The following is a 461,373-nucleotide window of genomic DNA, read 5'->3' on the forward strand; positions in this document are numbered from 1 at the left end:
CCGTTGGCTCTACGGTGAAGGGCATCCGTATTCAGGACTATCTGAATATTCCCGTGCCACTGGCGCCTCAAGCGGCCCAGCCTGTCATCGCCCAAATCCTCGACACCCTCGACACCGCCATCCGCGAAACCGAGGCGCTGATCGACAAGCTCAAGGCCGTCAAACAGGGCCTGCTGCACGACCTGCTGTCCCGCGGCATCGACGCTAGCGGCGAACTGCGCCCGCCACAGAGCGAAGCACCGCAGCTCTACAAGGAATCGCCGCTGGGGTGGATTCCGAGGGAGTGGGAGGTTGAGCCCATTATCAACCTGACATCCAACTCAGTGATCGGACCATTCGGCAGTGATCTTGTTGCTGCCGACTACCGCGACTCTGGGGTGCCAGTGATCTTTGTGCGGGACGTTAAACCGGATCAATTCGTGTGGAAGAGTAACGTCTTCGTAAGTGCCAGCAAGGCACAGGCTTTGGCGGCGCATGAGGTCCGCGCGGGTGATGTCGTTGCCACAAAGATGGGCTTTCCACCATGTGTGGCCGCCGTCTACCCAGAATCTATGCCCAGCGGAATCGTAACTGCAGACATAGTTCGTCTGCGGCCATGTACGGATCGTATCTGCCCTGACTGGATGTCGATGTTCATCAACTCTTCAGCCGTCGCCAAGCAAGTCGAGCAGATCACTGCTGGCGTAACTCGGCCCAAGGTTACATTGCGTGATGTTCGGAACCTTCTGATAGGACTACCGCCGTTCAAAGAGCAGGAGCGGGTTTTGGATCGACTGACTGCTATGCAATCACGGATTCAGCTTGAAGAAACCTCACGTGAGAAGCTCACTGCAAAAAAAGCTGGCCTGATGGACGACCTACTCACCGGCCGCGTGCGCGTCACTCCGCTGCTGGAATCTGTGCAGCAGCCTGCTGCACAAACGGGAGCCTGACATGACCCCGCATCTGCCGCCCCGCGAAACCCTCACCGTCGAGTTCAAGAGCGACCGCAAGAAGCTGTCCGACACCGACCTGATCGAGGCACTGGTCTGTCTGGCCAATGCCGAAGGCGGCGAGTTATGGCTGGGCGTCGAGGACGATGGCACGCCCACCGGCCTGCATGCCGAGCATCGCCTATTGGAAGGGATGGCCGGCATGGTGGCGGCTCGCACGTCGCCATCGTTATCCGTACAAGCCGAGGCGGTGGAGGTGGACGGCGTGACCGTGGCGCGCATCCATGTACCCAAGGCGCACGGTGAGGTAGCCACCACCAGTGGCGTTTACCTACGCCGCCGCGTGAAGCACGACGGTACGCCCGAATGCGTAGCCATGCTGCCCCACGAGCGGGCCAGCCGCGCCTCCAGTTTTGGTCTGATCGACGTGTCGGCTCAGCCGGTGGCCGGTGCCACTCTGGCAGACCTTGACCCGTTGGAGCGCGAGCGCCTGCGCCAGGCCGTGCAGCAGTACGGCGGTGACCGCGTGCTGCTCGAATTGGATGACGAAGCGCTCGACGGTGCACTGACACTTACCGCACGCCAGCCGGATGGTTCGCGCGTGCCGACCCTGACCGGCCTGCTGCTGGTTGGCCGGGAAACCTCGCTACGCCAGTGGGTACCCACCCACGAATTCGCCTTCCAGGTGCTGGCCCAGCAGGCAGTGCGCTTCAACGAATTCCGCCGCTTCCCGTTGCTCAAGGCGCTGGACTGGCTGGAAACCAACTTCCGCCCGTATAACCCGGAGGACGAGCTGCAAGTCGGCCTGTTCCGCGTGCCGGTGCCCAAGGTCGATATGGGCGCCTTTCGCGAAGCGGTGGCCAACGCCCTGATCCACCGCGACTATCACCGTCTCGGTGCCGTGCATGTGCGCCTTGAGGACGAGGCGTTGGTGGTCAGCAACCCCGGCGGGCTGGTCGATGGCGTAACCCTGGCTAACCTGCTGGTCACCGAGCCGCGCCCACGCAACCCCACCCTGGCGGACGCCATGAAACGCATTGGCGTGGTCGAACGCTCCGGGCGCGGCGTGGACAAGATCTTTCGCGGCATGCTCAAGTTTGGCCGCCCAGCCCCGGACTACAGCTACACCACCGCCCAGAGCGTGGTACTGCGCCTACCCACCGCCGAGGCGGACCTGGACTTCCGCCGCCTGGTGGTCGAGCACGAACGTGCTACCAACACCGAGCTGCCCATCGACAGTCTGATCGCCCTGGCCGCCCTGCGCGAAAGTAAGCGTGTCACGGCTGATGAGTTGGCCGTGCAGATCCAGCGCGATACCACCAGCGCCAAACGCACCTTGGAAGCTCTGACCGAAGCCGGCTTGGTGGAAGCCCACGGCTCTACCCGAGGGCGCAGCTACACCCTATCGGCCAGCCTGTACCAGGCCGTGGGGGACAAAGCCGCCTATACCCGCCAGGCAGGCTTTGCACCGATTCAGCATGAGCAGATGGTGCTGAGCTACGTTCGCCAGCATGGTTCGATTAAGCGCGCCGAAGTAATGGGGCTTTGCCGTCTATCTGCTGAGCAGGCAAAGGAGTTGCTAACAAAGCTTCGCGATGAAAATCGCTTGATTCTGCAAGGTGAAAAGCGTGGCAGCCACTATGTGTTGGGGCCAGGGGCATGAGCTCGCAACGTGACGACTTGATCGCCGACTTCGCAAAACTTGCGGAGTTTTCTCAGGCATTCGACTACGGGCACGACAATGATCGAGAGATAGCCATTGTTGGCTGCGCGTATATCGAGAGCCTACTGGGAGACATCCTGGTTGCGACTTTTCTGGATGATCGCTCCGAAGTGAAAAGCCTGATTGGTGAGGCTGGCCCACTCAATGGCCTTGTAGCCAGAGCCCGCCTGCTCTATCTGCTCGGCGTTATTCATGAGTTGGTCTACAAAGACATCAAGACCATCGGGAAGATCAGGAATGAATTTGCGCACAAGGTTTCTGCCTCGTTCGCAGATGACAAGATCAGAGAGCTGTGCAAAAACCTGAAATGGCATGAGTTCAACCTATTTATGAAGCCGCCAGCTGAGGCTACAGCCAGGGACATTTACCAAGTCGGCGTCAACCAAGTGGTTGCTCATTTAGGCGCCCTTCCTGGGCTACAAAAATTGAACCGAGTCCAGCGCGACTAGCTTTGGCGTATCCATTCGGCAGTAATTGGGGCCGTTATGGGATTTATGGGGACTTATGGGGGACATGCCCCCATAACATCGCCCAATTAGACAAGGAGTGGCCTGTGGGCTGGGAACTGGAAGACGTCGAAAAACCCTTTGTGGCTCAGTTGCAGGGGCTGAACTGGCAGCACACTGAGGGTAGCCTCGACGACCCGGCCATGACCGGCCGCAGCAGCTTCAGTGAAGTGATTCAGCGGGCCACACTGACCGAGCGCTTGCGCGCCATCAACCTGCGCGACGGCCAGCCCTGGCTGGATGATGAGCGACTGTCCGAAGCATTCGCGGCCATCACCCGTCTGGGCACGGCAAAGCTGATGGAAGCCAACCAGAAAGCCACCGAACTGCTGCTCAAGGGCATCACCGTCGATGGCCTGCCGGGCTGGGATGGCGGGCGCGGGCAGACCATTCAGTACATCGACTGGGACACGCCGGCAAACAACCGCTTTACAGTGATCAATCAGTATCGGGTGGACTGCCCTGCCGGCTACGACAGTGGCAAGAAATTCATCGTTCCCGATCTGGTGTTGCTGGTGAACGGCATCCCGCTGGTGGTGGTGGAGTGCAAGAGCCCCTCCATCCCCGAGCCGCTGGCCGAAGCGGTGGATCAGCTGCGGCGCTACAGCAACCAGCGCAAGGCGGCCTTGGAAGTCGACGAGAACGAGGGCAGCGAGACGCTCTTTGCCAGCGTACAACTGCTGATTGCCAGCAGCTTCGACGAGGCGCGGGTCGGCTGCATCGGTGCCGGCTTTGCCCATTTCGGCCAATGGAAAACGGTGGTCGGCCCTGATGGCAGCGGCAGCGAACAAAGTATCGCCGCCGCGCTGGGCAAGAACACGCTGTCCGAACAGGAACGTTTGGTGGCGGGGATCCTGGCACCGGTTCATCTCATCGATCTGATCCGTCACTTCATGCTGTTCATGCAGGTAGGCGGGCAAACCATCAAGACCGTTTGCCGGTACCAGCAATACCGCGCGGTAAACCATGCGATTGCCCGTCTTAAACGCGGGCAGACCCGTGCGCAGCACGGCGAGAGCGATCAGCGTGGCGGCATCGTCTGGCACACCCAGGGCTCGGGCAAGAGTCTGACCATGGTATTTCTGGTGCGCAAGATGCGCACCGATGAGCAACTGCGGCGATTCAAGGTAATAGTCATCACCGACCGCAAGGATCTGCAGAGCCAGCTGGCTGCGACCGCGACCCTGAGCGGCGAGCCACCGGAGATAGCGGCCAATATCGACGGCGTGAAGGCGTTGGCCCGGCGCAAGGGTCCGGGGCTGGTGTTCGCTACTATCCAGAAATACCGTAATCCCGAGCAGGACGAAAACGTATCGGTGCCCAGCACTACAGGCGCCACAGCGCCGCTCAAGGCGGCGAACGCTCCCGCGTCCTACCAGGCGAACAAACCTTTCGAAGTGCTCAACAACGACGAGAGCATTCTGGTAATGGTAGACGAGGCGCACCGTACCCAGGCCGGCGACCTGCACGCCAACCTGCTGGCTGGTCTGCCCAACTGCGCACGTATCGGCTTTACCGGCACGCCGATCATCATGGGCGAGAAGAAGCGCACCCATGAGATCTTCGGTGCCTTTATCGACAAGTACACCATCAAGGAAGCCGAGGCCGACGGTGCCACTGTCCCGGTGCTCTACGAAGGGCGCACGGCACAAGGTGCGGTCAAGGACGGGGCCAGTCTGGATGAGCTGTTCGAGGATCTGTTCCGTGATCACAGCGAGGAAGAGCTGGAACTGATCAAGAAGAAGTACGCCACCAAGGGGCATATCTTCGATGCGCCGGCACTGATCGCCGACAAGGCGCGCGACATCCTCCGGCACTACGTCAGCAATATCCTGCCAAACGGCTTCAAGGCCCAGGTGGTGGCCTACAGTCGGATTGCAGCAATCCGGTACTTTCATGCGCTGCAGGCGGCCCGCGACGAGCTGCTTGCCGAGGCTGCGGCTTTGCCAGGCATCGACAAGGCGTTGGATGATGAAGCCCTGTGCCAGCGGCCGCCTAAGGTGCAGGCGCGAGTCCAGGCTTGGCGCTACCGCGAGATACTGGGCAAGCTGGAATTCGCGCCGATCATTTCCGGGTCCAATAACGACCCATCCGAATGGAAGGCCTGGACCGATGGATCAAAGCACGAGCAGCTGATCAAGCGTTTCAAGAAGCCGCTGCACCATGAGCAGCCGGGCAAGGCCGACCCGCTGGCCTTCCTGATCGTCAAATCCATGTTGCTGACCGGCTTTGACGCACCCATCGAAGGGGTTATGTACCTCGACCGACCGATTAAGGAGGCCGAGCTTCTGCAGGCCATCGCTCGGGTTAACCGAACTGGCTACGGCAAGCGCTGCGGCATTGTGGTCGATTATTACGGAGTCGCCAATCACCTGCAGGAGGCTCTGGCAGCCTATGCCGATGAAGATATTGAAGGCGCGCTGAGCAGCATCAAGGACGAGATTCCGGTGCTGCGTGATCGTCATCTGCGCGTAGTGGATGTGTTCCGCCGCCAGGATATCGACTCTCTGGAGGATGCCGAGGCATGCATCACCGCGCTGGCCTCGGAGAAGCTGCGGGCGGAATTTGCGGTCAAGCTCAAGGCCTTCCTGAATTCACTGGATACCGTATTGCCCCGCCCGGAGGGGCTGCCCTTCGTCAAGGATGCGAAACGTCTGGCGTATATCCATGCCCGGGCGCGCGGCCGCTACAAGGATTTACCGCAGCTGGGCAAGGATGTGGGTGCCAAGGTACGCAAGCTAATAGACGACCACGTCATCTCACTGGGCATCGATCCGAAGATTCCGCCGATCCAGCTCACCGATGCGGACTTTGAGAAGCAACTGGCACGCAACGTCAACGACCGTGCTAAGGCGTCGGAGATGGAGCACGCTATCCGCTCGCATGTGCGCAAGCATGCCGATGAAGACCCGGTGCTGTTTCGCAAGTTGTCCGAGCGCCTGAATGAACTGCTCAAGTCACTGGGTGAACAGTGGGATCAGCTGGTTGTGCAGATGCAGAAAATCATCGATGAGCTGCGCAGCGGCCAGCTGAGCGACGACAACACCCCGCTGGATCTGCCTGAGCACTATGGGCCCTTTCTACGCACGCTGCTGGACGTGGTGTGCGCCGACACCACACCGCAACCCAGCGAGCTGCTCCGTTTGAAGGACGTAACCGTGGAGCTGGTCGATCTGCTGGTCGACGAACTGCAAAGCCATCGCGATATCTGGAGCCCACGCAAGCGCGCCGCCCAGGAAGACCTGGCCGGGCAGTTATTTGACCATCTGATGCGCTTGCGCCCACCGCTGGTGGATACCGATACGGCGGGCGTGCTGGCTGACCGGCTGCTCGACCAGGCACGGGCCAGCCACGACCGGTTGATGCAGCTGTGAGCCAGACCCTGAGCGTGGACGACCTACTGCTGACAGTGCGCCGCAGTGCACGACGCAAGACGATCCAGATCACTGTCGAACGCGATGGCGCATTGATTCTTTCTGCCCCTCCCCGGGTGGAAGAACAGGTTCTTCGGCAATTCGTTCAGGAAAAGAGCTTCTGGATTTACTCACGGCTGGCCGAAAAGGAACGCCTGCAACGCGCCATCCCAACCAAGGAGTATGTAGACGGCGAAGGCTTCCTATACCTGGGCCGCAGCTACCGCCTCAAGCTGGTGGATGAACAAGATGTGCCGCTCAAGCTCACAGCCGGTCGCTTCCGACTGCGCCGCAGTGATCTGGCACGGGCCCGCGAGCATTTCATTCGCTGGTACAGCGAACACGCCCGCCATTGGCTGGCCGCGCGGGTAAAGGCATACCAGGAGCGTATGGAGGTGTCTCACAGCGGCGTGCGGGTGCAGGATCTCGGCTACCGCTGGGGCTCCTGCGGTAAGGGCGCGCAACTGTACTTTCACTGGAAAACCATTCTGCTTCCCAAGCATATCGCCGAGTACGTGGTGGTGCATGAAATGGTGCATTTGCACGAGCCGCACCATAACCCGGAGTTCTGGCTGCGCCTGGAACGGGCCATGCCTGATTACGCACAACGCAAGGCATGGCTGGCCGAGCACGGTATTGAGGTAGAGGGGATTTAAGGACTCGCCGCCTGCGTGGTGCATCGTGGCGTATTTTAGAGCCTGGTATGGGGCAGAAATGACCTGACGCTTGCCCAACAGGTGTATATTTCAACCCTTTAGAATTTTCGCCACTACCCCTTTCGGGCAAGCCCCTTGCCCCTTGTCCTACCCTTCCCTTATAGCCTTTTACACCTTTTGATGGCCAACCGTCCGAATGGACTACCGCCTGTTTGGACGCTAGCAGGTCTGGCTGCTACCTTTTGAGGGATAACCAAAGTCAATTAAGGAGAAGGATATGGCCTCCAACATATACGGCGAGCCCATCCCCGACCTCGCTGTAACGAATACCCCAACGGAACTGCCGCAGCGTGCCGATGGACGGCCGTGCAATATTTTTGGGGAAATCATTGATGATCCACAGACCGTTGCGGAGCAAAACCTGCTACTTCCCGCAGCACCTAAGCGGATGCTTTTGACCCAAGGGACTGTCGATTCAGTCTTCGCGGGCCTCGGTGCATTCGCTGGTTTGATTGCAGCCACAAGTGCTGCACAAGACATTGCGACTGAAGATTGGGCGCGCGGGTTCTGCCACGATTATGTTGATCATGAGGGTGAAGTTAACGGTCTTGGGGAGCCTGCATACTTCCTTGAAGACTGACTTCGAAAGTGGACCCCACAGACAAGACAGGTAGTGCTTGAATTTAAGAAATCACCCGGATCTCTCTCGCAGCTGAAAAGCGTTGCCCTGATCCAACTGATTCTCCGGCTGCTACCGTTCTCGGAACGTACTTATCCTTCAATAGGCTGCAACATGTTCCATTTAAGCCAAAAACCGCTGACGCCGGGTCGTTTTTTCTTGGCGGCGAACTCGGCTTGGGCGAAACGCGTTTGCTTCATGCTGGTTCTTGGTCAGTGCGTAACGGTGGCATTATATCGAAAGACGAAAGCGAGCTGAATTGATCAGCGCTGCCCTAGAGAGGAACAGTTTCTGGGCTGGCATTTCACATCTGAGCCTTCGCCTTGTATGGAGTGCTCAAGGAAGTCACCCCATACAAAGGTACGTGGCTACCTTAAGCCTCCAAAGGAAGAACAGCCGCTGCGATCTTCTCTGCAATATCAGCAACCGAATCATCGGTAGTCGTAAAACCAGCAAGATCAGGCAATATTCCGCTGTACTGCTGCACATCTTCAAACGTAACGCCGTGAAGCACAGGGATAAGTGTGGATTTGTTCAATAACGCCCCCAGCTCGCGCTCGGTCCAGAATCTCCCTGTTAGATACGCTGGAGTCAACAGCGCTATACCGGTTTTAGCCTTCTTCAAGCCTGCATCCATCTGAAGCGACTGACTTCGCCCTGGAACAATGGCGACCTCGTCAAACCAAACAGCCACCCCTAATTCTTCTAAACATGCACGCAGTTCTCCTGCCACGTTGGCCCCATCAATCCGCGCATAGCTCAAAAACGAGTCATACTCCCTAGGGTCAGCGAAAGCTACTGCCTGATGTACTCGGTCTGCTAATTGCCTCTCAGAATCAGTGTATCGAAGCCCGCCCGTCGACGAACGTAAACTTCGATTAAGCTCTGTGATGACCTTTGCGTTGTGCTGACGAGCTCGGCTGTTGTACACGTTGACTTCGGACTCAACCTTTCTATTTTGAGTTTCAACATTGCGGTTATAGGTATCTACCTGCGCCCGTACCTTTCGGTTGTGAATCTCAATCTGGCGATTGTGGTCTTCAACCCGCCTCTTATTTTCCCTATTTATCCGGGTAATATCACGGTTCAGTTGCTGCTGAGCTTTACGCTGCGCCTCTTGAATGCGTCGCCGCAATTGCGCCTGGCTAATTGCCATAAATCACCTCCTGCTTCAGCTTTCCTGGAATATGGAGGTCATAGGTGATTAGATATGTAGCCATAACACCTCCTCAGCGCTTCTTGTTAGATTGGGAAAGAGCCGAGGCTGCGAGCGCCTTGGTGGCCTCGCTGTATTTGCTCGAAAGGAGCACTCGAGAGGCCTCCGACTCCATCGCTTTTCCGGTTTCTTTAGACGAGCTTGACTGGGAAAGAACAGATCCGGCTAATTTCTTGGCGATGGCTGATGCACTAGGGTCTCGTAACGTTTCCGCCGCCTGTTTCGCGATTTTTGAGGATGTTTGCTTTAAGTTTGGCATGATAGGTTCTCCTATGTTGCCCGTTCATAGAACCAAACCTCGATAGGAGAACCGTTCAGCAGTGAGCAGTTGACGCTTCCGCCATTTGTTGGCTCAATGTGAACCCATATCAGGATCTGGCATGGTCCATACCATCTGGCTTCTGGTGATGCGGATGGGTGCGTTCGGTCGCCAAACTTCTACGTACTCATCCGCAGCTTTCACTTGCGCCAGTCCTCTTTAGAGGTGCGCCCACCAAAATACACAACATGTAGCGTTTTTTGGCCAGCCAAATCGCAATATAGAGTGTGGTTAAAGTAAACGCAAGCCTGTCTCTGCGGCTGTACTTTTTTACAGTTCCCGCTGCGTTACCTGATGATGATCTCCACTGCTTTAAAGGGCCTGTTAGCTCTGGATCAACTTACAGAGATAGCTCACGCTTAAGCCCTTTCAATGTATGCGTCAGGCCATTACCGGGTGAAGTACGGTTAGATCTTGAGCTGCGGGTGCGGGCGACTGGTGTGCGGGCCCGATGCCACCGCCGCATCGACTGATGATTCCCAAGCTGTTACCGCATTCTTCCCTTGGTCGCTGCGCTGGCTACTGCGCTTGAAGCTGAATCGCCTGCTGTTTTTGTGCTTTCCGCACCCTTACCCAACTGTTGGCCGAACTGACTGCCCGCTTTAAACCCAGCCCACGCCATTACCGCCATCCAGATCATCGGCAACAACAAGAACATCGCCCACTCAATCATGACCAGCAATGATTTGTCGTACAGGTTGGCCATCCCAAATGCCGTTTCCAGCGCACCTGTGGTTGAAGCACCGCCGCTGTACAGCATGGTAATCAGGTTATTGCTCAGCCACCTGGCCAGCTCCCACCAGAAGGTCAGAAACCAGATGGCAAATAGTCCGAAGGTCGCTGTGCCAGCGACAGTCAAGCTGTAGCCGGACATGACCATGATCAAGGGCAAAGGGATAATCACCGCCATAACCAGGACTGCCTGGACCATAGGCAACGCCATTTTCAGCATATCCATACCGGCTTTTCCTTTGGCCACGTACACGCCGCCGCCTACGCTTCCTACCATGCCAGAAGCGACGCCTGTTACTGCATCAATGGCATTCTCTACTCGACCGCCACCGCCGATATCCCGATAGCCTGCCACCGGTCGCAGGTGCCTGCCGTTAGCCGCACTTTCCCGAGGGCTGACCATACGCCTGATGACGGCCTCCTCGGCAGACGCGTGCACCCCTACCGCAGCCTGGATACTCGTCCACAAGCTGGGATTGACCTCATCATAAAGGCGCTTGCGCAAACCGTGGACGCTGTCTGACCACCATTCCGAGCAACTTGGGTAGCCGGGCAGTCCCGGACCGGTATTACTTCTGGCAGAGTCCCGCGCCTCTACATATGGAAACCCCTGGATGGGTCGAGGCGCATAGAAGGAGTCGTACAAACCCGGCGTATTCACCAGATGCTGAGAGCCCAGCCATGCGGTGTCTCTGGCCAAAGCGCGGTCCATGTTGGGTTGCTCTCTGAACAGTTTGTTACGCGCAGCGCCGTAACATGCCAGCTGAAACTCGCTGACTTCCAGCCGCAGCACCTGATCCTCGACCTCCTGCAGGTCAACTTCGGTAGCGATCGATTGCCAGTCAGGTGTGCAAGGGATGGCCGCGACAGCTGTATTGGTCAGCCCCTTCGAGAGGATGTGCACAAACGCCCACCAGAGCGGAATGCTTGCGGTTTGTCCGGCCATCGAATTGAGCGTAGCGCTACCCCATTCACCTTCCCCGACCACCGCGACGGAGCAGACGTTTCCGCTATCGTCGAGTCGAGGAATGTTGTTGGCTGGGTTGATTGAGACGTTGAGCAGGGGCAAGCACGTAAACGCGTAACACAACACCATGGCGTACAGCCCGGTCTCAATCCGGTTGATTGCCACCTTACCCCGGTTGCCTTCATCATCGCCTTCCCGGCGTGCCCGGAACCATTCAGATACCATCATGGCAATAAAGGGCACTGCTGCCAGCCCGGTCATCATCAAGGTATTCCACAGGGAGTTGTTGACGATCCAGGCCAACAGCAGCAAGGGCGCTTCCATGTAATCGGTGACAACCAGGTTGGCGTTCATGTGTGGCCCCATGTTGCATACAGGTTGTACGTCTCAACCACCACGGCAAGTATTACGACGGCGCACTCCAGGCGATGTAACCGAGCCAGGCCTTCAGTCCCACCATCCGCATCCTCCTTCAGCCATTGCACTACCCGCTTACGCAGTTGCCCCATCCATGCCAGTACCAGGAGGGCATACAACAACAAGCGCCAGACCAGTAAGGCGGGGGCTGCTGACTCCAGTAGCTGCCCATAACCGTCGATTCCGCCGGCCAGCCGCGATCCCAGGTACACCATCATCAAGCCGACAATGAACGTGACCAGAGTTGCAATGGTCGCTACCAGGGTCAGGCGCTTGAAGTTGCCTTTGTCGCTCATCAGGGCGTTCCGGGGCTGGGTTTAGGGCGGCCTCGGCTATCGAACAGGGAATCTGGCGAGAATGTTTCCGCCTGGCTGGCACCCTCTGATCTGCCAGCCGCGCGCTCAAGTGCGATCATGGCTGTGTTGTTTGCCATTGCAGTACGGATTTCCAGCTCTGTCTTGAGGGCGTCGATATCCCGATCCAGCGAGTCGAACTTCTGGTTCAGCGCCGGCGCGATGGGTGACTGCACGCTGGCGGAGACCTCGGCGATTGCGGGTTCAGTCATTCCGGCCAGTAACGTGCGCCGGGCCCACATGGCTTTGATCAGGGTGCGTGACAGTGCCATTTCACTTGCCAGCCGGTGAGCCAGCAGCTCCGAGTCCGGGTCCGCCCGAATGGCTTCGATGACGCCGCGGGAAACAGCCAGGCCCTCACCGCCTGAAACCTGTCGCAGGTTCTCGGGGTTGATCTCCAGGGACCCGGCAATCAGCTGGACCAAAATACTCAGGATGTTTTGCTGTTCTTCTTCCAAATCCTTGATTAACCCGGTTCCGGCACGGCCCGCCCCACGCTCGCAGTTATCACAGGTCTGCAGGCGTGTTTCGCCAATGGCTTTGGTAATCCAAACCGCTGCATCTTCAGGAGTGCCCCATAAAGTACACATGCCACCCCGGCAGACCCCGGTACCAGTTGCCACGTTACCTGCCTGGTTGCCACCACCAGGCCAGGATCCGCTGTTGGTGGGTGCAGCTCCCCAGCCGGTGCCTCCACCGCTGATCGGCTGGGTTTCCATGGAGCTACGCTCATGCAGCAAGTTATAGCCAGCCACCACAACATCGGTGACGACATTGATCGGCTCCTGGCCCTGGCCACCACGCTTGCTGCCTCCCACCCAGGTCACGCCGTCATTCCCAGCCGTTTGTTCCACCTGTGCCTGAGCCTGAACGGGGTCACGGGTACTCGCTGCCGCATCTGACCAGGCCTCACCCGCAGCTACCTGCTGCAATCTTGAGCCCATCATCCAGTCGCCCATCTGGCCGGCCATGCTCTGACATGACAGCTTGCCCCGGTCAAAGTCCAGTCTGCCCTGCAACACACCGTTGCTCAGCAGCTCATACAACTGTGGGTAAGAGCGTTGGATGATCATGGCCGGCAGCGATGCCACGGCCCCTTGGGCGTTCTGAATCACGTTACCCATCAGGTTCTGGAAGCTATTGGTCACGCCATTGAGTGAATTTGATACCGAGTATCCGAGATCAAAATTGCCGCAGGATGCGTCCATGTTCCAACGCACACCCATGTTGACCAAGGCAGGCGACTGAGGAATGCCGGAAGACGCGGCAATGGAAATCGGGTTGGCACCACCAATGCGGTAGTAGACCTCATCCGCTGCGCTAACCGTCAGGCTTGATGCCAGTAGCGCTATTGCGAAGAATAGAGTTATTCGGCGCTTCATCTCATCCTCCGGTGTGCACGAGCAATACCTGGCCACGCCGCTCACAGCAGCTGTAAGGCCGCCACAGCGCCCAAACATAATCACCACTGCCATCGGTTCGATCGCCATACGAGGCAAGATGCCCGCGGTCCGGCCAGACAGCGCAGCTGCTTTCGAGGCTAGGCGCCAATGCCTGCCATCTATGGGTAGACGCATCACCCTCCACGACGGCCGATAACGGCGGCCACCAGCCGTCGCGAGCAACCGGGGTGAGCGGCTGGTAAACATGCGGCGAATTGCGACGGGTGACCAGGTCGGCTACGCGCTGTGCCGCCAGCGCCCCGCCGCGATAGTCATCGGATTGAGAAACGAAGCCACTACGTGGGTAGATATTTCCCCAGTTATCCCCCAGCCGTCCCAGCTCGCGCATGCCGGGGGTATAGGCCTGGGGATACAGCCGCTCAACCAACGCATGCCGCCAGCCCACAGTGTCCAGCGTGGACAAGAAGTGCGGGTTCATGGAGAAGGTGCCCGACGCGCAAATCATGCCCGACATGTTATTCAGCGCCGAGAAGATTGAGGTGGCCGGGTGGCCGATGGCATCGACATTCTTGAACCGCAAAATATCCCGTGCATTGGCATGCCGGCTGGTCATATTGCCGCCGCCGTCTGCCCGGCCGCTGCCGGGCGGACTCATCGCAGCAACATCTGTCCAGGGATTCGCTCCGGTGCTGTTGTAGCTGGAGACCACCAGCTCCGGGACATAATGTTTGACCTTTACTGATGTTCTTACGGTGCAGCCATACGAGCAGAACAGCCAGGCACAGATACCCACCGCTTGATAATCCACACAGGCTGGGGAAACCGCTGAAGACACAATCTCCGCCGTGGAGATCTCACCAGCCTGCACCGGCGCTGTAGCCAGCACGACCAGACAGAGCCCAATGAATCCGTTAAGAAGCGTTCTACTCTGCATGGGACATGGCCTCCTCAATGAGATAGACGGCACGCGCCACGTCCGTTTCGCCATATACGACATTGCCGTCGACCACCACCGCCGGGATCTTCTCAACGCCTAACACCCAGGCTCGGGATACGGCCAGAGCCGCGTGCTCGTAACGCTCCAGCATCTCTGTCCAGCGCTCGCCCTGCATACGCCCCAACGCAACAGAGCCGGCCTGATCCGGGTTGGCAGGCAGGCCCAGAGACAACACCTCGTCCAGTCCCACCAGAGCATCCAGTTCGACCACCACCGCGTTCGATGGGACATTGCTCAGCGTCAGGTGTGAGGCGCTGAACACTTCGATACCTGCAAAGGCTGGAGTGGACAGGAGCATGCTGATACCCAGGGTATTCAGGGCAATGACGGAGGTTTGAATCCAGCAGCGGGTTCTCATCGACCGATTCCCCGCTTTTCATCCAGCCGCCGGGCTATTTCGATCGCTGCGTCCAGTTCAGAGCAACCGTCATCCTGCATGATCCGGCGGCGCTCGGCCTTTTCCTCACCTTCAGTGCCAGCGAGAGCCAGATACAGGCTGGGCGGCACCACCCGAAACAGTGATTCAAGACGCCCGCCCAGTACCACCCCTTCGGTATATTTGCGGGTGACTTTGGTTGCCGACTGCACCAGCTTGCGCTGATCCTCCGAGAGCTCCTTAAAGCGCATGACCTTGGCCACCTCATCCGGCGGCATGGTCAGCAGCACCCACCACTCGATCATGTTCAGCAGCTTGGTTGCTACTTCCGGGAAGTCTTCCAGGTTCTGGGTAGCCATCCACAGCCAGTGCGATAATTTTCTGCCCATCTTGCCTACGGATACCAGAAACGGAGCCAGCAGCGGATTGGTGGTCAGCAAGTGGGATTCATCGATCACTTGGACAATGGGACGACCACCGTACTGATCGCGCTCAGCCATAGCGGTAATGACGTTGGTGATGGAGATGATGGACAGCGCCAGCTGCGCGGTATATCCGCCGTCAGCGTAATGGGCCAGGTCGATAATGGTAACGTCGCACTCAGGCCACGCCTCTCCAGGCCGGTTGAACACCTCTCCATCAAAACCATCAACATACAGCCCCATGGCTTCACCCATTTCATAAGCTCGCCTGCGGCCATGCTCCGGCGTGTCGGGATGAAGGGCTATCTCACGAAAAGCGGCCCGGACATCTTCAGTCAGACACTGCCGGCCTTCGCTGACCGCGCTGCGTGCCGCGCGGAAAATCGCATCACGAACCGTGCGTTGGTCACTGCGGCGAAACAACGCTTCCTCTTTGGGGTCGCCGCCGGTGATCATCAGCCTGGCGGTGATCTCCATTTCACCAAGGATATTGCGCTCCTCTTCCGCTTCTTCGTCGATTTCCAGATCCGCCGGATCGTCTTCCATCCCGGCCCGCGCCTCGATATCCTTCAGCTGCCTGCGTCGCAACTCTTCCGGCTCCAGCAGCCGGTGAGCCTCGGCAAAGGGCGGCAGGCGAACACCGCTACCAGGTGACAAGCGCACTTGATTAACCGACAGCCCGAGGCGCTCAAAATACTGGCCTAACAGCCCAAAGCTGTTGCCCTTCTCAATAATGAACAGACGGGGCCTGCGCACCGCCATCAGCTGAGCCAGCATGGCATTCAGCGTCGCCGATTTACCCGCCCCGGTCGGGCCGAAAATCAACATATGCGCATTGGCCTGACGATCATCCAGGTTCAGCGGATCAAAGCTCAGGGTTTCGCCCCCGCGGTTGAAAAAACTCAGTCCCGGATTGCCGGTGCCCCGGGCTCGACCAAAAACGGGTGCCAGGTTGGCAAGATGCTGCACAAACTGAAACTGGGTGTACCAGCGGTTTTTCCGGTCCAGCTCCGGCTGGAAATTCATTGGTACCCAGCGCAGGTAACTGTTCAGCGCTGCGACTTCATCTTCCAGTTCGGTCGGTTTGAGGTTCGCGTTAATGAGGTGAGTACAGAGCTGCAGCAACCGGGTATCCAGTTCTGCATCGGAACTGCCACGGAGAAAGAACACCAGGCTGCTCTGATACAGCTTGTGGCTCTCACTCAGCATATCCCGCGCTTTATCACAGTCATGACGAACACTGGCAGCCAGTACCGAGTCGCCAATGGCTTTCTGACGCAAGGCATTGATATGCGCTTCCAGCGGCTCCTGCGGGGTAGCGATGATCGTCAGGCAGGCCACCGTGCCTTCGGGCATATGGTCAAACAAGGCGTTGCGCGCGTTGGAGTCACCACGGGGTAACTCGCCCGTCAGATGACCGAGTTTGGGCGGCGTTCTCACCTCCTCAACCGGCACCACACAATGCGGCATGCCATCGAAATACCACAGGCCCGTATCCGCATCGCCACGGGGGCTGGACGCCAGCAAACCTTCCGCCAGGTCATATGACCAGGCTGGCTGCTCTGGGTATCTAAAGCAGTCATGGAATGCTCTGGGGCTGTCCGGTGACAGCCGCGGACGCGGATTAAACCAGGGCATCATCCAGTTGTGGAAGTCCGCACCGTTGTAGCGTTTCATGCGCAAGCCGGCGGCCCCCAGGCTGCCGGTGAGCCGGTCATAGACATGGTTTGCGGCCGCCTCGGGATTTAGCGAGCGCTTGCGGTCGCCAATGCGTTTCTTGCCCTTTTTGGCGTGCTCCGGCAGCCAGCGGTACAGCACCAGCCGGGCTTTTCTTGTATGCCCGCGCCATTCTGCCTGGGTGACGATCTCATCGACAAAAAGACCACCTGGCCGGGAAATAGCTGCCAAATGCCGCTCCATATTTTCCAGCCAGTCCTGGGTGAAAGGACTCTGACGCACCGTCGGCTTGATGTATGCCTGTATTGCAGCAATATCAGACCGGGGATCGGTATCGTCACTGACATACATCTGCACCACCCAGGGGTAGTCATCCTCTTCCGGCAGACTGTCCTGCAAGGCTGCTTCAATCTGATCCCGCAGCTGCTCGAGCGACTCCGGCGAACGGCCTTCCGTAGGGATGGGAACAACCTCAGCGACTATTCCCACCGACTTGCCATCTTCCAAGAGAAAGCACCCAGACTCCTCCAGATATTCAACCCATGGGAGTCGACTGGCAAAGCTGGGAGCACGCCGGTACATCCGGCGCAGTACCTCCATGGTCGTGGGTTTGCCGCGTGGCAGTACCAACCGCTGGTTCGCTTCATCGGTCAGCAGACCTTCAACCTGGCCCAGGTTCACTGAAGCATCCGGCTCAGAGCGGACTTCCTGCCGGTCTGTCGTGGACGAGTAGTATCTCGCCATGATCCCATTCAGTCCGGTCATCAGCGCCTCCTTATTGGGCGTTCGAGTGCATTCATGTCCGGGATGGCCATCTCACCCGGCATGGCGTATTCAGGCATGGTGTACAGCGGAAATACCGTGGAATAGCCCGGTACGGGGACCGGCTCCCCTCCGGCCACATGAGGAAAGACGTACATGACCAGGTCTGGATTGGGCAGACGTGCAAACTGACTGTAGATTTCATTTGCCGCATTTCGGGTGTACTGAATACGCTGCTCCACCATAGGCTGATCACCGATGGGGCGACGCAAATCTGACCGGGCATCCAGCAGTGCTTGCTGACTCAGATTGTCACCACTGTCACCGCCAGCGGAATGGCGCCAGATATCCTGCATTGTCTGGCCACCATGCGGCATCAGCTCTTCCTTGGATGTGGCGCATCCGGTCAGTGCTGCTGCCAGCAAGATCACAACAAGGCTATTAGGGAAGTTCATTAAAGCCCCCCGCAGCTATCTGATGGCGCACCTTGCGGCCCGCCTGGTCATAGTCGATTTCCAGAGGCTGTTCGATATGCACAGCAACCTGGACGCCGGGCTGTACGTACACGGCGGCGAATGCTTCGCCGTATAACCGGTTAACCCAATCGGAGATGTCAGAGATACCGTTGGTCAACACTGAGGCAGCCGCCTGATTTCCGCTGATAGCAGTGGATACCGAGCCATCAGTGTTGATAGTGGCGACGCCAGTCGACTCATCAATCAGGCTTGATGCGACAGCCGCACCAGCCGCTGTAATCAGTGCACGGCTACCCAGATACTCCTTGGCATTACTGCGGCGGATGCCACTGACACACGGAATCCCATAGGGATCAGAGATATAACCCAGAACGTCATCACTGGATTGTGTTCGTGAGAGGTTACCCGTAGCCGGCTGGGGAATGGTGCGGACAGTTCCATCCTCAAAGACAAAGGTCATCGAGGTAATGGCTCCTCTCACACATGATAGCGTCCAGTCGCCCGTTGCCGTACCACTGACAATGGCCGAGTGCACCTCGGGAATTTCAATATGGTTTGCCGTGAGGTTATCCTTGCCGATGATCACCTTGAACGGATACGGATCACTGACGGTGCCGTTCACCGGCACGCGACCAATCAATGCCGTCATGCCGAGCGACCCCATCAAAGTGGCGTTGGCCGGTACAGTGTAAACCGGCTCCAACAGCGCAGCATCAGGCTGGCCGGTAGCCTTGGACTCCAGGCTTGATGCACCTCTACTCACAGAATCGGCGAGCAGTCCTGCCTCGTCAGCGAAGGAAGATGGAAACGACCATTTGCCTTGATCTCGTCCTGTCTGCGCTTGCTCTCCATCCATGGGCTTGACCCAGACAACCGGGGTAGCTGAACCCTGCTCCGCATCACCCCATCCGCTACCAATCGGTATACGTCCATGCTCGCCCGTGCCGGCTTCTCTGGCGTAATTGTTCTTCAACTGGTCAAACTGCTGCTCGAAACGGCTCAGCAAGGACTGCTCCCGGATGCGCTGGGCATCGTCCATCCGACGCCGTTCCTGCTGCATCAGGGTTTCGAGCTTGCGATCAACATGTCTGTTCTCCTCGGTCAGCTTCCGGTTCTGATCCGCCAGCTGCTGGCTTTCAGACCGCGTGCCTTCCAGGTCCTGCTCCATCATTCGTACCCGGCCTACGAGGGTGGCGACGGTATCCTGTGGCGTATCACCCTCTACCCCCAGCAATTTCAACTCTTCGGGTTTGAGTTCCAGCGTGGTGTCTGAGAGCTGATGCGACCGCCCTGCGTCGTTATCGCCGCTACTGGCCATAACGACAACCAGCAGAACAATCACCAATACAGCCGGAACCAGAATTTTCAGGAAGCCGTTGCTTTTCAGTGCCATGGCCATCTCAATCCTCCTTACCGACAGGCTGGATGCGAGGAAGGTGCAGGCGCTCTGCCAGGGGACCCCGGGTGACGATGATCACGGTAGTCGTGTCATCCATCTGCCCATGCACGCCAATGTTTGGATGCATGAACGTCGCCGCCTCAAGGGCACCCTGCAGGTAGCGAGGATCAAGTGCGAAGGCGCGATGCGGATCCTGGTTGCGCAGTTCAATTGCAGTAACATGCAGCCCGTCCAGGCTCCATGCCGCGATGGGTGTAGCGGCTACCGGCAACGCGGGTAACAGGGTGTTGAGTGATTGCGGCAGCTGCATGGCAACCCGGTTGATGCCCGCTACCGGCTCAATTACTCGCAACGGCGAATACAGTGACTGGGCAGCGAAACGCGTCAGCAACACCGGCAGCGGTGCGCGTTTTTCTTGAATAGACTCATTATCTGCGCCCCGAACGGGGTCAGCGTCAGAAGGCTCAGCATTGACTACCTGAATCTGCTCTGCCGAAGCACCGGTCTTCGCCGTCAGATCTATCAGCAGGATTTCTCCTGTCGATTCATCCCGTAATTGCACCCGCTGTGTATCAAACGCCTCCTGCGCCCTGAGGTAGAGCACCCCGCCTGTTGACTGCACGCGCAACACATCGCTCTGTGCAATGCTCAGCGGCAGACCAACAGATACGTTTCTGTCCAGCACCACCAGTCGTTCAGTACCTACCGGCAGATCAATGGCCAAGGGTGTTCTATCCCACACCATCAGCTCAATAGCACTGGCCATCGGGGAAAGTAGCAATACGCCGCACAGCGCTTTGCTCAACAAGACCAAGGCTTTCATGGCGTGTCTCCCGGCATGGTCAGACGCTGCGGCTTACCCTCAAAGCAATCAATCTGCAGTCCGAAGGGGTTCTGCTCCCGATCCATATCCGCGCGCACCACACGCAGCGGGTAGCGGACATACACATCCCGTACATCCACGCCGCCGTACTGCTCATTGATAACCAGATCCAGATCCGCAACCCAGGTATCCTGCCCCAGGATCTTGATCGCTTCGGCACGGTATCCTCTGCCGGGCACCTCAAAAACGCCCCGGACACGCCCACGCAATTCGCCACGATTACGGCGGGCGTCATACTCGCTGGACAGCGCGATACGGCAAGACGGAGTAAAGAAGGCCTGTAAGCCATGGATGTTGCGCTGATAATCAACCTCCCCGTTGACTGTCCAGCGGTTGAGCTGCTGCCAGATATAGAAGCTGAAGGCGTACACGGTAGAGGGCGGTACTTCCCACCACTTCTGTGTAGAGCCACTACGCAGATCGGGCGGGATACTGATGGTCAGGTCTTTGGGAGCCTGATACCAACCCCACCACATGGCGGCACAAGCTAGAACAAGTACGGCACAAAGCGCCCTCAGAGTGGTGATATGCGCGTCTCGCGAAGCATTGGCGTTACGGTAGCGAGACATCACAGTTTCCTCTGCCCAGGCTTGAGCGTGGGGTTTCTCCGGATGCTGTAGTTCGTAGAATGCGTGATCAACTTCTCCATCGTTGGAAACCCCTTGCCCGCCAGTTTGAATTGCAGCTGTCGGTACATGAGCGATGTCGGTCTGCCCCGGCGCAACCGCCGCATGATGGTGCCACCGAAGAAGAGCGTCACTCCGGCGCCAAAAAATGCCACGGTAGGCACCATCGCAATAGCGCCCGAGAGCACTGCTGCGATAATGCCCAGTGGCGTAAATACGCCGAGACCAGCCAGTGTCACCGTGACCACTTCCTTCCCGGTCATACCCCTGAACACCACCGGCGCAGCATTCAAACGCTTGGGAACCCAGCTGATGTTATTGGCCATGTTGGTCTCCGGCTCTGTTACTGGGACAGAATGGGCGCTGCTACTGTCGCCAGCCAGACCACCGCAACGATCAACACCACACCAACCATGGCTGTCACTGCAAATTTGCCCCAGGTTTCCCGCTCCCGTGCCTCCTTGAAGGAGGCGACTGAAGATGAGGCCACGACCATGAACGCCACCACACACAAGACCAAGCCAATCAGGATTGCGCCGTCATAAACGTACCCCTGCGCTGTTGCCAGGAGCCCGCCACCACCGACCTGACTGGGTGCATCCATGGTCGGTAAGCCTTGAGCGAAACCCTGGCCCACACCTGCCCCAGCCAGAATCAGGCTTTGTGAAACTTTCACAGCAACTTGTTTTAATCTTCGGTAAAATTTCATGAACTGCTCCTTACGGGTCGTATCAGAGTCAAAAAAACGATTCTCATGACAGCAGAATCCAGAACGTCACCACAACGATGAGCGTCGCCTTGATAGCCGCATGCACGGCTTCATCTCCGCCCAGATTGCTCTTGGCCCAGCCACGATATGTAGAAACAAAAATCCAGCCGGCAATCATCAAAACAACGACGCAGCCAACGCCAACTATCAACCCCCAGACATCAATCGAGCTGAAGCCGGAGCCGGCCTTGAAGGCCTCCTCGGGGGTCACCGTCGCCTCTCCAGGTAGCTACCGACCACGTCGCCTTCAATGGTGCCGAGGTGGCGGGGTGGCACACGTCTGGGTGACAGGTAGTCATCCAGTCCGCGCTGGATGGCACCCACATCATCGCGAGCCCGCGGGATGTCCAAGTACACGTCCGCCTCCCCGACCTGGTCGGCCTGCCTTGCTTCCAGACGCTCCAGTACGGTCACAACCTGTTCGAGCTGAAGATGGATCAGCGCGAGGTCGCGACGCTGGATCTCGTCATAGGGCTCGGATGCCCAGGCCGGACTGGCCATTGCGAGCGGCGCGGCCAATAACAGAAACAACGGTTTGATAAGGGACATGTGCCAAGCAACCCCCGGCGTTATGCTTTGCGACAGTGTCAAAGCAGGCGGGAAGCAATGCGATAGAGAACATTAAGTGCAGCGCAACGGGTTTTAATGAAAGCCGAGGGCAGGCTGAAGAACACCGGTTTTGCTGGTCAGAGGTACTTTTTGAAGGTACTGGTCGCAATCGCAATGAGCAGGCCGAACAAGGCGGCACAGGGCAACAGGAACAGATTGGGGTGGATGGCAAACGGCAGACTCAGGTAAACCAGCCAGCCAAGCAGAAACACCGGAATCACGGTGCGCTTGGCGTGGTGGTAGATGAAAGCACTCTCCCGGCCAGCTCCGAAGCGACGCAGATCCCGAAGCACCAGCCCGTCGACCAGACCCACCAGCGCAGCCAGCAGGAACAGCGGGCTGGTTAACAGGAGAATGACACAGCGGGTCAACGTCATCAGGGTGACGTACATGGCTGCCAAGGCATAATCCTTGAGCGTGCCGACCCAGCCCCTGCTGTTGGCATTCAGTGCCCACTCGGCTATGCCACTTCGGACAAACAGCCACTCGTTCACTGATGCCAATATCTGACCGGAAAAGATGACCGGGTCCGACACCAGCAAGGAACGGGGAAAATTGCTGTCCAGCCAACGCATCTCTTGACGCATAACGTATTCGGCATGATCCGCACCGGGCAGGGTCCACCATGCAAAATAGATCCCGGCCCACTCGATCAGTACTGATATGAAGATCGAAACCAGCACCACTCCCAGTACCTTGAAGGGCAGCGAAAGGGTTCTGGAAAGCAACCCTGTCCGTTTCTTTTCAGCAGCCCTGACACGCGGGTCTTCAGCCATCAGCCGGGTACTCGGCCGGATCATCCGGCGCGACCTGTTCCCTGGTGACTGATACCGCCCCCTGGAGCAGTTCATGCGCGTCCTGCGGCTGTGGATTGGCTATGGCGAAACTATCGAAAGCCTTGCGTAACTCAGGATCAATTTCCATGGGGGGCGGTGCGACTGCTTCCCACCAGCGCTCACCCGCGCTGAATTGTTTGCGCATGCCGACCGCAATGTCCGATACCGACTGTGGTACATCCTTTCCCTTGTCCGGCAGCGGCAGGGGCATACGGATTTTCCATAGCTGACCGCCTTCCATCAATACGAACGCCTGCCCCTTGGGTAGGTTGACGATGTCGGCAGGCTCCAGCATAGGCACCGCTACGGTGCTGATCCGATCCCCACCCGAGCTGGTGAAGTCCACATCAGAATCCGGGGTGCTGTTATCCGAGGTCATGGACACCAGCATGCGGGTCTGGACGTTTACCTGGCGCAGCTGGTTGGTCAACAGCTCGGCGGTCTTGTCCTCCCTGACTCGCAACATGATCAGGTTGTTAAAGTTACCGATCACCTGACCCGCCTTGGCAGCGCTACCAATCTTGGCCTCAATGTCGGAGACCGTCTGGGTGTAGGCCGTTACCTGGATGCCTGCGCCACCACCTTTGTTTACCAGCGGAATAAACTCCGGGCCCATCAGCTCGTTGAACTCATCGCAATGCAGGTTGATAGCCACCTTACCGCTGACCGGGGCAGGTAAACCGTCATCCACGCCGAATTTATAGATATGGCCAGCCACGCTCACCAGATCGGCAAACATGGAGTTGCCAATCGCCTGAGCCACCTCGAAATCACTCAGCGCATCAAGACCAACATAGACAATGCCGCGCTTGCGGATTACCTGCAGCCAATCGAATATCGGCCGGGTATCTTCGAGATCATCGTAGTCTGGCGATAACAATTCATTAATACGCCCGCTGGTCAATTTCTCCAGTAACGGCAGCAATGACGCCACTATCTTGTCGAAGTAGGTCTTGTCGTAACGCACTGCTGAGAGTAACCCTTCGAGTACAGGATCCTTGATCGACACGTCGGGCGATTGCAGGAACTGAATGAGGGCCACCACTCGCTTGTCACGGCCAAGCATGTTTCGTGGCCAATTCCTGTCATTCAGCCGCCCTTCGAACTCGGCCACATGCGCCCATGCGCCTGGCAATGCCGTTTCCAGCCGTTGCTCGGCATACTCCACGAGCAAGCCATCAATATTCACCACATCCGCGAGAATCTGTTCATAGCTTGGCCGGTGCCCAAGGGCATGACGCGCGCGATTGACGATATTCACAAAGCGCCAGGCGAACTCCCTGAAAGCGGCACTATTGCCCTCGTTGGGCAACGCATTGGCAATCCGGGTAGCGACCTCCGAGAGCCGACCGAACCGGCCTACTGCGTTATAGCGCGCCGACAATGCCGGCCATCCGAGATGAAACACATAGAATTCATTCTGGCGTCCCGCGCGAACCGCCTCGATGTACATGCGCACCAGCAGGTCCGCATCCCCTTTTGGATCAAAACAGATCACTACATCCTGGCTGGACCGATGAATATCCTGGGTAATCATTACCTCGGCCATGCGCGTCTTGCCAACCCGGGTCGTGCCCTCCACCAGGGTATGGCCAACGCGCTCACCCAATGGCATCCAGGCGTCCTGCTCTTTCCACTCAACAGCATGTATGGCCGGGTTCCCGCCAACCGGGGGTAACGGCCTGACGGGATTGAGTGGCGAGTCCACCCCCAGCAGGCGAACCAGTAACCGCGCTGCACGATACCGGTCCAGCCGGATTTCCATGCGCCGAGCTAATCGATACCACCGCCTGGATTGCAGATAAACCTGTGTCTCTGGCTGCTGCGCTTCATGCAAGCGCTGAGTGTGCCTCGCCTCCCAGCGAAATCCCCTGCCAAGCCAAAGGTACCGATTGCTGACCGGGATCTGCTGGCTACGCATGGCAAAGCGCGGCAAGCGACGCATATTCCGGCGATACCGCAATACGACCCATGCTTGTCTACCGCGATGCGCGGCAAATACCAGAAAGCCAGCGGCCATGCCCAAGCCAATTGATGGCGTCAAGGCTACCGACCAGGGCGCCCACAAACAGAGTGCCGCACAACCAATACAAACCCATGCCGTTTGCAGCTCGACTGCCGGGCGCAGCATGGATTCCATTGGGTGTCTCTGTCTCATGCCCTCTCCGCTCCCTTAATGCCATACCGCTCGCCGGTCGAAGCAGCCAAAGCTGCTTCAGCAACAGCCAGACCATGCTGCGCGAGCATGGCCACCAGCGAGTCGAAATGATCGGGATCGAAGTCGCACAAAGCTGTAAGGCCGGTAAGTACAGGGTCGGCCTTGATTGTCGATGCGTGCTTGCCGACGTATAGCTTCAGAGCCGCGATCCGCCGGTCTCTGTGTTTGAACCGAAGCGGTAATGATGGTGCTGCCAGAGCCTCTGCCGACCGTATTATTTCAGCCCAGGCACCCTCTGCGCGCAAGCTGGACTGGGCGTATTCCAGGCAGAGCTGATCCAGTTTTTCGTGTGTATGCACGCGCTCTACGAGTGCGCGAGGCAATACCTGTCGCTCCTCCTTCATTGCGTGCAAGGCAATCCACATCACACGGCATAACCAGAACAAATGGCTGTGTTCGCCAACCACCACCGGCTTGCCCAGGCTTGGTAGTTCCATACTGGAAAACGCATTCACCGGCACCTTCAGGCCAACTTGCTCACTCACTGCTCCACCCCCGCATGGGTAATCAACGCCGGGTAATGTGACAGCCCCAGCAAGACGGCCAGGTCGTCGCCTGCGACAGGGTCAATACGCAACCCGGGCACGGCATCCAGCAACAGCTGCAATGTTGCGGCCGACTGCGCATTCACCGCCAGGCCAGTGGCTCCTATCTCCAGCAGGTGTTGGCTTCGTGCGGCCAGCCAGCTGAGGCTCAGCGGATCATCGCCGACAATGAACAGTGGCTGGAAGCCGGCAGGCAGGCTCAGGCCCCTTCGCTCCACTGGCCCAGGGCTCAGGGTTTTTGTCACCACCGGCAACATATCTTCGATGCTATAGGGAGCTGTACGGGCCACCTGAATTCCTTCATGTTCTGGCACCCCTGCGCCGCCAATAGCCACGTAATAAGGACGGGCAGACTCCCCCCCAAGATCCGCCACCACTTTCAGCGACATCTGATTTCCCGGAGCCGCTAGCGTTATCTGCGACCAGCCCATTGCCGCCACCAGACTGCCTGCAGCAAGCGGCCAAACTGTTCGGCTCATGAAAAACATATCAACCTCCGGGAGTAATCCAGACCATATGCACCGGCTCAATCCAGGAGACGGGCGCTGGCTTGAGTGGCTGGGGGTGAGGGGAGCGCGAACGACCAGCAGGGCGGTGAACTGAAGCAATGACGGGAGTGTCCATGCGCGCGGCAACCAGCGCTGTATAGCGTCTGGCAGCATCCCCGCCAGCGGGTCGGTGATAGCGACCAGCGGCGGTCAGCCAGTCGCCGGTAGTATCAAAGTGTGCGCGCAAGATAGCTGCTGCAGCGTCTATATTCTGGGCCGGATCCAGTGCAGTGCAAGGGTCAGCAAAGCGTCCTGTGAGGCCGAACAGCTCCGGGTTCCAGCGAACATTCAGCTGGGCCATTCCCACATCTACCAGCGAGGTCTGCACCAGCGCCTCATTCAGTGCAATGCACGCCTGGTCGCGGGTATCGTAATACTGACCCTGCCCGGCAACGTTCAGCGTCCAGGGCCAAGGCTTGTGCTGACCCTGGTACGCTCGGCCCGACTCAGTGCGAGCCATTGCATGGAGAATCACTGCCGGCACGCCATGCCGCTCTCCGACCGATTCAAACAGGCCAGGAGCTACGGGCTGGGCTGCCAGATCCGTCACCACAGAACCTATCAACAAGGCTATTGCCATGACTTCTGTATTAGGCATGCGCATGCGGGTCACCGCCGCAAGCGAACAAGAGGCAGAGTCTGGCCAGCACCTAAGCCTGCACCATGGTTAAGCGTGATGGCACCGCTGGTAACCCGCTCAGTCGGTATTCCCAAGTCAGAAGCCCAGCGCCTGATCTTGCCGTCATCGCCGTCACTGTCTGTGACCCAGACATTCAGTGCACGGCCTTCAGCCACCAGCTCCATAACCGTATTGCCGCAGGCATCACAACCAGACAGTGCGACCACCACATCATGACGTGCCGGCGCTGTGAGCAGGCCCAAAAGCCCCGGGTCGGCCCTTCCTGACACGGGCGGCTGCATCGAGAAGGTAGCAATCCGAGGCTTGTCGCCTGCAATACGCGCTATGGCCTCATCATAAGACTGCTGGTAGGCAAGTTCGCGCTCGATACGCTCATACTCGAACCGGGCCTGCAGCTCTGCATAGCGCCGCCGCTCTTGCTCTGTCCGGGCTTCAACACCCAATGCAGTAAGCGGATCCAGGCCAGGCGACAGAATACCCCGCCGCCCCGCCATCAATGCTTCGTATCGATCCCATTCCAATGCCGAAAGGCCCCACTCGCTGGCCCTGACCTCGCTGCGTTCCGTTTGACTTTCGACCTGCTCGGACTGATCAATCATCAGCGCTTGCTGGCTGGTATGTGCCTCTTGCGCATTAGTCTGTAACGCCATGCAGGCGGTCAGCAGGGCTGCACAATATTGGGCCTTCAACAGGTTGATCATGAACCCTCCTATTGGACTGCCAGCTCAACCACGCCGCTGCCAGAAATAAATTCCGCAGACCGGTCTCCCACGCGGGAAACCCGCCACCCGGCAAAGGACTCACCCACCTCCAACAACCGGACCTGATTCAGTGCCTGTGCACCCTGCGACGCCACAGCCACAAAATGACGCCCGCCACGAAGCTCTATGCCTGTCACATCGAATGAGGGTGCGACCGGTTTGATTGTTGGCACTGAACTGGCTGGCTGGACGCTGCGTCGTACCGGCCTGGATTGAGCGGCCTGTATCTTGTTGATTTGAACCGTCATGCGCGCTACGTCCTCTTTCAAGCCACTGAGCACTGCATCCTGCATCCCTTGCAACGCACCCAGCTCGGCCACCAGCTCCTGCAGAGCCGTCACCTGGTCAACGACGTCGTTATGCTGGCCTCGATATTCCATTGCCAGCTTTCGCAGACTGTTATTTGCCACAACCAGACGTTGATCAATGCCGTCTCTGGCATCCAGCAGTCGAGTTTCCATTTCATCCAGGCGTTCCTGGTGCTCAGCCAGCCGGGACAGCAGCATGTCTGTTTCCGAATCTGAACAAGCGCCCAGCGTCAGTACCAGGCACGCCAGCATCGCTCTACGGATCATGGTTGGCCTCCAGTTTGCTCCAGCCGGGCGACCCGCAGGCTGAAGCACACTTCCCGAGTCACCGGCTCAACCAGCAATTGATAACTCGGTCCACTGAGCAGCTGAAGTGCAGCCTGCAGCGGCATGGGGCCTAACTCGTAGTGCGCCGCCGGCAATGGGCGGCTGAACAGGGTTTCTATGACCGGTTTTCCCGTCTCAGAACATAGCTGGTAACCGGACCTATCCAAGGTATGCGCAAGCCCATCACCGACGGTGGGATTGAGCCTTGTCGGTATCCTGACTTGGACCATTTGCTGCATCAGATTGCTTTGCCCTGCGTGGGCCGACGTGGACACAAGCGTGTATCGCCCTGTGCGCAGGACTTCTATCGACGTGGGCTTGAATTCGTCATCAAGCTCGGCGGTAACAGGCTGGTAATTGAGCAGTTCAAGTTGCTGCGAATCCGGATATTGCTCTGCCAGGTTGTGCTCAACCGGCTGCTGCACGCAACCGCTCAGGGCACCTGTGGCGCTCACAACAGCAAGCAAAAGAACATGCGGCAAGCGATAAGACATGATGGGTGCTCTCCTGGTGAGTCGTTGCGGAGGCACAATGCTGGAAGTCGTACAGGACAGCGACGGAGAATGTTAATTGGGTTCAGGTGTTTTTCTGCGAACCCGGCTGGCCTTCCTCGATTGTTGGTCGCGCCACACTCAATGATTCAACGTTGACCGACCGCGGATGCTGTCTGATAATGAAGGCTAACCCCGCTGGCTACTGACGGTTTCAGTAGCGCCCTTTGAGTCCGTGTGGCTCATTGCCCTATAAGTGCCTGCGACTGGTGAAAAGGCACGGCTCAACGTCCAAAACGTCCACGGTGTTGCTACCAGAGCCCAGTCTCCCTGTACGTCGCCCTCTTGGTCGAGGGCCTCATTTTTTGCTTGAGATTGGCCAATCATGGTGCTTCTTCGAGGCAACATGATTGGCCAATCTTCAGATCGCCTTACCCCGGCAGTGCCCACTGCTTGAACCCTGGGCTCCCTTTGTGCGGGAATCGTGCATACATACTACCGGGACACGCTGCAGTCAGACTCGGGTACGACACGACGCATGGCTTGCCGGACATGCATGGCGTATAGCAGCTTTCATACTCATGCTACCTGGCCCATAGCCTCCCATTACGCTCAAACTGCTTTCACAAAGAAAACAACGCCAGCATTGAAATCGCTGGCGTTTTTTATTTGGGTATACGGATTTAATGGTTGATGGGGCACCTTCACCCCATCAATCTGATACCACCCTCAAATGGTTGATAGATCGACCCCGTAGTTGAGTTTCTCTGCAAAGTCCGGCAGTCCGTAACCGATGGTTTTCTTGTAGAAAGGAGAGTCTTTCGTAGTCGGTGCCTTCTTCTTGTGCTTCGTGGTGTAGAGCATTCGTGCCCGCATCACCTCGAAGGAGTAACCGCGCCCTTCACGGTTCTTATCCTTGGCCAGTCGGCTGATGGACTCCGTGTAAGCGTTGGTGACGGGTATGTCCGTCTCGAAGTAGGTCATGATCTCTTCGCGCCAGTTTTCCCACTGCCCTGACCAGATCGCTCCAGACTTTCTTTTGGCCCTTCCGGATGGTGGCTATCCACTCGTCCAGGGCGGCTTCTGCCTGGAGCCGTGTGGTGTTATCCCAGATGCCGTAGAAGCACTCCTTGTGCTCGTAGGTGGCCAGCAGTTGCGGAAACGCGCCTGTCCAGGTCTCCATGATGAGGCGCTCCCGGTCTGAGACTTCGTGAGCGCGTTTCAACAGGATTTCCCGGTCTCCCTTGAGAGTTCGGCTCTGGGACGGTTTCAGCTCCTTTCTGAGGCCCTTGCGCACCCTTTCTATCGCATCGTTGGCCATGCGCAACTTATCGACCACGATACGGGTTTGGGGCAGCACAGCCTTGACCGCTGCCTGGTAGGGCATACGGCGAGAGCTTTTTGCCAATAATGAGCATTATTTAACCCTTCAACGCCAGAATGCGTCTGGCACCGTTAAGTACAATGACCCCCGCGATGGTGCCGATAATCAGATCCGGATAATTGGACCCGGTCCACGCGATCAGGGCGCCGGCGGTGATGACCCCCAGGTTGATCACCACGTCGTTGGCCGAAAATATCCAGCTAGCCTTCATATGAGCTCCGCCCCCTCGATGTTTGGATACCATCAGTAGACAGGCGGTATTGGCAATCAATGCGACGAATGCGATGGCTATCATCACCAGCGATTCAGGCTCACTACCGAATACAAAGCGCCTCACGACCTCTACGAGTACGCCAACAGCCAAAACCAGTTGGACCACACCAGCAACGTGCGCAACACGGACCTGCCTTTTCACGCTATGCCCAACCGCATAAAGAGCGAGTCCGTACACTGCCGCATCGGCAAAATTGTCCAGGGACTCTGCAATGAGGCCAGTTGACTGAGCCATCAGACCGGCAGTAATTTCCACCACGAACAGAAGTGCATTGATGCCGAGCAACCAGCGCAGGGTCCCGGATTCTTGCTCAGCAGAAGCTGCCGAGAACTCGGCGGCCTTGATGGTCTCCGGATTTGCAGCAACGCTTTCCTGAAGCGCGGCTCCTAGCCCCAAGGTCTTCAGTTTCGATGTGACGGGCTCGACCTCGCCGTCATGCACGACCTTCAGCCGGCGGTTCGACAAGTCGAAGGACAGCGCTCGAATCTCCTCAAAGCCGCTCAGGGCTAGGCGAATCATTCGCTCTTCTGACGGACAGTCCATCTTCGGCACGGCATAAACGCTGACCCATCTCCCCGGCACTTCGGAGGAGGTCTGTATATCGGTATCCGCTGCGGACGTAGCATCACCGCCACGGGCGCCTCCACAGGATTTGCTCATGATACGACTCCACTTGAACAATGTTGTGGCACCATTTAAATCTATAAAGCTACTATAAGGTCAATAGAGTAAAGAATCCGTTGGGGGAGGAGGCTGATGCGTATTGGTCAGTTGGCGCAGTTGGTAGGGGTCGAAACACAGACGATCCGCTTCTATGAACAGCAGGGCTTGTTGCCGCCGCCTAGTCGGAAGGACAACGGTTACCGTGTCTATACCGAGAAGCATGGTGAGGGGCTGGCCTTCATCCGTCGCTGCAGAATCCTGGGCCTGTCACTGGCTGAGATTCACAAACTACAGAGCTATCAGGACGACCCTCATCAGCCTTGCACCGCCGTCAACGCCTTGCTCGATGATCACATCTCTCATGTGCGGTCGCAGATAACCGCTCTGCAGGCGCTTGAGAAACAACTTGTTTCACTGAGAGCGAGTTGCAACGATGACCGGGAAATTGAGGCGTGTGGGGTTCTTGCTGGAATTAGCGAAGGAAACACGCATCCAGCAGTAGGTGAAACATCAACCATTTAATCCGCTTACCCTTATATTTATGGGCGTACGGCCATGGGTTGAAGCTCTGCACAATCTCAACCCTGTATGTTCTGTCGTTTTTCTTTAATTTGGAAAGACAAGTAGTGCTTACTTTCCACTCCTTTCAGCCATCTAGCGCAGGGCGCGTTGGTGATCAGCAGAGGGAATTCCTTTTCCTTTCCTCTGATAAGGGTTTTTACCTCGCGGAGTGTTACGAAATTCAGTTTGATCCCCATCTTGTCCAAGTGCGCCAATGTCGGGCGTGTCCACTGGGTCGATTTGCCGGCTAGAAGGTTTTCAGTGAACCGTTGCAGCCACTCCAGTGCCGACCGCTCTTGCTGTGTTAATCGCATAGTCATCACATCTGTCCTCTATGTTTGCTGCCCCCAGACGCAAAAACGCTTTATGCATGCGTAACAACCCATCAGTTGATTAACCGGTGTTGGGGATACCGTTAGCATTTTCAAACGACGCCTTGCACTTCGGAAACCCACTGCAGGCCCAGAAGTCATAAGCCCCTTTCCTGCCCGTCCCAATTCGATGCAGCAAGGGCTTGGTGCATTTCGGACAGGCATGCGCGCTCGGTTCCGGCTGCGGGGTGCGTGCTCTGGCTTTGCCCGGTTTGCCCTTGGCATCCGGCAGTGCGGTTTTGCACTCCGGATAGCCCGAACAGCCCCAGAAGAAGCCTTTGCTACCCTTGCGACGCCGTAGCCCTGAGCCGCATTGCGGACAGGCATGCTCGGCTGCAGGCAAATTAATCTGATTCTGCCGCAGACCTCCCAGCTCCTTGTCCAGCAGTGCCCAGGTCTGACTGATAACCTGGTCATAGGTCATACGTCCCTCGGCGATCAGATCCAGCTGGTCCTCCAGCTCGCGGGTGAAATCCAGATTAGCAAAGGCAAAGGTGCCAACCAGCGCATCCCGGATGAGCTCGCCGGTCGGTGAAGGCGACAGAAAGCCCTTGTTGTCCTCCAGCAGATAACCCCGACCGGTGATGTTCTCTAGAATGGCCGCATAGGTACTTGGCCGCCCAATGCCCTGTCGCTCCAGCTCCGCTACCAGAGTGGATTGCTTGAAACGCACCGGTGGTTTGGTCACCTTATCCAGGACCCGCGCATCCACCGCCTGAATATTCTGCCCCACGTCCAGCCGCGGTATCGGATTGACCGGTTCGACCTGCGCGCCGTCCTCCGGATCATCCTGCCCATAGACCCGCATCCAGCCGGGATCGACCAGCTTGCGGCCACGACCGATAAAGCGCACCGGCAAGCCCTCAGCATCCCCGGTCAACAAAACCTTGCGCACCGCATAGCGCGCATCGGCCAGCTGCGAGGCAACCGCCCGCCGCCAGATCAGCTCATAGAGTGCCTGCTGGCTCGCATCCTCACCCGCCTGCAAAGCCGCGACATCCGCAGGCCGGATTGCTTCATGCCCCTCCTGCGCGCCCTCCTTGGCTTTCCAACTGCGTTGTTTCTCGGCCAGCTGCAAGCCCGCCGACAAGGCATACGCTCGAATCGCCTCGATGCCCGCAGCGTCCAGATTGGGGTTGTCGGTACGGTGGTAGGTAATGGCGCCCTGCTCATACAGCTTCTGCGCCAGATCCATCACCCGCTTGGGCTTCATCTTCAACCGTTTGCCGGCCTCCTGCTGCAGCGTGGAGGTGGTGAAGGGCGCGGCGGGTGCGCGGTTGGCGTAGGCATTCTCGAACCGTGCCACCTGCACATCCCGCACCTGCGCCACCCGCTCGGCCAGAGTCCGGTCGAGCAGATAGTCTTCACCCTTGAGCAGATGCGGGCGGGTATCCCATTGAGCCCGCCAGAGCGCTTTGGGGTTATCCGGCCAGTGACCGGCAATCGGCAGCAGCAGCTCCACGCCGAAATGGGTGACCGCCTTGAAGTTGGCAATCTCCCGCTCCCGATCCACCACCAGCCGCACCGCAGGAGATTGCACCCGGCCAGCCGATAGCGCGTGACCGGCGCTATTGGACAACGCCGGGCTGACCTTGTAACCCACCAGCCGATCCAGCACCCGCCGCGCCTCCTGAGCCCGCACCCGGTCATGATCGATAGCCCGCACCTGCGACAGCGCCTCGCGGATCTTGTCTTTGGTGATGGCAGTAAAGGTGATGCGCTTGGGCTGTTTCAACCGCAGGGCATCGGCCAGGTGCCAGGCAATGGCTTCGCCTTCACGGTCCGGGTCAGTGGCCAGAATCACCTGCTCAGCGGCCGCCACCTCCTTGCGCAGCTTGGCCAGCACGCCCTTGCCTCGGTCGGTCGGCACATAGGTAGGCTTGAAACTGGCCGGATCCACGCCCAGCTCCCGCCCGGGCAGATCGCGAACATGCCCGACACTGGCAACCACCCTGTAGCCGCGCCCGAGGATCGAGCTGATTTTCTTGATCTTGCCTGGCGACTCCACGATCACCAAGGTCGTCATATGTCTCGCCCCCAGGGCCGCTCAATGGATTCCATAAATCAATAGCTACACGGCTGGATCGTTTAATGCTTGGCTGTCAGCGCAGAGCATCATTTGCTACACGTTCGACACGCTGCATCACGTCCGGCACGCTCGGCCCATCATTGCGGCCATACACGCTATAGGTAAGCAGTACGTCCGCTCCGCTTTTGCCTTTGCTTACCCGGGTAGTCAGGCTTCCATCGAGATAGACACGTGTCATCGAGTATGTGGTGCCTGGAATCGCGCTGAATGTGTAGCCACCACCGTTGAACATCATACCTCCCGCCATGGTGCCGTGCTGAGCCACAGCCTCTTGTGGTGTCAGGTAGCCAAACGCATTCTTGAGCAGCGCCGCTGCCGTATCCACATCTCCGGAGTAACTCATGCGTAACTCGTCCCGTTCACTCACACCAGGAAGGGTGGACATGCCTGCATCCACTCCCGATGTGCTGGATGCCACTGGCCGAGAGCTATCCATGGCTCCTGCAGGCAGCGTCTCCGGGTCATAGTTAACCGGCTCCCCGGTCATTGGGTTATTCATGCAGCTTAGGCATTTTCCCTGATAGAAGACGTGTTGATCATTCGCACACCCAACCAGAATGAACGCCGCAAGGCCAGCAGTCAGCAAGGTAGTGATCTTCATGTTTTTTCTCGTTGTCATGGTGAGGGCATACCCAACAAGAGGGCTGATAGGAACCTTACTCCCTTGCGCAAGCCCATTCCGGAACAAGGTCTCATTCAGACGTCAGACAGGTACTCTCATTATCCTCGAACGAGCCTTCTGGTACATCTGCCCCAGGTGGCTCTGATGGCTGCACGGTCTGATCAGGCACGCTCGCCTTCTGGGCCATGACCACCTCGTCAATCCGATACGGCAAGATACCAACGGATCGCGCGCGTACTTTCATTGCAGACCGCTCTTCGTTGTTAACGCCGGTCCATTGGTCGCGGATCATTCGGCCCGCCACCATCACGCGCATACCTCGTTGATAGAGCTGTGACCACTGCTCACAGGTATCAGCATCACGGGAGATCTCAACCGGTGCCCAGAAACCGCCTCGATCTTCAAAGTTGCCTTCGCCAACCGCAACCGGATTATCAAAAAAGACATTCAAGCGCAGAATGCCTCTGGGTGGTGCGTTGTCACTGGTGGGGAATACCTTGACCTGTGGGTCAGACCCAATATTACCTTCACCTTCGAAATGTGTACTCATGAGAAGCGCTCCACTTCTTGCTATTGTGAGTACACACTGCCGCAGACAGATCGAGCTTGAAACGCTGAATCAGATTTCAGACTGACAGGTATTCTGCGACAGCCTGCCCCTGCCTAAGTGAACACCTATCCCAGTCGGTTTGTGAGCTCATCAATATGTTCCAGCGATTGCAATGTTGCTCGTAACCTACGCATGGTAGCGTTCACTGTGCCTGCCTGGTTATTGATCAAGCAGCGCTCCACCTCAATATCGTATAACGTCCGGCGTTCTCCCCCCGACTGCACCTGATTGAAAACCTGGTCAAACTGCGCCATACCCATCGACCGGCTACCGACACCTCTCCAGCGCACCATCGGAACTCGATCACCTCGTTTGGATTCGGTGTGAGGGGTAAGGACAATCCGGTGAGTCTTCAGAAATGAATTGTGCTGTTGTGAAAAATCATGAGCCGCCTGCTCCAGGTGTCGTGCGTAGATCTCGATCTCAGCCATGTATTTCAGCAGCCCCCCCTTACCCTTAAAAGGGAAAAGGCCCTTTACCCTTTGGTAACAAGTTCGTGGCAAGTCGCAGCGGTTTGGTGGTAGACGCTCAACGGTCACAGTGGGGTTCTTCCGCATACCACCTCGACTCCTCTTGACCCTGTTGGCACTGCCAACACTCCGTGACTAAAACCCTCGATCCAGTCATCCAGTGTTGGCACTGCCAACACTCCGTGACCAGAACCCTCGATCCAGTCATCCAGTGTTGGCACTGCCAACACTCCGTGACCAGAACCCTCGATCCAGTCATCCAGTGTTGGCACTGCCAACACTCCGTGACCAGAACCCTCGATCCAGTCATCCAGTGTTGGCACTGCCAACACTCCGTGACCAAAACCCTCGATCCAGTCATCCGTTGATGGCACTGCCATCACTTCGTGACTAAAACCTTCGATCCAGTCATCCGTTGATGGCACTGCCATCACAATGAGCGAACAGGCCTAATCCTCATCAGCACCCAACGGATCACCTCCTGCTATAGGTTCTGGCTTGGTTGCCTGGTCTACCAAGTGCTTCAGGTTGTCTTCATCCGGATCTTCATGAGTGTTTTTATCGGCAACACCATCACGCTGTCGAAGGGGTGGTGCGTAAGGGCTTCGGCGAATGGCGCTGAGTACATCTGGAGCAAGTTCGCCATATTTCGCTACTGCATCACGGGCACGGGCATTGCCTGCTGCAAAATCATCACGGGTAGCACCGCTCAGCCCCGGGTATCGCTGCGGAGCAGAACAGAGTCCGCGAATGGCATTTGCGCTGATACGCAGCGCCTCATGAGCATCGCTTCTCACGATCATGGCGATATGCTGGGCAAGCAGAATGTTGCGTACTATTCGGTCATAGCGAATCAGCTGATGGATTCCCTGCCATCCCTGTTGTCCACCCGGGTACACGCCCGTGCGAAACGGCTTCTGTGAGATGTTCTCAGCGATGGACAGCTCTTCAGGAACCGAAGCCAGCAGTGCTTCGGACTTTGCATACATGGGGTCCAGGATGTTTTTGACGTCATGCAATTTGGCGTCGATGCGCAACATCCAGTCGTCTGAATAGGGGTCATCTGTGGCGGCGTTCTGCTGAATGCGGCCTACCAGAGCCAGGAACTGACGCATGCCGATAATCTGGGGTTTACCGGACTCAACGCCTCGTCCCCACCAGGTCCGCGTTGCGTGGTAAGTATGCAGTGTCAGCTCTATTTTGCTGCGCAGCGCTCCAACATCTATATCAGCCATGGCATCCCGCTCCTCAACAGTTCATCTGTGGTCAGGAACTCTGCGCATCTGGCTGGCTTCGGGACATAGATAATAAGAATCCCGGCGGGGATTGTTTCGGGCTTGTCTCGCTAGAAGATCAACGTCTCAGACCTAATGAGTCGAGCAATTTTTTTCTGCTCGCTGCGGCTTGCGCTTGCGTTAACTGGGTCGCTGGTTGGGATTGCCCATGCCCAGCCATCTCAGAACCACGTCGTGCTTCGGCCTCAAGCCCTGTCGCAACATCTTCGCCACAACGCATGTTGCGTATGCTTTCGGCGTAACGAGTGATAACGAACTCACCTTCCTGAGCGCTTTTTATCAGGGATCGCAACAGCCCCTTCGGTGTGCGAACTTTACCTGCCAGCATACGCCCCGCCGTTTCATCGAGCACAGCTTGAGCAACCTCAGAGCCGAGGCGTTGAAGAACGGCCAGGAGCTCTTGGCGCTCTTGCTGTGCTATCTGCAATTGCTCATGCCAGATCAATCCTGAATCCGCCTCGGTACCCGTACTTGTTTTTAAATAAATACCAGTACGTACTGGTACTGTATTCGCTTGGTTCTCAGTGCGAACTTGGCTAGAGCCACCGTAAATCATTGATTTTCGGCTTAGTTCTTTCTGCGAACTTGGGCGGTTCTCCGTTTGGCTGCTACTTGGTTCTCTCCCGAAACCCGTTATTACTGGGCAGTTCTCTGGCGGTAACTGCTGGTTCTTTCTGCCTTCCTTGGTGCTGCCACGCCGCTGATCACGCATTTCAACAAAGCGTTGGGCTCGCTGATTGAGGCGCGTTTGCTGCCCCCCGCTCTCCATCGCCGCATGAACTCGCTCGGCTACAAACCGGACTGCACTGTTGTTATGCGACAGGCACTGAACTACGAACGCGTTGTAATCTGAATCGAGTAATGCCGCCTCTTCAAAGCTCAACGGCTCATCATGCAATGCATAAACGTTGCCCATGATGCGCCCGGTTTCATGCCGTGCCTTGTGACATAAGCTCATCCAGCGGGTGAGCCTGAGCACGGCAATCACCCGCGCTACCGTCCCGCGTGATGCTGACGTTCCTGGTGAGGCTCGCAACAAGGGCTGCAACTGGTCGTATGTTGGAAAAGCGGTGCTGCGGTCAGCCTCGGTCATCAGCCGGATCATTTGCCAGCCCAGGACATCCACAGCACCAAGGTGCTCATCGAGTAGCAGCCCCCTGGGTACTGTTTCGTGGGGGTTTCCGAAAAACAGTAATCCATCCAGTTCGCCCGCATGGGAAGGCTTGCTGTCGGAGAATCTCTGGGTAATGGCGGACGTTGCACGCCCAACCAATACCTGCCAGTCATCTATCGAGCGCATGCCTTTCTCCCATCAGCCAGCTGAAGCTTGCTGCGAGAGCTGGAGCTGACCGTTTGCGCCCAGTTCTTTACCAGTTGCCAGACCACGCCCAAGGGTATGCAGGTTTCCTCACACAGCACGATCATGCCCTGTATGTCATCAGCTGCATCGGGTGCGGTGGGAGCGGCGCTGATATCTTGCCAACGCCGAAAAGCATCATGCTCTTCTGTTTCCGGCGGCATAGCCACCCGTCCCTGACGGGATTCCAGTCCAAGTAGCGCGCGACGGGTCGAGCAATCGTTTCCGGTCAGCCCGAAAAACGAAGACATCATCAGAACAGACGCCCCCAGCTCCAGGCATCGATCAATGGTCTTCTCGCGATCCATGTCAGAACTGAGCCGTCGAAATACCCCGGCCAAAAGATCGTGATCGACTGAAAGTCGGCATACCACTGGATTGCTGGTGGCGAGCGCATCGATATCGGTCGCGCTAAGCCGACGCAGTTCGCGAAGCTCATCATCATTGAACCCGAGCGCTCGCGCTCTGCGCATATTGCCTTCGCGGACATAGGTAATGGCCTGACGAAGGATGGCTAATGTCACAACAGTATCCATATCAGCTATCTCCCCTGGTGGATTCCTGGGTGCGTAGAACACGGACCAGCCGGATCAGCCTGAACAGGCGAATCAGCACCTCATCCGGCAAGTGCTCGACATCATCTGTCGTGCCAAGCAAGCCACCAATCAGGCTGATATCGGATGGGTAAACCGGTTGTACTTCGCCAGATAGAGCCGCCAGCAACTGCCAGACTTTCTGTGCAATAGTGTCCTGTTCCAGATCCCCAGGCAGGGGCTGCAATTGATACCCCAGCCCCTCTTCCTGATTGAGCTGCAACGGAGCCGGGTACAGGTCGGTGTCTGCAAGCGGGAAGCCAGCCCACTGACCCAATGACTGGGCCAGGCGATAAATCACATACCGCAGTTTCTTCGGTGTCTGTACATGGGCGTCGACCCACCAGATGTCAGTAACAGGTGTCAGCGGTCCTGCCGACATCAGCGGTATGGACTGAACGGCAAAGTCCTGAAAGTCACCCGCCTGGCCTCCGTGCATGGCGGCAACTGCGTGACGCAGCTTCCGCTTGCCTTCCGTCTCATCAATCACCGACAACGTCAGACTGTTGATACGTTCTTCGTCCGTTCGCGGGTCGGCTTCTTCTTCCGCCTCCGGGATTGCTAGATCATCTGAATGCAACCCGGCAAGGCTGACCTGATCGGCTGCCTGCTCATGCTCAGTAGTGGGAAATACCGACTCTTCAGAGGCGACGGCGGCCTGCCTGCCTTCAAGGAGCTTGCGGTTCTGTGCCCGCAACGCATTAAGCTCCTGACGCAGATAGCTGTTCTCATCACCAAAGGTTGGCTGGTCATCGGTGGTGCGCGGTGGGCTTTGTGATGAGTCCGAAGGCTCGAATTCAAGTGGCTCGCTGGTATCAACCTCCTGCCGAGGCCTGCGCTCGCGCTTCGACGGCTCGTCCTCTTCACCCGGCAGAGGCGGGTGAAACTTCAGAGGGTGGGCTTCTGGATTACGAACCCGTTCCATTTCAACCTGCAGAGGTTGCCATATTTCCGGGTCATCAATGTCCTGCCGACGCTGACGATACTCAAGGACCCGCTTCAGACACCAGTCCAGGGTATGCAGATGCGCGCCGCTATGATCCTCAAGCATGCCGAGCAAGCGATCTTCCACTATCGACCAAGGCAGCTCCGTCTGCTCCTCATAGTCAAACTGCGATACGACGTCATGCCAGGCTACAGAGAAGTCAGCCTCCTGCCTGGAGTTACAGCGCTTCCATATCTCCAGACATGCCTCGCGATACGCAATCAGCTTCTTGATCTGCGGTTGTCCAATACCGCTTTTCAGCGTTGTCGGTAACGTCGGCCAGAAATGCTCTACGGTATAAAGCATCCGGCTTATATGGCTGTGGCTTACAGCGAAGCCCAGCTCGCTGAAGCGACGGGCCAGTTCGCGCTGGGAAAGCACCTCGCCTTCATGCTCCTCCAGCAATCGTTTCAGCTCTGCCACACCCAATGCCTTCTCGATCCAACTGAGATCCGCACGGTTTTCGTTCTCGGACAAGTGCCCAGCCAGCACCTGCTCCTCGGTTACCCACGGCCGGTAAACACACCAGAACCGATAAAATCGGTCGTCGCCGGTTTCCTCATAAAGCTCGTTGAGAATTGCCAGCCGGGTGTTTCCGCCGTCACTGATCATGAACTTGTCGTCACCGGGACGCTGGGTTATCGGTGGCGAATGCTTCAAGCCAACCTGGCGGATGGACTCCTTGATTTCATCGTATCGGGGGTTTCGTTCCGTTCGCGGGTTATGGTCGTACGGCCGCAGCTGGTCCAGCGTGACCTGCATGCCCATCTCGGCCAGCGGCGCAGTCATCTTGTCGACACGCTGGCTTCGTAGAGCAGGCCCCGGCTTCTGCAGCTGCGCCGTCATTTCAGCAATCGAAAGGCTACGCTTGCCCATGACTCCCTCCCGCCGCGCCGTGTTGGGTCCGGCGCAATTTTGCACGCGCATTTAATGCTGAGCGGGGGTCGCTGGGCGTGGATGAGGTGTAAACCGGCGGGTAGCCCGGCTTGGTGAAACGTATGTGACCGCCGCTGGTGCGGCTGACGGTCCAGCCAAGCCTGGATGCGTACTCGGCTAGATCCTGAAGGGGCTTCTTGAGCTTGCCAACTGTGCTGATACTGTTCATGCGCGCACCTCCCTGCCGCAGCTTTCCAGCGCATCAAGCCAGACATGTAGCACCGCGGCCCGTTGCTCTATAACGCGGGGCCGGGCCTCTGCGACTCTGGCACCAAGTGCATCGAGTACGGCCTGAACTTCGCAATCGTTATGGTCGTAGACGATGTAGTCTTGAATGCAGCGGGGAATATCTTTAGCCACCCTTTTCGCTTCATGCTGCAAAGTTTCTCCAATCGTTTTTCCTGGGGACGGAGCACGTCTCACCCTGGCGATCAGTTCGATGGAAAATTCTTCCGCTGAATTGAAACTGTTCAGTACCTTGAGTTCGTTCAGGATCAGCGCGACACGGATGACGTCAAGACACTCGGCAGTGGAGCCCGTCGGCAGCGTGAAAGCGTGCTGCGCCAGCCGAAAAGCCGTCTTTATCCGCGCATCCAGATCAGCCTGACATTGTTTCTCGGCTCGCTGCTTTTTCTCTTTTGCTGCGGCGACACGAACGTTCACTGAGTTGACTATCCCGGCAGCGCTGCGCAGTACCGCTTTTTCCTGCTCACTCAGGAACTCGCTCAAGACATTCGTGTTGGCGAGCTTGATCAACTCACCCTTGGCTGCGGTCAGCTTTGTTTGGACGGACCTGAGGTTCTGCGAACTAAGGAAGCGGGTATTGTCGATGACCTGCTGGGTCGTAATGGATTTCGATGTTGTTAGCCTAGCCATGTCAGTGCCCCTGCGACTGTTTGAACTCAAGGGAATCGAACCGGGTACAGCGGCCATTGAAGGCCAGCCGCACCACCCCGATAGGACCGTTGCGCTGTTTCCCAATAATGATTTCAGCCACGCCCTTATCAGGACTGTCGGTGTGATACACCTCGTCCCGGTACACAAACATGATTACGTCGGCGTCCTGTTCAATGGCACCCGAGTCGCGGAGGTCGGCGTTAGAGGGGCGCTTGTTGGGGCGCTGTTCAACCGATCTGTTGAGCTGCGATAGCGCGACCACCGGCACTTGCAGTTCCTTGGCCAGTGACTTCAGCGCCAGGCTGATTGACGCAATTTCGAGGTTGCGATTGTCTCGGCCAGGCTCCTGAAGCAATTGCAGATAATCCACCATGATGATGGAAGGCTGACCAAACCGCCGTGCCAACCGGCGTGCTCTGGCCTTCAATGCAGTAGCCGAGATACCTGCCTCATCTTCGATGATCAGACGATCATCCAGCGCCTTGATCTGCGCAGCCGCCAGGGTCAGTTTTGGCCAGTCCTCATCCTCGATATCACCATTGCGCAGCCGCTGAAGATCCACCCGGCCAATACTGGCGAGCAAGCGCATGATCAATTGCTCCCGGGGCATTTCCAGGCTGAAGAGGAAAGCGGGCTGGTCGCCCCTGGCACGCAGTGCATTCTCGACCAGGTTCAGCCCAAAGGTGGTCTTGCCCATGGAAGGTCTGCCCGCCACGATGATCAGATCAGAGGGCTGCAGCCCCGCTGTTTCCTTGTCCAGATCCGCGTAGCCTGTGGAAAGGCCCGTGACGCCTTCGTTGTTAAAGGCGGTGTCAATCTGATCAATCGTTCTGGCCAGCGTTTCCGAGACGGGGATATAGTCTTTGCCGCGAAGCTCGACCAGCGCACAGAGTCGCTTTTCCGCCTGCTGCACCAAGGCTTCGCCCTGTGCTCCGTCACTCAAAGCCTCGTGATTCAGATCTGCGCCGATGAGTGAAAGCTGCCTGAGCTGATAGCGATCCCGAACGATCTGCGCGTACACCCGGATATTGGCCACCGAGGGCGTATTTCTGGCCAGCTCACCCAGATAATCCAGGCCGAGAAAGTTTTTCTCCTCTTCCGAAAACTGGTCGGCTACCGTAACCACATCAAATGGCAGGCTTTTGGCACTCAGTGTCTGAATTGCTTTCCAGAGCACTCGGTGAGCAGGGACGTAAAAAGCGTCAGCACAGGTAACCAGCTCGCAGATATCGTCCCAAGCTTCGTTAGCGAGCATGACTCCACCCAATACCGCCTGCTCTGCCTCCACGGAGTGGGGTGGCAAGCGCCCAACATCCTGAGCGCCGGCAATCGCTTTCTTAATGGCAGACATGGGCGACACCCTCCTTGAGCTGAGGCTGCAGGATGGATATCCATGAGGGATTCAGCTCCATGGCCACGGCCCGTATCTGATCAGCGCCGGCAGGTGATTTGCGGCCTGCAGGTTTGACTGGCTCAAAACGGTGAATAGGCAGCCCAAGCGCTGCGGCCTGACGGAATGCTGTGAGGTGCCGAAGGTGGGCGGACATAACAGAAACCCGCTTGTTATTGCCGCCTTCAGGAAACATCTGCCGAAGACTCTCTGCTACGCCATTGGCATCCCGGGTTTCATCCAGCCTATTGATCAACAGCGACACCCGGGGAACAGTCAGGTTGGTGTACTGAGTGAGAGCTTCCAGCTCTTCGAGCATGCCCAATGTGCCGCGCACAAACTCTCTGGCAGACAGCAGCTCCGGCGTTATGGGTGACAAGGCCTGGTCGGATGCCAGGACTGCGGCTTCGAGGGTGATGGAACGGGCACCCTGGGTGTCCATGATGACCACGTCGTAGTCATTTTCGAACTGGCGTATGAGGTTGGATAACCGGAAGCGGCCATCCGGGGCAGACAGCAGCAGCTGCGGTAGGTGGGCGTTGTAGTCATTGGACACGATGATGTCCAGACCCTGGATCACCGTTCTGGATATCACTTGCTCCGGCCGGGTCTGGTTGAGCGCAATCAGCTCATAGATGCCGCCGGGGGCTTCGGTCTGGATCTGGTAATAGCTTGAGAGGGTGGGTTGGTTATCGAGGTCGATCAGAAGGACTCTGAGACCTGCATCAGCGAGGAGCCCGCCAAGATGCGCGCAGGTAGTGCTTTTTCCTACGCCGCCTTTCGTCGAAATAACAGTGTATGTGTGCATGTGACACGTACTCCATGGGGATGGATGGTGTACGTGGATCTGTCAGCTGCGAACACATTTAAGATGGTGCCGGCACCAAGAGTCGAACTCGGGACCTACTGATTACAAGTCAGTTGCTCTACCAACTGAGCTATACCGGCATGGGCTGGCATTATATAGAGATGGGCCGATCTGTAAAGAGTTGCACAGCGGGTGGGGCATAAATATTTTGAAAAAGGCGCTATTTCACTGCTTGGTCACTTGTGCATTGTTTCTCTTCCATCACTTGACATTAGCGGTATAACTCCTTGTTCCATCAAGGTTATCCACGCTGATCATTTTTTGTACCAAAGCCTGCAGGCCGCGCTGCACAAGGTTCCCGGGTGGTTACCAAGGGGTCATCAACATGTTTATGCACAGCGGCCGGGGATAACTGTGGACTACCGATATCTGTGGATAACTCTGTGTGCAACCGGTTTACAGCGTGGGGGCGATCTGTGTGCTCTTTTCGGCAACCAACAACAGATTGCGCGGGGTTAGCTGTTGTTCACAGAACTGTCCGAGGCGTACACGATAGCCTGCTTCCTGAAGATAGAGCGCGCGGTCCAGCAGCAACCAGACTTCCAGGGGACGGCGGAACAGTCCACGCACCAGCTCCAGATTGCGCACCTGCGCCAACCGCTGCCAGCCTTGCTGTTCGAGATCAGCCCAGCTGTCCGGCTCGCGCAACTGCAGCTGGTGGTGCGCGGCCAGATCCCGGCAGAAGCTGGCGATACCTTGGCGCAGCGCGCTTTCCGGGCGGGATGGCGTGGGCAGATAAGCATCTGTGCCGCGGGCGTCGCGCTGCCATAGATCAAAAGCCAGGCGCCAGGCCATGGACTGGTCACGCTGGCGACGTGTGCGCTGGCCGGCAGTGATGCTTTCCTGCATCGGCAGACTGAGGTCATCGCGGGTCAGTTGCAGCCTGGCCTTTCGGGCAGTTGCCGACAGCGGCTGGTAATCCGAGGTAGCTATGCGGTTGTAGCAGCAGGGCGAGATCGCTATCTGCGCGCAGCCATGGGCCGCGGCCTGCTGCAACAGGGTCATGTGCAATTGCCCACAGGCGTGCAAAGCAACCACGCTGTGCTGTGGTTGCAGGTAGCGCCAGGTGTCTTCGCTCAGTACATCGGCGTCCACATGCCGACTGCTTATCCCCACCTCAGTGCCGAGCACTTCCCCGGCGCGGTTGAGCGCCGCATCCCGTTCCAGACACAACAATGGCTGACCGCCCTGCCAAGCCAATAGTCGTCCAAGGTGCCCCTTGCCAGCGCACCAGTCCAGCCAGTGCTCAGCGGGCTGCTGCCATTGCCGGGCGGTGCTGGCGGCAAAGTGTGAGATCTGCTGCCACTTGCGCCCGGGAATGTGCCGCGTCAGTCTCTCTGGTAGCTCGCCCTGCCCTGCTTCACTCAGGTCCGGCAGGCACGTCAGCGCAATCGATTGCCGGGCCAGCCTGGCGAAGGGTTCAGGGGCGCCCAGCAGTTGAGGCTGGTTGTGTGCGGCTTCAGCCTGGTCCAGAGTGCGCGAGCGCAGCCAGACAGCCAACTCGGGCATGTCTGCTTCCCAGGGCAGCACCAGCGTGGTGAAGGGTTTGGCTCGCCAAAGCGCCTGATGCTCATGGAGCCAGGCGTCCAGCTGGCTGAAGCGGGCAGCGTAACCGACGCCGGCTTCAGCGATTGCGACTGGCATCCACTTTCAGCCAGCGTTCGACCAGCTTGAACAGCTGGGTGAACAACAGGGTGATCACCAGATAGATGAGACCGGCCATCAGGAAGAACATCTCGTATTGGTAGGTCCGCGCGTTCAGCGTGCGCACCACACCCATGATGTCCAGCAACGTGACGGTATACACCACCGCGCTGGCCTTGAGCATGAGGATGACCTCGTTGCCATAGGCCGGCAGACCGATACGTATGGCCCGCGGCAGAATGATGTGCTGCAGCGCTTGACGACGGGACATGCCCAGCGCCCGCGCCGCCTCGACTTCACCCGGAGGCACCGCCTGGATTGCGCCACGCAGGATCTCGGCGATATAGGCAGCAGTATGCAGGGTCATGGTGAGTAGCGCGCACCAATAGGGTTCGCGCAGGTAGGACCAGAACATGCTGTCACGCACGACTTCAAACTGAGACAGCCCGTAATAGACCAGGAACAGCTGCAGCAGCAAGGGTGTGCCGCGGAAGAAGAAGATATAGCTGTAGGGTACCGCGCGGATGTACCAGTGCTTCGAGGCGCGACCCAGCCCCAGCGGGATAGCGAAGAACAGCCCGGCCAGGACGGCAATGCCTACCAGCTGCAAGGTTACCAGGGTGCCATCCCAGAGCATTGGCGCCCAGCGTACGATCATTTCCCAGCGTTCGGCCCAGGTCACAGTTCAGTCCTCGCGTAGCCCCGGTTGGCCCGATGCTCGAACCAGTGCAGCGCGGCCATGATAATGACTGTCAGACCCAGATAGATCAGTGCCGCCATGAAATAGAAAGTGAAGGGTTCCTTGGTGGCATTGGCCCCGACCTGTGCCTTGCGCATGATCTCTTCGAGAGAGATCAGCGATACCAGGGCGGTATCCTTGAGCAGAATCAGATACAGGTTGCCCAGTCCCGGCAGAGCCACACGCCACAATTGCGGCATGGTGATACGCCAGAAGATGCGCAGCCGCGACATACCCAGCGCCAGCCCGGCCTCACGTTGCCCCGGCGGGATCGACAGCAGCGCGCCGCGAAACACTTCCGTCGCGTAAGCACCGAAGCACAGCGCCAGGGCGATGGTGCCCGCGGCGAAGGGGCTGAGCGTCAGGTAGGGGTTACCAAAATGGCTGCCCAGCCAGTTCATGATCGAGGTGGTGCCATAATAGGCCATCAACACCCAGAGGGTTTCCGGAACGCCGCGCACCACCGAGGTATAGAAGCCACCGACACCGCGCAACGCTGCGCTGTTGGAGATCTTCGCGCTTGCCCCCAGCAGGCCAAGCAGCAGCCCCAACGCCACCGAGGCGAGAGACAAACGTATGGTCATCCAGGTCCCTTCAATCAGGGCTGGACCAAATCCGTGCAAATCGAGCATGAGGGTCAGGGTCTGTTGGTAAGCGCGACCGGGCCCCGCAGGGCCCGGTCAGCCATCAGTAAATGCTGAAGGGAAAGTACTTGGCGTTGATCTTCTCGTAGGTACCGTCTTCAACGATGGCCTGCAGGGCCTCGTTCAGACGGTCGCGCAGCGGGTCACCCTTGCGCACGGCAATACCGATCTTGTCGTCATCGAATACCGGCTCGCCCTTGAACTCGAAATCCGCGCCCGTATCGCTCTGCAGCCACTCATACTGGACAAATACGTCAGCCAGCACGCCATCAATGCGACCGGAGGCCATATCGAGGTAGGCGTTTTCCTGGGTGTCGTACAAACGGGTGCTGACCACATCTTCCAGATTCTCTTCCAGCCACTGGCCGGCGATAGTCGCACGCTGGGCACCGATGGTCTTGCCCTTCAGGTAATCCTTGTCCGCTTTGAAATCACTTTTCTTCGGCGCGACGAACTGCAGCTTGTTGGTGTAGTAGGGATCAGTGAAATCCACTGCCCGCTGGCGCTCTTCGGTGATCGACATGGAAGCCACCAGGAAATCGAAGCGGCGCGTGTTCAGAGCGGGAATGATGCCATCCCAGTCGGAGGTAACAACGCTGCATTCGGCGCCCATCTTCTCACACAGGGCGTGGGCGATATCCAGGTCAAAGCCTACTGCCTTGCCGGTATTGTCGATTTCATTGAAGGGCGGATAAGCGCCCTCAGTGCCGATACGCAGCTTTTCCGCTGCCATTGCCTGACCGCCGAGCAACACGGCGGCCAGTGCCGCCAGGAGAACTGCCTTGTAGCTTTTCATCGATACTGCTCCTTCTTATGGCTGGACATGAACTGTTTGCAGCGCTCGGATTTGGGATCATCAAAGACCTGATCCGGCGTGCCGATCTCTTCTACCTGCCCCTGATGCAGGAATACCACCTGACTGGAAACCTGACGGGCGAAGCCCAATTCATGGGTAACCAACAGCATAGTACGTCCTTCGTCAGCCAGCGCCCGAATTACCATCAGCACCTCGTGCACCATTTCCGGATCCAGCGCGGAGGTGGGCTCATCGAACAGAATGACCTGCGGCTGCATGGCCAGTGTACGGGCAATGGCTGCGCGCTGCTGCTGTCCACCGGACAATTGCGCGGGGAACGCATGCATCTTATCGGCGATGCCGACTTTTTCCAGAAACACCTCGGCGGCGGCGATGGCATCTACCTTGGACTGGCCCAACACGCGACGCGGCGCCTCGATGATGTTGTCGAGGATACTCATATGCGGCCACAGATTGAAACTCTGGAAAACGAAGCCGACCCGGGCACGCAGGCGATTGATCTGCTTGCTGTCAGCCGCCACCAGCGCGCCATCGCGCCCGGCCTTGAGCTTGAGCTCCTCGCCAGCCACGAGGATCTGGCCCCGGTGGGGATTCTCCAGCAGATCGATGCAGCGCAGCAGAGTGCTTTTACCGGAACCGGAAGAACCGAGGATGGAAATCACGTCGCCATCGCGGGCGAGCAGATCAACACCCTTGAGTACTTCAAGGTCGCCATAGCGCTTGTGCAGGTTACGCACTTCAAGAGCAGGGGGTGTCACGTGTCGTTATCCATTTTGAAGCAATTCGGCAAAACTAGCACAGCCGCCGGGTTCGACCAACAATCCTTATGCTGAGCCGACCAAAGCCACCGACTTTGTTCGATCTTGCCACGCGATAGATGAGTCGGCGCCAGACACGAAAATCTGCATGGCCGCTGACAGGGGCGGTGCCGGGAGAGACCATTGACTGGCCGGTCACCCACAACACGCCAATAAAAAAGCCCGCTGGGGTAAGCCAGCGGGCTTTGAATAGTGGTGCCCGGGGACGGAATCGAACCGCCGACACGGGGATTTTCAATCCCCTGCTCTACCGACTGAGCTACCCGGGCAACGGGGCGCTATTAAACGATTGAAGGCCTTTCATGTCAAGCATCTGCTGAAGATATTTTCACTTTTTTCAGCTGCTTAGGCCAATACGCCAGAAAATCAGGCTTCTGGCGGAACATAACCTTCTGCCTGAGCGTATTCTTCGCCCGACAGAAACTTGCCCATCTCCTGCTGGATGAACTTGCGGTCCTCGGCGTCCATCATGTTCAGACGGCGCTCGTTGATCAACATGGTCTGGTGGGCCTGCCATTCATCCCAGGCTTTCTTCGATACGTCATTGAAGATCGCCTCGCCTTTCGGGCCCGGATAGGGCGGACGGTCGAGACCGGGTAATTCCTGCTTGTACTTGCGGCATAACACAGTGCGCGACATGAAGGTCTCCTCAGGCAACTGGGTCAAGAAGTTGTTTTACCCGCTTGAGCAACTTGCTGACCGGCGCGGCCAGCCCCAGGCGGGAAGGTTGGCGCAGGTTATACCAGACCTGTCCGGCTTCGGCCACGCCCGGCGTCGTTCTGACCTGCACCAGCAGCGGCTGGATATCCAGATGAAAATGGCTGAAGGTGTGTCGCAGCGGCTCAAGGCGCTCGGTTGCTTCATGCTGCCAACCCAGCTGATCAAGCAGCGGCTCCAGCGCTGCGTGGTCATCCAGTTGCGGCGGACACCACAGGCCGCCCCACAAGCCACTGTCAGGCCGCCTCTGCAGCCAGACATCCCCTTCAGGATTGACCAGCAGCGGCATCACGCACTGCCGTACTGGCAATGCCTTGCGTGGTTTGGAATGAGGATAGGCAGCAGGCGTGCCGAGCATCCGCGCCGCGCAACCGGCCTGGACCGGACATACCAGGCACGATGGCTTGCTGCGGGTGCACAGGGTGGCGCCCAGATCCATCATCGCCTGGGTGTAATGATCGAAGCGTTGCGCTGGCGTATAGCTTTCGGCGATCTTCCACAGCCGGTCATGCACCGCCTTTTCACCCGGCCAGCCCTCGACGGCGTGATAGCGCGCCAGCACACGCTTGACGTTGCCATCCAGAATGGCTGCACGCAGCCCCATACTCAGGCTGGCAATGGCGCCGGCTGTGGAGCGTCCGATTCCCGGCAGCGCTTCCAGCCCTTCGACACTCGCGGGGAATACCCCGGCGTGCTGGTTGACCACAATCTGAGCGGTCTTGTGCAGGTTACGCGCACGACTGTAATAACCCAGCCCGGTCCACAGATGCAGCACCTCGTCCGGGTCCGCTGCAGCCAGCGCATGTACATCCGGCAGGGTAGTCATGAAGCGCTGATAATAGGGAATCACGGTGGCGACCTGGGTCTGCTGCAACATGATTTCCGACACCCAGACGCGATAGGGACTCATATTCTGCTGCCAGGGCAGATCCTTGCGGCCGTGCTGGTCGTACCAGGCCAGCACGGCCTCGGCGAAGGTTGCTGAGCTCACCGGCCGAACAACCCCTTGAGCGCATCACGCACTGCAGGAGCCTTGTCGCCAAACTCTTCTTCCAGTTTCTCGCCGACCTTGTCCTCGACCTTGCGCTCAGCTTCGTTGCGCAACAGCTGGCCGGCAATCCGTGTCACACCCTCGGTATCCACGCCGCAGCTTTTGGCGGCGTTGTGCAGATAACCTTCACAGCGGATCGGCCATTCGATGCCGACATAGCGCTCGTTCACCTGGCAGGCCGCGTCGGGCATGTCGCTCTTGTCACCTTCGAGCAGCAGCCCCAGTCGGTAATCCAGCCGCTGTTCCGGCAGGTTGATATCACCGTTACCCTTGGCTGCGATACCCGGCAACGCTGCGATCAGGTCGCGATTATTGATGTTGCCGTTGACGATCCTGAAGCTGCCACCCAGTTGGCTGAATGGCGTGTCCGCGCCGCCATGCTCAGCGCTCAGCGGCTTGCGATTGGCCAGCGCGATGGCCTGACACAACTTCTGCTCCAGATTGACACCGAGCAGCGCGCCATCGGCCACATCGAAGCGTACGTCGCCATTCAAGCCGTTGATCCAGCGGCGCATGCTGTTGCCCTGGGTTTTCAGGTCCATGCTCAGGTCCAGCTTGCCGCGAAACTGCTCGGCCATCTCATAGGCCCGTTGCAGTGCCAGCGAATCGATACCGTCGAGCCTGGCGTTCAAGCTCAGGGGCGCCGGTGAGCGACTGGCATTAATGGTCGCAGTGGCGGCGAATGTCCCACCGAATATACCGCCCTCGAACTGCTTCAGCTGCACGTTGCCGTCTACCGCCTCGACTGCTGTCTTGAACGGGCTGATAGTCTGACCAGTCAGCTGTACCTGCTGCATGTCCAGACTCCCGACCACGTTCAATCCGGTCAGGGTTTCCAGCGGCAGCACCGCATCGTTACTCCAGGGCTCCGGCGCCTTCTGCGAGCTGCTGCCGCCCTGAGCCGCCCCTGCCGGGGTCGGCTTGTCTTCCGGCGGCGGCAGGTAATGATCGATATTCAGACTGTTACCACTCAGGTCGAAGCGCAGCGCCTGACGCTCGAAATTTGCCAGGCCCATACTACCGTTCAGCTCGGTGCCATCCACGATCAACTTCAGATTCTGCAGCATCATGCTGTTATCGCTGCCGGCCAGGTCAGCGCTCAACGCCACTTTGCTCAAAGCATTGTTCTTCGCCATCGCCGGCAGGCTCTGACCCAGCGCATGCATCAACGCGCGGGCGTCGAACTCGGCAACGTTGATCGCGCCAGCCAGCTGCATGTCGGTGTCCAGTTGACTGGCTGTCAACTGACCGGTAGCCCGCAGATCAGCCAGCGACAGACGCAACTGTTTCAGCTCGGCAACCTGTTTCTGCAGATCGATCACGCTGTCGCCCTGCAACTGCATATTCACCGCACGATCACCAAAGGGGTCGCCACTGGCGTCCAGCTTGAGATCAAAGCCATCCAGCTGATAAAGCGCGTTATCCAGATCGAAACTGGCGACAGTATGCAGGTCGATGCGCACGCGCATGGCTGGCTGCCCGGTGGCCAGCAGACCGAGAAACTCCACGTCGAAGGGCTCATTCTCAATCAGCGCACCGGTGCTCAGGTTTACGTCTTCGAGGGACACTTTCTGAGCGCTGCGACGATCAAGGTAGGTGACACGGGCGTTGGTGATACGCACACTTTCCACCGCCACATCCAACTGACCGTGCTCATCCGCTTCAGCCTCTGCTTCAGCCTGTCCTTCGGCCGCCTCTTCGCTGACGGCATCCGCCTCACTCTGCGGTCCAATGGTCGACCAGTTGGCCACGCCGTTCTCGTCGACTTCCAGATTCAGAGTGATGTCATCCAGAATCACATCGCTCATGCGCAGTTGTTTGCGCAGCAGTGGCAATACTTCCACCCCCAGACCCATGCTGCCGACGCTGGCCAGGGTCTTTTCCGGATGCTCGATCGGGGCCAGACCGACCTGCTTGAGCTCGATGCCCAGCCAGGGAAACAGTGACCAGCCAATATCGCCGCCCAGGGTCAGCTCCACATTGGCCTGCTCCCGGGCTGCCTGCTGGATCTGCTCCTTGTAGTCGTTGGGATCGAACATGCGGGTCAGGAAGAACAGCACCCCGATCCCCAGCACGACAAGGGCCAGCACCACCAGGCCAATGATCTTGGCTAGCTTTTTCATATCTACTCCCGTGATTCAGATTGTCGCCAGATTAAAGGTTGTCCAACTGCCCCGCCACCTCTTCGGCCAATGCCAGGCTGGCGGTGAGCCCTGGGGATTCGATGCCGAACAGACTCACGACACCCTGCAGGCCATGAATGGCGGGGCCCTGAATCATGAAATCAGCAGCGGCAGCGCCCGGCCCGCTGAGTTTGGCACGCACCCCGGCGTAGCCCGGTTGCAGGCGCTCGGCGCGACATTCCGGCCAATAGCGCTGGATCGATCGGGCAAAGCTCTCGCCCGATCCAGCATCGACCTGATAGTCAATGCTGTCGGTGTAGCGCACGTCCGGCCCGAACCGCAGCTGACCACCCAGATCCAGCGTAGCATGCACACCCAGACCAACCGCGTTGGGCTCGGGCATGGGATAGACCAGATGGCGGAAGGGCGAAGAGCCCGAATAACTGAAGTAGCGGCCCTGGCAGTAATGCAGTGGCGGAATCAACGCCGCTGGATAACAGTCGATTGAGTGAGCCAACTGCTGGGCAAACAACCCGCCGGCGTTGATCAGCCAGCGGCAACTGACGGCGAACGGCTGGCCGCTGCTCTGCCCCTGTACCAGCCACCGCTCACCCTGACGCTCAACCCGATCGACTCGGGTACGCAGGCACAGCTGCCCACCCTGCCCTAGCAGCACCGTCTCGAAGGATTGCATCAATGCATGGCTGTCGACGATCCCGGTCAATGGTGAGAACAGGCCACCGACAGCGGTGACGGCAGGCTCCAATTCATGCACCTGGGCCGCATTCAGCGATTGCAGCTGCACGCCACATGCCTGTGCATTGAACCGCAGCTGCTCCAGCGCCGGCAGCTCATCATCAGCGGTCGCCACCAGCAGTTTGCCGATACGTCTGTGCGGTACCCGGTGTGCTTCACACCAGGCGTACAACCGATCGCGCCCGTCCAGACAAAGCCTGGCCTTGAGCGAGCCCGACGGATAATAGATACCCGCATGGATCACTTCACTGTTACGGCTGGAGGCATGCTCACCGATGCTGGCTTCGCGCTCCAGGATCATCACGTCCCGCCCCCCGCTGGCCAGGCGCTGGGCGATGGCCAAACCGACCACACCTGCGCCCACCACAATCACCTCGATATCCGCCACACCCGCCTCTGCTCATCCTGCTCATTTTGCCGCCTCATTCGTCACCAGGAAAGCCGCCCGCTGGCAAAGAATGGCTTATGCGTTAGGATAACCCGTCCATGACAAACGAGATGCCCTTTATGGCCTGGATGATCCTCAGCCTGACTACCGGCGTACTTGCACTGCTGACTCTGTTGCCGCTGAGTCGACATGAGACTTGGTGGGTGCGAGTATGGGACTTCCCCCGACTGCAACTGGCAACCCTGCTGGCACTGCAATTGGTGGCCTGCCTGACCCTGTTGGACCTGACCCAGCTGCCCAGTTGGTTGCCGATCCTGATCTGCAGCCTGTGTCTGACCTACCAGGCCTGGTGGATATTGCCCTATACCCGGCTGTGGAAGCCTGAGGTCCAGCAGGCGGCAGATCAGGATGGCGAGACTCTGCGCATTCTCGTATCCAATGTGCTGACCACCAACCGCCGCGCCGATCTGTTGCTGGCGCAGATACGCAAGCATCAGCCCGACATCTTCGTCACCCTGGAGTCCAATGATTGGTGGCAGCAGCAATTGGACTCGCTGCAAGCGGATTACCCACATACCGTCAAATGCCCGTTGGAAAACCTCTATGGCATGCATGTCTACTCGCGCCTGCCACTGCAGGACGCTGAGGTCGCCTGGCTGGTGGAGGATGACGTACCTTCGATCCATACCGGCGTCATACTGCCCAGCGGTGCCTGCGTGCGTGTGCACTTCCTGCACCCGGCTCCACCCAGTCCGAGTGAGAACGACGAATCCACCGAGCGCGATGTCGAACTGCTGGTGATCGCCAAACGCATCGAAGAAGCCGATTGTCCGGTCATCGTTACCGGTGATCTGAACGATGTAGCCTGGTCCACTACCACTCGGCTGTTTCGCAAGATCAGCGGCCTGCTGGATCCGCGCGTCGGGCGTGGTATGTTCAACACCTTCCATGCCGGACATTGGTATCTGCGCTGGCCGCTGGATCATATCTTCCACAGCAGCCATTTCACCCTGCGCACCATCATGCGCCTGCCGGATATCGGTTCTGACCACTTCCCGGTACTGGTGGAATTGCACTATCACGCCGCCGAACAGGCTCAGGAAGGCCTGGATGCCGATAGCGACGACCAGGAGCTGGCCGAGGAAAAGCTGGATGCAGAGCCGGTCGACCCTCAAGACGTTCCCGAACCGGGGCGCTAATCCCAGCTGTCTATAGCCCCGGGGATGGGCTAGCCGTATAATGCCCGCCCTTGATTTATATATTGTGGAGAATTGCCATGACGGAGCGCAGGGCGAGTGTCGAGCGCAACACGTCGGAAACGCAGATCAAAGTGGAAATCAATCTGGACGGCACCGGCCAGGCGCACTTTGATATCGGCGTTCCCTTCCTCGAACACATGCTTGACCAGGTAGCTCGACACGGCCTGATCGATATGCATATCGAGTGTCGTGGCGATCTGGATATTGACGATCACCACACCGTGGAAGATGTCGGCATCACCCTCGGCCAGGCGTTTGCCAAGGCGGTGGGTGACAAGAAGGGACTGCGCCGCTACGGCCACTCCTACGTGCCGATGGACGAAGCCCTGTCGCGTGTCGCACTGGACTTCTCCGGCCGCCCCGGCCTGCAGATGCACGTGCCCTTCACCCGCGCGGTGGTGGGTCGTTTTGACGTTGATCTGTTCCAGGAATTCTTCCAGGGCTTCGTCAACCATGCGCTGGTCACCCTGCACATCGACAATCTGCGTGGCATCAATACCCACCACCAGATCGAGACCGTGTTCAAGGCCTTCGGCCGCGCGCTGCGCATGGCTGTTGAAATCGACCCGCGCATGGGCGACCGCATCCCTTCGACCAAGGGGTCGCTGTAAATGAGTGCAGTAGTCGTTATCGACTACGGCATGGGCAACCTGCACTCGGTGGCCAAGGCGCTGGAACATGCTGGCGCGCGCCAGGTGACAGTCACCAGTGATCCGCAGCAGATTCTGGATGCCGAGCGCGTGGTACTGCCCGGCGTCGGCGCCATCCGCGACTGCATCAGCGAACTGCGCAAGCTGGGACTGGATCAGGTCGTGCGTCAGGTAGTAACCGAAAAACCCCTGCTGGGCATCTGTGTCGGCATGCAGATGCTGCTGGAGCGCAGTGAAGAAAATGGCGGCGTGGACGGCCTCGGCCTGTTTCCCGGCGAGGTGAAGTTCTTCGGTGATGACCTGAACGAAGACGGCGAGCGCCTCAAGGTGCCGCACATGGGCTGGAACCAGGTCAAACAGACCGGCGACCACCCACTGTGGCACCGCATCGCACAGGATGCGCGCTTCTATTTCGTACACAGCTACTACGCCAGCCCGGTGAGACCGACTCAGACAGCCGGACGCTGCCATTACGGTGTCGATTTTGCCGCTGCGCTGGTACAGGACAATATTTTCGCCACCCAATTCCACCCGGAAAAGAGCCATACCAACGGCCTGCAGCTGCTGCAGAATTTCCTGGTGTGGGATGGCCGCTGGTAAACCGATCAGGAAAATCTAGCCATGCTCATTATCCCCGCGATTGACCTCAAGGACGGCGCCTGCGTTCGTCTGCGCCAAGGCCTGATGGATGACGCCACGGTGTTCTCCGATGACCCGGTGGCCATGGCCGCCAAATGGGTCGAAGCCGGCTGCCGCCGCCTGCACCTGGTGGACCTGAATGGCGCCTTTGAAGGTAAGCCGATCAACGGCGACGTAGTTACCGCCATTGCCAAGCGTTACCCGGATCTGCCGATCCAGATCGGTGGTGGTATTCGCTCGCTGGACACCATCGAGCACTACGTCCGCGCAGGCGTCAGCTACGTGATCATCGGCACCAAAGCAGTCAAGCAGCCGGAGTTTGTCGGCGAAGCCTGCCGCGCCTTTCCCGGCAAGGTGATTGTCGGGCTGGATGCCAAGGACGGCTTTGTGGCCACCGACGGCTGGGCAGAAGTCAGCGACCTGCAGGTCATCGATCTGGCCAAACGCTTCGAAGCTGACGGCGTATCCGCAATTGTCTACACCGACATCGCCAAGGACGGCATGATGCAGGGCTGCAACGTGGAAGCCACCGCAGCACTGGCCAATGCCACCTCGATTCCGGTGATTGCCTCCGGCGGTATTCACAATCTGAGCGATATCCAGAAACTGCTGGATGCCCGCGCACCGGGGATCATCGGCGCCATTACCGGCCGCGCCATCTATGAAGGCACGCTGGATGTCGCGCAAGCGCAGGCACTGTGCGACGCTGCGGCCAACTGAACAACCACCGGAGAGCTGACATGGCGCTGGCCAAACGCATCATCCCTTGCCTCGACGTGGAAAATGGTCGCGTCGTCAAAGGCGTGAAGTTCGAGAACATCCGTGACGCCGGAGACCCGGTGGAAATCGCCCGGCGCTACAACGAGCAGGGCGCGGACGAGATCACCTTTCTCGACATCACCGCCACCCACGAAGGCCGTGACACCACGCTGCATACCGTCGAGCGCATGGCCAGCGAGGTATTCATCCCGCTGACTGTGGGCGGTGGCGTGCGTACCGTTCAGGATATTCGCAATCTGTTGAATGCCGGGGCGGACAAGGTCTCGATCAACTCCGCTGCGGTGTTCACTCCGGACTTTGTCGGCGAGGCGGCCGATCGCTTCGGCTCGCAATGCATTGTCGTCGCCATCGATGCCAAGCGCGTGTCTGCCCTCGGTGAGCCGGGGCGCTGGGAAATCTTCACCCATGGCGGGCGCAAGCCCACCGGGTTGGATGCGGTGGAGTGGGCGAAGAAGATGGAAGCACTGGGCGCCGGCGAAATCCTGCTGACCAGCATGGATCAGGACGGTGTGAAGAGCGGCTACGATCTGGGCGTAACCCGCGCCATCAGCGACGCGGTGGGCGTACCGGTGATCGCTTCGGGCGGTGTCGGCAACCTGCAGCATCTGGCTGATGGCGTACTGCTCGGCGGCGCCGACGCAGTACTGGCCGCCAGTATCTTCCACTTCGGTGAGTTCACCATCGGCGAAGCCAAGGCGTATATGGCCGAGCGCGGGATCGAAATGCGGGTGTAAACCTTTCCCCCTCTCTCGCAAGGGGAGAGGGGCACTCAACGCCGATACTTGCGCGCCAGCAGCTCCTCCACACTGACTACCAGCACTCCTTCAACTTGCTCCAGACCAGCTAACCGCCGCTCCAGATAATCCAGTGTTTCCGGATAGGGGTGGCCGATGACCAGTGCTGTGCCCTGCTTGCGCGCCAGCTCCAGTGCACGCTGGAAGGCGGCGTCGATAGCCACTGCGGTACGCTCATTGTCCAGAAACACATCCCGCGACAGATGCCGCACGCCCTGCGCCTCGGCGGCAAAGGCGGCCTGGGTATCCGGGGAGGTGCGGCTGTCGATGAAGAACAGCCCACGCGCGCCGAGAACCTGCATCACCCAATCCATGGCTTCGCGATTGCTGGTCAGGCGGCTGCCCATGTGATTGTTGAGGCCCTGAATGGGGATAAAACTGTTCAGGTTGGCTTGCAGCGTTGTTTCCAGTTCAGCCCTATTCATCTCGGCATACAAACCGCCCTGCCCGATCGGCAGCGCCGCGCCACTCTCCATGGGTTGATGCAACATGACGGTCTTGCCGGCCGCTCCCGCCTCGCTGGCCAGCCGCTGGGCTGACTGGGTATGCGGCAGTATGGCCAGCGCCACGGGCGCCGGCAGGGCGATGAGACGCCGCCCCCGGATCAAGCTGTGGCCGACATCATCAATGATGATACCAATGGCAGGTGTGGCGGCCGCAGCGGGGGCTGAGGCGATGGGCTGCGGTTCTTCAACAATCTGCTGGAACGGTGCAGCAGGGGCGTGTTCAGGCTCGGCCTGAGCGGCACGCTCCAGTTCCAGCCAGCGCGCACGCAGCTCATCGTAATAGGCTGCATCGCTCTGCGCCGTATCTGGTATCGCCACGGTCTGTTCAGTGACGGCTGGTGCTGCTTCGGCCGCCGGCGGATCATCCGGCTCGCCACAGCCGGTCAGTGCCAGCGTCAACAGCCCAAGCATGATCGCGCGGACCATGCCAGGGCAAAACGATAATGTCATCGGCTGCGGGTGATATTCAGTCCCTTGAGCAGATTCAAGGCTTGATTCAATTGATAGTCGGCCTCGCGTGCTGTCGCTTCATCTGTCACCTGTCTGCGCAATGTCCGACGCTCCTCGCCACTGTCATTGTTCAGATGGCCGAGCAGATCGGCCTCGCGATAACTCGCTTCTTCCGCGTTGCGAGTCAAGAGCGCCCGTTCGACCTGAATATCCGGCACTATGCCCTGAGCCTGGATCGAGCGTCCGTTCGGTGTGTAGTACAGCGCGGTGGTCAATTTCAGCGCACGGTCGTTGTTCAGCGGCAATACCGTCTGCACCGAGCCCTTGCCGAAGCTGTCGGTCCCCATGATCACCGCCCGGCCCCGGTCCTGCAGCGCGCCGGCGACAATCTCCGAGGCGGACGCCGAGCCACCGTTGATCAGCACCACCAGCGGAATATTCTTGCCGGGATTGGCCGAGGAGGCGTTGAAACGCATCTCGGTATTCGGCAGGCGACCCTTGGTATAGACGATCAGGCCGTCGCTGAGGAAAGCATCGGCAACCTCCACTGCAGACTGCAGTACGCCGCCCGGGTTGTTGCGCAGATCCAGTACCAGCCCCTTGAGCTCGTCCTTGGCGGTAAGCGTTTTCAGGCTGCGGCGGACTTCTTCACCGGTATTGTTCTGAAACTGGGTAATCCGCAAATAGGCGTAGCCCGGGTCGAGAGCTTCGGTGCGCACGCTCTTCACCTTGATCACCGCACGTTCCAGCTGCACGTCGAAAGGCGTGCCGGCACCACGTACCAGTGTCAGGGTAATTTTCGAGCCGGCCGGCCCACGCATTCTATCCACCGCATCCATCAGGCTCATGCCCTTGACCGGGTGATCATCAATCTTGACGATCAGGTCCCCCGGCTCGATACCGGCCCGAGAAGCCGGCGTATCGTCAATCGGCGAGATGACTTTGATGAAGCCATCTTCCTGCCCCACTTCAATGCCCAGTCCGCCGAACTGCCCACTGGTGGTGTCCTGCAGCCCCTGGAAGGCTTCGGGTTCGAGGTAGGCCGAGTGCGGGTCCAGCCCTTCGAGCATGCCGCGGATGGCATTCTCCAGCATGGTGGCATCATCCACCGGCTCGACATAGGAGGTGCGGATCCGCTCCAGCACTTCGGTGAAGGTGCGCAGTTCATTGAGCGGAAGCGGGGCCGCCGCCTCTTGGTCCTGAGCCTGCACGGGGATCCAGCCGAGCATGAGACTCAGACAGGCAATGGACATTTTCTGCACAGCGGTCATCGAATTCTCCAAGTCAAGACGTTGGATTCGTAAAGGATTCCGGCATATGCCGGACTTAACTGATGACCTCCGGCCGCATGAAGTCACTCAGCACACCCACCGCCCCGTAAAGCGCAGCGAGTCACTGCAGCATGAACGAGCCCATGGGATTTTTCAAAGAGTTCTCAACTGGGAAGCATACACCAGGCCGCCGGATCGAGCGCCCGGCCCCGGTGACGAATGGAAAAATACAATGCAGCCTCGCCCATCCCGCCGCTGTTGCCCACCGTGGCAACGGCCTCGCCCGGCTGAACCCAGCTGCCAACATCTCGCAGCAGGCTCTGATTATGACCGTACAGGCTCAGATAGCCGTTTCCGTGGTCGAGAATCAGCAATAAGCCGGAGCCGCGCAGCCAGTCAGCGAACACCACACGCCCGCCATGCACCGCATGCACCGGCGCCCCCTCCTGAGCACCGATCAGCAGACCATCCCATTTGAGCCTGGAATCCGCTCCCCGCTGGCTGCCGAAGCGCGCCTGGATCCTGCCATTGACCGGCAGGGGCAGCTTGCCCTTGGCCTGGGCGAACGGCAGACTGCCGGCCGGCGCCGGAATGCTGGTGATGGCTTCATCAAGCTTCTTGATCAGCGCAGCCAGCTCGGCACGTTCTGTTTCACGCTGGCTGATCTGCTGCTGCTGGGATTGGCTACGCCCACGTAGCCCGGCCAGTACCCTGGCGCGGTTCTCACGCTCGGCCTCCAGCTCCTGTTGGCGAGCCGCCAGCGCCTGCCGATCCTGCTGCAATGCTGTCTGCTGACCGGCGATCTGCGCGCTGGCATCACGGATCTGGGCGATGGTGTCGGTGTAACGCTCGACTTCCTCCACCCGCGCCCGGCTTACATAGCCGTAATAGCGCAGCATGCGCGCGACGCGTGACGGGTCATCCTGATTGAGCACCATCTTCAGATAATCCTGACGCCCGGCCATGTAGGCCGCGCGCACCTGCCTGGCGATCTGCTCCTGCTGAGCCTCCAGCGCCACCTGTAACGCCTCAGCTTGTTGTTGCAGATCCTGCAGGCGGCTCTCGCCCTCACGAATCTGCTGCTCCATGTCGGTGCTTTCCCGACGCAACCGACCGATTTCGCTCTCGCTGGTCTCCAGCTCCTTCTCCAGGCCGGATACTTCCTGCTTGAGCGAGCCCAGCAACTTCTTCAGCCGGGCAATCTCCTGCTCGGTCTGCTTCAGTTCGGCTCTGGCCTTTTCGGCATCAGCAGGCTGCGCCAGCGCGGGTAGCGCCAGCAGCATCAGCACCAGACAGAGCACCGCTCCGGTCCATGACCGATAGTTCATGACCGCGGGCTCAGCGCTGCAGACTGACGATGGAGCGGCCGGTCATCTCCGCCGGCTGCTCCATTCCGAGCAGCGTCAGCACGGTGGGCGCCACGTCGGACAGGATGCCACCGTCACGCATGCTCACCTGGCGCGGCCCGACATACACGAAAGGTACCGGTTCGCAAGTATGCGCCGTGTGGGCCTGACCGGTGCTGCTGTCAGCCATCTGCTCAACGTTGCCGTGGTCGGCGGTGATCAGTGCTTCGCCACCCACCTTGGCCAGCGCCGCCTCGATGCGAGCGATGCAATGATCCAGACATTCAACCGCCTTGACCGCCGCCTCGAACACCCCGGTATGACCGACCATATCGCCGTTGGCATAATTGACGATGATAGCGTCATAACGCTGCTGCTCGATGGCTTCAACGATGCGATCAGTGACTTCGGGTGCACTCATTTCCGGCTGCAGGTCGTAGGTGGCGACCTTCGGTGACGGGATCAGGATGCGCTCTTCGCCTTCAAAGGGTTCTTCGCGGCCACCGGAAAAGAAGAAGGTAACGTGGGCGTATTTCTCGGTTTCAGCGATACGCAGCTGAGTCTTGCCGTTGTTTGCCAGATACTCGCCCAGCACGTTGGTCAGCGATGACGGCGGGAAGGCGCATGGCGCCGGGATATCCGCGGCGTACTGGGTGAGCATGACGTAACCGGCCATGTTCAGCGCACGCTGCCGGGCAAAGCCGTCAAAGTCCGGCTGAACGAACGCCCGGCTCAGTTCACGGGCACGGTCGGCGCGAAAGTTCATGAAGATCACTGCGTCGCCATCTTCCACACGCACCGGCTCGCCGATGACGGTAGCCTTGACGAACTCGTCACTCTCGCCGCGCTGATAGGCTGCTTCCAGCCCGGCCTCGGCGCTGGCCGCGCTGAACTCGCCCTGCCCTTCGCTGATCAGGTTATAGGCGGCTTCGACCCGCTCCCAGCGATTGTCGCGATCCATGGCGAAATAACGACCGATCAGGCTGGCGGTACGTCCCTTGCCCAGACGCTGATAAGCCTGTTCCAGCAGAACCAGGGAAGGCGCAGCGCTTTTTGGCGGCGTATCGCGGCCATCAAGGAACGCGTGCACGTGAATCTGCTCGGCACCGCGGCCGGCCGCCAGCTCTACCATGGCGACCATCTGACTCTCATGACTGTGCACGCCACCCGGAGACAGCAGCCCCATGACATGCACAGCGCGGCCCGCCTGCACAGCCTTATCGACCGCCTGACAAATGGTTTCATTGGTGAAGAAGTCGCCATCGGCGATGGCCTTGGTTACCCGGGTGAAGTCCTGATATACCACCCGGCCGGCACCGAGGTTCATGTGGCCGACTTCCGAGTTGCCCATCTGCCCATCCGGCAACCCCACATCCATACCGGAACCGGAAACCAGGGTATGCGGTGCGTTCGCCCACAGGCGATCCCAGACGGGGGTGTTGGCGGCCATGATTGCGTTGGACTCAGGTGAATCGCTGTGTCCAAAGCCATCCAGAATCATCAATACCACGGGTTTGGGAGTTGCTGTCATCCGATTAGACTCGCTGTATGAAAGAGGCAAGGGAGTGCACTGCCGCGCCGCGGCAGGTGTGCTGCCGCCAGTTTACTTGGCCGGCTGCGGCGTGTCATGCACACCGGAGGTTCTGCCACCCGACCGGGCTGTGTATACTGGCGGCCTTCAACGATTCCGGAATTATACTTCATGCAGTTTCTACAGCATCTTATCGAGTTCATAGGCAATCATTATTGGTTGGCCACGGCCTTTCTGGTGGTACTTGCGCTGCTGATCATCACCGAAGGCCGCAAGGCCGGCAAAGCCATCACCACACAGCAGGCTACGACATTGATCAACCGGGAAAATGCCCTGGTTGTCGATGTGCGGCCGAAGAAGGATTACGCTGCAGGGCATATTGTCGACTCGATCAATATCCCCCAGGACAGTTTCGCAACACGGATGGCCGAGCTGGAAAAGCACAAGGAGCGCCCCATTATCCTGGCCTGTGCCAATGGCCAGCATTCCGGCCCTTGCTCCAAGCAATTGAAAGCCGCAGGCTACAATCAGGTAAGCCGGCTTGCCAATGGCATCGGAGGCTGGCGTTCAGACAACCTGCCACTTGTTAAGGGCTGATATGACTGACATCACTATATACAGCAGCAATTACTGTCCGTTCTGCATCCGCGCCAAGCAACTGCTGGACAGCAAGGGCGTCGATTACAATGAGATCCGCGTAGACGGCAAGCCCGACGTGCGCGCCGAAATGACTCGGCTGGCGGGCAGGACATCGGTACCGCAGATCTGGATCAATGGCACCCATGTCGGCGGCTGCGATGAGCTGGTAGCACTGGAACGCTCGGGCAAACTGGATACAATGCTGGCTGGCTGAACTTTATTCGGCAGCCCCTGAAAAACGTAGCAAGCGCAGCAGCTTTCCAGGGGCTGCCCAAGACAAATGGAACCAACAAGGATTGAACATGGCTGACGAACAACAAAACAACGCAAACACCAATGGCGCACAGGGTAACCAGCCGCAGGTGCAGTTCAATCTGCAGCGCATCTATATCAAGGACCTTTCCTTCGAATCTCCGAAAGCGCCGGCAGTATTCCAGAGCCAGTGGAACCCGAAGGTCAACCTCGACCTGAACACGCGCCACACCGAGCTGCAGGAAGGCATCTACGAAGTCGTGCTGAGCCTGTCCGCCACTGTTACCAACGGCGAAGAGGAAGTCACCTTCATCGCGGAAGTACAGCAGGCTGGCATCTTCGCCATCAACGGCCTGGATGAAGCCGGCATGCGTCATACACTCGGCGCCTTCTGCCCGAACATCCTGTTCCCCTATGCGCGCGAGGCCATCGATAGCCTGGTGCTGCGTGGCAGCTTCCCTCCGCTGATGCTGGCTCCGGTCAATTTCGACGCCCTGTTCGCTCAGGCAGAACAGCGCCGCGCAGCTGAAACAGCCGAAGCCGAGGCCTGATCGCACCCGCTCGCCGGCCCGCTCTGCGGCCGGCGACGCTTGCGCCTCTTGTCAGCTCCTCCCCCATCATCTAAGGTATTTGCCGCTTCCCCCCCCCAGCTATGGATGTGCGCATGACCCTGCCTGCTTCACGCCCGCTTTACCTGCTCGCTTTCATCACCTGCGCACTGCTTCTGGCGGCAGCGTACTACATGGAATACGTCATGGGCCTGCTGCCCTGCCCGCTGTGCATTGTGCAGCGCTTTGCCTTTCTGCTTATCGGCCTGATCTGCCTGGGCGCAGTGCTGCATAACCCGCAGCCCAAGCGTGAGCGCCGACGCAACCTGGCCGCGCGCGCCTATGCCTTCGGCGTCACCCTGTTTGCCGTGTTCGGCGGTGCCACCGCCAGCCGTCAGGTCTGGCTGCAGCATCAACCCGCCGATCAGTTGCCATCCTGTCTGCCCAGCCTCGACTACATGGTTGATGTGCTGCCGGTGTTCGAGATGCTCACGCTGTTGTTCAGCGGCACCGCCGATTGTGCCAAGGTGACCTGGACCTTCCTCGGCCTGAGTATTGCAGAATGCACCTTGCTGGCCTTCATCGGCTTCGCCCTATTCGGATTGCTTCAACTGGTCCGCCGCGAAGACTGAAGCCCACCGCGCCACCGCAAGTCTTGATACCGTCGTACGGACTGGCCTATTCTGTTGCCTCCACGGGAACAGCAATTCCAATCCCGGCTACAAGGCAAAACGAGGTGGATCATGCTGGAAAGATGCAGAACAGCCCAGGAACGCTGGGGCGGGGTGGACGATCTCATCGACCGTTGGCTGACTGAACGCAAGAAGCTCGTGGAGCATTACATTGCTTTGCGCGACCGTGAAGATCCCGGCGCCAGCACTCAACAGCTCCTCAACAACTTCTGCAGTTGTCTATTGGACTATGCATCAGCTGGACACTTCGCGGTCTACGAACAGCTGGTGCGCGGTGCTGAAGAGGCCGGCGACGAGCGCGCGCTGGACCTGACCCGCCAGGTCATCCCACGCATAGAAACGATCACGCAGTTCGCAGTGATCTTCAACGACTACTATGGCCCGAAGCACACGCGCGCACTCAAGCTGGATATCATGCATTCGCGGCTACTCAAGCTCGGCGGTCTGCTGCTGGAGCGCTTTGAACTTGAAGACTGCCTGATCGAAGTGATGCATAACGCCTACCGCAACACCCATGAAGCTATCGAGACAATGGAGTAACAAGTGACCGGTCAAACCGACGACAACCAGACTGCCCGAGTCCAGACCCCGCTACACCTGTTGCAGGTGTTGGCACGCACGCTGAACGACCACCTGGCCGAGGCTTGCACTCAAGCAGAAGCCGATGCCCGCACGGCATTGGAAAAGCTCGACCGCGAACATCAGGCACTGCAGGAAAAGCTCGACCAAGCGCAGAAGAAACAGATAGCTCGGGAGCAGGATGGCAGCGAGCCGGTGGAGCACGAGATCGAGGAACTGACCACGGCCATGGCCGCACTCACCCAGTCGCGGACCGAAGCCCAGGATTATATCCGTCAGTTGCACAGCGATGTACGTCAGACCCTGCGTCTGGCCAAAGGGCTGGATCGTATCGACCTGCAGGTAACCCAGGCTATAGAAAAGCGCGACAATCCGTCAGCGCAGAACAAACCGGCCGGCCGCCCATCGCAACGCCGTTCACGCAACAAGAAATCAGCTACACCGCCCGCCCAGACCGATAACGAGGCCTGAACCAGGCGACATTGGCCGGGATGGATCCCGGCCCATCCATGATCCTCAGCCGTCTGGCCACTGCCCCGCCCTGGTTGCAATAATGGCCAGCTGTTCCAGACGCTGATCCAGCAAGCCGCCGCAGCAAAGCTGCAAGTGCGCCTCGATACAGGGCAGCGGCTCACCTGCCTCCGGCAGGCCTTCACATAATTGCGCCAACTGCGCCAGCTGATGCCACTCGGCAGCCAGCTCGCAGGCCTTGACCTGCTCGCGCAACGCGGCTGCGACAGGATCACCAGCCAAGCTCCGTCGCACCTGCCGCAGCGGCTCGATAACCTGTTGCCGCCATGGACGCTGCCGAGCATGCAAGGATTGCCACAGCGCCTGATCGGCTACGCTACCACGCGCACCCAGCCAACAGGCCGTGAGCAGCAACAGCACATCCTGCCCGGCCTCATCCTGCAACCCCAGCAACAACACTTTCACGCCCGGCTGCGTGTACAGCCGGCCCGCGTAGTCGGCCAGTGACAATCCACTCATTGGATTCCTCACACTGATATACTCCGCGCCATGATAAAGATCGACTCCCTGACTCTGCAACGCGGCCCACTGCGGCTGCTGGAAAATGCCAACCTGGCCCTGCATCCGGGCCAGAAAGCCGGCCTGCTCGGCACCAACGGCGCGGGCAAATCCAGCCTGTTCGCACTGCTGCGCGGCGAGCTGACACCTGATGCCGGTGATTGCTCACTTCCGGCCGATTGGCGCATTGCCCACATGCGCCAGGAAATAGATGACCTGGAACGACTGGCCGTCGACTATGTGCTCGATGGCGACCAGCGTCTGCGCACCATCCAGCGCCAACTTGCGGAAGCCGAACAGCAACACAATACCAGTCAGCTTGGCACCCTGTACGCCGAACTGGAAGCCCATGACGGTTTCAGTGCCGACAGCCGTGCACGCACCCTGCTGGCCGGGCTGGGCTTCAGCTCGGCGCAATGCGAAGCGCGCGTCGGAGAGTTCTCCGGCGGCTGGCGGATGCGCCTTAATCTCGCCCAGGCCTTGATGTCGCCCTCCGACTTGCTGCTGCTCGACGAGCCGACCAACCACCTGGATCTGGACGCCATCCTGTGGCTGGAAGACTGGTTGAAGAGCTATCCGGGCACTCTGCTGCTGATCTCCCATGATCGGGACTTTCTGGATGCTGTGGTCGAACATATCGTGCATATGGAGGCACGCCAACTGACCCTCTACCGCGGCGGCTACAGCCAGTTCGAGCGCACCCGTGCCGAACGCTTGAGCCAGCAACAGGCCGCTTTCGAAAAGCAACAGGCCCAGCGCGAGCACATGCAGAAGTACATTGCCCGGTTCCGCGCTCAGGCGACCAAGGCGCGCCAGGCACAGAGCCGCCTCAAGGCGCTCGAACGCATGGAGATGCTCAGTCCGGCACATATGGACTCGCCATTCAACTTCAGCTTCCGCGAAGCGGACAACCAATCCAATCCGCTGCTGGATCTGCGCGAAGGGGTACTCGGCTACAACGACTCGGCCATTCTGCAGAACGTCAAACTGCAGCTGGCGCCGGGCGCGCGCATCGGCGTTCTCGGCCCGAACGGCGCTGGCAAGTCCACGCTGATCAAGACGCTGGCCGGCACTCTGCCACTGCTCGCCGGCGAACTGAAGACCGGTGAACACCTGGCGATCGGCTATTTCGCCCAGCATCAGCTGGACAGCCTTGACCCGGAGGCCAGCCCACTGCTGCATCTGGCGCGCATCGCGCCGCAGCAGCGTGAGCAGGAACTGCGCAACTTCCTCGGTGGTTTTGACTTCCATGGCAGCCGCGCCGAAGAACCGGTACTGCATTTCTCCGGCGGGGAAAAGGCACGATTGGCTCTGGCGCTGATTGCATGGCAGAAGCCCAACCTGCTGTTGCTGGACGAACCTACCAACCACCTGGACATGGAAATGCGGCATGCCCTGACCGTGGCCCTGCAGAATTTTGAAGGTGCCATGCTGCTGGTCTCCCACGACCGCGCCCTGATCCGCGACACCACAGATGAACTGTGGCTGGTGGCCGATGGCAGGCTGACCACCTATGCCGAAGATCTGGACAGCTATACCCGCTGGCTTGCCCAGTTCCGCCAGCAGCAGGCCAATCTGGCCGCCGGCAGCGAGGCGGCAGAAACCAGTCCACGCGTTGACGCCAGGACCCAGCGGCGTCAAGCGGCAGAACAGAGGCAGCGCCTTGCCCCACTGAAGAAGGCCGCGGACAAGCTGGAAAAACAGCTGGAAAGCGCGCAGCAGACCATGCTGGAAATCGAGACGGCATTGGCCGATAACGATGTGTACAGCGATGCCAACCGCACCCGACTCAAGGAGTTGCTGGCACGCCAGGCCGATGGCCAACAGCGCATCGACGAGCTGGAAATGCAGTGGCTGGAGGCCCAGGAAGCCCTTGAGCAGCTGCAAACAGAGCTGTCCGACTCATGAGGAACTGGCAAGCATGACTTTGTGGATTGACGCCGACGCCTGTCCCCGCCCGGTACGTGACATCATGCTACGCGCCGCCCGCCGACAGGAACTGCAACTGGTGTTGGTAGCTAACAGCTCGCTGGGTCTGGCTGCTGCCCCCGGGGTACGCCAGGTGGTGGTGCCAGGCGGCGCGGACGTGGCTGACCTGTACATCATCGAACATTCGCAGCCCGGAGATCTGGTTGTCACCGCCGATATTCCCCTGGCGGATGGACTGGTACGCCGCGGCGTCACTGCCATCAACCCACGGGGCGAGATCTACGATCAGGGCAGCATTGGCGAGCGCCTCGCGGTGCGCAACCTGATGGACGAGCTGCGCGGCGCCGGCCTGGCTGGCCGCGGCGGCCCGGCCCCCTTCAGCGACAAGGACAAGCAATCCTTCGCCAATGCACTGGACCGACTGCTGGCACAGGGGCTGGGCAAGTAGCCGTCAGACTACGAAAAGCGTGCTTGAACTCACCGGCTCAGACCATCACTTGTGGGAGCGCTTTCACATAAACCGGGCCTCGCTTCACTCAACCAACTCGCACAGACAAGCCACCGTATCCTGCTGGGTGATATTCACCGGCCTATCGGCCAATAACGCTCGCAATACCGGCTCGACAAAACTGCTGTCGCTATTGCAGCTGGCGCCATCGCTGTAAGGGCCGACGTAGGCCAGATTGCCCTGCGCATCCCAGATGGCCAGTGACGGCCCGCCCGGCCAGTCGGACCAGGCTTGCGGCAAAGCCCAGTGCGGTAGCTGGGCGAGGGCTGTGCCCTCGCGGGCGATCAGGCTGCCACTACGGGCAAAACGGACGCCCTGCGCGCTGAAGCGTCGAGTCATCTCGGCAATATAAGCCTCGTGGCCGGCATTGCACGGACATCCGGCCTGCCATACATGCACCACCTGAATCTGCCCCGGCGCAAAGGGCGCGACCACATTCGCGGCAGCAAAGTGCGCCGGGCGCTCGAAGGCCCGGTTGTGATAGCCGTCAAACCACCACCAGGCCCAGCCCAGACCCGCCACCCATACCGCAGCCAACAGTACCAACCACCCTCGTCTCAAAAAAAACATGCACGCCTCGCTGTGCCGCCTATACTCTGGTCCGGAAGTGGATAATAGCGTAAAGCCACCCCAGTTCTGCCAACCCCCGCACATCCTGCAAAGTTTGCACTTTAACCCAGGCTTGCGGAGGACTAATCTTCGTTGCTCATGCAAGGAGCATGTCCGGACTGGTGCCGGCTCGCATCGCCGGACAAGGATCATCCCGCTATATGCAAACCGATTTGAACACATTCTCCCTGGCCCTCGCCTTGGTGTTGGTCACTCTGGGAATGACCCTCGTGCTGATCATGGCTGCCTGGCATTCCGGTAGTGAAAAAGGTCTGCGGCATTGGGCGTTGGGCAATCTGGCATTGACCATGGGACTGGTATTGAGTATCAGCCAGGGCCTGTTGCATTACAGCGTCTCGCAGATTCTTGCTGCTGGTCTCATGGTGCTGGGTCTGGGCGTCATCTGGCTTGGGGTGCGCGCCTTCAAGGGACTGAGCCAGCCGCAGGCCGGACCGATTCTGGCTGCGTTGCTGGTCATGCTGGTTCTCGGTTATTTCCACTATATACAGGACAGCGCCGCAGCGCGGCTGGCCGCTACCGGTATCTGCCTGGGTGGACTGTGTCTGATGTCCGCGCGCGAGCTGTTGGTCCCGGCAGCCGCTCCGCTGCGCCGCGCCTACTGGTTTACCGGGGGGATCATGCTGCTGAGCGGCATCGGTCTGCTGCTGCGGGCGGCGGCGGGCTTTCAGGGAAGCTTACAGGAGGCCGGTATCACCGGTGAGGTGCTGCAGCACGCCACGCTGCTGGGGGTGATGGTGGCGCAGATAGGTATGGCCGGCGGCTTCATTCTCATGACCCATTACCGCACGATAATGGCCCTGCAGCAGTTGTCCGAACACGATGCGCTGACCGGCACCTTGAATCGGCGCAGCATGCACGATAAGGCCCAGGGCCTGCTCGATGCCACTCGACAGCAGGGTCTTCCAGCCGCCCTGATCATGGTCGATGCAGACCATTTCAAGCGTATCAATGACGAATTCGGACATCAGACCGGGGATGCGGTGCTCTGCCATCTGGTGACCCGCATCCGCCTGCATATGCGCAGCAATGATCTGCTCGGACGCTTTGGCGGTGAGGAATTCGTGCTGCTACTGCCCGGCGTCGATGCCAGCGATGCTCAGGAAGTCGCTGAACGCATCCGCCTCGCCGTCAACAGCCACACTGAGAGCATTTCCGATCAGCCGGTGATGCTCAGTATCAGCCTCGGCGTCGCCGGCACCGGTCTGCACGGATACGATTACACGGCATTGGTGTCCGCCGCCGATGGCGCCCTGTACCGAGCCAAAGCGCTGGGACGCAATCGCGTCGAGATGTGCAGCGCGGCCGATTCCCCCATGCGTGACAAGATGGCCCTACGTTTACTTTCTCAATTCCGTCATAATCTGGACGTATAAGGAACTGAAAAGGTGATGAGACCCAGCAATTAAAAGGGCTCCAGCCACTATGGACACTGCAAGCAAAGCATCGAAACGGGTCTACGGTCACAACCGGGTCACAAATGAGTCACAAATCTCAGTGTTTCTGGCCTATCCGTACCACTTCAGGAAGCAAGGGGTCTACCAACTGAGGGTCCGTCCCAGCGGTTCCCTGAGTTCCTGCACCATTTCCCTACGGACCACCGATAGGCCTACCGCCATGAAGACAAGCAAGCTCCTCCAATCGACTCTGAGGACGTTTCACCTTGATAACCCTGATGCTACCTGGGAGGAACTGAGGGACCGGCTGAAGGTTATCGCTGAGACCACCTTGGCAACCTCTACGGAATGGGCCTCATTGGAAGACCAAGCGCTTCTGTATGCTGACTGGCAGTCCGACCTTCAGCTCTTCGCAAGAACGGGAGCCCTCACAGCTCCTCAGGCGAGAGCCACGGTACTTGGAGGGCAACTCATGGGGGCAGCGCTGAGGAGGCTACGGGGAGCCCCTGAGGACCTTCTGGGAATGATAGATGAATTCAATGACAAAGGGACCCCTGATAGCCTTAACAGCGCCCCTGTGTCTCTATCTGTAGGCCCCACCTCAGGCCCCACCTCAGGCTCCCCTTCAGTTACCGCCCCGCTGACCTTCGAGGCTCTCGCTGAGACATACCGAGAGGAGCACAGGGAGAACATAACGCCTTCCACATTCGAGGGCTTGGTGAACAATCACAGGGTCATCGCTGCGGCTCTCAAGGGGCTGGACCTTCGCAACCACACAAGGGCCGATCTGATAGCCCTCAGGGCCTCCCTTGTTGAGACCCGCAAGCCCTCCACCGTCAACAACCTCATTGCGAACCTGAGCACGGTCCTGAGGTGGGCTGAGAATAATGACATGATCAGCAAAGCCTACATCCACAACCTCAAGTTCCAGAAAGGTGCCATGAGCACCCGTGAGGCATTCTCACAGGAACAGGTAGGTCAGATCATGAAGTATGCCAATGGCCTGCCAATGGGCTCCTGGAAGCGCTGGGGGCTGTCCCTTGCGGTTATCACAGGGGCGCGCATGGGCGAAATCCTTCAGCTAACCAAGGAGGACATTGGGACGACTGAGGGGGGCATTGTATTCATTGACATTAACGACAATGGCGGGAAGGGACTCAAGACCAAGCAGTCGAAACGACAAGTTCCTCTCACGGATGGGGCCTATGGGTTCTCCCTGAAAGAATTCCTCCAGTTTGTCGCAGAAGGTGAAGGCTCCACGGTCCTGGGTGTGTCTGTACCGTACGCTGGGAAGCACCTCAATAGCACACTGAGGAAGCTTGTCAGTGGTGATAATCTTGACCTGACGTTTCACAGTTTAAGGCACTCCCTGGCTTCCCTTATGCAAGCTGAAGGGGTTCCTGTGGCGTACACCCAAGGGATACTCGGTCAGTCCTCGGGGACCTTAGCGTATGACACCTACGGGTCCACGGTCCCAGTAGACAAACTGGCTGTGGTGTTACGTGAGAGGCTACCCAGCGTATTGCCTTGAGGTATCGTCCTGGGCTTCGGTGACATTAAAGCTACCGGTCTTGCGGATGGACGGCAGGACCACCTCGGTGACCCAAGTGCCGGGATTAGCGCCACCCCGTTCAATGACGAAATTTCGGCTTTGGTCGAGTAAAGCTGTCTTGCTCTGGTACGTCTTGCCGCTCATATCGTTGGGCAGGTCTATACTTTTATTATAGACCTCGTGTAGATCGCCCCTCGTGAATATCCAGGACCGGGCCTGTAAGTCCGGTCTACCGTTCAAAGGTAGACTCTGCCAGTCAGGTAGTCGGTTAACCCGGATGGCCTGCTCAGGGTCATACTGGGCGTTCAATGATGCGCGGTTGCTTGGGTTCTTCAGCCCCGCTGCCCGTGCCACTTGGGTAGCGATAAACAGAATGTCATGATTAGTGTGACCCGTGAGAATGCCGACCCTCCGCAAATCTGCGGACCTTGGAGGGTTCAAAGTACGTTTTTCCCGTACTTCTGATGCGATGCCCCTGGGGTGCACACGAGCAGGTCTCAAGGTATCAGGATTTGATACCAAGGAATGGAGCTTTGAGAAACCCTGGACACCAGAGCGAAGCGGCTGTAAGCTCCCCCCAACGCAACGAAATACAACGCAACGTAAAGCAAACAATCCTTCATACATGGAGCTTTACTTGTGCCTAACACTTTTACAACTGACCACCACTCCCAGCTTACCGATCTTTTAGTGACTGAGCGGATTCTTTGTGAGGCGCTGATTCCTCTTTTTGCCGCCAGATACCGCGAATGGCTATCCACAATGACACCTGATGCTTTTGTCGGTCAGGTGCCTATATCCAGGTTTCTGGAACTTCCGCCCGAAGAGGTGGGCGCGCGGGTCCTCAGGAGGGTATTGCTTTCATGCGCTGAGTGTTACCCAAAGCCAATACCCACGCGGGGCGTATGCGTCTACACGGGCCTCGATGTGGTCGAAACTACGGACGACACCGTTGAGTTCTTGGAGGAGCTTGGCGTGAAGCTAATTGAGATTCTTATCGAATCAACGGAACTGGTCGCCGTGGAAGAACAAGACAATGGGAGGCATACATTACGGATGCATCCCGTGTGGGGCAGGCGGGTATTCACAACGTCGAGGGTAAAGCTGACCATCGCGCGCTGAGTCAAGGGAAATATAAAAACCCTCACTGAAAGGAACACCAACCTTTCAGGAGCGGTGTTTGTCAACGTAGTTGTCGCGTAGACCATACTTTTATGCAGCCTGTAGCTGCGGTTCTTCTTGCAGGTTTTGCTGCTTCTCTGGATTGAGTGTTACTTCCCTCACAGCGTCCCAGTTTCGCGTATTCCTTGACCATCGTTCCGGGTGCGCTGAGCGTGCCTGTTGATACAGCGAATGACGCTTTGCCAAGATATCCACATCCAGGCGCAGATGGCGCTCCGCTGGCGTCACGAAGCGGATCCGGCTATGTCGGTGCTCGTGGTTGTACCAGCACATGAAGTCCCTGACCCAGGCCCGGGCGTCATCCAGGCTGGCAAAGCCGTTCTGCGGCCATTGAGGGCAGTACTTCAATGTTCGGAACAGTGATTCCGAGAAGGCGTTGTCATTACTTACGCGGGGCCTGCCGCGCGAAGGCGTGACGCCAAGGTCATACATTTTGGTTAGCAAGGTCGCAGACTTCATGGGTGCACCGTTATCAGAATGCAGCACCAGCGGCTCACGCAGGCATTTTTCGCTGAGAATGCTGCGTTGCAACAAGGCGGCAGCCTCTTCGCCAGACTCGGCGCTGTGCACCTCCCAGCCAACGGCTTTGCGGCTGTAAATATCTTCAATCAGATACAGGTAGTAATACTGACCACGCACCGGCGATGGCAGATAGGTAATGTCCCAGGACCAGACCTGGTTGGGCTTTGTGGCTACATGTGTTGTGGGCGCAGGATGCCGACGAGGCGGTTGGCTGCGGCCACGACGGTACTGCTGATCGGCGCAGAGCATCGCCCAGGCAACACGAAACGCGGCCAAAGGAATCGCCCACTACCTCTACAGGCACCCGCAGGTCCACGCTCGTTTGAGCAAGGAATATGAACAGGAGTGCGCCGCCTGGGACCCATTGAATTAACGCAGGGTATATAAAGGGAGAAACTTTGAGACAAAACAAAATGACCATTGTCAAGCGGATTTGAGGACCACTCGGTGCAGCTCTCAGTATTACGCTCTGACTTCAGCTTGACCAGTCCCGAGCTTCTCTAATAAGACCCCAGGAATTAGGTCCATGATTATTTAATCACCTCTCCCACAAGTCCCTCCTCAGGGATATATTGATGGGCACCTCTGAGCCCTCTTCCAGCTCCACATCAAGTTCCAGCTATCGGTCTCCACCATCAGCTTGGACATGCCCGATTTAAAAACCCTCACTTATAGAACATCAACCCAAGTGAGGTAGCCCAATGAGTAATGACCAGTACGCCGTAATCAAATCCCAAGGTGGTCCATTCGACGACCTTATCAAGCAATCCGCTGATACCCATGGGGTCTCCTATGATCTTCTGCACAAGCAGCTGTTCATGGAGTCCTCCTTCAATCCCACCGCAGTGAGTCCCACAGGTCCCCGTGGCCTGGGTCAGTTCACTCGGGCAACTGGTCGGGCCTATGGTCTGGTCAGTGATGAGGACTTCTTCGACCCAGCGGAGTCCATTGAGGCCGCAGCACGGCACATGAAGGACAACCTCCGGGCAGCTGGAGGCGATGAACTCAAGGCCCTCCTGATGTACAACCAGGGCGCTGGCAAGTTGGGCCGCCCTCAGCTGGAAGCCTACGACCGAGGGGACCTCAATGGGGTCTCCGAGGAAGGCCGGAACTACCTGAAGAACATGCTCGACGTTGCCCAGACGGGGAACAAAGAGTCCTTCATGAAGTACACCAGCCCAAAGACAGCCATCGGTTTTGAGGCACCCGCAGGGCTGAGTGATGAGACCTCAGGGGCACAGCCTTGGGCTTCCCCGTTTACCGGCACCTCCCTGGAGTTCGAAGGTAAGGATGTCCCCGGCAAGGCCACCTCGTTTGCTGAGAACCTGATGGAAACTACGGGGAAGACCGAGGACACCGATGGTAAGGGACTCTTCGAGGGGACCGGACAGGCCATCAAGGATGAACTGAAGATGTCCCCTCTGGGTGTGGCCATCAGGGCAGCTGCTATCAATGATGAAGCTGACTTCTCAGAGACCATCTCTATGTTGCTCGATCTGATCAATGACCCCTTAGACAAGGGCGTAATGGAGGACTGGACCGAGGACGACTTTGATAAGGTGCGCTCCTCTGGCCTGGACCCTCAGTTCTATGATGTCGTACTCCGGGGTCGCAAAGAGAACTTTGAGAGCAACCTTGCGCTGGCCAAGCAGAACCAAGAGTTGGCCCGAGAGACTGCCCAGGCGGGACTTGGTGCCCAGCTTGTAGGTGGAGCAGCCAGTATCGTAGGTGACCCTTGGACCCTCATTAACCCGGCCCGTGGTGCAGGCTCAGGTATCGCTGGCCGTCTGGCCGGTGGTGCTGTAGCAGGTGCTGCCTTAGGTGGCCTTTCAGAGTCCACCAGTGCCCGCATTAGTGGACGGGAGGAACACCTGGGGACGGCCATTGCTGGTGGTGCTGCCTTCGGTGGTCTCCTCAATGGCCTCCTGGGTCCACGACTGGGCACCGCAGGTCCGAACAGAGAGGGAGTCCAAAGGGGCTACTCCGAGGACTGGATCAATGACGCAGGGATGCGCGGGGATATTGACGACGAGATGCTGGAGTCGATCCTCAGTCGCCACGGTGAGGCTGGCCTTCAGAACCGGATGATCGAGTGGGATGACGATATGCTGCCCACTGAGTCCCGCCTGTTCGACATGGACGATATTGACGTGGAAGGCATCCTATCGAGACACGGTGAGCGAGGCCCACAGGCTGACGGTAACAACGCGACCATTGAGGACATCCTGGCGCGCCATGGGGAAGCAGGGGAGGCTAACACCTTCGCTGGTGACTTCATGCGCCTGGAGGCCCGTGAGAAGGCCCGTCTTGCCGGTGATGAGGAAGACCCTACCCGGATGCCTTACAACGATGATGACGTATGGCATGAGGACGGGGCGGTCCCTTACATGGATGTCCCCTTTGACCCTTCGGCTGTACGTCTCCCAGACGGCACTATCCTGAGCGGCGGCTCCCCGATGAACCCCAAGACCCTCAAGGAGTTCCGAGAGTTTAACGAGCCGGACACCAACCCAAAGGCAGTCATGGGGGCGCGCCTCGGGACCATCACAGAGATTGGCCTGAAGCTGGGTCGATCCAATAACGAGGACATCAGAGGAGTTGCTCGGGGTCTCTTCAGGTCCTCCACTGGATACCAAGACGGCTCTGGTGGTAAGTACGCTGCGACCTCTTCGGACATCGTTGAGCGCCTACGGGCACAGGACAACGTGGCTCACAACAAGCTCAAGGGTCTCATCGACACGGCCCTGGATGACCCCTTCTGGAGAACCCAGGGAGGGTCCACTGAGGCCAAGCTGGAGGCCCTGAGCCGAAAGGTAGTGGAACACATGGAGGCAGCTACCCACGGGTCCACAACGTCCCGCCTGACTGCCTCTGAGAAGGCCCTGATGGACACCTTGAGAGGCCACATGGAAAGGAAGTGGTCCTACATCGACAACCCTGGGCAGTTCGGCAACATGGACGCCAGGAGTCTGTTGGACTCAACGAACCACGCAGGGACTTACTACCCGGTCCGCTACAGCTCCGCAGCGAAACACGCGATGATTCAACGCCTGGGTAGTCCTGAGGAACTCCAGGAGGCCATCGCTTCGTCCATGCTCTCGAGCTACGCAGCACGGCCCACGGTTCGCGCTCGGGTAGACAAGATGATCCTGGACAAGCTGAAAGCCGAAGGGATCGAGAAGCCAACCCCTCAGGCCATCCGTGAGGCAGTCGAGAAGTACGCACGGGACAAAGCCTATGGCATCTCGCATACCGACCAGTTCCACCGCAGCAGCATCCTGGAGGACAACCTGAGGGACGGTGTGGGTGTAGAGAACAACTCCTACCTGGAGGCTCGCCACCTGTTCGATTCTGACATGAAGGTCACCCTCCCGGACGGCACAGGGTTCGCCCTTAATGACCTCCGTGAGTTCAACGCCATGCGTGTGGTCCCTCAGTACGACCGAAGGGTCAACGGTGACGTTGCTCTCATGGGAGGCACAGGGAAGTCCACGGCTGAGTTGAGGGAGCTGGCCACCAAGTTGCACCAGTCGGCCAACCCAGATGAACTGTCAGAGGCCAAGGCCCTCATGGATGCCCTGAAGCTGTTCACTGGACGCTCCCGTCGCAATGACATTGAGAATGGCTTCGAGGCCATGCTCCGATCCATGATGGACGTAGGGTTCATGACGAAGAACGCCTTCATGGGCGTCCAGAACTTCACTGAGATGGCGTCCTTGGTGGTTAAGGGTCACCTCAAGATGCTTACCCACGGTATCCCGGTCCTCAAGCGCCTCACCACGGCAGGGACCAAGCTGTCCCCAGACGACATCAAGACCCTCCACGGGACTGTCTTCGGTAGAGAGATTGATGACCTTATTCGGCCAACCCGGCAGGACATCATCGACAAGCTGAGGGAGTCCGATGGTCTGGGCTCTGGGGGTATCTCCTCGGCTGTCATCGGGACCATTAAGCACACCACCGGGGAGCTGTCCGCTCGGTCGCCCTTCACGTACATCCTGAGGGAGACCAGCAATTACCTGATGGATGCAGGCCGCCAGGGTGTCATTGCTGACTTAGCTGATAACGTCCTCAACGGGACCCAGGGGAAGCTGTTCACTCCTGAGCGTCTCCGGTCGGCAAGCATTACAGATGCCCAGATGGACGGCATCAAGGACCTCATCAAGGCTCACTTCAAGCGGGACGCGAAGGGCAAGTGGTCTCTCCAGGACCCTGAGGGTCTGGCGAGCGATCCCCGTTCGATGGACCTGTGGCGACTGGGTGACCGGGTGGCTGACGAGACAATCCTCAGGCCCCACAAGATGTCCCTCCAGACCAGCAAACAGGTCAGCGCCTACCTTGCGGCGCCCCTTCAGTTCAAGATGTTTGTACTGAGAAGCCTTAACTCCAGGGTGGTGCGGGGCTGGATGGAGGCCACGAAGAACCGGCAGGTGCTGGACCAAGTGATGCAGTCCATAGTTTCCATTGGGCTGGCCACAGGGTTCTATGCTGGGCAGCAACAGCTGAAGGCTTACGGTCTCCCTGAGCGGGAACGCCAGGATTACCTAAAGCGGTCCCTCAACTTGGAACACTTGGCCTACGCGGCTCTGTCCAGAAGCTCCCACCTGGGGTCTCCCGTAGGTGTCGCAGGCTACATTGCGGCTCCCTTGGGTGTCGATATGGCAGCGACTGTAAGGACCTCTATTCTCCCGAGAGGGGCCAAGGAGGAGCGGCCCGACCGTCCGATCAAGTGGGGGCCTCTGGGTTCCCCGGTGGTCCAGGATGGCATCTCAGGACTGGCCGAACAGGTCCCGTCTATGAACGTCCCTGGGAGCATCTTCCAGGTCGCACACTCGGCGGCACACCTCGCAGCTGATGGCCGTGGCATGGATGCCCAGGGATACCGGACCGGCCTCTGGAACGGCCTGAAGCACTTCGTCCCGAACGATCCCCTATCGCAGAACCTCATGTTGCGCCTCGCTGAGGCTCATGGTGTGGATCGCTCCCGATAGGGGCAGAAGTCCCGCTAATAGGGACATGGTGCTAACCCACTGTGTCCCTCAACACAACGCAACCGAGGTAACACATCATGCAATTCACTAAGCAATCCTTTATGGGCATCGAGCTGGACATTCTCACGGGTCACCCTGAGCATGACATTCTGTTTATCGCTACCCAGGTAGCCCGAGCGGCTGGGCTGAAGAACCCTAAATCCACACGGCTCAGCGCCATGAAAACCTTGGAAGGAAAGGGCTTTCTTCAGCTCAACTCTTTGGAATCCAAAGTACAAGATTTTGATACTTTGAACCCGAACATCGGCACCAACCGCTGGAGGGACCTATGGATGGTATCTGAAAGCTCCGCTTACCAGATGCTCCTGAGGGGCCACGCTCCGGCCTCTGAGCCCTTCCGCAAGTGGGTCACTGAGATAGTCCTCCCGTCTATCCGCAAGACCGGGAGCTTTAACGTCAACGAGGCCCATGACGAAACCTCAAGGCAATACGCTGGGGAACTGGCGGCGCTACACGCTGAGGTCGCAGGACTCAAGGCAATGGTCCAACAGCTTCTCGATAGGCCCTCAGGGAGCCTGGAGGTGCCCGTGGTTAGCCCTTATGAGGGAACCACTATGGTGGCCCTTTCGGATGGCCTTGTGTTCAATAAGCACACCTACAGGGAGGTTGGGGAAACCATAGGGCTGAGGCGGTAGGCGTTATCGCGAAGATGAAACAAGCTTTGGTCGAAGCTTTCGGTGACAATGGCAGAACACCATCTCTGTCGCGAGTGAACTCTCATGAACCGTAACAATTCAGTTGATACCGTTTTAAGACTCCCTTTGACTTTCGTTACGCGTGTCTCTTATATCGTCCCGTGGCTACTGTCGATGCCTTTGACAGGAATGCTTTTTGGCTGGCACATGGGGAGGTTCACCGTACTCGGATATGCATCAGCCATTTTCGACAACTCGTGGAGCGTTTGGTATGAACCAGCCCTGATCGTCGCCGTTAATTTAGCGGTCTTCTGTCTGCTATCGTGGATTTGGTATCAAATGCTACGTGTCTTCATGTTTTTCTATCTAAAGGCAGTCATGGGGAAGAACTCGCTTGGACTGGATAGAGCAACTAACGGACCAACCTGAGCACGACATCCTGCTCATCGCGAAGCCACGGGCCTCCTCTGGAGCCTTAGTGTCAAGTGGTATTTAAAACCCCTCACTATTAGAGAGAGACAACCTCCCTCATGTTTTCTTTTCGACTTCCCTGTTCGTTGGTGGCCACAAGCTACCGACAAGAGGGTGACCCTATATATCCAATGGAATGGCCCGCCGCTGACTACAGCACAGGGACCCATCCGTGGACCCGGTAGTCGAGCCGGGGTGAGCTATGAATCAAGCCGGGTGTTCCCCGGTCGTCTCAGGGAGGTGGTGGCCCCTGATGCGTTCATAGACACAGGGTGGCTTAAACCTAAAGATCTAAAAGATTATCTTTTTATTACTCTTTTAATAATCTTTAAACCTTAGGTCTTCTTTAGGTCCTTAGGTCCTCCTTGAGGTCCTTGGTTGTCTTCAGGTTTGGAACAGGTCTTGCCAGACCATGATCCTCATCACCTTGAGGGCGACCTCAGTTAAAAACCCTCAGTAGTAGATGACCACATTTGGTTGTCCTCATTGCCCATCGCTGGGCCAACTCAATCCAGTCTTTCTGATAGCGCCTTTCATGCCACGCCGGTTCCCTTGTCTGGGGTCTGGATAGTCGGCTGTGGGTGCGACTTGAGGGCGCTACCAAAAGGAATACAGACACAATGAATATCAACATTAAACACAAGCACGCCGGGCATCTGATCGTCATTGAGGGTCACCCCTTCAAGGCGAACAATGCGGGCCAATGGGACCTGACCGACATCTGGCAGAACCTGAAGCTACCCAAGGGAAAAGCTCCGGGCCAATGGCGGACCAAGGAAGCTCAACGGCTGGAACGAATGCAATTTCTGCATCCGTTAAATCATGGTCGAGCTGGGTCCAAGGTAATGGCCACCAAGCGGGCAGCTATTGAGTACGCTGGCTGGGTCTCCTCCGAGTTCAAAGATATGGTCTTCGATGCTTTCGAGGCTATCCTTGAGCGTCCCGAGGTCGCTGCGATTGTCGCTGAGGTAATGACCGATCTTGGACACAGCCATAGCGCTGCAATCCTTGAGCGCCATGTCTTCAACGACAAATACGAATGGAAGAAGCTCCCCCATCGAAACACCGTTAAGGGCCTCAAGGCTGCTATTCGGAAAGGCTACCTTACTCCCGAGGGTGCCCATGGTATCGCCCGCCGCGATGGTCTACGGGTTTCACTGGCCGCCCTTGAGCTGGCTTCCGGAAATTTCCGGAAGGTGGCCATGTAATGCGCTACCGCCTGATCGCTGACAAGAGGTGCCCTCAGGCCCTCTGTGACAGACTCAACGACGCACTTGATACGTCCCAAGCGAGACGCCTTTACCACGCCGCAAAGAGCACCTACAGGTTCAATCGTGACCATTCTGAAACCGCTTTCCGTGCGTTCCTCAAGAAGTCCACGTGCCTTCCCGTCGAGGACCTGGATGACATCCTGGAGCGGTCCGGCTTGGGCTTCCATGAAGCAATGCTTTTACCTGTCTATTTTGATATGACCGGAAGAGCGACCACCTGAGCATTTCAGTTCCCACCTGAAGCGCAAGTTTTACCCACACATTCAATCAAGAATCCATAGAGCAAACCTCAGGGTAGGCGCATTGCGTCTCCTGCTGTCTTGTCGTGCGCCTACCGTGCGGACTGAGGTTTGCTCTATGGGATAGGAGACTTCCCAACATGAAATTCAATATTACTGATGTAACCCCCGAAACTGTCTGTATCCATGGTCAGACTCTGGCCCGTGAGTATGCCGAAGTGGTCCTTCTGAATCTGATGGTGGCTGCCATGGGCAACAACCATTCAGGGATCGTAACGATTGCTGAAACGTTCGCAGCTGCCGGGCTGAGCCTTGAGGCACACCCGAAGGCATTGCGTTTGTACAACGAGCATCTTTCTGAGATCGCCGCTGAGGAAGCACGAGCCCTTCAGGAAGCTCAAGCACACGCCGCCCGCTGTCGCGTAGAAACCCCGCAAGAGATCGCCGAGTACCACGCAGAGAAGGCAAGACGCGCCCGAGAGATACGCGAGCACGGCCAGCGCATGCGCACGGCCCGAGGCTGAGAAGCTAATCAACATCACAACCACTAACTACATGGAGTACAGACACAATGAAACCCTTTCAGCATAAGAAGCCCGACAGCGTTTACACGCAGACCATCACTACAGCACACGGCTCTACCAGCAATCAGCTTACCTTTCACTCGTCGGATATCCGAGCGGAAGACATAGCGGCAACTGACCCGGCAGTCTATGCCCAGGCCATGTATGAAGCCGCTGATGAATATCTCAATGGTGACGAATGGCGGGAGGCCATGGATATGGCATTCCCTTCTGAGGTTCGCCCTTTTCGATCCCAGCCGACAGCGCCTCAGGTCGCCCTAATGGAAGATCGCTCGGTCACCTTTGATCCCCGAGAAACCTACGATGGACGCAAGGTAGACAAAGGCGAAGCCAAAGCGGGATCGCTGGTAGCCATGGAGTCCCCAGATGTCGGCATTCTGGTCTCGGGTCGTGTGTCGATCTTCGACCATACCGTACAGTTCGGATTCACAGAGCGCAGCATGGAGCAAACCGCTGAGAAGCTGCTGAATGATCTGGAGCTGAATACAGCCGCCAAGATTGCTGAGAGCCTTGAGGGCCAACCTTCGACGGCCTCCCTTCGCATCCCTGGCTTTGCCGAATCCGTCGAGGGCAGGGTCTACACTCCGTCCACTTGTCAGGCCGAAATCCTTCTTGACGTAATAGCGGCCAACCTTGACACCTCCTGGGGCCGTGATATCTCAGAGTTTGGTGTCCTGGTCCCTGTGAGGTTGCGCCCAATCCTCAACCGGGCAGCACAGCGAGCAGGCGTAGGTAGCATTGATGACTTGGTCGGCACCCGTGTTCAAGTTTACAGTGGTCCTGACCGTGGCATCTTCTTGGCGCCTAAAGGCTTTGCCTTACTGTCGTTCCGGGAAGACCAGAACGGCGACCCTTGGAAGGTCGAGCTGACCCGTAACAGTGCAACCCAGAGCTGGGACCTGGAGATATCCGCCGTATTGGATGTGATGGCTACGGCCATGGTTGAGGTGAAATTGGGCGGTTCCGAGTGGGAGACCACACAGGTAGCCCTGCCTATCGTCACACAGTTGATTGTGGAGCAAGACACAGCGGCCAAACCCGATGCCGCCCCTTTCGCCCCAGGCGGATACCTTAAGGACGGCAGTACGTCCTAATCGAAGAGTTAGCCCCTTGATCTAAGAGCGCCATTCACAATGGCCCTCATAGACCTTGGGGCTTTCTTTACGAATACCCGAGTAAAACAGTAGGACTCTCCCAGTGAGTAGACTCCAAGCAACTCATTGGTTCCTGATGGCTTTGTCCCTGGTTCTACCCTTGGTCATTCCGAAGGGCGAGGCGAGACGATCCTCAGGTATACTCGATGAGAATCTGAAGCAAAATTCTGAGCCCCCATCTTAATAGTAATTACCGCCACCATACCCCCCTATGCCCCCCTCGGTCTGTCCTCGGATGCCCCCTCAGTTGTCCTTGCAGGGCGTAGCCCATGAGCCCCTCATGGACGGTCACAACCAGGTCATAAAAGAGTCACAAACTCATGACATGCCCCAGCCTTGACGATGGCCTGGAGGCCCCGGTATCCTTGGGCTCCTCATCTCTTTTTGTCCTAAGTCATTCAGATCACACGGGCATTCCGTCATAATCTGGACGTATAAGGAAGGTCGAGGGTTCCCGCCACCCGTTCCGGCCCGTCCCGCCCGGTCTTCCCTTCATTCATCAGATCGGTGTTCCACACCATGGGAGTTACAGTGAGTCAGCCTGCCAATCGTCCGTTTCCCCTGTCCCGTATGCGTCGCTCGCGCAAGGATGAATTTTCCCGTCGGTTGATGCGTGAGAACCGACTGAGTACGGATGACCTGATCTATCCGGTATTCGTGCTCGAGGGCAGCGGCCAGCGTGAGCCGGTGGCCTCGATGCCGGGTATCGAGCGCCTGTCTATCGACCTGCTGCTGGAAGAAGCTGCCGAACTGGTCGAACTGGGCATTCCTGCCGTGGCACTGTTCCCGGTGACGCCGACCTCAGCCAAGTCGCTGGACGCTGCCGAAGCCTGGAACGCGGAAGGCCTCGCCCAGCGCGCCACCCGCGCATTGAAGCAGCATTTCCCGGAACTGGGCGTCATTACCGACGTCGCGCTGGACCCCTTCACCACCCATGGTCAGGACGGCATCATTGATGAGCATGGCTACGTGCTCAACGACATCACCGTCGAGGCACTGGTCAAGCAGGCCCTGTCCCATGCCGATGCCGGCGCTGATATCGTCGCCCCGTCGGACATGATGGATGGACGCATTGCCGCGATCCGTACGGCGCTGGAGTCAGCCGGGCACATCAATACCCGCATCCTGGCCTATTCAGCCAAGTATGCCAGTGCCTACTATGGCCCATTCCGTGACGCGGTGGGCTCGGCGAGCAACCTGGGCAAGGCGGACAAGGCTACCTATCAGATGGACCCGGCCAACAGCGATGAAGCCCTGCACGAAGTGGCTCAGGACCTGTCTGAAGGTGCCGACATGGTGATGGTCAAGCCAGGCATGCCCTATCTGGACATCGTTCACCGGGTCAAGGAAGTGCACAAGGTGCCGACCTTCGTCTATCAGGTCAGCGGCGAGTATGCGATGCACCAGGCAGCGATCGCCAACGGCTGGCTCAGCGAGGCCGTCATCATGGAGTCGCTGACCGTGATCAAGCGCTCGGGGGCGGACGCCATTCTCACCTATTACGCAAAACATGCCGCGCGGCAGCTGCGCGGCATGGAATAACTCTCCAGAGGACAATATGCGGGACACCAACAACGAGGTAGAACGACAGACCGAGTCGACCCCGGCGCAGCCGGCCGCCGCTGCCACGGCACGCCGGGATGCTTTGCCGGTAGTCATTGCACCGCCGGAACTGGCGGAAGTAACGGTACCGGCGGCCGACATCAATGCGCCGGAACTGTACATCCATCGTGAACTGTCGCAGCTGCAATTCAACATCCGCGTGCTGGAACAGGCGCTGGATGAGTCCTACCCGTTGTTGGAGCGCCTCAAATTTCTGCTGATCTTTTCCAGCAACCTGGATGAGTTCTTCGAAATCCGCGTCGCCGGCCTGAAGAAGCAGATCACCTTTGCCCGCGAGCAGACCGGCCCGGACGGGCTGCAGCCGCAGCAGGTGCTGAGCAAGATCAGCGAGATCGCGCACCAGGAGGTCAGCCGCCAGTATTCGATTCTCAATGACGTGCTGCTGCCGGCGCTGGCCAGAGAGAAGATCCGCTTCATCCGGCGCCGCCAGTGGACCTACAAACAGACGCTGTGGGTACGCCGCTTTTTCCGCGACGAGATCGCACCGATCATCAGCCCGATCGGCCTGGATCCGACGCACCCGTTCCCGCTACTGGTGAACAAGAGCCTCAACTTCATCGTGCAACTGGAAGGTGTCGATGCCTTTGGCCGTGATTCCGGCCTGGCAATCATTCCGGCGCCGCGCTCGTTGCCCCGTCTGATCCGCGTTCCCGATCAGCTGTGCGAGGATGGTGACAACTTCGTTTTCCTGTCGTCGATGATTCACGCTCATGCCGATGATCTGTTCCCCGGCATGAAGGTGCTCGGCTGTTATCAGTTCCGGCTGACCCGCAACGCCGACTTGATTGTCGACCCCGACGAGGTCGACGACCTGGCCCGTGCTTTGCGTGGTGAACTGCTGTCGCGCCGTTACGGCGATGCGGTGCGTCTGGAAGTCGCCGACAACTGCCCCAAACCGCTGTCGGACTTTCTGCTCAAGCAGTTCGGCCTGAGCGAGTCGGAGCTGTATGAGGTCAATGGCCCGGTCAACCTCACCCGGCTGTTTTCGATTACCGGGCTGGACAGCCATTCCGACCTGCAATTCCCGCCGTTCAGTCCCGGCATCCCCAGGTTGCTATCCAGCGCCGACAACCTGTTTCAGGCGATCCGCAAACAGGACATTCTGCTGCTGCATCCCTACGAGTCTTTCAGCCCGGTGGTTGATCTACTGCGCCAGGCCGCGCAGGACCCGAACGTGCTGGCCATCAAGCAGACGCTGTATCGCACCGGCGCCAACTCGGAGATGGTCAATGCGCTGGTCGAGGCCGCGCGCAATGGCAAGGAAGTCACTGTGGTGATCGAGCTGCGCGCGCGCTTCGATGAGGAGTCCAACCTGCAACTGGCCAGCCGCCTGCAGCAGGCCGGTGCGGTGGTGATCTACGGCGTGGTCGGCTTCAAGACCCACGCCAAGATGATGCTGATCCTGCGCCGCGAGGACAAGGACCTGCAGCGCTACGCGCACATGGGCACCGGCAACTATCACGCTGGCAATGCCCGCCTGTATACCGACTACAGCATCCTGACCTCGGATCAGGCCCTCACCGAAGATGTGCACAAGCTGTTCAACCAGTTGATCGGCATGGGCAAGGCATTGCGCATGAAGAAGTTGCTGCAAGCGCCCTTCACGCTGAAGAAGCGTCTGCTGGAGCTGATCAACCGTGAGGCGCTGGCGGCCCAGGCCGGCAAGCCGGCGCACATCATCGCCAAGGCCAACGCCTTGACCGATGCCAAGATCATCAAGGCGTTGTACAAGGCATCACAGGCGGGGGTAAAGATCGAGCTGATCATTCGCGGTATGTGCTGCCTGCGGCCAGGCATTCCGGGTGTGTCGCATAACATCACTGTTCGCTCGATCATCGGGCGCTTTCTGGAGCACAGCCGGGTCTATTATTTCCTCCAGGAAGGGCAGGAGCAGATCTGGATGTCCAGTGCCGACATGATGGAGCGCAACCTGGATCACCGTGTGGAAACCTGCTTCCCGCTGGAAGGCAAGAAGCTGATCAACCGCGCCAGACAGGAACTGCAGACACATCTGATCGACAACACCCACGCCTGGATACTGCAGCCCGACGGCAGCTACGTACGCTGTACTCCGACCGGTAACCAGATCCCCCGCAGCGCCCAGAATACGCTGCTGGAGAAGCTGGCCAGCTCGCCTCAGCGTACCGTCAACGTATAACCGATCTTCGCCCAGTACTGTGACTCCTGGGCGAAATCGGCCTTGGTGAGCGGGTTTTCCTTCAACCAGCCCGGCGGAAAACGCAGCGTCAGCTGCGTTTTCCTGGCCTCGGCCTGCAGCTCGGGCATTTCCTGAAAACCGCGGATATGGTGATAAAGAATCGCCAACCGCAGCAACATGCACAAGCGACGCAGCGGCGGGCCTTCCTCGCCCAACTCGGCCATGCGCTCCTCTCCCGGCAGGTTGCGCCGGTGACCGCGCACCAGCAGCGCCATCGCCTGCTGTTCCTGGTTTGAAAACCCCGGCAGGTCGGCGTGCTCGATCAGATAGGCGCCATGCTTGTGATACTGGCTGTGCGCGATATCCATGCCGATTTCGTGAACGCGCGCGGCCCAGCTCAGCAGATCGGCGTGTTTGCCATCGGTCAACCCCCAGGGCTCTGCCACCTTGCTCAACAGACTCAGCGCCTTGTGCTCGACTCGGGCTGCCTGTTCGGCATCGACATGGCTGCGCTCAGCCAAGGCGGACAAGGTCCGCTCACGCACATCCTCGTGCTCGCGGCGGCCGAACAGCTCATACAGCACACCTTCGCGCAGCGCCCCTTCCGACAGATCCATACTCTGCACGTGCAAAGCGTCAAACAAGGCTTCCAGAATAGCCAGCCCCGCGGGAAGAATGGGCCGACGGTCAGCCTTGAGCCCCGGCATGCTGAGCTTGTCCACATGATTGGTCTTGAGCACCTTGCGCTTGAGCCACTGCAGACCCTCGCGGTGAACCTCGCCATTGCTCTGACCACCACCGCGCAGACATTGAGCAATGGTGCGAATGGTGCCGGATGCCCCCACGGCTTCCTGCCAGCCCACACGCTGGACGCTCTGCTCGATCCGCATCAGCTCCAGTCGCGCAGCGGTATACGCTTGTTTATACCCGGCGGCGGAAATACGCCCCTCGGCAAAAAATTGCTGGCCGTATGAAACACAACCGAAATGCAGACTCTCGCGCAGCACGGACTCAAACCGCTCGCCGATGATGAACTCGGTGCTGCCACCGCCAATATCCACCACCAACCGCTTGCCGGCATCGTCGGCCAGGGTGTGCGCAACGCCGAGATAGATCAGTCGCGCCTCTTCCCGCCCGGAAATCACATCGACCCGGTGACCGAGCACATCCTTGACCCTGTTGATGAAAACATCCCGATTGCGCGCCACACGCAAGGTATTGGTGGCGACAATGCGCACCGCGCCGGTGGGCAGACCATTGATCAGCTGGGCGAAGCGCCGCAAGCACTCCACTCCACGCTGCATGGCCTCTTCACTGAGGTTGTACTGCTCATCCAACCCGGCGCCCAGCTGCACTTTTTCACCGAGCCGTTCGAGGATCCGAATCTCTCCATGGTCCACGCGTGCCAGCACCATATGAAAACTGTTGGATCCCAGGTCTATGGTCGCCACCAGCGGAAAGTCCGTGTGTTCTGTCTGCGCCATGCGTATCCCCTATGTATGATCGGGGAATATTAACTCCCAATTTCCACCATTGCCCGCATGCTGCGACAAACTGTGCAATAAAGGATCTGAATCGCTGCGCTCTGTTGACGTTTCACACCGGCGTAGGGTGATGCTATCATCCACTTCATTGCAGTTGGCGAACCTATTTCCTGGAGAAACTCATGAGTGATTTGATCGTGCACGTCACTGACGGCAGCTTCGAAGCAGAAGTGCTGAAGGCCGACGGCCCTGTCCTGGTTGATTACTGGGCTGAATGGTGTGGTCCGTGCAAGATGATTGCCCCCGTTCTGGATGATATTGCTCGGGATTACGAAGGCAAGCTCAAGATCTGCAAGCTGAACATCGATGAGAATACCGACACTCCGCCAAAGTATGGCGTACGCGGTATCCCCACGCTGATGCTGTTCAAGGATGGCAATGTAGAAGCGACCAAGGTCGGCGCCCTGTCCAAGTCTCAGCTGGCCGCCTTTCTCGACAGCAATATCTGATTCATCAGATGTCCCCGGCACGCCGGGGACGCACTTTTCTTGATCAAACATATAGACGCCACCGCGAAGCGGTGCTAGATTTACTTTCCAACTCCCTGTCGCACCCTGCGGCAATGGCTTCCCTACTTGCCAAAATCCATCGCCCCATCCTCACATGGCGGCTGTCACCAACCCCGTCCTGCCGAAAGACGCACAACTCACCGAACCTATGAACCTGACTGAACTCAAGCAAAAACCTATAACCGAACTGCTGGAAACCGCCGACCAGATGGGCCTCGAGAACATGGGCCGATCGCGTAAACAGGATGTGATCTTCGGCATCCTGAAGAAGCACGCCAAAAGCGGTGAAGATATCCACGGCGATGGCGTACTGGAAATTCTGCAGGACGGTTTCGGTTTTCTTCGCTCGGCTGACTCTTCCTACCTGGCCGGTCCCGATGACATCTATGTCTCCCCCAGCCAGATTCGTCGCTTCAATCTGCGTACCGGCGACACCATTGCCGGCAAGATTCGGCCACCAAAGGATGGTGAGCGCTATTTTGCGCTGCTGAAGGTCGACTCGATCAACTTCGACCGTCCGGAAAACACCAAAAGCAAGATCCTGTTCGAAAACCTCACCCCCCTGTTCCCTGATGATCGTCTGAAAATGGAAGCTGGCAATGGCTCCACGGAAGATCTGATGGCGCGGATCATTGATCTGTGCGCCCCGATCGGCAAGGGTCAGCGCGGTCTGCTGGTGGCACCGCCCAAGGCCGGTAAAACCTTGATGTTGCAGAACATCGCCTCGAATATTGCACGCAACAACCCCGAGTGCCACCTGATCGTGCTGTTGATTGATGAGCGTCCGGAAGAAGTGACCGAGATGCAGCGCACCGTGCGCGGCGAAGTGGTCGCCTCGACCTTCGACGAGCCACCGAGCCGTCACGTTCAGGTCGCCGAAATGGTCATCGAGAAGGCCAAGCGCCTGGTCGAACACAAGAAGGATGTGATCATCCTGCTCGACTCCATCACCCGTCTGGCCCGCGCCTACAACACCGTTATTCCGAGCTCCGGCAAGGTGCTGACCGGTGGTGTTGATGCCCACGCCCTGGAAAAACCCAAGCGTTTCTTCGGCGCCGCACGGAACATCGAGGAAGGCGGCAGCCTGACTATCATCGCCACCGCATTGGTGGATACCGGCTCGAAGATGGACGAAGTGATCTACGAGGAATTCAAGGGCACCGGCAACATGGAGATCCACCTGGATCGAAAGATTGCCGAGAAACGTGTATTCCCGGCGATCAACATCAACCGCTCCGGCACCCGTCGTGAAGAACTGCTGACCAGCGAAGACGAGCTGCAGCGGATGTGGATTCTGCGCAAGATTCTGCACTCCATGGACGAAATAGCCGCTATCGAATTCCTGTTGGATCGTCTGAAAGACACCAAGACCAACGATGAATTCTTCATGTCGATGAAGCGCAGCAAGAACTGATCCAGCTGAACATGGCGAGCGGGCGCTGCCCCTCGCCGTGGTTTGCCTTTTTGCAGCACCCCCGCAGTCGGTATGATGCCGCATAACACACCCCATTCATGGGCGGCGCGGCTGAAACCAAACAGCTTGCCGCTTGAAGCTTGAGGCTTAAAGCTGCCATGCAATACTCCGATCTTCGAGATTTCATCAAGGGACTGGAACAGCGCGGTGAGTTGAAGCGCATCCAGACACCCGTATCACCCATCCTGGAAATGACCGAAGTCTGCGACCGTAGCCTGCGCAAGGGCGGCCCGGCTTTGCTGTTTGAAAACCCCACTGGATTCGGCATGCCGGTACTCGGCAATCTGTTCGGCACCCCCGAGCGCGTCGCCCTGGGCATGGGTGCCAACGATGTCAGCGAACTGCGCGAGATCGGCAAGCTGCTGGCCTACCTGAAGGAACCTGATCCGCCGAAGGGCTTGAAGGACGCCTGGTCCAAGCTGCCGCTGGTGAAGAAGGTTATTTCCATGGCCCCCAAGGTGGTGCGCGATGCGCCCTGCCAGGCAACCGTGATCGAAGGTGAGGATGTGGATCTGTCAAAGATCCCGGTTCAGACCTGCTGGCCCGGCGACGCCGGCCCGCTGATCACCTGGGGGCTGGTGGTCACCCGTGGTCCGAACAAGGACCGGCAGAATCTGGGCATCTACCGTCAGCAGGTGATCGGCCGCAACAAGGTCATCATGCGCTGGCTCAGCCATCGCGGCGGCGCGCTGGATTTCCGTGAGTGGTGCGAGAAGCACCCCGGTGAACCCTTCCCCGTGGCCGTGGCGCTGGGCGCCGATCCGGCAACCATCCTCGGCGCGGTAACCCCGGTTCCCGATACCCTGTCCGAGTACGCTTTTGCCGGACTGCTGCGCGGCCAGCGTACCGAACTGGTCAAGTGCCGCGGCTCGGAGCTGCAGGTTCCCGCCGGCGCAGAAATCGTGCTGGAAGGCGTGATCCATCCCGGCGAGATGGCCGATGAAGGCCCGTTCGGCGACCATACCGGCTATTACAACGAAGTGGACAGCTTCCCGGTATTCACCGTCGAACGCATCACCCAGCGGGAAAAGCCCATCTATCACAGCACCTACACGGGCCGGCCACCGGACGAGCCGGCAGTGCTCGGCGTGGCGCTGAATGAAGTATTCGTGCCTATCCTGCAGAAGCAGTTCCCGGAAATCACCGACTTCTACCTGCCGCCCGAGGGCTGTTCCTACCGCATGGCCGTGGTGTCGATGAAGAAGCAGTACCCCGGCCATGCCAAACGGGTGATGCTCGGCGTATGGAGCTTCCTGCGTCAGTTCATGTACACCAAGTTCGTCATCGTCGTCGATGATGACATCAACGTGCGTGACTGGAATGATGTGATCTGGGCCATCACCACCCGTATGGACCCCAAGCGCGACACCGTGATGATCGACAACACACCAATCGATTACCTGGATTTTGCTTCGCCGGTTTCCGGCCTGGGCAGCAAGATGGGACTGGATGCCACCAACAAGTGGCATGGTGAAACCACCCGGGAATGGGGCACGGCGATCGCCCAGGACCCGGCCGTGACGCAGCGCATCGACGCCATCTGGTCAGAACTGGGAATCGATTGATGAAAGTAACTCTTCAGCCGTCAGGGCATGTCATCGAGCTGTTGCCGGGCGAGCGCATCATTGACGCTGCCCGCCGTCTGGGTTTTGAGGCACCGCAGAGCTGTCGCAACGGCAACTGCCATATCTGTGCAGCCAATCTGATCAGCGGACGGGTATTGCAGAACGGTACCGAGCGCCGCGGTGGCGAACTGTTCACCTGCATTGCCGAGCCGCTGGAAGACTGCGAAGTGCAGTGGGAAAACGTACTGGCACCGGACGAACTGCCGCTGCGCAGCCTCGCCTGTCAGCTGGTCGATATCCAGGATCTGGGTGGTGACGTCAGCCAGCTGCAGTTGCGTATTCCGGCGGGCAAGCCGCTGCGCTATCACGCAGGGCAGTATCTGCTGCTGGAGCGTTTCGATGGCGAGCTGTCGGCTTTCTCCATCGCCTCTGCGCCCGACGAAGGACGCATTCTTGAATTGCATATCCTGACCCGAGAGCAGAACACGCTGGCGCTGGTCGAGCATATCCGCCGGCAGGGCATGGTGCGCATCAAGGCACCCTTTGGCGATTGCTGTCTGCCGCGTGTGCCAGACAAGCCGGTAGTGATGATAGCCGCCGGTACTGGATTGGCGCAGATGCAGAGCCTGACCCAGTTCTGTCTACAGGCAGGTTTTGCGTTGCCGCTGCATCTGTATTGGGGCGTACGCCAGCCCGAGGACCTCTACCAGCCACCGCACTGGGCAGACTGGCAACAACAGCCCAGCCTCTATCTGCATCAGGTAGTCAGTGATGTGCCGGACTGGGGCGGCCGTCAGGGCATGCTGTCCGAGGCGGTATGCGAGGATCTGGCCAACCTGGCCGACTATGAGTTCTTCCTGTGCGGCTCACCGGCCATGGTTTACGGCACCCTGGATGCTCTGCTGGCGGCAGGCGCCGTGGAGCAGCAGATTCATTCGGATGTGTTTGCCTACGCGCCGCGCTGAGTCATATCTGACGAGTCGGACTGGAACCCTTCCGCTGATGGGTTCTCCGATGATTCCCACGCAGAGCATGGGAGTCATCGACACCGAGGGACGGGGTATTATCGTAAAGCCTTTGGCTGCGGCAATTCCGGCAGATCATGCACCATCAGCGCAAAACCCTGACGCAGCATCTTCTGGCTGGCCTGGTGCTCACCCAGATGCTCCAGCAGCCTGACCAGTTCGGCGCAGGTCTGGATATCCCGGCGGCTGGCGAAACTCGCTTCAAAGTATTCCCGCGCCTTGCCCCACAGGCTGTTACGCAAGGCCAGCCTGCCCAGCGACAGCAATAGCGTGGCATCCTGCGGGTGATCGGCCAACCAATGTTCGGCGGTATCCAGCTGACGCGCCGGATCGGCACCGCGCACCAGCCCGTAGATATGCACTAACCGGTCGTTGTAACCCTGGGCCAGGGTTTCACGCAGGACTTTCTCCGCATGCACTTCGGCACCGGAAGCACGCAGCTGCAGGCAATAGGTTTCGATCAGCGCCGTGTCCTGCTTCAGCGGCTTGGGTAGACGCTCCCAGACCGTGCTTACCGGGTTGGCCTCGCCGGTAGGCAAACTCTGGCCGCGCTGTCCCGCCTGGGTCAGCAGCGCAATGTAAACCTGCCGTTCCAGCGCCTGCTGATCCGCCTCGCTATACAACTTGTTGCGATGCAGCTCAGGCAACAACTGCTCCAGCCGCTCCCAGTCTTCCAGGCGCAGATACAGCTGCCCCATGAGCTTCAAGGCATACAGGTGCTTGGGGTGTTCCTTGCGCACGCGGGTCAAGGTCGCCAACGCCTGCTCCAGTTGGCCGCGGGAGATCTGCAGCTGCGCCTGGGTGACGGCGATGGCGACGTCGGCGTTGGGGGTGGTTTCGTAGGCTTCACGCAGCAGCTTGTCAGCCTCGCGATAATCCTCCAGTTCGTGTGCGGCACGGGCCGCCGCCAGATAGTTGATCAGCGGCTGTTCGGCATGCGGCGCGGCACGGCGCAACAGGCGCAAACTGTTGGCCCAATGCCCTTCAGCAAACTCCAGCAGCCCGCGGGTGGTGATCTGATTGGCGCGGCGGGCTCGGTTGTGCCGTGACCAGGGGTTGACCCGGCGACTGGAGGCATTGATCAGCCGCACCACCGCCCGTAGCAGTACCAACAACAGCCAGAGTGCCAGCAGAAAGCCGAGACCGACCCAGACGCTGGTTTCGATCGACATGTTGCGCCAGGCAATCAGCAGGTAGCCAGGGTCCTCGGCCACCGCCATGCCCAGCAACGCTGCAATCAGTAGTACCACCAGCACCGCTACATAGCTTTTACTCATCAGCGGTCTCCCCATTGCCTACGGGGTTCCTGCGACTCTGAATATAGGCTGCAAGTCCCTGCTGCAAGGGAGCCAGGTCCGGCGGCGTCACGCTGACCCGCTCATTGCTGAGTTTGAGCAGACGGCTCTGCATGGCGCGAACCCGCGGGTTATCCAGCTCGAAGAACTGTTCCAGCATATCTGCAGCGCGCTGCAGGGTGTCCTGATAGATCTCACCTTCGCCGCGTAGTACCGCCCACTGCGCCTGTTCCAGCGTCAGTTGCAGAGTACGCCTGATCCGCTGCATTTCGGCATCATCCAGCAGGGGAGTAATGACCTTGCCGCGTTGGAAGTCGACCCGCACATAGCGTTCCAGACGCATCAGCATGCGCTCACCACGGGTGCGGCGGGCCAGTCGATCCTCGAACTCCTCTTCAGGCGTTACCTCGTTCGGATCAAATACCGGCACCGGCAACGCGGTCAGATCGATAACCTGGTCGTGTAGCGCGCCCAGCTTGAGAAACAGCCCGGAACGGTCGACCAGCGGCTGCGCCTCCAGCTCGGTCTGGTAACGTGCCAACTGCTCGCGCACAGCAAATACACCACTGTCGGGCTGGGCCTGAAGGATATGATCCACTGCTTCCAGCAACTGGCGTGCAGAGGCCACGTCCTGGGCTGCCAGCAGGCGTAGCGAGGCCAGGCGCAACAGGTATTCGGCCTCGGCCAGCTTCCAGTCTGCCCGAGCATCACCCTGCAAGGTATCCAGGCGCTGGCTCAGGGCCTGCTGGCTACGTTGCAGATCAGATGTGAGCCGTTGGAACTGCTGCCATTCGTCGCTGGACGGCAATCCCTCCAGCCGTTGTTCAGCGCTGCGTTGATTCTGACTCTGCATGTTGCGCAGCTCGATGAGCTGGTTATCCAACTGCACCTGCCGGCTCTGCTCCAGCTGCTGCGCCTGATACCACTGCCAGCCGGACAGTCCCAACGCAGCCAGCCCCACCAACAATGCCAGCAGCGCTATACCGCGCCCTGGCCCCCCTCCGCCAGAACTGCGCGTCGCCGGTTTAGTCGGTGGCGCCTTGGGTGGTGGCGTTGAACTGCTGCCAGCGGCCCTGTCGGTATTGTTGGTCGATGGCTTCCCGGTTGCCGGACCCGCGGTCGTTGCCGACGCTGGTGCAGTATCCGTGGAGGGTTGGCTGGTGCCTTGATTGTTGTCTTTTGTCGGTTCCACGCGTTTCCCCTTATGGCGTGAGCGGGTGCGCCTTCACGGCGGCGAGTACATTGTCATCGTCTGCCCCCTGGCAGACCACCACATCGGTGCAGCCCAGCTGCTGTGCCAGGCCGGCAATCCGCGCTCCCGGTACCCAGCAACGCCAGTGACGCTGCTGCTCCCATGCTGATCCGGCCGCGCGCTGCCAATGCTGCAACGCCTGACCACTGAGTATCACTATTGCTCTGGCGCCCTGCTCGGCAGCGGCGTCCAGATCACTAGACAGCGTCGCCGGCATGTTGCGCTGATACAACTCCAGTAAATCCACTCGGCCGCCCGCCTCGGCTATAGTCGAGGCCAGATGATCCCGTCCACCCATACCCCGCCAGATCAATACGCGCAGATCCGGCAGACTCAGCAACCGCTGCCAGGCCGGCAGGCGCAGCAAGGCTTCACTATCCTGACCGTCCTGCGGGATCTGCACCGACAGGCCGTAGTCCTCCAGCACCGCCGCCGTGCCCGCCCCCACCGCAAACCATTCGATACGAGCCGGGGGTTGTGGCCAACAGGCATCCATTCGCTCCAACCCCTGCCGGGCCGCTATCGGGCTGACCACCATCACCGCATGATAGCGGTCCAGCTCCAGTATCATGCTGCGCTGTTGCGATGTTTCCGCCTGCGGGTCGATCTGCAGCAGCGGTAGGCTGATGCTGTTGATGCCTTGCGCCTGCAACCGCGCTGCCAGACGGCGATTGTCTGCGTCCGAGCGCGTCAGCAACAGCGCTGCGCTCACTGCCCGTCCGCCTCCCTGTAGACCGCATCGAGAATCTCCTGAGCGCCCTGACGCAGCAGGTCCTCGGCAACCGCCACACCCAGTTTCTCCGGGTCGGACTCGGGTCCGCGAGCTTCAGCGGTCAGCAAACGCTGGCCGTCCGGGTCGCCGACCAGTCCACGCAGCCAGATTTCACCGTTGGCACGTTCGGCATAACAGGCAATCGGCACCTGGCAGCCGCCGTTCAGGTGGTTGTTCAGCGCACGCTCGGCACGTACTCGCAAGCCACTATCAAGATCATTCAATGGCGCCAACAGAGCATGCAACTCGGTATCATCGCTGCGGCACTCGATGCCCACTGCCCCCTGGCCGCCAGCCGGCAGGCTCACTTCCGGGGTAAGACAGCTGCGGATACGCTCATCAAAACCCAGACGCTTGAGGCCGGCGGAAGCCAGGATGATGGCGTCGTAATCACCCGCATCCAGCTTGGCCAGACGCGTATTGACGTTGCCACGCAGGAAGCGGATCTGCAGATCCGGGCGGCGTGCCATTACCTGGGCCTGACGGCGCAGGCTGGAGGTGCCGACGACGCCGCCCTCGGGTAGCGCATCGATGGATTCATAGGTATTGGAAACAAAGGCGTCACGCGGATCTTCGCGCTCGCAGATGACATACAGCCCCAATCCTTCAGGGAACTGCATGGGCACGTCCTTCATGGAGTGCACCGCCAGGTCAGCTTCATCGGCCAGCAGAGCGGCTTCCAGCTCCTTGACGAACAGCCCCTTGCCGCCGATCTTCGCCAGCGGCGAGTCCAGCAGCTTGTCGCCGCGACTGACCATGGGAACCAGGCTGACAGTCAGCCCGGGGTGTAGTTGCTCAAGACGCGCTTTGACGAACTCGGCCTGCCACAGGGCCAATGCGCTCTTGCGAGTGGCAATTCGCAGATGTCGACTCATGGGATTCTCGCTGTCTACCAACTGGCATGATACGCGATGCCTCGGCCATCATCCACGCGTGGCGGTGCCGCACCCGAATCACAACCCTTCCATCAGTTTGCGCAGCCCCGGCACATGCCGGCGACTGACCGTCAGCGTCTCATCCGGAAGCCCCTTGAGGTGCAGATGAAAATGCCCCATAGTACTGCGCTGCAGGCGCTCGATACGGCTGCGCGCCACCAAGGCATTGCGATGGATTCGCACAAAGTGTTCACCGAACTCATCCTCAAGCGCCTTCAGCGGCTCATCCAGTAGCACTTCTCCCTCGCCGTGACGCAAGGTCACGTATTTATGATCAGCGACGAAATAAAACACATCTTCAATAGGCACCAGCTCCACACCCTTGCGAGTGCGGGCACTGATATGACTACGCGCCTGCTGCGTTTCGCTGGCAATATCAGCTTTGCCCAGGCTGGCCAGTTGCAAACGATTGAGCTTCTGCGCCTTGTCCAACGCCTCCGCGAGATCCTCGCTGCGCACCGGTTTGAGCAGATAGCCGACAGCGCTGACAGCAAAGGCTTCCAAGGCATACTCGCCATGGGCGGTGCAAAACACTACTGCCGGGGAATCGTTCAGCTCACATAGCCGAGCCGCGGCCTGCAAGCCGTCCATACCCGGCATACGAATATCCAGCAGCACTATGTCAGGATGCGATTTTTCAACCAGCTCCAGCGCCTCGTGCCCGTTAGCGGCCATATCCGGCAATACGGTGTAGCCCGGCAGGGCCGATACCAGCCTGGCCAAGCGCTCTCGGGCAAGAGGTTCATCATCGGCGATAAGTACTTTCATGCCTGAATGACTTCCTGTGCGTTAAGTGAACGGTTGCTTACAAGGATAGACTAGCCTACTGAAGTAGCGCGGCCCGTCCTGCCACGCATCAACTGTGGCCGATGACCCGAACAGGGCTGCCAGGCGCGCGCGGATATTGTTCAGCGCCATGCTCGCGCCTTGATGCTTCGATTGCTGTGGACAACTGTTGGAGACCAGCAGTTCCACGCAGCCCTCACGGTAGCGTCCTGTAACGCTGATGTAGCCGCCATCGATGCTGGGCTGCAAACCATGCAGAATCGCGTTTTCCAGCAGGGGCTGCAGCGTCAGCAACGGCATCGGCAGGTCTTCCGGCAGCTCATCCACCGTCCAGATCACCCGTAGCCGCTCACCCAGACGATACTGTTCGATACGCAGATAACCGCGGCACAGACGATACTCCTCCCCCCAGGTCGCCACCGCCTCGGTGTCGGCAAGGTTGGCGCGAAACAGGTCGGAAAGATCAAGCACAGCGCTTTCTGCCTTGTCTGGCTGGCTGCCGATCAGGCTGACGATACTGTTGAGGCTGTTGAACAGGAAATGCGGACGGATACGCGACTGCAACGATTGCAGCCGCGCCTGCAGCGCCGCCTGGTCATGCAATTGCCATTGTTGTTGCAGATAGAAGTAACGCAGCAGCATGCTGGTCATGATCAGGGCAATCAGACCATGGCGCAGCAGTTGCTCGGCGCGCAAAGGCGGGCTGCCGGCCATTCCCTGGTAGAGCACCCAGTCGGCAAGCACAGTAAATATCAGCGCGAGTCCCACCACCACTGCATAACAGCAAGCGATGGCCACGCCCAGCGGACGGCGGCGCATCCAGCTACGCAGGCGACACAACAGCGCCGCAGATAACAGCACTATCCACTGCACGAACAATGACGCCAGCGCCAGCTGCAACCAGTCGAAGCCCTCCGCAGCCGGTTGTGCCAGCACCCAGACCAGCACCATCAGCTCGGCCAGTACCACCAAAGTGAATACCGCTACGGACGAGCACAGGTCCGGAAGAAAAAAGTCCTCTCCCGCCTGGGGCTTGCTCAATAATGACCAGAATCCATTCATCGGCGCAGTGTCCGCCAGCAGGACGCGATCGTGCAAGCCTGAAATGCTATGCTATGCCTCTTTTCATCTATATCAGCGGAACGATCCGACACATGAGCCAAGATCAGACTACCAACCAATCCTGGGGTGGCCGTTTCAGCGAACCGGTAGACGCTTTCGTCGCCCGCTTCACCGCCTCGGTCGATTTTGACAAGCGCCTGTACAAACATGACATTCAGGGCTCCATCGCCCACGCCACCATGCTGGCCAAGGTCGGCGTACTGAGCGACGTCGAACGCGACAGCATCATCGACGGCCTGCGTGCTATCCAGGGCGAGATCGAAGCCGGTCAGTTCGATTGGCAGGTAGATCTGGAAGATGTGCACATGAACATCGAAGCGCGCCTGACCGCTCGCATCGGCATCACCGGCAAAAAGCTGCACACCGGCCGCTCGCGTAACGATCAGGTAGCGACCGACATCCGTCTGTGGCTGCGTGAAGAAATCGACATCATCGTCGCTGAGCTGGAGCGTCTGCAGCAGGGTCTGCTGGCCCAGGCCGAGCAACATGCCGCCGTGATCATGCCTGGCTTCACTCACCTGCAGACTGCGCAGCCGGTGACCTTCGGCCACCACCTGCTGGCCTGGTTCGAGATGCTCTGCCGTGACCGCGAGCGCCTGCTCGACTGCCGCAAGCGTGTCAACCGCATGCCATTGGGCAGCGCTGCGCTGGCCGGCACCACCTACCCCATCGACCGCCAGCTGACCTGCGAGCTGCTGGGCTTTGATGCGGTTTCCGGCAATTCGCTGGACGGCGTGTCCGACCGTGATTTCGCTATCGAATTCTGCTCTGCCGCCGCGCTGGCAATGATGCACATGTCGCGCTTCTCCGAGGAACTGGTGCTGTGGACCAGCGCCCAGTTCAACTTCATCGAACTGCCCGACCGATTCTGCACCGGTTCATCCATCATGCCGCAGAAGAAGAATCCCGACGTGCCTGAGCTGGTACGTGGCAAGTCCGGCCGGGTCTACGGTCACCTGATGGGCCTGCTGACCCTGATGAAGAGCCAACCGCTGGCCTATAACAAGGACAATCAGGAAGACAAGGAACCGCTGTTCGACGCCGCCGACACCCTGCGCGACTGCCTGCGCGCCTTTGCCGATATGATCCCCGCGATCAAGCCTCGCAAGGACGTGATGCGCGAAGCCGCACTGCGCGGTTTCTCCACTGCCACCGACCTGGCCGACTACCTGGTACGCAAGGGACTACCGTTCCGCGATTGCCACGAGATCGTTGGTCATGCGGTCAAATATGGCGTGGACAGCGGCAAGGATCTGGCCGAGATGAGCCTGGACGAGCTGCGTCGCTTCAGCGACCAGATTGAGCAGGACGTGTTCGATGTCTTGACGCTGGAAGGCTCGGTAAACGCCCGCGACCATATCGGCGGTACTGCCCCAGCGCAGGTACTGGCTGCAGTGCAACGTGGCCGCGAGCTGCTGAACAGCTGATGACCAAGCAGAGCACACCCGGCGACCGTCCTCGTTATCGGATCAGTGCCGACCGCCAGTCGGCATACCGCCGTGTGCGCTATGTGGAAAGCAGTCATCCCGATGATGGCCAATGCACTCTCTGCCAGCTGGACAAGCTGGCAGAGCGCGAGCAGATCGAACAACAAGACCCCACGGCAAACTCTGCCGACCAGAAACCCACCGACAGGTAGCAGATTTTTCTTATGAGAGAGTCAGCAGATACCCCTTTCAGAGCGGTGCGCTGACCGACAACACGAAATTGCCAGCACCTTCGTTGCCGAAGGTATTGTTGATCAGCTGATATTCACCCGCTTCCAGATAGAGCTCAAGCTGGGCATTGGTGCCTCCTGCACTATCATCATCCAGCTCTTCCAGCCCCTGTCCCTGCAGGCCAAGCGTTGCATCAAAGTTGGACGAGCGCAGGGTAATGCGATAGCGCCCGGCTTGTTCGACCTGCAAGGCAACGACAGTCGGCTGCCCTTCGGCCAGGCGTCCCACACGGGTTTCGCCCGGAGCTATACGATCACCGAGCTGCGCCACTTCGATCAGTTCCGTACGCAGGGTGAAAACTCCTTCTCCGTTACCGTGCTGCGCGGCATTGATTCGATAGCCGCCCGGCTCGACCAGCACACTCAGCAACGCGTCAAGGCCACCGCCGCTATCGTCGTCACGCGCACTGATACCCGCTCCAGTCAGCTCCAGCAGACTATCGATATCATCGGACTGCATGTTGACCTGCAGCAAGCCGGACTGCTCGACAAGCAGCCGGTAGGTCTGCGGTTGTCCGGTCAGCATACCGGTGGTTTCTTCACCCAGTTTCAGCGAGTCACCATCGCCGAGGGTCACCCCTTCAGGCATTTCCCAGCGCTTGAAGCTCAGGCTGTAGATCCCCTCGTCGCCGGTATCGATGCCGCCGACCGTCAACTGATAGCTCCCCTCCGGCAACATCGTCAAGACTCGCGAGTCGGTTCCGCCAGCACCGTCGTCATCGGTTCGGTTAAGGTCCTTGCCACGCAGTTTCAGTACGGTATCGAACTCCGTTGAGCGCATCACCAGTTCGTACAGGCCCTTCTCTGCAATCTGCAGCCTGTATTGGTTGCCATTATTCGCACTGCGGGCCTGCAGTTGTCCCAGGATCTCGGCACCCAGCTCCAACGCACCCTCGCTGGTGAGTTCGTCAGAAGTCAGCTCGACACGAAAAGGTCCGAAATCACGATCACTTTTCCCACTGACCGCAAGATGGTAAACACCGTCCTTTTCCGGCTGTAGAAACAAGGTCTCGTTACGCGGGCCGCTGATCAGTTCACCCTGCTCCGACAACAGCAACAGTACTGGCTGATTCAGTGCACCACTGGTTTCCACCCGATAGACACTGCCGCCCTGAAGTTGCAGCTCGAAACTCTGACTACGGGAGCCATCGTTCAGGTTGATCTCGCTCTGGCTGGACAGTTCGCCAGTCAAGGTCGCAGGCATCTCGCTTACGACCGGGGCAACTGCCGCTGTCGGCTCCTTACAGCCAGACAGCAGAATCGCAAGGCTCGCCAGTGGCAGGGCAACAGCACGGAGTGCAAACGGCATGGGGCATCCTTATCTTAAGTTCGATTTAACGAAAAACTCCCGACTTTCAAGGGAATGCCGAGCGAAGAGTCAGAACTATAAAGGTATTTCAGTGGATGGGCAGCGGAATATTCAGCTAACGGGCTGCTGCTGAGTAATGCAGTGAATATTGCCGCCCCCAAGGAGTATTTCCCGTCCAGGCACCATCACCACCCGGCGATCGGGAAACAGGGACTCCAGAATGGCTTGCGCTGGTGCATCCTGCGGGTCATCGAATGACGGAGCGATGATGCCGCCATTGACGATCAGAAAGTTTACGTAGGAACCGGCCAGTCGGATCGACGGATCGCGCGGCTGGCTGCCGACCACTCGGTCAATGCCGGCACACTCTTGCGCCGTGGCATGAATGGGTCCGGGTATCGGCATCCGATGCACAGTCAGCTCCCGGCCCTGCGCGTCCCGGCTGCCCTCCAATACCCGCAGCGCCGCCTGGCAGCGGGCATGATTGGGGTCGGTCACGTCATCGGTCCAGGCCAGCAGCACTTCGCCGGGACGGACAAAACAGCAGAAGTTGTCAACATGGCCGTCGGTTTCATCGTTGTATAACCCCTCCGGCAGCCAGATGACCCGCTCGATTCCCAGATAATCCATCAGCATCCGCTCAACCTCATGGCGTTGCAGGTGCGGGTTGCGATTGGTGTTGAGCAGGCATTCCTCTGTGGTGATCAGAGTGCCCTCGCCGTCCACATGGATAGCGCCACCTTCCAGCACGAAGCCGTCGGTGCGGTAGCGCGGGCAGCGCTCCAGGCCGAGAATCTTGTCCGCCACCTGATCGTCCCGGTTCCATGGCCAGTACAAGCCGCCATCGAAACCGCCCCAGGCATTGAATACCCAATCGACACCACGCACGCCGCCCTGGCCATTGGTGACGAAGGTCGGTCCGGTGTCACGCACCCAGGCATCATCGCTGCTGATTTCCACCACGCGAATCGCCGGATGATCCAGTTGCAGGCTGGCATTGGCGTATTGCGCGGCAGATACGCCGACAGTGACCGGCTCGAAGCCGGCAATCGCCCGCGCCACCTCGGCAAAGGCGGCCTGGGCCGGTTTGGCGCCGAGACGCCAGTTGTCCGGGCGTTCCGGCCAGACCATCCAGGTCTGGCTGTGCGGCGCCCATTCGGCGGGCATGGCGTAACCGTCGGCGCGGGGCGTGCTGTGCAAGGTGTACATGAATCAGGACTCCAGCGAACCATCCAGGGTTTTCAGCGGACCGTACAGATTGGGCCGGCGGTCACGGAACACACCCCAGGCAGCGCGAATGTGCTCCAGCTCATCCAGATCGAACTGTTGCACCAGCACGGTTTCGTCCCGGTCATTGGCTTCCTGCACCTTGTCGCCGAACTGGTTGGCGATAAAGGAAGCGCCATAGAAGGTGATGTCGTAGCCATCCTGCTCTTCCAGCCCGACCCGGTTACTGGCCACCAACGGCATCAGGTTAGCCCCGGCATGACCCTGTTGCACACGCTGCCAATGGTCCTTCGAGGTAATGGAGGAGTCATGTGGCTCGCTGCCAATGGCGGTGGGATAGAACAGGACCTCCGCACCCTGCAGCGCCATGACCCGGGCACTTTCCGGAAACCATTGATCCCAACAGATGCCCACGCCGATGGTAGCGAAACGGGTCTTCCAGACCTTGAAGCCGGTGTCGCCCGGGTTGAAATAATATTTCTCGTGGTAGCCGGGTCCATCCGGGATATGGCTCTTGCGGTACACACCCAGATTGCGCCCGTCGGCATCAATGATAGCGATACTGTTGAAACGCGCACGGCCACTCAGCTCGAAAAAGCTGATCGGCAGCACCACCTCCAACTCCTTGGCCAGTCTACTGAAATGGGCAATGGCCGGGTTGTCTTCGACTGAGGTGGCCAGCTGCAGGTATTCGGGGTTGGGCTTCTGACAGAAGTACGGCGTCTCGAACAGCTCCTGAATCAGAATGATCTGCGCGCCCTGGGCAGCAGCCTGACGCACCAGTTGTTCAGCTTTGGCAATGTTGGCCTGCCGATCCCAGCTGCAACTCATTTGGGTGGCAGCGACGGTAACGAGGCGGGGCATACGGATTCTCCGGCAAAGTGGTCATGGGCTACAGCATAACCCATGACCACGCTGGCGGCAGAAATGCTCTTGCAGGCACACCAGACTGCCGGCACATACGTGACGGCAACTCAGCTCACTCGGTTACGGGAACGCATCATTTAACCCGGTTTCCACCATCGGCTGCTGGGTAATACGCAGGTAGGTGTCATTCTCCGAGGTGTAGGCAGGCCACTCCAGACCCTCGATCGACGGGTTGCCGGTGCGGGCAAAGTTGGTCCACATGGCGCGCATACTGTCGGTTACCGACACATCATTCGGATTCCAACCCGGATGGTTCATAGCAAAGCCCTGCGGCGTCGGGGTATCGCCTCCCACCGGATCTTCAAGGCCGGTCAGCCCCAGCAAATAGTGCGACAGGAAGCTGCCGGGATAATCGAATACGTACACCAGTTCCGCGCCGTGATAGGCCAGCGAGCCTTGGCTGGACCAGTTGTCCGGCAGGTGATCGAATACGTAGACGAAGGCGTCCGCCTCGCTATTGTCGGCCATCCAGGGCATGTACCACTTGAGGCCGTCAATCAACGCGGGGGTGTCACCTTCGTTGGCCCCGGCCATCACCGGCACATCATTGTGCCGCCCGGCTTCGAAGCTGTCGCGGATGCCGTCGAGCATATAGACGCCATCCACGTTGGGGGAAAAGGCCCGGCCGGAGCCGTCAGCAGCAGCTACCAATTGCGGCCAGGGGATAGCCCGCAATGCTGCGGCCACGTCGTCGGCATCCTGCACACCCAGCGCCTCGGCTACGGCAATGCCATCGGCCTCTTCTGCTGCCAACAGGTTCTCGACCGGCATCAGCACATCATCCGGACCGGCCATGCCGCTCTGCACTATGGCTTTGTGGAACAGGCCGCTGGCCATGGGGGAATTGATCAGCGACAACACCTTGCCGCCCCCGCCGGACTCACCAAAGATGGTTACGTTATCCGGGTCGCCACCAAACCCTTCGATATTGTCCCGCACCCATTTCAGCGCAGCGACCAGATCAAGCTGGCCATAGTTGCCCGAGGTGTTGTCCGGCGATTCGGCGGTCAGCGCTGGGTGCGCCATGTAGCCCAGCGGCCCGAGGCGGTGGTTGACCGTGACCACGACCACGCCCTCCTCGGGCAGCGACGTATTGTTAAAGGCCTTGGTGTTACCGGTGAGGATGGCAAAACCACCGCCATGGAACCAGACCATCACCGGCAGTTTCTCGCCATCAAAGCCATCCGGTACGGTGACGTTCAGGTACAGGCTGTCCTCGCTCATGCCGCCTTCGCCGAAGGCCACACATAGGCGGGATTCTGCGCGGATTGATCGGCCCAGCCAGTGGCCCAGCGCACGCCTTCCCAGGCGTCGGGCTTGGCTGGTGGTTTGAAGCGCAGCTCACCCACCGGTGGCTTGGCGTAAGGCACGCCGTACCAGGCCCAACTGCCATCCTCATGTTGGAAGCCCGACAGCCTGCCGAACTCGGTATCGATGACTTTCTGTGGTGCCAGTGCTCGGGCCAGATGCTCCTGCGCATCGGCTTCGGCCACCACCGTTCGCGGTCCGGGGAAGCTATCGGTGAAGACCGGCGGCTCGGCGTTGTTCAGATCATCCAGCAGGTCCGCCAACGAAGCGCTGAAGGCGGCGTAATCCATGTCGAACGTCAGGCGGTCGGCGTAAACTGAGACCAACTCGGCAATATCCGGCGTGAGGGTAATGCCGTTGCTGGTATTGCCATCCTGGTCGAGGGTCTGCAGCAGCACGGCAATATTGGTCACGGCGTCGTTGGTATGGTCCTCCGCGCCGCTGACCAGATCCAGCGGTGTAAGCAGTTCCGCGCCCTCGGCTTCGCCGAGGCGGAGGTCACCGAGGTGGAAGATAACGGTTTCACCGGAGCGGTATTGGAAGCTGCCCTGCTCGTCCGTCGTGCCGTCCTGGCTGTCGGTTTGATAGCGCAGGCCGGCAACCGGGCTGTCAACGAAGGTACCGGTTTGCGTGGCGGGGCCCTTGCTGCTACTGCCACCACCGCCATCGAAACAGCCGGCCAGCGACACAGCAAAGGTACATAACATGGGAATTGTCGTCAGGCGTTTGGGCCAACGAGAAAGAGGGGTTCGCTTCATGATCTGCCTCATTGTTGTTGTAATAAGCGGGCCGGGGAAATTCCCAGCTCTACAACTCATAGACAACAATGCCATTCGGATCAAGCTTGATACGTTATTCGGTATAGCCTCAACAGGCGAGACCATCTTGCCTCTGTCTATGTCTGGCTGAAAAGCGAGTCCTGACGGTAGAAGTCGGCCAGATGCCCATACACCTTCGGCCATGCAGCTTGCAACGATTCAGGCTGCTCAAAAAAGGTCTCCGACAGCACAGCAAAGAACTCCGCCGGGTCTTCCAGCGCGTATTCATCCACCGGGAGCGGTTCGTCGTTATCGGCGCGGCGCGCCAGGTCATTCCAGGCCGCGCGCATATCCCGCTGCCAGGCTGCCGCATCCATGCCCGCATGCAGAGGCGGGGCGCCATTGGCGCTGGCCTCGCGCATATCCAGCGTGTGCGCCAGTTCGTGAATCACCACGTTGTAGCCGTCGCCCTGCCCCGAATGCCCGACATCTTCCAGCGACAGCACCACCGGCCCGCGCTCCCAGGCTTCACCGCTGCGCTCACAGCTTTCCTGATGCACAACGCCAAACTCATCTTCCCAGCTGTGTTCGGCAACGAAGGGGCCATCGTAGAGAATCAGCGTCTGCCAGCGGTCGTACCATTCCAGCCCCAACTCGAGCACCGGCACCACCGCCATGCCGGCGATGCGCAAACGCAACCGGTCATCCAGCTGCGCACCATTGACCGCCACCAGATGTTTGCGCAGCAGCAATCGCAGCGCCAGCTCGTGGATATGGCGCTGTTGCTCCGGCGGGTAACGCTGGTATACCGCCCAGTCGCCCAGCGCCTGTTGCCACTGATCAGCTGTGACCGTCAGCCGACGCAGTTGACGCTCTTCCCGCCAATGGCGCAGGCGCTGCCACCAACCTGGGGCCGGTCGCTGGATAGAAGCTGCTTTGGAAATGGCTGTGCTCCTGTCGGGGTTACGGTTGCCTGAATCATTGCACGATGACCTCGGGTTTATCATGAACACCGAAGCGATCGACGATAGTGCTGCTGGCTTCGTTGAGGCCCAGCACCTCCACTTCAACGCCTTCACAGCGGAACTTGATGACCACTTTGTCCAGAGCCGCTACGGCGGTAATATCCCAGAAATGGGCACGGTTCAGGTCAATGGTTACCTTGCTCAGCGCTTCCTTGAAGTCAAAGTCAGCAACGAATTTGTCAGCTGAACTGAAGAATACCTGACCGATGACTTCGTAGGTACGATGGCCCGCTGCGTCGTCCAGCGAGGAGCTGATATCCATATGATGGCCGACCTTGTTGGCGAAGAACATCGCAGCCAGCAGTACGCCTGCCAGAACACCAAAGGCCAGGTTGTGGGTGAAAACAACGACGGCCACCGTGACCAGCATCACGAGGTTGGTGGATAGCGGATATTTTTTGAGATTGCGCAGCGATTCCCAGCGGAAGGTGCCGATCGACACCATGATCATCACCGCCACCAGCGCAGCCATGGGGATCTGACTGACCCAGTCGCTGAGAAAGACCACCATCAACAGCAGCACGACGCCGGCCACGAGACACGACAAACGCGTACGCCCACCGGATTTCACGTTGATAACCGATTGCCCGATCATGGCACAGCCGGCCATGCCGCCCATCAGGCCCGAGGCGATATTGGCTATGCCTTGGCCCTTGCACTCGCGATTTTTGTTGCTGGGCGTGTCAGTCATCTCGTCGACAATGGTCGCAGTCATCATTGACTCCAGAAGGCCGACCACGGACAGCGCTGCTGCGTAGGGAAAGATAATTGTCAGGGTTTCGAAGGTCAGCGGTACGTCAGGCCACAGGAAGACCGGCAATGTATCCGGCAACTGACCCATGTCGCCGACAGTACGGATATCCAGGCCGAGGTAGAGAGCGATACCGGTCAGAACCAGGATGCACACCAGCGGCGATGGGATGAGCCTGCCTATCCGGGGCACATAGGGAAACAGATAGATGATGCCAAGGCCCGCAGCTGTCATGGCGTAGACGTGCCAGGTGACATTGGTCAGCTCGGGCAGTTGAGCCATGAAGATCAGAATCGCCAGCGCGTTGACGAAGCCGGTCACCACCGAGCGCGAGACGAAGCGCATCAGTGAGCCGAGCTGCAGGAAGCCCGCAATGATCTGCAGCACACCGCATAGCAAGGTAGCCGCCAGCAGATACTCAAGGCCGTGATTCTTGACCAGCGTCGCCATCAGCAGTGCCATGGCGCCGGTTGCAGCGGAAATCATTCCCGGACGGCCGCCGGCAAAGGCAATCACCACCGCGATACAGAAGGAGGCGTAAAGCCCGACCTTGGGATCCACACCTGCGATGATGGAAAAGGCAATTGCCTCGGGAATCAGGGCCAGGGCAACCACAATGCCAGCGAGCAGATCGCCGCGAATGTTAGAGAACCAGGTTTGTTTCAACGAGTGGAGCATCAGAATTTCCAAGCAATGGATCGCGCAGCACAGCAGGGCGGAGGTCCTGTGCAGCTGTCGATTCGAGATCAAGTTATCGGGTGTAAAGTGCTGTGGCAGGTGGCAGACCGAATACACAGCAAAGCCTGACCGCTGGCGAAGCAAGCGATCACGGATAATGCGAGGGGGCACAGCACTATGGCGGCGTAGGCTGCCCGGTCATGTTTTGCAGAGTCAGCATCGGAGCCTTATCAAGATATTGGTAACTCAAACAGCGCGCCAGTCTACAGGGCCAAAGCTGTTTCGGCGAGTCCCGCAGCCCGGTCGCCGTACCAGGCGGTGACCGGGGGCACCTTTATCGCGTCGTCATCTGCATCGCACCTATACAGTATGCAGGTACCACATGTACTCAAGATCCGAGATGGTCTTCTCGAACTCTTCCATCTCGCTTTCCTTGCACAGCACGAAGACGTCCAGGTACTCCTCACCGATGTATTCCTTCATCACCTCGGAGCTTTCCAGTTCGCGCAGGGCATCGCGCAGGTTGGTCGGCAATGATGCTTCGTGCTGTTCGTAGGCGTTGCCCTCGGTCATGGCCGGCGGCTCGATGCGCTTGCTGATGCCGTAATGAATGGCTGACAGCAGTGCCGCCATCAACAGATAGGGGTTGGCGTCGGCGCCGCCGAGGCGGTGTTCAATACGCATGGCTTCCGCCTCACCACCCGGCACCCGTACCGCCACCGTGCGGTTGTCGATGCCCCAGGTCGGCGCACAGGGCACGAAGAAACTCGGACTGAAGCGTCGGTAGGAGTTGACGTTGGGACACAGGAAGGCCATGTACTGCGGCAGGGTTTCCAGCAGACCGCCGATGGCCCAGCGCAACAGGTCAGGCAGGTTGCCATCGGCATCCGGGGCAAATATATTCTGCCCATCACGCTCAAGGCTGATGTGCACGTGCATGCCATTGCCCGCCTGATCGTGATAGGGCTTGGCCATGAAGGTGGTATCCATCTCGTGGTCGTAGGCCACACTCTTGATCACCCGCTTGAGCAGCACGCTGTAATCACAGGCTTTGACCGGGCAATTGACGTGATGGAGGTTGACTTCGAACTGGCCGGGGGCCGATTCGGCGACGATGGCGTCAGCGGGGATGCCCTGCTCGTGGGCAGCTTCGATGACGTCCTCGAGAAACTCCGCGTATTCGTCCAGATCGTCCATGGAATAGACCTGCACCGAATTCGGCCGTTTGCCGGACATGGGTGAACGCGGCGGCTGCGGTCGGCCAGTAATGTTCTCCTGATCGATCAGATAGAACTCCAGCTCGAACGCCGATACCGGTTTCAGGCCCAGATCAGTGAAGCGCTCGACCACCTGCTGCAGTACGTAGCGGGGGTCGGCAAAGAAAGGCGTCTTGCGGTCCAGTTCGTACATGGTCATCAACAGCTGACCGATGGGACGCTTCTGCCAGGGTTCGATACACAATGTGCCGGGAATGGGCAGGCAGATACGGTCGGCATCGCCGATTTCCAGACCCAGGCCGGTTTCCTCGACGGTGGTGCCCTGGATATTCAATGCAAATACCGACGCCGGCAGCGCAATACCGCGATCAAAGGCGCGAATCAATGCCGAACGATCAATGCGCTTGCCGCGGACGATGCCGTTCATGTCGGCAATCAACAGGTCGATGAAGTGAACATCGGGATGCTCGGCAAGAAAGGTCTCGGCTTCCTGCATGTCAACGGGAAGCGTGTCGGCTGGATCAAGGTCTAGGATACTGGCGGGCTCGGTACCGATTGCCGTGTCATCGGCTGGGGAGTGCATGTTCGTCACCTGTTATTTGTAAAATATTTCAATCATGACTCATATTGATTGAGAGTAAATCCGAAAGGTTACAGCGAGTCAATAGACTGCTGGCCGCCCTGAAATGATGCACAACGCACCATTCAAGGCCATTTCCGAACATCCACGGAAATCACTTGCCATGGGCCCTACAGCCGAATCGCCATGATTTTGTGGTTGGTATTCTTTGTTGCTATTGTATGAAAAATTGAACAAGCGACTTTGCAAGATGACAGTATGTCCGCTATCCGCAAGCCGTTGATTGTCACTGTCTGCTCCGATACCGCTGCAATGAGTTTGGGCCCAAGAGGACTGTATGAACAAGATTGAAGCTTTTCTCAAGGAACACAGAATCACCGAGGTCGAGTGCATGGTCAGCGACCTCACCGGCATTGCCCGGGGCAAGATCGCGCCGACGGCCAAGTTCATATCGGAAAAAGGCATGCGCCTGCCGGAAAGCATTTTGCTGCAGTCAGTCACCGGCGATTATGTCGAAGATGACATTTATTATGACCTGCTGGACCCGGCGGATATCGACATGATCTGCAAACCGGATGACGACGGCATCTATCTGGTGCCCTGGGCCATCGAGCCCACCGCGCAGATCATCCACGACGTCTACGACAAGCAGGGTCAACCCATCGAGATGTCGCCGCGCAATGTGCTGAAGAAGATCCTGCGGCTGTATGACGAGAAAGGCTGGAAGCCGCTGGTGGCACCCGAGATGGAGTTCTATCTGACCAAGCGCAACGAGGACCCGGACCTGCCGCTGCAGCCGCCGGTTGGTCGTTCCGGACGTCAGGAGACCGGCCGCCAGTCCTTCTCGATCGACGCCGCCAACGAATTCGATCCGCTGTTCGAGGACATGTACGACTGGTGCGAGGCACAGGGTCTGGATCTGGATACCCTGATCCACGAGGAAGGCACGGCGCAGATGGAGATCAACTTCCGTCACGGCGATCCACTGCATCTGGCCGACCAGGTCCTGGTGTTCAAGCGCACCATGCGCGAAGCGGCGCTCAAGCATGATGTGACCGCCACCTTCATGGCCAAACCGATCACCAACGAGCCGGGCAGCGCCATGCACCTGCACCAGAGCATCGTTGATGCCAGGACCGGAGAGAATATCTTCTCCAATGCCGACGGCAACATGAGCCAGCTGTTTCTGCATTACATCGGTGGCATGCAGCGCTACATTCCCGAGGTATTGCCGCTGTTCGCGCCCAACGTAAACTCGTTCCGACGCTTTCTGCCGGATACCTCGGCGCCGGTCAACGTCGAATGGGGTGTGGAGAACCGCACCGCGGGACTGCGCGTACCCGACTCCACGCCGCAGAACATGCGCCTGGAAAACCGCCTGCCCGGCGCCGATGCCAACCCCTACATTGCCATCGCTGCCAGCCTGCTGTGCGGTTATCTGGGTATGGTCAACTCCATCGAACCAACCGCCCCAGTCCAGGGCCGGGCCTATGAAAGACGCAACCTGCGCCTGCCCTTCTCCCTCGAATCAGCCCTTGAGCGCATGGAAATGTGTACTGACATCCAGGAAGTATTGGGTGAGAAATTCTGCCGCGGCTATATTGCCGTCAAGCGCGTGGAAAACGAGAACTACAAGCGTGTCATCAGCTCCTGGGAAAGGGAGTTCTTGTTGTTGAGCGTCTAGGGTCGCCATTCATTCAACGGAGCAGAGGATTACCGTCATGACCAAACCTACCACCGCTGAGCTGCAGGCCATGGATGCTGCTCACTATCTGCACCCCTTCACCGATCACAAGGACCTGGGTGCCCGGGGCACGCGAATCATCGCGCGTGCCTCAGGCGTTCACCTGTGGGACAGCGACGGCAATCGTATTCTCGACGGCATGGCTGGGTTGTGGTGCGTCAACATCGGCTACGGTCGTACCGAACTGGCGGAAGCAGCCTATCGGCAGATGCTCGAGCTGCCCTACGCCAACAGCTTCTTCCAGTGCACCAACTCGCCCGCGGTGCAGCTGGCCAGCGCAATTGCCGAGCAGGCGCCAGCGCACATGAACCATGTATTCTTCACCGGCTCAGGCTCCGAGGCCAACGACACCGTACTGCGCATGGTGCGCCGCTACTGGGACCTGCAGGGCCAGCCGGAGAAGAAGACCGTCATTGGTCGTATCAACGGTTATCACGGCTCCACCGTGGCAGGCGCCAGCCTCGGCGGCATGGCAGCCATGCATGAACAGGGCGACCTGCCCATCCCCGGCATCGTGCATATCGCCCAGCCTTACTGGTACGGCGAAGGCGGTGACATGAGTGAGCAGGAATTCGGTTTGTGGGCGGCCCGGCAGCTGGAGGAGAAGATCCTGCAGGTGGGCACCGACAAGGTCGCCGCCTTCATCGCCGAGCCCATTCAGGGCGCGGGCGGGGTGATCATTCCCCCTTCCACCTACTGGCCCGAGATCAAGCGCATCGTCGACAAGTACGGCATCCTGCTGGTCGTCGATGAAGTGATCTGCGGCTTTGGCCGTACCGGCGAATGGTTCGGCAGTCAGCATTTCGACCTGCAGCCAGACCTCATGCCCATCGCCAAGGGCATGACATCCGGTTATCTGCCCATGGGCGGCGTGATTGTCGGCAGTCGCGTGGCCGACTGCCTGATCGACAATGGCGGTGAGTTTTTCCACGGCTACACTTACTCGGGACACCCCGTTGCCGCCGCGGTCGGCCTGGAAAACCTGCGTATTCTGCGTGAGGAAAAGATAATCGACTATGCTCGTAACGAGGCGGCGCCCTACCTGCAGCAAAAGATAGCCGGCCTTGCGGAGCATCCGCTGGTCGGCGAGGTGCGCGGCATGGGTATGCTCGGTGCCTTTGAGCTGGTCGGCAACAAGGCGACCCGGGAGCGCTTCCCTGGTAAAGGTGCCGCCGGCACTCTGTGTCGAGACATGTGCATTCTCAACGGGCTGGTGATGCGTGCGGTGGGCGATACCATGATCATGTCACCGCCGCTGGTCATCCAACCTGAGGAGATCGACGAGTTGTTCGACAAGGCCTGGCGCAGTCTGAATATGGCCGCAAAACAGCTGCGTTAGATCGAATGGCGGGTAAATGCCGGCACAATGCCCTGTCAAGCCTATCCGCCCGGGTCACGCTTGCATACACTAGCCGCGCCGGCGCAGGTGCCCGGTGAGAAAGCACTGAACAGCTCCGGAGTTCGCTCCGGGCAATGATAGATCAACCGATAACAGCCGGGTTTCCGGCCACACCAGAAGCAGCAGGCAAACCCCGTCGCCGGGCAGCGTTTGCAACAGGAGAAGACATGAAACTTACAATGCGCAAGACATTGCTGGCCATGGCCGTTACCGGATTGTTCACCAGCGCAGCCCACGCCGCAGGCGAGCTGAAGATCTACAACTGGTCCGACTATATCGCCGAGGACACCATTGCCAATTTCGAAAGGGAATTCGACATCAAGGTGACCTACGACGTGTATGACGCCAACGAAGTGCTGGACGCCAAGCTGCTGACTGGCCGCTCCGGCTTCGACATCGTCGTGCCATCCAACCACTTCCTGACCAAGCAGATCGCGGCTGGCGTCTACCAGAAACTGGATCACAGCAAACTGCCGAACATGAAGAACCTCAACCCGGATCTCATGGACGACATGGACAGTATCGACCCAGACAGCCAGTACTCCATTCCGTACATGTGGGGTACCAACGGTATCGGCTACAACATCGACAAGGTCCAGGCCATTCTCGGTGAGGACGCGCCGCTGGATTCCTGGGATCTGGTATTCAATCCAGAGGTCGCTGCCAAACTGGCCGATTGCGGTATCTCCATGCTCGATTCCGGTGACGACATGCTGACCTCAGCGCTGCAGTACCTGGAGCTGGACCCCAACAGCAACGACGCTGCCGACCTGAAGAAGGCCGAAGAACTGCTGATGAGCGTGCGTGGGCACGTGACCTACTTCCACTCCTCACGCTATATCTCCGACCTGGCCAACGGCGAGATTTGCGTCGCTGTCGGTTTTTCGGGTGATGTGTTCCAGGCGGCAGCCCGGGCCGAGGAAGCGGAGAATGGCGAGAATATCGGCTACAGCATCCCCAAGGAAGGTACGCAGCTGTGGTTCGACATGATGGCCATCCCCAAAGGCGCGCCGAACGCTGACAACGCGCATACCTTCATCAACTACATCCTGCGCCCGGAAGTAGTCGCGCCGATAACCGATTATGTGGCCTACGCCAACCCCAACCTGGCGGCCAACGAGTTTGTTGATCCGGAGGTGCTGAGCGATCCGGCGATTTACCCCACTGAAGAAGTCATGGGCAAATTGTTTGTGGCCAAACCGCGTCCGCTGGCATCTCAGCGAATCATTACCCGCGCCTGGAACCGGATCAAGTCGGGTCGCTGAGCCATCCCGGGGCTGCCGAAGCAGCCCCAATCTGACAGGAGAGTTATATGGTGGGTGCCGCAGGGGCCATGAAACAGGCCATGGCCAAGGCCGAGCCGGTGGAGTTCGTCAAGATCGAGCGCGTCAGCAAGCAATTCGATGATGCGCTTGCAGTGGATGACGTGACACTGACCATCAACCGGGGCGAAATCTTCGCCCTGCTCGGCGGCTCCGGCTCGGGCAAATCGACCCTGCTGCGGATTCTGGCCGGCTTCGAAACGCCCAGCGAAGGCCGGGTGCTGCTTGATGGCCAGAACATCACCGCCCTGCCGCCGCACAAGCGGCCCATCAACATGATGTTCCAGTCCTACGCCCTGTTCCCGCATATGACTGTGGAGCAGAACATTGCTTTTGGGCTGAAGCAGGACAAGCTGAGCAACACCGAAATCAGCGAACGCGTTGCGGAAATGCTCAAGTTGGTACACATGGCCAAGTATGCCAAGCGCAAACCCCACCAGCTGTCCGGCGGCCAGCGACAGCGCGTGGCTTTGGCTCGCTCGCTGGCCAAGCGACCGAAACTGCTGCTGCTCGATGAGCCCATGGGCGCGCTGGACAAGAAGCTGCGCTCACAGATGCAATTGGAGCTGGTAGAGATCATCGAGCGCGTCGGCGTGACCTGCATCATGGTCACCCACGATCAGGAAGAAGCCATGACCATGGCCCAGCGTATTGCCATCATGGATCAGGGCTGGATTGTCCAGGTGGGCACGCCCATGGATATTTATGAAAGCCCGGTGAATCGGCATGTCGCCGAATTCGTCGGCAGTGTGAATATCTTTGAAGGCGAGATCGTCGCCGACATGGATGATCACGTGATCATCGAGTGTCCGCAACTGGATCGGCAGATTTATCTGGGCCACGGCGTAACCACCCGCGCTGAAGACAAGAGCGCGATCTATGCACTGCGCCCGGAAAAAGTCTTCGTTACCACCGAACAACCCGAGCAGCCATATAACTGGGCCCATGGCGAGGTGCATGACATCGCCTATCTCGGCGGCCACTCGGTGTATTACATCAAGCTCGACAGCGGCAAGATGGTGCAGGCGTTCTTCGCCAACTCCGAACGCCGTTTGCCGCGCCCGACCTGGGAGGATAAGGTCTACGTGAGCTGGGACGACGACGGCGGCGTGGTATTGCCGTCATGAGCTGGCATTTGCGCAAGCACCTGCGCCTGCCCAGCGGTAAGGCTCTGGTCATCAGCATCCCCTATCTGTGGATGTTCCTGTTCTTCCTGCTGCCCTTTGTCATCGTGCTGAAGATCAGCTTCTCGCAGGCGGCCATTGCCATTCCGCCCTACGAGGCGATCTTCCAGTATGCCGACCAGGCACTGACCGTTGTCCTGAACCTGGGCAACTACATCTTTCTCACTCAGGACAGCCTGTACTATGCGGCCTACCTGAGCTCCTTGAAGATCGCGCTGGTCACCACCCTGGTGTGCCTGGGGCTCGGCTATCCCATGGCTCTGGCCATCGCCCGCGCACCGCGTGAGCGGCAGTTGATCTATCTGCTGCTGATCATGATGCCTACCTGGACTGCGATCCTGATCCGGGTCTACGCCTGGATGGGCATCCTCAGTAATAGCGGCCTGCTCAATTCAACCCTGATGTCACTGGGGCTGATCGAGGCGCCACTGCAGATTCTCAACACCAACACAGCGGTCTATATCGGTCTGGTGTATGCCTACCTGCCCTTCATGGTGCTGCCGCTGTATGCCAACCTGGTCAAACATGACCAGACGCTGCTGGAAGCGGCATTGGATCTCGGGGCGGGACGTATCAAGGCGTTCTGGAAGGTGACCGTACCGTTGTCACGGGCCGGCATCATCGCCGGCAGCATGCTGGTGTTCATTCCCGTGGTCGGTGAATTCGTGGTGCCGGAGCTGTTGGGCGGCCCCGAAACCCTGATGATCGGCAAGGTGCTGTGGCAGGAGTTCTTCAACAACCGTGACTGGCCGGTGGCCTCGGCACTGGCGATAGTGATGCTGGCATTGCTGCTGATCCCGATCACCCTGTTCCACTACAATCAGGCCCGGGAAATGGAGAAGAACGCATGAGGCGCCCTGACTTCTCCAGCATGGTGCTGTGGCTGGGCCTGCTGTTCATCTACCTGCCGATGGTCATCCTGGTGATCTATTCGTTCAACGCCTCCCGACTGGTCACCGTCTGGGGTGGCTGGTCGGTGCACTGGTATGTCGGGCTGCTGGACAACTCCCAGCTGATGGGCGCGGTCAAACGCAGTCTGCAGATCGCCTTCTACACGGCGACCGCTGCGGTGGCACTGGGAACCTTCGCGGCCTTCGCCATGACTCGTTTCAAGCGCTTTCGCGGACGAACCCTGTTCTCCGGCATGGTCACCGCCCCCCTGGTCATGCCGGAGGTGATTACCGGGCTGTCACTGCTGCTGCTGTTCGTGGCGCTGGCACAGATTCTGGAAACGCTGTTTGGCGTGCTGTTTGATCGCGGCATGCTGACCATCTGGATTGCCCATACCACCTTCTCGGTGGCCTATGTCGCCATTGTCGTCAGCAGCCGCCTGGGCGAGCTGGATCAGTCCATCGAAGAGGCCGCGCTGGATCTCGGGGCACCGCCGTGGAAGACCTTTCTGCAGATCACCGTGCCGATGATCGCGCCGTCGATCCTCGCCGGCTGGCTGCTGGCCTTCACCCTGTCGCTGGATGACCTGGTATTGGCCAGCTTCGTATCCGGACCTGGTTCAACCACCCTGCCGATGGAGATTTTCTCGGCTGTGCGTCTCGGGGTTAAACCGGAGATCAACGCCATCGCCAGTGTCATCCTCCTCGCCGTCTCGATGTTCACCCTGCTGATCTGGTTCATCGCCCGCCGCGCCGAGAAACGCAGCCGGATGTTGCCGTCTGGGGAAGAACTGGCTGGCTGAGGCATTGCAAGGAGTATTTATGGGAGCGGCTTTGGCCAAGAAGCTTTTCGGTCATGCCTAGTCGCAGCCAAGGCCGCTCCCACTACAGGGATCTCCGAGAGCTTAACCAGAACCTCCCGCCGCCCCATTCTCGCACTACCCCACACTGCCTCAAGGCCAGCTATACCCCCGGCCAGGGCGAGAAGCTGCCCGCCGGGACCTCGTTGGAAAAGGTCGCCGTCGACTGCGCCTCGTTCAAGGAGCTGACTTGCGAAGATGCCAGGTATGTGTTCCGTATCTGCGAAGCGGCCAACAGCAAGGAGTTCGATCCGCAGAACCTCTACTGGCGGGACAACATCTTCCTCGAGCGCTTCACCAACCCCGACGCCGGCAAGAACCGCAACCATCTGGTGATCGGTAACGCGCTGAAGCGGGGCACGGATCAAGGACAAGCGCAGCGCCATCCTCCAGGCGGCACTCAATGACTGCAACACTGGCCGCCCTCAGCCTGACCACCCTGCTTGCCGGGCCCAGTCTGGCCGCAGATACGGAACAGCAATGGCTGGAGATGATCGCCAGCGGTGAAGCCTATTCGGCGGACACCCTGGTGCCTCTGTTCAAACAACTCGAACCGGTGGATACCGACTTCATGGTCGGCACATGGAAGGGCGGCAAGTTCGACGGCGGCGCCGAGCCGGACCCGATCAACTGGTACGGCAAACGTTTCACCTCGACCACCGATGTCGAGCCGTTATTGGTAAACGATGCCGAGGGCGAGGTGATCACCCACGACCGGCTCGGCGCCGCACAGATGCGCCAGGTGGTGTTCGATGGGAAGGTATCGGCCGCGTTGATCTACGACAGCCAGCCGATCATGGATTACCTCCGCAAGGTCAACGAGGATGTGGTCATCGGCCTGGGCGACATCAAGGGCAAGCCTACCGATTTCTTTTTCTATCTGGTACGCGATTAAGCGGAGACTTGCAATCGACGAGCATTGGGATAGTGTTCCCGGAGCAGTTGGCATTTCCGCCCCTCTTCCATCACCAAGGAGATTTATCGTGTCCAGCCTCGTCCCCAGTATCGACCCTGACGGCCTGCTCGAATATTCCGTTGTGTTCACCGACCGCTCGCTGAATCACATGTCCGTCGAGTTCCAACAGGTCATGCGTGATATCTCGACCACGCTGAAGGACGTATATACCGCTGCCGGGGTCGCACTGGTACCGGGTGGCGGGACCTACGGCATGGAAGCCGTAGCGCGCCAGTTTGCCCGCAACCAGCGCTGCATGGTGCTGCGTAATGGCTGGTTCAGCTATCGCTGGTCGCAGATCTTTACCGCCACCGAGTTGCCCGCAGAGGAAATCGTGCTCAAGGCACAACAGCAGAGCAACAGTGATCAGGCTCCTTTTGCCCCCGCGCCGATCGATGAAGTGGTCGCAGCCATTCACCAACACAAACCTGATGTGGTCTTCGCCCCCCATGTGGAAACCGCTTCAGGCATCCTGCTGCCCGACGATTACCTACGGGCGGTCAGTGCAGCGGTTCATGAGGTGGGCGGTTTGTTCGTACTGGACTGCGTGGCGTCCGGCACGCTCTGGGTAGATATGCAGAACTGCGGTGTGGATGTGCTTATCAGCGCGCCGCAAAAAGGCTGGAGCGCTTCACCCTCCTGCGCACTGGTCATGTTCAGCCCGCTGGCACTGGAGCGTATCGAAAGCACCACCAGCAACAGCTTTGCCTGTGACCTGAAAAAGTGGCTGCAGATCATGCAGGCCTATGAAAATGGCGGTCATGCGTATCACGCCACCCTACCCACGGATGCACTGAAGAGCTTTCGCGACACCATGCTGGAAACCCGCGATTATGGTTTCGACAAGGTCAAGCAGGAGCAGTTGGCGCTGGGCCAGGCGGTGCGTGCACTGCTGCAGGAAAAAGGCTTTCACAGCGTCGCCGCCACAGGATTCGAAGCCCCCGGCGTGGTGGTCTGCTATACCACCGACGAGCGCATTCACAATGGCAGTGGCTTCATCAGCCAAGGGCTGCAGACAGCCAGCGGCGTACCGCTGATGTGCGACGAGCCAGCTGGTTTCAAGACCTTCCGTATCGGCCTGTTCGGATTGGACAAACTGCATGATCTGCAACGGACTGTGTCGCAGCTGGAACAGGCGCTGAAAGGGCTTTAAGCGCCCGTTCCAGCGCTACTTCTGCTGCGCGATGATCTCTTCCATCTTCAACCCGGTCAGACCATGGATGGTCCGCCACAGGTAGAACAGAATCGCCATCATCATGAGCATCGACGGAATGGCAATCATCGGGTAGCTGACCAGGGTCATACGGCCCAACTCGGCATTGAACGCCTCGGTGCCGGCCGGACTGACTACTATCCATTTGGCGACCATGTAGTTCATGAGCGATGAAAAAAAGAAGGTTCCAGCCAGAAAATAGGTGGCCTTCAACAACCGCTGCTCGAATATCTCACCCAACCCGCGTTCCTCCAGCCGTTCATCGACGCGCTGCACATTCAGCACCTTGTCGTTGTACAGCAGAGTGCGGATCAGCGGAAAACGCGTACGGGTGGAGAACAACACCGCCAGCCCAATGACACCGGGCACGGCGGCTTCCTTGACAGCCAGCCACTGCGGATCGAGCTCAAGCAGACCTATGCCACCCGTGAGAAAGACACTGATCACCCCGAGCACGGCGATGAAGTTGTATTTTCGATAACGGATCAGCTCGAACAATCCCCAACCCAGCGGGAATGCCAAGGCCAGGATCAGCGCCTTATGCGGCCCGAGGTGTGCCTCACCGCTGAATTTCATCAGTATCACCGACGGGAGGATGATGCTGACCAGCAGGTCGACCATGGGCCGCGGTTTGTGTTGCGGAGTATCGCGCAGAGCTTCGTTCATGATGTCGGAGTAATTCCCAAAGGCGTTGCACACATGATACACGCAGCGGTCGGCAGTTCAGTCCCGACCGACCAGTTGCATGCCCCCTCTCAGCCTGCCGCGTTCATCGCTGTCCACACCAGCAGCCCGGTATAACCACAGAAAGCCGCCAGCAGACCGGCGCCCTCCAACCGGTTGATGCGTCCCGGTCGGCCGCGCCAGGCGATACACATCAACAGCAATGCCACCGTCAGCCCCGCCATCAGTGCCCAGTCGCGGGTCAGTACTTCCGGAGCCACCTCCATCGGCCGAATGACAGCGGCAATACCGACCACCGCGAGCGTATTGAACAGGCCCGAGCCGATGATATTGCCCAACGCAAGATCATGCTCTTTCTTGCGGATGGCAGCCAGGGAGGATGCCAGCTCAGGCAGTGACGTACCCACCGCTACAATAGTCAGTCCGATGATAAGGTCACTCACGCCCAGATCGCTGGCGATGAAAACAGCTCCCCATACCAGCAGGCGGGAGCTGGCAACCAGCAGAACCAGCCCCAGCAGCAGCCATATCAAGGCGCGCCCGAGCGGCATGGTGTCGGCCAGATACTCCTTGCGAATTTCCTCGGATACCACCTCGTCACGGCTGCGCATGCCATCGCGGACGGACCAGGCCATAAGCAGCACAAAGACCACCAGCAGCACGATACCATCGGCGCGGCTGATCTCACCGTCGAAAACCTGCCAACCCGCCAGAGCAGTGATCCCCAGCAGAATCGGCATCTCCCGCCGAGCCACACGGGCGTGAGCAGTGATCGGACTGATCAATGCGACCAGGCCGATGATCAGCGCGATATTGGTGATATTCGAGCCCCAGGCATTGCCCAAGGCGATACCTGAGTTGCCTTGCAGTGATGACAGCACCGATACCGACAGCTCTGGTGCGGAGGTACCGAAACCGATGATCAGCATGCCAATCAGCAGTGGCGGCACACCACCATGCACGGCAGCGGCAGAGGCACCTTCAACGAACCGGTCGGCACTCCAGACCAGCAGAACCAGCCCGACAACAATGGCAACGAGTGCAAGCAGCATAATATCCAGTCCCGGAATCAATAGAATCGACAAGTATGAGTTAAAGTTTTTCCCACCGCCAGCCGATACAATTCCCGATTCCTATAAAAACCACATCTGCCTGCCGCTTTTTCAACAGCGGCGGACAGGCTGTCTTTTTCTCTTTTTCATTCGAGGTCCGTTTTGACGCTATTGAAGTCTTCTCTACGCGCGCAGAATCTGACACTGCTCATTGGCAGCCTGGTGCTGATGCTGGCCGTGGCGCTGGTCGGCGTACTCACCCTGGCTCAGGATCTGCGCAGCTATCGCCTGTTGATGGAAGGTCCACAGACCACTGCCAATCTGACCAATGAGACCAACCTGACTTTCAAGACCCAAGTGCAGGAATGGAAGAACGTGCTGCTGCGCGGCAGCAAACAGTCAGACCTTGATCGTTACTGGCAACAGTTCCAAGACAGCGAACAACACGTACAGTCCTTGTTGAGCCAGATCATCGAGCAGGAGCTGCCGCAGGTATTCCACGAGCGAGTGGTGTCGCTGCAAAAGGAGCACCGAGGGCTTGGCGAGAATTACCGCGACGGCCTGCAACGCTTCATGGCCGCCGGGCGCGATCCCGTGGCGGGCGACAATCTGGTGCGCGGCATCGATCGCGCAACCAGCGAACAACTGGAGCAACTGGTCGTAGAGATCAACCAGCATGTTGCCAGCGAAGTGCAGCACATCCGCACAGCGACCCTGCGAACCGTCTGGCTCTCGGTTCTGGTCATGGTCGGTGCTGCACTGCTGATCGGTGGCCTGGCCAGCTGGCTGATCAGCCGGCAGTTGGTCAACCCTATTACCCACCTGATCCGGCAGATAGAAAAACTGAGCCAGGGCCGCTTTGATGAACAGATCATCAGCAAACGTCAGGACGAGCTGGGCGTGCTGGCCCGGGCCGCTAACCAGCTGCGCAGCTTTCTAGCGGAAACCGCGGCGGGACTGAAACACACCACCGATGAACTCGACCGCGCCAGCGGCGGGCTGAATACCGTCGCCACCCGGATGACCCACGGCAGCCGTGAGCAATTCAGCCGCACCGACCAGGTCGCCACCGCGATGCAGGAAATGTCCGCCACGGCTGCTGAAGTGGCACGCTATGCCGCCGACGCATCCGGGGCAGCAGATGCCGCCGACACAAGCGCCCGTGACGGTCGCCAGGTGATGGCCGAGACCATCGATTCCATGCAGACGCTGCTACAGGAAATCCAGCATACCGCCGACGTCATCCAGCAGCTGGAAGGCGACAGCCGGCGGATCGGCAAGGTACTGGAGGTCATTCAGAGCATCGCCGACCAGACCAACCTGCTGGCCTTGAACGCCGCCATCGAAGCCGCCCGCGCCGGTGAGGCCGGACGCGGTTTCGCAGTAGTGGCCGATGAAGTGCGCACCCTGGCCCAACGTACCAGCGAATCGACGGCAGAAATCCAGAGCATCATCAATAGCGTACAGAATGGTGCAGAGGAAGCTGGCAAGGCCATCGTCGCGGGCAAGAACCGCAGCGACACCAGCATGCAGCAGGTCACCCTGGCCGGCGACAGCCTACAGCAGATCGCCATGGCCGTGGAATCCATCCGCGACATGAACCGCCAGATCGCCACCGCCGCCGAGGAGCAGACCAGCGTATCCGAGGATATTTCCCGCAACATCACCGAGATCACCGAAATCGCCGCGACCAATCAGCAGGACGTGGATCACACCGCACAAGCCAGCGCTACCCTGCATGAGCTATCGACCGAGCTCAATCGCCTGGCTGCCCGGCTGAAGCATGAATGAATAAGGCAACACCTGCCGTTCCCTGGCTTCACAAGAACAACAACCAGCTACCCACCAATACCCGTTACACCTGGAGAGAAATACATGAAAGGCTGGTTTGACAACCTCAGTGTCAACTTGAAGCTCGGCTTGGGCTTCGGCCTGGTTCTGCTGTTTACCTTACCCTGTCGCTGACTGCCTGGCAGAGTCTGGGCACATTGATTGAAGATGGAAAGCGAGCCGGCGATCTCGCCAGACTAGAGAATGCCTTGAGCAAGCTACGTATCACCCGCATGCAATATCTGGCGGCCAACGGTGACGAGGCCATAGCTTCCCAGGTCCAGGGTATGCTGGACGCTTTTGGTGCAGAACAACGGCGACTGGTAAACGAGCTGGCGCATGCAACGGACCGGGATATGGCCCAGCCATTGCCGGGAATCATCGACGACTATCAACGCTCGTTGAACAACATGCATGCCGCGTTCAACAGCCGCAATGCCGCCTTGCAGGAGATGAATCAGCAGGCTAGCCAGATGGTCGCCTCGCTCGATGAGCTTGAGCGTGCAGCGGCACAAAGCGAAGACCCTCTGTTGATTCAGGCTGCTGATGCGTTCAGCGACAGCTTCACCCAACTGCGCTTCAATATTCGCCTGGTCATGACCGAGGGCAGCGCCGAGGCTCAGCAAGCACTGGAGCGTGCCGTGGAAACCACCTCGGCAGCTATCGGGCGAATCGAGAGACAGCCTTTGGGCGGTCGACCAGGTGCGGTAAATCAGGCGAAGCAAATATTGGCAGCTTACCTGGCGCAACAGGAGCGTTTCGAGGCCGGCACCAGACAGATTGCCCAGGCGCGCAAGGAAAATGCCGTCCAGGGCGCCGACATCATGCGCATAACAGAGCAATTGAGACAGGCACAGTTGCAACGTGGCGATGAACAGGCAACAGCAACCCGCAGCCTGCAAGTCATCGTCACGCTCCTGGCCCTGTTGGTGGGCAGTGTGAGTGCTGTGCTGATCACCCGGCAAATCACCCGCCCCCTCAACGACACGCTTCAGTCCTTGCAGCGCATCGCTGACGGCGACTTGGCTCAAAGCCCGCCAGTCACTCGCCGCGACGAGTTCGGCGCTTTGCAGCTGGGCGTGCAAAGTATGGCTGATAATCTGCGTGAGCTGATTGGTGGCATTCGCGACAGCGTGACGCAGATCGCCAGTGCCGCCGAGGAGCTGTCAGCGGTGACCGAGCAAACCCGAGTCGGCGTCAACAGCCAGAAAGAGGAAACCGATCAGGTCGCCACCGCTATGCAGGAAATGTCCGCCACTGTGCATGAGGTGGCGCGTAATGCCGAACAGGCATCCCAAGCTGCAACCGGTGCCGACGGAGAAGCACGCAATGGTGACAAGGTAGTGAACGAGGCCATCAGCCAGATCGAACGTCTCGCCGAAGAAGTCGCCCGTTCGACCGAAGCCATGGAATTACTGAAACAGGAAAGCAGCAAGATCGGCACCGTCATGGACGTGATCAAGACAGTCGCCGATCAGACCAACCTGCTGGCCTTGAACGCCGCCATCGAAGCAGCCCGCGCGGGCGAAGCCGGACGCGGCTTTGCCGTCGTTGCTGATGAAGTGCGCTCACTGGCGCAACGCACACAGCAGTCCACCGAGGAAATCGAGGCACTGGTGGCTGCCGTGCACAGCGGCACCCAGCAGGTAGCCAGCCGGCTGACCAGCAGCCATGCGCTGGCTGGCAGCAGTGTCGAACTGACCCGCACAGCGGGTACGGCGCTGAGCAGTATTACCGAGAGCGTGTCCAACATCCAGTCGATGAACCAGCAGATCGCCGCGGCGGCCGAGCAGCAAAGTGCGGTAGCCGAGGAGATCAGTCGCAGTGTGGTCAACGTTCGCGACGTAGCCGAGCAGAGTGCCACCGGCAGCGATCAGACAGCCGCCTCCAGCATTGAGCTGGCACGATTGGGTAATGAACTGCAGGTGATGGTCAGCCGGTTCCAGGTATAACCCCCCTCAGCAGATCACCGGGCGCGAAGCAGTCGAACTGCCACGCGCCCGGCAATGATCCTGTTTGCGCGCGGCTTATGCCGGCGCGCACTGCCGTTTCTGTCGCTCCTCCTCTACCAGCTCCTTCTTCGACAGCTTGCCCACCGGCGTACGCGGCAGGGCATCACGGATTTCCATGGCGGCCAGACGTTCGTGCTTGCCCAGGCGCGTCGCGAGGAAGTTCTGCAGGGTGGCAAAATCGAAGGGCTCGGCGCCGGTCCGCAGCTTGATGAAGGCCTTGGGCGCCTGACCGCGATAGGCATCCTCAACGCCGATCACCGAGACCTCCTCGACCGCCGGGTGCTCGTAGATGGCCTCCTCGATCATGCGCGGATAGACGTTGTAGCCGCTGCACAGGATCATGTCCTTGGTGCGGTCGACGATATAGACCCATCCCTCCTCGTCCATGTAACCGATATCTCCCGTGCGCAGGAAGCCATCGGCAGTCATCGCCTCGGCAGTGGCGTCTGGGCGCTGCCAATAACCTGCAGTCACATTCAACCCGGCAATACAGACTTCACCATGCTCTCCCGCCGGCAGCGCGCCCGGCGAGCCATCCAGAGGCGCAATGCGAATCTGTGCGCCGGGTACCGGGATGCCGCAGGAACCAGGGCGCGCTGGCGCATCGCGCGGTGTGAAGGTGCCCGTGGTGGTCGTCTCGGTCATGCCCCAGCCCTCGCGCAGGGCGCAACCAGCCACCTGTTGGTAACGCTGCTGCACTTCCAGCGGCAAGGGTGCGCCGCCTGAGTTGCACAACTTGAGCGAGGTCAGATCCAGTTTGGCGGCCAGCGGATGCGCCAGCAGACCGATGAACATGGTCGGTACGCCGGGGAAGGTAGTGATGCGGCTCTGGTGAATTTCCTGCAGTACACTTTCGGCATCGAAGCGCGGATGCAGATAGACCTCGGCGGCCATACGCAGACTGAACAGCATATTGATCATCAGCGCATAAATATGGAATGGCGGCAGCACCGCCAGCACCCGCTCCTGCCCCATCTGCAGCGACTCATCCAGAATCGCCTGCAACTGCGCGCAGCTGGCGGTGAGGTTGGCATGGGTCAACATTGCCCCTTTGGGCGCGCCGGTGGTGCCGCCGGTGTATTGCAACACGGCCAGGGAGTCGGCCGGATCGTTGATCGGCCAGGAGGTGAAGTTACCTTCGTTATCCAGCAGGCTGGCAAAGGAATGGCAGTCCTGGTCGAATGTTACCTCTACCGATGGCCCGAGCTGCGCTGCCTGCGCGTCGCTTGCCGCATCGCAGAACTCCGTGAAACTGCCGACTATCAAGGTCTGCAGGCCGCTGATCTGGCACAGGCTGGCCATCTGCGGATACAGACTTGCCAGATCCAGCGTCACCATCAGTGTGGTCTGGCTGTCATGGATCTTCTGCGTGAGGGTGCGTTCGGCGTCCAGCGGCGAGTAATTCACCACGGTCCCACCGGCACGCAGCACACCGAGAAAGGCAATGAAGTAATGCGGTGTGTTCGGCAGGTACAGTCCCACATGCACACCCGGGCGCACTCCCAGCCGCTGAAACCCGCAGGCCGCGCGGCGCACCAGCGCATCCAGCTGCCGATAGCTGATTCTGCTACCGAGAAAGTTGATTGCCGGATGCTCGGGGAAATCAGCAACCGCCTTGTCCAGCAATGCCCAGACCGGACCGGTTGCCAGGCTGGTATCCCAGCGCATGCTGTCGGGGTAGGAGTCCAGCCAACGTAATTCTGCATTCGCACTCATGACACGCCTCCTGGGGGCTTTTTGTAATTATTGATCTCCTGACGTTAGTCCCGAGCAGCTGTCCTGCAAAGGCAAATCCAGCCTGTATATACGCGGCCATAGATTGCAGCATGGCTCACCGAGTACGCAGAATGATGGCCATACGATTGTGTGATCGCCCTTCCATACTGGACATTTCCGGCTCTGCAGGGCGCTACCCCGCCGATATACAACCGTAATCAAATTGCAATAAGCCAGGCGGGTTGCTAAATTTCAACCTCTCCTTAAATCAGAACGGATAAACATCATGAAACGGATCCTCCTCGGCTCTCTGCTTGCTGCTGCCTCTCTCAATGCCTTCGCCACCGCTCCGGGCGGTCCGGGCTGCGGCTGGGGCAACATGTTGTTCGAAGGCCAGCGCGGCCTGCCCTCCCACCTGGTAGCGTCCATCACCAATGGCACCTCGGGCAATGCCACCTTCGGCATGACCTCAGGCACCAACGGCTGCGATACCAGCGGCGCTCTGGCCTACAACGGCAAATCGATGATCGTGCTGAGCAGCATCATCAACGAACTGTCCGAAGACATGGCGCGCGGTGAAGGTGAAGCCCTGACGACCTACGCTGTAGTTCTGGGTGTAGAAGCGCAGGATCGTGATCACTTTGCTGCCGTGACCAGCCAGCACTTCAATGAGATCTTCAGCTCCGCCGACGTGACTGCCGAGCAGGTTCATGCTGCTACCCTGGCCGTTCTGAAGAACGACGCAGTACTGGCGAAGTACGCCGAACAGGTCTGAGCCTGGCGTTGATATCCGAGGTCGGCGTTCCGTCGGCCCCGGGCATTTCCCTGCATCATCTGGTGCCCCGTCCTCCATCGCGGTCTCGCATGTCCATACGCTTGTTCCCCCTGTTGCTGAGCATGCTCGGCATTGCCGTACAGGCGGCTCCGCACCCCGATGCGGCAACGCTGCAGAAACTCGCCACAGATCCGTACTGGGTCGCACTCGGTCACTATGAACAGCAGACCTTCGGCGGCTGGCGCAGCTACGTTGATGATGCGGACTTCTTCCTGGCAGCCAATGGCGAACGCTCACCGCTGGCCGAACTGACTGCGACCCTTGACGCCGTCTATGCCGACCCACAACAGGCCGACAGCCATCCGCAATGCCGCTTCCCATCGCGCACCCGCTGGCTGCGGCAGCAGCTGCAACTGGATGACCTGCCCGCAGTAACCTGCGCCGAATTTGATACCTGGTATGCCGATATCAACCCGCATACCACCATACTGGTATTCCCTGATGCCTACCTGAACAGTCCATCATCCATGTTCGGGCACACCCTGCTGCGTATTGACTCGGCTGATGCAGCAGGCAGTGGCACCGCACTACTCAGTTACGCGCTGAACTTCGGTGCCATGATTGAAGACATGGACAACAGTATTCTCTATGCCTGGAAAGGCCTGGCCGGCGGATACCCTGGGCAGTTCGCCCTGTTGCCCTACCGGGAAAAGATCAGTGAATACAGCAGCCTGGAAAACCGCGACCTGTGGGAATACCGCCTCGATCTGACACCCGAAGAAACCGGGCGCATGATCGAACACGTCTGGGAGCTGCGGCAGGTTCGTTTCGACTACTTCTTCTTTGACGAAAACTGCTCGTACCGCCTGCTCGAACTGTTGGAAATCGCCCGGCCCGGCCTGAAACTGATCGACCAGTTCCCGCTGACGGCCATCCCCGCTGATACCGTGCGCGCGGTAAAGGATGCCGGCCTGATAAAGGATATAAACTACCGCCCGTCGCGGGAGAAGGAGTTGCTGGCCCGCGCGGCGCCGCTGAATCCTGCAGAGTTGAGCTGGGCACAGGCACTCGCCGCCGATGATGAGGCTCTCAACGACAATGCTTTCGCGGCACTGCCCACGGAGCGCCAGTCGCTGATTCAGGAAACCGCCTACCGGCTGCTGCGCTATCAGGCGGCCGGCCAGGAGCGTGATGTCGACAGTGCAACGCGCAGTTACCGGCTGCTGCAGGCAATCAATCAGAACCCGCCACCGCGGCTGGAAATGGACATCCCGGCGCTGCCGGAGGATGGCCACGAATCCCGCACCTGGCAGTTAGCCGTAGGCAGTCAGGAACACCGCGCCTTTGCCGAATATGGCCTGCGCATGGCCTACCACGATCTGAATGACAACCTCTCCGGCTTCCCACTGGGAGCACAGATCGAACTGGGCAAGCTCAGAGTACGACAGTACGAGGGCAATCATTGGCAACTGGAGGAGCTCGGATTGGTCGGCATTCGTTCGCTGACGCCGAGAACCCAACTGCTCAAGCCTTGGTCATGGCAAGTCCGCGCCGGGCTGGAGCGAGTGTCTGGCGCGGAGGGCGATCGGCCTTTGGTGGGCTATCTGGACGGTGGCGGTGGCTTTACCTGGCCATTGGGCAACAACCTGCTGACTTATGCGCTGGCCACGGTACGCATTGAGCAAAACAATGACTTTGCTACAGCGCTGAGCCCCGCCGCCGGATTCGACAGCGGCCTGCTCTGGCGCAATGCAGCCGGCAACCTGTTACTGGAAGCCCAGGCAGACTACTTTCATAACGGTGAAGTGCGCCGCCGGCTGGCGCTGACCCAGCAACTGGAACTGGGCCGCAACCTCGGCCTGCGTCTCAGCGCAACACGCGACTTCAGTCACCTTGGCGCAGCGCAGAACGAAGTCAGCCTGCAACTGCGCTGGTATCACTACTGACGCAGACGCTCGGCGGCATCGCGCAGCAACTGCTCGGTGCCGGCCCAGCCCAGGCAACCATCAGTAATGGATACCCCGTACTGCAACTCACCGGACAACGGCTGACTGCCGTCGAACAAATGACTTTCCAACATCACCGCGCGCAGGTTGCTGTCTCCCGCCAGCCGCTGGTCAATGACATTCTGCAGTACCGCAGGCTGACGCAGCGGATCCTTGCCGCTGTTGGCGTGGCTGCAGTCGACCATGATGCTGGGCTGGATGCCGGCTTTGCTCAGGGCGACCTTCGCCGCGGCCACACTGGCAGCATCGAAGTTGGGCCCCTGATTACCGCCACGCAGTACCAGATGGGTATCCGGGTTACCTGCCGTTTCCACCAATGCCGGACGACCCAGGTCGTCCATGCCGAAATGCTGATGGGGATGGGCCGCTGAGCGCATCGCATCAATGGCAATGCCCATACTGCCGTCGGTGCCGTTCTTGAAACCAACCGCCATGTCCAATCCGCTGACCAACTCCCGGTGCACCTGCGACTCGCTGGTGCGCGCACCGATGGCCGCCCAGCCCAGCAGGTCATCCACGTAACCCGCTGCCAGCGGCTGCAACAGTTCGCTGGCCAGTGGCAAACCCAGCTCGATCATCTGCAACATCAACCTGCGAGACAGCTCCAGTCCAGCAGCCATATCGCCACTGCCATCCAGCTGCGGGTCATAGACCAGACCTTTCCAGCCAACCGTGGTGCGGGGCTTCTCGATATAGGCGCGCATCACCAGCAGCATCTGATCCTGCACCTGTGGCGCCAGCTCCGCCAGCCGCCGAGCATAATCCAGCGCAGCGTCGGCATCATGAATCGAGCAGGGACCCACCACCACCAGCAGACGTGAGTCATGACCATCAAGAATATTACGGATAGCCTGGCGCTGAGCCTGAATCTGCTCGGCTTGCAGTGCATTCAGTGGCAGACGCTGGCGTAGAACCGCTGGGGTCGGCAGCGGCCGGGTGCGACGCTGGATGGGCTGAGTGAGGTTCTGTGCCGACTCGATGCTGGGCACAAGAGAAAGCTGCAGGGCGGATACGGAAGAGTTCATCAATATGTCCTTAGCCGCGCGGTTCATGCCGCGCGGCGTTCTATCGTGTTAATCGAAGTAATGTCTGGTTGTCCTGGGCACGACCACTAAATCGCCAGCTGCAGTAACGGTAGGAGTAGTTGAAGTAGTTGTTCATGTCTGAATCCTCTGTATGTCTGGCCTTGATGGCTGAAAAAACAAAACCCCCGATCGGATGGCCGACCGGGGGTTTCTGATTAGTGCGGTGGGCGGCCCGTTCTGAGTGGGCCGCCCGATGGATATCAGGCCAGCCCGTGGCTAAACCAATATCCATAAAAATAAGCGGAAACACCCGAGTCGACAACACACGCAGCAGACGACACGGCGCTTGCCGGGGTGCCTTGATGCTGAATGGATGTGATGACTGACATGGGTCTCTCCGTTTGAACTGCATTTAACTTACTGCATTCACTGACACTGTTCAACTCTGACTTGCAAAGCATGGCAGAAACGTATGACGGTCAGGTGACACTATGCAGCAGATAGATACACCCCGCACCTGATCACTGCTTCACCGTATCCAGCGTTTTGGTAATGGCCGCCACCGCTGCGCCAATGTTGCTCAGCTCCGCAGGCAGGATCATGGTGTTGTTGGTCTTGGCCAATTTGCCGAATTCGGTGACGTACTGCTCGGCTACGCGCAACGCCACCGCGTCCTTGCCGCCGGGCATGGTGATGGCGTCGGCGACCAGGCGCAGCCCATCGGCGGTAGCCTGGGCTACCAGCTCGATCTGCCGGGCCTTACCTTCAGCCTCGTTGATCTGGCGCTCCTTGTCAGCAATGGACAGGTTGATGGTTTCCTGCTTGATCCCTTCAGAGACATTGATCTTGGCTTCCCGCTCGCCTTCGGACTGAGCCACCACCGCGCGGCGTTCCCGCTCGGCGCGCATCTGTTTCTCCAGTGCATCGAGGATGGTCGCAGGCAATTCGATATCTGCTATCTCATAGCGCATCACCTTCACACCCCAGGGCCGCGCCGCCTCATCCAGCGCCTGCACCACCTGAATATTGATGGCCTCACGCTCCTCAAAGGTCTTGTCCAGATCAATCTTGCCGATCACCGACCGCAGCGTGGTCTGAGCCAGCTGCGTGGCGGCGAAACGGTAGTTGGTGATGCCGTAGCTGGCGGCCTTGGGATCCACCACCTGCAGATAGATCACCCCGTTGACCACCACCTGGATATTGTCCTTGGTGACACAGGCCTGACGATCCACGTCGATGGCCTCTTCCTTCATGGTGTGGCGATAGGCGATGCGATCAACAAAGGGGATCAGCAGATGAAAGCCGGCCTCCAGTGTCTTGGCATATTTACCCAGTCGCTCAACCACGAAGGCCGAGCGCTGCGGCACGATCTGCGCGGTTTTGGCGATGGCGATGACGATAAACACCAGCAGCGCCAGTGACAGCATTGTTGCGATTTCCATTGCGACTTACTCCGTTGTTGGTAATGGGTTCAGGAAGCTTGATAGGGTCGTGAGGCACTGACACGCAACACTATGCCGTTGATGCCCACCACCCAGGCGGTATCACCGGTGCGCAGTGGCTCATTGGATTCGGCATCCCATTTGGCGCCATTGAGTTGCACGTCCCCGGTGCCGCCAACAAAGTCGGTCATTACCGTCACCCGGTTGCCCAGCACCCCGACATCATCCAGATCAGTCTGAGACCTGCCCCCGACGCTGCCGCGCAGCCAGCGCGTACACCGCCGGCGCAGGCCAAACAGAGCAACCAGACTGAAAGCACCGAAACAAAATAGTTGTACCGCCAGACTCTCAATCACGCCGGTCAGCGTCAACACGCCAACTGCCAGTGCGCCCAGCCCAAAGAAGACCGCAATCACACCAGGCACAAAGAACTCGGAAATCAGCAATGCGAAACCGAGTAAGAGCCAGAAGGGATATCCATTGAGAAAGCTGTTCAATAACATCGGCCTCATCCTTGTAGTGCCCACGCCGGGGCTTCAGGGCGCCAGATTAACAGATCGGCTGCGTAAAGCGGTACGGCCTGACATGTTGTGATGCAAATCCCGATGTCAGCCAAAAGCCATCAACCCTACCGCTCGTCGGATAAGCTCAGTGAATGAAATTGCTCCAGAGCCGTTGACTTACGGGTCGCCCTGCGGCCGCGCAGTCTGTTTATTGTGGCACTCGCCGCTGCTCGGCGTGATAACTATGCTCAGCCTGTCTCTGTCAGGCACCTGCTGAATACACAACCCCCGTCTCGCAGCATATATTCGAGTCGCGCCTGCGCAGTCAGAGCCAACAATCACAAAAACAACAGGCCGAAGGTAACAATATGAAGAAGAATCGCCTCTCACTGGCGTTGGGGCTAGTCGCAGCGCTGGGCGCCGTCAGCCAGACTCAGGCTTCCTGGTTCAGCTCCTCCGATTACACGCAAACCCATTACCCCATAGTGCTCGCCCACGGCATGCTCGGCTGGGACAATATGCTGGGTATTGATTACTGGCACGGCATCCCCCAAGCGTTGCGCAAGGATGGCGCCAGCGTCTATATCACCGAGGTCAGCCAGCTGGACACCTCGGAGGCGCGGGGCGAGCAACTGCTGGAGCAGGTCGAGGAGATCGTCGCCATTTCCGGCAAGGCCAAGGTCAATCTGTTCGGCCACAGTCACGGTGGTCCGACCATCCGCTATGTCGCCGCAGTACGACCCGACCTGATCGCCTCGGTGACCAGTATAGGTGCACCACACAAGGGCTCGGCATTGGGTGACTTCATCCGTCAGGTTCCGGAGAACTCTGCCGGCGAGGCGCTGCTGGCCAGCTTGGTGAATGCGGCCGGCAAGCTGATCAACTTTCTCTCCGATAGTCCGATAGACACGCCAATGAATTCGCTGGGCTCGCTGGAATCGCTGAACTCGGAAGGCGCGGCGCGCTTCAACGCCAAATTCCCACAGGGCATTCCCACCAGCGCCTGCGGTGAGGGTGATTATCAGGTCAATGGCGTGCGCTACTATTCCTGGAGCGGCACCAGTCCTTCGACCAATATCCTCGATCCATCTGACCTCATGATGACCGTGGCCGCCATGACCTTTCCCAAAGGTGAGGCCAACGACGGCATGGTCGGCCGCTGCAGCTCGCGCCTGGGCATGGTCATTCGCGATGACTATCGGATGAACCATCTGGATGAAGTGAACCAGTTTTTCGGTCTTACCAGTATTTTCGAGACCGACCCGGTCACTGTCTATCGGCAGCAGGCCAACCGGCTGAAGAAGGCCGGTCTCTAAGCCCTGTCCCTATTTCATCGCCAATCACGCCGGCCCGGCAACGGGCCGGCATCATCCGCCTGACGGTAGTCGTTGAATGAAAGCACTCATCTATCTTCCCCTTCTGGGCAGCGCTCTGTTGCTTGGCTGGTATATAACTATGGACAGCGGTCCGGTAACAACACCGCCGGTCCTCAGCAATAAAAACGCGGAACCTGTCGCCCCCGTGGCGCAGCTGCATCAGCGCACCGAGTCACCCAAGCCCAGCCGGCCGCTCCCGGCCAGCGTGCGTGGTACCGAAGTGGACGGCCAACTGGAAGTGGATGCTGCGGGCAACCTGCTGATCAGCAACCAGACCCGCCATCTGTTCGATTACTTCCTGAGCCTGATCGGCGAAGAAAACTCAACCGTCACGCATCAGCGCATTCGCAATCACCTGGCGCAGCAACTATCGCAACCCGCCCTGGGGCAAGCGCTGGAGCTGTTGGAAAGCTATCTCGACTATCAACAACAGCTGGCCGAACTGGAAAGTCATTTTCCGGTAACCGAGAGCCTGCATGATCTGTTCGCCCGTGAACAGGCAGTCCAGCGCCTGCGCGCCACGCTGTTCGATCGCGAGACCCACGCTGCGTTCTTCGCTGGCGAAGAGATCTATAACAACTTCACGCTGGAACGGCTGGCGATCCACCGCGACAGCAGTCTGGATGAGCAGCAGCAAGCCTTGGCCACAGAAGCCCTGCGTGAAAGCCTGCCGGAGGAAATGCAACAGCTACTGGTACCACAGATACATCAGGACCTGCGCCAGCAGACCCGAGAGCTATTGGCAGCAGGAGCGGACCATGGAGAGATTCGTCAATTACGTATGCAGATGCTCGGGCCGGAGGCCACCGAACGGCTGGAAGCACTGGACCAGCGCCGGGCACAATGGCAGCAGCGGGTGACCAGCTTCAATCAGGAGCGCGAAGTCATCCTCGACCAGCCGGGGCTGGCGGACATCGACAGGCAGGCTGCGGTGAACGCCCTGCTTGAAGAGCAGTTCACCGAGACAGAGCGATTACGACTTGTAAACTGACAGCTATTTTTTCATCCACACGTCGTTGATCATGATGTATTGTCCGGCAGGAGTGCGCTCCAACGCCTTCTTGCCGGCCATGGATTCCACATCCCGCTGCTGGATATTGTTCTCCCTGGCCAGACGCTGATATTCATCGCGGCGAGCCTGATTTATCTGCCGGGCGATCTCGACCGCATTGCCACCCGCTGCCACCACTCCCAGATAACCATCAGGCTGCTCGCCCAGCTGGCCGGCGGCCTTGGCCGCTGGCAATGCCGACATCGCCTCGTTCAGGCTCAGTGCCAGCGCCGGAGCGCTCAGCAACAATGCCAATAACAGACCACCCATACGGATACTCATACGCATGTCATTTCTCTCCTAGAACAGCCCGCTGGATTCACTGAACAGCTCGTCCAGTTCCCTGTCGACCTTGATGTAGATCTCATGCTGGATCTTCACATTCAGGTTGATATTGATCGGTTCGCTGGGCGCCGCCAGCTGTACCGTCGGCGTGCAGGCAGTCAGTACCCCGACGGCCACCGCCATTATCACCAGACGCCAATGCATATGCCTCTCCTGTCATGGGCTGCGTCGCTGCAGATAATACTGCTCAACCCGTTTCCTGATGATCTCACTCACCTGTCCGCTCAATTGCAGACTGGTCAGCAAGGCCGGAATATCTTCTTCCAAACGTATATTCAGGTGCACCGGGCGCCCCTGCTGAAAGGCAGGGTTGCTGCCTTCCAGGCGCAATCCGAGAACCAGTACACCCTGCTCATCATAGGACAGGTCGCTGGCCAGCACCTGATAATGGAAATTGTCCAGCGCCAGTGCCAGCTGCTCCATACCGGGGTTGGTCGCAGCCAGGTCGCGCAACTGCTGCGCCTGATAGCGCAACACCCCAGGTTCGCGCGCCTGCAGACGACCGTCATCAATCTGCAGCTTGCCATTGGCAAGGCTGATCGGAAACCGCCCGTCCAGCGTGCCCTGACCACTCAGCCCCTCCGCCGGATAGACCTCGAAAAGTCGCGCCAGTTCGACACCCTCTACCACGGCCACCAGAGTTTGCCGCGCCTGCCCCATATCCACTCTCGCCGGCTCCAGCAGAACACGCCCGTCCAGCACACCGAGGCTGGCGCTGCGCAGCTCCAGCGCCCCGCTGGAGGGCTTGCTCAACTGGGCGGTGTAGGTGCCGCTGGCACGCAATGGCCCAAGCGGCAGACCAGGATCAAGAGCGCTCAGATTCAATGCGTCCGTACTCAGTTGCAACATTTTCCCTTGCAGCGACACCGTCAGAGGCAGCGACAGGCCGCTGAAACTGGCTCTATCGTAGATACCCTGGCCGCCGGTCAGCTCCAGCTGTCCCTTGATCCGATCCAGACCACTACGACCGGAGGCCTGCAAGGTACTGCTGATCCGGCCGCTGGAGAAACTCAGCAACGCCGGCCAGTCGGCAAAGGTGGCAGCCAGGGGATCGGCAGCGCGCAGAAAGATCTCTCGCAGCGTCATATCCAGTCGCCACGCCTCACCGGTCGGCCAGTTCAGCTGCAGGTCGGTATTCAGACCGCTGAGGGCGGCCAGACTGCCGTTCAGCATCAGCCCGCTCGAGGAATGTTGCAACCTGCCGCTCAGGTTCCACCCCTGAGGCTTGAGCGCAGCATGCGTCAATCGGCTCGCGCCAAGCTGCAGCGGCGCCTCCAGTTTCAATTGGTCAGGCGCAGAAAAAGGCAGGTTCAGCGTTGCTTTGCTCAGGTCTGCCCGCAAGTCAGAGAGCTGCAGGCATGCATCCGTCAATGATAAGCTTTTCGTCGTGAGCAATGCGCCCTCGTTGAGCAACAGATTCAGTTGGTTCTGGTCGGCTTCTGCCTGAAACGGCCAATCGAGCTGCACGGTTTGCAGCTGCATTCCCTCCAGCTCCAGCTTGTCTGCGTTCAGCTGCAAACGTCCTGCATGCAGCTGCACCTGCCAATGCGGCAGGTGATTCAACGCCAACTGCGCATCGACTTGTCCGGCCACCGCACCTTCGATCTGCAACTGCATGGCGAAGGAGATGCTTTCACGCCAGGTATTCAGGCTGCTCGCTTGTGGCGTAATCCACACCATCAGCGCCGATGGCCGCAGCTCCGGCGGCAACACCGCCAGGGCATCCAGCTGCGGCTGCAGCAAACGCGCATCCGCCTGCCCCTCGCGCAGCAGCCATTGACTACCCCGGTTTTCCAAGTCAACCCGCACCTTGCCACTGAGCTGACCGAGGCCCAGCAGGTGCAGCGATTGAGGCAGATCCAATCCGGCCAACAGTCGATAGCCACCGGACTCCTCATGCAACTGCAGCGAGCCGCTCAGGCTTTGCTCGTCAGCTTGCAAATAGAGTTGCGCAACCAGTGCCAACGGCTGCTGATCGGTCGTCAACTGAAAGCCGCCCTGCAACACGCAAAACTCGCCCTCGCAGGGCAGCTGAAGCTGCATGTGGCGCACTTCCAGTTCCCGCGGCAACCAGGACAGCGGCCCGGCGAAGTGATCCAACTCGGGCAGGCTCCAGTCATCAGTCGGCTCGCTCGGGGGCAGGTTATCGCGCGGCTCCCAGACCAGTTGCAACTCATCGACCACCAGTTGATCGATCCGCGGCCCGCCATCCCAGACCGGACGCAGCCTGACGCCGTCCAGCCGGAAGTCCAGCCTGCCCTGCTCGCTCACATTGACTCCGTTGAGCTGCTTCACCTGCACAGCACCTTCAGACCAGCGCAACTGCTGCCAGTGCAGCTGCTCGAATCCGGCAGCCGTCAGGGCTCGCTGCACCCATAGTCCAGCCAGCAACACAGCCAGTAACACCAATAGCAACACTGCTCCTGCACTGATCGCAGCTTTGCGCATCGGCAACCTCTGAAGACAAGAAAGTGCATCAAGGTTAGCATGCAGAACGAATCGGAATATGAACTCAGCGGACAACGACATGGACATTCTCAATCGCATCAACCGCAGGAAGCGGCGCCGTCGGCCTTTGCGCGTACTTATCGCTTTATTACTTATAGCGTGGCTCGCCTCGAGCCTGTTTCAGGCCTACCAGCCAATGTCGGAAGGTCTGTCGGCCAGCACACCCTGGCGTCCGGCAGGCAATGCGCAGGTTCTGCTGGATCAGACCTGGCAAACCAGCACGGGCGAGCGCATCAGCGAACAACAGATCTTCGACGAGGTTCTGGCGATGATCAACAGTGCGCGCAGGCTGGTGGTCCTGGACATGTTCCTGTTCAATGATTTTGCCGGGCAAAGCAGTTTTCGCTCCCTGTCTGCCGAGGTCACTGCGGCGCTGATCGAGGCCCGGAAGCGACACCCGAACCTGCAAGCCGTGCTCATAACCGACCCCTTCAACACGCTCTACGGTGGCTTGGAAAACCCGGCACTACTGGCATTACAGCGGGCCGGTGTGGATGTGTTGATGACCCCGGTCGCAGAACTGCCCGCCTCGAACGTACTGTGGAGCAGCCTGTGGCATCTCTGCTGCCGCTTCGTTGGCAACAGCAACGAGGGCGGCTGGCTGCCCAACCCGGTGGCCGACGGCAAGGTCACTCTGCGCACGTACCTTCACCTGGCCAACTTTCGCGCCAACCATCGCAAGACCATAGTCGCGGATGCCGGCGACAGCTGGACTGCCCTGGTCACCTCGGCCAACCCGCATGATGCCAGCAGCCGCCACAGCAACCAGGCCCTGCGCTTCAGCGGCGCCGCTGCTCTGGATCTGTTGCAGACCGAAAACGTCGTGGCGCAGCTGGCTGGTTTCAATACCGTAAACTGGCCTCGACCACCGATCACAAACACCATCGCCGACTCGGATAACCGTCTGCGGGTTATTACCGAAGGGGCCATCCGTGATGCCGTGCTGCAGATGATCGACAGCGCCCAGTCCGGCGACCAACTGGATATGGATGTGTTCTACCTGTCCTACCGCCCACTGGTCGAGGCACTGATTCAGGCACAGCAACGCGGCGTCAGCATTCGTGCCCTGCTCGACCCGAACCGCGACGCATTCGGCCGGGAGAAAAACGGCATACCCAACCGCCAGGCCGCCTGGGATCTGGAGCGGGCCGGCATCCCGCTACGCTGGTGCGCTACCAGCGGCGAGCAATGCCATCGTAAATGGATCCGTCTGGACCGGGTCGACGGTAGCAGCGAACTGATCAGCGGCTCGGCCAACTTCACCCGGCGCAATCTGGACGACCTGAACCTGGAAACCGATGTGCAGCTGATTGCCGCCCATGACTTCCCGGCCATGACGACCGCACGCAGTGCCTTCGAGCGGGTGTGGCATAACGCAGACGGGATCGAGTACAGCCTGCCCTATGCTGAATTCGCCGATCATAATGTCGGACGATATGTGTTGTATCGAGTGATGGAGGCGACGGGGTTGTCGACGTTTTGAGCGCAGCGGTGGAAGCTAGTCATGCCGAGCCGATTTTCGAGGTGTAGCGCACCGGCGCTACATCTGCGGGCTCACCGGCACCGCACACCCCTGTCGTCGCGCAGGCGCGCGACAACCCGAAAGCTACCCGCCCCCGGCGGATCAGATACCACCCAGACACAGGTATTTGATTTCCAGGTACTCGTCCATGCCGTACTTCGAGCCTTCGCGACCCAGCCCCGAGGCTTTCATGCCGCCAAAAGGTGCCACTTCGGTGGAGATCAGACCCGTGTTGATACCCACCATGCCATACTCCAGAGCCTCGGCGACACGGAACACCCGACTCAGGTCCCGGGCATAGAAGTAAGCCGCCAGGCCGAATTCGGTGTCATTGGCCTGGCGGACCACATCGGCCTCGTCGTCGAAGCGAAACAACGGTGCCACCGGGCCGAAGGTCTCTTCGCGGGCAATCAGCATGCTGCTGTCTACCCCGGTCAAGATGGTCGGCTCGAAAAACAACCCGCCCAGAGCGTGAGGTTTACCACCGGCAAGCAGGGTCGCGCCGCCATCCAGTGCATCCTGCAGATGGCGCTGGATCTTGCTCACCGCCTCGGCATTGATCAGCGGTCCGGTAGTGACACCTTCGCGCATGCCATCGCCCACCTCCAGCCGGCGCACCGCCGCCGCGAGTTTCTCGGCGAAGGCGTCATAAACCGCATCCTGCACGTAGATCCGGTTGGCACATACGCAGGTCTGACCGGCGTTGCGGTATTTGGAGATCATGACACCTTCCACCGCCTCGTCCAGATCGGCGTCTTCGAACACGATGAAGGGTGCGTTGCCGCCCAGCTCCAGCGACAGTTTCTTCAGGCTCGGGGCACACTGCTGCATCAGCTGAATACCGACAGCGGTAGAGCCGGTAAAGGATAGCTTGCGCACCACCGGATTGGCGCACAGCTCGCCGCCCACTGCCCGCGCGTTATCCACCCCTGCTGTCACGACACTGAGCAAGCCGGCCGGCAGGCCCGCCTGCTCTGCCAATGCGACCAACGCCAGCGCGGAGAAAGGCGTCTGCGGCGCGGGTTTCAGCACCATGGCGCAGCCGGCAGCCAGGGCCGGACCGGCCTTGCGGGTAATCATTGCAGAGGGGAAGTTCCACGGCGTGATTGCCGCTGTCACACCGACCGGCTCCTTCTGCACGATGAGGCGCTTATCCGTCTGATGACCGGGAATCACATCGCCATAGACGCGCTTGGCTTCCTCGGCGAACCATTCGATAAAGGAGGCGGCATAGGCAATCTCGCCCCGAGCCTCGGTCAGCGGCTTGCCTTGCTCTGCGGTCATGATCCGCGCCAGATCTTCCTGATGCTGCAGGATCAGTTCATACCAGCGGCGCAACACACCAGCACGCTCTTTGGCGGTACGCCGACGCCATACAGGTTGCGCCGCCTGAGCCGCCGCGATAGCGCGACGGGTCTCGTCGGCGCCCATGTCAGGTACGCTGCCCAGGCGCTCACCGCTGGCCGGATTGACTATCTCGACACGCTGACCGTGATCAGCCTCGCACCAGATGCCGTCAATGAATGCCTGCTGGCGAAACAGCTCGGGCGATTGCAGTTCCATGGAAGTTCTCCTGTCCAGAGATGGCGTCACGCATTTGCCACATCAGCGTTTGAAATTTCAAACATGCTAAAGCGCAAATGCTGTCCAGACAAGATGGGGGAGACCTAGTAGGGCGGGCCTACACCAGCGGCTCGTCATCAATGAACACATGAGCGGACTGCTGACCTTCCTCGAACAAGCCAGCTACCCGTTGCAGGCTGGCCAGCAGCATCAACTGCTCCCAGTCGGCGAGCTTGCCGAAACGCTCGAGAAAGGCGCTCGGCAACAGAGCCGGCTCGGCCTGGATGGCCGCTTCGCCCTTCGCGGTCAGGGTCAGATGCACCTTGCGCTTGTCGCTCTGGCTGCGGACACGCTTGAGCAGCTCGCGGTTTTCCAAGCGGTCAATAATGGTACTGAGGGTCGCCTGCGATACGCTGACCTGCTTGGCCAGGGTGCCGAGCGTACCTTCGCCCATCGCCTGGATACTGTGCAGGATCAGCAGTTGAATCGGCGTCAGCCCACTATGGCGGCCAAGGCGCTTGGCGTGAATTTCGGTCGCGCGCTGCAGCCGCCGAAGGGCCAGATACAAATCGTGCATCATGTTGTGAAGCTCCCGGCAAGACAAACGGCAATATGGGCCGCGCATTCTGCCATAAACCGCAAGGTGTGTTGATGTTTCGTCGCAACGACCATCGTAGTGGCAACTGTAACTATTTCTTTCCAGTCAAAAAACCTTTAAACCAAACCGCCACACTGTTTTCCAAGTAACTGACCCAAAGGAATCAGTAAATAGTTTTTACCTCAAACTATTCTTCATTGTAGGTCCCTATGAGGACCCAACCACAGCAGAGGAGCAGTCGATGTGTGGATTGGCGGGAGAACTTCGCTTTGATGGGCAGAATCCGGACCTGGCGGCACTGGCTCGGATAACCGGGCAGATGGTCAGCCGTGGCCCCGATGCCTCGGGAGCCTGGTCTGGCGGTCCGGTTGCATTGGGCCATCGGCGACTGAAGATCATGGACCTGGCCGAAGCCTCCGGCCAACCCATGGTCGACGCGCAATTGGGTTTGAGCCTGGTATTCAATGGCGCCATCTACAACTACCCCGCCCTGCGTGGCGAACTGGAAGCCCTGGGTTACCGGTTCTTTTCCGATGGCGATACCGAAGTGGTACTCAAGGCCTACCATGCCTGGGGTGCGCAGATGCTTGAGCGCTTCAACGGCATGTTCGCCCTGGCTATCTGGGAACGCGACAGTCAGCGCCTGTTTCTGGCCCGTGATCGTCTCGGCATCAAGCCTCTCTACCTGTCTGCTACCGACAAACGCCTGCGCTTTGCCTCCAGCCTGCCGGCCTTGCTGCGCGGTGGCGATCTGGATACCAGTATCAATCCGGTGGCGCTGAACCATTATCTATCCTTTCACTCGGTGGTGCCGGCGCCGCTGACCATTCTCAACGGGGTGGAGAAATTGCCGCCCGGCCATTGGCTGCGTATCGATGCCAAGGGCAATCGCGAGCAGCAACGCTGGTGGAGCCTGGAATACGGCACCCGCACCGATGAACATGATCTGCCCTTTGAAGTCTGGCAGGAGCGTGTGCTCGACAGCCTGCGCGCTGCGGTGAAGCGACGTAATCTGGCAGCGGTGGATGTCGGCGTGCTGCTCTCCGGCGGAGTGGACTCCAGCCTGCTGGTCGGCTTGCTGGACGAAGCCGGCGCCCGCGATCTGCAGACCTTCTCCATCGGCTTTGCCGACGTCAACGGCGAGGCTGGCAATGAGTTTCGCTACTCAGACCTGATCGCCGAACATTACGCTACCGACCATCATCAACTGATGATTCCCGAGCAGGACATCATCAGCAATTTACCCGACGCTCTGGCAGCCATGAGCGAGCCGATGGTCAGTCACGACTGCATCGCCTTTTACCTTCTGTCTCGAGAGGTCTCCAAGCATTGCCGGGTGGTACAGAGCGGTCAGGGGGCCGACGAGATCTTTGCCGGCTACCACTGGTATCCCCCGGTCGATCAGGCGGAAGACCCGGTGGCCGCGTATAAACAGGCGTTCATGGATCGGGATTTCGCTGAATACCGCAACACCGTGCAGCCAGCCTGGGCGCAGCAGGACTATGCCGGTGAGTTCATCCGCGAGCACTTTGCCGGCCCTGGCGCCGCGCATGGGCTGGACAAGGCGCTACGGCTGGATACCACGGTGATGCTGGTGGAAGACCCGGTCAAGCGCGTCGATAACATGACCATGGCCTGGGGGCTGGAAGCGCGGGTGCCCTTTCTAGACCATGAAGTGGTGGAGCTGGCAGCTCGTATCCCGGGACGCTTCAAGTTGCCCGGCGATGGCAAATACGTACTCAAGGAGGCGGCGCGCAAGATCATTCCTGCTGCCGTGATCGACCGACCGAAGGGGTACTTCCCGGTGCCTGGGTTGAAGTACCTGCAGGGCAGCACGCTGGACTGGGTTCGCGAGAGTCTTACCGGCAGCCGCGCCCAGGCGCGTGGACTGTTCAACCCTGCCTACATCGATACGCTGCTGGATAATCCCATGGACCACATCACCCCGCTGCGCGGTTCCAAGCTGTGGCAGTTGGCGGTGCTGGATCTGTGGCTCGATGCTCAAGGACTTTAATCAGGTGATGCCGTAATGAGCCGACCTCTACCACCGGAACAACAACGCCTGCAACGCGGGCAGACACCCACTTGGGAACGTCTGCAAGCTGGCCATGCGCAGCAGGGGCAATCGCATACCGAAGAGCTGTCTGACGTCACTCTGGACTGCGGCTGGGGCCGCTTACTGGTCGGTCATACCTTCAGCGATCCCCAGCGGCTGGCCGATACCCTGCTACAGGAAACCGCCGGCGAACGGGACATTGCACTTTATGTCGCCGACCCCCATGTGGTGCTGTCGTTTGCTCCTCAGCAGCTGTTCCTCGACCCCTCCGACACGCTGCGCTTATGGTTCAGCAATTACCGGCCTGCCCATAGCGTGATGCGCGGCTTCCATATTCGCCGGCCGCAATGCGATGCGGACTGGGATGGAATCAATACCCTGTATCTGTCCAGCGGCATGGTCCAGGTCAACCCGCAACGACTGACGCCGCGTAAAGTCGGCGGGCCGGATTTCTGGCTGGCCGAGGATGCCGACAGCGGCGAGATCATAGGTACAGTAATGGGCCTGAACCACGCCCGTGCCTATGACGATCCCGACAAAGGTTCCAGCCTCTGGTGTCTGGCCGCGGACAGCAAGACCCAGCGCTTCGGTGTCGGCGAGATGTTGGTGCGACACCTGGTGGAATACTACATGAGCCGCGGCAGCGCTTATCTGGATCTGTCGGTGTTGCATGACAATACTCAGGCCAAAACGCTGTATCACAAGCTCGGCTTCCGCCAATTGCGCACCTTCACCATCAAGCGCAAGAACAGCATCAATCAGGCGTTGTTTCTCGGGCCTGATCAGGATGAAGGCCTTAACCCCTACGCACGCATCATCACTCGGGCAGCCCAGCGCCGAGGCATCGAAGTGACCGTCAATGATGCCGAGGCCGGATTGTTCACCCTGACCCAGGGCGGCCGCAGCATCCGCTGTCGTGAATCCCTGAGCGACCTGACCACGGCCGTCAGCATGACCCTGTGCCAGCAGAAACAGCTTACCCATCGCTGCCTGCAACGCCAGGGTTTGCACACACCGGCCTACCGTCTGGCTGCCGACCCTGAAGCCAACGCCGCCTTCCTCGCCGAGCACGGCGCGCTGGTGGTCAAGCCGGATAACGGCGAGCAGGGCAACGGCGTGGCAGTGAACATTCGCGATCCGGAAACCCTGGAGCAGGCCATCGAGGCGGCCCGCCGTTTTGACAGTCGTGTGTTGCTGGAAAGCTTCCACGAGGGTAAAGACCTGCGGGTGGTGGTGATCAATTATCAGGTGGTCGCTGCCGCCATTCGCCGGCCAGCCCAGATCTGCGGTGACGGCAGTAAAACTATCCGAGAACTGATCGAAAAACAAAGTCGCCGCCGACAGGCCAGCACCGACGGTGAAAGCCGCATCCCGCTGGATGAGGAAACCTGCCGCACCGTGGAAGTTGAAGGTTTCAACTTGGACAGCGTATTGCCCGCCGGTCAGCACCTGCAGGTGCGCCGCACCGCCAATCTGCATACCGGCGGCACGCTGGTGGACGTCACCGACGAACTGCATCCAACCCTGCGCGACTGCGCCATCGCCGGCGCCCGTGCGCTGGACATTCCCATGGTCGGTATGGACCTGCTGGTCCCCGCTGTCGACCAACCCGACTACGTCATCATCGAAGCAAACGAGCGCCCGGGCCTGGCCAACCATGAGCCGCGCCCGACAGCCGAATGCTTCATTGATATGCTGTTTCCGCTCAGTCAGCCCTGAAATATACAAAGGAGGACGCATGCAACCCAGCCATGGCCCCGATATGCAGTTCCTGCAACAGGTATTGTTGGAGATGCTCGCCATCCCCTGCCCCACCGGCTTCACCGACGGCATCGTACGCTATGTCGCCGAACATCTTGACGCCATGGGCGTGCCCTATGAGCTCACCCGGCGCGGCACCATCCGCGCTACCCTAAAGGGCCGTCAGGGCTCGCCCGACCGCGCCATCGCCAGCCATCTGGATACGATCGGCGCCATGGTCAGTCATATAAAAGACAATGGCCGCCTGGAATTGACGCCCATTGGCTGCTGGTCCAGCCGCTTCGCCGAGGGCAGCCGGGTCAGCCTGTTCGCCGAACGGGGCTGTTTCCGGGGCAGCGTACTGCCGCTGATGGCATCCGGGCACGCTTTCAATACCGAGGTCGATACCCTGCCAGTGAACTGGGATACCATCGAGCTGCGCCTGGATATCCGCAGCACCAGCCGGGCCGAGACCGAGGCCGAGGGCATAGCCGTCGGTGATTTTGTCGCCTTCGATCCACTGCAGGAATTCACTGACAACGGCTATATCAGTGCCCGCCACCTGGACAACAAGGCCGGCGCAGCCGCCTTGCTTACCGCCATCAAACAGATTGTGGAAAGTGGCGAATCCCTGCCGCTGGACTGTCATCCGCTGTTCACCATCACCGAGGAGACCGGCTCCGGCGCCGCAGGCGCTCTGCCCTGGGATGTCAGTGAATTCGTCGGTGTGGACATTGCCCCGGTGGCGCCGGGTCAGACTTCCACCGAGCATGCAGTGACCCTGTGCATGCAGGATTCGAGCGGGCCCTATGATTATCACCTGACCCGCCATCTGCTGAATCTGTGCGCCCGTGACGAGATTCCGGTACAGCGGGATGTCTTTCGCTACTACCACAGTGACGCAGAATCGGCGGTGCGCGCTGGTAACGACACCCGCGTGGCGCTGATCGCTTTTGGCACCGACGCGACCCATGGTTACGAGCGCACCCACCGCGATAGCCTGGAAGCCCTAACACGCCTGATGCTCGCCTACATGTTCAGCCCACCGGTGTTCGAGCATGATGATCGTGACAGCGCGCCGCTGGAAAACTTCCATCTGCAGACCGACGCCGATATGCCGCTCACAGGCGAAACGCCATTGCCGCCACTGGAGCAGATATTTGCCTGTGACAAAGAACAGGATTAGGTTACTGGTACCGTCAGAGGACGGCTTCTGATAAGGGCCTCATGCTCGTATCAGAAGCCTCTTCGTGTGAGAACACCCTAGTCTAAACGTGACCATCGGGTTACATTCCTCGTCTGCCTATGCAATCAAACCCAATTCGATGCCTGCTGGTCTTTTGGCACTACTCTTATGTAGTCGTCAGGATTTTCAGTCCGCTCCGGTTCAATAAGCGCCGGAGCCCATGCAGCGAAACAGCGAGGAGTCTTGCTTGATGTCGCGTTTACCGGTCATTGTCGGTTTCGGTGGATATAACGCCGCCGGCCGTAGCTCGTTTCACCATGGCTTTCGGCGTACCGTAATCGAATCACTGCCGGCTGCCGAACGTCAGGAAACCCTGGCAGGCCTGGCCGTGCTGATGAACCTGGTGCGCGCAGAGAATGATCGCTATCTGGACGAGGCAGGGCAACCACTGACACCTGCGGATATCGAACAGCGCTTCGGGCAGCAGATACTCGAGGGCACCCTGGTGCGCCGTATCGAAAAACGCCACCTGGATGTGGATGCTGCGCATTGGCATAAGGTTCTACCAGTAGGCCTGGAAGCGGGCCAGCCCTTTTCCTTCATTACCCTGGCCAAGCAATTGCCAGAGCCACTGCCCGCCGGCTGGAGCATGGAAGTGCTGGATGGCGGCGAAGTGCGTGTCACCATCGCCAGCGACTGCGAACTGAAGGTCGACAGCTATCGCTCTATGGCGGTCAAGTCCGCTGGTCAGCTGCCGACCGGCTTCGAGCCAGGGGAACAGTACAACTCGCGCTTCCATCCGCGCGGCCTGCAGATGTCCATTGTCGCAGCAGCGGACGCATTGCACTCCACCGGTCTGTCCTGGCAGCGCATTCTCGATCACGTCGAGCCGGATGAGATCGCCGTTTTCGCCAGCAGCATCATGAGTCAACTGGATGAATACAGCTTCGGCGGCCTGATGCAGTCGCGCCTCAAAGGCCATCGGGTCAGTGCCAAACAACTGGCGCTGGGCCTGAACAGTATGCCCGCCGACTTCATCAATGCCTATGTATTGGGCAGTGTCGGCACCACAGGCGCCATCACCGGCGCCTGCGCCAGCTTCCTCTACAACCTGCAAAAAGGTATCGAGATGATCGGCAGCGGCAGCGCCCGCGTAGTGCTGGTCGGCAGCAGCGAAGCGCCGATTACCCAGGAGTGTATCGAGGGCTACGGCGCCATGAGCGCACTGGCTACCGAGGAAGGGCTGCGCAATATCGAAGGCCGCGATGACGTGGACTTCCGCCGCGCCAGTCGCCCATTCAGCCAGAACTGCGGCTTTACCCTGGCCGAATCCGGTCAGTTCTTCATGCTCATGGATGATGAGCTGGCACTGGAGCTGGGCGCTGATATTCATGGCGCCGTACCGGATGTATTTGTCGGCGCTGACGGCTTCAAGAAATCCATTTCAGCTCCCGGCCCGGGCAACTACCTGACCATGGCCAAATCCGTGCACAGCGCCATGCAGATCCTCGGCGCCGACGCGGTACGCCAGCGCAGCTTCGTGCACGCTCACGGCTCCAGCACCCCGGCCAACCGGGTAACCGAGTCGGTATTGATTGATGAAGTGGCTGCCGCCTTCGGTATCGATGAACTGCCGGTGGCTGCGGTCAAGGCGTTCGTCGGCCATTCCCTGGCCAGCGCCAGTGCCGACCAATTGGCTTCGGCCTTGGGCACCTTCAAATACCAGATCCTGCCGGGCATCAAGACCATCGACAGTATTGCCGATGATGTCCACCAGAAACATCTGCGTTTCAGCACTACCGATGTGCCACGCGGCGATAATCCGCTGGAGGTGTGCTTCATCAACTCCAAGGGGTTTGGTGGCAACAACTCCAGCGCCGTGGTGCTGGGGCCACAGCCGGTCGAGCGCATGTTGCGCAAGCGGTACGGCGAAGAGCGCTTCGCCGATTATGAAATTCGCCGCGAAGAAACCCGCAAAGTCGCCGCTGCCTACGAGCAGCGCGCGCTGCAGGGGCAACTGGATGTGATCTACAACTTCGGCAAGGACATGATCGACGAGGGCGATATCGAGATCAGCGCCGAGCAGATGCGCGTTCCAGGCTTCAGCCAGCCGCTGATATTCAAGAAGGATCAGCGCTTCTCGGACATGCTGGACTGAGTTTTTCGGACGTGCACCTGGAATGGCATTTGCGCAACTTCTTGCACATCTTTCTGTGGATAACCCAGTTGATACAGGCCTGTAACCCTTGCCTGAAAAGGGCTACAGGCATTTGCGCAAGAACTTGCACAGCACTGCGCAACTTCTTGCGCAATTCAATGTGACGCACATCACACCGGCATGCCCGATCAATTTCGAAAATGAAGTAACTGACTGATCTATAACGATTTACACATTTCTGGCACGCTCCTTGTATTGGTACTGGTTCCCGGATCGCTGCGATCCACTCAATCCAGGCAAGGAGAGCATCATGCCAACACCCGCGTATCTGACTATCGAAGGCACCAAACAAGGCCTCATCACCGCCGGCACCTTCACCGAAGATTCCGTCGGTAACATCTTTCAGGAAGGTCATGAAGACCAGATCCTGGTTCAGGCCTTCGATCATCAGGTCATCATCCCCCGCGATCCGCAATCCGGCCAGCCGACGGGGCAGCGCGTTCACAAGCCGCTGATGATCACCAAGGTCTTCGACAAGTCCTCACCGCTGCTTTTCAACTCGCTGACCTCCGGTGAGCGCCTGAACAAATGCCGTCTGGAGTGGTACCGCACGTCTGCCACGGGCACCCAGGAGCATTACTTCACCATCGAACTGCATGACGCCATCATCGTTGATGTGCAATCGCGCATGCCGAACTGCCAGGACCCGAACCTGTCGCACTTCACCCACCTCGAAGACGTCTACTTCACCTACCGCAAGATTGTCTGGACCCACGAAGTGTCCGGCACCTCCGGTTCCGATGACTGGCGCACCCCGATCTCTGCATAAGCATCTGCAGTGATTGATGGTCAGCGGCCGGTTGTTTCCGGCCGTTGGCTTTTCCGTATCCAATGTAAGGACTCTCTGGAAAGCCTGGCGAGCAAAGAGCCCAGCCGTTTTCCAGAGACTCCAAAAAGGAACACAGGATGTCCGATAACAGCAGCATATGGAAGGTTGCGGAGTGTGGTCAGATATCTGTCCGGTTGGGCAGCGATACCCTCCGAACCCTCTAGGGTTATACGACATGGCTGGGAATGCCAGAGAGTGGGTGGAAGACTGGTTTTCACCAACTTATTATCAAGAAAGCGACGGCGCAAAGGATCCAACAGGGCCGGCGGAAGGCCAGAAAAAAGAACTCCGCAGCCTGGGAGTAGGCTCGCTCGACTTCAGCTTTTCCCGAACCTCAGCCTCTCTGGGGGTGTCATAAATTTTGTGTTTGGGCATAACATGTTGCAGCAGAGGATGCATGTATGCCGACCAAGAAGAAGCCGGGGCGTGAAACCCCGCGAGACCTACCAGCAATTCCCAAAGAGCTGATTGATCAGTTCGTCAATGGCCCGATGAGCGCTGAAGCCATTCAGGATGCCTCGATGGCGTTCAAGAAGGCGTTGATCGAGCGGGCCCTTGGTGCCGAGCTAGGGCATCACCTTGGCTACCCTGAAGGTGCTGAGCGCCCAGAGGGGGCGAGCAACCAGCGTAACGGCCGGAGCGGCAAGACAGTGCTCACCGATGATGGCCCGCTGCGTCTGGACATCCCCCGAGACCGCGACGGCAGCTTTGCCCCGATCCTGATTCCCAAGCATGAGCGCCGCTTTACCGGCTTTGACGACAAGATCATTGCCATGTATGCCCGAGGCATGACGGTTCGTGAAATCCGAGCCTTCCTGGCCGAGCAGTACGGAACCGATGTTTCTCATGACTTCATCAGTTCGGTTACCGATGCCGTATTGGAAGAGATTAGCGCTTGGCAGCAACGCCCCTTGGAGCCAATGTACCCGGTCATCTTTTTCGATGCCTTGAGGGTCAAAATTCGGGACGAGGGCCTGGTTCGCAATAAGGCCGTTTACCTAGCGCTTGGGGTGTTACCGGACGGTACACGGGATATTCTGGGCATCTGGATCGAAACGACGGAGGGCGCCAAATTCTGGATGAAGGTGTTCAACGATCTGAAGACCCGAGGCGTAGAAGATATATTGATCGCCGTGACTGACGGCCTGAAGGGCATACCTGAAGCCCTGAGTGCGGTGTTCCCGGATACCACCTTGCAGACCTGCATTGTACATCTGATCCGCAACAGCCTTGATTATGCAGGCTGGGACAAGCGCAGAGAGCTGGCCAAAGCTCTCAAGCCCATCTATCAGGCGCTCAACGCCGAGGTCGCAGCGCAGGCTTTGGACGCGTTTGAAGCTGGGCCATGGGGTAAGCAGTACCCGACGGTCACAGCAGCCTGGCGGCGTGCGTGGGATAGGGTCATTCCGTTCTTTGTGTTCCCGCCCGCCATACGAAAGGTGATCTATACGACCAATGCGATTGAAAGCATCAACGCTCAGTTGCGTAAGATCATTAAAACCCGGGGCCACTTCCCAACGGATGAGGCCGCGACGAAGTTGATCTGGTTGGCGCTACGTAATATCACTGCCAACTGGGGTAACGCGGCACATGACTGGAAAGCCGCTATGAATCAGTTCGCGATCCTATACGAAGATCGCTTCACCAGGCCGACCTGGTAAGTGAGGGCCTACCTGATGGCAGGCCATTAACGGCCCGAACACAAAAAATCTGACAGTCCCGCCTCTCTCTGGTTCCGCAAGAAGGCTTTTTAACAGAAGCCGGCTTCCGCTGCGCAGTGCAAAGCCCAGACCCGATCAGATAATGGCCCTGCCTACCCACCCCGTCACCCTCACACAGCTTGAAGAATGACGGACCGGGATCAGGGCTCCTGCTTACTTCCCCGGCCCAGACATGGCCGCAATAAAGGCCGCCATTTCTGCCTTCTTATCCGTCTCAATACGTTGCACGTTAGGGTTCTTGCTCAGCAGTTCAAGTAAGGCTTGCGCTTCGGGCCAGTCGCCCAGCAGGTCGAGACCAAACAGTTTCTTAGCCACAGCCTGTGCCAGATCGATGCTGAAGAGAAACAGGATGTCGGCGATGGTCATCTCGCTGCCGGCGACGTATGGGGAAAAGCTGCCGTGTCGGCGCAAGGCGGCGACGCCCGCTTGCAGCTCCGCTTTGGCCTTGTCCTTCACGTTCTGCTCTACTTTGCCGCCGAAAAAGACTTCGGGGTAACAGCTGCGGGCCGGCAGCTCGATATACAGCTCAACTTCCTTGGCCAGCGCACGAACGGTAGCCCTTGCGAAAGGATCGCTCGGCAACAGTGATTTGCCGCCCTGGGTCTCGTCGATGTATTCGAGGATGACATTGGTTTCGCTGATGAAGCCTTGCTCGGTTTCCAGGCACGGCACCTTGCCGCGGGGGCTCATTGCCAGAAATTCGGCGTCCTGACTGCCACGCACCGTATTGATTTCAAAATCCACGCCTTTTTCCAGCAGCGCTAATTTGGCCATATTGAAGTAGTTGCTGACTGCAAAACCGTGAAGTCTGAGCATTATTTTTTATCCGTCTTGTTTTTGAAGAGCGTCAGTTTCAATCAAAAAGCGAGGATACGTCCAGTACATCATCGCCATGAATTTCGCCGGGGTGGATGGCCGCATTGCCACCCTGACACCGCGTGGTTAGACTGCGAGAGTAGTTTACCGTCTATCAGAAAAGGTACTGCTCATGTCACTGACTCCCGAAGAAATCGACGATATCAATCTGCTGGCTCAGTACAATCTCGCCAATACACAGGCGGGGCTCAAGGTTCATCAACAGGAAGCGTCAGCTACTACGGTGGAGACTGCCGCGCGGCTGTATCAGCGGGGGCTCACTACCATGGATGATGGTGGGTATCTGACCAGCCTCGGACTGGAAGCCGCTGAACATGCTCAGGCGTTGGTGACCATCCTGCGCGCCAAGTAAGTCAGTAGAGAAACAACCTCAATGGATTGCCGCTCGATTTTATGAGCGGCCATGCCAACACAGCGTCAGTGGTACGAGTATCACTCGTCCAGATCCAGTTCGATTTCATCGCCCGTAAGATCGCCCAACACCTGCTCCAGCACCGTGCTCAGTGGCTCGCCATCGCTGTCATAGATCCAGCCCTGCGCTGACTGGTAGCCAAAGTGCAGCGTGCCGTCCGGTGTCGCTACCCATAGCTCCCGCGAGGCCGGTTGCCGGCCGATGACCAGCCGCGGGCCTGCCGCGAGCATCAGTATCAGTGACCCTTCTGCGTGTTCCATGTCCAGATCCAGATCGGCAGCGTCCAGCGCTTGCTCGATGCGGTCCTGAACCAGATCAACCTGACGGTTGAATTCGCTTTCACTCAAGTCTTGCATTGCCTTGTTCATCCTAGTTCTGCGGCGGGGTGCGTCGGACTGCCGGGCTGGGTATACTGCCGGATATTGTCCGTTTATCAACTGGGATTCCACCATGAAAAAATCCATAGCGGTATTCTTCATGCTTCTGATGCTCGTCGGCTGCGGCCAGAAGGGCCCTCTGTACATGCCCGAAGAGACAGCCGGCCAGCCGGTTGATCCGGCCCGAGAAGAACTGAACCAGCAACCTACCGGAAACTGAAATATTTCATGAGTGAATTCGAATACCAGAACGGCGAACTGCATGCCGAAGCCGTTGCCCTGTCCGCTATTGCTGCGCAGTATGGCACACCCTGCTACGTCTATTCGCGCCGTGCCATCGAGCAGGCCTTTCTTGCCTGGGATACTGCGCTGGCCGGGCAGTCTCACCTCGTCTGCTTTGCGGTAAAGGCCAATTCCAACCTGGCGGTGCTGAATGTGCTGGCCCGCCTCGGCGCTGGTTTTGACATTGTTTCCGGTGGGGAGCTGGAGCGGGTATTGGCTGCTGGTGGCGATCCGGCGCGGGTGGTATTTTCGGGGCTGGGCAAGACCGAAGAGGAAATGCGCCGCGCGCTGCAGGTCGGTATCAAGTGCTTCAACGTGGAATCCACCGCCGAGCTGGAACGGCTGCAGAACGTCGCCGCCGAGCTGGGCGTGAAGGCGCCGGTGTCCCTGCGGGTCAACCCGGACGTGGACGCCCAGACTCACCCGTACATTTCTACGGGTCTGAAGGAAAACAAATTCGGTATCGACATTACCATGGCGCCGACGGTGTATCGTCGGGCGGCGGAGCTGCCGAATCTGGAAGTGCAGGGTGTGGATTGTCATATCGGCTCCCAACTGACCGATGACACACCACTGATTGATGCGCTGGACCGCATGCTGCTGCTGATCGATGATCTGGCCGCAGAGGGCATCCAGGTCCGCCATCTGGACCTGGGTGGCGGTCTGGGTGTGACCTACGAGGATGAAGTCCCACCGACGCCCGGTGAATATCTGGCCAAAGTGCGCGAGAAGGTGGCCGGTCGTGAGCTGACGCTGCTGTTCGAGCCCGGCCGTTCGATCGTGGCCAATGCCGGTCTGCTGCTGACCCAGGTCAACCTGCTGAAGCCGACTGAACACAAGAACTTCGCCATTATCGATGCAGCCATGAACGACCTGATTCGCCCGGCCCTGTACAGCGCCTGGATGGGTATCGATGCCGTCCGACCGCGTACCGATGTGCCAGCCCAGGCATGGGATATGGTCGGTCCGGTCTGCGAAACCGGCGACTTTCTCGGCAAGGATCGGCAACTGGCACTCGCCGAGGGCGACCTGCTGGCGGTACGTTCCGCCGGGGCCTACGGCTTTGTCATGAGCTCGAATTACAACACCCGTCCGCGCGCGGCTGAAGTGATGGTGGATGGTGCTGCAACACACCTGATCCGCCGTCGTGAAACGGTCAGCGAGCTGTTCGCAGGCGAGTCGCTGCTGCCCGAGGCCTGACATGCTGCTGCGATTCACCAAGATGCACGGGCTGGGCAATGACTTCATGGTCATCGACCTGGTAACCCAGCACGCGCAGCTGTCACCCAAGCTGATCCGCCAGTGGAGCGATCGCTACCTGGGCATAGGTTTCGATCAGCTGCTGGTGGTGGAGCCGCCGAGCAATCCCGATGTGGATTTCCGTTACCGCATCTATAACGCCGACGGCAGCGAAGTGGAACAGTGCGGCAATGGTGCCCGCTGTTTCGCCCGCTTCGTGCAGGACAAGCGACTGACAGCCAAATCGGAAATTCAGGTCGAAACCGCGGGCGGTCTGATCACTCTGCAGGTCCGCCGCGATGGTCAGGTGACAGTGAACATGGGCGCGCCCCGCTTCACGCCGTCAGACATTCCCTTTACTGCCGACCGCGAAGCCGTGAGCTATCCACTGCAAGTCAATGGCCAGACCCTGGACATCTCGGCGCTGTCCATGGGCAACCCGCACTGCATTACGCTGGTGGATGATCTGGATACCTATCCGGTAGCTGAATTTGGCCCGCTGATCGAGAACCACCCCCGCTTTGCCAATCGGGTGAATGCGGGCTTCATGCAGCTGGTGGACGAGCACCAGGCGCGGCTGCGCGTACATGAACGTGGCGTTGGTGAAACCCAGGCCTGCGGCACCGGTGCCTGCGCCGCAGCAGTGGCGGGTATTCAGCTCGGGCACCTGAAGTCTCCGGTGACCATACGTCTGCCCGGCGGCCACCTGAAAATCGAATGGGCCGGCCCCGGCCAGCCGGTCATGATGTCCGGCCCCGCCACTCGGGTTTACGAAGGACACATACGCATATGAGCGAAACGCCCCTGCCACCAGCACCAGAACTGGACCCCACCGTCGTGGCTGACTACCTGCGCCGACATCCGGCGTTCTTTGTCGAACACGACGAGCTGCTGCCCGACCTGTTCATTCCCCACCAGTCCGGGCAGGCCGTGTCCCTTGTGGAACGTCAGGTCAAACTGCTGCGCGAGCGCAATATCGATGTGCGTCACCGCCTGAGTCAGTTGATGGAGGTGGCCCGGGAGAATGACCGGCTGTTCGAAAAAAGCCGCCGCTTGATTCTCAGCCTGCTGGAATCACACGATGTGGAAGAGGTGATCGCCAGTATCGAAGACAGCCTGCGCGACGACTTTCAGGTGCCCTTTGTCAGTCTGATCCTGTTCAGTGAAACCCAACGCATCTGCAACACTCGCAGCGTCAGCCATGCCGCAGCCCGCGACGCCATCGGCCATCTGCTGGACAGCGGCAAGACTCTCAGTGGCATTCTGCGCAGCGATGAACTGACCTTTCTGTTTGGTGATAAGGGTGCCGAGGTTGCCTCCACCGCATTGGCGCCCATCCAACATCAGGGCCTGCACGGCGTGTTGGCACTGGGTAGCCGTGATCCGCATCAGTATCGCAGCGCTACCGGCACCCTGTTCCTCAGCTATATCGCCGACGCGCTGGCCCGCGTCCTGCTGCGCCAGCGTCCGCTGAGTAGCGAGCCCCGGAGCCTGTAGTGGATGGCGCGCCCCTGCTGGCGGAGCTGGAGAGCTTCATCGGCCACCTGCGCAGTGAGCGACAGTTATCGCCTCGTACACTGGATGCCTACCGCCATGACCTGGACAGCCTGTGCCGGTTTCTGACCCAACATCAGGTCAGTGACTGGAATGCCGTCGATACGTCACTGTTACGTCTGTACATTGCCAGTCGGCACCAGTCCGGTCTGTCGGGCCGCAGTCTGCAGCGCGAGCTCAGTGCGGTGCGCAGCCTGTACCGCTATCTGTTGCGCGAACGCCGCTGCCGTCATAACCCGGCGTTGGATATACGCGCACCCAAATCCCCCCGCAAGCTACCCCGCGCCTTGGATGCGGATCTGGCAGCGCAGTTGCTCAACGATGGCGAGCAAGACGATTGGCTGACCATCCGCGACCACGCCATGCTCGAGCTGCTCTACTCCTCCGGCCTGCGCTTGTCGGAGCTGGCCACGCTGAACATGGACCGGCTCGATCTGGAGGCGGGCGAGGTGCGGGTGATCGGTAAGGGTGATAAGACGCGCATTCTGCCGGTCGGCCGTATGGCACGCCAGGCACTGCGCAACTGGTTCAGGGTCCGACCGGCAGTCACCGACGCCGCGCAGCCCATGTTTGTCGGCATGCAGGGCCGGCGCCTGACTCCACGGGCCATTCAGCTACGCGTGCGCCGCTATGGTGTGGAACACATTGGCCAGCACCTGCACCCGCATATGCTTCGACATTCCTTCGCCAGTCACCTGCTGGAGTCGTCCGGAGACCTGCGCGCGGTGCAGGAGCTGCTGGGACATGCCGATATCAGCACCACACAGGTGTACACTCATCTGGACTTTCAGCATCTGGCTGCGGTGTATGACAGCGCCCATCCCCGCGCCAAACGCAAACCCGAAGACTGATCAACGAGCCTGAATCCATGTTTCAACTGCTGACATTCGACCTGGACAACACTCTGTGGGAGACCGAGTCGGTGGTGGTCGCCGCCGAACAGACGCTGCTGGAATGGCTGGACCGCCATGCCCCACTCTTCACTCAGCGCCTGGACCGGGATGCCCGTCGCGCCGTGCGTAACGAGGTGCTGGCAAGCGATCCGGCACTTCGTCACCGCGTCACCGCGCTGCGTATTGCCATCCTCGAGCATGGCCTGCGCAAAGCGGGATACACCCCGGAGCAGGCGGCAGAACTGTCGTTGGCGGGTTTTGAGGTATTTCTCGAAGCTCGTCATGCGTTGACCTTCTTCCCCCACTGCGAGCCTCTGCTGGAAGAGTTGGCCCGACATTATCAGCTGGCGACCATCTCCAACGGCAATGCCGACGTGCGCCGATTGGGATTGGAGAAGTATTTCAAGATTATCGTCTCCGCCGATGAAGTCGGCCTGAGCAAACCCGATCCCGCGCCCTTTCTGGCCGCGCTCGAGCGCGCCGGTGTCGAGCCGCATCAGGCCCTGCATATCGGTGATCATCCGGTAGACGACATTCAGGGCGCCCGCGAGGCGGGACTGCATACCCTGTGGTTCAATCGGCTGGGGCTTGAGTGGGCAGAGGCGGAACGGCCCCATGGCGAGGTGCGCTGCCTGAGTGAGATTCCCGACTGGCTGCGCAATTATCGAGGCTGAAAACTCTACATGAATGCAACGAGCCCGCAGCCACGGGCTCGTCAATACCGCGACAGGTCAGATCGGCCGGCTGCCGTATTTCCCGTCGGGCTTTTTGGGCGGGTCGCCCAGCGCGCTGTTGTCGACTTCCTGAACCCTGCCACCCCGGGCCAGAAACTCTTCCATCTGCCGCGCCAGCATATCCCGCTCACGCGCCTTGGCTTCAAGTGACAAGCCTTCCAGTGGATCTTCCCGAGTTGCGGTCTTCTTCCGCGGCTTCACTTCAGCCTCGTCCTCAGCCTCCATTTCGTCGGTTTCATCAACGTTGCTGTTGTCCACCTCTTCTTCGTCCTGCAGGTCATCATCTTCAATATCGTCTTCGCTCATGGCATTCCTCCGCTTCAAACTTGGCTATATATAGCGCAACAGAGGGATTTGAACAGGGGTAGACGCAAAATTATTTTACTATCGAGGTGATTACCTGCAGGCAAAATCGGATGGTCAAAGATCCTGCAGACGTCCGCACTGCTCGGCCAGACGGCGGGTTTCGCCTTCCTCCAGCGCCAGCATGTTGCGCATCAGCTCCGCAGCAGCTGGTATTGCCGCTCGGCCGGTCATCGAGCTATATACCTCGATCAATTGGTCGTGCAGCTTGAACAGCTGTTCGTTGATTTCGTTGAAGTCCTTGTCGGTGAACGTCAGCTCCCATTTTGTACGGGGCGGCAGGTCCTCACCAATATGCTCATACAACCAGGTCTTGCTCTCCGCCTCACTGGCCTGCGCGCGGAACTGATCCACTTTCCGGGCGATATCCCGTTCGTGGCCAGCCACATATTCCAGCAGCCAGCGGCTGCGCTGATCGGTGTCGGCAGTGATGGCTTCATCCATGCGGTCGGCGATGGTGGTATGCAGTTCGCTGGTCCATTCCAGCAGATAATCAAACGTCTCGGCTTTCATGCAGATCTCCCTTGGCGAAACAGGTGGGTCTTCGCTTTGGACTGTAAATAGCCTGGCAAGTTTGCTGTTTTCTCATGGGCACAAAACAAAGCGGGGCTGAGTGCCCCGCTTCTCAGATCACTTACTGCTGGTGAACTCCGGGTAGGCTTCCATGCCGCATTCGGAGATGTCCACACCCTCGTACTCTTCCTCCGCGGATATCCGAATGCCCATCACCATCTTGATGGTGCTCCAGATGATCAGACTGGCGATGAAGACCCAGGCGAAGATGGCCAGAACGCCCAGCAGCTGCCCACCAAAGGTGGCTTCAGTATTGGTCAACGGCACCGCCAGCACGCCCCAGATGCCCGCCGAACCATGAGCCGAGATGGCACCGGCCGGATCATCGATTTTCACGCGATCCAGCGCCAGCACGCTGAACACCACGATGACGCCACCCACGGCACCAATCAGCATGGCGCTGAAGGCATTGGGTGACAAGGGATCGGCGGTGATCGACACCAGACCGGCCAGCGCGCCGTTGAGCAGCATGGTCAGGTCTGTCTTGCCGAACAGCAGGCGCGACACGATCATCGCCCCGATCAATCCACCCGCCGCTGCCAGGTTGGTGTTGACCATTACCTGAGCCACGTTATTGGCCGACTCAATGTCGGAGATCTTCAGTTCGGAGCCGCCATTGAAGCCGAACCAGCCCATCCACAGAATGAAAATGCCCAGAGTGGAGAGCGCCAGGTTGCAGCCGGGAATGGCGTTGATCTGACCGTTCGGACCGTACTTACCCTTGCGCGGCCCCAGCAGAATAACGCCGGCCAGTGCCGCCGTTGCACCCGCCATGTGCACGATGCCGGACCCCGCGTAATCGGAGTAACCAATCTCGCTCAACCAACCGCCACCCCAGCTCCAGGCGCCCTGAGTCGGGTAGATAAAGCCGGTCATGATGACCGCGAACAACAGGAATGCCCAGAGTTTCATCCGCTCGGCAACTGCACCCGAGACTATGGACATACAGGCGCCAGCAAACACGATCTGAAAGAAGAAGTCCGCGCGGCTGGAATAGTAAGGTGCATCATCGCCACCGGCCATTACTGCCGCAGCCGTATTTTCATCACCGATCAGCATACCCAGACTCGGCAGGATGGGGCCATCGGATGAATACATGATGTAGTAGCCGACCAGCAGATACATGATCGAGGCAATCGCAAACAGCGCGATGTTCTTGGCAAGAATTTCAGTCGTACTCTTGGTGCGTACCAGACCGGCCTCGAGCATGGCGAAACCACACGCCATCCACATCACCAGCACGGCACACACCAGAAAGTAGAACGTATCCAGCGCGTACTTGAGTTGTACGATGTCGTCCATAATTAAGCCCCCCAGATAGGCTTGATTACTGCATACAGCGAAACGAAGCGTTAGATGGCGTCAGTGCCGGTCTCGCCTGTTCTGATACGAATAGCCTGCTCCAGCGCCACGACGAAGATCTTGCCGTCGCCGATCTTGCCGGTGTTGGCCGCCTTGGTGATGGCTTCGATGACGCGGTCCAGCATGTCGTCGCCGATGGCCACTTCGATTTTGACTTTGGGCAGGAAGTCCACCACGTACTCCGCGCCGCGATACAACTCGGTATGACCCTTCTGCCGGCCAAACCCTTTCACCTCGGTCACGGTAATGCCCTGGACGCCGATTTCGGAAAGCGACTCCCGAACGTCATCCAGCTTGAATGGCTTGATAACAGCCGTTACTAATTTCATGTTCATACTCCCGTTAGATGGACTTGCCCTGGGGGACAGGACAAGTCTATATGGAGATTCCCTCTACCGCACCGTGCGCCGAATCACATTTTCGACACTGCCCTGTTTCGGTCCCAGGGGCGATCCGGCTACTCTGGGACATTGCAGAAACCCTGCCAGGTTTATATTCTTCATATTTTTCAACGAGTTGATTATTTAACGAGATGATGTGGGGGAAATTCCAGGGAGGCGACTGCACCGATATGAAGCATGCAGCCCGCAAAAGTGCGCCAAGGCCGGGCAGCGTCTCGTTTACCGCCATTTGGGACGCAAGATGCCAGATGTTAGACTCGGCACAGCAAAACCGGCCAAGGCCGACCTCCTATCCAGTTACCGAAAACGGAAGCGCACATGTTGCATAAAGTCCTGTTTGATACCGTGGGCAGCCAAGCCACCCGCCTGCTGATGAGTGGTGGAGCGCGGCCCACCGCCGAACTTGAAAGCCAGTTCAAAGCGCTGGTGCAAAGCGCGCTGGCCAAGCTGGATGTGGTCAGCCGGGAAGAGTTCGAAACCCAGCAAGCAGTACTGCTGCGCACCCGGGAACGCCTTGAAGCGCTGGAGAAACGCGTGGCGGAGCTGGAACAGAAACCCTAACGGAACCGCTGCCTCCTCTGAGAGGCGATCAAGGAGTGATCAATGTCTCTGGCGATTGTTCACAGCCGCGCCAAACTGGGTGTTCAGGCACCGCCTGTCACTGTTGAAGTGCATCTGGCCAACGGTATGCCGGGCCTGGCACTGGTGGGCCTACCCGAAACCGCCGTGCGGGAAAGCAAGGACCGAGTGCGCAGCGCTCTGCAGAATGCCCGCCTGGAGTTTCCCAGCCTCAAGCGCATCACCATCAATCTGGCCCCCGCTGACCTGCCCAAGGAAGGCGGCCGCTTCGATCTGGCCATCGCCCTTGGCCTGCTGGTTGCCAGCGGACAGATTCCCGCCGCCAGCCTGGAGCATTGTGAAGTACTGGGCGAACTGGCTCTGTCGGGTGAACTGCGACCGGTGCAGGGCGCTTTACCAGCTGCACTGGCCTGCCGGGACAACCAACGCACCCTGCTGCTGCCCCGCGCCAACGCAGCGGAAGCCGCACTGGTACGCGGTGTAACCATCATCGCCGCCGACCATTTGCTGGAGCTGTGCGAACATCTGCGCGGTGAGCAGCCATTGGCGCCCGTGGAGTGCAACGCCAGCCCAGCCGCTATCGGCAGTCTGCCTGACCTTCGCGATGTGGAAGGCCAGGCCCAGGCCAAGCGTGCATTGATCGTTGCCGCAGCCGGCTCGCATAACCTGTTGTTGTTTGGCCCACCGGGCACCGGCAAAACACTGCTCGCCAGCCGCCTGCCCGGCATCTTACCGGCGCTGGAAGAAGACGAAGCGCTGGAGGTGGCAGCAATTCAGTCGGTGTGCGGTCGTGACATGCTGCAGCAATGGCCAACCCGGCCATTTCGCGCGCCTCATCATGGTGCATCGGCAGCGGCGCTGGTCGGCGGCGGCAGTCAACCGCGTCCCGGCGAGATAAGTCAGGCCCACCATGGGGTGTTATTTCTCGATGAATTGCCGGAATTCGATCGCAAGGTACTGGAAATGCTCCGCGAGCCCATGGAGTCTGGCGAGATCCATATTGCCCGCGCCCGCGAGCAACTGACCTTTCCGGCGCGCTTTCAGCTGATCGCCGCCATGAACCCCTGCCCCTGCGGCTATCAGGGCGATCCTTCGGGCCGCTGCCGCTGCTCAGCGGAACAGGTGGAGCGTTACCGCAGCAAACTCTCCGGTCCTCTGCTCGACCGTATCGACCTGCACCTCGCTATGCACAACGAAGCGTTCAGCCTCTCCGGTGAGGCCTACGGCAAACCCGACAGTACCGAAGCTGCCGCCTGGGTAGCCGCAGCGCGGGACCAGCAGCTGAAACGCCAGGGCTGCCTGAATGCGCATCTGGACCTGGCAGGTGTACGACAACATTGCGCGCTGCAACCGGCCGACGCAGCTTGGCTGGAACAGGCGGTAGAACGGTTGGGGTTATCACGACGAGCCAGCCATCGTGCCATGAAGGTGGCGCGGACGCTGGCTGATCTGGAGCAGGCGGCTGAAATCGATCGGCCACATCTGGCTGAAGCCCTGCAGTATCGGCAGCTGGACCGTCAACCGGAGGCTGGGTTGCCCTAGGAAGATCTATCGCAGAAGCTCACTCGCAGGTGGCGGGCTTGGCGATCCGGCTGAGAACGTCACTGCGCCCCGTGCCGTAGGCCTCGGCGAAGTAACACAGCTCCTCGAAGGGCAGCGCCGGGCTGATGAAGAACCCCTGAATCTGGTCGCAGCCCAACCCGCGGAGAATATCCATCTGGGTACGTAACTCAACGCCTTCGGCGACCACCTCCAACCCCAGACTGTGCCCCATTTCGATCATGGCCATCACCAGCTGCCGGTCCGCTGGTTGATCAGCAATGCCTTTTACAAAGCTCCTGTCGAGCTTGAGCAGATTGATAGGTAGCCTGTGCAGGTGCACGAAAGAGGAAAAACCGGTACCGAAGTCATCCAGGGAAAACCGCACGCCAAGTCCGGTCATCACGGTCATGGCCAGCGCTACCTGATCGGGGCGTTGCATGATGGCCGTTTCGGTCAGTTCGAACTCGAGCATCTTCGGATCAATGCCGGTTTTTTCTATCAGGCGCTGAATGGTCGCCAGCAAACGGCTGTCGAGAAACTGCCGGAATGACATGTTGACCGCGACATGCAGCTCAATACCCCGGCGCTGCAGCACACTCAGGTCATGACAGGCACGGGCGATGACCCAGTAGCCCATCGGCACGATCAATCCGTTTTCCTCGGCCAGCGGGATAAATTCATTCGGCCCCAACAAACCACGCTGAGGGTGGCGCCAGCGAATCAGGCCCTCCACACCCACGATCTTGCCGCTGCTCAGCTCCACACGGGGTTGATAATGCAATTCCAGCTCGTTATTACGCAGCGCTCGACGCAGCTGTGCCTCGAATTCGATCTGGCTGGTGGCCTGCAGATTGATGCGCTCATCGTAGAAATGAAAACTGCAGCCGCGTTGCGACTTGGCCTGCTGCATGGCGAGACCGGCATGCAATAACAGGCCATCGACCGTGTGCCCGGCCTCCGGAAAGGTAGCAATGCCGATACTGCACCCCAGCAGCAGGCTTTCCCCACCGACCTTGAACGGCTCAGCCAGGCCATCGACCACCTTCTTCACGACATGCATAAGATTGCCGGTGGTGGCGTAGTCTTCGGCGATGACGGTAAATTCATCACTGCCCATGCGCCCGACCGTATCGGTAGTACGCAAAATCAACCGCAGCCGGTCAGCGACCTGACGAATGATCTCATCCCCGGCAACATGGCCGAGACTGTCGTTCACATGACTGAAGTTATCCAGGTCAAGGGATAACACTGCGAGCGGTTGATTGGCGCGGACCGCCCGGTGCATGCCTTGCTTGAGGCGATCCTGCAACACCTGGCGATTGCAGCAACCGGTCAGCGGGTCGTCGCTGGCCGCACGGGCCAGCGCAGACTGCAGTTGGTGACGTTCGCTGGCATAGCGCAGGCAGCGAAGCAGCTCACTGGTGCTGACCTGATCGTGGATACTGTCGACAATACCCAGCGGCAAGGCATGGGTGGTCGGCGCAAGAAGCACCACGGGTGCATCCCATTGCTCGGGCACCGCCAGAAAATTCTCACGCACCAACAACACGCACATCAACTCGGGCGCCAGCAGGTCGCAAGCATGGTCCCAATCCTGCGCGACTATGATCTCGGATGCCCCAGCGGACACCAGACGACGGGCCAGCTGTTCAGCGGCTTCCCTGTCGTCCAGCACTACAATCCGTTGCAAAGAACTATCCGCGAACAAAACACCCCCTCGCCTCAAATAGGTATCAAATCGCACCGCGCCCCAGCGTAGCTTTTGGCCATCATGATGTCGAGCTTTTCCCGCCGAGCTGGCAGCATACCCTATGCTAGAATCGCGCACCCAACCTTACGTGAGGTCAATGTGTCGCAACTCAATCCCCGTCAACAGGAAGCAGTCCACTACATCGGTGGTCCCATGCTTGTGCTGGCCGGCGCCGGAAGCGGCAAGACCAGCGTAATCACCCGCAAGATCGCCTACCTGATCAAGGAATGCGGCTTACGCGCGCAGAATATCGTCGCGGTCACCTTTACCAACAAGGCTGCCCGGGAGATGAAGGAGCGCGTCGGCTCCCTGTTGCGCGGCGCGGAAGGCCGTGGCCTGACCGTTTCCACCTTCCACAACCTGGGTCTGAACATCATCCGCAAGGAACATCAGCGACTGGGCTACAAGCCGGGATTTTCCATCTTCGATCAGAACGATGCCCAGGCGCTGATCAACGAGCTGATGCACAAGGATTACGGCGGCGATGACGGGGTCGAAGGCATCCAGTCACAGATCTCCTCCTGGAAGAACGATCTTATCACCCCGGAAGAAGCACTTGCTGCAGCCAAAACGCCGCAGCAGCAAACCGCCGCCAGCGTCTACACGCACTACAACCGTACCCTGAAGGCCTACAACGCGGTCGATTTTGACGATCTGATTCTGATCCCGGTTCTGCTGTTTCAGAACCACCCTGATGTACTGGAAAAGTGGCAGTTTCGCATTCGCTACATGCTGGTCGACGAGTATCAGGACACCAACGCCAGCCAGTATCTGCTGGTGAAAATGCTGGTCGGCAATCAGGCACGCTTCACCGTGGTCGGCGACGACGATCAGTCGATCTATGCCTGGCGCGGCGCTCGCCCCGAGAACCTTGCGCAGCTCAAAGAGGACTTTCCGGCATTGAAGGTCGTCATGCTGGAGCAGAATTACAGGTCCACCAGTCGCATTCTGAAAGCTGCCAATACCCTGATCGCCAACAACCCGCACGTATTCGAGAAACAGCTGTGGAGCGAGCTGGGTTATGGCGACCCGATCCGCGTCATCCGCTGTCGCAACGAAGATGCCGAGGCCGAGCGCGTCGCCACCGACATTCAGAACCTGCACCTGAAACACCGGATTCCCTGGAAGGACATCGCCATCCTATACCGTGGCAACCACCAGTCACGACTGATCGAACTCAAGCTGCAGCACCATCAGATTCCTTATCACCTGTCTGGCGGCACCAGTTTCTTCGGTCGCCAAGAGGTCAAGGACCTGATGTCCTACTTCCGCTTGCTGGTCAACCCGGACGACGACAACGCCCTGCTGCGGGTGATCAACGTACCACGCCGTGAAATCGGCCCAGCCACCCTGGAAAAACTCAGCACTTACGCAAAACAGCGCGATGTCAGCTTGTTTTCTGCCTGCACCGAGATGGGCCTGGCCGAGCACATGGAACCACGCTACTGCGAGCGCCTGCAGCGTTTCGGCCACTGGCTGGAAAACGTGCGAAAACAATGCGCGCAGAATGAACCCATTGCCGCCCTGCGCAGCATGGTCATGGATCTGGACTATGAGAACTGGCTGCGCCAGAACTGCTCCAGCGACGAGATCGCCGCCAAGCGCATGGGCAACGTCTGGTTCCTGATGGACTCGTTGAAGAACACCATGGACCGCGACGAAACCGGGAAAACCACCTTCGAAGACGCCATCGCCAAACTGGTACTGCGTGACATGCTTGAGCGTCAGGAAGAGGAAGAAGACGCCGACCGCGTGCAATTGATGACCATACACGCCTCCAAGGGCTTGGAGTACCCGCATGTGTACGTACTCGGCATGGAAGAAGAGATCCTGCCGCACCGATCAAGCATCGAAGCCGACAGCGTCGACGAAGAGCGCCGCCTGGCCTACGTCGCCATCACCCGCGCCAAGCGCAACCTGACCTTCACCTTCGCCGCCCGCCGCCGCCAGTTCGGTGAGATCATCGACTGCCTGCCCAGCCGCTTTCTGGATGAACTGCCCAGCGAAGACCTGGAGTGGGAAGGCACCGAAGACGTCCCCGTGGAACAGAAGCAGGCCCGCGGCAACAGCGCCCTGTCAGACATCCGCAGTATGCTCGGGCGTTAGAAACAGAAAAACCACCGCAGCGGGTGGTTTTTCTTACAGCCTGACTCAACTCAGTTGAGGGACAGAATCCACTCAGCCAGAGCAGCGGCTTCTTCATCACTAACCGCGTTCGGCGGCATCGGAATTGGGCCCCAGTTACCCTGAGAACCATTCTTGATGCTGGCAATAATGTGGTCCGCATCACCCGCGTACTTGGCAGCCACTTCCTTGAACGCCGGGCCTACCACCTTGTTATCGACACTATGGCAAGCGACGCAGGTCTTGGATGTAAACAAAGCCTCACCCTGGGAGCCGCCGCCGGCAGCCTCACCACCAGCAGCAGCCGGTGCTGCGGCTACAGCCTCAGCGCATGGATCACCCGCTACACAGACGGTACCGTAAGGCTTCACGCGCTCGGCAATGGCCTCGTCGGTAGCCGCAAAAGAGTTGCCGGCAACAAGGGCAAGCGCGGCGGCAGAAGCAACCAGTAATTTTTTCACAATCGTCACTTATACATCCTCATCATGGCTATAGGTATGAGCCCAAGTACGGTGCCCGGACAATGAGCGCGAGTATACCGGTAAACCCTTATGCCGCAAAACAGCAACATCACCCAGCGACAAGCCGCCGCACCCCGGACCAAACCGGCAACACGCCGAACATTGCACCGAAACCATGGACGAACGGTGTATCTATGCGTATCATGGCGGCCCTTACGCACCCGTAGCTCAGCTGGATAGAGTACTGCCCTCCGAAGGCAGGGGTCACTGGTTCGAATCCAGTCGGGTGCGCCATATTCCTTTAGAATCAAGAATTTAATCTCGCAGCAGTCCATTTTCTTGTGCCCGAATCTGTGGTCACAGAAAAAAGTACTCATTTTTTCGTTCCTATCAGAACAGTCCTAATGACACCTGCCCTCGGCTAATAAAAATCAGCTGAAAAAGCCCTGTGCCCAGAATGTGCCCAAACCGTGCCCACCAGATTTTCTGCATTTTCAGATCAGTTGGATTTTGAGTACTGCCTCCCGAGCCATATCTCTGTTCCAGTCGATGCATTGCACCTCTCGAGCAAGCAGTCAAAGCGATTACAGCCCAATGTCGTTTGACCTAAGATCGAATACTGTCATGCGAGCTGGGCATCCCCGTTTCGCTAATTGCCAACCACTCGGAGCAAATGGACAGGCGCATCGCTCCAAAGCTTGTCGAGATCAGCGTCCTCGCTAGTTGGCTGCTGGCTACTTGACTACCTGAATAAGCAAAGCCGTACCTGTAGCTATGCAGCACCCTTGCGAGAGGTGAGGGTTGTCGACTGTGGACTTGTGGCTGCTGTAGTAATGCTTCGCGAACCGTAGCGGAAGAACTTTCTCAACCTCGTTATCGCAGTGGCCCATTGAGGTGACAGTAAGCACGCGCTCATCCGTAAGCGCTCCATAAACCCCGCCTTGCAACGGGATCAGTAAATAGCGACCTGCCCGCAGTTCCAAGGCAGCAGCGCTTCCAGTTCTTCGGCGTTACTGGCCAGCGGCAGCCGTTCCAACACATACCGCAGCCAAGCATAGGGCTCCTGTCCATTGGCCTTGGCGGTTTCGACCAGACTGTAGATCAGGGCGCTGGCGTGAGCACCCTTCGGCGTATCGCTGAACAGCCAGTTTTTACGACCGATGACGAATGGGCGGATGGCGCGCTCGGCAGGGTTATTGTCGATCGGTAGGTGCCCAGCCTCGGTGTAGCGGATCAGTTTGCTCCAGTTGCTGGCCAGATAGCCGACTGCTTTACCCAGTGCACTTTGCGGCGTTACCTGGCCATGCGTCTTGTCCAGCCAGGCTTTGAGCTGAGTCAGTACCGGTTCACCTTTCTGCTGGCGCAGCAGCAGGCGCTGCCCGGCGTTTACATCCTTGCCTTCACGCTCGATGCCGTACAGCTTGTTGATCAGGCTCAGCGCCATATCGGCGCGCCCGGTCTTACCTTTGGGCTGCGCTTTTTGTGCTTCGATGAACTTGCGTCGGGCATGCGCCCAGCAGCCCAGGCGCTCAATACCGTCCTGTTCAGCCACCGCGTTGTAGCCCGCATAGTCATCGGTCATCAGGTAACCCCGATAACCTTCAAGCAAGCGCAAGGGTACATCCTGGGCACGGTTGGATGTGTAATCAAACAGCACAACCGGATGATCGGGCGGCCCGCCCGTCTGCACCCACATCCAGGATTGACTGGTCGGATCACGATCCGGTTCTTTCAGTACTTGCAGGCGAGTTTCATCACAGTGGATCAGTGGGCCTTCCAGTAACCGGTCACGCAGCAGGTTAACCAGCGGTTGCAGGTGCTCGCCGCATTGGATGACCCAGCGAGCCAGTGTTTGCCTGGACAGTTCGATGCCGTGGCGACTCAGCACTTTCTCGAAGCGGTGCAGTGGCAACCCGTCGACATACTTGGTGGTCAGCAACATGGCCAGGACGCTGGGACTGGCCATGCTCTTTTCAATTAACTGGGCGGGCTTGTCAGCCGTGACCGGTGCCGTTTCGCAACCCTTGCAGGCGTAGACCTTGCGGATGTGTTTGATCACCCGGATCTGCATCGGGATGATTTCCAGCTGCTCGCTGGTTTCTTCACCGATGGCCTGCTTACGGCAACCGCAGTCACAGGTCAGTTCATGCTCGGGCAGCTCATGTATCACTTCAATGCGCGGCAGTTCTGCTGGTAGCGGCTTACGCTTGCCACGCTTCTTCACCGATACGGGAGCAACTGTTTCTTCGTCATCTTCAGCGGGTGTTTCATTGGCCAGGCTTTCGGCTTCGTTGAACATGCCCAGCTGCGGAGAACTCGGATCAGCACTTTGCTCTGATTTGCGCCCGAATAGACGCTGACGCAGCAGCGTGTTTTCTTCCTGCAACTGCGATACGCGAGATTGCATCTGCATCAGCAAATGCTTGAGCTGATCCGGGTCGTTCGGCAGGATGTCGGGGAGCGAAATCATGCCGTGGATTATACCAGCGTCAGGCTACATAGCGCGGTCTCAACACCTTGTGTGGCCGGTTGCGCCACAGGTCAAAACCATCGAGCATCCAGTTCAACTCCTCTGCGGTCAGCTCGATAGCATCGTCCCGGATATCCGGTGGCGCCTTGAACCGTTCAGCCTCCAGACGCTTGAGCCAGAGACAGAAACCGTTGCGCTCCCAATACAGGATCTTCACCCTGTTGCGCGCCCGGTTGAGAAACACAAACAGCACCGGGTCGAACACCGCCGCCTTTATATCCAGCTCGACCAGGGCTGACAGCCCGCCGATGGACTTTCTGAAGTCCACCGGCTTCGGGTACAGGTAGACTTTTTTAACCTTGGCACCTGGGCGCATCATGAGAAAAACCTCCAGAGGGAATACGGGAGGTCAGCATGGCGCGAACAGAACGTTGGTTGTAGGTGGGGTTTATGGAGCGGTTACGCTCATCCGGAGGCACATCTAAAATTGACAACACCTTGCAAGTTGACGCGCCGCCTAGCTGGGCGAAACCAAGCTCTTGAGCATCCGGCTTTACTATGATCGGTTCGATATGCAATGCATACTCAGGACCATCGGTATCGACAAAGTTTCTACTAAACATACCTTTACCACTCCAAACATTGACCCTTTGACTACTTGTGTGCAATAAAAGCACAAATCAACCAATTAATAGGTTAGCTATAAATGCGTACATGGCTCATAACAGGCGCGAATAGAGGTCTTGGCTGGCATATAGCTAACGCCGCCATTGCAGCAGGTGACAATGTAGTAGTAACCGGACGAAACTTGGAGAAAATCGCTGAAGCGTTCAGCGGCTATGATGCTCAAAAGGTCGTTACCCTTGCCCTCAATGTCGCCGTAGAAGATCAGATCAGAAATGTAGTGCAATCCACCGTCGCCACTTTTGGGAAAATCGACATCCTGGTTAATAACGCTGGCTACGGTCAGCTGGGTCCTTTTGAGAACAACAGCGCTACCGATATAGAGAATCAATTCTCCACTAATGTATTTGGCATGTTCAACATGTGCAGGGCAGTACTACCAATAATGCGCGGAGGAACTGAGGGGCACATATTTAACATTGCTTCGATTGCCGGGCTTGTCGGAATGCCAGGTGCTAGCGTGTACTGCGCTTCAAAATTTGCGGTAGTGGGTTTCTCAGAATCACTGGCACAGGAAGTTGCAGGTTTTGGCATCAAGGTTACCGTGGTATCGCCCGGCTCCTTCCGTACCGACTTTCTCGATGCCAGTTCTGCTCGTTTTGGCAGCGCGGATATTTCGGAATACGCCGATTTTTCTAGGAAAATACGGGACTCATCCGATAAAAACAATCATGCTCAACAAGGAGATCCAGCGAAGCTTGGCAGTGCTATTGAGCAATTGGCGCTTCACCCGCAGGCACCGACTCACTTCGTCGTCGGTTCCGACGCCGTCGAGCTCTCAGCCAGCAGACTGGATATCAGACAGCAAGAGCTTGAAACCTGGCACGAGCTCGCAACGTCTACCGATACCGATGAATAAATTCCCCGAGAGCGAATACGAATAAACGATCCTAACGCCCGATCAGCTGCAGAAACTCCTGGCGTGTATTACCAGATTCACGGAATGCACCAAGCATCACCGAGGTATACATGCTGGAGTTCTGCTTCTCCACTCCCCGCATCATCATACACATGTGTTTGGCTTCAATAACTACCGCGACACCACCAGCATCGGTCACCTCTTGTATGGCCTCGGCAATCTGACGGGTCAAGTTTTCCTGTATCTGCAATCGACGGGCAAACATATCGACGATACGTGCGATCTTGGATAGTCCTATTACTTTACCTGTCGGTATATAGGCTACATGGGCTTTGCCTATAAAGGGCAACATGTGGTGCTCACAGAGTGAATAAAGCTCGATATCCTTGACGATGACCATCTCGTCACTATCAGCGTCGAACAACGCATTGTTGACTATTTCATCAAGGGACTGATCATAGCCCCGGCAAAGAAACTGCATGGCTTTTGCTGCTCTTAGCGGGGTACCCAGCAAACCACCACGCTGTGGGTTTTCGCCAAGATTCAACAGTATCGACTCATAGCTGTGTGTCAGGTTTTCAATACTCATCATTACTTTCTCTTACGCAAATTTCAGCATGCCGCCGCCGTTCAAGTCCAGACAAGTACCCGTTACATAAGGATTGTCCATAAGGTAACGAATTGCCTGATAAACAATCTCTGGGCCTGGCTCAATGCCAAGCGCAGAGCGGGAAAGGATTTTTTCCTTGAATGCCGGGCTGTCATCTTCGTTGAACATGATCAAGGCGGGAGCAATGCTGTTGACTTTGATGGCAGGGGAAAAACGCGCAGCGAAGGAGCGTGTCATGTTTTCCAGGCCTGCCTTGGTGGCAAGGTAGGCCACGTGATCAGGGCTGCCGCCGAGCGCATCGTGGTCAGTGATATGGATGATATCGGCAGGGCCTTGCCCGAACCAGTTCGCGCAGGCCATATTGATCAGATAAGGGGCCTGCATATGCACCATGTACATGCTTTGGAAGCTCTCGGCCGTTAACCCGTCATCGCCCAGCCAGAGAGACGCATTGTGAACGATTGCACGCAAACCAAGCACTTTTTCAGCCAGGGTTTCGATAAATTGGGTTATGCCTGGCGCGCTGGCAAAGTCGGCCACGATAACCTCAATATCTTCCTCCTCCTGCCAATCCTGCCTAAGCCAGCGACAAGTGACGAGGACATGAAAGCCGTCCTCTACCAGGCGACGTGCACAATGCAGGCCTACCCGTTGGGCGCCGCCAGTGATGAGCACCGTCGGTTTGGCCTCGGGTCCGATACCTCTGGGCATATCAATCACCGCTTACTCCGCCCAGGTAGTACCCTACCGCCACGATGTAATTTCCCCTGGTTTTGAACAAAGTGACCTTCTGCTCGTTTTTGCGAGTTACGGGGTTGGGCCACAGGTAGGTAATGTCGCCAACGCCATTCTTTGCCGCAGCATCGAGAATCTGTTGGCCGATCGGATGATCATCCGCCGAGTGCAACTTGCGAAAATCGCTGCTGACCAGTCTTAGATTGTATCCGTGGGCAACGAACCGCTGGGTGTCACGATCAATGACAAAGGCATAGAGGTCGTCCTTGAGGAACGCGGCATCCAGCTCATTGATACGCTCGAACGCCTGCTGAGGGTTTTCAGCGACAGCATCGGAAACATGATCCAGCAGTGTTTTGGCTTCCTCAATGCTTGAACGCTGTATGTAATAGCCAACCGAAAATATTTTGTCGTCCACTCGCTGATAAAACACGCGCTTGCGCTCTTCCCTGCCGTCCTGCCAGCTCAACCAGCGGTAATCGGCATGATGAATCTCATCGCTTTCCGGCAACGCCAGCGCCGCCTTGAATCCCTTGTTCAGGTCATCATTCAATGCGCCGCTGACATCCCGCCCAATGAGATTGGCCGAAGGCCCGCCGCTGGCGAGCATGATGCCCTGGGTATCAATCACATAAACGTAAAACTGGTCTTCGATAAACGCGCCCTGGCGGCTGAAAGCAGCAAGAGCACGGTCGCCATTTTTTTGATAGTAGTCGACAGCCTTGCGCAAAAGCGACTTCGCGCGATCCGCCTCTTCGACGTAGCGATCTTCCGGGATGCCCTGGCCAAATACATTGGCCACCAGGAACATAGCGGCAACCAGAACGACATTTCGACAGATCAATAACATAGCCTATCTCCTACTTGTTGTTTTAGGCGGCGAGGCCAGAACTACCCAACCCTCGTCAAAGATTCCTGCTGATAATCTCTTTCATGATCTCCGACGTTCCACCGTAGATCCGCGCAACGCGAGCATCAACCCAGGCGCGTCCTATCTTGTACTCGCTCATGAAACCGTAGCCACCGTGAAGCTGGAGCAACTCGTCCAGCATTTTTCCCTGCATTTCCGAGCCGAGCAATTTCGCCATTGCCGCCACATCGGCGCTCAGCTCGCCCGCCATGACCTTTTCCAGACAATCATCCACGAATACCCGCAACATGGTCGCCTGAGCTTTCACCTCAGCCAGCTTGAACCGGGTATTCTGGAAATCAAACACGGTGTTGCCAAAGACCTTACGCTCACGCGTATAGGTAATTGTTTCTTCGAGCAAGGTTTCAATCGACTGTGCCGCGCGCAACGCGATGATCAATCTTTCCCAAGCAAGCTGATGGGTGAGGTACTTGAATCCCCGGTTTTCCTCGCCGAGCCGGTTGCTCACCGGTACACGCACGTCGTCGAAAAACAGCTCGGCAGTGTCCTGGCCTTTCAGACCGATCTTGTCGAGCAACCTGCCCTTGGAGAATCCGGCCCGGTCAGCCTCCACACACACCAACGTAAGATCCTTGCCGGCAGGGTCCAGCTTGGTAGCCGTCACCACCAGATCTGCGTTACCGCCATTGGTGATAAAGGTTTTCTGACCAGACACTACATAGTCATCACCTTCTTGGCGCAGTACGGTGCGCATGGAGCGCAGGTCGCTGCCGATTCCCGGCTCGCTCATCGCAATCACGCCCACCATCTCGCCACTGACCATTTTGGGCAGCCATTTGTGCTTTTGCTCTTCAGAACCGTAGGCGATCAGATAAGGTGCGACGATTTCCGAATGGGTGGTGAAACCCACGGCTGTGGCATTGGCGCGTGCGAGTTCTTCGATCATCACCGCCGAGTGCCCAAAATCCCCACCCGCACCGCCGTATTCCTCAGGCACGGTTGAACACAGCAAGCCCATTTCGCCGGCTTTCAGCCATACTTCCTTGGGAACGATGCCGGCCTTTTCCCATTCATGCAGATTCGGAACGATTTCGCGCTCGACAAAGCGACGGGCCTGTTCCCTGAACATGTTGTGGTCTTCACGGAATACGCTACGCATCATGATGGTCCCCTTTGAGCAGACTCATTATTTGTCTTTGAAATTTGGTTCGCGTTTCTCTACAAACGCACTGACCGCTTCGCGGTGATCTTCAGTGTGGTGAGCCAGTGACTGGTAAGCAGCCGACAGCTCGAGCAGCGAATCCAGGCGCATGTGCTGTCCTTCGCGCAGCAGGCGCTTGCATAGGCGCAGAGCGTGCCCGGGGTTCCGCGCGATGCGCTCCGCCAGCGCCAAAGCTTCAGACTCCAGTGCCTCGGGGGTGCAGACCTGCTCAACCAGGCCCCACTCCAGCGCCTTCGCCGCATCGATGGTGTCCCCCGTGAAAGCCATCAGGCTGGCTTTGGGAATGCCGATAATGCGTGGTAGCAACCAGGCGCCGCCGTCACCCGGCACAATCCCGAGTTTCACAAAGCTTTCGGCGAACAGAGCCTTGTCGCTCGCGATGCGGATATCACACATGCACGCCAGATCGAGCCCTGCGCCAATAGCGGGTCCGTTCACCGCAGCGATAATCGGAATATCCAGTTCGTAGAGCGCCAACGGAATCTGCTGGATGCCGTTGCGGTAGGTATCGCGCAGTTCATACGGCGAGCCGGCAAAAATGCCCTCGCGATTCTGCATGTCTTTGATGTTACCGCCCGCACAAAAGGCCTTGCCGTTACCGGTCAGGACCATGACTCTGATATTTTGGTCGCGTCGCAGATCGCGGCAGAGATCAACAAACTCCTGCATCTGGGACGGTTCAGACAGGGCGTTGCGTGTGTCAGGACTATTCATCCTGACCACCGCTACTCCGCCGTTGCGTTGTATCTGTAGAAACTCGCTCATGGATGTGATCCTTGTGTAGGGACGATCAGCTCTTGCTGCTGCGCGTGAGTAATGGCAGGCCAGAAGTTCTGGGCGCCGGCCTTGCACACATGCGCGCCGAGCAGCTTGCTCCAGAATGTCGACGATCCGTATTCACCCCGCCATGCCCAAAGGCGACGGGTAAGCAGCTGCAGCGTGTACTCCTGAGTAAAGCCAATCGCGCCATGCACCGAGTGACCAATCCCCGCTCCGAGACTCGCCGCCTCGGCGGTGCTTATCTTGGCAGCAGCGATACTAAAGGCAGCCAGGTGGTCATTGGATTCGACGAAAGCGGCTTCGGCTGCGATGTTCGCTGCCGCCGTCTGCTCTGCCAGTACAGCCAACTGCTGCTGGATCGCCTGGAATGCCGCAATGGGCCGCCCAAACTGCTTGCGATCCGCCGCGTAGCCGGAGGTGAGTTCCATCAATGCGGTCAGCGCGCCAGCCATCTGGGCTGAGCGCAACATGGCGCCACCGGTAAGCAAGACCGAACCGGAGAGCCCGGCGGGCAAAGATGCCGATGCCATAACGTTCGCCGCAGCGAACTGGAGCGTATCGCGAGGTTCACCGGCAATATTGGTTCCCTGTACGATATTTTTCGCTGCAGCCGGTTCCAGCAAGACGACAGTGCTTTCGGCGCCCTCCCTTACCACCGCAACCACCAGCTCAGCGTGTCGTCCCCATGGAACCTGACGCAGTTCGCCGGAAATCCTGTCACCGTTCCAGTGCAAGGCTGAGTCGGTTGCGATCGTCAACACACCGCTGCGGGCACCAATGCCGGCTTTCTCCAATAACCAATTGCCTAGCAACATTTCAACCAGCGGAACGGGTGCCGCAAACCGGCCTGCGGCACGGGCGATAACGAACAGCTCGGACCAACTGGCCTCTGCGCCACCGGCAGCTTCTGGCGCTCCTGCCAGCAGGATGCCGTTATCTTCCAGGGCGCTCCAGAGATCCGCGGACCAGGCACCGGACTCAGCCGCGCGGGTGTATTCGGGCGTGGCGATGTCGCCCAGCAAGCGTTCTATTGTCGATTCAAAAAGTTTTCGCATTATCTGAGCCCCAATCCACGTGCAATGATCCCGCGAAGGATCTCGCGAGTGCCCCCCCGCAATGAGAAAGACGGCGCCATCTGAGTCAGGTAGGCAAGCACCTGGGCATGATCCGACCCACCGTCCACCTGGGGCTGCTCCTCAACCAGCAATTGCAGCACTTCCGGGAGCTCTTGCTCGAAAACATTGCCCAGATCTTTCACGCAGGAGGCAGCCCATGCCGGGTTCTCACCGTCGCTCAATTGCTTGGTTACCGCCAGCGACATATTGCGCAGCGTCAGCAACCGGGCGGTAATGCGGCCTATTTCCCGAGCCTGGAACGCGTCAGGATCAGGGCCGATAGCCTTGATCGCCGTATGCAGCAAGGCGATGCTGCTGAGAAAACGCTCCGGGCCGCTGCGCTCGAAGGCCAGCTCGGCAGTGACCTGCCCCCAGCCGTTACCCTCTTCACCCACCAGGGCGTCTGCGTCCAGGCGTACGTTATCCAGAAACACTTCATTGAAATGCTCGCCGCCGGCCAGATCGGCGATTGGCCGAATGGTGACGCCGGGCAGACTCAGATCGATGATGAACTGCGACATGCCGCCATGGCGTCCACTTTCTTCCTTCTCACCGGTGCGCAGCAACGCAATCATGTAATGAGAATGCTGGGCATTGGTAGTCCAGACCTTCTGGCCATTGACCAGCCAGCCATTGTCGACGCGCCGAGCGTTCGATTTTATGGATGCCAGGTCGGAGCCGGAATTAGGTTCGCTCATCCCGATACAGAAGTAGCTTTCGCCGCGGCAGATCGGCGGCAGGTATTTTTCTTTCTGAGCTTCGGTGCCAAACCGCAGGATCAGCGGCGCGCTCTGCCGATCGGCGAACCAGTGAGCCGATACCGGAGCACCCGCAGCGAGCAGCTCTTCAATGATCACGTAGCGTGCAAAGGGCGATGCCTCTGCCCCGCCGTACCGTTTCGGTAGCGCCATACCCAGCCAGCCCTTCTGCCCAAGCAGGCGACTGAACTCGGCGTCGAACCCCATCCACGAATAAGCTCGTTTGGCCGCAGGATAATCCTGCAGGGCCTGGTCGATAAAAGCCCTGACGTCAGCACGTAGTGCTTCGGCTTCTGACGGTATGGTGCTGTAGTTAAATTGGGAAATACTCATCAACAAGACACCCTCAACTGCTCGAAGCAATGCAGAAAGCAGGTTTGTTGGTTGGCCCTCGCCTCACCACCGGCGGCAACCGATGGTGAGGCGAGGCGTTAGGTCAAGCGTCAGATAGCCGTTTTGGCGTCTGCACTTTCAAACATCGCGGCGATGTCGCCCGAGGTGATGGGCTTGCCATCTTTACGCGTGACTTCGGCACCGCCAAGACCCAGGGCCGGCTCGGTACTGACATGCGTCGCCTGAGCGCGCAATGCGCCGACGGTGCAGTTCTCACGACCAAAGATCGAGATCGGATCGTAGGAGAACTCACGCATGGCGTTGAGATGCGTCACTTTGTTGATCTGCGTGTCAGTCAGGTTTTTCAGATGTGCCCAGGTCGTTTCCGGAGAATGCGGCCAGGTGCAATCGGAATGCGGATAGTCGCTTTCCCAGGTAACCATGTCTTCGTTCATGAACTTGAGATTCTGCAATCCGAAGTTGTCTTCGATAAAGCAGGTAACGAAGTGCTTGAAGAAGATGTCACTCGGCATTTTTCCGCCGAAATCAGCATTGGTCCATGCGTGGTGATGACGGTGGGTGAAGTCAGCCCGCTCTAGGAGATAAGGTACCCAGCCGATGCTGCCTTCTGAAAGAGCCATGCGCAGGGTCGGAAACTTTTTCCACATGGGAGCCCAGATCCAGTCGGCCGCCGCGTTGGCGATCGAAATCGGCATGGTAGTGATCCAGGCATCGATAGGCGACATGTCAGAAGCGTGTTCTGCCTTACCGCCCGAACCGATATGGCAACAGATCACTACGTTGTTATCGGCGCAAGCCTTCCACATTGGGTCCCAGTATTCGTCGTGAATAGACGGATAGCCCAGGCGGGCCGGGTTGTCCGAAAATGACAACGCGTGCACACCTTGGGCAGATAGACGCTTGATCTCGGCGACTGCAGCCTTCATGTCCCAGTACGGCACCAGCATCAACGGGATAAAACGACCCGGCATGGCGTTACACCAGTCGTACAGGTGCCAGTCGTTGTAGGCCTGGATCGCCGCCAGCGCGATTTCCCGGTTGGCATGGGTCTGGAAGCGCTGGCCGGCAAAGCCAGGGAAGGTCGGGAAGCACAGCGAGCCCAGCACGCCGTTGGCGTTCATGTCATCGACACGCGCCTTCACATCCCAGGTCCCACGACGCATCTGGTCGTAGCCCAGCGGCTCCATCCCGTACTCTTCCTTCGGACGGCCCACTACAGAGTTGAGGCCCATGTAGCCGGTGGCCTCTTCTTCGAATACCCATACATCACGCTCTCCACGCTTTTCAACGTGAGGCTCGCGACCTTTGAATTTTTCAGGCATGTGGTGTTTGAAAGCGTCCGGCGGCTCGATCGCATGGTCGTCCACACTGACGAGAATGAGGTCTTCAAGATTCATGGTGTATTCCCCTTCGCTGTTCGCGGGTTGTGTTTGTTCTATGATATTAGTTCAGAACAGAAGGAATATAAACACATTTATGATTTGTGTTTATATTTTTTTGAATAATCGCGGAAGATCTAACCTGGATTTTTCCCGCTGGCTCGCTGAAGGCAAGGAAACAAGCAGGCCTGCGGCCATTATCCGGCAAGACCTGCTTGATAGTGGTGCGACTAATTCAGTCCCAAAGGACGTGCAGTTTGTGCGGACCTCGCAGCTGCGCGCCGGTAATTTCCGGAGCCGGTTTGGAAGGATCGAGACGGATGTTCGGCAACATGTCCAACACCGCGTTGACGGCGCAATTTATTTCAGTCTTGGCGACGAACTGTCCAATGCACATGTGCGGCCCGAAACCGAAACCGAAGGACGGACGCTGGCGACGGTCGATATCAAAGGTATCGGCGTTATCAAAGAATTCTTCGTCCCGGTTGGCTGAGCTGACGATGCACGACACCATCGCCCCCTTGGGGATCTTGACCCCGCGAATTTCGGTTTCCTCAGCCGTCTGGCGCACCTTGAACGTCGCAACAGGCTCGAAACGAATCGATTCGTCAATCGCCTTATTCACCAGGCTGCGGTCGTTGCGCACGCGATCAAGAAGTTCCGGATTCTCCAGCAGCAGCGTCATCAGCGTGCCGAATGTCCGGGTGGTGGTTTCACCGGCTGCGGGCAGCAACGAGCGCACGAACGTGGTGATTTCATGATCATCAAGCGAGCGGCCTTCATACTCGGCCTTGATCAGACGACTAATCAAATCATCGCCATCCCCACCTTCCGCGCGGCGCTCGGCGACCACTATCTTGATCGCATCATAGAGCGCGACTACCGCTTCCATGGCGGCTTTCTTCGCCGCCTGGGCCTTGGCCGGATCGACCTGGGGACCAGCGAGAATGGCCAGCGCCCAGGCAGCGTACTGCTTGATTTTTTCAGGCTGGTCGTTGGGAAAGCCAATCAATGAATAGATGACGCGGATCGGGAAATACAAGGCAAAATCCATCAGGTCCGCGCCCTTCTGCGGCGCCATCGGAACCAGAAATTCCTCACGAATGACCTTGTCGATGCGATCTTCCTTCCAGCGATTGACCGTGTCCGGCATGAATACCGGTTGCAACAGATTACGCATGTTCTTGTGCTGATCACCGTCCATTGCGGTAAGAATCAACCCATCAAAGAAAGCACCCAGTCCTTCTGCGATGAACCCGCTGGTAAACTGGGTAGCGTCACGCATGACACGCATAACGTCGTCGTATTTGAACAGAGTGAAACAAGGTCGATCAGGGTCGACACCCGCTATCGACGGGACGCCCAGGCGTTCCATGAAATTCCCTTCCAGTACCGGGCTGTTTTTGCGCATCTCTGCATAGGCTGCATGCAAATCAATATCGTTGCCCTGATAATTGCTCGCCACATCGGCGAACACCTGCTCAAGGTTACTTTTGTTTTGTTCAGACATGACGCTATCCTTTTGTTGTTCCTGATATAGCTTCTCAGCTTATGCGTGAACGAGCGAAATTTGAACCCTTTTGGGTTTATTGCTCAATAACCGTCTTCTTAACTTAGCCAACCCCTCGTCGGCAGGCGCCTGCCCTTGGGGCTTGCTCATGTACAGTTCTGGGTCAAGCGCACCATTAGCTGACCGATGCGGTTCAGTAGAAACTTATCGCGATTCCAAGTGTTCATAATCAGGTTTCATAAGCCTGCTGGACATAAGTCATGCGGCCGCCAGCCAGCATAAGCGCGCAATACATGTTGAGCTCGGTGATTTCTGCCAGGCTGAAGAATTCCATCAAGGCGCCATAGTGCTGGTCACCCAATTCCATATAGTCACCGGCAAAAAGCTCGGCGTAGCGCAGGGCAGCCTGCTCGGGCGGAGAAAAGCGGTCGCTGTCTGTTGCCAGGCAGGCGATATCGTCTTCGCTCACTTCATCCGACTTTCTCGCCAACTGACAGGCTTTGCAGGTAGTAATGCTTGCGATCTTCAGGCGAACCAGCTCTTTGAGTCGCTCACCCAGCAAACTCTGTGTATGGAACTGCTCGAGCAACGAAAGCCACACTTGCGCTATCGCTGGGCGATGCGCCCAGACCTGGACAGGCACGCTCGAACTGAGCATTCCTGAAGCCAGGCCTCGATCCAGAGCAGTCGCCAGGCTCTCGGGCAAAGCCGAAAGCGGAACCGGTGTAATCCTAGACATACAAGACCACCCTGCACCGACCTTGATCGACGCTGTCAGGTTAAGGAAGGCGCTCAATCAGGGTCGCGGTGCCCATGCCACCGGCGCAGCAGATGGCTTGCAGGGCATAGCGACCGTTCCGACGTTCGAGCTCACTCAACATAGTCGTCATGATCCGCGCACCGCTGGCACCAAGCGGATGCCCCAGCGCTACGGCACCGCCATTCACGTTCAAGCGGTCCGCCGGAGCACCAGTCTCCTTGAGCCAGGCAATCGGCACCGACGCAAACGCCTCATTGATTTCGAACAGGTCGATGTCCGCAAGCTGCAGGCCTGACTTGGCCAGAATTTTGTAAGTAGCTGAAATCGGACCTGTCAGCATCAGTGTCGGGTCAGCGCCCACTGTTGTGATCGATTTGATCCGTGCCCGTGCCCTCAATCCCAGTCTTGAGGCTGTTTCGGCCGACATCAACAGCAGCGCAGCGGCGCCATCGGAAATCTGCGACGAGTTTCCAGCTGTTACCCGCCCGTTTTCCGGACGGAAGCTGGTTTTCAGCGTGGCCAGCTTTTCCAGGGATGTATCGCGACGAATGGTTTCGTCGGCGGCGAACAGGCCGGTGAACCCCTCGTAACCCTTTTCGCAGTACTCGCCCACCGGCACCGGCACGATCTCCCGATCGAAGTGCCCCGCATCGACGGCAGCCGCAGCACGGCGATGGCTTTCCAGAGCGAAAGCATCCAGTTCTTCGCGGCTGATCTGCCACTTTTCAGCGACGCGCTCTGCCGCTTCGCCCTGCGACGTCAGCTCGTAGTGCTCCGTCGCCTTCCAACCGAAGGCTTCCCCATGAAGGTCTCGGTTGCTGCCCATGGGCACCCGGCTCATGTTCTCCGCCCCGCCCGCCACAACGATATCCGCTGCACCGGCAGCAATAGCGCCCATGGCCGCGTGCACCGCTGCCTCGCCGGAACCACATTTGCGATCCAGCGTCAGGCCCGGCACCGAAGCCGGCCAGCCAGCGCCTAGCAACGCAGTACGCGCTATATTGGCCGACTGTTCACCGATCTGCGTCACGCAACCGAAGATCACGTCATCGATCTGCTCGGCGGACAGGCCCGTACGCTGAAGCAGTTCATTGATGACCAGCGATCCAAGGTGATCGGCCCGCACCCCGGCCAGGCTGCCGCGAAAGCGACCAACTGGGGTCCGTACTGCCTCCACAATGACGATGTCATTCATAACGCGCTAGCCTTGAGCCCGGAAGCCGGAACCCGATTGCCGTCTTCGTATTTGTATACGCCGTGGCCCGTCTTGCGACCGAGGCGCCCTGCTCCCACCATCTTGATGATCAGCGGACACGGGCGGAACTTCTCGCCGAGGGTTTCATGCAGATAGCGCAGCACGGAAAGGCGGGTGTCCCAGCCGGTGAGATCGCCGAGCTCCAGCGGGCCCATCGGGTGATTGAAACCCATGCGCAGCGCCGTATCGATATCCTCAGCGGTAGCCGTGCCTTCCTGAAGCATGTACATCGCCTCGTTGCCCAGCAGCGCAGACATGCGGCTGGTAGTCAGCCCGGGAGATTCGTTCACCGTGATCGAGGTCTTGCCGATGGCATCGCAAAGATCCTTGGTTCTGGCCACTGTTTCATCGCTGGTGGCCAGGCCGCGCACCAGTTCGACCAGTTTCATCTTGTGCACAGGGTTGAAGAAATGCATACCAATGAAACGGTCAGGCACCGGAATCGAGGCAGCAATCTCGGTCACACTCAATGCCGAGGTGTTGCTGGCAATGATCGCGTTATGAGCCATTACTGCCGCAGCCTGGGCAACTACTGCCTTTTTCACCGCCAGCTGCTCGGAAACGGTTTCGACCAGCACGTGGGCGCCGGCGGCGGCCTCCGTCAGATCACCATTGATCGACAGTCTGGCAAATGCGGCCTGCGCGGCTTCAGCGGTGACCTTACCCAGGCGCATGCCATCGCCCAGTATTTTCTCGATGCTACTATAGGCTCGCTTGAGTGACTCGGCGTTGGTATCAACCAAAACGGTCTCGAAGCCCGAGCTCGCGAAAGCGTGAGCGATGCCGGTGCCCATCAGGCCAGCACCGACAACCACAACCTTGTTACTTTTATCAGCACTCATTCGAAGAGCCTCTTTAAACGTTTTTTTCACTGACCACGTTGCGCAGGGTGCCGATGCCCTCTACCGAAGCCTCCACAATATCTCCAGCATTAAGGAAGCGGCCTGTCCCCAATCCCACACCTGCGGGTGAGCCAGTAAACAGGATATCTCCGCAGGCAAAGCTCGACCGGGCCTGGACGAAAGCAATCAACTGCCCTACATCCCAGGTCATATCCTCCGTGGTGCCGTCCTGACGAACTTCGCCATTGACCGCCAGCGTCAGACGCAGCTTGGGTGATCCCTGGGGAAATTCGTCCTTGGTGACGATCCAGGGCCCGACGCCAGTGGTGCGATCTTGACTCTTGGCAGCAAACAGATCCATGCCAATGCCCTTGGGACCACTGCGCTGAAGATCACGCGCGCTGACATCATTGCCCACGGTATAACCGAGCACGCATGCGAGCGGATTCTGCAGATCGATCTGACTGCTGCCGATCACCGCGACAAGCTCAACCTCATGATCCAGCTCCTCAGTAAGCGGAGGAAAACGAATAGGATCGTGGGCGCCGATCAAGGCGCCGTAAGCCTTGAGGAAAGCCACCGGCTGGGCCGGCGCCTCAAGGCCGAAGTCATCCTGCAAATGCTTCAGGTAATTGGCGCCCGCCACCACGACCCGGTTGACCGGATCGATTGGCGGCAAGAGCACAACATCGACCAGTGCCAACGGCGCGGAAGCGAGCGACAGCGCGCTGATTCCCGCACCAGCGGCGACCCGTGGAGCCCACTCCTGAAAGTCGCCCTGAATTGCGTTGACTTCATCGTGCTCCAGATCCACGACCGCCCAGAAAGGCTTACCGCCGTTGAGAGAACAGCGCGCCAGTTTCATCAGGCACCTACCTTACCGGCTGCCTTGGCGGGGTCGCCCACCTTACCTATCTTGGCAGGATCAAGGTGCAGCAGCTCGCAGGCGTTCTTCCAGCGAATCCGGTCCATATCTTCTTGGGACAGCTTCAGGTCGGAGGTCAGATCGTGGCGCACCGCGTCACTGCCGCCAAAGTTCGAGCCGTACAGAACGCGATCAGCACCGATCACCTCGACCATAGCCTGACGCATCGGTACCTCATGCAGCTCAACGTCAAAGTAGAAGTTGCGCAGATATTCCAGGAAAGGCTTCTTATTGTAGGACACGTCAAGATTCGGGTTGGTCTGGGCCATGCGACCAAGCTGGTAAGGCACGAAGCCACCGCCATGAGTGATATAGACTTTCAGATTCGGGAAGCGATCAAACACACCACCGTTGATCATGTACCAGAAACACTTGGTTTCATCGTAATTCATGCCGAGGATTGCGGTGGTTTCGTAGCGATCAGTATTGGCCTCTTTGCCCCAGGTCATTGACTGATTGTAGCCATGCACGAACATAGGCACATCCAGGTCGCACAGCGCTTCCCAGACAGGATCCATTTCCGGCGAATCGAACTCCAGGCCACCAAAGTTCGAACCGCCAGCTACCAGACCTTTGGCGCCAAGCTCGGTGACCGCGCGGCGAATCTCTTTCGCTGCCTCGACAGGCACGTTCAACGGTGCATGGGCCCAGAACATCAGGCGATCCGGTGCGCCGGAGCAATATTTAGCCAGCGAATCGTTTACCGTGCGGGCAAAGGGAACGCCGAACTCAGCTTCAGCCCAGTACATGTAGCAATGGCTTGGCACGGATATGACCTGAGCATTCTGACCAGCCGCATCCATCCCCGCGAGGCGATGCTTGGGGTCGGCCCATTTAGCCATGTATTCAGCAACCTGCAGCGTTTCACCGCGAGCGTGGGCTTCACGCAGAGCGACCTTGCGCTCTGGCGCACCCAGGGACAGGATCCATTCACCCACACGTAGTTTTATATCGCCATCGGGCTGCGATTCAAAGGCAGGGCCCCAGTGGGGATGCTGGTCATAGTATTCGGGATGTGGCGCATGAGCATGAAGATCGATAAGCATGATGTAGACCTCGGTTTTGTTCTATTTGAGTAGAGAGCCAGGCGCTTGCAGCCAAAGCGAGCCGCGCCCCTATGCAGCAGCATAATACAAAATGATCATATATCGCAAAACTGTTCAAATTTTTCATCGAATAAAGCCGATTAAAAGCCTAATCTAGCGACCTTTCAGACAGGCGTCCAGGCTGGGAAATATCATCTATGTAATTGAAAAATAAAAGATATTATTAATATCCTGCACCGTTATGCACATTTGGCCAAGGATTTCAGGCTAATTTTTTATTGGACGATTTTCATGATAGCGACTGATTAACAGCCGAAAAAAAGAAATGAGGCGCTGCGAAACAGCGCTCAAGGATGCAGGAAAACGAACAGGATCAATGCCAGAGAGGGTGGCTCGAGGGAACCCTAACCATGGGAGGAAACGTACCTCCCCAGAGTTAGCGTCGTGTTCGTGAAGTGGAGCCGATGGTAAGGGAAGCGACGAGACGCCTGACACGGGCAGGAAGCAAACGCCGCCCGGAATTTTCCGGCACCAGAATTTCACTCAGAACATAACGAATGATCATTTCGCAAATCAGCTCCCGGTCCAGCTTGACCCCGAGCTTTTCATCCCAGTCGTCAAACACGATGTCCAGCGTATCCTGGAAACGCAATATCGAATCGTGGAATATTCGCCTGAAGAATCCGAGAGCATATTCGGGCGCCACCGTTAGCAGACGCTGAGCTCGGCTTTGTTCGAGGTAATTGTCGATAAATGTGATCAAGGCATTGAGTCGTGCTTCAGGGTCTTCAACTGTACCGATGGTATTCATCAGCACCCGATGAAAGTCATCTCGCTTATGTCGCGAGAAGGTATCCAGCAGATCTTCCTGGGAGGAGAAATAACGATAGAAGGTGCCCCGTGACACGCCCGCTGATTTGCACACATCAAGAATGGATATCCTGTCCGCCCCTGATTGGAGCACCACTTCTTCAGTGGATTGCAGAATACTATTGATGGTTTCTTCTGAACGCTTGTTGGGTTTGACCGCCCGAGTCTTGCCCGAACCGGAAGTCAGCCGTGGCGCAGGCGTCTTTACCTTTGAGCGCTGGACTTTTTTGCCACCCGCTTTAGATGCCGCGCTTCCTTGAACTTCATCAATAGACACCGCTGTATCGTCAAGCTCCTCATTGAGCATACTGCACCCCCTTGTCAATTTCCTGTAAGTGCCATCCTAGCAGGTTAAATAGCCACATCCAGCATTTTCTGTTCAACTCTTGATAGAGACAACAGAAAAAATAAGATATAGAATGCCATTCTCTATCAAAAATAAAGCTGTCTGGCTCCCGCCTGGAGCCGCATTGGAAGGAGATGCGTATGAGCGGTACTGGCAATCCCGAAACCTGGTTCGTGGGAGAACAAGACACAGCTATTGCAGCTTTGGATCGTGCAGTTGCAAGGCATCCAGACCGAGTTCTGCTCGATTTCAGTGGAGATTTATACACTTTCCGAGAAGTTGACTCTCTTTCTACCAAACTGGCGCATTCTTTGGCTTCCCTGGGTGTAACACGCGGCGCTACAGTAGTCACCATGTTGGACAACAACATTGACGCTGTCGTGTGCTGGCTCGCCGTCAACAAGCTCCGCGCAGTGAGCGTACCCATCAATACCGCGCTACGCGGTGAGTTCCTGCGGCACCAGATTGCAGATGCGGACACGCAGCTCCTCATATGCGAAGCTGGTTACATGGACCGTGTTGCTGCCATCAGCGGCCAGCTCACCGTATTGAAGCGCGTCCTTCATCGCGGATCATTGGAATCGGCAGTGGATTGCACAGTGCCCGTTGCGCCCCTAGATGAACACCGCGGTACGGACACGACCGTGATCGAAGACAAGCCCGCCCCCTCCGATCTTGCCTGTCTGATCTACACCTCCGGCACTACCGGACCGTCCAAGGGCTGCATGGTCAGTTACAACTTCATGTGCAACCTGGCGCGCCTGCAATTGCGTTCGGGACCAGCCAATGAAAATGATGTGACAATTACTCCCCTGCCCCTGTTCCATATGAATGCCCTGTGCGTGACCATCATCGCAAGCATTCTTGTGGGCGCACGTGCAGCAATACTGCCCCGCTTCTCGGTTTCCAATTTCTGGCCTGAAGTAGAGCGCAGTGGTGCAACCATCGCGTCTATCCTCGGCGGCATGGGCGGTTTGCTCGCCCAGGCCCCTGACAACGAATCCATGAAACGCTGCTTCGGTCAGATTCATACTGCCCGAGGCAACCCTTACACCGAGGAAACCAAGGAAATCTGGCGCACCCGGTTCGGTACTCCCCTGGTGGGCGGCAATGGTTACGGGTTGACTGAAGCGTGTGTAATCACTTCATTGGCCGCTGGTGAATACGCCAAGCCGGGCTCGTCGGGAAAACGTATTTCTGATTTTGACGTGCGCATCGTGGATGACAATGACCAGGAACTGCCGGCCAACGTAGCTGGCGAGATCGTGGTCCGCCCTCTGCGTCCCGACATCATGTTTCAAGGCTACTGGCAGCGACCGGAAGCTACCCTCAAGCTTATGAACAACATGTGGTTTCATACCGGTGACATCGGCAAATTCGATGAGGACGGTTTCTTCTTTTTTGTAGATCGCAAGAAAGATTACCTGCGCCGTCGAGGCGAGAACATTTCAAGCTTCGAGATGGAATCGGCCTTTGCCGTTCACCCAGCGATATCCGAGGTGGCGGTTCATGCGGTGCTGTCGGACAAAGGCGAAGACGATGTAAAAGTCACTGCTATCCTGCACGAAGGCGCGTTACTGACCGAAGAAGAGCTGTTCCACTGGGCAACCGATGCCGTCCCCTACTACGCACTGCCTCGCTATATTGAGTTCCGCGACACGCTCCCCAAAAACCCTCAGGGGCGCGTGCTCAAGTACGAGCTAAGGGATGAAGGCAAGACAGCCAACACCTGGGATCTGGAAGACACCGATATCAGCGTCAAGAAGCGCTGAGTGGGCTAAAGCCATCAATCACCGCGCGCTTGCGGGTGGTTGATGGCTCCTGAGGATACCGCGCTGGCTGGCAGCCCTTGAGTATCGAGCTGATGCTCGACACTCCCAGGAAGAACCCATCTTAGGACCCTACAGCAAAAAGCCCGCCAACAAGTGCTGGTGAGGCTGCGGACCTCGGCTGATTTTCCGTGATGAAACGACTTCAGTATTCCTTTACCAGAATATCGGCAGGCCTGGAGTTGTAGCCGGGCAAATGCAGCCCGCCGTCCACATGGATGGTCTCGCCAGTGATAAAGCGGGACATTTCCGAGCCAAGAAAGGCCACAACCGGACCGATATCCGCTTCAGGCTCGCCGCAGCGACCCAGCGGGCGCATCGATGCAGAGCGTTCGGCGAAACCGGGATTTTCTGCTGCAAGCTTGTGAAAAGTTGCGCCCATCGCAGTGGGGGCAATGGCATTTACCCTGATATTGAAACGGCCCCACTCGGCGGCCGCACTGCGAGTAAGCCCTATGATTGCGGACTTGGCAGTATTGTAATCGGCATGCAGCCAGGCACCGATCTCGGTGTCGATCGAATAGAAGTTGATCACCGAGCCGCCCCCGCGTTTACGCATGTGTGGCAGAGCGGCGCGCATCGCCCACCAGGCGGCCCAGACGGTGGTGTCGAGAGTCTGCTGCAGCATCTCGTCAGTCTTGTCTTCCATCAGAACATTGGGCGTCGGGGCGAAGGCATTGTTGACCAGGATATCGAGCGCCCCGAACTCATCCACTGCAGCCTGAACAGCGGCAGAGATATTTTCTTTGCTCGATACGTCTGTCTTGAAGAAGATGGCCTGACCGCCCTGCGCGCGTATGTCGGCAGCAACGGCTTCGCCCATTGTTTCGTTCAGCTCTGCTACCACCACCGCAGCGGCCTGTTTGGCGAAATAACGGGCCACGCCTTCACCAATACCACCACCAGCACCTGTTATTAGCCCGACTTTGTTTTCAAGCAGTCTCATATCTGCAGCCTTTTTAATAGACACTTTTTTTGTTAATGTTCATATTATAGACGCCTTTCCTACCTAAATCCATCCTGCTTGCTTAAGGCTATCCATATGCTTTTCCGACGACGAGTAGAGATTCATACCCAGAAAGACGGGGAAATTCGCGCAGCGCTGGAGGATGATTTCCATCATTTCAGGGTCAGCATCCGCCATCACCAGGGAATCGTCACGGCTATTCACGGCTACGCAGTCCGCTTTCCCTATACGGCCTGCCCCGGGGCAGCCAAGCCCCTGCAAGACCTGATCGGCATGCAGTTGTCAGAGGTCGCCCACAGTGTAACCAGGGCCACGGATGGCAGGCATCAGTGTACGCACATGCTGGACCTTGCAGGCCTGGCTATTGCCGCTGCGGCGAGGCGGAACGAGCACCGTACCTACGATGTAGAAATCCCGACACGGGTTGACGGACGCACATCGCCCGTCCTTTTGCGCGATGGCCGGCCGTGTCTGCAGTGGCAGATCAAAGGCACCCTCATAGAACAGCCGGCGCCCTATAGCGGTGTCGATTTGAATCAGGGCATGGCGGGCTGGGCGATCAAGACGCTGGATCCAGAGGACGCGGAAGCCGCCCTACTGTTAAGGCGATGCACGACGATTTCCCGTGGGCGTGAATATGATCTGGACGTGATGCAACATGCGAGGGAGACCAGCCTGTGCTATGCCCAGCAGCCGGTTCGAGCCGCGCACGCCCTGCGCATGAAGGGCTCGACGCTAGATTTTACTGATCGCCCCCGCGCCCTGTGCGCCAGCGATCAGGACTGGTTTGCGGGCAAGGAGCCGAATCTTCCGGTTCAGCAGCTTTAAGCAGGGCAATCAGAGATATTACCGCTCAAACTCCACCGTCAGACAGAACAAAGCCCGCCTTTTTCAAGGCGGGCTTCATCCTCCGCATGGCTGGGTGTGACCGCACCCAACCAAACTCTTACAGGAACACGGCCAGGTTGGCGGTTCCCAAAACGGACTGATCCAGCAAAGCTTCACGCTTAGCCAGTTTGAAACTGCCATCCACCTCCCGGCGAATTACGTCCCTGCGCTCGCAACTGATCACATCGACATGGGACTCGCTGAAGCGGCTGCGAGTCATCAGCAAATAGCTAACCACCTCGAACTCATCGCTTTTGGCCGTTTCCCGAACCATTACATTGGTTACCAGTCGACGAGTACGCGACGGCGGATCTTCCGCCCAGGCGCTTTTGCCCGATAGGCGCAGGATCCGACCCATTACCGAGCGATAATCGTCATGAAAGTGCATGACGGTGCGAACAAAGCTTTTCGCATGATCGACGCCCAGCCGGGTGTGACGCAACGGTGCGGTGTAGACCAGATCCGTCGCCAGTCGCGCGCCCCACTCGTTCAGCCGAAGCTGATCGAGCAGGGCCGCTTCTTCATATAGAAAGGTAAGAATGGCGTTGTATTCCGCCGATCCGACCGGAACAGCCTGACCCTGGGGGGCTTCGGCGCTTTTTTCTTGAACCTGCTGCATGAGAAACTCCTGTTCTTATAATCTGGAGAATGGTTTATTCAGCGCTCATCAGCTCGTTCCAGTAGAGCCACCAGTGCCATTGAGTATCGTCCTTGGTAAACCCTTCATTGACGATTCCCGGTCCGGGCCAGCCTTCAGGCTTGCCTGTTTCATACACGGCCTGATACTTCAAGGTCATGTGCTTGCCCATGGCGCCCTTGGCTGACAGCGTCATGTGCGGCCAGGTATCCGAATCGTCCTGCTCGACCATGCCGGAGGTGCCGAACAGTTGGATGGTCTGTTTGAGCATCTTCTCGCGCAGCTCTTCCGGCGCGTCCTTTTCAGCGAAGATCCAGTTGCAGAACTCCAGCTTGTTCGGGCCTCGGGGGATGTAGGTGTGCAACGTCATCGAGCCAACAACCGAACCATCTGGTTGCGGGATATAGACGAAACCAAACAGGATATTCGGGAACATTCCGCCAACCTGCGGGGGCATCGTGGTCAGAACTTTGAGCTGATCCTCCGACAGGTTGCGTGCCAACTGCTCGACCATGTCCTTGGTCATGCCGGCTGGCGGCAATGCATTGAGCTTTTCCTGAATGCTCAGATCGTCAGGCTCCAGACCGGTCAGGCGACGGATCTTGCGCGCCTGGTCAATACAGCGCAGCGCGTGGCCGTGGGGAGAACTTATCTCGACGCCGTACATTTCGGGGGTCAGATCCGGCTCATCGCTCTCTTCCGCAGCGGCGTCGCCCTTCTTGGCGTAGTTACCTACCTCACCAAGCCAGCGGTGCAGCGTCAGCGTGTGGAAACCGTCTGCAGCTGACTGCTCGCCAGCGGTCTTCCAATTGGCATTGACTATGAAACGCTGCGGTGGCCCAAGCACTTCCATGCCTTTGTCGCTGCGCAGGAAGAGAATGTCGTAGTACCACTTGGCATCGCCGAGAAACTCGTCGAACGAAGGACCGTCAATATTCCAGGTCGCGAAGATCAAGCCGCCATAGAGGACTGAGCGGGCTTTTTTCAGGCCAAGCTCGGATTCTGGAAGAATGCTGCCGTGCATGCACTCACGCTTCACAGGGGAGCCGATAAAGTCGCCGTTCGGGCGGAAAGCCCAGCCGTGATAGATGCACTTGTGGATCTGGGCATTACCACAGTCGGTCAGCGCCACGCGCATGCCCCGGTGCGGACAGACATTAAGGGATACGTGAATGTCATTGTTTTTGTCGCGTGTAACAATGACAGAGTCGCCCCCTATATCGCGAACCATGAAATCGTTGACATTGGGAATCTCGGATTCGTGACCTAGCAATACCCAGGTCTTCCCGAAAATCTTTTCCATTTCCATCTGATAGATTTCCGGGTCCGATAGCACGCGCATCTGCACTTCACGAGTGTCAGGATAAATCAGGTCGGAAATCTTGGTGCCATCAGAAAGCACCTGGCTGGTTTTAGTAAGCATGTTCGCCTCCAGTTTTATTAGGGGTCTTATCAGGCCGCGCTAAACATCAATTTATTGAATCTCTGATAAAGTTTCGCTTCATTGCCAAGCAGATCACATTGAAACGAATTTGTGAACAGATTTTATTGATCTGTATCATTTCAATTGTAGTCTTGGCCAGAATTCTGCTGTTCTTTTAGAACGGATTACCCTTCTCTCCCACCTGAGTCCGCAGCATGCCGATTCCGTCGATTTCGAGCTCAACCACATCGCCAGGCTTCAGATAGCGTAACTGCTCCAGACCACAGCCATTCCCCACCGTGCCTGACCCCAGAAACTCCCCGCTGTGCAGCGTCTCGGACTGAGAAACATGCGCTATCACATCTTCGAACTGCCAGCGCATGTCGCGGGTGTTGCCGCGGCCCCACTCCTCTCCGTTTACCCGGGCGATCATATTCAGATCATAGGGATCTTCAAGCTCATCAGCCGTGACCAGACAGGGGCCCATAATATTGGCAGTATCGAAATCCTTCCCCTTCGCCGGCCCCAACATCCCGCTCATCTCCTTGGCCTGAGCATCGCGCGCACTGATGTCGTTGAAGATCGTGTAGCCGAAGATATGTTGTCTGGCGTTTTCGCGTGTGATGTCTTTGCCGCGCTTGCCGATGTAGCAGCCAAATTCAAGCTCGAAATCCAGCGCCTTGCTGTAGGCAGGCCACTCGAACTGATCGTCCACACCTACCACGGCAAAGCGGTTGCACTTGTAGTAGATAGGTTGGCGGTTGAACGTGTCGATGACACGGTCATCGGCACTGGTGTTCATGGCCTTGAGTGTCGCCTCAGGATCTGGCGTACGCATGGCACGAAAGCGCCGAGCAGCAGCAAAGCTCTGACGCAGATGCAACTCAAAACAGGAGAAATCACGCATTTGTGGCGGCGGCTGAATAGGTGCCCGAAGCCGCACCGAGGCTCGCTCCTGCACAGCGGTAGATGGCGCCTTGGCAACCAGATTCCGGGCGAGCTCCATACCATCTTCCCCAGCTTCGGCTAGCGCCAGAACGCTGGCCAGCGGAGCGGCCCGTCCACCGTGGAGCTCGGTGTAAGCCTGTTGCAGGTCGAGCACCGACTGATCCTGCTCGATCAGGGCGCCAGCCAGCTCCAGGCCTTCGCTATTTACAAAAGTGACCAACCTCATGACAGCAATCTCCAGCCCATTAAGTCATTCATACTCGCCCACTCACTGGCAGGCAGGCACCGGTAATGACCTGCCCTTCGGCAGACAGTAAAAAGGCAATAACGACAGATAACGCTTCGGGTGTCACCCAGGCGGTAAAATCCTGATCAGGCATGTCAGCCCGATTGGTCGGGGTATCGATGATGCTTGGCATCACCGCATTGACCGTCACATCGCGCTGTTTCAGCTCTTCGGCGAGCGACTCGGTAAAGCGCGCCACACCCGCCTTGGAAGCTGCATAGGCAGACACGCCCGGTCCGGCTTTGTTGGCAGCCAAAGCGCTGACGTTGACTACTCGACCATTGCCCGCGCTCAGGATATGCGGCAGCGCTGCCTTGGTACTGACGATGGCGGTACGCACGTTCATCTGATACAGCCGATCCCAGGTGTCCAGGGATCCTGATTCAAAGGTTTCCCAGGCGAAGCCGCCGGCGACATTGACGACCGCATCTATATGGCCAAACGTATCGACCACCCGGGTCATCGCTTGTTCTGCAGAAGTCGTTTCGGTCAGATTGACCTTGCCCAGGGGGAGAAAATCAGCGGTAGCAACCAACGAGGCAGGCACCTCATTCAGATCCAGGGCCGCTACTTGGGCGCCCCGCTCAAGCAACAATCTGGTCAGCGCGCTACCGAGCACACCAAAGCCGCCTGTGACGATCACAGCGCGGCCTTGCAGGGAAAGAGTCATCGGAGGTCCTCCGCAAGCTAGTCTTATTAGGATGAGCCAGTGAGAGGCCCAGTACAATTAAATTAGAACACTTTTTTAATATATGTACAAATGCTAACCTGACGCTACCTAGGTTGTTGAGACAGGATCTATTCGATGCCGAGAAAGCTGCCAGCCCTCACCGGTGACAATCGCGCCTTTTGGCAAGGCGGTGAAAACAACGAGCTGCTTATCCACCGCTGCAGCGTCTGTAGTCGTTATTTCCACCCCCCCAGCCCCGTTTGCCCTGCTTGCAACAGTTTTGAAGTGGGTCCGCAGGCCGTATCGGGCAAGGGCCAGGTGGCCAGCTTCACGATCAACCATCAGCCCTGGACACCCGAACTGCAGGAACCCTTTGTCATTGCCATCGTGGAACTGGAGGAGCAGACCGATCTTCGCTTTGTCAGCAATATCGAAGGAATTCCAGTGACAGACGTCCATATAGGGATGCCCGTTAGAGTGCACTTCCAGCAGGAAGACGATGTGTGGCTTCCACTATTTGTTAAGGATTGAGCATGTTTGACCGTCTGTATGAAAAAGATGTCGCCATCACCGGTATCGGCCAATCCGAAGTTGGCCGCCCTTCGCAGCTGTCGGCTATGCGCCTGACCGCTAATGCCTGCCTTGAAGCCATTGCGGACGCGGGGCTGACCCGGGACGACATCGATGGCGTAGCTTGCTGGCCAGGCGACAACAACAACGGCGACAGCTTTTCTCCCGTCGGGCCCAATGCGCTGAAGAACGCGCTTGGCTTGAACGTGAACTGGTTTGGCGGCGGCTATGAGGGGCCTGGCCCTCTCGCCGGGATGATCAACGGCGTAATGGCGATAGCCAGCGGCATGTGCCGCAATGTGCTGGTTTTCCGTACTATCACAGAATCCTCCACTCGGCAGCACAACAAGCAAGCCTCAGCCCTGACCAACAAAACCCAGGGGCGGGACAGTAGCTTTGCCTGGCAATGGTATACACCCTTCAATGTGCTCTCGGCCGTGAATCTGATGGCGATGTACGCACAGCGGCATTTCCACGATTACGGCACGACCTCGGAACAGCTGGCGCAAATCGCTCTCACCTGCCGGCGCAATGCCCAGCTCAACCCCAAGGCTGTTTATCGAACGCCAATGAGCATGGACAACTATATGGAATCACGGATGATTTCCACGCCGCTGCGCATGTTCGATTGCGATGTACATTGTGATGCTTCGACAGCGATAGTCCTGTCACGGCGTGATGTCGCAAAAGACGGACGCAACCCGCCCATCCGGATCGAAGCCATGGGTGCAGCCCTGAACCAGCCTTGGTCATGGGATCAGATTTCGCTTACCCAGGGCGCTGCGTTCGATGTAGGTCGCATGATGTGGTCGCGTACCGACCTGAAACCCAAGGACGTCGGCTCCGCCCAGCTTTACGATGGCTTCTCCATACTGACCATGATCTGGCTGGAAGCCCTGGGTCTTTGTCCTGTAGGGGAAAGCGGGCGCTTTGTCGAAGGTGGGCAGCGTATCGCGCTGGATGGCGAACTCCCCCTGAACACCAATGGCGGTCAGCTGTCGGGAGGGCGAACCCATGGTCTGGGGTACGTGCATGAGGCTTGTCTGCAGCTGTGGGGTCGCGCCGACAAACGTCAGGTTGCCGACCACAACGTAGCGGTTACAGCCGCCGGGGGCGGCCCGCTTGGCGGCAGTCTGTTGCTGGTGCGCGACTGAGGGTCAGAACAACACGCTTCTCAACTCATCGCACAAGTTGCGAAGCGACTGACCCAGCTCTGCGATTCCTGTCTCATCACGCTGCCCGCGGAACATGACGGCTGAAACCGTGAATTCGATCGTATCGGATGGAGAATAAACCGGTGCTGCCACAGCCAGGATACCAATCGAGAAATTGCCATCGTCGATCGCCCAGCCCCGCTTGGACGCATCCCTCACCTGATCGCGATATTCTTCATAGGACAGCGTGCCGCCCCAGCGAATCTTGTCAAAAATGGCCTTGGACTGCGGCTGATCAAGGTCGAGCTGAGAAGCATACAAGCGCCCGCTGGCACCCATCAGGATCGGTAGCCGCTGGCCCTCGCTCATATCGATCCGCACGTCGGTAGGGCAGGCTGCGGAACTGACAATGACAATTCGGTCGAGACCCATGCGCCGCCACAAGGTGACGGTCACCTTCGAGCGCGCAGCGAAGCTCTCCAGCAGCGGCTTAGCCAACTGAACCTTCTGCCCTTGGGTCACGAACTGCTCAACCAGGCGGGCCAAGCCCAACCCGGCCGAGTAACGCTTTGACATGGGACTGAAATCAACCATATCTTCCGTGACTAGGGTTCTGAGAATGTTGAAACAAGTGCTCGGGTTGATATCCAGCTTCCTTGCGATATCCACGGAGCGCTCTGGAGCAGCAGCCTGGCTGAGAAAACGGAGAATGCGAACAGCATTGACTACCGGCTTCACGGTAACCAAGGACGACTTGGCCGCGTTTTTGTCATTGATATTGACTTCAGCATCCATTTTTAAGGTTCCTCTTCGGCGCAGGGATCACGGGATTCCAGATTTACGCCCTTATAATGGCCTGCCGACCATTCTATATCAAGAATTGCATTTTTTAATCGAATTTTTACTGCCATTCAGGGTTGGCATTTGGCTGGTGGATGTAGCGTCTGGTTGAATCAGACTCGACCACATAGCGCCCCAGCTCTTTGTCCATAGTCTGGTCGGCCTGAGTAATTCGATCCCTTTGCCGAAGATATCCCAACCAGGACTCTACTATAAAGCGTTCCACAAAGCGGTCCGGATCAGCCAGGTCGCGGTAGAGCCGCCAGTTGCGCGCCCCGTTTCGACGTCGCGACTTGCCCACGGCGTAGGCGCACTTGATGAACTCGTGCTGATTACCGGCCGGTACCCGGTAGCTAATTTCGACGGAGACCGGGCCATCGGAGTGACTGATTTCTCTCGCCACCTCGAGTTTGTCTGTCTGCGGAACGCTTCGGTAATCGGCTTCGCTACCCAGTACGAAAATACCGTTGCGCGTGAACCATAATCCCAAAACGATACACGCAGCGGCGAGCAACAGAGCGTTGGTCGTACCCATATAATCCGCGATCAAGCCCCACACCGCCCCACCTACCGCCATCGCTCCCATATACATGAGCAGATACACCGAAGCGACCCTGGCTCTAACCCAGTCCGCCGCACAGGTCTGCACAATGGTAGCGACCGTGGCGTTCACCGCCATCCAGGCAATCCCGGCGATGACCAGAAACAGCCAGACCAACCAGACGACATCGGTCAGCGATACCGCGGCCGTGACCACAGCGAAGGCAATGGCACCCGCTACAACCACTTTGCGCAGTGCAAAGAGACGGTACAGACGGGTCAGATTTACCGCTGCGATGACGGCTCCCGCACCCAGGGCGCCCATCAACAGGCCATACCCGCCAGCATCCATCTGAAGCTGATCCTTGGCGATCAGCGGCAGTAACGCCCAGAGCGCGCTGGCGCAGCTGGTAAAGATGAATACCTGCTTGAGCGAACTGATCAACGACACCGAATGGCGAATATAACGTAGGCCACTGCGCATACCGCCCAAAAAGGTTTCCGGAGGCAGTACGTCGATGACTCGAGAGGAGCGCCAGCCAAGCAGAAACAGGATCACACCCGCGAAACAGCAGGCGATCAAGAGGAACATCGAAGCCTGACCTGCTACGGCGATCAGCAGACCGGCTATGGCAGGGCCCAACGCCCGAGCGACGTTTGTCGAAATCGCATTGAGCGCGACCGCCGCGGGCACAATTTCACGCGGAACCAGTGTGAGGATCACGGCCATCCACGCCGACATGCTGAGCGCACTTCCCGTGCCCAGCAAGAACGTCAGCGACAACAGAGACCAGGCGTTCAGGCCGCCGGTGGAGACCAGCACAAACAGAGCGGTAGCGGCAACCAACATCACCGACTGGGTGAAGAGCAGCCAGTACTTGCGATTCACCAGATCCGCGATCACGCCGCCCGGCAGGCCGAACAGAAACACTGGCAGCGTCATGGCGGTCTGCACCAGCGACACCATCCAGGCAGACTCAGTGAGTCCGGCCATGATCCAGGCCGCACCTACGGTCTGCATCCAGATAGCAAGATTGATGACAGCGCCCGCGCTCCAGAACATACGAAACTGACGGTGCTTCAACGGATACCAGGTTGCCCCTTGATTCATGGTTGCCTCTTGTCAGGGGACTGGGGCGCAAAGCTAAGTAGCGGGATGACCCAGCCGTCCCGATTGTCGTGCTGTGGCAAGGATACGCTGTGGGCCCACTTCATTTCGCAGTATCCCGACGCCTTCGATGTGTGCCTCCAATACATCGCCAGACTGGAGAAAACGTCCGGTCTCCAGCCCAACTCCGTGTGTCGATCCCGTGAACACCAGGTCCCCCGGCCGCAGGGTGATGCGCGCGTCAAGGTAATTCAGTAGCTCATCGACCGCGAAGATCATCTCCCGGGTGTTGTCCTGCTGGCGAACCTCGCCGTTGATGGTCATGCGCATATCCAGCTGCGGCTGACCACCGCCGCCCAGCTGATCAAGCGTGGCAATCCATGGCCCGACCGGTGTCGTGCCATCCATGCCTTTCTGGGTGAACAGATCCAGCCGCCCCAGCGCACGGCCCGCATCTCGCGCGCTGATATCGTTGCCGACGGTATAACCCATCACGCAGGACGACGCTGCAACGGCGTCGCCAAGCGGCTTGCCAATCACCGCCACCAGCTCGATCTCATAATCCAGCTCGCCCGTCATCGCTGGATAGGAAATCGCCCCGTGGGGATCGACAATCGCAGAGTCCGGTTTGATATAGGCAAGAGGATGAGGAGGCGCGGCACTGCCCAGGCGAGTCAGGTGCGACAAATAATTGAGCCCGACCCCGAATATACGGGCGCCGGGCTCAACGGGCGCTACCAGGCGAAACGTATCTGACTCGAGCGTTGTGGCCGACAGATCGAGCGCCGCAATACTGCCGGTGTTGACCTTGCCTGCCCAATGGGAGAACGGGGCATTGATGCGCTGGCCGGTGCCGGTATCAGGATGCAAAAGAACCCAGAACCGCGCTCCCGTCGCATCTTCTACCCGAGCCAGGCGCATTTCTAGCCCTTCTTGGCGGTGAATTCCGGATCGCCAACCTCTTCCGGGGTTTTGACGCTAGGCCCCAGAATCGGGCCCACCAGCTCGTGGCCCCACACGCTCATCTTCTCCGGATTCAGCTCGAACCCATCGTCATGCCATGGTTCACTTTCAGCGATGCACTCAAAGGCGAAGCCTGACGGATTAAAGTGGTAGAACGAAACATGTGGGTCCTGGGAATGCTGACCCAGTGTCATCATCATCTGCAGCTCGCGCTTCTTCACGATATCGTAGGTCTCGCCCACATCACGCAGGCTGCCGACGAACATGCCGACGTGTTGAATCCCCATACGGCCCGGAGCGTGTCCGTAGGCAATATCATGGCTGGTGGAGGTGTTGAGCTTGGAGCGGAAAAAGCCGGTCTTGCCCTTGCCCGCGCCCGAACCGTACCAGTGAAAGCCCATGATATTGATAAGGAAATGTTCCAGTTCCGGCGGAAACTCGGGAGTCATCAGCACGACGTGGCCAAGGCCTCTCTTGTCGGCCAAGTAACCGCCATGGCGGCGCCCAGGCACAAAAGAATCGGGAAGCCATTTCTGCCCGTAGAACAGCTCATGCCGAAAGCCGACCGGGTCAAAGAAACGGATCAGCTCCTTGACGCCGCGCTTCTCGCACAGCTCCGCGTCGCCGACGGTAAACTCCACGCCAGCATCGCTAAATGTCTGGCAGGCTGCCTTGAACTCCATCCGCCCTTTGGCTTCCCAACCGATGTAGGCCAGCCGGTCAACTTTGCCAGGGTGGAAAGCAAAACGGTGGCGGCGATCATCGATACGAAAATACAACGAACCCGGATCGCTCTCCGGGTTTTGGCCTATCGCAAAACCCATTACCGACGGGCCATAGTCGCGCCAGGCCTCAAGGTCAGTGGCTTCAAAGCCCATGTAACCCAGTCCAATAATATCCATCTGCTTTTCCTCGTTCTATCAGATGCCGGTGGATGGCTTATATAGCCAGCAATCCACCATCAATGACGATATCCGATCCGGTGATGAAGGACGCCTCATCGGATGCCAGGTAAACGGCCAGCGAGACAACCTCTTCGGGCTGTCCGGGCCTGTCCATCAGCACGCCGTCGAGCAGCGCGGCACGCGCTACCGGGTTTTCCATGAACGCGGCGGTACCCGGCGTGGCGACAAAACCAGGACTGATACTGATCGCACGAATGCCCGCGGGCGCGCCTTCGACGGCGAGTTGGCGGGTAAAGGAAACCACGGCTCCCTTGGCTGCCGAATGCGCCGAGATACCGGCTACTTTGGAGCCACCCCAGGCAGCGGTGGACGATACATTCAGAATCACCCCCTTGCGTTCCGCCAGATGATTCCAGGCGTACTTGGTGGTGTAGAAGATCAGATCCACTTCGTTGCGAATAGTGAAGTGCCAGTCTTCGATGGTCATATCCTGAACCGGCGCAAAACGTGCAGCAGATGCGTTGTTATACAGAACGTCAATCCGGCCATGTTCGGCTACGGCAGACTCGACCCAGGCCTTGGCCTGCTCATGGTCGCCAAGATCGACCGGCGCGTACCCGTAGAGAGTGAACCCTTCCTGAGACAGCAGTTCAGCCGTCACCTTGTTTTCGGCTTCGTTGGTATCACAGCCAACCACGATCGCACCCTCACGGGCAAAACGCAGCGCTGCAACCCTGCCTTGCCCACCGCCCGTTCCGGTGATGAGCGCAACCTTGCCTTCCAGACGTCCCATAGCAATCTACCTCGTCAAAATATTTTATTATTTGCTGGAGAGTACGATGCTCAGGGTTTGATTTCTTCCAGCCATAGGGCCTCGGCAGGACAGGCTTCGGCACCTTCACGCGCCGCCTCTTCCAACTCGGGCGTTACTTTGTCGTCTTCAAAGTAGACCAGGCCATCGGCATCAAGCTTGTAAACTTCTGGACAGATCGAAGCGCATAAGCCATACCCACAGCAGCGACCGCGATCAGCAACGGCACGGAAAACAACCTTATCTGAACTCATACTCTTATCCTCTTTGTCAGGCTCAGCTATAGGAAGATAATGAACAAAAAATTCATTTTTGTAAATTTTTAGTTGATGAATCACCATTATTTTCCCTTTAATCAGTGAGCTGCAGCGTAGCACCTGCACCCACTCAACGGATAACTCCTTTAAAATTAGCGAGTAAACGTACATAAAACCTTCTTTACGGCGATATTCTTAATACATACATAAAGTACTTTTATGTTTAATTTACCTCATCACGTGCCGCATATCGGCACGTGATGAAGCGTACATCTCAGGGCAGAATCTGCACCCGGGCCGCCGCATCGATAAGGGCTTGCCCATCCACAGGACGAATATGGCCCCTGTCCACCGCCGCCTCGGTAGCCGTAGTCCACGCCGTTACGAAGGCCTGCTGCGTCGGATACAAGGTGTCGAGCTCACCCGCTCTGAGCGGCTCGGTAGTTCCGAATAGCAAGCAAAAGCCTTCGCCCCCGGTGTTACCCGTGCCACTCAATGCCGCTAGCGGCACGTCGACAAAGGGCGTGCGGATGCCACCCAGGGCATTGCCCTGTGCATCTCGCGCATAGCCAGGGCTATAGAGCGTAAAGTCGGTAGCCTGCAAGATTTCTGCCGAAGCCGGTGGCGTACCGGTTGTGACCCATTCATTGAGTGCATGCACCGCGGCGCTCAGCACAAAACTCATCGGACCGGCATTGATTGGTTTGTCGCAGTTGATGAATCCGAACACCGTGCTCGGCGGGTCGAGCAGTGCTTCAAGGGCGAGTACTGCGCCCTCTTCATCGCCCGTATCAATCAATCCGATGCCGCCGCCGTATACGTCAAAGTGAGCCGTTCCGGCGACTTCCCAGAGCCGGTACGTGGAGGTATCGGCCTGGCGCGTCACCTCGTTGACATCGGTTTCCGACTGGAACATCAGCACCGGTACGCCGAGGTCAGAGCGAATTTCCGTCGAACCGGAGACGTCATCGGCTGTGGCCAGCGGCGCGGCATTGGCCAGGCGGCTTTGCAGCAGGTAACCATCATAGACAGTCACCAACGGGTGGACAGCGTTGGCATAGGAGACCAGCCGGTAGGCGGATTGCGACTCCCCTGCCGCCAGCACCCGCTTGGGTTGCAGTCCATTCAGCAGAACATCAGCATGATCCCGCACAGCCTGCCCAGCTTGCGAGAAAATATCGTACGAATAGTTGTCCCCAGGGTGCAGCAGATTGGCATATCGCTCGGGATCCATCGTTTTGGTGCTGGCCACCCCCGCTGCCTGCGCGGACAGGCTGATCAGTGCATAGCCTTCGCGAATCAACTCGTTGTGCGTATAGGTCCAGACCGGGCTGGAATCGCTCCCGCTGGTCACGTTCATCCACTCGACGATTACAGTGCCATTGAACGCTTCGGCATCCAGTGGCTGGTAGACAACCGCCCGCGTGACATAAGCCGCGCTGTCATTCTTCTCGACGTCCCACTGCCCATCCGTACCGAGCGACTGCCCACCCTTTGGCAGGTAAGAAACAGCAGTCCCAGAGAGGATGAACTCCTGTTCACTGTAGCCAACACTGTCCATCGCAAACTGCAGGTCTGCGGCCAGAGCCGCCTGCCCCGCGCCGCCGGTAGCCGCTTCAATATTCGGCACCTCCGCGCGGCGCTCGTCCTCCTTGCTGTCATCGTTGTCATCACTATTGCAGCCGCCCAAAGCCAGGGTGGCAGCGAGCAGAGTTGCGCCGAATACCTTATGCATGGTGTCTCCTACGAACCTTGTTGTAGTTGTTGTTGGTATGTACACAGCCTGCCCTGGCTCGGTCGCTCGATGGTCGATGCTCACCGCGCCAGGGCTCGTCGAGGGTTCAGCGCCCGATGGGATAGATGATGGATTTTTCTTCGGTGAACTCATTGAGCCAGTCAGGTCCGAACTCACGACCTATACCTGAGCGCTTGAAGCCGCCAATAGGCGCGTAGGGCATGGTTCCGCCACCCCCGTTAAGGTAGACGCTGCCGGCACGGATGCGCCTGGCCATCTTGTACGCAACGGCGGCATCGGCGGTCATTACTCCGCCGTTGAGCCCAAATCGTGAATCATTGGCAATGGCGATAGCCTCTTCGTCGGTGTCGAAACCGATCACTACGCCAACCGGACCGAAGACCTCTTCCTGGGCGATGGTCATGTCATTGGTGACGTCATCAAACAGAGTGATGTCGACAAAAAAACCTTTCTCCTGGCCGGCCGGACGACCGCCCCCGCAGACCAACTTTGCGCCTTGCTCAAGCCCACTGGCAATGAGGCCTTCGACTTTGGCGCGCTGCGACTCTCGAATCAGCGGCCCCATCATCACGCTCGGATCCGCCGGATCACCCACCTTGAACTGGCCGCCAACGGCACGAGCGCATTGCACAAACTGCTCGCGGACCGAGTTGTGCACCACAAAACGCGTCAGTAGCGCACAGCCCTGCCCCGCATTGATCATCAGCCCGGCGACGGCGCCCATGGCAGCCGTCTGAATGTCGGCATCGGCTCGTACGATCAGCGCGGACTTGCCGCCCAGCTCCAAATGCACCCGCTTCAAGGTGGCAGCTGCCTGGGTCATGATGCTGATGCCGACCGCCTCCGAGCCGGTAAACGATACCAAGTCCACCCGCGGATCGCTGCTCAGCAGGCTGCCCACCTCGACACCACCGGTGACGATATTCAATACCCCTTCGGGCAAACCTATTTCCTCGGCAATCTCGCCGAACAGCAAGGCCGAGTAAGGCGTAAAGGGTGACGGCTTGAGCACCAGGGTGTTGCCTGCCAGCAGCGCCGGAAAGACCTTGGCCAGATTCAGCAGGAAGGGAAAATTGTAGCCAGTAATTCCCGACACCACGCCAACCGGTTCGCGCTCAATGCTGCCGCTTCCCAGGATCATCGGGCCACCAGGGTTCATCGGATTGGGCACCGCTTCGACCGGGATCTGCCGGGCCTCGGTCACCAGGGATCGGTCGATGGCCTTCAGGACATGCCCGAGCGGCATATCTACCTGCATGGCCTGGGTGACCATTTGCGAACAGCCGACTTCGGCCACAATAAGCGCAGCGATCTGTTCCCGCCGGCTTACCAGCGCCGCGTGCATGCGCCGCATGTACCCCGCCCGCTCGGCCATGCTCAGCCAGGGCCATGGACCGTGATCAAAGGCCTCGCGGGCGGCTGCAATTGCCGCCTCGGCAGCCGCCAAGTTACCAACCGGGGCATGGCCAATCACCTCTTCAGTGGCCGGGTTGATGATCGCTTCAGCGCCTTCGCTACCCGCTTCCCAGCGGCCGTTTATGTAGAATTTGTTCAGGTGGGTAAATGGGATAGTCATGCTGCGTTCGCTCCTTGCTGATTCGCACCAGCGATGATTTCCGCCGCACGCATGGCGATAGCCATGGCCGGCGCGTTGGTGTTGCCCGATACCAGCGCGGGCATGATCGATGTATCTATCACCCGCAGGCCGTCAACCCCGCGCACCCTGAGCTCGGGGTCCAGCACGGCGTGCTCGTCAGCGCCCATGCGGCAGGTGCCTGCCACGTGAAACGCGGTCTGGCCAAAGCGGCGAAAGGAGGCAAGCATTTCTTCGTCACTCTGCACCTGCGAACCGGGCGTCAGCTCTTCTACCAGGAAAGGCCTGAGTGACGGTTGCGCCGCCAGCTTACGGATCCATTTCAGCAGCGAGATCGCTGCCGTCTGGTCCGCTTCGGCGCTGAGGTAATTGGCGACGATTCTTGGCGGCACCGCCGGGTCGGCCGACTCGATGCGTATCTCTCCCTGGCTCTGCGGGTGCATGAAATACCCGCCAAGGGTTATCCCCGGCTGTTTATCAATCGCCACGGTCTTGCCGTCGCCATCCATTGAGAACAGGCTCACCCCGATCTGCGCATCGGGACGCTCCAGTCCAGGCCGGGTTTTTACGAAGCCCCCTGCTTCGTGTGCAGCGTGGGTCATGGGGCCTTTCTTGCCGAGAAAATAACTCAGCACCGAGCGGGCTAATCCCAATCCGGCGAAGCAATGGTTGAAGCTGCCCCGGGTGACCCGGAACTGCGCGGCTATATAGACGTGCTCACGCAGATTGCGCCCCACGTCCGGGGCGTTCTGGATGACCGGAATCCCCAGCGATTGCAGCAAGTGGGCAGGGCCTATGCCGGACAGCTGCAATAACTTCGGCGACTCGATCGCGCCGGCACAAAGCAGCACTTCACGCTGGCAGCGGATACGGCGTTCGCCTTCCTTTCCACGCACCTGGACCGCGATGGCGCGGCGCCCCTCGAACTTGATGCGCTGTACATTAGTGCTCGTCATCACAGTCAGATTGGGCCGCGTACGTACCGGGTCGAGAAACGCCTTGGCGGCGCTGAAGCGTTGCCCCTTCCAAGTGTTTTGCGGCTGATAGCCGAACCCGCCTCGCGTCACCGAGTCCACATGATTGGTATCCGCGACGGTCGCCGTACCGATATGAGCGACAGCATCGATGATCGCATCGCACAACTCATCGCCCGGGGGGTGCACAGTCACCTTCAATGGTCCGCCCACACCCCGCCACTCGGAACTGCCAAGCTGGTGATCTTCCATGGCGACAAATTGCCGGCCCATATCCTGCCAACCCCAGCCGGTACATCCCTGCGCCTCCCAGGCGTCGTAGTCGGCGGGTGCGCCACGCACGTAAACCATGCCATTCACCGAGCTGGAGCCGCCAATAGCCTTACCCTTCAGCCACAATTCTGTGGCCATGCCCTCTCCCCGTGATGCCTGATAATCCCAAACGTGCGGGTTGCCGGGCATGAGCAGCTTGCCTATGCCTCGCGGCATGGCAATCAAGGGGCTGGTGTGCTCCGGACCGCTCTCGATCAGCAACACCGAGACACAGGGGTCGGTCGAGAGCCGGTTCGCCATTACGCAGCCGGCCGACCCCGCTCCAACGATGATGTAGTCGTAGCTTTGTTTCATGTTCATTGCTCCTGTCCTTTATTCAGTCCGTTGCCTGGGGGGTTTGCAGGTTCATCTACGATGTGGATCACCCGCTCGGGGCAAGCCTTGGCGCCGCGCCGGGCAAGGGCCTGCTGCCCGACCTCTACGTCGAATCCATCGGTACTGATGTAGCCGTTGTCATCGAGTTCATAAAGCCCCGGCGCGACCTCATTGCAGCGCGCGTGTCCGGCACAGGCCTTGTTGTCGACGATGATTTTCATTTGGCTTCTTTCACATCCCATTCCAGATGCAGCTCTTCCATACCGAATATGCCGAAGGCGTTGAAGCGCGGCTTGGTACCGGTTGCGATGCGGAACGGTGGCACCTTGGTCAGCCAGAGTTCTAGCGCTATACGCAGTTCGCGACGGGCCAGGTGCGACCCTACACAGCGGTGCACGCCATACGAGAAAGCCATGTGTGGTGTATGCCCGGCGCTACGCAGGAAGTCGACCTTTTCCGGCTGGTCGAACACCTCGGGATCGAGGTTGGCCAACTCGGTACTGATCAACACGATGTCGCCCTTTTTCATCGTCGCCTCGCCGATTTGCACATCCCGAGTAACGGTACGGCGCATATTGACGATGGAATAGGAACGCAGCATCTCTTCCACCGCATCTGGAATCAGCGTGGGGTCGGTGCGCAGTTGCGCCTGCTGCTCTGGATTACGCGCCAGATGGCGAAAAAACAGTCCGATCGTCGAGGTAACAGTATCCAGCCCACCGATGAATATCAGAAAGTTGATGCCGAGCATTTCGTCATCGGTCAGCGGCCGGCCGTCAATCTGACTGGCCAGCAGGTAGCTGGTGAAATCATCGCCGGGATTGGTCCGGCATTCGGCGATGCGTGCCCGAATCCAACCAGTAATTTCGTGTGCATTGTCCGTGACCACCTGGGAATCCGAGCTCTTGATCAGCGTCTGGGTCCAGTGCTGGAACAGCGGCCGGTGCTCCAGCGGCCAGCCCATCAGCTTTAGAAAAATCAACGTTGGGAACGGCTTGGCAAAGTCTTCATTGAAGTCGCAGCGCCCTGTCTGAGCGATGCCATCTATAAGTTGGGTCGCCAACTGGCGGATGTCCTGCTCCAACGCATTGACTTTTTTTGGCGTGAACAGCGGATTCAGCAAGGCACGGTACTTGGCATGGTCCGGCGGATCGACTTCAAGCGGCGCTAGGCGCCAGCTTTCGCCCAGCAGCATGGGATACGGCGTCAAGCCTGCGCTGCTGAAGGTCTCGGGATCCTGGAGGATGCGCCGCAGGTCTTCCGAGCGGCGTGGAATCCAGGTGCCGGGCAGAAACCCAAGGCTCGGCACCCAGAAAATGGGTGGCATGCTCTCATGCAACTTGGCGGCCCAGGCATAGGCGTTTTCGCCCTGGGCGGTAAGCGCACCCCAAAGGTCGAAATTCTGGACTAGATGAGCAGGCACATGGGACGGTGTCGCGTTGGTCACGCTATCGGTACTCATTATTATTATCCGGTTTTTGTTGACGGCACAGATGAGTGTAGAGCCGCGCCAATTTGCGCCACAACAGACGGAATCCTACATTCGTTCGATTTCTAATACAGAATCCGCAATAGGGTTTAACTTGCCCGGCCCACGCCGCCTGTGTGAGTCTCGGACCTGAGCCTCATTTCGCGAGACCCTATCGCTTAAGAGACCAGCAGGAACGCGCCTTTGACAGCCCCCCCGGAACACAGCAACGATGAAGATCAAACCGGTGATCGCCACAAGGCGAGAGCCCGGCGTACGCGGGAGCGGCTGCTCGATTCCATGTACCGACTGGCACTGGAAAAGGACTTCAGAGATATAACCGTGCAGGAGTTGTTCGAGCGCGCCGGGGTTGCGCGATCAACCTTCTACGCTCACTTCCGTGACAAAGAAGATCTTCTGGTTGCCGGTTACGAGAGCATCGGCACACCGACTACCCGGATGGTGCATGTATCAGGACATAAGCGCGTTGTACTGGATGCGTCGACCTGGCTGTTCATAGCCACCGAGCGGCATGCCTCCCTCACAACCTCGTTTTTCAACAGCCCTTCCCAGACCGTCATCCTCGCCCACCTGGAAAACGTCCTGCTCATTCAGGTTCGCGAACATTACCGCAAGCAAGGCTTTTATCAATCGGACGAACTACGCGGCGAAGTGGCAGTGCGCTGCTTTGTGGGCGCGCTTATCGGACTCTGGTTATGGTGGGTGCGTCACGACTATCCCTACCCGGCCACCGACATGACCGAGGCATTCGACGCACTCATGAACAACGGCACCTGGCCCTCCCCCATCGACGCCTCCTGACAGCGCTGCCGATAACACCTGGCCTCCGACGCGCCATGACTGGCGGCGGCTCTTGTGACTATAAATTGCTACACAGCGCTAAAGTTCTGCCCCTTTCGGCCGAAACCCCTGACGACTTACTGAACATATTTTTAATTAATGTTTAATTTCTCTTAGCTTCGTCAGTTCGCATCTCACCGGGGGCCCAGTAATGATCAAGAACCTGTCACTGAATTTCAAACTGGCAATGGCGCCAGCCATTGCCATGCTCGGCCTCGTTCTGTATGTCGCCTATACGTCACTGCAGTTGTCCGCCACCGATAACCGACTGGAGTCGCTGGAGTTCCAAAGCTACCCCACGCTCGAAAAGGCCGATGCGGTTATCTTCCAGTTTTCCCGCCTGCCCGGCTTGCTCAACAACGCTGTCGCAGCCGGTGAACAAACGATTCTCGGCGAAGCGCGTCAAGTGCTCCAGGAGATCGCTACCCAACAGGCGGCGCTCGCGAGTTTGCTGCAGAGCCAGCCACAGCGCCTCCAGGATCTGCAGGCCTGGCGCCAGGCCGTGCTGGCCTATTCTGATAATGCTCTCAGTGCGTCGGAGCAATTGATCAGCGGCAGCGCCTCCTTTGATGACCTGCGTTCCAGCCTTGACCGGATGGCCTCCGATCTCGCCCAAACCCAGAAGCTCGCCGCCGCGTTCCGCAGCAATGCCTATCAGGACTTCGAACGAACGCTGGCGGAAACTCGCCAGAACAATGCCGAGACCACCCGCCTGGGTATCATCCTCAGCCTGGGCTTGCTGGCGCTGGTGTCGCTGGCTGCCTGGACGGTGATCCGCAGCGCGATGGCAAATATCCGCGGTGTCATCGAGTCGCTGCAGGCCATAGCCAGCGGCGACGGTGATCTGACACGCCGCGTCAATGTCGAAGCCCACGACGAGATTGGCGCCATGATCCATCTTTTCAACGGCTTCCTCGACACCTTGCAAGGCACCATGCGTCAGGTGATCGAGGCGGCCAGCCCGCTGGGGCACGTTTCCAAGGAGCTCTACCGTCTAACCCAGAGCTCGGAGGAAAGCGCCAAGTCCCAGCAGCATCACACCAACTCCATAAGCCGCGACATCCTGACCATGACCGACCGCATTCAAGAGGTAGCGCGGCGCTCGAAACAGGCATCCGAAGAGGCCGGGGCCGCTTCGCGCCAGGCCGTTACGGCGCGCAAACATATCGGCGATCTGTCGACCAGCGTCAGCGACCTGGGCAGCAGCGTGATGGGCGCGGTGCAGGCCATGCAGCAGCTGGAAAAGGAAACCCAAGAGGTGGGTTCGGTGTTGACGGTCATTCGCAGCATTGCCGAACAGACCAACCTCCTCGCACTCAACGCCGCGATAGAAGCCGCCCGTGCCGGTGAGCAGGGTCGCGGCTTCGCGGTGGTCGCTGATGAAGTGCGTAACCTGGCGCAGAAGACAGCCGTGTCGACGGCAGAAATTCAGCAGATCATTCAGCGTCTGCAAAGCAGCGCCAACACCGTGCTGAACGTCATGCATAACAACGGCGAGAAATCCCGGGAGAGCATCGAGCGTTCGGTCGAAGCCACGCAGCTGCTCGACACCATAGCCCGCACTGTCATCCAGATTGACGAACTCAACGCCGGGATTGCCCAGTTCACCCAGGAGCAGATCGGACTGTCGAGTTCCATCCAGCAAGAAACCCAAGTGTTGCAGCAGGATGCACAAGCAACCGCGCACGGCGCCGGGGCCACCGCCCGCCTTGGCGAGCAGTTGGTCGGCACAGGGGACAACCTGCGCTCGGCCACCGCACAATTTCGCACATAACACTATTCGGAGCTTGAAGAACCATGACCAAACGCAACCTACTCGGCCTGGCCGTCTGCCTGGCAAGCACTTCCGCCATGGCACTGGAACCAGGGGAATATCGCTTTAATGGATTCGGTACCGCAGCCATTACGCACCTCGGCGGAGCCGACGATGCCAAGGGCTACGGCATTCAGGGCCAGACCACAGGCACCTGGCGCGGCGACCAACTGTCGAAACTGGGCGGCCAGCTGTCCTACGGCGTAGCCGACCGGCTCAGCGCAACCCTCCAGACGGTGGCCAAGGCTGACCAGGATCAGTGGCATCTGGAAGCCGAATGGGCCTATCTGGCTTACCAGGTGAATAACCAGTTGACGCTGCGTGCAGGCCGCCTGCGTCCTGGTGCGTTCATGTTCTCCGAGACGCTTGACGTGGGTTACGCCTATCCCTGGCTACGCCTGCCCGATGAAGTTTATAGCCAGATGCCCATCAGCAACTACGAGGGCATCGATGCTCTGTACAGCTTGCCCGTTTCCTTTGGCACGCTGAACTTCCAGGGCAGTTACGGCCAGGCGACCGACCGCGAGGTATTCATTCACAGCCTGGACGGCTCGCTGGACGTGGATTACAAGGAACTGGTTACCGGCAGCGTAAGCCTGGCAACCATGAACTTTGGCACGCTGCGTTACAGCTATACCGAGTCCGATCTGAATCTCGAGATGTTCGGCAAGTTCAAGGGCAAGTTCGAGTCCTTGGGCCACCAGTACGACAACGGCAGCTGGCTGACCAACGCCGAAGCTATCAAACGCCAGAGCCCGCTCGGCACCATCGAGTCCTTCTACCTTATGGCTGGACACCGATTTGGTGACTACCTGCCGCATGTAACCTATTCCCAACGGGATGAGAAGGGTGAACCAGGTCGTCAGTCGTCCTGGGCCTATGGCTTGAATTACAGCCTCACCCCCAGCGTGACCCTGAAGGGCGAGTACAAACGTGTGGAATCGACTCGTGGCTTCAGCGCTGGCTTCGTGCCGGACTTCAGCGTGCTCGAGCGTACCTTCGACGGTGACATCGTAAGCATCGGCGCTGACTTCATATTCTAAGGAGAAGTAAAGTGAATTTTTTCATGCACAGAACGTTCGCCATCGCCATGTTGGGTCTGACCGCAACGCTGGTTCAGGCCGAGGTGGCCGTCATCGTCAACCCGAGCGCCGCCAACACGCCCTCCCAGGCAGAAGTTGCCAACATTTTCCTGGGCAAGGACAAGTCGCTGTCAGGTGTCGACCAGAAGGACTGGAACCCCACCAAGGACAAGTTCTACACATCGGTAGCCAACAAGAACGAGTCGCAGCTCAAGTCGTACTGGTCTGGCTTGATCTTTACCGGCAAAGGCCAGCCGCTCCCCAGCGTTGGTGATGACACCGCCGTGCTGGCAAAGGTAGCGGCGGAAGCCGACGCCATCGGCTATGTGGACAGCTCAGTGGTGACCGATCAGGTCAAAGTGCTTTTCACCCTGCCATAACGCCAACCCAGGCGACAGCGTCAAGAGAGCCGAGAGTGTGTAGCGCACGCTCTCAACTCCTTTGCCCAGGCAAGCATTCGCGGCCTAGCCCAGGGCAAAAGCATGGGAAGGCAGCGCCAGCAGGACCAAAGCGACGAACAACGCTAACACGGCGTGACAAACCTGATGCATGAACCATCCTGAATGCTGGCAATACCGGCTCATCACGTCCGGAAATGGCTGACCGACATCTTCAACTCCCCGGCCAGTTCACGTAGCGACCCCACGGCCGCGGTGACTTGGTGCGAAACCGTATCGCCCTCCTCCGCCATTCTGGCTATACGCTCGATACCCAGCGAAATATCCTTCCCGCCCTCATTCTGAACCTGCACGGCCGACGCGATTTCACTTACGCCCGAGGTCGACGCACTCACCAGCCTGGCAGCTTCGGATAACACCCTTTCGAGCTCTTCAAGCAGCTTTTGGCTGCTGTCTAGCGCTGCAGCTCCCTCATCAAGCACACTCGCAACGCTGTTGGACTGGCTTTCCAGTCCGTGCGTCAGGTCGTTAATGGAGTTTGCCGCCGTGGCGGAGCGCTGAGCGAGGTTGCGCACTTCATCGGCAACAACGCTGAATCCGCGGCCACTTTCGCCTGCACGCGCGGCTTCGATAGCCGCGTTGAGGGCCAATAGATTGGTTTGTGCGGAAAGCTCCTTTACCTGGTTGATACTGGCAGTTATGGCGGTGGTACTGGCAACAAAATCACCGACTGATGCAGTGATCGCGGAAAAGGCATCGCGCACGCGGCATATCTCGTCCAACAGTCTGGTCAGTGCGGACTGACCGGCCTGCGCGCCCCGCAAACTGTCTTCAGCCGAGGAACGCAACGCGTCCGCGTGGGTGGAAATGGAAGCAATACCGCCGCTCATCTGCTCGACCGTAGTCGCCGCCTGGGTCGCCGCACTAGCTTGTTCGTTGGCCCCCTGCGCGACCTGATTGGAAGCGAACACCAGGTCATCAGCGGATGAACCTACCGATACCGCAACCTGGGTAACCTGGCGCACCGCAATCTGAAGACTATCTATAAGGGCGTTGAAGGCGATTGCAGTTTGGGCAATTTCATCTCGTCCGATCACCTGCACCCGGTGCGTCAGATCGCCATCACGCAGCTTCACCGCAGCCTGTTCAATGGCCTTTATTGACCTGAGTATCTGATGGCGCATCAGCAAACCCACAATCAAGCCTAGCGCGATAGCCACAAAGACAGCGATTACCAACGCTTCGGTCACCGATGTAGCGGTCTCGTTAGCTTCATGAAAGGACACCCCGGACAGATCCCGTTGCAGCGCCATGAACTGCGCCAGCAGCCCGAGCACACGGTTATATTCGGCACGCACATATCCCAGCTGGGAGGGTGCCATGTAGGGGTTGGTTAGCACGGCCTCGGCCAGATCATCTACCCCTTGGGCGAACGCCTTGGCCTGTTCACCGAAGGTCTGGAAAGTGTCCCGCTCCTCCTCGCTCAGCTCGGCGGTATGGGCCAGTCCCGCGTCGATACCTGCCAGCATATCCCGCACACTCGCCTGCATGTCCTCCACGTAGAACTGCATTTCTTCCTTGGACACCTTGCCCTGGGCTTGAATAAGCTGCACTACTGCGGCGTAGGATCCGACCATTGCGGCTTGTGATGCGGATGAGATTTCCAGCGCACGCTGATACTGACTGAAGCGGACCTGCTCAATCTGATGAAGCACGGTCTGCTGGCGGTTCAACCCGTAATAGGCTACGGCTGATACGAAAACCAGCAGGAGCACGATCAGTGCAGGAGCAAGCATGAGCTTTACACCCATGGAAAAACGGCTGAGCCATGGCATAGCTATCCCTCGTCTTTATTATTGTTGGTGCACCTGAAACAGCCCCTCGGTGTAGACAAGCCTGCCCGCATGCAATATTCTGACTTCAGTATATAGTTCTGAAACCAGAAACTGAAACCGGTCTTGCAGAAAGTAACCTCAAGAGGATATGACTGCGCGGTTCACACTGGTGATATATAAAAACAATGAAGGACATTGCACATGAGTGTTTCAGGCAATAACGCAGCCATCGATTTTTCCGAGTTTCGGACCAGTTGGCGCGTACTGATCCTGGCCTTGTTAGGTATAGGCATCAGTATCAATTCCTCATTGCTCTACGGCTTCGGAACACTGGTCGTTCCTTTGGAAGAAACCTTTGGCTGGAGCAGAAGTGCCCTACAGGTAGCCATTACCTTTCTGTTCGTGGGCGCAGTTATCTCGTTGCAGTTGGTAGGCTGGTTCAATTTGCGCTTCGGGATCAAGAAAGTAACCGCAATCTCCACGTCATTGACGGTGCTAGGTTATTTGGCGGCCACCCAGCTCGGTGAATCGATCTGGGGGCTCTATCTGGCATTCACGATCATTCCGATATTGAGCATTGGCAACCTGGCTGTCACCTGGACTCAATTACTCAACATGTGGTTTGAGAAGAATCGCGGTTTAGCATTGGCTATTGGCCTTTCAGGAACCGGCCTTGCCGCAGCGACTATCCCTCCGTTGCTTTCCTGGGGCATTGACATCTGGGGCTGGCAAGCAGCGTTTATTATTCTGGCCATGCTTAACCTGCTTCTGCTGTTGCCCCTGACCATCTGGTGGTTTTCGGTTCCAAAACCAAGGAGTCATAAAAGCGAAGCTGACAAGCAAGCCGCCCTGCGCAGCATCACCGGTATGACCTTCAAGGAAGGTTTTACCTCGAAAAAATTCTGGATTTGCAATGTCGCCTTGGCGCTGGTGATGTCGGTGGTTATCGGGATGGTTACCAATACCATACCTATTTTGCGCGACCTCGGACTCTCCGCAGAAGAAGCGGGCCTGGTCTTCAGTGGTTTCGGTATCTCACTGGTTTTTGGTCGCGTGCTGGTCGGCTATCTGCTGGATCGCGTGTGGCCCCCAGGCATATCGGCCATCAGTATGGCCATGCCAGCCTTTGGCTGCGTAATCCTGCTCAGCGGTACGACTGATTTCAGCTGGCTCGTGCTGGCAGCAGTCGCGATTGGCTTTGGTGCGGGTGCCGAGTTCGATATTGCCGCATTCCTGATCGCCCGCTATTTTGGACTGAAAGAATATGGCCGTTTGTATGGCTTTCATATCGGCTTGTTGACCGCTACCGCGGCCGCCGCACCTTTGCTGTTTGCAGCATTCCTGAGCCAGACAGGCTCCTATACGGCCATGCTTATCTATTGCGCGGTCTGCTCCATCGTAGGGCCACTAATGCTCCTCACACTGGGCCGGCCTCCTGTATTTGAAGTATCCCCACCCATCAAGGCTGCAGTGGCCTAGATCTGTTCACGGAGACGTTTACAATGCCAAAAATTACGCTCATTGAAAGCGACGGAACCCAACATATTGTTGTCGGAGAAGTCGGGCAATCCATCATGCAGGCCGCCATGAACGCCATGGTTCCCGGCATCCAGGGCGATTGCGGCGGCGCGTGCAGCTGCGCTACCTGTCACGCGTTCGTTGACGACGCCTGGGCTGGCGTCGTCCCGGCAGCGGAAGACGCTGAGCTGGATATGCTGGAGTTCGCCAACGAACGCCAGGAAACCAGCCGCCTGACCTGTCAGTTGACTATGCAGGAAAATATGGACGGCATGGTGCTGCGTTTGCCTGAGTCCCAGTACTGAGCGCCCAGGAGCAGATATGACGCTTTCGTCAGTTGTAATTGTCGGTGCCGGCCAAGCCGGATTTCAGGTCGCTGCGTCCTTGCGCCAAGGCGGATTCGCCGGGAGAATTTCCCTGGTGGGTGATGAACCTGGCCTGCCTTATCAGCGCCCGCCCCTTTCCAAGGCCTACCTGCTGGGCAAGATCAAGGCAGAGAATCTGGTCTTCCGGCCTGCCGCGTTCTTTGATCAACAGCAGATCGAGCTGATTCAGGACAAGGCGGTGATCATTGACCGTCAGAATCAGCGGGTGGTGCTGGAAAGCGAGAAGGCTCTGGAATACGACCACCTGGTTCTGGCAACCGGAGCCCACAATCGGCCGCTTTCGATCCCCGGGGAACACCTTGAAGGCGTGTTCGGCATCAAAACCCTCGCGGATGCCGACGCCTTGGCGCCCAGGGCCAAGAACGCCAAGAATGTAGTAGTGATCGGTTGCGGGTTTATCGGACTGGAATTCGCCGCAGTAGCCGCGGCGCAAGGCGCCAGCGTGCAGGTAATCGACCGCGGTGACCGTCTAATGGCCAGGGCGATTTCTCCGCAGATGTCCGAATTGTTCCTCAAGGCGCACGAGTCCTGGGGCGTCAAATTCCACTTCAGCCAGGCGGTCGATCAGATCATGGGGAAAGACGGCAAGGCCGTCGGCGTCGAAAAGGTTAACGGCGACGTCATCCCTGCCGATCTGGTGGTTTACGGTATCGGCGTCATCCCGAATATCACGCTGGCCACCGAAGCTGGACTGGAAATAGAAAACGGTATCAAGGTCGACGCGGATCTCTTGACCAATGACTCGCACATATCTGCTATTGGCGACGTGGCCTGTTTTCCCTGTGTTCACAATCACGGCGAGCATACCCGTATCGAGTCGGTTCCAAACGCCATGGACCAAGCGAGAGCGGTATCGGCAAGGCTGCTGGGTAAAGCCGCCCCGTTTGTCGCGACGCCCTGGTTCTGGACCGATCAGGGCAATCTGAAACTGCAGATTGTCGGTCTGTCCACCGGGTACGACAGTACCGTGACCCTGGGATCGATGGAGTCAAACCAGTTCTCCGTGCTGTGCTTTCGCCGGGATCACCTGGTCGCTGTCGAATCGTGCAACCGCCCGGGTGATCATCTTGCCGGCAAGAAACTCCTGTCCCGTCCTCCCGAACTAACCCAGCGTGAAGCCAAGGAACCTGATTTCGATTTGAAAGCCTGGGAAGTCGCTCACCGCAGTTAACCACTTGGTCGTGGTGGCCCCCTGATACCCTCAAGGGTTGAAGGGGTTTTAACGTAGCTCCGTTGGTATTTTCGAGCGCGCTGGCCCTGCATACCTCTCTGAACCACCGCGTTGGAGTTGCCATCAATGAATGACACGGACAAAACGCCATTTTTCCCTGGCTGGCTGTTTTTGCTTGCCATGCTGACGGCACTTTCCCCGCTGTCAGTCGATCTGTATCTACCCGCTTTTCCTTCCATCGGGCAAAGCCTTGGCGTCGAGTCGTCAGATGTGCAGATTACCCTGGCCATCTTTCTGCTGGGCATGTCGCTGGGACAACTTCTATACGGCCCTCTCAGTGACCGATACGGGCGCAAGCCCCCATTGTATGTCGGGCTCGCACTTTACATAGTCGCCTCCCTCGGTTGCATGCTGGCAAACGACCTGACAACGCTCACCGCTTCACGGTTTCTGCAGGCGCTGGGAGGCAGCGCTGGCGTGGTCATCTGTCGGGCCGTTATCCGCGACCGTACAACCACCGCACAGGCAGCCTGGGCGTTCTCCATGTTAATGCTGGCACTGGGACTGGCGCCAATTCTGGCGCCCATGCTGGGCGGCCTGCTGCTAATGGTAATAGGATGGCGGGGGATTTTCGCGGTACTCGCCGGCGCTGGCCTGGTTCTACTGCTGAGCATGCATTTCAGCATGCGTGAAACGCTCTCCCGGCACACATCCGAGCGCCTGGGCGTCAGCGGTACCTTTCGCCGTTACGGTAGCCTGCTAGGCAACGGCCAGTTCATGATGTATGTGCTGATCGGCGCCTTGCCCTTTGGCGGCATGTTCGCCTATATCGCCGGTTCCCCCTATGTGATCATCGAACTGTATGGTGTACCTGCAGAGCACTTCGGCTGGTTTTTCGGGATCAATGCATTCGGCATGATAGCCGGCTCGCAGTTCAACGCCCGCCTGGTCGCCCGCTTCGGTCCCGCCACTATGTTGAAGTATGTTATTCGCGTCCCGGTGGTAGCGGCGCTCACCGGGCTTGTCGCGACCTTGCTGGGCGTTGCTTCCCTACCCTTGCTCATGATCTGCTTTTTTGTCTACATGACCTCGATGGGCCTGCTCACCCCCAATGCGGTCGCCCTCGCCATGGCCAATGAAGGGCATCGTGCCGGCTCCGCTTCGGCCATCATGGGGTCCATCCAATTCCTTTTGGGTACCTGCGGGGCGGCGGCAGTGAGTATCTGGACCATGCCCAGCGCCGTTCCGTTGACCGGCGTCATGTTGTTGCTGTCGGGTGGCAGCCTGCTGATTCATCAGTTCGGTCATCGACGCGATATTCTCATTCGGCACGGCTCGGACATCGAACAACCTACCCAGCAATAGCTGCACCAGGCAAAATAAGATATCCAAAGGTGCTTATGAGTGAGTCAACGTTGCACGGCCTGCGTGTCGTCAGCCTGGGTTCAGGCATTGCGAGCGCTGCGGCGGGTTTGCACCTGTGCGAAGCAGGCGCCGAGGTGATTCTGGTCGAGCCGCCCGGCAATCCGGCTCGGAGACAGGAGGCGCTGTTCGCGGTGCTTAATCGGGGCAAGCGCAGTGTCACGCTGGATATCGATGTGCCGGACGGGCAGCAACAACTCGAACAGCTGCTGGCCGCCGCCGACGTATTCATTCACGAGTTCACCTCCAAACAGGCCGCGACCCTGACGCTTGGCGATGCACAGCTGGCGGAGCGCTTTCCTGGCTTGATCGTTTCAGCCATCACCGGCTGGCCAAAGAAGCATCCATTGGCCGAGGCAATGCCACGTGAAACTCTGGTGCTGGCGCGGCTGGGCCTGCTCGACGAACAGCCAGGCCACCGTGAAGGGCCGGTATTCGTACGCATGCCGTTTGCCAACTGGCTTGCAAGTTGGCTGTGTGTGGTTGGCGTAATGGCACGGTTGATCGCACGCGATCGGGATGGTCAGGGCGGCAGCGCGCATACCAGTCTGGCCCAGGCCGCGCTTGTTCCGATGACCATGCATTGGAGCCGCGCCGAAAAGCCGACACCCGCATTCGCCAAGGGGCTGGATAAACACATCCCCATCCCACTGCATCAGTGCGCGGATGGTCGCTGGATTCACGTGCATTACTCGCCGGATAAATCCCCTTGGATGGCAGACGCCATGGCTGAATTGGGCGAGGCGGAAGTTGCCCGGCTGAATGCACAGTGGCCACCCAGCCATGTGGCACCGAATTTCGGGGCTAACCGGGCCATTATTGCCACGCGATCCGCGCAGGAATGGGTCGAGCATTTCTGGCAGCATGATGTTTCCGCACAGATTGCCGCGCCGTTCGGTGACATCTATTTCGACGAGCAGGCGCGGCTAAATGGCTATGTCGTTGAAGTGGAGGACGCCACGCTCGGCAAGACGCTGCAGCCGGGGCCAGCCTGGAAGATCACACCACCGGCACGCATAGGTCGTTCCGCACCTCAACCTGGAGCAGACAACGGCATTGGCTTCGAGACCTCGCCAAAGCAGCGTCTGATTACGGATATGGCGCGCCAGGGCGATCCGTTGCCGCCCTTGCATGGCCTCAAGGTGCTCGATCTTGGCGCCTATCTGGCCGGGCCCTTCGCCTGCATGATGCTGGCCGATCTAGGTGCGGAGGTCATCAAGGTCGAAGCCCCAGCCGGCGATGCCATGCGTCGGCTGGAACGCATTTTCAGTGGCACTCAGCGCGGCAAGCTCGGCGTCGCGCTCAAACTTGGCGATGAGCTAAGTCAACCGGCGGTCGAGGCGCTGGTACGTTGGGCCGATGTGGTCCATCACAACATGCGCTTGCCGGCAGCGCGCAAGCTGCAGGTCGATTACGACTGCCTCAAGCTGATCAATCCGCAACTTCTCTACTGCCACGTCAGTGCTTATGGACCCACCGGGCCACGTGCGGATTGGCCCGGCTTCGACCAGCTGATGCAGGCCTCCTGCGGCTGGGAAGTAGAACAGGGCGGCGCCGGCCAACCGCCGATGTGGCTGCGTTTTGGCGTTGGTGATTTCTTTGCGGGGCTTTCTTCGCTATACGTTCTGCTATTGGGTCTTTACCAGCGGGCGCGGACCGGCGAAGGGCAAATGGTAAACGCGTCGCTGCTTGGCGCCACATTACTCACCATGAGCGAGGCGGTCGCCCGCGAGGATGGCAGCGTCACGCCAATAGCGCACCTGGATGCCACCCAGACCGGTCTGTGCGACACGCACCGGCTGTATTGTTGTAGTGACGGCTGGGTCGCCGTGGCGGCACTGGCGCCCGAAGAAGCGCAGCGTTTCCACGCGTTAGCCGGCGCTGATCCCGAGGTGCATTTCGCCGCGCAAACCCAGACCGAGGCGCTGTTATCGCTGAGCGCGCATGATGTGCCCGCCGAAGCCGTTCTCGAAGCGCAGCTTGACCCCTTTCTCGACAACCCTGACCACGCCGCGGCTGGCTTGCATACCCGTTATCAACATGCGGAGTACGGCGAGCTGCAACAGATTGGCGCGTTCTGGGATTTCGGTGATCTGCCGTTGTCGCTGGATCGTCCGCCACCGGCCCTCGGCCAGCACAGCCGCGAGGTGCTCGGCGGGCTTGGTATTGGCGATATTGAGCTGGACCGACTGGCTGCGGCCGGCGTTGTTCGGCTGTGAAGCCTGGTACGCACCCCATCGAACCTTGCTGGCGGGTGGCACCGCTGCCCGCTCCCTCTGGATCGACGCCGGAACCCCATGCAGTCAAACGGTTGCGCGTTGAGAAGCGAATAAAAACGAACAAGGAAAAACGCCATGAATGAATTGGATTTTAGCGGCAAGACGGTGCTGATAGTCGGCGGCTCCAGTGGCATCGGTAACGGCATCGCGCAGAGCTTTCGCCAGCGCGGCGCCGAGGTGCATGTCTGGGGAACCCGCCCGAGCGCACAGGATTACGCTGATTCGGTAGATTCGCGCCTCGAAGGACTGCACTACGCGCAAGTCGATGTCTCCGACGCTGACGTGATCGAGGCTGCGGTCGTGCCGTTCACTCGGCTCGATGTGTTGATTCAGGCGCAAGGTACGGTGCTCTACGATCGTCAGGAATTTCTCACTGAAGGCTTCAAGAAAGTATTGGATATAAACCTCACAAGCCTGATGGTCTGCGCGCAGAAGTTTTTCGAGCTGCTCAAGGAATCACGTGGCGCGATGATTACGGTCAGCTCGGCGGCAGCCTTCCATTCGACCCGCGGCAATCCGGCCTACAACGCCTCCAAGACCGGGGCCTTTGGCCTGACCCGCACGCTTGGTGAGGCCTGGGCGCGCGATGGCATCCGGGTCAATGGCATCGCTCCGGGCCTGGTGGAGACCAAGCTCACCCGCGTCACCACTGAAAATCCCAAACGCCTCGAAGGTGCGCTACGTGCAATTCCACTGGGCCGCCTCGGCACCCCACAGGACATGGCCAACGTTGCGCTATTCCTGGCTTCGCCGCTGGCTGGCTACATGCTGGGCCAGACCTTGTTGGTCGATGGCGGCATGCTGCTCGCTTGACGTCACTCATATTAGTAGGAGCAAGACATGAGCTGGGATTTCGAAACCGATCCGGACTTTCAAACCGAGCTGGACTGGATCGACCGCTTCGTTCGTGAGGAAGTCGAGCCGCTGGAGCATGTGCTGGGCAGCCCGTGGAACATTCATGATCCGCTATTCAAGCAGCTGGTGCGTCCACTACAGGCGCAGGTCCGGGCCCGCAAGCTCTGGGCGTGTCATCTGGGCCCTGAGTTGGGCGGGCCAGGTTATGGCCAGGTGCGCCTGGCGCTGATCAACGAAATTCTCGGCCGAGCACTGTTCGCGCCTATTGTCTTCGGCTGCCACGCGCCGGATTCGGGCAATGGCGAAATTCTCGCGCACTACGGTAGCGAAGAGCAGAAGCGCAAGTACCTCGAACCTTTGCTCGACAACGAGATAGTCTCCTGCTTCGCCATGACCGAGCCCCAAGGCGGCGCCGACCCCAGCGTGTTCACCACCGATGCCGTGCGCGACGGCAACGACTGGCTTATCAGCGGTGAGAAGTGGTTCGGCTCCAATGCACGATACGCGGCGTTTTTTATTGTCATGGCAGTGACCGACAAGAGCGTTTCGGTGCACAAGGGCACCACCATGTTTATCGTTCCGGCGAATGCGTCGGGCGTGAGCATCGTGCGCAACGTCGGTATAGCCGACGATCCGGAGGCCACGCACGCCTACCTGCGTTTCGACAAGGTGCGGGTCTCGTCCAGCGACCTGCTCGGCGAGCCCGGCGAAGCCTTCGTCGTCGCCCAGGTGCGACTCGGTGGTGGTCGCGTGCATCACGCCATGCGCGTTATCGGGCAAGCACAAAGAGCGCTTGATGCATTGTGCGAGCGCGCCCTGTCGCGCACCACCCAAGGCGGCCTGCTGGCCGAAAAGCAGATGGTGCAGGAAAAAATCGCCGACTCCTGGATCGAGCTGGAGCAGTTCCGGTTGCTGGTGATGCGCACCGCCTGGCGCATCGACAAGTACCAGGACTATTTGCGCGTGCGTAAAGACATCGCAGCAGTAAAGGCAGCCATGCCTAAGGTGCTGCATGACATTGCCGCCCGCGCGCTGCATGTGCATGGCTCGATCGGTGTGTCTGAGGAGATGCCATTCGCCGGGTACATTCTGCGTTCCTTCCAGATGGGCCTGGCGGACGGCCCGACTGAGGTACACAAGGTCACCGTGGCCAAACAAATACTACGGGACTATCAGCCAAGCGACAGTCTGTTTCCCAGCTACCACCGCCCGACTGCGGCAGCGCTGGCACGTGAGAAATATGCCGACGCGCTAGCGACACTGGAACAAAGCGGAGAGCAGCGGTGAGCAGTCAGGCTGAGTGGCGCGAGCTGGTCGATCTCGACCGTTTGGGCGCCTGGATGGATGAGCGGAATCTTGCGTCCGGACCGCTGGAAAATGCCGTGCGGCTCACCGGCGGCACGCAGAATCTGTTGCTGCGCTTTCGCCGGGGCGATCATGAATTTGTGCTGCGTCGGCCATCGGCGGAATTACAGGAAGTAGGTGGCAAGACCATCGCACGCGAAGCCCGCATGCTGAACGCGCTGGCGGGCAGCCGGGTGCCGCACGCCGCATTGATCGCGGCCTGCGATGACGAGGCCGTTCTGGGGGCGAAGTTCTATCTAATGGAACCGGTAGATGGCTTCAATCCCAATTCTCCAGCCGGTTTGCCGATGCCCCATGCCGGCGACCTCGACATGCGCCGGCGCATGGGACTGGCCATGGTCGACGCGCTGCTTTGCCTTCATGAGCTGGATTATCGAGCCATCGGTCTCGGCGGCTTCGGGCGGCCCGACGGCTTTCATCAACGGCAAGTGGCCCGCTGGCTGCACCAGCTTGAAAGCGTTGCCGGCTACGCCGGTTGGCCGGGCGCAGGCAGCCTTCCCGAGCTCGACCGGCTGGCACGCTGGCTGAATGATAACTGCCCGCAACAGTGCAGCCCAGGCATCCTGCACGGCGACTATCACCTGTCCAATGTAATGTTCAGTCGCAAGGGGCCGGAGCTTAGTGCGATCGTCGACTGGGAGCTGGCCACCATCGGCGACCCGCTACTGGATCTCGCCTGGTTGGTGGTGACATGGCCGGACGCCAGCGGCCACGGCGCCGGCACGATTGAGGTGCATCCGTGGGAGGGGTTTCCTGCAGCGGACGAGCTGGTGGCGCGCTACGTGGCCGGTAGCTCTCGCAGCTTCGAAGCCTTCACCTGGTATCTGGTGCTCGCGGCTTTCAAGCTTGGTATTTTTCTCGAAGTCAGCTACGCGCGGGCCTGCGCCGGCAAGGCGTCGATGGAACACGGTAGAAAACACCACGCCTCGGCGCTGCGGCTATTTGAGGGCGCGCTGTCGCGGATCGAATAACTCCACATTTCCTATCCAGCGGCGACAGACGCCGCTGCACTACATGAGGGCGGCTCCATGCAACTGGCAGACAAACGCATCATCGTGACAGGCGGCGCGCGCGGCATTGGCGCTGCTATCGTCGCGGCATACATCGCCGAGGGCGCCCATGTCATCAGTCTTGATGTCGACACCTCGCAAGACCCGGTGATGAGTGAGGGGGGCGGTTGGGCAAAAAGCCGGATCTGTGATATCTCCGATTCCGCGTCGGTGAACGAAGCGTTCGACTTCGCTATCGGTCAGTTGGGCGGGCTGGACGTGCTGGTCAATGCTGCCGGAATAGCGCCCAACGCCACTGCTGATGAAATCACCCTGGATGAGTGGGAACAAGTATTTGCGGTAAACACCCGCGGCACCTTTCTGACCAACCGCGCGGCGTTCAAGCGTATGAGACAAGGTGGCGGACGGATCATCAATTTCGCCTCGGCCGCTGGCGTCGGTGGTCAGCCAGGCAAGGCGCACTATGCCGCCAGCAAGGGCGCGGTCTTGGCATGGACACGCACCGTCGCACGTGAGTGGGGCCCGCACGGCATTACCGTTAACGCCATCGCCCCGGCGATATGGACTCCGATGTATGACGCCACCCGCGCCAGCATGAGCGAGACCCAGCTTAAGCAGCACGATGCATTCATGGCCAGTCTGATTCCGCTTGGAGGGCAGCTTGGCGATGCCTCCTGTGATCTGGCACCGGTGCTGATCTTTCTCGCAGGCGAAGGGTCACGTTTCATAACCGGCCAGACCCTGATGATTGACGGTGGAATGTTGATGCTGAGTTGAGATAGGGACCGGGCCGCTAGTTGCCACGGAGCGGCTTTGACGTTCAGGGTATGGTGTATATACGTCTCATAGCCCCTCTCCGGGGGGGTGTCATAAATTTTGTGTTTGGGCATAACATGTTGCAGCAGAGGATGCATGTATGCCGACCAAGAAGAAGCCGGGGCGTGAAACCCCGCGAGACCTACCAGCAATTCCCAAAGAGCTGATTGATCAGTTCGTCAATGGCCCGATGAGCGCTGAAGCCATTCAGGATGCCTCGATGGCGTTCAAGAAGGCGTTGATCGAGCGGGCCCTTGGTGCCGAGCTAGGGCATCACCTTGGCTACCCTGAAGGTGCTGAGCGCCCAGAGGGGGCGAGCAACCAGCGTAACGGCCGGAGCGGCAAGACAGTGCTCACCGATGATGGCCCGCTGCGTCTGGACATCCCCCGAGACCGCGACGGCAGCTTTGCCCCGATCCTGATTCCCAAGCATGAGCGCCGCTTTACCGGCTTTGACGACAAGATCATTGCCATGTATGCCCGAGGCATGACGGTTCGTGAAATCCGAGCCTTCCTGGCCGAGCAGTACGGAACCGATGTTTCTCATGACTTCATCAGTTCGGTTACCGATGCCGTATTGGAAGAGATTAGCGCTTGGCAGCAACGCCCCTTGGAGCCAATGTACCCGGTCATCTTTTTCGATGCCTTGAGGGTCAAAATTCGGGACGAGGGCCTGGTTCGCAATAAGGCCGTTTACCTAGCGCTTGGGGTGTTACCGGACGGTACACGGGATATTCTGGGCATCTGGATCGAAACGACGGAGGGCGCCAAATTCTGGATGAAGGTGTTCAACGATCTGAAGACCCGAGGCGTAGAAGATATATTGATCGCCGTGACTGACGGCCTGAAGGGCATACCTGAAGCCCTGAGTGCGGTGTTCCCGGATACCACCTTGCAGACCTGCATTGTACATCTGATCCGCAACAGCCTTGATTATGCAGGCTGGGACAAGCGCAGAGAGCTGGCCAAAGCTCTCAAGCCCATCTATCAGGCGCTCAACGCCGAGGTCGCAGCGCAGGCTTTGGACGCGTTTGAAGCTGGGCCATGGGGTAAGCAGTACCCGACGGTCACAGCAGCCTGGCGGCGTGCGTGGGATAGGGTCATTCCGTTCTTTGTGTTCCCGCCCGCCATACGAAAGGTGATCTATACGACCAATGCGATTGAAAGCATCAACGCTCAGTTGCGTAAGATCATTAAAACCCGGGGCCACTTCCCAACGGATGAGGCCGCGACGAAGTTGATCTGGTTGGCGCTACGTAATATCACTGCCAACTGGGGTAACGCGGCACATGACTGGAAAGCCGCTATGAATCAGTTCGCGATCCTATACGAAGATCGCTTCACCAGGCCGACCTGGTAAGTGAGGGCCTACCTGATGGCAGGCCATTAACGGCCCGAACACAAAAAATCTGACAGTCCCCTCTCCGGAGGGGTTTTGTTTTACTTGGAGTAAAACGATTCATTCAGCCTTCTTGGCGCATCAGCCACCGCCTCAAAAAACGCCCACGGCGCTCGCCACCTCCCGCCATGCCTGGCCTCCAACAACCATAGGCCACCGCCTGAATAACCCCATACTACTCTCCAACATAATTCTTTTATTAGAACCAGATTCTCTATCGTAGATTTATTCGACTTGCTCTGCTAGGTTCAATACATGTCCAAGGCGCGTACATATAGCGCTCGTCAATTTTAGTTTAAATAACAAAAACAAAAGGTTGCCTTCGATGGACCAGACGAAAGAGCCGTACACGGCCAGCTCACATTCCCGCGTTGTCATGTATCGATTGCCGGAAAGCTCAACGCTGGAAGTCATTCGTTTCTGTGAACAGCTCTTCCGTATCCTGCAGGGCGCTATAGCCAGCAACAAACAAACTCAGCCATCCAACAACAAATGAGTAATGCCATGCGACATTTTAAAAAAATTCCTGAACGAGGCGACTTTGGTTTTCAGCAACTGGTAGGTCCTCACAAGGTAACCGGACCAGCGATGGCCGGCGAACGAGGTTTCTTCGGGCTGCAATTGAGCAAGAGCGCTCCCTTTGGCTCAGTGCGCGACGAAGAGGGCAACATCTACTCCTTCGTGCGCTCCATCCTGGCGCCCAACGGCACGCCCAACCCGACAAAGTTCATCTATCAGTCCAACCACATAGATGGCAAGCACATACGTATGGATCAGGAGCGGATGGCCGCCCAGGCGTTAACCCCACGGCCCGTCCAGACACTCGAAGGCGATACCGTACGCTGGTCCAGCCAGCCGGACGAACCAGGCAATGCCTGGGAAATCACCGCATCCAGCGAACGCTTGACTTGGAAGGAAGATGGGTTGTTTGAACTCGAAGGCAAGCTGATCGGCTCTGGCATGCAATGGTATATCCCGGGTGTAGAGTGGGGCACTTTCTATGTTTCCCAATTATGGGATCTCAAAGGGACATGCGAAGGGCGGCCGGTTAAAGGCGCGATGGCACTGGATCAGATGTACATGGCCGAAGGCGGTGCTATTCATTTCAAGAAAGACCTCGTTGTAAACAATAACATGCACGTTATCTGGTGGACATTCGTAACTATGTACAAGGATGGTACCTGGGATGCCGGATCCTTTATGGTCGGACACGAGAACCTGGGTTACGCCATTCTGATGAACGAGAAAGGTGAGATACGCACCACCACGGACATCGAAGGAACAGCGGTTCACAAGGATGGAAGCTACTTCCTGGAATCGGCCCGCATCGTTCTCGAAGGCGAGGAGGAATGGGAATTCCTGCCTGACCCCAAGGGCGAAATGATCGATTTCGTAGGCGGCTTCCCGATCACAGCGCAGCAGGAAGGACGCTGGCGCCGCGTGGGCGACACCCGCGAGCCTGATCGCTGGTTGGCCTGGGGCGAATCGGATCGTCGTAACGGCTCCGCACGCAACGTGAGAGGTGCGGATCTATAACTCGGCAAATGGCCCACCGGCATCTATTCCTGACGGACATGACCCGGTGGCGCCGACGGCGTATCTCACTATCGAGCGGACTCAGACAGCCCGCTCGAACACCCAGGTCTGGGACCTGACATGGCAGAGTCGGAAACCTTGGCCCATTATCGTGTTGACCACGCTGACGGTGGCCTCATCGCCTATATCCGGTGTATGCAACTCGACCATGATCAGCCGTAAATCATCGGGCAGCTTTTCGGGCAACAGCCCTACTTCCGCGCCTTCGATATCCAGCACCAGCACGCTGGGACAGATGCTGGCCAGTAGATCTGAAATCCTTGCGACTGCTGTCTGAACCGGCTCTCCCGAACCATGATCCAGCACCGAACTCCACCAGTATTCATCCTGCACGCGAAGCGTCAGCGTATCGCCTGAATAGTCGTCGGCCACCACGGCTGCCGCAATCAACTGACATTCCTGGCCGTTAAGCTGGACGTTCCGTCGGATGATTCCATGCATCACTTCGTTGGGCTCAACGATGGTGACCGGATTACCCGAACACCGAGCCGCCAGCGAACCGGTTATGCCCGCGCCCCCGCCGCACTCCAGCACCTTGTCCCCCGGTCTGATCATTTTCTCGATTAGCTCGAGGTCCGCTTCTTCGTAATCTCCCAGGGCAAAATAGTAGGCCATGCGCGGGCTGAAACCTCTGGCCACCAGCATCTTCAAAGGGTGCAGCGGGTGGTCCAGCACCACAGGCTCCGGCAAGCTGTCGAGCCATTCTCGGATTTGTTCGATTTGCTCCAGATCGTCCGGCTGATCGTGCGGCCAGACGCTCAGGCCCCGCTGTGAGACGATCTGTCGACGCTCTTGTATGCGCCAGCTCTCCACGAGTTGTTTGATCATAAGGAATATCCTGGATGGAATTGCTCGGCCGGGAGGGTATCGGCTCGAGCAGGTACGCTAACGCCAGATAATAACAGAGCTGAGCTGAGCCGCACTTGCACGCAGGCGTCGTGCATCGTGCGTCGTGCGTCGTGCGTCGTGCGTCGTGCGTCAACATGCGCCAGATACCAAAAAACCGCAGCGTTACCTGCGGTTTCTTGAGGCTCAGGCTGGTCTCCCCATCATTGCTTGATGAAGTAACGTACCAGCGTCTTGCCCTGCTCGAACTTATACTGCTCAATGGTCTCGATAACACCGCTACCGTCGCGCATGACATTCTTGTGGTGACAAGCGGCTTCATTGGCAGCAATGATCGACAGCTCGACCTCCACGCTGAACTTGCTGTTCTGCTGATCCCACATGCCTTCCAGCACCGCGAAACCTTCCATCACGGGTCGGCCCAGATATTCGATATCCAGCCCATTGGGGGAAACGTTCCGGTAGTGTTCAAAAAAGCCGTCCCGGTCACCGGCGTTCCAGCATTCCAGTTGGCCATGCAAAAATTTCTCGATCTCTTTGCTATCGATATCGCTCATTTATTTTCACCTTGCAGACTAGTCCATCGTGACTTGGCTTGTGCCGCGCTTCAATCCCAGATCGCATGAACGGTCTTCGCGCCACGCAGCTGCGCCCCGGCAATCTTCGGCGCAGGCATGTCCGGATCCAGCCGAATGTTGGGGAACAGATCGAGAATGCCGTTGATAGCGCTGTTCAACTCTACCTTGGCAACGAACTGGCCAATGCACATGTGCGGGCCAAATCCGAATCCCAGCGCGGGACGCGCCTTACGATCCAGGTCGAAGGCGTCCGGATTGTCGAAGGCCTCGTCATCCCGGTTGGCGGAAATGACCATGCACTGGACCATTGAGCCTTTGGGCACCATAACGCCGCCAATCTCGACGTCTTTGGAGGCCTGACGAACCTTGAAGGTTGCGACCGGCTCGTAACGCACGGTTTCATCGATCAGCTTGCCGATCAGGCTGCGATCATTGCGGACTCTTTCCAGCAGCTCGGGACGCTCCAGCAGCAGCGTCATCACCGAACTGAACGTTCGGGTAGTGGTTTCTCCCGCGGCGGGCAACAACGAGCGAACGAAGGTGGTCACCTCATGGTCGTCCAGTGCCCGACCCTCATATTCCGCATTGATCAGGCGGCTGATCAGATCATTACCTTGAGTATCCTCGGCACGCTTGCGGACGACGATCTCTTTGATCGCATCGTAAAGGCTTTTCACCGCCTGGCCGGCCAGAGGACCATAGATTTTGGCCTTTTCCGGATCGATCTGGTTAGCCGCCACCAACGCCAGCGCCCAGCTGGCGTACTTCTTGAATTTTTCCGGATCGTCGGCCGGAAAACCCATCAGTGCATACATGGCGCGAATCGGAAAGTAGAGGCCGAAATCCATCAGATTGGCTTTCTTGTCTGCCACCATGGGCAGCAAGAACTCTTCCCGGATGACCCGATCAATCTCGGGTCGCCATTCATTTACGGTTTGCGGCATGAACACCGGCTGCAGCAGTGCGCGAGTACGGCGGTGCTGCTCGCCATCCATCGCCAGGATGATCAAGCCGTCGAAAAAGGCACCCAGTCCTTCGGCGATGAAACCGCTGGTGAAGGTGTCGGCATCGCGCAGTACCGTCATCACGTCCTTGTATTTGAATAGCGTTACCGCACACTTGGCCGCCTTGGCGCCGGCATTGGTCGGCACCTTGAGGTAGGTGTCGACAAAGTCGCCCTGCATCACCGGTTCGTTGTGGCGCTTGTCCCGGCATAGGCCATGGATATCGACGTCCGAACCAAGATAGGTGTCCGAGACCGCGTGGTAGGCGGCTTCGATATCAAGTTCCTGAGCTGCGAGTGACATAGATTGTCTCCTGGTAAGAGTGAGTTTCTTGTTATGGACCGCTAGGGGTTCTTCGCCAGATAACTGGCCACGCGCTTGGCTGCCAGCCGGCCGGCCATACCGTTCACGCCGCCACCGGGGTGGATGCCGGCACTGCCTAGATACAGTCCCGCCACCGGCAGAGTGTCGCCACCCAGTCCGTGAGCCGGGCGCATAGTGCTGGAGCGCATGGAAGTGGTGTCAATATGTACGACACAGCCATTCACTGTGTTCAAACGGGCGGTAAAGTCGGGTGCGGCTTCGATCCGCCGTCCTATGACATGTCCCTTGATACCCTCTACATAGGCCGAGAGCTGATCGATTATCTGATCCGCGACGGCTTCCCTGATGTTGTCCCACCCTTCCTTCGGATTGACCGGCATGACCGGAGGATAGATATAAATTACGTCCTGGCCGACCGGAGCCTGGGAAGGGTCTGCCGCGCTGGGAACTGCCAGAGTGATGTACGGGAGAGTCGGCACTTCGCCCCGAGCGCAGGCCGTAAAGTTTTCCAGCACGGCTTCTTCGGTGCCGATCAGCAGGCAGGTCTTGCGCAGATCGATGCCGTCGCTCCGGGCTGCTTCGAAGCGCGGGACGGAAATCTGACTGTCCAGCGCCACATCCACCTTGAGCGGTCCGGAGCCCTTGGCATTAGCCGGCGCCATGGCGATACGAGTAAGCAGATGCTTTGGCATCTCGCCAGCCGTCACCATCTCCAACGCCACCTTGGGATGGCAGCCGGCGATCACCGAGCGGGCCATGAATTCGCGTCCATCGGCCAGCTTGACACCCTTCACCATGCCCTGGCTGGAGACGATTTCTGTCACGGTTGCAGAGGTGATGACCTGCCCGCCCAGTTCCTCAAGCCTGGCGCGCATGGCATTGCTCAGTTGCTGCATGCCACCGAGCACACGACCCACACCAAAGCGGTGAAGAAAGCCCAGCAAGGCATAGTAGATGCCGCCACCATCAGCGGTAATATCACCGGCCAGGCCGGTCAAGGCGCACATCGCAGAAATGGTTACAGGATGTTCAAAGCGTTCACGCGCAGCCTGGTGAGCGGAGCCTGTCATCAAGGCCATCAATTCAGGCTTGAGTTTGCGGTTTTTCAGGGCGCTGCTCACAACTTTCAGCTTGGCACTCAGGTTCAGCTTGGCTGGATCAACACGCATCATCGGGAGTGCAATTTCGAGAAACATGTCGATAACGTTCATGAACTCCAGAAACGCCTCGGCATCTTTCTCACTGTAGCGCCTGATCTCCGCAGCGGTCTTCAGGCGGTCTCGCCAGAACACCAGGGAACTCCCATCCGGGTGGAGGTACACGTACCCTGGCGCCAGTTCGATCGCCTTGAATCCGTGGCGCTCAAGGTCCAGTTCCTGGGGGACCTGGGAGTGAACACGCATTGACATCATGTCCAAAGCGCAAGGGTGTACAAGATGCTCGGGCGCTTCAGGGATTAGATATCCCGACGATGCCATGCCACCCACTTTATCGAGCGCCTCAAGCACCAGGGTTTTTTTCCCTTCGAGGCCGAGGTAGCAGCCCGCCGACAGCCCGTTGGTGCCCCCACCAACAATAATCACATCAAAATCAATCTTGTTGTTATTCATGGTTGTATCCCTTTCAAACCTCTGCGCTGGGTCATGGCATGGCCACATACCTGAGAATGATGAGCACCCTATAACAAGGTCGGATCAGGCGCTGCGCAACCGTTTTACTCTGAGTAAAACGATTAGCGCTGCACAGGATCCCCACCAAAGTGCCTTTACCATAGCACCTGCAATTCTTATTGCAGAATTTTAATCTGCATATGGAATTAAAAAAAGATCTCTGATAGGGTCTGCTCAGGCATTGCTAACAGTCCGAACGATCTATCCGATGTTCTTCGGGCTGCGCAACAGGCAATCGGCCGGTAGAAAATAAAAATAAAAGGACAGAACAATGAGAACAGATCTGGATCATTCCGGACGGTCATCATGGTCAGTGCATTTTTCAGCGCTTTTTCAAGCGCTGATGGATCAATGTACCCCGCGCTTTCCCCACACTCTCTTAAATCAGACATTTCCCCTCTGCAGTGGTAGCGGAGCTATGGGTCCTTCGATCGCTGTCGGCGATTGGCTTGGATCCAGCAACACTCCCTCTAACAACATCAATAACGGAGAACTTTCATGAAACTGAAGATCGCTATCGGCCTCTTACTGAGCGGGATATCTGCTACCTCCTTCGCGGCCGTCAGCCCTGAAGAAGCACAAAAACTCGGACAAAGTCTGACAGCTGTCGGGGCAATCCAGGCAGGCAACGCCGACGGAAGCATTCCTGCTTATGAAGGCGGACTTCGCACCGCACCTGAAGGCTTCGAGCCAGGCAGCGGTTTCTGGGTGGATCCGTTCAAGAACGAAGAACCCGTGTATCGCATTACCTCAGCCAACATGGCTGAGTATGCTGATCTGCTGAGTGCCGGGCAGAAGGAAGTACTGCAACGCAATCCCGAATATTACATGGACATCTATCCCTCCCACCGGACAGCGGCCTATCCGAAGGAAGTGATGGACGCGAGCATCCGTAACGCCACCACTTGCGACACCTATAAGGAAGGCTTGGCGCTCGAAACCGATTGCCGTGGCGGGATCCCCTTCCCCATCGCGAAGACCGGCAACGAGATGATGTGGAACCTGTTGGTGCGATACAACGACGGTAAATACGGTACTACCACCTCTGCTTCCAATACCTGGGTGGTAGACCGCAACGGCACCGTTACGCGTACAGCCACCCAATCTACCTTCGTCGAGCGGCCTTATTATCAGATCGACGTTCCCGGTCGCGATCCGGAATTGTTCTACCGCGTTTATTCCCTGACCAAGGCGCCTGCGCGCAAGGCCGGCGAACTGACCGGCCTGATGGACTTCCTTGACCCTACCGAGCAGCCGCGTCGTGCGTGGAGCTATACGCCAGGTCAGCGCCGCGTGAAGTTGGCCCCCGAGTTCAACTACGACACCCCAGTAGGCAGCATGGGTGGTCTGGAACTGTTCGACGAGCTCTTCATGTTCTCCGGCGTGCAGGACCGGTTTGATTTCAAACTGGTTGGCAGAAAGGAGATGCTGATTCCTTACAACGCCTACAAGTTCTACTTCAACTGCGATGATCAATTCAAGACCTCACATGCCAATCCGGAATGCGAGCGCTGGGAGAAGCATCGCGTCTGGGAAGTTGAAGCAACGCTCAAGCCGGGCATGCGCCACGTTTACAGCAAGCGTACCTACTACCTGGATGAAGATACCTTTGGAGCCGGCTTGTATGACGCATGGGATCAGAACGGCGAACTATACCGCTCCATGATGATGGGCGGTGTGCAGTTCTATGATCACGACATTCCCTACATCGTCAAACACACCATTTTCGACTTCAATAAGGGCATGTACGGCATCATCAACGACGGCATGGACGGCGGTTATCGTGTGCTGACCGAAGCCAGAAGCGAGCGAGAGCTGAATCCGGAAGCGATCGTATCCCGTGAATCACAGCGCTAATTGAACGACCCGAGAGCCCTTCAGTTGCATTCGCAGCTGAAGGGCTTTTTCTTTGCTAAAAGGAATCGACCCATGCGGCAAATCAAACTGACGTGGAATGTCAGCCATCTCACGCCCTATTCCGTACCCGTTACCCTGTCGGGTTCATTGTTCGCCCCAGATCAAGCAATAGCGACCGAGCGCCCGGTTGACCTGCTGGTGTGCCTGCATGGCGGCAGCTGCTGCGGTGAGTACTACCATCCGAGCTATCTGGACCCCTCCTACAGTTTCGCCAGATTCATGACCGAACGCGGCTATCTGGTTCTGGCCCTGGACACCCTCGGAATGGGTAACAGCAGCAAGCCCGAACCCGAAAAACAACTGACGTTGGAGATGATTGCCGCTGCCAGCAACTTCGCTGCACGGCAAGCCGTTGGTGCATTGCAGGACGGCGAATGGCTGCAACTGCCGCCGCACAGCAAGCTGCGTGTGTCCGGCCTGGGTCACTCGATGGGCGGGATGCTCTCGGTTTATCAACAGGGTCGTTTTAAAAGTTTTGAGCGACTGATCGTTGCGGGATGGAGCAACCTGCCCCTTGAGCTTGGCGACACTGACGCAGCCAGCGTCCAGGCGAGCCTTTCCGATGGTGGCTACATTCCGACTGATCGGCAGACAATGCGTGGATTCTTTCACCTGTCTGATGTACCGGAGGATTTGATAGCGCGCGACGACCAGCACGCTGGTCTCACGCCCGTGACACTCGCTCTGGCGGCGCTTACCCCAGGTGCGGTGGAGAACGAAGCTGGTGCCATCGAGTGCCCGGTGCTGCTGCTTTACGGCGAAGTGGATGTCAGCCCTGACCCGCAACGCGAAGCCTCATTTTATCCCCATGCCAGTGACAGAACGGTCACCCTCATCGGACATGCGGCCCATATGCATAACATGGCTTCCTCACGATTGCAGGTATGGCAGGCAATGGATACCTGGCTGCAGGCGCACTGAGCCGCCGACTATTTTAAGGCCCGGCCGGATTGGTCCGGATTGGCTTTGTCCGGCCGGCCAAGCAGGCGAACGGATTCTCCACAACAGGCAATGCCAACGCCCATCGCTGCGCGAAGCAGTTAATCGATAGGTCCAGGCAGTTCAGCGATAGGCATTGGCGTTGTTCCCTCCACCCCTGTCGCGTTTACTGACAAGGGTCAGATTATAAAAACAAGATCAACGGAGAAGCTTAATGTTCAAGCCAGAGTTGTCATCGCTCAGCAAGGCTGTAGGACTCTCAGTCTCGCTTGTCTGTATCAGTAAGATCCAGGCAGCAGAATTCGATACCGGTAATCCTGACTTGATCGGCCGCTGGGACAACACCATTCGCTACAACCTGGGCGTCCGCGCCGAGGGTCGCGATAACGCGCTCGGCAACAACGCCACCTACGACGAATCGAACTACAAGTTTGATCGCGGCGATGTGGTGACCAATCGTCTGGATGTGATGAGCGAATTCGAGCTGGCCTATAAAAGCGACCATGGCCTGCGCATCAGCGGTGCGGCCTGGTACGATCAGGCCTACGCCGATACCGACGTCGAGACCAATCCGGGCAACGTTTATTATCCTGGTGCGCCTGCCGGTCCGGGCACCACCAGTTATTTCGACGACCGATATTCCTCCCACACCCAGCGCTACCACCGAGGCTTGAGCGGTGAACTCCTCGACGCCTTTGTATTTACCCGGTTCTACGTAGGCGACGCGCCTGTCAGCGTCCGCGCTGGACGGCACACCCTCTACTGGGGCAATGGACTGTTGATTCCCGGGCATGCGGTGTCCTACGCGCAGGCTCCTCTGGATGGCCGCAAAGCCCAGGCAAACCCCGGCACCGAAACCCGCGAGATATTCTTGCCTCTGGCACAACTGTCCGGCCAGGCCCAGGTAACTGACCGGCTCTCCCTCGCGGCACAATACTTCCTGGAATGGGATTCAACACGTGCACCTGAAGGGGGAACCTATCTGGCGTCCGCCGATGTCGCCCTTGCAGGCCCGGATCGCCTACCCGTTGCGCCCGGCTTTGCCTTTCCCATAGAAGACCCGCTCGAACCTGACAACCGCGGCAACTGGGGCGTCATGGCGCGTTACAGCCTCGATTTCATGCAGTCGGATATCAGCGCGTTCTACCGAGAGTTTGATGACTACACCCCTTGGGGTCTACAAACCGGGCCCGGCTCTGCTCGCTATGTCTACCCCGAAGACATAAAGCTCTACGGCTTGAGCTGGTCAGCCGGTCCGGTACTCGGAGGTGCCTCGGTGGGCGTTGACCTGTCGTATCGCGAAAACGCTTCGCTGATTTCCAGTCGGATCGATCTGGCAGACAACCAAGGCGCGCGAGGCGACACCTGGCACATGGTCGCCAATGCGCTCTGGCTGCTGCCTCCCACACCACTATGGGACACCGGTTCTCTGATTACCGAGGTCGCGTACAGCCATCTGGACAAGGTAACCGAGAACGCCGATCAGTTCCGCGGCGAAGGCTATGGCGGTTGTGTGGACGAGGATAAGGACTGGGGTTGCGCTACCCGCAACTACGCCGGGCTGGCGATCAACTTCACGCCTCAGTGGTTAGGTGTTCTGCCCGGCTGGAATATCTCCGCGCCAATGAGCCTCAACTATGGCATTTCCGGCAATGCTGCCACTGGCGGTGGCAACGAAGGCGATTACAACTTCAAGGTAGGCATCAAGGGTCTGCTCGACGAGCGCTACGAGATCAGCCTGTCCTACATCGGCTACGGCTCTGACACCATCACCCGTAACGTTCCAGGCGTTGGGAACACCGTAATAGGAGGTAACGGCAGCATCGGTCTCTCCGATCGCGACTGGATATCGTTAACCCTGGGCACTGCTTTCTAGGCCGACAACCCGCCAGTCAATAACAATAAAATTTGGAGTACTCCATGAAGATGAATCAGATTGCAATCAGCCTTCTCGCGGTCATAGCTGCCCCGGCGCTGAGTAATGAGACATGGACCGCCGATGACCTGGGCCAGGACCTTACCCGCTTTGGTGCGATAGCCGCCGGCAACGATGCAGGCACTATCCCCGCTTACACCGGTGGGCTGGAAGTAGCCGACGGCCTGGAGCCAGGTGACGGATTCTGGCCTAACCCGTTCGCCAACGAAGCCCCGTTGTTCCGCATTACCGCCGAAAATGCCGATGAGTTCGTCGACGAGCTTTCCTCTGGACAGATGAAGCTGCTCAAACAGTATCCCGAAACGTATTACATGGATATTTATCCGACCCACCGCACCGCGGCTTTCCCAGAGGCCTTCCTAGCAGCAACCGTGGACAATGCCGGCAATCCGGAATGCAAATCGCTGCACGATGGGTTATCCGTCAGCGAAGCCTGCCGTGGCGGGCTGCCCTTTCCGATTCCGGAGAGCGGCGAACAGGTGATGTGGAACTATCTGCTCAACTATCAGGGTATCAACGGCTGGGACTGGAATCACAGCGCCTATGTGGTCAATCAGGGCCATGTGACCTTGACCAATACCAACCGTTCCACCGGTGAAAAACCGTTCTATCAATTGGATGTGGAAGGACGCGACCCGAAGATCGCTAGCCGGATCTGGTCACGCATCGTCGCCCCAGCTCGCACGGCGGGCACTGCCTCCGGGTATTGGGATCACCTTGATCCAGTGGAGCATGATCGCTACGCCTGGAGCTATTCGACCGGACAGCGACGCATCCGCAAAGCTCCGGAATTTTCCTACGACACGCCCAATGCCGCCTTCGGCAGCGTCTCCTTCTACGACGAAATCTTTCTGTTCTCCGGCAAGATGGATCGTTTCAACTGGACGCTGGAAGGCAAAAAGGAAATGTTCCTGCCCTACAGCAACTATGAGTTGAAATGGGGGTGCGACATGGACACCAAGCTGATGGAAAACCACATCAACCCGGCCTGCGAGCGTTGGGAACTGCACCGCGCCTGGGTAGTTTCAGCTGAGCGCAAGGAAGGTGTGCGGCACGCGCAGAAATCCCGCCGTTATTACATTGACGAAGACACCTTCGGCGCAGCGTTGTACGCCGCCTGGGATGACAGCGGCGAAATGTTCCGCTCGGGCGCGCAGTACAACATTCAGGCCTATGGCATCCCCAATAATCCCCAGCAGGATTCCTACTCGCTGTATGACTTCACCCGCAGCCAGTATGGAATGTTCGGCAATGGTCCGACGCGCTACCGCGATGCGCCCATTATGGAACGCGAAGCCAATCCACAGACTATCGCCGCTGGTCAGCGCCGCTAACGCTTACCTGATCCCAGACTGGAGCTTTCCATGAACAGACTTGCTGAAAAAGTAGCGGTTATTACTGGCGCCGGCAGCGGTATCGGCCGCGCCAGCGCCATCGCATTTGCCGCTCAGGGCGCCAAGGTTGTAGTGACCGACCTGTATGCGGACGCCGCAGATCAAGTCGCCCACAGCATCACTGCCGCGGGCAACGAAGCGACGGCGCTCAAGGTCGATGTTGGCCAGGAGGCCGATCTCAAACAGATGATAGCCACCACCATCGAGACCTACGGCCGGATCGACATCCTGTTCAACAACGCAGTTAACAAGAATCCCGCGACAGCTCGGGACGTGGATTTTATCAACTTCAATGAAGAGCTGTTCCACGACAACATGCGCGTCAACGTGCTGGGTGGCGTTCTTGCCTGCAAGCACGCCCTGCCCCACATGCTGGAGCAAGGCTCCGGTTCGATCATCTTCACCTCGTCCACCAGCTCGATTGCCGGAGAAGTCGCCCAGTTCAGCTACGGCGCGTCCAAAGCGGCACTCAACTGGTATGTGCAAACCATCGCCGCCACCTTCGGCAAGCAGGGCGTTCGCTGCAACGCGATCCTGCCCGGCGTGATCCGTACCGCTGCCCTCGAAGGCTGGGCCAATGAAGAGATGACTCGCGCCTTCCTCGACCTGCAGAACGTGCCGCAGCTGGGAGAGCCGGAAGACATTGCCAATATGGCGCTCTTCCTCGCCTCGGATGAGGCGCGCTATGTGAACGGCACCCTGATGCGCGTCGACGGCGGCATGAGTTGCGGCACGCCGATGGTCCCGGTAGTCCGCGCCTACCTCTGAGCGCAGACCTTCAACCTACTCCGAGGAGATTTTTGCAATGGGCTTACGACAAGAACAAATCATCAGGGAATTCTGCGCGGCATGGGGTGACGGCACAGCTACGTCGCGCCCGCAGCTGGACACCATCCTGAACATGATGCGTGAAGACGCAGTCTGGCAGCTTTGGGTTCCCGGCGGGCCAGTGATTCGCGGCCGCGCGGCGCTACGTGACGAGATCCAGCGGCAAATGAGTTACGTCACCCACAACCACTGTGTCATTCGCAACATTGTGTCCTCGGACAGCATCGTGATGACCGAGCGGGACGACTACGCCGTTTCCAGCGGCAAACCCATGCCGCATTCCATGGTCGCAGTTTACGAGCTCAATACCGAGGGGAAGATCACGGCGTGGCGCGAGTACCTCGACACCGCCGATCTGGCGAAGAAAAAGGGTGTATCCCTGGAGCAGGTTGGCGGCCCGGAACTGGCTGCCCCAGGGGCCTGAGCGCTCTATTCATTTACAGACCTGGCCGGCGCCAGGTCCAAGAAGCTTATTCGTGGAGTAATCAATGAACATGGCCTTATCAGATAATGCCAGTGCCGACCAGTTGACGGAACAAAAGATACGTGGTTTCGTCGAAACGCTGCTGGGCGGGACCGTGGTCCGCACAGACCGGCTACCGCGCTGGCGACCTGCCTGGAATATGGACCTCCAACGTGGCGACGAAATACTCAAACTGCACATCCGCGGCGATCGGGGCGGCGACGTCAGCCCGTTTCCGGATGATCTGCGCCGCGAAGCAAATATTCTTGCGCTGATCGGTCAGCAGGGTGTTCCGGCACCGCATATCTATGGATTCTGCGAAGACCCGCTGGCAATCGTCATGCAAGCCGTGCCCGGCACTAGAGATCTCTCTTCCGCCAGGGACGACGCCGAACGCCTGAGCCTGGCCAAGCAATACATAGACGCCATGGTCGCCATGCACCAGCTGCCACTGGATCGCTTTGTGGCCAAGGGAATCGAGCTGCCCGAGGGTGCCGAAGCCATTTCGCTGGCCGGGCTTAACGCGTATTACCCGCTTTACGCACGCAATAAAACCCGTCCGCAGCCGCTGCTGGAATTCGCCCTGAACTGGCTGCGCCGCAACGTTCCGCAGCATCGCACCAAGCCCAGCCTGGTGCAGTACGACTCGGGCCAATATCTGTTCGAGAACGGCAAGCTGACCACTCTCTATGATTTCGAGTTCGCGATGATCGGCGACCCGCTGGCCGACCTGGCATCAGCGCGGATGCGGGACAATTACGAACCACTCGGAGGCCCTTTCAAAGCGCTCTACGAATATTACCAGCAGGTTAGCGGCGAACCGCCTGAACCCGACGTTGTGCGGTTTCATACCTTACTGTTCTCCACCGTCAGTACGATGCAGTTCTCCTCGACGGTCGCTACGCCAAAACCGGGAGATCCCCACGATACCTATATTGAATTCGACATTGCGCTGCGCCGCGTAGTGGTCCACGCCCTGGCCGAAGCAATGGGCGTGGCAATCGAGACGCCAGCCACCCCCGTCAAACCACAGGGACCCAACGCCGAACTGCTGAGCATGCTGAGTGATGCGGTGGAACAGGTCGAAGTGAATGATCCCTTCCAGAAGACCAAGCTGAACGCCGTGCGCAAGATCGTGGAATATCTAAGCAAGGCCGACGCCATGATGCTGGAGCTGCAAGCCCAGGACATGCGCGAAGCCGAAGCACTACTCGGCCAGCGCTTTGACCACCACCAGGAAATGGAGGCGGCGCTGGAAAGTTTCGTGACGGCAGCTAACGCCGAGCATGACCTGCCTCTGCTGGCACTTTTTGCCTCGCAGATTGAACGACGTGTCCAGGTGTTTGGCGGCACCGCTATTGGCGCCTCGGCCAGCCATATCGACCTTCCCCCCCTATGAACCTCGACACTGATCGTACCCGGAGCGGATATGTCTGAAGAAATAATCAACCAGCTGGACGATGCGCCCGCATTTCACCGGCGTTATGGTGACTGGGCGCTCATCGCGGGGGCATCCCATGGCATCGGTGCAGCCTTCGCGCGCCAGATCGCAGCGCAGGGCCTGAATTGCATCCTGGTCGCCCGAAACGAGACAGCGCTTGAGTCCCTCAAAGCCGAGCTCGAAGCGCAGCACGGCATTCAGGCGTTATGCGTGACGCAGGACCTGTCGGCAGCGGATGCCACCTCAAGGCTGCTAGGAGCCATCGGCGCCCGTCAGGTCGGTCTGGTGATATACAACGCCGGCGGTGATCCCTTTATCAGCCAGTTTCTCAACACCTCTACTGAGCATTGGATGAAGCTGCTCAGGATGAACACGCAGACGGTCATGGAGATCAGTCACGCATTTGGCGGCCGGATGATAGAGCAAGGCCGTGGCGGGTTTCTGCTGGTGGGTTCACATGCGGCGCTGGGTGGCATGCGCAAGCTGGGGATGTATTCAGCAACAAAGGCCTTTTCGCTCAATCTAGGTGAATCGCTTTGGGCCGAGTGGAAGGATCGGGGCGTCGATGTGCTCAATCTGCTGATCAGCACCGTGGATACGCCAACGATGCGCGAGACCATGCAACGATTGAATATTCCCAATGCCATGACCATGCCATTGCCGCAGGCGGACGACATCGCCCGCCTGGCTCTGCAGGAACTGCGGAACGGGCCGACGCTGATTCATCCCGAAGATATGGCGGTTGCGGCAGGCGCAGCCTCGCCCGGCAGCCTGAGGCGAGACCATGTGATGAGAAAAAGTGCCGAGGCGGCTCAGTTTATTGGCAACGACTAACGCCATTCCCATTATCTTAAATTATCCTGAACGGGCAGAGACCATGAAACAGTTTGATAACAGAGAATTCAAAATCGGCTGGAAGATCCTCATTCTCGCTGCCGTCGGCGTAGCGACCAGCTCCAGCTCCTTGCTGCTATATAGCTTCAGCGCAATGATAATACCGCTGGAACAGGCAATGGACTGGGGCCGCAGCGAGTTGCAGGCCGCCATCACCGCTCTATCGCTCGGCACCATAGTCGCGGCTCAGCTGGCGGGATGGCTCAACCTGAAATTTGGTTTGCGTATCGTCACCATCCTGTCATTGATCGCTCTGTCAATCAGCATGGTTCTACTTACCCAGGTGCAAACCACAATATGGAGCCTGTATCTGGGTTACTTCCTGGTACCTCTGGCGGGTCTGGGAACTTTGCAGATCACCTGGTCCCACTTGGTCAATCTCTGGTTTGTAGAAAATCGTGGACTGGCTCTGGCCATCATTCTCAGCGGCTCAGGACTCGCCGCAGCCGGGTTGCCGCTACTGGTCACCTGGGCTGTATCAACCTGGAACTGGCAAGCCGGATTTATCGCGCTGTCGCTGCTGCCGGTCCTGATAGCTCTGCCGCTAACCTTGCGCTGGTTGATGCCTGTCAGGTCAGAAAATAGTGCGGCTTTGGTGGGACAACCCAAGCCCCAGAGCCCATCCAGCGGCATGCTGCTGAGTGAGGCGCTAAAATCCTGGCGCTTCTGGGTGTGCAACCTGTCCATGACCCTGGTGGTAGCCTGCGTGGTCGGACTGGTAACCAATATAATCCCGCTGCTGCAGGACAGAGGGCTTAACGCCGTTGAGGCCGGACAGATTTTCAGTGCCTTCGGTATTTCGCTGATCTTCGGAAGACTGGTAGTGGGCTATCTGATTGATCGTTTGTGGGCCCCGGGCGTAGCGGCCATAGCCCTACTTATGCCCGCTGTTGCCTGTCTGATTTTCGCTCTGACCAGCGGCAATACCGGGCTCTATGTTCTGGCTACCTTGCTGGTAGGCATAGGTGCAGGTGCGGAGTTCGACATCGCAGCCTTTCTTATCGCCCGTTATTTCGGCATGCGTGACTATGGCCGGCTCTTTGGTGTTCACCTGGGTCTGATCACAGCGGGTGCTGCCGGAGCGCCGTTGCTGTTTGGCGCGCTCTACAGTCTTACTGGCGACTACTCCGGCCTGCTGGCCTTCAGCACCGTTTGCTTTGTTGTCGGACCCCTGATGCTACTGACGCTCGGCGGTTACCCGGTATTTCGCCGCGACGACGCCGTGCCCGCTTACTGAGGACAACTGCTTACCGGTGCATTTGACGAAAGGCTTCAGGGGTCATGCCGACCTCCTTGCGGAACGCTGCCGTAAAGGAGGCCGGATTGAGGAACCCGGTTTGATAGGAGATCTGCTTGATTAACACCTTGCTATCGAGCAGCAGTGACTTTGCGCGGCGGATACGAGCCTGCGCTGCAAATTGGCGTAGCGTGAGACCAGTGGTGTTCTTGAACTGCTCCGAAAGACGTCTGGCCGGCATATCGAGCGCGTCTGCTAGTTGCTTGAGGGAGCTGCTGTGTTCAGGTTCCGTCTCGACCATTTCGCGCAGCGTTCTCAACTGCCTGGGGCTCAATTTCCCTGAATCAGCGGTAACCTGAGAACTCAGAAACTGCCGATGCAAATCAAGCGCGACACCCGTCAGCAGGCACTCGGTATGCAGTTCGCTGGCAAAACCGGGTGCAGCGACCTCCTGGGCGAGACGCTGCAGTGACATCCTAAGGTAGGGGCTCTCCAGATTCAGCATGCTGTCGCTCAGACATCCATCCCACTGCCACTGGACCCCAGCCAGCGGTCCCATGATTCCAGGATCGAACAGACATATCATGGCTTTGTATTCGGATACACCGTGACAAAACTGAAATTCCGTATCCCTCGGTAGAAATAGCGCCTGCCCTAGCGGCTGAAACTCACAGCTGAGGTCGGAAAAACGGCCTTTGTTATCCGAAAAAGGAGACCATCGTCTTGCTGGTGTCGGTAGCACCAGACGCAGCAGACAGCTGCTCTTCGCATGAATCACCGCGGTGCCGGAATTCGACCAGTGCGCATGTTCAATACGTATGTCAAAGCCGTCATTCACCAGTCGATATTCTGTCAGAAACTCTCCAGCGGCGGACGGATCGTGTTCATCGTAATGTACTGAATACATAAAGAGGCATCTCAGAGATTATTTTTATTGAACACTGATATTTACACTTCATCATAATCATTCAAGCGTAATAAACAATCCAAAAATAACAGTTTCAGGCATTCGAAAAACCAATACCTGAAACTACTTTTTTAAAATAAATAGCAAAGCGAGAACTTGCTCTTTTCGTCGAACAAATCCAAACTTCTTGGAGCAAATTTCAGGAACTCCTGAGTGGGTAGCGTCTCTACATTTAATGTCCTTCCCAAAATAGCAGGAGAATTATAATGAAGAAGATTGCGACGACATTAGGCTTGCTCGCTTGCCTGCCATTTGTGGCTTTCGCGCAAGATATCGAGCTGGACGAGGAACTGAACGGTCTGGATATCGAAACGAAGATAATCGGTGACAGTACTGCTACCACTCCAGGGCCTGGAGGAACAGCCGGTACCCAAGTGCTTCAGGTAACCAATAACGGTGATTCCAGCGTGACCTGTCAGTTAGATCCGGGGCCTGCCGAAACTGCGGCTTCTGAATCTCCAATGACTCCCATCAAGGCAGGTGCGTCGGCCGTTCTGCGGTTGGACGGCAGTTATGCAAGCGCTACGATGCGAGCGAAACTGATCTGCAACGAAGAAGAGTAACGTACCTCTATTGCGGGCTAACCATGTGGTTAGCCCGCAATAGGCAAACTCCATAAAGACGGCAGGCAAGCCATGATTCTCAGAATGGACCACTTCACCATCGTCACTGACCAGCTCGAGGAGACACAACAGTTCTACGTGAACCTGCTTGGACTCGAAGTGGGACCAAGGCCGCCCTTTCCAAGGCCCGGGCTGTGGCTTTACGCCAAGGGCCACCCTGTGCTTCACGTCATCGCAATAAATAACATGCCCAACCCTCGCCGCGGTGTGCTGGATCATATGGCGTTCTTTGCGCAAGGTTTGACAGAGACATTAAACAAACTCGACCGGCACGCCATTCGTTATCGAATCATCCGCGCGCCGGGGGACGTCCGGACCTGGCAGGTGTTCTTCAAAGACCCCAATGACGTGGACGTCGAACTCGATTTTGCCCCCGCAGAGCAGGCTCCAGCCGATTGGAAAACCAGAAGCAAAGCCTGATTTCAAATCAGGCCGGTGTAAGCCCCGCCATCCAGCTGCAAATTCTGCCCTGTAATGTAACCAGCCTGAGCCGCGCACAGAAAAGCACAGGCGGCGGCGAATTCCTCAGGGGTGCCGAAACGCCGCGCCGGAACCGGTTTGAGCATCTCGGCTCTCGCCTCCTCCAGGCTGATACCCTTGTGCTTTGCCAACTGGCTGGTCATATAGACCAGCCGATCGGTCGCGATGCGTTCGGGCAAAAGGTTGTTGATCGTGACATTGTCACGGATGACCTCCACCGACAGGGCCTTCGAGAACGCCGTCAGCCCGGCCCTGGCCGCTGTCGAGAGACCCATTGGCAACCGCGGGGACTTGACCATGGCCGAGGTGATATTGACGATCCGACCAAAACGACGCTCGCGCATTCCTTCAACGACTGCCTGAATCAATAGGATGGCGCCGAGCATATTGGCCTCCAGCGCTTGCTGCCAGCAATCGAGGTCCCAGTCCTGGAATTTGCCCGGCGCGGGCCCACCATTATTGGTGATCAGAATATCCGGAGCGGGGCAAGCCGCAAGGAGTGTCTCCCGGCCAGCGCTGGTGTTGAGATCCGCCACCACCTGAATCACCTCAAGACCCGTGCTGTCACGGATTGCCATCGCAGTCTCATTCAAACTGGCGGCGTCACGGCCGTTGATGAAAACCTCGCATCCTTCAGCTGCCAGCGCCATGGCGCACGCCTTACCCAGGCCCCGCGAAGAGGCACAGACAATGGCTTTGCAACCGGCAATATTCAGATCCATATCTACTCCCGTGGCGACTCGCCAGCGGCTTGCGTTCATTACAGCGAGGCCGCAATCCTTTATGCTGATGGCACTGACGCCTGATGTTTTATCCATGAAACCGGAGACGAAATACAATGAGCAACCCGTCAACCCGTGCAGAACCTGGCAAGCGGGATACCATGAATCGTCTGCTCGCCGCCGCCAGGCAAATCTTTGCTCTGAAAGGCCTGGCGGGCGCCCGGGTAGAAGATATCGCCCGCGAAGCCGGCGTCACCAAACAACTGGTTTATCACTATTACGGCTCCAAGGAAGTGTTGTTTTCAACCGTCCTGGATGACGCCTCGCAACAGATAATGCAGGAACTGATCGCCCTTGATATCAATGAACTGCCGCCGGAAGAAGCGCTGCGGAGATTGCTCAATTGCTGCTTTGACCAATATATGGAAGATCCGCTCCTGGGCGCTCTGGCCCTGGAAGGCATACGCTATCACGAAGCGTCGGAGACCAGGCCCAACAGCTTCACCAGCGAATCCCCGGCGCTTGTTATCAAGTTTTCAGCGGTTCTCAAGCATGGAATCGAAGCTGGCGTGTTCAAGCAGGATATCGATGCCCGTCTGTTTCTGGCGAGTTCCGCGCTGCTGATGTCCGGCGGGTTCACCAATCATTACACCATGTCCGTCCTGGTCGGCTTTGATACTACCTCGGAGGATGGCATGCGGATCTGGCGTGAACACTCAGCCAACTTCATTCTTGCGAGCATCAGGCGACAGGCCTGATGCCTGTAGCGCCCCGGTTAGGGGGCGCTAACCAGAGCCGCGTATTCCATTACATGCCGCTGCGGTCCGACTGCTCGAAGAAGGCGCGCATTGCCACCAGTGAAGGCGTGTGACTGCCAAAACCGCCATCTGCTACCAGGGTGGTACCCGTCACGAACGATGACTCGTCGCAGGCGAGAAAGGCCACCACGTCAGCGATCTGGCGGGGGGTGCCCAGTTCAGGCGTCAGGTGATTGTCGCGCAGGATACTCAGCAGCTCGGGCGGCATGGAGCTGTGGGCGTTTTCCGCAGGCGCCAGACCAATCTGCACCGCGTTGCCGCGCACACCCAGCTTGCCGTACTGCGCCGCTACCAGCTTGGGCAGCATGTTCAAAGCAGCCTTGGTTGACGCGTAGCCGGTCAGGGACAGATCCCCTTGGGCACCCAGTCCGGAGGTAGCAAAGATTACCGAGCCCTTGCCCTGTTTCAGCATCACCGGAATGACATGCTTGGAACACAGCACGGCGCCGCGCAAATTCACCGCGATAGCGCGATCAAAGGCGTCCATATCCAGGTTGCAGATATCGCGGTCTTTCTGGCGTTGGTTCACATCCAGCACAGCGGCATTGTTGTGCAGCACATCGATACGGCCGAACCGGTTCATCACCTGTTCGACCATCGCCTTGACGTCGTCTTCGCTGGATACATCGGTGCGTATGGCAATGGCCTGGCCACCGGCCGATTCAATTTCTGCCGCCACATTGGCCGCCGCTTCCTGATTGATATCGACGATCGCGATGGCGGCACCATGGGAGGCCAGTACCCGCGCGCACTCGGCACCCAGACCACCACCAGCGCCGGTGATGATCGCTACACGATCCTTGAGCTTGTCTGTTGTCATTTTATTCTTCTCTTGGCTTGATACGAGATGATCCGCTTCACTCACCGGTGAACTGCGGCGCGCGACGCTCGGCAAAGGCCAGAGCAGCCTCCTTGGCATCCTTGGTGGTAGCCAGCAACGAAAACAGGTCCAGTTCGAGATCCAGACCCTTTTTCAAATCGACTTCCGAGGCAGCTCGCGCGGCTCTTTTTGCATACACCGAGGCCATTGGCGATTTGCCGGCGATCTGCAACGCCAGCGCCGACACTTCCTCGAGCAAGGTTTCAGCGGTCTTGGCGACACGCGATACCAAGCCAATCTGCCGCGCCCTTTCGGCATCCAGGCGTTCACCTGTGAGCAGCAAATCAAGCGCATAACCTGGCGCCACCACCCTGCACAAACGCTGCGTACCGCCGCCGCCCGGGATCAATCCCAGACCGGTTTCCGGCAGCGCCAGCACCGCATTGGGCGACGCAAAACGGATATCACAGGCTAGAGCCAATTCCAGGCCTCCGCCCATGCAGTAACCCTGAATCGCGACGATAACCGGCTTGCTTACTGCATCGATAGCTTCGATCCAGCGGGCGCCCTCCATCCGTTTTCGCACCTGGATGGAGGTCTCGACACCACGCTTTTCCTTGATGTCAGCCCCCGCGCAAAACCCCCGCGCGCCCTCACCGCGGATCACTATGACGTGAATCCTGGGGTCGTTCTCCAGCCGTTCGAGGGCCGCTGGAACACCCTCGCGAATAGCGTCGTTGATGGCGTTGATCTGGCCAGGACGGGTGAGCACCACCCACCCCACGGCCCCATCACAGTGCATCTGCACTGCTTCGTTGATTACTTCGGGCAGGCTTTCCTCAATGCTCATGTCAGCACTCCTCGAACTCGAACAACTGCCCTCTAAGCTCAGACGGATCGATCCTGATCAGCGACTTGCCACCCACCGCATCGCTGGACTCGATCCAGCTGAACGCCGTGCCCCGCGCCCGGAGATCTTCAGCCTTCGCCGCCAGATCGTTTACGGCGATGCGGATGTAATAGGGGCCTGGACCCCAGCTGTTGACGTACAGGCCGGCTTCACTGTTCCAGCGAGTCGCTTCGATGATGTCCAGCGTGGCACTGTTAGCCAGGGTGAAGCCCATGCGCGCGCGGCGATACCCTTCGCCCTCCATCAGCTCAACCGGACCTGAGGGTTCCCAATCAAGATTGGCAGAGCACCGGCGAAGGGTCTCGTTAAGGTCACGCACCAGATAGCCACGGGCAGAAACACGCACCATATCGCCGGGCTTGGAATCAAGCGGCTGCGGAGCGGGTACCGAGAACGTTTCGGCCGGCATCTGCAGTGGCTCCATTGGCATGATCTCGATACACAATCCGCCATCGACGATAGGATCGTAGACGGGTTTTTCTGGCGACGCTCCCAACCACAGGCGGTCGAAGGGCATATCTGGCGTGCGTTGCGCCATTCGGAACGGTAGACGCCGACGCATCAGTTTCGCCACCAGCGCATCGAATTTATCCCCGTGCAGGCTCAGCACGATAGAGTGAGTCAGCATCGGACGGTGCCGGCCCTGGTACTCCTTCAGGCTTTCCAGGAAATCATGGAACATCGGATCACCGGGGTTGGGGCGGTCCAGATGCCACTGCGGCTCGACCCTGGTCGGTGACACCGCCAATGATTTGTGCACTCGCAGGAAGTGGGCAATATAGGGATGGTCATCAAAGGCCTGGCGCCAGCGCTCGTGCTTGTGGATGCCCAGCTTGTCCACCAGCAGTTCGGTCATTCCATCCGGGTCTGGCACCATCATGTCGGCGCTCATCAGCAATTCGAACATCTTTATCTCCATTTTTACAGGGGAGCGAAAATTCAGTGTTAGGTTGGAAGCGCCATTCCTTGGCGCTGTACTTCAATTGGTATTCACTGATTCCTGCTTTGTGTAGCGTGCGGGTTCAGACGAAGGCCGCTCGATGGGTACGTCTGCGGGCGACGCCACTGCGCCACCTTTCCGGTTCCGAGCTCCCACATCCTGGAGAAGGAAGTGCGAGAGCGCGGGGATCAGAATCAAGGCACCGAGCATGTTCCACAGGAACATGAAGGTCAGCAAAATGCCCATGTCAGCCTGGAACTTGATGGGTGACCATGCCCAGGTGACAACCCCTGCTGCCATGGTCAAACCAATCAACGCCACGACCTTTCCAGTGAAATCCAAAGAACGGCGATAGGCTACGGCAAGGGACTCGCCACGTGCCTGGACAGCCAGCTGAACACTGAGCAGATAGAGTGCATAGTCGACCCCGACCCCCACGCCGACTGCCATGACCGGGAGCGTCGCGACCTTGAGGCCGATGCCGAGCCATACCATCAGCGCCTTGCAGATGATGGTTGTCATGATCAGAGGGATGAGCGCGACCAAGGTCGCGCGGATGCTGCGGAAGGTGATGAGACATAGCAATGCAGTTGCGCCGTATACCGCAAAGTACATAACCATAATGCCGCGGCGAACTTCGATGTTGGTTGCCGCCTCGATACCCGCATTACCCGCTGCCAGCAGGAACTCCACAGGATGCTCGGCATCAGGGCCGGTATTGTACTCGGCGGAAAATTCCTCGACGACGTTCAGGACGCGCGTCAGCGTATCGGCCTTGTGATCGGTCAGATAAGCAATCAGGGGGGTGACCGAACAGTTCTGGTTGGTAGTACCCGGCGAGGAAATCATCGCAGCATCGACTGACGCGTTGGTAATCGCCTGATCACGACTTATGGTCAACCATTTGGCGCTGCCTTCAGCCATGCCAGAGGTCATGGAGCGGACGGTACCGGCCAGCGATGTAGTAGTCTGTACCCCCTCGGTCTGGCGTAGACGCCAGGCAAGCTCATCCATGGTCTGCAATGGGCCGAAGAAACGACACCCATCGGCTTCGGTCTTCATGATGACTACGAATTGATCACTCGAGAGACCGTAATTGGCGGTGATAAAGGCGTTATCCATATTATAGCGCGAGTCAGGACGAAGCTCCGGCGCACCCGGATCCAGGTCGCCTATTTTTAGATCGAGCATGGCTACCGAGCTGACCGCTGTAATCACCACAGAGACGCTTATGGCAATGATCGCCCACTTGCGTTCGGTAAATCTGTTCAGGCCCTGCCACACCTTGCCCTGCCAGTTGCGATTCTGCTGTATGTTCTTGTCTTTTTCGATGGCAATCCGCGCCGCTTTCTTGCTGACGCCTAGGTATGACAACGCAACCGGAATTAGGATGAGTTTGGTGAAGATCAGGACGGTGACACCGATACTGGTCGTCAGCGCCAAGTCCCGGATAACCGGAATGTCGATGATGGCCAGAACGGCGAACCCCACCACGTTTACGAGCAGTGCTGTCAGCCCGGTCAGAAACAGCCGCCGGAAGGTGTAACGTGCAGCGACATACTTATGGGTCCCACGGCCAATATCCTGCAGGATGCCATTCATTTTCTGGGTGCCGTGGGAAAGGCCGATCGAAAAGATCAGGAAAGGCACCAAAATGGAATAGGGGTCCAGCTCATAACCGAGTAACTGCATCAGACCGAGAAGCCAGACGACCCCCGTAATCGCTATGCTCACCAGCAACAGGGTACTGCGTACGCAATGTGTGTACAGATACACAAAGAGTGCGGCCACCACTACGGATATACCGAAGAACATCATTACCGCTTGAAGGCCCTCGATCAGATCACCGACCAGCTTGCTGAACCCGACGATATGAATGTCCACATTGTCGCTTTCAAATGAGCGGATTTTGTCCTCGAGCTGTTTAGAGAACTCGCTGTAATCCAGCGGCTCGCCGGTCTGGGGATTGGTCTCCAGCAGGGGCGCCAAGATCATGCTGGAACTGGCGTCATTGGCGACCAGGCTGCCCGACAACCCGGCGCGGGTAATGTTGCGTCTCAGGGCGCGGATGCTGGTTTCGCTACCGTCGTAGTCGGAAGGCATAACCGCACCGCCACTGATGCCATCCTCAGTAACTTCCCGCCACCGTACGATAGGCATCCACAGCGACCGCATCCAGGACCGATCAATGCCGGGAATCAGATAAAGCGTGTCATTCACCTCCTGCAGCACCTGCAGGTATTCCGGGTCATAAATATCGCCGTTCTTGCTGGCAACCACCACGCGGATGTTATTACCCAGGCCCGGTAGTTCACTCTTGTGTTCGAGGTAATTCTGTATGTAGGGATTATTGACCGGGATCATTCGCTCGAAACTGGCATTGACATCCAGCTTGGTAGCAAACGTGCCCAGCACAATGGTCACCAGAAGACAAGTCAGGAGCACTAGTATTCGATTATGAAAAATAATGCGCTCAAACAGGCTACCCGAGCTTTTGTCGAAGTCTTGGAGGTCACGTACTACCGGCATCCCGTTATTGTTATTCAGATCGACCATTTTCTTCTCCAAAGGTCAGATTGCGACCACCAAACACATAGGCCAGCGCATCCCGGATAAAATTTCAATGATACTAATAGGCGTTCCTGGCTCGGCCATCCGGTTCCCTCAATTACGAGGTCAATAACCGTGTGGTACTACATCAAGTCGCTGGTACTGGAATCGACTTGCCGAGCTGGCTAATATCTATCTTTCTGACACCAGAGAACTGGGTAACCACCAACTCTCTGGAGCCGTTCAACATGGCCGCGGAGGACACTTCCCCGGTGAAGGGAACCTCCAGTCTGGCCGTTTCAAGACTGCGGGAATCCAGGCGTACCAATTCGCCGCGCTGGCTTACCAATATCGAGTGGTAGGGCCCATCTTCCAGCGAATCCACCAGGCTGGCTTGCTGCTGGGTTTCAACCTGATCCCAGGTCGCACCTTCATCTCGGCTGACATACAGATTGCCCCGCAGGCCGTACGTCATGACCAGGCCGTCACGAACGTGCACACCAAAGAAGGTGCCGGCATAGGATGTTTCCAGGCGAACGAAACGGCCAAGCTCACGATCCAGTCGCATGACAAGCCCCTGCTCGCCGCTTATGTAGGCCTGATCACCCTGCATGTCGATGCTGTACAGGTGCATACGACGGTCGTTCTCGGTATGTTCGGTCCAGGGTGTCCAAGTAGCACCGCTGTCGGTAGTGCGCAACAGCATGCCAAAGGCGCCCAGCACGAATCCTTCGCCGTTTTCCTTCACAAATACATCGAGGAACGGCGTGGCCATGATGTCGGGACTGTAGGAAGTGCTGGTCGCAAGATCGACTTCCCGGAGCATGCTTTCCGCTTCGAACTCATCAAGGTCCGCGGCGTTGGCATAATATTCCTTGAGCAGAGTGACCAGACGCCGGCCATCCAGCTGCACTTCCCATGTAAGCCCACCATCGGTGGTTGCCAGCAGCACAGAATCATGCCCGACTGCCCAGCCATTTAGCTCATTCTGGAAATACACCTCAATCAGATCGACAGCCACCGGACTCGGGGACTGCATCCAGGTTTCGCCATCATCGCGGGATATCATGATCAACCCGCGCAGGCCGACACTCACGAGATTCTCACCAGCGCGGGTAACAGCCAGGGCAGGTTGCGAGCGCGCGCCGTCCTGAACCAAAGCGGATTGCTGCAACGGGTCATGGAAACCGGATGGTGACTGCGGAGCTTGCTCCGAAGCCATTACCGGCAATACCTGAACCATCAGACCAATACAGCAGGCACCTGCCATGGCGAGCGAGGCACGTGAGCAGCCCTTACCAGGAAACCAATTAAACAGACGGGATACATTCATTATTTTTATCCTCGGTAATCCTAGAGTTCCCTATGTGCGAGATTCCCACGGTCGACCGGTAACTGAGTGGCAGCGCTTTATCCGTCCCTGGAGAAACAGCGCTGCCTTGGTCAGATCTGATTAGCGAACGGTCTCTCTGCCCACGATCGCTTCAGGGTTCAACTCGCGCTCGGAAAGAGGCTTTTCCAGTACCTGATAGCCGCCATTGAGAGCGTCATTGATCAAACCGTACATGCCCTTGCTGAAGTCATAGATTGAGTGTTTGACTATGTAGGGAATGTCGTGATTATAAAGCTGCACGCCACCGAGCATCATTGAACGATACAGCTGACCACTTTGGTCCCAGGCGTCATACAGCCCAGCCCCATAGGTGTCTTCGTCCAGGTAGTAGGTCCGCTTGCTGTAGACGTGACGGTTGCGTTCTTTCAGCGTCGCTTCCACTTCCCATACACGGTGCAGCTCCCACCGCTCACATTCGGGATTGACGTGGGAGGCCATCAGCTGGGTGTCGGCGTCGCAGTCAAAGTACAGCTCGTAGTTGTTGTAAGGAATGTACATCTCCTTTCTACCAACCAGATTGAAGTCGAAGCGGTCCTGCATGCCCGAAAACATGAAGAGTTCATCGAACAGCTCCAGCCCGCCCATACTGGCTACCGGGGTATCGTAGGCAAATTCGGGGGCTAATTTGACCCGGCGCTGCCCTGGGGTATAGCTCCAGGCACGACGTGGTTGCTGGGTCGGGTCAAGGAAATCGGTGTATCCGGTCAGCTCTCCGGCACGGCGCGCAGGTGCTTTGGTTACCGAATACACGCGGGTGTACATCTGCGGATCACGTTCTTCCAGATCCGTCTGATAGTAAGGACGCTCAACGAACGTGGATTGCTCGGAAGCCTTGGTCACGGTGCCGTTGGAGGCTACGATCCAGCTATTGGAAGAGGCGGTAGTGGTACCGTACTTACCATCGTTGTAACGTGTTTGCTGGTTCCACATCACCTCGTGCCCGGTCTGTGGAATCGGGAACGGTATACCGCCCCGGCATTCCGGTCCCAAGGCAAGACCATCTTTCACGGTTTCACAGGTTGTGGCATTGCGCACGGTGGCGTCGAGAACATCCTGGGGATGAGCCGCAGTACGGTGGCTTGGGTAGATATCCATGTAATAGGTGTCTGGATTGCGCTTGAGCAATTCAATCTGGCCCGCACTCAACTGTTCTGCGTACTGCTCATAGTTGCTGGCATCGATACGGAACAATGGCTCTTCATCCTTGAAGGGATTCGCCCAATAACCGCTACCCGGTTCGAAACCAGCAGGAGCTTCACGAAGCCCCCCTTCAAAAGGGGGGATAGTGCCAGCTTCATTGCCCGCTTGAATCGCCCCGAGCAGCGTAAGAGACTCGCCAAGCTTGGCGACCTCCTGCGCAGGCACTGCGGCCAGTGAATACGCCGCCATCCCGGTCAAAGCGATACTTAAGGCAAAATGAAGTTTCATAACGTGCTCCGATATTGTGTTTATTTAAAAGGAAGTCTTGTAGGTCAGCGAAACCCAACCGCGGTCGGTACCACCTACATTGCCGTTGCCATTGACCATCTCGTCGCCATTGGCATTCAGGGTGTTCTTCTCCTGAGCTGAAGTATCTGCGTAGCGCAAAGTAAAGTCGTGTTTCTGACGATAGGTCATTTGCGCACCAACAGACCAGGCCAACGCGCCCTCGGATCCACCCCCCGCATTGGCAGCGTTGCCATACAACCCGTAGTTGAGGGTTAGCGGAACGGACAGGTCCCAAGAAGGCAGGATGGCCAGGTATTGCGGTGTATAGTTCACAGCTACGGCTGAATAGTTCCGGGTAGAACAACCGTCTTCCTTATCGCCAGAGCCTGGAATGCCCGGCGTGCGAAGATCGGTACAGGCGGCGTTACCTCGTCCTTTGTAAAACTCTTCGTTCTCGGTGACCTTATCCAGATGACTGAATACCAGTTCAGCTACCAGCACCGAGTTATCTGCGAGCCAGTTGCGAGGCACACCGTACACTGCGTTCAACACAGCATGGTAGGTATCACCGCGGGGGCCTTCGTTAGTTATGGGGCTGATACCGGTGGCGTTCAGTGCACCGTCCTGGCGGTAAGACAGTTCAGCGCCAATGGAAGCCGAGCCTACGTTGCCTGCATAGCTGATACCCATCAGTTTCACGTTTCGTGGGTAAACCAGACGGTATTGGCCGGCGGCCATATCAATCTGAGGAGACAACCATGCCTGATAGTCATCAAACTGACGGTAATAGGCTCCCACCGTTGCACCTAGGCTCTGAATATCATAGCGCGCCATGACACCCCAGTTGGCGTCATCGCGTCCGAATTTGGAATCACCCCGTCGCAAATCGAAACCGGGCGCCGCTGCCAAACGGTCTGGACCTTCAAAGAAAGGGTCAGCTGCGCCAAAATAGGTGCCGCCATACGGCATGCGAGTGTGATCCCACTCATAGAAATATTGTCCGGAAATGGACAGATTATTCGTTACCTGCGCCTTGGCAGACACCTGCCCGATCGGCAGAAAGACTTCTTTCGTTTCGATGCCTGGACTGGTAACGGCTTTCACAGCGTCCATCGGAGCCTGGGAATAGGAAATGGCATGCGCGCCAAACAGCAACCCTTCACCCCAGTAATTGGTGTGCTTGCCCACCTTGACGTTGACCGGCGTGTCTCCCAGATCAAAATTGCCCCACACAAACGCATCCAGAATCTCTCCGGAGGGGCCGTAGACATAACGCTCGACTTCAGAGCTGTAACGGTCGTTATCATAACTCGTCGAATAGCCTGGCACGTTGCCATCAACGGTACGATCGCTGTATGCATCGTCGTACCAGGCAGCGGCGCTGACCCGCGCACCGAAATGCCATTTGTAGGCAAGGTCGATTTCCGTCAGCAGATCGAGACGGTTGGTGACGATGTCGCCTTTGTCGAACTTCCCGTCTGACTCGTCGAAGTTCGGGTTGTTCATGATCGCGCTATCCTGGTCTTCCGCCCGGATACCCAGGTTGTAGCGAACGGTATTATCCCAGCGCAGCCGTATATCAGGATTGCCGACATCGATCTGCATGGCTGAAGCGCCGCCTGTAGCCGCTAGAACTGCAAGAGCCAGCGCACTGCAAGCCAAACCGTTGTGACCAAATCTGAGCTTAGTGTTCATCTGTATTCCTTGTTTTTATTTTCAGTGGCTAATGAAAATTATTCGCGTATCGCTGCAAGACCACAAGCATCTTCAACCGCAACACCAGTTGGTTAGCCTCCTGCGCTCCGTTCAGCGTCTGGCCATCCTAGCGGAACAAAACTCACAATTCCATATCAAGATTTTCATTCTACATTCAGATTTGAAAATAACAGCGAAATCGGAGCAGATGCAACAGCCATCAAATTCGCGGTAGAGCCGCTAAAACCGCGCGCTCGTCATTTTTTGACCGTAATCAATGACACAAATTAAACATAAATATGCCTTTTGTTCAATTTGTGTTTCTTTCTTTCGGCAGTTGTCGTTTTAATAGAAAGCAGGACCTCGGCTGAAATGCCCTAAAATGGCGCTTCCAGCCGCGGTTAGAGCGGGAAGAGCCCGACTTCCATCACTACGGAGAATGTATGAATATTGATTTAAGTGGTAAGCGAGTGATCATTACAGGCGCCTCCCGGGGCATTGGCCGAGCGATTGCCAGAGCGTTTGCGAGGGATGGTGCCAGAGTGGCTATCTGCGCGCGGGATCCGCAAGCCGTTGCGGAAACCGGCAAGGAGCTGGAGAGCAGCGCCGCAGCGGTCATCGCCCGCTCTGTCGACGTCACTGATACCGCGGCGGTCCAGGCTTTCGTTGCGGAGATCGCCGAAGCCTGGGGCGGTGTGGATGTGCTGGTCAATAATGCCGGCCAGGGTAAAGGCGGCAATCTGGACACCCTCACGCCCGAAGACATCCTCGCCCACGCCAATGTGTTGCAGATGGGTCACTTTCGCTTCGTTCAGGCTGTTGTGCCTTTCATGCGCAGGCAGCGCTGGGGCAGAATCATCGAAATCAATGCGCTGGCAGGCGTGGTGCCCACCCCAGAAGGCATTCCGTCGGTAATCAACCGAGCCTCCTGTGTAGCCCTTTCAAAATCGCTTGGCATGTCACTGCCCAAAGACAATATCCTGGTCAACTCCCTCAACATGGGTTGGATCGATACCGGTCAGTGGGATCGGCACTTCAAGGAAATGGGGCCAGGTGTAACTCGGGAGGAATTCGATGAAATGGTCATGAAAGTCGTCCCGCTGGGACGCTACGGCCGCCCGGAGGACGTGGCTGGTATGGCGCTGTTCCTTGCCAGTGATTACGCGAACTTCATCAGCGGTGCGTCTATTGATATTGCCGGCGGCATGGGCGGGCAGATTGCCTACTTCCCTACATTAAAGCGCGACTTCACCGAGTCGATCCGTCAGCGCAGAGAAAACGCCGCGCAGGACTGAACGATTTCTGATCGGACAATGCGTCGCCTGCCTGAGCAGCGCGACGGATCACGATCCGCAAGCATGAATAAGGAACTGCTGGAAAGCACTGGCAGCCTCGTTCAGGCTTGCGCCTTCACGCCACAGCAGGCCCAGCTCCATCGGTGGGACGGCGTCGGTAAGCGGGCGGATTTCAATCTTTTTGCCTTCCAGCGACCAGGCGCGATAAAGCATGTCTGACAGAATGGTCACCCCAAAACCGTGAGCCACCAGCCCGCGCAACGATTCCATGGAAGACGTGCGGAAAGCCACCTGCGGCTCAAGGTCCTGGCTATGCCAGTAACGCAGCGCCGACGTTTCGCCTTCGTCTACCGTGGGCATGATATAGGCATGTCCGGCGACATCCTTCAAGGTGATGGACGCCGACTGTAACAGGGGGTGGGCGGAAGCCAGCCACAATTGCCGCCGGGACCTGATCAACACGCTGTGCTCCAAGCCGCCGAGATCGCTGGCGTTAGATATTACCGTCAGACCCACGTCCAGCTCGCCCGAAGTGACGGCGGCCTCGATGCTACTCCGCTCCATATCAATCAGATCAATCTCGACATCCGGATAATTACGCTTGAACCGTGCCAGCAGATTAGGCAGGAAGTAGCCCAGCACTGTATAGGACGCTCCTACCCTTACCACACCGCTGATCGCATGGCTGAGAAAGAACGGCTCGCTAAGAGCATCCTGCAACGTATCAAGAATATGACTGGCATGCTGCAAGAACTTGTTGCCCTCCGCCGTGAGGCTGACGCCGTAGGGCATCCGTTCGAACAGTTTCACGCCCAGGCGCTCTTCCAGCTGCATGACCGCAGCAGTGATAGCCGACTGCGATACATGCACCTTGCTAGCCGCTTGGGAAAATTGGCCGGTCTCCGCAGCTGCAACGAAGTATCGCAACTGGCGCATCGAAACATCATGCTTTGTCATCTGTTTTTCCAATAACTGCGTCTGGTTTTTATAATTTTACGATACCAGCCGCTCTTCATATACTCCAGTCAATCCGTACTACCGTGCATTGCAGTAGCCATAAACAGAACAAGACAGGTAATGATCAGCCATGGGAACTTCCCTCTCGCTTGACGACAAGTATACGCAGATAAGCGGATATCAATTGATGACCGGAGTCCAGGCGCTGGTCCGGTTGCCGCTTATGCAACGCCAGCGTGATCTGGCTGCGGGGCTGAATACCGCTGGCTTTATCTCCGGCTATCGGGGCTCGCCCCTAGGTGGCTTCGATCAGCATCTATGGCGTGCTCGGGAATACCTGAAGGAGAGCCACACCCATTTCCAGCCAGGCGTTAACGAAGAACTGGCCGCCACCTCCATCTGGGGTACCCAGCAGGTCAACATCTTTGAAGGCGCCACCTATGATGGCGTATTCGGCATGTGGTACGGCAAAGGTCCAGGTGTTGACCGCTCCGGAGACGTTTTCCGCCATGCTAATGCTGCCGGCACCTCGAAGTTTGGTGGTGTGCTGGCCGTAGCCGGTGATGACCATGGCGCCCGCTCCTCTTCGCTGCCACATCAGACAGAACATATCTTCAAAGCCGTGATGATGCCGGTGCTGGCACCTTCCGGTGTACAGGAATACCTCGATTACGGCATTCACGGCTGGGCCATGTCTCGCTATTCCGGATGCTGGGTGGCGCTGAAAGCCGTCGCCGATACCGTTGAGAGCGCAGCGATTGTCGATATCGATCCGTTTCGCGTTGAGTCGATCATTCCCGACTTCCAGATTCCCGAAGGCGGTCTGAACATCCGCTGGCCCGATCCGCCGCTCGCCCAGGAACAGCGCCTGCTCGAACACAAGCTGTACGCCGCCCTGGCGTATGCCCGCGCCAACCGTATCGACCGCGTGGTCATGGACTCGCCCAACGCCCGAATCGGTATCATCACCGCAGGCAAATCTTACCTGGACGTCTGTCAGGCGCTGGAGATGCTCGGCATCGGTGCAGAGCAGGTCCAGCAGATGGGTCTGCGGGTTTACAAAGTGGGCATGGTCTGGCCGCTTGAAGCCGAAGGCGTACGCCATTTCGCCGAGGGTCTGGAAGAAATCATAGTGGTGGAAGAAAAACGCCACATGATCGAATACCAGATGAAGGAAGAGTTATATAACTGGCGCGAGGACGTGCGGCCACGCATCGTCGGCAAGTTCGACGACAAGGGCGAGTGGAGCATGCCCCACACTGACTGGCTGCTTCCGGCCATCAGTGAACTGACGCCGGCGCACATCGCTCGCGCCCTGGCCAAGCGGATTCTGCGCCTGCGCCCGGACGACAGATTGCAGAACCGTTTGGAGCAACTCGAAGCACAGCTCACCACCAAAAACGTAATGGGCGCGCTGATGGATCGGGTACCTCACTACTGTTCGGGCTGCCCACACAACATCTCCACCAAGGTGCCGGAAGGCAGCCGGGCGCTGGCGGGTATTGGCTGTCATTACATGGCCGCGTGGATCTATCCGCAAACCCAGACCTTCAGCCAGATGGGCGGTGAAGGCGTAGCCTGGATCGGCCAGGCGCCGTTTACCACCACCAAGCACGTATTCGCCAACCTGGGCGACGGTACCTACTTCCATTCCGGCATCCTGGCAATCCGCGCAGCGGTCGCTGCCAAGGCGCAGATCACCTACAAGATTCTGTACAACGATGCCGTAGCCATGACCGGCGGGCAACCGGTTGACGGCACCCTGACTGTGCCGCAGATCACCCAACAACTGGCTGCTGAGGGGGTCAAGCGTATTGCTGTGGTGACCGACGAGCCGGAAAAATACGAATCAGTGAAGAACCTGGCCGACGGCGTGCCAGTCCTGCACCGCGAAGAAATGGAAAAGCTGCAGAAGGAGCTGCGCGAGTTCGACGGCGTGTCCGCTATCGTTTACGACCAGACCTGCGCTGCCGAAAAACGCCGCCGCCGCAAGCGCGGCAAGTTCCCTGATCCGGCGCGCCGGGTAGTCATCAACCAGGCGGTTTGCGAAGGTTGCGGCGATTGCAGCAGCAAGTCCAACTGCATGTCGGTGGTGACCGTCGATACCGAATTCGGCCAGAAGCGCAGCATCGACCAGTCATCGTGCAACAAGGACTTCTCCTGCCTGTCCGGCTTTTGCCCGAGCTTCGTGACCGTGGAAGGCGGCGCATTGCGCAAGGCCAAGGCGCTGGGCAACACCGGTGCCGATGAATGGCATCTGCCAACGCCGGCCATGGCCTCACTGGATCAGCCCTACAGCATTCTGGTCACTGGCGTGGGCGGCACCGGCGTGGTGACCATCGGCGCCTTGCTCGGCATGGCTGCCTACATCGAAGGCAAAGGCGTGCTGAACCTAGATATGGCCGGCATGGCGCAGAAAGGCGGCGCCGTGTGGTCGCATATCCGCATCGCTGCCGAGCAATCGCAGCTGCATGCACCGCGCATTGCTGCAGGCGAAACCAGCCTGCTGCTGGGTTGCGATCTGGTGGTCAGCGCCAACAACGAGACCCTGGAAAAACTCCGCCACGGCTTGACCCATGCCGTGGTGAATTCGGACGAGAGCATCACCAGCGAGTTCGTGCGCACCTTTGCCCTGCAGGCCGAGAGCGGCGACCTCGAAGCGCACCCCGATCCCAAGTTCCGCACCCAGGCCATGTCGGCGCAGATTGCCGAAGCGGTTGGTGAAGGCCAGTCCAGTTTCCTGGATGCCAGTCGTATCGCCACAGTACTGATGGGCGACTCGATTGCCACCAACACCTTCATGCTCGGCTTCGCCTATCAGAAGGGCTGGTTGCCTGTCGCGCAAGAATCACTGGTCCAGGCCATCGAGCTGAACGGCACCGCTATCGAGTTCAACCTCAAGGCATTCGACTGGGGCCGCCGCGCCGCAGCGGATTTGCCACGCCTGCGCAGCCTGATCGACAGCAACAGCAGCAAAGCCGCAGCGCAACCGCTGTCGCAGAACCTGGATGAGGTCATTCAGCGCCGTATCGCCACTCTTACCGAGTATCAGAACGCCAAACTGGGTGACAAATACCTGGCGCGCGTGCAGCAGTTCCGCGAGGCTGAAACGCGAATCGCTGGCGAGCCGGGCAAGCTGACCGAGACCGTCGCACGTAATTACTTCAAGGTGCTGGCTACCAAGGACGAATACGAAGTGGCGCGGCTGTATACCAACGGCGATTTCATGAAAAAGATCGAAGCGCAGTTCGAGGGCAACTACAAGCTCAACTTCCACCTGGCTCCGCCCATCATGAACAACGCCAAGCCAGGCGAAGAACCAAAAAAACGCAGCTTCGGCCCGTGGATGATGCGCAGCTTCAAGTTGCTGGCACGTCTGAAGTTCCTGCGTAATTCGGTCATCGATCCCTTTGGCTATACCGCCGAGCGCAAGGTAGAACGCGAATGGCTGGCGACTTACGAAGGCATTCTTGACGAGGTGCTCGACAAGCTGACCGCAGAGAAACTGCAAACCGCCGTAGAGCTTACCAACCTGCCAGACATCGTTCGCGGCTACGGTCCGGTCAAGGAGCGTTTCCTGGATCAGGCCCGCATTCAGCACGCCCGGCTGCTATCGGCATGGCGCAATGAGCGCAAAGCGGAATTTCACGACGCCACCGCCAAGGATGCGCGCATCCAGGCCACGCAGCTATAAACATAAGAACAGGAGATTACATAGTATGAGCGCTATACCCGGACTGGACTTCTTCCTTGGTGAAGACATCGACATGCTGCGTGATTCGGTTGCCGGCTTTGCTGCCAAGGAAATCGCCCCGCGTGCCGCCGAAGCCGACCGCACCGACGAGTTTCCGATGGATCTGTGGCGCAAATTTGGCGACATGGGCCTGCTTGGTCTTACCGTGGCCGAAGAATACGGCGGCTCGGGTATGGGCTATCTGGCGCATATGATCGCCATGGAAGAAATTTCCCGCGCAGCGGGCGGTATCGGCTTGTCCTACGGAGCGCATTCGAACTTGTGCGTGAACCAGATTCACCGCAACGGCAGCGAAGCGCAGAAGCAGAAGTTCCTGCCCAAGCTGATCTCCGGCGAGCACATCGGCGCCCTGGCCATGAGTGAGCCGAATGCCGGCTCTGATGTGGTCTCCATGAAACTGCGCGCCGACAAGAAAGGCGACCGTTACGTGTTGAACGGCACCAAGATGTGGATCACCAACGGACCTGATTGCCACGTGTTGGTGGTCTACGCCAAGACCGATCTCACCGCCGGTGCCAAAGGCATGACTGCCTTTATCCTAGATACCAATACCCCTGGTTTCTCCGTTGCGCAGAAGCTCGACAAGCTCGGCATGCGCGGCTCGCACACCGGCGAGCTGGTATTCAACAACGTTGAGATCCCGGAAGAAAACATTCTCGGCGGCCTGGGTGAAGGCACCAAGGTGCTGATGAGCGGCCTGGACTATGAACGCGCGGTGCTGAGCGGTGGCCCGATGGGCCTGATGCAGGCGTCCATGGACATCGTCACGCCCTATATTCATGACCGCAAGCAGTTCGGTCAGAGCATCGGCGAGTTCCAGCTCATTCAGGGCAAGGTCGCTGACATGTACAGCACCCTCCAGGCGTGCCGCGCCTATCTCTACAGCGTCGGCAAATACCTCGACGCCATGGGCAGCGGGCATGTCCGCCAGGTGCGCAAGGATTGTGCGGGCGTGATCCTGTATACCGCCGAAAAAGCCACGTGGATGGCCGGTGAAGCAATCCAGATCCTCGGCGGCAATGGCTATATTAATGACTACCCCACCGGCCGCATCTGGCGTGACGCAAAACTGTACGAGATTGGCGCAGGCACCAGCGAAATTCGGCGCATGCTGATCGGGCGAGAACTGTTCAACGAGACCCGGTGAAGCCCCTCATAAAAAGCGCCCTTATAAAAAGAGATAACCCATGAGCATTCTCAACAGTCAAATCAACCGCAACGCGCCAGAATATGCGGTTAACTGCTCGGCCATGCAGACACTGGTGACGGACCTGCGCGAGTTGCTGGCGCGCGTTGCCGAAGGCGGCGGCGCCAAGGCCCAGGAGCGCCACCTCTCGCGCGGCAAACTGTTGCCCCGCCAGCGCATCGATGCCCTGCTCGACCCAGGTTCGCCGTTTCTGGAAATCGGCCAACTGACCGCCCATGAGGTCTACGGCGAAGACGTGCCCGCCGCCGGTCTGATCGCCGGTCTAGGGCGTGTGGAAGGTGTCGAATGCATGATCGTGGCCAACGACGCAACGGTCAAAGGCGGCTCCTATTATCCGCTGACAGTTAAGAAGCACCTGCGCGCGCAGACCATTGCCCTGCAGAACCGCCTGCCGTGCATCTATCTGGTGGATTCCGGCGGCGCCAACCTGCCACGCCAGGATGAGGTCTTTCCCGACCGCGAGCACTTCGGCCGCATCTTCTTCAACCAGGCCAACATGAGCGCCCAGGGCATTCCGCAGATTGCCGTGGTCATGGGCTCCTGTACCGCTGGCGGCGCGTATGTGCCAGCGATGGCAGACGAAGCCATCATGGTGCGCAACCAGGCAACCATTTTTCTTGCCGGCCCACCGCTGGTCAAGGCCGCCACCGGTGAAGTGGTCAGCGCCGAGGATCTGGGCGGCGCCGATGTGCACTGCAAGACCTCAGGCGTGGCCGATCACTATGCCGAGAACGACGAACACGCCCTGGCCCTGGCCCGGCGCTGCATCGCCAATCTGAACTGGCGCAAGCAGGGTGAGCTGAACTGCCGCGCACCAATCAACCCGCGCTACGCCAGCGACGAGCTATACGGCATCATCCCGGCCGATGCCAAGCAACCCTTTGATGTGCGCGAAGTGATTGCCCGCCTAGTCGACGACAGCCAGTTCGATGAATTCAAGGCGCTGTATGGCACCACGCTGGTATGCGGCTTTGCCCATCTGCATGGGCATCCGGTAGCGATCCTGGCGAACAACGGCATCCTCTTCGCCGAGTCCGCGCAGAAAGGCGCCCACTTTATCGAACTGGCCTGCCAGCGCGGCATTCCGCTGCTGTTCCTGCAAAACATCACCGGCTTTATGGTCGGTCAGAAATACGAGGCCGGTGGTATCGCCAAGCACGGCGCCAAACTGGTTACCGCTGTGGCCTGCGCCCAGGTGCCAAAATTCACCGTGATCATCGGTGGCAGCTTCGGTGCCGGCAACTACGGCATGTGTGGCCGCGCCTACGATCCCCGTTTCCTGTGGATGTGGCCCAATGCGCGCATTTCGGTGATGGGCGGCGAACAGGCAGCAGGCGTGCTGGTGCAGGTCAAGCATGAGCAGGCTGAACGCGCCGGCGAGACCTTCAGCGCCGAGCAGGAACAGACGCTGCGCAAACCGATTCTTGAGCAGTACGAGCGGCAGGGTCATCCCTACTATTCCAGCGCGCGGTTATGGGACGACGGGGTAATTGACCCGGCGCAGACCCGCGACGTGCTCGGTCTGGCGATATCGGCCGCGCTAAATGCGCCTATTGCACCGACCCGCTTTGGGGTGTTCAGGATGTGATTGCTTTCAGCTGCCGCTTCACCCAGGCGGCTGATTGCCACAACACGGATTGAGAAAGCCATGACCAGCTTCAAGACAATCGAACTCGAATACAGCGACAACGGCGTAGCAACCCTGTGGCTGAACCGGCCCGAACGCAACAACGCGTTCAATGCCGAGATGATCCGTGAGCTGCTGGCAGCCATGGATGAGGTTCAGGCCGCCAAAGGGCTGCGGTTTCTCCTGCTGCGCGGGCGCGGCAAGCACTTTTCTGCCGGAGCCGATCTGGCCTGGATGCAGGAGTGCGCCAAGCTCGATTATCAGGCCAACCTGAGTGATGCCCGAGAACTTGGGCAACTGATGGCCAGTCTGGCGCAGCTCAGCCTGCCGACTCTGGCCGTGGTACACGGGGCAGCCTTTGGTGGTGCGCTGGGTTTGATCAGTTGCTGCGATATCGCTATTGGCACCAACGACAGCCTGTATAGCCTGTCCGAGGTGCGTATCGGCTTGCTTCCCGCAGTCATCAGCCCCTATGTAGTGCAAGCCATCGGGCAACGGGCGGCGCGCCGCTACGCCCTGACCGCCGAGCGTTTCAGCGGTGAACGGGCGCGGGAACTGGGATTGCTCGTCGAATGCTATCCGGCCGAGAAGCTGGACGTGGCGCTACAGGAGTGGGTCGATAACCTGCTGCTGAACAGCCCCCAGGCCATGAATGCGACCAAGGCGCTTATGCAGACCGTCAAGCACGGTGAACTGACCGGGGAAGTACGCAGTTATACCGAAGCGGCCATTGCCGGCATCCGGGTCAGCGCGGAAGGTCAGGAAGGCCTGAGCGCCTTTCTGGAAAAGCGCAAACCGGCATGGCAGCCAGACTGAGAGCTACCCGGTAAAGATAGTGAAAACCGAACAACATAAAACTTCGCCATGATGTGGGACGAACAAAAATGATCAATACCCTGCTTATCGCCAACCGCGGCGAAATTGCCTGCCGGGTCATGCGCACCGCCAGCGAGATGGGCATTACCACTGTCGCCGTACACAGTGACGTTGACCGTCAGGCACAGCACGTCCTGCAAGCCGATATAGCCATCGGCCTTGGTGGCGCGAAACCAGCGGACAGCTATCTGCTGGTCGACAAGATTCTCGCCGCCGCCCACGCCAGCGGTGCCCAGGCGATTCATCCCGGCTACGGTTTTCTGTCCGAGAATGCCGGTTTTGCCCGTGCCTGCGAAGAGCAGGGCCTGATCTTCGTCGGGCCACCCGCCTCGGCCATCGATGCCATGGGCAGCAAATCAGCGGCCAAGGCGTTGATGGAAAAGGCCGGCGTGCCGCTGGTGCCCGGCTACCATGGCGACGAACAGGACCTGCAGACCTTCGTAACGGCTGCCGAGCGCATCGGCTACCCGGTGTTGCTCAAGGCAACCGCCGGTGGCGGCGGCAAAGGCATGAAGGTGGTCGAGCGCGAAGCGGATATGGCTGAAGCACTGGCGTCGGCGCAACGGGAGGCCCAGTCCTCCTTTGGCGATGCGCGCATGCTGGTGGAAAAATACGTGTTGCAGCCCCGACACGTGGAAATTCAGGTGTTTGCCGACCAGCACGGCAATGGTGTGTACCTGAACGAACGCGATTGTTCGATCCAGCGCCGTCACCAGAAGGTGGTTGAGGAAGCCCCTGCACCAGGGCTTTCGCCCGAGCTGCGCAAGGCCATGGGCGATGCCGCGGTGACGGCCGCCCAGGCTATCGGCTACGTCGGTGCCGGCACGGTGGAGTTTCTGCTGGACGCGCGCGGCGAATTCTTTTTTATGGAAATGAACACCCGCCTGCAGGTCGAGCATCCGGTCACCGAAGCCATCACCGGGCAGGATCTGGTTGCGTGGCAGCTGCGTGTGGCCCAGGGCGAAAAGCTCCCGCTGACCCAGGAGCAGGTCCCGCTGATGGGGCACGCCATTGAAGTGCGCCTGTACGCTGAAGATACCGACAACGACTTTCTCCCGGCCAGTGGCACTTTGCAGCTGTATCGCGAGCCGCCCGCCGGCGAGGGCCGCCGCGTGGACAGCGGCGTTACCGAAGGCGACGTGGTCTCGCCTTTCTATGATCCAATGATCGCCAAACTGATTGCCTGGGGCGAGACGCGGGAAGAAGCACGCCTGTCCCTGCTGGCCATGCTGCGCGAGACCGTGGTGGCTGGCGTGCAGACCAACCTGAAATTCCTGACCCGTATTCTGGCCCACCCCGCCTTCGCTCGGGCCGAACTGGACACCGGGTTTATCCCGCGTCATGCAGAACAATTGCTGCCCGCGCCTGAAGCACTCGACGACCGGTTCTGGCGCACCGCAGCGAAGGCCTGGTTGCTGGCGATGCCAGCCAACTCCTCCTCGGTGGCAGGCGACCCCTGGACTGGCCTGACCAGCTGGCGCGCCGGACTGCCCGCGCAGAGCCGCCTGCACCTGCGTTGCGGCGAACTGGACCAGCCGTTTGCCACCGTAGATATAACCGGTTGCTCGTATTGCCCGATCACCCAGACGCTGTTGATCACCGAGGAGCAGCAAACCCGCCGCCACCGTGTGCTGATCAGCGATGGCGCCCTGTATCTGCACTGGCTCAACAGCTGGCAGCGGATCGATCGATTTGACCCGATTGCTGAAGTGGACCATTCCCACCAGCACGCCGGTGGTTTGCAGGCGCCGATGAATGGCAGCGTGGTGCGCGTCATGGTCGAGCCAGGCCAACAGGTCGAGGCTGGCGCCGTACTGCTGGTGCTCGAAGCGATGAAGATGGAACATAGCATTCGCGCAGCCGAAACCGGCACGGTGAAAGCAATCTTCTGCGCCGAAGGCGAGCTGATCGCCGAGGGCACCCTGCTGGTGGAAATGGAGGAAGCGCAATGAGCCTGCCCGCCTCGGTCAAACTGGTCGAAGTAGGCGCGCGTGACGGCCTGCAGAATGAAGCCCAGCCGGTCAGCAACACTGACAAGATCCGTCTGATCGACGACCTGAGCAACGCCGGGGTGAGCTATATCGAAGTGGGCAGTTTCGTCTCGCCCAAGTGGGTCCCGCAGATGGCCGGCTCACAGGACGTATTTGCCGGAATTCAGCGGCGCTCGGGCACAACTTACGCGGCGCTCACGCCGAACCTGAAAGGTTTTGAATTGGCTCTACAAGCCGGCGCTGAAGAAGTGGCGGTGTTTGCCGCGGCCTCCGAGGGGTTTTCACAGCGCAATATCAACTGCTCGATCAGCGAAAGCATACAGCGTTTCGAACCCGTCATCAGCGCGGCAGCCGAAGCCGGCGTGCGGGTACGCGGCTATGTATCCTGCGTGCTGGGCTGCCCCTATGACGGCGAGATCGCCGCCAGCCAGGTGGCCGACGTAGCCCGCGAACTGCACGCCATGGGCTGCTACGAAATCTCCTTGGGCGATACCATTGGCACCGGAACGCCCGGCGCCACGCGCAACCTGTTTGAAACCGTTGCGCAGCATATTCCCCGTGATCAACTGGCCGGCCATTTTCACGATACCTACGGGCAGGCGCTGGCCAATATTTACGCGGGACTGTTGGAAGGCATCCAGGTATTCGACAGTTCGGTTGCCGGCCTTGGCGGGTGCCCCTACGCCAAGGGCGCCACCGGCAATGTCGCCACCGAAGACGTTCTCTACATGCTCAATGGCCTGGGTATCCACACTGGAATAGACCTGGACGCGCTGATTCAGGCCGGGAACCGCATTAGCAGGTTGTTGAACCGGCCGTCCGGCTCGCGTGTTGCCAAAGCCAAAAGCAGTCAGCTCGATCAATGACGAAACACTTTAACGGGAAGAGGAGCATCTATAACAATGAACAAAATCTATCCTAACGCCCGGGAGGCTCTCGCCGGGCTTGTCGACGACGGCATGACACTGGCGGTCGGCGGGTTCGGGTTGTGCGGTATTCCCGAAGCGTTGATCGAAGCCCTGCGCGATACGCAGAAGAAGGATCTTACCGTTATCAGCAATAACGCTGGTGTTGACGGTTTCGGGCTTGGGCTGCTGCTTGAATCCCGCCAGATTCGCAAGATGGTCTCGTCCTATGTGGGCGAGAACAAAGAGTTCGAGCGCCAGTACCTTTCAGGCGAGTTGGAACTCGAATTTACTCCCCAAGGCACACTTGCAGAAAAGCTTCGGGCTGGCGGTGCTGGTATTCCGGCTTTTTATACCAAAACCGGCTACGGCACGCTGATCGCCGAGGGCAAGGAATCCCGCCAGTTCAACGGCGAGTGGTACGTCATGGAAACCTCCCTGACGGCCGATGTGGCGCTGGTCAAAGCCTGGAAGGCTGATAAATCCGGCAATCTGGTTTTCAACAAGACCGCGCGCAACTTCAATCCCCTGGCCGCTACGGCCGGCAAGATCTGCATTGTCGAGGTCGAGGAAATCGTCGAAACCGGCGCGCTCGATCCCGATCAGGTTCACCTGCCGGGAATCTATGTGCAGCGGATTGTGCTCAATGCCAATCCGGAAAAACGTATCGAAAAACGTACCACACGGAGCGCTTGATCATGGCTTGGACACGCGAACAAATGGCGCAACGAGCTGCTCAGGAACTGGCTGACGGCTTCTACGTAAACCTTGGCATCGGGCTACCAACATTGGTAGCCAACTATATCCCCGAGGGAATGGATGTATGGCTGCAGAGCGAAAACGGTCTGCTCGGCATTGGCCCCTTCCCGGAGGAAGACAAGGTCGATCCGGATCTGATAAACGCAGGGAAGCAGACTGTTACCAGCCTGCCCGGCAGCAGCTTCTTCGACAACGCAGACTCCTTCGCAATGATCCGTGGCGGACATATCAACCTGGCGATTTTGGGTGCGATGCAGGTGTCGGAGAAGGGTGATCTGGCCAACTGGATGATCCCTGGCAAGATGGTCAAGGGTATGGGCGGCGCGATGGATTTGGTCGCCGGCGTCAAGCGCGTCGTGGTGCTGATGGAGCACAACGCCAAGGACGGCAGCCCGAAGATTCTCAAGCAGTGCGAACTGCCGCTCACAGGCCTGGGTGTGGTCACCCGGATCATCACCGACCTCGCCGTGCTGGACATTACCGACGCCGGCCTGGAGCTACTCGAACTGGCACCCGGTATCACCGTCCAGGCATTGCAGGAAGCCACCGGCTGCCCGGTATTGACCGAGCAATATCAAAGCAAGTACTAGGCCGCCCTACCAGGTAAGGCTTTACTGGTTTCCGGAGTAGCTGACCAAGCTGCCCTGGGAGTGCTGCCCGTTGAAGGTTTTACGTGGCTTTCCATTGCGGGTAGCCACGTTTTTTTTGGAGAAAAGATCATGCAAGACGTCGTCATTGTCGCAGCAACGCGTACCGCCATCGGGAGTTTTCAAGGCGCGCTGGCCAACGTGCCTGCCGTTGAACTGGGCGCCACCGTTATCCGCTCGTTAATAAGCAGCACCGGCCTGGATGCCAGCCAGGTGGATGAAGTCATCCTCGGCCAGGTGCTGTCTGCCGGCTGCGGCCAGAACCCGGCCCGGCAATCGGCGATCAATGCCGGCCTGCCGTTCAGCACCCCGGCGCTGACGCTGAACAAGCTGTGCGGCTCCGGCCTCAAGGCCGTGCACATGGCGATCCAGGCGATCCGCTGTGGCGACGCCGAGATCATCATTGCCGGCGGTATGGAAAGCATGAGCCTGGCGCCCTACGTGCTGCCCAAGGCGCGCACCGGCCTGCGCATGGGCCATGCCCAGCTCGAAGACAGCCTGCTGAAAGACGGCTTGACCGACGCCTTCAACGATTACCACATGGGCATCACCGCCGAGAACCTGGCAAGCCAGTATCAGGTCAGCCGTGAGGATCAGGACGCCTACGCCCTGCTCTCTCAGCAGCGCGCCAATGCGGCAATCAGTGCCGGACGCTTTCAGGATGAAATCACCCCGGTGATGATTCCCCAGCGCAAGGGCAATCCCGTTGCCTTCGATACCGACGAGCAACCCAGAGCCGACACCTCTGAAGACAGCTTGGCGGGTCTGCGTCCGGCATTTAAAAAAGACGGCAGCGTCACCGCCGGCAACGCCTCGACCCTGAATGACGGCGCAGCGGCAGTCATGCTCATGACGGCGGACAAGGCGAAGACGCTGAATCTGCCGGTGCTGGCTCGTATCAAGGGCTATGCCAGCGCAGCGGTCGATCCGGCGATCATGGGTATCGGACCGGTGCCCGCCAGCAAGAAATGCCTCAGTAAAGCCGGCTGGTCTATCGCGGAACTGGACCTGATCGAAGCCAACGAGGCCTTCGCCGCCCAGTGCCTGTCGGTCGGCAAGGAACTGGAATGGGACGTGTCGAAGGTCAACGTCAACGGTGGCGCTATCGCCCTGGGGCATCCCATTGGTGCATCCGGCTGCCGTGTGTTGGTAACCCTGCTCTATGAAATGGCGCGGCGTGATGCCAAGAAAGGATTGGCGACGCTGTGTATCGGTGGTGGACAAGGTGTTGCGCTGGCAGTCGAGCGCGATTGATCGGAGCGGGTGCTGAGGTTGAGTCGACCAAAGCGCCCATTTCCCCTGTATTGCCGAGCCTGTGACTTGCCTCTTTTAGCGATTCTGACCTTTCTACTCCAGGCTCCGAAATGCCCATGGAGACCAGATCAGAACGCCATAACTCACGCAAGCAACCACACTGGCATTCTTTTGACAGAATGCGAATCTTATTACAGAATACCAGTCTACCTCAGCGCAACGATACATCCTCAAACCGGGCCACTAGCCCAGTCGACTCGCGAACACCGCAGCATCGACAAAGGAGACAATAATGAAAGCAGCTGTCATTACTGAACGCGGCGCAACGCCCGTCATGCAGGAATTCAAGAAACCGACTCCCCAGGAAGGCGCCGTACTTATTCATGTCGATACCGCCGGCCTGGGTGGCTGGGACGTACTCGGGGCCTATCGGTTAGGCGTCGAGTATCCCTGCGTGATTCGCGGCGAAGGGGTAGGCCGCACTGATGATGGAAGACGGGTTTATTTCGGCGAACGCTCAGTGCTTCCGTTTGGCGCTTGGGCGGAGCAAACAGTAGTTCCCGCGGAAGAAGTCTGGGATGTGCCGGACCACATCGATGATCGCACGGCTATTACCATGGGGATCGCGGCCACAGGCGCGCTGGTTCCGCTGGAAGCAGCCAGTATCCAGCCAGGTGAAAACGTTCTGATCCTGGGCGGTACCGGCACGCTCGGCCAGATTGCTTTGCAGTTGGCACGCTACCTTGGGGCTGGCAGGGTCGTCGCAGCAGGCCGAAGCGAGAAGGCTCTGGCCCGGCTGACGGAACGTGGTATCGCCGATGCAACAGTCTGTCTGAAAGGCGACGACACTGACGTTGCGGCGCTGAAAAAGGAAGCTGGCGACGGTTTCGACGTGGTGCTCGACCTGGTATGCGGACAGCCCATGCTCAATGCATTAAAAGCGGCGCGCTGGGGCGCCAGGATCATGACCATCGGGACCGGAGCCGGTCGTCAGGTCAATCTCGATATCGCCGATCTACTGTTCAAAACGCTTTCCTGCATCGGCACTGGCCAACGCCCCCCTGCAGACCGCCGCCAGATTTGGGAACGCCTTCTCACCATCGCAACCGAGCAGAACATTTCCGTGGATTATTCCGAGTTTGCCTTTGATGACTCGCCCCAAGCCTGGACGTCCCAGGTCGACGGTCCACACGCCAAGATCTACGCCAAAGTCAGATAGCTAGGTGCGTAACTGGGACGCATTCGGTTGATGATTCCCCCTGGGAAGGACGAGCTTTTTAAGCAGATCCTTCCTTTTTTATCTGCGTAATCCCCTGGTCTCAAATCTGGGTTGGAGGAAACGTCACCGCCATCCCCTCATGTTCGGCCTGCAAGGTTACACAGCAGCCCAGCCGGCTCTGGGCAAGCCGGGGAGCCGCGACCCCTTCAAGCATGTCGTCTTCCATGCCATCCATTTCCGGCAACCGATCCAGCCACGACTCGTCAATATAAACGTGGCAGGTGGCGCACTGGCACGCCCCTCCACAATCACCCAGGATCCCTTCCAGACCGTGATTGGCCGCAACCTGCATGAGCGTCTGGCCCGCAGCGGCTTCTACAACCTGTTGACGATCATCTGAAAAATTGAAAATTACAGTTGGCATTGGGGCTCTCCGCGCCTGACGGCTTCCGGTAACTGGGTAATTCATGATGCCTTAAGAAATCGCCGATTTGAACATTTTTAAAATATCTGTCTATTTTAATTTGATCAAAATGCCGAGCCAGCCTAAAGTATTTTCAGGCATTTTCCGCAAGGCGAAGGCCGCACATAACACCAAAACAACAATAACGAGGTAAACCCTGATGGTTAATAGCGCTTGGTGGGCTTCGGCTTTATCCGAGGCCGTAAACAATGAAAAGCCCCTGGCAGTTGTCTGCAATGGCGAGGAGCTAGCCCTGTTTCGGGATGGGCAAGGTCAGGCGTTTGCATTGGAAGACCGCTGCCCCCACCGCCGCGTGCCCCTATCCCTTGGCTGCGTTATAGAGAGCGGAATCCAGTGTGGCTACCATGGCTGGACATTTGACGGCGCCAGCGGCGCTTGCACGACGATACCCAACCTGCACGCCAATGAACGAGTGCCTGCCCGATATGCGGCGCGACCCTACCCTGTGGCTGAGCGAAACGGATTTGTTCACGTCTGGTTAGGGGAAGGTGAGCCGAATGAGTCGGTGCCTGCGGCAACTTATCAGCCTGAAGGTTGCGAATATACCGGCGCGGGCACCATCAGTATTCTGCACGAGGAATATCTTGCCGCAATGCTCGATGGGCCCCACTGCCTGATCAGTTTTGACGCGGTAAAGATGACTGACTTCTTTTTGGGCGATCCCCGTCTGCAGGATGACCATCTGGTTCTTGACCGAGGCGCAGTCTGGTCAACCAGGGTGCTGCCGCCGCAGTTCGTTGTCGACTATCCCCTGATCGTCCGTACGTCTGTTCCTGTGCGCGGAGGCGACATTCGCGTTGACCTTCTCACCGAACAGGAAGCGCCGTTGTGCACCGTTTTCATTGCCTCGGGGGCCAACCGACGCGGTACCACCAGTATCTGTTGGCGAGGCTTCCTGCCCCAGAGTGATGTCAGCCACGTACCGCTGCGCTGGAGGGTGGCACGCAAAATGAAACGCCCGCCCTTCCGAGTGCACACTCAGGTTGACGGCAAGCTCCTAGCCGCTCTGCTGGAAGCACCCTCCCGTGATCTGGCAAGGCTACATGACTCGTCACTAATCCCCCTACGTGCCGCCGTCTGAATGCTGCCAGGAGAATTCAAAATGCACACTGTATCCACCAGCGACACCGCCGCAGGGCAGCGCACCAAGCGTCCCTCCGACTGGACTCCGGTCAATTATGATCTGCACGATACTTGGTTTCCGGTCTCGCACAGTCGCGACGTGACTTCAAGACCCATCCGCCGGATCATCCACTCCCAGCCTTATTTTCTCTGGCGTGAAAACGGTATACCTCAAGCGGCAGAGTTTCATCCATCACGGCTGGCAGCCCTGCGCCACTCCAGCAGCGCCTTCACCGGCGGTTCCGGCAGCTATCCTGTCATCGAACGCTACGGCTATATCTGGGCGTGGTATGGCGACCCCGACCACGCGGATATCCAACTATTGCCCCATATCCCCTTCCTGCCCCTGGACGGCAATATTCCGGGCTACACGCAGCGGACCGTCCGGTTCGACGCCTCATCGGCGCTCTCGGTGGAAAACCTCATCGACCTGACCCACGCCGATTTTCTGCATGCCAATACTATCGGCGACGGCATCTCCGAATCCGACGTCGTCGAAGTGGAATGGACGTCCGAAACGGTAACCAGAACCCGTATGGTCACGCAGAAGTCAGTCGCGCCAGTCATGCGCTGGGTGGGCGGGATACGCGCCAGGTATCAGGATTTCCGTGCGGTGCTGCATATTCATCTGCGCAGCAATGTCTGCATCTCCTACCCACGGTTCCGGCCAGGCTACGACATTCCCAATCTGCAGCCGTTTCTGCCGGTAGGCAGGCATCGCTCGCGTTGCGACGTGACCTTCAATACTACCGCTGCACCCTCCCCCTTTCGCTATCTGATGCCGCGAATCAATTACATCATCCAGCCCCAGGACAACTCGGTGGTACGTCCGCAGAATGAGCGTTATCTGGACGCATCAGACAGGCGTGACCTGCATTCTCGCTTCGATGCGCCTGGCACCCGATACCGTTACCAGATGGAACAACTGGCCGAGCGCCAGCGCCGAGGGGACTTCTCCTATGGCGCTGATGCCGAACCGGGACGTGACATTACTGCATTGCTAGGCATGGATGGCTAACCGCTACGTGCCTAAGTAACCTCTTAAACCGACTGAGCGCCATGAAAGGCGCGTTAACCAGGAGAATCGTCCTATGTTTTCACACGTCACTTTGGGTACCAACGACCTATCCAGAGCTCGTATCTTCTACGATTCAGTGCTTGGCGCACTGGGTTATGAAAACCTTGGTAATAAGGAAACAGCATCGCTCTGGGGCGGCGCGGGCCCGCGCTTCGTCGTGCTAAAGCCCGCCGACGGTAACATAGCCAGTGTAAGCAATGGCCTGACAGTAGGCTTTGCAGCAGCGAACCGAGCCGCAGTGGATGAGTTCCACAAGTGTGCGCTGCAAGCAGGAGGCACAGATGCTGGCGCACCCGGATTCAGAGATGTGGGGCCGAATGTGTACGCAGCCTATGTGCGCGACCTTGATGGCCACAAGATAGTAGCCAGCTGCATCAGCGAGCGCTGACTGGCACAGCGCTGGAAGCAAGGCCGCGGGGTAAGCTACTTCAGCGGCCGATCATACTCCATGGAGTCCCCCGGCTCGCCCAGATCCACCCACCTTCGTGAACACTTCCTACCAGGACTCACTGAAATCGAATGGGAATAATGCAACGCATGAAGCTTTCAGGCTTCAGTTAATTCGAGCTTCGCTCCCCTCTCTCCAGGCAACAGTTTGATCGGTATAAATTTTGATGCCGGGGTGAAACTGTCCACGCCGAAACTGTCCAGCGGAACCAGCGGATTTATCTCAGGATAGTAAGCCGCCGCCTGCCCTTCAGGAATATCGTAGGGAAGCAGCGTGAACCCTTTGACTTTCCGTTCAACCCTGTCATCCCACAACGAAACCAGATCAACCTTCTCGCCGGCCTCGAAGCCCAGCCGGTCAATGTCCGCCTGGTTGATGAACAATACTTCGCGCTGCCCGGATACGCCCCTATAGCGGTCGTTCAGGCTGTATATCGTGGTGTTGTACTGATCGTGAGAGCGCAAGCTCTGGACAATCAGATCGTGGCGCTGCCCACTGGCCCGCACCTTCTCGTGAACCAGACTATCCGGCAGGAAGGTAGCTGAAAAACGCGCCTTCTCGGTGCTGGTACGCCACACACGCTGGCTGGCCGAGTTGGGCAAGTGAAAGCCTCCAGGCTGTTTCAGACGGTCTTCAAACTGATCGAAACCGGGCACCGTCCGGGCAATCGCGTCCCGGATCAGCCGATAGTCGTCACGCATCGCCTGCCAGCTCACGGGATGATTGCCCAGCGTGGCCTCGGCGATGCCGGCTATGATCCAGGGTTCCGAGCGCATCTGCTTTGATAGAGGCTCTAGTTGCCCAAACGATGCGTGCACCATGCTGAAGGAATCCTCAACGGTGACGCATTGTGCGCCTGCTGCCTGTTGATCGATATCCGTTCTGCCAAGACACGGTAGAATCAGGGCGTCCCTGCCCACCATCAGATGGCTACGATTGAGCTTGGTGCTGATCTGCACCGTCAGCGCACAGTTCCTCAGCGCCTGATGAGTCAACACGCTGTCGGGCGTGGCTTGCGCAAAGTTACCCCCCAAAGCTACAAACACACGGGCTTCGCCCTTCAGCATGGCGTGGATAGCTTCAACGGTGTTATGGCCATTGCCGCGTGGCGGCTCGAAACTAAAGCTCTCCGCCAACCGGTCGAGGAATTCCTGCGGCGGCCTTTCGTTGATGCCCATGGTGCGGTCACCCTGAACGTTGCTGTGCCCGCGCACAGGGCAGAGGCCAGCGCCCAGGCGACCGACGTTCCCGCGCAATAGCTGCAGGTTTACTATTTCCTGAATAGTCGCCACGCCGTGATGATGTTGGGTGATGCCCATCGCCCAGCAGAAGATGACGTTGGAAGCCTCGCAATAGAGCTTGGCGGCCCTCTCGATCTGACCCAGACTCAGGCCTGATTGCTCAACGATATGCGCCCAATCGGTGGCGTCCAGTACCTCAAGATAGGCGGCAAATCCATCGGTCTGCAGGAGGATGAAGTCATCGTCCAGTACGCCGGAAACCCCGCGGCGTTGCGCATCTCTTTCCCATGCCAAAAGGAATTTTGCCATGCCTCGGAGAATGGCCATATCACCACCCAGCGCCGGTTGAAAGAAATCCGTATGCATCGGTTTCGATCGGTTGGTGAGCATTTCCGACATCTTCTGCGGATGCTGAAATCGCTCCAGCCCGCGCTCCTTCAATGGGTTGAAACACACCACCTTCGCGCCGCGCCTGACGGCATCCCGCAGCGGCTCAAGCATGCGTGGGTGATTAGTGCCAGGATTCTGTCCCAGAACGAATATGGCATCGGCGTGCTCGAAGTCTTCGAAGGTCACCGTGCCCTTGCCCGTTCCCAGACTCCCGTTCAGCGCTACACCGCTCGCCTCATGGCACATGTTCGAGCAATCGGGAAAATTATTGGTACCGTAGGCACGGGCGAACAACTGGTAGAGAAAAGCCGCCTCGTTGCTGGCGCGACCCGACGTATAAAATTCAGCCTGATCCGGAGATTCGAGATGATTGAGGTGGCCGGCAATCACCGCAAACGCAGCATCCCAACTGATCGGAAGATACCGATCGGTCGCTGCGTCGTAGCGCACCGGTTCCGTCAAGCGTCCCTGGTATTCAAGCCAGTAGTCACTTTGCTCACGCAACTGGGTGACGCTGTGCCGGGCGAAAAACGTGGCGTCCACGCGGCGGCTGGTCGCTTCCCAATTGATCGCCTTGGCGCCATTTTCACAGAATTTGACCGCGCCGGAATCTGGTGGATCGCCCCAGGCGCAACCGGGGCAATCAAAGCCTCCGTGTTGATTGGTTCTGAGTAACGCCTTGACGTTCTTGATGGGCTGTTCGCTGTTCAGCCACGCATGGGTAACGCTAAGCAACGCACCCCAGCCAGCTGCCGGGCCATTGTAGATTTTGAACTGCGTTTTGCGGTTATGTAACCAACTCATCCGATTCACCAAGTGCGGGTGCTTGGGTCAGAGTATCGCGAAGAGACTTTAGAAATCCTGCATTCGCCACGCCCCGTTCTTTTTACAGAATACCAATCTTACTACAGAATAATATCCTGCTACAGCGGATAAACATGCCCGACATCAGCTGGAGGTTCCCTCTCGCGCATTTGTCGGCAACAGGAGATAACAATGAAAGCAGCTGTCATTACCGAACGCGGCGCCCTTCCCGTCAAGCAGGACTTTAAGGAACCGGAAGCCCAGGACGGCGCGATACTGATCGATGTTGAGACTGCAGGCCTCGGCGGCTGGGACGTGCTCGGCGCGTATCGATTGGGCGTAGCCTACCCCTGCGTCATCCGGGGCGAGGGCGTCGGTCGCACGGTGGAAAGCGAGTGTACTTCGGCGAACGTTCTGTACTGCCTTTTGGCGCTTGGGCCGAACGCACGCTGGTCCCTGCCGAAGAAGTCTGGGATGTGCCGGACCATATCGATGACCGCACCGCCATCACCATGGGTATCGCCGCAACCGGCGCGTTGATTCCGCTGGAAACCGCAAAGATTCAGCCCGGTGAGACCGTATTGATCCTCGGCGGTACCGGCACGCTCGGGCAGATCGCCTTACAGCTTGCCCGTTATCTGGGAGCAGGCAAGGTCGTTGCCGCAGGCAGAAGCGAAGCGGCTCTGGCACGCTTGAAAGAGCGGGGAATCACCGACGCGACGGTCTGCCTAAAAGGCGACGAAACTGATGTGGCGGCACTCAAGGCCGAAGCCGGAGAAGGTTACGACGTAGTGCTTGATCTGGTATGTGGTCAACCCATGCTAAATGCATTGAAGGCAACGCGGTGGGGAGCACGCATCGTTACCGTCGGCACCGGTGCGGGACGGCAACTCAACCTGGATATAGCTGATCTTTTATTCAGAACGCTTTCATGCATCGGTACCGGTCAGCGCCCTCCGGCGGATCGTCGCAAAATCTGGGAACGCTTACTGGATATCACCACCACGGAGAATATCACTGTGGACTATGCCGAGTTTGACTTCGACGAGACACCAAAAGCTTGGGAATCACAGGTAAATGGCCCACACGCAAAAATCTACGCAAGGGTTAGTGAATCTTGAGCATACACAAGTCGAACGCGACCAATTTACCCCAGTGAATCACACCGGGTTTTATGGAGGCCATTTCGTTTAAGTCAGGCCGCCAATGGTCTGACCGGATTGTTGCTGGTAGAAGTTTGCCTCGGCTTATGCCGGTGGTATATACCCAATCGAACTCAGCAACCGCTGGCGGTTGTACCAGTGAACCCATTTCTAAGTGGCGATTTCCACTGCTTCGCGACTAGGCCAGGACTGCCGATAAATCAGCTCCGCTTTGTATAACCCGTTGATGGTTTCAGCCAAAGCGTTGTCATAGCTATCGCCTTTGCCTCCAGAGGGATCTATGCCTGCCTCAGCGAGACGCTCGGTGTATCGGATGGAGACGTATTGGCTACCCCTGTCGCTATGGTGTATCAGGCCGTCCATGCGGCTCGGCTGTCGAGCGTGCAGCGCTTGCTCCAGGGCATCCAGAACGAAGTCTGTTCGCATGCTGTTGCTCACCCGCCAGCCAACGATTCGCCGGGCAAAGACATCGATCACGAAGGCGACGTAGAGTCAGCCTTGCCACGTTGAAACATAAGTAAAGTCGGACACCCATAGCTGATTGGGTCGATCCGCATGGAACTGGCGTTGGACCCTATCCAGCGGACAAATCGCGTTCTCATTCGGGATGGTGGTGCGGATCACATGACCGTGACGAACGCCCTGCAGGCCCAGCTGACGCATCAGCCGCTGTACCGTGCATCGAGCAATATCAATGCCCTCCCGCTTGAGTTGCTTCCAGACTTTCACGACGCCATAGCACTGCATATTCTCATCCCAGACGCGTTGGATTTCATCGCTCAACAGCTCGTCCTGCTTGGCACGGGCGCTTCGCAGTTCGGGTTGACGGGCTTTGGCGGCATGCAGGTAGTAACCGGACGGAGCGATCTGGGTAACGCGACAGATCGACTCCGTAGCGGTCACGGTACTCGTCAACGAAGGCGTTCAGGGTTTGTTGCGGCGCCGGGGTGCCGGCCAGACTAGCTCCCAGGCGATCGGTCCGGGAGTCGGGGGCGAGGACTATGCATCTGTAATGTTTGCCTTGCCATGAAGTGTCTCGGCTCAATGTACCGTTTTGGTAGAGCGCTCGTCGTAACTGGGTATAGCTTAAAGCCGAACCACCTCAATCAAAATGATCGCTGACCGCCGTACCGGATTGGCCTCCGAAGTTTCACTCTCCCCCCAAACGCCTGATCCCCCCGGGCGTACTTCCCCAATGACGCCGAAAGGCATGAGTCAGCGCACTCTGGCTGGAAAAGCCCACCTGCTCGGCAATGCAGCCGGGGGCCAGGCGGGTTTCCAGTAAAAGATCACGGGCGCGCTCCAGACGAGCCTGCAGTAAATAATGGGCAGGGGTTGTACCTGTGGCCTGTCTGAACAGCTGGTGAAAGTGTCCGGTACTGACACACGCCACCTGTGCCAACTGCTCCACCGTCAAAGGTTCGGCCAGGTGCTGCTGAATATAGTTATCCAGTTGCAGCAGATTCAGACGCTGCGACACCGCAGGCAGACGCGGCGTGTGATCGAAAAGGCGTTGATGCAGACTGGAAATGATGACCTGGGCCATACCCTCTGCCGCCAATGTGGACCCCTGCCACAGGCTTTCTTCCTGATCGATAAAACTCAGCAGCAGGCGCAGGCTGGCGTCGGCCGTGAAATAGCGCGGCCGGTCAAACAGGCGCTCCAGTTCGGCAGAGTCGGGGTTGTAGTGATCCAGCACCACATGGCGATTATCCCCAGTGCCTTCATAGAAGTGCACCTCACCCGCAGGCACCAGACAGCCATGCATGGCATCCACACGCCCGCCGTGGCCGGCGATCTCGAATTCAGCCTGGCCGGACAGGGCAATGACCATCTGATGCCATGGGTGGTCATGGTGCACGCCGCTGGTCGGCAGCGTGCAATGACGGATGATAGCCTGCATACCAGCTCCTTTTCCGCGAGATCGGTAACAATCAACTATAGTGAGGCCAGACGCATTTGGACACAATCAAGGGCATTGGGGCGCCTCATCCTTCTGAACCTCAAACAAAAACTACCGAGTTCTGATCAAGACTTTGCTCGCCGCTTGCGACCACACTGCGGATCAAATCAAAAAACAGAAGGTGCGCCATGCCTTTACCTCACCCGCTGTACGATCAGAATACCCAACATCACAGCACAGCTGACGAGTTGCTGCATCCGGATCTGGAGCAGCAGAACCTGCAGCAACTGGCCCAAAAGGCCAGCCAGTATTACATGGTGGATGAAGACACCCTGATGCCCGAGCTGATCCAGCTGCTCGATCATCAGCCAGCCCACATTAAGCAACTGCACCAGAGCACGGCGGTTCTGGTCCAGCGGGTACGCAGCCAGGGTGATGCCGTCGACAGCCTGGATCAACTACTGCAGCAGTACAGCCTCGACACCCAGGAAGGCGTACTGCTGATGTGTCTGGCCGAAGCGCTGCTGCGCATTCCTGACTCACGTACCGCAGAAGCACTGATTCGCGACAAGCTGTCGGTGGCTGACTGGAAAAGCCATCTGGGGCAGAGCGACTCGCTGCTGGTCAATGCCTCCACCTGGGGGCTGATACTGACCAAGGGGCTGGTGAAGATGGACCCGCGCGACGACCAGCCGGTGCCGGTCCTCAATCGTCTGGTCAGCCGCCTGGGTGAACCGGTGGTGCGTCAGGTCATGTCCCATGCCATGAAGCTGATGGGGCACCAGTTCGTACTCGGACGCAACCTGCCCGAGGCGCTGAACAACGGCAAATCCCTGTTCAAACAGGGCTACACCTATTCCTTCGACATGCTTGGCGAAGCGGCCCGCACCCGTGAGGATGCCCAGCGTTATTTCGCTGCCTATCTGGATGCCATCGAGCGCGTCGGCCAGGCCAATGCCAAGGCCACTGCCGGCGCTGCGGCACCTTCCATTTCGATCAAATTGTCGGCCCTGCACCCGCGTTATGAGCGCAGCCAGCGTGAGCGGGTATTGAAAGAACTCGGCGCCACCTTGGCCCAGCTGGTGACCCGCGCTCGTGAGCTGGATGTGGCGATCACCCTGGACGCCGAAGAGGCGGACCGGCTGGAGCTGTCTCTGGAGCTGCTGGAGCAGGTCTACCGTCAGCAGGCCAAGGGCTGGGGCAAGCTGGGGCTGGTGGTGCAGGCCTATTCCAAGCGCGCCTTGCCGGTACTGCACTGGCTGACCAAACTGGCCGCCGAACAGGGTGACGAGATTCCGGTGCGCCTGGTCAAGGGCGCCTACTGGGATACCGAAATCAAGCTGGCGCAGATTGAAGGGCTGCCCAACTACCCGGTATTTACCCGCAAGGCCAATACCGACATCGCCTATCTGGCCTGTGCCCGCTACCTGCTCGCGGACATCAACCGGGGCCGCCTGTTTCCCCAGTTCGCCACTCATAATGCCCACACTATCATCTGCCTGCTCGCCATGGCCGGTGATCGACCGATCGAGTTTCAGCGGCTGCACGGCATGGGCGAGGCGCTCTACAAACAGGCGCTGCAACTGGCGCCAGCTGGGAGCTACTGCCGCATCTATGCGCCCGTGGGGGCGCACAAGGATCTGCTGCCCTATCTGGTGCGCCGCTTGCTGGAAAATGGGGCCAACTCGTCCTTCGTGCACCAGTTGGTTGATGAAGACGTACCTGTGGCCCAGCTGTGCCGCCACCCGCTGGAAGCCCTGGCCGGCAAGGCAAACTACCGCAATACCGCGATTCCTCTGCCCCACGATCTTTATGGCCCGCAGCGCCCGAATGCCAAGGGGCTTAACCTGATGATCAACAGCCAGCTCGAACCTCTGCTCCAGGCCATGCAACCCTGGAATCAACATCAGTGGCAGGGCGGACCTTTACTGGCTGCTGCCATCAACGCCGCGCCGGGGCCAACTCAGGCGGTCACCAGTCCCTTTGATCGGCAACAGCAGGTGGGGCAGATCCAGTGGACCAGCCCTGAACAGGTGCCCCAGGCGCTGGACGCCGCGGTCTTGGCCTTTCCGCGCTGGAATGCAGTTGCGGTGACCGAACGTGCCGCCTGTCTGCGCCGCTTGGCCGACTTGCTGGAGATGCATTTTGCCGAGCTGATGGCGCTCTGTGCCCGTGAAGCCGGCAAACAGCTCAAAGACGGGATCGCCGAGATCCGTGAGGCGGTGGACTTCTGCCGCTACTATGCCGATCAGGCCGAGCAGAAGATGGGCCAGCCCACTCTGCTGCCCGGCCCTACCGGTGAATCCAATGAGCTCTACCTCACCGGCAAGGGCGTGTTCGTCGCCATCAGCCCGTGGAACTTCCCAGTGGCGATCTTTCTCGGGCAGATATCGGCAGCCGTGGCGGCGGGCAATGCGGTACTGGCCAAACCCGCCGAACAGACCTCACTGGCGGCCCACCGCTGCATCGAGTTGATGCATGAAGCCGGCGTGCCCCGTGATGTATTGCAACTGCTGCCCGGCTCCGGCAAGGAGCTCGGCCCCCTGCTCACCAGTGACCCGCGAGTGGTCGGGGTAGTGTTTACCGGCTCCACCGGCACCGCCCAACAGATCAATCTCGGCCTGGCCCAACGCGAGTCTGGCCCGCTGGCCACGCTGGTGGCCGAAACCGGCGGCCAGAACGCCATGCTGGTCGACTCCACCGCCCTGCCGGAACAGGTGGTGGCGGACGTGCTGGAGTCCTCCTTTGCCAGCGCCGGGCAGCGTTGCTCCGCCCTGCGGGTGCTGTTCCTGCAGGACGATATCGCCGACAAGGTAGAAGAACTGCTGGCCGGCGCCATGCAGGAACTGAAACTGGGTGATCCGCGCGAGCTGGCCACCGATGTCGGCCCGGTGATTGACGCCCAGGCCCGGGGAAAGCTGCAGGCACATGTTGAGCATTACCGTCAGCTAGGCCGGGTTCTGGCCGAAACCAAGGTACCTGCGGCATGGTCACAGGGTGACTTCGTGGCACCTGTGGCTATCCGGCTGGACAGCATAGATGAGCTGACCAGCGAGCATTTTGGCCCGGTGCTGCATATCGTTCGTTACGCCTCGACCGATGTCATGCAGGTGGTCGAGAGCATCAACCGTAGCGGATTTGGTCTGACCTTCGGCATTCAGAGCCGCAATGAAGGTTTTGCTGCCGACATAGATAAACGCATTCGTGTGGGCAATGTGTATATCAATCGTAATATGATTGGTGCTGTTGTGGGCGTTCAGCCCTTTGGTGGCATGGGGCTTTCCGGTACGGGCCCCAAGGCAGGCGGACCGCATTACCTGCTGCGTTTTGTCACTGAGCGAACCCGTACCATCAATACTGCGGCGATAGGTGGCAATGCCAGCCTGCTGGCGCAGGGCGATGACTGAGCAAGGAGCAATTTCAATGCTGGATAACAACAATAACTCCGACCCCGCCTGCGGGGCCTCCCCACAGCAGAGGGCATTCCCATGACCGAACAATCCTTTCAGCTGGTCGCCATCGGCCTGTACTTCCTGACGATGCTGGGCATCGGCTATTACGCCTATCGCCAGACCACCGACCTGGATGACTATATGCTGGCCGGCCGCAAACTCTCTCCGGGTGTCGCGGCACTGTCCGCCGGTGCATCAGACATGTCCGGCTGGCTGTTGATGGGTCTGCCGGGGGCCATTTACGCCTCGGGCCTGGTGGAAGCCTGGATCGCCATCGGCCTGACCATCGGTGCCTATCTCAACTGGCGTTTCGTGGCACCGCGGCTGCGCTCCTACACGGAAGTCTCCAACAACTCGATCACCGTGCCGAGCTTCATGGAGAACCGTTTCAAGGACAAGACCCGTCTGCTGCGTATCGCCTCCGGCGTCATCATTCTGGTGTTCTTCACCTTCTATGTGTCATCAGGGATGGTCGCTGGCGGGGTGTTCTTCGAGGCGTCGTTCAATACCCCGTACCTGTTCGGCATGCTGCTGGTATCCGGGATCACCCTGACCTACACGCTGTTCGGTGGTTTTCTCGGCGCTTCGCTGACCGACGTGGTGCAGGGGTTGTTGATGCTGGCTGCGCTGATCATAGTGCCGGTGCTCACCGTCATCGGCATGGGCGGCCTGGGTGAGACGATCGACGCCATCCACGCTGCGGATGCCGCCCACAACCTGGCCAATCCGGGTGACGAACTGCACCGCACCTCGCTGTTGTTCGGCGGCAGCCTGCTGGCCATCATCTCGGCCGCTTCCTGGGGGCTGGGCTACTTCGGCCAGCCGCACATCATCGTGCGCTTCATGGCCCTGCGTTCTTCGGCGGATGCCAAGGCCGGTCGCCGCATCGGTATCGGCTGGATGATTCTGGTGGCCAGCGGCGCGGTCTTCACCGGCCTGATCGGTGTTGGCTATTTCCACACCAGCAACGAGGTTCTGGATAACCCGGAAACCGTGTTCCTGCTGCTGTCGCAGATTCTGTTCCACCCGCTGGTAGCCGGCTTGGTATTGGCAGCGGTACTGGCGGCGATCATGTCGACGGTTTCTTCACAGCTGATCGTCTGCTCCTCGGCACTGGTTGAAGACCTGTACAAGATCTTCGGCAAGGACCTGACCGCACTGCAACAGGTTCGTCTGGGTCGTCTGGGGGTACTGACGGTCGCGGTGATCGCCGCACTGCTGGCCATTGACCCACGCTCCAACATTCTTGGCCTGGTGGCCTTCGCCTGGGCAGGATTTGGCGCGGCCTTCGGCCCGATCATCCTGCTGTCGCTGTTCTGGCGCAAACTCACCGCAATGGGCGCGCTGGCCGGCATGATCACCGGTGCGGTGGTAGTGGGTATCTGGGGCAACATCGCCAGCCTGCAGGCGCTGATGTACGAGATCGTGCCCGGCTTCCTGGCCTGTACAGTGGTCGCCATTGTTGTTTCCCTGCTGATCAAGACACCTCACGACGAGGAAATTCAGGCAGAGTTCGACACCATGGAATCCCAGCACTAAGCAGGTAACATGTACTACCTATAGCGGCGCCTGCGGGCGCCGCTATCGTTTCCCGACAGACACACCGAACCAGGAGAGCAAGATGAGCACCGACCGCTACCAGAAGGGCATGGACAAACTGAAGGAACTGACAGTTGCCGACGCCAACAGCCCGACCGGGCATATGGAAGTAGGCGAAAGCTTCAAGGATATTGCTCCTGATCTGACCAAACTGGTGGTGGAGTTCGCCTTTGGCGACATCTATGCCCGCCCGGGTCTGGATAACAAACAGAAAGTGCTGACCACCATTTCCGCACTGGTAGCACAGGGTACACCGCAGATTGGCATGCATGTGATTACCGGTCTGAACGTGGGGCTGACGGCGGATGAGATTGCCGGGTGCATCATGCACCTGATTCCCTACGTGGGCTTCCCCCGGGCGCTGAATGCGCTGAAGGTGGCGCAGGAGGTGTTTGCCGAGCAGGGGGTGAGTGTTACACCGCAGGATTGAGGTCGTGGAGGGCCGGGTTCCATCCCGGCCGGTTGGGGTGCGGCGGAAGAGCTGTGTCGAGATGGAACTCGACACTCCATACCTGCCCGGCTCGATGCTTTTCGTTCCCGGGAGGGGGACACCCGTGCTTTCCGCGAGTGGTGCTCCCGGTGGTCAGCCCGGGAACAACAGGGGGTTGAGGCCGCTGCGTCCGAAGCCTTCCTGTTCCATTTCCGCATCCAGTGCCAGCGAGGCCAGGTCGTCGGCGACGACTTCCTGGTGCTTTGCACGGTCGAGGTGGAGGACCTTCAGGTAGCTGTTGCAGTCCCCGCAGCTCTCTGCCTTGAGCGGCGCTTCGCGGGTTTCCAGTGACCAGTATTCCAGCTTCTCGCTCTGCTCGCAGTTGCTGCACTTGATCCGCACCATATGCCAGCGGCTTTCGCACAGGCCGCAATGCAGGTAACGCAATCCGGCCTGGTCGCCACCCAATATCACGCTGGCACTGGGTGCGCTGGCACAGACCGGGCAGAACTGGCGCTGCTCACCCAGCTCGGCGACGGCTTCGAAGGGCAAGCGTGCGGCAAGCTGAATCCAGTACAGCGACAGCGCACTCCACAACAACAGCGCACGGCCACTGCCGACCTCGGCAAAGTTGCCGGCCAGCAGGTAACCGGCCCACTGCTCCAGCTGTGCGGCACTGCTGCCCTGCAGCTCGTCGAGTACCGCCAAGGTCTCGGGGTTGGCCTCGGCGCGCAGCTTGTCGATCAGTAGCCCCAGCGCCTGCTGCCAGTAGGCATCCCGCTGCAGCTTGTTCCAGGCCAGGGGAGCCTGACCGTCGATCAGCTCGATACGGGCGTTGGCCGTATCCGGCAGGGGCAGTTCATCGATGACCTGCTGCTGGGCGGCAACCAGTGCGGCGGTGAACTGCAGGTAGTCGCCCATGACATGCTCTTTGGCCAGGACCCCGAGCCGCTCGGCCCGGGCCTGATAGTGCTGGTTGAGCTGGGGCAGCAGCAGCGGGGCGATGTGTTTCACACCACCGGTAGGCTCCTGCACCGGTACCAGTTTGATACTGCTCATGAGCGTTCCTTTCTGGCGCTGTCACCGGTGACCTGGCGATACCAGCGTGGATGGTGGGTACGCGCCCACTTACGGCTGACGTAGCCGCTGGACATGCTGTCAACCGAGCCCTTGACCCAGAACGCCAGGTAGATATGGCCGATGATCAGCAACATCAGCAGCACACCGGCAAGGGCGTGGACAAACAGACCGATGCGAATCAGTGGAATGGAGAACAGCGGCGCAAACCAGGGCCGCCAGATCACCACGCCGCTGATCAGCAGCACGCTGATCAAGCCCATGATGCCCCAGAACAGCAGCTTCTGGCCGGCGTTGTACTTGCCGGTATCCAGTTCTTCGACATGCTCGCCCTTCGCTACCTTGCCAACGTTGGCGAACCATTTGCCGTCGCCTTTTTCAGGCAGGTTGTGACCAACCAGACGGAAGAACATGTACAGCAGGAACACAAAGATCGCCACACCCAGGAAGGGGTGCAGGATACGCGCCAGCTGGGGGCCGCCCAGCAGGTTGTTCAGCCAGTTCAGTGACGGGAAGAACCACGACAGGCCGGACATGGCGACAAAGAAGAAACAGATCACCATCAGCCAGTGGCAGATACGCACCGTGTAAGGGGTACGTAGAAGGCTAGTGCGCTTATTCATGCCTTGGTCTCCTCGTCATCCGTTTCATCTTCATCCACCGTCTGCGCGCCCACGCCCACATAGTGGAACAGGGTGCCACCGAGGGTCGCGAGGAAGGCGATGGCAGCCACGGGCTTGAGCCAGCCCTTCCAGCCATGAATGGCGCTGCTGATACGCGGGTCGGTAGGCAGCTTGTGATACAGCTCCGGTTTGTCGGCATGCTGCAGTACGTAGACTACGTGCGTACCGCCGACGCCTGCTGGATCATAGATACCGGCACCGGCAAAGCCCCTACCCTTGAGCTCGTCAACCCGCTCCTCACCGTAGTGCAGCATGTCTTCCTTGCTGCCAAAACGGATAGCACCGGTCGGACAGGTCTTGACGCAGGCCGGCTCTTGGCCGACAGCGACACGATCGGAACACAGAGTGCACTTGTAGGCCTTGTTGTCCTGCTTGCTGATGCGCGGCACATCGAAGGGACAACCAGCAATGCAGTAGCCGCAGCCAATGCAGTGTTCAGAAATGAAGTCGACGATGCCATTGGCGTGCTGCACGATGGCCCCCGGCTGCGGGCAGGCGGTGAGACAGCCCGGCTCGGCGCAGTGCATGCAGCCGTCCTTGCGGATCAGCCATTCGAGCTTGCCCGATTCCTCGTTCTCATACTCGTCGAAGCGCATCAGCGTCCAGGTGTCTGCCGACAGGTCCCGGGGGTTGTCGTAGACACCGACGTTCTCGCCGACTTCGTCGCGCAGGTCGTTCCATTCACTGCAGGCCACCTGACAGGCCTTGCAGCCGATACAGGTGGTCACGTCGATCAGCTTGGCGACTTCCATCTTCTTGTCACGCACCTGGGCGGCGGGTGTCAGACCGTTGGTGGCAGAGCGCCGGATGATATCCTGAGATTGCATAGACATGAGTTCGCTCCCTTAAGCCTTTTCCAAGTTGACAAGGAAGGCCTTGTATTCCGGGGTATTGCTGTTTGCATCCCCCACGCCCGGGCTCAGTGTGTTGGCCAGGAAGCCCTTCTTGGTTGCGCCTTCATATCCCCAGTGACAGGGTATGCCGATCTGATGAATTTCCTGCCCGTCCACCTGCAGCGCACGGATGCGCTTGGTCACCACTGCCTTGCCTTTGATGTAGCCGCGCTTGCTGCTGAGCTTGACCGTGTCGCCGTTGACGATGCCTTTCTCCTTCGCCAGCTTTTCGCCGATCTCGACGAACTGCTCGGGCTGGACGATGGCGTTGAGCTTGGCGAACTTGGTCCAGTGGCGGAACAGCTCGGTGATCGAATAGGTCGTCGCTACATAGGGGAAGTCCTCCCGGCTCCCCATGCGCGCCGCGTCGTCAGCCAGCAGACGCATGGTCGGGTTGGTACTGTCCCTGCGATTACGGTGCAGCGGGTTGGACGCCAGCGGCGACTCGACCGGCTCGTAGTGCTCGGGGAAAGGCCCTTCGTTCAGACCGACACCGGCAAACAGCCGTCCGACACCCTCGGGCAACATGATGAACGGTCCGGCGTCGTGGCCTGGCGGCAGGGTCGCGCCGTAGTCCGGCACGTCACTGCCGACCCAGCGGCTGCCGTTCCATTCCATGATCTTGCGTTTCGGATCCCAGGGCTTGCCCTGCGGGTCAGCCGAGGCACGGTTGTACAGGATGCGGCGGTTCTGCGGCCAGGCAAAGGCCCAGCCCGGCGTGCAACCCAGTCCGGTATCGGTGTTGTCCCGGCGGGCCATCATGTTGCCTTCCTCGGTCCAGGAGCCGGTGAACACCCAGCAATAACTGGAGGTCGAGCCGTCGTCGCGCAGCAGGGAGAAGTCGGACAGCAGCTCGCCCTTGCGGGCCAGCAGCTTGCCATCGTCATCATACAGATCCTGCAGGGCGTAGCCGTTGGCGCGCTTGGCGACCTCTTCCGGTTGCGGATCGCGCGGGTTGGCAAAATTCCAGTTCATGTTGAGGATCGGCTCGGGACAGACACCGCCCTCCTCCACGTACAGGTCGCGCACCGCCATGAAGAGATGCCCGAGGATCTTGCCGTCGTGCCAGGCTTCGCCCGGCGGCTCGGCACCAGCGAAGTGCCACTGCAGCCAGCGGCCGGAGTTGACGATGGCGCCGTTCTCTTCGGCAAAGCAGGACGAGGGCAGACGGAAGACTTCGGTCTGGATGCTGGCGGTGTCCACGTCGTTGAACTCGCCGTGGTTCTGCCAGAAGGTCGAGGTCTCGGTGGGCAGCGGATCGATCACCACCATCCACTTGAGCTTCGACATGGCCGCGATGCCCTTGTTCTTGTCCGGCATGGCGGCGATCGGGTTGAAACCCTGGACGATGTAGCCGTTGACCTTACCTTCGCGCATGCGGTCGGTCATGCTGAGCATGTCGTATTCCTGGTCCCACTTGGGTAGCCAGTCGAAACCCCAGCTGTTTTCCGCTGTGGCCTTGTCGCCCCAGAGGTCCTTCATCAGGCTGGTAAAGAAACTCGGGATGTTCTTGTAGTAGTTGACCTGTTCTTCCTGCAGGGCCACCGGCGTGGTCTGCTCCAGGTAGGTCTTGAGGTCGGTCTGCTGGTCGGTCGGCAGGTTCATGTAGCCCGGCAGGCGGATCGACAGCAGCCCCAGGTCGGTATACCCCTGGATGTTGGAGTGACCGCGCAGGGCGTTGATGCCGCCACCGGCCATGCCGATGTTGCCCAGCAGCAGCTGAATCATGGCCGCGCCACGGATCATCTGCGCGCCGCTGGTGTGCTGGGTCCAGCCCAGCGCATAGAGGAAGGTCGCGGTCTTGTCCCGGGCGCTGGTCTCGCCGAGAATCCGGCAGATTTCAAGGAAGTCTTCCTTGGGCGTACCGCAGATGCTGGTGACCATCTCAGGTGTGTAGCGGCTGACGTGCTGCTTGAGCAGATTCAGCACGCAGCGCGGGTGCTGCAGCGTCAGGTCGCGTTTGGCATGGCCATTCTCGTCCAGCTCGTAGCCCCAGCTGGTACGGTCGTACTTTTTCACCGACTCGTCGTAGCCGCTGAAGATGCCCTCGTCGAAACGGAAGTCCTCGCTGATGATCAGGCTGGCGTTGGTGTAATGCCTGACGTATTCATGCTGGATCTTGTCGTTGAGCAGCAGGTAATTGACTACGCCCATGAGGAAGGCGACGTCGGAGCCGGCACGGATCGGCGAATACATGTCGGCCACTGCGGCACTGCGGTTGAAGCGCGGGTCAACCACGATCAGCTTGGCGCCGTTGCGCACCTTGGCCTCGATCGCCCACTTGAAGCCGACCGGGTGCGCCTCGGCGGGGTTGCCGCCCATGACCAGCACCACGTTGGCGTTCTTGATGTCGACCCAGTTGTTGGTCATGGCTCCGCGGCCGAAGCTTGGTGCCAGCGCCGATACCGTCGGGCCGTGGCACAGGCGTGCCTGGCAGTCCATGCCCAGCAGACCCAGCGCACGACTGAAATAGAAGTCGAGCATGCCGGTCTCGTTGGACGCCGCCGAGGAGGCCAGCATGCCGGTGGTCAACAGACGGTTGACCGTGGTGCCCTGCTCGTTCTTTTCGATGAAGTTGGCGTCGCGGTCATCCTTGATCAGGCGGGCAATGCGCTTGATCGCCTTGTCCCAGCTGATGCGCTCCCACTTGTCGGAACCCGGCGCGCGGTACTCGGGGTACTGCAGACGGTGTTCACTGTGGATATAGTCGATCAGGCCGGCGCCCTTGGGGCACAGCGAGCCACGGCTGACCGGGTGGTCCGGGTCGCCCTCGATGTGGAAGATCCGCTCCTTGGCGTTCTTCGCACCGTCCCCCAGGCTGTACATCAATACACCGCAACCGACCGAGCAGTAGGTACAGTTGTTACGGGTTTCCTTGGCGCGCAGCAGCTTGTATTGCCGGGGCTGCGCGGCCTGGGCGACACTGGGAGCAAAGCCCAGCGTTGCGGCACTGGCCGTGGCAGCGCCTGCGGCACATAGCTTGAAGAACTGTCTTCTGCCGAGTTCCATGTCATTTCCTCATCAGGCGCAATCTGCGCTCATATTTTCTGCTCCAGCTTCGTCGTGGCTGGATGCGGTAATCGGGTGCGCTAAGGCTGTTCGCGCGCGGCTTCAGGGCTCGGACTGTAGACCCGGGGCGCGTCGCGGTGCGGTGCATGAATCAGGTTCAGGTGGTGCCGACGGGCCCAGTCCACGGTCAGACTGGTCGGCGCTGAAAGGCTGATCAGGGTTCCGATACCCACGCGCACGGCCTTGTGCAGCAATTCCAGGCCACAGCGGCTGGTTACCACGGCAAAGCCGTCGCGCATATCGTGGTCCGAGCGCAACAGGGCGCCGATCAGCTTGTCCAGGGCGTTATGACGACCGATATCTTCCCGGCATACCAGCATGTTGCCCTGTCGATCGACAAAGGCGGCGGCGTGCAACCCGCCACTGTGCCGGGCCAGCTGTTGCGCTGCACCCATGCGTTGACGCAGGTCCTGCAAGTGCGCAATATCCGGGAGTCTGGACGGTACCAGCGGTGTGAGGGGTGGCAGGGCTTGCTCCAGCGCCTCTACCCCGCACAGGCCGCAACCACTGGTACCCGCCATCTGCCGGCGGTGCTGTTTGAGGTTCCAGAAGGCGCGACTGCTGATCTCGACATCCGCATGCCAGCTGTCGCCCTGCACCTGTTGCAGCTGCAGGTCATACAGCTCATCGATGTGCTGGATAATGCCGTTGGCGAAGCTGAAGCCCACCACGAAATCGTCAAGGTCGAGCGGGGAGACCATCATCACGGCCTGGTTCAGACCATTGAAGCTGATGGCCAGAGCCGTCTCGGTAGCCAGCGCAGCCTGCTGGGGAAGCTCGGTCGAGCTCAGTTCCGCATAGCTGTAGCGACTCGCTGCCGCATCCGGCAGTGCGCTGTCGCTGTCCGATACGCCAATCGGTTGAGGCATGACCGAGCTACCCCGCCGTGTGACCTTTTGTCTCATTTTCATATTCTAAGCGCAGCGCGGGTAAATAGCCATTGACCCTGGCAAGTCGGGCCGGGCTATCCTGATGCTCAGGCGAAGCGGGGCTCTTACTGGGGTATACTCTTGCTCCTGTCAATCACGCCTGACGGCCTGCGACTAAGGTCTAATCTTTTCACGGCAAAAACTGTCTCACTCGGGAGTCACTATGCGTAGAACCCTGCTTGCCGCCCTGCTCCTCTGCTGGGGGCCGCCGGGCCATGCCGATGACCTTACCGTCTCCGCTGCCGCCAGCCTGACCAATGCATTCAGGGAGATCACCGGGGCGTTCGAACAGGCCCACCCCGAGCACCAGGTCCAGCTCAACTTTGCCGGTTCGGGTGTTCTGCTGCAGCAGATCGTCCGGGGTGCGCCAGTGGATATCTTTGCCAGCGCCGATCAGGTCAGCATGGATCAGGCCGAACAGCAGAAGCTGGTAGATGCAGACAGTCGCCGTGACTTCGTCAGTAACGAACTGGTGCTGATCACTCCGGCCGGCGGCACTCCTGTCCGGAATTTAAAAGACCTGCTCGGGCCCGAGTACCAACGTATTGCCGTCAGCAACCCGGATAGCGTGCCGGTGGGCCGTTACAGCCGCGACGCCCTGGCCGGCCTGGATCTGTGGCAGCCGTTGCACGACAAACTCATCCGCACCCAGAACGTACGCCAGACGCTGGACTACGTGGCCCGCAACGAGGTGGACGCCGGTTTCGTCTACGCCACCGACGCGGCGCTGATGCCCGACCGGGTCAGCGTGCAACTGCAGGTGCCTGCTCCGACCGCCATCTTCTACCCCGTAGCCGTCACTGCCACCGGCGCGAACAAACCGGTCAGTGCTCTGTTTCTGGACTTCCTGTTCTCTGAACCCAGCCAGGCCGTGCTCACGCGCTACGGCTTCGGCCCGGCGAACTGAGCGTGATGGATAACGTCTGGGTTCCGCTGCTGCTGTCACTCAAGGTGGCCGGCTGGGCAACTGCCATCAATCTGGTGCTGGGCATTGCCACCGGTTTTTTCCTGGCCCGCACGCGCTTTCGCGGCCGCGACCTGCTCGACAGCCTGCTGACCCTGCCCATGGTCATGCCGCCGACGGTGCTGGGTTATTACCTGCTGGTGCTGACCGGCCGCAACAGCGCCTTCGGTGGCTGGCTGTACGACACCTTCGGTATCAACCTGATCTTCACATGGCAGGGCGCGGTGCTGGCGAGCTGCGTGGTGGCCTTTCCGCTGGTGTTCAAGCCGGCGCGGGCCGCGTTCGAGGAGGTCAACCCACAACTGGAACAGGCAGGCCGGGTGCTGGGGCTCAACGAGCTGGCGGTGTTCTTCCGCATCACCCTGCCGCTGGCCTGGCGCGGCATTCTGGCCGGGCTGCTGCTGGCCTTTGCCCGCGCCCTGGGCGAATTCGGTGCCACGCTGATGATTGCCGGCAGCATTCCCGGGCAGACCCAGACCCTGTCGATTGCCGTGTACGAAGCGGTGCAGGCCGGCCAGGACCATACCGCCAACCTGCTGGTGGCGATCACCTCGCTGGTGTGCATCAGCGTTCTGCTCAGCGCTGGCTGGCTGTCCCGCGGGCATGACCGGAGACGTCAGGCATGATCGAACTGCAGCTGGACAAGACCCTGACCTCGCCCAGACGCCGCTTCAACCTGGCGCTGTCATTCAAAACCGATGCCCGCAGGCTGCTGGTTTACGGTCCTTCCGGCTCGGGCAAGACACTGCTGTTGCAGCTGATGGCCGGCCTGCAGACCCCGGATGCAGGCCTGATCAACGTTGCCGGACGCACGCTGTTTGATGCCAGCCGCGGCATCAATCTTCCGGCCCGCGAGCGGCAGATGGGATTCGTGTTCCAGGACTATGCGCTGTTCCCGCATCTGAATGCCCGGCAGAACATCGCCTTCGGCCTGCGCCGCGGCGTGCTCAATCCCCGGCGCACTGCCAGCGCACCCCAGGTAGAGCAGTGGCTTGAACGTTTTTCACTGCACGACATCCAGCATCTGTACCCGCACCAGTTATCCGGCGGGCAGCGTCAGCGCACCGCCCTGGCCCGCGCGCTGATCACCCAGCCGCGGGCATTGCTGCTGGATGAGCCCTTCAGCGCACTGGACCCGGCGCTGCGTCAGCACATGCGCCAGCAGCTGGCAACGCTGCAATCCCAGCTGGACATCCCGATGATCATCATCAGCCATGACCCGCAGGATCTGGTGTTCTTTGATGCGGCGGTGCTGCATATCGAAGCGGGGCGCCAGGCCGGCGCCCCGCCTCAGCCGAGGAGTTCGGAGAAGGGATAGAAGTTCAGCAGGTCGCCCGGCTGGCAGGTGGTATTTTCCGGTATTTCCAGCAGGCCATCCGCCCAGGCGGCGCTGCTGAGAATGCCCGAGCACTGGTTGTCATACTGCTGCGCCCGCCCGTTGCGCCAGCCCACGCGCATGAACTCCCGGCGGCTGCCGGGTTCGGGCACGGCAAAATCCACCGGCACCGGGAAGCCCTTGGGTGCAACCTCCGGCAGGCCCATGCAACGCAGGATGTAGGGACGCGACAGCAGCGCGAAGGTCACCAGGGTGGACACCGGGTTGCCCGGCAGGCCCATGAAAGGGATGCCCTGGTAGCTGCCGAACGTCATTGGCTTGCCCGGTTTGAGCGCCAGTTTCCAGAAACCGACCTCGCCTTCCTCGCGCAGCAGCTGGCCCAGATAATCCGCTTCGCCGACCGAGACCCCGCCGGAGCTGAGTAACAGGTCGACATTGTCCAGGCTCGACAGTCGCGAGCGGATTTCCTGCAGGTTGTCCGGCAGACAGCCCAGATCCAGCACCTCGCAGCCCAGCCGCTGCAGCCATTGCTGCAACAGGACGCGGTTGCTGTTGTAGATCTGTCCCGGCTGCAACGGTTGCCCGGGCTGCACCAGCTCGTCTCCAGTGGACAACACCGCGACGCGCAACCGGCGGTACACGTCCAGTTTCGTGAGCCCCAGCGAGGCGGCCATGGCCAGCTCGATCGGACCCAGACGCGCCCCGGCGGCCAGCTTTTCCTGTCCCGGCAACGCCTCTTCACCGGCCGGGCGCACGAAGCGGCCGGCGCGTACCGCCTGGGTGAAGACCGCCTGGCCATCGTCCTGCACCTCGACGTTTTCCTGCATCTCCACCGCATCTGCACCCTCGGGCAGCGGCGCGCCAGTGAAGATGCGGGCACAGGTACCCGGCTGCAACGCCGGCGGCATCTGCCCGGCAAACACCTTCTGGCTGACCGGCAGCGGCTGGCCCGGTTGTACCTCGGCACTGCGCACGGCGTAGCCATCCATGGCACTGTTGGGCCAGGGCGGCAAGGTATGCTGGGCAATGATCGGCCGGGCCAGAATGCGCCCGGCTGCGGCATGCGTGCCGACCGTTTCGACGTCGCTCACTTGCCGCTGATCAGCCTGATCCAGCAGCAACCTCAGGGCCTGATCCAGCGGCATCAGAGCCATATCAGCCCCGGGTCTCGCAGGCGGCTGCCGGGGTCAGGTGAGGAACCATGTTGCAGGGGCCCTGACGCGAGTCCATCTGCTTCTGCAGAATGCCTTCCCAGGCGGTACGGCAGGCGCCGGTGGAGCCGGGCACGCTGCACACCAGGGTGCCATTGGCCAGGCCGGCAAAGGCCCGGGACTGGATGGTGGAGGTGCCGATCTCCTCATAGGAAATCTGCCGGAACAGCTCGCCGAAGCCGTCGATGCGGCGGTCCAGCAGGCATTCGATAGCCTCGGGGGTGCTGTCACGGTCGGTGAAACCGGTGCCGCCGGTGGTCAGCACCACCTGCACACTGTCATCGGCAATCCACTGGGCAACCTGGGCGCGTACCTGGTAGCGGTTGTCCTGCAGGATCTGGCGGGCAACCACCTTGTGGCCCTCTTTTTCCAGCTGATCGACCAGATACTGGCCCGAGGTGTCGGTTTCCAGGGTGCGGGTATCGCTGACGGTCAGTACGGCAACATTCAGAGGAACGAAGACCTTGTTCGTATGGCTCATTGATTATTCCTTGATAAAAAAATGCGGTTAACCGCCGCTGGCGTTCATGAAGCGCACAATCTGTACATCACCGTCGGCGCTGAATTCATGACGTTCGGGCTTGTATTTGAGTGCTGTTCTGACCGCATCCAGCAGCGGCTGGTCATCCAGCGGATGACGGCGCAACAGCGAGCGCATATCCAGGTCATGCTCGTTGCCCAGACACAACAGCAGCTTGCCTTCGGCGGTCAGCCGCACCCGGTTGCAGGTGCTGCAGAAGTTGTTGCTGTGCGGAGAAATGAAGCCAATACGAGTCTGCGGATGATCCTGCAGATGCACGTAGCGCGCCGGCCCGCCGCTGTCGTCACTGCTCGGCATCAGGCGGTACTGCTGAGCCAGCAGATCGCGCACCTGGGTGCTGCTGAACAGCGAGCGGGCACGGTCGCGGCCGACGTGCCCCAGCGGCATTTCCTCGATGAAGGTGAGATCCAGCCCACGGCTGACGGCAAAGTCGGCCAGTCGGAGTACCTCGTCTTCGTTGCGGCCCTTGATGACCACACTGTTGATCTTGACCGATTCGAAGCCCGCCTCGCGCGCGGCCTCGATCCCGTCCAGCACCTGCTGCAGATCACCGACCCGGGTCATCTCGCGGAAGCGTTCAGGATCCAGGGTATCCAGGCTGATGTTCAGCCGTTTCACCCCGGCTTCGGCCAGGGGCCTGGCGTAGCGCGGCAGCTGCGAGCCGTTGGTGGTCATGACCAGCTCACGCAGCCCCGGCAGGGCGCTGATGCGTTCGCACAGCCCGACGACACCCTTGCGCACCAGCGGCTCGCCACCGGTCAGGCGGATCTTGGTGACGCCGTTGGCGACAAACAACTGGGCACTGCGCAGGATCTCCTCCAGCGTCAGCACCTGTTCGCGCGGCAGGAAGGTCATGTCTTCGGACATGCAGTAGATACAACGAAAATCGCAGCGATCCGTCACTGACATACGCACGTAATCAATCGTGCGACCAAAGCCATCGACCCAGTTAGAGGCCATATACCTGACTCCCCTGTGCACGCGTACTGCAGCAATGGCCAGCCTGCCGTAAAGCAGTGCCATCATGATTGGCTGCACGGAATAATGTGTGAGTGTACACTTTTTTGCGGTCGTCGCGGTGCGACCAAACGGCGCCTCCACTTACAAAGCCGGGAGTTTATGACACACTGCTGCGCATTGCGTAAGTCCGCAAACCCTCCGTTTACAGGTAAAGCTGACATGTCTGACATGCACCCCCCTACTCCTCTGGCACACTGCAGCATCCTGCTGCTGGCCGGTGGCCGCGGGCAGCGCATGGGGGGCCAGGATAAAGGCTGGGTACGCTGGGGCGAGCACGCCTTGATCGAACATGTGCAACGCGTGGCCCGCCCGTTAACCGACGACCTGATCATCTCCTGCAACCGTAACCAGACACGTTATCGCGCGCTGGCCGACCAGCTGGTCAGTGACCCTGCCGATGACTTTCCCGGCCCCCTTATCGGCATCATTGAGGCACTGAAAATTGCCCGCCACCCGAACCTGCTGGTGTTGCCATGCGATGCGCCCAGAATCGACCGGCAACTGCTGGAGCACCTCTGCCAGCATGCAGGTGAGCGCCCGGTAATGCTACGCCAGGACGGCTACTGGCAACCCCTGTTCAGCCTGCTGCCCACCGCCCTGCTGCCGCGTCTGCAACAGCAGTGGCAGGCCGGCCAGCGCAGCGTTCAGCGCGCCCTGCGCGAGCTGGACCCTGTCGCACTCGACTACCCAGGCGACGACCCGCGGCTGAGCAATTTCAACGAACCCGCACTGCTGGCCGATGCGCCAGTACAGGATTAAACATGCTTACCCACCTCGATAATCAGGGCCGCGCCAATATGGTTGACGTCACGGCCAAGTCCGTCACCGAGCGCCAGGCCACCGCCCAGGCGCTGGTGCAGATGAAAGCCGAGACCCTGGCCATGATCCAGGACGGCGGCCACCCCAAGGGCGACGTGTTTGCCGTCGCGCGCATTGCCGGCATTCAGGCTGCCAAACGCACCCACGAGCTGATTCCCCTGTGCCACCCGTTGCTGCTGACCAGCGTCAAGGTCAACCTCGAAGCCCGGCCGCCGGAGCAGGTGCTGATCACCGCCACCTGCAAGCTGGCCGGCCAGACCGGCGTGGAGATGGAAGCCCTGACCGCCGCCTCGATCGCTGCCCTGACCCTGTACGATATGTGCAAGGCCGTGGACAAGGACATGCAGATTCAGCAGGTCCACCTCGTAGAAAAGCTCGGCGGCAAATCCGGCCATTATGTACGCACCCAGGACTGACAGGAGCCAGCCATGATTACCGTATTGTTTTTCGCCAAGTACAAGGAAGAACTGCAGACCGACCAGCTGCAACTGGACTGGCAGCCCGGCTGGCAGACGCTCGGGGATGTACGCGACCACCTGGCCCGGCGCGGTGCACCCTGGACCCTGCTCGACGACCCCACGCTGATGTGTGCGCTGAACCAGGAAATGTGCCCGCTGGGCACGCCGATCCAGGCCGGCGATGAACTGGTCTTTTTCCCCATGGTGACCGGAGGTTGAGTCGTGATCAGCATTCAGGTGCAGACTGCGCCCTTTGACCCCGGCCAGTTGACCAATGATGCGCATGCCGGCGACCCGGCCATCGGCGCACTGGTCTGCTTTACCGGCTATGTACGTGACCTCAGTCAGCAACAGACTGTGGAAGGCCTGTTCCTCGAACATTTCCCCGGCATGACTGAAAAGTCGTTGCAGGGCATCGCTGAAGAGGCTGCCCGGCGCTGGCCCCTGCAACGGGTACATGTACTGCACCGCGTCGGGCAGCTGGGGCTGGCTGAGCCGATCGTCTTTGTCGCCGCCGCCAGCATGCACCGCGAGGATGCCTTTCAGGCCTGCGCCTTCATCATGGATTATCTGAAGACCCGCGCGCCCTTCTGGAAGAAAGAGCAGACCACCACCGGCAGCCACTGGGTCGAGGGCCGCACCAGTGACCTTGAAGCCGCTGACCGCTGGGCCGACGATAAGGATGCACCATGAGTTCAGCATGTGAACAACCCGGAATGAGCAGCATCGAGCAGGCCGTCGAGGCCCTGACCGGTCTGCTGGCGCGTCCCGCTGCCAACTTGCAGCTGCCCCTGTTGCAGGCCCACGGCCGGCTGCTGGCCGAGGATATCCATGCCCGCCACGACGTGCCGCTGTGGGATAACAGCGCCATGGACGGTTACGCCCTGAACAGCGCCGATCTGCCGCCGGAAGGCGGGCGTCTGCCGCTGGCGGGCTGTCAGGCTGCCGGCGACGCTGCCATCGAGCTGCCCCCCGGGCACTGCATGCAGATCTTTACCGGAGCAGTGGTGCCGGTGGGCGCCGACACCGTGATCCCCCAGGAAAACTGCCGGCGGGAGACCGACGGGGTTGTTTTTGCCCCGGTCAGACCCGGCCAGAATATTCGCCGACAGGGTGAAGAAACCCGAGTCGGTCAGCCGCTGCTGGGCAGCGGCACCCGCTTGCGCGCCCAGGAGATCGGCCTGCTGGCCAGCCAGGGCTACGCCGCGGTGAAGGTCAGCCGGGCGCTGCGCGTGGGCATCATCAGCAGCGGCAATGAATTGTGCGACCCCGGCTCGGCCCTCGGTCCCGGCCAGATCTATGACAGCAACCGCTATCTGCTGGCCAGTGTGCTGCAGGGCTGGGGGTTCGAGGTGCACCAGTATCCGCACCTGCGTGACAATCTGGATGACACGGTTCAGCTGCTGCGCCGGGCCAGCGGGGAGCAGGACCTGCTGATCAGCAGTGGCGGCGTTTCCGTCGGCGAGGCGGATTACCTTAAACAGGCCGTCCAGCAACTGGGTCAGCTCAACCTGTGGCGGGTAGCCATCCAGCCGGGCAAGCCCCTGGCCTTCGGCACCATCGGCCAGACGCCCTGGATAGGTCTGCCCGGCAACCCGGCGGCCAGCCTGGTTACCGCCCTGATCATCGCCCGCCCCGCCCTGCTGGCCACCCAGAGCCAGACGCCCGCGGCGCCGGCGATACTGCCTGCGCTGGCTGATTTCGAGTGGCAGAAAACCAGCGTGCGCACCCGCTACCTGCAGGCCCGCCTGCAGGTCGGCAATGGCCAGATGCAGGCACAGCTGCATCCCCAGCAGAGCTCCGCCATGCTGGCCAACTGCTGCTGGGCTGACGGCCTGGTGGTGATCCCTGCGCAACAGCCTGTGCAGCCCGGCGACCCGGTAGGCTTCATCCCATACCACGCCCTGCTTCAGCCCTGAAACCCGCTGGCGCGCTGTCCCATGACCTGGATCAACATCCCTGCAATCAAACTGATCTACACTGATTGCGCTTGGCTTATACGGCTACAATGAGTGCAGAGAGCCCGCCAGAGGCCCCTGACCGATGAGGAATATGCAATGGTACGCCTGATGATGAAAGCCTCCGCAGCTGCGCTGCTGAGCGGCCTGGCCTTTTCCGGCCTGGCCAGTGCTGCCGGCGACCCCGCCGCTGGCGCCGAGAAAATCACCCTCTGTGTTGCCTGCCACGGAACCGATGGCAAGGCTACCGCCGCTATCTACCCCAGCCTGAGCGGCCAGTCTGCTACCTACCTGGATATGGCCCTCAAGGCCTACCGCGCCGGCGAACGTGGCGGCGGCATGTCCATGGTCATGACGCCCATGGCCGCCAGTCTCAGCGATCAGGATATTGCTGACATTTCCGCTTATTACAGCGAGCAATAAGCCCGCCAGTTGCATTGATCGCAACTGACCTGCGCGCATCAACCAACACCAGACCTGTGTGCAACAGTGCTTCGCCAGCGCGCTGCGCGGCGGTCCGTGGTAAGGAGAAAGTTATGGGTATCGGAATGTGGAAGGCCAAACGGCGCGACGTGCTCAAGGGCCTCGGCCTGACCGGGGTAGGCGCCATGCTCAGCGGCAACGTCTGGTCGCTCAACCGGCTGGAACCCATCGGCGATACACTGGCCAGTGAATATCCCTACCGCAGCTGGGAAGACCTGTACCGCAACGAGTGGACCTGGGACAGCGTCGGCCATGCCGCACACTGCATCAACTGCATGGGTAACTGCGCGTGGAACGTCTATGTGAAGGACGGCATCGTTATCCGCGAAGAGCAGATTGCCAAGTATCCCCAGGTCAACCCCAATGTGCCGGATGCCAACCCGCGCGGCTGTCAGAAAGGCGCCATCCATTCCACTGCCATGTATGAAGCCGACCGGCTGCGCTATCCGCTCAAGCGGGCCGGCGAGCGCGGCGAAGGCAAGTGGCAGCGTATCTCCTGGGATCAGGCCACCGAAGAGATTGCCGACAAGGTGATCGATATCTTCGAGAAGTACGGCCCCGGCAAACTCAAGACCCACCAGGGCTCAGGCAACCAGACCATGGTGCGCCAGTCGGGTGGGCAGCGTTTTGCCTCCTTGGTCGGCGGCATCCAGCTGGACGGTTTCACCGTGGTTGGCGACCTGCTCACCGGTGCGCATCTGACCTACGGTACGCCGCTGGAGAGCTTCACTTCAGACGCCTGGTTCGATGCCGATTACATCCTGCTCGGCATGATCAACCCCAACGCCACGCGGATCCCCGATGCGCACTATATCTGGGAAGCCAAGTACAACGGCGCGCGTATCACCAGCACCTCGCCCGACTACAACCCCAGCGCCATCCACACCGACCTGTGGATGCCGATCAATCAGGGCTCCGATCCTTTCTTCGCCATGTCACTGGTCAATGTGATTCTCGAAGAGAACCTCTATCAGCCGGCGTTCATGAAAGAACAGAGCGACCTGCCGATGCTGGTGCGCAAGGACAACGGCAAACTGCTGCGCGAGGCCGATCTGGTCGAGGGCGGCAGCGACGAGGTGTTCTACCACTGGGACCTGAACAGCAACCAGGCCGTCAAGGCCAAGGGCTCCATGGGCAGTGACGAGAAGAGCATCAGCCTCGACGGCGTGGATCCGGCGCTGGAAGGTGAATTCACCGTCGAAGGCATCAAGGTCACCACCGTGTTCGAACAGGTGAAGCTCGAGGCGGCCAAGTTCACCCCGGAAAAAACCTTCAAGACCACCAATATCCACCCGGACGTGGTGCGTCAGGAAGCCCGGCACCTGGCCAAGGCGAAAAAAGCCATCGTCATGCTCGGCTACATCACCTCCAGCTACTCCAACTGTCTGTACACCTGCTGGAGCTACGCCCTGGCGCTGGCCCTGACCGGCCACGGCGGCCGTACCGGTGGGCTGGATACCTCGTGGATTTCCTGGAACCACCCGCGCTGGACCGAGCTGGCCACCTATGAAGGCAAGAAGTCCGCGCGCTACGAGCCGGGCGGTCTGGGCGAGTTCCTGCGTGGCGGCATGATGGAAGGCGCCCGCAAGCATTTCAATAATGCCAAGCTGAAGAAGCGTGTGGGTTTTGACCTGGACGAGATGGAAGAAATGATCCAGGAGTCGCTGGACAAGGGCTGGATGCCCTATTACGGCGAGATCAAGGGCATGATCTCGATCGCCGACAACACCTTCCGCCGCAACAAGTTTGCCGACAAGTACCGCGAGGAACACCTGCGCCAGGCCAGCGAACTGTTTGCCTGCATCAACGTGCGCATGGACTCCACCGCCGAATGGGCCGACTACGTGCTGCCGGCGGCCAGTCACTATGAGGCATGGGACCTGCGTACCCAGGGTTATCACCGTTTCTGTAACGTGTTCACCCCCTCGGTGAACCCGGTCGGTGATTCCAAGCCGGACTGGGAAATCCTGGTGCTGCTGACCAAGAAGATCCAGGAGCGCGCCATTGCCCGCGGCATCGGCCCGATCGAAGATGGCGAGGTCACCCGTGACCTGCATACCATCCACGACGATTTCACCCGCAACGGCAAATTCATGACCGACGAGGATGTGTGCCGTTACATCGTGGAGAACTCGCCGGAGTTCGGTGACATCACCCTGGAGCAAGCCGCCGAGCGGGGCTTCATTGTCATGAACGAGCATGCCGGTGTGAACCAGCCACTGCTCAAGGACGAACCCTACAACCCCTTTGTCGCGCAGACCGAAGACAAGAAACCCTACGAAACCCTGACCGGGCGTCTGACCTTCTATGTCGACCATCCGCGCTTCATGAAGCTCAAGTCCACGGTGCCCACCGCCCGCCTGTATGGCGGCCCGGAAGCGTCGAATTATCCGCTGCATTTCTATTCACCGCACACCCGCTGGGGCATCCACTCCAACTGGCGCAGCAACAAGTACATGCTGCGGCTGCAGCGCGGCGAGCCGAATATCTATATCAACCCCAAACTGGCCGCCAAGCGCGGTATCAAGGACGGCGACACGGTACGGCTGTTCAACTCCACCGGTGATTTCTTTGCCCAGGCCAAGTTCTACCCGAGCATTCCTGAGCACTCGATCATGATGGAACACGGCTGGGAGCCGCATCAGTACATTCATCGCAAGCCGATGAACAACGCCATGGCCACCTTCCTGCAACCGCTGGAACTGGTCGGCGACTGGGGCCACCTGACCTACAAGTACGCCATGTGGAACGCCAACCAGCTGCTGCACGAATCGAGTTTCGACATCGAGCTGGCCAAACCCGAAGATATCGCCGACCCACGGGTTGTTTAAGAGGAGATTGCCATGGCTGTCAAACGCCAACTGAGCATGGTGCTGGACCTGAACAAGTGTATCGGCTGCCATACCTGCTCCACAGCCTGCAAGCTGATGTGGACCAACCGCAACGGCCGGGAATTCATGTACTGGAACAACGTCGAGACCCAGCCGGGTCTCGGCTACCCGCGTGATTATCAGCAGATGGGCGGTGGTTTCGATGCCGAGGGCGCGCTGCGCCTGGGGCGCCAGCCCAGCCAGGACGATTACGGGGTGCCGTGGGAATACAACTACGAAGAAGCCCTGATGACCGGTACCGACCCCTGGCTGCGCCCCAACGTCAAACCGACCTGGGGTGCCAACTGGGACGAAGACGAAGGCGAAGGCGACTACCCCAACAGCTATTACTTCTACCTGCCACGGCTGTGCAACCACTGCGACAACCCCGCCTGCCTGGCGGCCTGCTCGCGCAACGCCATCTACAAGCGCCAGGAAGACGGCATCGTACTGGTGGACCAGGAACGCTGCCGTGGCTATCGCTACTGCGTCAACGCCTGCCCGTACAAGAAGATCTACTTCAACGAGGAGATCTCCAAGTCGGAGAAGTGCATCTTCTGCTACCCGCGCATCGAGAAAGGCCTGCCCACCGCCTGCGCCCAGCAGTGTGTCGGACGGATCCGCTGGATCGGTTACCGGGACGACGAAGAAGGCCCCATCCACCTGCTGGTGGAAAAGTACAAGGTGGCGCTGCCGCTGCACGGTGAATGGGGCACCCAGCCCAACGTGTTCTATGTGCCGCCGACCTCGCCGTCGAAATACGCCTCTGATGGCCGGGCGATGGATGAGCAGCGCATTCCGCTGGAGTACCTGGAAAGCCTGTTCGGGCCGACCACCGGCGAGGCCCTGGCCACGCTGGAGCGGGAACGCCAGGAGAAGGCCGAAGGCCGCGCCAGCGAACTGATGGATACCCTGATCGGCTTCAAGCACGCCGAAATGTTCAAGCTCAGCTGAGACGGGAGACACGTCATGACTGCAACCGCCGCCTACGCACCAGCCCCGGTCGAGATCGACCGGCTGGGCGCGCAGGAGACCATCTACCGGCTGGCCGCTGCGCTGTTCGGCTACCCGCTGGAAGAAACCCAGCGCGCGCTGGAAGAGGGCCGGATACATGCCGCCCTCGCCCCGGCCTGGCAGACCGCAACCGGACAGACCTGGCCATCGCTGCCGCCCAGCAGCGATCTGGATGCACTGCAGATCGGTTATACCGGCACCTTCCTGCAGGCCCGGCGCAAGCGGCGGATACCGCTGATGGCCAGCGCACACGAAGAGCTGCTCGGGGGCGAAACGCCCGGCAACTATCTGCTCAACGTGCTGGCCTTCTATCGGCACTTCGGTCTGCAGACCGCGCAGGCCGATGAAGGTCAGGCCGAGGAGCCGGATCATCTGGTCGCCATGCTCGAATTCTGCAGCCTGCTGTGCTTTCTGGAACGCCGGGCGCTGATCCACGAGCAGGACACCAGCCCCTATCAGCGCGCCCGGCGGGACTTCATTGCCCGCTACCTGGCCCCGCTGCTGGAGGCGATCAAGGCGCGCTACAGCCAGCTGCGCGACGCGAACCTGGATCCGACGCTGGCCTATCTGGTGGAGGTATTGCCCGACTGGGTCACCGAGCAGCAGGCCAGCCTGTCTTCCCGGGTCGGACCCTGTCCGCTGCCCGGTGCAGTCCAGATCCAGTCCGACACCGATTCACATCCGATGTGGGACTGACCACGCCGGTTGTCGGGGGCTGAGGCCCCCAGTGAGGAGATTTGCCATGAAACTGAAATCCATGCTGCGCAGCTCCCTGGCCCTGCTGGTCGCCTGCGCCGCCGGCGTTGCCCTGGCCGAGCACCCGGAAGCCAACCCCAACGTGCTGGAAATCAAGCCGGGTGACACCATCAAGGTGGCCCGCCTGCCCGACAATATCTACCTGCGCAGCCAGAACGATCCTGACGATCTGATCTGGCAGCGCATCCCGACCTACCGCACCCATGTGTTCCCGGCGCCGCCGGTGCACCAGTCGGTAGCGCTGCGTTTCGACGACGGCGCCATGCGCGGCAAGCACCTGTACTTCCAGGTGGCACGCACCAGCGAACGCTTCTATGTGCGCCTGCACTGGAAGGATCACACCGAGGACCGTACCAGCGAAGTCGACGCCTTCGGCGATGGCGTTGCGGTACAGTACGCGCTGAACGGCACCGACACCTCCTACATGATGGGCAGCGGGCCGGAAAAACCGGTGAATATCTGGTACTGGCGCGCCGACCAGCGCGACGTCGAAAATCTCGCCGCCGGCGGTTTCGGCAGCACCACCCGGTTGCCCGAGCAGAGCGTGTCCGGTGACGGCCTGTATGTATCCCAGCAGATTGCCCAGGATAATGAATGGCAGGTGGTTATGTCCCGCCCGCTGGAGCCGGCCAGCAAACATGAAGTTGATTTCAAGCAAGGCATGGTTCCCCTGTCCTTTGCTGTCTGGCAGGGAAGCGACAACGAGCGCGATGGCAACAAGCGCGTTACCCATACCTGGATTCTGCTGGACACCAGCGACAGCAAACGCTGACGCCGGCTTCCCGCAGTGGAGTGAGCAACAATGTCGGTTTCCCAGTTCAACCCGCAGGACCCGCTGGCACTCGCGCCGGCGGACTGTGACCGCGGTCACGCCTGCCAGTTCTGTCCCGAAGAGCCAAGCTGCCGGCTGGACAAGGGCCACCACGAGAAGCTGGTACTGGACTCGCGCCTGACCCGCATCGACCAGATCATCATGGTCATGGCCAACAAGGGCGGCGTGGGCAAGAGCACGGTGTCGGCCAACATCGCCGCCGGGCTGGCAGCCCAAGGCTACCGCGTGGGCGTTGCCGATGCGGATATCCACGGTCCCAACCAGAGCCGCTTCTTCGGCTTTGTCGGCGAGCGCGTGCGTATCAGCAAGCGCGGCCTGTCGCCGCTGGCCTTCAATGCATCCGGCCTCGCGCATCCCATTCAGGTCGGCTCGCTGGCCTTCATGATGGAAAGTGACGACACGCCCATCGTCTGGCGCGACTCCTACAAGCACGACTTCATGCACCACCTGATCGGCTCCTTCGACTGGGGCGAGCTGGACTTTCTGATCATCGATATGCCACCGGGTACCGGCAACGAGCTGATCACCCTGTCCGACCTGCTGGAAGGCCAGAACGTCGCCGCCGTGCTGGTCACCACGCCCCAGGAAGTGGCGCTGATGGACAGCCTCAAGGCCGTGCGCTTCTGCCAGGAGCGCGGCATGCCGTTGCTCGGCGTGGTCGAGAACATGGCCGGCGTCACCTGCCCGCACTGCAGCGGCGAGTTCCACCTGTTCCCGCGTGATCATCTGGCCGAGGCTCTGGACAAGGCCGGGGTTGCCTCATTGGCCCAGGTGCCGTTTTCGCTGGCGCTGGCCAGCGGCTCGGACAGCGGCCAGCCGATCGTGCTCGACGCACCCGAGAGCGCCGAGGCCCGGGCGTTCAGCCTGGCGGTCAACGCCTGTGTCGATCAGGCCAAGGCCAACTTCGCCGCAGCGGCGGCGGATTCGCTGAAAGCCATGAACCAGGAAGCCCAACAGGCGCCGGAACTGGAACAGGCACTCGCCGCGGTACCGGAGGAGCAGCGCGATGCCCTGCGCAGCGAACTGGCAGCCCTGCTGGGCAACCAGCCACTGCCCTCTGCCGGGCACGACGGCAGCCCACGCTGACGTCGTACCTGCGTCACCCCCTTGTTGTACTTCGTTTTATCTGTGAGGACGCTACACCATGACCCAGGCACCCAACGCTGAACGTCGCCAATTCTTCCGCCAGCTGCTCGGCGGCACCAGCTCCCAGCCACACCGCGCACCCTGGCATCGGGTCCCGGAGGTGGGCGCCGGTGATGGCGACGTGCTCTGGTCCGGCTGGTCCGGGGAGGGAGAAGTGTTCGTGGTCGGTGACGAGGGCATGATCCTGCGCTACCGCGGCGGTACTGGCGAGGGCAGTCAGCGCTGGCAACACATGGAGGTACCCGCCAAACTGCCACTGCATGGCATCTGGGGCCTGCGCGCCGATGACCTGATCGCCGTGGGCTGGATGGGCAGTATCCTGCACTACGACGGCAGCAGCTGGCAGCAGGTGCGCGGCGGCATTATTGACGAGAACGGCCGCTTCGCCTCCTGCGCAGAAAACACCCCGCTGTTCGCCATCGATGGCAACGCCCAAGGCCAGGCCTGGGCGGTGGGTGATGACGGCATCATCCTGCATTACGACGGCAACCAGTGGACCGCAGAAACAGCCCCGACCCGCATCAACCTGCGCGCCGTGGCCTGCGCTGCCGATGGCACGGTTTACGCCGCCGGTGGCGAAGGCACTGTATTGCAACGCCAGCTCGATGGAAGCTGGGTCCAGCTGGACTGCCCGCTGGGCTCGGGCTTCCAGGCCATACTGCTGCTGGACGACGAGATACTGCTGGCTGGCGGGCGCTACTTCGTCGATCCGGGCGGCTTCCGTGGCGAGCTGGTGCGCTACCGCGACGGCCTGTTCCAGGCGCTGACCTTTGACCAGCCGATGCCCCGCCTGCGCTCGCTCAAAGCCTACAAGGACGGCGTGCTGATCGTCGGCGACAAGGGCCATCTGTATTACCTGAAAGACCTCAAGCTCGACCGCCTCGAAAGCAACATGCCCCATGACCTGATGGATATCATCGCCCTGCCCACCGGCGAGGCCCTGGCAGTCGGTGACTTTGGCAGCATCATGACCGCCGCGGACGACTTCACCGCCGCCCTGGCACCGCCGCCCGGCGCTGTCCCACGCAGCGCCTGGACAGCCATGGCCTCCCCCACCGATCGCCAGCTGTGGGGCATCCATGAAGCGGCGGATGGCACCTGCTACGCCTGTGGCGAAGCCGGTACCGTTCTGATCCTGAAAGGTGATAGCTGGCGCGCCCTCCCGGCCCCGAGCGAGCTATCCGTGCATTGCGTCTGGGATACCGGCAACGGCCTGTTCGCCGCCGGCCAGCTCGGCCGCATCTATCGCTTCGATGGCCAGGACTGGCAACTGCACCACGATATGCACCTGGACCTGACCATTCTGTCCATGTGGGGCAGCGGTCCGGATGACCTCTACGCGGTCGGCGATGAAGGGCTCATCCTGCACTTCGACGGCCTGAGCTGGAAGCGCATGTCCAGCGGTACCCAATCAGCACTCTACAGCCTGTGGGGCTGGGGCAAGGACCGCATGCTCGCGGTCGGCGACTTCGGTCTGGTGCTGCGCTACAACGGCAAGGACTGGGCCGAGTTCAACGTCGGCACCGAGAACTTCCTCTACAGCGTCTGGGGGCCAGGGCTGAACGACATCTACACTGTCGGCCTCTCCGGCAGTCTGGCCCACTTCAACGGCCAGCGCTGGCAGCTGCAACCCACCCGCCTGCGTGATGACCTGCTGAGCGTATCCGGCACCAGCGCGGACAACGCCTACGCCGTCGGCACCCGCGGTCGTATCCTGCGGTTGCAGGCCGGCCAGTGGATTTCCGAACCCAGCGGCAGCGATGTCGGCCTGCGCGCCGTCTGCGCCACGCGCAACGGAGCGGTCTATGCGGTCGGTGATCGCGGCACCATTTTGCAGCGCGAGCCAACACAGCCACGCACTCCTCTCCTCGACCAACCATAAAGCCCACTCCGTCATTGCGAGGAGCACAGCGACGCGGCAATCCACCGGCCCGGACCAGCAGGCAGTGGATTGCCACGCCCTTCAGACTCGCAATGACGCTGTGCGTGATGCTTTTGACCAGATTTTTTTCGCAGCAAGGAGCTAGAAACACCGTGCACACACGCAAACTCAGTCTTATCGCACTGGCCACCGCCGCCGCCATCACTGCCCTGCCCGGCCTGGCCTGGCCAGCAGTCAAGCCGATGCCGAGGGCTTTATCGAAGGCAGCAGCCTCAACCTGCTGAACAGGAACTACCTGTTTGATCGCGACTACAAGCATGCCTCGGGCATCCACCGCGATACCCGCGAATGGGCCCACGGCCTGCGCGCCACCTTCACCTCCGGATATACCCGGGGTACCGTCGGCGTCGGTGTGGACGCCCATGCCGTCGGCGTCATCAAGCTGGACAGCGACCGCAACGGCGGCACCGCTTACACCGGCCTGCTGCCGACCGGCTCCGACGGCAAGGCCCAGGACAACTACGCCTACGCCGGCGGCAGCCTCAAGGCGCGCATCAGCAAGACCGAGCTGAAAGCCGGCGACCTGATCCCCACCAACCCGGTGTTCGGCATGGGCAGCTCGCGCCTGTTCTTCGGCACGGCCCAGGGCTTCCAGCTGCTGAGCAACGAGATCGAAGGACTGAACCTGGAAGCCGGGCACTTCACCTCCATCCGCGATGGCAGCATGAACACCAACCGTGACGGAGAAATCACCCTCACCTACGGTGGTGCAGTGGATGCAGCCAGTGCCGACTACCTGGGCGGCAGCTACCAATTCACCGACCGGTTCAGCGCCATACTCTACGCGTCCGAACTCGAAGATGTCTGGAACCAGTACTACGGCAAGCTCAACTACATCCTGCCGCTGGCCAGCGAACGCTCGCTGGCGTTCGACTTCAACCTGTACGAGACCCGGGATACCGGCAGGGAGCTGGCCGGCCGGATCGACAACACCACCTGGTCGCTGTCCGCAGCCTACACTGCCGGCGCCCACAGGTTCATGCTGGCCCACCAGCAGGTCGATGGCGACGAGCCCTTCGACTATATCGGCATGGACAGCGGCAACACCGGCGGCTCCATCTGGGTAGCCAACTCCATCCAGTATTCCGACTTCAACGGCCCCAACGAAAAGTCCTGGCAGCTGCGCTATGACATCGACATGGGTTATTACGGCGTACCGGGCCTGAACTTCATGGTCCGTTACATTACCGGTGATGGCATCGATGACACGCACTATAAAGGCGGCGTTTACGGCGGGTACAGCGCCAGCACCGGAGGCAAGGACGGCAAGCACTGGGAACGTGACATCGAAGCGCGCTATGTAGTGCAGTCAGGTCCGGCCAAGGACCTCGCCGTCCGCGCCAGCTATGCCGTGCACCGTGACAACGGCTTCAGCAGCGAAGCGAATGAGCTGCGTTTTGTGGTCGAGTATCCGCTGGATATCTTCTGATATCGCGACACAAAACAGGACGGTCAATCACTAAGCCAGGGAAGGCTTTCAACAGGCCCGCCTGCCAGCTTCAACGCTTCACGCAGCCGCTGCTGATCCGCCTCGCAGGTCAGCGCCCTGACCGCCAGACCAAAGCGGGGGTCCTGATCAAAATTGCGGGTAGTGGAGATCACAAACTGGCAAATGCTGAGCCTGTGTGATGGCTGGTCTGTTACCTCATGAGGCTAAAGCGAAGCACAGTACATCCCCCTATCTCCGACCATAGGCTGGTATCACCTCGGCACCGCCAATGCTAAATTACCGTGTTACAAAATAAACCCCACCAATATAAGTGCTGACAGGCTCTTGCTCCTACAACTATGAGGTTGATACATGCTCATTTTCTTCGCCAGCCTTGCGATACTCATTCTCGGCTACAAGTTCTACAGCCCCTTTGTGGAAAAACAAGCTGGTATAGACCCCACAGCAAAGACGCCTCAAGAACGCCTGCATGATGGCGTGGACTATGTCGCCATCAGTCCGGTCAGAGCCTTCCTGATTCAGTTCCTGAATATTGCCGGGGTCGGTCCCATTTTCGGGCCTATCCTGGGTGCCCTGTACGGCCCCATCGCGCTGGTGTGGATTGTTATCGGTAACGTGGTGGGCGGCGCGGTTCATGACTACTTCTCCGGTGTCATGAGCATGAAGGAAGACGGCAAGAGCTTGCCAGAGATTGCGGGTAATTATTACAACGTGATCTTCAAGGGCGTGATGCTGGTATTCACCTGCATGCTGCTGTTCTTTGTAGGCGTGGTGTTCATCATGAGTCCGGCGGGACTGCTGAGTAACCTGTCTTTCTTCGAAGGTACTTTCCTGGCCGGTAACACTTTCTGGGTTCTGGTGATTCTGGCGTATTATTTTTTCGCCACCTTGCTGCCCATCGACAAGCTCATTACCAAGCTGTACCCGGTGTTTGGTTTGCTGATGATTGTAATGACCACGCTGGTTGCTGTGGCACTGTTGCTGGAAGCGCCCAACCTGCCGGTGGTGAATGATGTATTTGCGTATTTCGACGGCCATCATGAGCATGACTTTCTGGCACCTAACCCGGACGGTTTGCCGGTCTGGCCGCTGTTGTTCCTGACCATTACCTGCGGTGCCATCAGCGGTTTCCACTCTACCCAGTCACCGATGATTGCCCGTTGTATTACCAATGAAAAATATGCCCGTCCGGTATTCTATGGCGCGATGATGTGTGAAGGCATTGTTGCCTGTGTCTGGGCGCTGGCCGGTATCGCGGCTTTCCCGGGCGGTTATGTCGAGCTGAAAGGCATGCTGGATCTGGGCGGTCCGGGGCTGGTGGTGAATCACATTGCGACCAGTTACCTGGGTATATTCGGTGGCGTGATGGCGATTCTGGCGGTGGCTATTTTCCCGATTACCTCGGGTGATACGGCGTTCCGCTCACTGCGCCTGACGGTTACCGATGCGTTCAAGATCAAGCAGTCAGTCATGCACAGACTGGCGCTGGCCGCACCGATATTGGGTGTGGCCTATCTGATGACCTTCCTGGACTTCTCCTTGATCTGGCGCTACTTCGCCTTCTCCAACATGCTGCTGTCTACCAGTGTGTTGTGGCTGGCAACCAAGTATCTGTTTGACCGGGGTACTTTCCACTGGATTGCCAGTATTCCAGCAGTGATCGGCACAGCGCTTACCGTGTCCTATATCGCGACGGCCGGGATTGGTTTGAACATGCCGGAGGAGTACAGCAAACCCATAGGTATCGTGGTTGGTTTGGCTTGTCTTATCGGCCTGATTTACCAGCATAACAAGCACAATAAGAACGTTTATGCAGGCCCTCAAGCCTGATTCAACTCGGTGTGCGGTTGTGGTGTTAAACACATCACAACCGCACGCAATCACGGTCAGGTTATCTGACGTCTTGTTGCGGCCGACGATCTTCAGGTAGCCGTCGCCATCCATCACCGCCAGATCACCTGTGTGCATCCAGCGCGGGCCGTCGATGGCCTTGTTAGTCTATGGGACTTGCACTTCCCGAGGGCGCTGACAGTGTTGACAGTCCTTCAAGAGCAAGTTTACGCTAACGTAAAGGTGACCGGCTGACGAGATGTTCTTCAGCCAAAGGACGAACGTCGGACTTTCCGGCGAACCCGATCAAGCAAAACAACTACAAGACAGGTAGCTCCATGACTTACTCCAGCCTCAATTTCGCCCTCGGTGAAACCATCGACATGCTGCGCGAGCAGGTACAGGCGTTCGCCGCTGCCGAACTGGCGCCACGTGCCGCCGCCATCGACAGTGACAATCTGTTCCCCAGCGACATGTGGAGGAAGTTCGGCGATATGGGCCTGCTCGGCGTGACCGTTTCCGAGGAATACGGCGGTGCGGGTCTCGGCTACCTGGCGCATGTGGTGGCAATGGAGGAAATCAGCCGCTACTCAGCCTCGGTAGGCCTGTCCTACGGCGCTCACTCGAACCTGTGCGTCAATCAGATCAACCGCAACGGCACTGCCGAACAGAAGACCCGATATCTGCCCAAGCTGATCAGCGGTGAACACATAGGTGCGCTGGCAATGAGCGAACCCAACGCCGGCTCCGATGTGGTCTCCATGAAGCTGCGTGCCGATAAAAAGGGCGACCGCTACATACTCAATGGCAGCAAGACCTGGATCACCAACGGCCCGGATGCCAATACCTATGTGATTTATGCCAAGACCGACCTGGAAAAAGGTCCACACGGCATTACCGCTTTCATCGTCGAGCGCGACTGGAAGGGTTTCTCCCGTGGCAACAAGTTCGACAAGCTGGGCATGCGCGGCTCCAACACCTGCGAGCTGTTCTTCGATGACGTTGAAGTACCGGCAGAGAACATTCTGGGCAGCGAAAACGGTGGCGTCAAAGTGCTGATGAGCGGCCTGGATTATGAGCGCGCCGTGCTGGCCGGCGGCCCCACCGGGATCATGCAGGCCTGTCTGGACGTGGTGGTGCCCTATATTCACGACCGCAAGCAGTTCGGTCAGAGCATCGGTGAATTCCAGTTCATACAGGGCAAGGTCGCCGATATGTACACCCAGCTCAATGCCAGCCGCGCCTATCTTTATACCGTGGCTCAGGCATGTGACCGTGGCGAAACCACCCGCAAGGATGCTGCCGGCGTGATCCTGTATACCGCCGAAAACGCCACCCAGATGGCCCTGCAGGCTATCCAGATTCTCGGCGGCAACGGTTACATCAACGAATTTTCCACCGGCCGCCTGCTCCGTGACGCCAAACTCTACGAAATCGGCGCCGGCACCAGCGAGATCCGCCGCATGCTGATTGGTCGCGAGTTGTTCAACGAAACAAAATAAACGTCCGGAGTAGGTTTCATGGCCATCCTGAATACCCAGATCAACACCCGTGCGCCCGAGTTCGCTGTCAATGGCGCAGCCATGCGCGAGCAGGTGAACAATCTCCGTGCCCTGCTCAATCAGATCAGCGAAGGCGGCGGTGCCAGCGCTCAACAGCGCCATACCTCGCGCGGAAAACTGCTGGTGCGCGATCGCATCGATACGCTGCTCGACCCCGGCTCGGCATTCCTCGAACTGTCACAGCTGGCCGCTTATGAAGTGTATGGCGAAAACGTCGCGGCGGCCGGTATCGTCGCCGGCATTGGCCGCGTCGAAGGCATCGAATGCATGATCATCGCCAACGATGCCACGGTGAAAGGCGGCTCCTATTACCCGTTGACGGTGAAGAAGCACCTGCGCGCTCAGACCATCGCCCGGGAAAACCGTCTGCCGTGCATCTACCTGGTGGATTCCGGCGGTGCCAACCTGCCGCGTCAGGACGAGGTATTCCCCGATCGCGAACACTTTGGTCGCATCTTCTTCAATCAGGCCAACATGAGTGCTCAGGGTATCCCGCAGATTGCCGTGGTGATGGGCTCGTGCACTGCTGGCGGCGCCTATGTGCCGGCGATGGCCGACGAAGCCATCATGGTGCGTAATCAGGCAACCATCTTTCTCGCCGGCCCGCCGCTGGTCAAAGCCGCGACCGGTGAGGTGGTGACGGCCGAGGACCTGGGCGGCGCCGATGTGCACTGCAAGGTCAGCGGTGTTGCCGATCATTATGCCGAAAATGACGAACATGCCCTGGCCATTGCCCGGCGCTGCGTGGCCAACCTCAACTGGCAGAAACTGGGCCGGCTGCAGGTGCGCGAACCCAAGGCACCCCTGTATTCGGCCGATGAGCTGTACGGTGTAATCCCGGCGCTGTCCAAGCAGCCCTACGATGTGCGCGAAGTGATCACCCGGCTGGTCGATGGCAGCGAATTCGATGAGTTCAAGGCGCTGTTCGGCACCACGCTGATCTGCGGATTCGCTCATTTGCACGGCTACCCGGTGGCCGTCCTGGCCAACAACGGCATTCTGTTCGCCGAGGCCGCGCAGAAAGGCGCGCATTTCATTGAGCTGGCCTGCCAGCGTGGCATTCCGCTGCTGTTCCTGCAGAACATCACCGGCTTCATGGTCGGGCAGAAGTACGAAGCAGGCGGTATCGCCAAGCATGGCGCCAAACTGGTCACCGCGGTGAGCTGCGCCCGGGTGCCGAAATTCACCGTGATCATCGGTGGCAGCTTCGGCGCCGGCAACTACGGCATGTGCGGTCGCGCCTATGACCCGCGTTTCCTGTGGATGTGGCCAAACGCGCGCATCGGCGTGATGGGTGGCGAACAGGCCGCCGGGGTACTGGCTCAGGTCAAGCAGGAGCAGAGCGAACGTGCCGGCAAGACGCTCAGCGACGACGAAGTGGCCGCCATCAAGCAACCGATTCTCGAACAGTACGAACACCAGGGTCACCCCTACTACTCCAGTGCACGACTCTGGGACGACGGCGTGATTGATCCAGCACAGACGCGCGATGTAGTGGGGATGGCGTTATCCGCCTCGCTCAACGCACCGATCGAGCCGACCCGCTTCGGCGTGTTCCGCATGTGACCCATCTGCGCCTATCAAAGGAACGCCCATGATCGATTTCCAGACCATTGAACTGAATAAGGACGCGCGCGGCGTCGCCACCCTCTGGCTGAACCGTGCGGAGAAGAATAATGCCTTCGATGCTCAGGTCATCAGCGAACTGAACGCCGCATTGGCCACGGTGCAGGACGACGCAGACATTCGTCTGCTGGTGCTGCGTGGCCGCGGCAGACATTTCTCCGCCGGTGCGGATCTCGGTTGGATGCGCGAGTCGGCAGAACTTGACTACCAGGCCAATCTCGCCGATGCCCATGAGCTCGGCGAACTGATGCAGCGTCTCTACCAATTGCCACAGCCGACACTGGCGGTGGTCCAGGGAGCGGCCTTCGGCGGTGCACTGGGGCTGATTGCCTGCTGCGATATGGCGATCGGCGCGGTCGATGCTCTGTTCTGCCTGTCGGAGGTGCGTATCGGCCTGGCCCCGGCGGTCATCAGCCCGTTCGTGGCCAAGGCGATTGGCGAACGTGCGCTGCGGCGCTATGCATTGACTGCAGAACGCTTCAACGGCCAGCGCGCCCGCGAACTCGGCCTGCTCGCCGAATGCCACCCGGCAGACGGACTCGATGCCGCGCTGGAACAGTGGGTCGACAACCTGTTGCAGAACAGCCCGCAGGCGCTCAAGGCCTGCAAGAGCCTGTTACTTAAAGTGGGCGCCGGCGATATCTCTGCCGAACTGCGTCAGACCACCGAACATGCCATCGCCCGGTTGCGTACCAGCCCCGAGGGGCAGGAAGGCCTGAATGCCTTTTTGGAAAAACGCCGTCCCGCCTGGCAGGAGAAGAACTGATGAAGCACTATATCGATACCTTGTTGGTGGCCAACCGCGGCGAGATCGCCTGTCGCGTGATGAGCACCGCCAAATCCATGGGCCTGACCACGGTTGCCGTACACAGCGCCGTCGATGCCAATGCCCGGCATGCGCGCGAGGCCGACATCCGCATTGATCTGGGTGGTGCCAAGCCTGCCGACAGCTACCTGCAGATCGACAAGCTGATTGCGGCAGCCAAGAGCAGCGGGGCTCAGGCCATTCATCCAGGCTACGGCTTTTTATCCGAGAACGCCGGCTTCGCCCGCGCCATCGAAGCGGCCGGCCTGATCTTCCTCGGGCCGCCGGCCGCAGCCATTGATGCCATGGGCAGCAAATCGGCGGCCAAGGCGTTGATGGAAGAAGCCGGCGTACCGCTGGTGCCTGGCTATCATGGCGAGGCTCAGGATCTGGAAACCTTCCGCGCCGCTGCCGAGCTGATCGGCTATCCGGTGCTGCTCAAGGCCACCGCCGGCGGTGGCGGCAAAGGCATGAAGGTCGTCGAGCGCGAAGAGGATCTCGCCGAGGCCCTGGCTTCGGCGCAGCGTGAAGCCCAATCGTCGTTCGGCGATGCACGCATGCTGGTGGAAAAATACGTACTCAAACCGCGCCACGTGGAAATCCAGATATTCGCCGACCAGCAGGGTAACTGCCTGTATCTCAACGAGCGCGACTGCTCGATCCAGCGCCGCCACCAGAAAGTCGTTGAAGAGGCTCCGGCCCCCGGCCTGTCAGCGGAACTGCGCCGCGCCATGGGTGAGGCGGCGGTAACGGCTGCCAGAGCCATCGGCTATGTCGGCGCCGGTACCGTGGAATTCCTGCTCGACGCCCGTGGCGAGTTCTTCTTCATGGAAATGAACACCCGGCTGCAGGTGGAGCACCCGGTCACCGAGGCGATTACCGGCCTCGATCTGGTGGCCTGGCAGATCCGTGTGGCCCGTGGCGAGCCGTTGCCGATCACCCAGGAACAGGTGCCGCTGATCGGCCACGCCATTGAAGTACGCCTGTATGCCGAGGACCCGGATAACGACTTCCTGCCGTCCACCGGCACACTGGCGCTGTATCGTGAGGCTGCCACCGGCGCTGGTCGCCGCGTGGACAGCGGCGTCGCCGAAGGCGATAGCGTGTCGCCTTTCTATGACCCTATGCTGGGCAAGCTGATCGCCTGGGGCGAGAACCGTGAGGAAGCGCGTCTGCGCCTGCTGGCCATGCTCGATGAAACCGCCATCGGTGGTGTACGCACCAACCTGGCTTTCCTGCGTCGGGTGGTCGGTCACCCGGCGTTTGCCGACGCGGAGCTGGATACCGACTTTATCCCGCGGCACGAGACCGACCTGTTGCGCCCGGCAAGCAAACTCTCAGACACCTTCTGGCAGCAGGCCGCTGAGGCTTTCGTCAGCACCACACCTGTGGTTGCGCGCTCCGACGATGCCCATTCACCCTGGTCCCGATATGATGGACTGCGCCTAGGCATGCCGGCGCAGATCACTCTGCATCTGCAATGCAACGGCGAGAGCCGCCGCGTACAGCTGACAACATCGCAGCCATCGAGCTCCGAGCCGCTGCCCAGAGCCATTCGTCAGAACGATACCCTGTACCTGCAGCACAGCGGCGAATGGCTGGCGGTCACCGCCTTCGACCCCATTACCGAAGCGCAAGACAGCCTTCAGCAGCAAGGCGGCCTGACGGCCCCGATGAACGGCAGCATCGTTCGCGTACTGGTGGAAGCCGGCCAGCACGTCGCCGCCGGTACCGCACTGATAGTGCTCGAAGCGATGAAGATGGAACACAGCATCCGCAGCGCCCAGGACGGTGTAGTGAAAAGCCTGTTCTGCAACGAAGGTGATATGGTCAGCGAAGGCACTGTGTTGCTGGAGTTGGAAGAAGTCCAGGAGGATACATGAACCTGCTGCCCAAGCAGGTCCGTCTGGTCGAAGTCGGCCCGCGCGACGGCCTGCAGAATGAGCCACAACCCATCAGCATCGCTGACAAGGTGCGTCTGATCGATGACCTCAGCGCCGCTGGCCTGTCGTATATCGAGGCCGGCAGCTTCGTGTCGCCCAAATGGGTACCGCAGATGGCCGGTTCCGCCGAGGTGTTCGGACAGATTACGCGCAAGCCCGGCGTCACCTACGCCGCCCTGACGCCCAACCTGAAAGGTCTGGAGGCCGCTATCGCCGCTGGCGTGAAGGAGGTCGCGGTATTCGGCGCGGCTTCCGAAGCCTTCTCGCAGAAGAACATCAACTGCTCCATCGCCAACAGTCTGGCACGCTTCGCGCCGCTGATGGAGGTGGCGCGCGCCCATGACATCCGCGTGCGCGGCTACGTCTCCTGCGTGCTCGGCTGCCCCTATGAAGGCAGCGTGGCGCCGGACAAGGTGGCCGAGGTTGCCCGCGAGCTGTACGCCATGGGGTGTTATGAGATCTCCCTGGGCGACACCATAGGTACCGGCACGCCGGGCAAAACCCGCACATTGATCGAGACGGTGAGTCGCGCGGTACCGCGCGAGCACCTGGCCGGCCACTTCCATGACACTTACGGACAGGCAATGGCGAATATCTATGCCAGTCTGCTGGAAGGTATCGCCGTGTTCGACAGCTCGATCGCCGGGCTCGGTGGTTGTCCCTATGTACAAGGCGCCAGTGGCAATGTCGCCAGTGAAGACGTGCTGTACTTGCTGAACGGATTGGATATTGAAACCGGTGTCGATCTCGACATGCTGATCAGCGCTGGCGAACGCATCAGCCAGTTGCTGGGCCGTGCCAACGGTTCGCGGGTGGCACGCACCCGCCACAGCGGCACAGACACAACAACAAGCAGAGGTATGTCATGAACAAGATCTACCCCAGTGCCACCCAGGCTCTTGAAGGGCTGGTTGAGGACGGCATGACGATCGCCGTCGGCGGCTTCGGCCTGTGCGGTATTCCCGAGGCATTGATCATCGCCCTGCGCGACACCGGCAAGACGCAGCTCACCGCCATCAGCAACAACGCCGGTGTCGACGGCTTCGGTCTCGGACTGCTGCTGGAAACGCGGCAGATCCGCAAGATGGTGTCCTCCTATGTCGGCGAGAACAAGGAATTCGAGCGCCAGTATCTGAGCGGCGAGCTCGAACTGGAATTCACCCCGCAAGGCACCCTCGCCGAGAAACTGCGCGCCGGCGGCGCGGGCATTCCGGCGTTCTATACCCGCACCGGCTACGGCACGCTGATCGCCGAAGGCAAGGAAACCCGACAGTTCAACGGCGAGTGGTATGTGATGGAGGAGTCGCTGACCGCTGATATCGCGCTGGTCAAGGCGTGGAAAGCCGACAAGTCCGGCAACCTGCAGTTTCGCAAGACCGCGCGCAACTTCAATCCGTTGGTGGCCACGGCGGGCAAGGTCTGCGTGGTCGAGGTGGATGAGATAGTCGAAACCGGTGAGCTGGACCCGGACCAGATTCATCTGCCGGGCATTTATGTGCAACGTATCGTGCACAACCCGAACGCCGAAAAACGTATCGAAAAACGCACGGTGAGGAGCTGAGACCATGGCCTGGGCACGTGAACAGATGGCGCAACGCGCCGCACAGGAATTGCAGGACGGCTTCTACGTCAATCTCGGCATCGGCCTGCCGACCCTGGTCGCCAACTACATCCCGGACGGCATGGATGTCTGGCTGCAGAGCGAGAACGGCCTGCTGGGCATTGGCCCCTTCCCCAGCGAGGAGGAGATTGATCCGGACCTGATCAATGCCGGCAAACAGACCGTCACCGCCCTGCCCGGCTCGAGTTTCTTCGACAACGCCCAGAGCTTTGCGATGATCCGCGGCGGTCATATCAACCTGGCCATTCTCGGCGCCATGCAGGTCTCCGAGAAGGGGGATCTGGCCAACTGGATGATTCCCGGCAAGATGGTCAAGGGCATGGGCGGCGCCATGGATCTGGTGGCCGGCGTCAAGCGCGTCGTGGTGCTGATGGAGCACACTGCCAAGGGCGGCGCGCACAAGATCCTGCCCGCCTGCGATCTGCCGTTGACCGGCCTCGGCGTGGTCAACCGCATCATCACCGACCTCGGCGTGCTGGATGTGACCGAGCAGGGACTTCAGCTGGTGGAGCTCGCCGATGGCGTCAGCTTCGATGAAATCCAGCAGGCTACCGGCAGCCCGATCCGGCGCTGAAACGGGTGATTCATCAGTTGTATACTGTGGGCATCCACCTGCACCTTGTGTTGCGCTGTGGCGCAACACCTTTTCATTCGGAGCCATCATGCAAGACGTCGTCATCGTAGCTGCAACCCGCACCGCCATCGGTAGTTTCCAGGGCGCGCTGGCCAATATCCCGGCCGTTGATCTGGGTGCCACCGTGCTCCGCGCCCTGCTGGAAAAGACCGGCATCGATCCGGCCACAGTGGATGAAGTGATTCTCGGCCAGGTACTCACCGCCGGTGCCGGACAGAATCCCGCACGTCAGGCCGCAATCAAGGCGGGCCTGCCCCACGCCGTACCCGCCATGACGCTGAACAAGGTCTGCGGCTCGGGCCTCAAGGCGCTGCATCTGGCCGCGCAGGCAATCCGATGCGGTGATGCAGAGGTGGTGATCGCCGGCGGTATGGAGAACATGAGTCTGGCGCCTTACGTCGTGCCGAAAGCCCGTACCGGGCTACGCATGGGCCATGCGCAGATGCTCGACAGCATGATCAGTGATGGCCTGTGGGACGCCTTCAATGATTACCACATGGGTATCACCGCAGAAAATCTGGCCGACCAGTACAGCATTGACCGCACGCACCAGGATGCTTTCGCCGCCCAGTCTCAGGAGCGCGCCTGTGCCGCCATCGACGCCGGACGCTTCGATGCGGAAATCACCCCGGTACTGATTCCGCAGCGCAAGGGTGAGCCCCTGGCATTCGCCCGGGACGAGCAACCGCGTGCCAGCACCACTGCCGATACCCTCGCCGCGCTGCGGCCGGCATTCAAAAAAGACGGCAGCGTCACTGCCGGTAATGCCTCCACGCTGAATGATGGCGCCGCCGCTGTCATGTTGATGAGCGCCAGCAAGGCCGAAGCCCTCGGCCTGCCGGTACTGGCGAAAGTCGCCGGCTACGCCAATGCGGGTGTTGACCCGGCGATCATGGGTATCGGCCCGGTATCGGCCACTCGCCGCTGTCTGGAAAAAGCCGGCTGGACGCTGGAGCAGTTGGAACTGGTCGAAGCCAACGAAGCCTTTGCCGTGCAGGCGCTTGCCGTGGGGAAAGAACTGGGTTGGGGTGCCGATAAGGTCAACGTGAATGGTGGCGCCATTGCGTTGGGCCATCCCATCGGTGCCTCCGGCTGCCGCATCCTCGTCAGCCTGCTGCATGAGATGCAGCGCCGCGATGTGCACAAGGGCCTGGCTACGCTGTGCATCGGGGGTGGCCAGGGGGTAGCCTTGGCTATCGAGCGCCCCTGATCTAGTTAGCGTTCGCCCGCCCGATGACGTGCGCACCGGGCGGGCAACACCCTTGGAAAAACCGAGACCGACCCCCATGGCTAAACAGACCTACAGTATTTCCGATCTGGCCAATGAGCTGGACATCACCACCCGTACCATCCGCTTCTATGAAGAACAGGGCATGCTCTCGCCGGTCCGTCGTGGCCAGGAGCGCATCTACTCACCCAAGGACCGCGTTGCCCTCAAGCTGATCCTGCGTGGCAAGCGCATCGGCTTTTCCCTGGCCGAATGCAAGACACTGATCGAACTCTACGATCCCAAGGCAGGCAACCAGAACCAGCTCAACATCATGCTGCAGATGATCACCGAGCGCCGCCAGCATCTGGCACAGCAACTGCTCGACATTCAGCAGATGCAACTGGAGCTGGATACCGCCGAAGAACGCTGCCTCACCGCCCTGAAAACCACCCTTGAACGGAAGACTGCAAAAGCTGAACGTTCATAAAACCGATACCTGCGTCCTGCGCCATGGCATAGTGGTCAGCTGATACCGACCAGAAGGATCTGCCATGATTATTGTTCATCATCTGAATAACTCACGCTCGCAACGCATACTCTGGCTACTTGAAGAGCTGGGTTTGGAATATGAGGTCAAACGCTATGAGCGCGACCCGAAAACCATGCTCGCACCACCGGAGCTCAAGGCCGTGCATCCACTGGGGAAATCGCCGGTGATTACCGACGGCGATCTGACCGTAGCTGAGTCCGGCGCCATCATTGAATATCTGATTGCAACCTATAGCAGCGGCCGCCTGGCGCCAGAACCGGGCACCCCGGAACGCCTGCGCTATACCTATTGGCTGCATTACGCTGAAGGTTCAGCCATGACGCCGCTGCTGCTCAAGTTGGTGTTCAACCGGGTGGAAAGCGCGCCCATGCCGTTTTTCGCCAAACCCTTTGCCAAGGGCATCGCCCGTCAGGTCAAAGACAAGTTTATCGAGCCGCAGATTATTCAGCATCTCGACTATATGAATGATGAATTGGCAGCCACCGGCTGGTTTGCCGGTGAAGAGTTCAGCGCAGCCGATGTGCAGATGAGCTTTCCTCTGGAAGCCGCCGCGGCGCGTGGTGGCCTGGATGAAAAATGGCCGCATCTGATAGATTTCCTGCAACGCATTCACGGCCGACCTGCCTATGAGCGCGCGCTCGAGCGCGGCGGGGAATACGGAATGGTCGGTTGATCACTCCTCTTCGCCATGTATAGCCTTGCCCAGCCCGTCACTCACATTCTGGAAATCCGCAAAAGCCGATTTCTCGCCTGTGTTGAACCGATAGCCGACCGCCCCGGCGCGCAAGCCCGGGTTGCGGAGTTGCGCGCTGAGCATCCGGATGCCACCCATGTGTGTTGGGCGCTGCTGGCGGGCGGGCATAGTGCCGCGGTGGATGATGGTGAACCGTCCGGGACCGCTGGTCGGCCGATGCTGGAGGTGCTGCGTCACCAACAGCTGGATGGCGTGCTGGCTACCGTGGTGCGTTATTACGGTGGCATCAAGCTGGGTGCCGGCGGTCTTGTACGAGCCTATACCGACGCGGTAGCTCAAGCCTTGCTGCAAGCCGAGAAGATCGAACATATCCCCAGCCAGACGATAGTGTGCGAACTGCCCTACGCCCATGAAGGCCTTGCGCGACGTCTAATAAGTGAAATAGGTGGCGAGTTGCTGACGGTCCAGCATGGCCACAGCGTGCAACTGAAAATCTGCCTGCCGGTAACAGCCGCTGCGCAATTGCATGAGCAGCTGTTGTCAGCCACACGGGGCGAACTGGGGTGGCGGCGCTGTTCTTGAGCGAGCCACTTCATCTGCTGATCATCTGACCATCGCCGTGTCTTTTCAGCGCACTCTGCTATCGTTCAAACAACTCTTTCCAGTTCAAGGAACCGTTATGAAGCTGCTCGCCACGGCCATGGTTACTCTGTTTCTGCTAGCCGGTTGCACCGGCGTCCCCAAAGGTATCGAACCTGTCACCGGTTTCGATCAGGAAAGATACCTGGGCACCTGGTACGAAATAGCCCGGCTCGACCATTCCTTCGAAGAGGGTTTGAGCCGAGTGAGCGCAGAATACACCCCCAACGATGACGGCAGCATCAAAGTACTCAACCGTGGTTACAACCAGGCCAAAGGCGAATGGGAAGAAGCCGAGGGCCGGGCCGTATTTGTGGAGGACAGCGATGTTGCCCACCTGAAAGTCTCTTTCTTCGGTCCTTTCTACAGTTCCTACGTAGTCTTCGATCTGGATGAGGACTACTCCAAGGCTTACATATCCAGCTATAACCGCAAGTACCTGTGGTTCCTTTCCAGAACGCCGCAGGTCAGCGAAGCAGAATTGGAAGCTTTCAAAGCCCTTGCGACAGCCCAGGGGTTCGAGCTTGAAGAGCTGATTGTGGTGGAGCACGCGGAGTCAGACTGAGGCTGAATCCATCACATTTTTTCACCGAACGCCTGCGATGTTTCCGTCAGACTCTGATAACCACCGGTTGCGGCGTACCAGGCAGCGGGATCGAGATAGTAGACTTTACCCTGCCGCCATGCCTGGCTTGCCGCCACCAGGACTGAGGGTCAGGTCGATGGTCGGCGCCAGCCCCACCGATCATAAGCGGCGGGGCTGTGGCGTCCAATTGCTGCGCTTAAAAGCTCTTGGTCAGGGCGAAGATCAGTCTGCGGCCATCCAGGTTGTAGGCATAATCGCCATCGGAGGTCACTTCCTTGTTGAAAACGTTGTAGACCCCGGCTTTCAGGCTCAGATCAGCCTGCGGCTTGAACACCAGGCCTACATCGGCAAAGGTATATGCGTCGTACTTGACACCGTTCTGACGCCCACCACCCGTGTTGGTTGACCAGTCGCCGGTGGTCTCACCGCGATAGTTGCCCTGAACCCACAGATTGAGCCGCTGAGTAGCCTGCCAGTCCAGCGAGGCGTTGAACATGTGCTTGGCCATATTGTTCAGCGGCCTGCCCTTGAAGTCGCCGGATTTCTGCTCAGTGTCAGTCCAGGTATAACTATGGCGGTAGACCAGGTTATCCAGGATGTCATAGTCAAGAGTGAACTCAACGCCCCTCAGCTCGGCTTCATCAATGTTCTCATAGGCGGTATAGCCGTACGGGTGCGGAGCAAACTCCCGGCCATCATAGAAACAAGTCTCGTCTGGCTCGCAGATGCGCCCGGTACGATTAATTTTATCCTCATAATCAATCACATAGGCGGTAACCGAGCCAGCCAGCCCTAAATCAAAGTTCTCATAATGGATGCCGATTTCGCGGTTCAGACTGGTTTCCGGCGTCAGTTCCGGGTTACCGATGGCCACGCCGCCCCTGGAGGTCATACCGAAGTCGGTAGTACTCTGGCGCAGATCAGGCGCCCTGTAACCGGAGGTAACGCCGCCCTTGAGGGTGAAGTTGTCGTTCATGTGCCATACGGCATAGACCTTGGGGCTGAACTCGCTACCGTATTGCTGATTGTCATCCAGACGACCGCTCAAAGTCAGGATAAGATTGTCGGTCAGGCTCCAGTTATCTTCCAGGAAGATGGAGTTCTGATAACGGTTCATCTTTATCACCTCGTCCGGATCGACCACGTTCGCCGGCATACCGTTGTTGCCGGCCTCCAGGTTCTCGTACTTGTGGGTCAGACCACCGGTCAGGGTATGTGCTCCGAGGAACCAGCTGGCCTGGGTGTTGACTGTGGTCACTTCAAACTCGATACCCTTTCCGGTATTCGGGTTGAGGGTCGTCTTGTTTTCCGAGTGGTCATGGTTGATATAGGAATTGGTAAAGACGTTACCGTACTTGCCCTCGTGGGACAGGAAGTAGTTCTTCTTGATCGAGTCGCTGTAGGTAGGATCTACAGGAGTAATGTTGCCTTGCCTATCTGTTGTTGTTTCGGCAAGACTACGGCCTGGATTTGCCCAGCGTTCCTGCTGGGTATAGCTGTGCCCCAGGGTAAGCAGGTTCTGTTCATCGAGATTCCACGACAGCTTGCCGCCGGCGTTTCTTTTCTTGTACTCCGGGTCAGTAGCAGCACTGTCGCTGCCACCAACAAGATTACTCTCATCCTGATTCTGGAAGGCACCCGTCAGCTGCAGACCCAGCACATCCTCTATCAATGGCATGTTCAGGAAGGCACTGGTCTGGAAACCATCTTCGTTCACATCGTTACCGCTGCCAGCCATTGCATATTCGGCCGTGATACTGCCAGTCAGCTCATTACCGACCTTCTTGGTAATGATATTGATCACACCGCCCATAGCGTCGGAGCCGTACAATGCCGAGGCTGGACCACGGATAACCTCGATACGCTCAATGGCCTCCAGCGGCGGCAGGAAGTTGACATTATTACCAGCCTGCGAGCCGCGCTCACTGAAAGCATCGTTACCCGAGGCCGGGCGACCATCGATCAGGAACAGGGTGTAATTAGCGGTCATCCCACGCATCGAGATCGACCGTTCCACACCACCACCGAAAATCTGCACACCGGCGACATTTTTCAATACGTCCGTGACATCGGTATAGGATTTTTTCTTCAACTCTTCCTGGGAGATAACCGTAATCGCTGCAGGCGCATCCCGAAGATTCTGCTCAAAGCCCGAGGCGGTCACCACCGTCTGCCCCAGATCCAGCGCTTCTTCCGCCACCGCCGAATATGCCAGCGAGGCCATAGTTACTGCCAACATGGTTCTTTTGAAATATGGCTGCGAACTTGAAGCAAACTGACACTTACGGCGTGACATATATTGATCTCCAGAATGATATAGCAGACCTCCGGGAAAGCCACTCGGGGTTTCCAGAGACTCCTTTGTAGTTGGCATTGTTATGGCGGCGCCCTGGTCCGGGCGCGGCGGCCCTTCCGGCTTATGCTGGCAGATCGAAGCCGCGCGACTTCTCCGATACGATGAAATCGACGCAAATGATATACATTACTATTTGAGAGTAAAAGAAATTTACAATCTATACACTTTTTGGGCGCCGTTTCGCTCAGAGCGCAGGGCGCACCAGCATATATCCCTGCCCCCACACCGTTTCCAATTGGCTGGAGCGGTAGCCGATAGCCTGTAATTTGCGGCGAATGTGGCTGATATGCATGTCCAGGCTGCGGTCATGTCGGGCATAGCCGCGGCGCAATGCCTGTTGATAAAGGAAAGGTTTGCTCAGCACCTCGTTCACGTGCTGGGCGAGCAGGTTCAACACGCGAAATTCGCTGGCGGTCAGCCCGGCCTGATTACCCGCCAGACTCACGTCACTGTTGGTCTCGTCGAAATGCAGTTCATTGTCGGTTTCAGGTGATGGTCGTTCCTGTCGCTCATAAGCCACCCGACGGAGGATGGCGGTGACGCGTACGCCGAGCTCGGCAATACTGAAGGGCTTGGGTAGATAGTCATCAGCCCCCAGACTGAAGCCGGCGATGCGATTATGCTCATCGTCCAGCGCCGACATCAGCAATACCGGCACGCGACTTTGACGGCGCAGCTGCTGCAACACGCCTAAACTATCGATGCCCAGAATAGTCAGCAGGATCAGATCAAAATTACCACGCTTGGCCAGAAGCAAGCCGTCTGCACTGCCACAGAGCGTAACGCGGTGGCCGCTTTGCTGCAGATGAGCTTGCAGTTCGCTGGCAAGCAGCGGGTCTTCTTCTACCGCAAGAATGCGGGCAGCGGTGGTGACAGTCGGTAGCATATTGGTCAACATGAAACTTAATGAGAACCATTCTATACGAAATTTTTTGAAACATTCACTGCTTTCCGGGTCAGATTCAACGTAAGCTCAACTGACGTTTTAGAGGCATTGATGAGGAAGCTTCACGCCGCTGCTTACGGGCTGATAACGATATTGTCATTCATATCTCTCTGCGCCTCGGCCGCTGACCCGCTGCGTATTACCCAACTGCAACGCTGCGGTGACCTGCTGAAAGTTCGGCAGCTCACTTTCTGTTTGCAAGTAGCGGGGCTCGAGCAGAATCCGGCGCAGATCCAGCTCAACGGCACGCCCCTGCCTCCCGACCGGATCGACCATCGCGATGGACAAGTACGTCTGCAGATCGACGCCGCCAGCGCGCAGAGCGGCCCGCTGTGGATTGAGCAGCACGATCAGATCAGTAATCCGGTGTGGCTGAGCCTGGGTTCCAGTCATGTCGTCGCCGCCGAACAGGACGCGGTGGTCAAGAACCGGGACGGCCTGACCACCTACCTCGATCTGGTCAGCGTGATCATCGAAGAAGGCCATGATGGGCCAGCAGAAGCCCGTCGACTGGCCGAGCAATACGATGCCGAAGTGGTCGGCGCAATCCCACCCCTCAACGTCTATCAGCTGCGCCTGGCCGCCGAGAATCTGGAACAGCGCGACGCCGCAGTATTGCGCATCGGCAACGAAGTGAGCGTGGACGCTGTAGTGATCGAGGAGTCCGGTGCGGAAAAATCGGTCGAACGGGATACCGTCAACCCTCCGATAGAAGCGAGCGAGGAGTCCTCATCCAACCGCTTTCTGGATGCAGTGAATTTCTATCAGCGGCGGCTGAAAAACCCCTCTGACCATATTGAAACGCACCCTGTACGTATCGGCGTGATCGAACGCGATGTGGATTTCGACGCCCCCGACGTCGCCGACTATCTCGGCGACTGCCGCAGCGAGGCCACCCGCACCTGCGTGTATGCCCGCGATGCCGAGGCCGCAGATGGGCACGGCACTACGGTCACCGGCATCCTCGCCGCCAACTGGGACAATGGCGGAAGTAACGGCTTTCTGCGCGGGTTGGACAAAGTTGGGCCAGGCTTCGATGTGATTGTCGACCGCGGCTCGGACGCCGGCATCACAGCGAATATTGCCGCCTCGGTCAATCTGGTCGAGGACGGCGCAAGAGTATTGAACTGGAGCTGGGGCATCCACCGGATCGGCGCCCGCGACGTTCACGGCGATCCGGTAGACTCGCTGCTCCGCTCCGGCATTGCCATGAGCGGTTATGAGGAACTATTGGAAGAATTCTTCCTGTGGCTGCGCCGCGAGCACCCCGACGTAGTGGTGGTGAACTCCGCCGGCAACGGCGCCTCGTTCTCCAGCCACGACGAGTACCGTCTGCCCTCCTCCTTCATCACCGATCAACTGTTTGTGGTCGGCGGCCATCAGCGCAGCAGCAAGGATGTCGACCTTGATGACCCCGGTTATTCCACCCGACGCAAGGCATCCAATTCCGATATGCGCGTCGATATCACCGCTGCCGCCTGCACCGCCGGCTCGTCCCCCATTACCGAGCAGGCAGGGCCGGTGCATTGCGGCACGTCCTACGCCACACCTCTGGTGACCGGGGTCATCGCCGCCATGCTGTCGATCAATCCCGAATTGCAGCCGGACCAGCTGCGCATGTTGCTGCGCCGCAGCGCCATGACCATCGGCCAGGAAAGCGACTTCGAACCGATGGAAGGAGATGACCTGACCGCTCCGATCCTGCCGTCCGAACGGGACAATAACCTGAACAATCCCGATGTCGGCCACTCGGCCCGGCTGGATATGTACAAGGCCCTGGAACTTGCGGTAAAGAGCCTCGACAAGGCGCGTTAACCTCGTCTCGGACGACTGGAAGCCGATCCAGTCGTCATGTCATGCTCAAGCTCAGCATATTCCGCCGATATACCTACAATGTCTTATAGCCGGTAGGGCTTGACTCATTCCGCACCTGACAGCGGCCAGGAAGGCCAATATACTCTTCAAACCCCTCTGGAACAGGGGTTTACGCATTTCCCGGGAATCACTGCATGCCGCACAGCTTGAAATCCGTAGCCTTGATGCTGTTAATCACCGCGGTGATCATGAATCTGTTCATGGTCACGCTGTTGGCGGTTACGTTGAACTCTGCGTATGACCGCAAGATTGAAGAGGTCCGGACCACTGTAACCAACCTGGCTTTGCTGATGGATCAAAGCGTTACCGGAGCGGCTCGAGAGGTCGATCTGGTACTTAGGAAAGTGCAGTCCCGTCTGGAAACTGCGCTGCGCGTCGGCGAGAGTCTGGAAACAAGCCCGGCCAGCGAGCTGACCGGCGCCGGCGAGGGCTGGATCGCTGATGCGGCGGATATCCATATAACCGACGCTACGGGCCTTGTGCAATTTGAGCAGCAGGCGGATGAAGGCCGGTGGGTTGATTATGGCGACCGCGATTATTTCCTTACCCATAGAACCAACCCCGATGCCGGCATGCTGGTCAGCGGTCTGCTCAGGAATCACAGCGGCGAGTGGGTGCATGTATTCTCCCGGCGTTACAACGATCCGGATGGCCGTTTTGCCGGCGTAACCGTGGCGGCCATTCCAGCCCAGCATTTCGCCGGACTGATATCGGGCCTGAATCTCGGACCCAACGGTATTGCTCTGATACGCGACCTGAACAAGACCTTGGTGGCGCGGCATCCGCCGCTGGATGCTGCGCCCGGCCGCATCGGCTCGGTCGGTGGTTCGCAGGAACTGACCGCGCTGCTCGAGTCCGGTGAGCAAGCGGGTATTTTCTACAGTCACGGCACCGCTGACGGGGTGCCTCGTACCGATGCCTTCCGACGCCTGAGCGCCATGCCGGTGTTTGTGGTGGCAGGGCTGGGCGAGGACGATTACCTGGCCATCTGGCGGCATGATGTCAATCGAGCCATAGTGCTTGGCCTGTTGTTTCTGCTGGTCACTGCCGGAGGAGCGCTACTGCTGTGGCGCCAGTTCAAGGCCAGCGACAAGGCCCACCGGCGCAGCCAGATGCTGCTCCAGCATGCCAGTGATGGCATCCACATTCTTGATGAGCACGGCCAACTGGTGGATGCCAGCGAGGCCTTTTATCAGATGCTCGGCTATACCCCAGGCGAGCTGAGTGGCCGTCATCCTTGCGACTGGGATGCGCAGCATTCACCAGAGGAAATGACCCAGCTGTTCAATAGCTTATTGAGCGGCGGTCAGATCTCCACCTTCGAAACCCGGTTCCGCCACAAGCTGGGCCACGCCTTTGCGGTCGAAGTATCCACCGTACGAGTGGAGATCGAAGGTCGCCCCCTGCTCTTCAGCTCGGCCAGGGACATCACCGAGCGCAAGAAGGCAGACGAGGACCTGCGTATTGCCGCCCAGGCATTCGAATCTCAGGTCGGCATGCTCATCACCGATGCTGATCTTAATATCCTGCGATGCAACCAGGCCTTCTGCCGCATCACCGGTTACAGCGCCAAAGAAGTCATTGGACGTCAACCCAACCTGCTGCAGTCCGGCCGTCACGATCAACGCTTTTACGCCGATATGTGGCAGGCGATCAATCGCTCTGGCGCCTGGCAGGGTGAGATCTGGAACAAGCGCAAGAACGGGGAGATCTATCCGCAGCTGCTGTCCATCGGCAAGGTCAGCAACGAACATGGACAGACCACCCACTATGTCGCGTCGCTGTCCGATATCTCGGCGCGCAAGGCCAGCGAAGAGCAGATGCGCACCCTGGCCTTCTACGACTCACTGACCAAGCTGCCAAACCGGCGACTGTTTCTCGACCGTCTGGAAGAAGCCCGAGGCACAGCCAAGCGGCGCGAGACTTACAGTGCGCTGCTGGTGGTGGATCTGAATGATTTCAAGATCCTCAACGACGCCGAGGGTTATACCGCTGGTGATCGCATGCTTGAGCAGGTCGCAACGCGTCTGATCAGTTGCGTGCCACATACAGAGTCCGTCGCCAGATTGGGTGGCGACGAGTTCGTCGTGCTGCTCGAAGACCTGGGCAAGCACGAGATTGATGCCGCCCATCAGGCCGAACAGATGGGCAACCGCATTCTGCAGGAGCTGGCCCGCCCCTATGTGCTGGGCGAGACCGAGTATCGTGGCTCTGCCAGTATCGGTATCGCCCTGTTTGGCGCCAGTTATTCCATATTGTCAATGGAACCGCTCAAACGAGCCGAGCTGGCGATGTCCCAGGCCAAGAGCACCGGCAACAGTCCTTTGTGCTTCTTCGACCCGCAGATGCAGGCGCAGGTCAGAGAGCGCAGCGAAATCGACGCCGGCCTGCGCATGGCGCTGGAAAAGCAGCAGTTTCTGCTCCATTATCAGCCGCAAGTCGATGATACCGGGCAGATTATCGGCGCCGAAGCCCTGGTGCGCTGGAAGCATCCGGAACAGGGGCTGATTTCCCCGGCACGCTTCATTCCGGTGGCGGAGGACAATGGCCTGATTCTGCCCCTTGGTCACTGGGTACTGGAAACTGCCTGCCAACAACTGGCGCTCTGGGCTGACAACCCGGCTAGGGCGCACCTGACCATAGCGGTCAATATCAGCGCCAAACAGCTCTCTCAGGCGCATTTCGTTGATCAGGTAATGGAGGTGCTGCAACGTACCGGTGCGCCCGCGCAGCGATTGAAGCTGGAACTGACTGAAAGCGCCCTGGTGCATGAGATCGAAAGCATCATCGACAAGATGAATAGCCTCAAGATGCACGGCGTGGGTTTCTCGCTGGATGATTTCGGTACCGGCTATTCGTCGCTGGCCTACCTCAAGCGCCTGCCACTGGACCAACTGAAGATCGATCAAAGCTTCGTGCGCGACATTTCCTTTGACGCCAACAGTGCCGATATCGCCCAGACGATCATCCTGCTGGCCGAGCGGATGAAGATTTCCGTGCTCGCCGAAGGGGTGGAAACACAGCTGCAGCAGAGCGCTCTGCGCGAGCGAGGTTGCCATCACTACCAAGGCTATCTATTCGGCAGACCCATGCCGATCGAGGAGTTTGAAGGGGAGCTGCTGCGCCGCTGAACTCCCCCTTCACCGCACTCAGACCGTGCGGGAGAAATTACCCTTCTGCTCAGCGCCCAGGTACGCATCGAAAGCCATCGCCACGTTGCGCAGCATCAGTTGCCCCTCGGGCAGCAATAATAGCTCGTGCTCATTGATGGCTACCAGCCCATCGGCAACCGGCTCGGCCAGCTGCCCCAGGGCATCGGCGAAATAACCTTTGAAGTCGATACCGTAGTACTCTTCGAACTTGCGGAAATCAATCCGCCCCTGACACATCAGATCGAGAATCACCTCGCGGCGCAGCGTGTCATCCTCGCTCAGGTTGTAACCCCGGTGGATCGGCAGCATATCGCTGTCCAGCCGCGCATAGTACTGCGAGAGTTCCTTGACGCTCTGGCTGTAGCTGTCACCCACCTTGCCGATGGAAGACACACCGATTCCGATCAGGTCGCAGTCAGCATGGGTTGAGTAACCCTGGAAGTTGCGTTGCAGCGTACCGTTCTCCCGGGCCAGCGCCAGCTCGTCGTCCGGCAGCGCGAAATGGTCCATGCCGATATAAATATACCCGGCAGAAGTCAGCCGCTCGATGGTCAGCTCCAGCAGTTCCAGCTTGCGCTCGGGCGGTGGCATGTCCTGCGGGCGGATCAGCCGCTGGGCGCGCACCAGGTCCGGCAGGTGGGCGTAGCTGTAGGCCGCAATACGATCAGGGCGCATATCGATGATCTTGCTCAGGGTGACATCGAAGCTCTTTACGGTCTGCAGCGGCAGACCGTAGATCAGATCGACGCTGACCGATTTGAACTGCGCCTCACGTGCGGCACTGACCAGCTCGCGGGTCTGTTCTTCACTCTGCAGGCGGTTGACTGCCGCCTGCACCGCCTCGTCGAAGTCCTGGACGCCGAAGCTCAGACGGTTGAAGCCCAATGCCCGCAACTGATGAATCTGCATTGGCGAAATGGTGCGCGGGTCGACTTCCAGCGAAAACTCATGGTCATCACTGTCGTCCATGTTGAAAGACGCACGCAGGGTATTCATCAGGTCTTCCAGCTGCTCGCTGGTCAGATAGGTCGGCGTGCCACCCCCCAGATGCAACTGAGTCAGTTTGCGCGATTTATCGAACAGCGCCGCCTGCATGGCGATCTCTCGCTTGAGATATTGAAGATATTCCACCGCCCGCTCGGTCTTGTGGGTGATGATCTTGTTGCATGCGCAGTAGTAGCAGAGACTCTTGCAGAACGGAATATGGATATACACCGATAGGCACTTGGGCTCGGCAGCAGCGTTGCTGGCCTTGGCTGCCGCGCGGTAATCGTCCATGGCAAAGGCCTGATGGAATTGCGGCGCGGTCGGATAGGATGTGTAACGTGGGCCCGGGCGGTCATATTTCTCGATCAGGGCACGGTTGAAGCTGATTTTCTGCGTCATTATGGTCTCTCGCCAGCATCACGGACATGGGTGAAGTGTACGGCAAGCAAAGGGGCTTTGCATTGCGCCCAACCCCGAGTGCGACCCCGCGCCGCACTCGAAAAACCGCACATTCAGCCGGGTCAGAATTCGTCGTGCAGGCCGAACATGATCGAATGCGCCTGCTCATCGCTGACCGCAACAACCACACCCTCGCGTGCGTAGATCCAGACCTCTCCCTGATTGACCGGCATACGCACTTCGACCGGACCAAAGGTACCCTGAATGTAGCGCAGCTCCAGGGGTTGGTGAGGAATCATGCTGATACGCTCCACCGGATAGCCGGCCAACGTGGTACTGATTGCCGGATTCACCGATTGGTCGGGCGATCCGGGCTGCCACGCCTGTGCCTCGACCAGGCTTTCCATTTGCTGAGAGTCCAGTGCAATGACCGCCTGCGCACGCCATTGCCGATCATCGGATTCCACCGTATGGCGGCTGACCAGCCTCGGCTCGCCATCGGCACTGATCATCCACAAGCTACCTTCGCCGAGTGCCCGCCCGACATCGGCCAACGTCAGGCCGCGCTGCTGAAGAGGCGTCCATAGACTCTGCTGATATTGCTCCTTCCAAGCCAGCTGCTGCGGTTCATCCTGCCCTGCCAGCCAATTGCCGAAAGCAAAGAAACACAGAACAATCACTGCCAACAGGGTGCCCACACCCACGATCTTTTGCCGCTTCATCTGTTCTCTCTGCATTCATTCATGGTGCATACATTTACAGTGCACAAAGCAAAAGGGCATCCCTGCGGATGCCCTTTCGGTTCAGTATCAGACGCTGTCAGGCGGCGTCTTCCACGCTGATATGTTTCTTCAGCTTGTTCATGGCATTTTTTTCCAGCTGACGAATACGTTCTGCCGACACCTGATACTTGGCGGCCAGTTCGTGCAGCGTGGCCTTCTCTTCGGCCAGCCAGCGCTGATAGAGAATGTCACGGCTGCGCTCGTCCAGCTGGGCCAGACCTTCCTGCAATTGCTGGCTGGAGCTGTCACTCCAGTCCGCACTCTCGAGTTGGGTAGCCGGATCGTAGCGCTTGTCTTCCAGGTAATGTACCGGTGCGTAGGCGGTGTCGTCATCGTCATCCTGGGCGCCATCAAAGCCCAGATCCTGACCATACAGCCGGCTTTCCATCTCACGCACTTCGCGCACGGCAACGCCGAGATCTTCCGCTACGGCATTGACTTCATCGTGGGACAGCCAGGCCAGCTTCTTCTTGGCGCTGCGCAGGTTGAAGAACAGTTTGCGCTGCGCCTTGGTGGTGGCCACCTTGACGATGCGCCAGTTGCGCAGAATGAATTCGTGAATTTCGGCGCGAATCCAATGCACAGCAAAAGACACCAGACGTACACCCATTTCCGGGTTGAAGCGCTTGACCGCCTTCATCAGGCCGACGTTACCTTCCTGAATCAGATCGGCCTGGGCCAGGCCATAGCCGGAATAGCTGCGAGCGATATGCGCAACGAAGCGCAGGTGGGACATGACCAGTTGCCGGGCTGCCTCCAGATCCTGCTGATAGAACAAACGATCAGCCAGCTTACGCTCTTCCTCGACGCTGAGAATCGGGATGCTGCTTACGGTCTGAACATAGGCCTCCAGGTTGGCACCTGGAATCAGATTATGTACGGGCTGCAAAGCAGTGCTCATGCTTGAACTCCAAAAAAATGACGAGTCAGTGTATCACTGCAGGCTCAGACAAGGAAAGCCCCGCCAAGTTCCGCAGCCTGCGGAATAATACTTTTAAATCAGCAAGTTACATAAATATGAAACACTCCGTTACCGAGGTTCCATTTCACGGGCATGGCGACCGACTGCGAGCCAGGCTCCAACCAGTCCCAGCAATATGGCTCCGCCGAGCAAGGTCACGCCATCCTGCAGCGGCATCCCGGCCAGTTCGAAATCACTCTGATACAGCGCTGCTACCTCTCGCACGGTGCTGTTCAGCCAGACCAGGCCAGCTGCAAGCAGCAGCCAGGCCAGAATACCGGCCAACAGACCATAGAGCACACCCAGATACAGGAACGGCCGGCGAATGAAGGCATCGGTGCCGCCAACCAACTTGATCACCAGGATCTCGTTGCGCCGACTTTCGATTGCCAGGCGGATGGTATTGACCATCACCAGCAGCAACGTCAGTACCAGCAGTACGGCAAGCCCACCGGTGAAGCGTTCGACCATGGCCAGAATCGCTGTCAGCCGCTCGACCCACAGCATGTCGATCTGCACCTGATCGACCCCCGGCAATTGCGCCAGTCGATCACGCAGCGGCTGCATTGACGACATGCCACCCTCGATGCTCTGCGGCATGACCAGAATCACGTCGGGCAGCGGGTTGTAGGCCAGTTGCTGCAGCGCATCACCCAGTCCCGAATGCTGCTGAAACTCAACGAGCGCCAGCTCGCGATCCAGCAATTGCGCCTCTGCCACCTCATCAAGAGCAGCGATATCTGCCTGCAGCGCCTGCGCCGCATCGGCCTTGATGTCCTGTTGCAGATAGACCGACAGCTGGGCGGCCCGCTGCCAGTCGATGCCCAGACGCTCGACCTGATTGATCAGTACCGCCAGCCCCATCGGCAGCGCCAGCACTATGCTCATCACCAGTACTATCATGGCAGTGCTGACGGGGTAATCCCGAATTCGCCCCAGCGCCATACGCGCGCTGTCGCGATGACTATCCGCCCAGCCGCGCAACGGATGACGCCAGTTGCTCCGCGAGCGGGCGGCGCCACTGGTGGCTTTCTGTGGTTTCTTATCGGTTGGCCGTGGTTGGTTCGCCGCCATGTTATTCCCCATCGGCCAACAGCCGACCTTCGTTCAGGGTCAGCATGCGGTGATCGAGCCGGGCAATCAGCGGCAGGTCATGACTGGCAATGATCACCGTCACGCCGACCCGGTTGAAATCCTCGAACAAGGCCATGATCTCGGCAGACAAAGCCGGGTCCAGGTTACCCGTGGGTTCATCAGCCAGCAGCAATGCCGGCTTGTGTACCACCGCCCGGGCAATACCGACGCGCTGCTGTTCGCCGCCCGACAGGGCGATCGGATACATGTTCTCGCGCTTGAGCAGACCGACCTTGTCCAGCGCCGCACGCACCCGCCGGCCCACTTCGTCGCGCGGGGTGCCCTTGATGATCAACGGCAGCGCCACGTTGTCGAATACCGTGCGATCGAACAGCAGCTGGTGGTTCTGGAATACCACCCCGACCTGGCGACGCAGGTAGGGAATATCGTGGCTGCCCAGATCACGCAGATTCTGCCCACCGACATGCACCTGCCCGGAGCTTGGCCGCTCCATGCACATGATCAGCTTGAGCAAGGTGCTCTTGCCCGCGCCGGAGTGGCCGGTGATGAAAACCATTTCGCCGGTGCGGATATGGAAGCTCAGGTTTTCCAGACCCTGATGGCCGTTGGGGTAACGCTTGCTGACCTGATCGAAACGGATCATCGGTTATTCGCGTCCAAACAGCGCCTTGACGAATTCCGGCGCAGTGAAGGGCCGCAGATCATCGATCTGCTCACCCACCCCGATAAAGCGGATCGGCAAGCCGAACTGCTTGGCCAACGCAAAGATTACCCCACCCTTGGCCGTACCGTCGAGTTTGGTCAGAGCCAATCCGGTCAGGCCGACCGCCTGATCGAACAGTTTGGTCTGGCTGATAGCGTTCTGGCCGGTACCGGCGTCCAGCACCAGCAACACTTCATGAGGCGCTTCGGGATCGAGCTTGGCCAGCACCCGCTTGACCTTTTTCAGCTCGTCCATGAGGTTGTCCTTGTTGTGCAGACGTCCGGCGGTATCAGCGATCAGCACATCCGCTCCGCGGGATTTGGCTGCCTGCAAGGCATCGAATACCACCGAAGCGGAATCCGCGCCGGTGTGCTGGGCAATCACCGGAATGCTGTTGCGCTCGCCCCAGACCTGCAGCTGCTCGACGGCGGCGGCGCGGAAGGTATCACCGGCAGCCAGCATCACCTGCTTGCCCTCGCCCTGCAGACGCTTGGCCAGTTTGCCGATGGTGGTGGTCTTGCCCACCCCATTCACGCCCACCACCAGAATCACATAGGGGCGCTTCTCGCTGTCCACCACCATGGGTTTGGCGACGTGCGCCAGCAGGCTTTCCAGTTCGTTCTGCAGCGCCTTGTACAGCGCGTTGCGGTTGGACAACTCGCGGCGACGTACGCGCTGTTGCAGCGACTCCATGATCAAGGTGGTGGCTTCGATACCGACGTCGGCCATCAGCAGACGGGTTTCCATCTCCTCCAGCAGCTCGTCATCGATTTCCTTTTCGCCGAGAAACAGATTGGCCATGCCCTCGCCGAGGTTGGCACTGGTTTTCGACAGGCCGGCACGCATGCGCGCAAAGAACCCCTTGGGCTCCTGCGGCTGCGGTGTCGGTTCTGTGGTGGCAGGCTGCTCGGCGAGACTGGAAAACAGCTCGGCAGCCGCCTGACGGGCGACCTGGTCATGGCTCCCCGCAGGCGCCACCGGTGCGACCGCGGGCTCATCGACCAGCGGTTCCGGCGTTATCGGCTCGGCGGGATCGGGGACGACCTCAACAGCCGCCGTTTCGGGCGCAGAGTGCTGCAGCGGCGGTTCCGACGCTTGTTCCGGCTGCGTTTCTGCCGCGGGCGCAACCGGTTCGTCGGCCTTGCGGCGCATCCAGCCAAACAGGCCTTTCTTGCCGGCCTTGCCGCTGTCGTTGCGCTCGGGGTCCTGTTCGGGGTGTTCTGGCTTGTCTTTGGAACCAAACATTGACGATCACTATCTGAGTCTGGCGCAGGCATTTGGCTTGCGCGTTGAAGGTTGGGTTATCCTACCCCACTTCCGGCACCGGCGGTAATCACAGGACATCACATGTACATCGCGCAACGTTCACTCCTGCTCAGCCTCTTTCTGCTGATCTTCAGTCTGGCCGGCAGCATTCAGGCCAGCGAGACCCGACTGCCCACCCACGAATTCACCCTGGATAACGGCCTCAAGGTCATCGTGCGTGAGGATCATCGCGCCCCTGTGGTGGTGTCGCAGCTCTGGTATCGTGTGGGCAGCAGCTACGAGCCGCCCGGGCGTACCGGTATGTCGCATGCGCTGGAACACATGATGTTCAAGGGCAGCGAACGGTTGGCGCCGGGACAGGCATCGCGTCTGCTGAGCAGCCTGGGCGCGCAGGAAAATGCCTTCACCAGCCGTGATTACACTGCCTATTATCAGATTCTCAGTCGCGACCAGCTGGCCATTGCGCTGGAGCTGGAAGCCGAGCGCATGCATGGCCTGACGCTGCCGGAGGACGAGTTCCTGCGCGAGATGGAGGTAATCAAGGAAGAACGCCGCCTGCGTGTCGAGGACAATCCCAACAGCCTGGCCTATGAGCGCTTTCTGACCCAGGCCTACATGGCCAGCCCTTATGCCCAGCCAGTGATCGGCTGGATGCATGACCTGGACCGCCTCACCGTCGATGACCTGCGCGAGTGGTACCGGCTGCATTATCAGCCGGGCAATGCCATTCTGGTGGTGGTCGGTGATGTGCAGGTGGATGAAGTCCGCCGTCTCGCCGAACGCTACTTCGGCCCGCTATCCAATGCCCCTACCACGCCGCCCAAGGCCCCGCTGGAACTGCCCGGTGGCAGCGAACGCAGCCTGACTCTGCACCTGCCGGTGCAGATGCCCAGCCTGTTGCTCGGCTTCAACGTACCCAGCCTGAGCACCGCCGCTGAAGCCTGGGAAATCCATGCCTTGCGTCTGCTCGAAGGCGTGCTCGACGGCGGCTACAGTGCCCGTCTGGCCAGCAACCTGGAGCGCGCGCAGTCTAACGCCACATCGGCCTCCGCCAGCTACGACGGTTTCACCCGCGGCGACACCCTGTTCCTGTTGAGTGGCATCCCCAATCAGTCTCGTGATGTCAGTCTGGAGCAATTGGAACAGGCGCTCTGGCAGCAGATCGACGAGCTCAAGCAGACCCCGCCCAGCGAGGAGGAACTGAACCGGGTACAGGCGCAGATAACCGCTGAGCTGGTCTATGCCCAGGACAGCATCAGTCACCAGGCCAACCAGATCGGCATGCTGGAAAGCATCGGCTTGCCCTGGACCCTGCTGGATGAAGACATTAAAGCGCTGGAAGCCATCACACCTGAACAGATCAGTGAGGTGGCACAGCGTTATCTGGTTCCCGAGCGCCTCACCCGCGCCCATGTTCTGCCCGTTATCACCGAGGAGAAGCGCTGATGGCTGCTGTCAAATCCAATCGACGCGGCTCGCTGGCCCTGTTGTTACTGGTCGTCCTGGCGGTCATCGTGATGACCGCGTTTCTACTGCGTGACCCCACCCCGCAAGCGCCTTCTGACGCCCCGGTGGCTGGCAACCAGACTGAGCAGCCGGTCAGCGATGCGCAGATCGAGGCGGAGCCCGACACGGTAGTGGCCGAGCTGCTGCCCGAGCTGGATTCGTTGCAACAGGTCGACCTAGACCAGCCACCGGCTCGCCGCGCTCTGGACCTGCAACACTGGACCACCGAACAGGGCACACGGGTGTATTTCATGCAGGCCGAAGAACTGCCCATGCTCGATGTACAGCTGTTGTTCGCTGCCGGCGCCAGCCGCGATGGTGAACTGCCGGGCCTGGCCACCATGACCAACGCCATGCTCAATGAAGGTATCGAGGGCAAGGACGCCGGAGCCATCGCCGCCGGCTTCGAACGTCTGGGCGCACAGTTCTCCAACAGCTCGCACCGTGACATGGCATTGGCCGGCCTGCGCACCCTGACCGCCGACGACAAGCTCGACTCGGCGCTGGCTTTATTCGCCAATGTCATCGCCCGCCCGAGCTTTCCCGAGGAGGCCTTCGAACGCCTGCGCAACCAGCTGCTGGCCAGCCTGCAATTCAGGTTGCAGCAACCCGCTGCGCTGGCCAGTGAAGCCTTCTGGGCCGACCTGTATCCACAGCACCCCTACGGCAGCCTGCCTGAAGGTCAGCCCGACAGCCTGCAGCAGCTGACACCCGAGACACTGCGCATCTTCCACAGCCAGTATTACACTGCCGGCAATGCGGTCATCGCCCTGGTCGGCGATATCAACCGGGACAGCGCTGAACGTCTTGCTCAACGCCTGGCCGACGCCCTGCCACAGGGGCCAGCGGCGCCAGTCATCGGCGATCCGCAACCGATTTCCTCCAGCCATCGGCATATCGATTTCAATGGTCAGCAGACCCATGTACTGGTGGGCCAACACGGTATCAGCCGTCACGACCCGGACTACGCCGCGCTCTATGTCGGCAACCAGATTCTCGGTGGTTCGGGCTTCGGCTCACGGCTGATGCAGGAGATCCGCGAAAGCCGCGGCCTGTCGTATTCGGTCAGCAGCCGGTTGATCCCCATGCAGGCCACCGGCCCGGTAATGGTCAGCATGCAGACCCGCGCCGACCAGGTCGATCTGGCGTTGGAGGTCATTCACCAGAGCCTCGACGCCTTCATCAGCGAAGGTCCGACCGAGGCCGAACTGACCCGCACCAAGCGCCAGATCAACGGCGAATTTCCATTGAGCACCGCCAACAACGCATCCATTGTCGGCCAGCTCGGCATGATCGGCTTCTACGAGCTGCCGCTCAATCATCTGCAACTCTTCCTCGATCAGGTGCAGGCCCTCACGGTGGAAGATATCCGCGCGGCTTTTGCTCGGCATTTCAACGCGGAGCAGCGCCTGGTCATCACCGTCGGCCCGGCCATGGTTCTGCAGGAAACCGCGCCGACAGACACTGACCAGCCGGATACCCCCGTATTGCCGATCACGGAGCCAGACGCATGAAGCAACAGAATCGCCACAGCCAGTTGCGCATCATCGCCGGTGAGTGGCGCAGCCGGCGTTTCAGCTTCACCGAGCAACCTGGTCTGCGCCCGACGCCTGACCGGGTGCGGGAAACTCTGTTCAACTGGTTGAGCATGCACATCGAAGGTGCACGCTGTCTCGACCCGTTCGCCGGCAGCGGCGCCCTGACACTGGAAGCACTGTCGCGTGGTGCAGCTCACGCGCTGGCCTGCGATACCAGCCGAGATGTGGTTGCGGCACTGCGCGGGCACCTGCAGATGTTGCAATGTGATCGCGGCGAGATTCGCCAGCAGGACGCCCTGAACCTGCTCACCGGCACCCCGGATGCGCCTTTCGATCTGGTGTTTCTCGACCCGCCGTTTCATCAGGACCTGCTCATCCCGGCTTGTAACGCGCTGGAAACCAATGGCTGGCTGGCACCCGACGCGCTCATCTACACCGAGAGCGAAACCGCACCGGCGCGCCTGCCGTTTCCATCCAACTGGCATCTGCACCGGGAAAAGAAAGCCGGGCAGGTCTGGTACAGTTTGTGGCAGCGTCGCGAGGGATAGCACGCACCAGCGCGGCATCGGAAGATGGTGCCGGTCAGCGCCATCATGCACGGACGACCAACCTGGTGTGCGTTTTCAGTTTGGCCGCCACAGGGTCATTACGCTACCATCTGCGCTCCGGCACAACAGGCAGAGATAAAGCCAATATGAATACTGTTCTCTATCCCGGCACTTTCGACCCCATTACCATGGGTCATATGGATCTGGTCGGCCGTGCAGCCAAGCTGTTCGACCGTGTAGTGGTGGCTGTCGCTGCCAGCCCGAAAAAAAACCCGACCTTTCCGCTCGAGCAACGTGTGGAACTGGCGCGTGAGGTTCTCAAGCAATACCCCAACGTCGAAGTTGTGGGGTTCTCTACCCTGCTCGCGCATTTTGCCGATGAGATTGGCGCCAACGTGCTGCTGCGCGGTCTGCGTGCGGTGTCGGATTTCGAATACGAATTTCAGCTGGCGAACATGAATCGTCAACTGGCCCCCGAGGTGGAAAGCCTGTTCCTCACGCCCTCGGAGAAGTATTCTTACATCTCGTCCACCCTCGTCCGCGAAATTGCCTCCCTGGGTGGCGATGTCACCAAATTCGTTCATCCGGCAGTACACGAAGCCCTGCTCAAACGCTTCAACGGCTGAATGACAGTACCCCGGAGTTAATTGAATGGCCCTGATCATTACCGACGACTGCATCAACTGCGATGTCTGCGAACCGGAATGCCCCAACGGGGCCATTTCCCAGGGCGAGGAAATTTACGTCATCGACCCCAGCCTGTGCACTGAGTGCGTCGGTCACTTCGACGAACCCCAGTGCCAGCAGGTGTGTCCGGTCGACTGCATACCGCTTGATCCCAACCGGGTCGAAAGCAAAGAGGAACTGATGGAAAAATACCTGATCCTCACCAGCCCCGAATGAAGTTGCTCCGCCACCTGCTGACCCTGTCGCTGCTGCTGAGTCTGGGAGCGCGGGCAGCACCGGCACCCGATCAGCAAGCCGTCGCCAGCGCGCACCCGACCGCTACCGAAGCCGGCCACCTGGTCCTCGATCAGGGCGGCAATGCATTTGATGCAGCCATCGCCGTTGCTGCCACGCTCGCAGTAGTGGAGCCCTACGGCTCCGGCATTGGCGGCGGCGGTTTCTTTCTGCTGCGCCAGCCCGCCGAAACAACAATCCATTACCGGTTCATCGATGCCCGAGAAACCGCTCCTCTGGCCGCTCACCGCAACATGTACCTGGACCGCTCCAGGGAACCCCAGCGGGTGATCAATGGGCCGCTGGCTGCCGGTATTCCCGGACTGCCGGCAGCGCTGGTGCATCTGGCTGAGTACTATGGCGAGCTGCCCCTGAGCCAGAGCCTGGCGCCCGCCATTGCTGCCGCCGAACAAGGCTTTGCCGTGGGTGACAGTTACCGCATGCTGGTCGGCTTCAGACTGGAGGCCATGCAGCAGGATGCCGAAACCGCGCGCATCTTCCTGCACAATAACCAGGCACCCGCGTCAGGCCGATTGGTCCGCCAGCCCGATCTCGCTGAAACCCTGCGCGTTCTTGCCGCCAAAGGGCATGCGGGGTTCTATCGCGGACCAGTTGCTGAGCGTCTGATTACCGGAGTCGAGGCCGCAGGCGGTGTCTGGCAACCTGCTGATCTGGAAAACTACCGCGTCATTGAACGCGAACCGATCCGCTTCAACAGCCATGGCATCGAGGTCATCAGCGCTCCACTGCCCTCAGCCGGAGGCATTGCCCTGGCGGGCATTCTGCAGGGGCTGGAAAGCCTGCCTCAGGCCATACCCGGCTCGGTACAATGGACACATCAGTTGGTCGAACTGATGCGCCGCACCTACCGTGACCGCGCCCTGTTGCTGGGTGACAGTGATTTCGTCGAGGTGCCGACCGATAAGCTGGTGTCAGCCGACCATGCCCGCCAATTGGCGGCCAGCATCGATCCCGAGCATGCCACCCCCAGCAGCGCGCTGGGCGAGCCTCGGCAGTTCCAGGAAGGCACCAACACCACACACTTCTCGCTGATCGACCGCGATGGCAACGCCGTGGCCGCCACCCTCAGTGTCAACCTGCCCTTCGGCGCCGCTTTCACCGTGCCGGGCACCGGCGTGCTGCTGAACAATGAAATGGATGATTTTGCCGCCGATCCATCCGGCAAGAACAGCTATGGGCTGGCTGGCAGCGAAGCCAACGCCATCGCCCCAGGCAAGCGCCCGCTGTCGAGCATGACGCCGACCATGCTGGAAAATACCGAGCAGCTGGCGGTACTCGGCACACCCGGCGGCAGCCGCATCATCAGCATGGTATTGCTGGGCGCGCTGCAGGCGATGGAGGGCAAGCCGGTGCGGGACTGGGTCGGTCGTCCACGCTTCCATCATCAATATCTACCCGATCACATTCAGGTCGAAGACCACGTCTTCACCGCCGAACAACAGCACGCACTGAAAGCCATGGGCCACAACATCAAGCCGGTAGGCCGGGATTATGGCGATATGCAAGCGTTGCACTGGTACAAGCAGAAAGGCGAAATCAGCGCCGCCAGCGACCCTCGAGGCGAAGGGCTGGCCACCGTCAAACGACCGATCAAGCCAGACTGACGGCCTGACCAAGCCAGCACGGGCACAACCCCCTGTCGGCTCAGCTATGCCAACCAGTCTCTGTCAGAGGTTATCGTGCTTCTGCTTGTGACCGTAGCCGGTCTTGGTGCAACCCAGGCAGCGCATGAAGGTCTCACGGCCCGGGCGAACCACCAGCTCCTGGCCCGCTTCGGCAGTATTGCCTGCCAGTGCAGTGAAGGGCAGACTGACAACGAAGGCTGCAGCTCCCACTGCCGTTATCGCGGCTCCGATCGGCCGGGCGATAATCAGATCACCGACCATGGCGAAGATCCCCGGGTTTTCGACGTTTTCCTGATATCCGAAATTGGCCTCATTGGCCATGACGCTGCCGGCAAGCAACAGACCGACGAGCACAGCGGTGGTGTGACGTAACAGGCGCATAGTAGTAATCCCTGGTTGTGAGCCCGATAGGCATTGGAGTCATGATGCGGCCCCCTTCCCGGGAACCTGCATCAAGGCTCATTGTAGGCATATTCAGATCATTTCGGAACGTGGCAACTGAAAATTGCCAACCAGTGCAGCAAAGCAGCGAAAATCAGTGCTGGCATTTGCGGCAGAACACGCTGCTGCGCTGGCCCAGACGGCATTCCGAAAGCGTCGTGCCGCACAGCTTGCACAGCTGTCCGGCGCGGCCGTAAACAAACAGCTCCTGTTGAAAGTAGCCGGGCTTGCCATCACCGCCGATAAAGTCCCGCAGTGTGGTGCCGCCGCTGTCGATGGCGCGAGCCAGCACCTTCTTTATCTCTTCGGCCAGCACCTGAAAACGCGCACGACTGATCCGTCCTGCCTCACGGCGCGGATCGATGCCCGCTGCAAACAAGGCTTCGGTTGCGTAGATATTACCCACGCCGACCACCACCGCATTGTCCATGATGAAGGGTTTGACCGCCATGCTGCGCTTGCGCGACAGCTGATACAGCCGCTCACCATCGAATTCCGCCGACAGCGGTTCAGGGCCGAGTTTGACCAGCAATGGATGGACATCCCCACTGCGCTGCCAGAGCATGGCACCAAAGCGGCGCGGATCGGTGTAGCGCAGAGCGAGGCCGGAATCCAGCTCAATATCCACATGTTCATGCTTGAGCACCGGCGTCTCGGCTGGCACCAGCCGCAGGTTGCCGGACATGCCCAGATGACTGATCAGGGTGCCACCGCCGATATCCATCAACAGGTACTTGGCCCGTCGGCGGATGGCGGTGAAGGTCTGGTTCTCGATCTGGACCGCCAGATCCTCGGGAATCGGCCAGCGCAGACGCGCGTCGCGGACGATCAGCCGGGTCACGCGATGGCCTTCCAGATGCGGAGCGATGCCGCGACGGGTGGTTTCGACTTCAGGTAACTCAGGCATGATCTCAGGAATGCAGCCAATGGACGATAAACAATAGCACCAACAGCAGCGGTAGCGCACTGATGACGAAGCGGCCATTCCAGACGAATGCGACCTTGTTGGGTTTTTCGCCACTGTAGCGCGCCAGAATCAGCGTGGACGGACCGAAGGGCGAGAAGATCATGGCAATCGAGAAGCCGCACATCAGCCCCAGCGCCGGCGTCATGATTGGCACGCCCAGACGTGCCAATTCGGCCAGCAGGCCGACCAGCAATGACAGCGAGACAATAGGCGCAACCCCCGCCATCGCCAACAGGATGATGCCGAGCAGGCTGCCCACCGCCAACAGCATGTTGTATTTCGGCTCCTGCGCCAGCCAGGTTGCCAGTTCCTCCAGCGGCGCAACGGCACCCAGCGCGCCACCCATCAGCGCAGCGCAGCCAAAGATGAACATCTCGTTATGCATGGTAATCAGGTTGTCGCTGATTTCACCCAGTACCCGGCGCGGCGAACGTTCGCACCACAGCAGATAGCTGGCGATACCGACCGGAATCAGGATCATCGCCGCCTGGGATGGTGTCAGCACCGTCAGCCAGGCCAGCACCCCGATAGCCGTCAGCCCCAGCAGACTGCCCACCAACAGGGCGCCCATGCCCGCGGCGCGACTGCTGTCACCGATGTTCTCGCGCAGCCTGAGCAGACCACGGGTCTCCCGACGCCATCCGACCAGCATCAACAGCAGCGCGGCGACCAGTCCGTAAGGGACCATGGTCGCCCAGGACAGCTGGGGCATTTCGCGGGTGACCATGGCGATGGTTACGCTGGTCGGCGCCACCAGGGGTACCAGGGCAAAGCCGCGCAAGGTGGTGACCATGACGGCGCGCATGCCTTCATGGCGTTGTTCGTCATTCAAGGCATATTGGCGCAGGTGCTGGTCGAGGGTGCCACACAGCAGACTCATCATGCCGAAATTGAGTATCGAGCCGATGCTGCCGGAGGTCAGCACGTAGCGCGGATACAGCCAGATCGCCGGCCCAGCCAATAGCGCCTTATGCATCTCGCGCAGGTGCGGTAGTCGCTTGGCCAGTAGTTGCATCAGACCCAGTGCACCGAGAAAGCTGGCGTAATAGGCACCCGAAGCCGCCAGCCGCCCCCACAACCCCGGATCGCCCTCGCCAAGCAGCACCACCGCCAACAGCAGGCCAACAGTAAGCAGGCCGAGAATGCGCGGATAGGGCAGCAGTCGCCGAAAATTCAGGACAAAATAACCCGCCAGCGCCGCGGCGGCGAACCAGCTCAGTTGCGGCCATTGTCCGGCCAGGGCGATCAGCTCGAGGCCGACACCCAGCGGCAACAACCATGCCGTCACGGCAAATCTCTGCGCAGCGCACCCTGCTTGAAAACACCATCGGCAAAACCGAGCAGCGTGTCATTCTCATCCAGCAGATCACAGCTGGCCATGAAGATCTTGTATCCCCCCTTGCGGCAAGTCGCTACGGCGCGGACCCGGCTACCCGCACCAGCTACGGCGCTGAAGTTGACGTTCATGGACAGGGTGATGGCAACGCGGCGATCCTGGGGATCTGCCGCGTAGGTGCCGCACAGTCCCATGGCAATATCCATCAGACTGGCAGTCACCCCACCATGCAGATTGCTGGCATTGTTCAGATGTTTTGCTTCGAGGGTCAGCCCGATCACCGCTCGGTCCGGCCCGTATTCCAACAACTCAGCACCCAACTCCTGAAAAAAACCGGTCACGGTGCGTTGTACGGCCAGATTCTGGTCTTCACTCATGGATGATCTTCTCCCAATGCGGTTTCACTGCCCGGTCTTGTCTGCATTACAGCGGGGCGGCAGTATGCCACGGACGGCAGCGCGGGTAACGGTTCTGCTGATCAGCTTATGGAACGTCATAAGCCGCCCGGCTTGCACTCATGCGCCCCAGGATTTAATCTCGCTTCACTTTAAACGAAATATGGTTCCGCATAGCGGAACAGAGTAACCGAGGAGCCTGAGTATGTTCAACCGGATTGGTGTTATCGGCGCCGGCGCCATGGGCCGAGGTATCGCTCAACTGTTCGCCAGCAGCGGTCAACAGGTGCTGCTGTTCGACACCCGTGCCGAAGCCATCGAAGATGCACTGGCGTTCAACCGCAACCTGCTGCAACGCCAGGTTGCCAAGGGCAAACTGAGCGAGGCGGAGTTCGAGGCGGTCAATGCGCGCATGCAGCCGGCGGCTGAACTGGAACAGCTCAAGGATTGCGACCTGATCATCGAGGCGATTGTCGAGATCCTTGAGGTGAAGCAAAAGCTGTTCACCGACCTGGAAGCCATCGTCAGCGAAGCCTGCCTGCTGGCCACCAATACCTCCTCGCTGTCCGTAACCCGCATTGCTGCTGGCTGCAATCGCCCCGAACGGGTTGCCGGGTTCCACTTCTTCAACCCCGTGACGCTGATGAAGATCGTTGAAGTGGTACGCGGCTCGCGCACCGATGAGCGCTATATCCAGGGCCTGGTCGAGTTGGCGGAAAAGGCCGGTCATTTTCCGGCGATCACTCCCGACACCCCCGGCTTTCTGGTCAACCATGCCGGTCGCGCCTTTGGTACCGAAGCCCTGCGCATGCTCAGCGAAGGTGTCGCCACGGCCCAGCAGATCGACCGTATCCTGCGTGATGGCCCGGGTTTTCGCATGGGTCCATTCGAGTTGTTCGACCTGACCGGCCTGGACGTCTCCCATGCGGTGATGGAGTCGGTATACGAGCAGTTCTATCATGATCCGCGCTACACCCCGTCGTTCATTGCCGGCCAGCGCGTCGCCGCGGGCCTGTTGGGACGCAAGACCGGTCAGGGTTTCTATCGTTACGAAGAAGGTCAGAAGATCGAACAACCCGAACAGGCGCCGGAAACCGTACTGGTCAACCGCCCGTTCTGGCTGCAGAGCGATGACCAGAGCCTGCGCAGCCAGGTCGCTGCCGTGCTGCAGACGGCTGGCGCGACGCTGGAGAACGGCGAGCAACCTTCCGCCGAGGCCATCTGCCTGATCACGCCGCTGGGCGAAGACTGCACCGCTGCGCTGACCCGCCAGAATCTGCCCGCCGCCCGCACCCTGGCTCTGGACAGCTTTGCCAACTGGGACAAGCGCCGCACCCTGATGCGCCAGCCCGCTGCCGACAGCAATGTGGTGGCACAGGCACGCCAGGCACTGGCCGCCGACGGCGTGCCGGTGGAAGTGATCAATGATTCCCCCGGCTTCGTTATCCAGCGCCTGATCGCCAGCGTAACCAACCTGGGCTGCGAAATCGCCCAGAAAGGCATTGCCACACCAGAGACGCTGGACCGGGCCATTCAGCTGGCGCTGGGCTACCCGAAAGGTCCGCTGGCCTTCGGCGAGCACTACGGCAAACAGGCCCTCTTTACCGTGCTGAACAACATGCAGGCCACCTACGGCGAACCGCGTTATCGTCCCAGCCCCTGGCTGCGTCGCCGCGTGCAGCTGGGCCTGCCGCTGACCACACCTGACACCCAGGAGTAATCCGAATGACTGCTTATATCTATGATGGTTTGCGTTCCCCCTTCGGCCGCCACGCCGGCGCGCTGGCCCCGGTGCGTCCGGATGACCTGCTGGCGGATGTGATCCGCGCTGTGGTCACACGCAACCCTTTTGCCGGTGATGACTACGAAGACGTGATCATGGGCAACACCAACCAGGCGGGCGAAGATGCACGCAACGTTGCCCGTCACGCTGGACTGCTGTCCGGCCTGCCACAGGAAGTCGCCGGCGTTACCGTCAACCGCTTGTGCGGTTCCGGTCTGGCCGCGATCTTGGATGCGGCCCGCGCAGTAAAAGCCGGCGAAGGCGAGCTGTTCGTTGCCGGTGGCGTGGAAAGCATGAGCCGCGCGCCCTTCGTCATCGCCAAGAGCGAGAGCCCCTATGCACGGGAATTCCGCGCCTTCGACAGCACCATAGGTGCGCGCTTCCCCAACCCCAAGGTAGAGTCCGAGTACGGTGACGACACCATGCCGCAAACGGCGGATAACGTCGCAGCTGACCTGGGTATCACCCGTGAACAAGCTGATACCTACGCTGCGCGCAGCCAGGCACTGTACGAAAAGGCCCGCGCTGACGGCTTCTTCGCCGAAGAAATCCTGCCGATTGAAGTACCCCAAGGCCGCAAAAAGCCGAACAAGGTTGTCGATCAGGATGAGCATCCGCGCCCGTCCAGCGACATAAGCGCCCTGTCCGGCCTGCGCCCCCTGTCTGCTGACGGCGTGGTCACCGCCGGTAACGCGTCGGGCGTCAATGATGGCGCCGCTGCGCTGATCATCGGCAGCGAAGAAATCGGCCAGAAGTATGGTGTCAAAGCCCGTGGTCGGATTCTTGCCGGCGCTGTTTCCGGTGTGGCACCGCGTGTCATGGGTCTGGGCCCGGTCGAAGCCTGCAAGAAAGCATTGGCCCGCGCCGGTCTGACGCTGAACGACATGGACGTGATCGAAATCAACGAAGCCTTCGCCTCCCAGGTGCTGGGCTGCGCCAAACAACTGGGCATCGCCTTCGACGACCCACGCCTGAACCCCAACGGCGGCGCCATCGCTGTCGGACACCCGCTGGGCGCCTCGGGCGCTCGCCTGACCCTGACCGCGCTGCGTCAGCTGGAGCGTACCGGTAAGCGTTATGCGCTGGTCAGCCTGTGTATCGGGCTGGGCCAGGGTGTGGCGGCGGTCATTGAGCGCGTCTGATAGCGCCGTCCCCCTCCCCCTCTCGCGGGGAGGGGGACACCCTCCTGCCCCACCACCCACACAATTGAACAGTCATCCGGAACTTCTGACCTGCTCCTAACCTCTGCTATGGTATTGATCCCATCGAACCGGAAGCACCCTGATGTATGTGAACACCAACCCCTTTGAATGGCTGGGCCAGGCCTTCGGCACACTGATCAGGCTGATTGTTGATGGCCTGGCCTGGGTGTTCGATATGCTCAGCGGCGCCAGCACCGCCTTCGTCAACGGCTTTTCCCGTGCTCTGGGTATCGACAGCAGCATCCTCAGCATCGCCTTTGTCGTGCTCGGGCTGTTTCTCATCTATCTTGGTGTCAGCTCATTTCTCAGAAAACGCTTTATTGGCGGTGTGATCTGGCTGCTGCTCGGGCTCTGGTTATTGAGTAGCCTGATTCGCTGATCTGACGCACACGCTCATCCCACTCGCAATGAAAGGAGAACATCATGGGTTTTGCCTTGAATCTTGATCTTCAACTGACCAGCAGCGCCTTTGCGGCTGATGGCGCCATCCCCACAAAACATACTGGCGAGGGTGAAGATGTGTCACCAGCGCTGAGCTGGACCAATGCGCCGGCGGGTACCAAAAGCTTCGCCATTGTCTGCCATGACCCGGATGCCCCGTTGGTCTCGGCCAATGGCACTTACGGTTTCGTGCACTGGGTTCACTACAACATTCCCAGCGATGTCGCCTCGCTACCTGAGGGCTGCAAGCAGCACACCGATGGCCTGACCAACTTCAGCAAGACCGGTTACGGCGGTCCCATGCCTCCAGAAGGTCACGGTCAGCATAAGTACTATTTCTGGGTGCTGGCACTGGACTGCGAACCGAACCTGGAGGACGGCCTGGATATGTGGCAACTGCTGGCCAAGGTCGAGCCGCACACCCTGGCGATGAATCGCCTGGTCGGCACCTACCAGCGCGGTTGAACACAGTTGCAGCGGGAGTCCAAGGATACCCGCTCAGCGGCTGACTGAACGTCAGGCCGCCTCTGCCAGAATTTCCCGGTAGGCTTTGGGTGGCGTTTTGAAAGTGATGATAGATGGCGCCGACACGGGTATCGCATTGCACCTTGATCATGTCGATGGTGGTCGCCTTACTGACTCTGTATTTTCATACCGACAGCGGGCAGTTGGCACAGATCAGCAATGATTATTTGCTGGCCGAAACCGACGCCAACCAGACCCGCAACAATTACTCAACCAGAGCGCACACTTGTGGTCGAGAAGCGGCCAGTTGCTGCTGAGCACGACGCAAATCATCTATTAAAAGGAATGAGGAGCAGATCATGCAGGATAAACAGTACGTCGCTCTGGAAGCGGTACGCGAACGAGTCGCTGCGCAACCTTTTACTCAACTGCTTGGCGCAGAAGTCAGTGCGGTATCGGAAAGCAGTTGTGAACTGACCTTGCCGATGCGTCCTGAACTGACCCAGCAATACGGCTTTGCCCATGGCGGCGTGATTTCCTATCTGGCCGATAATGCGGCGACCATTGCCGGCGCCATGGCCTTGCAAGCCCCCGCAGTGACCTCGGAATTCAAGATCAACTACCTGAGACCCGGCATTGGCGAACGCTTGATAGCCCGTGCAGAATGCCTCCACGCCGGCCGTAGCCAGGCGGTGTGTCGCTGCGAGGTCTATACCGTCACCGAAGGAGAAGAGAAATTGTGCGCTGCCGCGCAGGCGACCATCGCTCTGTTACCCAAGCCGCTCACCTGATGACGAATCATCGCCGCCGTGCATGACGGCGGATTCATGCTGCCATACCAGCTTGCCGCCTCACCCCAGCCTGTCTAGGATGGGCAGTCCAGCAAGCTTGTCAATGGACAATCAATAATGAGTAACCGTCACGCCTTCGATCAGGCCATTGCCCTGACACCCCTCTCCGACAACCGGTACCAGGGCAAGACCAGCGAAGCCTTCCAGAACATGGTCGGCCCGTTTGGCGGGAGCACCGCTGCTACCCTGCTGAATGCGGTATTGCAGCATCCGCAGCGGCTGGGCGACCCAGTCTCCCTGACCGTCAACTTCGCCGGGCCAGTAGGCGAGGGCGAATTCGAGGTAGAAGCCACGCCACTGCGCACCAACCGCTCGACCCAGCACTGGTTACTGCTGCAGAAACAAGATGGCGAGGTGGTCACCAGTGCCACGGCCTTTTTCGCCCTTCGCCGTGACACCCTGACAGAGCAGCAGTTGTGCGCTCCGCCAGCGCCTGCACCAACCTCGCTGCAGCGCATGGATATCAGCATCCGCAACTGGTTCAAGCAATACGATTTCCGCTTTGTCCACGGTATACCGTTGATGGGCCGCGCAGAAGGACAGCCGCTCGATACCGAATCACTGTTGTGGGTGCGCGACGCTGTGGAACGGCCGCTGGACTTCACTTCGCTGACAGCGCTGGGAGATGTGTTCGCCCCGCGTATTTTCCTGCTGCGCAAGAGTTTTACGCCATCGGGCACGGTGTCCATGACCCACTATTTTCATGCCACCAGCGACGAGTTGGAGCAGGTAGGCAGTGGCTTTCTGCTGGGTCGAGCGCAGGCTTCACGGCTGCATAACAACTACGCCGATCAGGTCGCTCATCTATGGTCGGAAGATGGCCGGCTGTTGCTGACCAGCACCCAGTCGGTGTATTTCAAGGAGTGACGTGATGGGCTGGCTCGCTGTCAGCGCTTGCCCGAGTCATCGAGCAGGAGCTCGACAACCCACAAGGCGGGCCGCAACTTCACCGTCAGCCGCGGTGCGAAACCTGACTTCCGGAAGGTAGCGCGTCAGCGCTACGCTGATAGCGCCGCAGCCACTTCTGCCCTTAAAGGCGCATTGAGCAGCAAGCGGGTTTCCCGGTAGGCCTGTCGATGCAGCGCAGCCAACTGTCTGGCCTTTTCCCTGGCACGTTCCAGCAATTCACCGCCTGTAGCCAGCTCATCATAAAAGCCGGCATCAAGCGCCTGCTGTGGCTCCAGCGTCTGAGCCTGCAGGGCGCAGCGATTGAGCCAGGACGGTGCCAGGCGCGTGCGTGCCTGAGGCATGGCGGCATCGGGCATGGTCATGCCGATGGCTACCTCATTCAGGCCGACGCTGAAAGCGCCTGCCGCGCCGATACGGTAGTCGGCCAGCAGCAACATGAAGGCCGCCTTGGCCATGGCATGGCCGGTACTGGCAATAACCACCGGCGCGGGGTAGTCCAGCAGCGCCAGAGTCAGCCGATCACCCGCGGCGCGCATGGCATCACAAGCCGGCCCGCCCGCGGCGATCAACTTGCGATCGTAGCCGCCACTGAAACAGCCGGCCCGGCCATAGATAAGCAGCGCCGCATCCGCCTTCGCGGCATCGGCAATGGCCGCCAGCAAGCTTTCCAGCATCTGTTCGGACAATGCATTGACCTTGCCATCGTCCAGAGCGATCTCCGCCACGCCATCAGTGATACTCAGCGACAGGCTCATACGCTTACCTCAGCCCGCGCTTCATCCCGCAAAACCCGGCGCAGCAGTTTACCGACGGTGGACTTGGGCAGATCATCACGGATCTCGACGAAGCTCGGCACCTTGTAGCCGGTCAGTTGCTCACGGCAATGGGCGACAATGTCGGCTTCACTCAGCGTGTTGTCATGCAGGCTGACGTAGAGCTTGATGGCCTCACCCTTGCGCTCGTCGGGGATACCCACCGCCACGCATTCACGGATACCGCGATGACGCATGACCGCGTCTTCCACCTCATTGGGATACACGTTGAACCCGGATACCAGAATCATGTCCTTCTTGCGGTCGACCAGCTTGAGGAAGCCGTCCTCGTCGATGACACCGATATCACCGGTCTTCAGCCAGCCATCGGCGGTGAAGGTTTCAGCAGTCGCGTCCGGACGCTGCCAATAGCCTTTCATTACCTGCGGACCGCGTACCAACAGTTCGCCTGGCTCACCGGTCGGCATTTCGTTACCGGCATCATCCACGATCTTCAGTTGGGTATCGATGATTGCCTGGCCGATATAGCCTTCCTTATAAGGAGTGGTGGCGGTCGCTGCAATGACCACCGGCGAGGTCTCGGTCATGCCGAAGCCTTCACGGATGACGCTGCCGGTGCGCTCATGCCAGCGCTGAGCGATCGACAGATTCAGCGGCGCGCCGCCGGAGTTGACCCACTTCACCTGACTGAAGTCGATACTGTCGAATTTCGGGTGGGCCATCAGCGACACGAACAGGGAGTTGATGCCGGTCAGCAGGGTGATCCGGTGCCGCTGCATATCGGCAATCATGCCGTCCAGATCCCGCGGGTTGGTGATCAGTACACTATTGAAACCGGTGAATACCGAGGCCAGGCAGTTCGCGGTGAAGGCGAAGATATGGTAAAGCGGCAGTGGCGAAACACGCACTTCGTTGCCGTATTCCAGCTCGCCGGGGTTGAGGATGCTCACCGCCTGCAGGACATTGCACAGCAGGTTGTTGTGGGTCAGCATCGCCCCTTTGGACACACCGGTGGTGCCGCCGGTGTATTGCAATACCGCCAGATCCTCCAGACCTCGCGTCTGTTCGACTTCCGGCAGCGTCCTGCCCACGGCTAATGCGGTCATGAAGCGGGTCATATCCGGCTCGTCGTTGTGTTCCTGCGGATGGCGCCAGTCGTCCAGGCTGGTGACGATCAATCGCTCGATGGCGGTGTCACTCTGAACGCTGCGTACCAAGGGTACCAACTTGTCGAGCACCACCACCGCCTTGGCACCTGAATCAGCAAACTGGTGCCGCGTTTCCGGTGCGGTGTATTGAGGGTTGGTGTTGACGATGACCAGACCGGCCTTCAGGGCGCCGAAAATAGTCACCACATATTGCAACAGGTTAGGTAACTGAATGGCCAGCCGATCACCCGGCTGCAATCCCGCCTCGTGGCGCAGATAGCGAGCGAAGGCATCGGCATGCTCTTTCAGCGCCGTGAAGCTTACCGAGTCCGCACCACAGGAGAATGCCGGTTTTTCACCGTATTCGCGACAGGCCTGCTCTAGCAGATCATGAATATTGGTATGGCCGAGCTCGGCCAGTTGGCCGGCAACAACGCAGGATTCTGGGGTGGACATCGGAACCTCTTTTTGGACTATTATTTTGCACAGCGAAATAGAATACCAAAAGATGCTATTCTATCCATCGCGACTGTGCAATCATCGGTACAAATCAAAACAATATCGCTGTGCAGGACGTCCGCTGCTGGTATCGTTCTGCGCACACAGCAATAGTAGCTCGGCATCGATCAACCGGATGCCCGCACACGGATGCCCCTTTCAAGGTAAGAATGCTTTATGAACGACGATCAGGCAGAACAGATCCCACCCAAGGACCGCAAGTTTGTCGAGGCACTGTCTCGCGGGCTCGATGTATTGCGGGCATTCAGTCAGGGTTCGGTAGTCATGGGTAATCAGGATATAGCCCGGATCACCGGTCTACCCAAGCCCACCGTATCGCGCATGACCTATACGCTGACCAAGCTCGGCTATCTGGCCTACTCGCCACAGCTGGAGAAGTACCAGCTGGATTCCGGCGTGCTGGCCCTCGGTTATGCCTATGTGTCGAACCTGCGAGTGCGCCAGTTGGCCAAGCCCTATCTGGATGAGTTCGCGCGCAATACCAACACCTCCGTGGGCCTGACCTGCCGCGACCGGCTATCGATGATCTACGTCGAGAACTGCCGTCCAGCCGAGATCACTTCACTGCGCATGGATGTCGGCGTGCGCCTGCCGCTGGCGACCACCGCAGCCGGGCGCGCCTACCTGGCCGCGATGAAGGAAGAAGAGCGCCTGCACGTCATGAGCTCGCTGGCCGCACGCAATCCCGAGACCTGGCCGGAGCTGGAAAAGCAGCTTGAGCAATCTTTTGAAGACTATGAGAAATATGGTTTCTGCCTGTCATTGGGTGACTGGGATCGCAACGTGAATGCGGCCGGGGTGGCTCTGCATCTGCAGGACGGCACACTGATGGCCCTTACCTGCGGCGCCCCGACCTATCTGGTGTCCGAAGACAAGCTGAAGAATCAGTTGGCGCATCAACTGGCCATTCTCGCCGGCGATATCCAGCGGCTTGGCGTGTAGTCATCAATGCCTTTTATGGCACACCATTTACCAACGGGCATCGACAACACGCTGTAAGTTTTGTATTTTGCCATGCGAAACGTGGTTTCATTATTTCGCACAATGAAACTCATCTGATTCACAGGAGATTCAGCATGTCGGACGTGGTCACACTGGAACGGCAGGGCGCCGTTGCCGTTATCAGAGTCAACAATCCACCGGTCAACGCCTTGGGCGTGGCCGTCCGTGAAGGTCTGCAGAACAGCTTCAACGCTGCCGAGGCCGATGCTCAGGTCAAGGCCATCGTGCTGGTTTGCGAAGGCAATACCTTCATTGCCGGTGCCGACATCAAGGAATTCGGCAAGCCGCCACAGGCGCCAAGCCTGCCTGACGTGATCAGCGGCATCGAGGCCGGCAGCAAGCCGAGCATCGCCGTGATCCACGGTACCGCCCTGGGTGGCGGTCTGGAAGTGGCCCTGAGCTGCCATTACCGCATCGCCCGCAAGGACGCCAAGGTCGGCCTGCCGGAAGTCAAACTCGGCCTGCTGCCGGGCGCCGGTGGCACCCAGCGTCTGCCGCGTGTGGTCGGTGTGGCCAAGGCCCTGGACATGATCGTCAGCGGTACGCCGATAGGCGCCGTGGAAGCCAACGAACTGGGTGTGGTGGATGAGCTGTTCGACGGCGAACTGCTGGCCGCCGGCCTGACCTTCGCCGAAAAACTGATTGCCGAAGGCCAGGGACCCCGCCGTACTGGCGAGCGTACCGACAAGCTGGAAGGCGTGGACAACGCCGCAGCGGTTGCTGCCAAGCGTGCCGAGATCGAGAAGAAGACCCCCGGCCTTTTCTCGCCGCAGCGCTGCGTCTCCGCCGTCGAGGCGTCCTTCACCCTGCCGCTGGCCGAAGGCCTCAAGCGCGAGCGCGAATTATTCGCCGAATGCCTGGTATCACCGCAGCGCGCCGCGCTGGTGCATGCCTTCTTCACCGAGCGTCTGGCTTCCAAGGTCGACGGTCTGCCCAAGGATACCCCGGTACGCGAGATCAACTCCGCCGCGGTCATCGGTGGCGGGACCATGGGTGTGGGTATTGCCATGTGCTTCGCCAATGCAGGTATTCCGGTGAAGATCCTGGAGATCAGCGAAGACGCCCGTGACAAGGCCACCCAGCGTGCGCGTGATACTTATGGCATGAGCGTCAAACGTGGCAGCCTGACCGAAGCTGCACTGGAAAAGCGCATGGCGCTGGTCAGCGGCGTTACCGATTATGCCGACCTGTCCGATGTGGACGTGGTGGTCGAGGCGGTATTCGAAGAGATGGGCGTCAAGCAGAAGGTCTTCGAAGCGCTGGATGCCAACTGCAAGCCCGGCGCGATTCTGGCCAGCAACACCTCGTCGCTGGATCTGAACGAGATCGCCCGATTCACCAAACGTCCGCAAGACGTGGTCGGCCTGCACTTCTTCAGCCCGGCCAACGTCATGCGTCTGCTGGAAGTGGTGCGTGGCGAGAAGACCAGCGATGACGTGCTGGCCACCGCCATGGCCATCGGCAAGAAGCTGAAGAAAGTCGCTGTGCCAGTTGGCGTGTGCGACGGCTTCGTCGGCAACCGCATGGTGTTCCAGTACGGTCGCGAGTCCGAATTCCTGCTGGAAGAAGGCGCCACGCCCGAACAGGTGGATGCCGCGCTGCGTAAGTTCGGCATGGCCATGGGCGCCTTCGCCATGCGCGATCTATCCGGACTGGATATCGGCCTGGCCATTCGTACCCGCCAGCGCCAGACCCTGCCCGCCGAGTTCAAGCTGCCGACCATCCTCGACAAGATGGCCAAAGCCGGCATGCTCGGTCAGAAGACCGGCAAGGGCTTTTATGTCTATGAGAAAGGCTCACGCGCGCCGCTGCCCAACCCCGAGCTGCGGGCCATTCTGGAAGCTGCCTCGAAAGAACAGGGTATCGAGCGCCGCGAACTGTCCGATGACTACATCATCGAGCGCACCATGTATGCGCTGATCAACGAAGGTGCGAAGATCCTGGAAGAAGGCGTCGCCCAGCGCGCCAGCGATATCGATGTGATCTATATCAACGGCTACGGCTTCCCGGCTCATCAGGGCGGCCCCATGTTCTATGCTGATGCCGTCGGCCTGGATCGCGTTTATGCCCGCATCTGCGAATTCCACGAGCAGCTCGGCGCCTGGTGGAAACCGGCTCCCTTGCTGGAGAAACTGGCCAAAGAAGGCCGCAAGTTCGCTGATCTCTGATTAACGTACGGCCGGCAACCCCGGCCGTCACGCTCGAACAACAACGAGGACCCAACATGGAAATCCATTACACAGCTGAACAACTCGCCTTCCGTGACGAAGTGCGCGCATTCCTCAAGCAGGAACTGCCGGCGGACATCGCAGCCAAGGTCAAACTCGGCAAGCATCTGACCAAGACCGATCACGAACGCTGGCAGCAGATCCTGTCGAAGAAAGGCTGGTACGCGCCGGGCTGGCCGGTCGAGCACGGCGGTACCACCTGGGATGCCGTGGAAAAACACATTTTCGATGAAGAATCCTCCGCTGCCGGTGCGCCACGCACCATTCCTTTCGGCGTCAACATGGTTGCCCCGGTAATCATCAAGTTCGGCACCGAAGCACAGAAGCAGCAGTACCTGCCGCGCATCCTGTCCGGTGAAGACTGGTGGTGCCAGGGTTACTCCGAGCCGGGCGCCGGTTCCGATCTGGCCTCGCTGAAGACCCGCGCCGTGCGTGACGGCGATCATTACATCGTCAACGGCCAGAAGACCTGGACCACCCTGGGCCAGCACGCCAACATGATCTTCTGTCTGGTGCGTACCGATCCGGAAGCCCAGCAGCAGCGCGGCATTTCCTTCCTGCTGATCGATATGGCCACTCCAGGCATCACCGTGCGCCCGATCATCACCCTGGATGGCGATCATGAAGTCAACGAAGTGTTCTTCGACGACGTGCGCGTGCCGGTAGAAAACCTGGTTGGTGAAGAGAACAAGGGCTGGACCTGCGCCAAGTATCTGCTGACCCATGAACGTACTGGCCTGGCTGGTATCGGTTCTTCCAAGGCGGCACTCAGCCACCTGAAAAAAGTAGCTTCCAAACAGCAGAAGAATGGCAAGTCGCTGCTCGAAGATGTGATGTTCCGCAGCCAGATCGCCGAAGTGGAAATGCAGCTGATGGCCGCCGAAATGGGCACGCTGCGTATTGTCGCTGCGGCTTCCGAAGGCGGTGTTCCCGGCGCGGAAAGCTCGATCCTCAAGGTGCAGGGCACGGAAATCCGTCAGGCCATCACCCACCTGCTGCGTAAGGCCATCGGCCCCTACGCTCTGCCCTTCCTGCCGGAAGAGCTGGAAGGCGACTACGACGGCGAATGGCTGCTGGAAAACTACAGCGCGTCTCTGGCCTCGTCGTACTTCAATATGCGCAAACTGTCGATCTTCGGCGGATCCAACGAGATCCAGAAGAATATCGTCTCCAAAATGATTCTCGAACTCTAAGGAGCGCCGACCATGGACTTCAAATTGACTGAAGAGCAGCAGATGCTGCAGGACACCGCGGCCCGCCTGGTACGCGACGTTTACACTTTTGAAAAGCGCCTGGAGTTCAGCGCCAGCGAAGCCGGCTTCAGTATCGACTTCTGGCAACAGCTGGGTGAACTGGGCCTGACCGCCATCCCCTTCTCCGAAGAGCTGGGCGGTTTTGGCGGCACCGGCGTGGAAACCATGTTGATCATGGAGCAGTTCGGTCGCGGCATCTGCCTGGAACCCTACATGGAATCTGTGGTTCTGGCCGGTGGCCTGATCGGTCAGTTGGGCAATGACCAGCAGAAGGAAGAACTGCTGGGCGCCATCGCCAGCGGCGAGCTGCAGGCCGCCGTGGCACTGGAAGAACTGCACAGCCACTATGTGCTGAATGATGTTCAGACCACTGCCAAGCAGAACGGCGGTAGCTGGACACTGAGTGGCCGCAAAGGCGTGGTCATCGGTGGCCACACTGCTGGCAAAATCCTGGTCTCGGCACGCACCGCGGGTGATGTGCGCGATCAACAGGGTATCAGCCTGTTCATCATCGACCCGACTGCTGCAGGCGTCACTCGCCGCGTCTATTCCACCGTGGATGGCCGCAAGGGTTGCGAACTGGTGCTCGACAACGTTCAGGGCGAGCTGCTGGGTAATGCCGGCGATGCCTATGACGCCATCCGCTACCAGAGCGGCCGCGCCATTGCTGCTCTGTGTGGCGAAGCGGTTGGCGCCATGCGCACCGCCTGTGATCTGACCCTGGATTACCTGAAGACGCGCAAGCAGTTCGGCCAGCCGATCGGCAAGTTCCAGGTTCTGCAGCACCGCATGGTCGATATGATCAGCGAACTGGAGCGCGGCACTTCCATGGCTATCCTGGCAGCCTGCCTGGCTGATGACGAGGATAGCGAAGAGCGCAGCGCCAAGCTCGCAGCCGCCAAGTTCATCGTCAACCGCGCCGCCCGTTATGTGGCCGAGCAGTGCATCCAGTTGCATGGCGGTATCGCCATGACCTGGGAATACAACGGTGCCCATTACGCCAAGCGCCTGGTCATGATCAGCCATCAGTTCGGTGATGATGATCATCATCTGGAAGCCTACGCCAACCAGCTGGTTGTTGCCTGAGGCCACCTCTGAAGTCGGGAAAGCAGGTATTTGTCCTGTTTTCCCGGCCAATTCATTTCAATTTGACGGTCTGGGTACTATCGAACACGAAAAGTGCCCGGTATGCTAAGGCCCCTTTTTAATGTCATGCGCCCATCGGGCGCCTCACAGACTTGTGGAGGACTAACGTCCATGAAAATCCTCGTCGCCGTAAAGCGCGTGGTCGATTACAACGTCAAGGTTCGCGTGAAAGCGGACAATTCCGGCGTCGATCTGGCCAACGTCAAGATGTCCATGAACCCCTTCTGCGAAATCGCCGTGGAAGAAGCCGTACGCCTGAAGGAAAAGGGTGTTGCGACTGAAATCGTTGCCGTCACCGTAGGCCCGACTGCTGCCCAGGAGCAGCTGCGTACTGCATTGGCACTGGGTGCCGACCGCGCCGTGCTGGTCGAGTCCACCGACGAACTGAACTCGCTGGCCATCGCCAAGCTGCTCAAGGCTGTGGTCGACAAGGAGCAGCCGCAACTGGTCATCCTCGGCAAGCAGGCGATCGACTCCGACAACAACCAGACCGGTCAGATGCTGGCTGCGCTGAGCGGCTACGCCCAGGGCACCTTCGCTTCTGCGGTCAATGTGGAAGGCGAAAGCGTCAAGGTCACCCGTGAAATCGACGGCGGCCTGCAGACCGTTGAGCTGAAACTGCCAGCCATCGTCACCACCGACCTGCGCCTGAATGAGCCGCGCTACGCTTCTCTGCCGAACATCATGAAGGCCAAGAAGAAGCCGCTGGAAACCCTCAAGCCGGAAGATCTGGGCGTGAGCACCGCTTCCACCCTGAGCACCGTCAAGGTCGAAGCTCCGGCTGCCCGCAGCGCCGGCATCAAGGTCAAGAGCGTTGATGAGCTGGTCGACAAACTGAAGAACGAAGCCAAGGTGATCTGACATGACGATTCTGGTTATTGCTGAACACAACAACACCGAACTGAATGCCGCCACCCTGAACACTGTGGCTGCCGCTCAGGCTATCGGTGGTGACATCGACGTACTGGTTGCCGGCGCTGGCTGCGCTGCCGTCGCTGACGCCGCCGCCAAGATCGCTGGTGTATCCAAGATACTGCTGGCTGACAACGCTGCCTATGCTCACCAGCTGCCGGAGAACATCTCCCTGCTGATCGCCGAGCTGGGCAAGAACTACACTCACATCCTGGCCGCTGCCAGCACCAACGGCAAGAACTACCTGCCACGCGTTGCTGCCCTGCTGGACGTGGATCAGATCTCCGAGATCATCGCCGTCGAAAGCGCCGATACCTTCAAGCGTCCGATCTATGCCGGTAACGCCATCGCCACCGTCAAATCCGACGCGGCGATCAAGGTCATCACCGTGCGCGGCACCGGCTTTGACGCCGTGGCTGCCGAAGGTGGCAGTGCTGCGGTTGAAGCTGTTGCTTCGGCCCAGGACGCTGGTCTGTCCAGCTTCGTTGGCGAAGAACTGGCCAAGTCCGACCGGCCCGAACTGGCTGGTGCCAAGATCGTCGTTTCCGGCGGCCGCGGCATGCAGAACGGTGACAACTTCAAACTGCTGTACAGCCTGGCCGACAAGCTGGGTGCAGCGGTTGGCGCCTCCCGCGCCGCGGTTGACGCCGGCTTCGTACCCAACGACATGCAGGTCGGTCAGACCGGCAAGATCGTTGCTCCGGGCCTGTACATCGCCGTCGGTATCTCCGGCGCGATCCAGCATCTGGCCGGTATGAAGGACTCCAAGGTGATCGTCGCGATCAACAAGGATGAAGAAGCGCCGATCTTCCAGGTGGCTGATTACGGCCTGGTAGCTGATCTGTTTGAAGCGGTACCTGAGCTGGAAGGCAAGCTGTAAGAGCTTGGCTGCCAGCAACAATCAAACCCCCGGCTTGCGAGAGCTGGGGGTTTTTTCGTTTGGAAAGTGATGCTCCCCCTGCTCCTCTGCATCCCGCAGCGCTTATCGGAAAAACCGTCAAACAAATCCAATTTAACCCATTTCACAAACAAGAGAATCCACATCAGAATAAGCTTATTCCTTTAAAACCTAAGAGAATTAGCTATGTGGAAGGGCTTGGGCATCTGTGCATTACTGACCGCAGCAGGATTTCTTCTTGTTCATCTTCCGGGAATCAATAACAGCGGCATCAGCCCTCTGGTGATCTCGTTGGTGCTGGGTTTAGTGGCGGGAAACCTTTCCCTGCCAGTGCCTACTCATACAGTGGCGCCCGGTCTGGGATTCGCAACTCGCTGGCTGCTACGAACCGGGATTGTCATATTCGGTCTCTCGGTAACCCTTCAGCAGATATTTGCGCTCGGCTTCCAGGTAGTGATACTGGACACGCTGGTTATCAGCACCGTACTGCTGGTCGGTTATCAGCTGGGAACCCGCTGGCTCAAGCTCGATCCGGAAACAGCTCTGCTGACCAGTGCGGGTAGTGCCATCTGCGGCGCGGCAGCTATTCTCGCCACCGAGACGACTATCCGAGCCAAGCCTGCAGCCACCGCCATGGCGGTGGCCACAGTAGTTCTATTTGGCAGCCTGGCAATGATCCTCTATCCATTGTTGTATCCGTTGCTCGGTTGGGACCCGCAGCTGTACGGCGTTTTCATTGGTGCGACAGTGCATGAAGTGGCGCAGGTGGTCGCTGCGGGAGATGCTATAGGCACAGCGGCTCTGACCAATGCGGTGATCGTCAAGCTGGTTCGGGTGATGCTGCTGATACCCTTCCTGCTGATCGCCGGACAATGGTGGCTGAAGCGTCATGCCGTCGACGAGGACGACGGCGCAGAGCCACGGCGGCTGACTATTCCCTGGTTCGCCTTCGGCTTTCTGGGCATGGTGGTATTTAACAGCGTCTTTGCATTGCCGCACACTTTGCATGCAGCCATTGTTCTGTGTGGTCAGATAGCCTTGACCATGGCGATGGCGGCGCTGGGCTATGAAACACGCATCGAGAAGCTGCGTCCGCTGCGCCTGAAACCGCTGTTGCTGGCGTTGATACTCTTTGTTCTGCTGGTCATCGGTGGCTTGGGCCTGACCTGGCTATTGATCCGTATATGACGCTGGTCAATGTTCGGCTCGGACCATGGAGATATCCTCCGCACCCCACTTGTCTTGTAAACAGGATCCTCCATGCCCCAGGCACCTGAACTGCTGGCCCCCGCCGGCACCCTCAAAGCCATGCGCTACGCCTTCGCCTACGGTGCTGATGCGGTCTATGCCGGTCAGCCGCGTTACAGCCTGCGTGTCCGCGAGAATGATTTTCACAACCCCGCAGTACTCGCCGAGGGGATTGCCGAGGCGCATGCGCTGGGCAAGAAGTTCTATCTGGCGAGCAATATCGCCGCTCATAACAGCAAGGTAGCGACTTATGTCCGCGACCTGGAAGAAATCGTGGCCATGGCCCCCGACGCATTGATCATGTCCGATCCCGGCCTGATCATGCTGGTACGCGAGCGCTGGCCCCACATGCCGGTGCATCTGTCGGTCCAGGCCAATGCCACCAACTGGGCAACCGTGAAGTTCTGGCAGCAGCAAGGACTGGAGCGGGTGATCCTGTCCCGTGAGTTGTCGCTGGACGAACTCGAGGAGATTCGTCGCCAGTGTCCCGACATGGAGCTGGAGGTGTTCGTGCATGGCGCGCTGTGCATCGCCTATTCCGGGCGCTGCCTGCTGTCTGGTTACTTCAATCACCGCGATGCCAACCAGGGTGCCTGCACCAACTCCTGCCGCTGGAAATACGACCTGCAACCGGCGCAGGAGACTGCCGAGGGCAATGTCGAGCCGGTGGTAAGGGAAGTCCCCGCCCAGAAGGTGCATCTGCTCAGCCAGAGTGACAAGCCGGATGAGCTGATGGCAATTGAGGAGGACGAGCACGGCACCTACATAATGAACTCCAAGGACCTGCGAGCAGTTCAGCATGTACAGCGTTTCGTCGATATGGGCATGCACTCACTGAAGATCGAGGGCCGCACCAAATCGCATTTCTATGTCGCCCGTACCGTGCAGACCTACCGCCGGGCGATTGATGATGCCGTCGCCGGTCGTCCCTTCGACATGGCGTTGATGGACGACCTGGAAAGCCTGGCCAACCGTGGCTACACCGAGGGTTTCTACCGCCGTCACCCGCCGGGGGTTTATCAGAACTACGAGCAGGGCAATTCGCGCATGCTGCGTCATCAGTTTGTCGGCGAAGTGCTGGAAGATCTGGGTGAATGGCTCAGCATCGAGGTCAAGAATCGCTTCTGCGTGGGCGACCAGCTGGAACTAATGACCCCCTCGGGCAATCACAGTTTCGCTTTGAATTCACTGCTGGATCGTCACGGGCAACCGGCCGATGTCGCGCCGGGTACCGGGTATGTGGTGCGCATCCCCAAGCCGGACGGTATCGAGGGGGATAAGGCTCTGCTGCTACGTTACCTGCCGGCAACCTGACAGAGCGCTGAACAGAATAGGTAAATATTCGCTCAGTCGGTCAGTTCATGGTTTACTTGCGCGCCTATTCAGCTTCATTTTCTCCATGACCACGGAGCGCTGTACAAATGGATTGGTTGCAAGTAGTGATTCTCGCCCTGCTCCAGGGCCTCACCGAATTTCTCCCGGTCTCAAGTTCGGCCCACCTGATCCTGGTGCCGGCGCTCACCGGCTGGCCGGATCAGGGACTGGCATTCGACGTCGCATTGCACTTCGGCAGTCTGTTCGCGGTCCTGCTGTATTTTCGTCGGGACCTGATCAACATGACTGCCAGCTGGTCGCAGTCGCTGGTTACCCGCAAGCCAGATGACGATGCCCGCCTGGCTTGGGGCGTGCTTTTCGCTACCATTCCGGTGGGGCTGGCCGGACTGGCGTTCAAGGATCAGATCGAGTTATACCTGCGCTCGCCTTTCTATCTGGCAATGGGTCTGGTGTTTTTCGGGTTGTTGCTGGGCTGGGCGGACTGGCGCTTTCGCGGTGCGCGTACCGAAGGCCAGATGACCTGGAAGGACGTGCTGATCATCGGCTGTGCCCAGGCATTGGCACTGGTTCCCGGCACCTCCCGCGCTGGCATCACCATTACCGCCGCACTGATGCTGGGGCTGAGCCGCGAAGCCGCGTCACGTTTCTCCTTCCTGCTGTCGATTCCGGTAATTCTTTTGGCCTGCATGCTGAAGACAAAGGATCTGGTCGAGGCTCAGGTGGCCGTGGACTGGAGTTCCATGACCCTGGGCATACTGGTATCCGCCGTCAGCGCCTTCCTGTGCATCCACTACTTCCTGGTGTTCATCAAACGCATCGGCATGCAGCCGTTCGTGATCTACCGGATCATCCTGGGTGTCGCGTTGCTGGTGGTGTTCTACTGAGTTGCGGGGAAACTTTTTGTGGGAAAGCCGTAGCACGGCATGACTCCTGATGATCCCCATGCTCCGCATGGGAACCATCAGAGTTTTTCTGCCAGGCAGATCAGAAACTGAAATCCAGCTTGGCCCACAGGGTACGACCCGGCTCGTTGATCCGTGTCTCAGCCGGAAAACCGAAACTGCCGTTGCCGGCCAGGTTGAGGTGTTCGGCGTAGGCCTTGTCCAGCAGGTTATCCACTCCGACACTGCCCGTCACTTCGGTACTGAAGCGGTAGGCAGCGTTGAGCGACAACACCCCGAACCCCGCCGCATCACCGAAGTCCTTGCTGGTAACGTTACCCTTGCCATCCGCGGTACGGCTTTGCGCTGCCACCACCCGCCACAGGGCTCCGGCACTCCAGTTGTCCCGCGCATAGGTCAGGTTGAAGCGCGCCTCCAGCGGTGGCATCTGGGGTAACGCCTCACCGTCACTGCGGTTGCGCCCCCAGGCCCAGGCCAAACTGGTTTCCGTCTGCCAGTTGTCGGTCACATCCAGCGCGATACCGGCTTCGGCACCCATGATATGAGCATCGATATTCTCCGCACTGCTGATGCCGCCCATGCCGGTGTAGTCGAACAGGATGAAGTCATCGACCATGCCTGCATAGCCGGACACCCAGGCCTCCAGCCCTTCGCGCTTGTACTGCAAACCGACATCCAGCTGGGTGGTGCGCTCCGGATCAATGCCATCGAAGGCATTCACCGCGCCAACCGCCTGCCTGGGCGAGAACAGCTCCCAGTAGTCGGGGAAGCGCTGCACATGACCAAGGCCAACATAGGCCGTGGCCGGCAGGCTGGACAGATCCTCCTCCAGCCGCACAAAGGCCGCCGGCAGGGTTTCCCGACGCGTATCGCCGGCGGTGGGATTGGGTGCCGGCATGCCCATCATGCCGCCGCTGACGGTAGCGCGGAAATCTTCGACATGGTGCTGATCCAGCCGCAACCCGCCGATCAGTCGTTGATCTTCCTGCAGGGTCCAGGTCAGCTCGGAAAACACACCTATCTGGCTGAAAGCGGCATCCTTCATCCAGGACGCGTTCTCATAGGTATCCACGCCCATGCCACTGCGTGTGCGGTGGGTATTGCGTTGGGCGTCGGCGCCAGCCAGCAGTTCCACATCATCCCAGACCCAGGTTGAGGCAAGCCGGGCTCCCAAGGTGCGGCGATCCACATTGGTTGCCATCGGACCGGCCATCATGCCGGTAGTGGATGGCGTGCGCAGACTGTAGTTGTCCATCACATGGTCGGCGTAGTTGTAATACACCCGCGCCTCCAGCTCCTGCAGCGCGCCGCCCTGAAACTGCTTCTCGAAGCGCAGCCCCAGGCTTTCCCGTTCGAACTGCGAGCCATCCATGCCGCGGCCCGCGTAGCGCGCCTCGCCATCACCGGCACCGACGCTCAGCTCCAGCAGAGTGTCATCGTCCGGCGTCCAGCCCAGCGCCAGATCGGTGTTCCACTTGTTCCAGCGTGATGGTACGCGATCGCCATTACCGTCCTGGTAGTCACCGGAGCGGGAGCGGTTGCCACTCAGACGCAGATAGCCATCACGGCTACCGATGGCTCCGTCCATCTGCATATCCCGGCGGGTGTTGGAGCCCGCCACCACAGAGGCATCCAATCGGCTACCCGGTTCGTCAAAGCTCTCGGGCAGACGATCGAACCGGATGGTGCCAGCCGAAGCGCCCGGCCCCCAGGCGACGCTTTGCGGTCCCTTGATAACCGTCAGCTGGTCGAAATTCTGCGGCGCGATATAGGACGACGGAGCGTCCATGCGTGAGGGGCAGGCACCGAGCATTTCGCCGCCATTGGTCAGCAGTTTCAGTCGTGATCCGAACATGCCCCGCAATACCGGATCACTGTTGCTGCCCCCGCCGCGCACGGCAGAGAAACCGGGAATGGTCTTCAGGTAATCCGCCGCATCACTGGCCGGGATAGGCTGCCGGGCCTGCTTCGGATTGGTGATGATGGTCAACGGCGAATCCTGCTGGACCGCTGTGATGACGCGTGGCGGCAGCGCAAGCGAATCCGCATGTTGATGGTGGCTGTGATCAGCCTCAGCCAGAACCGTGACGGGCAGGCCGAGTACGGCCAGAGACAGAAAAGTACGTACAAAAACAGGTTGCGACATGGCAATTATCTCGAGATCGATCAGATACACCGCGCTGGTCAGGCCAGGCGGATGAAAATAACAGGCGATGGATCAGACGATAAAAGGGGGCGCGCGAGCATGTCCACCGCTGTGGCGCTCGGCCAATAACAGGGGTGCGTCGGGCAATGGCAGAAATGGCTCCAGCTGGTGCCGGGGCAGGATGAGATGGAGGGACAGAATCAACGGTGGATTGAGCGTCAACAGCTCGCAATAGCCGCAAAGCTCCAGCGCCGACAGCCAGGCCGGTTCGCCGGCCGATGCCTGATCATGATGATCCTGTGCGGCAGGTGCCGGACCATCGGCGAGATGCTGATGCGGTTCGCTGGATGCATCGACCGCGGCCGGCTCCATCTGCAGCGCTGAATACAACGGGCCGACATGGATCATCAGCATGGCGAACAAGCCAAGCCAGATACTCAATGTAGACAGCCGTTTACGAACCACCAGTCAGTTCCTGCTGAATAATAACCCTGGACTCGGCAAGCCGAAGCGACTGCAACTACGAGCGCAGTGTAGACTACACTGCGCATCCGATTCCTTGGCTTAGATCAAATCCCGGGTTGTTGATCTGTATCAGCCGCCGTCGAGCGGACAGATTATAGACTGTGCGAAATAGCCATCATAACGACATCAATAGAAGACTATGCCCTCCATTGCCGATCTGCTTCGCCATCGCCTCAACTCCATGCTACCTGCCGAACTGGAGCCGGGCGAACGGCTAAAACTGCTGACCCCGTTCCGCCATCCGTTGCTGATCAGCCGCCACCGCGCAGGTTTGATAGTTGACCGGGTGCGTCTGTTTGCTTTGCTGTTCGCTCTGCTCACACCGCTGTGGGGGATAGTCGATATGCTCGCCTTTCCCTATCCGCTGTGGAGTCAGCTATTGGCGCTGCGATTGATAGTATGTCTGGCCTTCTTCAGCCTGCTGCTGTTCTACCACGAGCGCGGCCGCATGACCGATGCTTACCTGGCGATGTTCATTCTGTTCGCCATTCCTACGCTGTTCTATATCAGTTCCCACACCTTACTGGCCCATTATGATCTGACCGACATGCCCGCAGCAGTGGCGGCCGGTTACGCTTTTCTGCCTTTCGTGCTGATGGCCGGCCTGGCCCTGTTTCCGCTGACATTGCTGGAGAACCTGCTGGTCGCCCTGGTGTTGCTGATGGCGCAGGGAGTAGCTGGCTATCTGAATTGGTCAACGCTGAACTGGCCCTCCTTCGTCGGTGCCTTCTGGCTGCTGATATTGATTGCCGGTGTCACCAGTCTGGCCTGCATGAGTCAACTGGCATTCATGATGGTTCTGCTGCGCCAGGCGATCCGGGACGACCTGACCAAGGTATTCAGTCGCGGCAGCGGCGAAGAGATTCTGCAGATGCAATGGCATACCAGCCTGCGCAACAACAGTGCGCTGTCACTGGCCTTCATTGATCTGGACCGGTTCAAGGAGATCAACGATATCTTTGGCCATGCCATGGGCGATCAGGCGCTGCGCAATGCCAGCCAGCACATCCAGGACAGCATGCGCAGCTCCGACAGCCTGGTGCGTTGGGGAGGGGAGGAGTTCCTGCTGATCATGCCTGACACCGATATGACACGCGCCCGGCAGGCCCTGGAACGACTTCTCAGCAGCGGGCTGGGCTATCGGCCGGATGGCGCGCCGCTGACTGCCAGCATCGGCGTGGCTGAGCGCTACTATGATCGAGTCGATGTACCGCACAAGTTGCTGGAGCTGGCGGACCAACGCATGTACGGAGCCAAGCAGGCAGGGCGCAATCGCATCAGCGCCCTTTGATCTGGGATGGCGGTCTACTCCGCCGTCTGCAGATCCTCCACCAGCACCTTGAGGAAGCGCGCCGCCTCACCGCCGGTGACCGCACGATGGTCCACGGTCAATGACAGCGGTAATATCGGATGCACCACCACCTGGCCCTGGTGCGCCACCACCTGATCCCGAATCACCCCGGCACCGATGATCGCCACTTGCGGCGGCATGATTACCGGGCTGGCGTAGCGTCCAAACAGGGTGCCGTAATTGGACAGGGTAATGGTCGCGCCCATCAGCTCACGCGGCGGTATCGACCGGTTGCTGACATCCGCACGCAGCTGCGCCAGACCCTCGCGCAGATCCTCCGCCTCACGGTTGGCAACATCGCGCAGGACCGGAACGAACAAGCCATCTGGCGTATCTACTGCCACGCCCAGATCCACGTTGTCATGCTGCCTGACGCTCAGCCGCTTGCCGTCGAAGGCGACGTTCAGCGCCGGCTGTGCTGCGCAGGCCCGGGCGATAGCTCGCGCCAGACGCACCATGGGGTCGCGCGCGCCGGCAGCCCATTGATACAGATCGGCATCTTCGACGATGGTCACCGGCGCCACCTCGGCATGGGCCCGCGCCATGTTCCTGGCCATGGTGCGTCGCACGCTGCGCAGCGCCTCGCCAGTGGTCGGCAAGGCATCGGCGGCCTGCTGCACATCGGCGGTGGTCACCAGCCCACCGGGGCCGTTGCCCTTGAGCTGGGCCAGCTCAACACCCTCCCGCTCGGCCAGTTTGCGCGCCGCCGGCATCACCGCTTGCGGCTGAGCTTCGCGGCTGGAGGAGGCAGCGCCGATGATAAAATCGTCGGCAGCCAGATCGCTGCTGCCGCTGGCGCGCCCCAGATCCCCCACCACGGTACCGCTGTCTTCGCCCTCGCCTTCAAACTCCACCAGAGGTTCACCCACGTGCAACAGATCACCCGGCGCGCCAAAGCAGCGACTGACCACACCCGCCCGCGGCGAGGGAACCTCGACGATGGCCTTGGCGGTTTCCACCGAGACCAGCAGCTGGTCCACCTCCACCGCTTCACCTGCGGTGACGTGCCATTCGACGATTTCAGCTTCCTGCAATCCCTCTCCCAGATCAGGCAATTTGAACTGTTTCATTGGTCGTCCCCCCGCATGACCTGCTGACAGGCCTGATAGATACTCTGCACATCCGGTAGCCAAGCCATCTCCTGCCGGGCGTACGGAATCACACAGTCGAATCCGGTAACCCGCTGCACCGGCGCATGCAGGCTGTAGAACAGCTGTTCCTGCACCAGCGCCGCAATCTCAGCACCGGGGCCGTAACTGCGTGCCGCCTCGTGGACGATAACGCAGCGGCCGGTCTTGCCGACCGAGGCGAGGATGGTGGCGCTGTCCAACGGCTTGAGCGTGGCGACATCGATGACCTCGCAGCTGATGCCCTCCTCGGCCAGCCGGTTGGCGGTTTCCAGGGTCTCCTTCAATGCCGCGCCCCAACTGACCAGCGTCAGATCTGCTCCTTCGCGCAAGGTAAAGCAGGTATCCAATGGCAACGGCTGACCATCATCCTCTACCTGCTGTTGCACCGAGCGATACAGCCGCGAGGGTTCCAGAAAGATCACCGGGTCAGGGTCGGCGATCGCGGCAAGCAGCAGCCCATAGGCACGCCGGGGCGAAGATGGCACCACGACACGCAGGCCGGGTATGTGCGCCAACAGCGCCTCGGTACTTTCGCCATGGTGCTCCGGCGCGTGAATGCCGCCACCATGCGGCGTGCGCATGACCATGGGGCAACTCAGCCGGCCGCGGGTGCGGCTGCGCAGGCGACTGGCGTGGGAGATCAGATGCTCCATGCCGGCGTAGATGAAACCCATGAACTGGATTTCCGCCACCGGCTTCAGGCCCTGGGCGGCCATGCCCACGGCAATTCCGGTGATCAGCGTCTCGGCCAGCGGCGTATCCATCACCCGACGGAACCCGAAGCGCTCATGCAGTCCCACCGTAGCGCGGAACACGCCGCCATTGGGGCCGACGTCTTCGCCCAGCACCACCACGTCCGGGTCATCGGCCATGGCCCGATGCAGCGCCAGATTGACGGCCTCTACCATGCAGATGGTTTTGCGTTCAGTCATGGCCCGACCCTCCCTGGGCTGCCGCCCGGATCAGCAATTCATCCCGCTGCTGCTGGTAGCCGGCCGGCAGCTCGGCAAACAGGTGGTCGAAGGCGGCGCCCGGATCGGCCTCGGGCAGACTGCGGAACTGCTCCACCGCTGCGCTGATCCGTTCATTCAACTGACGCTGCAGTTGCTGTTCCCGGGCTTCGTTCCACATCCCCTGCGTGTGCAGAAATCGCTGCAGACGACCGATGGGTTCATGCTTCCAGGCCTCGCTCAGCTCCTCGGCATCGCGGTAACGACTGGCATCATCGGAGGTCGTGTGGTCGCCCAAGCGGTAAGTCACACATTCCACCAGCGTCGGCCCCTTCCCGGCCCGCGCGCGTTCGATGGCGGCATGGATGCGGTCATAGACCGCCAGCACATCATTGCCGTCCACCTGCTCACCGGGAATGCCCGCCGCCAGCGCCTTGTGCGCCAGGGTCGGAGCGGCGGACTGCAGGCTGCGCGGTACGGAAATGGCCCATTGGTTGTTGTTCACCACGAACACCATGGGCAGTTGCCAGACGCCCGCGAGGTTCAGGCTTTCCAGAAAGTCACCCTTGCTGGTTGCGCCGTCACCGCAGGTGGTGACCGCTACCCGCGGTTGCTGACGGATGCGAAACGCCGAAGCGACACCGCAGGCATGACAGGCCTGGGTGGCGATGGGCACGCAAATGGGGAAATCCTCCGCCGCGGTAGGCGCCGTCCAGGCACTGCCGCGCTCGTCGCCGCCCCAGTACAGCAGAATGTCCTGCATGGCGACGCCACGCTGCAGCTGCACGGCGGTGTCGCGGTAATAGGGAATCAGCACATCGGCGTCAGTCATTGCCCGGCCCAGGGCGGTGCCGATGGCTTCCTGACCCAGGGTCGACGCATATGTGCCGATCTGGCCGGTGCGCTGCAAGGCCACGCACTTCTGGTCGAAGGCGCGGACGAGGGCCATCTGGCGATAGAAATCGAGGAGCAGTTGCGGATCATCAACCCAGCCGGGTAATTCATTCAACGGCTGGCCGTGATCATCAAGATAACGGGTATAGGGAATCTGCACGGATAAGGGCATGGCTATCCTCCTGACCAATGGGGACGACCGACTTGTGGTCAACCGTCCGCAGCGCCGCCCGGGTAGGGCGGCTGCGACAGCGCAGGCGCGCTTGTCAGGCAGTATAGGTCAGGTTTCGCAGCGGCAAGGGTAGATCAGGGCACCGGCGGAGACTCACCCCGCTCCGCCGGCAATACCAATCGTGCCCGGTTGCGCCGCACATGGCGCATGCCCTCGAATACCAGCACGCCGACGGCGAGCCAGATCGCGATATAGGTCAGCCATTCATCAGGCGCAATACTTTCGCCGAGCAGCAATGCCACCAACACCAGCAATACCGGCTCCACATAGCCCAACAACCCGAACAGGGTAAAGGTCAGCAGCCGACTGGCCATGATGTAGGCGACCAGCGCCGCCGCGCTGAAAGCGCCCAATAGAGCTACCAGCGGATACAGTCGGGGAAATTCATCAAACAGACCAGGCGTCACGCCTCCCGCCCAGGCGAACCAGCTGGCGACCGGCAGGAGAAAGAGCATATCGAACCAGAAGCCGCCAAGATGATCAGTACTCCGGACCCGACGCAGAATGAAATACAGCGGATATCCCACCGCCACCGCAATCGTCTCCCAAGCCAGGCTGCCGGCCTGAATCAACGCATTCCCCACGCCAACAGCGGCACAGGCAATGGCCAACTTCTGCAGGCGTGACGGCTGTTCGCGAAACAATATAAACCCGGCCAGCACCATCGTCAGCGGTAGCAGGAAATAGCCCAGCGATACCTCCAGCGCACGACCATTGAGCGGCGCCCACATGAATAGCCACAACTGCAGCCCTACCAGTGCTGCACTGAGCAGCTGTACCAGCAACAGCACCGGACGCCGACGCAGGCGCCCGGCTATTTCCCGGGCCAGCGGCCAATACCCCGCCCACAGCATGAACAATGTGACGAAGGGGAAGGTCAGCAACATGCGCCAGCCAAATATCTGCTCACCGTCAAGCGGCGCCAGCAAGGTCGAAAAGAAATACAGTCCACCAAACAATACTGACGCCAGTACCGACAGGACTACCCCGATAGACATGTCACCTCCCTGCAGATATTGAAAGACCGAACCAACGCACTCCAGCTCAGGCTCCGCGAAGAACATACAATGCACACCGGTGAATGGATTGTCGATCCCCGCTTCTCCTGTCATTCTGGCGACTCAACCCATTCAGTGATGCTGTCATGTCCGCTTCTGTTGTCGTCCAGGTGGGAATATCTGTCACTCGCTCGGATTCATCGATAGCCGAGACGCTCGCAAAACACCTCGAACTCGCTCATGGGCAGGAGCTGCGCGCGTCACTGAAAAATATCAGCGGCCTGATACTGCCGCCGGAGAACTGCCTCGATATCGATGTTGCCGAGCTGGCCAGTACACGGCCTGACCTACCAACCGAAGAAGAGCACAGGTTGGCGGACCCATTGCGGCTGGACCACTTTCTCATGCGGGTGCATGCCTATGCCGGGTGGCAGAGGCTGAACGCATCGGGGCTGTCGCGCGGGGCACTAGTGGGCTTTCATTCGCGCTACAAGTACCAGCTCATGGCCAGCTCACCTCGCGCCTATCGGGAGCTGGGGCATCGCCTCGGCCAGAGTGCTGACGAGCCGCTGGAGCCCTTCGCCAAGGCCTATTTCAGCGCCCTGATGCAGGCCTTGGGCACACTTCCGACACCGGGTTTGCACACCAATGTACTGATGCACATAGGGGGTTACTTCAGACGCCATCTCGATTCTGCTGCGCGGCAGCAACTGGAAATCAGCATTCTGCACTACCGCCGCGGCATCGTGCCGCTGACCACGCCGCTGTGTCTGCTCCGCTATCATCTGAGCAGACATCCCGATCCTTATCTGTCCAACCAGGTTTATCTACATCCTCACACGCTGATCTGTGATGTCTAACTCTTCTGGAATAACGCAATGCAACTGATCTGGTTTCGCAACGACCTGCGCGTGCATGACAACACCGCATTGCTCACAGCAATGCAAGAGGGCCCCACCCTTGCGCTGTTTCTGCTCAGCCCTGGCCAATGGCGCACCCATGATGACGCCTCCGCCAAGGTCGACTTCCAGCTGCGCAACCTCAGGGTATTGGCTGACGAGCTCGAGCAATTGAATGTTCCGCTGTTGGTTCGCACGGCAGACACCTGGGACGGCGCGCCGACAGTGCTGACCGAACTCTGCCGCGAGCATCGCATCCGCGGCGTCCATGTCAACGAAGAGTATGGTGTCAATGAGACCGCCCGGGATCGATCCGTGGCCAGGCAACTGGCCGAACAGAAGGTCGGCTTCAATCCCCATCTTGACCAGCTGCTGTTTCGACCCGGTACGCTGTTAACGCGCGCGGGCAGCTATTTCAAGGTATTCAGTCAGTTCCGCAAGGCCTGCCTGCAGCAGTTGAGCCTGGCGCCGCCCCGCTGTCTGCCCCTGCCGCAGCCACAAAAGCCCATAGGCATTCACAGCGATCCGATACCCGCCAGCGTGACTGGTTTTGCCACCCCCGACGAAACACTGCGCGCGCATTGGCCAGCAGGCGAGCAAGCCGCCCGGCAACGTCTGCAGCTGTTTGCCGATGATCACCTGCATGAGTATGACGAACAACGCGACCTGCCCGCCGAACCCGGAACCAGCCAGCTGTCGCCCTATCTGACCACTGGTGTACTCTCGCCGCGCCAATGCCTGCATGCCGCGCTGATGATCAATCAGGGCGAGCTGGACAGCGGAAACACCGGCGTAACGACCTGGATCAATGAGCTGCTATGGCGGGAGTTCTACAAGCATATTCTGGTCGGCTACCCGCGCGTATCACGCCACCGAGCGTTCCGCTCGCATACCGAAGCTGTCCCCTGGCGCGATGCACCGGAGGAGCTGCTCGCCTGGCAGCAAGGGCGCACCGGCTTTCCGCTGATCGATGCGGCCATGCGCCAACTGCTTGCTACCGGCTGGATGCATAACCGGCTGCGCATGGTAGTGGCCATGTTTCTCAGCAAGAACCTGTTGATTGATTGGCGTCAGGGTGAGCGGTTTTTCATGCAGCATCTGATCGATGGGGATCTGGCTGCGAATAACGGCGGCTGGCAGTGGAGTTCATCGACCGGAACCGATGCGGTGCCGTGGTTTCGCCTGTTCAACCCAATCACTCAATCCCAGCGCTTTGACCCGCAGGGGCGCTTTATCAAGCACTGGTTGCCGGAATTAGGTGAGTTGGATCGGCGTGATATTCATGACCCCTCGCCCATTTCCCGGGCGATATGCGGCTACCCTGCCCCGATCATCGACCTGGCTGACAGCCGAGCGCGGGCATTGGCGGCATTCAGGAATCTGCCACCACCGGGTTCTGATCTGGATTGAGAGGGGGGAGTGGCGCGGTAGAGAGCCGAATTAGCCTCTGTACCGCGCCGGGAGGGCACAGTGCTTAGAGAATGTTCATCGGGAAGTCGATGAAGATGCGCACTTCGTTGCCGTCTTGGTGATGATTGCGCTCAGCATTACGGAAGTTATTCGAAACCCGCAATACAGAGCTACGCAGGCGCACGCTCATATCCTTGGCAGCGCCGCTCTGGACGACATATTTGAACTGGTTGAAGATTTCACGCTCGGTACCAGTACCGTTCGCACCCAAATCAATATCGGTGCCGCGGATATAGGCGATGTTATAGCTCAGACCCGGAATACCAAACTGGGTAAAATCCAGACCATAACCCAGCTGCCATGAGCGCTCATCTTCTTGGTTAAAGTCGGACCAGAAGGAGTTGGCAACCCAGATGGTAGTGCCACCATCACCTACAGCACCTTCATTCTGGTAGAAGCCATAGTTGTAACCGGTGTCACCGCTGCTGCGCTGGTAGGCCAGAGTGAAATCATGCGGACCGGTGGCGTAGTTGGCTGACAGGCTCCACAGGTTGTTGCGATCACCCGCGCCATCCCACTTCTTGTCCTGCTTGGTGCGGTAGCCGCTGAAGTCCAGGGTCAGGGTATCCCCTTCGTTCAGAGGGCGGATGTAATTCAGGTTGGCATACTGACGCTTGAGCACATCTTCAACATCCGAGGCATACAGAGCAGTACGGATATTGTCGTTGAACTGGTAGCTACCACCCAGCACCTCGATGGAGTTCAGCTCGCCGCTGTCACGACCTTCATCACTTTTGCGATGCTGGGCATGGAAACGACCGGCATGTACGGTCAGACCATCGATTTCGTTGGAGGTGATCATTGTACCGGTATAGGCTTCCGGCAGCAGACGGCTGTCGTCATGGCTTAGCACCGGCAACACCGGACGCTGGTCACCGTAGCTCAGCACGGTTTTCGAGAAACGTGCCTTGACCGCTGCACCAGCGTGGGCCATATCACGTTCAACATCCGTGATACGTGAACCTGCAGCAGGGTTAGCCGGATCGATCAGCTCACGATCAACCATAAAGAAGTCGATACCACCATTGCCAGCACGACCTCTACCACTGTCCAGACGATAGCCATACATACCGAAGGCATCCACACCGAAACCCACCTTGCCTTGGGTAAAGCCGGAGTTGAAAGTCAGAACCGCGCCCTGTCCCCATTCGGTGCTATCAGCACGGCCATCGTAATAATCACGATTCATATAGGCATTGCGCAAAAACAGATCAAGACTGCTGTCTTCGACAAAACCATTGGAATCCGCCTGGCTGGCAGCCAGTGCGGGAGCGGAGGTCATCAGAGCCAGTGCAATGGCGCTCAGTTTGTATTTAGTCATTTGGATGCCATAGATGCTGTTGTAATTAGTGTTGGACCCCATTACCAGCCAATAACTGCTGTAACGGGATGGTCACGCATTATCCATATTCTGAAAGGTTTTCCTAGCGCGACGAAAAGCCACATTCACGGGGGTTATGGCAATACCGGTAGCCATAACGCCAACGCCACCAGCGTCGCCAGCAGCACCGGCGGAGTGATCAACAAACCGATCTTCATATATTGCCCCCAGCCGATCCGGTAGCCCTTGCCGGCCAGCACGTGCAGCCAGAGCAAGGTCGCCAGGCTGCCGATGGGGGTGAATTTGGGACCCAGGTCGTTGCCAATGACATTGGCATAGATCATCAATTCACGCGTGGCAGCAGGCACCTGCGCCTGATCGATGGCCAGCGCACCTACCAACGTGGAGGGCAGGTTGTTCATCACCGAGGCGACAATCGCTGACAGGAACCCAGTTCCGACCGTGGCGATGAAATCGCCCTGTTGCGCCAGCCATTCCAGCGCCCGCGCACCGTAGCCGGTCAGCCCGGCGTTGCCCAGGCCATAGACCACCAGATACATGCCGATCGAGAACAGCACGATCTGCCAGGGCGCGCCGCGCAGAGCTGCTGTCACTGACACCACCGCGCCGCGCCCCAGCCGCCACCAGCGCCCGGCGATGGCCATCAGCAATACGGCTGCCGTACCGGTCACCAGAGCGATGGGGACTCCCAGAGGGGCCGTGACGAAGTACGCCAGCAGCAATATCGTCAGCAGCGGAAAGGCGGCGCGAAACACCAGCAGGTCCTTGATCGCCGATTGCGGCGAATCGAGTTCCGTCATCGAGTAGCGCAGCGGAATGCGTCGACCGAAGGCGATCCACAGCACGATCAGGGTCGTCATCAACGCCACCATATTGACCGGCACCATGACCGCCGCATAGCGATCAAAGCTGATGCCAAAATAATTGGCACTGACGATATTGACCAGATTGGAGATCACCAGCGGCAGGCTGGTGGTATCGGCGACGAAGCCGGTGGCGATGATGAAAGCCAGAGCCGCAGGCGGCGAGAAGTTCAGCCGCAGCAGGATGGCGACCACGATGGGCGTCAGCAGCAGCGCAGCGCCGTCATTGGCAAAAAAGGCAGCGATCACCGCGCCGAGCACCACAATCAACGGAAACAGCAGGTGCCCGCGACCGTTGCCCCAGCGGGCCACGTGCAGCGCCGCCCAGGTGAAGTAACCGGCCTCGTCCAGAATCAGCGAAATGATGATCAGCGCGACAAAAGTGAAGGTAGCGTCCCAGACGATACCCCATACCACTCCTACATCCGACCAGTGCACCACTCCCAGCAGCAGCGCCACCAAAGCACCGCCCAAAGCGCTCCAACCAATACCCAGCCCCTTGGGCTGCCAGATCACCAATATCAGGGTGACGACGAAAATAGCCAGTGCCAGCATCGAGTGACCTTGCGCTCAGTGGGTACTTTGGTTGACGCGCCGTGACACCGCTTCGGCGCTCTCGACCCGTTCCGAATAGCGATCGGTGAGGTAACTGGAGCGCCCACGGGTCAACCAGGTAAATTTCACCAACTCCTCACAAACATCGACCACCCGCAGATACAGGGGCGAAGCGCGCATGCGCCCCGCCTCATCGAACTCGGCAAAGGCCCTGGGTACCGACGATTGATTGGGGATGGTGACCATGCGCATCCAACGCCCGAGGATGCGCATCTGGTTGACGGCATTGAAACTCTGGCTTCCGCCGGAAACTTCCATCACGGCCAGGGTCTTGCCCTGGGTAGGACGGACACCGCCCAGCGCCAGCGGAATCCAGTCGATCTGCGTCTTCATTATCCCGGTCATCGCACCATGGCGCTCCGGACTGACCCAGAGCATGCCTTCGGACCACTCCGCCAACTCGCGCAATTCCTGCACCTTGGGATGGTCTGCATCGACATCATCCGGCAGCGGCAAGCCGGAGGGATTGAAGGTGCGTACTTCGCAGCCATACCAGCGCAGCAGTCTTGCCGCCTCTTCCGACGCCAGGCGTGAAAAGGAACGTTCACGCAATGATCCGTACAGAACCAGAATGCGGGGCGGGTGCTGTGGTGCATCCGGACCGGCCAAAGCCGCCACATCGATCGGATGCAGCTGCTCCGGGTCGATATTGGGCAGATCATCCAGGGTATCGGACTCGATCATTTCGCCTCTCCCGAATGATGGATGATCTCGCCGTCTTCCTTGGTGAAGGTGGCTACCGGATTGTCCAGCAGATCCAATACCCGCTCCGAAGGACGGCACAACCGGGCGCCCTTATCGGTGACCACGATGGGACGGTTGATCAGGATCGGATGGGCGATCATGGCATCCAGCAGTTGGTCATCGGTAAGGGCAGGGTCATCGAGATTGAGTTCCTCGTAAGGTGTCCCCTTGCGCCGCAGCAATTCCCGTGGAGGCAATTCCATCAGGGTAAGCAGTTCAACCAGACGCTCCCGCGTCGGCGGGGATATGAGGTATTCGATCACGTCCGGCGTCTCGCCGGAGGCCTCGATCATCGCCAGCGTATTGCGCGAGGTTCCACAGGCGGGGTTGTGATAGATCAGCGGTTTCATGAATTTATTCCTGACTCTTGGCGCATGTGTCTGGCGAGGTGTTGAGTGGATCGCAGACTTCCGGGTGACCTGCGCAGCAATCGCGCACCAGGAACTGAACGATGTCATTCATATGGGCCAGGTTTGCGCGATAGATGATCGACCGGCTCTGCCGACGAGAGGACACCCAGCCTGCCCGCTGCAATACGGCCAGATGCGCCGACATGGTGTTGTGCGGCACCGACAGTTGGCGCGCTATCTCGCCGGCCGCGAGCCCCTCCGGCTCATGCCGCACAAGAAGGCGAAAGGCTTCCAGACGAGTTTCCTGAGAAAGCGCAGCAAAGCCGACAACGGCATTATTTATTTCCATGCGTCCAAACATATAGACAAATGAAAAAACTGTCAATGCTTTATCTCTGGCAGCAGGCCTTGCGCGCTGGCGGTCGCAACGGAAAATATCCCGTAGCAATTACCCTCCCGCCGGCCTCTTCCAATCGACCCACGGTCATGTCAGTTTGAATCAACTCATGCATACTCAGGCCATGGAATTCAGTCTTCCACCCACCCCAAAGAGGTCCCGTTTCATGTGGTACAACGGCTTACTTGATCCATCTGGCTGGCAGTTGCTGGCAATTATTCTGGTACTGACGCACATTACCATCGTCAGCGTAACGGTCTACCTGCATCGCTATTCGGCGCACCGCTCGCTGGAGCTGCACCCTGCGCTGAAACATTTTTTCCGCTTCTGGCTGTGGCTGACCACCAGCATGAATACCCGCGAGTGGACCGCCATTCACCGCAAGCACCACGCCAAATGCGAAACCCCGGACGACCCCCACAGCCCGGTGCAGAAAGGTCTGTCGACAGTGCTGCGCAAGGGTGCCGAACTCTACATGGAAGAGTCGAAGAACGAGGATACGCTGCGTATCTACGGCAAGAATTGCCCGGATGACTGGGTCGAGCGCAACCTTTATGGACGCTTTCGCAACGCCGGTATCGTCAGCATGCTGCTGATCGATCTGGCGCTGTTCGGGGTGCTCGGCCTGACCGTCTGGGCAGTGCAGATGATGTGGATTCCGCTACTGGCCGCCGGCGTGGTCAACGGCCTCGGCCACGCCGTGGGTTACCGCAACTTCGAGTGCAAGGACGCGGCAACCAACATTCTGCCCTGGGGCATCCTGATCGGCGGTGAAGAGCTGCATAACAACCACCATACCTACCCCAACTCGGCCAAGCTGTCGGTGAAGAAATGGGAGTTCGACATGGGCTGGCTGTGGATTCGTCTGTTCAGCGCACTGGGTCTGGCCAGTGTACGGCGCACCGCACCGATTGCCCATCGTATCGAGGGCAAGCAGACCCTGGACATGGATACTGCCATGGCCATTCTCAATAACCGCTTCCAGATCATGGCGCATTACCGCAAACAGGTGATCAAGCCCCTCGCCCAACAGGAGATGCACCGGGTGGATGAGTCGGTACGTCACTTGTTTCGCCGCGCCAAACGCTTGCTGGGACGGGAGCCCAGCCTGCTTGAACCGCAGCAGGAGGCGAAGATCCAGACCATTCTGGAGCAAAGCCAATCGCTGCGTATCATCTACGAAAAGCGCCTCGCGCTGCAGCAGATCTGGACCCGCACCAGCAGCAACGGCCACGAAATGCTGCAGGCACTGAGCGACTGGTGCACCCAGGCCGAGGCCACCGGCATCAAGGCGTTGAGGGATTTTGCTGCGCAGCTACGCACCTACTCATTGCAGCCGGCCGTTCCGGCCTGACAACACCCGTAACAGGCGCCCCCTAAGCGGGCGCCCGGGGATCAAACCACTTCACTGGTCCGCGTAGCCGGGTGGACGAAGCAGTCGCGTGGACTATACTGCGACCGTACGCCGCAACACTCCCGATTCCAGAGTGGGACCCGGCGACAGGATTTCACTCGCTCAACGAAGAGGATCACCTCCCGATGGCTACTGCCGACCGAACCTATCTATACGCCCCTCACCCCTTGCATGCGATATTTCTCGCTGGCTCCATCCCCTTGTTTCTCGGTGCCATGCTGAGTGATTTCGCCTATTCATCGAGCTATCACATCCAATGGAACAACTTCGCCTCCTGGTTGATCGCCGGCGGACTGGTGTTCGCTGGCCTGGCCATCCTCTGCGGCATCATCGGGCTTTTCCGCGCCGATGGTCGTCATGGGCGCGCGCTGCTTTCCCTGCTGCTGCTGGTGGCAACCTGGATCATCGGCTTCATCAATGCCCTGATTCACGCCAAGGATGCCTGGGCGAGCATGCCTACCGGGCTGGTACTGTCGGTGATAGTCACGATATTGGCCTGTATCGCCGCCTGGTTGGGCTTGGCTCTGGTACGCACACGCACGGGAGGTGAAGTATGAAATATTCGAGCCTTTGGCCGGCCTTCCCGGTCTGCGCTCTCGCACTCTTCCTCAGCGCCTGCGGCGACAACGAAGGGGATCCGGAACAGACTTACGGCACCGTTGACCAGTTACCCGAAGCGCAGCGGGGATTGTTGCCCAACATGACCATCGCCGATCCCAGCGAGTGGGGCGATGATGTTCCGACCGTACCGGAAGGCTTCACCGTAACCGCGATTGCCACTGACCTCAAGATCCCACGTCAGACCCTGGTACTGCCCAATGGCGACATCCTGGTGGCCGAAGGCCGAGGGGGGAACGCCAAGCCACTGAAACCCAAGGATGTGATTGCTGGCAAAATCAAGGCCCAGGGCAACACCCAGGTCGAGAGCGGCAACCGCCTGACTCTGCTGCGCGACAGTGATGGTGACGGTGCCTATGAGGAGCAGACAGTATTTGCCGAGAACCTCAATGCACCCTACGGCCTGGCGCTGGTAGATAACAACCTGTATGTCGCCAACCAGGACGCCCTGGTCCGCTTTGATTACGAAGAAGGCCAGACCCAGGCCAGCGGCCCACCGGAGAAGGTCACCGACCTGCCATCGGCAATCAACCACCACTGGACCAAGGCAATGACCGCCAGTGAGGATGGCCGCTTCCTGTATGTCGGTATCGGCTCCAACAGTAACATCACCGAACGGGGAATGGACGCCGAGGTCAACCGCGCCGAGGTGTGGCAGATCGATGCCGAGACCGGACTGCACAAGCCCTACGCTACCGGCCTGCGCAACCCCACGGCTCTGGCCATGCAGCCAGGTACCGGCGTGCTGTGGTCGGTGGTCAATGAGCGCGATGAACTGGGCCCGGATCTGGTCCCGGACTATCTGACCTCGGTTCAGGAAGGTGGCTTCTATGGCTGGCCCTATAGCTACTGGGGCCAGAATGTGGATCCCCGGGTGAAACCGGAGGATCCAGAGAAGGTCGCCTCAGCGATCGTGCCGGACTATGCCCTGGGCTCGCACGTCGCGGCGTTGGGTCTGGACTTTTCCAGCGCAGCAATGGGTCCCGAGTATGCCGACGGTGTATTCATCGGCGAGCATGGCAGTTGGAACCGCTCCAACCCGGTCGGCTACAAGGTCATCTTTGTGCCCTTCAGCAACGGCCGCCCGTCCGGCCCGCCGGTGGACTTCGTCTATGACTTCCGCACTGAGGAAGGCAAAACCCGCGGTCGCCCTGTCGGCGTGACCGTGGATCCGGAAGGTGCACTCATCGTAGCGGACGATCTGGCCAATACCATCTGGCGGGTAACGCCGACCCGCTGACGGACGGTAGCACCCGCCCTTTTGTGTGGGTCGCTTTACAGAGCGCCAAGGTTTATCCTTGGCGCTCTGTCATGGCTCTAACGGTTGCAACGGATGCGTACCTATCTTCTTGGGATCACCCTGCTGCTGGCCAGCCCCGCGCTGCTTGGCTCCACTATCTACAAGTACACCGACGAAAATGGCGTCGTGACCTATACCGATGAGCGGGTACAGGGAGCACAGGTTTTCCTGTTCCGCGACAGAATGGTCGAGAATAATGACCGCCAGGTGTATGTGACCACACGCAAACATGCCGGTGGCGACACCCTGATGATCAAAAACGATCTGTATGTCCCCGTGGAAATCGAACTGGCGATCACCTCCGCCGAACACGTGCTGGGCGCACCTGCCAAGCCCGTGCGCTGGGTGTTGCCGCCACGGGGTAATATCCGCCTGCTGACACTGGCTCCGGATGGCAAAGGGACCCCGCGCTACCAACACAAACTGCAATATGCCCTGGGCGATCCACGCGCTGAGCATCATCCCCAAGCCTATCCACTGCCCTGGCGCGGCGGTCCCTTTCGCATGACCCAGGGCCCCGGTGGCCGCTACAGCCATTCCGGTCCGAAAGGTCGCTATGCAGTGGACATCGCCATGCCGGTCGGCACCCCCATCGTCGCCGCCCGCGGCGGACTGGTGGTGAAAACCGAGAACCAGCAGAGCGGCCGCGGCACCAACCCGGCCGGCAACTTCGTCCGGCTGCTGCATGATGACGGCACCATGGGCGTCTATCTGCATCTGAAGCAAGGGTCGGTCAGCGTCCGGGAAGGTCAGCGGGTGAGAGCAGGCGAGCTGCTGGCGCTGTCCGGCAATACCGGTAACAGCACCGGGCCGCACCTGCACTTCGTGGTGCAGAAGAACGTCGGCCTGAGCACGGTATCCATCCCGTTCGAGTTTTCCCAACCGGTGGACAGCCTGCCCAACTTTGCGGTGGGTGGAGAGCGCTGAGAGGCGCTGAAATGCAGGCAACAAAAAACCCGCCGAGGCGGGTTTTTTGTCAGTCGGGCAGATCTTATTTGATCTTGCCTTCCTTGTACATCACGTGCTTGCGTACAACCGGATCGAATTTCTTGATTTCGATCTTGTCGGGAGTAGTACGCTTGTTCTTGTCGGTAGTGTAGAAATGACCAGTACCGGCAGAGGAGATCAGACGAATCAATTCACGCATGGACCTGCTCCTTAGATTTTTTCGCCGCGAGCGCGCATTTCAGTCAGAACGACTTCAATGCCACGCTTGTCGATGATGCGCATGCCCTTGGCGGACGTACGCAGACGGACAAAACGCTTTTCGGACTCTACCCAGAAGCGGTGATGCTGCAGGTTAGGCAGAAAACGACGCTTGCTTCTGTTGTTAGCGTGGGAAACATTGTTCCCAGTCACCGGACGCTTGCCGGTCACTTGACATACTCGAGACATGGTTAACCCTCTCCAACCACTTGCCCAACCCGAACTGGTTGGAAGTCATAAAAAGAATCTGTTGTCCAGTCGAGGCAACCGTTCACGCTTCACTGTAAAACGCGGATTACAGGTACAGCCCCGAGAAGAGCGGAGCTTTATACCAAAATACGCCTGACCAAGCAACGATTTTTCGTGAATCCCTTTCATAAAAGCCCGCGCTCCGCAAAGGAAACCGGGTCGCCGTCGCCCACCACCAAATGGTCCAGCACACGGATATCCACCAGCGCCAGCGACTCCTTGAGGCGCCGGGTCAACTGCAGATCAGCCTGGCTCGGCTCAGCCACGCCCGACGGATGGTTATGGGTCAGAATCAGCGCCGCGGCATTGTGCGACAGTGCGCGCTTGATTACCTCACGCGGGTAGACACTGGCGCTGTCCAGGGTGCCACGAAACAACTCCTCGAAGGCGATTACCCGATGCTGGTTGTCCAGATACAGACAGGCAAACACCTCATGGGGCAGCGCCATCAGTTTACTGCGCAAGAAGTTGCGCACCGCACCCGGTGAAGTCAGCGCGTCGCCACGCTTGATATCTTCGAACAGATGCCGCCGGCCCATTTCCATGACCGCCTGCAGCTGGGCAAACTTGGCCGGCCCCAGCCCGGCGTGACTGCAGAAGCCTGCCTGGTCGGCCTGCAGCAGAGCGCGCAGACTGCCAAAGCCGTGCAACAGATCACGCGCCAGGTCCACCGCGCTGCGCCCCGGCAAGCCGGTACGCAGGAATATCGCCAGTAGCTCGGCATCGGAAAGCGCCGCAGCGCCCTGTAACAGCAGTTTTTCCCGAGGGCGTTCGGCCGCCGGCCAGTCGGTGATGGGCATGGCATGTGCTCCTTGCAGTCAGGCAGGCACGTACTTCCTTTTCGTGCTGGCAGAATCGGAGTATAGGCACGCACCCCAGCGCGGGTCGAGCCGTTCATGGGAGGCGCGTGACGTGGTCGGCATATGGTATCTTTAACGCCATTTGCCGGGCGTGCTGATGGGCAGCAATGCCGAGGGCTGGAGTCGATGATGCAGCGGTTGTTGAACAAGCAGGTAGTACTCGGAATCAGCGGCGGGATCGCTGCCTATAAAAGTGCAGAACTGGTGCGCCGGCTGAAGGACGCCGGTGCTGAAGTGCGCGTGGTGATGACCCGCGCCGCCCATGAATTCATCACGCCGCTGACGCTGCAGGCGCTGTCCGGCAACCCGGTGCATGGTGATCTGCTGGATCCGGCCGCCGAGGCCGCCATGGGGCATATTGAGCTGGCCCGCTGGGCCGATCTGGTATTGATCGCCCCGGCCACTGCCGACCTGATGGCCCGGCTGGCCACAGGCCGCGGCGACGACCTGCTGACCACCCTGGTGCTGGCCACCGATGCACCGGTGGCGCTGGCGCCAGCGATGAACCAGGCCATGTGGCGTGATCCAGCCACCCAGGCCAACCTGCAGACACTGCTGCAGCGCGACATCAAGATATATGGACCGGCCGCTGGCGAGCAGGCCTGCGGCGACATCGGCCCCGGCCGCATGCTCGAACCGACCGAGATCGCCGCGCGCTGCGCCGAGTGTTTCGAGCGCGGCCTGCTTACCGGCCGCCACGTGCTGATCAACGCCGGTCCGACCCGCGAGGCGATCGACCCGGTCCGTTACCTGTCCAACCACAGCTCCGGCAAGATGGGCTTCGCCTTGGCCGAGGCTGCGGTCGAGGCCGGCGCCCGGGTTACCCTGGTGACCGGCCCGGTGAATCTGCCTACCCCGCCCAGAGTCGATCGGGTGGATGTGGTCAGCGCTGCCGACATGCTCGCCGCCTGTGACGCCGCGTTGCCGGCGGACCTGTTCATCGCCTCGGCAGCGGTGGCAGACTACCGGCCAGCCAGCTGCGCGCCGGGCAAGCTGAAGAAAGATACCGGCAGCGACGCCGGCATGACTCTGGCCCTGGTACGCAATCCGGACATCCTGGCCACATTGGCCAGCCACAACCAGCGCCCCGGCTTCTGTGTCGGCTTCGCCGCCGAAACCGATGAGGTGCTCGACTATGCCAGCGACAAGCTCACCCGCAAGAACCTCGATCTGATCATTGCCAATGACGTCAGCCAGCCGGGAATCGGCTTCAATGCCGATGACAATGCCGTCACCCTGATCGACCGCAGTCTGACCCAGCAACCGCTGCCGCGCGCCAGCAAGCACAAACTGGCCCGCCAGATCATTGCCGTCATCGCCGCTCGCCTGAATACTCCAGCCTGAGGAAATACCATGCACGCTTTGCAAGCCCGAGTTCTTGACCCCCGTCTCGGCCAGCAATGGCCCCTGCCAGCCTACGCCACCAGCGGATCGGCCGGTCTGGACCTGCGCGCCATGCTCGACGCACCGCTGACCCTGGAGCCCGGTCAGACCACGCTGCTGTCCACCGGGCTGGCGATTCATATCGCCGACTCGGGCCTGGCGGCGATGGTCCTGCCGCGCTCCGGGCTGGGCCACAAACATGGCATCGTGCTGGGCAACCTGGTCGGCCTGATCGATTCCGATTACCAGGGCGAGCTGATGGTCTCCTGCTGGAACCGAGGGCAGCAGGCCTTCACCATCGAGCCGGGTGAACGTATCGCGCAACTGGTACTGGTACCTGTAGTGCAGGCACAACTGGAGATTGTCAGCGAATTCGATGACAGCCAGCGTGGCGCGGGTGGTTTCGGACATACCGGCAGCCACTGATTTCTTCGATTTGCAGGGAGGCAACAAACAGAAATGAAGCTGAAAAAACCATCCATGAACCGACAACCCAGTGCTGTGCCAGGCACCCTGGTGCCGCTGCTGTTGATGCTCGCCGGGTTGGCCGCCGCGGGAGCTCTGCTCTGGGCGCTGCTGTTCGGTCCGGCAGCCGGGTACTACCGCGAGGATCTGAGCAGCGCCTACGCCAGCCAGCAGCAAAGCGCACTCGACCATGCTCTGGCGCGGCTCGATGCAGACCTGACCCGGGTTGCCGCCAACCCGCAGCTGCAGGTCACTCTGCAACAGGGTGGCAGCGCCACACTGGATCGTCTGCTGCATTACCAGTTCGCTGATAACCTGGCGATCTATACGCATCTGCCCGGCGCGGCGCGCAGCATTGATCATGAGCAAGCGCCGTTGAGCTTCGCCGCGCTGGACATGATCCGACGGGCCGAGCGCGGCCTGCCGGTACCCGCAGAAGCGCACAAGATCGGTGAGCATTGGCGTCTGTACATGGTCAAGCCGTTGCGCGCCTCACCCAAAGCGCCGATCGGCGGTAGCCTGCTGGCAGTATTCGAACTGCAGCGTCTGACCGCCGCACTGCCGCAACTGCCGGAAGGTGCCGGCAAGGTCTCGCTGATACAGCAGTTCCCGGCCGGGCCCGCACAGCCGCTGTACCACGCCGGCAGCGGGCATGGCGAACTACTCAGTCTGCCTACCGACAATCCAGCCTGGACGCTGACTTTTCAAGGCGGCACGGCCCTGGGCGCCGGGGCGCCCAATCCGCTGGTCCTGTTCGCCGCAGTTCTGCTGGTGCTGGCGGGCGCGCTGGCCAGCCTGATGTTCCTGCAGCGCAGCTGGAACAAGGCACTGACCACCGATGCCGAGACACTGGAACAGCTGACCAGGGGACACAAGGCCGCCGGCCTGCGCCTGGGGCCCCTCGAACCGCTGGCCCACAGCATCATGCAGCTGGCCAGCCGCGCAACACAGGGTCCGGCAATGTCTCCCGCCAAACCCAGCGCACCCCCATCGCCAGCCAAACCCGTCGCCACTGCACCGCAGCTGCCACCACTGGAAGAGGTGCTGGATATCGACATCCTGGATGACTTGCCGGATGCGCTGGCTGCCGGCACCCCGCCATCTCTGCCGGCGGAAATCTTCCGCGCCTATGATATCCGCGGTGTGGTTGGCCGCACCCTGACCGCAGACCATGTCTACTGGCTGGGTCGGGCGATCGGCAGCGAGTCGATTGATGCCGGCCAACCCAAGGTGGTCGTGGCCCGCGATGGTCGACTATCCGGCCCCGAACTGAGCAGCCAATTGATACGGGGCCTGACCGATAGCGGTTGCCTGGTAACCGACCTGGGCATGGTACCGACACCGGTGCTGTATTACGCCACCCATACCACCGAGGCTACGTCGGGGGTGATGCTGACCGGCAGCCACAACCCACCGGATTACAACGGCCTGAAAATCGTCATCGCCGGCCAGACCCTGGCCGATGAGCGCATCACCGCCCTGCGCCAACGCCTGGAGCAGAACAGACTGCATGAAGGCAGCGGCAGTTGCGCACCGATGGAGATTCTCGAACATTACTGCAACCGCATCGTCGATGACGTGCTGTTGGCTCGCCCGCTCAAGGTGGTGGTGGATTGCGGCAATGGCGTGGGCGGCGTGATCGCCCAGACGCTGCTGGAAAGCCTCGGCTGCGACGTGGTGGCCTTGTACTGCGAGGTGGATGGCACATTCCCCAATCATCACCCGGACCCCGGCAAACCCGAAAACCTGCAGGACCTGCTGCTGATCGTCAAACAGCACAATGCCGATCTGGGACTGGCCTTCGATGGCGATGCCGACCGCCTCGGCGTGGTGACTGCCAACGGCGAGATCATCTGTCCCGACCGCTTGCTGATGCTGTTTGCCGAAGACATAGTGACTCGCAACCCCGGTGCCGACATCGTATTTGACGTGAAATGCACCCGTCAGTTGCCACAATTGATCAGCCGCTTGGGCGGGCGTCCGGTGATGTGGAAATCCGGCCACTCGATGATCAAGGCCAAGATGCAGCAGACCGATGCGCTGCTCGGTGGCGAAATGAGTGGTCATGTCTTCTTCAAGGAACGCTGGTACGGCTTCGATGACGGTCTCTACAGCGCTTGTCGCCTGCTGGAACTGATCTCGATGCTGACCCAGGATCGCGACGAGATCAGCTCCCTGTTCGACCGCTACCCAACCGGCATCAGCACACCCGAACTGAACCTGACCGTGGGCGAAGAACGCAAGTTCGCCCTGATGGAGGCGCTGGCAGGTGCAGGCGATTGGGGCGAGCAAGCGCGCGTCGGCACTATTGACGGCATCCGCGTCGACTACCCTGATGGTTGGGGCCTTGTGCGCGCATCCAATACCACACCGGTGCTGGTGCTGCGTTTCGAGGCCGATACCGTCGCTGCGCTGGAGCGCATCCGCCAATTATTCCGTAGTCAGCTGGCCGCTGTGGCACCCGACCTGGAGCTGACCCATTTATGATCAGGAGAATAGAATCACCATGCTGAACCGTGACGCCGCTACCCAGGTATCCATGATCCTGACCGAGGCACTGCCCTATATCCAGCGTTTCACCGGCAAGACCATCGTCATCAAGTACGGCGGTAACGCCATGGAGAGCGAGGAGCTGCAAGCCAGCTTCGCCAAGGACATCGTGCTGATGAAGACGGTCGGCATCAACCCGGTGGTGGTGCATGGCGGAGGGCCGCAGATCGGTGAGCTGCTCAAGCGCCTGAACATTGCCAGTGAGTTCATCGAGGGCATGCGCGTCACCGACAGCGCAACCATGGACGTGGTGGAAATGGTACTTGGCGGCCAGGTGAACAAGAACATCGTCAACCTGATCAATCAGCATGGCGGCCAAGCTCTCGGCCTGACCGGTAAGGACGCCAACCTGATCCGTGCGCGCAAACTCAAGGTTACCCGCCGCACACCGGGCATGGACAAACCGGAGATCATCGATGTTGGCCAGGTCGGCGAGGTCAGCGAAGTCAATGTGAAGCTGATCAATCGGTTGATCTCCGACGACTATATCCCGGTGATCGCGCCCATCGGCGTCGGTGATGACGGCGCTTCCTACAACATCAATGCCGATCTGGTGGCTGGCAAGGTGGCCGAGGCTCTGGGCGCCGAGAAGCTGATGCTGCTGACCAACATCGCCGGGCTGATGAACAAGGAAGGCAAGGTGCTGACCGGGCTGACTACCGCCCAGGTCGATGAGCTGATCGCCGACGGCACCATCTATGGCGGCATGCTGCCGAAGATCCGCTGCGCGCTGGATGCCGTGCAGGGCGGCGTCGGCAGCGCCATCATTGTTGACGGTCGGGTACCCAACGCGGTGTTGCTGGAAGTATTCACCGATACGGGTGTCGGTACCCTGATCACCAACCAGCCGCTGGAGGAGCTCCATGCAGCAGAATGACTTCCGATTCAGCTGCCCGATACGGGTACGCTGGGCCGAGGCCGATCCGCAGGGAATAGTATTCAACGGGCATTATCTGACCTATGCGGATGTGGGTATCACAGAGTATTTCCGCGCCTTGAAGGCGGCGCATCCGGATACCGGCATCACGGGCAGCGACTTCTTTGCCGTGCGGACATTGCTGGAGTATCAGGCACCGGCCTGTTTTGACGACCTGCTGGATATTCATGTGCGCATTGCCCGGCTGGGCAATAGCAGCATGCAGTTCGCCATCGGCATCTATCGCGAACAGCAGCTGCTGGTTACCGGTGAGATTGTCTATGTGCATGCTGACATGGAAACCCGGCGGCCCAAGGCCATAGGGCAAGCTTTCCGCGACGCCATCGGCGCCTTCGAGGAAACCAGCTGCACGCTATAAGCACGCTTGCCGGCTTGCCGTCTGAGCAGCTCAGATCTCAGTCGGCAAGTAGCTGCTGCAACCGCTGTCGGCGGCTGGCAAAGGCTTGGTTGACTGCGTCGACCTCTCCGCGATTGCTGGTGATCAGACGCTGCAGGCGACCCTGCTCGGCCTCAACCTCCGCCAAATCCCGCAGTATCTGAGGGTCCACTTTGCGGCCTGCGCGTTCCTGCGCGGCAGCACGGCTCTGCAGGTCATCCCGCTGCGCCTGCAGGGTGAGCAAGCCCGCTTCGGTAGTGGCTATCAGGTTTTCAATCTGCTGAATCTGCCGATCATGGGCACGATCCAGATCCTTGACGCCGGAATACAAGCGCAGCAGCGTCCCGTCAGCGGTGGCACGGCGCTGCTGCTCCTGTTCGGCGGCGCGCGCCGCCTCCCGCTCTTCACGAGTCGGCGCTGCCGGCACCACCAGCTTTACCCGACCGTCAGCGTCCAGTACCTCATAACCACGGCTGACATAATGCGGCGGTACACTTTTATCCAGTACCGTAATGCCTTTGTCATTGACGTAGCGATACAGGTCAGCCGCCTCGGCTCCGACGGCCACAGCACCGAGCAGCGCTGCCACGGCCTGATATCTGATCCTTCTCTGCATAACGGGACCACCCTGTCCTGACTGATATACGGCTTTGTGCTCAGATGCCGTATTGCTCGCGATACGCCTGCACTGCAGGCAGGTATTTGCGCAACTGCGCGTCGTCTTCAAGAAAGGCAAGGATCTGGGTCAGCGACACGATGCTCACCACCGGAATGCCGAAATCACGCTCGACCTCCTGGATGGCTGACAGTTCGCCCTGACCGCGCTCCTGCCGATCCAGCGCCACCATCACCGCCGCCGGCTCGGCTTTCGCCGCCTGGATAATCTGCATGACCTCGCGAATGGCGGTACCGGCAGTGATGACGTCATCCACTATCAATACGCGACCCTCCAGCGGTGCACCAACCAGCGAACCGCCCTCGCCATGATCTTTGGCTTCCTTGCGATTAAAGCAGTATGGCAGATCAATATCAAAGCTTTCGGCAAGAGAAACTGCTGTCGCCGCCGCCAGCGGAATACCCTTGTACGCCGGGCCGAAAATCATGTCGATATCCTTCGGACCACTGTGAATCAGCGCCTGGGCATAATAACGCCCCAGTCGCGCCAGAGCGCTGCCCGTATTGAACAGACCGGCATTGAAAAAGTATGGGCTTGTGCGGCCTGACTTGAGGGTAAATTCGCCGAAGCGCAAAACATTCCGGTCCAGCGCGAAACGGATAAATTCCCACTGATATTCATGCATCTATTCTATTACCCTCATCTATAACAAAAATCCCTTCAGCTCGGGTATCATACACGCACGAAATTGGGGGAGCCATGTATGCGAATCATCAGTCTTAATGTCAACGGTGTCGAGGCCGCGGCGGCTCGGGGTCTGTTTGACTGGCTGCGCACGCAGGATGCGGACGTTATCTGCCTTCAGGACATACGCGTCACCGCTCCCGAGCTGGAACAGGATCCCTATTGGATCGACGGTTACTGGCAGTATTGCTTCGAGGCAGAAGTGCCCAGCCAGGGCGGCGTAGCCATTTATACCAAGACCGCACCCAAGGCGATCATCATGGGGCTCGGCTTCGAGCTGGCTGATCGTTACGGGCGCTATATCCAGGCGGATTTCGACAAGGTCAGCATCGGCTGTCTGCTGCTGCCTTCAGGCCGCGACGGCGATGCCAGCCTGAACCAGAAATTCAAGTTCATGAATGACTTCACCACCTATCTGACCAAGCAGCGCCGCAAACGCCGCGAGTTCATCTATTGCGGCTCGCTGCATACGGCGCACCTGAAGCTGGACGTGAAAAACTGGCGCGACTGCCAGCATCAGCCCGGTTTCATGGCACCGGAACGGGCCTGGATGGATGAGATCTTCGGCACCCTGGGTTATGTCGACGCCCTGCGCGAAGTCACCCGCGAGTCCGATCTGTACAGCTGGTGGCCAGATAGCGAGCAGGCCCAGGATCTGAATCTCGGCTTGCGTCTGGACTACCAGATTCTCACACCCGGCTTGCGCCGTTTCGTGAAGCACGCCGCCATTCCGCGCAAGGTGCGCTTCTCGGAGCATGCCCCGGTCATTATCGACTACGACTGGGTGCTGAGTATCTGATTGTCCGCGGGCGCTGCCATCAGGCGCCCGCTTCCTCTTCTTCACTGCCGCTTTTGATATTGATCAATTATTGATCGCCCTCTCACTGCTAAACTCAACGCCAGTTATTACCACTCTTTCTTATACAAACGCTATTTCGTTGTCGTCTGGCGGCGAATGCCCGTTTGCCTGGTGTCGCCTTATGCCCAAACAGCTGCAACAGGATTGGGACCCCCGATCCGCAACCACCCTCCGTGATCAGCGCGCCGCCTATGATGAAATGCGCCAGCGCTGCCCCGTCGCCCACAGCGACTATGCTGGCTGGAGCGTCTTCCGCCACAGGGATGTCACCCGCGTCCTGCTGGACAATGACACCTTCAGCAACCGGGTGTCGCGGCATATTTCCGTCCCCAACGGCATGGACCCGCCGGAACATACGCCTTATCGAAAGATCATCGAACCCTATTTCAACGCCGAACGCATGGCCGAATTCGAGCCGATTTGCCGGGAGATTGCCGAGGATCTGGCGGGCAGCACCCTGCAGCAGGACCATATCGAGCTGATGGCGGATTTCGCCCAGCCCTTCGCCCTGCGTATCCAGTGCGCCTTCATGGGCTGGCCACTGAAGCTGCAGGACAACTTGTTGAGTTGGGCCAGCCGCAATGCCGAGGCGACGCTGGCCCGAGATCGGGCGATCCTCGCCGCGTTGGCCGAAGAGTTCGACGCGTTGATCGCCGATCTGCTGCACACTCGTCGTCGAGCCGGCACCAGTGCCGATGCCGATGCCGATGTCACCTCGGCGCTGATGCAGGAACAGATCAATGGCCGGCCGCTGAGCGATCAGGAGATCGCCAGCATCCTGCGCAACTGGACGGTTGGCGAAGTCGGCACAATCGCCGCCTCGGTTGGGATTCTGACGCAGTTCCTGGCGGCCAACCCCGAAGTACAGCAGCAGCTGCGCGACGATCCCGAACTGCTCTGGCAGGCCAACGATGAAATCCTGCGCCTTCATGGCCCGCTGGTCGACAATCGCCGGCGCGCTACCTGCCCGGTGAAGCTGGGCGGACGGCAGATCGAGGCCGGGCAACGCATCACCATCAACTGGCTCGCCGCCAACCGTGACCCTGATATTTTTGCCGACCCGGAGCGCTTTTCCCTGGAACGCGACCCTTCACTGAATCTGCTGTACGGCGCCGGTGTTCATGTCTGCCCGGGGGCGCCACTGGCGCGCATGGAGTTGGTGATCATCATGCGCAGCCTGCTGCAGCACAGCAGCAGCTTGCAACTGATCGCCGAGCAACCCGCTACCCTCGCCACTTATCCTTCCAGCGGTTACGCCAGCCTGCCACTGCGCCTGCGCTGAGCCTCCCATCCCTGAGCCGGGCGCGACAGATTGTCGCCCGGCTATCGGGCGCCTCGGCGCGACAGTCGCTGCCAAGAGGCGTATCATGCGATTGATATCGATTCCCATTACCGTAATGAGACTGTCGCCGATAGTCATGACCTGTTAACCACAGTTGCGAATTGCATGACAGCCAAGTGGAAGTATGCCGCTTTCCTTTGCAGTCATTCATGAGCCATGGCCGGCTGCAGTTATAACCCGTATTACAGCCTCCACCGGCTGCGCCGGTACAGCTGAGGATTCACCTATCAAAGCAATGGTAAAGTTCGCAACCCCTCTCCCCGCCCAGCAATGGGCCGTGCTGGCATCCGGCGCGGCGCTTCTGACAGTATTGCTTATGCTGTCGCTGGCTACCGGCGCGGGCGTCTACGGCGCGTCGGAGGTGCTGGGTTATTTTCGCGGTGATGCGGCGCTGCTGGCCGATGACAAGCTGGCCATGATCATCAATACCCTGCGCCTGCCGCGCACGCTCGCGGCCCTGGTGGTGGGCGCCAGTCTGGCAATCGCCGCCAGCCTGCTGCAGAGCGCCACCCGCAACCCGCTGGCCGAACCGGGTTTGCTGGGCGTCAATGCCGGGGCGGTAATGGGACTGGTGGTCGGCCTGATCTATTTCGGTATCGAGTCGACTCAGGGCTATCTGCTGTGGTCGAGCGCCGGTGCCCTGCTCGGCAATCTGATCGTGCTGGGCATCGGTCTGATGCTGGGCCAGGCCAGCCCGCTGAAACTGATTCTCGCCGGGGTGGCGCTCAGCGCCGTGTTTGGCGGCCTGTCGAATTACCTGCTGCTGGCCAACCAGACGGCGCTGGAACAGTTTCGCTTCTGGAATCTGGGCTCGCTGTCCGCCTCGGAACTGGATGCCGTGCGCCTGATCACACCGGTGGTGCTGGTCGCCCTGGCGCTGGCAGTCATGTTGTGCCGGCAGCTGACTCTGATGCAGATGGGTGATGCTCAGGCCAAATCGCTGGGCATCCATACCACGCGGGTACGCATCGGTGTGCTGGTCGCCTCTACGCTATTCACCGCCTGCGCCATCTCCCTGGCCGGCCCGATCGGTTTTGTCGGCTTCCTCGCCGCCTACTGCGCTCGGCTGGTGGAGCCGGTGAAGCTGATGCCGCAGATGTTGTTCTCCGCCCTGTTCGGCATGCTGTTCCTGCTCGCCGCCGACATCCTGGCTCGCTGGGCGATCCAGCCCTTCGAGATGCCGGTGGGTACGCTGCTGGCGGTGATCGGCGCGCCCGCGCTGATCGCCATCGTGCTGCGCGGCGGCTTCCGCTCGCTGCTGACGGTGAAGTGATGATGAATACGAGTATTCCTTCCGGCGTATGGCGTCTGCAGCTGGGCAGTGCCACCGTGCTGTTACACCGGCGTACCTGGTTGATGACGCTGGTGATGCTGGTGATCCTGCTGGTGCTGTTCGTACTGTCGGTGAGTCTCGGCTCGGCCAACATGGGTATGCGCGAGGTCATCGCCACCTTCGCCGGCCAGGGCAGCAAGCTGCATGAAATCATGGTGTACAAAATCCGCCTGCCGCGCGTCACCGGCGTGGTGGTGGCCGGATTGGCGATGGGCATGGCTGGCTGTCTGATCCAGACGCTGGTGCGCAACCGATTGGCGACCCCGGACATGGTCGGCGTCAATGAGGGCGCCTCGCTGGCGGTGATCATATTCGCCATCTATCTCACTCTCGGCAACTGGCCCTGGTGGGCCTCGCCGCTGGGTGCAGCGCTGGCGGCGGTGGCCCTGTTCGTGCTGTGCCGTCGGCCGGGAGAACAGGGTTATCTGTTCATCATCATCGGCATCGCTATTTCCGAACTGTTCAACGCCCTCGGCCAGTTCGTCATGTCCACCCAGCCGCTGACTCACCTGGGTAGCGTTTATCTGTGGACCATGGGCCATTTTGCCCACGTCAGCTACCAGACCATCCACCCCATCACATTGATCCTTCTGGCTCTGTGCCCGCTGATGGCGCTGATCAATCGGCCGCTGGCGCTGCTGCGGTTCGGCGATGCCACGGCGCGCAGTCTGGGCGTCAATGTGCCACTGGTGCAATTGGGCATACTGGGGCTGGCGATCCTGGTGGCCTCGCTGGGCACGGCCATCGGCGGCCCGGTGATTTTCGTGGCCATGGCTGCGCCCATCCTGGCGTCCTGGCTGACCCGCGACAACCTGGCGCCAATCTGGCTGGCTGCCCTGTGCGGGGCGGTAATGCTGATGGGCAGCGATATTCTGGTGCGGATACTGGCCCAGCCCAACGAAATACCCACCGGCATCATGACCCGCATCCTGGGCGGCTTCCTGTTGCTCTTCCTTCTGATAAAAGACAGACAGTGGTCCGACTGATGACAGTTCTGCACGCACGCAATCTGCAATTTGGCTATCACGACAAACCGGTGCTGCAGGATGTCTCCTTCAGCCTGCCACGGGGCAAGCTGATCGGCATCGTCGGCCCGAACGGCAGTGGCAAATCCACCCTGCTCAAGCTTCTGGCCGGGCAGTTGCCTCTGCAGCAGGGCGAGGTGGATATTCATGGGCAGGCGCTGACCAGGTTCTCGACCAAGGCCTTGGCCCGGCAGATGGCCTTTCTGCCGCAGCGCCCGGTCATGGCTGAAGGTATCCGGGTCGAACAACTGGTGCAGTATGGCCGCCATCCGCATCAAGGCTGGTTCAATCAGTGGAGCGCAGAAGACGCCCGTGAAGTGGCGCGCGCCCGCGACATCATGCAGCTCGGCCCGATCTGGCAGCGCATCGCCTCCTCACTGTCAGGCGGCCAGGCCCAACGCGCCTGGTTGGGGATGATACTGGCGCAGAATACCGGCCTGATTCTGCTCGACGAGCCCACCAGCGCACTGGATATTGGCCTGCAGACCGAGGTGATGGAGTCCATCCGCCAGATCACCACTGAAGACCGCACGGTGTTGATCGTCATTCATGATCTGGGCATGGCGGCCCGCTATTGTGATGAGCTGATCGCCCTGGATGGAGGGCGTATCGCCGCCATGGGCCCGGCACGCGAGGTCATCACCAAGGCGCTGGTGGACCGGTTGTACAACACCAACGTGGATATTCTCGCAGCACCGGATGACGGGGCGCCCGTAATAGTGCCACGCCGACGTAACCGTGATGCCGCTGCAAACCTGTGACAAACTTTCTATTAATGAGAATCGTTACCATAAAGTGATATCGTTGCCCACCTTCCTACTTCTCCAGGATCCCCCATGACCAAATCAATCTATCGCAGCGCCATCTTACTTCTGCTGGCAGGCCTGACCAGTTTCGGTGCGCTGGCCGACACCCGCCAGATCGAAGACGCTCAGGGTAATCAACTGACCGTGCCCGCCGATCCGAAGCGTATCGTGACCCTCAGTGAGCTGGATCTGGATGTCGCACTGGCCCTCGGCATCGAGCCAGTGGGCACCACCGACGGCCGCGGCCAGGCTGCACCGCCGCGCTATCTCGAAGGCCGCGTTCCGGCGCAGACCCGCTCGGTCGGCATCCTCAACAATCCCAATCTGGAGGCCCTGCTGGAACTGCAGCCAGACCTGATTCTTACCGGTCCGCAGAAGCCCGAGCAGCTGGCGATTCTCAATGAAATCGCCCCGACTGCGGTGTCCTACGCGCTGGGCGAATACTGGATGGATGCCACGCTGCGCGTCGCCAATATCCTCAACCGCGAAGCTGAAGGCCAAGCGTTGCTGGAACGCTATAAAGCTCGCACCGCCGAGGGTCGTGAAAAACTGAGCGAGCACCAGGGCGAGACGATCAGTATCACTCGCTGGAATCCCAAGGGGCCGGCCTACATGCTCAAGGATTCCTTCTCCAGCACAGTTGCCCATGATCTGGGACTGGTGCGCCCGGCCCATCAACAGGAGCCCGGCACCACCCACTCCATGTCTCTGAGCCTGGAATCACTGGCTATGCTGGATGCAGATTGGCTGGTCATCGGTACTCTGGCTACCACGGGCGACGCGGTGGACGCCATGCGCCAAGCGGAGCAAACGCCCATGTTCCAGCAGCTGGAAGCGACCAAAGCCGGTCATTACAGCGCCGTCGATGGCTCCGTATGGACCTCCACCGGCGGGCCGCTGGCGGCGCTTCAGCTGATCGAAGATATCGAAACCATGATTCTGGGCAGTGAAGAGAACGCCACTGCCGTCGCCGCTACCCGCTGATCCCTGCCACACCCGGCTCGCTCAGGAAGACCGGGCCGGCGGCAACCACAGACGTTCCAGCCGGCGCCGGCCCAGTTCGGCACCCGCGCATAACGCCTGGAATCCGCAATGGCCGCGCCAGCCGGTCTTAAGCAGCCGTTCCCAGAAGCTCACGTCGCCCTGCAGCGTGTTGATATCCTGCCGGCGCTGCAGTAGCGCGGCCAGTTCACCCGGCCGGTTGTGCAAGACAGTCGGCGTGATTTCAATATAACCGCCCACCCACAACGGCCCCAGTATCTCCAGCAACGCCGCCTCATCGGTCAGCGCGCTGGCCGCCAACCAGCGGGTTCCGGCGCAGGCCTGCGCCCGTTGGGTGATGCGCTGCAGATAACCGGCCAGTTCCTGGTGACTGAGCTGCAGATCACCCCGCCCGGTGACTTCCGCCGGTAACAGGCAGACAGCCAGTTGCTTATTCTGCTCAGGCCAGTTGTCACCGTTTCCCAGCCCCGGTCGCAGGCCGAGCACCGGCATCGGAAAGGCATCTCTCAGGGGCGCGCCCATCACCACCAGCTGGACATTCACTCGACGCGCCATGGACCGCAGCCTCGGCAACGGCAGCGTTGGTTCCAGCGGTACGAAGCAGACGCCGGACCGAATACAGGCCAGCAGCATCACTACCAACTCAGCCGAACGTTCCAGACATACGCCCACCCGATCTCCGGAGCGCACCCCGTGCTCGGTCAGTCGATCAGCCATGTACGCGGCGCGGGCTGCCAGCCAACCGTAGCTTCGCTGCTCGCCATCACAACCCAACGCAGCCAGTCCAGCCTGGCGCTGGCAGACTGCGCGCAGATGCGAACCGAGTGTCGAATCACTGGATGAATCGTCGAAGCGGCGCATAATACCCCCTGTAGCTCGCTCAAGTACAAATGAGAATTATTAACAATAACTATGAAAGAAGGTAATCGCTAGCTACGGCAGCGTCAATCCGAATCGACGATTTTTATACTGAGTCCCGGCGCGGACCCGTAATGCGGGAGGAATCAAGAAGGGGTGTCAGGAAAGGAGCCGGCCACCGATCGGTGGCCGACCTTGCACTATTTGATCAGACGCAGGCAGAACGGGTAACGGTAGGCAACACCCTCGTTGGCCTTGATGGCAGCAATGATCATCAGCACGATCGCACCAATGCCCACCACCCAGATCAGCAGAAAGCCGATCGCCACAATCATCAGCAATAGGCAAACGACCACCGCAATTGCCACGGTGATCTGAAAGTTGAGCGCTTCCTTGCCTTGATCATCGACGAAGGGATGCAGATCCTTTTTTATCTGCCAGATGATCAACGGGCCGATCAGGCTGCCAACCACCGGAATGAAATAGCCGAGAAACCCGGCCAGATGGGCAATCATCGCCCACAGGCGCGCATCTGAACCGGGCTCCAGCGTCTCAATGCGAGGCTCTTCATCAATCATGCTCGGTGCTCCTCATAGTATCGATGGATGACCTGATATCAGGATAGCCGAACACTTTGGGCTTGGCTGAACCATTCAGTCCGCCAGCGCCTCCAGCTGCGCAGCAAACAGATCATTGATCCCCGCCGTAGCCAGCTCCAGCATCGCGTTCAGCTCCTGCGGAGTGAAAGGCGCAGCCTCGGCGGTGCCCTGCACCTCGATAAAGCCGCCCTTGTCGGTCATCACCACGTTCAGGTCGGTGTCAGCGGCGGAATCTTCCGGGTAATCCAGATCCAGCACCGGCACGCCCTGATAGATACCCACCGAGATCGCCGCGATCATCTGCACGGCTGGTACCCGCTTGATTGCGCCGCGCTTCTTCATTGAACGCAGCGCATCGACCAGTGCCACGCAAGCACCGGTGATGGATGCGGTACGGGTGCCGCCGTCAGCCTGGATCACGTCGCAGTCGATATAGATGGTGTTCTCGCCCAGCGTCTTGAGGTCTACCGCTGCGCGCAGCGAACGGCCGATCAACCGCTGAATCTCCAAAGTGCGTCCACCCTGCTTGCCCTTGCTGGCTTCGCGCTGCATGCGCTCGCCGGTCGCCCGCGGCAACATGCCGTATTCGGCGGTGATCCAACCCTGGCCGGTGCCACGCAGGAAACGCGGAACGCCGCCTTCCACACTGGCAGTACAGATCACCTTGGTATCGCCGAACTCGACCAACACCGAACCTTCGGCATGCTTGGTATATTGGCGGGTCAGAGTCACCTGACGCATCTGGTCTGCTGCGCGGCCGCTGGGTCGTATCATTATCCAATTCCTTGTACTGCATGTGTGTGCGGCGATTATACGGAGCCTGTCCGGTGGTACAACAGCAGCCTGTACCCCCAAGCCGACTGGCGGAGTACAATGCCCGCCGCCGATCAATAATTAGACAATCTGGAGTGGACCCATGGTATTCAGCATGACGGCCTTTGCCCGCAGCGAACTCAGCACCGATCAGGGCAACCTGGCGTGGGAGCTGCGCTCGGTCAACCATCGTTACCTGGAGGCCACCCTGCGCCTGCCCGACGCCTTCCGTGATCTGGAAGGCCCGCTGCGTGAGCGTCTGCGTAAGCAGCTGGCCCGCGGCAAGGTGGAATGCACCTTGCGCTTCAATCCCGTCACCGACGCCCATCCGGATTTAAGTCTCAACCAGCCCCTGCTCGACCAGCTCATCGAGGCCGCTGGCCGAATCCGCAGCCAACTGGATAATCCCTCACCGATCAACCCGCTGGAACTGCTGGCCTGGCCCGGCGTGCTCGGTGGCAGTGAGCAGAACCAGCCCGACCTGCTGAAGCAAGCTGACACCCTGTTCAACCAGGCTCTGGATGAACTCAAGCAACACCGCGCCCGGGAAGGCGCCGAACTGCGCGCGCTGATCGAAGAGCGTCTGGACAGTATGGCCGAACGCGTCATCACCCTGCGCGAGATGATGCCTACGCTGCTCGCCGCCCACCGGCAGAAACTCATCGACCGATTCAACGAAGCTCAACTGGAACTGGACGTCACACGCATCGAACAGGAACTGGTGATGCTGGCACAGAAGATCGACGTCGCCGAGGAACTCGACCGCATCGACACCCACATCACCGAAACCCGCCACGTACTGAATGGCAAAGCCGCCATGGGCCGCCGACTGGACTTCCTGATGCAGGAATTCAACCGCGAAGCCAACACCCTCGGCTCCAAGGCCATCGACGCCCGCAGCACCCAGACGGCAGTGGATCTGAAGGTGTATATCGAGCAGATGAGGGAACAGGTGCAGAATATTGAGTGATGTCGTGTGACACACCTCACAAATAAATAAAATCTTCACGCAGCGATTGCTATCGATAATCATTATCATCTTTAATAGTCCTTTGCCCATCCATGCAAAGGACTCAGCATGACGATACTTCGCGCAATTCCCTGTCTTGCCCCGCTATCACGCACCTTGCTGTCCGTCGGTCTGGTCGCTCTGCCCAGCCTGACCCTGGCCGACAACCCGGTCGCATTGGATAGCATGGTGATATCCGCCACCCAGACCGAACACAGCCAGCTCAGCGCACCGGCCAGCGTTTCCGTTATCAGCCGCGCGCAGTTGCAGCAACGACAGGTGAATAATCTGGCCGATGCGGTGAGCATTTTGCCCGGGGTACAGATCAATCCGGCTTCGGTTTACGGCCGCCAGGAAATCAAGATCCGCGGCATGGATTCGGATTACACGCTATTGCTGGTAAACGGGCGCCGTATCAACTCGCGCGACGCGCTGAGTTCGTCCTATGCCAATGATTTCGACCTGTCGGCCATTCCGATAGCAGCCATCGAACGCATTGAGGTGATCCGTGGGCCCATGTCTTCGCTCTATGGCGCAGATGCCCTCGGTGGTGTCGTCAACGTCGTCCTGCGCCAGCCGACCCGGCGCACCGAGGCGGCAGTGGCCTACACCTATGCGCAACCGACGAAGGGTGATCACGGGGACACCCATAAGCTCAGCACCTACTCCAGCGGCACGCTGATCGATGACAGGCTGCTCGCCAACCTGATCCTCGAAGGCCGTGATCAGGCCGCCTGGCAAAGCAGCCAGAACACCAATCCGGATACCGATTCGCGCGAGCGACAGAAGATCGGCAGCGTGCTGAGCAATCTCACCTGGCTACTCGATGAACGCCAGCAACTGAACCTCGACCTGAGCTACAACGAAGATGAACGCGATGCGCTGTGGAACAACGCCGGCTTCTCCACTCCGGTCAATCAGCAGCGGATGCAGCGCACCGCGGCTGGCCTGAGTCATGACGGGCGCTGGAATGGTTTCACCAGCCGCGCGCGCTATTACTATGAGCATGTCGAGCTGATGGATGATTCCGAATTGACCGTCGCGGCCAATGGCGGACGCATCGGTGATATCACCCAGAACAACCATACCCTCGACGGCCAGCTCAGCGGCCTGCTTGGCAGTCACCTGCTGACTGGCGGCGCGGAATACCGCCGCACCGAACTGGAGCACAATCTCAACCTGCAGGGCGGGGAGGTCAAGGTGGATCAGAGCGCCGCCTATCTGCAGGACGAGCTTTCCCTCGGCGAGGTCAATCTGACCCTGGGTGGCCGGGTGGATCACCATGATGTCTACGGTACCGAGTTCAGTCCGCGCGCCTATGCGGTATACAACCTGAGCGACAATTGGGTCATCAAGGGCGGCGTCGGCAAAGCTTTCAAGGCGCCAAGCATTGCCCAATCCGAGGAAGATTATGCGGTGGTCGCCTGCCGCGGCGCCTGTGTGGTGGTCGGCAACCCGAGTCTGAAACCTGAAACATCGACCAGTTACGAGATCGGCACGCTGTACGAAGCCGTACGCTGGCATGCCGGCATCACCCTGTTTCATAACGATATCAAGGACATGATCGTCAGCGATCAGTGGGGGCCCGACTACCGGCCGCCGATCATGACTTACACCAATGTCCACGAGGCGCGAATCCGGGGCCTGGAATTGGCCTCCGGTATTAGCCTGACCGGCAGCTTGGATCTGACCGCCAATTACACCCTGGCCGATGCCGAGGACAAGGAAACCGGCGACGAACTAGTGCAAACCCCCAGGCACAGCGGCAACGCCCGACTGCAATGGCAGGCCCAGCCGCGGCTGCAGACTTTCGTCGGCTATCAATACACCGGCAGCCAGATGCTCGCGGTACCGTCGGTGGGCGACTCGAAGTCCGATGCGTTTCATACCCTGGAACTGGGTGCCAATCTGCAAGCCACCAGGGAGCTCGGCTTCAAATTCGGTGTCACCAATCTGACCAATACCAAGCGCGATGATGTCGCTCGGTCGCTGGATCATATTCTGCTGGGGCGAACGGCCTATGTGGGGGTGAGCTACCGGCTGTAGGCTGAGGCGGCGCTTGCGCCGCATGGTCGAGCCGGTGCTCGACCATCCCAGGGATGGAAAGCGCCTCGCCTACGAAGAACTCACCATCTGCAACCCCACCACCGACAGCACCAGACTGGTGAGAAAGAACAGGCGCCAGAAGGTCACCGGCTCGTCGAACAACAGGACACCCGCAACCACGGTGCCAAAGGCGCCGATCGCCCCCCAGACGGCATAGGCGGTGCCCACCGGAATGGCTTTGTCACCGCCCATGGCCTTGAACAACAGGTACATGCTGATCGTGACGCACACCGCAAACGTCAGGAGCCAGAAAGCGAAGGGTTTGCCGCTGGCCTGCTGGGCCTTGCCGAGGCTGATGGCAAATCCGGTTTCGAACAGGCCGCCGATGATCAGCAGGATCCAGTTGGTGCTCATGTGCTGCGCCTTATTCCAATAGAGAGACTGACCAGCAAGCTACCTGAAATAATCCATGATTGAAATGCGCTCCCAGGCAGCACGCCCGTGCTTTTCCACAACTCTTATCCATCCGTTGTTTACTGCGCGGCAGTATCCCGGATGCGGTCCTCGGGGTGTAGCGCGCCTGCGCTACGCCCGGGAATGGTCGGGACACACCTGTCATCGAGCAGGCGCTCGGCAACCCGACGATCTCCGCGCTGACGCCTGGTATCAGGACTGCTATTATGGCTGGCTTATCCATTCCGCACCGAAGATGTCGCCTTGTCCCTCTCTGCCAGCCGCTTGAACGTCTATCGTCAGCCGGGCTTCATGCCCTTTGTCATCGCTCGCCTGCTAGCCGTATTCGCCATGCAGATCCAGGCTATCGTGGTGGCCTGGCAGATTTATGAGATCACCGGTGATCCGCTGTCGCTGGCCTGGGTCGGGCTGGCGCAGTTTCTGCCGATGCTGTTTCTGTTGATGCCGGCGGGCGATCTGATCGATCGTTACAGCCGGAAGCTGATTCTCAGCCTGAGCTGGCTGGGCGCAGCACTATGCAGCGGCATTCTGCTCTGGCTATCCACCCTCGATGAGCCCAATCTTGTCTGGTTCTATGGCGCGCTGGTGCTGTATGGCTGTTCCCGGGCGTTTATCGGGCCGGCGTTGCAGAGTCTGCTGCCGCAGATCGTACCGCGTGATCAGTTAGCCCAGGCCATCGCCGCCAACAGCACCATCATGCGTACCGCGACCATCCTCGGCCCGGTACTGGGTGGCGTGCTCTATGCGATCGGGGGCGGCGAGCTGACCTATGCGATATGCCTGGTGTGCTTCGCCGGCGGGCTATTACTGCTCAGCCGGGTGCCGGTGCTCTATGCCGAGACGATGCAGATCACCGAAACCTCAGGCTGGAAGCGTTTCACTGCCGGGCTGCATTTCATCCGTACGCGGCCCATCATTCTCGGCACCATTTCCCTGGATCTGTTCGCCGTGCTGCTCGGCGGCGTGGTCGCGCTGCTGCCGATCTATGCCAGCGATGTGCTGCACGTCGGTCCTGAAGGGCTGGGTATTCTGCGCAGCGCCATGGCGGTCGGCGAGATCTGCGTTGGTCTGTACTTGAGTGCCAAGCCGTTCAACCGCAATGTCGGCAGCACCATGTTCATTGCCGTGGCGATCTTCGGTGTGGCCAATGTGGTATTCGCCCTATCGACGCTGTTCTGGCTGTCCTTTGCCGCGCTGCTGGTGGCCGGTGCGGCCGATATGGTCAGCGTGTATATCCGCTCGGCGCTGATCCAGTTCTCCACCCCGGATGCCATGCGCGGCCGAGTCAATGCGGTCAATATGTTGTTCATCGGCTCGTCCAACGAGCTGGGCAACTTCCGCGCCGGTACCAGTGCCGCCTGGTTCGGCGCCGTGCCCGCCGCGCTGATCGGCGCGCTCTGCACGCTTGGCGTGGTAGCTGGCTGGGCCGCGGCCTTCCGACCGCTGCGTCAGGTCGACCGCTTCGAGGATGCGTCGCCCGAGCGCCAGTCGGACACCCGATGAAATGACGCCGTCGCCCAATGGCTTTATAATCCCGCCACGCCGCAGACCCCATCAGGAATATCACCCATGACCCAAGCCACCGGTACCCTATACATCGTTTCCGCCCCATCCGGTGCGGGCAAGACCAGCCTGGTCAAGGCGCTGATCGAACAGATCGACACCCTGCGGGTATCGGTATCCCATACCACTCGTGCCATGCGCCCCGGCGAGACGGACGGCGTCAATTATCACTTCACCTGCCGTGAAGAGTTTCTCGAGCAGGTGGGCAAAGGCGACTTTCTGGAACACGCGGAGGTCTTCGGCAATCTGTATGGCACTTCTCAGAGTACGGTTGAGCGCACCCTGGCCGCGGGTCATGACCTGATTCTGGAAATCGACTGGCAGGGTGCTCAACAGGTACGCCGCGCCCTGCCCCAGGCCCGCTCCATTTTCATCCTGCCACCCAGCCGAGCTGCCCTGCAGGACCGTTTGAGCAACCGTGGCCAGGATAGCGATGACACCATTGCCGGGCGCATGACCCAGGCCGTTGATGAGATGAGCCATTATGTGGAATACGACTATATTGTCATCAATGACGATTTCCATACGGCCCTGGACGATATGAAATCCATCCTGCGCTCCGGCCGTCTGAGCCTGGCACATCAGCAGAACCTCAACAGCCAGCTGCTCACCGCGCTGTTGTCAGACTGAGCCGCTAACAGGTAAACTGTTCGGTCCCGCGTTTTTACCCAATTTATCTGCCGTTCGGAGTACACCATGGCCCGCGTCACTGTTGAAGACTGCCTGGAAAATGTAGACAACCGCTTTGAGCTGGTCATGCTGGCCACCAAGCGTTCGCGTCAGATTGCTACTGGCGGTAAAGAACCCAAAGTTGCATGGGATAACGACAAACCCACCGTTGTCGCTCTGCGTGAAATCGCTGAAAACTTGATCTCCTATGAGATCATGGCGGAAGAAGCCCTGCAGGATCAGCAGGAACCGCTGTACTCGCTGGAAACCGAACTGCCGGAATAAGCCATTGCGATGGCCATGCAACCTCGTCCAAACTGCCCATACATCAGGGTGCAGGAGAGTTGCATGTCCGGAATAGAGATTTTTGCCGATCGGCTGGATGACTATCTCGACCCCGAGCAGGTCAATCTGGTACGCCGCGCCTACTTCTACGCGGAGCAGGCTCACGACGGCCAGACCCGCCGCAGCGGCGAGCCCTACGTCACCCACCCGCTGGCGGTAGCCAACATTCTCGCCGACATGCACATGGACCATCAGAGCCTGATGGCCGCCATGCTGCATGATGTGATCGAAGATACCGGCATCCCCAAGGAAGCGCTGATCACCCAGTTCGGCGACACCGTGGCGGACCTGGTCGACGGGGTCAGCAAGCTGACCCAGATGACCTTCGAGACCAAGGCCGAGGCCCAGGCTGAGAACTTCCAGAAAATGGCGCTGGCCATGGCCCGGGACATTCGTGTGATCCTGGTCAAGCTCGCCGACCGCTTGCACAACATGCGCACGCTGGGCGCCTTGAAGCCGGAAAAACGCCGGCGCATCGCCCGCGAAACCCTGGAAATCTACGCTCCCATTGCCAATCGTCTGGGCATGCACAGCCTGAGCACCGAGTTCGAGGACCTGGGCTTCAATGCCATGTATCCGATGCGCTCGCGGATGATAGGCCAGGCCGTGCGTGACGCCCGTGGCAACCGCAAGGAGCTGCTGAACCGGATCCTCGAATCGCTGGAAGCCTGCCTCGAACGCGAAGGGCTGCCGGGCAAGGTGCTGGGTCGCGAGAAGCACCTGTACGGTATCTACGAGAAGATGCGCGAGAAGCGCAAGGCATTCAACGAGATCATGGACGTGTATGCGTTCCGTATCATCGTCGATAAAGCCGATACCTGCTACCGCGTGCTGGGTGCGGTACACAGCCTGTACAAGCCTTTCCCCGGCCGTTTCAAGGATTACATTGCGATTCCCAAGGCCAACGGTTACCAATCCCTGCATACCACGCTGTTCGGCATGCATGGCGTGCCCATCGAGATCCAGATCCGCACGCGGGAAATGGAAGAGCTGGCCAATAACGGCATCGCCGCGCACTGGGTATACAAGTCCAAGGACGAGGTAATCAACGGCAATCATGCCCGCACCCGTCAGTGGCTCAAGGGTGTACTGGAACTGCAGCAGCGGGCCGGCAACTCGCTGGAATTCATCGAGAACGTCAAGATCGACCTGTTCCCCGATGAAGTCTACATTTTCACCCCCAAAGGCCGCATCATGGAGCTGGCCAAGGGGTCGACACCGGTCGATTTCGCCTATGCGGTACACACCGATGTGGGCAACAGCTGCATTGCCTGCCGCATCAATCGCCGATTGGCGCCGCTGTCCGAGCCGCTGGAAAGCGGCCAGACCGTGGAAATCATCACTGCGCCCGGCGCTCGCCCGAACCCGGCATGGCTGAACTTCGTGATAACCGGCAAGGCGCGCAGCAATATCCGCCACCTGCTCAAGCATCAGCGCCACTCCGAATCCATCGCCCTCGGCGAGCGACTATTGGACAAGGTATTGGTCAGCTTCGACAGCAGTCTGGAACAGATTCCCGAACAACAGATCAAGCGCGTTCTGGCTGATTGCCGTATGGATACGCTGGAGGATCTGCTGGCGGATATCGGACTCGGTAACCGCATGGCCTACGTTACCGCTCGCCGCCTGCTGGCCCATGATGCGCCGACAGAAGCCGAGATGGTCAAGAGCGATGCGGTCGTTCAGCAGCCCAGCAGCGAAGAAAAACCGCTGGCGATTCGGGGCACCGAAGGACTGGTGATCAGTTTTGGGCGCTGCTGCAACCCGATTCCGGGCGACCCCATTGTCGGCTTCATCACCACCGGCAAGGGCATGGTCATCCATCAGGAAAACTGCAAGAACCTGCTCGAACACCACGGCAATAATGAAAAGATCCTGCAATTGACCTGGGACAAGGATGTCGCTGGCGAATTCACCGTGGAGCTGCGGGTGGAACTGGAACATCAGCGCGGCATCATTGCCCAGCTGGCCACCAGTATTACCGTTGCCGACGCCAGTATCGACAAGATCAGCGTGGATGAACGCGACGGCCGGGTCAGCGTAGTGCAGTTGGTGCTGCGCGTGCGCGGACGACTGCACCTTTCACAACTGATCAAGCGTATCCGTGTATTGCAAGGCGTCATGCGGATAACGCGCCTCAAAAATTGAACCCAATGGAGACATTCATGAACAAGCAAGTCATCACCAGCGAACACGCACCGGCCGCCATCGGCCCTTACTCCCAGGCGATCAAGGTCGGCAATACTGTGTACCTGTCCGGCCAGATTCCTCTGGACCCGCAGACCATGGAAGTGGTTGAAGGATTTGAAGCTCAGGTTTGCCGGGTATTCGACAACTTGGCGCTGGTCGCTGAAGCTGCCGGTGGCAAGCTGCAGGACATCGTCAAGCTGAACATCTTCCTGACTGACCTGAGCAACTTCGCTACCGTCAACGAAATCATGGGCCGTTACTTCGAACAGCCTTATCCCGCCCGCGCCGCCATCGGCGTCGCCGCCCTGCCCAAGGGTGTACCGGTGGAAATGGACGGTATTCTGGTCGTCGGCTGAGCCGACGCCCATTGCGGTTACTCAAGCATGCTTGAGTAACCCTCCCGGTAACTCGGATATTGCGGCTCCCAGCCCATTTCGCGGGCCAGTTCGTTACTGCAACGCTTGCTGCCAACCCGATTGGCGGTCGGCCCTTCTCCCAGCAGCTTCACTCCCAGCTGTTCTGCCAGCCAGCCCGCCACTTCGCGCAGGGGTGCCGGCTCGTCGTCCACGCCCAGATAACAGGGCGCCAGCAGTTCTCCCTGATCAGCTTCCAGCAACAGCAACTCCAAGAGGCTCGCAGCATCATCCCGATGGATGCGGTTGGTGTATTGCACCGGAATGTCCGGCACATGCAAGCCGTCGCGAACCTGTTCTATCAGGCGATTGCGCCCTGGCCCGTAAATACCGGCCAGGCGCACTACCGAGGCTGGTACGCCGCTGCGCAGCGCCACGTCTTCGGCCTGAATCAACAGCGGTGCCGTTGCCGACGCTGCCAGAGCCGCGCTGTTTTCGGTGACCCATTCGCCTGCGCTCTGAGCGTAGACCGCAGTACTGGATACCTGCAGCAGATGGCGCAAGGGGTGACGACTGTCTTTCAGCCAGCTCAGCACATGCTGCAAACCGTCGACATAGAGTCGCTGGTACAATTCAGGATCGCGCCGCCCCGCCGCTGGACAATAGACCAGATAATCCACCTTGGCGGGCCAATCGGCCGGTTTTTGCGGATTGGTCAGGTCTGCAGCAATCCGTCCGACACCTTCCGGCAGTGCCGAAGGGTCCCGACGCAAGCCGCTGACTTGCCAACCTTGCTGCAATAAACGCTTGGCAAGCGCTGTACCCACATCGCCGCAGCCGGCAATAACTACATGTTTCATGCTGATTGTTTTCCTCTATCGATCAACCCGCTATGCTTGCGGAAAATCTACGGAGCAGTATACGCCATGACCCTGACTGAGCTTCGCTACATTGTTACCCTGGCCCAGGAGCAACACTTCGGCCATGCCGCCGAACGCTGCCATGTTTCACAGCCAACGCTCAGTGTCGGGGTGAAAAAACTCGAGGAAGAGCTGGGTATTCTGCTCTTCGAGCGTACCAAGAGCGCTGTACGGGTCACCCCGGTGGGCGAGAGGATAGTCGCCCAGGCCCAGCGCGTGCTGGAAGAAGCCATGGCTATCCGTGAACTGGCCAGCGCCGGCAAGAATCAGCTCTCGGCTCCCCTCAAGGTCGGCGCCATCTATACCATAGGGCCGTATCTGTTCCCGCATCTGATCCCTCAGCTGCACCGGGTCGCCCCGGAAATGCCACTGTATATCGAGGAGAACTACACTCACATACTGCGCGACAAGCTGCGCAACGGCGAGCTTGATGCGATCATAGTCGCGCTGCCCTTCAACGAGCCTGACATACTGACCAAGCCGCTCTACGATGAGCCTTTCAGTCTTCTCATCCCAGCGAATCATGCCTGGGCCGAGCGTACCACCGTCAGCCTGGAAGATCTGGATGACGATCGCTTGCTGCTGCTCGGTGAAGGTCACTGTTTCCGTGATCAGGTGCTGGAAGCCTGCCCCACCACCCGTCGCAACGAAGATCATACGCATCACACCACCATCGAAGCCAGCTCACTGGAAACCATCCGCCATATGGTCGCTTCCGGCATGGGCATGACGGTGCTGCCGATGTCCGCCGCGGATGATCGTTATTACAGCTCCGATCTGCTGCTCACCAAACAATTCAAATCACCGGTACCCTTCCGTACCGTGGCCATCGCCTGGCGCGCCAGCTTCCCCCGCCCGCGCGCAGTGGAAATTCTCAGCGACTCGATCCGTCTGTGCTCGGTCGGCTCCCCCGCCGACAAGCGTTAGGTTCCGGGTATGTCTCTGCAGCTCGAACGCACCCCTCTGACGGTATTCAAGGGCGTTGGCCCGGCGGTGGCGGAAAAGCTCGGTCGCCTCGGCCTGAACAGCGTGCAGGATGTGCTGTTCCACCTGCCGTCGCGCTATCAGGATCGCACCCGTATCACTCCGATTGGCGCGCTGCGTCCCGGCATGGATGCGGTTATCGAAGGGGTACTGCTGGGTGCGGACGTGGTCATGGGCCGGCGCCGCAGTCTGCTGTGTCGCATTCAGGATGGCAGCGGCACCCTCAGTCTGCGTTTCTACTATTTCTCCGCGGCGCTGAAGGCCAACCTGCAACGCGGCAGTCACTGGCGCTGCTACGGCGAAGCCAGATCCGGCGCCTCCGGGCTGGAAATCTATCACCCGGAAATGCAGAACCTCGATACCCAGCAGGCGGCGCCGGTGGCAGCCACCCTTACGCCAATCTATCCGGCGACTGAAGGGTTATCCCAGCAACGCCTGCGCAGCCTGACCGACGCCGCACTGGCCTGGCTGGAGCAAGGCAACAGTCTGCCGGACCTGCTGGCGCCGGAACTCACCGAGCAATATCAATTGCCATCGCTGCGTGAGGCCATTCGCACATTGCATCGCCCGCCCCCCGACATCGATCTGCAGGCGCTGGAGGACGGCCGTCACTGGGCGCAGCATCGGCTGGCGTTCGAGGAGCTGCTGGCACACCAGTTGACCATGCTCAGGCTGCGCGCCCAGGTACGGGCGCACCGTGCGCCAGTGATGCAGGCCTCTGGTGAATTGGCTCACGCCTACGTCCAGCAACTGGGCTTCCCTCTCACCGGCGCCCAACAACGGGTGGCAGACGAGATCCGCGTCGACCTGCAGCAGTCCAGGCCCATGTTGCGACTGGTGCAGGGCGATGTCGGTGCTGGCAAGACCGTGGTCGCAGCACTGGCCGCGCTGCAGGCACTGGAGGCCGGTTGGCAGGTGGCACTGATGGCGCCGACCGAAATCCTTGCTGAGCAGCATTTCAACAACTTCCAACGCTGGTTCACACCACTGGGCATTTCCGTTGCCTGGATGGCTGGCAAGCTTAAGGGCAAGACCCGCGCCAATCAGTTGCAGATGATCGCCACAGGCGAGGCCGCCATGGTGGTCGGCACCCACGCGCTGTTTCAGCCCGAGGTGCAATTTCACAATCTCGGCTTGGCAGTCATCGACGAGCAGCATCGCTTCGGTGTGCAGCAGCGCCTGGCCCTGCGTGACAAGGGCGCCGCCGGGCAGTTTTCACCGCACCAGCTGATCATGACGGCCACGCCAATCCCGCGCACCCTGGCGATGAGCGCCTATGCCGATCTGGATACCTCGGTGCTGGATGAACTGCCGCCTGGCCGTACGCCGATCAACACAGTGCTGGTATCCGACAGTCGTCGCGATGAGGTGATCGAGCGCGTACGCGCCGGCTGCGCCGAAGGGCGCCAGGCGTACTGGGTATGTACGCTGATCGAAGAGTCCGAGCAATTGCAGGCGCAGGCTGCCGAAGTCACCTGGCAAACCCTCTGCGAACAATTGCCGGGGCTGTCGATCGGCTTGATCCATGGCCGCATGAAATCCACGGAAAAAGCCGAGCTCATGGCAGCCTTCAAGGAAGGTGACCTACACCTGCTGGTCGCCACTACGGTCATCGAGGTGGGTGTGGATGTGCCCAACGCCAGTCTGATGATCATCGAAAACCCGGAACGTCTCGGCCTGGCACAGCTGCACCAGTTGCGCGGTCGGGTCGGTCGCGGCAGCACCGCCAGCCACTGCGTACTGCTGTACCACACACCCCTGTCGGCCCTCGGACGCGAGCGGCTGGGCATCATGCGGGAGAGCTCGGACGGCTTCGTCATCGCTGAAAAGGATCTGGAACTGCGCGGCCCCGGTGAGGTGCTGGGTACCCGGCAGACCGGACTGGTGCAGTTTCGCGTTGCCGATCTGGTACGTGATGCCGACCTGCTGCCACAAGTACAGGAGGCTGCCGCTGGCTTTGCTCGACAGCATCCGCAACGGGTCAGTCTGATAATTGATCGCTGGCTGGCAGAAGGGCAGCAGTTCGCTCAGGTATGAGCCCGCGCAGCGCCCAAACGCCCATGCTAAGATCGTCTCAACAGCACTCCCGAATGCCCGGACAAGGAACCCACTGATGATGAATCAAGCGGCAACGCCGTCAGCCAGCGCCAGCCTGCCTGATCTATTGGAAAAGCAGCTGCAGCAGAAGGCAATTGCCTATCAGCTACGCCCGCAGAGCGCATGCGGCCCGCTCGCCCAGCAGGTTCAGGTCTGTCTGCTGAGTGACGCCGAGGGGATGCTGCTGACCCTGATCCCTGCCGATCATCTGTTGGACCTGAAAGCATTGGCCGGGGTTACCGGACGGGAGCTGCAACCGGTACGCGATCAGCAACTGCAGGAAATCCTCAGCCGCTATCAATTGACTCACCTACCCGGCCTGCCGGTGTTGGTGGACTCGCTCTGCCTGATCGAGCAACAATTGCTGGCTCACCCCCGCGTTTGGCTACCCAGTGGTCTTCCCGGCTGGACCCTGGAGCTGGAACAGTGTGCGCTGGCTGATCTGACGGAAACTGCCACGGTCAATACCTTTGCCGTGCCCCTGAGCAATATTGAATGCACTGCCGAAGGCGCCGAGCAGGACCATGAGGATATCAACACAGCGGTGCAGAACTTCACCGCGCTGCGCATGCGCCAGCGGCTGGAGGAAACCATCGAGATTCCGCCACTACCCAGCACCGCACAACGAATCATGAAACTGCGAGTCAATCCCGACTCCACCGTCGAGCAACTGACCGATGTGGTGGAAACCGATCCCAGCCTGGCGGCACAGGTAGTCAGCTGGGCATCCTCCTCGTTCTACGCCGCTCCCGGGAAGATCCGCTCGGTGGAAGATGCCATTACCCGGGTGCTGGGCTTCGATCTGGTGATCAATCTCGCGGTGGGCCTGTCACTGGGCAAGACCTTCAGCCTGCCCAAGGACGCTCCCGAACGCACCACGTCCTATTGGGAACAGGCTATTTATACTGCTGCGACCATCGAGGGCCTGGCCAAGGTGATGCCTCGCGACCGACGACCGGAGCTGGGTCTCAATTACCTCGCGGGGCTGCTGCACAACTTCGGCTATCTGCTGCTGGCGTACATCTTCCCACCTTATTTCAAATTGATCTGCCGCCACATGGAAGCCAACCCCCATGTTCCGGCCCATCTGGTGGATCAACACCTGCTCGGGGTGAACCGGGACCAGATTGGCAGCTGGCTGATGCGCTATTGGGACATGCCAACGGAAATATCCAGCGCCATTCGCCATCAGCACGACCCCGTCTATGTGGGCGAACATCATCTGTATGCCAACCTGACCTATCTCAGCCTGGCGCTGCTACGCGAACGGGAGCTGGGTGATGGCCCGCCCATGGTGATTTCGGATGATCTGCTGGAGCGTCTGGGGCTGACCCGCGAAACGGCGGAGCAGGCTGTAGACAAAGTACTGAATGCGCGGGATGCACTGCGCAAGCTGGTGAACGAATATCAGCTTGGCTGGGATCGCTGAGCATGGCTGCCGGGGGCTGACCGCCCCCGGCTGGTCGGTCAATTGATAGAGTCTTTCAATCCCTTGCCGGGTTTGAAGGAGACGGTATTGCTGGCCTTGATCTGAACCGGCTCACCGGTTTGTGGGTTCTTGCCGGTCCGGGCGCCACGATGCCGCTGTAGAAAGGTACCGAACCCGACCAAGGTAACCGTATCCTTGCGGCTCAAAGCCTGGGTGATTTCATCAAGAATCGCGTTGAGCGCGCGGCTGGCCTGGTCCTTGCTCAAATCAGCCTTGTCGGCAATAGCCGCTGCGAGTTCCGGTTTACGCATATAAAGCCTCACTATGTGTTGTTTTTGTTTTTCGCTGCTTAGCGCAGCGATGCTTCATGATAGCCCGCCTTACCTGGCCCCAAGACTGTCAAAGCCTGCTCAGCATGGCACGACTTGAAGGCAAGTGCCAGCCAAAAACCAGGCTGCCAAACACAGTTATCGCCGATTTAACGGGAAAAGACAAAACTGTCTCATTACCCGAGCCGCGCATCAGCCGATGGCAATCATTTCAAAGTCTTCCTTGCCGACACCGCAATCAGGGCATTGCCAATCGGCCGGCACGTCTTCCCAGCGCGTGCCGGCGGCGATGCCGTCATCTGGCCAGCCTTCAGCTTCGTCGTAGATAAATCCGCATACAATGCATTGCCACTTCTTCATCGGCCATTCCTGGTAAATGTGTCATATGGTAAATATCAGTCCTTGAGACTACCGGAAACCCGTATCTGCGGCCAAGCTCAGTCCAGTCATGCTACCCTCTCCCATTCGACTTATTCAGGCAGCAACAGAGAGCCCCGTGAGCATCCCCGACTGGCATCCCGCAACAGCACACACCGGTATTTCCGATAACGTATTGCTCGACTGGCTCAGCGGCACCGGCTCGTTGACCCAACGACTGAAGGCCGCCGGTTGCAATGATTTCCGGGTAGAGGTGCTGGACGAGCAACAACAACCGGCGCGCGCCGATGAGGCTGCGGCGCTCGGGTTGGCCGAAGGGCATCCGGTGTGGGTGCGTGAGGTATTGCTGCATACTGCCGGTGCGCCCCGGGTATTTGCCCGCACGGTCGCGGACCTGCAGGCTTTCAATGCCGCCGGTGTGCATCTGGAGAATCTGGGTAGCCGCAGTCTCGGCGAGTTGCTGTTCAATGACCCGCGAATTCACCGCGAGCCTATCGAGATCAGTCGCTACCCTGTTCAGTGGCTGCCCGCAGACCGGCAGCATGATGGCTGCTGGGCGCGACGCTCGCTGTTCGTCAGCGACCGGCTGCAATTGCTGGTTTGCGAGGTATTTCTTCCCGGCTGGCCGCCAGCCGCCTGACCCATTCACTGCTTCGGAGATCATCGTGTCCGGCCTGCTGATCAAACCCCTGTCTCGTCTTCATCCCCGCGCCATCGATTTCATTCATTTGATGCGCCTGGACCGCCCCATTGGCGTCTATCTGTTGCTGTGGCCGACACTGTGCGCCTTATGGCTGGCGGCGGGCGGTTTTCCGGATCCGGTACTGCTGGTGGTGTTCATCGCCGGTGTGGCGCTGATGCGCGCCGCCGGCTGCGCGATAAACGATTTTGCCGATCGCAAGGTCGACGGCCATGTCACCCGCACCCGCAATCGGCCGCTGGCCACCGGTAAGGTCAGCGCCCGGGAAGCACTGGTGGTCTTTGCCATATTGGTGGCGCTCAGCGCATCGCTGCTGTTGTTCACCAACCTGCTTACTTTCAGATTGTCATTGCTGGCGCTGGCGCTGGCTACCGTCTACCCCTTCTGCAAACGTTTTACCTTTTATCCTCAAATAGTGTTGGGCGCAGCCTATTCCATGGCCATCCCCATGGCCTTCGCCGCGCAGACCGGCGAGCTGCCGGTAGCGCTGTGGCTGCTGTATCTTGCCAACCTGCTGTGGACCGTGGCCTACGACACCGAGTACGCCATGTGCGACCGGCCCGATGATCTGGTCATCGGCGTCAAATCCACCGCCATCGTGTTCGGCGAATTCGACAAGCTGATCATCGCGCTGCTGCAGGGCCTGACGCTGCTGTGCCTGTTGCTGGTCGGCAGCCGTTTCGAGCTCGGCATCTTCTATTATCTGGGGCTGGTGGCCATGTCGCTGAGCTTCGGTTGGCAGCACTGGCTGATCCGCGACCGCGAGCCCCAGGCCTGCCTGGCGGCTTTCCTGTCCAATCACTGGAGCGGGCTGCTGGTGTTTGCCGGCCTGGTTCTCGACTACCGCCTGGGTTAAGGGTCTGCAGTCACACAACTGCAATAATTTTGTTATCTAATCGGTGTATGTCAGACACTGCAACTGGACGGAGCATCATGGCAGACAAGACCATACTGATCGTAGACGACGAAGCCCCCATCCGGGAAATGATTGCCGTTGCGCTGGAAATGGCTGGTTACCGCTGCCTTGAGGCAGAAAATACCCAGCAGGCGCATGCTTCCATCATCGATGCCAAGCCGGATCTGATCCTGCTGGACTGGATGCTGCCGGGCACTACCGGCATCGAACTGGCCCGTCGTCTCAAACGTGACGAATTGACCAGCGACATTCCGATCATCATGCTCACCGCCAAAGGCGAGGAAGATAACAAGATCCAGGGCCTGGAAGTCGGTGCGGATGATTACATCACCAAACCCTTCTCGCCGCGGGAACTGGTCGCCCGCCTCAAGGCCGTGCTGCGCCGCGCCGGCCCGGTGGATGAGGAAGCCCCCATCGAAGTGGACGGCTTGCATCTCGACCCGGTCAGTCACCGCGTCACCATTGACGGTGCACCGGCCGAAATCGGGCCCACCGAGTACCGCCTGCTGCAGTTCTTCATGACCCATCAGGAACGCGCCTATACTCGTGGCCAGTTGCTGGACCAGGTCTGGGGCGGCAATGTGTATGTGGAGGAGCGCACCGTGGATGTGCATATCCGCCGCCTGCGCAAGGCACTGGGCTCTACCTATGATGGATTGGTGCAGACCGTACGCGGCACCGGCTATCGCTTTTCCACCAAGGGCTGAAGTGTTCCGGCGCGGCAGCGTTTCCCAAACAGATCCAGGATGATGCGGGTGGAGAAAAACTGGTTCCGGGCGATCACAGGCAAGCTGTTCTGGCTGCTGATGATCTGCCTGCTGATAGGTCTTGTCGTAGGGCAACCAGCGTGGGCCCTGGCCATTGGCCTGAGCGGTTACCTGATCTGGATGCTGCGCCAACTGCAGCGCTTTCAGCTCTGGTTGCAGGCCCACCCCAGCGATCCACCGCCCGAAGCACCGGGACTGTGGGGCGAAATCTTCGATGGCATCTACCGCATGCAGCGCCGCGACAAGCGCCTGCGGGCACGCATGCAGTCAGTCATAGAACGCATCCAGTCGTCAACCGCGGCGCTGAGCGACGGGGTCGTGATGATCGACAAGGACGGTCATCTGGAGTGGTGGAACCATGCTGCCGAAGATCTGCTCGGCCTGCGCGCACCGGATGACAGCGGACAACATGTGCATAACCTGCTACGTGATCCGCGCTTTATCGACTATTTCGATCAGGGCAGTTATCGCGAGCCGCTGGATATACCCTCGCCGGTGAACATCAGTACCTGGCTGCAGTACAACATCACGCGCTACGGCAACGGTGAACGCCTGCTGCTGGTACGGGATGTCACCCGGTTGCATAACCTCGAACAGATGCGCAAGGACTTCGTTGCCAACGTCTCCCATGAGCTGCGCACGCCACTGACCGTGGTAGTGGGCTATCTGGAGACCATGATCGACAGTGACGACGGAAGCAACTCGCGCTGGCAGCGGCCATTGCACCAGATGCAGCAACAGGCGCGCCGCATGCAGAGCCTGCTGAATGATCTGCTGATGCTGTCGCGCCTGGAGACCGCCGAAGCTACCACCGAAGAGAAGCCCGTGGACATCGCCCTTATGCTGCCCGGCATTCGCAAGGACGCCCTGGCACTCTCCGGTGACCGGCAACACGAGATCACAATCGAAAACGCAACCCAGGTGCGGCTAACGGGGCTGGAAATGGAACTGCGCAGTGCCATTTCCAATCTGGTCTACAACGCGGTGAAATACACTCAGGATGGCGGCAGCATCCAGGTCAGTTGGTCCCAGGATGACCGCGGCGCGAGATTTAGCGTAACGGATAATGGTCCGGGCATTTCCCCGGAGCACCTGCACCGGCTGACCGAGCGCTTCTACCGTGTCGACTCCAGCCGCAACAGTACCACCGGCGGCACCGGCCTAGGTCTGGCTATCGTCAAGCACGTACTGATGCGTCATGAAGGCGAGCTGCAGATCACCAGTACGGTCGGCAAGGGGAGTACCTTCACTTGTGTGTTCCCGCCGGAGCGGCTGATCTAAGCCGTTTACCGAACGGGTGGCGCTGCCTGATGGCCACCCTCGGCGATCAGTTGCGACAGCCATTCCAATTTGGCCGGATCCTGATCGACGAATTTCAGCGACACCAGCACCCATTCGCAATCCATTCGATCCTCCAGCGCCGCCACCGTGTGCACGTAGCCATTGATGCGCGCCACATCCTTGTCGCCTTCCTGCTCCAGATCCAGCACGGCGCTATCAAACACCCCCGGCAGATGCTCGCCCCGACGTACAACCATGCGCGCATCACGCAAGCTCAGACTGCGGATGACGCAGGCAAACTGATGCCCCGCCACCCGTAGCTGGGCGCGGGCAGCGGAACGAGCCGACGAGCGGGTATCCGCTTGCGCTGCAGCATTCTGTCTGGATGATGCCTTTGTCGCAGCCGCTGGTTGGGGCTTCGCCTGGCGGCCACCGAGCAGGCTGGCAACGGATTCCTGGGCATGGCCGGTGCTGGTCTGTACCGGCCGACTACGCAGTTGCTGCAGTTTACCGGCGCGCTGCAGCGCCTTGCTGACCTTGGAGATCAGTTGCTCATTGTTGAAGGGCTTGCCGACGTAATCGCTGACACCCGCCTGGATGGCTTCCACCACGTTATCGCGATCGCCCCGGCTGGTGACCATGATGAACGGCGTCTTCTCCTGACCCGGCTGTTCACGGAACCATTGCAGCAGCTCGAGACCGCTCAGCTCCGGCATTTCCCAGTCGCACAGAATCAGGTCGAACGAGGTTCGGCCAAGCAACTGTCGCGCCTTGCTGCCGTTCACCGCCTCTTCAATCTGCAGACCGGGGAAATGGCTACGCAACGCCTTCTTGATCAGGTCACGGATAAACGGCGCGTCATCCACAACCAGGACGGATACACTCGCCATGGGGTTCTCTCTGTCGGTTACCGCAACAGCTTAACCCACAGTAATGGCAAAAACCCAGCCAAGGGCGCAGGGGGGAGGAGCAACGGCATATGGGTCAGCGCCCTGTCGACGCTGCGAGGTAGCATCAACAGGGCGCGGCGGGCGCTGGGCAGACGATCAGAGTTTGCCGGTCAGCGCATTAAGGAACAGCTGTTGGTATTCCGCGGCATCCAGCTGACGCGCATTGGTACGGGCGGTCACGTCCTTGGTCGACATTTCACCGATCAGTGCGGCCTTGGAATCGTCCACGCCGATTTCCGCCAGGGTATGTGGCAACTCCAGTTCCGCACGCAGATCCAGCACCCAGTCCAGCATGCCGTTGAATTCGGCATGGGCCAGACCCAGATACCGCGCTGCGCGGGCCATTTCCGGCTCGATCACCGAACGGTTTGCCTGCATCACATAGGGCATCATGATTGCATTGAGCAGGCCGTGGTGCGAATCGTAAAGGGCACCGATGCTGTGAGATACCGCATGAATCGCCCCCAGGCCGCGCTGGAACGCCGTCGCACCCATGCTGGAAGCAACCAGCATCTGCAGGCGGGCTTCTACATCATTGCCGTCACGCACGGCGCGTGGCAGATATTCCTTGACCAGGCGCATGCCTTCCAGCGCAATACCTTCAGCCATCGGATGAAAGGTCGGTGCCAGAAATGCCTCGAGGTTGTGCGCCAGCGCGTCCATGCCGGTGGCAGCAGTGAGCTTCGGTGGCAATCCCAGAGTCAGCTCCGGATCGAGAATCACGATCGCCGGCATCATATTGGGATGGAAGATGATGCGCTTGGTGTGGTTTTCCTCATCGGTGATGACCGACGCCTGACCTACCTCGGAACCGGTGCCCGCCGTCGTCGGAACGGCCACAACCGGCAGCATCTTGCTCGCGTCCACATTGGTCGGATTACGTGCTTCCCACAACGAACAGCTCTGGTTGGCAACCAGTGCAACCGCCTTGGCCGCATCGATTGCCGAACCACCACCAAAGGCGATCACACCGTCATGCTGGCCCGCCTTGAGCGCCGCAATACCGTCCGCCACGTTGCCGCCGGTGGGGTTGCCTTTGACCGCACTGAACAAGCCGATTTTCAAACCGGCTTCACGGCAGACCTGCATGGCCTGCTCGACAATCGGCAACGCTGCCAGCCCCGGATCGGTGATCAGCAATGGCGCCTTCATACCCAGCTGCGTACAGCATTTGGCAAGTTCGCGCAGGCGACCGGCGCCAACGCGGACGTTGGTGGGGTAGCTCCAGTTATTGCTGTAGGACGCGATTTCCATATAATCTCCTGAGGTGTCAAATAGTGGTCCAGGCAGCCGGCCAATTACGCCGAATCAGCCATGACGGGACAGATTGATTTTGTGTCCCGCAACATACCCAAACATGCGTTCCGCGTCCACAAAATTGCCCCTGCGGCATTTCGCCCACTTGAAATGTAGCGGGCATTGAGCCATTTTGTATTCATACCTGCCGACAAATATGTCGCACATAAGCAGGAGCTGCATTTCGTTTAGCCCTTGAGGATACATCATGAAATTTTATTTGTTGCCTTTGGTTGCCGCAGCCGCTCTGACCGCAGCTCACTCGGTCTCGGCTGACGAAGCCCTGTTCAAGAGCAAGCCCTGCATCGCCTGTCATAGTGTTGATGCCAAACTGGTCGGCCCTGCCCTGAAGGAAGTGGCGGCCAAATATGCTGACCAGGCTGATGCTGCCGAATACCTCGCCGGTCACATCAAGAATGGCTCCAGCGGAGTCTGGGGACCTATCCCCATGCCACCGAACGCAGTAACTGACGAAGAGGCAACTCAACTGGCTGAATGGATCCTGACGCTGAAATAAGCGTAGTCCAGAGATAGTTGATGCCAAAAGGCTGAGTCTGGTGTGAACCGGACTCAGCCTTTTTTGTGGCAACGAAAAAACGTTTCCCAGAGCAATAAATCACAATACCATCTGCTTCATTACAATCTGTTCCGGCCTCCAATTATGTTGACTCTTTCAGCATGACCTCACGGAGAGGAAGACATGAAAACTGTCCCCCTTTACCTAGCTGCAGCCATTTTGTTATTTCCAGCCATGGGCGCGCTCGCAGCAACGATGCGCTGCGACAATGGCCTGATCTCTACAGGCGATACGGCGATGGTGGTGACGGAAAAGTGCGGGGAGCCGGCTTCGCGGCAGGTTACCAACCCCGCTGTTGATGGAGTTGGTCATGTCGTGCGGGGTGCTGCCACGGTTGAGCGCTGGGTCTATGGCCCAACCAATGGCATGTCTTACCACCTGCGCTTCATAGACGGCCGGCTGGCGCAGATTCGAAGTCAGAGGTAGACCCCATACCGCCGGGGAGTCATTCCCCGGCGTTCTGCTCCTGCAGGTTTTTCTCCACTTCCTCGGCCATGCGCGTCAAGCCGATATGCCGCACGTTGGTGCCTTCGACCATGTGGATCACATGTTCGCCGACGTTGCGCGCGTGGTCGCCGACGCGTTCCAGTGAGCGCAACACCCAGAGGATATTCAGTACCCGGCTGATCGAGCGCGGATCTTCCATCATGTAGGTGACCATCTCGCGCATGGCGGTCTTGTATTCCCGGTCGACGACCTTGTCTTCACGTGCTACTTCCAGTGCCTGCTGGCTGTCGTAGCGGGCGAAAGAGTCCAGCGACTGCTGCACCATCTTGTGTACGTGATAGCCGATGTGACGGCATTCAACGTAGCCTCGTGGCGCCTGGCCTTCTTCGATCAGTTGCAACGCCCGTCGGGCGATTTTCGAGGCTTCATCGCCGATGCGTTCCAGGTCGACGATGATCTTGCTGATATTCACCACCAGACGCAGGTCGCTGGCGGCGGGCTGGCGACGGGCCAGAATGCGCATGCAATCTGCGTCGATCAGGCGCTCCATATCATTGATGACGCGATCATTTTCACGCACGTGCTCGGCAAGCTTGCCATCCGCTTCGATCAGCGCGGTCAGGGCGTCGTGTACCTGCTTCTCTACCAGTCCGCCCATTTCCAGCAGCCGGGTACGAAGCGATTCCAACTCTTCGTTGAACTGCTGGGAAATATGCTGGGTGAAGCTGTCTATTTCTTTATTCATGGCGACTCTCCCCAAAAGGCTGCTCGACTCTACCTAGCCGTAGCGGCCGGTAATGTAGTCTTCGGTCTGTTTCTCGGATGGGTTGGTGAACAGGGTATTGGTATCACCGAACTCTACCAGTTCGCCCATGTACATAAACGCCGTGTAGTCCGATACCCGCGCCGCCTGCTGCATGTTGTGGGTAACGATGACGATGGTGAACTTCTTCTTCAGCTCGTTGATCAGCTCTTCGATCTTCAGTGTGGAGATCGGGTCCAGCGCCGAGGCTGGCTCGTCGAGCAGCAGCACTTCCGGCTCCACGGCAATGGTCCGGGCAATCACTAGGCGCTGCTGCTGACCACCGGACAGGCCCAGGGCCGACTCATGCAGGCGGTCCTTGACCTCGTCCCACAGCGCTGCGCCCTTGAGCGCCCATTCCACTACATCGTCCAGGGTGCGCTTACTGTTTACACCCTGAATGCGCAGCCCATAGGCCACGTTCTCGTAAATGGATTTCGGGAACGGGTTGGGCTTCTGGAATACCATGCCGACCCGGCGGCGCAGGTTGGAGACGTTGACGTTCTTGTCGAATATATTCTTATTGTCGAGCAGGATCTGCCCCTCGATGCGGCACCCGTCGACCAGATCATTCATGCGATTGAAGCAGCGCAGCAAGGTCGATTTACCGCAGCCGGATGGACCGATGAACGCAGTAACGCGGTTGCGAGGAATCTGGATGTTCACATCAAACAGCGCCTGCTTGCTGCCATAGAAGAGGCTCAGACCGGGCACGTCGAGGGCGATGGTCTCCCGATCCATGCTCAGCGCTTCCTCCTGCGAACGCCCCAGAGCGCTCATATCCATTGCATGGGTGTTGCTGTTATTGGACATAATTCTGTATCCGCATCGTAAAGGTTGAGACGATCAGTTTTCCAGCGCTTTATATTTTTCGCGCAGATGGTTACGTATTGCGACCGCCGAGAAATTCAGTGTAGCGATCACGCCGACCAGCAGCAGTGCTGTGGCATACACCAGCGGACGGGCAGCTTCGACGTTGGGGCTCTGAAAACCGACGTCATAAATGTGAAAACCGAGGTGCATGAACTTCTGATCCAGGTGCAGATAAGGATAGTTTGCGTTCACCGCCAGCGATGGTGCCAGCTTGACCACCCCGACCAGCATCAGCGGAGCAACCTCGCCTGCCGCGCGGGCAACCGCCAAGATCAGGCCGGTCATCATCGCCGGGCTGGACATCGGCAGAATGATTTTCCATAGGGTTTCTGATTTTGTCGCGCCCAACGCCAGAGAGCCCTCGCGCAGGGATCTCGGGATACGCGTCAAGCCCTCTTCCGTTGAAACAATCACCACAGGCACGGTGAGCAGCGCCAACGTCAGTGACGCCCACAGCATGCCACCAGTCCCGAAAGTTGGCGTTGGCAGCGCCTCCGGGAAGAACAGCGAGTCGATACTCCCCCCTAGGAAGTAGATGAAGAAGCCCAGACCAAACACGCCGTAGACAATGGAAGGCACACCGGCCAGGTTGTTCACAGCGATCCGGATTATCCGCGTCACCACGCCCTGTTTGGCATATTCACGCAGGTACACCGCAGCCAACACACCGAAGGGCGTAACCACCACCGACATGATCAGTACCATCAATACAGTGCCAAAGATGGCCGGGAACACGCCACCTTCTGTATTTGCCTCGCGCGGCTCGTCACTGACGAACTCCCACAGCTTGGCAAAGTAATGCCCGGTCTTATCCATAACGCCCATATTGTTGGGCTGGAAAGCGCGAACGACCTTGCCCAGGCTGATTTCCTTTTCGCGCCCATCGGGTACGCGTGCCGTGAAGCTATCGCGGTTGAATTGGGTATAGAGCGCCTGCAGCTGCTGTTCCAGCTGGGCATATTCTGCATCGAGTGCGGCGCGCTCCGCATCCAGTCTTGCTTGCAACTCCGGGGTAAGCTGATCGCGCAGCTCGTAACCGCGTTTTTGAAGGCGGACCTGCTCAAGGCCGGCATTGATACGGCCGATCTCGCCCTTCTCCAAGTGCTGGATATCCTCATGAATGGTCAATGCCCGGTCAACGGCCTGCTTCAGTGCCGGCCAAGCGGACGCACCCTCAGCGATCACTTCACCGTTCTGTCGCAGATCGACCAGATAACCATAGAAGTTACCCCACTCGCGGCGCTCGACAACTATCACATCTTCCGGCGTACGCGGGTTCTCCATCCATTCGCCGATGACCCAGCGGAAGTCCGCGCCATACAGATCGCGGTTACCAACCTTGAGCAGCTGGCGGTTCATCGTGCCGGGGGCCTCACCATCCACCGGCAAGCCCGATCCCGCAAGGCGTGTCATGGGTACTTCCTCATCACTGTTCACCTCACCGAGGATGACCAGGGATTCCTGCCCGGGGATACGGTAATCCACCTCGATCACGTCTGAGGGCCAGAAGTGGCTGAGTCCGCGCACCGCGATGAGCGCAAGCAGACCGACAGTCATGACCACAGCAATGGAGACCGCACCGGCGTTCATCCAGATCCAGGGACTGCCACTTTTGAACCAGGTTTTGAAGGAATTCTGTTTCACTGTTTCACTTCCTGTTGTCCGGTACTCAGAGCGACGCATATTTCTTACGCAAGCGCTGACGGATCAGTTCAGCCAATGTGTTCATCACGAAGGTAAAACTCAATAACACCAACGCAGCGAGGAACAACACTCGGTAGTGGGTACTGCCCACCTCGGATTCGGGCATTTCTACGGCGATGTTCGCCGACAATGTACGCATACCCTCGAAAATATTCATGTCCATGATCGGCGTATTGCCGGTGGCCATCAGCACGATCATGGTTTCCCCGACCGCCCGACCCATACCGATCATCACCCCCGAGAATATCCCGGGGCTGGCGGTCAGGATCACCACTCGACTCATGGTCTGCCACGGCGTGGCACCCAGTGCCAGCGAGCCTTGAGTGAGATGATTAGGCACACTGAACACCGCATCCTCGGCAATCGAATAGATCGTCGGGATAACCGCAAAGCCCATCGCCAGCCCCACTACCATGGCATTGCGCTGATCAAAATCGATGCCCAGATCGTTGGTCAGGAACATCCGCATGTCGCCACCAAAGAACATGGCCTCAATATGAATACTCATGGCGAAGCTGAGCCAACCGATAGCCAGCAATACCGGAATCAACAACATGGCTTCCCAGCCATCCGGCACCAACAGCCGCATCTTCTCCGGCAGCTTGCTCCAGGCAAAGGCGAAGGTGATAAAGGCTATGGGCGTCAGCACCAACAGGCAGACGATCCCCGGCAGATTGGTTTCCAGAAGAGGCGCCAGCCACAGGCCTGCCAGGAAGCCCAGAATCACTGTCGGCAGCGCCTCCATCAGTTCGATTACAGGCTTAACCTTGCGACGAACCGACGGCGCCATGAAGTAAGCGGTATAAACCGCCGCAGCGATGGCGATCGGAGTTGCCAGGATCATCGCGTAGAACGCCGCCTTGAGCGTACCGAAGGTCAGCGGAGACAGGCTCAGTTTGGGCTCGAACTCAGTGGTGCCAGAGGTCGATTGCCAGACATAATCCGGCTCCGGATAGCTCTCATACCAGACCTTGCCCCACAGCCCCGACCAGGAAATTTCCGGGTGATTGTTCTCAACTTCCCAGAAACTGATCTCTCCATTGGCATGTTCAGCCAGTAGATCTGCCGCACGTGGCCCGATGCTGAAGGTACGCACCGGCTCATCATCCAGCTTTTTCACCATCAAATTCTGATGCGCCGTGGTGTTATAGAAACCGATACGGCCCTGTTCATCGGTGGCCATGAACACCTTGCGGCGCTCCTCGGCCTGGATATCATGAATCGCCCGACCATACTGCGCATCAAAGCTGCGTATGTGCGTCAGCTCGGCGGTGCCTTCTCCGCGCACCATGAACCACTGCGCCAGACCACCGGCGCTGTCACCGATAATCAGCGAAATGCCGCCCAGCATCAGATTGGCAGAAGTAACCTGATTGCCGGCGCCCCCGACCACCTGATAACGGGCCAGCAGGTCGCCGTTCTGGCGCAGGGAGTAGACGTTGACATACCGCTCGTCATTGATGACGTACATCCATTGCAGCAGCGGATCGACCAGTATCTTATGAATATCACCACTCACCGGAGACAACGGAATCTGCTTCTGGGTGGTGGTGACTTCGCCTGTCATCAGGTTTTCCCGACTGGTGACGTGCTTGTAGATCAACTCACGATCGACGCTGCCCACCAACGCCAGGTCATTGCCGCTGACCCTTATGCTGACGTTGTCCAAAGCCCTTCCCTGCTCATCCAGGGTGATGGGGTCTTCGCCATAGGGAAATGCCAGGGTCGGCGTAATCACGCGCTTGTCGGCCGGATAACTGACCCGGTAATCATGCCGGCCAATAACGGCCTGACCGTTGCTCAGGCCGACCACAAACTGACGGGAAGTGGGGCTTTCAATACTGAAACTGGTGATGTCGACGCCGGCAGGAATGGGCAGGCGCTGCTCGCTGATCAACTCGCCATCTTCAGCACGGAAAAATACCAGCTGACCGGCTTCGGATAACCGCACCGCCACCTCAGCCTGCTCTTCCATGGCCAGCAGCAATGGCGAATCGTTTTCTATCAGCCATGCGGGCTGGTAGCGACTGCGCTCGTCCATGTCGGCACCACCGAATAACGGCAGCACCTCCGACAGGAGGTAAAGGAAGATCAGCAGGATAGCTACAATCACACCCAGCCCACCGACCGCTACGTACCAGCGGGTAAAGTGGTCCTTGAAGTGACGCATCTTGCGGTGGCGTTGCATCGCTTTGGTGTCAAAGTCGACGCGGGTCTCTTTGGGTGGTGATTGGATAGTCATGCGCGCACACCCTACAGGATCTTTATGACAGATTAGTTACATCACTGAAACAGGAAAAGGGTGTGCCGTACAGCACACCCCTGAAGGCAGGGCATCCTTGCCCGAGGAACTCCTGTTTTACATACCCAGATCTTTGTAGACCTTATCCACAACGCGCTTGGGCATCGGCACATAGCCATCCTTGAAGACCACTTCCTGTCCTTCCTTGGAAAGCATCATCTTGACGAATTCACGCTCAAGCGGAGCCAATTCCTTATTCGGCGCCTTGTTTACATACACGTACAGGAAGCGCGACAGTGGATATTCGCCGGAAATGGCGTTTTCCGGAGTCGCATCAACGAAGTCCTCGCCTTCGGCAGCCGCCAGAGGTACGGTGCGAACGCTGGAGGTACGGTAGCCGATACCGGAGTAGCCGATGGCGTTCAGCGACTGGCTGATGGACTGAACCACCGATGCTGAACCAGGCTGCTCGTTTACACCGTTCCGGAAATCACCTTTGCACAGCGCGACTTCCTTGAAGTAACCATAGGTACCGGAAACCGAGTTGCGACCATACAGCTGGATGTCACGGTTTTCCCACTGACCGTCCAGGCCAACCTGGCCCCAGGTATTGATATCGATATCATGACCGCATAGGCGAGTTGAGGAGAACACCGCGTCCAGCTGGGCCATGGTCAGACCCTTGATGGGGTTGTCCTTGTGTGCAAACACGGCCAGGGCGTCAATCGCGACCGGAATTTCGACCGGCTTGTAGCCATACTTCTCTTCGAACGCCTGCAGCTCGCTGTCCTTCATCTTGCGGCTCATCGGCGCCAGACTGGAAGTGCCTTCGGTCAGTGCCGGCGGCGCAGTGGAAGAACCGGCAGCCTGGATCTGCACGTTGACGTTCGGATAGTGACGTTTGAACTCTTCGGCCCACAGGGTCATCATGTTGGCCAGGGAGTCGGAACCGACGCTGGAAAGGTTGCCGGAAACGCCACCCACACGCTCGTAGGCTTTCAGATCGGCATCAGCGTTGGCAAAGCTGGTACCTGCGGCCATCCCGGCAGCAGCAACAGTGATAGCGGCGCACAGTCGCTTCAATTTCATGTCTTTCTCCTAGTGAGGTAGTGTTAGCAACACGCGACTCAGTATCGGGAGCCGATGTGACAACTCTATGCCCCGATTGTGACAGTTGCATTAAGGAAGGTCTGAAAAAGACTTCCTGAAAAGGTAAAATGCGTCAGCGCCATTTTCGAGACCCCCGCATGAAACAGATGAGCTTTGCAGACGCCGAATACGCTGGTAAACGTAAGCAGACCCGCCGTGAGCGCTTTCTGCTGGAAATGGATCAAGTGGTTCCCTGGAAGCCATTGCTGGCGCTGATCGAGCCGCACTATCCCAAGGGCGAAGGTGGTCGACCTGCTTACCCGCTCGACGCGATGCTGCGAGTTCATCTGATGCAGAACTGGTTTGGGTACAGCGATCCAGCGATGGAAGAAGCGCTGTATGAAACCACCATCTTGCGACTCTTCGCGGGCCTTCAACTTGATCGCATTCCGGATGAAACCACTATTCTCAAATTCCGTCGGCTGCTGGAACGCTACGGCCTGTCCACGGCGTTGTTCGAAGTGGTCAATCGTTACCTGGGTGAGCACGGGCTAATGCTGCGCCACGGCACCGTGGTCGATGCAACCATCATTCATGCACCCAGTTCGACCAAGAACAAAGAAGGTAAGCGCGATCCCGAGATGCATCAGACCAAGAAGGGTAACCAGTATTATTTTGGCATGAAGGCCCACATTGGCGTTGATGCTGAGTCAGGGCTGGTTCACAGTCTCGTGGGGACGGCGGCCAATGCGGGCGATGTTACTCAGGTAGACAAGCTTCTGCATGGCGAAGAAACCCATGTATGCGGTGACGCCGGCTATACCGGCGTTCAGAAACGGGATGAACACAAAGGGCGCAAGCAGGTGGTCTGGTCGATTGCGATGCGCCCAGGCAAGCTCAAGACATTGAGCAAAACCAAGCTGATCGAGAAAGGCTTGCGCCGCATCGAGCGCGCCAAGGCTAGTACGCGAGCCAAGGTTGAGCACCCATTCAGGGTGATCAAATGCCAGTTCGGATTTACCAAGGTGCGATACAAGGGGTTGGCCAAGAACACAGCCCAGCTGCATACCTTGTTTGCCCTGGCCAATCTATGGATGGCCAGAAAACAGCTACTGGGCACAGGATAAATCCGCCCGGAGTGCCGGCTACAGCGGCCTGGATGGCCGAAAAGGGGCTAAAAGGCGCTGAAAACGCGACTGAGGGCGATGAAATCGTTCCTGAAGTGTTTTTTTGTGAGCCGAGGTCATAATCGCCGCCAATATGGACGGTACTTCAGACCTTCCTTAAATAGCGCTGTCAAAGTGCCGGCCTATTTGCGCCTGACTTGATCACCGCTGCCAGCAGGTTATTGGCAGTGATTTCGCCCGCTTCGCCATTGAGTCCCTCTGCGTAATCCCTTAAGATAGGTGCTTTCGCATTGTCAATAATCATAATCGCCATTTATGCTGGGGATTACTGAAACGAACGCCCAGCGCCGTTTCTACCGCCCTTGGCCGATAAAACAACTACAACGACGAGTAGTCCATGCAAGACCTAGATCAAGACCCGGTTCCACTGGGTGAATTGGCCCTCAAGATCACCACACTCCCCCGCAATTGCAACAGTTTCGGCGATATCTACGGCGGTTGGCTGGTCGGTCAGATGGATATGGCTGGCACCAGCAGTGCCTCGCGCATCGCCCGGGGTCGGGTGGCCACCGTGGCCATCGACCGCATGGGCTTCATGGTGCCGGTGCCGGTAGGCGCGCAACTGGCCTTCTATTGCCAGACCAAGGATGTCGGTCGCAGCTCGATCACCGTACTGGTCGAGGTGTGGAGTGATGATCACACCCACGAGGAAAGCCGCAAGGTGACCGAAGCCACCTTCGTCTTCGTCGCCATCGACGACCGCGGCCGGACTCGGATCATTCCTTCCTGAGCCGCAGACGCTGTCGCACCGGGTGCGGCTGCGCCTGACTTGCGCTGATCAGTCCTTCGGGTAATCCGCGTAGGAATGTTTCAGCGTGGCATGGTTGAGCAGCATTTCCGCCTTCAACTGACTGCCATCGGCGGAATAGATGCGCGACCGTACCCAGTACGACTCGGTGCGCTTGCTCTCCGACAGCGCCACCACTTCCCGCCGGATCAGATAGTCCTCGCCGACAAATAGCGGCCCATCGATCATGCGGATTTCCTGGTCAGCGAACAGGCCAACGACCGGCTGTTTGACCGGGAAGGCGGCCTGCTTGCTGCTGTACTCCGCCAGTACACTGACCATCTCCAGCGGAATAATCGGCCGTCCCCAGGGCGAGCTCTCCGCCTCGGCATACCATAGCGAATTCTCGGTGATACGTCCGAGTTTCTGACCCAGCGAGAAAGGATACAGCTCGCCCATATGCTGATCAGCGGCCATGCGCGCCTTCTCTTCCACCGCACCGGTCATGCCGACATGCAGATCCGCCAGGATCACCAGTTTGTCTACCGGCCTCAACTTGGCCATGCGTTCGTCCAGCAGCGTGGCATCAGCATCACCCAGGCTGGCACTGGCTTCCAGCACCGGCGTGCCGTCGGCCTTCTCCGCCCAGCAGCGCACCCGCGTCGCACCCGGCGCCGGACGCTCGACAAAGGCGCGCACCTGCTCGCCCTCCACTACCATGTTCTGGAAATGCGCCGAGAAACAACCGCGCTCGAACCAGTCCTTACCCCAGATCTCCGCCAGCAGTGGTACAAACTGACTGAAGTGGGTTGGACCTTCAATGGGACCCGCGCGGAAGCCCAGCTTTTCCGCCATATCATCATCATGGATGGATGTGTGACCGCTGTATTGCTGGTCAGCCAGCATCTGTTTCGGTTCACGCAGCGGGCCGCACAGATAAAGAGGTGTATCGAAGCTCATGTGCTGTCCCCTCAACCGTTGAGCATGGCGCTGAGGCGCTCACGAATGATGCCTTCGGCTTCGCCCATGATCCGGTCAACCAGTTGCTGCACCGTCGGCACGTCATGGATCAGACCAGCCACCATACCGCAGGACCAGGCACCGGCATCCATCTCGCCGGTCTTCATGATGCGCGGATAGACGCCGGCCACTTCCTCCACAATATCCTCGAACTTGATGGCCGACCCCAGGCGTTTTTCCTTCTCCAGCAACCGCTCGACCGCCGCGTTATTCATCACCCGCTCGGTGTTGCGCAGCGGACGCATCACCAACCGCGTGTCCAGCTCGCTGGCCGCCACAATGGCCTGCTTCACGTTCTCATGCACCGGCGCTTCTTGGGTGGCAATAAAACGCGTACCCATATTCATGCCATCGGCACCCAGTGCCAGCGCAGCGGCCAGCGAACGACCATCGGCCATACCGCCGGAAGCAACAAAGGGAATGGTCAGCTCTTCGGCAGCCCGCGGCAGGAGGATGAAGTTGGGAATATCATCCTCACCGGGATGCCCGCCACACTCAAAACCATCCACACTAACCGCATCACAGCCAATAGCCTCGGCCTTGAGCGCATGGCGTACCGCCGTGCACTTGTGGATAACCTTGATGCCGTTTTCCTTGAGGATCGGCAGCCACTTCTGCGGGTTGTTGCCCGCCGTTTCCACCACCTTGACGCCGCCTTCGATGATGGCCTTGATGTAACCCGGGTAATCCGGCTGATTCACCGAAGGCAGAAAGGTCAGGTTCACGCCGAATGCCTTGTCGGTCATCTCACGGCAGCGGCGGATCTCCGCAGCCAGCGCCTCGGGGTTGGGCTGGGTCAGCGCCGTGATCATGCCCAGGCCACCGGCATTGGCTACCGCAGCGGCCAGCTCTGCATAGCCGACGTGGTGCATGCCGCCCTGAATGATGGGGTGCTCTATACCGAAGAGGTCTGTGATTCTGGTTTTCATGGATACCTACCGAGTCGAGTGCGCAGCACGCAGGGCGCTGCCCGAGGAAAATGTCGACTGAGTGTAGGCGGCCCGTGCGGGCAAACGCCAGATTGGACGGGTATTCAGGAGGTTTATCGATAAGCGTCAAGGCAGCTGGAGAAGGCCCTGCAGCAGTGGCTGTGTACAGTCAGTGCGGCACCATAAGCTGGTGGCCAGCAACGTACCGGCCACCCGAACGGGCGGCCAGGTAGTCTTGGACCTTAGCGATCGGCAGCATCCTCGATCGCCTCACCGCCGCGCTGGATATCTTTACCCGCGCCTCCCACGGTGTTACAGCCAGCCATGAACAGAACCATCATTCCGAGCAATACCGATTTAAGGGTCAGACTCATAATGAACTCCAGCATTCTTGTTAAGTACCAATCACGCGCCCGGGGCAGCGTGGGTCGGGCTGAATGGAGCGCAGCCACTCTTATGACAGCGAAGGGGCTGAGCTGGTTCAGCCAGGTTGTGTCGGCAGCGCCCCTTCAAGGAGTTGAGAGGCCCGCTCGCAAAGCTGCTACCCTGAGCCGCTGCGAAGCGTCAGCCACTACGAGAGAACAATGTCCGACAATGCCAACCGCCCCAACATGATCCTGATCGTGCTGTGCGGCACCCTCACCTCCCTGGTCGTGATCGGCTTTGCCCGCCTGGCCTACGGCATCATCCTGCCGACGATGCGCACTGACCTCGGGCTGACCTACCAGCAGGCCGGTATTCTCAGCACCGTCACCGCCCTGTGCTACGTCTGCTTCGTGCTGGCCGGCGGCCTCGCCGCCGCGCGCTGGGGTGCCAAGGCCTCGGTCCTGTTCGGTATGCTCACCGTGGCCGCCGGATTTGCCGGCCTGGCAGTCGCCACCCATTACTGGCTGGTCATGGGTCTGATGGGGCTGTTGGGCTTCGGCACCGCCTTTGCCTTCGCCCCCATGGTGTCGCTGCTCGCCACCTGGTTTCCCGAGCAACGCGGGCTGGTCATCGGCTATATGACCAGCGGCGTCGGGCTCAGCATCCTGATAACCGGCATGCTGGTGCCCTTTTTGTTCGCTACCTTTGGCGACCTGGGGTGGCGGGTCAGCTGGGGCGTGTTCGCCGGAGCAGCGCTGAGCGTCGCGATCATGATCGGCCTGTTCGCACGTAATCCACCAAAATCCCTGACCAGCGCCACCGCAGACATGTCCCCCACCGAAAAATGGCGCATCTACCGCAACCCCCGCGTCCTCATTGTTGCTACCACCTACGGCATCATCGGCCTGGGCTATATCGTCCAGACCGTTTTCATGGTCAGCTTCATGGTTGAAAGCGGCCACAGCGAAGCCATCGCCGGACGCTTCATGGCCATGATGGGCCTGCTCGCCATCGCCAGCGGCCCTCTATGGGGCTGGCTCTCCGACCACTGGGGCCGCGGCAACGCCCTGGCCATGTGCATCTTTCTGGTACTGATAGCCGTAGCCCTGCCCATCACCGGCCAGACCCTGCCCTACTTCTTTGTCCACTTCCTGATCATGGGCGCCTCGGTCAACGGCCTGTTCGCGCTGATCCAGACCAGCGCCACCGACCAGGTAGCGCCCCGGTACATCCCCATCGCATTCAGCTTTGCGACGCTGTTCTTTGCGATCGGGCAGTTTCTGGGACCAGCGGTTGCGGGCTGGCTGATCGAGACTACCGGAGGGTTCAGGGCAGCGTTCAGCTTTACCTTTGTGGTGCTCTCGGTGGGGTTTGGATTGACCTTGTTGATTCGGCGGTTTCCGAAGGAGTGGGCGGTGGGGTAGTTGGGTGGAGACCTAACGTTCGGAATGGTCCGTCTTGGTGTTGGCACTAACCTCGTTTATCGTGTCGAACTATTAGGCCGTTGAGCATTTTCGTATCGAACATTAAGGAGACAGACATGACCACTGCTACCAGTCGCAGCGCTGAAATCCGCAGCGCGCTGCAAGTGAATCCCCACCTCACGGGCAGCGTTGAGCTCCAGCAGGAGATCACCCGGCGTGTCGATTTCATCAAGGACACGCTGCGCCGCTCCGGTACCCGGGCGCTGGTGTTGGGCATCAGCGGCGGTGTGGATTCGACAGCGGCGGGCAAGCTGTGTCAGCTGGCTGTAGAGTCGCTGCGTCAGGATGGCTATGAGGCCACTTTCTATGCCATGCGCCTGCCCTATGGTGTGCAGTTTGATGAGCACGATGCCCAGGCGGCGTTGGACTTCATCCAGCCGGATCAGATTCGCACCGTGGATATCAAGGCGTCGGTGGACGCGCTGGCAGGCTATTTCGCCGACGAGCCGGCTGAGGCGGCCAAGCGCGATTTTGCCAAGGGCAACGTTAAGGCCCGCACGCGCATGGTGGCGCAGTACACGCTGGCCAACTTCGTCAACGGGCTGGTAGTCGGCACCGATCATGCTGCCGAAGCGGTGATGGGCTTTTTTACCAAGTTCGGTGATGGGGCTTGCGATCTGGCACCTCTGACCGGGCTGGTAAAGGGGCAGATCCGGCGTATCGCGGCGCAGCTGGGCGCCCCCGCTGATCTGGTCGGCAAGATCCCCACCGCCGACCTTGAAGAGCTGGAACCCGGTCGGCCCGATGAGGATGCCTACGGGCTGAGTTATGAGCAGATCGATGCCTTCCTTTTGGGCCACCCCGTTGATGACGCGACCGCGAGGAAGATCATCGAGCGTTACGACATGACCGCACACAAACGCCAGCTGCCCCTGGCGCCTTAGTCACACCGGCCCGGCACCAACCTGTGACGGTTCGCACAACCGTCAACGGCGCCGGGCGTGCTTTGCACTGCGCCAGATAACGGATGCAGCTGACCTGCAGAACATCCCAGAACCGTTTCTCCATCCCCACCGGCACTACCACTACGCTCTTCTTTATCTTGGACATCACGCGCGCCACTGGCTTATGCTCTCGGCCACCAAGGAGCCGCAGTCAGATCTCCGCAATGGAATGCCTGCCTCCCGCTTTTCCCAGCCTGTTAGCGACTACGCCGCACGGGCTATTGTCACCTTTTTATAAAGCCGAACCCCATGAGCAAAGCCGCTGCATCCAGCAAGAAGACCAAATCCTTCGAACAGACCCTGTGGGGCACCGCCGACAAGCTGCGCGGCAGTGTCGAGTCATCCGAATACAAACACGTGGTGCTGAGCCTGATCTTCCTCAAGTTTGTCAGCGACACCTTCGAGGCGCGCCGGCAGGAGTTGATCGACGAGGGCCAGGGCGACTACGTGGACATGGTCGAGTTCTACACCATGCGCAATGTGTTCTATTTGCCGGAGCAGTCGCGCTGGTCGCACATTCAGCAGCACGCCAAGCAGGATGACATTGCGGTGAAAATCGACACCGCGCTGCATACGGTCGAGAAGAGCAACCCGTCGCTGCGTGGCGCGCTGCCAGATAACTACTTCTCCCGCCTGGGGTTGGACCCAGCCAAGCTGGCCGCGCTGATCGACTCGATCAACAACATCGACACCCTGGTAAAACGTGAAGACGGCGCCGCCAGCGAGCAGGACATCGTCGGCCGGGTGTACGAATACTTTCTCGGCAATTTTGCCGCCACCGAGGGCAAGGGCGGCGGCGAGTTCTATACGCCCAAGTGCGTAGTCAACCTGATCGCCGAGATGATCGAGCCCTATCAGGGCAAGATATATGACCCATGCTGCGGGTCGGGCGGCATGTTCGTGCAGTCGATCAAGTTCATCGAGAACCACCAGGGCAACAAGAAGGACATTTCCATTTACGGACAGGAACAGACCGCCACCACCTACAAACTGGCGAAGATGAACCTGGCCATTCGCGGCATCGCCGGCAATCTGGGCGAGGTGCCCGCCGATACTTTTTTCAAGGATCAGCACCCGGACCTGAAGGCCGATTTCATCATGGCCAACCCGCCGTTCAACCTGAAGGAATGGCGCGCCAGCACCGAGTTGACCGATGATCCGCGCTGGGCCGGTTATGAAGTGCCGCCCACCGGCAACGCCAACTACGCCTGGATACTGCATATGCTGGCCAAGCTCAGTGAAAACGGCGTGGCCGGTTTTGTGTTGGCCAACGGTTCCATGAGCACCAACACCAGCGGCGAGGGCCTGATCCGCCAGAAGCTGATCGAGAACGACCATGTGGACTGCATGATCGCCCTGCCCGGCCAGCTGTTCTACACAACACAGATTCCGGTGTGCCTGTGGTTCATGACCAAAAACAAGCGCGCCCAGCAGTTCACCGACGGCCGCAAACACTTCCGTGATCGCCAGGGCGAAACCCTGTTTATCGACGCCCGCAACAAGGGCAGCATGATCGACCGCACCCACAAGGAACTCACCGCCGACGACATCGCCGATATCGCCCGCACTTACCATGCCTGGCGGGGCGAATTCGATGGCGAGACTGTGTATGAAGACGTGCCCGGCTTCTGCAAATCCGCCACGCTGGGGGAGATCAAGGCTAATGATTATGTGCTCACGCCTGGCCGCTATGTTGGCGCTGCGGAGGTGGAAGATGACGGCATACTGTTTGAGGAAAAGATGGCGGAGCTGAGCCAGACCCTGTATCGGCAGATGAAGGAATCAACAGAGCTGGATGCAGTGATTCGGCGAAATCTGGAGGGGCTGGGTTATGAGGAGTGAGTGGACAGAAGTAACTCTGACGGATATCTACACCATCAGCTCTGGCCTATCAAAACCTGCTAAAGATTTCGGCTCAGGCTATCCGTTTCTGGCGTTTAAGGATGTCTTCTACAACACTTTTGTCCCTGACGAGCTCTCACAGCTGGTTCAGTCCAATGAGAAAGAACAAGCCAAATGTTCGATAAAACGTGGGGACGTTTTCCTTACTCGTACCAGCGAAACCATGGATTGTAGTGGTCAACTGATTCCGGACACAGTTTTAAGTTTTTCTTCGGCCACCGCCGGAGCGAGCCCGCCATTGAAGGCGTGGGGACGCTTCTGGTTGTAGTACCCCATCAGGTAGTTGCTGATATCCTTCCGGGCAGCTGCCAGGCTGTGATACCCCATCGGCGGTATCCATTCCGTTTTCAGACTGCGGAACAGCCGCTCCATAGGAGCATTATCCCAGCAGTTGCCTCGACGACTCATGCTTTGCACCATACGGAAGCGCCACAGCCTCTGCCGGAACTTGCGACTTGCATACTGTGATCCTTGGTCAGAATGGAACATCACCCCATGAGGGCGCCCACGCTGCTCCCACGCATGCTCCAAGGCCTGTACCACCAAGTCCGCATCAGCGGTGTCAGACATGGCCCAGCCGACGACGCGACGGGCATACAGGTCCAGTACCACCGCCAGATAACTCCAGCGCTGCCCGGTCCAGATATAGGTGATATCACCGCACCAGACCTGATCTGGTTGCGCCACATCGAACTCCCGGTCCAAACGGTTGGGGATATCTAGCCGCTCCACGGTGGCCTGCTTGTACTTATGGGGGCCTGGTTGCTTACAAATCAGGCCAAGCTCTCCCATCAAACGGCGCACCTTGAAGCGGCCGATGCCGACGCCTTGATCGTTCAGCATGTCCTTGATGGTGCGGCTACCTGCCGAGCTGCGGCTTTTGTTGAACAGCTCGTTAATCTGGGCCCTCAGGGCTACACGCTCAGCATCCACACGCTGTATCCTCTGGCGGTGTTCGTAGTAACAGGAACGGTTGATATCAAAGGCTGCGCACACCATGTCAACGGGGGCCTGCTCTCTCAACTGGTCAATCAGCGTGTACGTTTCCAGTCGTCCGACATCAAGAGAGCGGTAGCCTTTTTTAGGATGGTCTTCTCCATCTCCAGCCGCCGGCACCGCTCTTCCAACTCCTGAATGCGCTGCTGCTCTGGTGTCATGGCTTTGCCTTTAGGGGTGACACCCTGCCGCTCCTCAGTGAGCTGTTTAACCCACTTGCGCAGGACGCTTTCAACCACGCCCAGCGATGTGCTGGCTTGGGTAATGCTGTAGCCTTGGTCCAGCACCAGGCTGGCTGCTTCCTGTTTGAATTCAGGGGTAAAAGTACGTCGCTTTCTTGTCATCGAACACCTCTCAATGGCGAGTATTGTCGCCTAGTTGGTGTCCGGTTTCATTAGACCACTACAGATGAGCTGGGAATGAGTGCTGTAGCGTTAAGGAAGGTCTGAAAAAGACTTCCTGAAAAGGTAAAATGCGTCAGCGCCATTTTCGAGACCACCGCATGAAACAGATGAGCTTTGCAGACGCCGAATACGCTGGTAAACGTAAGCAGACCCGCCGTGAGCGCTTTCTGCTGGAAATGGATCAAGTGGTTCCCTGGAAGCCATTGCTGGCGCTGATCGAGCCGCACTATCCCAAGGGCGAAGGTGGTCGACCTGCTTACCCGCTCGACGCGATGCTGCGAGTTCATCTGATGCAGAACTGGTTTGGGTACAGCGATCCAGCGATGGAAGAAGCGCTGTATGAAACCACCATCTTGCGACTCTTCGCGGGCCTTCAACTTGATCGCATTCCGGATGAAACCACTATTCTCAAATTCCGTCGGCTGCTGGAACGCTACGGCCTGTCCACGGCGTTGTTCGAAGTGGTCAATCGTTACCTGGGTGAGCACGGGCTAATGCTGCGCCACGGCACCGTGGTCGATGCAACCATCATTCATGCACCCAGTTCGACCAAGAACAAAGAAGGTAAGCGCGATCCCGAGATGCATCAGACCAAGAAGGGTAACCAGTATTATTTTGGCATGAAGGCCCACATTGGCGTTGATGCTGAGTCAGGGCTGGTTCACAGTCTCGTGGGGACGGCGGCCAATGCGGGCGATGTTACTCAGGTAGACAAGCTTCTGCATGGCGAAGAAACCCATGTATGCGGTGACGCCGGCTATACCGGCGTTCAGAAACGGGATGAACACAAAGGGCGCAAGCAGGTGGTCTGGTCGATTGCGATGCGCCCAGGCAAGCTCAAGACATTGAGCAAAACCAAGCTGATCGAGAAAGGCTTGCGCCGAATCGAGCGGGCCAAAGCCAGTACACGAGCCAAGGTCGAGCATCCGTTTCGAGTGATCAAATGCCAGTTCGGATTCACCAAGGTGCGCTACAAGGGCCTGGCGAAGAACACGGCCCAGTTGCATACCTTGTTCGCCCTGGCCAACCTATGGATGGCCCGAAAACAGCTGTTAAGTGCAGGATAAATCCGCCCGGAGTACTGGGTACAGCGGCCTGGATGGCCGAAAAGGGGCTGCAACGCGCTGAAAACGCGACTGAGGGCGATGAAATCGTTCCTGAAATGTTTTTTTTGTGAGTCGAGGTCATAATCGCCGCCCATATGGCCGGTATTTCAGACCTTCCTTAAAGGACTATGAGAAAGCAACCTTTAATGGCTTTACAAAACGCTTGCGGCCGATGCCGAACAACAACTTGCATCCCGAGTTCGTAGCGTATTATTTGCGCAGCCCCGAATTTCGCACCGAGATGCTGGCTTTCTCTACAATGTCCACTAGGGCCAGTTTGAATAATGAGATGATCGGGCATCTGAAAATATCGTTCCCATCATTAACAGACCAAAAATATATTGCTTGGGTATTAAAAACTCTCGACAACAAAATCGAACTCAACCACCAGATAAACACCACGCTGGAGTCCATGGCACAGGCGTTGTTCAAAAGCTGGTTTGTGGATTTCGATCCGGCGATCGACAACGCTCTGGCCGCCGGCAATCCGATTCCCGACGAACTGGCCGCCCGCGCCGAACGCCGCGCCAAGGCCGCACAGCAGCCATCACCCGAACACCCCCACACCCTCCCCGCCGAGGTTCGCCAGCAGTTTCCTGATCGGTTTGTGTTTACCGAAGCCATGGGCTGGGTGCCGGAGGGGTGGGAGGCGAAGTCTTTAGTAAAGATAGCGGAATATCAAAACGGATTAGCACTTCAGAAATTTCGTCCCGAGAACGAAGACGACTACCTTCCTGTTGTGAAAATCGCGCAGCTCAAAAAAGGGTTTGCTGACGGTAACGAGAAAGCGTCACCAAACATCAGACCCGAATGCATCGTTGACGACGGCGATATTCTTTTCTCTTGGTCCGGCTCGTTGGTTGTCGATATTTGGTGTGGCGGAAAAGGCGCGCTAAACCAACACTTGTTCAAGGTAACTTCCAAAAACTATCCAAAATGGTTTTACTTCCAATGTACCTCTCTTCACTTGGAAGAGTTTCAACGCATTGCCGCGGGCAAGGCAGTGACGATGGGCCATATCAAGCGAGAACATTTGAACCAAGCTTATTCAGCTGTACCGCCGAAAGAGCTACTCAGAACGCTCGACATGACATTCGTACCTCTACTAGATCGGGTGATCGCTACCCGAATCGAAGCCAAAAACCTTGCTTCTCTCCGCGACACCCTCCTCCCCAAACTCCTCTCCGGCCAACTGCGCATCCCCGATGCCCAAGCCGCAGTAGACGAAGCCCTAGTCGCTATATGATTCAGCTGCATTGCACACAAAAGCTCTACGCCAAACTCCCGGTCAATACTCAGGGTCTGCTGCCGAATACCCGAGCGCGTCCGGTTGCAGCCATTGATCCAGGCGAGAGTCTGCTGAGCGACTGGCATGCCAATCTGATTACCTTGCAACGACGCAACTGCGTGCTCTTTGTGCACAACACCACGCGGTTTCCGGTGCTGCTCACCTGCCTGACCAAGCCTGACTTTGCCGAGCTGGATTACCATTTTCAGGATGCCTCGTGAATACCCTGCTCAAGGCCGGCGCAACTGAGGCGCAGTTGTCAGCCGCAGCCAACGTCCTCACGCCGCTGCGCTGCGATACCCAATGCGACCGCTCAGTACAAGGCACCCTGAACCACATGAAGCAGGACCTGGATCACCTGCTCTGGTATGACCAGCTGCCCATCACTGACCTCGCCCCCTACCGCGTCGGTGCCTGGCTGGCGGAAAGACCCTGCGTGGCCAAAGGCGTTAAAGACTGTATCTGGCCGCTGCGCGCCATGCTCGCTCTATTGGACAGCGCCAACCGATGAAACCGGGGTCAGATGAATATTTTATCCAATCGCAGAAGGAACAAGTTTGGTGAACCCTTCGCTGGAGTTTAGCGCGGACGTGGCGATCACCTCAGCAACGATCGCGAGGACCAAAAACAGCCAGCTCTTCATGCTTTTGGCTCCAGAGAGTGTATGGCTGATAGTGCCCGAACCATGGAGAACGCGACACGCTTGCCCCCTTCACATGCGTGGGTCCGACCCCACTTTCGCCATTACCTTCGGCATCGCCGGTACAATGGCCTGCTTGCCTGCACAAGCAGGCGACAACCCGTTGTCCCAATGAGAGCTTTATGAAAATTGTTATTCGGTACTTTTTCCGTACGCTGCGAATGATCTTGACACCCTTTATGTTGATCGCAGAGGCGATTACCACACCCAAAGCCATTACTCGCACCGCCGCCGAACAGGCCACCTTGAATCGCGCGAGTGAAAAACTGGCTCTCTATCAATTCAAAGCTTGTCCCTTTTGTATCAAAGTGCGCAAACAAATGGCGCGCCTCGGGTTCACGGTAGAAACCCGCGATGCCCAACACAATTTACAACACCGTGCCGCGCTGGAAACCGGTGGTGGCAGAGTCAAAGTCCCCTGCCTGCTGATTCAGCACGACGATGGTCGTGAGGAATGGCTTTATGAGTCCGGTGTGATCACCGAGTGGCTGCGGGAACGTTTTGAAGTGATGGACGGATAGGAACGAAACCGGGGTCAGATGAACATTAATTGGTTCGAACGGCGTAAGTCCCTACACGCTAGCCAGGCGATCAACCATATCAGGGTACTGCTCGACCAGCTTTATCAGCAGCGCCGCCTGAGCGTTCGGCTTGGCCTTGTCCTGTTCCCAGTTGCGCAGTGTTTCAGCACTGGTTCGTATACGCATGGCGAAGACCTTTTGTGACATCTTCATTTTCTTCCTCAAGGCGACGATTTCATCAGCCGTCACCTCGGGCGCGGGCCGGTTCTCGACCGTCACCTGGCGCAAGGTGATCTTGCCCTCCCGCTGCGCCGCCATCTCGTCGATGCCCTGCATCATTTCTTCGAACAGATTGCGCTTGTTCATTTGGTACCTCGCTTCTTCAGCTCGTTGGTAATCGCCTGTTTGAGCTGCTTTTCTTGGTCAGCGGTCAGGTTCTCCATTTCGTCCTTGTCATAGATCGAGAACATCCAGAATTGACCGTCTCCCATCAACCAGTAATACACCACGCGCAGACCGCCACGTTTTCCTTTTCCTCTTCTGCTGTCTGCCCAGCGCAGCTTGCGAAAACCACCTGTTCTGAGCATCACGTCGCCACACTCCGGGTGTGCCAACATCGCGGTCTGCAAACGCCGATACTCTTCATCTGTCAGGTAGTCGCTCAACCTTGAAGTGAACGCAGTGGTTTCTATGAAGATTCCTTTCATGCACCGAAGTGTAGGCATCTTGCCTATGCTTTTCAAGCAAAGGCGTCGCCAGCAGCCTATCAACGCAACGCAGTCGGCATCCGGTGGTGATTTTCACCAGCTCGCAGTTTACGTGGCACCAAAAACTGACACTCTGAGTGTGACTATCGAACGTAAAGTAAACTCGATACGATCATTACCGAAGGGTCTCTTGATCCTGAATCCAACACGGGACACTGATGATCCAACTGCATTGCACCCAAAAGCTGCTCGCCAAACTGCCGGTCAATGCCAGCGGACGGCTGCCTAACACAAGGGCCCGCCCCAGCGCCGCCAACGATCCGGGCGAAAGCCCGCTGAGCGGCTGGCACGCTAACCTGCTTACGCTGCAGCGCCGCAACTGCGTGCTGTTCGTGCACGGCACCACGCGCTTTCCGGTTCTGCTCACCTGCCTGACCAAACCGGACTTTGCCGAGCTGGGTTACCTGTTTCAGGACGGCCTGATGAACACGCTGCTCAAGGGCGGAGCGAGTCAGGCTCAGCTTAACGCAGCGGCCCGGGCTCTCGCGCCGTTACAATGCGATATGCTGCGCGATCGGTCTGTGCAGGGTACGCTCAACCAGATGAAGCAGGACGTAGAACATATGCTCTGGTACGACCGCGTCGCCATCGAGCACCTTGGCCCGTACAGCACTGGCGCCTGGCTAGCCGAACGGCCTTGCGGCGTCAAAGGTGACAAAGACTATGTTTGGCCGATGAAAGAGATGCTGGCACTATTGGACCCGGGTTGAGAGAAACTGCCGTCATTGAGGAAAGGAGTACCAATGAGTTTCAACGAAGCCAAGCTGGAACAGGCCATCATCGAGCTGCTGGGTCAGCAGGGCTATCCGCACTTCACCGGCGACAGGCTCAAGCGCGGCAGCCACAGCGAAGTGCTGCTCAAGGACGATCTGCGCCAGTTTCTGGCCCGCCAGTATGCAGCGGACAACATCACCCCCGGCGAAATCGAATCCGTTATCCAGCAGCTCGAAAGCCTGCCGGCACTGGATCTTTACGACTCCAACAAGACCATTCACAAGCGTGTGGCCGATGGCTTTCTGCTCAAGCGTGAGCGCTCCCTGATCAATCAGAAAGACCTCTACATTCAGCTGATCGACTACAGCGGCCTGCCCGAGCAGCGCGTGCCGGTTGAGGGTGAAGTGGAAACCCTGCAAGCCGAGCCCGGTGCCGGTTATCACACCGGCAATATCTATCGGCTGGTCAATCAACTCACCATCGAAGGCACCGAAAAGCGCATTCCTGACGCTATTCTGTATATCAATGGCTTGCCACTAGTGGTGTTCGAGTTCAAGAGCGCGGTACGCGAAGACGCAACCATTCATAATGCCTGGGTGCAGCTCACCACCCGCTATGTGCGTGATATTCCCGAGCTGATGAAGTACAACGCCCTGTGCGTGATCAGCGACGGGGTGAACTCGCGGATGGGCTCGTTGTTTGCGCCTTACGAGTTCTATTACACCTGGCGCAAGGTGACCGGGAGCGAGAGCATCGAGCAGGACGGCATCAATGCGCTGCACACCATGATCGAGGGGTTGTTTGATCCGGATCGGCTGCGCAATGTGATTCGCCACTTCATCTACTTTCCGGATGTGTCGAGAAAGGAAGAGAAGATCCTCTGCCGCTATCCGCAGTTCTATGCGGCTAACAAGCTGTACGAGAATATCCGCCTGCACCGCAAGCCGCTGGGCGACGGCAAGGGCGGCACCTATTTTGGCGCCACCGGCTGCGGCAAGAGTTACACCATGCTGTTTCTCACGCGTCTGCTGATGAAGAGCGTGGAGTTCGGCAGCCCGACCATTGTGTTGATCACCGACCGCACGGATCTTGACGACCAGCTCGCGGGCCAGTTCACCAACGCCAAAAACTATATCGGCGACCAGACGGTGGCCAGCGTGGAGAGTCGCGCCCACCTGCGCGAACTGCTCAAGGGCCGCAACAGCGGCGGGGTGTTCCTCACCACCATCCACAAGTTCACCGAAGACACCGAGCTGTTGACCGAGCGCACCAACGTGATCGTTATCTCGGACGAGGCGCACCGCAGCCAGGTGAATCTGGATCAGAAGGTGCGGGTGACGGACAAGGGCGTGAAGCGCACCTTCGGTTTTGCAAAATACCTGCACGATTCCCTGCCCAATGCCACCTACGTAGGCTTCACCGGCACGCCGATTGACGCGACGCTGGATGTGTTCGGCGAGGTGGTGGACAGTTACACCATGACCGAGTCGGTGAAAGACGAGATTACCGTGCGCATCGTCTACGAGGGCCGCGCCGCTAAGGTGCTGCTGGACAACGACAAGCTCAAGGAAATCGAGGCGTACTACGCCCAGTGCGCCGAAGACGGCACCAGCGATTACCAGATCGAGGAAAGCAAGAAAGCCAGCGCCAACATGAGCGCCATCCTCGGCGACCCGGATCGCATCAAGGCGCTGGCTATCGATTTTGTCCATCACTATGAAAAGCGTATCGAGGAAGGCTCGACGCTCAAGGGCAAGGCGATGTTCGTGTGCAGCAAGCGCGAGATTGCCTATGCGTTCTGGCAGCAGGTGGTTGAGCTACGACCGGAATGGAATGAGGGGTTGGCTGCCGAAGCCGGTGTGGAGCTTACCGATCAGGAGCGCAAGGAGATCAAGCCGATGGAGCGGATCAAGATGATCATGACCCGCGGCAAGGATGATGAAAAAGCCCTGTACGACATGCTCGGCACGGCGGAATACCGCAAGGAGCTAGACCGCCAGTTCAAGAACCCCAAGTCCAATTTCAAGATCGCCATTGTCGTGGACATGTGGCTGACCGGCTTTGATGTGCCCTTTCTGGACACCATGTACATCGACAAACCCATCCAGCGCCACAACCTGATCCAGACCATTTCACGGGTCAACCGCAAGTTCCAGGGCAAGGAAAAGGGACTGGTGGTGGATTACATCGGCATCAAGAAGCAGATGAACATGGCGCTGGCCCATTACAACAAGGCCGATCAGCAGAACATCGAAGAAATCAACCAGTCCATTGTGGTGGTGAAGGATCATCTGGACCTGCTCAACAAGCTGTTCCACCGTTTCGATGCAAGCCTGTACTACGCCGGCAGCCCGCTGGAACAGCTCAATTGCCTGAACATGGCGGCAGAACACGCGCAGATCACCGACAAGATCGAAAAGCGCTTCATGGCAATGGTCAAGCGACTGAAAGCAGCCTACGACATCTGCTGTGGCTCGGAAGGCATCAGCCAGCGTGAGCGCGATCAGATCCATTTTTATCTGGCGGTGCGCTCCATTGTATTCAAGCTGACCAAGGGCAGCGCACCGGATATCGCCCAGATGAACGCCCGCGTGCGGGAGATGGTTGCCGAGGCGTTGAAGGCCGATGGGGTGGAGGAGATATTCAAGCTGGGTGAGGAAGGTGCCGGCGAGGTGGATATCTTCGATGATGACTATCTGGCCAAGATCGAGAAGATCAAACTACCCAACACCCGGATCAAACTGCTGCAGCAACTGCTGGCCCAGGCGATTGAAGACTTCAAGAAGGTCAACAAGACCCAGGGCATCGACTTTGCGGAGAAATTCAAGGCGCTGGTGGAGCATTACAATGAGCGCAAGGACGATACGCTGTACGTCGGCGAGGTCTGGGACGATATAACCAATGAGTTCCTAGAGCTGATCTCCGCACTGAAGGCAGAAAAAGAATCTTTCGCCGACCTGGGCATCGATATTGAAGAAAAAGCCTTTTACGACATCCTCAAGAAACTGGCTTTCCAGTACAACTTCAGCTACCCGGAAGACAAACTGCTGACGCTGGCCGCTGCGGTAAAAGTAGTGGTGGACGATAAGGTCCAATACACCGATTGGAGTCAGCGGGACGACATCAAGGCTGAACTCAAGGTGGAGCTGATCCTGCTATTAGCCAAGCATGGCTACCCACCGGTCGACCGGGATGAGGTGTACAAGGAAATCTTCGAGCAGGCAGAGAATCTGAAGAAGCATCAGAAAAGTGAAACTGAATAAAAAATGGAACGAGTGAGCGCCCAGTGATCTTTTCGACACATGGCTAAGCGCCATTTCCAATACTGTCATAGACTAGGACAGTATTCGTGACGCATAAAAACACAACAGGCGATCGTAGATGGACCTACACCGGCAACTGCTGTTCGTATTGCTCCTTCAGTTGGTGACTGCGCTGGCATGGGCAGAGCCACGGGTTTCAGTCGATCAGAGCCAGATCAACCTGACCGAGTTCAGGATTGGCTACCATATAGATCCCTCGCGGACGTTGACCTTTGAAGAGGTCAGAACGCTGCCCTTCAACGAAACCGGCAACCGGACCAGCCTGGGCACCGATGCGCGAGTCGCCTGGTACAAGCTGATTCTGGACAACACCTCGGATGTCGATCAGCAGCTTTTTGTCCACCTGCCACACGCCTACCACTTACGATCAGTTGATATCTATGAGGAACGCGACGGCGCGCTGGTGCGCAGCGAGTTGCTTGATCTGGACCAGATTGCCGACACTGATGTAATGTATCGCGGCACCGTGGTGTACCCGTTCACCCTGCCCGCAGAGCAGTCCACCACCCTCTACCTGCGCAGCTTTTCCTATTCACATCAATGGTTTGCCGTCGAGATACTGGACGAGTACGCCTCACGCCACGGACTGGTGAGCATCAATACCGATATAGCCTTGATGGTCGGCATGTTACTGGCTCTGGTGTTCTACAACGGGCTGCTGTACTTCGCTACCAGCAAAAAAGAGAACATTTTCTACTCGCTGTATCTGATCTCCGGCCTGGTATGGATAGCGCTGTCCTACGGGCTGATCGCCAGTGTATTCGATGTATACGGCGACACTATTTTCAAGTTGAACATGTCGTTGTTCACCATGCCGATCTTTCTGTTGCTGTTCATGATGGCTATCTTCGAGACCAAGTCGTACTACCCCACAGAGCATCGTTTTCTGCAGGGGCTGATCGCGTTGCTGAGCGGCACATTGATCTGGGGATTTTTTGATATTTCTGCCGCGCTCAAACCCGCCAGTAGTCTGGCTGCGATGATGATGGTGGTGACCTTATCGGTCGGGGTGTCGCTGCATCGCAAAGGCCATCCGCTGGTGAAATACTTCCTGCTCGGCCACAGCTTCTTTGTGCTGTTCAACGGTATTGCCGTGCTCTTCTACAAAGGCCTGATTCCGCCGAGCTACCTGAGCAGCCATGGAGTGGGCATTGGCATCGTGCTCGAGGCTCTGACGCTGGCATTTGTCATTTCCCACCGCATCAAATTGCTGGAGGATATACGCGCTTCCCAGGAAGAGCTGAAGAAGCAGGCCGCCACGGATCCATTGACCAGACTATACAACCGCCGGTTCTTCTTTGCGGAGGCCAACTATCTGCTTGAATTGGCGAAGGGGGCCGATACGCCGGTATCGGTCATGATTTTGGATATAGATCACTTCAAGCGCGTGAATGATGACTACGGTCACGGCTGCGGCGATCAGGTTCTCACCAAGCTGGCGCAAACGTTGAAGGAACAAAGCCGCTCGGAAGATCTGATCGCGCGGTTCGGCGGCGAGGAGTTTGTCATTCTGCTGCCGGGCGCTGATCTACTGGAAGCCAGCCGCTGTGCAGAGCGCATACGCATTGCCGTGCAGGCGCTGAAAATGACCGCTGGCGTAAACGAAACAGTGCAGATCACTGTCAGTCTTGGTATCGCAGAGTTCGACATGGAGCAAGAGAGCGTTGAGTCCGCACTGACCCGTGCTGACCAGGCCCTGTATCACGCCAAGAACGACGGTCGCAATCGCATCTACCACGCAGAGCCTGCGGTAATAACTACCGCAGACCTGCTGGCCGAAGGAAAGAGCGGGTAATCAGGCACTCTCCGCGAGCGGATCAGCAACCTCTGGCCGTCGCGCATAACGCTCGGCGAGCACGGCGCAGACCATCAACTGGATCTGATGAAAGATCATCAGCGGCAGAATCATCGCCCCCATACTGGCGCCCGCAAACAACACCTGCGCCATGGGCACGCCAGTGGCCAGACTTTTCTTCGAGCCGGCAAACAGAATGGTGATGCGATCCTCAACATTGAAGCCAAGCCGTCGCGACAGTTGCTCGACCAAGACCAGGACCAACGCCAACAGAATGCAGCAAGCCAATACCAGCCCACCCAACTGCAACAACGGAGTGCTCTGCCACAGCCCTTCCACTACCGCCGCACTGAAGGCGCCGTAGACCACCAACAGAATCGAGCCCTGATCGACGTTCTTCAGCCAGAGCTTGTTCCGTCCCACCCAATGACCGATCCAGCGACGGGCAAACTGCCCGGCGACAAAAGGAAGCAGCAGCTGCAGGGTAATCTGCCAGACAGCATCCAGCGTGTCCCCGCTGCCGCCCTCGGCTCCCATCAGCAGCATTACCAGCAATGGCGTGAGGAAAATGCCCAACAGACTCGAAGTGGCGGCGCTGCAGACGGCCGCCGCTACGTTACCGCGGGCCAGTGAAGTGAAGGCTATGGCCGACTGTACTGTGGCCGGCAAGGCGCAGAGAAACAGCATGCCCAGATAGAGTTCGTGGCCCATCAGCGGCGCCAGTATCGGCTTGAGGGCCAACCCGAGCAAGGGAAAGAGCAAGAAAGTACAGCCAAACACCACCAGATGCAGACGCCAGTGAGTGGCACCGGCCCAGATCGCATCGCGCGATAACTTGGCGCCATGCATGAAAAACAGCAGGGCGATCGCCAGGTTGGTGACCCAGCCGAACACTACCGCCACCTCACCCTGCACGGGCAGCAAACTGGCAGTAGCCATGGCTGCAATCAGGCAGAGGGTGAAGTTATCGGGCATAAAACGGGGACGAGCCATCGCATTGATCTCCTGGGCGACACACAACTTATATGAACAAACGTCCGATTCTACTGTTGAGTAAACTTTCTGGCTAGCGCGTTCAGACTCGTTGTCTCTGCCACTTTCCCTCAGCTTTGCAAACTGCTTCACAACCCAGCTTTCCCATGACGGCCTGCCTGTGCGGATTCTGATATAACCGCACCTTTGTTCGTCAGACGAAGGAACACAGGATGTTCGCCCCGGCCAATACCGCGCACTTCACGCTCGACATTCCCCGCCTCGACCACGACTTCAAGGTGCTGTCATTTCAAGGCACCGAAGCCATCAGCCAGCCCTACTGCTTCGAGCTGGACCTGGTCAGCGAACGTCCCGATCTGGATATCGAAAGCCTGCTGCACCAGCCGGTGTTTCTCAGTTATGCCGGCCCGGGCAAAGGCATACACGGTCTCATCCACAGCATCGCCCAGGGCGAATCCGGCAAACGCCTGACCCGCTACCGGGTCACCCTGGTGCCACGCCTGGCCTACCTGCAACACGCGACCAACCAGCGGATCTTCCAGCACAAGAGCGTGCCGCAGATCATCACCGAGGTACTCAAGGGCCACGGCATTTTCACTGACAGCTTCCGCTTCCAGCTGCGTGAAGAAGGTCCCGAGCGTATTTATTGCACCCAATACGGCGAAACCGACCTGCATTTCATCCAGCGCCTGTGTGAAGAAGAAGGCATCCACTACCACTTCCAGCACAGCCCAGACGGCCATCAACTGGTATTCGGTGAAGACCAGACCATTTTCCCCACACTGCCGCCCACCAAATTCAACCAGGGCAGCGGCATGGTCGCCGACGAGCCGGTCATCAAACGCTTCAACCTGCGCCTGCAAACCCGTCCCAGCCACGTCACCCGCCGCGACTACAACTTCGAGAAACCGCGGCTACTGATGGAAAGCGCAGCGCAAAGCGAAGCTATGCCCACCCTGGAAGACTACGTCTATCCAGGCCGCTTCCAGCACCGCGACCGAGGCACCCACCTCACCACCCGCACCCTGGAAACCCACCGTAGTGACTACCGTCTGGTCAATGGCGAAAGCGACCAGCCCTTGTTGATCAGCGGGCATTTTCTGGCGCTGACCGAGCACCTCCGTCAGGAGTGGAATGATCTCTGGCTACTGACCTCGGTAACTCACGAAGGCAAACAACCCCAGGTACTGGAAGAGTCCGTCACCAGTGATGCAAATCCAGAAGAGGGTTTTACCCAAGGCTACCGCAACACCTTCACCGCCACCCCCTGGGACGTGATCTTCCGCCCCCAAACCGTCCACAAAAAACAAACCATCGCCGGCAGCCAATCCGCCGTCATCACCGGCCCCGAAGGCGAAGAAATCCACTGCGACGAATACGGCCGCGTCAAAGTCCAGTTTCACTGGGACCGTCAAGGCCAGGCCGACGCCAAGACCAGCTGCTGGCTGAGAGTGGCCAGCAACTGGGCCGGCGACCGCTACGGCGGCATCGCCATTCCAAGAATAGGCATGGAAGTCCTAGTCTCCTTCCTCGAAGGCGACCCCGACCAACCGCTGATCACCGGCTGCCTGTACCACAAGACCCACCAGGTCCCGTACAGCCTGCCCGAACACAAAAATCGCAGCGTATTCAAAACCTTGAGCAGCCCTGGCGGCAACGGCTTCAACGAACTGCGTATCGACGACAAGGCCGGTGAAGAGCAGATATTCATCCACGCCCAGCGCGACTGGGACCAGAACATCCAGCACGACCAAACCATGCGCGTCGGCAACGAACGCCACGACCACGTCGAGGCCAACAGCTACACCGAACTGCTGGCCGAAGAACACCACACCACCCACGTCGACCGCAAAACCGAGATCAAAGCCGACGATCACCTGACCGTCGCCAATAACCAGCACGTCAAGATCGGCACCGGCCAGTTCATCGAAGCAGGTAACGAAATCCACTACTACGCCGGCAATAAGCTGGTTATCGACGCCGGCATGGAGCTGACCGCCAAGGCCGACGGCAGCTTCGTCAAGCTCGACCCCAGCGGCGTCACCCTGGTCGGCCCAAGCGTCAGAATCAACTCCGGCGGCAGTGCAGGCTCGGGCAGCGGCGCGGCGCCTGTGTTGCCGGGTGAGACGCTGGCGGCGGACAGCGATATGCCGGGCGGCCTGTTGGCGTTCATGCTCAAACAGGCACTTCTGAATAACACGCCTTTCGTTGAACTCTGCCAGAAGCCCAAAGGCGGCACACCTGCGCAGTGTCCTCTGGCAGCCTGTCCGTGCCGCAAGGGAGGCCTGGCTTAGTCATGAGCTATCAACGCATGCCGCAGTTCCCATCCCTGCAAGGCCACACCTACTGGCTGGCTGAACCACAAAAGGGCTTGCTGGAAACTCTCTACGAGTTCGAGCCAGATCCTGACCCCATGCCGCTTTTTACGGATACATCCTTTGCTGCCCAGGCAAGCCTGTCGCCTCTGCTGTTCACTTTGTCAGCTACAGACGGACTGGCCGCGCAACTGGCGAAGGATCCGAAAAAACTCACCGGCCTACTGATAACCACGCGCGAATCACGCACCCGGTTATTGCAACAGCTACGCAGCCTGTTGGAAGCCCGTTTCCTGCAGAGGCGTAAAGCCTTATTGCGCTATTACGACCCCCGGGTCGCCAGTTACCTGCTGCCCACGTGCACCGGAGCGTTGCAAGCCCGATGGCTTGGTCCCATTACCGATATTGCCTGGTATGGCGGAACCTGGGCCGACGAGTTTGCCGATGGCCAACAGTGGCATCGGCTCAGGCACATGGAGCAACCCGATGCAAAAGCATCTCCTGTGCCGCTTGCACTGAATGATGCCCAGCTGCAACGGCTGGTAGATCAAGGCTACGAACATTTTGCCTGGCGCTGGCTTGTCAGCCACAAGGGTTATGAAATGACGCAGGTGCTCGACTGGATCGAAGCCGGCATGGCGGCCGGACATACTCAACACACATCGCTGAACGCCTGGCTGGATAGCCAGACAATGATGCAAGGAGCGCAACAAGGATGAGCGGCAATGTCTGCATTCTCGACAGCGGCCCGGCCTGCGAGCCGGATAAGTTAATCGTTGAAATCATCGGCAAACAACATCCCGAAACTCAAAGACTGCTGATCTGCGACGCAAACGGACAGCCTCTTGACGGCGTCACTGCCGCCGCAGAAGAGGAAGAGATCTCAGGCGCGGGTGTGTCCAGTCTGCTGAAGATATGGGACTGGGAAGAGCAGCCGGGCGAGTCTCTGCACCTGGAAATTGCCAGCCAATCCGGCCCGCCCATACGCCTGCCCTTGCTTACCGACCTGCGCGCCACCCCCCGCCAGGTCGAAGCCCAACTCAACCAGATTGTGCCTGTCGTACCCTGCACAGCCTTGCCGAGCATCACACAACAAGATCATTCCGGCATACCGGTACTGGCCCGCAGTGGCTACATATACGTATTTGCCTGGGGCAAACTCTGGCGCGAGCTCGAAATGCGCTTTACCGAGCAAGGCACGCGTTATTTTGATATCGATGTTGCAGCCTTTCGCGATGAACAGGGCTTTGTCGAGGGTAAGCGTACAGCCACCGGGGCAGCACTTGAGGATATATGGCTGCCATCGCAATGGAATGGCCGCTGGGCTGGATCGCTGGACCTGATGTTTTCAGAGATACAACTGAGCGCAGCTCGACTGCAACACTATGAGCGCCATGAGAACTATCTTTCTCCCCGCGTGAGCATGCCCCGGCTTCTGGTAACCGAAGCAACGTGGCAGCAGCACTGGTCCGACGCCCCGTCCGGCCTGGCAATGCTCGAAGCATTACAGAAGGGTCGTGATACTCCCAGCGGATCTGCCGGAGCAGCGCGCTTCCGAATGGCCTCCAATGTCTTTCCGGTAAGCCTATGCGCGCCCCAGCGGCAGCGCCAGCCGGGCCACGAATGGCTGCTCGATCAGCCGGCACGAATGCTCTGCGATTTAACGGGCACCTATCCGGAACAGGCTTTGGCAAGCACTCACCAGGCCACTGAATCCTGGCGAACCGGGGTCGCCAGCGACCCGCCGGCCGAGTTCGAGTCCGAAGCCTGGCGCAGCTGCTATCACGGCTGCGAGGCCGACGCACTCACCGTATGGCAAGCCCAGGACGCCCAGCCCGACGCCCTGCAATCAGTACGCGACCGTCAGTTGTATGCGGTGCTGCTACCCGACCCCATGTACCGTTTGCGCCACCTGCATGCACGCATCGGCAGCCTGCAAACCTTACTGAGGTACTGCACCCAGTTGGCCATGGAACACAGCCACCATGCCAGCGCCCTGCTGCTGCAGAATGTGGCGGTGCCCTCCCGTATCGGCGGCCACCGCAACCCGCTGGCCGACAGCATAAGAAATAAGCTGAGCGAGGCTGGCAAGCGCGAAATCAACATTGCCACAGCAGCCGTCGAACGTGCCAATGCCTGGAAGCTTCTGGAAAGCGCCCAGCTTGCACTGGCCAACACGTTGGAGCTGAAGCAATCCCAGCAATGCATGGGCGATCACCTGAGCCAGGATGCCTTTGAATATGCCGCCTCCATGCTCTTTGCGGTTCAGCTCATGGCCTCCATCGCCTCGTCGCCAGCCCAGATCGATCCCCTGGCCATCAAGGGCGACATCCATGACGCCGTAAGCGGCTTTCACCTGCACCGTCCGGGTCGCAACCCGGGCCAGCAACTGCTGACCGACATCGTCAACCGGGAAAGCCACCCCCTGCACACAATGCTCTGGCCTGCGGTCAGATATGACGAGCTCTTTGCTGAGTACAGAAAGCCAGCAGAGGCCGAGCCCAATAACGGTGATGCCCGTTTCCGGGCAACCGCGCTGGCCCGCCTGGAAGACATGGATGCACCAGACAGCGAAAGCGACACCCTGGATGGCGTAACCCTGGCGGCATTGATGGAGAGCGGCACCTTGCAGGACAGCTTTACCGCCCATGCCTCCTTCAAGGCCGGCATGGCGGTGCTGTCAAAGATCAATGAGATCTTGAGCAGCTCAATCAAAGCCGCCGAGAACCAAGCCGCCAATATTCGCCAGCAGCGCGATGGCAGCAACCAGAGGGTTGCGGCC

At 59.1% G+C, this 461,373-nt stretch carries 419 protein-coding genes, 3 tRNA genes and 9 pseudogenes (2 of these 431 running past the window's edge); 225 read left to right on the forward strand and 206 right to left on the reverse strand.

The annotated features are described in order from the left end of the window. The 6 genes from BLU11_RS14240 to BLU11_RS14265 all read left to right on the forward strand — a co-directional run. Positions 1–932, forward strand: the 3' portion of a protein-coding gene (locus tag BLU11_RS14240) for a restriction endonuclease subunit S (RefSeq protein ID WP_090274483.1). 385 nt of this gene lie to the left of the window's left edge; 932 of the gene's 1,317 nt are visible here — the last part of the coding sequence; its start codon lies beyond the left edge, outside the window; the stop codon is at positions 930–932. A gap of 1 nt (position 933) precedes the next feature. Beyond that, on the forward strand, positions 934–2,595 hold the full coding sequence (locus BLU11_RS14245; protein WP_090274485.1) for a DNA glycosylase AlkZ-like family protein: 1,662 nt from the start codon (positions 934–936) through the stop codon (positions 2,593–2,595). Next, positions 2,592–3,104, forward strand: coding sequence for an MltR family transcriptional regulator (locus BLU11_RS14250; RefSeq protein ID WP_090274487.1), 513 nt, complete (start codon positions 2,592–2,594; stop codon positions 3,102–3,104). The genes BLU11_RS14245 and BLU11_RS14250 overlap by 4 nt, the downstream gene beginning before the upstream one ends. Positions 3,105–3,208: 104 nt before the next feature. Next, positions 3,209–6,535 (forward strand): type I restriction endonuclease subunit R, encoded by a 3,327-nt coding sequence (locus tag BLU11_RS14255; protein ID WP_090274488.1) that lies wholly within the window; start codon positions 3,209–3,211, stop codon positions 6,533–6,535. Next, on the forward strand, positions 6,532–7,230 hold the full coding sequence (locus BLU11_RS14260) for a M48 family metallopeptidase (protein WP_090274491.1): 699 nt from the start codon (positions 6,532–6,534) through the stop codon (positions 7,228–7,230). The genes BLU11_RS14255 and BLU11_RS14260 overlap by 4 nt, the downstream gene beginning before the upstream one ends. Positions 7,231–7,507: 277 nt before the next feature. Further along, the gene (locus BLU11_RS14265; RefSeq protein WP_090274493.1) at positions 7,508–7,870 is read left to right on the forward strand and encodes a hypothetical protein; all 363 of its coding nucleotides are present in this window, start codon (positions 7,508–7,510) and stop codon (positions 7,868–7,870) included. A gap of 412 nt (positions 7,871–8,282) precedes the next feature. Here the strand turns inward: BLU11_RS14265 and BLU11_RS14270 are convergent, their stop codons facing one another. The 26 genes and pseudogenes from BLU11_RS14270 to BLU11_RS14400 form a co-directional block, all read right to left on the reverse strand. After that, complete coding sequence (locus BLU11_RS14270) at positions 8,283–9,065, reverse strand: toll/interleukin-1 receptor domain-containing protein (protein ID WP_090274494.1); 783 nt, start codon at positions 9,063–9,065, stop codon at positions 8,283–8,285. A 73-nt stretch (positions 9,066–9,138) separates the two neighbouring features. Beyond that, a complete protein-coding gene (locus BLU11_RS14275) occupies positions 9,139–9,384 on the reverse strand; it encodes a hypothetical protein (RefSeq protein WP_090274497.1) in 246 nt (81 codons plus the stop codon). A 547-nt stretch (positions 9,385–9,931) separates the two neighbouring features. Further along, positions 9,932–11,497 carry a conjugal transfer protein TraG N-terminal domain-containing protein gene (locus BLU11_RS14280; RefSeq protein WP_157718684.1) on the reverse strand — a complete coding sequence of 522 codons (1,566 nt, stop codon included), beginning with the start codon at positions 11,495–11,497 and terminating at the stop codon, positions 9,932–9,934. After that, entirely contained in the window at positions 11,494–11,856 is a 363-nt protein-coding gene (locus tag BLU11_RS14285) for a hypothetical protein (protein WP_090274501.1), read from the reverse strand. Before BLU11_RS14285 ends, BLU11_RS14280 begins: the two co-directional genes overlap by 4 nt. Next, positions 11,856–13,295 carry an integrating conjugative element protein gene (locus BLU11_RS14290; protein WP_197674203.1) on the reverse strand — a complete coding sequence of 480 codons (1,440 nt, stop codon included), beginning with the start codon at positions 13,293–13,295 and terminating at the stop codon, positions 11,856–11,858. Before BLU11_RS14290 ends, BLU11_RS14285 begins: the two co-directional genes overlap by 1 nt. Position 13,296: 1 nt before the next feature. Continuing rightward, on the reverse strand, positions 13,297–14,250 hold the full coding sequence (locus BLU11_RS14295) for a TIGR03756 family integrating conjugative element protein (protein WP_090274503.1): 954 nt from the start codon (positions 14,248–14,250) through the stop codon (positions 13,297–13,299). Then, positions 14,240–14,671, reverse strand: a complete 432-nt coding sequence (locus BLU11_RS14300; protein WP_090274504.1) for a TIGR03757 family integrating conjugative element protein — start codon at positions 14,669–14,671, stop codon at positions 14,240–14,242. The genes BLU11_RS14295 and BLU11_RS14300 overlap by 11 nt, the downstream gene beginning before the upstream one ends. After that, positions 14,668–17,553: a conjugative transfer ATPase gene (locus BLU11_RS14305; RefSeq protein ID WP_197674204.1), complete on the reverse strand. Its 2,886-nt coding sequence runs from the start codon at positions 17,551–17,553 to the stop codon at positions 14,668–14,670. The genes BLU11_RS14300 and BLU11_RS14305 overlap by 4 nt, the downstream gene beginning before the upstream one ends. Continuing rightward, positions 17,553–18,005 (reverse strand): TIGR03751 family conjugal transfer lipoprotein, encoded by a 453-nt coding sequence (locus BLU11_RS14310; RefSeq protein ID WP_090274505.1) that lies wholly within the window; start codon positions 18,003–18,005, stop codon positions 17,553–17,555. Before BLU11_RS14310 ends, BLU11_RS14305 begins: the two co-directional genes overlap by 1 nt. Beyond that, positions 17,992–19,425 (reverse strand): TIGR03752 family integrating conjugative element protein, encoded by a 1,434-nt coding sequence (locus BLU11_RS14315; protein ID WP_231702210.1) that lies wholly within the window; start codon positions 19,423–19,425, stop codon positions 17,992–17,994. The genes BLU11_RS14310 and BLU11_RS14315 overlap by 14 nt, the downstream gene beginning before the upstream one ends. A 1-nt stretch (position 19,426) precedes the next feature. Further along, a complete protein-coding gene (locus tag BLU11_RS14320; protein ID WP_090274507.1) occupies positions 19,427–20,248 on the reverse strand; it encodes a TIGR03749 family integrating conjugative element protein in 822 nt (273 codons plus the stop codon). Then, complete coding sequence (locus tag BLU11_RS14325) at positions 20,245–20,877, reverse strand: PFL_4703 family integrating conjugative element protein (protein WP_044498945.1); 633 nt, start codon at positions 20,875–20,877, stop codon at positions 20,245–20,247. The genes BLU11_RS14320 and BLU11_RS14325 overlap by 4 nt, the downstream gene beginning before the upstream one ends. Continuing rightward, complete coding sequence (locus tag BLU11_RS14330) at positions 20,877–21,260, reverse strand: TIGR03750 family conjugal transfer protein (RefSeq protein ID WP_044498946.1); 384 nt, start codon at positions 21,258–21,260, stop codon at positions 20,877–20,879. Before BLU11_RS14330 ends, BLU11_RS14325 begins: the two co-directional genes overlap by 1 nt. A gap of 17 nt (positions 21,261–21,277) precedes the next feature. Further along, positions 21,278–21,643 carry a TIGR03745 family integrating conjugative element membrane protein gene (locus BLU11_RS14335; protein WP_044498947.1) on the reverse strand — a complete coding sequence of 122 codons (366 nt, stop codon included), beginning with the start codon at positions 21,641–21,643 and terminating at the stop codon, positions 21,278–21,280. 43 nt (positions 21,644–21,686) lie between these two features. Further along, positions 21,687–21,914: a TIGR03758 family integrating conjugative element protein gene (locus BLU11_RS14340; RefSeq protein WP_090274509.1), complete on the reverse strand. Its 228-nt coding sequence runs from the start codon at positions 21,912–21,914 to the stop codon at positions 21,687–21,689. Beyond that, on the reverse strand, positions 21,911–22,252 hold the full coding sequence (locus BLU11_RS14345; protein ID WP_090274511.1) for an integrative conjugative element protein, RAQPRD family: 342 nt from the start codon (positions 22,250–22,252) through the stop codon (positions 21,911–21,913). The genes BLU11_RS14340 and BLU11_RS14345 overlap by 4 nt, the downstream gene beginning before the upstream one ends. A 137-nt stretch (positions 22,253–22,389) precedes the next feature. Beyond that, positions 22,390–23,040, reverse strand: coding sequence for a TIGR03747 family integrating conjugative element membrane protein (locus BLU11_RS14350; protein ID WP_197674205.1), 651 nt, complete (start codon positions 23,038–23,040; stop codon positions 22,390–22,392). A gap of 40 nt (positions 23,041–23,080) precedes the next feature. After that, positions 23,081–25,306, reverse strand: a complete 2,226-nt coding sequence (gene traD / locus BLU11_RS14355) for a type IV conjugative transfer system coupling protein TraD (protein WP_090274512.1) — start codon at positions 25,304–25,306, stop codon at positions 23,081–23,083. Beyond that, on the reverse strand, positions 25,303–25,821 hold the full coding sequence (locus BLU11_RS14360) for a hypothetical protein (RefSeq protein ID WP_157718685.1): 519 nt from the start codon (positions 25,819–25,821) through the stop codon (positions 25,303–25,305). Before BLU11_RS14360 ends, traD begins: the two co-directional genes overlap by 4 nt. 26 nt (positions 25,822–25,847) lie before the next feature. Then, complete coding sequence (locus tag BLU11_RS19305) at positions 25,848–26,300, reverse strand: integrating conjugative element protein (protein ID WP_157718686.1); 453 nt, start codon at positions 26,298–26,300, stop codon at positions 25,848–25,850. A 100-nt stretch (positions 26,301–26,400) separates the two neighbouring features. Beyond that, positions 26,401–27,063 (reverse strand): transglycosylase SLT domain-containing protein, encoded by a 663-nt coding sequence (locus BLU11_RS14370; RefSeq protein ID WP_090274519.1) that lies wholly within the window; start codon positions 27,061–27,063, stop codon positions 26,401–26,403. Positions 27,064–27,068: 5 nt separating this feature from the next. After that, positions 27,069–27,800: a TIGR03759 family integrating conjugative element protein gene (locus tag BLU11_RS14375; protein ID WP_090274521.1), complete on the reverse strand. Its 732-nt coding sequence runs from the start codon at positions 27,798–27,800 to the stop codon at positions 27,069–27,071. 8 nt (positions 27,801–27,808) lie between these two features. After that, positions 27,809–28,435: a hypothetical protein gene (locus BLU11_RS14380; RefSeq protein ID WP_090274523.1), complete on the reverse strand. Its 627-nt coding sequence runs from the start codon at positions 28,433–28,435 to the stop codon at positions 27,809–27,811. Further along, a complete protein-coding gene (pilL2, locus tag BLU11_RS14385; protein ID WP_090274525.1) occupies positions 28,432–28,989 on the reverse strand; it encodes a PFGI-1 class ICE element type IV pilus protein PilL2 in 558 nt (185 codons plus the stop codon). The genes BLU11_RS14380 and pilL2 overlap by 4 nt, the downstream gene beginning before the upstream one ends. A 726-nt stretch (positions 28,990–29,715) precedes the next feature. Then, positions 29,716–30,370, reverse strand: a pseudogene (locus BLU11_RS14395) (transposase); the annotation flags it as partial. A 37-nt stretch (positions 30,371–30,407) separates the two neighbouring features. Beyond that, positions 30,408–31,304 carry a cation transporter gene (locus BLU11_RS14400; protein WP_074779399.1) on the reverse strand — a complete coding sequence of 299 codons (897 nt, stop codon included), beginning with the start codon at positions 31,302–31,304 and terminating at the stop codon, positions 30,408–30,410. Positions 31,305–31,400: 96 nt separating this feature from the next. On the opposite strand from BLU11_RS14400, the gene cadR reads away from it, so the two are divergent. Beyond that, a complete protein-coding gene (gene cadR, locus BLU11_RS14405; protein WP_090274527.1) occupies positions 31,401–31,829 on the forward strand; it encodes a Cd(II)/Pb(II)-responsive transcriptional regulator in 429 nt (142 codons plus the stop codon). A gap of 56 nt (positions 31,830–31,885) precedes the next feature. Here the strand turns inward: cadR and BLU11_RS14410 are convergent, their stop codons facing one another. The 25 genes from BLU11_RS14410 to BLU11_RS14525 form a co-directional block, all read right to left on the reverse strand. Next, the gene (locus BLU11_RS14410; RefSeq protein WP_090274529.1) at positions 31,886–32,188 is read right to left on the reverse strand and encodes a hypothetical protein; all 303 of its coding nucleotides are present in this window, start codon (positions 32,186–32,188) and stop codon (positions 31,886–31,888) included. A gap of 73 nt (positions 32,189–32,261) precedes the next feature. Next, positions 32,262–34,265, reverse strand: coding sequence for a type I DNA topoisomerase (gene topA, locus BLU11_RS14415; protein WP_090274531.1), 2,004 nt, complete (start codon positions 34,263–34,265; stop codon positions 32,262–32,264). 76 nt (positions 34,266–34,341) lie between these two features. After that, positions 34,342–34,929 (reverse strand): hypothetical protein, encoded by a 588-nt coding sequence (locus tag BLU11_RS14420; protein ID WP_157718687.1) that lies wholly within the window; start codon positions 34,927–34,929, stop codon positions 34,342–34,344. A gap of 91 nt (positions 34,930–35,020) precedes the next feature. Then, positions 35,021–35,500: a single-stranded DNA-binding protein gene (locus tag BLU11_RS14425; RefSeq protein WP_090274535.1), complete on the reverse strand. Its 480-nt coding sequence runs from the start codon at positions 35,498–35,500 to the stop codon at positions 35,021–35,023. A gap of 125 nt (positions 35,501–35,625) precedes the next feature. Continuing rightward, positions 35,626–35,991 carry a DUF3158 family protein gene (locus tag BLU11_RS14430; RefSeq protein ID WP_231702211.1) on the reverse strand — a complete coding sequence of 122 codons (366 nt, stop codon included), beginning with the start codon at positions 35,989–35,991 and terminating at the stop codon, positions 35,626–35,628. A gap of 104 nt (positions 35,992–36,095) precedes the next feature. Then, positions 36,096–36,455, reverse strand: a complete 360-nt coding sequence (locus BLU11_RS19310) for a hypothetical protein (RefSeq protein ID WP_157718688.1) — start codon at positions 36,453–36,455, stop codon at positions 36,096–36,098. Between the two features lie 24 nt (positions 36,456–36,479). Next, positions 36,480–37,265: a PFL_4669 family integrating conjugative element protein gene (locus tag BLU11_RS14435; protein WP_090274539.1), complete on the reverse strand. Its 786-nt coding sequence runs from the start codon at positions 37,263–37,265 to the stop codon at positions 36,480–36,482. A 118-nt stretch (positions 37,266–37,383) separates the two neighbouring features. Then, on the reverse strand, positions 37,384–38,625 hold the full coding sequence (locus BLU11_RS14440; RefSeq protein WP_090274541.1) for an STY4528 family pathogenicity island replication protein: 1,242 nt from the start codon (positions 38,623–38,625) through the stop codon (positions 37,384–37,386). Then, positions 38,613–39,218 carry a DUF2857 domain-containing protein gene (locus tag BLU11_RS14445; RefSeq protein WP_090274542.1) on the reverse strand — a complete coding sequence of 202 codons (606 nt, stop codon included), beginning with the start codon at positions 39,216–39,218 and terminating at the stop codon, positions 38,613–38,615. The genes BLU11_RS14440 and BLU11_RS14445 overlap by 13 nt, the downstream gene beginning before the upstream one ends. 1 nt (position 39,219) lies before the next feature. After that, positions 39,220–41,136, reverse strand: coding sequence for a ParB family protein (locus BLU11_RS14450; protein ID WP_157718689.1), 1,917 nt, complete (start codon positions 41,134–41,136; stop codon positions 39,220–39,222). Next, complete coding sequence (locus tag BLU11_RS14455) at positions 41,123–41,365, reverse strand: type II toxin-antitoxin system HicA family toxin (protein ID WP_090274546.1); 243 nt, start codon at positions 41,363–41,365, stop codon at positions 41,123–41,125. The genes BLU11_RS14450 and BLU11_RS14455 overlap by 14 nt, the downstream gene beginning before the upstream one ends. Beyond that, entirely contained in the window at positions 41,362–42,072 is a 711-nt protein-coding gene (locus BLU11_RS14460; RefSeq protein WP_090274549.1) for a hypothetical protein, read from the reverse strand. The genes BLU11_RS14455 and BLU11_RS14460 overlap by 4 nt, the downstream gene beginning before the upstream one ends. Before the next feature lies 1 nt (position 42,073). Beyond that, entirely contained in the window at positions 42,074–43,444 is a 1,371-nt protein-coding gene (gene dnaB / locus BLU11_RS14465; RefSeq protein WP_090274551.1) for a replicative DNA helicase, read from the reverse strand. Further along, positions 43,431–44,291: a ParA family protein gene (locus BLU11_RS14470; protein WP_090274553.1), complete on the reverse strand. Its 861-nt coding sequence runs from the start codon at positions 44,289–44,291 to the stop codon at positions 43,431–43,433. Before BLU11_RS14470 ends, dnaB begins: the two co-directional genes overlap by 14 nt. Before the next feature lie 64 nt (positions 44,292–44,355). Next, positions 44,356–44,431: transfer RNA gene (locus tag BLU11_RS14475), tRNA-Thr, on the reverse strand. Between the two features lie 316 nt (positions 44,432–44,747). After that, positions 44,748–45,995, reverse strand: a complete 1,248-nt coding sequence (locus BLU11_RS14480) for a methyltransferase (RefSeq protein WP_090274556.1) — start codon at positions 45,993–45,995, stop codon at positions 44,748–44,750. Then, entirely contained in the window at positions 45,976–46,653 is a 678-nt protein-coding gene (locus tag BLU11_RS14485) for an ABC transporter permease (protein ID WP_090276529.1), read from the reverse strand. The genes BLU11_RS14480 and BLU11_RS14485 overlap by 20 nt, the downstream gene beginning before the upstream one ends. A 20-nt stretch (positions 46,654–46,673) precedes the next feature. Then, positions 46,674–47,366, reverse strand: coding sequence for an ABC transporter permease (locus BLU11_RS14490; protein WP_090274558.1), 693 nt, complete (start codon positions 47,364–47,366; stop codon positions 46,674–46,676). Between the two features lie 55 nt (positions 47,367–47,421). After that, positions 47,422–48,174: an ABC transporter substrate-binding protein gene (locus tag BLU11_RS14495; protein ID WP_090274560.1), complete on the reverse strand. Its 753-nt coding sequence runs from the start codon at positions 48,172–48,174 to the stop codon at positions 47,422–47,424. Beyond that, complete coding sequence (locus BLU11_RS14500; protein ID WP_090274562.1) at positions 48,171–48,953, reverse strand: ABC transporter ATP-binding protein; 783 nt, start codon at positions 48,951–48,953, stop codon at positions 48,171–48,173. The genes BLU11_RS14495 and BLU11_RS14500 overlap by 4 nt, the downstream gene beginning before the upstream one ends. 253 nt (positions 48,954–49,206) lie before the next feature. Beyond that, a tRNA-Phe gene (locus tag BLU11_RS14505) sits at positions 49,207–49,282 on the reverse strand. A 97-nt stretch (positions 49,283–49,379) separates the two neighbouring features. Further along, complete coding sequence (locus BLU11_RS14510; protein ID WP_090274563.1) at positions 49,380–49,652, reverse strand: oxidative damage protection protein; 273 nt, start codon at positions 49,650–49,652, stop codon at positions 49,380–49,382. 10 nt (positions 49,653–49,662) lie between these two features. After that, positions 49,663–50,721, reverse strand: a complete 1,059-nt coding sequence (gene mutY, locus BLU11_RS14515; RefSeq protein WP_090274566.1) for an A/G-specific adenine glycosylase — start codon at positions 50,719–50,721, stop codon at positions 49,663–49,665. Next, the gene (locus BLU11_RS14520) at positions 50,718–52,904 is read right to left on the reverse strand and encodes an AsmA family protein (RefSeq protein ID WP_090274568.1); all 2,187 of its coding nucleotides are present in this window, start codon (positions 52,902–52,904) and stop codon (positions 50,718–50,720) included. Before BLU11_RS14520 ends, mutY begins: the two co-directional genes overlap by 4 nt. Before the next feature lie 31 nt (positions 52,905–52,935). Then, positions 52,936–54,048, reverse strand: coding sequence for an NAD(P)/FAD-dependent oxidoreductase (locus BLU11_RS14525; RefSeq protein ID WP_090274570.1), 1,113 nt, complete (start codon positions 54,046–54,048; stop codon positions 52,936–52,938). A 98-nt stretch (positions 54,049–54,146) separates the two neighbouring features. Between BLU11_RS14525 and BLU11_RS14530 the strand changes: the two genes are divergently transcribed. From BLU11_RS14530 to hisF, 5 genes are all read left to right on the forward strand, one after another. Then, on the forward strand, positions 54,147–55,247 hold the full coding sequence (locus BLU11_RS14530; protein ID WP_231702212.1) for an endonuclease/exonuclease/phosphatase family protein: 1,101 nt from the start codon (positions 54,147–54,149) through the stop codon (positions 55,245–55,247). 77 nt (positions 55,248–55,324) lie between these two features. Beyond that, positions 55,325–55,918, forward strand: a complete 594-nt coding sequence (gene hisB, locus BLU11_RS14535; RefSeq protein ID WP_090274572.1) for an imidazoleglycerol-phosphate dehydratase HisB — start codon at positions 55,325–55,327, stop codon at positions 55,916–55,918. After that, complete coding sequence (hisH, locus tag BLU11_RS14540) at positions 55,919–56,557, forward strand: imidazole glycerol phosphate synthase subunit HisH (protein ID WP_090274574.1); 639 nt, start codon at positions 55,919–55,921, stop codon at positions 56,555–56,557. 21 nt (positions 56,558–56,578) lie between these two features. Beyond that, complete coding sequence (gene hisA, locus BLU11_RS14545) at positions 56,579–57,316, forward strand: 1-(5-phosphoribosyl)-5-[(5-phosphoribosylamino)methylideneamino]imidazole-4-carboxamide isomerase (RefSeq protein ID WP_090274576.1); 738 nt, start codon at positions 56,579–56,581, stop codon at positions 57,314–57,316. Between the two features lie 20 nt (positions 57,317–57,336). After that, positions 57,337–58,110, forward strand: a complete 774-nt coding sequence (gene hisF / locus BLU11_RS14550; RefSeq protein ID WP_090274579.1) for an imidazole glycerol phosphate synthase subunit HisF — start codon at positions 57,337–57,339, stop codon at positions 58,108–58,110. A 35-nt stretch (positions 58,111–58,145) separates the two neighbouring features. On the opposite strand, the gene BLU11_RS14555 is transcribed toward hisF, so the two are convergent. The 4 genes from BLU11_RS14555 to gpmI all read right to left on the reverse strand — a co-directional run bounded on the left by BLU11_RS14555 (position 58,146) and on the right by gpmI (position 63,274). After that, complete coding sequence (locus BLU11_RS14555) at positions 58,146–59,087, reverse strand: divergent polysaccharide deacetylase family protein (protein WP_157718690.1); 942 nt, start codon at positions 59,085–59,087, stop codon at positions 58,146–58,148. A gap of 35 nt (positions 59,088–59,122) precedes the next feature. Further along, a complete protein-coding gene (locus BLU11_RS14560) occupies positions 59,123–60,397 on the reverse strand; it encodes a S41 family peptidase (protein WP_090274584.1) in 1,275 nt (424 codons plus the stop codon). 164 nt (positions 60,398–60,561) lie between these two features. Beyond that, positions 60,562–61,725, reverse strand: coding sequence for a murein hydrolase activator EnvC family protein (locus BLU11_RS14565; RefSeq protein ID WP_090274586.1), 1,164 nt, complete (start codon positions 61,723–61,725; stop codon positions 60,562–60,564). Between the two features lie 10 nt (positions 61,726–61,735). Continuing rightward, entirely contained in the window at positions 61,736–63,274 is a 1,539-nt protein-coding gene (gpmI, locus tag BLU11_RS14570; RefSeq protein WP_090274587.1) for a 2,3-bisphosphoglycerate-independent phosphoglycerate mutase, read from the reverse strand. A 171-nt stretch (positions 63,275–63,445) separates the two neighbouring features. Here gpmI and BLU11_RS14575 point away from each other — a divergent pair, with 171 nt between their 5' ends. The 6 genes from BLU11_RS14575 (at position 63,446) to BLU11_RS14600 (ending at position 66,455) form a co-directional block, all read left to right on the forward strand. Further along, on the forward strand, positions 63,446–63,871 hold the full coding sequence (locus BLU11_RS14575; RefSeq protein WP_090274589.1) for a rhodanese-like domain-containing protein: 426 nt from the start codon (positions 63,446–63,448) through the stop codon (positions 63,869–63,871). A 1-nt stretch (position 63,872) separates the two neighbouring features. Then, a complete protein-coding gene (gene grxC / locus BLU11_RS14580; RefSeq protein ID WP_090274591.1) occupies positions 63,873–64,127 on the forward strand; it encodes a glutaredoxin 3 in 255 nt (84 codons plus the stop codon). 88 nt (positions 64,128–64,215) lie between these two features. Further along, positions 64,216–64,716, forward strand: coding sequence for a protein-export chaperone SecB (secB, locus tag BLU11_RS14585; protein ID WP_090274592.1), 501 nt, complete (start codon positions 64,216–64,218; stop codon positions 64,714–64,716). 113 nt (positions 64,717–64,829) lie between these two features. Further along, complete coding sequence (locus BLU11_RS14590; RefSeq protein WP_090274594.1) at positions 64,830–65,345, forward strand: disulfide bond formation protein B; 516 nt, start codon at positions 64,830–64,832, stop codon at positions 65,343–65,345. Between the two features lie 111 nt (positions 65,346–65,456). Beyond that, positions 65,457–65,945 (forward strand): sigma D regulator, encoded by a 489-nt coding sequence (rsd, locus tag BLU11_RS14595; RefSeq protein ID WP_090274597.1) that lies wholly within the window; start codon positions 65,457–65,459, stop codon positions 65,943–65,945. A gap of 3 nt (positions 65,946–65,948) precedes the next feature. Next, positions 65,949–66,455 carry a hypothetical protein gene (locus tag BLU11_RS14600; RefSeq protein ID WP_090274599.1) on the forward strand — a complete coding sequence of 169 codons (507 nt, stop codon included), beginning with the start codon at positions 65,949–65,951 and terminating at the stop codon, positions 66,453–66,455. A gap of 45 nt (positions 66,456–66,500) precedes the next feature. On the opposite strand, the gene BLU11_RS14605 is transcribed toward BLU11_RS14600, so the two are convergent. Continuing rightward, complete coding sequence (locus tag BLU11_RS14605) at positions 66,501–66,974, reverse strand: TIGR02444 family protein (RefSeq protein WP_157718691.1); 474 nt, start codon at positions 66,972–66,974, stop codon at positions 66,501–66,503. A gap of 30 nt (positions 66,975–67,004) precedes the next feature. On the opposite strand from BLU11_RS14605, the gene BLU11_RS14610 reads away from it, so the two are divergent. Beyond that, on the forward strand, positions 67,005–68,921 hold the full coding sequence (locus BLU11_RS14610) for an ATP-binding cassette domain-containing protein (protein WP_090274601.1): 1,917 nt from the start codon (positions 67,005–67,007) through the stop codon (positions 68,919–68,921). A 13-nt stretch (positions 68,922–68,934) separates the two neighbouring features. After that, the gene (locus BLU11_RS14615; RefSeq protein WP_090274602.1) at positions 68,935–69,390 is read left to right on the forward strand and encodes a YaiI/YqxD family protein; all 456 of its coding nucleotides are present in this window, start codon (positions 68,935–68,937) and stop codon (positions 69,388–69,390) included. A gap of 84 nt (positions 69,391–69,474) precedes the next feature. Here the strand turns inward: BLU11_RS14615 and BLU11_RS14620 are convergent, their stop codons facing one another. Continuing rightward, positions 69,475–70,020 (reverse strand): DUF6436 domain-containing protein, encoded by a 546-nt coding sequence (locus tag BLU11_RS14620; RefSeq protein ID WP_157718692.1) that lies wholly within the window; start codon positions 70,018–70,020, stop codon positions 69,475–69,477. A gap of 200 nt (positions 70,021–70,220) precedes the next feature. Between BLU11_RS14620 and BLU11_RS14625 the strand changes: the two genes are divergently transcribed. The 3 genes from BLU11_RS14625 to BLU11_RS14640 all read left to right on the forward strand — a co-directional run bounded on the left by BLU11_RS14625 (position 70,221) and on the right by BLU11_RS14640 (position 74,148). Then, positions 70,221–71,453 (forward strand): GGDEF domain-containing protein, encoded by a 1,233-nt coding sequence (locus BLU11_RS14625; protein WP_157718693.1) that lies wholly within the window; start codon positions 70,221–70,223, stop codon positions 71,451–71,453. A gap of 241 nt (positions 71,454–71,694) precedes the next feature. Beyond that, positions 71,695–73,005, forward strand: a complete 1,311-nt coding sequence (locus tag BLU11_RS14630) for a tyrosine-type recombinase/integrase (protein WP_157718694.1) — start codon at positions 71,695–71,697, stop codon at positions 73,003–73,005. Between the two features lie 660 nt (positions 73,006–73,665). Continuing rightward, entirely contained in the window at positions 73,666–74,148 is a 483-nt protein-coding gene (locus BLU11_RS14640) for a hypothetical protein (RefSeq protein ID WP_090274613.1), read from the forward strand. A gap of 90 nt (positions 74,149–74,238) precedes the next feature. On the opposite strand, the pseudogene BLU11_RS14645 reads toward BLU11_RS14640, so the two are convergent. Then, positions 74,239–74,970 (reverse strand): annotated as a pseudogene (locus tag BLU11_RS14645) (IS3 family transposase); the annotation flags it as partial. 461 nt (positions 74,971–75,431) lie between these two features. Between BLU11_RS14645 and BLU11_RS14650 the strand changes: the two are divergent. The 8 genes from BLU11_RS14650 to ppk1 all read left to right on the forward strand — a co-directional run bounded on the left by BLU11_RS14650 (position 75,432) and on the right by ppk1 (position 87,916). Further along, the gene (locus tag BLU11_RS14650) at positions 75,432–79,721 is read left to right on the forward strand and encodes a transglycosylase SLT domain-containing protein (RefSeq protein WP_090274615.1); all 4,290 of its coding nucleotides are present in this window, start codon (positions 75,432–75,434) and stop codon (positions 79,719–79,721) included. 77 nt (positions 79,722–79,798) lie between these two features. Further along, a complete protein-coding gene (locus tag BLU11_RS14655) occupies positions 79,799–80,416 on the forward strand; it encodes a BRO-N domain-containing protein (protein ID WP_090274617.1) in 618 nt (205 codons plus the stop codon). A gap of 1,091 nt (positions 80,417–81,507) precedes the next feature. Continuing rightward, on the forward strand, positions 81,508–82,095 hold the full coding sequence (locus BLU11_RS14665) for a hypothetical protein (protein WP_090274622.1): 588 nt from the start codon (positions 81,508–81,510) through the stop codon (positions 82,093–82,095). Then, entirely contained in the window at positions 82,095–82,379 is a 285-nt protein-coding gene (locus BLU11_RS14670; RefSeq protein ID WP_090274624.1) for a hypothetical protein, read from the forward strand. Before BLU11_RS14665 ends, BLU11_RS14670 begins: the two co-directional genes overlap by 1 nt. Before the next feature lie 158 nt (positions 82,380–82,537). Next, a complete protein-coding gene (locus BLU11_RS14675) occupies positions 82,538–82,921 on the forward strand; it encodes a hypothetical protein (RefSeq protein ID WP_090274626.1) in 384 nt (127 codons plus the stop codon). Between the two features lie 47 nt (positions 82,922–82,968). Then, positions 82,969–84,075 carry a hypothetical protein gene (locus BLU11_RS14680; protein WP_090274628.1) on the forward strand — a complete coding sequence of 369 codons (1,107 nt, stop codon included), beginning with the start codon at positions 82,969–82,971 and terminating at the stop codon, positions 84,073–84,075. Between the two features lie 591 nt (positions 84,076–84,666). Next, positions 84,667–85,677, forward strand: a complete 1,011-nt coding sequence (gene hemB / locus BLU11_RS14685) for a porphobilinogen synthase (RefSeq protein ID WP_456237238.1) — start codon at positions 84,667–84,669, stop codon at positions 85,675–85,677. A 16-nt stretch (positions 85,678–85,693) separates the two neighbouring features. Then, positions 85,694–87,916: a polyphosphate kinase 1 gene (ppk1, locus tag BLU11_RS14690; protein WP_090274632.1), complete on the forward strand. Its 2,223-nt coding sequence runs from the start codon at positions 85,694–85,696 to the stop codon at positions 87,914–87,916. On the opposite strand, the gene ppx is transcribed toward ppk1, so the two are convergent. Beyond that, positions 87,895–89,400, reverse strand: coding sequence for an exopolyphosphatase (gene ppx, locus BLU11_RS14695; protein ID WP_090274634.1), 1,506 nt, complete (start codon positions 89,398–89,400; stop codon positions 87,895–87,897). The genes ppk1 and ppx overlap by 22 nt on opposite strands. Before the next feature lie 182 nt (positions 89,401–89,582). Between ppx and trxA the strand changes: the two genes are divergently transcribed. From trxA to BLU11_RS14715, 4 genes are all read left to right on the forward strand, one after another. Continuing rightward, a complete protein-coding gene (gene trxA / locus BLU11_RS14700) occupies positions 89,583–89,909 on the forward strand; it encodes a thioredoxin TrxA (protein WP_090274636.1) in 327 nt (108 codons plus the stop codon). A gap of 208 nt (positions 89,910–90,117) precedes the next feature. Continuing rightward, positions 90,118–91,383, forward strand: a complete 1,266-nt coding sequence (gene rho / locus BLU11_RS14705; protein WP_090276536.1) for a transcription termination factor Rho — start codon at positions 90,118–90,120, stop codon at positions 91,381–91,383. A gap of 158 nt (positions 91,384–91,541) precedes the next feature. After that, positions 91,542–93,008, forward strand: a complete 1,467-nt coding sequence (gene ubiD, locus BLU11_RS14710; protein WP_090274638.1) for a 4-hydroxy-3-polyprenylbenzoate decarboxylase — start codon at positions 91,542–91,544, stop codon at positions 93,006–93,008. Further along, positions 93,008–93,973 carry a 2Fe-2S iron-sulfur cluster-binding protein gene (locus BLU11_RS14715; protein WP_090274640.1) on the forward strand — a complete coding sequence of 322 codons (966 nt, stop codon included), beginning with the start codon at positions 93,008–93,010 and terminating at the stop codon, positions 93,971–93,973. The genes ubiD and BLU11_RS14715 overlap by 1 nt, the downstream gene beginning before the upstream one ends. A gap of 98 nt (positions 93,974–94,071) precedes the next feature. On the opposite strand, the gene BLU11_RS14720 is transcribed toward BLU11_RS14715, so the two are convergent. The 6 genes from BLU11_RS14720 to BLU11_RS14745 form a co-directional block, all read right to left on the reverse strand. Next, positions 94,072–95,310, reverse strand: a complete 1,239-nt coding sequence (locus BLU11_RS14720) for a heme biosynthesis HemY N-terminal domain-containing protein (RefSeq protein ID WP_157718695.1) — start codon at positions 95,308–95,310, stop codon at positions 94,072–94,074. Beyond that, positions 95,303–96,520, reverse strand: coding sequence for a uroporphyrinogen-III C-methyltransferase (locus tag BLU11_RS14725; protein WP_090274646.1), 1,218 nt, complete (start codon positions 96,518–96,520; stop codon positions 95,303–95,305). The genes BLU11_RS14720 and BLU11_RS14725 overlap by 8 nt, the downstream gene beginning before the upstream one ends. 10 nt (positions 96,521–96,530) lie before the next feature. After that, entirely contained in the window at positions 96,531–97,292 is a 762-nt protein-coding gene (locus BLU11_RS14730; protein ID WP_090274648.1) for a uroporphyrinogen-III synthase, read from the reverse strand. Beyond that, positions 97,289–98,227 carry a hydroxymethylbilane synthase gene (gene hemC / locus BLU11_RS14735; protein WP_090274651.1) on the reverse strand — a complete coding sequence of 313 codons (939 nt, stop codon included), beginning with the start codon at positions 98,225–98,227 and terminating at the stop codon, positions 97,289–97,291. Before hemC ends, BLU11_RS14730 begins: the two co-directional genes overlap by 4 nt. A gap of 78 nt (positions 98,228–98,305) precedes the next feature. Next, positions 98,306–99,055: a LytR/AlgR family response regulator transcription factor gene (locus BLU11_RS14740; RefSeq protein ID WP_090274653.1), complete on the reverse strand. Its 750-nt coding sequence runs from the start codon at positions 99,053–99,055 to the stop codon at positions 98,306–98,308. A 21-nt stretch (positions 99,056–99,076) separates the two neighbouring features. Then, positions 99,077–100,171 (reverse strand): sensor histidine kinase, encoded by a 1,095-nt coding sequence (locus BLU11_RS14745; protein ID WP_331456677.1) that lies wholly within the window; start codon positions 100,169–100,171, stop codon positions 99,077–99,079. 56 nt (positions 100,172–100,227) lie between these two features. On the opposite strand from BLU11_RS14745, the gene argH reads away from it, so the two are divergent. Both argH and BLU11_RS14755 read left to right on the forward strand, forming a co-directional pair. Beyond that, on the forward strand, positions 100,228–101,622 hold the full coding sequence (gene argH / locus BLU11_RS14750; protein ID WP_090274655.1) for an argininosuccinate lyase: 1,395 nt from the start codon (positions 100,228–100,230) through the stop codon (positions 101,620–101,622). After that, on the forward strand, positions 101,622–101,834 hold the full coding sequence (locus BLU11_RS14755) for a hypothetical protein (RefSeq protein ID WP_090274657.1): 213 nt from the start codon (positions 101,622–101,624) through the stop codon (positions 101,832–101,834). The genes argH and BLU11_RS14755 overlap by 1 nt, the downstream gene beginning before the upstream one ends. Before the next feature lie 37 nt (positions 101,835–101,871). Here the strand turns inward: BLU11_RS14755 and BLU11_RS14760 are convergent, their stop codons facing one another. The 8 genes from BLU11_RS14760 to BLU11_RS14795 form a co-directional block, all read right to left on the reverse strand. Beyond that, a complete protein-coding gene (locus BLU11_RS14760; RefSeq protein ID WP_090274660.1) occupies positions 101,872–103,221 on the reverse strand; it encodes a hypothetical protein in 1,350 nt (449 codons plus the stop codon). A 111-nt stretch (positions 103,222–103,332) separates the two neighbouring features. Then, entirely contained in the window at positions 103,333–104,430 is a 1,098-nt protein-coding gene (gene aguA / locus BLU11_RS14765) for an agmatine deiminase (protein WP_090274662.1), read from the reverse strand. 3 nt (positions 104,431–104,433) lie between these two features. After that, positions 104,434–105,312: an N-carbamoylputrescine amidase gene (aguB, locus tag BLU11_RS14770; RefSeq protein ID WP_090274664.1), complete on the reverse strand. Its 879-nt coding sequence runs from the start codon at positions 105,310–105,312 to the stop codon at positions 104,434–104,436. Positions 105,313–105,435: 123 nt separating this feature from the next. Next, the gene (locus BLU11_RS19705; RefSeq protein ID WP_157718696.1) at positions 105,436–106,599 is read right to left on the reverse strand and encodes a carboxylesterase/lipase family protein; all 1,164 of its coding nucleotides are present in this window, start codon (positions 106,597–106,599) and stop codon (positions 105,436–105,438) included. After that, entirely contained in the window at positions 106,596–107,441 is an 846-nt protein-coding gene (locus BLU11_RS19710) for a carboxylesterase family protein (protein WP_157718697.1), read from the reverse strand. The genes BLU11_RS19705 and BLU11_RS19710 overlap by 4 nt, the downstream gene beginning before the upstream one ends. Positions 107,442–107,578: 137 nt before the next feature. After that, positions 107,579–108,448 carry a M90 family metallopeptidase gene (locus BLU11_RS14785; RefSeq protein ID WP_090274670.1) on the reverse strand — a complete coding sequence of 290 codons (870 nt, stop codon included), beginning with the start codon at positions 108,446–108,448 and terminating at the stop codon, positions 107,579–107,581. Then, complete coding sequence (locus tag BLU11_RS14790) at positions 108,420–109,895, reverse strand: SulP family inorganic anion transporter (RefSeq protein WP_090274672.1); 1,476 nt, start codon at positions 109,893–109,895, stop codon at positions 108,420–108,422. Before BLU11_RS14790 ends, BLU11_RS14785 begins: the two co-directional genes overlap by 29 nt. Before the next feature lie 360 nt (positions 109,896–110,255). Beyond that, the gene (locus tag BLU11_RS14795) at positions 110,256–111,608 is read right to left on the reverse strand and encodes a glutamine synthetase family protein (protein ID WP_090276540.1); all 1,353 of its coding nucleotides are present in this window, start codon (positions 111,606–111,608) and stop codon (positions 110,256–110,258) included. A 421-nt stretch (positions 111,609–112,029) separates the two neighbouring features. Here BLU11_RS14795 and BLU11_RS14800 point away from each other — a divergent pair, with 421 nt between their 5' ends. The 9 genes from BLU11_RS14800 (at position 112,030) to BLU11_RS14840 (ending at position 121,199) form a co-directional block, all read left to right on the forward strand. Further along, positions 112,030–113,376, forward strand: a complete 1,347-nt coding sequence (locus BLU11_RS14800) for a glutamine synthetase family protein (RefSeq protein WP_090274674.1) — start codon at positions 112,030–112,032, stop codon at positions 113,374–113,376. A 37-nt stretch (positions 113,377–113,413) separates the two neighbouring features. Next, positions 113,414–114,775: an aspartate aminotransferase family protein gene (locus BLU11_RS14805; RefSeq protein ID WP_090274676.1), complete on the forward strand. Its 1,362-nt coding sequence runs from the start codon at positions 113,414–113,416 to the stop codon at positions 114,773–114,775. 239 nt (positions 114,776–115,014) lie between these two features. Then, positions 115,015–116,100, forward strand: a complete 1,086-nt coding sequence (locus tag BLU11_RS14810; protein WP_407920257.1) for a polyamine ABC transporter substrate-binding protein — start codon at positions 115,015–115,017, stop codon at positions 116,098–116,100. A 47-nt stretch (positions 116,101–116,147) separates the two neighbouring features. Next, positions 116,148–117,284 carry an ABC transporter ATP-binding protein gene (locus tag BLU11_RS14815; protein WP_090274680.1) on the forward strand — a complete coding sequence of 379 codons (1,137 nt, stop codon included), beginning with the start codon at positions 116,148–116,150 and terminating at the stop codon, positions 117,282–117,284. Beyond that, positions 117,281–118,192 carry an ABC transporter permease subunit gene (locus BLU11_RS14820; RefSeq protein ID WP_090274682.1) on the forward strand — a complete coding sequence of 304 codons (912 nt, stop codon included), beginning with the start codon at positions 117,281–117,283 and terminating at the stop codon, positions 118,190–118,192. The genes BLU11_RS14815 and BLU11_RS14820 overlap by 4 nt, the downstream gene beginning before the upstream one ends. Further along, entirely contained in the window at positions 118,189–119,034 is an 846-nt protein-coding gene (locus BLU11_RS14825; protein ID WP_090274684.1) for an ABC transporter permease subunit, read from the forward strand. The genes BLU11_RS14820 and BLU11_RS14825 overlap by 4 nt, the downstream gene beginning before the upstream one ends. Before the next feature lie 53 nt (positions 119,035–119,087). Beyond that, positions 119,088–119,498, forward strand: a complete 411-nt coding sequence (locus BLU11_RS19315) for a hypothetical protein (RefSeq protein ID WP_157718698.1) — start codon at positions 119,088–119,090, stop codon at positions 119,496–119,498. Continuing rightward, entirely contained in the window at positions 119,495–119,986 is a 492-nt protein-coding gene (locus tag BLU11_RS14835) for a DUF4334 domain-containing protein (RefSeq protein WP_090274689.1), read from the forward strand. The genes BLU11_RS19315 and BLU11_RS14835 overlap by 4 nt, the downstream gene beginning before the upstream one ends. A gap of 88 nt (positions 119,987–120,074) precedes the next feature. Next, positions 120,075–121,199: an aminotransferase class V-fold PLP-dependent enzyme gene (locus BLU11_RS14840; protein ID WP_090274692.1), complete on the forward strand. Its 1,125-nt coding sequence runs from the start codon at positions 120,075–120,077 to the stop codon at positions 121,197–121,199. A gap of 15 nt (positions 121,200–121,214) precedes the next feature. On the opposite strand, the gene BLU11_RS14845 is transcribed toward BLU11_RS14840, so the two are convergent. After that, positions 121,215–121,925, reverse strand: a complete 711-nt coding sequence (locus tag BLU11_RS14845) for a VC0807 family protein (RefSeq protein ID WP_090274694.1) — start codon at positions 121,923–121,925, stop codon at positions 121,215–121,217. 89 nt (positions 121,926–122,014) lie between these two features. Next, positions 122,015–122,995 carry a calcium/sodium antiporter gene (locus tag BLU11_RS14850; RefSeq protein ID WP_090274696.1) on the reverse strand — a complete coding sequence of 327 codons (981 nt, stop codon included), beginning with the start codon at positions 122,993–122,995 and terminating at the stop codon, positions 122,015–122,017. 228 nt (positions 122,996–123,223) lie between these two features. Between BLU11_RS14850 and BLU11_RS14855 the strand changes: the two genes are divergently transcribed. Continuing rightward, a complete protein-coding gene (locus BLU11_RS14855) occupies positions 123,224–124,786 on the forward strand; it encodes a methyl-accepting chemotaxis protein (protein WP_090276542.1) in 1,563 nt (520 codons plus the stop codon). Positions 124,787–124,870: 84 nt separating this feature from the next. Beyond that, positions 124,871–126,777: pseudogene (locus BLU11_RS14860) on the forward strand (methyl-accepting chemotaxis protein). Between the two features lie 75 nt (positions 126,778–126,852). Here BLU11_RS14860 and BLU11_RS14865 read toward each other — a convergent pair. Then, positions 126,853–128,553, reverse strand: a complete 1,701-nt coding sequence (locus BLU11_RS14865; protein ID WP_090274698.1) for a long-chain-fatty-acid--CoA ligase — start codon at positions 128,551–128,553, stop codon at positions 126,853–126,855. Positions 128,554–128,839: 286 nt separating this feature from the next. Between BLU11_RS14865 and BLU11_RS14870 the strand changes: the two genes are divergently transcribed. Both BLU11_RS14870 and BLU11_RS14875 read left to right on the forward strand, forming a co-directional pair. Next, complete coding sequence (locus BLU11_RS14870; RefSeq protein WP_090274700.1) at positions 128,840–129,328, forward strand: DUF3015 domain-containing protein; 489 nt, start codon at positions 128,840–128,842, stop codon at positions 129,326–129,328. 89 nt (positions 129,329–129,417) lie between these two features. Next, the gene (locus tag BLU11_RS14875) at positions 129,418–131,274 is read left to right on the forward strand and encodes an Lnb N-terminal periplasmic domain-containing protein (protein WP_090274702.1); all 1,857 of its coding nucleotides are present in this window, start codon (positions 129,418–129,420) and stop codon (positions 131,272–131,274) included. On the opposite strand, the gene BLU11_RS14880 is transcribed toward BLU11_RS14875, so the two are convergent. The 3 genes from BLU11_RS14880 to BLU11_RS14890 all read right to left on the reverse strand — a co-directional run bounded on the left by BLU11_RS14880 (position 131,268) and on the right by BLU11_RS14890 (position 134,304). Continuing rightward, positions 131,268–132,359, reverse strand: coding sequence for a 3-deoxy-7-phosphoheptulonate synthase (locus BLU11_RS14880; protein ID WP_090274704.1), 1,092 nt, complete (start codon positions 132,357–132,359; stop codon positions 131,268–131,270). The two genes, BLU11_RS14875 and BLU11_RS14880, sit on opposite strands and share 7 nt — an antisense overlap. A 521-nt stretch (positions 132,360–132,880) precedes the next feature. Further along, positions 132,881–133,801, reverse strand: coding sequence for an SPFH domain-containing protein (locus BLU11_RS14885; protein WP_090274706.1), 921 nt, complete (start codon positions 133,799–133,801; stop codon positions 132,881–132,883). A gap of 29 nt (positions 133,802–133,830) precedes the next feature. After that, complete coding sequence (locus BLU11_RS14890; RefSeq protein ID WP_090274708.1) at positions 133,831–134,304, reverse strand: NfeD family protein; 474 nt, start codon at positions 134,302–134,304, stop codon at positions 133,831–133,833. 368 nt (positions 134,305–134,672) lie between these two features. Here BLU11_RS14890 and BLU11_RS14895 point away from each other — a divergent pair, with 368 nt between their 5' ends. Together BLU11_RS14895 and BLU11_RS14900 are read left to right on the forward strand one after the other, a co-directional pair. Beyond that, on the forward strand, positions 134,673–135,620 hold the full coding sequence (locus BLU11_RS14895; RefSeq protein ID WP_090274710.1) for a triacylglycerol lipase: 948 nt from the start codon (positions 134,673–134,675) through the stop codon (positions 135,618–135,620). Positions 135,621–135,696: 76 nt separating this feature from the next. Continuing rightward, positions 135,697–136,671, forward strand: coding sequence for a lipase secretion chaperone (locus BLU11_RS14900; RefSeq protein ID WP_090274712.1), 975 nt, complete (start codon positions 135,697–135,699; stop codon positions 136,669–136,671). Between the two features lie 3 nt (positions 136,672–136,674). On the opposite strand, the gene BLU11_RS14905 is transcribed toward BLU11_RS14900, so the two are convergent. Genes BLU11_RS14905 through BLU11_RS14915 form a run of 3 tightly spaced genes read right to left on the reverse strand, consistent with a single transcriptional unit; the run spans position 136,675 to position 139,524 of the window. Continuing rightward, the gene (locus BLU11_RS14905; RefSeq protein ID WP_090274715.1) at positions 136,675–137,019 is read right to left on the reverse strand and encodes a YdbL family protein; all 345 of its coding nucleotides are present in this window, start codon (positions 137,017–137,019) and stop codon (positions 136,675–136,677) included. Between the two features lie 12 nt (positions 137,020–137,031). Next, the gene (locus BLU11_RS14910) at positions 137,032–137,220 is read right to left on the reverse strand and encodes a YnbE family lipoprotein (protein WP_090274718.1); all 189 of its coding nucleotides are present in this window, start codon (positions 137,218–137,220) and stop codon (positions 137,032–137,034) included. A gap of 12 nt (positions 137,221–137,232) precedes the next feature. Then, entirely contained in the window at positions 137,233–139,524 is a 2,292-nt protein-coding gene (locus BLU11_RS14915; protein ID WP_090274721.1) for an intermembrane phospholipid transport protein YdbH family protein, read from the reverse strand. A 58-nt stretch (positions 139,525–139,582) separates the two neighbouring features. Between BLU11_RS14915 and BLU11_RS14920 the strand changes: the two genes are divergently transcribed. Further along, the gene (locus BLU11_RS14920; RefSeq protein WP_197674207.1) at positions 139,583–141,067 is read left to right on the forward strand and encodes a phospholipase D-like domain-containing protein; all 1,485 of its coding nucleotides are present in this window, start codon (positions 139,583–139,585) and stop codon (positions 141,065–141,067) included. Positions 141,068–141,208: 141 nt separating this feature from the next. Here the strand turns inward: BLU11_RS14920 and gabD are convergent, their stop codons facing one another. Both gabD and BLU11_RS14930 read right to left on the reverse strand, forming a co-directional pair. Then, on the reverse strand, positions 141,209–142,669 hold the full coding sequence (gabD, locus tag BLU11_RS14925) for an NADP-dependent succinate-semialdehyde dehydrogenase (RefSeq protein ID WP_090274723.1): 1,461 nt from the start codon (positions 142,667–142,669) through the stop codon (positions 141,209–141,211). Positions 142,670–142,787: 118 nt separating this feature from the next. Further along, complete coding sequence (locus tag BLU11_RS14930) at positions 142,788–143,249, reverse strand: MarR family winged helix-turn-helix transcriptional regulator (RefSeq protein ID WP_157718699.1); 462 nt, start codon at positions 143,247–143,249, stop codon at positions 142,788–142,790. Positions 143,250–143,508: 259 nt separating this feature from the next. Here BLU11_RS14930 and BLU11_RS14935 point away from each other — a divergent pair, with 259 nt between their 5' ends. The 7 genes from BLU11_RS14935 (at position 143,509) to BLU11_RS14965 (ending at position 152,957) form a co-directional block, all read left to right on the forward strand. Next, positions 143,509–145,281 carry an N-acetylglutaminylglutamine amidotransferase gene (locus BLU11_RS14935; protein ID WP_090274727.1) on the forward strand — a complete coding sequence of 591 codons (1,773 nt, stop codon included), beginning with the start codon at positions 143,509–143,511 and terminating at the stop codon, positions 145,279–145,281. Between the two features lie 15 nt (positions 145,282–145,296). Further along, complete coding sequence (ngg, locus tag BLU11_RS14940; protein WP_090274729.1) at positions 145,297–147,042, forward strand: N-acetylglutaminylglutamine synthetase; 1,746 nt, start codon at positions 145,297–145,299, stop codon at positions 147,040–147,042. A 19-nt stretch (positions 147,043–147,061) separates the two neighbouring features. Further along, positions 147,062–148,249 carry an osmoprotectant NAGGN system M42 family peptidase gene (locus tag BLU11_RS14945; protein ID WP_090274733.1) on the forward strand — a complete coding sequence of 396 codons (1,188 nt, stop codon included), beginning with the start codon at positions 147,062–147,064 and terminating at the stop codon, positions 148,247–148,249. A gap of 250 nt (positions 148,250–148,499) precedes the next feature. Beyond that, the gene (locus BLU11_RS14950; protein WP_090274735.1) at positions 148,500–150,407 is read left to right on the forward strand and encodes a beta-ketoacyl synthase; all 1,908 of its coding nucleotides are present in this window, start codon (positions 148,500–148,502) and stop codon (positions 150,405–150,407) included. Positions 150,408–150,717: 310 nt separating this feature from the next. Continuing rightward, positions 150,718–151,236: an Hcp family type VI secretion system effector gene (locus BLU11_RS14955; RefSeq protein ID WP_090274737.1), complete on the forward strand. Its 519-nt coding sequence runs from the start codon at positions 150,718–150,720 to the stop codon at positions 151,234–151,236. 157 nt (positions 151,237–151,393) lie between these two features. Beyond that, positions 151,394–151,654 (forward strand): formylglycine-generating enzyme family protein, encoded by a 261-nt coding sequence (locus tag BLU11_RS14960; protein ID WP_090274739.1) that lies wholly within the window; start codon positions 151,394–151,396, stop codon positions 151,652–151,654. Between the two features lie 43 nt (positions 151,655–151,697). Continuing rightward, positions 151,698–152,957: an IS256 family transposase gene (locus BLU11_RS14965; RefSeq protein WP_090271862.1), complete on the forward strand. Its 1,260-nt coding sequence runs from the start codon at positions 151,698–151,700 to the stop codon at positions 152,955–152,957. Positions 152,958–153,170: 213 nt separating this feature from the next. Here the strand turns inward: BLU11_RS14965 and BLU11_RS14970 are convergent, their stop codons facing one another. After that, positions 153,171–153,833 (reverse strand): glutathione S-transferase family protein, encoded by a 663-nt coding sequence (locus tag BLU11_RS14970; RefSeq protein ID WP_090274741.1) that lies wholly within the window; start codon positions 153,831–153,833, stop codon positions 153,171–153,173. A gap of 172 nt (positions 153,834–154,005) precedes the next feature. On the opposite strand from BLU11_RS14970, the gene BLU11_RS14975 reads away from it, so the two are divergent. Then, complete coding sequence (locus BLU11_RS14975) at positions 154,006–154,245, forward strand: TIGR02647 family protein (protein WP_090274743.1); 240 nt, start codon at positions 154,006–154,008, stop codon at positions 154,243–154,245. Positions 154,246–154,325: 80 nt separating this feature from the next. Here the strand turns inward: BLU11_RS14975 and cyaY are convergent, their stop codons facing one another. Beyond that, on the reverse strand, positions 154,326–154,661 hold the full coding sequence (gene cyaY / locus BLU11_RS14980) for an iron donor protein CyaY (protein WP_157718700.1): 336 nt from the start codon (positions 154,659–154,661) through the stop codon (positions 154,326–154,328). Positions 154,662–154,755: 94 nt separating this feature from the next. On the opposite strand from cyaY, the gene lptM reads away from it, so the two are divergent. The 6 genes from lptM to BLU11_RS15010 are packed head-to-tail and all read left to right on the forward strand — an operon-like array spanning position 154,756 to position 159,324. Further along, positions 154,756–154,902, forward strand: a complete 147-nt coding sequence (lptM, locus tag BLU11_RS19320) for an LPS translocon maturation chaperone LptM (protein WP_157718701.1) — start codon at positions 154,756–154,758, stop codon at positions 154,900–154,902. Positions 154,903–154,910: 8 nt separating this feature from the next. Further along, positions 154,911–156,164 carry a diaminopimelate decarboxylase gene (lysA, locus tag BLU11_RS14990; RefSeq protein ID WP_090274749.1) on the forward strand — a complete coding sequence of 418 codons (1,254 nt, stop codon included), beginning with the start codon at positions 154,911–154,913 and terminating at the stop codon, positions 156,162–156,164. Between the two features lies 1 nt (position 156,165). Continuing rightward, positions 156,166–156,996 carry a diaminopimelate epimerase gene (dapF, locus tag BLU11_RS14995; RefSeq protein WP_090274751.1) on the forward strand — a complete coding sequence of 277 codons (831 nt, stop codon included), beginning with the start codon at positions 156,166–156,168 and terminating at the stop codon, positions 156,994–156,996. Next, entirely contained in the window at positions 156,993–157,700 is a 708-nt protein-coding gene (locus tag BLU11_RS15000) for a DUF484 family protein (RefSeq protein ID WP_090274753.1), read from the forward strand. The genes dapF and BLU11_RS15000 overlap by 4 nt, the downstream gene beginning before the upstream one ends. Positions 157,701–157,714: 14 nt before the next feature. Further along, entirely contained in the window at positions 157,715–158,608 is an 894-nt protein-coding gene (gene xerC / locus BLU11_RS15005; protein WP_090276549.1) for a tyrosine recombinase XerC, read from the forward strand. 17 nt (positions 158,609–158,625) lie between these two features. Then, entirely contained in the window at positions 158,626–159,324 is a 699-nt protein-coding gene (locus tag BLU11_RS15010) for an HAD family hydrolase (protein ID WP_090274755.1), read from the forward strand. A gap of 57 nt (positions 159,325–159,381) precedes the next feature. On the opposite strand, the gene BLU11_RS15015 is transcribed toward BLU11_RS15010, so the two are convergent. From BLU11_RS15015 to glnK, 4 genes are all read right to left on the reverse strand, one after another. Next, positions 159,382–159,690: a hypothetical protein gene (locus tag BLU11_RS15015; protein ID WP_090274757.1), complete on the reverse strand. Its 309-nt coding sequence runs from the start codon at positions 159,688–159,690 to the stop codon at positions 159,382–159,384. Between the two features lie 114 nt (positions 159,691–159,804). Next, on the reverse strand, positions 159,805–160,260 hold the full coding sequence (locus tag BLU11_RS15020) for a hypothetical protein (RefSeq protein WP_090274759.1): 456 nt from the start codon (positions 160,258–160,260) through the stop codon (positions 159,805–159,807). Positions 160,261–160,377: 117 nt separating this feature from the next. Then, positions 160,378–161,622 (reverse strand): ammonium transporter, encoded by a 1,245-nt coding sequence (locus BLU11_RS15025; protein WP_090274761.1) that lies wholly within the window; start codon positions 161,620–161,622, stop codon positions 160,378–160,380. Positions 161,623–161,672: 50 nt separating this feature from the next. Then, the gene (gene glnK, locus BLU11_RS15030) at positions 161,673–162,011 is read right to left on the reverse strand and encodes a P-II family nitrogen regulator (RefSeq protein WP_036988956.1); all 339 of its coding nucleotides are present in this window, start codon (positions 162,009–162,011) and stop codon (positions 161,673–161,675) included. 390 nt (positions 162,012–162,401) lie between these two features. Here glnK and BLU11_RS15035 point away from each other — a divergent pair, with 390 nt between their 5' ends. Further along, positions 162,402–162,644 (forward strand): accessory factor UbiK family protein, encoded by a 243-nt coding sequence (locus tag BLU11_RS15035; RefSeq protein WP_090274763.1) that lies wholly within the window; start codon positions 162,402–162,404, stop codon positions 162,642–162,644. Positions 162,645–162,686: 42 nt separating this feature from the next. After that, a complete protein-coding gene (locus tag BLU11_RS15040; protein WP_090274765.1) occupies positions 162,687–164,204 on the forward strand; it encodes a YifB family Mg chelatase-like AAA ATPase in 1,518 nt (505 codons plus the stop codon). A 19-nt stretch (positions 164,205–164,223) separates the two neighbouring features. On the opposite strand, the gene BLU11_RS15045 is transcribed toward BLU11_RS15040, so the two are convergent. Further along, positions 164,224–165,894: a putative bifunctional diguanylate cyclase/phosphodiesterase gene (locus BLU11_RS15045; protein WP_231702214.1), complete on the reverse strand. Its 1,671-nt coding sequence runs from the start codon at positions 165,892–165,894 to the stop codon at positions 164,224–164,226. A gap of 159 nt (positions 165,895–166,053) precedes the next feature. Here BLU11_RS15045 and rep point away from each other — a divergent pair, with 159 nt between their 5' ends. Then, a complete protein-coding gene (gene rep / locus BLU11_RS15050) occupies positions 166,054–168,060 on the forward strand; it encodes a DNA helicase Rep (RefSeq protein ID WP_090274768.1) in 2,007 nt (668 codons plus the stop codon). 50 nt (positions 168,061–168,110) lie between these two features. On the opposite strand, the gene BLU11_RS15055 is transcribed toward rep, so the two are convergent. Further along, positions 168,111–168,449: a c-type cytochrome gene (locus BLU11_RS15055; RefSeq protein ID WP_090276552.1), complete on the reverse strand. Its 339-nt coding sequence runs from the start codon at positions 168,447–168,449 to the stop codon at positions 168,111–168,113. Between the two features lie 307 nt (positions 168,450–168,756). On the opposite strand from BLU11_RS15055, the gene BLU11_RS15060 reads away from it, so the two are divergent. Beyond that, a tRNA-Arg gene (locus BLU11_RS15060) sits at positions 168,757–168,833 on the forward strand. Between the two features lie 658 nt (positions 168,834–169,491). Here the strand turns inward: BLU11_RS15060 and tnpC are convergent. Genes tnpC through BLU11_RS19415 form a run of 3 tightly spaced genes read right to left on the reverse strand, consistent with a single transcriptional unit; the run spans position 169,492 to position 171,632 of the window. Further along, the gene (gene tnpC / locus BLU11_RS15070; RefSeq protein ID WP_090271536.1) at positions 169,492–171,009 is read right to left on the reverse strand and encodes an IS66 family transposase; all 1,518 of its coding nucleotides are present in this window, start codon (positions 171,007–171,009) and stop codon (positions 169,492–169,494) included. A gap of 19 nt (positions 171,010–171,028) precedes the next feature. Then, positions 171,029–171,388, reverse strand: coding sequence for an IS66 family insertion sequence element accessory protein TnpB (gene tnpB, locus BLU11_RS15075; RefSeq protein ID WP_226944610.1), 360 nt, complete (start codon positions 171,386–171,388; stop codon positions 171,029–171,031). Further along, on the reverse strand, positions 171,363–171,632 hold the full coding sequence (locus BLU11_RS19415; protein WP_172828695.1) for a hypothetical protein: 270 nt from the start codon (positions 171,630–171,632) through the stop codon (positions 171,363–171,365). Before BLU11_RS19415 ends, tnpB begins: the two co-directional genes overlap by 26 nt. A gap of 83 nt (positions 171,633–171,715) precedes the next feature. Between BLU11_RS19415 and BLU11_RS15080 the strand changes: the two genes are divergently transcribed. Beyond that, positions 171,716–172,552, forward strand: coding sequence for an SDR family NAD(P)-dependent oxidoreductase (locus BLU11_RS15080; protein WP_090274772.1), 837 nt, complete (start codon positions 171,716–171,718; stop codon positions 172,550–172,552). A gap of 31 nt (positions 172,553–172,583) precedes the next feature. Here the strand turns inward: BLU11_RS15080 and folE are convergent, their stop codons facing one another. The 15 genes from folE to BLU11_RS15155 form a co-directional block, all read right to left on the reverse strand. Then, positions 172,584–173,141 carry a GTP cyclohydrolase I FolE gene (gene folE / locus BLU11_RS15085; protein ID WP_090276554.1) on the reverse strand — a complete coding sequence of 186 codons (558 nt, stop codon included), beginning with the start codon at positions 173,139–173,141 and terminating at the stop codon, positions 172,584–172,586. A gap of 12 nt (positions 173,142–173,153) precedes the next feature. After that, positions 173,154–173,873 (reverse strand): dihydromonapterin reductase, encoded by a 720-nt coding sequence (folM, locus tag BLU11_RS15090; protein ID WP_090276556.1) that lies wholly within the window; start codon positions 173,871–173,873, stop codon positions 173,154–173,156. Between the two features lies 1 nt (position 173,874). Beyond that, complete coding sequence (locus BLU11_RS15095) at positions 173,875–174,747, reverse strand: cache domain-containing protein (protein WP_090274774.1); 873 nt, start codon at positions 174,745–174,747, stop codon at positions 173,875–173,877. Between the two features lie 55 nt (positions 174,748–174,802). Then, positions 174,803–175,927, reverse strand: coding sequence for an acyl-CoA dehydrogenase family protein (locus tag BLU11_RS15100; RefSeq protein ID WP_090276558.1), 1,125 nt, complete (start codon positions 175,925–175,927; stop codon positions 174,803–174,805). Positions 175,928–175,954: 27 nt separating this feature from the next. Next, a complete protein-coding gene (locus BLU11_RS15105; protein ID WP_090274776.1) occupies positions 175,955–176,755 on the reverse strand; it encodes a crotonase/enoyl-CoA hydratase family protein in 801 nt (266 codons plus the stop codon). Then, positions 176,752–177,825, reverse strand: coding sequence for an acyl-CoA dehydrogenase family protein (locus tag BLU11_RS15110; protein WP_090274778.1), 1,074 nt, complete (start codon positions 177,823–177,825; stop codon positions 176,752–176,754). The genes BLU11_RS15105 and BLU11_RS15110 overlap by 4 nt, the downstream gene beginning before the upstream one ends. Further along, positions 177,825–178,976: an acyl-CoA dehydrogenase family protein gene (locus BLU11_RS15115; protein WP_090274780.1), complete on the reverse strand. Its 1,152-nt coding sequence runs from the start codon at positions 178,974–178,976 to the stop codon at positions 177,825–177,827. Before BLU11_RS15115 ends, BLU11_RS15110 begins: the two co-directional genes overlap by 1 nt. A 110-nt stretch (positions 178,977–179,086) precedes the next feature. Then, entirely contained in the window at positions 179,087–180,394 is a 1,308-nt protein-coding gene (locus BLU11_RS15120) for an amidohydrolase family protein (RefSeq protein ID WP_090274782.1), read from the reverse strand. A 217-nt stretch (positions 180,395–180,611) separates the two neighbouring features. Next, positions 180,612–181,886, reverse strand: coding sequence for a cytochrome P450 (locus BLU11_RS15125; RefSeq protein ID WP_090274785.1), 1,275 nt, complete (start codon positions 181,884–181,886; stop codon positions 180,612–180,614). Positions 181,887–182,115: 229 nt separating this feature from the next. Next, complete coding sequence (locus tag BLU11_RS15130) at positions 182,116–182,625, reverse strand: carboxymuconolactone decarboxylase family protein (protein ID WP_090274787.1); 510 nt, start codon at positions 182,623–182,625, stop codon at positions 182,116–182,118. 40 nt (positions 182,626–182,665) lie between these two features. Continuing rightward, complete coding sequence (locus BLU11_RS15135) at positions 182,666–183,841, reverse strand: thiolase family protein (RefSeq protein ID WP_090274789.1); 1,176 nt, start codon at positions 183,839–183,841, stop codon at positions 182,666–182,668. Next, positions 183,838–184,743 (reverse strand): 3-hydroxyacyl-CoA dehydrogenase, encoded by a 906-nt coding sequence (locus BLU11_RS15140; RefSeq protein WP_090274791.1) that lies wholly within the window; start codon positions 184,741–184,743, stop codon positions 183,838–183,840. The genes BLU11_RS15135 and BLU11_RS15140 overlap by 4 nt, the downstream gene beginning before the upstream one ends. Before the next feature lie 13 nt (positions 184,744–184,756). Further along, positions 184,757–185,608, reverse strand: coding sequence for a fumarylacetoacetate hydrolase family protein (locus tag BLU11_RS15145; RefSeq protein WP_090274793.1), 852 nt, complete (start codon positions 185,606–185,608; stop codon positions 184,757–184,759). Then, on the reverse strand, positions 185,608–186,714 hold the full coding sequence (locus BLU11_RS15150; protein WP_090274795.1) for an amidohydrolase family protein: 1,107 nt from the start codon (positions 186,712–186,714) through the stop codon (positions 185,608–185,610). The genes BLU11_RS15145 and BLU11_RS15150 overlap by 1 nt, the downstream gene beginning before the upstream one ends. A gap of 436 nt (positions 186,715–187,150) precedes the next feature. Then, the gene (locus tag BLU11_RS15155) at positions 187,151–187,891 is read right to left on the reverse strand and encodes a TetR/AcrR family transcriptional regulator (RefSeq protein ID WP_090274797.1); all 741 of its coding nucleotides are present in this window, start codon (positions 187,889–187,891) and stop codon (positions 187,151–187,153) included. Between the two features lie 179 nt (positions 187,892–188,070). On the opposite strand from BLU11_RS15155, the gene BLU11_RS15160 reads away from it, so the two are divergent. Further along, positions 188,071–189,702: an ATP-dependent acyl-CoA ligase gene (locus BLU11_RS15160; protein ID WP_090274799.1), complete on the forward strand. Its 1,632-nt coding sequence runs from the start codon at positions 188,071–188,073 to the stop codon at positions 189,700–189,702. 202 nt (positions 189,703–189,904) lie between these two features. Here BLU11_RS15160 and BLU11_RS15165 read toward each other — a convergent pair whose 3' ends face one another. After that, the gene (locus BLU11_RS15165) at positions 189,905–190,705 is read right to left on the reverse strand and encodes an SDR family NAD(P)-dependent oxidoreductase (protein WP_090274802.1); all 801 of its coding nucleotides are present in this window, start codon (positions 190,703–190,705) and stop codon (positions 189,905–189,907) included. Positions 190,706–190,801: 96 nt separating this feature from the next. Here BLU11_RS15165 and BLU11_RS15170 point away from each other — a divergent pair, with 96 nt between their 5' ends. Further along, the gene (locus tag BLU11_RS15170; protein WP_090274804.1) at positions 190,802–191,554 is read left to right on the forward strand and encodes a DUF2889 domain-containing protein; all 753 of its coding nucleotides are present in this window, start codon (positions 190,802–190,804) and stop codon (positions 191,552–191,554) included. Between the two features lie 118 nt (positions 191,555–191,672). Here BLU11_RS15170 and BLU11_RS15175 read toward each other — a convergent pair whose 3' ends face one another. From BLU11_RS15175 to BLU11_RS15190, 4 genes are all read right to left on the reverse strand, one after another. Next, a complete protein-coding gene (locus tag BLU11_RS15175) occupies positions 191,673–192,233 on the reverse strand; it encodes an aromatic-ring-hydroxylating dioxygenase subunit beta (protein ID WP_090274806.1) in 561 nt (186 codons plus the stop codon). 34 nt (positions 192,234–192,267) lie between these two features. Continuing rightward, positions 192,268–193,674 carry an aromatic ring-hydroxylating dioxygenase subunit alpha gene (locus BLU11_RS15180; protein ID WP_090274808.1) on the reverse strand — a complete coding sequence of 469 codons (1,407 nt, stop codon included), beginning with the start codon at positions 193,672–193,674 and terminating at the stop codon, positions 192,268–192,270. A 175-nt stretch (positions 193,675–193,849) separates the two neighbouring features. Then, entirely contained in the window at positions 193,850–194,848 is a 999-nt protein-coding gene (locus BLU11_RS15185; RefSeq protein WP_090274810.1) for a fumarylacetoacetate hydrolase family protein, read from the reverse strand. 28 nt (positions 194,849–194,876) lie between these two features. Further along, on the reverse strand, positions 194,877–195,578 hold the full coding sequence (locus BLU11_RS15190; protein ID WP_090274812.1) for an SDR family NAD(P)-dependent oxidoreductase: 702 nt from the start codon (positions 195,576–195,578) through the stop codon (positions 194,877–194,879). A gap of 135 nt (positions 195,579–195,713) precedes the next feature. Here BLU11_RS15190 and BLU11_RS15195 point away from each other — a divergent pair, with 135 nt between their 5' ends. Further along, on the forward strand, positions 195,714–196,109 hold the full coding sequence (locus tag BLU11_RS15195; RefSeq protein WP_090274814.1) for a Zn-ribbon domain-containing OB-fold protein: 396 nt from the start codon (positions 195,714–195,716) through the stop codon (positions 196,107–196,109). 2 nt (positions 196,110–196,111) lie between these two features. Continuing rightward, positions 196,112–197,302 carry a thiolase family protein gene (locus BLU11_RS15200; RefSeq protein WP_090274817.1) on the forward strand — a complete coding sequence of 397 codons (1,191 nt, stop codon included), beginning with the start codon at positions 196,112–196,114 and terminating at the stop codon, positions 197,300–197,302. 3 nt (positions 197,303–197,305) lie between these two features. On the opposite strand, the gene BLU11_RS15205 is transcribed toward BLU11_RS15200, so the two are convergent. The 11 genes from BLU11_RS15205 to BLU11_RS15255 form a co-directional block, all read right to left on the reverse strand. Beyond that, positions 197,306–198,097: an IclR family transcriptional regulator gene (locus BLU11_RS15205; RefSeq protein ID WP_090274819.1), complete on the reverse strand. Its 792-nt coding sequence runs from the start codon at positions 198,095–198,097 to the stop codon at positions 197,306–197,308. 106 nt (positions 198,098–198,203) lie between these two features. Further along, the gene (locus BLU11_RS15210; RefSeq protein WP_090274821.1) at positions 198,204–199,793 is read right to left on the reverse strand and encodes an MFS transporter; all 1,590 of its coding nucleotides are present in this window, start codon (positions 199,791–199,793) and stop codon (positions 198,204–198,206) included. Positions 199,794–199,826: 33 nt separating this feature from the next. Beyond that, a complete protein-coding gene (locus BLU11_RS15215) occupies positions 199,827–200,711 on the reverse strand; it encodes a fumarylacetoacetate hydrolase family protein (RefSeq protein WP_090274823.1) in 885 nt (294 codons plus the stop codon). A 2-nt stretch (positions 200,712–200,713) separates the two neighbouring features. Continuing rightward, on the reverse strand, positions 200,714–201,655 hold the full coding sequence (locus tag BLU11_RS15220; protein WP_090274825.1) for a VOC family protein: 942 nt from the start codon (positions 201,653–201,655) through the stop codon (positions 200,714–200,716). Between the two features lie 37 nt (positions 201,656–201,692). Next, positions 201,693–202,451, reverse strand: coding sequence for an SDR family NAD(P)-dependent oxidoreductase (locus BLU11_RS15225; protein ID WP_090274827.1), 759 nt, complete (start codon positions 202,449–202,451; stop codon positions 201,693–201,695). Positions 202,452–202,501: 50 nt separating this feature from the next. Next, the gene (locus BLU11_RS15230; RefSeq protein ID WP_090276560.1) at positions 202,502–202,723 is read right to left on the reverse strand and encodes a ferredoxin; all 222 of its coding nucleotides are present in this window, start codon (positions 202,721–202,723) and stop codon (positions 202,502–202,504) included. A gap of 277 nt (positions 202,724–203,000) precedes the next feature. Then, positions 203,001–204,461: an alpha/beta hydrolase domain-containing protein gene (locus tag BLU11_RS15235; RefSeq protein ID WP_197674208.1), complete on the reverse strand. Its 1,461-nt coding sequence runs from the start codon at positions 204,459–204,461 to the stop codon at positions 203,001–203,003. Positions 204,462–204,567: 106 nt separating this feature from the next. Continuing rightward, positions 204,568–206,058: an aldehyde dehydrogenase family protein gene (locus BLU11_RS15240; RefSeq protein WP_090274830.1), complete on the reverse strand. Its 1,491-nt coding sequence runs from the start codon at positions 206,056–206,058 to the stop codon at positions 204,568–204,570. Next, entirely contained in the window at positions 206,055–207,677 is a 1,623-nt protein-coding gene (locus BLU11_RS15245) for a GMC family oxidoreductase (protein ID WP_090274833.1), read from the reverse strand. Before BLU11_RS15245 ends, BLU11_RS15240 begins: the two co-directional genes overlap by 4 nt. Positions 207,678–207,679: 2 nt before the next feature. Further along, on the reverse strand, positions 207,680–207,919 hold the full coding sequence (locus BLU11_RS15250; protein ID WP_090274834.1) for a ferredoxin: 240 nt from the start codon (positions 207,917–207,919) through the stop codon (positions 207,680–207,682). After that, on the reverse strand, positions 207,916–209,160 hold the full coding sequence (locus BLU11_RS15255) for a cytochrome P450 (protein ID WP_090274835.1): 1,245 nt from the start codon (positions 209,158–209,160) through the stop codon (positions 207,916–207,918). The genes BLU11_RS15250 and BLU11_RS15255 overlap by 4 nt, the downstream gene beginning before the upstream one ends. 210 nt (positions 209,161–209,370) lie before the next feature. On the opposite strand from BLU11_RS15255, the gene BLU11_RS15260 reads away from it, so the two are divergent. The 4 genes from BLU11_RS15260 (at position 209,371) to BLU11_RS15275 (ending at position 213,302) form a co-directional block, all read left to right on the forward strand. Continuing rightward, the gene (locus BLU11_RS15260; RefSeq protein WP_231702215.1) at positions 209,371–209,988 is read left to right on the forward strand and encodes a TetR/AcrR family transcriptional regulator; all 618 of its coding nucleotides are present in this window, start codon (positions 209,371–209,373) and stop codon (positions 209,986–209,988) included. A gap of 190 nt (positions 209,989–210,178) precedes the next feature. After that, on the forward strand, positions 210,179–211,801 hold the full coding sequence (locus BLU11_RS15265; protein WP_090274837.1) for a methyl-accepting chemotaxis protein: 1,623 nt from the start codon (positions 210,179–210,181) through the stop codon (positions 211,799–211,801). Positions 211,802–211,824: 23 nt separating this feature from the next. Further along, positions 211,825–212,883, forward strand: a complete 1,059-nt coding sequence (locus BLU11_RS15270; RefSeq protein WP_157718702.1) for a porin — start codon at positions 211,825–211,827, stop codon at positions 212,881–212,883. Between the two features lie 23 nt (positions 212,884–212,906). Continuing rightward, positions 212,907–213,302 carry a type 2 periplasmic-binding domain-containing protein gene (locus tag BLU11_RS15275; protein WP_090276568.1) on the forward strand — a complete coding sequence of 132 codons (396 nt, stop codon included), beginning with the start codon at positions 212,907–212,909 and terminating at the stop codon, positions 213,300–213,302. A 203-nt stretch (positions 213,303–213,505) separates the two neighbouring features. Here BLU11_RS15275 and BLU11_RS15280 read toward each other — a convergent pair whose 3' ends face one another. After that, on the reverse strand, positions 213,506–215,155 hold the full coding sequence (locus BLU11_RS15280) for a methyl-accepting chemotaxis protein (RefSeq protein ID WP_090274839.1): 1,650 nt from the start codon (positions 215,153–215,155) through the stop codon (positions 213,506–213,508). A 201-nt stretch (positions 215,156–215,356) separates the two neighbouring features. On the opposite strand from BLU11_RS15280, the gene BLU11_RS15285 reads away from it, so the two are divergent. The 11 genes from BLU11_RS15285 (at position 215,357) to BLU11_RS15335 (ending at position 228,912) form a co-directional block, all read left to right on the forward strand. After that, on the forward strand, positions 215,357–216,634 hold the full coding sequence (locus BLU11_RS15285) for an MFS transporter (protein ID WP_090274841.1): 1,278 nt from the start codon (positions 215,357–215,359) through the stop codon (positions 216,632–216,634). Between the two features lie 23 nt (positions 216,635–216,657). Next, positions 216,658–216,978, forward strand: coding sequence for a 2Fe-2S iron-sulfur cluster-binding protein (locus BLU11_RS15290; RefSeq protein ID WP_090274843.1), 321 nt, complete (start codon positions 216,658–216,660; stop codon positions 216,976–216,978). Between the two features lie 16 nt (positions 216,979–216,994). After that, complete coding sequence (locus BLU11_RS15295) at positions 216,995–218,230, forward strand: NAD(P)/FAD-dependent oxidoreductase (RefSeq protein ID WP_090274846.1); 1,236 nt, start codon at positions 216,995–216,997, stop codon at positions 218,228–218,230. 126 nt (positions 218,231–218,356) lie between these two features. After that, positions 218,357–219,595, forward strand: a complete 1,239-nt coding sequence (locus BLU11_RS15300) for a multidrug effflux MFS transporter (RefSeq protein WP_090274848.1) — start codon at positions 218,357–218,359, stop codon at positions 219,593–219,595. Between the two features lie 35 nt (positions 219,596–219,630). Continuing rightward, positions 219,631–221,871, forward strand: a complete 2,241-nt coding sequence (locus BLU11_RS15305) for a CoA transferase (RefSeq protein ID WP_090274851.1) — start codon at positions 219,631–219,633, stop codon at positions 221,869–221,871. Positions 221,872–222,006: 135 nt separating this feature from the next. Then, a complete protein-coding gene (locus tag BLU11_RS15310; protein ID WP_090274853.1) occupies positions 222,007–222,744 on the forward strand; it encodes an SDR family NAD(P)-dependent oxidoreductase in 738 nt (245 codons plus the stop codon). Between the two features lie 27 nt (positions 222,745–222,771). After that, positions 222,772–224,073 carry an acyl-CoA dehydrogenase family protein gene (locus BLU11_RS15315; protein ID WP_090274855.1) on the forward strand — a complete coding sequence of 434 codons (1,302 nt, stop codon included), beginning with the start codon at positions 222,772–222,774 and terminating at the stop codon, positions 224,071–224,073. Next, complete coding sequence (locus BLU11_RS15320; RefSeq protein ID WP_231702216.1) at positions 224,070–225,122, forward strand: phosphotransferase family protein; 1,053 nt, start codon at positions 224,070–224,072, stop codon at positions 225,120–225,122. Before BLU11_RS15315 ends, BLU11_RS15320 begins: the two co-directional genes overlap by 4 nt. A gap of 57 nt (positions 225,123–225,179) precedes the next feature. Continuing rightward, positions 225,180–225,938 (forward strand): SDR family NAD(P)-dependent oxidoreductase, encoded by a 759-nt coding sequence (locus BLU11_RS15325; RefSeq protein ID WP_090274857.1) that lies wholly within the window; start codon positions 225,180–225,182, stop codon positions 225,936–225,938. Positions 225,939–226,077: 139 nt separating this feature from the next. Beyond that, positions 226,078–227,337, forward strand: coding sequence for an IS256 family transposase (locus BLU11_RS15330; RefSeq protein ID WP_090271862.1), 1,260 nt, complete (start codon positions 226,078–226,080; stop codon positions 227,335–227,337). A gap of 543 nt (positions 227,338–227,880) precedes the next feature. Then, positions 227,881–228,912, forward strand: coding sequence for a hypothetical protein (locus BLU11_RS15335; RefSeq protein WP_090274858.1), 1,032 nt, complete (start codon positions 227,881–227,883; stop codon positions 228,910–228,912). Between the two features lie 81 nt (positions 228,913–228,993). Here BLU11_RS15335 and BLU11_RS15340 read toward each other — a convergent pair whose 3' ends face one another. From BLU11_RS15340 to BLU11_RS15355, 4 genes are all read right to left on the reverse strand, one after another. Beyond that, the gene (locus BLU11_RS15340) at positions 228,994–229,800 is read right to left on the reverse strand and encodes an FkbM family methyltransferase (RefSeq protein WP_090274860.1); all 807 of its coding nucleotides are present in this window, start codon (positions 229,798–229,800) and stop codon (positions 228,994–228,996) included. Between the two features lie 221 nt (positions 229,801–230,021). Further along, a complete protein-coding gene (locus BLU11_RS15345; RefSeq protein WP_090274863.1) occupies positions 230,022–230,375 on the reverse strand; it encodes a hypothetical protein in 354 nt (117 codons plus the stop codon). A 50-nt stretch (positions 230,376–230,425) separates the two neighbouring features. After that, positions 230,426–231,703, reverse strand: a complete 1,278-nt coding sequence (locus BLU11_RS15350) for a cytochrome P450 (protein ID WP_090274865.1) — start codon at positions 231,701–231,703, stop codon at positions 230,426–230,428. Positions 231,704–231,744: 41 nt separating this feature from the next. Further along, positions 231,745–233,334 carry a phytoene desaturase family protein gene (locus BLU11_RS15355; protein WP_090274867.1) on the reverse strand — a complete coding sequence of 530 codons (1,590 nt, stop codon included), beginning with the start codon at positions 233,332–233,334 and terminating at the stop codon, positions 231,745–231,747. Positions 233,335–233,892: 558 nt separating this feature from the next. On the opposite strand from BLU11_RS15355, the gene BLU11_RS15360 reads away from it, so the two are divergent. The 9 genes from BLU11_RS15360 (at position 233,893) to BLU11_RS15400 (ending at position 244,443) form a co-directional block, all read left to right on the forward strand. Then, complete coding sequence (locus BLU11_RS15360) at positions 233,893–235,251, forward strand: DUF1329 domain-containing protein (RefSeq protein WP_090274869.1); 1,359 nt, start codon at positions 233,893–233,895, stop codon at positions 235,249–235,251. 72 nt (positions 235,252–235,323) lie between these two features. Beyond that, on the forward strand, positions 235,324–236,232 hold the full coding sequence (locus tag BLU11_RS15365; protein WP_090274871.1) for an alpha/beta hydrolase: 909 nt from the start codon (positions 235,324–235,326) through the stop codon (positions 236,230–236,232). 232 nt (positions 236,233–236,464) lie between these two features. Further along, positions 236,465–238,126, forward strand: coding sequence for a DUF1302 domain-containing protein (locus tag BLU11_RS15370; protein ID WP_090274873.1), 1,662 nt, complete (start codon positions 236,465–236,467; stop codon positions 238,124–238,126). 44 nt (positions 238,127–238,170) lie between these two features. Further along, positions 238,171–239,520: a DUF1329 domain-containing protein gene (locus tag BLU11_RS15375; RefSeq protein ID WP_090274875.1), complete on the forward strand. Its 1,350-nt coding sequence runs from the start codon at positions 238,171–238,173 to the stop codon at positions 239,518–239,520. Between the two features lie 30 nt (positions 239,521–239,550). Next, entirely contained in the window at positions 239,551–240,348 is a 798-nt protein-coding gene (locus BLU11_RS15380; RefSeq protein ID WP_090274877.1) for an SDR family NAD(P)-dependent oxidoreductase, read from the forward strand. Positions 240,349–240,385: 37 nt separating this feature from the next. After that, positions 240,386–240,832, forward strand: a complete 447-nt coding sequence (locus tag BLU11_RS15385) for a nuclear transport factor 2 family protein (RefSeq protein ID WP_090274879.1) — start codon at positions 240,386–240,388, stop codon at positions 240,830–240,832. A 70-nt stretch (positions 240,833–240,902) separates the two neighbouring features. Further along, the gene (locus BLU11_RS15390) at positions 240,903–242,270 is read left to right on the forward strand and encodes a phosphotransferase family protein (protein ID WP_090276572.1); all 1,368 of its coding nucleotides are present in this window, start codon (positions 240,903–240,905) and stop codon (positions 242,268–242,270) included. Between the two features lie 30 nt (positions 242,271–242,300). Beyond that, entirely contained in the window at positions 242,301–243,146 is an 846-nt protein-coding gene (locus BLU11_RS15395; RefSeq protein ID WP_090274881.1) for an SDR family NAD(P)-dependent oxidoreductase, read from the forward strand. A gap of 43 nt (positions 243,147–243,189) precedes the next feature. Then, positions 243,190–244,443: an MFS transporter gene (locus BLU11_RS15400; RefSeq protein ID WP_090274883.1), complete on the forward strand. Its 1,254-nt coding sequence runs from the start codon at positions 243,190–243,192 to the stop codon at positions 244,441–244,443. Between the two features lie 10 nt (positions 244,444–244,453). Here BLU11_RS15400 and BLU11_RS15405 read toward each other — a convergent pair whose 3' ends face one another. Beyond that, positions 244,454–245,350, reverse strand: coding sequence for a helix-turn-helix domain-containing protein (locus BLU11_RS15405; RefSeq protein WP_090274884.1), 897 nt, complete (start codon positions 245,348–245,350; stop codon positions 244,454–244,456). Positions 245,351–245,616: 266 nt separating this feature from the next. Between BLU11_RS15405 and BLU11_RS15410 the strand changes: the two genes are divergently transcribed. Both BLU11_RS15410 and BLU11_RS15415 read left to right on the forward strand, forming a co-directional pair. Beyond that, on the forward strand, positions 245,617–245,973 hold the full coding sequence (locus tag BLU11_RS15410; protein ID WP_090274886.1) for a hypothetical protein: 357 nt from the start codon (positions 245,617–245,619) through the stop codon (positions 245,971–245,973). A gap of 84 nt (positions 245,974–246,057) precedes the next feature. Continuing rightward, complete coding sequence (locus BLU11_RS15415) at positions 246,058–246,453, forward strand: VOC family protein (protein WP_226944614.1); 396 nt, start codon at positions 246,058–246,060, stop codon at positions 246,451–246,453. A gap of 2 nt (positions 246,454–246,455) precedes the next feature. Here BLU11_RS15415 and BLU11_RS15420 read toward each other — a convergent pair whose 3' ends face one another. Beyond that, positions 246,456–247,235: an SDR family oxidoreductase gene (locus tag BLU11_RS15420; RefSeq protein WP_090274890.1), complete on the reverse strand. Its 780-nt coding sequence runs from the start codon at positions 247,233–247,235 to the stop codon at positions 246,456–246,458. Positions 247,236–247,351: 116 nt separating this feature from the next. On the opposite strand from BLU11_RS15420, the gene BLU11_RS15425 reads away from it, so the two are divergent. Continuing rightward, entirely contained in the window at positions 247,352–247,993 is a 642-nt protein-coding gene (locus tag BLU11_RS15425; protein WP_090274892.1) for a TetR/AcrR family transcriptional regulator, read from the forward strand. Positions 247,994–248,042: 49 nt separating this feature from the next. Here the strand turns inward: BLU11_RS15425 and BLU11_RS15430 are convergent, their stop codons facing one another. The 7 genes from BLU11_RS15430 to BLU11_RS15460 form a co-directional block, all read right to left on the reverse strand. Continuing rightward, positions 248,043–248,873, reverse strand: a complete 831-nt coding sequence (locus BLU11_RS15430; RefSeq protein ID WP_090274894.1) for an SDR family NAD(P)-dependent oxidoreductase — start codon at positions 248,871–248,873, stop codon at positions 248,043–248,045. Between the two features lie 37 nt (positions 248,874–248,910). Beyond that, on the reverse strand, positions 248,911–249,723 hold the full coding sequence (locus BLU11_RS15435; RefSeq protein ID WP_090274896.1) for an enoyl-CoA hydratase/isomerase family protein: 813 nt from the start codon (positions 249,721–249,723) through the stop codon (positions 248,911–248,913). A gap of 1 nt (position 249,724) precedes the next feature. Further along, complete coding sequence (locus BLU11_RS15440; protein WP_090274898.1) at positions 249,725–250,690, reverse strand: VOC family protein; 966 nt, start codon at positions 250,688–250,690, stop codon at positions 249,725–249,727. Positions 250,691–250,762: 72 nt separating this feature from the next. Continuing rightward, complete coding sequence (locus BLU11_RS15445) at positions 250,763–253,279, reverse strand: efflux RND transporter permease subunit (RefSeq protein ID WP_090274900.1); 2,517 nt, start codon at positions 253,277–253,279, stop codon at positions 250,763–250,765. 142 nt (positions 253,280–253,421) lie between these two features. Beyond that, entirely contained in the window at positions 253,422–254,606 is a 1,185-nt protein-coding gene (locus BLU11_RS15450; protein ID WP_231702217.1) for a YCF48-related protein, read from the reverse strand. 120 nt (positions 254,607–254,726) lie between these two features. Then, the gene (locus tag BLU11_RS15455; protein WP_090274902.1) at positions 254,727–256,094 is read right to left on the reverse strand and encodes a DUF1329 domain-containing protein; all 1,368 of its coding nucleotides are present in this window, start codon (positions 256,092–256,094) and stop codon (positions 254,727–254,729) included. Positions 256,095–256,118: 24 nt separating this feature from the next. After that, entirely contained in the window at positions 256,119–257,789 is a 1,671-nt protein-coding gene (locus BLU11_RS15460) for a DUF1302 domain-containing protein (protein ID WP_090274904.1), read from the reverse strand. 443 nt (positions 257,790–258,232) lie between these two features. On the opposite strand from BLU11_RS15460, the gene BLU11_RS15465 reads away from it, so the two are divergent. Continuing rightward, positions 258,233–259,084 carry an SDR family oxidoreductase gene (locus BLU11_RS15465; RefSeq protein WP_090274906.1) on the forward strand — a complete coding sequence of 284 codons (852 nt, stop codon included), beginning with the start codon at positions 258,233–258,235 and terminating at the stop codon, positions 259,082–259,084. Between the two features lie 48 nt (positions 259,085–259,132). Here BLU11_RS15465 and BLU11_RS15470 read toward each other — a convergent pair whose 3' ends face one another. After that, a complete protein-coding gene (locus tag BLU11_RS15470) occupies positions 259,133–260,041 on the reverse strand; it encodes a LysR family transcriptional regulator (protein ID WP_090274910.1) in 909 nt (302 codons plus the stop codon). A gap of 130 nt (positions 260,042–260,171) precedes the next feature. Here BLU11_RS15470 and BLU11_RS15475 point away from each other — a divergent pair, with 130 nt between their 5' ends. From BLU11_RS15475 to BLU11_RS15520, 10 genes are all read left to right on the forward strand, one after another. Then, complete coding sequence (locus BLU11_RS15475) at positions 260,172–263,735, forward strand: indolepyruvate ferredoxin oxidoreductase family protein (protein WP_090274912.1); 3,564 nt, start codon at positions 260,172–260,174, stop codon at positions 263,733–263,735. 25 nt (positions 263,736–263,760) lie between these two features. Further along, a complete protein-coding gene (locus tag BLU11_RS15480) occupies positions 263,761–264,942 on the forward strand; it encodes an isovaleryl-CoA dehydrogenase (RefSeq protein WP_090274914.1) in 1,182 nt (393 codons plus the stop codon). 40 nt (positions 264,943–264,982) lie between these two features. Next, positions 264,983–266,590: a carboxyl transferase domain-containing protein gene (locus tag BLU11_RS15485; RefSeq protein ID WP_090274917.1), complete on the forward strand. Its 1,608-nt coding sequence runs from the start codon at positions 264,983–264,985 to the stop codon at positions 266,588–266,590. Between the two features lie 60 nt (positions 266,591–266,650). Continuing rightward, positions 266,651–267,445 carry a gamma-carboxygeranoyl-CoA hydratase gene (locus BLU11_RS15490; protein WP_090274918.1) on the forward strand — a complete coding sequence of 265 codons (795 nt, stop codon included), beginning with the start codon at positions 266,651–266,653 and terminating at the stop codon, positions 267,443–267,445. A gap of 68 nt (positions 267,446–267,513) precedes the next feature. Next, the gene (locus BLU11_RS15495) at positions 267,514–269,457 is read left to right on the forward strand and encodes an acetyl/propionyl/methylcrotonyl-CoA carboxylase subunit alpha (protein ID WP_090274920.1); all 1,944 of its coding nucleotides are present in this window, start codon (positions 267,514–267,516) and stop codon (positions 269,455–269,457) included. Then, the gene (locus tag BLU11_RS15500; RefSeq protein WP_090274922.1) at positions 269,454–270,362 is read left to right on the forward strand and encodes a hydroxymethylglutaryl-CoA lyase; all 909 of its coding nucleotides are present in this window, start codon (positions 269,454–269,456) and stop codon (positions 270,360–270,362) included. The genes BLU11_RS15495 and BLU11_RS15500 overlap by 4 nt, the downstream gene beginning before the upstream one ends. Positions 270,363–270,398: 36 nt before the next feature. After that, on the forward strand, positions 270,399–271,097 hold the full coding sequence (locus tag BLU11_RS15505) for a CoA transferase subunit A (protein WP_090274924.1): 699 nt from the start codon (positions 270,399–270,401) through the stop codon (positions 271,095–271,097). Positions 271,098–271,099: 2 nt separating this feature from the next. Next, positions 271,100–271,750: a CoA transferase subunit B gene (locus tag BLU11_RS15510; protein ID WP_074779720.1), complete on the forward strand. Its 651-nt coding sequence runs from the start codon at positions 271,100–271,102 to the stop codon at positions 271,748–271,750. A gap of 129 nt (positions 271,751–271,879) precedes the next feature. After that, positions 271,880–273,061, forward strand: coding sequence for an acetyl-CoA C-acetyltransferase (locus BLU11_RS15515; RefSeq protein ID WP_090274926.1), 1,182 nt, complete (start codon positions 271,880–271,882; stop codon positions 273,059–273,061). Between the two features lie 292 nt (positions 273,062–273,353). Beyond that, positions 273,354–274,280, forward strand: a complete 927-nt coding sequence (locus BLU11_RS15520; protein WP_090274928.1) for a quinone oxidoreductase family protein — start codon at positions 273,354–273,356, stop codon at positions 274,278–274,280. Between the two features lie 100 nt (positions 274,281–274,380). Here BLU11_RS15520 and BLU11_RS19825 read toward each other — a convergent pair whose 3' ends face one another. Further along, entirely contained in the window at positions 274,381–274,749 is a 369-nt protein-coding gene (locus BLU11_RS19825; protein WP_407920214.1) for a 2Fe-2S iron-sulfur cluster-binding protein, read from the reverse strand. Positions 274,750–274,903: 154 nt separating this feature from the next. On the opposite strand from BLU11_RS19825, the pseudogene BLU11_RS19610 reads away from it, so the two are divergent. The 4 genes and pseudogenes from BLU11_RS19610 to BLU11_RS15540 all read left to right on the forward strand — a co-directional run. Further along, positions 274,904–275,155 (forward strand): annotated as a pseudogene (locus BLU11_RS19610) (Rieske 2Fe-2S domain-containing protein); the annotation flags it as partial. A 114-nt stretch (positions 275,156–275,269) separates the two neighbouring features. Further along, entirely contained in the window at positions 275,270–275,845 is a 576-nt protein-coding gene (locus BLU11_RS19615) for a hypothetical protein (protein WP_231702352.1), read from the forward strand. Positions 275,846–275,866: 21 nt separating this feature from the next. Continuing rightward, on the forward strand, positions 275,867–276,904 hold the full coding sequence (locus BLU11_RS15535) for an aromatic ring-hydroxylating dioxygenase subunit alpha (protein ID WP_090274934.1): 1,038 nt from the start codon (positions 275,867–275,869) through the stop codon (positions 276,902–276,904). A 73-nt stretch (positions 276,905–276,977) separates the two neighbouring features. After that, the gene (locus tag BLU11_RS15540) at positions 276,978–277,352 is read left to right on the forward strand and encodes a VOC family protein (RefSeq protein ID WP_090274936.1); all 375 of its coding nucleotides are present in this window, start codon (positions 276,978–276,980) and stop codon (positions 277,350–277,352) included. Positions 277,353–277,510: 158 nt separating this feature from the next. Here the strand turns inward: BLU11_RS15540 and BLU11_RS15545 are convergent, their stop codons facing one another. Continuing rightward, the gene (locus BLU11_RS15545; RefSeq protein WP_090274938.1) at positions 277,511–279,847 is read right to left on the reverse strand and encodes an FdhF/YdeP family oxidoreductase; all 2,337 of its coding nucleotides are present in this window, start codon (positions 279,845–279,847) and stop codon (positions 277,511–277,513) included. 192 nt (positions 279,848–280,039) lie between these two features. Here BLU11_RS15545 and BLU11_RS15550 point away from each other — a divergent pair. After that, a pseudogene (locus BLU11_RS15550) lies at positions 280,040–280,968 on the forward strand (quinone oxidoreductase family protein). A gap of 126 nt (positions 280,969–281,094) precedes the next feature. Here the strand turns inward: BLU11_RS15550 and BLU11_RS15555 are convergent. Together BLU11_RS15555 and BLU11_RS15560 are read right to left on the reverse strand one after the other, a co-directional pair. Beyond that, a pseudogene (locus tag BLU11_RS15555) lies at positions 281,095–281,962 on the reverse strand (IS3 family transposase); the annotation flags it as partial. 198 nt (positions 281,963–282,160) lie between these two features. Beyond that, a complete protein-coding gene (locus tag BLU11_RS15560; protein WP_090274941.1) occupies positions 282,161–282,913 on the reverse strand; it encodes an AraC family transcriptional regulator in 753 nt (250 codons plus the stop codon). A 188-nt stretch (positions 282,914–283,101) separates the two neighbouring features. On the opposite strand from BLU11_RS15560, the gene putA reads away from it, so the two are divergent. The 3 genes from putA to BLU11_RS15575 all read left to right on the forward strand — a co-directional run bounded on the left by putA (position 283,102) and on the right by BLU11_RS15575 (position 288,394). Next, on the forward strand, positions 283,102–286,320 hold the full coding sequence (gene putA / locus BLU11_RS15565) for a bifunctional proline dehydrogenase/L-glutamate gamma-semialdehyde dehydrogenase PutA (RefSeq protein WP_090274943.1): 3,219 nt from the start codon (positions 283,102–283,104) through the stop codon (positions 286,318–286,320). Between the two features lie 81 nt (positions 286,321–286,401). Next, a complete protein-coding gene (putP, locus tag BLU11_RS15570; protein WP_090274945.1) occupies positions 286,402–287,904 on the forward strand; it encodes a sodium/proline symporter PutP in 1,503 nt (500 codons plus the stop codon). 82 nt (positions 287,905–287,986) lie between these two features. Continuing rightward, positions 287,987–288,394 carry a carboxymuconolactone decarboxylase family protein gene (locus BLU11_RS15575; RefSeq protein ID WP_090274948.1) on the forward strand — a complete coding sequence of 136 codons (408 nt, stop codon included), beginning with the start codon at positions 287,987–287,989 and terminating at the stop codon, positions 288,392–288,394. Positions 288,395–288,547: 153 nt separating this feature from the next. Here the strand turns inward: BLU11_RS15575 and fdhE are convergent, their stop codons facing one another. The 5 genes from fdhE to fdhD all read right to left on the reverse strand — a co-directional run bounded on the left by fdhE (position 288,548) and on the right by fdhD (position 294,985). Continuing rightward, the gene (gene fdhE, locus BLU11_RS15580; protein WP_090274949.1) at positions 288,548–289,453 is read right to left on the reverse strand and encodes a formate dehydrogenase accessory protein FdhE; all 906 of its coding nucleotides are present in this window, start codon (positions 289,451–289,453) and stop codon (positions 288,548–288,550) included. Further along, positions 289,450–290,094 carry a formate dehydrogenase subunit gamma gene (locus BLU11_RS15585; RefSeq protein WP_090274951.1) on the reverse strand — a complete coding sequence of 215 codons (645 nt, stop codon included), beginning with the start codon at positions 290,092–290,094 and terminating at the stop codon, positions 289,450–289,452. The genes fdhE and BLU11_RS15585 overlap by 4 nt, the downstream gene beginning before the upstream one ends. Next, positions 290,091–290,987, reverse strand: coding sequence for a formate dehydrogenase subunit beta (fdxH, locus tag BLU11_RS15590; RefSeq protein WP_090274954.1), 897 nt, complete (start codon positions 290,985–290,987; stop codon positions 290,091–290,093). The genes BLU11_RS15585 and fdxH overlap by 4 nt, the downstream gene beginning before the upstream one ends. A 12-nt stretch (positions 290,988–290,999) precedes the next feature. Next, entirely contained in the window at positions 291,000–294,056 is a 3,057-nt protein-coding gene (gene fdnG / locus BLU11_RS15595) for a formate dehydrogenase-N subunit alpha (RefSeq protein WP_090274956.1), read from the reverse strand. Positions 294,057–294,136: 80 nt separating this feature from the next. Next, positions 294,137–294,985, reverse strand: coding sequence for a formate dehydrogenase accessory sulfurtransferase FdhD (gene fdhD / locus BLU11_RS15600; protein ID WP_090274958.1), 849 nt, complete (start codon positions 294,983–294,985; stop codon positions 294,137–294,139). Between the two features lie 223 nt (positions 294,986–295,208). Between fdhD and modA the strand changes: the two genes are divergently transcribed. Genes modA through BLU11_RS15615 form a run of 3 tightly spaced genes read left to right on the forward strand, consistent with a single transcriptional unit; the run spans position 295,209 to position 297,327 of the window. Continuing rightward, positions 295,209–295,952, forward strand: coding sequence for a molybdate ABC transporter substrate-binding protein (gene modA, locus BLU11_RS15605; RefSeq protein ID WP_090274959.1), 744 nt, complete (start codon positions 295,209–295,211; stop codon positions 295,950–295,952). Positions 295,953–295,957: 5 nt separating this feature from the next. Beyond that, on the forward strand, positions 295,958–296,635 hold the full coding sequence (gene modB / locus BLU11_RS15610; protein WP_090274961.1) for a molybdate ABC transporter permease subunit: 678 nt from the start codon (positions 295,958–295,960) through the stop codon (positions 296,633–296,635). Further along, positions 296,632–297,327: a sulfate/molybdate ABC transporter ATP-binding protein gene (locus BLU11_RS15615; protein WP_090274963.1), complete on the forward strand. Its 696-nt coding sequence runs from the start codon at positions 296,632–296,634 to the stop codon at positions 297,325–297,327. The genes modB and BLU11_RS15615 overlap by 4 nt, the downstream gene beginning before the upstream one ends. Here the strand turns inward: BLU11_RS15615 and BLU11_RS15620 are convergent. The 3 genes from BLU11_RS15620 to moaA are packed head-to-tail and all read right to left on the reverse strand — an operon-like array spanning position 297,300 to position 300,057. Next, positions 297,300–298,499, reverse strand: coding sequence for a molybdopterin molybdotransferase MoeA (locus BLU11_RS15620; protein ID WP_231702220.1), 1,200 nt, complete (start codon positions 298,497–298,499; stop codon positions 297,300–297,302). The two genes, BLU11_RS15615 and BLU11_RS15620, sit on opposite strands and share 28 nt — an antisense overlap. A gap of 1 nt (position 298,500) precedes the next feature. Beyond that, positions 298,501–299,037: a molybdenum cofactor biosynthesis protein B gene (moaB, locus tag BLU11_RS15625; protein ID WP_090274965.1), complete on the reverse strand. Its 537-nt coding sequence runs from the start codon at positions 299,035–299,037 to the stop codon at positions 298,501–298,503. Positions 299,038–299,064: 27 nt separating this feature from the next. Continuing rightward, complete coding sequence (moaA, locus tag BLU11_RS15630) at positions 299,065–300,057, reverse strand: GTP 3',8-cyclase MoaA (protein WP_090274967.1); 993 nt, start codon at positions 300,055–300,057, stop codon at positions 299,065–299,067. A 219-nt stretch (positions 300,058–300,276) separates the two neighbouring features. Here moaA and mobA point away from each other — a divergent pair, with 219 nt between their 5' ends. From mobA to BLU11_RS15700, 15 genes are all read left to right on the forward strand, one after another. Further along, positions 300,277–300,876: a molybdenum cofactor guanylyltransferase MobA gene (gene mobA / locus BLU11_RS15635; RefSeq protein WP_407920215.1), complete on the forward strand. Its 600-nt coding sequence runs from the start codon at positions 300,277–300,279 to the stop codon at positions 300,874–300,876. Positions 300,877–300,878: 2 nt separating this feature from the next. Next, complete coding sequence (gene moaC / locus BLU11_RS15640; RefSeq protein WP_090274969.1) at positions 300,879–301,352, forward strand: cyclic pyranopterin monophosphate synthase MoaC; 474 nt, start codon at positions 300,879–300,881, stop codon at positions 301,350–301,352. A gap of 12 nt (positions 301,353–301,364) precedes the next feature. Beyond that, positions 301,365–301,613, forward strand: a complete 249-nt coding sequence (locus BLU11_RS15645) for a MoaD/ThiS family protein (protein WP_090274971.1) — start codon at positions 301,365–301,367, stop codon at positions 301,611–301,613. 6 nt (positions 301,614–301,619) lie between these two features. Then, positions 301,620–302,087: a molybdenum cofactor biosynthesis protein MoaE gene (locus tag BLU11_RS15650; protein ID WP_090276579.1), complete on the forward strand. Its 468-nt coding sequence runs from the start codon at positions 301,620–301,622 to the stop codon at positions 302,085–302,087. After that, positions 302,084–303,313, forward strand: a complete 1,230-nt coding sequence (locus BLU11_RS15655; RefSeq protein ID WP_090274973.1) for a molybdopterin molybdotransferase MoeA — start codon at positions 302,084–302,086, stop codon at positions 303,311–303,313. The genes BLU11_RS15650 and BLU11_RS15655 overlap by 4 nt, the downstream gene beginning before the upstream one ends. A 138-nt stretch (positions 303,314–303,451) precedes the next feature. Beyond that, complete coding sequence (locus BLU11_RS15660; protein ID WP_197674209.1) at positions 303,452–303,775, forward strand: c-type cytochrome; 324 nt, start codon at positions 303,452–303,454, stop codon at positions 303,773–303,775. Between the two features lie 113 nt (positions 303,776–303,888). Next, positions 303,889–306,666, forward strand: coding sequence for a chlorate reductase subunit alpha (gene clrA / locus BLU11_RS15665; protein WP_197674210.1), 2,778 nt, complete (start codon positions 303,889–303,891; stop codon positions 306,664–306,666). Positions 306,667–306,678: 12 nt separating this feature from the next. Continuing rightward, complete coding sequence (gene clrB, locus BLU11_RS15670; protein WP_090274976.1) at positions 306,679–307,659, forward strand: chlorate reductase subunit beta; 981 nt, start codon at positions 306,679–306,681, stop codon at positions 307,657–307,659. Between the two features lie 15 nt (positions 307,660–307,674). Beyond that, positions 307,675–308,415: a molecular chaperone TorD family protein gene (locus BLU11_RS15675; protein WP_090274977.1), complete on the forward strand. Its 741-nt coding sequence runs from the start codon at positions 307,675–307,677 to the stop codon at positions 308,413–308,415. Between the two features lie 46 nt (positions 308,416–308,461). Next, entirely contained in the window at positions 308,462–309,247 is a 786-nt protein-coding gene (locus BLU11_RS15680) for an ethylbenzene dehydrogenase-related protein (RefSeq protein WP_197674211.1), read from the forward strand. Between the two features lie 30 nt (positions 309,248–309,277). Further along, on the forward strand, positions 309,278–310,393 hold the full coding sequence (locus BLU11_RS15685) for an Mrp/NBP35 family ATP-binding protein (protein ID WP_090274979.1): 1,116 nt from the start codon (positions 309,278–309,280) through the stop codon (positions 310,391–310,393). Between the two features lie 58 nt (positions 310,394–310,451). Continuing rightward, positions 310,452–312,335, forward strand: coding sequence for a WD40/YVTN/BNR-like repeat-containing protein (locus BLU11_RS15690; protein WP_090274981.1), 1,884 nt, complete (start codon positions 310,452–310,454; stop codon positions 312,333–312,335). A 152-nt stretch (positions 312,336–312,487) separates the two neighbouring features. After that, a complete protein-coding gene (locus tag BLU11_RS19715) occupies positions 312,488–312,619 on the forward strand; it encodes a hypothetical protein (protein WP_269433206.1) in 132 nt (43 codons plus the stop codon). After that, positions 312,559–313,824, forward strand: coding sequence for an OprD family porin (locus tag BLU11_RS15695; RefSeq protein ID WP_407920258.1), 1,266 nt, complete (start codon positions 312,559–312,561; stop codon positions 313,822–313,824). The genes BLU11_RS19715 and BLU11_RS15695 overlap by 61 nt, the downstream gene beginning before the upstream one ends. A 372-nt stretch (positions 313,825–314,196) precedes the next feature. Continuing rightward, positions 314,197–315,675, forward strand: a complete 1,479-nt coding sequence (locus BLU11_RS15700) for a carbon starvation CstA family protein (protein ID WP_090274983.1) — start codon at positions 314,197–314,199, stop codon at positions 315,673–315,675. A gap of 72 nt (positions 315,676–315,747) precedes the next feature. Here BLU11_RS15700 and BLU11_RS19325 read toward each other — a convergent pair. Further along, positions 315,748–315,843: pseudogene (locus BLU11_RS19325) on the reverse strand (hypothetical protein); the annotation flags it as partial. Positions 315,844–316,013: 170 nt separating this feature from the next. Here BLU11_RS19325 and BLU11_RS15705 point away from each other — a divergent pair. The 12 genes from BLU11_RS15705 to BLU11_RS15760 all read left to right on the forward strand — a co-directional run bounded on the left by BLU11_RS15705 (position 316,014) and on the right by BLU11_RS15760 (position 327,524). After that, positions 316,014–317,177: an isovaleryl-CoA dehydrogenase gene (locus tag BLU11_RS15705; RefSeq protein ID WP_090274985.1), complete on the forward strand. Its 1,164-nt coding sequence runs from the start codon at positions 316,014–316,016 to the stop codon at positions 317,175–317,177. Positions 317,178–317,195: 18 nt separating this feature from the next. Next, positions 317,196–318,803, forward strand: coding sequence for a carboxyl transferase domain-containing protein (locus BLU11_RS15710; RefSeq protein WP_090274987.1), 1,608 nt, complete (start codon positions 317,196–317,198; stop codon positions 318,801–318,803). A 28-nt stretch (positions 318,804–318,831) separates the two neighbouring features. Continuing rightward, positions 318,832–319,629, forward strand: a complete 798-nt coding sequence (locus tag BLU11_RS15715; protein ID WP_090274989.1) for a gamma-carboxygeranoyl-CoA hydratase — start codon at positions 318,832–318,834, stop codon at positions 319,627–319,629. After that, positions 319,629–321,551 (forward strand): acetyl/propionyl/methylcrotonyl-CoA carboxylase subunit alpha, encoded by a 1,923-nt coding sequence (locus BLU11_RS15720; protein ID WP_090274990.1) that lies wholly within the window; start codon positions 319,629–319,631, stop codon positions 321,549–321,551. The genes BLU11_RS15715 and BLU11_RS15720 overlap by 1 nt, the downstream gene beginning before the upstream one ends. Then, entirely contained in the window at positions 321,548–322,480 is a 933-nt protein-coding gene (locus BLU11_RS15725; RefSeq protein WP_090274992.1) for a hydroxymethylglutaryl-CoA lyase, read from the forward strand. The genes BLU11_RS15720 and BLU11_RS15725 overlap by 4 nt, the downstream gene beginning before the upstream one ends. Further along, positions 322,477–323,172, forward strand: coding sequence for a CoA transferase subunit A (locus tag BLU11_RS15730; RefSeq protein ID WP_090274995.1), 696 nt, complete (start codon positions 322,477–322,479; stop codon positions 323,170–323,172). The genes BLU11_RS15725 and BLU11_RS15730 overlap by 4 nt, the downstream gene beginning before the upstream one ends. Positions 323,173–323,176: 4 nt before the next feature. Beyond that, complete coding sequence (locus tag BLU11_RS15735) at positions 323,177–323,806, forward strand: CoA transferase subunit B (protein ID WP_090274997.1); 630 nt, start codon at positions 323,177–323,179, stop codon at positions 323,804–323,806. Positions 323,807–323,894: 88 nt separating this feature from the next. Continuing rightward, on the forward strand, positions 323,895–325,076 hold the full coding sequence (locus BLU11_RS15740) for an acetyl-CoA C-acetyltransferase (protein ID WP_090274999.1): 1,182 nt from the start codon (positions 323,895–323,897) through the stop codon (positions 325,074–325,076). 76 nt (positions 325,077–325,152) lie between these two features. Continuing rightward, on the forward strand, positions 325,153–325,563 hold the full coding sequence (locus tag BLU11_RS15745) for a MerR family transcriptional regulator (protein ID WP_090275001.1): 411 nt from the start codon (positions 325,153–325,155) through the stop codon (positions 325,561–325,563). A gap of 64 nt (positions 325,564–325,627) precedes the next feature. Beyond that, positions 325,628–326,299 carry a glutathione S-transferase gene (locus BLU11_RS15750; RefSeq protein WP_090275003.1) on the forward strand — a complete coding sequence of 224 codons (672 nt, stop codon included), beginning with the start codon at positions 325,628–325,630 and terminating at the stop codon, positions 326,297–326,299. 15 nt (positions 326,300–326,314) lie between these two features. After that, entirely contained in the window at positions 326,315–326,902 is a 588-nt protein-coding gene (locus BLU11_RS15755; RefSeq protein WP_090275005.1) for an IMPACT family protein, read from the forward strand. A 97-nt stretch (positions 326,903–326,999) separates the two neighbouring features. After that, entirely contained in the window at positions 327,000–327,524 is a 525-nt protein-coding gene (locus BLU11_RS15760; RefSeq protein WP_090275008.1) for a lipocalin family protein, read from the forward strand. Between the two features lie 217 nt (positions 327,525–327,741). Here the strand turns inward: BLU11_RS15760 and BLU11_RS15765 are convergent, their stop codons facing one another. Continuing rightward, a complete protein-coding gene (locus BLU11_RS15765) occupies positions 327,742–329,784 on the reverse strand; it encodes a TonB-dependent receptor domain-containing protein (protein ID WP_231702221.1) in 2,043 nt (680 codons plus the stop codon). Between the two features lie 301 nt (positions 329,785–330,085). Next, positions 330,086–330,787, reverse strand: coding sequence for a response regulator transcription factor (locus tag BLU11_RS15770; protein WP_172828696.1), 702 nt, complete (start codon positions 330,785–330,787; stop codon positions 330,086–330,088). Positions 330,788–330,898: 111 nt separating this feature from the next. Here BLU11_RS15770 and BLU11_RS15775 point away from each other — a divergent pair, with 111 nt between their 5' ends. Both BLU11_RS15775 and BLU11_RS15780 read left to right on the forward strand, forming a co-directional pair. After that, positions 330,899–332,662 (forward strand): S8/S53 family peptidase, encoded by a 1,764-nt coding sequence (locus BLU11_RS15775; RefSeq protein WP_090275012.1) that lies wholly within the window; start codon positions 330,899–330,901, stop codon positions 332,660–332,662. A gap of 194 nt (positions 332,663–332,856) precedes the next feature. After that, entirely contained in the window at positions 332,857–335,853 is a 2,997-nt protein-coding gene (locus BLU11_RS15780) for a bifunctional diguanylate cyclase/phosphodiesterase (RefSeq protein WP_090275015.1), read from the forward strand. Positions 335,854–335,871: 18 nt separating this feature from the next. On the opposite strand, the gene hemN is transcribed toward BLU11_RS15780, so the two are convergent. The 6 genes from hemN to ftsY form a co-directional block, all read right to left on the reverse strand. Beyond that, positions 335,872–337,260, reverse strand: coding sequence for an oxygen-independent coproporphyrinogen III oxidase (gene hemN / locus BLU11_RS15785; protein WP_090275017.1), 1,389 nt, complete (start codon positions 337,258–337,260; stop codon positions 335,872–335,874). Positions 337,261–337,382: 122 nt separating this feature from the next. Further along, positions 337,383–337,982 (reverse strand): hypothetical protein, encoded by a 600-nt coding sequence (locus BLU11_RS15790; RefSeq protein ID WP_090275019.1) that lies wholly within the window; start codon positions 337,980–337,982, stop codon positions 337,383–337,385. A gap of 97 nt (positions 337,983–338,079) precedes the next feature. Next, positions 338,080–338,943 carry an RNA polymerase sigma factor RpoH gene (rpoH, locus tag BLU11_RS15795; RefSeq protein WP_090275021.1) on the reverse strand — a complete coding sequence of 288 codons (864 nt, stop codon included), beginning with the start codon at positions 338,941–338,943 and terminating at the stop codon, positions 338,080–338,082. Positions 338,944–339,072: 129 nt separating this feature from the next. Next, positions 339,073–340,077 carry a permease-like cell division protein FtsX gene (gene ftsX, locus BLU11_RS15800; protein WP_090275023.1) on the reverse strand — a complete coding sequence of 335 codons (1,005 nt, stop codon included), beginning with the start codon at positions 340,075–340,077 and terminating at the stop codon, positions 339,073–339,075. Position 340,078: 1 nt separating this feature from the next. Continuing rightward, the gene (gene ftsE, locus BLU11_RS15805) at positions 340,079–340,741 is read right to left on the reverse strand and encodes a cell division ATP-binding protein FtsE (RefSeq protein WP_090275026.1); all 663 of its coding nucleotides are present in this window, start codon (positions 340,739–340,741) and stop codon (positions 340,079–340,081) included. A gap of 3 nt (positions 340,742–340,744) precedes the next feature. Next, positions 340,745–342,046, reverse strand: a complete 1,302-nt coding sequence (gene ftsY / locus BLU11_RS15810; RefSeq protein ID WP_090275028.1) for a signal recognition particle-docking protein FtsY — start codon at positions 342,044–342,046, stop codon at positions 340,745–340,747. Between the two features lie 102 nt (positions 342,047–342,148). Between ftsY and BLU11_RS15815 the strand changes: the two genes are divergently transcribed. The 6 genes from BLU11_RS15815 to ggt all read left to right on the forward strand — a co-directional run bounded on the left by BLU11_RS15815 (position 342,149) and on the right by ggt (position 348,244). Beyond that, a complete protein-coding gene (locus BLU11_RS15815; protein WP_090275030.1) occupies positions 342,149–343,513 on the forward strand; it encodes a M16 family metallopeptidase in 1,365 nt (454 codons plus the stop codon). Then, positions 343,513–345,087 (forward strand): M16 family metallopeptidase, encoded by a 1,575-nt coding sequence (locus tag BLU11_RS15820; RefSeq protein ID WP_090275031.1) that lies wholly within the window; start codon positions 343,513–343,515, stop codon positions 345,085–345,087. Before BLU11_RS15815 ends, BLU11_RS15820 begins: the two co-directional genes overlap by 1 nt. Further along, positions 345,084–345,659 (forward strand): 16S rRNA (guanine(966)-N(2))-methyltransferase RsmD, encoded by a 576-nt coding sequence (gene rsmD / locus BLU11_RS15825; RefSeq protein WP_090275033.1) that lies wholly within the window; start codon positions 345,084–345,086, stop codon positions 345,657–345,659. Before BLU11_RS15820 ends, rsmD begins: the two co-directional genes overlap by 4 nt. A 146-nt stretch (positions 345,660–345,805) precedes the next feature. After that, positions 345,806–346,285, forward strand: coding sequence for a pantetheine-phosphate adenylyltransferase (gene coaD, locus BLU11_RS15830; RefSeq protein ID WP_090275035.1), 480 nt, complete (start codon positions 345,806–345,808; stop codon positions 346,283–346,285). A gap of 25 nt (positions 346,286–346,310) precedes the next feature. After that, complete coding sequence (locus BLU11_RS15835) at positions 346,311–346,562, forward strand: YfhL family 4Fe-4S dicluster ferredoxin (protein WP_090275038.1); 252 nt, start codon at positions 346,311–346,313, stop codon at positions 346,560–346,562. Then, entirely contained in the window at positions 346,559–348,244 is a 1,686-nt protein-coding gene (ggt, locus tag BLU11_RS15840; protein ID WP_231702222.1) for a gamma-glutamyltransferase, read from the forward strand. The genes BLU11_RS15835 and ggt overlap by 4 nt, the downstream gene beginning before the upstream one ends. Before the next feature lie 63 nt (positions 348,245–348,307). Here ggt and BLU11_RS15845 read toward each other — a convergent pair whose 3' ends face one another. From BLU11_RS15845 to BLU11_RS15860, 4 genes are all read right to left on the reverse strand, one after another. Beyond that, a complete protein-coding gene (locus BLU11_RS15845; protein WP_090275039.1) occupies positions 348,308–348,646 on the reverse strand; it encodes a hypothetical protein in 339 nt (112 codons plus the stop codon). A 154-nt stretch (positions 348,647–348,800) separates the two neighbouring features. Then, on the reverse strand, positions 348,801–349,613 hold the full coding sequence (gene mutM, locus BLU11_RS15850) for a bifunctional DNA-formamidopyrimidine glycosylase/DNA-(apurinic or apyrimidinic site) lyase (protein WP_090275041.1): 813 nt from the start codon (positions 349,611–349,613) through the stop codon (positions 348,801–348,803). Between the two features lie 4 nt (positions 349,614–349,617). Then, a complete protein-coding gene (locus BLU11_RS15855) occupies positions 349,618–350,961 on the reverse strand; it encodes a hypothetical protein (RefSeq protein ID WP_090275043.1) in 1,344 nt (447 codons plus the stop codon). Further along, positions 350,958–351,386, reverse strand: a complete 429-nt coding sequence (locus tag BLU11_RS15860; RefSeq protein ID WP_090275045.1) for a PaaI family thioesterase — start codon at positions 351,384–351,386, stop codon at positions 350,958–350,960. Before BLU11_RS15860 ends, BLU11_RS15855 begins: the two co-directional genes overlap by 4 nt. Positions 351,387–351,609: 223 nt before the next feature. Here BLU11_RS15860 and BLU11_RS15865 point away from each other — a divergent pair, with 223 nt between their 5' ends. From BLU11_RS15865 to BLU11_RS15890, 7 genes are all read left to right on the forward strand, one after another. Further along, positions 351,610–353,124 carry a 3-hydroxyacyl-CoA dehydrogenase gene (locus BLU11_RS15865; protein ID WP_090275047.1) on the forward strand — a complete coding sequence of 505 codons (1,515 nt, stop codon included), beginning with the start codon at positions 351,610–351,612 and terminating at the stop codon, positions 353,122–353,124. A gap of 5 nt (positions 353,125–353,129) precedes the next feature. Then, positions 353,130–354,329, forward strand: coding sequence for a 3-oxoadipyl-CoA thiolase (locus BLU11_RS15870; protein WP_090275048.1), 1,200 nt, complete (start codon positions 353,130–353,132; stop codon positions 354,327–354,329). A gap of 142 nt (positions 354,330–354,471) precedes the next feature. Beyond that, on the forward strand, positions 354,472–354,768 hold the full coding sequence (locus tag BLU11_RS15875) for a hypothetical protein (protein ID WP_090275051.1): 297 nt from the start codon (positions 354,472–354,474) through the stop codon (positions 354,766–354,768). A gap of 44 nt (positions 354,769–354,812) precedes the next feature. Beyond that, complete coding sequence (locus tag BLU11_RS15880; RefSeq protein WP_090275055.1) at positions 354,813–355,295, forward strand: YbhB/YbcL family Raf kinase inhibitor-like protein; 483 nt, start codon at positions 354,813–354,815, stop codon at positions 355,293–355,295. Between the two features lie 113 nt (positions 355,296–355,408). Continuing rightward, complete coding sequence (locus tag BLU11_RS19330) at positions 355,409–355,612, forward strand: hypothetical protein (RefSeq protein ID WP_157718703.1); 204 nt, start codon at positions 355,409–355,411, stop codon at positions 355,610–355,612. Between the two features lie 42 nt (positions 355,613–355,654). Next, a complete protein-coding gene (locus BLU11_RS15885; RefSeq protein WP_090275058.1) occupies positions 355,655–356,086 on the forward strand; it encodes a PaaI family thioesterase in 432 nt (143 codons plus the stop codon). Positions 356,087–356,203: 117 nt separating this feature from the next. Next, positions 356,204–357,013 carry an acyl-CoA thioesterase gene (locus tag BLU11_RS15890; RefSeq protein ID WP_090275060.1) on the forward strand — a complete coding sequence of 270 codons (810 nt, stop codon included), beginning with the start codon at positions 356,204–356,206 and terminating at the stop codon, positions 357,011–357,013. A gap of 131 nt (positions 357,014–357,144) precedes the next feature. On the opposite strand, the gene BLU11_RS15895 is transcribed toward BLU11_RS15890, so the two are convergent. Continuing rightward, positions 357,145–357,810, reverse strand: a complete 666-nt coding sequence (locus BLU11_RS15895; RefSeq protein WP_090275063.1) for a crotonase/enoyl-CoA hydratase family protein — start codon at positions 357,808–357,810, stop codon at positions 357,145–357,147. After that, a complete protein-coding gene (locus BLU11_RS15900) occupies positions 357,807–359,432 on the reverse strand; it encodes an AMP-binding protein (protein ID WP_090275065.1) in 1,626 nt (541 codons plus the stop codon). The genes BLU11_RS15895 and BLU11_RS15900 overlap by 4 nt, the downstream gene beginning before the upstream one ends. A 219-nt stretch (positions 359,433–359,651) precedes the next feature. Here BLU11_RS15900 and BLU11_RS15905 point away from each other — a divergent pair, with 219 nt between their 5' ends. The 9 genes from BLU11_RS15905 (at position 359,652) to BLU11_RS15945 (ending at position 370,401) form a co-directional block, all read left to right on the forward strand. Continuing rightward, on the forward strand, positions 359,652–360,437 hold the full coding sequence (locus BLU11_RS15905) for an IclR family transcriptional regulator (RefSeq protein WP_090275067.1): 786 nt from the start codon (positions 359,652–359,654) through the stop codon (positions 360,435–360,437). Positions 360,438–360,571: 134 nt separating this feature from the next. Next, complete coding sequence (locus tag BLU11_RS15910) at positions 360,572–362,665, forward strand: 3-hydroxyacyl-CoA dehydrogenase NAD-binding domain-containing protein (RefSeq protein ID WP_090275068.1); 2,094 nt, start codon at positions 360,572–360,574, stop codon at positions 362,663–362,665. 56 nt (positions 362,666–362,721) lie between these two features. Continuing rightward, a complete protein-coding gene (locus tag BLU11_RS15915) occupies positions 362,722–363,918 on the forward strand; it encodes an acyl-CoA dehydrogenase family protein (protein WP_090275069.1) in 1,197 nt (398 codons plus the stop codon). A 12-nt stretch (positions 363,919–363,930) separates the two neighbouring features. Continuing rightward, entirely contained in the window at positions 363,931–365,064 is a 1,134-nt protein-coding gene (locus tag BLU11_RS15920) for an acyl-CoA dehydrogenase family protein (RefSeq protein WP_090275070.1), read from the forward strand. A 171-nt stretch (positions 365,065–365,235) separates the two neighbouring features. After that, the gene (locus BLU11_RS15925; RefSeq protein ID WP_090275071.1) at positions 365,236–365,985 is read left to right on the forward strand and encodes an electron transfer flavoprotein subunit beta/FixA family protein; all 750 of its coding nucleotides are present in this window, start codon (positions 365,236–365,238) and stop codon (positions 365,983–365,985) included. A 1-nt stretch (position 365,986) separates the two neighbouring features. Continuing rightward, positions 365,987–366,916, forward strand: coding sequence for an electron transfer flavoprotein subunit alpha/FixB family protein (locus BLU11_RS15930; protein ID WP_090275072.1), 930 nt, complete (start codon positions 365,987–365,989; stop codon positions 366,914–366,916). 204 nt (positions 366,917–367,120) lie between these two features. Next, a complete protein-coding gene (locus BLU11_RS15935) occupies positions 367,121–368,122 on the forward strand; it encodes a YeiH family protein (protein ID WP_090275073.1) in 1,002 nt (333 codons plus the stop codon). A 72-nt stretch (positions 368,123–368,194) separates the two neighbouring features. Then, the gene (gene trhP, locus BLU11_RS15940; RefSeq protein ID WP_090275074.1) at positions 368,195–369,496 is read left to right on the forward strand and encodes a prephenate-dependent tRNA uridine(34) hydroxylase TrhP; all 1,302 of its coding nucleotides are present in this window, start codon (positions 368,195–368,197) and stop codon (positions 369,494–369,496) included. A 107-nt stretch (positions 369,497–369,603) separates the two neighbouring features. Continuing rightward, positions 369,604–370,401, forward strand: coding sequence for an undecaprenyl-diphosphate phosphatase (locus tag BLU11_RS15945; RefSeq protein ID WP_090275075.1), 798 nt, complete (start codon positions 369,604–369,606; stop codon positions 370,399–370,401). 100 nt (positions 370,402–370,501) lie between these two features. Here the strand turns inward: BLU11_RS15945 and BLU11_RS15950 are convergent, their stop codons facing one another. Then, positions 370,502–372,565: a TonB-dependent copper receptor gene (locus BLU11_RS15950; RefSeq protein WP_090276591.1), complete on the reverse strand. Its 2,064-nt coding sequence runs from the start codon at positions 372,563–372,565 to the stop codon at positions 370,502–370,504. Positions 372,566–372,637: 72 nt separating this feature from the next. Next, positions 372,638–373,006 (reverse strand): DUF2946 domain-containing protein, encoded by a 369-nt coding sequence (locus tag BLU11_RS15955; protein ID WP_090275076.1) that lies wholly within the window; start codon positions 373,004–373,006, stop codon positions 372,638–372,640. A 223-nt stretch (positions 373,007–373,229) separates the two neighbouring features. Between BLU11_RS15955 and BLU11_RS15960 the strand changes: the two genes are divergently transcribed. Continuing rightward, entirely contained in the window at positions 373,230–374,381 is a 1,152-nt protein-coding gene (locus BLU11_RS15960) for a GGDEF domain-containing protein (protein WP_090275077.1), read from the forward strand. Between the two features lie 14 nt (positions 374,382–374,395). Here the strand turns inward: BLU11_RS15960 and BLU11_RS15965 are convergent, their stop codons facing one another. The 4 genes from BLU11_RS15965 to rarD form a co-directional block, all read right to left on the reverse strand. After that, on the reverse strand, positions 374,396–375,511 hold the full coding sequence (locus BLU11_RS15965) for a dihydrolipoamide acetyltransferase family protein (protein ID WP_090275078.1): 1,116 nt from the start codon (positions 375,509–375,511) through the stop codon (positions 374,396–374,398). Next, positions 375,508–376,503, reverse strand: a complete 996-nt coding sequence (locus tag BLU11_RS15970; protein WP_090275079.1) for an alpha-ketoacid dehydrogenase subunit beta — start codon at positions 376,501–376,503, stop codon at positions 375,508–375,510. Before BLU11_RS15970 ends, BLU11_RS15965 begins: the two co-directional genes overlap by 4 nt. Then, a complete protein-coding gene (pdhA, locus tag BLU11_RS15975) occupies positions 376,496–377,587 on the reverse strand; it encodes a pyruvate dehydrogenase (acetyl-transferring) E1 component subunit alpha (protein WP_090275081.1) in 1,092 nt (363 codons plus the stop codon). Before pdhA ends, BLU11_RS15970 begins: the two co-directional genes overlap by 8 nt. A gap of 134 nt (positions 377,588–377,721) precedes the next feature. After that, positions 377,722–378,645, reverse strand: a complete 924-nt coding sequence (gene rarD, locus BLU11_RS15980) for an EamA family transporter RarD (protein ID WP_090276593.1) — start codon at positions 378,643–378,645, stop codon at positions 377,722–377,724. A 146-nt stretch (positions 378,646–378,791) separates the two neighbouring features. Here rarD and BLU11_RS15985 point away from each other — a divergent pair, with 146 nt between their 5' ends. Both BLU11_RS15985 and phrB read left to right on the forward strand, forming a co-directional pair. Continuing rightward, positions 378,792–379,505 carry a YbgA family protein gene (locus BLU11_RS15985; RefSeq protein WP_157718704.1) on the forward strand — a complete coding sequence of 238 codons (714 nt, stop codon included), beginning with the start codon at positions 378,792–378,794 and terminating at the stop codon, positions 379,503–379,505. 18 nt (positions 379,506–379,523) lie between these two features. Continuing rightward, entirely contained in the window at positions 379,524–380,954 is a 1,431-nt protein-coding gene (gene phrB, locus BLU11_RS15990; RefSeq protein ID WP_090275085.1) for a deoxyribodipyrimidine photo-lyase, read from the forward strand. Between the two features lie 64 nt (positions 380,955–381,018). Here phrB and BLU11_RS15995 read toward each other — a convergent pair whose 3' ends face one another. The 5 genes from BLU11_RS15995 to BLU11_RS16015 all read right to left on the reverse strand — a co-directional run bounded on the left by BLU11_RS15995 (position 381,019) and on the right by BLU11_RS16015 (position 385,376). Then, positions 381,019–382,335: an OprD family outer membrane porin gene (locus BLU11_RS15995; RefSeq protein WP_090276595.1), complete on the reverse strand. Its 1,317-nt coding sequence runs from the start codon at positions 382,333–382,335 to the stop codon at positions 381,019–381,021. Between the two features lie 134 nt (positions 382,336–382,469). Next, positions 382,470–383,774, reverse strand: a complete 1,305-nt coding sequence (locus tag BLU11_RS16000) for an arsenic transporter (protein WP_090275087.1) — start codon at positions 383,772–383,774, stop codon at positions 382,470–382,472. A 15-nt stretch (positions 383,775–383,789) separates the two neighbouring features. Further along, entirely contained in the window at positions 383,790–384,518 is a 729-nt protein-coding gene (gene arsH / locus BLU11_RS16005) for an arsenical resistance protein ArsH (RefSeq protein WP_090275089.1), read from the reverse strand. Beyond that, positions 384,515–384,928 carry an arsenate reductase (glutaredoxin) gene (gene arsC, locus BLU11_RS16010; RefSeq protein ID WP_090275091.1) on the reverse strand — a complete coding sequence of 138 codons (414 nt, stop codon included), beginning with the start codon at positions 384,926–384,928 and terminating at the stop codon, positions 384,515–384,517. Before arsC ends, arsH begins: the two co-directional genes overlap by 4 nt. 4 nt (positions 384,929–384,932) lie before the next feature. Beyond that, positions 384,933–385,376, reverse strand: a complete 444-nt coding sequence (locus BLU11_RS16015) for an ArsR/SmtB family transcription factor (protein ID WP_231702223.1) — start codon at positions 385,374–385,376, stop codon at positions 384,933–384,935. Between the two features lie 115 nt (positions 385,377–385,491). Here BLU11_RS16015 and desA point away from each other — a divergent pair, with 115 nt between their 5' ends. The 4 genes from desA to BLU11_RS16035 all read left to right on the forward strand — a co-directional run bounded on the left by desA (position 385,492) and on the right by BLU11_RS16035 (position 389,584). Further along, positions 385,492–386,679: a delta-9 fatty acid desaturase DesA gene (gene desA / locus BLU11_RS16020; RefSeq protein ID WP_090275093.1), complete on the forward strand. Its 1,188-nt coding sequence runs from the start codon at positions 385,492–385,494 to the stop codon at positions 386,677–386,679. Between the two features lie 185 nt (positions 386,680–386,864). Next, the gene (locus BLU11_RS16025) at positions 386,865–387,296 is read left to right on the forward strand and encodes a DUF2231 domain-containing protein (protein ID WP_090275095.1); all 432 of its coding nucleotides are present in this window, start codon (positions 386,865–386,867) and stop codon (positions 387,294–387,296) included. Then, positions 387,293–388,597, forward strand: coding sequence for a PQQ-dependent sugar dehydrogenase (locus BLU11_RS16030; protein ID WP_090275097.1), 1,305 nt, complete (start codon positions 387,293–387,295; stop codon positions 388,595–388,597). The genes BLU11_RS16025 and BLU11_RS16030 overlap by 4 nt, the downstream gene beginning before the upstream one ends. A gap of 93 nt (positions 388,598–388,690) precedes the next feature. Beyond that, entirely contained in the window at positions 388,691–389,584 is an 894-nt protein-coding gene (locus BLU11_RS16035; protein ID WP_090275099.1) for a peptidoglycan DD-metalloendopeptidase family protein, read from the forward strand. Positions 389,585–389,648: 64 nt separating this feature from the next. Here BLU11_RS16035 and rpmG read toward each other — a convergent pair whose 3' ends face one another. The 3 genes from rpmG to radC form a co-directional block, all read right to left on the reverse strand. Beyond that, positions 389,649–389,804, reverse strand: coding sequence for a 50S ribosomal protein L33 (gene rpmG / locus BLU11_RS16040; RefSeq protein ID WP_022960960.1), 156 nt, complete (start codon positions 389,802–389,804; stop codon positions 389,649–389,651). Between the two features lie 11 nt (positions 389,805–389,815). Then, positions 389,816–390,052 carry a 50S ribosomal protein L28 gene (gene rpmB / locus BLU11_RS16045; protein WP_090275102.1) on the reverse strand — a complete coding sequence of 79 codons (237 nt, stop codon included), beginning with the start codon at positions 390,050–390,052 and terminating at the stop codon, positions 389,816–389,818. A gap of 185 nt (positions 390,053–390,237) precedes the next feature. Then, positions 390,238–390,912: a RadC family protein gene (radC, locus tag BLU11_RS16050; protein WP_090275104.1), complete on the reverse strand. Its 675-nt coding sequence runs from the start codon at positions 390,910–390,912 to the stop codon at positions 390,238–390,240. 189 nt (positions 390,913–391,101) lie between these two features. Here radC and coaBC point away from each other — a divergent pair, with 189 nt between their 5' ends. Genes coaBC through BLU11_RS16075 form a run of 5 tightly spaced genes read left to right on the forward strand, consistent with a single transcriptional unit; the run spans position 391,102 to position 396,665 of the window. After that, on the forward strand, positions 391,102–392,316 hold the full coding sequence (coaBC, locus tag BLU11_RS16055; RefSeq protein ID WP_090275106.1) for a bifunctional phosphopantothenoylcysteine decarboxylase/phosphopantothenate--cysteine ligase CoaBC: 1,215 nt from the start codon (positions 391,102–391,104) through the stop codon (positions 392,314–392,316). 9 nt (positions 392,317–392,325) lie between these two features. Further along, positions 392,326–392,781 (forward strand): dUTP diphosphatase, encoded by a 456-nt coding sequence (gene dut, locus BLU11_RS16060; protein ID WP_090275108.1) that lies wholly within the window; start codon positions 392,326–392,328, stop codon positions 392,779–392,781. Between the two features lie 54 nt (positions 392,782–392,835). Continuing rightward, positions 392,836–395,307 (forward strand): phosphomannomutase/phosphoglucomutase, encoded by a 2,472-nt coding sequence (locus BLU11_RS19720; RefSeq protein WP_269433208.1) that lies wholly within the window; start codon positions 392,836–392,838, stop codon positions 395,305–395,307. Positions 395,308–395,326: 19 nt separating this feature from the next. Further along, positions 395,327–396,247, forward strand: coding sequence for an acetylglutamate kinase (argB, locus tag BLU11_RS16070; RefSeq protein WP_090275112.1), 921 nt, complete (start codon positions 395,327–395,329; stop codon positions 396,245–396,247). Continuing rightward, positions 396,234–396,665, forward strand: a complete 432-nt coding sequence (locus tag BLU11_RS16075) for an acyl-CoA thioesterase (protein ID WP_090275114.1) — start codon at positions 396,234–396,236, stop codon at positions 396,663–396,665. The genes argB and BLU11_RS16075 overlap by 14 nt, the downstream gene beginning before the upstream one ends. Positions 396,666–396,702: 37 nt before the next feature. On the opposite strand, the gene BLU11_RS16080 is transcribed toward BLU11_RS16075, so the two are convergent. Together BLU11_RS16080 and pyrE are read right to left on the reverse strand one after the other, a co-directional pair. Then, on the reverse strand, positions 396,703–397,299 hold the full coding sequence (locus BLU11_RS16080; protein WP_157718705.1) for a DUF4124 domain-containing protein: 597 nt from the start codon (positions 397,297–397,299) through the stop codon (positions 396,703–396,705). Positions 397,300–397,339: 40 nt separating this feature from the next. Then, positions 397,340–397,984 carry an orotate phosphoribosyltransferase gene (gene pyrE, locus BLU11_RS16085; protein ID WP_090275118.1) on the reverse strand — a complete coding sequence of 215 codons (645 nt, stop codon included), beginning with the start codon at positions 397,982–397,984 and terminating at the stop codon, positions 397,340–397,342. 78 nt (positions 397,985–398,062) lie between these two features. On the opposite strand from pyrE, the gene BLU11_RS16090 reads away from it, so the two are divergent. The 6 genes from BLU11_RS16090 to BLU11_RS16115 all read left to right on the forward strand — a co-directional run bounded on the left by BLU11_RS16090 (position 398,063) and on the right by BLU11_RS16115 (position 404,392). Next, positions 398,063–398,842: an exodeoxyribonuclease III gene (locus BLU11_RS16090; RefSeq protein ID WP_090275120.1), complete on the forward strand. Its 780-nt coding sequence runs from the start codon at positions 398,063–398,065 to the stop codon at positions 398,840–398,842. Positions 398,843–399,023: 181 nt separating this feature from the next. Beyond that, on the forward strand, positions 399,024–400,184 hold the full coding sequence (locus tag BLU11_RS16095; RefSeq protein WP_090275123.1) for a cytochrome P450: 1,161 nt from the start codon (positions 399,024–399,026) through the stop codon (positions 400,182–400,184). A gap of 295 nt (positions 400,185–400,479) precedes the next feature. Then, positions 400,480–401,517, forward strand: a complete 1,038-nt coding sequence (locus tag BLU11_RS16100; RefSeq protein ID WP_090275125.1) for a FecCD family ABC transporter permease — start codon at positions 400,480–400,482, stop codon at positions 401,515–401,517. Beyond that, entirely contained in the window at positions 401,517–402,563 is a 1,047-nt protein-coding gene (locus BLU11_RS16105) for a FecCD family ABC transporter permease (RefSeq protein WP_269433209.1), read from the forward strand. Before BLU11_RS16100 ends, BLU11_RS16105 begins: the two co-directional genes overlap by 1 nt. Next, positions 402,563–403,363, forward strand: a complete 801-nt coding sequence (locus BLU11_RS16110) for an ABC transporter ATP-binding protein (protein ID WP_090275127.1) — start codon at positions 402,563–402,565, stop codon at positions 403,361–403,363. Before BLU11_RS16105 ends, BLU11_RS16110 begins: the two co-directional genes overlap by 1 nt. 75 nt (positions 403,364–403,438) lie before the next feature. Beyond that, a complete protein-coding gene (locus BLU11_RS16115; protein ID WP_090275128.1) occupies positions 403,439–404,392 on the forward strand; it encodes an ABC transporter substrate-binding protein in 954 nt (317 codons plus the stop codon). 21 nt (positions 404,393–404,413) lie between these two features. On the opposite strand, the gene BLU11_RS16120 is transcribed toward BLU11_RS16115, so the two are convergent. The 3 genes from BLU11_RS16120 to rph form a co-directional block, all read right to left on the reverse strand. Further along, positions 404,414–405,271, reverse strand: a complete 858-nt coding sequence (locus tag BLU11_RS16120) for an AMP-binding protein (RefSeq protein WP_090275130.1) — start codon at positions 405,269–405,271, stop codon at positions 404,414–404,416. A gap of 197 nt (positions 405,272–405,468) precedes the next feature. Further along, complete coding sequence (locus tag BLU11_RS16125; RefSeq protein ID WP_090275133.1) at positions 405,469–405,846, reverse strand: DUF4870 domain-containing protein; 378 nt, start codon at positions 405,844–405,846, stop codon at positions 405,469–405,471. 75 nt (positions 405,847–405,921) lie between these two features. Continuing rightward, complete coding sequence (gene rph, locus BLU11_RS16130) at positions 405,922–406,641, reverse strand: ribonuclease PH (RefSeq protein ID WP_090275135.1); 720 nt, start codon at positions 406,639–406,641, stop codon at positions 405,922–405,924. Positions 406,642–406,783: 142 nt separating this feature from the next. On the opposite strand from rph, the gene BLU11_RS16135 reads away from it, so the two are divergent. Together BLU11_RS16135 and BLU11_RS16140 are read left to right on the forward strand one after the other, a co-directional pair. Next, positions 406,784–407,650 carry a YicC/YloC family endoribonuclease gene (locus BLU11_RS16135; RefSeq protein WP_090275137.1) on the forward strand — a complete coding sequence of 289 codons (867 nt, stop codon included), beginning with the start codon at positions 406,784–406,786 and terminating at the stop codon, positions 407,648–407,650. Positions 407,651–407,758: 108 nt separating this feature from the next. Further along, positions 407,759–409,735, forward strand: a complete 1,977-nt coding sequence (locus BLU11_RS16140; protein ID WP_157718706.1) for a TonB-dependent receptor domain-containing protein — start codon at positions 407,759–407,761, stop codon at positions 409,733–409,735. Between the two features lie 69 nt (positions 409,736–409,804). Here the strand turns inward: BLU11_RS16140 and BLU11_RS16145 are convergent, their stop codons facing one another. Continuing rightward, the gene (locus BLU11_RS16145; protein ID WP_090275138.1) at positions 409,805–410,149 is read right to left on the reverse strand and encodes a DMT family transporter; all 345 of its coding nucleotides are present in this window, start codon (positions 410,147–410,149) and stop codon (positions 409,805–409,807) included. 303 nt (positions 410,150–410,452) lie between these two features. On the opposite strand from BLU11_RS16145, the gene BLU11_RS16150 reads away from it, so the two are divergent. From BLU11_RS16150 to BLU11_RS16170, 5 genes are all read left to right on the forward strand, one after another. Continuing rightward, the gene (locus BLU11_RS16150; protein WP_090275139.1) at positions 410,453–411,712 is read left to right on the forward strand and encodes an MFS transporter; all 1,260 of its coding nucleotides are present in this window, start codon (positions 410,453–410,455) and stop codon (positions 411,710–411,712) included. Between the two features lie 66 nt (positions 411,713–411,778). Then, positions 411,779–412,402 (forward strand): guanylate kinase, encoded by a 624-nt coding sequence (gmk, locus tag BLU11_RS16155; protein WP_090275142.1) that lies wholly within the window; start codon positions 411,779–411,781, stop codon positions 412,400–412,402. A gap of 66 nt (positions 412,403–412,468) precedes the next feature. Next, a complete protein-coding gene (gene rpoZ, locus BLU11_RS16160) occupies positions 412,469–412,726 on the forward strand; it encodes a DNA-directed RNA polymerase subunit omega (RefSeq protein WP_090275144.1) in 258 nt (85 codons plus the stop codon). Between the two features lie 63 nt (positions 412,727–412,789). Further along, entirely contained in the window at positions 412,790–414,934 is a 2,145-nt protein-coding gene (gene spoT / locus BLU11_RS16165; protein ID WP_090275147.1) for a bifunctional GTP diphosphokinase/guanosine-3',5'-bis pyrophosphate 3'-pyrophosphohydrolase, read from the forward strand. Positions 414,935–414,951: 17 nt separating this feature from the next. Then, entirely contained in the window at positions 414,952–415,332 is a 381-nt protein-coding gene (locus BLU11_RS16170) for a RidA family protein (RefSeq protein ID WP_090275149.1), read from the forward strand. 17 nt (positions 415,333–415,349) lie between these two features. On the opposite strand, the gene BLU11_RS16175 is transcribed toward BLU11_RS16170, so the two are convergent. Beyond that, complete coding sequence (locus BLU11_RS16175) at positions 415,350–416,195, reverse strand: NAD-dependent epimerase/dehydratase family protein (protein ID WP_090275151.1); 846 nt, start codon at positions 416,193–416,195, stop codon at positions 415,350–415,352. Between the two features lie 60 nt (positions 416,196–416,255). Here BLU11_RS16175 and BLU11_RS16180 point away from each other — a divergent pair, with 60 nt between their 5' ends. The 3 genes from BLU11_RS16180 (at position 416,256) to BLU11_RS16190 (ending at position 420,759) form a co-directional block, all read left to right on the forward strand. Beyond that, complete coding sequence (locus BLU11_RS16180; RefSeq protein ID WP_090275153.1) at positions 416,256–417,176, forward strand: hydrogen peroxide-inducible genes activator; 921 nt, start codon at positions 416,256–416,258, stop codon at positions 417,174–417,176. Between the two features lie 9 nt (positions 417,177–417,185). After that, positions 417,186–419,270 carry an ATP-dependent DNA helicase RecG gene (gene recG, locus BLU11_RS16185; RefSeq protein WP_090275156.1) on the forward strand — a complete coding sequence of 695 codons (2,085 nt, stop codon included), beginning with the start codon at positions 417,186–417,188 and terminating at the stop codon, positions 419,268–419,270. A 79-nt stretch (positions 419,271–419,349) separates the two neighbouring features. Further along, on the forward strand, positions 419,350–420,759 hold the full coding sequence (locus tag BLU11_RS16190) for an aminoacyl-tRNA deacylase and HDOD domain-containing protein (RefSeq protein WP_090276602.1): 1,410 nt from the start codon (positions 419,350–419,352) through the stop codon (positions 420,757–420,759). 38 nt (positions 420,760–420,797) lie between these two features. Here BLU11_RS16190 and BLU11_RS16195 read toward each other — a convergent pair whose 3' ends face one another. Continuing rightward, positions 420,798–421,070, reverse strand: a complete 273-nt coding sequence (locus BLU11_RS16195; RefSeq protein ID WP_090275158.1) for an HU family DNA-binding protein — start codon at positions 421,068–421,070, stop codon at positions 420,798–420,800. Between the two features lie 210 nt (positions 421,071–421,280). Continuing rightward, entirely contained in the window at positions 421,281–421,448 is a 168-nt protein-coding gene (locus BLU11_RS16200; protein ID WP_090275160.1) for a rubredoxin, read from the reverse strand. A 136-nt stretch (positions 421,449–421,584) separates the two neighbouring features. Between BLU11_RS16200 and BLU11_RS16205 the strand changes: the two genes are divergently transcribed. The 4 genes from BLU11_RS16205 to phoR all read left to right on the forward strand — a co-directional run bounded on the left by BLU11_RS16205 (position 421,585) and on the right by phoR (position 425,130). After that, positions 421,585–422,106 carry a chorismate--pyruvate lyase family protein gene (locus BLU11_RS16205; RefSeq protein ID WP_157718707.1) on the forward strand — a complete coding sequence of 174 codons (522 nt, stop codon included), beginning with the start codon at positions 421,585–421,587 and terminating at the stop codon, positions 422,104–422,106. Between the two features lie 25 nt (positions 422,107–422,131). Next, positions 422,132–423,022, forward strand: coding sequence for a 4-hydroxybenzoate octaprenyltransferase (gene ubiA, locus BLU11_RS16210; protein WP_090275165.1), 891 nt, complete (start codon positions 422,132–422,134; stop codon positions 423,020–423,022). 77 nt (positions 423,023–423,099) lie between these two features. Continuing rightward, positions 423,100–423,789 carry a phosphate regulon transcriptional regulator PhoB gene (phoB, locus tag BLU11_RS16215; RefSeq protein WP_090275167.1) on the forward strand — a complete coding sequence of 230 codons (690 nt, stop codon included), beginning with the start codon at positions 423,100–423,102 and terminating at the stop codon, positions 423,787–423,789. A gap of 48 nt (positions 423,790–423,837) precedes the next feature. Continuing rightward, positions 423,838–425,130, forward strand: a complete 1,293-nt coding sequence (gene phoR, locus BLU11_RS16220) for a phosphate regulon sensor histidine kinase PhoR (RefSeq protein ID WP_090275169.1) — start codon at positions 423,838–423,840, stop codon at positions 425,128–425,130. A 5-nt stretch (positions 425,131–425,135) separates the two neighbouring features. Here the strand turns inward: phoR and BLU11_RS16225 are convergent, their stop codons facing one another. Continuing rightward, positions 425,136–426,020, reverse strand: a complete 885-nt coding sequence (locus BLU11_RS16225; RefSeq protein ID WP_090275171.1) for a response regulator — start codon at positions 426,018–426,020, stop codon at positions 425,136–425,138. A gap of 156 nt (positions 426,021–426,176) precedes the next feature. Further along, positions 426,177–427,334, reverse strand: coding sequence for an iron-containing alcohol dehydrogenase (locus tag BLU11_RS16230; RefSeq protein WP_090275173.1), 1,158 nt, complete (start codon positions 427,332–427,334; stop codon positions 426,177–426,179). Between the two features lie 250 nt (positions 427,335–427,584). Between BLU11_RS16230 and BLU11_RS16240 the strand changes: the two genes are divergently transcribed. Together BLU11_RS16240 and BLU11_RS16245 are read left to right on the forward strand one after the other, a co-directional pair. Continuing rightward, positions 427,585–427,893 carry a c-type cytochrome gene (locus tag BLU11_RS16240; RefSeq protein ID WP_090275178.1) on the forward strand — a complete coding sequence of 103 codons (309 nt, stop codon included), beginning with the start codon at positions 427,585–427,587 and terminating at the stop codon, positions 427,891–427,893. 183 nt (positions 427,894–428,076) lie between these two features. Next, a complete protein-coding gene (locus tag BLU11_RS16245; RefSeq protein WP_090275181.1) occupies positions 428,077–428,379 on the forward strand; it encodes a DUF2845 domain-containing protein in 303 nt (100 codons plus the stop codon). A gap of 19 nt (positions 428,380–428,398) precedes the next feature. Here BLU11_RS16245 and phoU read toward each other — a convergent pair whose 3' ends face one another. The 5 genes from phoU to BLU11_RS16270 all read right to left on the reverse strand — a co-directional run bounded on the left by phoU (position 428,399) and on the right by BLU11_RS16270 (position 435,110). After that, a complete protein-coding gene (phoU, locus tag BLU11_RS16250) occupies positions 428,399–429,145 on the reverse strand; it encodes a phosphate signaling complex protein PhoU (RefSeq protein WP_090275183.1) in 747 nt (248 codons plus the stop codon). A 33-nt stretch (positions 429,146–429,178) separates the two neighbouring features. Further along, positions 429,179–430,015 carry a phosphate ABC transporter ATP-binding protein PstB gene (gene pstB, locus BLU11_RS16255; protein WP_090275185.1) on the reverse strand — a complete coding sequence of 279 codons (837 nt, stop codon included), beginning with the start codon at positions 430,013–430,015 and terminating at the stop codon, positions 429,179–429,181. A 33-nt stretch (positions 430,016–430,048) separates the two neighbouring features. Then, positions 430,049–431,719 (reverse strand): phosphate ABC transporter permease PstA, encoded by a 1,671-nt coding sequence (gene pstA, locus BLU11_RS16260; RefSeq protein WP_090275187.1) that lies wholly within the window; start codon positions 431,717–431,719, stop codon positions 430,049–430,051. 25 nt (positions 431,720–431,744) lie between these two features. Further along, positions 431,745–434,021 carry an ABC transporter permease subunit gene (locus BLU11_RS16265; protein ID WP_090275189.1) on the reverse strand — a complete coding sequence of 759 codons (2,277 nt, stop codon included), beginning with the start codon at positions 434,019–434,021 and terminating at the stop codon, positions 431,745–431,747. A gap of 117 nt (positions 434,022–434,138) precedes the next feature. Then, on the reverse strand, positions 434,139–435,110 hold the full coding sequence (locus BLU11_RS16270; protein WP_090275191.1) for a PstS family phosphate ABC transporter substrate-binding protein: 972 nt from the start codon (positions 435,108–435,110) through the stop codon (positions 434,139–434,141). A 158-nt stretch (positions 435,111–435,268) separates the two neighbouring features. Between BLU11_RS16270 and BLU11_RS16275 the strand changes: the two genes are divergently transcribed. Both BLU11_RS16275 and BLU11_RS16280 read left to right on the forward strand, forming a co-directional pair. Beyond that, positions 435,269–436,237, forward strand: coding sequence for an IS5 family transposase (locus BLU11_RS16275; RefSeq protein ID WP_090276604.1), 969 nt, complete (start codon positions 435,269–435,271; stop codon positions 436,235–436,237). A gap of 397 nt (positions 436,238–436,634) precedes the next feature. Next, complete coding sequence (locus BLU11_RS16280) at positions 436,635–437,027, forward strand: acyl-CoA thioesterase (protein WP_090275193.1); 393 nt, start codon at positions 436,635–436,637, stop codon at positions 437,025–437,027. A 48-nt stretch (positions 437,028–437,075) separates the two neighbouring features. On the opposite strand, the gene BLU11_RS16285 is transcribed toward BLU11_RS16280, so the two are convergent. The 3 genes from BLU11_RS16285 to BLU11_RS16295 all read right to left on the reverse strand — a co-directional run bounded on the left by BLU11_RS16285 (position 437,076) and on the right by BLU11_RS16295 (position 439,347). Next, positions 437,076–437,984: a hotdog family protein gene (locus tag BLU11_RS16285; RefSeq protein ID WP_090275195.1), complete on the reverse strand. Its 909-nt coding sequence runs from the start codon at positions 437,982–437,984 to the stop codon at positions 437,076–437,078. Positions 437,985–437,995: 11 nt separating this feature from the next. Continuing rightward, on the reverse strand, positions 437,996–438,973 hold the full coding sequence (locus BLU11_RS16290) for an NAD(P)H-dependent flavin oxidoreductase (protein ID WP_090275198.1): 978 nt from the start codon (positions 438,971–438,973) through the stop codon (positions 437,996–437,998). Positions 438,974–439,215: 242 nt separating this feature from the next. After that, positions 439,216–439,347, reverse strand: a complete 132-nt coding sequence (locus BLU11_RS16295; protein WP_090275200.1) for an entericidin A/B family lipoprotein — start codon at positions 439,345–439,347, stop codon at positions 439,216–439,218. 210 nt (positions 439,348–439,557) lie between these two features. Between BLU11_RS16295 and BLU11_RS16300 the strand changes: the two genes are divergently transcribed. From BLU11_RS16300 to BLU11_RS16310, 3 genes are all read left to right on the forward strand, one after another. Further along, entirely contained in the window at positions 439,558–440,763 is a 1,206-nt protein-coding gene (locus BLU11_RS16300; protein ID WP_090275202.1) for an MFS transporter, read from the forward strand. A 116-nt stretch (positions 440,764–440,879) separates the two neighbouring features. Beyond that, positions 440,880–441,707: an ammonia-dependent NAD(+) synthetase gene (nadE, locus tag BLU11_RS16305; protein WP_090275204.1), complete on the forward strand. Its 828-nt coding sequence runs from the start codon at positions 440,880–440,882 to the stop codon at positions 441,705–441,707. A 309-nt stretch (positions 441,708–442,016) separates the two neighbouring features. Beyond that, positions 442,017–443,609 (forward strand): class I SAM-dependent DNA methyltransferase, encoded by a 1,593-nt coding sequence (locus BLU11_RS16310; RefSeq protein WP_090275205.1) that lies wholly within the window; start codon positions 442,017–442,019, stop codon positions 443,607–443,609. A 237-nt stretch (positions 443,610–443,846) separates the two neighbouring features. Here BLU11_RS16310 and BLU11_RS16320 read toward each other — a convergent pair. Further along, positions 443,847–445,009, reverse strand: a protein-coding gene (locus BLU11_RS16320; RefSeq protein ID WP_090272001.1) for an IS3 family transposase whose coding sequence is annotated in 2 segments (ribosomal slippage) — positions 443,847–444,754 and positions 444,754–445,009 — 1,164 coding nt in all. Because the reading frame shifts where the segments join, the coding sequence is not laid out codon by codon here. 158 nt (positions 445,010–445,167) lie between these two features. Between BLU11_RS16320 and BLU11_RS16325 the strand changes: the two genes are divergently transcribed. From BLU11_RS16325 to BLU11_RS19830, 3 genes and pseudogenes are all read left to right on the forward strand, one after another. Continuing rightward, positions 445,168–446,136, forward strand: coding sequence for an IS5 family transposase (locus tag BLU11_RS16325; protein WP_090276209.1), 969 nt, complete (start codon positions 445,168–445,170; stop codon positions 446,134–446,136). Between the two features lie 211 nt (positions 446,137–446,347). Further along, positions 446,348–447,421, forward strand: coding sequence for a restriction endonuclease subunit S (locus BLU11_RS16330; protein ID WP_090275208.1), 1,074 nt, complete (start codon positions 446,348–446,350; stop codon positions 447,419–447,421). Continuing rightward, positions 447,418–447,974, forward strand: a pseudogene (locus BLU11_RS19830) (DUF6933 domain-containing protein). The gene BLU11_RS16330 and the pseudogene BLU11_RS19830 overlap by 4 nt, the downstream one beginning before the upstream one ends. A gap of 27 nt (positions 447,975–448,001) precedes the next feature. On the opposite strand, the pseudogene BLU11_RS16340 reads toward BLU11_RS19830, so the two are convergent. After that, a pseudogene (locus tag BLU11_RS16340) lies at positions 448,002–448,106 on the reverse strand (SMR family transporter); the annotation flags it as partial. 179 nt (positions 448,107–448,285) lie between these two features. Between BLU11_RS16340 and BLU11_RS16345 the strand changes: the two are divergent. Next, complete coding sequence (locus tag BLU11_RS16345) at positions 448,286–448,684, forward strand: glutaredoxin family protein (RefSeq protein ID WP_090275210.1); 399 nt, start codon at positions 448,286–448,288, stop codon at positions 448,682–448,684. 51 nt (positions 448,685–448,735) lie between these two features. Here the strand turns inward: BLU11_RS16345 and BLU11_RS16350 are convergent, their stop codons facing one another. Next, the gene (locus tag BLU11_RS16350) at positions 448,736–449,050 is read right to left on the reverse strand and encodes a helix-turn-helix domain-containing protein (RefSeq protein ID WP_090275212.1); all 315 of its coding nucleotides are present in this window, start codon (positions 449,048–449,050) and stop codon (positions 448,736–448,738) included. Then, positions 449,047–449,391: a type II toxin-antitoxin system RelE/ParE family toxin gene (locus BLU11_RS16355; RefSeq protein ID WP_090276606.1), complete on the reverse strand. Its 345-nt coding sequence runs from the start codon at positions 449,389–449,391 to the stop codon at positions 449,047–449,049. The genes BLU11_RS16350 and BLU11_RS16355 overlap by 4 nt, the downstream gene beginning before the upstream one ends. A gap of 218 nt (positions 449,392–449,609) precedes the next feature. On the opposite strand from BLU11_RS16355, the gene BLU11_RS16360 reads away from it, so the two are divergent. The 3 genes from BLU11_RS16360 (at position 449,610) to BLU11_RS16370 (ending at position 455,283) form a co-directional block, all read left to right on the forward strand. Next, positions 449,610–450,161: a DUF6933 domain-containing protein gene (locus tag BLU11_RS16360; RefSeq protein ID WP_090275214.1), complete on the forward strand. Its 552-nt coding sequence runs from the start codon at positions 449,610–449,612 to the stop codon at positions 450,159–450,161. A 33-nt stretch (positions 450,162–450,194) separates the two neighbouring features. Beyond that, positions 450,195–453,428 carry a type I restriction endonuclease subunit R gene (locus BLU11_RS16365; RefSeq protein ID WP_090275216.1) on the forward strand — a complete coding sequence of 1,078 codons (3,234 nt, stop codon included), beginning with the start codon at positions 450,195–450,197 and terminating at the stop codon, positions 453,426–453,428. A gap of 118 nt (positions 453,429–453,546) precedes the next feature. Beyond that, positions 453,547–455,283 carry a sensor domain-containing diguanylate cyclase gene (locus BLU11_RS16370; RefSeq protein WP_090275218.1) on the forward strand — a complete coding sequence of 579 codons (1,737 nt, stop codon included), beginning with the start codon at positions 453,547–453,549 and terminating at the stop codon, positions 455,281–455,283. Here the strand turns inward: BLU11_RS16370 and BLU11_RS16375 are convergent, their stop codons facing one another. After that, on the reverse strand, positions 455,284–456,276 hold the full coding sequence (locus BLU11_RS16375) for a bile acid:sodium symporter family protein (protein WP_090275221.1): 993 nt from the start codon (positions 456,274–456,276) through the stop codon (positions 455,284–455,286). 212 nt (positions 456,277–456,488) lie between these two features. Between BLU11_RS16375 and BLU11_RS16380 the strand changes: the two genes are divergently transcribed. The 3 genes in view from BLU11_RS16380 to BLU11_RS16390 are tightly spaced (at most 2 nt apart) and all read left to right on the forward strand, a layout consistent with a single transcriptional unit that may run on beyond the window. Continuing rightward, the gene (locus BLU11_RS16380; protein ID WP_090275223.1) at positions 456,489–458,570 is read left to right on the forward strand and encodes a type VI secretion system Vgr family protein; all 2,082 of its coding nucleotides are present in this window, start codon (positions 456,489–456,491) and stop codon (positions 458,568–458,570) included. A 2-nt stretch (positions 458,571–458,572) separates the two neighbouring features. Then, entirely contained in the window at positions 458,573–459,310 is a 738-nt protein-coding gene (locus tag BLU11_RS16385; RefSeq protein WP_090275226.1) for a DUF4123 domain-containing protein, read from the forward strand. After that, positions 459,307–461,373, forward strand: the 5' portion of a protein-coding gene (locus BLU11_RS16390; RefSeq protein WP_090275228.1) for a hypothetical protein. The gene runs 1,731 nt beyond the window's last position; the window shows 2,067 of its 3,798 coding nt (coding positions 1–2,067); its start codon is at positions 459,307–459,309; its stop codon lies off the right edge, out of view. The genes BLU11_RS16385 and BLU11_RS16390 overlap by 4 nt, the downstream gene beginning before the upstream one ends.

This window comes from Halopseudomonas litoralis, from assembly GCF_900105005.1.
Classification (GTDB): Bacteria; Pseudomonadota; Gammaproteobacteria; order Pseudomonadales; family Pseudomonadaceae; genus Halopseudomonas; species Halopseudomonas litoralis.

Bases quoted from the DNA above. Each gene is read 5' to 3' on its own strand.
- BLU11_RS14245 (WP_090274485.1), top strand. From the start codon at position 934: ATGACCCCGCATCTGCCGCCCCGCGAAACCCTCACCGTCGAGTTCAAG.
- BLU11_RS14250 (WP_090274487.1), top strand. From the start codon at position 2,592: ATGAGCTCGCAACGTGACGACTTGATCGCCGACTTCGCAAAACTTGCG.
- BLU11_RS14265 (WP_090274493.1), top strand. From the start codon at position 7,508: ATGGCCTCCAACATATACGGCGAGCCCATCCCCGACCTCGCTGTAACG.
- BLU11_RS14270 (WP_090274494.1), bottom strand. From the start codon at position 9,065: ATGGCAATTAGCCAGGCGCAATTGCGGCGACGCATTCAAGAGGCGCAG.
- BLU11_RS14275 (WP_090274497.1), bottom strand. From the start codon at position 9,384: ATGCCAAACTTAAAGCAAACATCCTCAAAAATCGCGAAACAGGCGGCG.
- BLU11_RS14280 (WP_157718684.1), bottom strand. From the start codon at position 11,497: ATGAACGCCAACCTGGTTGTCACCGATTACATGGAAGCGCCCTTGCTG.
- BLU11_RS14285 (WP_090274501.1), bottom strand. From the start codon at position 11,856: ATGAGCGACAAAGGCAACTTCAAGCGCCTGACCCTGGTAGCGACCATT.
- BLU11_RS14290 (WP_197674203.1), bottom strand. From the start codon at position 13,295: ATGAAGCGCCGAATAACTCTATTCTTCGCAATAGCGCTACTGGCATCA.
- BLU11_RS14295 (WP_090274503.1), bottom strand. From the start codon at position 14,250: ATGCAGAGTAGAACGCTTCTTAACGGATTCATTGGGCTCTGTCTGGTC.
- BLU11_RS14300 (WP_090274504.1), bottom strand. From the start codon at position 14,671: ATGAGAACCCGCTGCTGGATTCAAACCTCCGTCATTGCCCTGAATACC.
- BLU11_RS14305 (WP_197674204.1), bottom strand. From the start codon at position 17,553: ATGACCGGACTGAATGGGATCATGGCGAGATACTACTCGTCCACGACA.
- BLU11_RS14310 (WP_090274505.1), bottom strand. From the start codon at position 18,005: ATGAACTTCCCTAATAGCCTTGTTGTGATCTTGCTGGCAGCAGCACTG.
- BLU11_RS14315 (WP_231702210.1), bottom strand. From the start codon at position 19,425: ATGGCCATGGCACTGAAAAGCAACGGCTTCCTGAAAATTCTGGTTCCG.
- BLU11_RS14320 (WP_090274507.1), bottom strand. From the start codon at position 20,248: ATGAAAGCCTTGGTCTTGTTGAGCAAAGCGCTGTGCGGCGTATTGCTA.
- BLU11_RS14325 (WP_044498945.1), bottom strand. From the start codon at position 20,877: ATGTCTCGCTACCGTAACGCCAATGCTTCGCGAGACGCGCATATCACC.
- BLU11_RS14330 (WP_044498946.1), bottom strand. From the start codon at position 21,260: ATGGCCAATAACATCAGCTGGGTTCCCAAGCGTTTGAATGCTGCGCCG.
- BLU11_RS14335 (WP_044498947.1), bottom strand. From the start codon at position 21,643: ATGAAATTTTACCGAAGATTAAAACAAGTTGCTGTGAAAGTTTCACAA.
- BLU11_RS14345 (WP_090274511.1), bottom strand. From the start codon at position 22,252: ATGTCCCTTATCAAACCGTTGTTTCTGTTATTGGCCGCGCCGCTCGCA.
- traD (WP_090274512.1), bottom strand. From the start codon at position 25,306: ATGAGACAGAGACACCCAATGGAATCCATGCTGCGCCCGGCAGTCGAG.
- BLU11_RS19305 (WP_157718686.1), bottom strand. From the start codon at position 26,300: ATGTCGCTGAAAGTGGTGGCGGATCTTGGGGGGGAGTCTGCCCGTCCT.
- BLU11_RS14370 (WP_090274519.1), bottom strand. From the start codon at position 27,063: ATGCGCATGCCTAATACAGAAGTCATGGCAATAGCCTTGTTGATAGGT.
- BLU11_RS14375 (WP_090274521.1), bottom strand. From the start codon at position 27,800: ATGATCAACCTGTTGAAGGCCCAATATTGTGCAGCCCTGCTGACCGCC.
- BLU11_RS14380 (WP_090274523.1), bottom strand. From the start codon at position 28,435: ATGATCCGTAGAGCGATGCTGGCGTGCCTGGTACTGACGCTGGGCGCT.
- pilL2 (WP_090274525.1), bottom strand. From the start codon at position 28,989: ATGTCTTATCGCTTGCCGCATGTTCTTTTGCTTGCTGTTGTGAGCGCC.
- BLU11_RS14400 (WP_074779399.1), bottom strand. From the start codon at position 31,304: ATGAGCAAATCCTGTGGAGGCGCCCGTGGCGGTGATGCTACGTCCGCA.
- cadR (WP_090274527.1), top strand. From the start codon at position 31,401: ATGCGTATTGGTCAGTTGGCGCAGTTGGTAGGGGTCGAAACACAGACG.
- BLU11_RS14410 (WP_090274529.1), bottom strand. From the start codon at position 32,188: ATGACTATGCGATTAACACAGCAAGAGCGGTCGGCACTGGAGTGGCTG.
- topA (WP_090274531.1), bottom strand. From the start codon at position 34,265: ATGACGACCTTGGTGATCGTGGAGTCGCCAGGCAAGATCAAGAAAATC.
- BLU11_RS14420 (WP_157718687.1), bottom strand. From the start codon at position 34,929: ATGAAGATCACTACCTTGCTGACTGCTGGCCTTGCGGCGTTCATTCTG.
- BLU11_RS14425 (WP_090274535.1), bottom strand. From the start codon at position 35,500: ATGAGTACACATTTCGAAGGTGAAGGTAATATTGGGTCTGACCCACAG.
- BLU11_RS14430 (WP_231702211.1), bottom strand. From the start codon at position 35,991: ATGGCTGAGATCGAGATCTACGCACGACACCTGGAGCAGGCGGCTCAT.
- BLU11_RS14435 (WP_090274539.1), bottom strand. From the start codon at position 37,265: ATGGCTGATATAGATGTTGGAGCGCTGCGCAGCAAAATAGAGCTGACA.
- BLU11_RS14440 (WP_090274541.1), bottom strand. From the start codon at position 38,625: ATGCGCTCGATAGATGACTGGCAGGTATTGGTTGGGCGTGCAACGTCC.
- BLU11_RS14445 (WP_090274542.1), bottom strand. From the start codon at position 39,218: ATGGATACTGTTGTGACATTAGCCATCCTTCGTCAGGCCATTACCTAT.
- BLU11_RS14450 (WP_157718689.1), bottom strand. From the start codon at position 41,136: ATGGGCAAGCGTAGCCTTTCGATTGCTGAAATGACGGCGCAGCTGCAG.
- BLU11_RS14455 (WP_090274546.1), bottom strand. From the start codon at position 41,365: ATGAACAGTATCAGCACAGTTGGCAAGCTCAAGAAGCCCCTTCAGGAT.
- BLU11_RS14460 (WP_090274549.1), bottom strand. From the start codon at position 42,072: ATGGCTAGGCTAACAACATCGAAATCCATTACGACCCAGCAGGTCATC.
- dnaB (WP_090274551.1), bottom strand. From the start codon at position 43,444: ATGTCTGCCATTAAGAAAGCGATTGCCGGCGCTCAGGATGTTGGGCGC.
- BLU11_RS14470 (WP_090274553.1), bottom strand. From the start codon at position 44,291: ATGCACACATACACTGTTATTTCGACGAAAGGCGGCGTAGGAAAAAGC.
- BLU11_RS14480 (WP_090274556.1), bottom strand. From the start codon at position 45,995: ATGCCAGTCGCAATCGCTGAAGCCGGCGTCGGTTACGCTGCCCGCTTC.
- BLU11_RS14485 (WP_090276529.1), bottom strand. From the start codon at position 46,653: ATGATCGTACGCTGGGCGCCAATGCTCTGGGATGGCACCCTGGTAACC.
- BLU11_RS14490 (WP_090274558.1), bottom strand. From the start codon at position 47,366: ATGCTCGATTTGCACGGATTTGGTCCAGCCCTGATTGAAGGGACCTGG.
- BLU11_RS14495 (WP_090274560.1), bottom strand. From the start codon at position 48,174: ATGAAAAGCTACAAGGCAGTTCTCCTGGCGGCACTGGCCGCCGTGTTG.
- BLU11_RS14510 (WP_090274563.1), bottom strand. From the start codon at position 49,652: ATGTCGCGCACTGTGTTATGCCGCAAGTACAAGCAGGAATTACCCGGT.
- BLU11_RS14520 (WP_090274568.1), bottom strand. From the start codon at position 52,904: ATGAAAAAGCTAGCCAAGATCATTGGCCTGGTGGTGCTGGCCCTTGTC.
- BLU11_RS14530 (WP_231702212.1), top strand. From the start codon at position 54,147: ATGACAAACGAGATGCCCTTTATGGCCTGGATGATCCTCAGCCTGACT.
- hisB (WP_090274572.1), top strand. From the start codon at position 55,325: ATGACGGAGCGCAGGGCGAGTGTCGAGCGCAACACGTCGGAAACGCAG.
- hisH (WP_090274574.1), top strand. From the start codon at position 55,919: ATGAGTGCAGTAGTCGTTATCGACTACGGCATGGGCAACCTGCACTCG.
- hisA (WP_090274576.1), top strand. From the start codon at position 56,579: ATGCTCATTATCCCCGCGATTGACCTCAAGGACGGCGCCTGCGTTCGT.
- hisF (WP_090274579.1), top strand. From the start codon at position 57,337: ATGGCGCTGGCCAAACGCATCATCCCTTGCCTCGACGTGGAAAATGGT.
- BLU11_RS14555 (WP_157718690.1), bottom strand. From the start codon at position 59,087: ATGCTTGGGCTGTTGACGCTGGCACTGACCGGCTGTGGCGAGCCGGAT.
- BLU11_RS14560 (WP_090274584.1), bottom strand. From the start codon at position 60,397: ATGACCGCTGTGCAGAAAATGTCCATTGCCTGTCTGAGTCTCATGCTC.
- BLU11_RS14565 (WP_090274586.1), bottom strand. From the start codon at position 61,725: ATGAACTATCGGTCATGGACCGGAGCGGTGCTCTGTCTGGTGCTGATG.
- gpmI (WP_090274587.1), bottom strand. From the start codon at position 63,274: ATGACAGCAACTCCCAAACCCGTGGTATTGATGATTCTGGATGGCTTT.
- BLU11_RS14575 (WP_090274589.1), top strand. From the start codon at position 63,446: ATGCAGTTTCTACAGCATCTTATCGAGTTCATAGGCAATCATTATTGG.
- grxC (WP_090274591.1), top strand. From the start codon at position 63,873: ATGACTGACATCACTATATACAGCAGCAATTACTGTCCGTTCTGCATC.
- secB (WP_090274592.1), top strand. From the start codon at position 64,216: ATGGCTGACGAACAACAAAACAACGCAAACACCAATGGCGCACAGGGT.
- BLU11_RS14590 (WP_090274594.1), top strand. From the start codon at position 64,830: ATGACCCTGCCTGCTTCACGCCCGCTTTACCTGCTCGCTTTCATCACC.
- rsd (WP_090274597.1), top strand. From the start codon at position 65,457: ATGCTGGAAAGATGCAGAACAGCCCAGGAACGCTGGGGCGGGGTGGAC.
- BLU11_RS14605 (WP_157718691.1), bottom strand. From the start codon at position 66,974: ATGAGTGGATTGTCACTGGCCGACTACGCGGGCCGGCTGTACACGCAG.
- BLU11_RS14610 (WP_090274601.1), top strand. From the start codon at position 67,005: ATGATAAAGATCGACTCCCTGACTCTGCAACGCGGCCCACTGCGGCTG.
- BLU11_RS14615 (WP_090274602.1), top strand. From the start codon at position 68,935: ATGACTTTGTGGATTGACGCCGACGCCTGTCCCCGCCCGGTACGTGAC.
- BLU11_RS14620 (WP_157718692.1), bottom strand. From the start codon at position 70,020: ATGTTTTTTTTGAGACGAGGGTGGTTGGTACTGTTGGCTGCGGTATGG.
- BLU11_RS14625 (WP_157718693.1), top strand. From the start codon at position 70,221: ATGCAAACCGATTTGAACACATTCTCCCTGGCCCTCGCCTTGGTGTTG.
- BLU11_RS14630 (WP_157718694.1), top strand. From the start codon at position 71,695: ATGAAGACAAGCAAGCTCCTCCAATCGACTCTGAGGACGTTTCACCTT.
- BLU11_RS14650 (WP_090274615.1), top strand. From the start codon at position 75,432: ATGAGTAATGACCAGTACGCCGTAATCAAATCCCAAGGTGGTCCATTC.
- BLU11_RS14655 (WP_090274617.1), top strand. From the start codon at position 79,799: ATGCAATTCACTAAGCAATCCTTTATGGGCATCGAGCTGGACATTCTC.
- BLU11_RS14665 (WP_090274622.1), top strand. From the start codon at position 81,508: ATGAATATCAACATTAAACACAAGCACGCCGGGCATCTGATCGTCATT.
- BLU11_RS14670 (WP_090274624.1), top strand. From the start codon at position 82,095: ATGCGCTACCGCCTGATCGCTGACAAGAGGTGCCCTCAGGCCCTCTGT.
- BLU11_RS14675 (WP_090274626.1), top strand. From the start codon at position 82,538: ATGAAATTCAATATTACTGATGTAACCCCCGAAACTGTCTGTATCCAT.
- BLU11_RS14680 (WP_090274628.1), top strand. From the start codon at position 82,969: ATGAAACCCTTTCAGCATAAGAAGCCCGACAGCGTTTACACGCAGACC.
- ppk1 (WP_090274632.1), top strand. From the start codon at position 85,694: ATGCGGGACACCAACAACGAGGTAGAACGACAGACCGAGTCGACCCCG.
- ppx (WP_090274634.1), bottom strand. From the start codon at position 89,400: ATGGCGCAGACAGAACACACGGACTTTCCGCTGGTGGCGACCATAGAC.
- trxA (WP_090274636.1), top strand. From the start codon at position 89,583: ATGAGTGATTTGATCGTGCACGTCACTGACGGCAGCTTCGAAGCAGAA.
- rho (WP_090276536.1), top strand. From the start codon at position 90,118: ATGAACCTGACTGAACTCAAGCAAAAACCTATAACCGAACTGCTGGAA.
- ubiD (WP_090274638.1), top strand. From the start codon at position 91,542: ATGCAATACTCCGATCTTCGAGATTTCATCAAGGGACTGGAACAGCGC.
- BLU11_RS14715 (WP_090274640.1), top strand. From the start codon at position 93,008: ATGAAAGTAACTCTTCAGCCGTCAGGGCATGTCATCGAGCTGTTGCCG.
- BLU11_RS14720 (WP_157718695.1), bottom strand. From the start codon at position 95,310: ATGAGTAAAAGCTATGTAGCGGTGCTGGTGGTACTACTGATTGCAGCG.
- hemC (WP_090274651.1), bottom strand. From the start codon at position 98,227: ATGAGTCGACATCTGCGAATTGCCACTCGCAAGAGCGCATTGGCCCTG.
- BLU11_RS14740 (WP_090274653.1), bottom strand. From the start codon at position 99,055: ATGAAAGTACTTATCGCCGATGATGAACCTCTTGCCCGAGAGCGCTTG.
- argH (WP_090274655.1), top strand. From the start codon at position 100,228: ATGAGCCAAGATCAGACTACCAACCAATCCTGGGGTGGCCGTTTCAGC.
- BLU11_RS14755 (WP_090274657.1), top strand. From the start codon at position 101,622: ATGACCAAGCAGAGCACACCCGGCGACCGTCCTCGTTATCGGATCAGT.
- BLU11_RS14760 (WP_090274660.1), bottom strand. From the start codon at position 103,221: ATGCCGTTTGCACTCCGTGCTGTTGCCCTGCCACTGGCGAGCCTTGCG.
- aguA (WP_090274662.1), bottom strand. From the start codon at position 104,430: ATGTACACCTTGCACAGCACGCCCCGCGCCGACGGTTACGCCATGCCC.
- aguB (WP_090274664.1), bottom strand. From the start codon at position 105,312: ATGCCCCGCCTCGTTACCGTCGCTGCCACCCAAATGAGTTGCAGCTGG.
- BLU11_RS19705 (WP_157718696.1), bottom strand. From the start codon at position 106,599: ATGAGCGAGGACAGCCTGTACCTGAACGTCACCGTACCGGATGGCTTT.
- BLU11_RS19710 (WP_157718697.1), bottom strand. From the start codon at position 107,441: ATGAAGCGAACCCCTCTTTCTCGTTGGCCCAAACGCCTGACGACAATT.
- BLU11_RS14785 (WP_090274670.1), bottom strand. From the start codon at position 108,448: ATGATAAACCCGAGGTCATCGTGCAATGATTCAGGCAACCGTAACCCC.
- BLU11_RS14790 (WP_090274672.1), bottom strand. From the start codon at position 109,895: ATGCTCCACTCGTTGAAACAAACCTGGTTCTCTAACATTCGCGGCGAT.
- BLU11_RS14795 (WP_090276540.1), bottom strand. From the start codon at position 111,608: ATGCAGGAAGCCGAGACCTTTCTTGCCGAGCATCCCGATGTTCACTTC.
- BLU11_RS14800 (WP_090274674.1), top strand. From the start codon at position 112,030: ATGAACAAGATTGAAGCTTTTCTCAAGGAACACAGAATCACCGAGGTC.
- BLU11_RS14805 (WP_090274676.1), top strand. From the start codon at position 113,414: ATGACCAAACCTACCACCGCTGAGCTGCAGGCCATGGATGCTGCTCAC.
- BLU11_RS14810 (WP_407920257.1), top strand. From the start codon at position 115,015: ATGCGCAAGACATTGCTGGCCATGGCCGTTACCGGATTGTTCACCAGC.
- BLU11_RS14815 (WP_090274680.1), top strand. From the start codon at position 116,148: ATGGTGGGTGCCGCAGGGGCCATGAAACAGGCCATGGCCAAGGCCGAG.
- BLU11_RS14820 (WP_090274682.1), top strand. From the start codon at position 117,281: ATGAGCTGGCATTTGCGCAAGCACCTGCGCCTGCCCAGCGGTAAGGCT.
- BLU11_RS14825 (WP_090274684.1), top strand. From the start codon at position 118,189: ATGAGGCGCCCTGACTTCTCCAGCATGGTGCTGTGGCTGGGCCTGCTG.
- BLU11_RS19315 (WP_157718698.1), top strand. From the start codon at position 119,088: ATGCCTAGTCGCAGCCAAGGCCGCTCCCACTACAGGGATCTCCGAGAG.
- BLU11_RS14835 (WP_090274689.1), top strand. From the start codon at position 119,495: ATGACTGCAACACTGGCCGCCCTCAGCCTGACCACCCTGCTTGCCGGG.
- BLU11_RS14845 (WP_090274694.1), bottom strand. From the start codon at position 121,925: ATGAACGAAGCTCTGCGCGATACTCCGCAACACAAACCGCGGCCCATG.
- BLU11_RS14850 (WP_090274696.1), bottom strand. From the start codon at position 122,995: ATGCTGCTTGCACTCGTTGCCATTGTTGTCGGGCTGGTTCTGCTGGTC.
- BLU11_RS14855 (WP_090276542.1), top strand. From the start codon at position 123,224: ATGCTGGCCGTGGCGCTGGTCGGCGTACTCACCCTGGCTCAGGATCTG.
- BLU11_RS14865 (WP_090274698.1), bottom strand. From the start codon at position 128,553: ATGAGTGCGAATGCAGAATTACGTTGGCTGGACTCCTACCCCGACAGC.
- BLU11_RS14870 (WP_090274700.1), top strand. From the start codon at position 128,840: ATGAAACGGATCCTCCTCGGCTCTCTGCTTGCTGCTGCCTCTCTCAAT.
- BLU11_RS14875 (WP_090274702.1), top strand. From the start codon at position 129,418: ATGTCCATACGCTTGTTCCCCCTGTTGCTGAGCATGCTCGGCATTGCC.
- BLU11_RS14880 (WP_090274704.1), bottom strand. From the start codon at position 132,359: ATGAACTCTTCCGTATCCGCCCTGCAGCTTTCTCTTGTGCCCAGCATC.
- BLU11_RS14885 (WP_090274706.1), bottom strand. From the start codon at position 133,801: ATGGAAATCGCAACAATGCTGTCACTGGCGCTGCTGGTGTTTATCGTC.
- BLU11_RS14890 (WP_090274708.1), bottom strand. From the start codon at position 134,304: ATGTTATTGAACAGCTTTCTCAATGGATATCCCTTCTGGCTCTTACTC.
- BLU11_RS14895 (WP_090274710.1), top strand. From the start codon at position 134,673: ATGAAGAAGAATCGCCTCTCACTGGCGTTGGGGCTAGTCGCAGCGCTG.
- BLU11_RS14900 (WP_090274712.1), top strand. From the start codon at position 135,697: ATGAAAGCACTCATCTATCTTCCCCTTCTGGGCAGCGCTCTGTTGCTT.
- BLU11_RS14905 (WP_090274715.1), bottom strand. From the start codon at position 137,019: ATGCGTATGAGTATCCGTATGGGTGGTCTGTTATTGGCATTGTTGCTG.
- BLU11_RS14910 (WP_090274718.1), bottom strand. From the start codon at position 137,220: ATGCATTGGCGTCTGGTGATAATGGCGGTGGCCGTCGGGGTACTGACT.
- BLU11_RS14915 (WP_090274721.1), bottom strand. From the start codon at position 139,524: ATGCGCAAAGCTGCGATCAGTGCAGGAGCAGTGTTGCTATTGGTGTTA.
- BLU11_RS14920 (WP_197674207.1), top strand. From the start codon at position 139,583: ATGAACTCAGCGGACAACGACATGGACATTCTCAATCGCATCAACCGC.
- gabD (WP_090274723.1), bottom strand. From the start codon at position 142,669: ATGGAACTGCAATCGCCCGAGCTGTTTCGCCAGCAGGCATTCATTGAC.
- BLU11_RS14930 (WP_157718699.1), bottom strand. From the start codon at position 143,249: ATGATGCACGATTTGTATCTGGCCCTTCGGCGGCTGCAGCGCGCGACC.
- BLU11_RS14935 (WP_090274727.1), top strand. From the start codon at position 143,509: ATGTGTGGATTGGCGGGAGAACTTCGCTTTGATGGGCAGAATCCGGAC.
- ngg (WP_090274729.1), top strand. From the start codon at position 145,297: ATGAGCCGACCTCTACCACCGGAACAACAACGCCTGCAACGCGGGCAG.
- BLU11_RS14945 (WP_090274733.1), top strand. From the start codon at position 147,062: ATGCAACCCAGCCATGGCCCCGATATGCAGTTCCTGCAACAGGTATTG.
- BLU11_RS14950 (WP_090274735.1), top strand. From the start codon at position 148,500: ATGTCGCGTTTACCGGTCATTGTCGGTTTCGGTGGATATAACGCCGCC.
- BLU11_RS14955 (WP_090274737.1), top strand. From the start codon at position 150,718: ATGCCAACACCCGCGTATCTGACTATCGAAGGCACCAAACAAGGCCTC.
- BLU11_RS14960 (WP_090274739.1), top strand. From the start codon at position 151,394: ATGGAAGGTTGCGGAGTGTGGTCAGATATCTGTCCGGTTGGGCAGCGA.
- BLU11_RS14965 (WP_090271862.1), top strand. From the start codon at position 151,698: ATGCCGACCAAGAAGAAGCCGGGGCGTGAAACCCCGCGAGACCTACCA.
- BLU11_RS14970 (WP_090274741.1), bottom strand. From the start codon at position 153,833: ATGCTCAGACTTCACGGTTTTGCAGTCAGCAACTACTTCAATATGGCC.
- BLU11_RS14975 (WP_090274743.1), top strand. From the start codon at position 154,006: ATGTCACTGACTCCCGAAGAAATCGACGATATCAATCTGCTGGCTCAG.
- cyaY (WP_157718700.1), bottom strand. From the start codon at position 154,661: ATGCAAGACTTGAGTGAAAGCGAATTCAACCGTCAGGTTGATCTGGTT.
- lptM (WP_157718701.1), top strand. From the start codon at position 154,756: ATGAAAAAATCCATAGCGGTATTCTTCATGCTTCTGATGCTCGTCGGC.
- lysA (WP_090274749.1), top strand. From the start codon at position 154,911: ATGAGTGAATTCGAATACCAGAACGGCGAACTGCATGCCGAAGCCGTT.
- dapF (WP_090274751.1), top strand. From the start codon at position 156,166: ATGCTGCTGCGATTCACCAAGATGCACGGGCTGGGCAATGACTTCATG.
- BLU11_RS15000 (WP_090274753.1), top strand. From the start codon at position 156,993: ATGAGCGAAACGCCCCTGCCACCAGCACCAGAACTGGACCCCACCGTC.
- BLU11_RS15010 (WP_090274755.1), top strand. From the start codon at position 158,626: ATGTTTCAACTGCTGACATTCGACCTGGACAACACTCTGTGGGAGACC.
- BLU11_RS15015 (WP_090274757.1), bottom strand. From the start codon at position 159,690: ATGAGCGAAGACGATATTGAAGATGATGACCTGCAGGACGAAGAAGAG.
- BLU11_RS15020 (WP_090274759.1), bottom strand. From the start codon at position 160,260: ATGAAAGCCGAGACGTTTGATTATCTGCTGGAATGGACCAGCGAACTG.
- BLU11_RS15025 (WP_090274761.1), bottom strand. From the start codon at position 161,622: ATGGACGACATCGTACAACTCAAGTACGCGCTGGATACGTTCTACTTT.
- glnK (WP_036988956.1), bottom strand. From the start codon at position 162,011: ATGAAATTAGTAACGGCTGTTATCAAGCCATTCAAGCTGGATGACGTT.
- BLU11_RS15035 (WP_090274763.1), top strand. From the start codon at position 162,402: ATGTTGCATAAAGTCCTGTTTGATACCGTGGGCAGCCAAGCCACCCGC.
- BLU11_RS15040 (WP_090274765.1), top strand. From the start codon at position 162,687: ATGTCTCTGGCGATTGTTCACAGCCGCGCCAAACTGGGTGTTCAGGCA.
- tnpC (WP_090271536.1), bottom strand. From the start codon at position 171,009: ATGATTTCGCTCCCCGACATCCTGCCGAACGACCCGGATCAGCTCAAG.
- tnpB (WP_226944610.1), bottom strand. From the start codon at position 171,388: ATGATGCGCCCAGGTGCCAAGGTTAAAAAAGTCTACCTGTACCCGAAG.
- BLU11_RS19415 (WP_172828695.1), bottom strand. From the start codon at position 171,632: ATGTTTAGTAGAAACTTTGTCGATACCGATGGTCCTGAGTATGCATTG.
- BLU11_RS15080 (WP_090274772.1), top strand. From the start codon at position 171,716: ATGCGTACATGGCTCATAACAGGCGCGAATAGAGGTCTTGGCTGGCAT.
- folE (WP_090276554.1), bottom strand. From the start codon at position 173,141: ATGAGTATTGAAAACCTGACACACAGCTATGAGTCGATACTGTTGAAT.
- folM (WP_090276556.1), bottom strand. From the start codon at position 173,873: ATGCCCAGAGGTATCGGACCCGAGGCCAAACCGACGGTGCTCATCACT.
- BLU11_RS15095 (WP_090274774.1), bottom strand. From the start codon at position 174,747: ATGTTATTGATCTGTCGAAATGTCGTTCTGGTTGCCGCTATGTTCCTG.
- BLU11_RS15100 (WP_090276558.1), bottom strand. From the start codon at position 175,927: ATGCGTAGCGTATTCCGTGAAGACCACAACATGTTCAGGGAACAGGCC.
- BLU11_RS15105 (WP_090274776.1), bottom strand. From the start codon at position 176,755: ATGAGCGAGTTTCTACAGATACAACGCAACGGCGGAGTAGCGGTGGTC.
- BLU11_RS15110 (WP_090274778.1), bottom strand. From the start codon at position 177,825: ATGCGAAAACTTTTTGAATCGACAATAGAACGCTTGCTGGGCGACATC.
- BLU11_RS15115 (WP_090274780.1), bottom strand. From the start codon at position 178,976: ATGAGTATTTCCCAATTTAACTACAGCACCATACCGTCAGAAGCCGAA.
- BLU11_RS15120 (WP_090274782.1), bottom strand. From the start codon at position 180,394: ATGAATCTTGAAGACCTCATTCTCGTCAGTGTGGACGACCATGCGATC.
- BLU11_RS15125 (WP_090274785.1), bottom strand. From the start codon at position 181,886: ATGTCTGAACAAAACAAAAGTAACCTTGAGCAGGTGTTCGCCGATGTG.
- BLU11_RS15130 (WP_090274787.1), bottom strand. From the start codon at position 182,625: ATGTCTAGGATTACACCGGTTCCGCTTTCGGCTTTGCCCGAGAGCCTG.
- BLU11_RS15135 (WP_090274789.1), bottom strand. From the start codon at position 183,841: ATGAATGACATCGTCATTGTGGAGGCAGTACGGACCCCAGTTGGTCGC.
- BLU11_RS15140 (WP_090274791.1), bottom strand. From the start codon at position 184,743: ATGAGTGCTGATAAAAGTAACAAGGTTGTGGTTGTCGGTGCTGGCCTG.
- BLU11_RS15145 (WP_090274793.1), bottom strand. From the start codon at position 185,608: ATGAAACTGGCGCGCTGTTCTCTCAACGGCGGTAAGCCTTTCTGGGCG.
- BLU11_RS15150 (WP_090274795.1), bottom strand. From the start codon at position 186,714: ATGCTTATCGATCTTCATGCTCATGCGCCACATCCCGAATACTATGAC.
- BLU11_RS15155 (WP_090274797.1), bottom strand. From the start codon at position 187,891: ATGCTCAATGAGGAGCTTGACGATACAGCGGTGTCTATTGATGAAGTT.
- BLU11_RS15160 (WP_090274799.1), top strand. From the start codon at position 188,071: ATGAGCGGTACTGGCAATCCCGAAACCTGGTTCGTGGGAGAACAAGAC.
- BLU11_RS15165 (WP_090274802.1), bottom strand. From the start codon at position 190,705: ATGAGACTGCTTGAAAACAAAGTCGGGCTAATAACAGGTGCTGGTGGT.
- BLU11_RS15170 (WP_090274804.1), top strand. From the start codon at position 190,802: ATGCTTTTCCGACGACGAGTAGAGATTCATACCCAGAAAGACGGGGAA.
- BLU11_RS15175 (WP_090274806.1), bottom strand. From the start codon at position 192,233: ATGCAGCAGGTTCAAGAAAAAAGCGCCGAAGCCCCCCAGGGTCAGGCT.
- BLU11_RS15180 (WP_090274808.1), bottom strand. From the start codon at position 193,674: ATGCTTACTAAAACCAGCCAGGTGCTTTCTGATGGCACCAAGATTTCC.
- BLU11_RS15185 (WP_090274810.1), bottom strand. From the start codon at position 194,848: ATGAGGTTGGTCACTTTTGTAAATAGCGAAGGCCTGGAGCTGGCTGGC.
- BLU11_RS15190 (WP_090274812.1), bottom strand. From the start codon at position 195,578: ATGACTCTTTCCCTGCAAGGCCGCGCTGTGATCGTCACAGGCGGCTTT.
- BLU11_RS15195 (WP_090274814.1), top strand. From the start codon at position 195,714: ATGCCGAGAAAGCTGCCAGCCCTCACCGGTGACAATCGCGCCTTTTGG.
- BLU11_RS15200 (WP_090274817.1), top strand. From the start codon at position 196,112: ATGTTTGACCGTCTGTATGAAAAAGATGTCGCCATCACCGGTATCGGC.
- BLU11_RS15205 (WP_090274819.1), bottom strand. From the start codon at position 198,097: ATGGATGCTGAAGTCAATATCAATGACAAAAACGCGGCCAAGTCGTCC.
- BLU11_RS15210 (WP_090274821.1), bottom strand. From the start codon at position 199,793: ATGAATCAAGGGGCAACCTGGTATCCGTTGAAGCACCGTCAGTTTCGT.
- BLU11_RS15215 (WP_090274823.1), bottom strand. From the start codon at position 200,711: ATGCGCCTGGCTCGGGTAGAAGATGCGACGGGAGCGCGGTTCTGGGTT.
- BLU11_RS15220 (WP_090274825.1), bottom strand. From the start codon at position 201,655: ATGGATATTATTGGACTGGGTTACATGGGCTTTGAAGCCACTGACCTT.
- BLU11_RS15225 (WP_090274827.1), bottom strand. From the start codon at position 202,451: ATGGGACGTCTGGAAGGCAAGGTTGCGCTCATCACCGGAACGGGCGGT.
- BLU11_RS15230 (WP_090276560.1), bottom strand. From the start codon at position 202,723: ATGAGTTCAGATAAGGTTGTTTTCCGTGCCGTTGCTGATCGCGGTCGC.
- BLU11_RS15235 (WP_197674208.1), bottom strand. From the start codon at position 204,461: ATGCATAAGGTATTCGGCGCAACTCTGCTCGCTGCCACCCTGGCTTTG.
- BLU11_RS15240 (WP_090274830.1), bottom strand. From the start codon at position 206,058: ATGACTATCCCATTTACCCACCTGAACAAATTCTACATAAACGGCCGC.
- BLU11_RS15245 (WP_090274833.1), bottom strand. From the start codon at position 207,677: ATGAAACAAAGCTACGACTACATCATCGTTGGAGCGGGGTCGGCCGGC.
- BLU11_RS15250 (WP_090274834.1), bottom strand. From the start codon at position 207,919: ATGAAAATCATCGTCGACAACAAGGCCTGTGCCGGACACGCGCGCTGC.
- BLU11_RS15255 (WP_090274835.1), bottom strand. From the start codon at position 209,160: ATGAGTACCGATAGCGTGACCAACGCGACACCGTCCCATGTGCCTGCT.
- BLU11_RS15265 (WP_090274837.1), top strand. From the start codon at position 210,179: ATGATCAAGAACCTGTCACTGAATTTCAAACTGGCAATGGCGCCAGCC.
- BLU11_RS15270 (WP_157718702.1), top strand. From the start codon at position 211,825: ATGACCAAACGCAACCTACTCGGCCTGGCCGTCTGCCTGGCAAGCACT.
- BLU11_RS15275 (WP_090276568.1), top strand. From the start codon at position 212,907: ATGCACAGAACGTTCGCCATCGCCATGTTGGGTCTGACCGCAACGCTG.
- BLU11_RS15280 (WP_090274839.1), bottom strand. From the start codon at position 215,155: ATGCCATGGCTCAGCCGTTTTTCCATGGGTGTAAAGCTCATGCTTGCT.
- BLU11_RS15285 (WP_090274841.1), top strand. From the start codon at position 215,357: ATGAGTGTTTCAGGCAATAACGCAGCCATCGATTTTTCCGAGTTTCGG.
- BLU11_RS15290 (WP_090274843.1), top strand. From the start codon at position 216,658: ATGCCAAAAATTACGCTCATTGAAAGCGACGGAACCCAACATATTGTT.
- BLU11_RS15295 (WP_090274846.1), top strand. From the start codon at position 216,995: ATGACGCTTTCGTCAGTTGTAATTGTCGGTGCCGGCCAAGCCGGATTT.
- BLU11_RS15300 (WP_090274848.1), top strand. From the start codon at position 218,357: ATGAATGACACGGACAAAACGCCATTTTTCCCTGGCTGGCTGTTTTTG.
- BLU11_RS15305 (WP_090274851.1), top strand. From the start codon at position 219,631: ATGAGTGAGTCAACGTTGCACGGCCTGCGTGTCGTCAGCCTGGGTTCA.
- BLU11_RS15310 (WP_090274853.1), top strand. From the start codon at position 222,007: ATGAATGAATTGGATTTTAGCGGCAAGACGGTGCTGATAGTCGGCGGC.
- BLU11_RS15315 (WP_090274855.1), top strand. From the start codon at position 222,772: ATGAGCTGGGATTTCGAAACCGATCCGGACTTTCAAACCGAGCTGGAC.
- BLU11_RS15325 (WP_090274857.1), top strand. From the start codon at position 225,180: ATGCAACTGGCAGACAAACGCATCATCGTGACAGGCGGCGCGCGCGGC.
- BLU11_RS15330 (WP_090271862.1), top strand. From the start codon at position 226,078: ATGCCGACCAAGAAGAAGCCGGGGCGTGAAACCCCGCGAGACCTACCA.
- BLU11_RS15335 (WP_090274858.1), top strand. From the start codon at position 227,881: ATGCGACATTTTAAAAAAATTCCTGAACGAGGCGACTTTGGTTTTCAG.
- BLU11_RS15340 (WP_090274860.1), bottom strand. From the start codon at position 229,800: ATGATCAAACAACTCGTGGAGAGCTGGCGCATACAAGAGCGTCGACAG.
- BLU11_RS15345 (WP_090274863.1), bottom strand. From the start codon at position 230,375: ATGAGCGATATCGATAGCAAAGAGATCGAGAAATTTTTGCATGGCCAA.
- BLU11_RS15350 (WP_090274865.1), bottom strand. From the start codon at position 231,703: ATGTCACTCGCAGCTCAGGAACTTGATATCGAAGCCGCCTACCACGCG.
- BLU11_RS15355 (WP_090274867.1), bottom strand. From the start codon at position 233,334: ATGAATAACAACAAGATTGATTTTGATGTGATTATTGTTGGTGGGGGC.
- BLU11_RS15360 (WP_090274869.1), top strand. From the start codon at position 233,893: ATGAAACTGAAGATCGCTATCGGCCTCTTACTGAGCGGGATATCTGCT.
- BLU11_RS15365 (WP_090274871.1), top strand. From the start codon at position 235,324: ATGCGGCAAATCAAACTGACGTGGAATGTCAGCCATCTCACGCCCTAT.
- BLU11_RS15370 (WP_090274873.1), top strand. From the start codon at position 236,465: ATGTTCAAGCCAGAGTTGTCATCGCTCAGCAAGGCTGTAGGACTCTCA.
- BLU11_RS15375 (WP_090274875.1), top strand. From the start codon at position 238,171: ATGAAGATGAATCAGATTGCAATCAGCCTTCTCGCGGTCATAGCTGCC.
- BLU11_RS15380 (WP_090274877.1), top strand. From the start codon at position 239,551: ATGAACAGACTTGCTGAAAAAGTAGCGGTTATTACTGGCGCCGGCAGC.
- BLU11_RS15385 (WP_090274879.1), top strand. From the start codon at position 240,386: ATGGGCTTACGACAAGAACAAATCATCAGGGAATTCTGCGCGGCATGG.
- BLU11_RS15390 (WP_090276572.1), top strand. From the start codon at position 240,903: ATGGCCTTATCAGATAATGCCAGTGCCGACCAGTTGACGGAACAAAAG.
- BLU11_RS15395 (WP_090274881.1), top strand. From the start codon at position 242,301: ATGTCTGAAGAAATAATCAACCAGCTGGACGATGCGCCCGCATTTCAC.
- BLU11_RS15400 (WP_090274883.1), top strand. From the start codon at position 243,190: ATGAAACAGTTTGATAACAGAGAATTCAAAATCGGCTGGAAGATCCTC.
- BLU11_RS15405 (WP_090274884.1), bottom strand. From the start codon at position 245,350: ATGTATTCAGTACATTACGATGAACACGATCCGTCCGCCGCTGGAGAG.
- BLU11_RS15410 (WP_090274886.1), top strand. From the start codon at position 245,617: ATGAAGAAGATTGCGACGACATTAGGCTTGCTCGCTTGCCTGCCATTT.
- BLU11_RS15415 (WP_226944614.1), top strand. From the start codon at position 246,058: ATGGACCACTTCACCATCGTCACTGACCAGCTCGAGGAGACACAACAG.
- BLU11_RS15420 (WP_090274890.1), bottom strand. From the start codon at position 247,235: ATGGATCTGAATATTGCCGGTTGCAAAGCCATTGTCTGTGCCTCTTCG.
- BLU11_RS15425 (WP_090274892.1), top strand. From the start codon at position 247,352: ATGAGCAACCCGTCAACCCGTGCAGAACCTGGCAAGCGGGATACCATG.
- BLU11_RS15430 (WP_090274894.1), bottom strand. From the start codon at position 248,873: ATGACAACAGACAAGCTCAAGGATCGTGTAGCGATCATCACCGGCGCT.
- BLU11_RS15435 (WP_090274896.1), bottom strand. From the start codon at position 249,723: ATGAGCATTGAGGAAAGCCTGCCCGAAGTAATCAACGAAGCAGTGCAG.
- BLU11_RS15440 (WP_090274898.1), bottom strand. From the start codon at position 250,690: ATGTTCGAATTGCTGATGAGCGCCGACATGATGGTGCCAGACCCGGAT.
- BLU11_RS15445 (WP_090274900.1), bottom strand. From the start codon at position 253,279: ATGGTCGATCTGAATAACAATAACGGGATGCCGGTAGTACGTGACCTC.
- BLU11_RS15450 (WP_231702217.1), bottom strand. From the start codon at position 254,606: ATGAATGTATCCCGTCTGTTTAATTGGTTTCCTGGTAAGGGCTGCTCA.
- BLU11_RS15455 (WP_090274902.1), bottom strand. From the start codon at position 256,094: ATGAAACTTCATTTTGCCTTAAGTATCGCTTTGACCGGGATGGCGGCG.
- BLU11_RS15460 (WP_090274904.1), bottom strand. From the start codon at position 257,789: ATGAACACTAAGCTCAGATTTGGTCACAACGGTTTGGCTTGCAGTGCG.
- BLU11_RS15465 (WP_090274906.1), top strand. From the start codon at position 258,233: ATGAATATTGATTTAAGTGGTAAGCGAGTGATCATTACAGGCGCCTCC.
- BLU11_RS15470 (WP_090274910.1), bottom strand. From the start codon at position 260,041: ATGACAAAGCATGATGTTTCGATGCGCCAGTTGCGATACTTCGTTGCA.
- BLU11_RS15475 (WP_090274912.1), top strand. From the start codon at position 260,172: ATGGGAACTTCCCTCTCGCTTGACGACAAGTATACGCAGATAAGCGGA.
- BLU11_RS15480 (WP_090274914.1), top strand. From the start codon at position 263,761: ATGAGCGCTATACCCGGACTGGACTTCTTCCTTGGTGAAGACATCGAC.
- BLU11_RS15485 (WP_090274917.1), top strand. From the start codon at position 264,983: ATGAGCATTCTCAACAGTCAAATCAACCGCAACGCGCCAGAATATGCG.
- BLU11_RS15490 (WP_090274918.1), top strand. From the start codon at position 266,651: ATGACCAGCTTCAAGACAATCGAACTCGAATACAGCGACAACGGCGTA.
- BLU11_RS15495 (WP_090274920.1), top strand. From the start codon at position 267,514: ATGATCAATACCCTGCTTATCGCCAACCGCGGCGAAATTGCCTGCCGG.
- BLU11_RS15500 (WP_090274922.1), top strand. From the start codon at position 269,454: ATGAGCCTGCCCGCCTCGGTCAAACTGGTCGAAGTAGGCGCGCGTGAC.
- BLU11_RS15505 (WP_090274924.1), top strand. From the start codon at position 270,399: ATGAACAAAATCTATCCTAACGCCCGGGAGGCTCTCGCCGGGCTTGTC.
- BLU11_RS15510 (WP_074779720.1), top strand. From the start codon at position 271,100: ATGGCTTGGACACGCGAACAAATGGCGCAACGAGCTGCTCAGGAACTG.
- BLU11_RS15515 (WP_090274926.1), top strand. From the start codon at position 271,880: ATGCAAGACGTCGTCATTGTCGCAGCAACGCGTACCGCCATCGGGAGT.
- BLU11_RS15520 (WP_090274928.1), top strand. From the start codon at position 273,354: ATGAAAGCAGCTGTCATTACTGAACGCGGCGCAACGCCCGTCATGCAG.
- BLU11_RS19825 (WP_407920214.1), bottom strand. From the start codon at position 274,749: ATGAATTACCCAGTTACCGGAAGCCGTCAGGCGCGGAGAGCCCCAATG.
- BLU11_RS15535 (WP_090274934.1), top strand. From the start codon at position 275,867: ATGCACACTGTATCCACCAGCGACACCGCCGCAGGGCAGCGCACCAAG.
- BLU11_RS15540 (WP_090274936.1), top strand. From the start codon at position 276,978: ATGTTTTCACACGTCACTTTGGGTACCAACGACCTATCCAGAGCTCGT.
- BLU11_RS15545 (WP_090274938.1), bottom strand. From the start codon at position 279,847: ATGAGTTGGTTACATAACCGCAAAACGCAGTTCAAAATCTACAATGGC.
- BLU11_RS15560 (WP_090274941.1), bottom strand. From the start codon at position 282,913: ATGCAGGCTATCATCCGTCATTGCACGCTGCCGACCAGCGGCGTGCAC.
- putA (WP_090274943.1), top strand. From the start codon at position 283,102: ATGCCTTTACCTCACCCGCTGTACGATCAGAATACCCAACATCACAGC.
- putP (WP_090274945.1), top strand. From the start codon at position 286,402: ATGACCGAACAATCCTTTCAGCTGGTCGCCATCGGCCTGTACTTCCTG.
- BLU11_RS15575 (WP_090274948.1), top strand. From the start codon at position 287,987: ATGAGCACCGACCGCTACCAGAAGGGCATGGACAAACTGAAGGAACTG.
- fdhE (WP_090274949.1), bottom strand. From the start codon at position 289,453: ATGAGCAGTATCAAACTGGTACCGGTGCAGGAGCCTACCGGTGGTGTG.
- BLU11_RS15585 (WP_090274951.1), bottom strand. From the start codon at position 290,094: ATGAATAAGCGCACTAGCCTTCTACGTACCCCTTACACGGTGCGTATC.
- fdxH (WP_090274954.1), bottom strand. From the start codon at position 290,987: ATGTCTATGCAATCTCAGGATATCATCCGGCGCTCTGCCACCAACGGT.
- fdnG (WP_090274956.1), bottom strand. From the start codon at position 294,056: ATGGAACTCGGCAGAAGACAGTTCTTCAAGCTATGTGCCGCAGGCGCT.
- fdhD (WP_090274958.1), bottom strand. From the start codon at position 294,985: ATGCCTCAACCGATTGGCGTATCGGACAGCGACAGCGCACTGCCGGAT.
- modA (WP_090274959.1), top strand. From the start codon at position 295,209: ATGCGTAGAACCCTGCTTGCCGCCCTGCTCCTCTGCTGGGGGCCGCCG.
- modB (WP_090274961.1), top strand. From the start codon at position 295,958: ATGGATAACGTCTGGGTTCCGCTGCTGCTGTCACTCAAGGTGGCCGGC.
- BLU11_RS15615 (WP_090274963.1), top strand. From the start codon at position 296,632: ATGATCGAACTGCAGCTGGACAAGACCCTGACCTCGCCCAGACGCCGC.
- BLU11_RS15620 (WP_231702220.1), bottom strand. From the start codon at position 298,499: ATGGCTCTGATGCCGCTGGATCAGGCCCTGAGGTTGCTGCTGGATCAG.
- moaB (WP_090274965.1), bottom strand. From the start codon at position 299,037: ATGAGCCATACGAACAAGGTCTTCGTTCCTCTGAATGTTGCCGTACTG.
- moaA (WP_090274967.1), bottom strand. From the start codon at position 300,057: ATGGCCTCTAACTGGGTCGATGGCTTTGGTCGCACGATTGATTACGTG.
- mobA (WP_407920215.1), top strand. From the start codon at position 300,277: ATGTCTGACATGCACCCCCCTACTCCTCTGGCACACTGCAGCATCCTG.
- moaC (WP_090274969.1), top strand. From the start codon at position 300,879: ATGCTTACCCACCTCGATAATCAGGGCCGCGCCAATATGGTTGACGTC.
- BLU11_RS15645 (WP_090274971.1), top strand. From the start codon at position 301,365: ATGATTACCGTATTGTTTTTCGCCAAGTACAAGGAAGAACTGCAGACC.
- BLU11_RS15655 (WP_090274973.1), top strand. From the start codon at position 302,084: ATGAGTTCAGCATGTGAACAACCCGGAATGAGCAGCATCGAGCAGGCC.
- BLU11_RS15660 (WP_197674209.1), top strand. From the start codon at position 303,452: ATGGTACGCCTGATGATGAAAGCCTCCGCAGCTGCGCTGCTGAGCGGC.
- clrA (WP_197674210.1), top strand. From the start codon at position 303,889: ATGGGTATCGGAATGTGGAAGGCCAAACGGCGCGACGTGCTCAAGGGC.
- clrB (WP_090274976.1), top strand. From the start codon at position 306,679: ATGGCTGTCAAACGCCAACTGAGCATGGTGCTGGACCTGAACAAGTGT.
- BLU11_RS15675 (WP_090274977.1), top strand. From the start codon at position 307,675: ATGACTGCAACCGCCGCCTACGCACCAGCCCCGGTCGAGATCGACCGG.
- BLU11_RS15680 (WP_197674211.1), top strand. From the start codon at position 308,462: ATGAAACTGAAATCCATGCTGCGCAGCTCCCTGGCCCTGCTGGTCGCC.
- BLU11_RS15685 (WP_090274979.1), top strand. From the start codon at position 309,278: ATGTCGGTTTCCCAGTTCAACCCGCAGGACCCGCTGGCACTCGCGCCG.
- BLU11_RS15690 (WP_090274981.1), top strand. From the start codon at position 310,452: ATGACCCAGGCACCCAACGCTGAACGTCGCCAATTCTTCCGCCAGCTG.
- BLU11_RS15700 (WP_090274983.1), top strand. From the start codon at position 314,197: ATGCTCATTTTCTTCGCCAGCCTTGCGATACTCATTCTCGGCTACAAG.
- BLU11_RS15705 (WP_090274985.1), top strand. From the start codon at position 316,014: ATGACTTACTCCAGCCTCAATTTCGCCCTCGGTGAAACCATCGACATG.
- BLU11_RS15710 (WP_090274987.1), top strand. From the start codon at position 317,196: ATGGCCATCCTGAATACCCAGATCAACACCCGTGCGCCCGAGTTCGCT.
- BLU11_RS15715 (WP_090274989.1), top strand. From the start codon at position 318,832: ATGATCGATTTCCAGACCATTGAACTGAATAAGGACGCGCGCGGCGTC.
- BLU11_RS15720 (WP_090274990.1), top strand. From the start codon at position 319,629: ATGAAGCACTATATCGATACCTTGTTGGTGGCCAACCGCGGCGAGATC.
- BLU11_RS15725 (WP_090274992.1), top strand. From the start codon at position 321,548: ATGAACCTGCTGCCCAAGCAGGTCCGTCTGGTCGAAGTCGGCCCGCGC.
- BLU11_RS15730 (WP_090274995.1), top strand. From the start codon at position 322,477: ATGAACAAGATCTACCCCAGTGCCACCCAGGCTCTTGAAGGGCTGGTT.
- BLU11_RS15735 (WP_090274997.1), top strand. From the start codon at position 323,177: ATGGCCTGGGCACGTGAACAGATGGCGCAACGCGCCGCACAGGAATTG.
- BLU11_RS15740 (WP_090274999.1), top strand. From the start codon at position 323,895: ATGCAAGACGTCGTCATCGTAGCTGCAACCCGCACCGCCATCGGTAGT.
- BLU11_RS15745 (WP_090275001.1), top strand. From the start codon at position 325,153: ATGGCTAAACAGACCTACAGTATTTCCGATCTGGCCAATGAGCTGGAC.
- BLU11_RS15750 (WP_090275003.1), top strand. From the start codon at position 325,628: ATGATTATTGTTCATCATCTGAATAACTCACGCTCGCAACGCATACTC.
- BLU11_RS15755 (WP_090275005.1), top strand. From the start codon at position 326,315: ATGTATAGCCTTGCCCAGCCCGTCACTCACATTCTGGAAATCCGCAAA.
- BLU11_RS15760 (WP_090275008.1), top strand. From the start codon at position 327,000: ATGAAGCTGCTCGCCACGGCCATGGTTACTCTGTTTCTGCTAGCCGGT.
- BLU11_RS15765 (WP_231702221.1), bottom strand. From the start codon at position 329,784: ATGTTGGCAGTAACTATGGCCTCGCTGGCATATTCGGCGGTGGCGGAA.
- BLU11_RS15770 (WP_172828696.1), bottom strand. From the start codon at position 330,787: ATGCTACCGACTGTCACCACCGCTGCCCGCATTCTTGCGGTAGAAGAA.
- BLU11_RS15775 (WP_090275012.1), top strand. From the start codon at position 330,899: ATGAGGAAGCTTCACGCCGCTGCTTACGGGCTGATAACGATATTGTCA.
- BLU11_RS15780 (WP_090275015.1), top strand. From the start codon at position 332,857: ATGCCGCACAGCTTGAAATCCGTAGCCTTGATGCTGTTAATCACCGCG.
- hemN (WP_090275017.1), bottom strand. From the start codon at position 337,260: ATGACGCAGAAAATCAGCTTCAACCGTGCCCTGATCGAGAAATATGAC.
- BLU11_RS15790 (WP_090275019.1), bottom strand. From the start codon at position 337,982: ATGAAGCGGCAAAAGATCGTGGGTGTGGGCACCCTGTTGGCAGTGATT.
- rpoH (WP_090275021.1), bottom strand. From the start codon at position 338,943: ATGAGCACTGCTTTGCAGCCCGTACATAATCTGATTCCAGGTGCCAAC.
- ftsX (WP_090275023.1), bottom strand. From the start codon at position 340,077: ATGGCGGCGAACCAACCACGGCCAACCGATAAGAAACCACAGAAAGCC.
- ftsE (WP_090275026.1), bottom strand. From the start codon at position 340,741: ATGATCCGTTTCGATCAGGTCAGCAAGCGTTACCCCAACGGCCATCAG.
- ftsY (WP_090275028.1), bottom strand. From the start codon at position 342,046: ATGTTTGGTTCCAAAGACAAGCCAGAACACCCCGAACAGGACCCCGAG.
- BLU11_RS15815 (WP_090275030.1), top strand. From the start codon at position 342,149: ATGTACATCGCGCAACGTTCACTCCTGCTCAGCCTCTTTCTGCTGATC.
- BLU11_RS15820 (WP_090275031.1), top strand. From the start codon at position 343,513: ATGGCTGCTGTCAAATCCAATCGACGCGGCTCGCTGGCCCTGTTGTTA.
- rsmD (WP_090275033.1), top strand. From the start codon at position 345,084: ATGAAGCAACAGAATCGCCACAGCCAGTTGCGCATCATCGCCGGTGAG.
- coaD (WP_090275035.1), top strand. From the start codon at position 345,806: ATGAATACTGTTCTCTATCCCGGCACTTTCGACCCCATTACCATGGGT.
- BLU11_RS15835 (WP_090275038.1), top strand. From the start codon at position 346,311: ATGGCCCTGATCATTACCGACGACTGCATCAACTGCGATGTCTGCGAA.
- ggt (WP_231702222.1), top strand. From the start codon at position 346,559: ATGAAGTTGCTCCGCCACCTGCTGACCCTGTCGCTGCTGCTGAGTCTG.
- BLU11_RS15845 (WP_090275039.1), bottom strand. From the start codon at position 348,646: ATGCGCCTGTTACGTCACACCACCGCTGTGCTCGTCGGTCTGTTGCTT.
- mutM (WP_090275041.1), bottom strand. From the start codon at position 349,613: ATGCCTGAGTTACCTGAAGTCGAAACCACCCGTCGCGGCATCGCTCCG.
- BLU11_RS15860 (WP_090275045.1), bottom strand. From the start codon at position 351,386: ATGAGTGAAGACCAGAATCTGGCCGTACAACGCACCGTGACCGGTTTT.
- BLU11_RS15865 (WP_090275047.1), top strand. From the start codon at position 351,610: ATGTTCAACCGGATTGGTGTTATCGGCGCCGGCGCCATGGGCCGAGGT.
- BLU11_RS15870 (WP_090275048.1), top strand. From the start codon at position 353,130: ATGACTGCTTATATCTATGATGGTTTGCGTTCCCCCTTCGGCCGCCAC.
- BLU11_RS15875 (WP_090275051.1), top strand. From the start codon at position 354,472: ATGTATGTGAACACCAACCCCTTTGAATGGCTGGGCCAGGCCTTCGGC.
- BLU11_RS15880 (WP_090275055.1), top strand. From the start codon at position 354,813: ATGGGTTTTGCCTTGAATCTTGATCTTCAACTGACCAGCAGCGCCTTT.
- BLU11_RS19330 (WP_157718703.1), top strand. From the start codon at position 355,409: ATGGCGCCGACACGGGTATCGCATTGCACCTTGATCATGTCGATGGTG.
- BLU11_RS15885 (WP_090275058.1), top strand. From the start codon at position 355,655: ATGCAGGATAAACAGTACGTCGCTCTGGAAGCGGTACGCGAACGAGTC.
- BLU11_RS15890 (WP_090275060.1), top strand. From the start codon at position 356,204: ATGAGTAACCGTCACGCCTTCGATCAGGCCATTGCCCTGACACCCCTC.
- BLU11_RS15895 (WP_090275063.1), bottom strand. From the start codon at position 357,810: ATGAGCCTGTCGCTGAGTATCACTGATGGCGTGGCGGAGATCGCTCTG.
- BLU11_RS15900 (WP_090275065.1), bottom strand. From the start codon at position 359,432: ATGTCCACCCCAGAATCCTGCGTTGTTGCCGGCCAACTGGCCGAGCTC.
- BLU11_RS15905 (WP_090275067.1), top strand. From the start codon at position 359,652: ATGAACGACGATCAGGCAGAACAGATCCCACCCAAGGACCGCAAGTTT.
- BLU11_RS15910 (WP_090275068.1), top strand. From the start codon at position 360,572: ATGTCGGACGTGGTCACACTGGAACGGCAGGGCGCCGTTGCCGTTATC.
- BLU11_RS15915 (WP_090275069.1), top strand. From the start codon at position 362,722: ATGGAAATCCATTACACAGCTGAACAACTCGCCTTCCGTGACGAAGTG.
- BLU11_RS15920 (WP_090275070.1), top strand. From the start codon at position 363,931: ATGGACTTCAAATTGACTGAAGAGCAGCAGATGCTGCAGGACACCGCG.
- BLU11_RS15925 (WP_090275071.1), top strand. From the start codon at position 365,236: ATGAAAATCCTCGTCGCCGTAAAGCGCGTGGTCGATTACAACGTCAAG.
- BLU11_RS15930 (WP_090275072.1), top strand. From the start codon at position 365,987: ATGACGATTCTGGTTATTGCTGAACACAACAACACCGAACTGAATGCC.
- BLU11_RS15935 (WP_090275073.1), top strand. From the start codon at position 367,121: ATGTGGAAGGGCTTGGGCATCTGTGCATTACTGACCGCAGCAGGATTT.
- trhP (WP_090275074.1), top strand. From the start codon at position 368,195: ATGCCCCAGGCACCTGAACTGCTGGCCCCCGCCGGCACCCTCAAAGCC.
- BLU11_RS15945 (WP_090275075.1), top strand. From the start codon at position 369,604: ATGGATTGGTTGCAAGTAGTGATTCTCGCCCTGCTCCAGGGCCTCACC.
- BLU11_RS15950 (WP_090276591.1), bottom strand. From the start codon at position 372,565: ATGTCGCAACCTGTTTTTGTACGTACTTTTCTGTCTCTGGCCGTACTC.
- BLU11_RS15960 (WP_090275077.1), top strand. From the start codon at position 373,230: ATGCCCTCCATTGCCGATCTGCTTCGCCATCGCCTCAACTCCATGCTA.
- BLU11_RS15965 (WP_090275078.1), bottom strand. From the start codon at position 375,511: ATGAAACAGTTCAAATTGCCTGATCTGGGAGAGGGATTGCAGGAAGCT.
- BLU11_RS15970 (WP_090275079.1), bottom strand. From the start codon at position 376,503: ATGACTGAACGCAAAACCATCTGCATGGTAGAGGCCGTCAATCTGGCG.
- pdhA (WP_090275081.1), bottom strand. From the start codon at position 377,587: ATGCCCTTATCCGTGCAGATTCCCTATACCCGTTATCTTGATGATCAC.
- rarD (WP_090276593.1), bottom strand. From the start codon at position 378,645: ATGTCTATCGGGGTAGTCCTGTCGGTACTGGCGTCAGTATTGTTTGGT.
- BLU11_RS15985 (WP_157718704.1), top strand. From the start codon at position 378,792: ATGTCCGCTTCTGTTGTCGTCCAGGTGGGAATATCTGTCACTCGCTCG.
- phrB (WP_090275085.1), top strand. From the start codon at position 379,524: ATGCAACTGATCTGGTTTCGCAACGACCTGCGCGTGCATGACAACACC.
- BLU11_RS15995 (WP_090276595.1), bottom strand. From the start codon at position 382,335: ATGACTAAATACAAACTGAGCGCCATTGCACTGGCTCTGATGACCTCC.
- BLU11_RS16000 (WP_090275087.1), bottom strand. From the start codon at position 383,774: ATGCTGGCACTGGCTATTTTCGTCGTCACCCTGATATTGGTGATCTGG.
- arsH (WP_090275089.1), bottom strand. From the start codon at position 384,518: ATGATCGAGTCCGATACCCTGGATGATCTGCCCAATATCGACCCGGAG.
- arsC (WP_090275091.1), bottom strand. From the start codon at position 384,928: ATGAAACCGCTGATCTATCACAACCCCGCCTGTGGAACCTCGCGCAAT.
- desA (WP_090275093.1), top strand. From the start codon at position 385,492: ATGTGGTACAACGGCTTACTTGATCCATCTGGCTGGCAGTTGCTGGCA.
- BLU11_RS16025 (WP_090275095.1), top strand. From the start codon at position 386,865: ATGGCTACTGCCGACCGAACCTATCTATACGCCCCTCACCCCTTGCAT.
- BLU11_RS16030 (WP_090275097.1), top strand. From the start codon at position 387,293: ATGAAATATTCGAGCCTTTGGCCGGCCTTCCCGGTCTGCGCTCTCGCA.
- BLU11_RS16035 (WP_090275099.1), top strand. From the start codon at position 388,691: ATGCGTACCTATCTTCTTGGGATCACCCTGCTGCTGGCCAGCCCCGCG.
- rpmG (WP_022960960.1), bottom strand. From the start codon at position 389,804: ATGCGTGAATTGATTCGTCTGATCTCCTCTGCCGGTACTGGTCATTTC.
- rpmB (WP_090275102.1), bottom strand. From the start codon at position 390,052: ATGTCTCGAGTATGTCAAGTGACCGGCAAGCGTCCGGTGACTGGGAAC.
- radC (WP_090275104.1), bottom strand. From the start codon at position 390,912: ATGCCCATCACCGACTGGCCGGCGGCCGAACGCCCTCGGGAAAAACTG.
- coaBC (WP_090275106.1), top strand. From the start codon at position 391,102: ATGCAGCGGTTGTTGAACAAGCAGGTAGTACTCGGAATCAGCGGCGGG.
- dut (WP_090275108.1), top strand. From the start codon at position 392,326: ATGCACGCTTTGCAAGCCCGAGTTCTTGACCCCCGTCTCGGCCAGCAA.
- BLU11_RS19720 (WP_269433208.1), top strand. From the start codon at position 392,836: ATGAACCGACAACCCAGTGCTGTGCCAGGCACCCTGGTGCCGCTGCTG.
- argB (WP_090275112.1), top strand. From the start codon at position 395,327: ATGCTGAACCGTGACGCCGCTACCCAGGTATCCATGATCCTGACCGAG.
- BLU11_RS16075 (WP_090275114.1), top strand. From the start codon at position 396,234: ATGCAGCAGAATGACTTCCGATTCAGCTGCCCGATACGGGTACGCTGG.
- BLU11_RS16080 (WP_157718705.1), bottom strand. From the start codon at position 397,299: ATGCAGAGAAGGATCAGATATCAGGCCGTGGCAGCGCTGCTCGGTGCT.
- pyrE (WP_090275118.1), bottom strand. From the start codon at position 397,984: ATGCATGAATATCAGTGGGAATTTATCCGTTTCGCGCTGGACCGGAAT.
- BLU11_RS16090 (WP_090275120.1), top strand. From the start codon at position 398,063: ATGCGAATCATCAGTCTTAATGTCAACGGTGTCGAGGCCGCGGCGGCT.
- BLU11_RS16095 (WP_090275123.1), top strand. From the start codon at position 399,024: ATGCCCAAACAGCTGCAACAGGATTGGGACCCCCGATCCGCAACCACC.
- BLU11_RS16100 (WP_090275125.1), top strand. From the start codon at position 400,480: ATGGTAAAGTTCGCAACCCCTCTCCCCGCCCAGCAATGGGCCGTGCTG.
- BLU11_RS16105 (WP_269433209.1), top strand. From the start codon at position 401,517: ATGATGAATACGAGTATTCCTTCCGGCGTATGGCGTCTGCAGCTGGGC.
- BLU11_RS16110 (WP_090275127.1), top strand. From the start codon at position 402,563: ATGACAGTTCTGCACGCACGCAATCTGCAATTTGGCTATCACGACAAA.
- BLU11_RS16115 (WP_090275128.1), top strand. From the start codon at position 403,439: ATGACCAAATCAATCTATCGCAGCGCCATCTTACTTCTGCTGGCAGGC.
- BLU11_RS16120 (WP_090275130.1), bottom strand. From the start codon at position 405,271: ATGCGCCGCTTCGACGATTCATCCAGTGATTCGACACTCGGTTCGCAT.
- BLU11_RS16125 (WP_090275133.1), bottom strand. From the start codon at position 405,846: ATGATTGATGAAGAGCCTCGCATTGAGACGCTGGAGCCCGGTTCAGAT.
- rph (WP_090275135.1), bottom strand. From the start codon at position 406,641: ATGATACGACCCAGCGGCCGCGCAGCAGACCAGATGCGTCAGGTGACT.
- BLU11_RS16135 (WP_090275137.1), top strand. From the start codon at position 406,784: ATGGTATTCAGCATGACGGCCTTTGCCCGCAGCGAACTCAGCACCGAT.
- BLU11_RS16140 (WP_157718706.1), top strand. From the start codon at position 407,759: ATGACGATACTTCGCGCAATTCCCTGTCTTGCCCCGCTATCACGCACC.
- BLU11_RS16145 (WP_090275138.1), bottom strand. From the start codon at position 410,149: ATGAGCACCAACTGGATCCTGCTGATCATCGGCGGCCTGTTCGAAACC.
- gmk (WP_090275142.1), top strand. From the start codon at position 411,779: ATGACCCAAGCCACCGGTACCCTATACATCGTTTCCGCCCCATCCGGT.
- rpoZ (WP_090275144.1), top strand. From the start codon at position 412,469: ATGGCCCGCGTCACTGTTGAAGACTGCCTGGAAAATGTAGACAACCGC.
- spoT (WP_090275147.1), top strand. From the start codon at position 412,790: ATGTCCGGAATAGAGATTTTTGCCGATCGGCTGGATGACTATCTCGAC.
- BLU11_RS16170 (WP_090275149.1), top strand. From the start codon at position 414,952: ATGAACAAGCAAGTCATCACCAGCGAACACGCACCGGCCGCCATCGGC.
- BLU11_RS16180 (WP_090275153.1), top strand. From the start codon at position 416,256: ATGACCCTGACTGAGCTTCGCTACATTGTTACCCTGGCCCAGGAGCAA.
- recG (WP_090275156.1), top strand. From the start codon at position 417,186: ATGTCTCTGCAGCTCGAACGCACCCCTCTGACGGTATTCAAGGGCGTT.
- BLU11_RS16190 (WP_090276602.1), top strand. From the start codon at position 419,350: ATGAATCAAGCGGCAACGCCGTCAGCCAGCGCCAGCCTGCCTGATCTA.
- BLU11_RS16195 (WP_090275158.1), bottom strand. From the start codon at position 421,070: ATGCGTAAACCGGAACTCGCAGCGGCTATTGCCGACAAGGCTGATTTG.
- BLU11_RS16200 (WP_090275160.1), bottom strand. From the start codon at position 421,448: ATGAAGAAGTGGCAATGCATTGTATGCGGATTTATCTACGACGAAGCT.
- phoB (WP_090275167.1), top strand. From the start codon at position 423,100: ATGGCAGACAAGACCATACTGATCGTAGACGACGAAGCCCCCATCCGG.
- BLU11_RS16225 (WP_090275171.1), bottom strand. From the start codon at position 426,020: ATGGCGAGTGTATCCGTCCTGGTTGTGGATGACGCGCCGTTTATCCGT.
- BLU11_RS16230 (WP_090275173.1), bottom strand. From the start codon at position 427,334: ATGGAAATCGCGTCCTACAGCAATAACTGGAGCTACCCCACCAACGTC.
- BLU11_RS16240 (WP_090275178.1), top strand. From the start codon at position 427,585: ATGAAATTTTATTTGTTGCCTTTGGTTGCCGCAGCCGCTCTGACCGCA.
- BLU11_RS16245 (WP_090275181.1), top strand. From the start codon at position 428,077: ATGAAAACTGTCCCCCTTTACCTAGCTGCAGCCATTTTGTTATTTCCA.
- phoU (WP_090275183.1), bottom strand. From the start codon at position 429,145: ATGAATAAAGAAATAGACAGCTTCACCCAGCATATTTCCCAGCAGTTC.
- pstB (WP_090275185.1), bottom strand. From the start codon at position 430,015: ATGTCCAATAACAGCAACACCCATGCAATGGATATGAGCGCTCTGGGG.
- BLU11_RS16265 (WP_090275189.1), bottom strand. From the start codon at position 434,021: ATGACTATCCAATCACCACCCAAAGAGACCCGCGTCGACTTTGACACC.
- BLU11_RS16270 (WP_090275191.1), bottom strand. From the start codon at position 435,110: ATGAAATTGAAGCGACTGTGCGCCGCTATCACTGTTGCTGCTGCCGGG.
- BLU11_RS16275 (WP_090276604.1), top strand. From the start codon at position 435,269: ATGAAACAGATGAGCTTTGCAGACGCCGAATACGCTGGTAAACGTAAG.
- BLU11_RS16280 (WP_090275193.1), top strand. From the start codon at position 436,635: ATGCAAGACCTAGATCAAGACCCGGTTCCACTGGGTGAATTGGCCCTC.
- BLU11_RS16285 (WP_090275195.1), bottom strand. From the start codon at position 437,984: ATGAGCTTCGATACACCTCTTTATCTGTGCGGCCCGCTGCGTGAACCG.
- BLU11_RS16290 (WP_090275198.1), bottom strand. From the start codon at position 438,973: ATGAAAACCAGAATCACAGACCTCTTCGGTATAGAGCACCCCATCATT.
- BLU11_RS16295 (WP_090275200.1), bottom strand. From the start codon at position 439,347: ATGAGTCTGACCCTTAAATCGGTATTGCTCGGAATGATGGTTCTGTTC.
- BLU11_RS16300 (WP_090275202.1), top strand. From the start codon at position 439,558: ATGTCCGACAATGCCAACCGCCCCAACATGATCCTGATCGTGCTGTGC.
- nadE (WP_090275204.1), top strand. From the start codon at position 440,880: ATGACCACTGCTACCAGTCGCAGCGCTGAAATCCGCAGCGCGCTGCAA.
- BLU11_RS16310 (WP_090275205.1), top strand. From the start codon at position 442,017: ATGAGCAAAGCCGCTGCATCCAGCAAGAAGACCAAATCCTTCGAACAG.
- BLU11_RS16325 (WP_090276209.1), top strand. From the start codon at position 445,168: ATGAAACAGATGAGCTTTGCAGACGCCGAATACGCTGGTAAACGTAAG.
- BLU11_RS16330 (WP_090275208.1), top strand. From the start codon at position 446,348: ATGCCGAACAACAACTTGCATCCCGAGTTCGTAGCGTATTATTTGCGC.
- BLU11_RS16345 (WP_090275210.1), top strand. From the start codon at position 448,286: ATGAAAATTGTTATTCGGTACTTTTTCCGTACGCTGCGAATGATCTTG.
- BLU11_RS16350 (WP_090275212.1), bottom strand. From the start codon at position 449,050: ATGAACAAGCGCAATCTGTTCGAAGAAATGATGCAGGGCATCGACGAG.
- BLU11_RS16355 (WP_090276606.1), bottom strand. From the start codon at position 449,391: ATGAAAGGAATCTTCATAGAAACCACTGCGTTCACTTCAAGGTTGAGC.
- BLU11_RS16360 (WP_090275214.1), top strand. From the start codon at position 449,610: ATGATCCAACTGCATTGCACCCAAAAGCTGCTCGCCAAACTGCCGGTC.
- BLU11_RS16365 (WP_090275216.1), top strand. From the start codon at position 450,195: ATGAGTTTCAACGAAGCCAAGCTGGAACAGGCCATCATCGAGCTGCTG.
- BLU11_RS16370 (WP_090275218.1), top strand. From the start codon at position 453,547: ATGGACCTACACCGGCAACTGCTGTTCGTATTGCTCCTTCAGTTGGTG.
- BLU11_RS16375 (WP_090275221.1), bottom strand. From the start codon at position 456,276: ATGGCTCGTCCCCGTTTTATGCCCGATAACTTCACCCTCTGCCTGATT.
- BLU11_RS16380 (WP_090275223.1), top strand. From the start codon at position 456,489: ATGTTCGCCCCGGCCAATACCGCGCACTTCACGCTCGACATTCCCCGC.
- BLU11_RS16385 (WP_090275226.1), top strand. From the start codon at position 458,573: ATGAGCTATCAACGCATGCCGCAGTTCCCATCCCTGCAAGGCCACACC.